Origin of the sequence: Pedobacter frigidisoli (assembly GCF_032678525.1) — a bacterium.
Taxonomy (GTDB): Bacteria; Bacteroidota; Bacteroidia; order Sphingobacteriales; family Sphingobacteriaceae; genus Pedobacter; species Pedobacter frigidisoli_A.
In genome coordinates, this window is sequence record NZ_JAVTSE010000002.1 from 461,370 (window position 1) to 922,742 (window position 461,373).

The 461,373-nt window shown below is 39.8% G+C and carries 410 protein-coding genes, 1 tRNA gene and 1 riboswitch (2 of these 412 running past the window's edge); of the genes, 213 read left to right on the forward strand and 198 right to left on the reverse strand.

Annotation, left to right across the window (positions count from 1 at the left end; translation table 11 throughout):
• On the forward strand, positions 1-254 hold the end of the coding sequence (locus R2Q80_RS06980) for a S9 family peptidase (RefSeq protein ID WP_316798908.1). The gene continues 1,873 nt to the left of window position 1, outside the view; only the last 254 of its 2,127 coding nucleotides appear in the window; its start codon lies beyond the left edge, outside the window; the stop codon is at positions 252-254.
• Positions 255-358: 104 nt separating this feature from the next.
• Positions 359-1,030 (forward strand): NAD-dependent epimerase/dehydratase family protein, encoded by a 672-nt coding sequence (locus R2Q80_RS06985; protein ID WP_316798909.1) that lies wholly within the window; start codon positions 359-361, stop codon positions 1,028-1,030.
• 52 nt (positions 1,031-1,082) lie between these two features.
• Here R2Q80_RS06985 and R2Q80_RS06990 read toward each other — a convergent pair whose 3' ends face one another.
• A complete protein-coding gene (locus R2Q80_RS06990) occupies positions 1,083-1,262 on the reverse strand; it encodes a hypothetical protein (protein ID WP_047799987.1) in 180 nt (59 codons plus the stop codon).
• An 83-nt stretch (positions 1,263-1,345) separates the two neighbouring features.
• Positions 1,346-2,272, reverse strand: coding sequence for an NAD(P)-dependent oxidoreductase (locus tag R2Q80_RS06995; RefSeq protein ID WP_316798910.1), 927 nt, complete (start codon positions 2,270-2,272; stop codon positions 1,346-1,348).
• A 258-nt stretch (positions 2,273-2,530) separates the two neighbouring features.
• Here R2Q80_RS06995 and R2Q80_RS07000 point away from each other — a divergent pair, with 258 nt between their 5' ends.
• The 3 genes from R2Q80_RS07000 to R2Q80_RS07010 are packed head-to-tail and all read left to right on the forward strand — an operon-like array spanning position 2,531 to position 6,417.
• Entirely contained in the window at positions 2,531-5,017 is a 2,487-nt protein-coding gene (locus tag R2Q80_RS07000) for a TonB-dependent receptor domain-containing protein (RefSeq protein WP_316798911.1), read from the forward strand.
• Positions 5,018-5,076: 59 nt separating this feature from the next.
• Entirely contained in the window at positions 5,077-5,631 is a 555-nt protein-coding gene (locus R2Q80_RS07005; protein WP_316798912.1) for an NUDIX hydrolase, read from the forward strand.
• Positions 5,632-5,679: 48 nt separating this feature from the next.
• Positions 5,680-6,417: a lysophospholipid acyltransferase family protein gene (locus R2Q80_RS07010; protein ID WP_316798913.1), complete on the forward strand. Its 738-nt coding sequence runs from the start codon at positions 5,680-5,682 to the stop codon at positions 6,415-6,417.
• Between the two features lie 35 nt (positions 6,418-6,452).
• On the opposite strand, the gene R2Q80_RS07015 is transcribed toward R2Q80_RS07010, so the two are convergent.
• Both R2Q80_RS07015 and R2Q80_RS07020 read right to left on the reverse strand, forming a co-directional pair.
• The gene (locus R2Q80_RS07015; protein WP_316798914.1) at positions 6,453-7,202 is read right to left on the reverse strand and encodes a LytTR family DNA-binding domain-containing protein; all 750 of its coding nucleotides are present in this window, start codon (positions 7,200-7,202) and stop codon (positions 6,453-6,455) included.
• A gap of 53 nt (positions 7,203-7,255) precedes the next feature.
• A complete protein-coding gene (locus R2Q80_RS07020; RefSeq protein ID WP_316798915.1) occupies positions 7,256-8,281 on the reverse strand; it encodes a sensor histidine kinase in 1,026 nt (341 codons plus the stop codon).
• Positions 8,282-8,516: 235 nt separating this feature from the next.
• On the opposite strand from R2Q80_RS07020, the gene R2Q80_RS07025 reads away from it, so the two are divergent.
• From R2Q80_RS07025 to R2Q80_RS07040, 4 genes are all read left to right on the forward strand, one after another.
• Complete coding sequence (locus R2Q80_RS07025; RefSeq protein ID WP_316798916.1) at positions 8,517-8,768, forward strand: hypothetical protein; 252 nt, start codon at positions 8,517-8,519, stop codon at positions 8,766-8,768.
• 6 nt (positions 8,769-8,774) lie between these two features.
• Positions 8,775-9,683 (forward strand): ABC transporter ATP-binding protein, encoded by a 909-nt coding sequence (locus tag R2Q80_RS07030; protein WP_316798917.1) that lies wholly within the window; start codon positions 8,775-8,777, stop codon positions 9,681-9,683.
• Between the two features lies 1 nt (position 9,684).
• Entirely contained in the window at positions 9,685-10,485 is an 801-nt protein-coding gene (locus tag R2Q80_RS07035) for an ABC transporter permease (RefSeq protein WP_316798918.1), read from the forward strand.
• A gap of 121 nt (positions 10,486-10,606) precedes the next feature.
• On the forward strand, positions 10,607-12,178 hold the full coding sequence (locus R2Q80_RS07040; RefSeq protein ID WP_316798919.1) for a M28 family metallopeptidase: 1,572 nt from the start codon (positions 10,607-10,609) through the stop codon (positions 12,176-12,178).
• 79 nt (positions 12,179-12,257) lie between these two features.
• On the opposite strand, the gene R2Q80_RS07045 is transcribed toward R2Q80_RS07040, so the two are convergent.
• Positions 12,258-12,491, reverse strand: a complete 234-nt coding sequence (locus tag R2Q80_RS07045) for a response regulator transcription factor (protein ID WP_316798920.1) — start codon at positions 12,489-12,491, stop codon at positions 12,258-12,260.
• Positions 12,492-12,767: 276 nt separating this feature from the next.
• Between R2Q80_RS07045 and R2Q80_RS07050 the strand changes: the two genes are divergently transcribed.
• The 8 genes from R2Q80_RS07050 (at position 12,768) to R2Q80_RS07085 (ending at position 18,888) form a co-directional block, all read left to right on the forward strand.
• Positions 12,768-13,145 carry a hypothetical protein gene (locus R2Q80_RS07050; RefSeq protein ID WP_316798921.1) on the forward strand — a complete coding sequence of 126 codons (378 nt, stop codon included), beginning with the start codon at positions 12,768-12,770 and terminating at the stop codon, positions 13,143-13,145.
• Between the two features lie 5 nt (positions 13,146-13,150).
• A complete protein-coding gene (locus tag R2Q80_RS07055) occupies positions 13,151-13,801 on the forward strand; it encodes a hypothetical protein (protein WP_316798922.1) in 651 nt (216 codons plus the stop codon).
• Between the two features lie 104 nt (positions 13,802-13,905).
• Positions 13,906-14,553, forward strand: coding sequence for a sensor histidine kinase (locus tag R2Q80_RS07060; protein WP_316798923.1), 648 nt, complete (start codon positions 13,906-13,908; stop codon positions 14,551-14,553).
• Positions 14,554-14,557: 4 nt separating this feature from the next.
• Complete coding sequence (locus R2Q80_RS07065; RefSeq protein WP_316798924.1) at positions 14,558-15,193, forward strand: response regulator transcription factor; 636 nt, start codon at positions 14,558-14,560, stop codon at positions 15,191-15,193.
• 198 nt (positions 15,194-15,391) lie between these two features.
• Positions 15,392-15,769, forward strand: a complete 378-nt coding sequence (locus R2Q80_RS07070) for a BlaI/MecI/CopY family transcriptional regulator (RefSeq protein WP_316798925.1) — start codon at positions 15,392-15,394, stop codon at positions 15,767-15,769.
• Positions 15,766-17,484 carry a TonB family protein gene (locus tag R2Q80_RS07075; RefSeq protein ID WP_316798926.1) on the forward strand — a complete coding sequence of 573 codons (1,719 nt, stop codon included), beginning with the start codon at positions 15,766-15,768 and terminating at the stop codon, positions 17,482-17,484. The genes R2Q80_RS07070 and R2Q80_RS07075 overlap by 4 nt, the downstream gene beginning before the upstream one ends.
• An 11-nt stretch (positions 17,485-17,495) precedes the next feature.
• On the forward strand, positions 17,496-18,143 hold the full coding sequence (locus R2Q80_RS07080) for a TonB-dependent receptor (protein WP_316798927.1): 648 nt from the start codon (positions 17,496-17,498) through the stop codon (positions 18,141-18,143).
• Between the two features lie 19 nt (positions 18,144-18,162).
• Entirely contained in the window at positions 18,163-18,888 is a 726-nt protein-coding gene (locus tag R2Q80_RS07085; RefSeq protein ID WP_316798928.1) for an energy transducer TonB, read from the forward strand.
• 472 nt (positions 18,889-19,360) lie between these two features.
• On the opposite strand, the gene R2Q80_RS07090 is transcribed toward R2Q80_RS07085, so the two are convergent.
• From R2Q80_RS07090 to R2Q80_RS07150, 13 genes are all read right to left on the reverse strand, one after another.
• A complete protein-coding gene (locus R2Q80_RS07090; protein WP_047799971.1) occupies positions 19,361-20,131 on the reverse strand; it encodes a succinate dehydrogenase/fumarate reductase iron-sulfur subunit in 771 nt (256 codons plus the stop codon).
• A gap of 85 nt (positions 20,132-20,216) precedes the next feature.
• Complete coding sequence (locus tag R2Q80_RS07095) at positions 20,217-22,196, reverse strand: fumarate reductase/succinate dehydrogenase flavoprotein subunit (protein WP_316798929.1); 1,980 nt, start codon at positions 22,194-22,196, stop codon at positions 20,217-20,219.
• 19 nt (positions 22,197-22,215) lie between these two features.
• The gene (locus tag R2Q80_RS07100; protein WP_316798930.1) at positions 22,216-22,896 is read right to left on the reverse strand and encodes a succinate dehydrogenase cytochrome b subunit; all 681 of its coding nucleotides are present in this window, start codon (positions 22,894-22,896) and stop codon (positions 22,216-22,218) included.
• Positions 22,897-23,181: 285 nt separating this feature from the next.
• On the reverse strand, positions 23,182-23,373 hold the full coding sequence (locus R2Q80_RS07105) for a cold-shock protein (RefSeq protein ID WP_047799968.1): 192 nt from the start codon (positions 23,371-23,373) through the stop codon (positions 23,182-23,184).
• Positions 23,374-23,473: 100 nt separating this feature from the next.
• Positions 23,474-24,097, reverse strand: a complete 624-nt coding sequence (locus R2Q80_RS07110; RefSeq protein ID WP_316798931.1) for a tetratricopeptide repeat protein — start codon at positions 24,095-24,097, stop codon at positions 23,474-23,476.
• The gene (locus tag R2Q80_RS07115; RefSeq protein ID WP_316798932.1) at positions 24,085-25,227 is read right to left on the reverse strand and encodes a hypothetical protein; all 1,143 of its coding nucleotides are present in this window, start codon (positions 25,225-25,227) and stop codon (positions 24,085-24,087) included. The genes R2Q80_RS07110 and R2Q80_RS07115 overlap by 13 nt, the downstream gene beginning before the upstream one ends.
• Complete coding sequence (locus R2Q80_RS07120; protein ID WP_316798933.1) at positions 25,212-27,359, reverse strand: urea transporter; 2,148 nt, start codon at positions 27,357-27,359, stop codon at positions 25,212-25,214. The genes R2Q80_RS07115 and R2Q80_RS07120 overlap by 16 nt, the downstream gene beginning before the upstream one ends.
• Positions 27,360-27,361: 2 nt before the next feature.
• Complete coding sequence (locus R2Q80_RS07125) at positions 27,362-28,705, reverse strand: hypothetical protein (protein WP_316798934.1); 1,344 nt, start codon at positions 28,703-28,705, stop codon at positions 27,362-27,364.
• 40 nt (positions 28,706-28,745) lie between these two features.
• Positions 28,746-29,810 (reverse strand): ATP-grasp domain-containing protein, encoded by a 1,065-nt coding sequence (locus R2Q80_RS07130; RefSeq protein ID WP_316798935.1) that lies wholly within the window; start codon positions 29,808-29,810, stop codon positions 28,746-28,748.
• 22 nt (positions 29,811-29,832) lie between these two features.
• On the reverse strand, positions 29,833-30,075 hold the full coding sequence (locus R2Q80_RS07135) for a PqqD family protein (RefSeq protein ID WP_316798936.1): 243 nt from the start codon (positions 30,073-30,075) through the stop codon (positions 29,833-29,835).
• Positions 30,072-30,773, reverse strand: coding sequence for a LytTR family DNA-binding domain-containing protein (locus tag R2Q80_RS07140; RefSeq protein WP_316798937.1), 702 nt, complete (start codon positions 30,771-30,773; stop codon positions 30,072-30,074). Before R2Q80_RS07140 ends, R2Q80_RS07135 begins: the two co-directional genes overlap by 4 nt.
• 14 nt (positions 30,774-30,787) lie before the next feature.
• Complete coding sequence (locus R2Q80_RS07145; RefSeq protein WP_316798938.1) at positions 30,788-31,975, reverse strand: sensor histidine kinase; 1,188 nt, start codon at positions 31,973-31,975, stop codon at positions 30,788-30,790.
• Positions 31,976-32,024: 49 nt separating this feature from the next.
• A complete protein-coding gene (locus R2Q80_RS07150; RefSeq protein WP_316798939.1) occupies positions 32,025-32,534 on the reverse strand; it encodes a hypothetical protein in 510 nt (169 codons plus the stop codon).
• 59 nt (positions 32,535-32,593) lie between these two features.
• Here R2Q80_RS07150 and R2Q80_RS07155 point away from each other — a divergent pair, with 59 nt between their 5' ends.
• Positions 32,594-32,785 (forward strand): hypothetical protein, encoded by a 192-nt coding sequence (locus R2Q80_RS07155; protein ID WP_316798940.1) that lies wholly within the window; start codon positions 32,594-32,596, stop codon positions 32,783-32,785.
• 80 nt (positions 32,786-32,865) lie between these two features.
• Here the strand turns inward: R2Q80_RS07155 and R2Q80_RS07160 are convergent, their stop codons facing one another.
• From R2Q80_RS07160 to R2Q80_RS07200, 9 genes are all read right to left on the reverse strand, one after another.
• Positions 32,866-34,542 carry a sodium/sugar symporter gene (locus tag R2Q80_RS07160; protein ID WP_316798941.1) on the reverse strand — a complete coding sequence of 559 codons (1,677 nt, stop codon included), beginning with the start codon at positions 34,540-34,542 and terminating at the stop codon, positions 32,866-32,868.
• Between the two features lie 229 nt (positions 34,543-34,771).
• Positions 34,772-37,090 (reverse strand): TonB-dependent receptor, encoded by a 2,319-nt coding sequence (locus R2Q80_RS07165; RefSeq protein ID WP_316798942.1) that lies wholly within the window; start codon positions 37,088-37,090, stop codon positions 34,772-34,774.
• A 203-nt stretch (positions 37,091-37,293) separates the two neighbouring features.
• The gene (locus R2Q80_RS07170) at positions 37,294-37,653 is read right to left on the reverse strand and encodes a hypothetical protein (RefSeq protein WP_316798943.1); all 360 of its coding nucleotides are present in this window, start codon (positions 37,651-37,653) and stop codon (positions 37,294-37,296) included.
• An 85-nt stretch (positions 37,654-37,738) separates the two neighbouring features.
• A complete protein-coding gene (locus R2Q80_RS07175) occupies positions 37,739-38,881 on the reverse strand; it encodes a M28 family metallopeptidase (RefSeq protein WP_316798944.1) in 1,143 nt (380 codons plus the stop codon).
• Between the two features lie 154 nt (positions 38,882-39,035).
• Positions 39,036-39,956: a DUF6607 family protein gene (locus tag R2Q80_RS07180; RefSeq protein ID WP_316798945.1), complete on the reverse strand. Its 921-nt coding sequence runs from the start codon at positions 39,954-39,956 to the stop codon at positions 39,036-39,038.
• Between the two features lie 32 nt (positions 39,957-39,988).
• Complete coding sequence (locus R2Q80_RS07185; protein ID WP_316798946.1) at positions 39,989-40,699, reverse strand: DUF4198 domain-containing protein; 711 nt, start codon at positions 40,697-40,699, stop codon at positions 39,989-39,991.
• Positions 40,700-40,768: 69 nt separating this feature from the next.
• Positions 40,769-43,183: a TonB-dependent receptor gene (locus R2Q80_RS07190; protein ID WP_316798947.1), complete on the reverse strand. Its 2,415-nt coding sequence runs from the start codon at positions 43,181-43,183 to the stop codon at positions 40,769-40,771.
• 42 nt (positions 43,184-43,225) lie between these two features.
• Positions 43,226-45,646 carry a TonB-dependent receptor gene (locus tag R2Q80_RS07195; protein WP_316798948.1) on the reverse strand — a complete coding sequence of 807 codons (2,421 nt, stop codon included), beginning with the start codon at positions 45,644-45,646 and terminating at the stop codon, positions 43,226-43,228.
• Positions 45,647-45,843: 197 nt separating this feature from the next.
• Positions 45,844-46,539, reverse strand: coding sequence for a DUF4397 domain-containing protein (locus R2Q80_RS07200; RefSeq protein ID WP_316798949.1), 696 nt, complete (start codon positions 46,537-46,539; stop codon positions 45,844-45,846).
• A gap of 588 nt (positions 46,540-47,127) precedes the next feature.
• Between R2Q80_RS07200 and R2Q80_RS07205 the strand changes: the two genes are divergently transcribed.
• The 12 genes from R2Q80_RS07205 to R2Q80_RS07260 all read left to right on the forward strand — a co-directional run bounded on the left by R2Q80_RS07205 (position 47,128) and on the right by R2Q80_RS07260 (position 60,276).
• On the forward strand, positions 47,128-47,829 hold the full coding sequence (locus R2Q80_RS07205) for an N-acetyltransferase (RefSeq protein WP_047799950.1): 702 nt from the start codon (positions 47,128-47,130) through the stop codon (positions 47,827-47,829).
• A 67-nt stretch (positions 47,830-47,896) separates the two neighbouring features.
• Positions 47,897-49,087 carry an argininosuccinate synthase gene (gene argG, locus R2Q80_RS07210; RefSeq protein ID WP_316798950.1) on the forward strand — a complete coding sequence of 397 codons (1,191 nt, stop codon included), beginning with the start codon at positions 47,897-47,899 and terminating at the stop codon, positions 49,085-49,087.
• 105 nt (positions 49,088-49,192) lie between these two features.
• A complete protein-coding gene (argC, locus tag R2Q80_RS07215) occupies positions 49,193-50,194 on the forward strand; it encodes an N-acetyl-gamma-glutamyl-phosphate reductase (RefSeq protein WP_316798951.1) in 1,002 nt (333 codons plus the stop codon).
• Between the two features lie 85 nt (positions 50,195-50,279).
• Complete coding sequence (locus R2Q80_RS07220) at positions 50,280-51,410, forward strand: aspartate aminotransferase family protein (RefSeq protein WP_316798952.1); 1,131 nt, start codon at positions 50,280-50,282, stop codon at positions 51,408-51,410.
• A gap of 168 nt (positions 51,411-51,578) precedes the next feature.
• Positions 51,579-52,550, forward strand: coding sequence for an acetylornithine carbamoyltransferase (locus tag R2Q80_RS07225; RefSeq protein WP_316798953.1), 972 nt, complete (start codon positions 51,579-51,581; stop codon positions 52,548-52,550).
• A gap of 9 nt (positions 52,551-52,559) precedes the next feature.
• Positions 52,560-53,348, forward strand: coding sequence for an acetylglutamate kinase (argB, locus tag R2Q80_RS07230; protein ID WP_316798954.1), 789 nt, complete (start codon positions 52,560-52,562; stop codon positions 53,346-53,348).
• A gap of 23 nt (positions 53,349-53,371) precedes the next feature.
• A complete protein-coding gene (gene proC, locus R2Q80_RS07235) occupies positions 53,372-54,181 on the forward strand; it encodes a pyrroline-5-carboxylate reductase (protein ID WP_316798955.1) in 810 nt (269 codons plus the stop codon).
• Positions 54,182-54,268: 87 nt separating this feature from the next.
• Positions 54,269-55,336, forward strand: a complete 1,068-nt coding sequence (locus R2Q80_RS07240) for a M20 family metallo-hydrolase (RefSeq protein WP_316798956.1) — start codon at positions 54,269-54,271, stop codon at positions 55,334-55,336.
• A 36-nt stretch (positions 55,337-55,372) separates the two neighbouring features.
• A complete protein-coding gene (argH, locus tag R2Q80_RS07245) occupies positions 55,373-56,704 on the forward strand; it encodes an argininosuccinate lyase (protein ID WP_316798957.1) in 1,332 nt (443 codons plus the stop codon).
• Between the two features lie 46 nt (positions 56,705-56,750).
• The gene (locus R2Q80_RS07250) at positions 56,751-58,004 is read left to right on the forward strand and encodes a pyridoxal phosphate-dependent aminotransferase (RefSeq protein WP_316798958.1); all 1,254 of its coding nucleotides are present in this window, start codon (positions 56,751-56,753) and stop codon (positions 58,002-58,004) included.
• 301 nt (positions 58,005-58,305) lie between these two features.
• Complete coding sequence (locus R2Q80_RS07255) at positions 58,306-59,310, forward strand: aldo/keto reductase (RefSeq protein WP_316798959.1); 1,005 nt, start codon at positions 58,306-58,308, stop codon at positions 59,308-59,310.
• A 69-nt stretch (positions 59,311-59,379) separates the two neighbouring features.
• Positions 59,380-60,276, forward strand: coding sequence for a helix-turn-helix transcriptional regulator (locus tag R2Q80_RS07260; protein WP_316799285.1), 897 nt, complete (start codon positions 59,380-59,382; stop codon positions 60,274-60,276).
• 8 nt (positions 60,277-60,284) lie between these two features.
• Here the strand turns inward: R2Q80_RS07260 and R2Q80_RS07265 are convergent, their stop codons facing one another.
• The 3 genes from R2Q80_RS07265 to R2Q80_RS07275 form a co-directional block, all read right to left on the reverse strand.
• On the reverse strand, positions 60,285-60,578 hold the full coding sequence (locus R2Q80_RS07265) for a hypothetical protein (protein ID WP_047800378.1): 294 nt from the start codon (positions 60,576-60,578) through the stop codon (positions 60,285-60,287).
• 86 nt (positions 60,579-60,664) lie between these two features.
• Positions 60,665-60,835, reverse strand: a complete 171-nt coding sequence (locus tag R2Q80_RS07270; protein ID WP_316798960.1) for a LytTR family DNA-binding domain-containing protein — start codon at positions 60,833-60,835, stop codon at positions 60,665-60,667.
• Positions 60,780-61,430 carry a hypothetical protein gene (locus R2Q80_RS07275; RefSeq protein WP_316798961.1) on the reverse strand — a complete coding sequence of 217 codons (651 nt, stop codon included), beginning with the start codon at positions 61,428-61,430 and terminating at the stop codon, positions 60,780-60,782. Before R2Q80_RS07275 ends, R2Q80_RS07270 begins: the two co-directional genes overlap by 56 nt.
• Before the next feature lie 613 nt (positions 61,431-62,043).
• Here R2Q80_RS07275 and fumC point away from each other — a divergent pair.
• The 7 genes from fumC to R2Q80_RS07310 all read left to right on the forward strand — a co-directional run bounded on the left by fumC (position 62,044) and on the right by R2Q80_RS07310 (position 67,250).
• Complete coding sequence (gene fumC / locus R2Q80_RS07280) at positions 62,044-63,441, forward strand: class II fumarate hydratase (protein ID WP_316798962.1); 1,398 nt, start codon at positions 62,044-62,046, stop codon at positions 63,439-63,441.
• Positions 63,442-63,698: 257 nt separating this feature from the next.
• A complete protein-coding gene (locus R2Q80_RS07285) occupies positions 63,699-63,938 on the forward strand; it encodes a hypothetical protein (RefSeq protein ID WP_316798963.1) in 240 nt (79 codons plus the stop codon).
• Positions 63,939-63,940: 2 nt separating this feature from the next.
• Complete coding sequence (locus tag R2Q80_RS07290; RefSeq protein WP_316798964.1) at positions 63,941-64,489, forward strand: fumarate hydratase; 549 nt, start codon at positions 63,941-63,943, stop codon at positions 64,487-64,489.
• 1 nt (position 64,490) lies between these two features.
• The gene (locus R2Q80_RS07295; protein ID WP_316798965.1) at positions 64,491-65,297 is read left to right on the forward strand and encodes a S1/P1 nuclease; all 807 of its coding nucleotides are present in this window, start codon (positions 64,491-64,493) and stop codon (positions 65,295-65,297) included.
• Positions 65,298-65,385: 88 nt separating this feature from the next.
• Positions 65,386-65,820: a low molecular weight protein-tyrosine-phosphatase gene (locus R2Q80_RS07300; RefSeq protein ID WP_316799286.1), complete on the forward strand. Its 435-nt coding sequence runs from the start codon at positions 65,386-65,388 to the stop codon at positions 65,818-65,820.
• Between the two features lie 32 nt (positions 65,821-65,852).
• A complete protein-coding gene (locus R2Q80_RS07305; protein ID WP_316798966.1) occupies positions 65,853-66,620 on the forward strand; it encodes a ThuA domain-containing protein in 768 nt (255 codons plus the stop codon).
• 174 nt (positions 66,621-66,794) lie between these two features.
• Entirely contained in the window at positions 66,795-67,250 is a 456-nt protein-coding gene (locus R2Q80_RS07310; RefSeq protein ID WP_316798967.1) for a PA2169 family four-helix-bundle protein, read from the forward strand.
• Positions 67,251-67,332: 82 nt separating this feature from the next.
• Here the strand turns inward: R2Q80_RS07310 and cphA are convergent, their stop codons facing one another.
• Complete coding sequence (gene cphA / locus R2Q80_RS07315) at positions 67,333-69,948, reverse strand: cyanophycin synthetase (protein ID WP_316798968.1); 2,616 nt, start codon at positions 69,946-69,948, stop codon at positions 67,333-67,335.
• A 288-nt stretch (positions 69,949-70,236) separates the two neighbouring features.
• Here cphA and R2Q80_RS07320 point away from each other — a divergent pair, with 288 nt between their 5' ends.
• From R2Q80_RS07320 to R2Q80_RS07335, 4 genes are all read left to right on the forward strand, one after another.
• Positions 70,237-71,112, forward strand: a complete 876-nt coding sequence (locus R2Q80_RS07320) for a cyanophycinase (protein ID WP_316798969.1) — start codon at positions 70,237-70,239, stop codon at positions 71,110-71,112.
• Between the two features lie 44 nt (positions 71,113-71,156).
• The gene (locus tag R2Q80_RS07325; protein ID WP_316798970.1) at positions 71,157-71,999 is read left to right on the forward strand and encodes an isoaspartyl peptidase/L-asparaginase; all 843 of its coding nucleotides are present in this window, start codon (positions 71,157-71,159) and stop codon (positions 71,997-71,999) included.
• Positions 72,000-72,028: 29 nt separating this feature from the next.
• Complete coding sequence (locus R2Q80_RS07330; RefSeq protein ID WP_316798971.1) at positions 72,029-72,715, forward strand: hypothetical protein; 687 nt, start codon at positions 72,029-72,031, stop codon at positions 72,713-72,715.
• 241 nt (positions 72,716-72,956) lie between these two features.
• A complete protein-coding gene (locus R2Q80_RS07335; protein ID WP_316798972.1) occupies positions 72,957-75,122 on the forward strand; it encodes a carboxy terminal-processing peptidase in 2,166 nt (721 codons plus the stop codon).
• Between the two features lie 68 nt (positions 75,123-75,190).
• Here R2Q80_RS07335 and R2Q80_RS07340 read toward each other — a convergent pair whose 3' ends face one another.
• The gene (locus tag R2Q80_RS07340; RefSeq protein ID WP_316798973.1) at positions 75,191-76,123 is read right to left on the reverse strand and encodes an SPFH domain-containing protein; all 933 of its coding nucleotides are present in this window, start codon (positions 76,121-76,123) and stop codon (positions 75,191-75,193) included.
• 113 nt (positions 76,124-76,236) lie between these two features.
• Between R2Q80_RS07340 and R2Q80_RS07345 the strand changes: the two genes are divergently transcribed.
• On the forward strand, positions 76,237-76,422 hold the full coding sequence (locus R2Q80_RS07345) for a hypothetical protein (protein ID WP_316798974.1): 186 nt from the start codon (positions 76,237-76,239) through the stop codon (positions 76,420-76,422).
• Positions 76,423-76,429: 7 nt separating this feature from the next.
• Here the strand turns inward: R2Q80_RS07345 and R2Q80_RS07350 are convergent, their stop codons facing one another.
• From R2Q80_RS07350 to R2Q80_RS07360, 3 genes are all read right to left on the reverse strand, one after another.
• Positions 76,430-76,615, reverse strand: a complete 186-nt coding sequence (locus tag R2Q80_RS07350; RefSeq protein ID WP_316798975.1) for a hypothetical protein — start codon at positions 76,613-76,615, stop codon at positions 76,430-76,432.
• Positions 76,616-76,659: 44 nt separating this feature from the next.
• Positions 76,660-77,757, reverse strand: coding sequence for a CapA family protein (locus R2Q80_RS07355; RefSeq protein WP_316798976.1), 1,098 nt, complete (start codon positions 77,755-77,757; stop codon positions 76,660-76,662).
• Positions 77,758-77,866: 109 nt separating this feature from the next.
• The gene (locus R2Q80_RS07360; protein ID WP_316798977.1) at positions 77,867-78,424 is read right to left on the reverse strand and encodes a C40 family peptidase; all 558 of its coding nucleotides are present in this window, start codon (positions 78,422-78,424) and stop codon (positions 77,867-77,869) included.
• A gap of 577 nt (positions 78,425-79,001) precedes the next feature.
• Between R2Q80_RS07360 and pdhA the strand changes: the two genes are divergently transcribed.
• The 6 genes from pdhA (at position 79,002) to R2Q80_RS07390 (ending at position 84,875) form a co-directional block, all read left to right on the forward strand.
• Positions 79,002-79,997: a pyruvate dehydrogenase (acetyl-transferring) E1 component subunit alpha gene (gene pdhA, locus R2Q80_RS07365; RefSeq protein WP_047800375.1), complete on the forward strand. Its 996-nt coding sequence runs from the start codon at positions 79,002-79,004 to the stop codon at positions 79,995-79,997.
• Between the two features lie 30 nt (positions 79,998-80,027).
• The gene (locus tag R2Q80_RS07370; RefSeq protein ID WP_316798978.1) at positions 80,028-81,689 is read left to right on the forward strand and encodes a 2-oxo acid dehydrogenase subunit E2; all 1,662 of its coding nucleotides are present in this window, start codon (positions 80,028-80,030) and stop codon (positions 81,687-81,689) included.
• Positions 81,690-81,893: 204 nt separating this feature from the next.
• Positions 81,894-82,445 (forward strand): cupin domain-containing protein, encoded by a 552-nt coding sequence (locus R2Q80_RS07375; protein WP_316798979.1) that lies wholly within the window; start codon positions 81,894-81,896, stop codon positions 82,443-82,445.
• Between the two features lie 67 nt (positions 82,446-82,512).
• Complete coding sequence (locus R2Q80_RS07380) at positions 82,513-83,745, forward strand: serine hydrolase domain-containing protein (RefSeq protein ID WP_316798980.1); 1,233 nt, start codon at positions 82,513-82,515, stop codon at positions 83,743-83,745.
• 88 nt (positions 83,746-83,833) lie between these two features.
• Positions 83,834-84,139, forward strand: a complete 306-nt coding sequence (locus R2Q80_RS07385) for a YbaB/EbfC family nucleoid-associated protein (RefSeq protein ID WP_047799916.1) — start codon at positions 83,834-83,836, stop codon at positions 84,137-84,139.
• 58 nt (positions 84,140-84,197) lie between these two features.
• Entirely contained in the window at positions 84,198-84,875 is a 678-nt protein-coding gene (locus tag R2Q80_RS07390) for a metal-dependent hydrolase (protein ID WP_316798981.1), read from the forward strand.
• A 57-nt stretch (positions 84,876-84,932) separates the two neighbouring features.
• Here the strand turns inward: R2Q80_RS07390 and R2Q80_RS07395 are convergent, their stop codons facing one another.
• Both R2Q80_RS07395 and polA read right to left on the reverse strand, forming a co-directional pair.
• Positions 84,933-85,274, reverse strand: a complete 342-nt coding sequence (locus tag R2Q80_RS07395) for a hypothetical protein (RefSeq protein WP_316798982.1) — start codon at positions 85,272-85,274, stop codon at positions 84,933-84,935.
• 99 nt (positions 85,275-85,373) lie between these two features.
• Complete coding sequence (gene polA, locus R2Q80_RS07400) at positions 85,374-88,181, reverse strand: DNA polymerase I (protein WP_316798983.1); 2,808 nt, start codon at positions 88,179-88,181, stop codon at positions 85,374-85,376.
• A 142-nt stretch (positions 88,182-88,323) separates the two neighbouring features.
• On the opposite strand from polA, the gene R2Q80_RS07405 reads away from it, so the two are divergent.
• Positions 88,324-88,998, forward strand: a complete 675-nt coding sequence (locus R2Q80_RS07405) for a hypothetical protein (protein WP_316798984.1) — start codon at positions 88,324-88,326, stop codon at positions 88,996-88,998.
• Here R2Q80_RS07405 and R2Q80_RS07410 read toward each other — a convergent pair.
• From R2Q80_RS07410 to trmB, 4 genes are read right to left on the reverse strand one after another with little or no spacing between them, the layout of a single operon-like run.
• A complete protein-coding gene (locus R2Q80_RS07410) occupies positions 88,995-89,558 on the reverse strand; it encodes a DNA-3-methyladenine glycosylase I (RefSeq protein ID WP_316798985.1) in 564 nt (187 codons plus the stop codon). The genes R2Q80_RS07405 and R2Q80_RS07410 overlap by 4 nt on opposite strands.
• Positions 89,551-89,892 (reverse strand): carboxymuconolactone decarboxylase family protein, encoded by a 342-nt coding sequence (locus tag R2Q80_RS07415; RefSeq protein ID WP_316798986.1) that lies wholly within the window; start codon positions 89,890-89,892, stop codon positions 89,551-89,553. Before R2Q80_RS07415 ends, R2Q80_RS07410 begins: the two co-directional genes overlap by 8 nt.
• 43 nt (positions 89,893-89,935) lie before the next feature.
• The gene (locus R2Q80_RS07420) at positions 89,936-90,274 is read right to left on the reverse strand and encodes an MGMT family protein (RefSeq protein WP_316798987.1); all 339 of its coding nucleotides are present in this window, start codon (positions 90,272-90,274) and stop codon (positions 89,936-89,938) included.
• On the reverse strand, positions 90,274-90,924 hold the full coding sequence (trmB, locus tag R2Q80_RS07425) for a tRNA (guanosine(46)-N7)-methyltransferase TrmB (protein WP_316798988.1): 651 nt from the start codon (positions 90,922-90,924) through the stop codon (positions 90,274-90,276). Before trmB ends, R2Q80_RS07420 begins: the two co-directional genes overlap by 1 nt.
• Before the next feature lie 163 nt (positions 90,925-91,087).
• On the opposite strand from trmB, the gene R2Q80_RS07430 reads away from it, so the two are divergent.
• Complete coding sequence (locus R2Q80_RS07430; protein ID WP_316799287.1) at positions 91,088-92,020, forward strand: hydrogen peroxide-inducible genes activator; 933 nt, start codon at positions 91,088-91,090, stop codon at positions 92,018-92,020.
• A 2-nt stretch (positions 92,021-92,022) separates the two neighbouring features.
• Here R2Q80_RS07430 and R2Q80_RS07435 read toward each other — a convergent pair whose 3' ends face one another.
• From R2Q80_RS07435 to R2Q80_RS07450, 4 genes are all read right to left on the reverse strand, one after another.
• Positions 92,023-92,481, reverse strand: coding sequence for a hypothetical protein (locus tag R2Q80_RS07435; protein ID WP_316798989.1), 459 nt, complete (start codon positions 92,479-92,481; stop codon positions 92,023-92,025).
• 94 nt (positions 92,482-92,575) lie between these two features.
• Entirely contained in the window at positions 92,576-93,184 is a 609-nt protein-coding gene (locus R2Q80_RS07440; protein ID WP_316798990.1) for a superoxide dismutase, read from the reverse strand.
• A 127-nt stretch (positions 93,185-93,311) separates the two neighbouring features.
• Positions 93,312-93,779: a nucleoside deaminase gene (locus R2Q80_RS07445; protein WP_316798991.1), complete on the reverse strand. Its 468-nt coding sequence runs from the start codon at positions 93,777-93,779 to the stop codon at positions 93,312-93,314.
• 64 nt (positions 93,780-93,843) lie between these two features.
• Positions 93,844-94,179, reverse strand: a complete 336-nt coding sequence (locus tag R2Q80_RS07450) for a tRNA-binding protein (RefSeq protein ID WP_316798992.1) — start codon at positions 94,177-94,179, stop codon at positions 93,844-93,846.
• Between the two features lie 128 nt (positions 94,180-94,307).
• On the opposite strand from R2Q80_RS07450, the gene R2Q80_RS07455 reads away from it, so the two are divergent.
• Both R2Q80_RS07455 and xylA read left to right on the forward strand, forming a co-directional pair.
• A complete protein-coding gene (locus R2Q80_RS07455; RefSeq protein ID WP_316798993.1) occupies positions 94,308-95,789 on the forward strand; it encodes a xylulokinase in 1,482 nt (493 codons plus the stop codon).
• Between the two features lie 16 nt (positions 95,790-95,805).
• Positions 95,806-97,137, forward strand: a complete 1,332-nt coding sequence (gene xylA / locus R2Q80_RS07460; protein ID WP_316798994.1) for a xylose isomerase — start codon at positions 95,806-95,808, stop codon at positions 97,135-97,137.
• A gap of 96 nt (positions 97,138-97,233) precedes the next feature.
• On the opposite strand, the gene R2Q80_RS07465 is transcribed toward xylA, so the two are convergent.
• Positions 97,234-98,298 carry an NADH:flavin oxidoreductase/NADH oxidase gene (locus R2Q80_RS07465; RefSeq protein WP_316798995.1) on the reverse strand — a complete coding sequence of 355 codons (1,065 nt, stop codon included), beginning with the start codon at positions 98,296-98,298 and terminating at the stop codon, positions 97,234-97,236.
• A gap of 322 nt (positions 98,299-98,620) precedes the next feature.
• Here R2Q80_RS07465 and R2Q80_RS07470 point away from each other — a divergent pair, with 322 nt between their 5' ends.
• Positions 98,621-99,352 (forward strand): class I SAM-dependent methyltransferase, encoded by a 732-nt coding sequence (locus tag R2Q80_RS07470; RefSeq protein WP_316798996.1) that lies wholly within the window; start codon positions 98,621-98,623, stop codon positions 99,350-99,352.
• A 27-nt stretch (positions 99,353-99,379) separates the two neighbouring features.
• On the opposite strand, the gene hisS is transcribed toward R2Q80_RS07470, so the two are convergent.
• The 3 genes from hisS to R2Q80_RS07485 all read right to left on the reverse strand — a co-directional run bounded on the left by hisS (position 99,380) and on the right by R2Q80_RS07485 (position 104,247).
• A complete protein-coding gene (gene hisS, locus R2Q80_RS07475; protein WP_316798997.1) occupies positions 99,380-100,771 on the reverse strand; it encodes a histidine--tRNA ligase in 1,392 nt (463 codons plus the stop codon).
• A gap of 101 nt (positions 100,772-100,872) precedes the next feature.
• Entirely contained in the window at positions 100,873-102,456 is a 1,584-nt protein-coding gene (locus R2Q80_RS07480; RefSeq protein ID WP_316798998.1) for a peptide chain release factor 3, read from the reverse strand.
• 183 nt (positions 102,457-102,639) lie between these two features.
• Positions 102,640-104,247: a S41 family peptidase gene (locus tag R2Q80_RS07485; protein WP_316798999.1), complete on the reverse strand. Its 1,608-nt coding sequence runs from the start codon at positions 104,245-104,247 to the stop codon at positions 102,640-102,642.
• Between the two features lie 190 nt (positions 104,248-104,437).
• Between R2Q80_RS07485 and murQ the strand changes: the two genes are divergently transcribed.
• The 7 genes from murQ to R2Q80_RS07520 all read left to right on the forward strand — a co-directional run bounded on the left by murQ (position 104,438) and on the right by R2Q80_RS07520 (position 112,570).
• Complete coding sequence (gene murQ / locus R2Q80_RS07490) at positions 104,438-105,244, forward strand: N-acetylmuramic acid 6-phosphate etherase (protein WP_316799000.1); 807 nt, start codon at positions 104,438-104,440, stop codon at positions 105,242-105,244.
• A gap of 84 nt (positions 105,245-105,328) precedes the next feature.
• Positions 105,329-105,895 carry a hypothetical protein gene (locus R2Q80_RS07495; RefSeq protein WP_316799001.1) on the forward strand — a complete coding sequence of 189 codons (567 nt, stop codon included), beginning with the start codon at positions 105,329-105,331 and terminating at the stop codon, positions 105,893-105,895.
• Between the two features lie 39 nt (positions 105,896-105,934).
• Positions 105,935-106,678, forward strand: coding sequence for a Bax inhibitor-1 family protein (locus R2Q80_RS07500; RefSeq protein WP_047799889.1), 744 nt, complete (start codon positions 105,935-105,937; stop codon positions 106,676-106,678).
• 115 nt (positions 106,679-106,793) lie between these two features.
• Positions 106,794-106,898: riboswitch (SAM riboswitch) on the forward strand.
• Positions 106,899-107,061: 163 nt separating this feature from the next.
• A complete protein-coding gene (gene metH, locus R2Q80_RS07505) occupies positions 107,062-110,721 on the forward strand; it encodes a methionine synthase (RefSeq protein ID WP_316799002.1) in 3,660 nt (1,219 codons plus the stop codon).
• Between the two features lie 33 nt (positions 110,722-110,754).
• Positions 110,755-111,708, forward strand: a complete 954-nt coding sequence (gene metF, locus R2Q80_RS07510; protein WP_047799887.1) for a methylenetetrahydrofolate reductase [NAD(P)H] — start codon at positions 110,755-110,757, stop codon at positions 111,706-111,708.
• 64 nt (positions 111,709-111,772) lie between these two features.
• Positions 111,773-112,075 (forward strand): hypothetical protein, encoded by a 303-nt coding sequence (locus tag R2Q80_RS07515; RefSeq protein WP_316799003.1) that lies wholly within the window; start codon positions 111,773-111,775, stop codon positions 112,073-112,075.
• 75 nt (positions 112,076-112,150) lie between these two features.
• Entirely contained in the window at positions 112,151-112,570 is a 420-nt protein-coding gene (locus tag R2Q80_RS07520; protein WP_316799004.1) for a tail fiber domain-containing protein, read from the forward strand.
• 64 nt (positions 112,571-112,634) lie between these two features.
• On the opposite strand, the gene R2Q80_RS07525 is transcribed toward R2Q80_RS07520, so the two are convergent.
• From R2Q80_RS07525 to R2Q80_RS07580, 12 genes are all read right to left on the reverse strand, one after another.
• Entirely contained in the window at positions 112,635-113,771 is a 1,137-nt protein-coding gene (locus R2Q80_RS07525; protein ID WP_316799005.1) for a cytochrome-c peroxidase, read from the reverse strand.
• 1 nt (position 113,772) lies between these two features.
• Positions 113,773-114,384: a hypothetical protein gene (locus tag R2Q80_RS07530; RefSeq protein ID WP_316799006.1), complete on the reverse strand. Its 612-nt coding sequence runs from the start codon at positions 114,382-114,384 to the stop codon at positions 113,773-113,775.
• Between the two features lie 17 nt (positions 114,385-114,401).
• Positions 114,402-115,838, reverse strand: a complete 1,437-nt coding sequence (locus R2Q80_RS07535; protein WP_316799007.1) for a RagB/SusD family nutrient uptake outer membrane protein — start codon at positions 115,836-115,838, stop codon at positions 114,402-114,404.
• A gap of 10 nt (positions 115,839-115,848) precedes the next feature.
• Complete coding sequence (locus R2Q80_RS07540; protein ID WP_316799008.1) at positions 115,849-119,127, reverse strand: SusC/RagA family TonB-linked outer membrane protein; 3,279 nt, start codon at positions 119,125-119,127, stop codon at positions 115,849-115,851.
• 1 nt (position 119,128) lies between these two features.
• Entirely contained in the window at positions 119,129-119,785 is a 657-nt protein-coding gene (locus R2Q80_RS07545; protein WP_316799009.1) for a FecR family protein, read from the reverse strand.
• A gap of 81 nt (positions 119,786-119,866) precedes the next feature.
• Entirely contained in the window at positions 119,867-120,142 is a 276-nt protein-coding gene (locus R2Q80_RS07550; RefSeq protein ID WP_316799010.1) for a hypothetical protein, read from the reverse strand.
• 200 nt (positions 120,143-120,342) lie between these two features.
• The gene (locus tag R2Q80_RS07555) at positions 120,343-120,885 is read right to left on the reverse strand and encodes an RNA polymerase sigma factor (RefSeq protein WP_316799011.1); all 543 of its coding nucleotides are present in this window, start codon (positions 120,883-120,885) and stop codon (positions 120,343-120,345) included.
• Between the two features lie 145 nt (positions 120,886-121,030).
• Complete coding sequence (gene thrC, locus R2Q80_RS07560; RefSeq protein WP_316799012.1) at positions 121,031-122,341, reverse strand: threonine synthase; 1,311 nt, start codon at positions 122,339-122,341, stop codon at positions 121,031-121,033.
• A gap of 15 nt (positions 122,342-122,356) precedes the next feature.
• Positions 122,357-123,289, reverse strand: coding sequence for a homoserine kinase (locus R2Q80_RS07565; RefSeq protein WP_047799878.1), 933 nt, complete (start codon positions 123,287-123,289; stop codon positions 122,357-122,359).
• Between the two features lie 84 nt (positions 123,290-123,373).
• On the reverse strand, positions 123,374-125,824 hold the full coding sequence (gene thrA / locus R2Q80_RS07570) for a bifunctional aspartate kinase/homoserine dehydrogenase I (protein WP_316799013.1): 2,451 nt from the start codon (positions 125,822-125,824) through the stop codon (positions 123,374-123,376).
• A 389-nt stretch (positions 125,825-126,213) separates the two neighbouring features.
• Positions 126,214-126,456 (reverse strand): DUF6364 family protein, encoded by a 243-nt coding sequence (locus R2Q80_RS07575; protein ID WP_316799014.1) that lies wholly within the window; start codon positions 126,454-126,456, stop codon positions 126,214-126,216.
• Between the two features lie 68 nt (positions 126,457-126,524).
• Positions 126,525-127,307: a hypothetical protein gene (locus R2Q80_RS07580; RefSeq protein ID WP_316799015.1), complete on the reverse strand. Its 783-nt coding sequence runs from the start codon at positions 127,305-127,307 to the stop codon at positions 126,525-126,527.
• Positions 127,308-127,432: 125 nt separating this feature from the next.
• Here R2Q80_RS07580 and R2Q80_RS07585 point away from each other — a divergent pair, with 125 nt between their 5' ends.
• Together R2Q80_RS07585 and R2Q80_RS07590 are read left to right on the forward strand one after the other, a co-directional pair.
• Entirely contained in the window at positions 127,433-128,695 is a 1,263-nt protein-coding gene (locus R2Q80_RS07585) for an ATP-binding protein (RefSeq protein WP_316799016.1), read from the forward strand.
• Positions 128,696-128,753: 58 nt separating this feature from the next.
• Positions 128,754-129,077 (forward strand): MazG-like protein, encoded by a 324-nt coding sequence (locus tag R2Q80_RS07590; RefSeq protein ID WP_316799017.1) that lies wholly within the window; start codon positions 128,754-128,756, stop codon positions 129,075-129,077.
• Between the two features lie 13 nt (positions 129,078-129,090).
• Here R2Q80_RS07590 and R2Q80_RS07595 read toward each other — a convergent pair whose 3' ends face one another.
• Positions 129,091-130,113: a hypothetical protein gene (locus R2Q80_RS07595; protein WP_316799018.1), complete on the reverse strand. Its 1,023-nt coding sequence runs from the start codon at positions 130,111-130,113 to the stop codon at positions 129,091-129,093.
• A 387-nt stretch (positions 130,114-130,500) separates the two neighbouring features.
• Here R2Q80_RS07595 and R2Q80_RS07600 point away from each other — a divergent pair, with 387 nt between their 5' ends.
• The 8 genes from R2Q80_RS07600 (at position 130,501) to R2Q80_RS07635 (ending at position 137,933) form a co-directional block, all read left to right on the forward strand.
• On the forward strand, positions 130,501-130,701 hold the full coding sequence (locus R2Q80_RS07600; RefSeq protein ID WP_316799019.1) for a hypothetical protein: 201 nt from the start codon (positions 130,501-130,503) through the stop codon (positions 130,699-130,701).
• Positions 130,702-130,782: 81 nt separating this feature from the next.
• Complete coding sequence (locus R2Q80_RS07605; protein WP_316799020.1) at positions 130,783-132,429, forward strand: ATP-binding protein; 1,647 nt, start codon at positions 130,783-130,785, stop codon at positions 132,427-132,429.
• A 9-nt stretch (positions 132,430-132,438) separates the two neighbouring features.
• Complete coding sequence (locus R2Q80_RS07610) at positions 132,439-133,110, forward strand: response regulator (RefSeq protein ID WP_316799021.1); 672 nt, start codon at positions 132,439-132,441, stop codon at positions 133,108-133,110.
• Positions 133,111-133,207: 97 nt separating this feature from the next.
• A complete protein-coding gene (locus tag R2Q80_RS07615) occupies positions 133,208-134,272 on the forward strand; it encodes a type I restriction endonuclease (RefSeq protein WP_316799022.1) in 1,065 nt (354 codons plus the stop codon).
• Between the two features lie 113 nt (positions 134,273-134,385).
• Positions 134,386-136,281 carry a phospholipase D-like domain-containing protein gene (locus R2Q80_RS07620; protein ID WP_316799023.1) on the forward strand — a complete coding sequence of 632 codons (1,896 nt, stop codon included), beginning with the start codon at positions 134,386-134,388 and terminating at the stop codon, positions 136,279-136,281.
• Between the two features lies 1 nt (position 136,282).
• Complete coding sequence (locus R2Q80_RS07625) at positions 136,283-137,170, forward strand: hypothetical protein (protein WP_316799024.1); 888 nt, start codon at positions 136,283-136,285, stop codon at positions 137,168-137,170.
• 29 nt (positions 137,171-137,199) lie between these two features.
• Positions 137,200-137,409: a hypothetical protein gene (locus R2Q80_RS07630; protein ID WP_047799866.1), complete on the forward strand. Its 210-nt coding sequence runs from the start codon at positions 137,200-137,202 to the stop codon at positions 137,407-137,409.
• Positions 137,397-137,933, forward strand: a complete 537-nt coding sequence (locus R2Q80_RS07635) for a thermonuclease family protein (RefSeq protein WP_316799025.1) — start codon at positions 137,397-137,399, stop codon at positions 137,931-137,933. The genes R2Q80_RS07630 and R2Q80_RS07635 overlap by 13 nt, the downstream gene beginning before the upstream one ends.
• Before the next feature lie 50 nt (positions 137,934-137,983).
• Here R2Q80_RS07635 and R2Q80_RS07640 read toward each other — a convergent pair whose 3' ends face one another.
• Genes R2Q80_RS07640 through R2Q80_RS07650 form a run of 3 tightly spaced genes read right to left on the reverse strand, consistent with a single transcriptional unit; the run spans position 137,984 to position 140,261 of the window.
• Positions 137,984-138,910 (reverse strand): hypothetical protein, encoded by a 927-nt coding sequence (locus R2Q80_RS07640; RefSeq protein ID WP_316799026.1) that lies wholly within the window; start codon positions 138,908-138,910, stop codon positions 137,984-137,986.
• 15 nt (positions 138,911-138,925) lie between these two features.
• Positions 138,926-139,708: a HEAT repeat domain-containing protein gene (locus R2Q80_RS07645; RefSeq protein WP_316799027.1), complete on the reverse strand. Its 783-nt coding sequence runs from the start codon at positions 139,706-139,708 to the stop codon at positions 138,926-138,928.
• Entirely contained in the window at positions 139,701-140,261 is a 561-nt protein-coding gene (locus R2Q80_RS07650; RefSeq protein ID WP_316799028.1) for an RNA polymerase sigma factor, read from the reverse strand. Before R2Q80_RS07650 ends, R2Q80_RS07645 begins: the two co-directional genes overlap by 8 nt.
• A 443-nt stretch (positions 140,262-140,704) precedes the next feature.
• Here R2Q80_RS07650 and R2Q80_RS07655 point away from each other — a divergent pair, with 443 nt between their 5' ends.
• Complete coding sequence (locus R2Q80_RS07655; RefSeq protein ID WP_316799029.1) at positions 140,705-141,286, forward strand: GIN domain-containing protein; 582 nt, start codon at positions 140,705-140,707, stop codon at positions 141,284-141,286.
• A gap of 72 nt (positions 141,287-141,358) precedes the next feature.
• On the opposite strand, the gene R2Q80_RS07660 is transcribed toward R2Q80_RS07655, so the two are convergent.
• The gene (locus R2Q80_RS07660; RefSeq protein WP_316799030.1) at positions 141,359-144,805 is read right to left on the reverse strand and encodes a gliding motility-associated C-terminal domain-containing protein; all 3,447 of its coding nucleotides are present in this window, start codon (positions 144,803-144,805) and stop codon (positions 141,359-141,361) included.
• A 137-nt stretch (positions 144,806-144,942) separates the two neighbouring features.
• On the reverse strand, positions 144,943-145,545 hold the full coding sequence (locus R2Q80_RS07665) for an FMN-dependent NADH-azoreductase (RefSeq protein ID WP_316799031.1): 603 nt from the start codon (positions 145,543-145,545) through the stop codon (positions 144,943-144,945).
• Positions 145,546-145,655: 110 nt separating this feature from the next.
• Between R2Q80_RS07665 and R2Q80_RS07670 the strand changes: the two genes are divergently transcribed.
• Positions 145,656-146,048 carry a helix-turn-helix domain-containing protein gene (locus R2Q80_RS07670; protein ID WP_316799032.1) on the forward strand — a complete coding sequence of 131 codons (393 nt, stop codon included), beginning with the start codon at positions 145,656-145,658 and terminating at the stop codon, positions 146,046-146,048.
• 66 nt (positions 146,049-146,114) lie between these two features.
• Positions 146,115-147,023 (forward strand): hypothetical protein, encoded by a 909-nt coding sequence (locus R2Q80_RS07675; RefSeq protein ID WP_316799033.1) that lies wholly within the window; start codon positions 146,115-146,117, stop codon positions 147,021-147,023.
• A 307-nt stretch (positions 147,024-147,330) separates the two neighbouring features.
• On the opposite strand, the gene R2Q80_RS07680 is transcribed toward R2Q80_RS07675, so the two are convergent.
• A complete protein-coding gene (locus R2Q80_RS07680) occupies positions 147,331-149,562 on the reverse strand; it encodes a S41 family peptidase (RefSeq protein ID WP_316799034.1) in 2,232 nt (743 codons plus the stop codon).
• Between the two features lie 208 nt (positions 149,563-149,770).
• On the opposite strand from R2Q80_RS07680, the gene R2Q80_RS07685 reads away from it, so the two are divergent.
• From R2Q80_RS07685 to R2Q80_RS07695, 3 genes are read left to right on the forward strand one after another with little or no spacing between them, the layout of a single operon-like run.
• Positions 149,771-150,433, forward strand: a complete 663-nt coding sequence (locus tag R2Q80_RS07685; RefSeq protein WP_047799851.1) for a hypothetical protein — start codon at positions 149,771-149,773, stop codon at positions 150,431-150,433.
• 4 nt (positions 150,434-150,437) lie between these two features.
• Positions 150,438-151,385 (forward strand): hypothetical protein, encoded by a 948-nt coding sequence (locus R2Q80_RS07690; protein ID WP_316799035.1) that lies wholly within the window; start codon positions 150,438-150,440, stop codon positions 151,383-151,385.
• 21 nt (positions 151,386-151,406) lie between these two features.
• The gene (locus tag R2Q80_RS07695; RefSeq protein ID WP_316799036.1) at positions 151,407-152,339 is read left to right on the forward strand and encodes a hypothetical protein; all 933 of its coding nucleotides are present in this window, start codon (positions 151,407-151,409) and stop codon (positions 152,337-152,339) included.
• Between the two features lie 148 nt (positions 152,340-152,487).
• On the opposite strand, the gene R2Q80_RS07700 is transcribed toward R2Q80_RS07695, so the two are convergent.
• Entirely contained in the window at positions 152,488-152,829 is a 342-nt protein-coding gene (locus tag R2Q80_RS07700; RefSeq protein ID WP_316799037.1) for an EthD domain-containing protein, read from the reverse strand.
• A gap of 100 nt (positions 152,830-152,929) precedes the next feature.
• On the opposite strand from R2Q80_RS07700, the gene R2Q80_RS07705 reads away from it, so the two are divergent.
• Positions 152,930-153,283, forward strand: coding sequence for a helix-turn-helix domain-containing protein (locus tag R2Q80_RS07705; protein ID WP_316799038.1), 354 nt, complete (start codon positions 152,930-152,932; stop codon positions 153,281-153,283).
• A gap of 1,095 nt (positions 153,284-154,378) precedes the next feature.
• Here R2Q80_RS07705 and R2Q80_RS07710 read toward each other — a convergent pair.
• From R2Q80_RS07710 to R2Q80_RS07725, 4 genes are all read right to left on the reverse strand, one after another.
• Complete coding sequence (locus tag R2Q80_RS07710; protein ID WP_316799039.1) at positions 154,379-155,113, reverse strand: LytTR family DNA-binding domain-containing protein; 735 nt, start codon at positions 155,111-155,113, stop codon at positions 154,379-154,381.
• A gap of 12 nt (positions 155,114-155,125) precedes the next feature.
• On the reverse strand, positions 155,126-155,956 hold the full coding sequence (locus R2Q80_RS07715) for a sensor histidine kinase (protein WP_316799040.1): 831 nt from the start codon (positions 155,954-155,956) through the stop codon (positions 155,126-155,128).
• A gap of 214 nt (positions 155,957-156,170) precedes the next feature.
• Positions 156,171-157,607, reverse strand: a complete 1,437-nt coding sequence (locus tag R2Q80_RS07720) for a S41 family peptidase (RefSeq protein ID WP_316799041.1) — start codon at positions 157,605-157,607, stop codon at positions 156,171-156,173.
• A gap of 47 nt (positions 157,608-157,654) precedes the next feature.
• Positions 157,655-157,840 carry a hypothetical protein gene (locus R2Q80_RS07725; protein WP_047799841.1) on the reverse strand — a complete coding sequence of 62 codons (186 nt, stop codon included), beginning with the start codon at positions 157,838-157,840 and terminating at the stop codon, positions 157,655-157,657.
• Between the two features lie 684 nt (positions 157,841-158,524).
• Between R2Q80_RS07725 and R2Q80_RS07730 the strand changes: the two genes are divergently transcribed.
• Genes R2Q80_RS07730 through R2Q80_RS07750 form a run of 5 tightly spaced genes read left to right on the forward strand, consistent with a single transcriptional unit; the run spans position 158,525 to position 165,380 of the window.
• Positions 158,525-158,767 (forward strand): hypothetical protein, encoded by a 243-nt coding sequence (locus tag R2Q80_RS07730; protein WP_047799840.1) that lies wholly within the window; start codon positions 158,525-158,527, stop codon positions 158,765-158,767.
• Between the two features lie 50 nt (positions 158,768-158,817).
• The gene (locus R2Q80_RS07735; RefSeq protein WP_316799042.1) at positions 158,818-160,221 is read left to right on the forward strand and encodes a TlpA disulfide reductase family protein; all 1,404 of its coding nucleotides are present in this window, start codon (positions 158,818-158,820) and stop codon (positions 160,219-160,221) included.
• A gap of 50 nt (positions 160,222-160,271) precedes the next feature.
• Positions 160,272-162,452 carry a peptidase domain-containing ABC transporter gene (locus R2Q80_RS07740; RefSeq protein WP_316799043.1) on the forward strand — a complete coding sequence of 727 codons (2,181 nt, stop codon included), beginning with the start codon at positions 160,272-160,274 and terminating at the stop codon, positions 162,450-162,452.
• An 8-nt stretch (positions 162,453-162,460) separates the two neighbouring features.
• Entirely contained in the window at positions 162,461-163,744 is a 1,284-nt protein-coding gene (locus tag R2Q80_RS07745; RefSeq protein WP_316799044.1) for an HlyD family secretion protein, read from the forward strand.
• Between the two features lie 34 nt (positions 163,745-163,778).
• On the forward strand, positions 163,779-165,380 hold the full coding sequence (locus R2Q80_RS07750; protein ID WP_316799045.1) for a cysteine peptidase family C39 domain-containing protein: 1,602 nt from the start codon (positions 163,779-163,781) through the stop codon (positions 165,378-165,380).
• 76 nt (positions 165,381-165,456) lie between these two features.
• On the opposite strand, the gene R2Q80_RS07755 is transcribed toward R2Q80_RS07750, so the two are convergent.
• A complete protein-coding gene (locus tag R2Q80_RS07755; protein WP_316799046.1) occupies positions 165,457-167,895 on the reverse strand; it encodes a UvrD-helicase domain-containing protein in 2,439 nt (812 codons plus the stop codon).
• Positions 167,896-168,143: 248 nt separating this feature from the next.
• Between R2Q80_RS07755 and R2Q80_RS07760 the strand changes: the two genes are divergently transcribed.
• The 4 genes from R2Q80_RS07760 to R2Q80_RS07775 all read left to right on the forward strand — a co-directional run bounded on the left by R2Q80_RS07760 (position 168,144) and on the right by R2Q80_RS07775 (position 171,995).
• Positions 168,144-168,488 (forward strand): hypothetical protein, encoded by a 345-nt coding sequence (locus tag R2Q80_RS07760; protein ID WP_316799047.1) that lies wholly within the window; start codon positions 168,144-168,146, stop codon positions 168,486-168,488.
• Between the two features lie 1,050 nt (positions 168,489-169,538).
• Positions 169,539-170,765, forward strand: coding sequence for a hypothetical protein (locus R2Q80_RS07765; RefSeq protein WP_316799048.1), 1,227 nt, complete (start codon positions 169,539-169,541; stop codon positions 170,763-170,765).
• A 179-nt stretch (positions 170,766-170,944) separates the two neighbouring features.
• Positions 170,945-171,559: a hypothetical protein gene (locus R2Q80_RS07770; protein WP_316799049.1), complete on the forward strand. Its 615-nt coding sequence runs from the start codon at positions 170,945-170,947 to the stop codon at positions 171,557-171,559.
• Positions 171,560-171,563: 4 nt separating this feature from the next.
• Positions 171,564-171,995, forward strand: a complete 432-nt coding sequence (locus R2Q80_RS07775; protein ID WP_316799050.1) for a hypothetical protein — start codon at positions 171,564-171,566, stop codon at positions 171,993-171,995.
• A 414-nt stretch (positions 171,996-172,409) separates the two neighbouring features.
• Here R2Q80_RS07775 and R2Q80_RS07780 read toward each other — a convergent pair whose 3' ends face one another.
• Positions 172,410-172,805 carry a DNA-directed RNA polymerase subunit alpha C-terminal domain-containing protein gene (locus tag R2Q80_RS07780; protein ID WP_316799051.1) on the reverse strand — a complete coding sequence of 132 codons (396 nt, stop codon included), beginning with the start codon at positions 172,803-172,805 and terminating at the stop codon, positions 172,410-172,412.
• A gap of 225 nt (positions 172,806-173,030) precedes the next feature.
• A complete protein-coding gene (locus R2Q80_RS07785) occupies positions 173,031-174,089 on the reverse strand; it encodes an HNH endonuclease domain-containing protein (protein WP_316799052.1) in 1,059 nt (352 codons plus the stop codon).
• Positions 174,090-174,198: 109 nt separating this feature from the next.
• Between R2Q80_RS07785 and R2Q80_RS07790 the strand changes: the two genes are divergently transcribed.
• On the forward strand, positions 174,199-174,393 hold the full coding sequence (locus R2Q80_RS07790; protein ID WP_316799053.1) for a hypothetical protein: 195 nt from the start codon (positions 174,199-174,201) through the stop codon (positions 174,391-174,393).
• A gap of 21 nt (positions 174,394-174,414) precedes the next feature.
• Positions 174,415-174,840 (forward strand): 8-oxo-dGTP diphosphatase MutT, encoded by a 426-nt coding sequence (mutT, locus tag R2Q80_RS07795; RefSeq protein ID WP_316799054.1) that lies wholly within the window; start codon positions 174,415-174,417, stop codon positions 174,838-174,840.
• Between the two features lie 37 nt (positions 174,841-174,877).
• Here the strand turns inward: mutT and R2Q80_RS07800 are convergent, their stop codons facing one another.
• The 3 genes from R2Q80_RS07800 to R2Q80_RS07810 form a co-directional block, all read right to left on the reverse strand.
• Positions 174,878-175,906: an MrcB family domain-containing protein gene (locus R2Q80_RS07800; RefSeq protein ID WP_316799055.1), complete on the reverse strand. Its 1,029-nt coding sequence runs from the start codon at positions 175,904-175,906 to the stop codon at positions 174,878-174,880.
• 98 nt (positions 175,907-176,004) lie between these two features.
• The gene (locus R2Q80_RS07805; RefSeq protein WP_316799056.1) at positions 176,005-176,805 is read right to left on the reverse strand and encodes a hypothetical protein; all 801 of its coding nucleotides are present in this window, start codon (positions 176,803-176,805) and stop codon (positions 176,005-176,007) included.
• 94 nt (positions 176,806-176,899) lie between these two features.
• A complete protein-coding gene (locus R2Q80_RS07810) occupies positions 176,900-177,181 on the reverse strand; it encodes a DUF3892 domain-containing protein (protein ID WP_316799057.1) in 282 nt (93 codons plus the stop codon).
• Positions 177,182-177,393: 212 nt separating this feature from the next.
• Here R2Q80_RS07810 and R2Q80_RS07815 point away from each other — a divergent pair, with 212 nt between their 5' ends.
• On the forward strand, positions 177,394-178,371 hold the full coding sequence (locus R2Q80_RS07815; protein ID WP_316799058.1) for a hypothetical protein: 978 nt from the start codon (positions 177,394-177,396) through the stop codon (positions 178,369-178,371).
• Positions 178,372-178,437: 66 nt separating this feature from the next.
• Here the strand turns inward: R2Q80_RS07815 and R2Q80_RS07820 are convergent, their stop codons facing one another.
• From R2Q80_RS07820 to R2Q80_RS07840, 5 genes are all read right to left on the reverse strand, one after another.
• Positions 178,438-180,600: an HNH endonuclease gene (locus R2Q80_RS07820; RefSeq protein WP_316799059.1), complete on the reverse strand. Its 2,163-nt coding sequence runs from the start codon at positions 180,598-180,600 to the stop codon at positions 178,438-178,440.
• Positions 180,601-180,703: 103 nt separating this feature from the next.
• Entirely contained in the window at positions 180,704-182,662 is a 1,959-nt protein-coding gene (locus R2Q80_RS07825) for a tetratricopeptide repeat protein (protein WP_316799060.1), read from the reverse strand.
• A gap of 313 nt (positions 182,663-182,975) precedes the next feature.
• Positions 182,976-184,682 carry an AIPR family protein gene (locus tag R2Q80_RS07830; protein WP_316799061.1) on the reverse strand — a complete coding sequence of 569 codons (1,707 nt, stop codon included), beginning with the start codon at positions 184,680-184,682 and terminating at the stop codon, positions 182,976-182,978.
• A 561-nt stretch (positions 184,683-185,243) separates the two neighbouring features.
• Positions 185,244-185,501 carry a hypothetical protein gene (locus R2Q80_RS07835; protein ID WP_316799062.1) on the reverse strand — a complete coding sequence of 86 codons (258 nt, stop codon included), beginning with the start codon at positions 185,499-185,501 and terminating at the stop codon, positions 185,244-185,246.
• A 791-nt stretch (positions 185,502-186,292) separates the two neighbouring features.
• The gene (locus R2Q80_RS07840) at positions 186,293-186,592 is read right to left on the reverse strand and encodes an XRE family transcriptional regulator (RefSeq protein ID WP_316799063.1); all 300 of its coding nucleotides are present in this window, start codon (positions 186,590-186,592) and stop codon (positions 186,293-186,295) included.
• A gap of 1,151 nt (positions 186,593-187,743) precedes the next feature.
• Here R2Q80_RS07840 and R2Q80_RS07845 point away from each other — a divergent pair.
• From R2Q80_RS07845 to R2Q80_RS07855, 3 genes are read left to right on the forward strand one after another with little or no spacing between them, the layout of a single operon-like run.
• The gene (locus R2Q80_RS07845; protein WP_316799064.1) at positions 187,744-190,776 is read left to right on the forward strand and encodes a SusC/RagA family TonB-linked outer membrane protein; all 3,033 of its coding nucleotides are present in this window, start codon (positions 187,744-187,746) and stop codon (positions 190,774-190,776) included.
• Positions 190,777-190,778: 2 nt separating this feature from the next.
• Positions 190,779-192,146: a RagB/SusD family nutrient uptake outer membrane protein gene (locus tag R2Q80_RS07850; RefSeq protein ID WP_316799065.1), complete on the forward strand. Its 1,368-nt coding sequence runs from the start codon at positions 190,779-190,781 to the stop codon at positions 192,144-192,146.
• An 8-nt stretch (positions 192,147-192,154) separates the two neighbouring features.
• Positions 192,155-192,724: a TlpA disulfide reductase family protein gene (locus R2Q80_RS07855; protein ID WP_316799066.1), complete on the forward strand. Its 570-nt coding sequence runs from the start codon at positions 192,155-192,157 to the stop codon at positions 192,722-192,724.
• 42 nt (positions 192,725-192,766) lie between these two features.
• Here the strand turns inward: R2Q80_RS07855 and R2Q80_RS07860 are convergent, their stop codons facing one another.
• Together R2Q80_RS07860 and R2Q80_RS07865 are read right to left on the reverse strand one after the other, a co-directional pair.
• Positions 192,767-193,102 carry a hypothetical protein gene (locus R2Q80_RS07860; protein WP_316799067.1) on the reverse strand — a complete coding sequence of 112 codons (336 nt, stop codon included), beginning with the start codon at positions 193,100-193,102 and terminating at the stop codon, positions 192,767-192,769.
• A 118-nt stretch (positions 193,103-193,220) separates the two neighbouring features.
• Entirely contained in the window at positions 193,221-193,625 is a 405-nt protein-coding gene (locus R2Q80_RS07865) for a MauE/DoxX family redox-associated membrane protein (RefSeq protein ID WP_316799068.1), read from the reverse strand.
• Between the two features lie 1,000 nt (positions 193,626-194,625).
• Between R2Q80_RS07865 and R2Q80_RS07870 the strand changes: the two genes are divergently transcribed.
• The 9 genes from R2Q80_RS07870 (at position 194,626) to R2Q80_RS07910 (ending at position 201,489) form a co-directional block, all read left to right on the forward strand.
• On the forward strand, positions 194,626-195,270 hold the full coding sequence (locus tag R2Q80_RS07870; protein ID WP_316799069.1) for a DUF6266 family protein: 645 nt from the start codon (positions 194,626-194,628) through the stop codon (positions 195,268-195,270).
• 64 nt (positions 195,271-195,334) lie between these two features.
• A complete protein-coding gene (locus R2Q80_RS07875; protein WP_316799070.1) occupies positions 195,335-195,973 on the forward strand; it encodes a DUF6266 family protein in 639 nt (212 codons plus the stop codon).
• A 52-nt stretch (positions 195,974-196,025) separates the two neighbouring features.
• Entirely contained in the window at positions 196,026-196,397 is a 372-nt protein-coding gene (locus R2Q80_RS07880) for a hypothetical protein (RefSeq protein ID WP_316799071.1), read from the forward strand.
• Positions 196,398-196,426: 29 nt separating this feature from the next.
• On the forward strand, positions 196,427-196,876 hold the full coding sequence (locus R2Q80_RS07885) for a peptidoglycan-binding protein (RefSeq protein ID WP_316799072.1): 450 nt from the start codon (positions 196,427-196,429) through the stop codon (positions 196,874-196,876).
• Positions 196,873-197,364 carry a hypothetical protein gene (locus R2Q80_RS07890; RefSeq protein ID WP_316799073.1) on the forward strand — a complete coding sequence of 164 codons (492 nt, stop codon included), beginning with the start codon at positions 196,873-196,875 and terminating at the stop codon, positions 197,362-197,364. Before R2Q80_RS07885 ends, R2Q80_RS07890 begins: the two co-directional genes overlap by 4 nt.
• Positions 197,365-197,738: 374 nt before the next feature.
• Complete coding sequence (locus R2Q80_RS07895; protein ID WP_316799074.1) at positions 197,739-199,316, forward strand: cysteine peptidase family C39 domain-containing protein; 1,578 nt, start codon at positions 197,739-197,741, stop codon at positions 199,314-199,316.
• Positions 199,317-199,458: 142 nt separating this feature from the next.
• Positions 199,459-199,650 (forward strand): hypothetical protein, encoded by a 192-nt coding sequence (locus R2Q80_RS07900; protein ID WP_316799075.1) that lies wholly within the window; start codon positions 199,459-199,461, stop codon positions 199,648-199,650.
• A 323-nt stretch (positions 199,651-199,973) separates the two neighbouring features.
• Positions 199,974-201,254: a thioredoxin family protein gene (locus tag R2Q80_RS07905; RefSeq protein WP_316799076.1), complete on the forward strand. Its 1,281-nt coding sequence runs from the start codon at positions 199,974-199,976 to the stop codon at positions 201,252-201,254.
• Positions 201,255-201,282: 28 nt separating this feature from the next.
• Complete coding sequence (locus R2Q80_RS07910) at positions 201,283-201,489, forward strand: hypothetical protein (protein WP_316799077.1); 207 nt, start codon at positions 201,283-201,285, stop codon at positions 201,487-201,489.
• An 816-nt stretch (positions 201,490-202,305) separates the two neighbouring features.
• Here R2Q80_RS07910 and R2Q80_RS07915 read toward each other — a convergent pair.
• The 8 genes from R2Q80_RS07915 to R2Q80_RS07950 form a co-directional block, all read right to left on the reverse strand.
• Positions 202,306-203,067 (reverse strand): hypothetical protein, encoded by a 762-nt coding sequence (locus R2Q80_RS07915; protein ID WP_316799078.1) that lies wholly within the window; start codon positions 203,065-203,067, stop codon positions 202,306-202,308.
• A gap of 13 nt (positions 203,068-203,080) precedes the next feature.
• Positions 203,081-203,470, reverse strand: coding sequence for a hypothetical protein (locus R2Q80_RS07920; protein WP_316799079.1), 390 nt, complete (start codon positions 203,468-203,470; stop codon positions 203,081-203,083).
• 351 nt (positions 203,471-203,821) lie between these two features.
• Complete coding sequence (locus R2Q80_RS07925) at positions 203,822-204,217, reverse strand: hypothetical protein (RefSeq protein WP_316799080.1); 396 nt, start codon at positions 204,215-204,217, stop codon at positions 203,822-203,824.
• A 15-nt stretch (positions 204,218-204,232) separates the two neighbouring features.
• On the reverse strand, positions 204,233-204,982 hold the full coding sequence (locus R2Q80_RS07930; RefSeq protein ID WP_316799081.1) for a class I SAM-dependent methyltransferase: 750 nt from the start codon (positions 204,980-204,982) through the stop codon (positions 204,233-204,235).
• On the reverse strand, positions 204,973-205,707 hold the full coding sequence (locus tag R2Q80_RS07935) for a DUF2071 domain-containing protein (RefSeq protein ID WP_316799082.1): 735 nt from the start codon (positions 205,705-205,707) through the stop codon (positions 204,973-204,975). The genes R2Q80_RS07930 and R2Q80_RS07935 overlap by 10 nt, the downstream gene beginning before the upstream one ends.
• Positions 205,691-206,092: a DoxX-like family protein gene (locus R2Q80_RS07940; protein WP_047799784.1), complete on the reverse strand. Its 402-nt coding sequence runs from the start codon at positions 206,090-206,092 to the stop codon at positions 205,691-205,693. The genes R2Q80_RS07935 and R2Q80_RS07940 overlap by 17 nt, the downstream gene beginning before the upstream one ends.
• A 200-nt stretch (positions 206,093-206,292) precedes the next feature.
• Entirely contained in the window at positions 206,293-207,075 is a 783-nt protein-coding gene (locus R2Q80_RS07945) for an SDR family oxidoreductase (protein ID WP_316799083.1), read from the reverse strand.
• A 101-nt stretch (positions 207,076-207,176) separates the two neighbouring features.
• Complete coding sequence (locus tag R2Q80_RS07950) at positions 207,177-207,755, reverse strand: TetR/AcrR family transcriptional regulator (protein WP_316799084.1); 579 nt, start codon at positions 207,753-207,755, stop codon at positions 207,177-207,179.
• A gap of 621 nt (positions 207,756-208,376) precedes the next feature.
• On the opposite strand from R2Q80_RS07950, the gene R2Q80_RS07955 reads away from it, so the two are divergent.
• A complete protein-coding gene (locus R2Q80_RS07955) occupies positions 208,377-208,715 on the forward strand; it encodes a hypothetical protein (RefSeq protein ID WP_316799085.1) in 339 nt (112 codons plus the stop codon).
• 351 nt (positions 208,716-209,066) lie between these two features.
• Entirely contained in the window at positions 209,067-209,660 is a 594-nt protein-coding gene (locus tag R2Q80_RS07960) for a hypothetical protein (protein ID WP_316799086.1), read from the forward strand.
• Positions 209,661-209,718: 58 nt separating this feature from the next.
• On the opposite strand, the gene R2Q80_RS07965 is transcribed toward R2Q80_RS07960, so the two are convergent.
• A tRNA-Arg gene (locus R2Q80_RS07965) sits at positions 209,719-209,790 on the reverse strand.
• 80 nt (positions 209,791-209,870) lie between these two features.
• Entirely contained in the window at positions 209,871-211,979 is a 2,109-nt protein-coding gene (gene metG, locus R2Q80_RS07970; protein ID WP_316799087.1) for a methionine--tRNA ligase, read from the reverse strand.
• A 40-nt stretch (positions 211,980-212,019) separates the two neighbouring features.
• On the opposite strand from metG, the gene R2Q80_RS07975 reads away from it, so the two are divergent.
• Both R2Q80_RS07975 and R2Q80_RS07980 read left to right on the forward strand, forming a co-directional pair.
• Positions 212,020-212,919: an LD-carboxypeptidase gene (locus R2Q80_RS07975; RefSeq protein WP_316799088.1), complete on the forward strand. Its 900-nt coding sequence runs from the start codon at positions 212,020-212,022 to the stop codon at positions 212,917-212,919.
• A 1-nt stretch (position 212,920) separates the two neighbouring features.
• On the forward strand, positions 212,921-213,328 hold the full coding sequence (locus R2Q80_RS07980; protein WP_316799089.1) for a DoxX family protein: 408 nt from the start codon (positions 212,921-212,923) through the stop codon (positions 213,326-213,328).
• A gap of 57 nt (positions 213,329-213,385) precedes the next feature.
• Here R2Q80_RS07980 and R2Q80_RS07985 read toward each other — a convergent pair whose 3' ends face one another.
• From R2Q80_RS07985 to R2Q80_RS08020, 8 genes are all read right to left on the reverse strand, one after another.
• On the reverse strand, positions 213,386-214,849 hold the full coding sequence (locus R2Q80_RS07985) for a RagB/SusD family nutrient uptake outer membrane protein (protein WP_047799771.1): 1,464 nt from the start codon (positions 214,847-214,849) through the stop codon (positions 213,386-213,388).
• Positions 214,850-214,867: 18 nt separating this feature from the next.
• Entirely contained in the window at positions 214,868-218,050 is a 3,183-nt protein-coding gene (locus R2Q80_RS07990) for a SusC/RagA family TonB-linked outer membrane protein (RefSeq protein WP_316799090.1), read from the reverse strand.
• Positions 218,051-218,475: 425 nt separating this feature from the next.
• Entirely contained in the window at positions 218,476-219,960 is a 1,485-nt protein-coding gene (locus tag R2Q80_RS07995; protein ID WP_316799091.1) for a RagB/SusD family nutrient uptake outer membrane protein, read from the reverse strand.
• A gap of 27 nt (positions 219,961-219,987) precedes the next feature.
• The gene (locus R2Q80_RS08000; RefSeq protein ID WP_316799092.1) at positions 219,988-222,966 is read right to left on the reverse strand and encodes a SusC/RagA family TonB-linked outer membrane protein; all 2,979 of its coding nucleotides are present in this window, start codon (positions 222,964-222,966) and stop codon (positions 219,988-219,990) included.
• Between the two features lie 457 nt (positions 222,967-223,423).
• Entirely contained in the window at positions 223,424-224,089 is a 666-nt protein-coding gene (locus tag R2Q80_RS08005) for a hypothetical protein (RefSeq protein WP_316799093.1), read from the reverse strand.
• Positions 224,090-224,149: 60 nt separating this feature from the next.
• A complete protein-coding gene (locus tag R2Q80_RS08010; protein ID WP_316799094.1) occupies positions 224,150-225,145 on the reverse strand; it encodes a DUF1735 domain-containing protein in 996 nt (331 codons plus the stop codon).
• 35 nt (positions 225,146-225,180) lie between these two features.
• Entirely contained in the window at positions 225,181-226,620 is a 1,440-nt protein-coding gene (locus R2Q80_RS08015; protein ID WP_316799095.1) for a SusD/RagB family nutrient-binding outer membrane lipoprotein, read from the reverse strand.
• Positions 226,621-226,649: 29 nt separating this feature from the next.
• On the reverse strand, positions 226,650-229,901 hold the full coding sequence (locus R2Q80_RS08020) for a SusC/RagA family TonB-linked outer membrane protein (RefSeq protein ID WP_316799096.1): 3,252 nt from the start codon (positions 229,899-229,901) through the stop codon (positions 226,650-226,652).
• A 448-nt stretch (positions 229,902-230,349) separates the two neighbouring features.
• Here R2Q80_RS08020 and R2Q80_RS08025 point away from each other — a divergent pair, with 448 nt between their 5' ends.
• On the forward strand, positions 230,350-231,048 hold the full coding sequence (locus R2Q80_RS08025; RefSeq protein WP_316799097.1) for a hypothetical protein: 699 nt from the start codon (positions 230,350-230,352) through the stop codon (positions 231,046-231,048).
• Between the two features lie 74 nt (positions 231,049-231,122).
• On the opposite strand, the gene R2Q80_RS08030 is transcribed toward R2Q80_RS08025, so the two are convergent.
• The 4 genes from R2Q80_RS08030 to R2Q80_RS08045 all read right to left on the reverse strand — a co-directional run bounded on the left by R2Q80_RS08030 (position 231,123) and on the right by R2Q80_RS08045 (position 239,485).
• Positions 231,123-231,992, reverse strand: coding sequence for a BT_3987 domain-containing protein (locus tag R2Q80_RS08030; protein WP_316799098.1), 870 nt, complete (start codon positions 231,990-231,992; stop codon positions 231,123-231,125).
• A 15-nt stretch (positions 231,993-232,007) separates the two neighbouring features.
• Positions 232,008-233,525 carry a SusD/RagB family nutrient-binding outer membrane lipoprotein gene (locus R2Q80_RS08035; RefSeq protein WP_316799099.1) on the reverse strand — a complete coding sequence of 506 codons (1,518 nt, stop codon included), beginning with the start codon at positions 233,523-233,525 and terminating at the stop codon, positions 232,008-232,010.
• Positions 233,526-233,548: 23 nt separating this feature from the next.
• Entirely contained in the window at positions 233,549-236,695 is a 3,147-nt protein-coding gene (locus R2Q80_RS08040; RefSeq protein WP_316799100.1) for a SusC/RagA family TonB-linked outer membrane protein, read from the reverse strand.
• 294 nt (positions 236,696-236,989) lie between these two features.
• Positions 236,990-239,485 carry a M14 family metallopeptidase gene (locus tag R2Q80_RS08045; RefSeq protein WP_316799101.1) on the reverse strand — a complete coding sequence of 832 codons (2,496 nt, stop codon included), beginning with the start codon at positions 239,483-239,485 and terminating at the stop codon, positions 236,990-236,992.
• An 87-nt stretch (positions 239,486-239,572) separates the two neighbouring features.
• Between R2Q80_RS08045 and R2Q80_RS08050 the strand changes: the two genes are divergently transcribed.
• Positions 239,573-240,874, forward strand: coding sequence for a UDP-N-acetylmuramoyl-tripeptide--D-alanyl-D-alanine ligase (locus tag R2Q80_RS08050; protein ID WP_316799102.1), 1,302 nt, complete (start codon positions 239,573-239,575; stop codon positions 240,872-240,874).
• 34 nt (positions 240,875-240,908) lie between these two features.
• Here the strand turns inward: R2Q80_RS08050 and R2Q80_RS08055 are convergent, their stop codons facing one another.
• From R2Q80_RS08055 to R2Q80_RS08065, 3 genes are read right to left on the reverse strand one after another with little or no spacing between them, the layout of a single operon-like run.
• Entirely contained in the window at positions 240,909-241,400 is a 492-nt protein-coding gene (locus tag R2Q80_RS08055; RefSeq protein ID WP_316799103.1) for a gliding motility lipoprotein GldH, read from the reverse strand.
• Entirely contained in the window at positions 241,369-242,922 is a 1,554-nt protein-coding gene (ricT, locus tag R2Q80_RS08060; RefSeq protein WP_316799104.1) for a regulatory iron-sulfur-containing complex subunit RicT, read from the reverse strand. The genes R2Q80_RS08055 and ricT overlap by 32 nt, the downstream gene beginning before the upstream one ends.
• Before the next feature lie 2 nt (positions 242,923-242,924).
• Positions 242,925-244,073 (reverse strand): hypothetical protein, encoded by a 1,149-nt coding sequence (locus R2Q80_RS08065; RefSeq protein WP_316799105.1) that lies wholly within the window; start codon positions 244,071-244,073, stop codon positions 242,925-242,927.
• 376 nt (positions 244,074-244,449) lie between these two features.
• Here R2Q80_RS08065 and ruvX point away from each other — a divergent pair, with 376 nt between their 5' ends.
• From ruvX to R2Q80_RS08100, 7 genes are all read left to right on the forward strand, one after another.
• Positions 244,450-244,866: a Holliday junction resolvase RuvX gene (gene ruvX, locus R2Q80_RS08070; protein WP_047799753.1), complete on the forward strand. Its 417-nt coding sequence runs from the start codon at positions 244,450-244,452 to the stop codon at positions 244,864-244,866.
• An 8-nt stretch (positions 244,867-244,874) separates the two neighbouring features.
• On the forward strand, positions 244,875-245,510 hold the full coding sequence (locus R2Q80_RS08075) for an O-methyltransferase (protein WP_316799106.1): 636 nt from the start codon (positions 244,875-244,877) through the stop codon (positions 245,508-245,510).
• Between the two features lie 50 nt (positions 245,511-245,560).
• Positions 245,561-246,232 (forward strand): glucosaminidase domain-containing protein, encoded by a 672-nt coding sequence (locus R2Q80_RS08080; protein ID WP_316799107.1) that lies wholly within the window; start codon positions 245,561-245,563, stop codon positions 246,230-246,232.
• Positions 246,233-246,279: 47 nt separating this feature from the next.
• On the forward strand, positions 246,280-247,125 hold the full coding sequence (locus tag R2Q80_RS08085; protein ID WP_316799108.1) for a glucosaminidase domain-containing protein: 846 nt from the start codon (positions 246,280-246,282) through the stop codon (positions 247,123-247,125).
• Positions 247,126-247,218: 93 nt separating this feature from the next.
• Positions 247,219-247,926, forward strand: coding sequence for a hypothetical protein (locus R2Q80_RS08090; RefSeq protein ID WP_316799109.1), 708 nt, complete (start codon positions 247,219-247,221; stop codon positions 247,924-247,926).
• Positions 247,926-248,249, forward strand: coding sequence for a hypothetical protein (locus R2Q80_RS08095; protein WP_316799110.1), 324 nt, complete (start codon positions 247,926-247,928; stop codon positions 248,247-248,249). Before R2Q80_RS08090 ends, R2Q80_RS08095 begins: the two co-directional genes overlap by 1 nt.
• Positions 248,250-248,339: 90 nt before the next feature.
• Positions 248,340-249,344 (forward strand): DUF3078 domain-containing protein, encoded by a 1,005-nt coding sequence (locus R2Q80_RS08100; RefSeq protein WP_316799111.1) that lies wholly within the window; start codon positions 248,340-248,342, stop codon positions 249,342-249,344.
• A 2-nt stretch (positions 249,345-249,346) separates the two neighbouring features.
• On the opposite strand, the gene R2Q80_RS08105 is transcribed toward R2Q80_RS08100, so the two are convergent.
• Positions 249,347-251,770, reverse strand: coding sequence for a DUF5916 domain-containing protein (locus R2Q80_RS08105; protein WP_316799112.1), 2,424 nt, complete (start codon positions 251,768-251,770; stop codon positions 249,347-249,349).
• A 186-nt stretch (positions 251,771-251,956) separates the two neighbouring features.
• Between R2Q80_RS08105 and ffh the strand changes: the two genes are divergently transcribed.
• The 3 genes from ffh (at position 251,957) to R2Q80_RS08120 (ending at position 255,698) form a co-directional block, all read left to right on the forward strand.
• Positions 251,957-253,297 carry a signal recognition particle protein gene (gene ffh, locus R2Q80_RS08110; RefSeq protein ID WP_316799113.1) on the forward strand — a complete coding sequence of 447 codons (1,341 nt, stop codon included), beginning with the start codon at positions 251,957-251,959 and terminating at the stop codon, positions 253,295-253,297.
• A gap of 212 nt (positions 253,298-253,509) precedes the next feature.
• Positions 253,510-255,048 (forward strand): YifB family Mg chelatase-like AAA ATPase, encoded by a 1,539-nt coding sequence (locus tag R2Q80_RS08115; RefSeq protein WP_316799114.1) that lies wholly within the window; start codon positions 253,510-253,512, stop codon positions 255,046-255,048.
• Between the two features lie 275 nt (positions 255,049-255,323).
• Positions 255,324-255,698 (forward strand): hypothetical protein, encoded by a 375-nt coding sequence (locus R2Q80_RS08120; protein WP_316799115.1) that lies wholly within the window; start codon positions 255,324-255,326, stop codon positions 255,696-255,698.
• 61 nt (positions 255,699-255,759) lie between these two features.
• On the opposite strand, the gene R2Q80_RS08125 is transcribed toward R2Q80_RS08120, so the two are convergent.
• Entirely contained in the window at positions 255,760-256,008 is a 249-nt protein-coding gene (locus tag R2Q80_RS08125) for a hypothetical protein (protein WP_316799116.1), read from the reverse strand.
• A 187-nt stretch (positions 256,009-256,195) separates the two neighbouring features.
• Here R2Q80_RS08125 and R2Q80_RS08130 point away from each other — a divergent pair, with 187 nt between their 5' ends.
• Positions 256,196-257,578 carry an MBL fold metallo-hydrolase gene (locus tag R2Q80_RS08130; RefSeq protein ID WP_316799117.1) on the forward strand — a complete coding sequence of 461 codons (1,383 nt, stop codon included), beginning with the start codon at positions 256,196-256,198 and terminating at the stop codon, positions 257,576-257,578.
• A gap of 35 nt (positions 257,579-257,613) precedes the next feature.
• Here the strand turns inward: R2Q80_RS08130 and R2Q80_RS08135 are convergent, their stop codons facing one another.
• Positions 257,614-258,861: a glutamate-5-semialdehyde dehydrogenase gene (locus R2Q80_RS08135; RefSeq protein ID WP_316799118.1), complete on the reverse strand. Its 1,248-nt coding sequence runs from the start codon at positions 258,859-258,861 to the stop codon at positions 257,614-257,616.
• Between the two features lie 88 nt (positions 258,862-258,949).
• A complete protein-coding gene (gene proB / locus R2Q80_RS08140) occupies positions 258,950-260,029 on the reverse strand; it encodes a glutamate 5-kinase (protein ID WP_316799119.1) in 1,080 nt (359 codons plus the stop codon).
• A 263-nt stretch (positions 260,030-260,292) separates the two neighbouring features.
• Here proB and R2Q80_RS08145 point away from each other — a divergent pair, with 263 nt between their 5' ends.
• Together R2Q80_RS08145 and R2Q80_RS08150 are read left to right on the forward strand one after the other, a co-directional pair.
• Positions 260,293-262,446, forward strand: coding sequence for a S9 family peptidase (locus tag R2Q80_RS08145; protein WP_316799120.1), 2,154 nt, complete (start codon positions 260,293-260,295; stop codon positions 262,444-262,446).
• 88 nt (positions 262,447-262,534) lie between these two features.
• Positions 262,535-262,987, forward strand: coding sequence for a hypothetical protein (locus tag R2Q80_RS08150; protein WP_316799121.1), 453 nt, complete (start codon positions 262,535-262,537; stop codon positions 262,985-262,987).
• A gap of 1 nt (position 262,988) precedes the next feature.
• Here R2Q80_RS08150 and R2Q80_RS08155 read toward each other — a convergent pair whose 3' ends face one another.
• A complete protein-coding gene (locus R2Q80_RS08155; protein WP_316799122.1) occupies positions 262,989-263,264 on the reverse strand; it encodes a hypothetical protein in 276 nt (91 codons plus the stop codon).
• 58 nt (positions 263,265-263,322) lie between these two features.
• On the opposite strand from R2Q80_RS08155, the gene R2Q80_RS08160 reads away from it, so the two are divergent.
• Positions 263,323-264,555, forward strand: coding sequence for a pitrilysin family protein (locus tag R2Q80_RS08160; protein WP_316799123.1), 1,233 nt, complete (start codon positions 263,323-263,325; stop codon positions 264,553-264,555).
• Positions 264,556-264,703: 148 nt separating this feature from the next.
• Positions 264,704-265,264, forward strand: a complete 561-nt coding sequence (def, locus tag R2Q80_RS08165; RefSeq protein ID WP_316799124.1) for a peptide deformylase — start codon at positions 264,704-264,706, stop codon at positions 265,262-265,264.
• A gap of 118 nt (positions 265,265-265,382) precedes the next feature.
• On the opposite strand, the gene R2Q80_RS08170 is transcribed toward def, so the two are convergent.
• Genes R2Q80_RS08170 through R2Q80_RS08180 form a run of 3 tightly spaced genes read right to left on the reverse strand, consistent with a single transcriptional unit; the run spans position 265,383 to position 267,435 of the window.
• On the reverse strand, positions 265,383-266,024 hold the full coding sequence (locus R2Q80_RS08170) for a hypothetical protein (RefSeq protein ID WP_316799125.1): 642 nt from the start codon (positions 266,022-266,024) through the stop codon (positions 265,383-265,385).
• A 52-nt stretch (positions 266,025-266,076) separates the two neighbouring features.
• Positions 266,077-266,322, reverse strand: coding sequence for a NifU family protein (locus R2Q80_RS08175; RefSeq protein WP_025141622.1), 246 nt, complete (start codon positions 266,320-266,322; stop codon positions 266,077-266,079).
• A gap of 36 nt (positions 266,323-266,358) precedes the next feature.
• Complete coding sequence (locus R2Q80_RS08180) at positions 266,359-267,435, reverse strand: Mrp/NBP35 family ATP-binding protein (RefSeq protein WP_316799126.1); 1,077 nt, start codon at positions 267,433-267,435, stop codon at positions 266,359-266,361.
• 131 nt (positions 267,436-267,566) lie between these two features.
• On the opposite strand from R2Q80_RS08180, the gene R2Q80_RS08185 reads away from it, so the two are divergent.
• The 3 genes from R2Q80_RS08185 to R2Q80_RS08195 are packed head-to-tail and all read left to right on the forward strand — an operon-like array spanning position 267,567 to position 271,024.
• Positions 267,567-269,714, forward strand: coding sequence for a biosynthetic peptidoglycan transglycosylase (locus R2Q80_RS08185; RefSeq protein WP_316799127.1), 2,148 nt, complete (start codon positions 267,567-267,569; stop codon positions 269,712-269,714).
• 53 nt (positions 269,715-269,767) lie between these two features.
• Positions 269,768-270,310 (forward strand): hypoxanthine phosphoribosyltransferase, encoded by a 543-nt coding sequence (gene hpt / locus R2Q80_RS08190; protein WP_316799128.1) that lies wholly within the window; start codon positions 269,768-269,770, stop codon positions 270,308-270,310.
• A gap of 57 nt (positions 270,311-270,367) precedes the next feature.
• Entirely contained in the window at positions 270,368-271,024 is a 657-nt protein-coding gene (locus R2Q80_RS08195) for a phosphatidylserine decarboxylase family protein (protein ID WP_316799129.1), read from the forward strand.
• A gap of 80 nt (positions 271,025-271,104) precedes the next feature.
• Here R2Q80_RS08195 and R2Q80_RS08200 read toward each other — a convergent pair whose 3' ends face one another.
• From R2Q80_RS08200 to R2Q80_RS08220, 5 genes are all read right to left on the reverse strand, one after another.
• On the reverse strand, positions 271,105-272,043 hold the full coding sequence (locus R2Q80_RS08200; protein ID WP_316799130.1) for a mechanosensitive ion channel family protein: 939 nt from the start codon (positions 272,041-272,043) through the stop codon (positions 271,105-271,107).
• A gap of 305 nt (positions 272,044-272,348) precedes the next feature.
• Positions 272,349-272,696 (reverse strand): 50S ribosomal protein L19, encoded by a 348-nt coding sequence (rplS, locus tag R2Q80_RS08205; RefSeq protein ID WP_410478730.1) that lies wholly within the window; start codon positions 272,694-272,696, stop codon positions 272,349-272,351.
• 184 nt (positions 272,697-272,880) lie between these two features.
• On the reverse strand, positions 272,881-273,555 hold the full coding sequence (gene trmD / locus R2Q80_RS08210) for a tRNA (guanosine(37)-N1)-methyltransferase TrmD (protein ID WP_316799131.1): 675 nt from the start codon (positions 273,553-273,555) through the stop codon (positions 272,881-272,883).
• Between the two features lie 129 nt (positions 273,556-273,684).
• Positions 273,685-274,212, reverse strand: coding sequence for a ribosome maturation factor RimM (rimM, locus tag R2Q80_RS08215; protein WP_316799132.1), 528 nt, complete (start codon positions 274,210-274,212; stop codon positions 273,685-273,687).
• 151 nt (positions 274,213-274,363) lie between these two features.
• Positions 274,364-274,915 (reverse strand): 30S ribosomal protein S16, encoded by a 552-nt coding sequence (locus tag R2Q80_RS08220; RefSeq protein WP_316799133.1) that lies wholly within the window; start codon positions 274,913-274,915, stop codon positions 274,364-274,366.
• Between the two features lie 309 nt (positions 274,916-275,224).
• On the opposite strand from R2Q80_RS08220, the gene R2Q80_RS08225 reads away from it, so the two are divergent.
• Positions 275,225-275,551, forward strand: a complete 327-nt coding sequence (locus tag R2Q80_RS08225; RefSeq protein WP_047799724.1) for a heavy metal-binding domain-containing protein — start codon at positions 275,225-275,227, stop codon at positions 275,549-275,551.
• A gap of 35 nt (positions 275,552-275,586) precedes the next feature.
• Here the strand turns inward: R2Q80_RS08225 and pfkA are convergent, their stop codons facing one another.
• The 4 genes from pfkA to R2Q80_RS08245 all read right to left on the reverse strand — a co-directional run bounded on the left by pfkA (position 275,587) and on the right by R2Q80_RS08245 (position 279,632).
• On the reverse strand, positions 275,587-276,570 hold the full coding sequence (gene pfkA / locus R2Q80_RS08230; RefSeq protein ID WP_316799134.1) for a 6-phosphofructokinase: 984 nt from the start codon (positions 276,568-276,570) through the stop codon (positions 275,587-275,589).
• 4 nt (positions 276,571-276,574) lie between these two features.
• Complete coding sequence (locus tag R2Q80_RS08235) at positions 276,575-278,218, reverse strand: protein-disulfide reductase DsbD family protein (RefSeq protein WP_316799135.1); 1,644 nt, start codon at positions 278,216-278,218, stop codon at positions 276,575-276,577.
• A 180-nt stretch (positions 278,219-278,398) separates the two neighbouring features.
• Entirely contained in the window at positions 278,399-278,848 is a 450-nt protein-coding gene (locus tag R2Q80_RS08240) for a protein-disulfide reductase DsbD domain-containing protein (RefSeq protein WP_316799136.1), read from the reverse strand.
• A gap of 7 nt (positions 278,849-278,855) precedes the next feature.
• On the reverse strand, positions 278,856-279,632 hold the full coding sequence (locus R2Q80_RS08245; protein ID WP_316799137.1) for a biotin--[acetyl-CoA-carboxylase] ligase: 777 nt from the start codon (positions 279,630-279,632) through the stop codon (positions 278,856-278,858).
• Positions 279,633-279,675: 43 nt separating this feature from the next.
• On the opposite strand from R2Q80_RS08245, the gene rsfS reads away from it, so the two are divergent.
• The 4 genes from rsfS (at position 279,676) to R2Q80_RS08265 (ending at position 283,984) form a co-directional block, all read left to right on the forward strand.
• Positions 279,676-280,050: a ribosome silencing factor gene (gene rsfS, locus R2Q80_RS08250; RefSeq protein WP_316799138.1), complete on the forward strand. Its 375-nt coding sequence runs from the start codon at positions 279,676-279,678 to the stop codon at positions 280,048-280,050.
• A gap of 29 nt (positions 280,051-280,079) precedes the next feature.
• Entirely contained in the window at positions 280,080-282,101 is a 2,022-nt protein-coding gene (gene ftsH / locus R2Q80_RS08255) for an ATP-dependent zinc metalloprotease FtsH (RefSeq protein WP_316799139.1), read from the forward strand.
• A 65-nt stretch (positions 282,102-282,166) separates the two neighbouring features.
• Positions 282,167-282,811, forward strand: coding sequence for a lactate utilization protein C (locus tag R2Q80_RS08260; protein WP_316799140.1), 645 nt, complete (start codon positions 282,167-282,169; stop codon positions 282,809-282,811).
• A gap of 93 nt (positions 282,812-282,904) precedes the next feature.
• On the forward strand, positions 282,905-283,984 hold the full coding sequence (locus tag R2Q80_RS08265) for a ketoacyl-ACP synthase III (protein ID WP_316799141.1): 1,080 nt from the start codon (positions 282,905-282,907) through the stop codon (positions 283,982-283,984).
• Here R2Q80_RS08265 and R2Q80_RS08270 read toward each other — a convergent pair.
• The 5 genes from R2Q80_RS08270 to R2Q80_RS08290 form a co-directional block, all read right to left on the reverse strand.
• The gene (locus R2Q80_RS08270; protein WP_316799142.1) at positions 283,981-285,465 is read right to left on the reverse strand and encodes a tetratricopeptide repeat protein; all 1,485 of its coding nucleotides are present in this window, start codon (positions 285,463-285,465) and stop codon (positions 283,981-283,983) included. The genes R2Q80_RS08265 and R2Q80_RS08270 overlap by 4 nt on opposite strands.
• Positions 285,466-285,619: 154 nt before the next feature.
• On the reverse strand, positions 285,620-286,363 hold the full coding sequence (locus tag R2Q80_RS08275) for a zinc ribbon domain-containing protein (protein ID WP_316799143.1): 744 nt from the start codon (positions 286,361-286,363) through the stop codon (positions 285,620-285,622).
• The gene (locus R2Q80_RS08280; protein WP_316799144.1) at positions 286,363-287,460 is read right to left on the reverse strand and encodes a Nif3-like dinuclear metal center hexameric protein; all 1,098 of its coding nucleotides are present in this window, start codon (positions 287,458-287,460) and stop codon (positions 286,363-286,365) included. The genes R2Q80_RS08275 and R2Q80_RS08280 overlap by 1 nt, the downstream gene beginning before the upstream one ends.
• A 118-nt stretch (positions 287,461-287,578) precedes the next feature.
• Entirely contained in the window at positions 287,579-287,950 is a 372-nt protein-coding gene (locus tag R2Q80_RS08285) for a TM2 domain-containing protein (protein ID WP_047799712.1), read from the reverse strand.
• Between the two features lie 4 nt (positions 287,951-287,954).
• Positions 287,955-288,257: a DUF2752 domain-containing protein gene (locus tag R2Q80_RS08290; RefSeq protein ID WP_316799145.1), complete on the reverse strand. Its 303-nt coding sequence runs from the start codon at positions 288,255-288,257 to the stop codon at positions 287,955-287,957.
• Between the two features lie 182 nt (positions 288,258-288,439).
• Between R2Q80_RS08290 and mfd the strand changes: the two genes are divergently transcribed.
• Complete coding sequence (gene mfd, locus R2Q80_RS08295; protein WP_316799146.1) at positions 288,440-291,778, forward strand: transcription-repair coupling factor; 3,339 nt, start codon at positions 288,440-288,442, stop codon at positions 291,776-291,778.
• A gap of 93 nt (positions 291,779-291,871) precedes the next feature.
• Positions 291,872-292,084 carry a DUF3820 family protein gene (locus tag R2Q80_RS08300; RefSeq protein ID WP_316799147.1) on the forward strand — a complete coding sequence of 71 codons (213 nt, stop codon included), beginning with the start codon at positions 291,872-291,874 and terminating at the stop codon, positions 292,082-292,084.
• On the opposite strand, the gene apaG is transcribed toward R2Q80_RS08300, so the two are convergent.
• Both apaG and dusB read right to left on the reverse strand, forming a co-directional pair.
• Positions 292,081-292,467 carry a Co2+/Mg2+ efflux protein ApaG gene (gene apaG, locus R2Q80_RS08305; RefSeq protein WP_316799148.1) on the reverse strand — a complete coding sequence of 129 codons (387 nt, stop codon included), beginning with the start codon at positions 292,465-292,467 and terminating at the stop codon, positions 292,081-292,083. The two genes, R2Q80_RS08300 and apaG, sit on opposite strands and share 4 nt — an antisense overlap.
• A 35-nt stretch (positions 292,468-292,502) precedes the next feature.
• Positions 292,503-293,510 (reverse strand): tRNA dihydrouridine synthase DusB, encoded by a 1,008-nt coding sequence (gene dusB, locus R2Q80_RS08310; protein WP_316799149.1) that lies wholly within the window; start codon positions 293,508-293,510, stop codon positions 292,503-292,505.
• A 44-nt stretch (positions 293,511-293,554) separates the two neighbouring features.
• Here dusB and R2Q80_RS08315 point away from each other — a divergent pair, with 44 nt between their 5' ends.
• From R2Q80_RS08315 to R2Q80_RS08340, 6 genes are all read left to right on the forward strand, one after another.
• Entirely contained in the window at positions 293,555-294,481 is a 927-nt protein-coding gene (locus tag R2Q80_RS08315; RefSeq protein WP_316799150.1) for a CPBP family intramembrane glutamic endopeptidase, read from the forward strand.
• Positions 294,462-294,668: a putative signal transducing protein gene (locus R2Q80_RS08320; protein WP_047799706.1), complete on the forward strand. Its 207-nt coding sequence runs from the start codon at positions 294,462-294,464 to the stop codon at positions 294,666-294,668. The genes R2Q80_RS08315 and R2Q80_RS08320 overlap by 20 nt, the downstream gene beginning before the upstream one ends.
• Positions 294,669-294,710: 42 nt before the next feature.
• On the forward strand, positions 294,711-295,520 hold the full coding sequence (locus tag R2Q80_RS08325) for a phosphatidate cytidylyltransferase (protein WP_316799151.1): 810 nt from the start codon (positions 294,711-294,713) through the stop codon (positions 295,518-295,520).
• A gap of 81 nt (positions 295,521-295,601) precedes the next feature.
• A complete protein-coding gene (locus tag R2Q80_RS08330) occupies positions 295,602-297,203 on the forward strand; it encodes a family 43 glycosylhydrolase (protein ID WP_316799152.1) in 1,602 nt (533 codons plus the stop codon).
• Between the two features lie 149 nt (positions 297,204-297,352).
• Positions 297,353-300,049, forward strand: coding sequence for a M14 family metallopeptidase (locus R2Q80_RS08335; RefSeq protein WP_316799153.1), 2,697 nt, complete (start codon positions 297,353-297,355; stop codon positions 300,047-300,049).
• A 56-nt stretch (positions 300,050-300,105) separates the two neighbouring features.
• Positions 300,106-300,822: a DsbA family oxidoreductase gene (locus R2Q80_RS08340; RefSeq protein WP_316799154.1), complete on the forward strand. Its 717-nt coding sequence runs from the start codon at positions 300,106-300,108 to the stop codon at positions 300,820-300,822.
• A gap of 71 nt (positions 300,823-300,893) precedes the next feature.
• Here R2Q80_RS08340 and R2Q80_RS08345 read toward each other — a convergent pair whose 3' ends face one another.
• Together R2Q80_RS08345 and purU are read right to left on the reverse strand one after the other, a co-directional pair.
• Complete coding sequence (locus R2Q80_RS08345) at positions 300,894-301,589, reverse strand: zinc metallopeptidase (RefSeq protein WP_316799155.1); 696 nt, start codon at positions 301,587-301,589, stop codon at positions 300,894-300,896.
• Positions 301,590-302,122: 533 nt separating this feature from the next.
• Positions 302,123-302,962 carry a formyltetrahydrofolate deformylase gene (purU, locus tag R2Q80_RS08350; protein ID WP_316799156.1) on the reverse strand — a complete coding sequence of 280 codons (840 nt, stop codon included), beginning with the start codon at positions 302,960-302,962 and terminating at the stop codon, positions 302,123-302,125.
• Positions 302,963-303,122: 160 nt separating this feature from the next.
• Between purU and rmuC the strand changes: the two genes are divergently transcribed.
• On the forward strand, positions 303,123-304,496 hold the full coding sequence (gene rmuC, locus R2Q80_RS08355) for a DNA recombination protein RmuC (protein ID WP_316799157.1): 1,374 nt from the start codon (positions 303,123-303,125) through the stop codon (positions 304,494-304,496).
• A gap of 245 nt (positions 304,497-304,741) precedes the next feature.
• Here rmuC and thiL read toward each other — a convergent pair whose 3' ends face one another.
• The 3 genes from thiL to nadA form a co-directional block, all read right to left on the reverse strand.
• Positions 304,742-305,782, reverse strand: coding sequence for a thiamine-phosphate kinase (gene thiL / locus R2Q80_RS08360; RefSeq protein WP_316799158.1), 1,041 nt, complete (start codon positions 305,780-305,782; stop codon positions 304,742-304,744).
• Positions 305,783-305,818: 36 nt separating this feature from the next.
• Complete coding sequence (locus R2Q80_RS08365) at positions 305,819-307,045, reverse strand: dicarboxylate/amino acid:cation symporter (protein ID WP_316799159.1); 1,227 nt, start codon at positions 307,043-307,045, stop codon at positions 305,819-305,821.
• Between the two features lie 66 nt (positions 307,046-307,111).
• On the reverse strand, positions 307,112-308,110 hold the full coding sequence (gene nadA, locus R2Q80_RS08370) for a quinolinate synthase NadA (RefSeq protein WP_316799160.1): 999 nt from the start codon (positions 308,108-308,110) through the stop codon (positions 307,112-307,114).
• Between the two features lie 450 nt (positions 308,111-308,560).
• Between nadA and nadB the strand changes: the two genes are divergently transcribed.
• Both nadB and R2Q80_RS08380 read left to right on the forward strand, forming a co-directional pair.
• The gene (nadB, locus tag R2Q80_RS08375) at positions 308,561-310,147 is read left to right on the forward strand and encodes an L-aspartate oxidase (RefSeq protein ID WP_316799161.1); all 1,587 of its coding nucleotides are present in this window, start codon (positions 308,561-308,563) and stop codon (positions 310,145-310,147) included.
• A 58-nt stretch (positions 310,148-310,205) separates the two neighbouring features.
• Entirely contained in the window at positions 310,206-310,721 is a 516-nt protein-coding gene (locus R2Q80_RS08380; protein WP_316799162.1) for a gamma carbonic anhydrase family protein, read from the forward strand.
• A gap of 3 nt (positions 310,722-310,724) precedes the next feature.
• On the opposite strand, the gene R2Q80_RS08385 is transcribed toward R2Q80_RS08380, so the two are convergent.
• From R2Q80_RS08385 to R2Q80_RS08405, 5 genes are all read right to left on the reverse strand, one after another.
• Positions 310,725-312,455: an Ig-like domain-containing protein gene (locus R2Q80_RS08385; RefSeq protein ID WP_316799163.1), complete on the reverse strand. Its 1,731-nt coding sequence runs from the start codon at positions 312,453-312,455 to the stop codon at positions 310,725-310,727.
• A 121-nt stretch (positions 312,456-312,576) separates the two neighbouring features.
• On the reverse strand, positions 312,577-314,439 hold the full coding sequence (gene mnmG, locus R2Q80_RS08390) for a tRNA uridine-5-carboxymethylaminomethyl(34) synthesis enzyme MnmG (RefSeq protein ID WP_316799164.1): 1,863 nt from the start codon (positions 314,437-314,439) through the stop codon (positions 312,577-312,579).
• 128 nt (positions 314,440-314,567) lie between these two features.
• Positions 314,568-316,430 carry an ABC-F family ATP-binding cassette domain-containing protein gene (locus R2Q80_RS08395; RefSeq protein WP_316799165.1) on the reverse strand — a complete coding sequence of 621 codons (1,863 nt, stop codon included), beginning with the start codon at positions 316,428-316,430 and terminating at the stop codon, positions 314,568-314,570.
• A 576-nt stretch (positions 316,431-317,006) separates the two neighbouring features.
• Positions 317,007-317,432 (reverse strand): rRNA maturation RNase YbeY, encoded by a 426-nt coding sequence (gene ybeY, locus R2Q80_RS08400; RefSeq protein WP_316799166.1) that lies wholly within the window; start codon positions 317,430-317,432, stop codon positions 317,007-317,009.
• 487 nt (positions 317,433-317,919) lie between these two features.
• Entirely contained in the window at positions 317,920-321,237 is a 3,318-nt protein-coding gene (locus R2Q80_RS08405; protein ID WP_316799167.1) for a DUF4175 family protein, read from the reverse strand.
• Positions 321,238-321,428: 191 nt separating this feature from the next.
• Between R2Q80_RS08405 and R2Q80_RS08410 the strand changes: the two genes are divergently transcribed.
• Entirely contained in the window at positions 321,429-322,223 is a 795-nt protein-coding gene (locus R2Q80_RS08410; protein WP_316799168.1) for a glycerophosphodiester phosphodiesterase, read from the forward strand.
• A gap of 125 nt (positions 322,224-322,348) precedes the next feature.
• The gene (locus tag R2Q80_RS08415; protein ID WP_316799169.1) at positions 322,349-324,721 is read left to right on the forward strand and encodes a phosphocholine-specific phospholipase C; all 2,373 of its coding nucleotides are present in this window, start codon (positions 322,349-322,351) and stop codon (positions 324,719-324,721) included.
• A gap of 62 nt (positions 324,722-324,783) precedes the next feature.
• On the opposite strand, the gene R2Q80_RS08420 is transcribed toward R2Q80_RS08415, so the two are convergent.
• Complete coding sequence (locus R2Q80_RS08420; protein WP_316799170.1) at positions 324,784-325,353, reverse strand: DUF2911 domain-containing protein; 570 nt, start codon at positions 325,351-325,353, stop codon at positions 324,784-324,786.
• Positions 325,354-325,418: 65 nt separating this feature from the next.
• On the reverse strand, positions 325,419-325,604 hold the full coding sequence (locus tag R2Q80_RS08425; protein ID WP_047799688.1) for a hypothetical protein: 186 nt from the start codon (positions 325,602-325,604) through the stop codon (positions 325,419-325,421).
• Between the two features lie 175 nt (positions 325,605-325,779).
• Here R2Q80_RS08425 and R2Q80_RS08430 point away from each other — a divergent pair, with 175 nt between their 5' ends.
• The 5 genes from R2Q80_RS08430 (at position 325,780) to R2Q80_RS08450 (ending at position 333,213) form a co-directional block, all read left to right on the forward strand.
• Positions 325,780-326,406 (forward strand): TetR/AcrR family transcriptional regulator, encoded by a 627-nt coding sequence (locus tag R2Q80_RS08430; protein WP_316799171.1) that lies wholly within the window; start codon positions 325,780-325,782, stop codon positions 326,404-326,406.
• Positions 326,403-327,722, forward strand: coding sequence for a TolC family protein (locus R2Q80_RS08435; protein WP_316799172.1), 1,320 nt, complete (start codon positions 326,403-326,405; stop codon positions 327,720-327,722). Before R2Q80_RS08430 ends, R2Q80_RS08435 begins: the two co-directional genes overlap by 4 nt.
• An 8-nt stretch (positions 327,723-327,730) precedes the next feature.
• Complete coding sequence (locus R2Q80_RS08440) at positions 327,731-328,810, forward strand: HlyD family secretion protein (protein WP_316799173.1); 1,080 nt, start codon at positions 327,731-327,733, stop codon at positions 328,808-328,810.
• 8 nt (positions 328,811-328,818) lie between these two features.
• Positions 328,819-330,366, forward strand: a complete 1,548-nt coding sequence (locus R2Q80_RS08445) for a DHA2 family efflux MFS transporter permease subunit (RefSeq protein WP_316799174.1) — start codon at positions 328,819-328,821, stop codon at positions 330,364-330,366.
• A gap of 261 nt (positions 330,367-330,627) precedes the next feature.
• Entirely contained in the window at positions 330,628-333,213 is a 2,586-nt protein-coding gene (locus R2Q80_RS08450; RefSeq protein WP_316799175.1) for a phosphoenolpyruvate carboxylase, read from the forward strand.
• Positions 333,214-333,286: 73 nt separating this feature from the next.
• On the opposite strand, the gene R2Q80_RS08455 is transcribed toward R2Q80_RS08450, so the two are convergent.
• From R2Q80_RS08455 to R2Q80_RS08465, 3 genes are read right to left on the reverse strand one after another with little or no spacing between them, the layout of a single operon-like run.
• Entirely contained in the window at positions 333,287-333,535 is a 249-nt protein-coding gene (locus R2Q80_RS08455; protein WP_010599336.1) for a DUF6952 family protein, read from the reverse strand.
• On the reverse strand, positions 333,535-333,843 hold the full coding sequence (locus R2Q80_RS08460; protein ID WP_047799682.1) for a thioredoxin family protein: 309 nt from the start codon (positions 333,841-333,843) through the stop codon (positions 333,535-333,537). The genes R2Q80_RS08455 and R2Q80_RS08460 overlap by 1 nt, the downstream gene beginning before the upstream one ends.
• 14 nt (positions 333,844-333,857) lie before the next feature.
• Positions 333,858-334,490, reverse strand: coding sequence for a peroxiredoxin (locus R2Q80_RS08465; protein ID WP_316799176.1), 633 nt, complete (start codon positions 334,488-334,490; stop codon positions 333,858-333,860).
• A gap of 269 nt (positions 334,491-334,759) precedes the next feature.
• On the opposite strand from R2Q80_RS08465, the gene efp (R2Q80_RS08470) reads away from it, so the two are divergent.
• From efp (R2Q80_RS08470) to R2Q80_RS08485, 4 genes are all read left to right on the forward strand, one after another.
• Positions 334,760-335,320 (forward strand): elongation factor P, encoded by a 561-nt coding sequence (efp, locus tag R2Q80_RS08470; RefSeq protein ID WP_047799680.1) that lies wholly within the window; start codon positions 334,760-334,762, stop codon positions 335,318-335,320.
• A gap of 101 nt (positions 335,321-335,421) precedes the next feature.
• A complete protein-coding gene (gene efp / locus R2Q80_RS08475) occupies positions 335,422-335,982 on the forward strand; it encodes an elongation factor P (protein WP_047799679.1) in 561 nt (186 codons plus the stop codon).
• A 98-nt stretch (positions 335,983-336,080) separates the two neighbouring features.
• Entirely contained in the window at positions 336,081-336,641 is a 561-nt protein-coding gene (locus R2Q80_RS08480; RefSeq protein ID WP_316799177.1) for a 5-formyltetrahydrofolate cyclo-ligase, read from the forward strand.
• 5 nt (positions 336,642-336,646) lie between these two features.
• Positions 336,647-336,805 carry a hypothetical protein gene (locus tag R2Q80_RS08485; RefSeq protein ID WP_316799178.1) on the forward strand — a complete coding sequence of 53 codons (159 nt, stop codon included), beginning with the start codon at positions 336,647-336,649 and terminating at the stop codon, positions 336,803-336,805.
• Here the strand turns inward: R2Q80_RS08485 and R2Q80_RS08490 are convergent.
• Positions 336,802-337,569 (reverse strand): exodeoxyribonuclease III, encoded by a 768-nt coding sequence (locus R2Q80_RS08490; protein ID WP_316799179.1) that lies wholly within the window; start codon positions 337,567-337,569, stop codon positions 336,802-336,804. The two genes, R2Q80_RS08485 and R2Q80_RS08490, sit on opposite strands and share 4 nt — an antisense overlap.
• A 60-nt stretch (positions 337,570-337,629) precedes the next feature.
• Positions 337,630-338,334, reverse strand: a complete 705-nt coding sequence (locus R2Q80_RS08495) for a peptidylprolyl isomerase (RefSeq protein ID WP_316799180.1) — start codon at positions 338,332-338,334, stop codon at positions 337,630-337,632.
• A gap of 94 nt (positions 338,335-338,428) precedes the next feature.
• Here R2Q80_RS08495 and R2Q80_RS08500 point away from each other — a divergent pair, with 94 nt between their 5' ends.
• The 7 genes from R2Q80_RS08500 (at position 338,429) to R2Q80_RS08530 (ending at position 343,096) form a co-directional block, all read left to right on the forward strand.
• Positions 338,429-338,827, forward strand: a complete 399-nt coding sequence (locus R2Q80_RS08500) for an HYC_CC_PP family protein (protein WP_316799181.1) — start codon at positions 338,429-338,431, stop codon at positions 338,825-338,827.
• 76 nt (positions 338,828-338,903) lie between these two features.
• Positions 338,904-339,440, forward strand: coding sequence for a heavy-metal-associated domain-containing protein (locus tag R2Q80_RS08505; protein WP_316799182.1), 537 nt, complete (start codon positions 338,904-338,906; stop codon positions 339,438-339,440).
• Positions 339,441-339,443: 3 nt separating this feature from the next.
• Complete coding sequence (locus tag R2Q80_RS08510) at positions 339,444-340,256, forward strand: hypothetical protein (protein WP_316799183.1); 813 nt, start codon at positions 339,444-339,446, stop codon at positions 340,254-340,256.
• 8 nt (positions 340,257-340,264) lie between these two features.
• A complete protein-coding gene (locus R2Q80_RS08515) occupies positions 340,265-340,768 on the forward strand; it encodes a DUF3347 domain-containing protein (protein WP_316799184.1) in 504 nt (167 codons plus the stop codon).
• Positions 340,768-341,322: a helix-turn-helix domain-containing protein gene (locus R2Q80_RS08520; protein WP_316799185.1), complete on the forward strand. Its 555-nt coding sequence runs from the start codon at positions 340,768-340,770 to the stop codon at positions 341,320-341,322. The genes R2Q80_RS08515 and R2Q80_RS08520 overlap by 1 nt, the downstream gene beginning before the upstream one ends.
• 102 nt (positions 341,323-341,424) lie before the next feature.
• The gene (ygiD, locus tag R2Q80_RS08525) at positions 341,425-342,249 is read left to right on the forward strand and encodes a 4,5-DOPA dioxygenase extradiol (RefSeq protein WP_316799186.1); all 825 of its coding nucleotides are present in this window, start codon (positions 341,425-341,427) and stop codon (positions 342,247-342,249) included.
• Between the two features lie 124 nt (positions 342,250-342,373).
• Positions 342,374-343,096: a heavy-metal-associated domain-containing protein gene (locus R2Q80_RS08530; protein ID WP_316799187.1), complete on the forward strand. Its 723-nt coding sequence runs from the start codon at positions 342,374-342,376 to the stop codon at positions 343,094-343,096.
• 42 nt (positions 343,097-343,138) lie between these two features.
• Here the strand turns inward: R2Q80_RS08530 and R2Q80_RS08535 are convergent, their stop codons facing one another.
• On the reverse strand, positions 343,139-343,663 hold the full coding sequence (locus R2Q80_RS08535) for a YfiT family bacillithiol transferase (protein ID WP_316799188.1): 525 nt from the start codon (positions 343,661-343,663) through the stop codon (positions 343,139-343,141).
• A gap of 135 nt (positions 343,664-343,798) precedes the next feature.
• Here R2Q80_RS08535 and R2Q80_RS08540 point away from each other — a divergent pair, with 135 nt between their 5' ends.
• Together R2Q80_RS08540 and R2Q80_RS08545 are read left to right on the forward strand one after the other, a co-directional pair.
• On the forward strand, positions 343,799-344,986 hold the full coding sequence (locus R2Q80_RS08540) for a hypothetical protein (protein ID WP_316799189.1): 1,188 nt from the start codon (positions 343,799-343,801) through the stop codon (positions 344,984-344,986).
• A gap of 79 nt (positions 344,987-345,065) precedes the next feature.
• Positions 345,066-347,447: a prolyl oligopeptidase family serine peptidase gene (locus R2Q80_RS08545; protein ID WP_316799190.1), complete on the forward strand. Its 2,382-nt coding sequence runs from the start codon at positions 345,066-345,068 to the stop codon at positions 347,445-347,447.
• A gap of 349 nt (positions 347,448-347,796) precedes the next feature.
• Here R2Q80_RS08545 and R2Q80_RS08550 read toward each other — a convergent pair whose 3' ends face one another.
• The 5 genes from R2Q80_RS08550 to R2Q80_RS08570 form a co-directional block, all read right to left on the reverse strand.
• Positions 347,797-348,411: an ABC transporter ATP-binding protein gene (locus R2Q80_RS08550; protein ID WP_316799191.1), complete on the reverse strand. Its 615-nt coding sequence runs from the start codon at positions 348,409-348,411 to the stop codon at positions 347,797-347,799.
• Positions 348,412-348,431: 20 nt separating this feature from the next.
• A complete protein-coding gene (gene lpxA / locus R2Q80_RS08555; RefSeq protein WP_010599175.1) occupies positions 348,432-349,217 on the reverse strand; it encodes an acyl-ACP--UDP-N-acetylglucosamine O-acyltransferase in 786 nt (261 codons plus the stop codon).
• A complete protein-coding gene (locus R2Q80_RS08560) occupies positions 349,217-350,629 on the reverse strand; it encodes a bifunctional UDP-3-O-[3-hydroxymyristoyl] N-acetylglucosamine deacetylase/3-hydroxyacyl-ACP dehydratase (RefSeq protein ID WP_047799665.1) in 1,413 nt (470 codons plus the stop codon). Before R2Q80_RS08560 ends, lpxA begins: the two co-directional genes overlap by 1 nt.
• The gene (gene lpxD / locus R2Q80_RS08565) at positions 350,619-351,695 is read right to left on the reverse strand and encodes a UDP-3-O-(3-hydroxymyristoyl)glucosamine N-acyltransferase (protein ID WP_316799192.1); all 1,077 of its coding nucleotides are present in this window, start codon (positions 351,693-351,695) and stop codon (positions 350,619-350,621) included. Before lpxD ends, R2Q80_RS08560 begins: the two co-directional genes overlap by 11 nt.
• A gap of 122 nt (positions 351,696-351,817) precedes the next feature.
• On the reverse strand, positions 351,818-353,041 hold the full coding sequence (locus R2Q80_RS08570) for an HD domain-containing protein (RefSeq protein ID WP_316799193.1): 1,224 nt from the start codon (positions 353,039-353,041) through the stop codon (positions 351,818-351,820).
• A gap of 109 nt (positions 353,042-353,150) precedes the next feature.
• On the opposite strand from R2Q80_RS08570, the gene R2Q80_RS08575 reads away from it, so the two are divergent.
• The 4 genes from R2Q80_RS08575 (at position 353,151) to R2Q80_RS08590 (ending at position 357,273) form a co-directional block, all read left to right on the forward strand.
• Entirely contained in the window at positions 353,151-354,704 is a 1,554-nt protein-coding gene (locus R2Q80_RS08575; RefSeq protein ID WP_316799194.1) for a PglZ domain-containing protein, read from the forward strand.
• Positions 354,705-354,789: 85 nt separating this feature from the next.
• Positions 354,790-355,212, forward strand: a complete 423-nt coding sequence (gene tsaE / locus R2Q80_RS08580) for a tRNA (adenosine(37)-N6)-threonylcarbamoyltransferase complex ATPase subunit type 1 TsaE (protein ID WP_316799195.1) — start codon at positions 354,790-354,792, stop codon at positions 355,210-355,212.
• A gap of 65 nt (positions 355,213-355,277) precedes the next feature.
• Complete coding sequence (locus R2Q80_RS08585; RefSeq protein ID WP_316799196.1) at positions 355,278-356,504, forward strand: alanine dehydrogenase; 1,227 nt, start codon at positions 355,278-355,280, stop codon at positions 356,502-356,504.
• Positions 356,505-356,595: 91 nt separating this feature from the next.
• Positions 356,596-357,273, forward strand: a complete 678-nt coding sequence (locus tag R2Q80_RS08590; protein ID WP_316799197.1) for a M15 family metallopeptidase — start codon at positions 356,596-356,598, stop codon at positions 357,271-357,273.
• A 12-nt stretch (positions 357,274-357,285) separates the two neighbouring features.
• On the opposite strand, the gene R2Q80_RS08595 is transcribed toward R2Q80_RS08590, so the two are convergent.
• Together R2Q80_RS08595 and R2Q80_RS08600 are read right to left on the reverse strand one after the other, a co-directional pair.
• Positions 357,286-358,347 carry an aminotransferase class I/II-fold pyridoxal phosphate-dependent enzyme gene (locus tag R2Q80_RS08595; protein ID WP_316799198.1) on the reverse strand — a complete coding sequence of 354 codons (1,062 nt, stop codon included), beginning with the start codon at positions 358,345-358,347 and terminating at the stop codon, positions 357,286-357,288.
• 15 nt (positions 358,348-358,362) lie between these two features.
• Positions 358,363-359,691 carry a D-alanyl-D-alanine carboxypeptidase gene (locus tag R2Q80_RS08600; RefSeq protein ID WP_316799199.1) on the reverse strand — a complete coding sequence of 443 codons (1,329 nt, stop codon included), beginning with the start codon at positions 359,689-359,691 and terminating at the stop codon, positions 358,363-358,365.
• A 184-nt stretch (positions 359,692-359,875) separates the two neighbouring features.
• Between R2Q80_RS08600 and R2Q80_RS08605 the strand changes: the two genes are divergently transcribed.
• The 5 genes from R2Q80_RS08605 to R2Q80_RS08625 all read left to right on the forward strand — a co-directional run bounded on the left by R2Q80_RS08605 (position 359,876) and on the right by R2Q80_RS08625 (position 365,910).
• On the forward strand, positions 359,876-360,991 hold the full coding sequence (locus R2Q80_RS08605) for an aspartyl protease family protein (protein ID WP_316799200.1): 1,116 nt from the start codon (positions 359,876-359,878) through the stop codon (positions 360,989-360,991).
• Positions 360,992-361,082: 91 nt separating this feature from the next.
• Positions 361,083-363,596: a zinc-dependent metalloprotease gene (locus R2Q80_RS08610; RefSeq protein ID WP_316799201.1), complete on the forward strand. Its 2,514-nt coding sequence runs from the start codon at positions 361,083-361,085 to the stop codon at positions 363,594-363,596.
• A gap of 171 nt (positions 363,597-363,767) precedes the next feature.
• Positions 363,768-364,634 (forward strand): phosphodiester glycosidase family protein, encoded by an 867-nt coding sequence (locus R2Q80_RS08615; RefSeq protein WP_316799202.1) that lies wholly within the window; start codon positions 363,768-363,770, stop codon positions 364,632-364,634.
• Between the two features lie 54 nt (positions 364,635-364,688).
• Positions 364,689-365,615, forward strand: coding sequence for a hypothetical protein (locus R2Q80_RS08620; RefSeq protein ID WP_316799203.1), 927 nt, complete (start codon positions 364,689-364,691; stop codon positions 365,613-365,615).
• A 103-nt stretch (positions 365,616-365,718) separates the two neighbouring features.
• Positions 365,719-365,910 (forward strand): cold-shock protein, encoded by a 192-nt coding sequence (locus tag R2Q80_RS08625; protein ID WP_010599196.1) that lies wholly within the window; start codon positions 365,719-365,721, stop codon positions 365,908-365,910.
• A gap of 84 nt (positions 365,911-365,994) precedes the next feature.
• Here R2Q80_RS08625 and R2Q80_RS08630 read toward each other — a convergent pair whose 3' ends face one another.
• Positions 365,995-366,471, reverse strand: coding sequence for a hypothetical protein (locus tag R2Q80_RS08630; protein WP_316799204.1), 477 nt, complete (start codon positions 366,469-366,471; stop codon positions 365,995-365,997).
• Positions 366,468-367,046, reverse strand: coding sequence for an RNA polymerase sigma factor (locus R2Q80_RS08635; protein ID WP_316799205.1), 579 nt, complete (start codon positions 367,044-367,046; stop codon positions 366,468-366,470). The genes R2Q80_RS08630 and R2Q80_RS08635 overlap by 4 nt, the downstream gene beginning before the upstream one ends.
• A 169-nt stretch (positions 367,047-367,215) precedes the next feature.
• On the opposite strand from R2Q80_RS08635, the gene R2Q80_RS08640 reads away from it, so the two are divergent.
• On the forward strand, positions 367,216-367,590 hold the full coding sequence (locus tag R2Q80_RS08640; RefSeq protein ID WP_316799206.1) for a DUF6249 domain-containing protein: 375 nt from the start codon (positions 367,216-367,218) through the stop codon (positions 367,588-367,590).
• A gap of 53 nt (positions 367,591-367,643) precedes the next feature.
• Here the strand turns inward: R2Q80_RS08640 and R2Q80_RS08645 are convergent, their stop codons facing one another.
• Genes R2Q80_RS08645 through R2Q80_RS08655 form a run of 3 tightly spaced genes read right to left on the reverse strand, consistent with a single transcriptional unit; the run spans position 367,644 to position 369,753 of the window.
• Positions 367,644-368,045, reverse strand: a complete 402-nt coding sequence (locus tag R2Q80_RS08645) for a hotdog fold thioesterase (protein ID WP_316799289.1) — start codon at positions 368,043-368,045, stop codon at positions 367,644-367,646.
• A 54-nt stretch (positions 368,046-368,099) separates the two neighbouring features.
• Positions 368,100-368,564 (reverse strand): DinB family protein, encoded by a 465-nt coding sequence (locus R2Q80_RS08650; protein WP_316799207.1) that lies wholly within the window; start codon positions 368,562-368,564, stop codon positions 368,100-368,102.
• Positions 368,545-369,753 carry a HAMP domain-containing sensor histidine kinase gene (locus tag R2Q80_RS08655; RefSeq protein ID WP_316799208.1) on the reverse strand — a complete coding sequence of 403 codons (1,209 nt, stop codon included), beginning with the start codon at positions 369,751-369,753 and terminating at the stop codon, positions 368,545-368,547. The genes R2Q80_RS08650 and R2Q80_RS08655 overlap by 20 nt, the downstream gene beginning before the upstream one ends.
• 224 nt (positions 369,754-369,977) lie before the next feature.
• Between R2Q80_RS08655 and gltX the strand changes: the two genes are divergently transcribed.
• From gltX to R2Q80_RS08695, 8 genes are all read left to right on the forward strand, one after another.
• On the forward strand, positions 369,978-371,486 hold the full coding sequence (gltX, locus tag R2Q80_RS08660) for a glutamate--tRNA ligase (RefSeq protein WP_316799209.1): 1,509 nt from the start codon (positions 369,978-369,980) through the stop codon (positions 371,484-371,486).
• Positions 371,487-371,829: 343 nt separating this feature from the next.
• A complete protein-coding gene (locus R2Q80_RS08665; protein WP_316799210.1) occupies positions 371,830-372,672 on the forward strand; it encodes a neutral zinc metallopeptidase in 843 nt (280 codons plus the stop codon).
• Positions 372,673-372,775: 103 nt separating this feature from the next.
• Complete coding sequence (locus R2Q80_RS08670) at positions 372,776-373,909, forward strand: hybrid sensor histidine kinase/response regulator (RefSeq protein ID WP_316799211.1); 1,134 nt, start codon at positions 372,776-372,778, stop codon at positions 373,907-373,909.
• Positions 373,910-373,926: 17 nt separating this feature from the next.
• Entirely contained in the window at positions 373,927-377,514 is a 3,588-nt protein-coding gene (locus R2Q80_RS08675) for a response regulator (RefSeq protein ID WP_316799212.1), read from the forward strand.
• Between the two features lie 17 nt (positions 377,515-377,531).
• Entirely contained in the window at positions 377,532-377,903 is a 372-nt protein-coding gene (locus R2Q80_RS08680) for a response regulator (RefSeq protein WP_316799213.1), read from the forward strand.
• Positions 377,904-378,722 carry a protein-glutamate O-methyltransferase CheR gene (locus tag R2Q80_RS08685; protein WP_316799214.1) on the forward strand — a complete coding sequence of 273 codons (819 nt, stop codon included), beginning with the start codon at positions 377,904-377,906 and terminating at the stop codon, positions 378,720-378,722.
• Positions 378,707-379,291 carry a chemotaxis protein CheB gene (locus R2Q80_RS08690; RefSeq protein WP_316799215.1) on the forward strand — a complete coding sequence of 195 codons (585 nt, stop codon included), beginning with the start codon at positions 378,707-378,709 and terminating at the stop codon, positions 379,289-379,291. Before R2Q80_RS08685 ends, R2Q80_RS08690 begins: the two co-directional genes overlap by 16 nt.
• A gap of 20 nt (positions 379,292-379,311) precedes the next feature.
• Positions 379,312-379,674 carry a response regulator gene (locus tag R2Q80_RS08695; protein ID WP_047799641.1) on the forward strand — a complete coding sequence of 121 codons (363 nt, stop codon included), beginning with the start codon at positions 379,312-379,314 and terminating at the stop codon, positions 379,672-379,674.
• Positions 379,675-379,697: 23 nt separating this feature from the next.
• Here the strand turns inward: R2Q80_RS08695 and R2Q80_RS08700 are convergent, their stop codons facing one another.
• The 4 genes from R2Q80_RS08700 to R2Q80_RS08715 form a co-directional block, all read right to left on the reverse strand.
• Positions 379,698-380,654, reverse strand: coding sequence for a DUF3137 domain-containing protein (locus R2Q80_RS08700; RefSeq protein WP_316799216.1), 957 nt, complete (start codon positions 380,652-380,654; stop codon positions 379,698-379,700).
• Positions 380,654-381,211, reverse strand: coding sequence for a LemA family protein (locus tag R2Q80_RS08705; RefSeq protein ID WP_316799217.1), 558 nt, complete (start codon positions 381,209-381,211; stop codon positions 380,654-380,656). Before R2Q80_RS08705 ends, R2Q80_RS08700 begins: the two co-directional genes overlap by 1 nt.
• A 61-nt stretch (positions 381,212-381,272) precedes the next feature.
• Complete coding sequence (locus R2Q80_RS08710) at positions 381,273-383,081, reverse strand: hypothetical protein (RefSeq protein WP_316799218.1); 1,809 nt, start codon at positions 383,079-383,081, stop codon at positions 381,273-381,275.
• Positions 383,082-383,134: 53 nt separating this feature from the next.
• Complete coding sequence (locus tag R2Q80_RS08715; protein ID WP_316799219.1) at positions 383,135-384,937, reverse strand: hypothetical protein; 1,803 nt, start codon at positions 384,935-384,937, stop codon at positions 383,135-383,137.
• Between the two features lie 205 nt (positions 384,938-385,142).
• On the opposite strand from R2Q80_RS08715, the gene miaB reads away from it, so the two are divergent.
• The 12 genes from miaB (at position 385,143) to R2Q80_RS08775 (ending at position 402,895) form a co-directional block, all read left to right on the forward strand.
• On the forward strand, positions 385,143-386,567 hold the full coding sequence (gene miaB, locus R2Q80_RS08720; protein WP_316799220.1) for a tRNA (N6-isopentenyl adenosine(37)-C2)-methylthiotransferase MiaB: 1,425 nt from the start codon (positions 385,143-385,145) through the stop codon (positions 386,565-386,567).
• Positions 386,568-386,639: 72 nt separating this feature from the next.
• Complete coding sequence (locus tag R2Q80_RS08725) at positions 386,640-387,887, forward strand: sigma 54-interacting transcriptional regulator (RefSeq protein ID WP_316799221.1); 1,248 nt, start codon at positions 386,640-386,642, stop codon at positions 387,885-387,887.
• Between the two features lie 74 nt (positions 387,888-387,961).
• Entirely contained in the window at positions 387,962-388,459 is a 498-nt protein-coding gene (locus R2Q80_RS08730) for an LptE family protein (protein ID WP_316799222.1), read from the forward strand.
• Between the two features lie 67 nt (positions 388,460-388,526).
• A complete protein-coding gene (locus R2Q80_RS08735) occupies positions 388,527-389,429 on the forward strand; it encodes a hypothetical protein (protein ID WP_316799223.1) in 903 nt (300 codons plus the stop codon).
• A 17-nt stretch (positions 389,430-389,446) separates the two neighbouring features.
• Positions 389,447-389,809 (forward strand): preprotein translocase subunit SecG, encoded by a 363-nt coding sequence (gene secG, locus R2Q80_RS08740; RefSeq protein ID WP_316799224.1) that lies wholly within the window; start codon positions 389,447-389,449, stop codon positions 389,807-389,809.
• A 245-nt stretch (positions 389,810-390,054) separates the two neighbouring features.
• Positions 390,055-390,345 carry a co-chaperone GroES gene (groES, locus tag R2Q80_RS08745; RefSeq protein ID WP_029281770.1) on the forward strand — a complete coding sequence of 97 codons (291 nt, stop codon included), beginning with the start codon at positions 390,055-390,057 and terminating at the stop codon, positions 390,343-390,345.
• 152 nt (positions 390,346-390,497) lie between these two features.
• Positions 390,498-392,135, forward strand: a complete 1,638-nt coding sequence (gene groL, locus R2Q80_RS08750) for a chaperonin GroEL (protein WP_316799225.1) — start codon at positions 390,498-390,500, stop codon at positions 392,133-392,135.
• Positions 392,136-392,443: 308 nt separating this feature from the next.
• Positions 392,444-398,392: a PKD domain-containing protein gene (locus R2Q80_RS08755; protein ID WP_316799226.1), complete on the forward strand. Its 5,949-nt coding sequence runs from the start codon at positions 392,444-392,446 to the stop codon at positions 398,390-398,392.
• 2 nt (positions 398,393-398,394) lie between these two features.
• Positions 398,395-399,411 (forward strand): PorP/SprF family type IX secretion system membrane protein, encoded by a 1,017-nt coding sequence (locus R2Q80_RS08760; RefSeq protein WP_316799227.1) that lies wholly within the window; start codon positions 398,395-398,397, stop codon positions 399,409-399,411.
• Between the two features lie 24 nt (positions 399,412-399,435).
• Positions 399,436-400,095: an MgtC/SapB family protein gene (locus R2Q80_RS08765; RefSeq protein WP_316799228.1), complete on the forward strand. Its 660-nt coding sequence runs from the start codon at positions 399,436-399,438 to the stop codon at positions 400,093-400,095.
• 74 nt (positions 400,096-400,169) lie between these two features.
• Complete coding sequence (locus tag R2Q80_RS08770; protein WP_316799229.1) at positions 400,170-401,597, forward strand: L-serine ammonia-lyase; 1,428 nt, start codon at positions 400,170-400,172, stop codon at positions 401,595-401,597.
• Positions 401,598-401,701: 104 nt separating this feature from the next.
• The gene (locus R2Q80_RS08775) at positions 401,702-402,895 is read left to right on the forward strand and encodes an aminopeptidase C (protein WP_316799230.1); all 1,194 of its coding nucleotides are present in this window, start codon (positions 401,702-401,704) and stop codon (positions 402,893-402,895) included.
• A 137-nt stretch (positions 402,896-403,032) separates the two neighbouring features.
• Here R2Q80_RS08775 and R2Q80_RS08780 read toward each other — a convergent pair whose 3' ends face one another.
• From R2Q80_RS08780 to R2Q80_RS08825, 10 genes are all read right to left on the reverse strand, one after another.
• The gene (locus tag R2Q80_RS08780; RefSeq protein WP_316799231.1) at positions 403,033-404,265 is read right to left on the reverse strand and encodes a DEAD/DEAH box helicase; all 1,233 of its coding nucleotides are present in this window, start codon (positions 404,263-404,265) and stop codon (positions 403,033-403,035) included.
• A gap of 191 nt (positions 404,266-404,456) precedes the next feature.
• Complete coding sequence (locus R2Q80_RS08785; RefSeq protein WP_316799232.1) at positions 404,457-404,906, reverse strand: Hsp20/alpha crystallin family protein; 450 nt, start codon at positions 404,904-404,906, stop codon at positions 404,457-404,459.
• A gap of 50 nt (positions 404,907-404,956) precedes the next feature.
• Entirely contained in the window at positions 404,957-405,337 is a 381-nt protein-coding gene (locus tag R2Q80_RS08790) for a hypothetical protein (RefSeq protein ID WP_316799233.1), read from the reverse strand.
• Between the two features lie 3 nt (positions 405,338-405,340).
• On the reverse strand, positions 405,341-405,574 hold the full coding sequence (locus R2Q80_RS08795; RefSeq protein ID WP_316799234.1) for a hypothetical protein: 234 nt from the start codon (positions 405,572-405,574) through the stop codon (positions 405,341-405,343).
• A 1-nt stretch (position 405,575) separates the two neighbouring features.
• On the reverse strand, positions 405,576-405,848 hold the full coding sequence (locus R2Q80_RS08800; RefSeq protein ID WP_316799235.1) for a hypothetical protein: 273 nt from the start codon (positions 405,846-405,848) through the stop codon (positions 405,576-405,578).
• A gap of 150 nt (positions 405,849-405,998) precedes the next feature.
• Entirely contained in the window at positions 405,999-406,343 is a 345-nt protein-coding gene (locus tag R2Q80_RS08805; protein WP_316799236.1) for an HMG-box domain-containing protein, read from the reverse strand.
• Between the two features lie 11 nt (positions 406,344-406,354).
• Positions 406,355-406,906 carry an RNA polymerase sigma factor gene (locus tag R2Q80_RS08810; RefSeq protein WP_316799237.1) on the reverse strand — a complete coding sequence of 184 codons (552 nt, stop codon included), beginning with the start codon at positions 406,904-406,906 and terminating at the stop codon, positions 406,355-406,357.
• Positions 406,907-407,004: 98 nt separating this feature from the next.
• Entirely contained in the window at positions 407,005-407,931 is a 927-nt protein-coding gene (locus R2Q80_RS08815) for a hypothetical protein (protein ID WP_316799238.1), read from the reverse strand.
• 21 nt (positions 407,932-407,952) lie between these two features.
• Positions 407,953-408,708 (reverse strand): DUF4197 domain-containing protein, encoded by a 756-nt coding sequence (locus tag R2Q80_RS08820; RefSeq protein ID WP_316799239.1) that lies wholly within the window; start codon positions 408,706-408,708, stop codon positions 407,953-407,955.
• Positions 408,695-410,605: a vWA domain-containing protein gene (locus R2Q80_RS08825; protein ID WP_316799240.1), complete on the reverse strand. Its 1,911-nt coding sequence runs from the start codon at positions 410,603-410,605 to the stop codon at positions 408,695-408,697. The genes R2Q80_RS08820 and R2Q80_RS08825 overlap by 14 nt, the downstream gene beginning before the upstream one ends.
• A 103-nt stretch (positions 410,606-410,708) precedes the next feature.
• On the opposite strand from R2Q80_RS08825, the gene R2Q80_RS08830 reads away from it, so the two are divergent.
• Complete coding sequence (locus tag R2Q80_RS08830; RefSeq protein ID WP_316799241.1) at positions 410,709-411,287, forward strand: sigma-70 family RNA polymerase sigma factor; 579 nt, start codon at positions 410,709-410,711, stop codon at positions 411,285-411,287.
• The gene (locus tag R2Q80_RS08835) at positions 411,280-412,560 is read left to right on the forward strand and encodes an energy transducer TonB (protein WP_316799242.1); all 1,281 of its coding nucleotides are present in this window, start codon (positions 411,280-411,282) and stop codon (positions 412,558-412,560) included. Before R2Q80_RS08830 ends, R2Q80_RS08835 begins: the two co-directional genes overlap by 8 nt.
• An 81-nt stretch (positions 412,561-412,641) precedes the next feature.
• On the opposite strand, the gene R2Q80_RS08840 is transcribed toward R2Q80_RS08835, so the two are convergent.
• The 10 genes from R2Q80_RS08840 to R2Q80_RS08885 form a co-directional block, all read right to left on the reverse strand.
• A complete protein-coding gene (locus R2Q80_RS08840; protein WP_316799243.1) occupies positions 412,642-413,652 on the reverse strand; it encodes an inorganic phosphate transporter in 1,011 nt (336 codons plus the stop codon).
• Positions 413,653-413,664: 12 nt separating this feature from the next.
• Positions 413,665-414,306, reverse strand: a complete 642-nt coding sequence (locus R2Q80_RS08845) for a DUF47 domain-containing protein (RefSeq protein WP_316799244.1) — start codon at positions 414,304-414,306, stop codon at positions 413,665-413,667.
• A 220-nt stretch (positions 414,307-414,526) separates the two neighbouring features.
• Positions 414,527-415,552, reverse strand: a complete 1,026-nt coding sequence (locus R2Q80_RS08850) for a sensor histidine kinase (protein WP_316799245.1) — start codon at positions 415,550-415,552, stop codon at positions 414,527-414,529.
• Between the two features lie 33 nt (positions 415,553-415,585).
• Positions 415,586-416,350, reverse strand: a complete 765-nt coding sequence (locus R2Q80_RS08855) for a TIGR03915 family putative DNA repair protein (protein WP_316799246.1) — start codon at positions 416,348-416,350, stop codon at positions 415,586-415,588.
• A 46-nt stretch (positions 416,351-416,396) separates the two neighbouring features.
• Complete coding sequence (locus R2Q80_RS08860; RefSeq protein WP_316799247.1) at positions 416,397-417,656, reverse strand: putative DNA modification/repair radical SAM protein; 1,260 nt, start codon at positions 417,654-417,656, stop codon at positions 416,397-416,399.
• A 90-nt stretch (positions 417,657-417,746) separates the two neighbouring features.
• Entirely contained in the window at positions 417,747-418,274 is a 528-nt protein-coding gene (locus tag R2Q80_RS08865) for a hypothetical protein (RefSeq protein WP_316799248.1), read from the reverse strand.
• Between the two features lie 81 nt (positions 418,275-418,355).
• A complete protein-coding gene (locus R2Q80_RS08870; protein WP_316799249.1) occupies positions 418,356-419,000 on the reverse strand; it encodes an HD domain-containing protein in 645 nt (214 codons plus the stop codon).
• 76 nt (positions 419,001-419,076) lie between these two features.
• A complete protein-coding gene (locus R2Q80_RS08875; protein WP_316799250.1) occupies positions 419,077-419,358 on the reverse strand; it encodes a helix-turn-helix transcriptional regulator in 282 nt (93 codons plus the stop codon).
• Positions 419,359-419,674: 316 nt separating this feature from the next.
• Entirely contained in the window at positions 419,675-420,169 is a 495-nt protein-coding gene (locus R2Q80_RS08880; RefSeq protein WP_316799251.1) for a hypothetical protein, read from the reverse strand.
• 65 nt (positions 420,170-420,234) lie between these two features.
• The gene (locus R2Q80_RS08885) at positions 420,235-421,413 is read right to left on the reverse strand and encodes a class I SAM-dependent RNA methyltransferase (protein WP_316799290.1); all 1,179 of its coding nucleotides are present in this window, start codon (positions 421,411-421,413) and stop codon (positions 420,235-420,237) included.
• A 70-nt stretch (positions 421,414-421,483) separates the two neighbouring features.
• On the opposite strand from R2Q80_RS08885, the gene R2Q80_RS08890 reads away from it, so the two are divergent.
• From R2Q80_RS08890 to R2Q80_RS08900, 3 genes are all read left to right on the forward strand, one after another.
• The gene (locus tag R2Q80_RS08890) at positions 421,484-421,849 is read left to right on the forward strand and encodes a DUF3127 domain-containing protein (protein WP_316799252.1); all 366 of its coding nucleotides are present in this window, start codon (positions 421,484-421,486) and stop codon (positions 421,847-421,849) included.
• 442 nt (positions 421,850-422,291) lie between these two features.
• Positions 422,292-424,118 (forward strand): HAMP domain-containing sensor histidine kinase, encoded by a 1,827-nt coding sequence (locus tag R2Q80_RS08895; RefSeq protein WP_316799253.1) that lies wholly within the window; start codon positions 422,292-422,294, stop codon positions 424,116-424,118.
• A 171-nt stretch (positions 424,119-424,289) separates the two neighbouring features.
• The gene (locus R2Q80_RS08900) at positions 424,290-424,985 is read left to right on the forward strand and encodes a response regulator transcription factor (RefSeq protein ID WP_316799254.1); all 696 of its coding nucleotides are present in this window, start codon (positions 424,290-424,292) and stop codon (positions 424,983-424,985) included.
• A 47-nt stretch (positions 424,986-425,032) separates the two neighbouring features.
• Here the strand turns inward: R2Q80_RS08900 and R2Q80_RS08905 are convergent, their stop codons facing one another.
• Together R2Q80_RS08905 and mqnB are read right to left on the reverse strand one after the other, a co-directional pair.
• Positions 425,033-425,884, reverse strand: a complete 852-nt coding sequence (locus R2Q80_RS08905; RefSeq protein ID WP_316799255.1) for a 1,4-dihydroxy-6-naphthoate synthase — start codon at positions 425,882-425,884, stop codon at positions 425,033-425,035.
• A 40-nt stretch (positions 425,885-425,924) separates the two neighbouring features.
• Positions 425,925-426,548: a futalosine hydrolase gene (gene mqnB / locus R2Q80_RS08910; RefSeq protein ID WP_316799256.1), complete on the reverse strand. Its 624-nt coding sequence runs from the start codon at positions 426,546-426,548 to the stop codon at positions 425,925-425,927.
• 86 nt (positions 426,549-426,634) lie between these two features.
• Between mqnB and R2Q80_RS08915 the strand changes: the two genes are divergently transcribed.
• From R2Q80_RS08915 to R2Q80_RS08930, 4 genes are all read left to right on the forward strand, one after another.
• Positions 426,635-427,045: a 6-pyruvoyl trahydropterin synthase family protein gene (locus tag R2Q80_RS08915; protein WP_316799257.1), complete on the forward strand. Its 411-nt coding sequence runs from the start codon at positions 426,635-426,637 to the stop codon at positions 427,043-427,045.
• 12 nt (positions 427,046-427,057) lie between these two features.
• Positions 427,058-427,693 (forward strand): GTP cyclohydrolase I FolE, encoded by a 636-nt coding sequence (gene folE / locus R2Q80_RS08920; RefSeq protein ID WP_047799603.1) that lies wholly within the window; start codon positions 427,058-427,060, stop codon positions 427,691-427,693.
• Between the two features lie 85 nt (positions 427,694-427,778).
• Positions 427,779-428,660, forward strand: coding sequence for an ACP S-malonyltransferase (gene fabD, locus R2Q80_RS08925; RefSeq protein ID WP_316799258.1), 882 nt, complete (start codon positions 427,779-427,781; stop codon positions 428,658-428,660).
• Between the two features lie 90 nt (positions 428,661-428,750).
• Positions 428,751-432,482: a HAMP domain-containing sensor histidine kinase gene (locus tag R2Q80_RS08930; protein WP_316799259.1), complete on the forward strand. Its 3,732-nt coding sequence runs from the start codon at positions 428,751-428,753 to the stop codon at positions 432,480-432,482.
• Between the two features lie 13 nt (positions 432,483-432,495).
• Here R2Q80_RS08930 and R2Q80_RS08935 read toward each other — a convergent pair whose 3' ends face one another.
• Positions 432,496-433,398, reverse strand: coding sequence for a hypothetical protein (locus R2Q80_RS08935; RefSeq protein ID WP_316799260.1), 903 nt, complete (start codon positions 433,396-433,398; stop codon positions 432,496-432,498).
• Between the two features lie 203 nt (positions 433,399-433,601).
• Between R2Q80_RS08935 and R2Q80_RS08940 the strand changes: the two genes are divergently transcribed.
• Both R2Q80_RS08940 and R2Q80_RS08945 read left to right on the forward strand, forming a co-directional pair.
• Positions 433,602-435,143: a glycoside hydrolase family 10 protein gene (locus R2Q80_RS08940; RefSeq protein WP_316799261.1), complete on the forward strand. Its 1,542-nt coding sequence runs from the start codon at positions 433,602-433,604 to the stop codon at positions 435,141-435,143.
• Positions 435,144-435,209: 66 nt separating this feature from the next.
• Positions 435,210-436,370 carry a DUF5009 domain-containing protein gene (locus R2Q80_RS08945; protein WP_316799262.1) on the forward strand — a complete coding sequence of 387 codons (1,161 nt, stop codon included), beginning with the start codon at positions 435,210-435,212 and terminating at the stop codon, positions 436,368-436,370.
• Between the two features lie 63 nt (positions 436,371-436,433).
• On the opposite strand, the gene nagB is transcribed toward R2Q80_RS08945, so the two are convergent.
• Positions 436,434-438,359 carry a glucosamine-6-phosphate deaminase gene (gene nagB, locus R2Q80_RS08950; protein WP_316799263.1) on the reverse strand — a complete coding sequence of 642 codons (1,926 nt, stop codon included), beginning with the start codon at positions 438,357-438,359 and terminating at the stop codon, positions 436,434-436,436.
• A 149-nt stretch (positions 438,360-438,508) separates the two neighbouring features.
• Here nagB and R2Q80_RS08955 point away from each other — a divergent pair, with 149 nt between their 5' ends.
• The 3 genes from R2Q80_RS08955 to R2Q80_RS08965 all read left to right on the forward strand — a co-directional run bounded on the left by R2Q80_RS08955 (position 438,509) and on the right by R2Q80_RS08965 (position 444,247).
• On the forward strand, positions 438,509-439,705 hold the full coding sequence (locus R2Q80_RS08955) for an anhydro-N-acetylmuramic acid kinase (protein WP_316799264.1): 1,197 nt from the start codon (positions 438,509-438,511) through the stop codon (positions 439,703-439,705).
• A gap of 108 nt (positions 439,706-439,813) precedes the next feature.
• Entirely contained in the window at positions 439,814-442,933 is a 3,120-nt protein-coding gene (locus R2Q80_RS08960) for a SusC/RagA family TonB-linked outer membrane protein (protein WP_316799265.1), read from the forward strand.
• 15 nt (positions 442,934-442,948) lie between these two features.
• Complete coding sequence (locus R2Q80_RS08965) at positions 442,949-444,247, forward strand: RagB/SusD family nutrient uptake outer membrane protein (protein ID WP_316799266.1); 1,299 nt, start codon at positions 442,949-442,951, stop codon at positions 444,245-444,247.
• A gap of 42 nt (positions 444,248-444,289) precedes the next feature.
• Here R2Q80_RS08965 and R2Q80_RS08970 read toward each other — a convergent pair whose 3' ends face one another.
• On the reverse strand, positions 444,290-445,036 hold the full coding sequence (locus tag R2Q80_RS08970; protein ID WP_316799267.1) for a DeoR/GlpR family DNA-binding transcription regulator: 747 nt from the start codon (positions 445,034-445,036) through the stop codon (positions 444,290-444,292).
• A 239-nt stretch (positions 445,037-445,275) separates the two neighbouring features.
• Between R2Q80_RS08970 and R2Q80_RS08975 the strand changes: the two genes are divergently transcribed.
• From R2Q80_RS08975 to R2Q80_RS08990, 4 genes are all read left to right on the forward strand, one after another.
• Positions 445,276-448,359 carry a SusC/RagA family TonB-linked outer membrane protein gene (locus tag R2Q80_RS08975; protein WP_316799268.1) on the forward strand — a complete coding sequence of 1,028 codons (3,084 nt, stop codon included), beginning with the start codon at positions 445,276-445,278 and terminating at the stop codon, positions 448,357-448,359.
• A gap of 11 nt (positions 448,360-448,370) precedes the next feature.
• Positions 448,371-449,921, forward strand: a complete 1,551-nt coding sequence (locus R2Q80_RS08980) for a SusD/RagB family nutrient-binding outer membrane lipoprotein (protein WP_316799269.1) — start codon at positions 448,371-448,373, stop codon at positions 449,919-449,921.
• A gap of 17 nt (positions 449,922-449,938) precedes the next feature.
• A complete protein-coding gene (locus tag R2Q80_RS08985; protein WP_316799270.1) occupies positions 449,939-450,742 on the forward strand; it encodes a DUF4397 domain-containing protein in 804 nt (267 codons plus the stop codon).
• Positions 450,743-450,812: 70 nt separating this feature from the next.
• The gene (locus R2Q80_RS08990; RefSeq protein ID WP_316799271.1) at positions 450,813-453,437 is read left to right on the forward strand and encodes a gliding motility-associated C-terminal domain-containing protein; all 2,625 of its coding nucleotides are present in this window, start codon (positions 450,813-450,815) and stop codon (positions 453,435-453,437) included.
• Between the two features lie 37 nt (positions 453,438-453,474).
• Here R2Q80_RS08990 and R2Q80_RS08995 read toward each other — a convergent pair whose 3' ends face one another.
• Positions 453,475-454,077: a porin family protein gene (locus tag R2Q80_RS08995; protein ID WP_316799272.1), complete on the reverse strand. Its 603-nt coding sequence runs from the start codon at positions 454,075-454,077 to the stop codon at positions 453,475-453,477.
• A 171-nt stretch (positions 454,078-454,248) separates the two neighbouring features.
• On the opposite strand from R2Q80_RS08995, the gene R2Q80_RS09000 reads away from it, so the two are divergent.
• The 3 genes from R2Q80_RS09000 to R2Q80_RS09010 all read left to right on the forward strand — a co-directional run bounded on the left by R2Q80_RS09000 (position 454,249) and on the right by R2Q80_RS09010 (position 457,660).
• Positions 454,249-454,464 carry a hypothetical protein gene (locus R2Q80_RS09000; RefSeq protein WP_047799590.1) on the forward strand — a complete coding sequence of 72 codons (216 nt, stop codon included), beginning with the start codon at positions 454,249-454,251 and terminating at the stop codon, positions 454,462-454,464.
• A gap of 161 nt (positions 454,465-454,625) precedes the next feature.
• Positions 454,626-456,317, forward strand: coding sequence for a S41 family peptidase (locus R2Q80_RS09005; protein ID WP_410478731.1), 1,692 nt, complete (start codon positions 454,626-454,628; stop codon positions 456,315-456,317).
• A 14-nt stretch (positions 456,318-456,331) separates the two neighbouring features.
• Positions 456,332-457,660 (forward strand): alpha-L-fucosidase, encoded by a 1,329-nt coding sequence (locus tag R2Q80_RS09010; RefSeq protein ID WP_316799274.1) that lies wholly within the window; start codon positions 456,332-456,334, stop codon positions 457,658-457,660.
• A 73-nt stretch (positions 457,661-457,733) separates the two neighbouring features.
• Here the strand turns inward: R2Q80_RS09010 and R2Q80_RS09015 are convergent, their stop codons facing one another.
• The gene (locus R2Q80_RS09015; protein ID WP_316799275.1) at positions 457,734-457,892 is read right to left on the reverse strand and encodes a hypothetical protein; all 159 of its coding nucleotides are present in this window, start codon (positions 457,890-457,892) and stop codon (positions 457,734-457,736) included.
• Here R2Q80_RS09015 and R2Q80_RS09020 point away from each other — a divergent pair.
• Entirely contained in the window at positions 457,891-460,497 is a 2,607-nt protein-coding gene (locus tag R2Q80_RS09020; protein ID WP_316799276.1) for a glycoside hydrolase family 2 protein, read from the forward strand. The two genes, R2Q80_RS09015 and R2Q80_RS09020, sit on opposite strands and share 2 nt — an antisense overlap.
• A 65-nt stretch (positions 460,498-460,562) precedes the next feature.
• Here R2Q80_RS09020 and R2Q80_RS09025 read toward each other — a convergent pair whose 3' ends face one another.
• Both R2Q80_RS09025 and R2Q80_RS09030 read right to left on the reverse strand, forming a co-directional pair.
• The gene (locus R2Q80_RS09025; RefSeq protein WP_047799587.1) at positions 460,563-460,889 is read right to left on the reverse strand and encodes a 2Fe-2S iron-sulfur cluster-binding protein; all 327 of its coding nucleotides are present in this window, start codon (positions 460,887-460,889) and stop codon (positions 460,563-460,565) included.
• 113 nt (positions 460,890-461,002) lie between these two features.
• Positions 461,003-461,373, reverse strand: the end of a protein-coding gene (locus tag R2Q80_RS09030; protein WP_316799277.1) for an NAD(P)/FAD-dependent oxidoreductase. 640 nt of this gene lie beyond the right edge of the window; the window shows 371 of its 1,011 coding nt (coding positions 641-1,011); the start codon falls outside the window, past its right edge; its stop codon occupies positions 461,003-461,005.

The window sequence follows — 461,373 nt, forward strand, 5'->3', positions numbered from 1 at the left end:
CGAAGAATTTGAAAGGCAAATTGATGCTGGTGCATGGTTTGATGGACGACAATGTTCCTCCATATAATACGCTATTGGTAGTTGAAGCCCTCGAAAAAGCAAATAAATCTTTTGACCTGGTTATTTTCCCCAACAGTGCACACGGCTATGGCAGCTATTCTCCATATATGATGCGCAGAAGGTGGGATTATTTTGTGCAGCATTTGCTGGGTGCCGAACCACCAAAGGATTATCAGATGAAAGGCTCAAGATAAGTTTGAAGGATAGCTCGAAAGGCTATCCTTTTTTTTTGCATCGTCTATGTTAGTGAGATTGAAACAAAGCTTAACTTTAAGAGTTAATGTTTAAAACTTATTTCATGGGAAAAACAAGAAAGCCGAATCACGTCATCATCACCGGAACTACAGGAATGGTTGGAGAAGGGGTTTTAATCGAGTGCCTGAAAAGTTCTGAGGTAGATTCAATACTGGTAATTAACCGCAAACCCTGCGGTTACGCAGATCCTAAACTTAAAGAAATTATACATACTGATTTCTTCGACTTTTCATCTATTGAAAGCCAGCTAAGCGGTTACAATGCATGCTTTTTTTGCCTAGGAATTACCTCTGTAGGTGCTGCTGACGATGTTTATTATAAAATGACTTATACACTTACCTTACATGTTGCAGAAACATTGAGCAGGTTAAATCCGGATATGACGTTCTGTTATGTTTCGGGAAGCGGCACTAATGCAAATGGCCGCTTAAACTGGCAGAAAGTAAAAGGGAAAACTGAAAATGATTTAATGAAGCTTCCTTTTGAGCAAGTATTTAATTTCAGGCCCGGTTTTATTAAACCCATTAAGGAGCAGAAGTATGCGCACAAATTTTATAAATATATTAACTGGATGTTTCCAATTGGCAGGGCAATTTCGGCAAACGGATTTTGTACGATGCAGGAACTGGGCAACGCCATGATCAATGTGTTAAGCCATAACAACGAAAGAAAAGTTGTTGAAGGTAAGGAGATTATACAATTGGCAGGAGAGTAGAAAAAAAAGAGGTAAGATGGACGGTTTTAAATCATCCATCCTACATCATCTATTACTTTTTGTTATCGTATTTACGTTGGTTGTCTTTATTCGAAGTCTGATCTGACCGCTGACCGCCGCCGTTGGTTATCCCTTGAACTTTTTTATCAACCTTAACATCGTGATTGGCTCTGTCTGCAATTGAACTTCCCTGAACCGTAGGGTTGTTTTTTGGTGTGCTTACGTTTTTCATAACATGATCGTTTTAAGTTTTCAATAACGAGCGCTATTATATTAACCAATCTGTTTAAGATAAGTTTGAATTATTTCTGTAAGCTAGAAATTCAGACCACTTAACTTTTCAGCCAATACTTCAGAAATTTTACGGTAAGAATCAAAGGTCCACCCTCCCACATGTGGCGTTAAAATGACTTTCTCATTCTTTTTTAACTCATCATACCAGTCAGCTTCCTGCAGTGCAGGAAATTTCTCAGTTTGTAAAACATCCAAACCTGCACCTAAAATTTTACCAGAGGCCAAAGCACCGAGTACCGCCGTTGTGTTCACAATTTCTCCTCGTGCAGTGTTGATAAAGAAAATTGGCTTTTTAAAGTGGAAGAAGTATTCCTCATCTACCATTTGCCTGGTTTCAGTAGTCAAAGGAATATGCAAACTGAGCACGTCGCAATGTTTTACAATTTCCTCCATACTCACCTCGCGCGCAAAGGCATCAGAAAAGCCTGTTTTATATTTATCGTAAGCCATCACGTCGACTTCAAAGCCGGCAAGTTTTTTGGCGAAACTCTGTCCCATGAAGCCATAGCCAATAATACCAACCTTTTTTCCCTTCAGCTCATATCCACGGTTTCCCTCGCGATCCCATATTCCATTTCGAATTTCCATATCCGCCTTGCGGAAGTTATTCATCAGTGATAGAAGTAAGCCTGTTGCATGCTCTCCAACCGCATCACAATTACCTTCAGGTGCATTAATGAGTTCAATATTTCTTTCGAAAGCAATCTGATCGTCAATATTATCCAGTCCTGCTCCGGCACGGGCAACAAATTTAAGCTGCGTAGCAGCAGCAAAAACTTCTGCATCGATTCTGAACTTTGTTCTTACAGCAATGCCTGTATAATCTTTTATTTTAGCTAAGGTTTGCTGACGGGTAATCTGAGGTTCATCATCAACATGGTATCCCATAGCAATAGCCTGTTCCTTAAAATAAGGATGTAAGTCATCAACAATTAATATTTTTTTCATGCTAAAGCAAAAGTAACATTATAGCTGTTTTTAAACTCTTTAATGCTAAAAATGTTTTTTTGCTGATATTAATCCGTTGACCTGGAATGGTGCCTAAATAAACATGACAAGGGATTTTCAAATATGAAAACCTTGTTTAAACTCACGAAAATATTACCATAAAATAGCTGTAATAAAATAGTTACGGGCATTTATTTAAACTAACTCTCCGTTACTTTGTCTCCCTTTATAACAAAACACACACATATATTTTATTTAATGAGACTTTTACAATCGCGTACGATACCCTTTATTCTTCTTTTTATAAGTTTATCGCTAAGTCTTTTCGCCCAAAATGGTGGGAAAGCAAAAATTACCGGCGTATTAAAAGACGCCAAAACACAAGAAACTATTCCATTTGCCACAGCAGTTTTAATCAATAAGTCTACAGGTAAAAATGCCAAAGTTTCACAAACAGATGTAAACGGAGCATTTACCATGGCCGATCTGCCTGCCGGTACATTTACCTTCAAAATTAGTTACGTAGGTTACCAAACCATGGTTAGGGATAACGTAAATATTACGGCATCAACGGGTACATTAAATTTTGGCGACATTAAGATGAACTCGGCAAAGGGCAATATCCTGAGTGAAGTTACCGTAACCGGCCAAAAGTCGGGTATGCAAATGGGAATTGATAAAAAAATCTTTTCTGTAGATCAGAGTGTAATCAGCGAAGGTGGATCGGCGGGGGATCTACTTCAGAACGTTCCTTCAGTTTCAACTGATATGGACGGTAATGTGAGTTTACGTGGTTCTACAGGTGTGAAAGTATTAATAGATGGAAAACCTTCTTTAATTGCCGGCGGAAACGTTGCGCAAATCCTGCAGTCAATCCCGGCAAGCTCAATCGAAAGCGTAGAGGTAATCACCAATCCATCGGCAAAATATGATGCAGAAGGACAATCGGGTATCATTAATATCGTTCTGAAAAAGAATACTAAGCTGGGTCTTAACGGTTCAGTTGCATTAACGGCTGGTAACCGTGATAACTATAACGCCAATACCAACCTAAGCTTCCAGAACAGCAAAATCAATTTGTATGGAAACTATGGTTACCGTTATGGAAACCGCGTAGGTGGTGGATATCAGGATATTTTTTATAAAAGTGATAGTCTTCCTGCAAAATATTTATATCAAAATACAGTTTCCAATTCCCTGGACAAAGGACATAATGCCAAAGCTGGTATTGACTACTACCTGGCGCCAAAGAGTGTATTAAGTTTTTCCGGTGGTTTTAATTCAAGAGAAAATGAAAGAAATGATCAGCTTGACATCAGACAACTAGGTAAAACAAGGGCACCTGTTGAATTAAGTAACCGCAAAAATACTACGGAAGGGTATGGTAGTAGTTACGACCTGAATCTGGATTATGTGCAAAAGTTCAGCAAGCCAAAAGAGGAACTAACTTTTAATTTTGGCTATTCGCACGGGACAAATAACAGCGATCAGTTCTATAGCACCACCACGACAAATCGGAATGGTGTAGAAATGAATGAAAATTTATCCCTGCAACGGGTGTATAATACGGGCGATAATACCAACTATAACATTCAAACAGATTATAGTCTGCCAGTGGGTAAGGCCGGAAAAGTCGAGGCAGGATATAGAAGTCAGATTCGTTTGGGTAACAACAACCAATTCGCAGATGCACTCTTAACCAATACTGGTGTGGTAGTAAGAAATAATTCCCTGATCAATGATTTTGACAGTAAAGATCAGGTGCATGCCCTTTATTTGAACTACCAGAATCAGATTAAAGATTTTGGTTATCAATTGGGATTACGTGCTGAAGATGCAAGGCTGGATACCCACCTGGAAGGTTACACCAATAACGTGTTAACAGGAAGTGATGGAAATATCCATTACAAAAGACTTTATCCCAGCGTATTCTTAACCCAAAAGTTAAAGGGTGATAATCAGCTGCAATTGAGCTATACACGACGCGTTAACCGTCCGCGTCCATGGGATACAAATCCATTTCTGGATGTTTCTGAACCCTATAACTACCGGGGAGGTAATCCGAACTTATTACCTGAGGACGTGCACTCTTTTGAGTTAGGCTATAGCAAGTACTGGAAGAAAGTAACGCTGACTTCAAGTTTATACTATCGCCGGACTAACGATGTGATCCAAAGGGTAAGAACTACAGCGATTAGTGGAATCACTACTTCGACTCCCCAAAACTTATCAAACCAGATTAATTCAGGTTTGGAGTTAATTGGGCGTTTCGATCTGATTAAGGCTTTGAACTTTACGACTAACGTAAACCTTTATCAGGCTAAATTTGCAGGAGACAGCAGATTTAACATTGCTTCAAGTAGTGGATTCAGCTGGAACGCAAACTTAACCGGTAATCTGACAGTGGTTAAAAATGTTTCATTACAGGTAAGAGGTGACTACCGTGCGCCTGAAGTGATGGCACAAGGAAAACGTAATGCGATGTATGGGATAGATGGTGGAGCCAAATACGACTTCCCGAATAAAAAAGCTTCCCTAAGTTTCAATGTGAGAGACGTATTCAATACCCGCAGGTGGAGTATGACAACTGAAGACAATTTTACCATTGTTGATTTCCAACGCCAGATGCAGGGAACAATGGGTAGTCTGACGTTCTCTTATCGCTTCGGAAAGACAACCTTTACCGCTGCCAAAAAGAAAAAAGACGATCAGCAGGACAACAGGCCTGATGAAGGTTCATTCTAATTAAAATTAAAGGCGTTTAAAATGTTTTAAACGCCTTTTTCAATTCACTACCTTGCAGCATGGAAGATAGTAACCCCTGGAAAACTTTAGCAAGTGAAGTTAAATATGATAACAACTGGATTCGGCTAACGGAACACCAGGTACTCAACCCTTCGGGTGGAAAAGGAATCTATGGCGAGGTACATTTTAAAAATCTTGCGATAGGGATACTGCCTTTGGACGAGAATTATAATACCTGGCTGGTTGGCCAATACCGTTACCCTTTAAAAGCTTACAGTTGGGAGATCCCTGAAGGAGGAGGGCCGTTTCATGAGGAGCCAATGGAAAGTGCAAAACGCGAGCTTCTCGAAGAAACAGGGATAAGTGCCGAAAACTGGAGAGAGATTCAGCGCATGCATTTATCCAATTCGGTAAGTGATGAGTTGTCCATCATCTACGTGGCTACCGGCCTAACCCAGGGAATCGCCATGCCCGAGGAAACTGAACAGCTAACCATAAAAAAGATTAGTTTTAACGAGGCTTATCAAATGGTACTGAGCGGGCAGATTACCGATTCTATGAGTGTTGCTGCGATTCTAAAAGCTAAAATCATGATTTTAAATGGAGAGATATGATATTGGCAAAAAAGAATAGTTGCTATCTTTGCGGTTAAGTTAATTTTTATGAGCAAATTTTTTGGCTATATTCTAAGCCCCATATTCTATTTTTTCTTCGGATTAAGCTTATGTATCTTTCATCCCATTCAATGGATTTGCCATAAGGCTTTCGGTTACAAAGCTCATAAAGTATCGGTAGATCTCCTGAATTTTTGCCTCACCTATTGTCAGTTTTTTCTTTTTAACTCCATTAGCTTTAAAAACAAATATGATCTCCCTACCAACAGGCCGATCATCTTCGCCGCAAACCACCAGAGTATGTACGATATCCCGTCGTTAATATGGTTTCTGAGAAAGCACAGTGCTAAGTTCATCTCAAAGATAGAACTGGCTAAAGGGATTCCTTCAATTTCGATTAACCTGCGTTTAGGTGGAGGCGCTAATATTGACAGAAAAGACAATAAACAGGCTATTTCTGAAATAATAAAACTCGGCCGCAGAATGAAAGAAAATAACTGGAGTACAGTTATTTTTCCTGAAGGTACGAGAGCAAAAGACGGACAGGTAAAAACATTTCAGTTTGGGGGCATAGCAACCATATTAAAGGTTGTTCCAAACGCATTGGTAGTGCCCATCGCCATTGAAAATTCATGGAAGATTGTGAGATTCGGAATGTTTCCGCTTACTACCGGCAATGCCTTAAAATGGACCGTTCTACAGCCCATTGAGCCTGAAGGTAAAACGGCTAATGAGATTACCCTCGAGGTTGAATCAGAAATCAGAAAGGTTTTGGGCCAAGTATAATATTGATCTTACTCACCCAGGTCTTAGTCCCAAATCTAGATATTTTTATTACCAATCACTTTAAAAAATTCATCGCGGTAGGTATCGCCAACCGGGATGATTTTATCGCAAATGGTAATGCGGCTACGTTCAATACTTTCTATTTTATCTACAGCTACAATATAAGATTTGTGCACCCGGATAAACTGACTGCTGGGCAGGGCCTCCTCCATTTTCTTCATACTCTGAAGGGTAATTACCCGTTCTTCTTTGGTAAAAATAGAAATGTAATCTTTCAACCCTTCTATATACAGAATATCATGTAGGTAGATTTTTTGAATTTTGTGCTCCGTTTTAACGAAAATATAATCCTGAACTGGATTGGGTGAACCCGAGAAAGGAGCTGGCGTTACAATTGGCTGCGCTACGCTTGCGGGAGTATCGGCAGGTTTAGCCTGTTTATGTACTTTTTCTACAGCCTTGTAAAACCGGTCGAAAGCGATGGGTTTTAATAAATAATCGGACACATTAAGATCGTAACTTTCCAATGCGTATTGCGGGTAGGCTGTTGTTAAAATGTAGTGTGTTTTATTTCCGGCAATTTTAAGAAACTGAATACCCGTCAGCTCCGGCATTTGAATATCCAGAAAAACCAGGTCAATCCCACCTGCCTGAACAATCTGAAGCGCTTCAATGGGGTTCTCACATCTTTTTACTAAAGTAAGGAAGGGTACTTTTGATATATAGTCTTCCAGGATGTCGAGCGCTAAAGGCTCATCGTCAACAACAATACAGTTTAGGTTCATTTTAGGTTAATTGTTAATATCGGTTGTTTTTAACGCTGTAAATATCTGCAGCATTAAATGTCAATCATGAGTTCACAGGTATAATGAGTAGCCGAATTTACAACATTTAATTTATATCTGTCGGGATAAATCAGCTGTAATCTGCGTTCAACGTTTGTTAAGCCAACACCACCTTGTGCATCCTTGTTCTGCTGGTTCTTTTTATTGATGACACTGAAATGCAAAATCTTTTGGTTGGCAATGATATTGATCTTCACCGGGTTTTCAGGATCCGTTACCACCCCATGTTTAAAAGCATTTTCTACAAATGAAATGAGCATCAGGGGAACAATCTTCTGATCATCTATCTCTCCGTTAAGCGTAAGCTCAATAAATGCTCCATCTTTAAACCGGATTTTTTGAAGTTCAATATAGTTGGTTAGATAATCTACTTCTTTACTCAGTGATACGGTAGGCGTATTGCTCTCATAAATCATGTAACGCATAATCTCAGAAAGTTTCATGATCGCATCAGCTGTTTTATCCGATTTTTGATAGGCCAACGAATAAATGTTATTCAGCGAATTGAACAAAAAATGTGGGTTAAGCTGTGATTTTAGAAACTGCAGCTCCATTTCGCGGCGTTCACTTTCGAGGTTGCGTTGAATACGTTCGCGGGAGAACCAATCGACAGTGAACTTGATAATACAACTGCTGACCATAAAAAATCCAGCCAAAAATGCTTTCCCAAAGAAATACTGATTCACTGTATAGGCAACTTTTTCATCCCTAATGATCATCATATCTTTCGGATTCAGGACAGCGATTACAGTTTTAAGAAACGCAACAATTATGATAGCAAAGAAAAATGCAACAAGATACAACCAATACTTTTTCCTTTTCTTGATCAGTAGTGGTATAAGAAAAATGTAGTTAATATAAAAAATAGAAACATTTAGAATTCCGAAAAGGCCAAATGAAATCAACTCTCTTTTAAGGGTAATTTCAGAACCAGTGGTAAGGACAATTGTAATAGCAGCTGCGACTACAACACTCCAAAAAATACTATGTAAAATTAATGCTCCTTTTTCTTCTTTCATTTTAATATTCAACTTCAGCTTATCGCTTCCTTGCCTCCAAAGTAAATAAACTTTCCCTTTTTAAAAGCAAACAATCTACCAACGGGCATTTTTTTTCTACCAACCGTCCAAATGGCAAATTTTATCGACCAACGCCAAAAAAGCCTGTTGATCTAGAATCTTGAACACTTGGTATAATACATTTTAGCAGGTAGTTTTCATTCTGTTCCTTTGAATCATCAAAACGATAACAACCATGAAAACAGCGACAGTAAACCATACCTTAAGTACAGTGATGATTGCTGAAGATCGTTTAACCGCCTCAACAATAGAAAAAAAGATTATGAAAAAGTTAGCCAACACATCGCCATTTTTACTTTTATTAGTTCCAGTATTTATGATGATTATATTAACGCTTACTGTTAATACGAATCAAAATGATGAAATAGTAGTTAAGCCAGCTAAAACTTCTACAGCAATCGTAAAACAAGCCACTGCTCTTTTTTAATAAGCAATGGGTAATTACGCGATCGAAACTGTTGGCTTGAATTTCAACTTTGGTAACCAAACCATTGTTAAAGACTTGTCGCTACAAGTGCCAAAAGGAAGTATTTATGGCTTCCTCGGACCAAATGGTGCTGGTAAAACCACAACTATAAAACTCTTATTAAACCTGCTTCGGTCGCCAGCCGATCAGGTTTTTATTTTTGGAAAAGAAATTAACCACAACCGCATTGCCTGCTTAAAAAAGATGGGCGCGCTTGTAGAGCAGCCAGCAATTTACGCACACTTAACGGGCAAGGAAAATCTGATCAACCGATGTATGCTATTAGGCATTCCCAAAGTGAAGGCGAATGAAATGCTTGAGTTGGTAGGGCTAACGGAAGCAGCCAATAAAAAATCAGGAAAGTATTCCCTGGGAATGAAACAACGCCTGGGCATTGCACTTGCCCTGGTATCGGATCCGGAATTATTGCTTCTGGATGAACCTACGAACGGACTTGATCCCAATGGTATCATTGAAATCAGGAACCTGATGATTGAACTCTCTACCAGACACCATAAAACAATACTCGTCTCCAGCCACTTGCTAGCTGAAATTGAACGCACGGCAACACACGTTGGAATCATAAATAAAGGCCAGCTATTGTTTCAGGGTACAATCAGCGAACTACATTTATTAAGCAAACCATTACTTGAAATAGAAATTGATCAGGTGGAGAAAGCCAGAACATTCTTAATTAAGGCAGGTTTTAAGATTGTTGGCAACACCGATAAAATGATCACTTTACCATTTATCTCATCGAATCAAAGTGGTGAAATCAATACCTTATTGATTGAAAACGGATTCACGGTAAGTAGCCTTTATCAGCAACGCAAAGACCTTGAAAACCTCTTTCTGGATATTACTCAACAAAACTAAGATGCGCTCATTATTCATATCACTGCTATCGGAATTTTATAAATCGAAAAAAACATTAGCCTTCTGGGCTGCCATTCTGTTACCGGTCATTGTTTGCGGACTGATTTCTTTCGGCTTTTATTCAGGAGCTGAAAAAGTTTTGGCTCAACACTACCCTCCCTTACTGCTATGGCTTCGGTATATTGGTGCTGCACTGGGTGTAATGGGGGTATTAATTTTGCCATTCTACGTGATCTTTATGGCTTTTTCAGTCAATAACATCGAGCATAAAAATGATACCTGGAAAACACTTTTCGCACAGCCGTTAAATAAGTTTTCAATCTACACCGCTAAATATCTGTATGGCGTAATACTGATATTCATTTGCCTGCTGCTATTTGGGGGACTAACTTTAGCGTTTGGACATCTACTGCAGGTATTTGTACCAAAATATAGCTTCAACCAATATGATCCATCGCTGCTCTTATCGAAATTCTACTTTAAATTATTCTTGTCGTCACTGGGCATTCTATCCATTCAGTTCGTCCTGAGTTTAATTTGGGGCGATTTCCTGAAACCAATGGGTATAGGCTTCATTGGTACCATCATGGGCATCATCACCGGAAACGTAGGCTGGAAATATGCTTACTTAATCCCCTACAGCCATCCCTCATTGGTACTGAACAGCAGCACGGCAGCCAAAAAACTTTCAAACCCTGCCGACTTCGAAATCTTTACACAAGAAATCTACACCAGTTTAGTTTACGCAGTGGTATTATTCGTGCTCGGATACTTTATCGTAACCAGAAAAAGCGTTAAATAGCCTCATCAATTCATCTCTTACAGAAAAAACAGCCGGAAATTTGTAAAAATATCATGGTAAATCATGTAACGCCTGGTTTAACCGTATTTTAGAGTAATCAAACAACCAACAATTCTAGAATATGATTAAAAAATTTATAATGCCGGCACTGGCCATGAGCCTTTGTCTCTCTGCTTTTGCACAAGATGTTCCAGACGCAGCAATAGTAAAGAAAATACGGACTACGGGGTTAGAAAATTCAAAAGTGATGGATATTGCTTTTAATTTAACCGATGTTGCTGGGCCGCGTTTATCTAATTCACCGGGACTAAAACGGGCACAGGACTGGGCTGTAAAACAATTAACTGACTGGGGGCTGAAAAATGCTCATTTAGAAAGCTGGGGAACCTTTGGAAAAGGATGGCAGGTTGATAAGTATTATGCTGCTACAACAGCTCCGTTTTACCACCCGATTATTGCTTCGCCTAAAGCATGGACACCAGGCACCAACGGCCCGATTAAATCTGAGGTGGTACTAATCAAGGCAGATAGTGTTGCTGACCTGGCAAAATATAAAGGAAAGTTAGCGGGAAAAATTGTGATGATGGATCAGGGTGCGGCCTTGCCAAGCGGGGTTAAAGCCGATTTTTCACGTTATGCTGATTCTACATTAGCACAGATGGCAGCCGCAAAGCCGGCGGCCGCAGGCGCAGGCAGGCAACGGCCAGCAGGAGGACCAATGGCCGACCGGATGGCACAAATGATGAAAATGAGAGAAGTAAGGGCAGCCATGAGTGCCATGTTATTAGAAGAAAAAGTAGCCCTGATCCTTACCTATGCCAGAGGTGGACAGGGAACGTTTTTTACCAGTAACGGTGCTTCTTATGCTTTAGATGCTAAACCGGTTTCACCGGAACTTGAAGTAGCTGCTGAAGATTTCCTGCACATTTTACGTTTGTTACGCGCAGGTAAACCGGTAGAGCTGGAAGCAGAAATTAAAACATCGTTTTATGATCAGGATCCGAAGGGCTACAATGTAATTGCAGAAATCCCGGGAACAGATAAAAAGCTTAAGGACGAAGTGGTTATGATTGGTGCACATTTTGATTCGTGGCATGCAGCTACTGGTGCTACCGATAATGCGGCAGGTTCGGCCGTGATGATGGAAGCGATGAGAATTTTAAAAGCGATTGATTTTAAACCGAAACGTACAATCCGGATTGCATTGTGGAGCTCAGAAGAGCAGGGCTTGTATGGATCAAGAGGTTATGTCAACACCCATTTTGGTGATCCAAAAACAATGGAACTTAAGCCAGAGCAAAAAAAGATATCCGCTTATTATAACCTGGATAATGGAACTGGAAAAATACGGGGAATATATTTACAAGGCAATGCGGAAGCCGGGCCCATCTTTCAAAGCTGGTTGAGCCCTTTTAACGATCTTGGTGCAGGAACAGTTACCGTGAACAATACAGGTGGTACAGATCATCAGGCATTTGATGCAGTAGGTATTCCAGGATTCCAGTTCATTCAGGATCCGGCAGATTACAACACGCGTACCCATCATAGCAATATGGATACCTACGATAGATTGGTTGAAGATGACTTGAAACAATCGGCCACTATCATTGCCTCATTTGTTTATAACACCGCTCAGCGTGAGGCACAGATTCCGAGAAAGGAATTACCTGTCCCGCAACCAGCGAGGCCATAATACACAGAAGCCTGCTTTTTGATGAATCAAAAGCAGGCTTCATGATTTGAGAGGCTTTGCGTTAATGTGTGTATTTTTATCAGAAAGAGAGAATTCGCTCTTTAAAAGCCCATACGATAAGCTGATAAGAGTTTTTTAAATCAAGCTTTCTAACCATATTTCTTCTGTGGGTGTTCACCGTATGTTCACTGATGTATAACATTTCACCAATTTCTTTACTGTTGTAACCCATAGACAGCAGATGTACTATTTCAACTTCTCTCTCGCTAATGTTACTGTGGTTCTCCCTGAGCAGAATACTATTAATCATCATTTGGTTGTTTGAGACAGGCAACTTTTTATTTCAGCAGAAATTGCGTTTATTCCGGCATTGATGGATATCCACTAATAGGGAGATAGACTTGATTTCTGATCAGGAACAGTTGTTAGCCGTAATTGATATACCAAAATTAAGTATTGCCATTTTACATTGTCAGGCAGAAAGCACCCTTTGTACAAGGGTATTTTTACGGTATTACAATTTCCTAAAAATACTTGCTTAAGCATTTTAAATTATCGATTTTTAACCCAAACAAACTATCCCAATTTTATGAATGAGGAAAAAACGCTCACAAATGTACCTGCAGACATTGCAAAAGAAATGGTAGCCGCATACACTGAAGAAGCAGCAGGTTTAGCCAGCTACACTAAAGCAGTATGGTTCCCTGCCGACCAGATCCTTAGGATTGCCAAAAGCATTGAAAATGGAAAACATGATGGTCTCCGTATTTATTTCGGACAGTATACCGCCAATTCTTTAGATGGGGTTCCTAAAGAATATCTGGGAAGAAATACCGTTTTGTTAGTGCCGACGCTTTCTGGTATTACCGGTGGCTACGGAGATGAAGAAGAACATCAGGATGACCTCGGAGATATTGAAAACAAGGGAGAGTCATGTCCTCCAGTTTGCGAAGGAACTAATTTATAGTAAATATGTTCGGTCTGAGGGTTACTACTTTCTTAGAGTTATTGTGCTTTTTGACTGCTTTGGCAACCGTTAGGACAGATAAAAAACCGCTCTGGAGAGTTTCATTAACTTATATGTTTCTGGTATGCCTCACCGAGTTGGTTGTAGCGCGCTGGGCCGCAAAAACATTTCACAACAATCTCTTCGTCTATAATATTTATACCCTGTTTGAGGGTGCGCTGATCAGTGCAGGCATATATCATTGTTTGAAAGTATATACCAATCCAAAGAAAATAATCATCATTGGATTGGTTATATTTTATTCGCTCTGGATAGTCTTTTTCCTCATGCATGGCATTATGACCTACAATTCATGGGCAGGCGGGGTATTATCTGCTTTAATTATGCTTTATTGCTGTTATTATTATTATTTCGTACTGACAGATAACGCGATTATGGACATCAATACAAACCCGGAGTTTTGGTGGGTTACTGGTGTACTGTTTTTTTACTTTGGCACAACTACCGCTAATTTATTCCATGAGCTTTTTACATCTATCATGGTTAAAGGAAATTCCCTGAGAAACTGGATTTTCACTGTTCTTAATATTATATTTTACAGCATTTTAGCTTATTCATTTATATGCAGGAGCAAACAACGCAAATTACAATCCTAGTCGTCATATCTTCTTTAATCTTCTTACTAATGCCTTTAATTTTGGTATTTTATGTCAAAATTAGCATTAAGTACCGAAAAAATCACGCGCTGGAGAAAACGGCTATGAAGCAGAATTTTGATTCAGAAATTCTTCAAACCCGTATTGAGGTACAGGATCAAACCATGCAAAGCATTGCCACAGAATTACATGATAACGTAGGCCAATTATTAAGTTTAACCACTTTGACACTTAATTCTGTTGATCTCTCCAATTTGGAAAAGGCGAAAAAAAAAATCGAAAATTCATTGGGTTTCGTGAACAACTCCATTAAAGAATTACGCGAACTTGCTAAATTGCTTCATGGCGAGCAAATTGTTGCCAACGGTATAGGTCATGCCATTGAGCAGGAAATCAACTGGCTGAGTAAATCCGGTGTCTATGAACTAAAGGTAAATAATCAGCTTCTCGGCTATTCCGGAACTTCACCTGATAAAGACCTGATTATTTTGCGTCTACTCCAGGAAGTGATCAATAACATTATTAAACATGCTCAGGCCACGGTCATCGATATTGAAAGCTACTTTAAAGATGGTATTTTGTTTTTAAACGTTAAAGAAAACGGAATAGGTTTCGAGGTAGAGAATGATAATAAGTCGGGAATGGGACTTAATTCTATTTATAAAAGAATTGAGATGATTAATGGTCAATTAAATTTAACTTCGTCTCCCAACCAAGGCACATCCATTTTGATCGAAATCCCTTATCCATAGTTTTATGCAGTCCACTATCTCTATCGCCATTGTTGATGACCATACGCTTTTCCGTTCAGGATTAGCCAATTTACTGGAAGAATTTGATGAAATTGACATCAGGTTTCAGGCAGTCAATGGCGTAGATTTACAAAAGAAGATCGTAAATCAGCCAGATATTGATATTGTTCTAATGGACATTAACATGCCGGTGATGGATGGTTATGCGGCAACAAAATGGGTGAAGACAAATTATCCTAAAGTCCACGTGCTGGCTTTAAGTATGCTTGAAGAAGAAAAAGCCATCATCGCAATGCTTAAAGCAGGAGCAGGAGGCTACATGCTTAAAGAATCTACGCCCTTGGAATTATTAAATGCCATTAAAGTTGTAGTAGAAAAAGGTTTCTTTGTAAATGAGGTGGTTTCTGGCAGATTACTGGTCGCGCTAAAGGAAGTAGACAAGACCACTTTTACAGCCAGAGAGCTTACTTTTTTGCAGCACTGCAGTACAGAGCTTACCTATAAGGAAATTGCAGATTTAATGAACGTAAGTCCCAGAACGGTCGACAACTATCGGGAATCATTATTTGCAAAATTAAATATCAAATCCCGTACCGGGCTGGTGGTGTATGGAATTAAGCACCAGATCATTTCCATTTAGCGTAAAATCTTATTCTTCACTTTCGCAATCCCGGGACATTTTTTAATCTTACACCTTACTGTACACGTATTTTTAAGCTAAAGGTTGTCATACAGCATCTTTACAACAAAAAAATGTTAAAACATTTGTTTAACTAAATAATTAGTTTTAATTTTAGTTAAGCAATATTTATTGCCCTATCCTTATTACAGAATTATTATGGAAATTAAAGATTTAACCAAGGCAGAAGAGCAGATTATGCAAGTGCTTTGGCAATTAGAAAAAGCGTTTGTTAAAGAAGTTATAGACGAACTTCCTTTACCAAAGCCGGCTTACAATACGGTGTCGACAATCATCAGGATACTGGAAACAAAAGGCTTCATTGGTCACGAGGCATTTGGAAAAGCGCATCAGTATCATCCGCTAATCAGTAAAGAGGAGTATAAACGACATGCAACAGAAAAACTCTTAGGAAACTATTTCGAGAATTCTGTAGAGAGTATGTTTTCATTCTTTGTTAAAGAAGAAAAGTTGGATTTAGGTGATGTAGATGAGATTTTAAAAATGATTAATAAAATTAAAAACAGTCCAAAATGAGTTTTGCCCACTACCTACTGCAAGTAAACTTATATCTAATTGTTTTTTACGGCTTTTATAAGTTGTTACTGGATCGTGAAACCTATTTTACGCTAAACCGCTTTTTTCTGGTTGGCGCAGGCATCTTGTCAATCTGTATTCCGTTTATTCGTTTAGAATGGCTTACAGAACAAAAAGCTGCACAACAGGTATACACTTCGGTAAACTGGCAAGCCGTACTTCAGCAAGCCACTATAATAAGCGACAACAATACCGGCTTAAACTGGGGAAATGTTTTCGTTTATTTATACTGTGCGGGTATTGTGTTTTTCTTATGTAGGTTAGTGTTTAATCTGGTTCTGGTAAAAAAATCTATCCGGACTGCCAAAACAGGGTCGGCTTTTTCTTTTTTAACAAGGAAGGTGGTAGATGTAAACCTGCCCCAAAAAAATGTAATCGATATTCATGAAGAAGCCCATGTAAAACAACTGCACACCTTGGATATCCTCTTCTTTGAAATCCTCGGTGTGATTACCTGGCTGAACCCAATTATTTATCTTTATAAGAAATCGATTAAAAATATACATGAATTTCTAGCAGATGAATTGGCAGCTGATTATCAGGGCGACAAAGCAGCCTATGCTATGCTGATTTTGAGCCAGTCTTTCGGCATTTCACCCAACGCACTAACAAATGGCTTCTTTAATAAATCATTGATCAAGAAACGCATATTTATGCTTCAGAAAGAAAGGTCAAAAAAAATAGCCGTTATCAAATACGGTATTTCAATACCACTCTTTGCAATCCTGATTGTTTTCTCATCGGCCACTGTAAGGAAAAACGAGGAACTAATCTTATTTACCGATCAGATTCCTATGGACAAACCAATCGAACTTGTTCAGGAAATCGTGTCACAACCGGCAAAGGAAGTAAGCCAGCAGGCATCTGAAGCACTTAAAATTAAAGGTAACAGAAATACCCTGGCGGAAAAGGCAACAATGTCGAAAACCTCCGAAGTTTTAACTTCAACCGATATCAATACAAATGACGTCAGTCCGGTAATAAAAGGAGAAGCTGTTAATGAAACGGATAAAAAAATCTACGACTTTGTATCTATTACCAAGCAGCCGGAATATCCCGGAGGAATTAGGAAATTTTATGAATACCTGAGCAAAACAATCCGTTATCCTGAACTGGCACAGGAAAAAAATGTACAGGGGAAAGTGTTTCTTTCATTTATTGTCGAAAAAGATGGTTCCATCAGTGATGTGATGGTTACCCGTGGCCTGGGGAGTGGTTTAGACGAGGAAGCGGTAAGGGTATTAAACGAGTCCCCTCGTTGGAATCCTGGAGTAAAAGATGGCATGGTGGTAAGGGTAAAGTATAACATTAACGTGAACTTCACCTTAACGGATAGTGAAACTCCAAAGGCTCCGGTAAAAGAAGGGAAAAATTTAACTTTAAAAAGCGGAAAGGATTTTCCGGGAATCATTGTAGTTGATGGTGTGAAACTTCAGGACAATTCAACATTATCCGGTATCAACCCAAATAATGTCGAATCTGTATCGGTACTTAAAGATCAGAGTGCAATAAACCTCTATGGCCTGAAGGCAAAAGCAGGTGCAATTATCATCACAACTAAATCAACCACTAATAACCTATTCAGAAAACCTGATACGCAAGAGCTCACCATCGACAAGCCATCAACCATACTAAATATTCAGAGAAAGTTTTAAAAACTGACAACATGAAAAAGATCATCACCCTTAGTTTAATGCTTGGAACTGTCCTATATGGCTTTGCACAGAAAGCGGACAGCACCACAAATACAACAATTAGATTGCGCGGCACCGCAGCAGGCATAGAACCACAGCCGCTGATTGTAATCGATGGAAATAAGCAATATTTCCGCGGAACGGGATCGCTTTCGGAAATCGACCCAAATGCGATTGAATCCATCAACATATTAAAAGACAGCACAGCATTAATGAAATATGGCAGTGAGGGATTTGGTGGCGTTATTGAAGTCAAAACAAAGGGGACATATATTATCCCAAAAGGCAAAGGAAACCTTAAGCCCGACTCCAGCTTAATGTTAAACGGGAAAGTAAGCGGATTCTTTATTAAGCCAAATGGAAGTGCTAACAGAAGTACCCCCTTGAACGTTGATGCGGCTGCCAAAAGGTTTCTTCTTCTTAAGGATAACGATAAAAAGGCACAGCCACTTTATGTTGTCGACGGAAGAGAGGTTTCGGGCATTGAAAAACTAGACCAGAACACTATTGAATCTGTAACCGTGATTAAAGATGCAAATACAGCAAAGCAGTATTCCGGAAACACTAAAAACGGCGTTGTAATTATTACCACGAAAAAAAACGCCACGAAACAAAAGTAATAAACAATTTAATTTTTAAATGATGAGAAAGCTAATGATTTTAGCCCTAACGGGCCTCGCTATGCAATTAAATTCCGTCAGGGCACAAGACAAACCTGTTGACTTCACTTCAGTAGAAAAGATCCCGGAGTATCCCGGGGGGATCGCAAAATTTTACGACTATTTAGGTAAAGAAATCAGGTATCCGGAGGCGGCACAAAAAAGCAAAACACAAGGGAAGGTTTTTGTATCGTTTATTGTCGAGAAAAACGGCGCGTTAAACGATGTTATAGTGACCAGAAGCCTGAGCAAGGAAACAGATGCGGAGGCCATCAGGGTAATCCGTAAATCACCAAACTGGAACCCGGGTTTAATTAAAGGTAAACCGGTAAGGGTAAAATACAACATCAATGTGAATTTCAATCTGAATGACAATGGTCAGCAGAAAAAAGCGCTGAACAGCTCTCCTGATAAACCAACCGAATTTCCAGGCGGACCAGAGAAGTTGTATTCATACCTGGCTAAAAATATCAAATACCCTGCTATCGCAGTTAAAAATAAAATGCAGGGAAAAGTGTTTGTAGCCTTTTCCGTAGAGAAAGACGGTACCATAACCAATGCAAAAGTTACCAGGGGCATCACTAAAGAACTGGACGCAGAGGCGCTGAGGGTGATTAAGAAATCTCCAAGATGGAATCCTGCTATACAGAATGGAAAAGTAGTGAAAGTGCAATACACGCTTCCGATCAATTTCACTTTGAGTTAGATATTTTAACTAAACCATACGCTCGTTATCTCAACTGCTGTTCATGCAAATCAGGATCAGTTGTCGGGACTTATATTAGTCGTGAAGCCAGGATTCGCGAACAGCATCAAGCACAAAACCCCAGCAAAAATTGCCGGGGTTTTATGCTTTATCTCCTGTCTCGGAAGACTAAAAATATAAATTTTTTAACGTATATACAAATGTTACGAAATAAAATTTCAATAACTGAAATTTTATAATATGCTAACATAAGAAAATTATGGGTTTCGCAAACTTTTATTTTGGCACCTGCACTTATAAAATCTTTCGCCTGGAAATAATAAATGTTTCGAATCTTTTCAATTGCAGGAATATTACAGGAACGATCTTTAAACAACAACGTTAACGAAGTTTAAAAACACCGGCATAAAAAGACCCCAAACAAAGTTTGAGGCCTAAGAATTCCGGTTTCCCGGAATGCACAGTATGTCTTTTAAACCGTCTCTTCAGAGATGAATTTAGCGGTAGCAAAATCGCGGTTCATACGGGCAATGTTTTCAAGTGAAATGCCTTTCGGACATTCTGCTTCACAAGCACCTGTATTTGTACAGTTACCAAATCCTTCAGCATCCATTTGTGCAACCATACTTTGTACACGGCGGTAACGCTCTGGCTGGCCCTGAGGCAATAATGCCAGCTGGGAAATTTTTGCAGATACAAATAACATTGCCGAGGCATTTTTACAGGTAGCCACACAAGCACCACAACCAATACACGCGGCAGCTTCAAAAGCAGCATCAGCCTGCATTTTAGGGATGGGCAGGTTATTCGCGTCCTGGGCATTACCAGTGTTTACCGAAATAAAACCACCAGCAGAAATTACCCTATCGAAAGCAGAACGGTCTACGGTTAAATCTTTAACTACCGGAAATGCAGCTGCTCTCCATGGTTCCACAACGATGGTATCACCATCTTTGAATGAACGCATGTGTAACTGGCAGGTAGTAACCAGATCTTTAGGGCCATGCGGACGGCCGTTGATGAACATGGAGCACATCCCGCAGATTCCTTCACGGCAATCGTGATCAAATACTACCGGTTCTTCGCCTGTATTGATTAATTGTTCGTTTAACACATCGAACATTTCCAAGAAAGACATATCAGGTGAAATACCAGATAATTTATAATCAACCAAAGCACCTTTGGTATTGTTATTTTTTTGACGCCATACTTTCAGCGTTAAGTTCATATTTCCTGTACTCATGATATTGAGATTTAAGTATCAAGTATTCAGTGTCAGGTGTCAAGTTTGGATTTAGACCTTAATACCTGATCCTGTTAACTTGCTACTATTTATAACTTCTTTGTGCTACTTTAATATTTTCAAACTTCAACTCTTCTTTATGAAGATCGAAGTTTACCCCTTCCTTGAATTCCCATGCTGCAACGTATGCATAGTTCTCGTCATCACGTAAAGCCTCACCTTCTTCTGTCTGGTATTCTTCACGGAAGTGTCCGCCACAACTTTCGTTACGGTTTAATGCATCAATACACATCAATTCGCCAAGCTCAATAAAGTCGGCCACGCGGCCTGCTTTTTCAAGCTCTGTATTCAATTCATTTGCTACTCCTGGAACACGAACGTTACTCCAGAATTCAGCACGTAGCGCCCTGATTTCTTCGATTGCTTCTTTTAAGCCTTGTTCATTACGAGCCATACCGCATTTCTCCCACATAATGTGACCTAAACGTTTATGAAAATGATCTACAGACTTCGTTCCTTTAATATTGATTAGCGTATTTAAAATACCTACAGCTCTTTCTTCAGCTTCAACGAATGCAGGGTGATCTGTTGAAATTGCCTTTACAGAAATTTCTTTCGATAAATATGATCCGATAGTATAAGGCAATACGAAATAACCATCAGCCAGGCCTTGCATTAAAGCAGATGCACCTAAGCGGTTAGCACCATGATCAGAGAAGTTAGCCTCACCTGTGCAGTATAAACCAGGTACCGAAGTCATTAAGTTATAATCTACCCAAAGCCCACCCATCGTATAGTGCACCGCAGGATAAATACGCATTGGTGTTTCATAAGGATCCTCTCCTGTAATTTGCGCATACATGTCGAAAAGGTTACCATATTTTTCCTTGATAACAGCAGTACCTAAACGCATGCAGGTTTCTTTATCAGGATTATGATTACCCGCCTTAGAAGCTTCGATACGGCCATAACGCTCCGTATTAGCTTTGAAATCCAGGTAAACCGCTAGTTTAGAAGCACCTACACCATAACCAGCATCGCAACGCTCTTTAGCAGCACGCGAAGCCACATCACGGGGAACAAGGTTACCAAAAGCAGGGTAGCGGCGTTCCAGATAATAATCCCTTTCATCTTCAGGTATCTCCGAAGCCTTACGGTTATCATCTTTCTTCTTAGGAACCCAGATCCTTCCATCGTTACGTAACGACTCAGACATCAGCGTTAATTTCGACTGATGATCACCAGATACCGGGATACAGGTCGGGTGAATTTGAGTGTAGCAAGGGTTTGCAAAATAAGCACCTTGTTTATGTGCTTTCCATGCAGCCGTAACATTACTGCCCATTGCATTGGTAGAAAGATAGAATACGTTTCCGTAACCACCTGTTCCTAAAACTACAGCATGCCCGAAATGGCGCTCAATTTCACCGGTAATTAAGTTACGGGCAATGATACCACGCGCTTTTCCATCGATTTTAACAACTTCAAGCATTTCGTGGCGGGTATACATTTCTACTTTACCCATACCAATCTGGCGCTCTAATGCCGAGTACGCACCTAATAGCAACTGCTGACCAGTTTGGCCCGCAGCATAAAACGTACGTTGAACCTGAGTACCACCAAAAGAACGGTTATCTAATAAGCCACCATATTCGCGTGCTAAAGGCACACCCTGAGCCACACACTGGTCGATAATGTTAGCACTTACTTCTGCAAGGCGGTGCACATTGGCCTCCCGGGCACGGTAATCGCCCCCTTTTATCGTATCGTAGAAAAGACGGTAAACACTGTCACCATCATTCTGATAGTTTTTTGCTGCGTTGATCCCGCCCTGAGCTGCAATCGAGTGCGCCCGGCGCGGAGAATCCTGAAAACAGAAACACTTTACTTTGTAACCCATTTCGGCCAAAGTTGCAGCTGCCGAAGCGCCTGCTAAACCCGAACCTACAATAATAACCTCAATAGTTCTCTTGTTCGATGGATTAACCAAAGGCACAGAAGACTTATATTTAGTCCATTTGCTTGTTAACTCGCCTTCTGGAATATTTGAATTAATATCTGACATATCTCTTTTGTGCTAAAACTTAATCAATTAAATGGGTGTAAACTGCGATTGGCATTAAAGCGAAAACGATCGAAATGATAATCGCATACCAAACACCAACACTCTTGATAATTCCATTGTATTTCGAGTGATTCCATCCCATGGTTTGAAATGCAGATGCAAAACCATGAAGTAAATGGTAACACAACGAAATCATTAACAATACGTAAGCAGCAACCCTAACAGGATCCTGAAATTTCTCTCTCATTACTGCATAAAGGTCTTCGTGACCGTTGGCATCAACCGTTGGGATTCCTGTAAAACGGGATACTACCCAGAAATCTTTCAGGTGGATAACCAGGAAAATTAATAATAATGTACCTAGCAAGCCCATTGAACGGCTATACCATTTACTATTGGCATTTCCATTATTCACAGCATATCTTTCTGGTCTGGCTTTTCTGTTTTGAATAGTTAACCTCAATGCCTGAAAAATGTGGACCAACAAGCCAACAAACAAAATATACTCACCAGCTCTGATAATCCAGTTGGTCGCCATAAAGTGGGCACCAATGTTGAATTTAAGACCATTATCGTCAAGAAATATTAACGAATTGATACCAGCGTGTACAATTAAAAAAAGTATCAGGAACAAACCTGTAATACCCATAATGAATTTCTTTCCTATTGATGAAGAAAGTGCATTTCCGAAACCACTCATTTGATTAGGATTTATATCTAAATTTCTTGCAAAAGTATTTAATTATGCAATGAATTTATAAACGATTATGACAAAACAACGATAAAACATTTATTTAGAAACATTCTAAAGCTTAAGTGAAAGAATTTGAAAGATTTCGACAGGCTGTAACCGTTATAAGGAGGTTCTCAGCGGGATAGAGATGGTGAATAGAGAACCCCGGAGATCGGCAAGAGGTAAGAAACTGGCAAAAAAAAAGTCCTGATTTGCATCAGGACTTTTAACGATTTATGTGACCGAGTTTTCTTAAGCTACTTTTACATTTACCGCGTTTAGGCCTTTTCTACCTTCTTCTACTTCGTAGTTTACGGTATCATTCTCACGAATGTTATCGATTAGACCTGAAACATGAACAAAAATTTCGGCATCACCATTTGATGGTACGATAAATCCAAAACCTTTAGTTTCATTAAAAAATTTTACTGTTCCTTGTTGCATTATATTGTATTTTAATTTGTACCAAAGGTATGGTTAAATACTCATAATCAATTTTTTATTTTCAAAAATCCACTAAAAAGCAGAGAATAAGCCTCCAGGCTTATTTGGCGGCCCTATTTAGTCCATCCGTACTGGACGAATCGCCCGGTTTAATCAATAAAGCACGCTCAAAACAACCCTTTGCTTCTGCTTTTCTTCCTGAAAATAACAGCGCCCAGCCTAACATATGATTTCCATCGTAATCAAAAGGATAGGCACCAACCACTTTGGCGAAATATTTTGCTGCTGAAGAATATTGCTTTCTGTTATAGATAATCACACCAAGCCAGTAATTTGCCTGGGTATTCTGGGGATCTGTTTTTAGAATACTATTGTATTGCTCTACCACCTTTTCCCAATTACTTAATAACGAAAGTGGTTTGATCAAACCAAACCTGGCTTCAATAGAGTTTGGACGGATATTTACCGCCCGGGTATAATAGTTTTGGGAAGCAGTATAATTTTTAGCCAGATAATACAGCCAGCCTATCCTTAAATTGGTTTCATAATTTCCTTCGGCGTAAAAAGGCATCACATCACTAATGGCTTCTGCATAGTTTTTCTTGCTCTCTTCATTGTAACTACTCTGGAAAGCCCTTTGCATATTCACATTGCCCTGGGCATGTATCTCAAAAAAAGATAGGCCAAGAACAGCAAATAATGTAAATCGTGTTAAAAATTCCATGTAATGCCTGCGTTTATGGAGTGTTGTAAGTAACCAAATCTAAAAATATTATCTGATTTACGTTCAAATGTATAATTCAAACCCAATAGAACGTGTTGTTTTAACATAAAATAACAATTCGCCCCCGCCTTGAATTTAGTTTTATCAAAACCGTTGTAAATATACAGCGCATCAGCCTCTGCATAGTTATATTGATTGCCTAAAGTCACCATGGCCTCAAACCATAAATTCCTGACTGGCTTTATTCCAAAAGTCTGTTGAAAAACCGGGTTAATGTCATTTAAAACATCAACCATAGAAATTCTGCTGATGTTATAAAAATTTAAATTACCGTTAAGGTATCTGGTAAATTTCAAATCGTATTGCCTTGTTTTTTCGTCTCCTATCTGTGATAATATGAAATTAGCCTGTAAATCACTCCCGCTATCAGCATATCGAATTCCGATTAAACCGGCATGGTTCTGGTAAACCAGTTGTCTTAAATTAGAGCGCATGTAATGATAGGCGCCTATAAGGTTAATTTTCCTGAAAGGGGTGTAAGTGAGTTTAGTATAATACCCGGGTTGTTCTATGTTATCGTTAAATACAGGCTGGTTGAAGTAAGTGAACGAGGTAGAAAGATCCAGTTTGTATCCTAATCTCATATCAAAAAACGTTCTGGAGAAGAAAGAGTTTCCACGTTCATAAATATTGGTAAACTTTACTCCGCCTTCAGTACCGGCTGATAGTACCTTAAAGGGTTTTACAGCAGTCCCCTCAATAACATTTGTATCTAAAAGGGAAACCAGGTAGGCAGCGTCCGTTCGCCGGTTTAAATAAACATTGCTTAAATACGAATAGTATAATGCAGTCTGATTTCTTTCGTCATCAAACAAAACCTTATCATAATGCTTTAAGGCATCACTGTAATCTTGCCTCACAAATGAGGCATAGCCCAGTCTTAACCGCAACAAAGGAAAGTCTTCACCATTATTTAACGATTCCGTTCCAAACGCGAGAAGCCTTTGCCACTCCCCGGCTTTAAACAAACTAAAGGAAATGCTATCTGCCTTTTGATAGCTGTTTTGTGCCTGAGTGGTGGTTACCAACAAAAACAATAGCAGCATCAATAATTTTAATCTCGGTGCCATGTTACTTTTAACAGTTTGCCTTTTTGTTGTATGTTAAGTTGCGTGATGCCTTCAGATGTTATTTTGATGTTCGCTTGCATCAAGCTCCGGCGATGATTAAAAACCTGAGCGCATGCATCGACAGAAATATCAATTCCATCTCCATGATGTATGATAAAATTGCTATAGATGTTTTTAGTAAAAATGTAGAAGGGTGCAAGTAAATCCTGAAGCCACTGTGCAGGGTTAAACTGGCCAGTGTGCATTGCATAGGTGTCTTTGACGGCATGCGCGGAATAACTTACCCTGTAAGCTGTTTGATAAAAGCGATACAAAACGGAGCTTCTTGATCCATAAAATCTGCTGAAATAAAATACATACTCGTTACTCACAAAGTAAGCTATCGCAGCAGTTTCGTGGCAGAAAAAATAGGTATAGTTATAGTCATCAGTAAATACTTCCCAGGTTTCTTTTTGTCCGCCGTCAGTTGAAATATTGACAACATAACCAGGTTGAAAGTGGAATGCATTTTTAAGGTAAGGATTGATTTCCGGTGACTTTACCACCTCATCTTCTAATGGTATATCAAAGGATTTTAAAACATCGCTTTTTTCATTTACATAACTCACAAATGGATAAGCAATGGTTTTTGACCCAATAAATGGTGTAGCCTGAACCTGAAAATGCAGGTGCGGCTCTGGCGATCTTCCTGAATTTCCGCATAGTGCAATAATCTCCCCATGCTTTACATAATCGCCGGCTTTAACTTTTGCAGAATTCTTTTTTAAATGTGAAACTTTTGTATATAAGTGATCGCTGTGTTTAATCACGATTGTATTACCCCAATTCTGAGAAAGATTGATCTGCCCGATAGCGTTATCCTCAATGTGATTAATTACCTCCTGAATAACACCATCGGCACTAGCCAGAACAGGCTTGTTATAGCAATAATAATCTTCGGGTGTTGTTCCTGGCTGTGCATAGGTTTTTTGATCAAAATCAGTTAATACGAAATCTAACGCCTCATTCCATTCTCCCTTATGGGTAATCGTTCCATTGTAAGCTTGAGAAACTGTCCATGAGCCCATAAATGGGAGCCTTAATGCCAGATAGCTCAACTCTTTGAATCTCTTTCTACCGTTCACAAACTGGTATAAATTCGTTTCAGGAGAATAATTTTGAATTGCGGTGAGCTGTAATTTACCAGGCTGTTTTCTGAGAAGGAAAAAATGAAGCATACCCAGTGTAGCTAAACAGAATGGCATCGAAAATACGGGAAGATTATAAAGACCCAATATTCTGGAAATCCCATTCAACATTAAAAATATAAAAGGAATGGTTGCTATCGCCCATAAATAGGAACGCCAGGAAGGGATGAAAAAAAAACCACCTATTGCACAACTTACCATCATAAAATTAGCGCCAAGATGATAATTACTGATTCCTTCGGGATAGGTACCTGTAAGATGATTCACTACACAAGCCACAACGAAACCAATAACCAGCAAGCTAAAACCGATACGTGAGTGGATAAAAAAGCCAATGCTGATCAGTATACCGGCAAGAATGCTGTTTTGAAATAAAAGCGCACTCACAGAGCGGAAAAATAAATCTACATAGGCTGGCATATGCAGGCGGTCAAAGAAATTGCATATTCTGGTAAAATGCGAAGGCACCGAGGTTGTCAGCTCGAAAACTAGCGAACTGCTTTTCTGAATCAGCCCCATGCCTGTGTAGCCATTCGCCGCAATCAGTACGATCCAGAAACTGATAACAAAGGGGATGGAAAGTGTTGGCAAAGCATATTTGCCTAGCCATGCTGTAAGATTTACGCTCAACACCACACATAATAAACATGCAGCAGATAACCAAAGCCAGAAGGTGTAATTGTAATTATAGAAAGTGCCAAATCCAATCCCCAATAAAAGCGAGTTGAAGCTATACAATCCTGACTTGATCTCTTCTTTATTAAAACCCAGACCACTCACCAGCGCCAGCGAAACAATTAAAGCAATCAGACCAGAAATCCCCGCATTCGGGTCAAACATCGAAACGACAAACAATAACGCTCCAAGGATTTTGTTTTGTGAGAAAAACAAAATCGCATAGCTGTTCAAAGCCGCTTGAAGATAATATTGCAGTTTTCTTTTCAATTCTACTTTAAATAATCAGGTAATTGTTCCATCATTTCCAGATATTCAAGCGTTTCCTGCTTTCTGATTAAATGGCTTTGCCCATGCTGATCAATTAATACTACCGCCGGCCGCATATTAATAAACTGCATCCATTGTGTCATATTATACGCACCCACTTTATGTACAATTACATGATCACCTGTTTCTAATAGCGGAAGGTTTACACTCTCACGAATCACATCAATGTTCATACACAATGGCCCGAACAACACGGTTTCTTCCGTATACTGGCCGGCCTCCTGTGCAACTGTAATCTTATGATTGTACCAGTTTGATGTAAATAGCACATTCAGGCCAAAATCCATAATAGTTGCCCTACGGCCATCGCCCAGGCGCTTATTGGCAATTACACTCCCTATTAAGTAGCCGGCATCATCAATCAGTGCCCGCCCGCTTTCCAGAATGAGCATAGGAAGATCATCAGAAGAGAAACCGGATTCCAGAATAGTGGTGGTAATGGCTTCGGCAAACTCCTCCATGCTGGGAACAGTATCTACACCCGGCAAGTAAGCCCCCTTTAGTGTATTGGTAGAGGGGAAGCCACCGCCCAGATCTAAATACTGAATGGGGTTGTGATGTTCATTTTTACAGCGCAGAGCTAAATCGCATAGTTTTTTTGCTGCAACAGCATAGGCTGAAGTCGACAACATAAAAGTGCCGATGTGGCAGTGTAAACCAATCAGGTCTAACTTTTGTGCCGCCATAATTTTTGATATAGCAGTCCATGCCTGTCCGTTTTCATAATTAAATCCGAATCTATCCCATGCCGGATAAATACCTGTGTCAAAATTAACCCTTATGGCCACCTTCGCCTTTTTGTTGGTTTCTTCACTTATACTAATGAGCTGGTACAGTTCATCAAAATGATCGATGTGGATGAGCGAGTGTTGCTCAATCGCCAGAATTAAATCTGCTTCTTTTTTATCTGGACCGTTAAAAACAATATGGTTACCTGATACTCCGTTATTTAATGCCTTGCGGTATTCAAATCCGGAAACCACTTCAGCCCAACTTCCTTCCTGATGAAAAATCTTACATACTGCATTCAGATAGTTGGTTTTATAACTCCAGGCAAACTGAACTTTTGGATAGCGGGTTTTAAAAGAACGAACTGCAGATTGATAGTTTCTCCTGATCTGCTTTTCGGATAACACGAACACAGGAGATCCATAATCAGCAACCAGGCTTTTTATAGTAACACCATCGATCTCTTTAACAGGGTCCAGATCAGTTCTGCCCCCAAACTTGTTCATTAGTCCGGAGTTCATCTTTCTGATGGTTGGTCGTTCGTATTTTTGTTTCATTTATTTAATATCAATTAGCATAGGTCACCAAAGAATGTCTCTAAAGCTCTCCAAACGCCGATAGTTTTTGAAAATCCTCTACATCAACAATATTATCCATAGCATAGCGTACAAACATCTTACCCGTTTGATAACTCTTAAATTCTTCAACAGCCCTTCCAAGAGCCAGCTCAACCAAAGCCTTCGGTTGATTCTGACCTGCGGCGGCAGTTAAATATATCCATGCCGGAAAACGCGGGTTGACCTCTATGATATAAAAACTATCGCCATCCATAATCACCTCAAGCTCAAAACCGCCCTTCCAGTGGGTAGCCTTGGCAAAGTTCCGGGCTAAGTCTAATAGCTTATCGTTTTCAATGGTTATTCCAGCCCAGGCTTTTCCATTTTCCGTGATGTATAATTTGCGCATTGGAATTACGCTTAAGGTATTTCCTTTTCCATCTCCTAATGCTGCAATATTTATTTCTGTACCTTTTATAAATTTCTGTACAATTACCGGTAAGCCCCATTTGGCGTGTAGCTTGTGGAAAGCTTTATGCGCATCCGATAAATTCTGAACGGTATATGCTTCATAAAACTTACCCTTAATCATAAGCGGATATCCAAAACGATCTCCAAGATCATGAATTTCAGCTTCACTAAAAATCGCTTCATCTGCAGGAACATCAAATTGATGGGCATCTCCGAAGGCTTTTAAACACACTTTATCCCTTTGAGCCAACTGTTTATGGGAGGGCAGAAAGGTATGAATTCCCTGCTTAAGCAAATCCTGCTCAAGCTTAATAAAATTGTATAATTCGGCATCGAAGTTTGGAATCAGCACATCGATCTGCTCTGCCTCCTGTATTTGCTTTATACGTGCGCTCAGCGCTTCAATTCCTGCAGTTGGATAAGGAATCCGATACGTCTTGTGCACCATCTCTTTCAGATAAACCGCAGGCTCAAGGGTTTCGTATGCCAGGCCAATAATCCGCAGGTTGTCTCCGAAACCATCTCTCAATGCCCTGATTACTGCCAAACCCGGACCCGGATTGTCATTGGCATTTAAACCGGTAACAGCAACTGTTAAGGTTCTGGTTTGAGGCGTATGTAGAGAAACGTTCATGGTTAGCGGAATTGACAATTTCCTACAAATCTAACAAATTCGCCTCTTTCAGCTGAAGCATATAATCATCCCAGTCCCGATCCAGCTGGTAGCCTTCTACTTCGTATTGATCTAAAATTTTCCGTTTAATTCCCTGCTCATCTTCACCTGTTTTCATTAATGTTAAAATCTCCGCAGCAATTGGATTACTGATAAATGAATCGCCGGTTGCCGGATTAAATATAAATCCGTTTTCACTTGTTGCAATGTTTGCCTTTAACTTCATATCCCTTTCTGCTGATTAATAAAACCGCTATAGGCATCGCCAATAGGCAATTCGGCATTGCTTAGATTGACCTTTCTGTTGTGGATAGACTTAATTTTAGCCAACGCAACAATAAAACTCCGGTGAACACGGGCGAAACTATCTTCCGGTAATTTCTCCAGGATCTTCTTCATCGTCATCAGCGTTAAAACGGGCTTATCATTACCACTCTGGTAAATTTTCAGATAGTCACCCATACTTTCAATATATTCGATATCACGCAACACAATCTTAATCATCTTATATTCTGAGTAAACATAAATACTTTCATCACTTACGCTTTCCTGTGTGGCGCTCTTGTAATTATAAAAATCAACTGCCTTCTCTACCGCAGCGGTAAATCTCGAAAAATCAATTGGCTTTAAAAGATAATCTATGGCCTGCAATTCATAACTTTCAAAAGCATAATTACGATAGGCTGTGGTGAAAATAATCATTGGACTGTTAACGAGGCTGCGCACCAGCTCAACGCCGGTGATATCAGGCATGTTTACATCAACAAAAAGCAAATCTACGGGGTTCTGCTTCAGGTACTCCGCGCCCGACAAAGCATCTTCAAAAACCTGCACCAACTGTAAGCCCGGAAACCTGGCCACGTAGGTTTTTATCAGTTCCAACGCCAAAGGTTCATCATCAATAGCTACACATCTTAAGGCCATAAATTATTCTTTGATTAGCAATTTACACAAAGGTTAACCGAAAACATTTCGTTACCATTATTAATATTTAATTTAAAGCGTTCCGGATACAAATGTTCCAGCCTTTTGCGGGTGTTTGCAATTCCAATACCGGTACGCTCCAGGTTAAATTTGTGGTTGTATATTTTATTTTCGCAGGTAAAATCTATTTTATTTGCCTCAATACTTAAGTTGATATTAATGACCGTTCTCTCCTTTTTAGTAACGCCGTATTTAAATGCATTTTCAATAAAGGTCATAAAAATCAGAGGCGCAATTCGTTTACCTTCCGGATTCCCCTGAACATTAAAGTTGATCTGCGCATCGGCCCCCAGTCGTAGCTGCTGTAATTCAATATAATCCCGTACGCAATCAATTTCATCCTTCATATTCACAAAATCCTGTGTTACATCGTCAGTAACATAGCGCATAATATTAGAAAGCTTCATAATGCTTTCAGAAGTATGTTGACTGTTAATGACCGACTGTGTATAGATATTGTTGAGCGTATTAAATAAAAAATGAGGGTTAATCTGCGCCTTTAAAAAAGAAAGTTCGGCAGTGGCTTTTTCGGCCTCCGCTTTCACCACTTTTGATTCTGCATTTTGCCAGCGTTGTACAGTACTTGTGGCAATACTCAAGCCCATAATCATCATAAATATAAACAGACTGATCACATCTATATTTTCTGACTGATGAAGATCCAGAATACCACCAGGTCTTCTGAGGTTGGGGTCTTGCATCCGTAAATCTTCATTTGGAAGAGGCCCGAACGGCAGACCAACATCAGGACCAACATCAGGGGCTTTATCTGGCTGTAATGACTGATTTAGCCCTTTGGGCTGGGCATCCTGAAGTGCGCCCAAAGCAGTCATTACACTTTTATTATGTCCCAGGAGATTATCGTACGGCTGTGAATAGTAAACGAAACTAAATAAACCCAGTACTATGGCACTATAAAGTACATATCGCTTTCTGAACATTAAACGCGGTACCAAAAGCAAAGCGTTGACGTAAAACATCAGCATGTAAGTTAAGCAGAACAGCCAGTAATAAGGTGAAGCTAAAAGCAAAAGGCTGCTTTGCCCTGATTGCTCATTATTAATAAACAGGAGCGGAAAAGTTAAGAACAAAAGCCAACCTGCCACATGAATGATAAAAGTTGGTGTTTTAAAGCGCTGCATGTTTGCAAATTAATAATAAATACTTCGTATAGGGAGAAGAAAATCTGTTTTAACTATACACCAGTTCCTGATTTTTCTCGTAATTAATAACAATATCATCGGTCATCCTCACCATAAATGTTTTGTTAAACTTACCTTTCTCATCATAGCTTAAGATCAGTAGATCACCTACGATCTCATGCAGAACAAGTTTCGGACTGGTATAATTAATAGATATAACATGTGCCGCCTTGTTCAACAAATCAGACGAACAAATCCGAAGATCGGCCAGGTCAAATAAAATGCAATGTCCATCCACATCACTCAAAACCGGGATTTTGTTTTCCAGCGATACAATGGTATTCATTACTGCGTAATGAAGTTTCTGATGTAATGCACTTGCTTTCCCGTTTGCCTCGCACATTTGAGTGAAAGTATGAAAAGTTTGATTTAAACTATAGGGCTTAGACTTTTTCTGAAATTCTTTGTAGGTATCGTGAAAAATCCTCCGCTCAAATTCTGTTCTGCACATGAAATTAAAATACTGTTTCGCACTAAGGTTGATGTAAGCTAAACCCATAATATTCGGTTTTAATTGCTGGTTCAAATATGATGTATTAATAATTTTAATTTAATGATGTGTCGGTAAACACTGATTTTCAATCGGTAAATGCAAACCTAAAACCCAATTATGAAAAACGAATGAATATTGGTTTGAGTACATCAAATGATCAGGCACTGCCGAGTATTAAATGTCCTTTTACCCTATACGGTAGAAACAGTGTGAATGTTACAGGAAGAGCAATTAATCCATTGTTTGAAGTATATTGACATGCATCCAGTGCAATACTTATACAAAAAAAGGCGCTCAATGCTAAATTGAACGCCTTTTTTTTATCCTTTAATGCTGACTACCAATAAACGCTATAAAGTGCAACAAGTAATCCCACAATAATCAGAGTACCTACCGCAAAACCGGTTGTGGTTTTAAACATCTTCGCATCAATCTCAAGTCCTTTTGGATTATCTCCTTTTCTGTTTTCAAGGAAGCTGATCACCACCATCCCCAGTATACAGAATACAAACACAATACCCATCCGGTCGAGGAAAGGAATTTCATATAAACCTGAGGCGGCCTTTACAGAGAAGCCCACTCCAGAAAGGAAAGATAAATCCGTATAACCTGGCAATACTTTTAGGAAAATAGACATCAGGAAACCACCGATGGTGGCAAACAGTGCTGCATTCGAAGTGGTTCTTTTCCAGAAAAAACCTAAAATAAACATGGCAAAAATACCTGGAGAAACAAAACCGGTATATTCCTGAATGTACTGAAAACCACCTTTTTTGTCTATTCCCAAATGCGGGGCAATAATTACCCCTAATATCATCGCCACAACAATAGCAATCTTTCCGGTAGCAACCAGGTTCTTTTCTGATGCATCTGGTTTCAGTACTTTTTTATAGATATCCAGAGTAAAAATAGTAGCAATACTATTGGCTTTTCCAGCTAATGAGGCGACTACTGCAGCAGTCAGGGCTGCGAATGATAAGCCTTTTAATCCCGCAGGCAATAGGTTCAGCAATACCGGGTATGCCCGATCAGGATTTACCGAACCATCCTGAAGCATTTCAGCCTGAAAAGCACCATCTTTATACAGTACATAAGCCGCAATACCTGGTAATACCACAATAATAGGCATTAATAACTTCAAAAAGGCAGCGAAGAGAAGACCTCCACGAGCTGTTTTTAAGTCTGCACCCAGTGCCCTTTGAGTGATGTATTGGTTACAACCCCAGTAATTTAGATTCACAATCCACATACCGCCAATTAATACGCTTAAACCAGGTAAGTCGATATAATTCTCATTATCCGGCTTAAAAATCATATGGAAATGTTCTGAAGCCTTACTGGTCATTAAACTATAACCTTCAAATATACCTGTAGTGCCATAGTGAGAGGAAACGAGGTTCAGGGCCAGATAAGTTGTGGCCAAGCCCCCTAAAATTAAAAAGAAAACCTGAATAACATCGGTATAACCAATTACCTTCATTCCGCCCAGCGTGATGATGATGGCAAAAGCGGCAATGGCATACATACATAAATCAAGGCTGAAACCAGAAATACTGCTCACTGCCAAAGCCCCTAAATAGAGGATAGAAGTTAAGTTTACCACAACATATAATAGCAACCAGAAAACAGCCATAATCATAGCTACGGTACCATTATATCGCTGGTGCAGAAACTGCGGCATGGTTGCGATCTTATTCTTCAGGTAAACCGGTATAAAGAAAATGGCAACAATAACGAGTGTTAGTCCACCCATCCATTCGTATGTTGCAATGGCCAATCCCATTTTAAAACCAGATCCGCTCATCCCAATGAATTGCTCTGCTGAGATGTTAGATGCGATTAACGATGCGCCGATTGCCCACCAGGTGAGTGAACCTTCAGCCAGAAAATAGTCTTTTGAACCTGTTGAAGTGGATTTTTTCTTGTTGTAGATGTACAAGCCGTAAGCAGCTACAATAACGAAGTATACTGCGAATACAATGTAATCCTTCGTGTCCAGTAAATTTTGTTTCATTAAAATTTTGTGTTATTTGGTTTAGAAACCTAAATGTAGTAAAATCATAAAAGATTCTTCACATTTTTTTAAATTAAAAAGTGTTAAATTGACGTTTATTATTTTCAGGGCACTAATCAATTGGAAATTAAACCATTTGAATCAGGAATTCAGCCTGAAAAAAAATCTTCAGAAATAAAAAAACCTGATGCTGGCATGGCATCAGGTTCTGTATTTAATGTACTTTGTATTATTTTGCGATTTTAAACGGGATATACAAACCGAAGGTAATATTTCTACCCGTATTGTATACACCGAGGCTTGGGTCTTCAGAGCTGAAACGACCGGGTTTATAACGGCTCAATGCATCATAATATTTCTGATCTAACAGATTATTAGCCGCTACAGAAAGTTTTATTGGTTGCTTCCCTAAATTAAATGTAGCGCCGATACCTGCATTCAACAGCGTATAGCCACTCGTTGGTGTTTCGAAAACTTCGTCCACCCGGGCTTGTTTGAATGCCGAATTGATCCCCACAAAAACATAGGTATCATTTGTTCCTTTCAACTTTGGCTCAAAACGTAGTTCATTTCGCATTGTACCGGCAGGAATAAAAGCCAAAGGCTTGTTTAAACTGGTATTTTCTGCATGTACATAACCAAATGTATTTTCGAAATGGATAAACGGAACAGGATGTATGGTCAAAGTTGCTTCTGCGCCATAAAGATTTGCATTCACTTGTCCGTAGCGATAAACCGGATATTCATCACCTTCTGCCATAATGGTTTCGCCGTTATTTGAGGCATAAATAAAATTGTGAACATAGTTATTGTAGATGCTGGCACTTGCGCTCACAATTTTCCCTTCATATTCCAAAGCTGCATCAACCTGGTAACTGCGCTCAGGGTTCAAGCCAGAGTTTCCGATTTCATAACGGTAAGTACCTTCGTGCACGCCATTCGAGGCTAATTCTGCCGGATTTGGAGCACGGAATGCCGAACCCGCATTCGCTTTAAAATTCCATTCTTCATTAAACTGATGGGTAAATCCCAGGGCACCGCTTACATTCGAGAACTTATTCTGGAATGCTGCAAACTGCTGCTCCCCATCAACAAAAAGTTCCTTTCCATTGTTTTTCCGGTAATCATAGCGGGCGCCAATACTAAAAGTGTTATTTTCCCAGTTTTTCTTTGCAAAAGCAAAAACTCCTATCCCGTATGTTGTATAATCCGGAATCAAAAATTCATCATCAGCCTTGTTCTCACTGCGGCCCGCATCGGCACTTAAGCCAAAAACTGGCTGCCATCCATCTGTTTCGTGAATATAGTATTTCAAATCACCGGTATAGGTTTTAAGATCAAAAAATAACGACGGACTAGGGCCATCCTCAAGCTCGCGGCGCTGATTCTGCTGGTATCCAAAGTCTGCTTTTAAATTCCCATTACCTAAAATAAAATTGTTGTTTAACGCAATTTTAAAATGTCGGATATCCTGACGGGGGTAATCCAGATCACGGCTTTTGTAATCAGATGTCATAAAAGCTTCGCCATCTTCTTTAACGAAATTACCGTTAGCATCTAATGATGGATCGTAAAAACCGATATTATTACGGAAACTAGAAACATTTAAATGGGTATATCCCCAGCTTTTATTTAATCCTACCATACCACTTAAGTCCGTTTCATTAAAACCTGAGTTTGGAAAGTAACCAGCAGGGGTTTTGAAAGAATACGCATTTTTATACGTGCCACGTGCTCTCCATACAAAACCATTCTGATTACCTGTTAACATTAATGAATTTGCTGTAAGTCCATTATTGGTCGAATAATTGGAAATAAACTCACCTTTTACCTGTCCTTCAGGAGCGGCGCTTGGCTCTAAAATGTTAATTACACCACCAAGTGCATCCGAACCATACATTAATGAAGCAGCTCCACGCAAAACCTCAATCCGGTCTGATTTAAACTGGTCAATTTCGATACCGTGCTCATCACCCCACTGTTGTCCCTGTTGTTTAATCCCATCATCTAAAGTCACAATACGGTTGTAGCCTAAACCCCTGATTACAGGTTTAGATATAGAGGGGCCGGTGGTAATCTGTGAAACACCGGGAATCTTCGTCAGGGCATCTATTAAATTGGTAGACGGTGCCAGCAAAGCATCTTTTCCTAAAACAGCAGATGAAGCACTGTTACGTTTACTGGTGCTGCTGATCAAACTACCGGTGATGACAATTTCTTTGGTTTCTATTGCTGTTGGCTGAAGTGAAAATTCCAACCCTGCAGCATTGGCAAAGTTCACGATTTGCGTAGCCGTTTTATAACCTACATAATGTACCTCTACCAAATAACTTCCTTTAGAAGGGAGGTTGTTCAAAGTAAATTCCCCATCGTTATTGGTTACAGCGGTAACTTTTAAATCAGGAATGAAAATGGTTGCTCCAGGTAATGTTTGTTTGCTACTTGCATCAACAACTTTCCCTTTAATGTCTTTTAGCACAGCTGCAAAAGCTGTACTGCTAAATAATATATAGATAATTACAAAGCCGATAAGCTGTAATTTTTTCATAATGTGTGGTAAATTAAAATTCAAGAAGAAACGGAAACAGAAGATTTTTCAAATCTGACCATTAGTTCTTACTAAATAAATATTTGGATAATAAGGCTGAAAAAGTGACATCAAAGAATTAACTCATGTTACATTTCATGCCATACATACAGGACCGAAATGGTATCAGAAAATTTTCGACACGCTACAACCTTTAAAATTGCTTAAGAGGTTAAGCCATATGGGGGACCGCGTAAGCAGGTTCGTAAAAGCTGGGTGTAGGTGCTTTTTAAAACAATTTCTTTTTTGCTTAAAACTTTTGCCGAAAGAAAAACGCGATAAATGTGATGCGTTTGGATATAGTTTTTTTCAAAACTGGCATTACAGATTAAACAGGTATCGCCGTGTGCCTGAACGTGGCTGATATGTTTGCAGTTTTTTTCTATCGAAACAACAGGAAGAGTATCATGATGATGTAATACGCTCCAGGGCGTTAAGGCAATAGCAAAAACAATCAGCATAAATGCCGATAGATATTTCCCGATGTTTTGCCTGTGCTGTTTCAAGACACCAAAAATAGTCATTCCAAACCAAATATACACTCAGGAAAAGTAACATTGCTTTGATAGTATACTGATGGCTGATCAGCTCCAGGCATTAAACTTATACCTAATTATGCATAATCCGCTGATTGAAGTCAATGATGAGCTTAAAAAGATCATGGTATTCAGTTAACGGCAAGCCCTCCGCCTTATCAAATACATCGTGATAAGCTGGCGGTCCACCTTGGGTATAGATAAAAAATGCCGGAACACCTTTCTCGGTAAAAAAATAGTGATCGCTGTTTGCAGCCTTGCCGCGCTTATTGATTTTTGAAATGAGCTTATAATCCTCGTTCACTGCGTTTAAGATGGAAAAGGCTTTGGGATAAACAGTCGCATTAACCACAGTCATACCTGCCTCTCCCGTACCTACTAAATCCAGATTAAGCAGAAATTTTATTCTTGCCAGCGGAAAAAGAGGATTTTCCACATAGTACCTTGACCCCAATAAACCCGCCTCTTCGGCGGCAAAGCAAATAAAAGCAATAGAATAAGCCTGTGGGTGACTGGCATAATATCTGGCCAAACTTAATAAAGTTGCCACTCCCGCAGCATTGTCGTTCGCTCCGGGGAAATAAGTTTCGCTGCCCATCCCCCCCAGGTGGTCGTAATGAGCGGTTATCACCAGAACTGAATCCGGAAATTTCGTACCCTTTACCAAACCACAAATATTCGATGCCTTGAAATTATCGATAAGGTGGTTCTCAATATCTAAGTTAATCTGCTTTGGAACTTCGTTAAATCTATTCCTGTCTATTTGAATCTCCGTAAAACCGCCAGTCTCACTGGCTACAGACCAGGTTAGTTTGTTTTTCAATATTACCCTGATGTTGGGTTGACCAGCAAATCTTACGCTATCCAGCTGATCAAGATTGGCTTTTGCCCGGATGCCCTGGCTCTCATTGCTCACAATAAAGTCCCTGCCTGGCTTAAGCTTTTTGCCATTTACCGATACCTGCATTTTTCCAGGGAATGTATTCACCGCAAAAGCAAAGTCCTGCTGGTAATTTAGCGAAAGTGGAAGCAGTCCTATTGCTTTATATTCATCCGATAAAAAATCGGCTGCCTTTTTCATTCCATCTTTAGTATAACCCCGGCCCCAGAAATAGGGAGAGGTTAAATGGTTAACCGTTTTGCGTACATAAACTGAATCCTGGGCTGAGCAAATGTTAACAGCCAGACACAGCAAATAAAAAATACTTCTTCTCATTCCAGTCGCGATAAATTTAAAGATATGATTTATCGCCTAATGAACCATTATCCAATGAAAAACAGTTACACGGAAAACACTTTTCCTAACCTGTTTGACGGCTAAAAAAAAAGGCCGGCTAAAATAGCCGACCATTTGCTTAAATATTACGATCTTATTTTGCCAGATAAGGCAGTAAAGCCGCTTTGATTTTTTCCTTGTTCTGATTTGCTGACCATTTTTCTTTGATGGATTCATCACCCAGGGTAAACAAGGTTTCATAAAGCAATTTTCCATTGGCTTTGGTTTGCACCTTGAAATCGCTTCGGGTAGACTTTGCTAAGTCAGCCCAGACTTCGCGAACATCAGCCCAATAAGTTTTCTGGCTATCCCACCATTTCCGGGCATAGTCAAATTTCTTAGGGTCGATCTTAGTAAACTCTTCATATCCTTTTTCAACAGCCAGTACCTGATCGCCTTTCGCCGTACGTAAGACTTTCTTATTGTCCTGTTCAAACATCCATCCCTCTTTGGTAATGCTAATCCTACTGCCGCGGTTCAAAACATTATAGTCGTTACGGGTAGTCGATTCCCTCCTTGGCAGTGGAGAATCCGTTTCACTTTCCCAGGCATCATGTCCTCCAACATGGCTCCATGTGCCATATCCCTGGTACCGTGGACTATCATCTACCTGATAAACCTTCTGTGTCCATTTCCCTTTAACATCTGCAGGGGTCAGTGCAATTTTCTTCCAGGCATTATCCTGCGTGTAAAGCATAATCTCCGGATCTTCATAAGTCCAGTCCTGGCGCCAATGTTTAATCACCGTCGAATCATTTATAGCCAGCATGTGCTGAATAACGATTCTTTTCGGCTCATCTACAATAATTTCAGCCCATTCATTACCATGGCTTTTGTATGGTTTACTGAACTGATAAACGGGGTTTGGTGAAGTAACTTCAGCATAATTGAAATTTACTTTGTAAAATCCGGCAAGCGACCTGATGGCTTGTCTGTCTTGCTCCAGCTTGTCTTGTGCCTGTGCACCTGCCACAACCGAAATGGCAAGTATCAATACTAATTTTAAAACTCTCATTTTATAGTTTAGTTATTTTTAGGGTATGCAATTTAATTAACCTGCGTGGTGTAAGTCACTAAATGCCAAACTTTTTCATAGTCTTTACCATTTAATTTGCCAGGAGTTTTATCCTCTATAAAAACTTCAAAAAAGTAGTTTCCTCTAGTCTCTGGTTTAAAAACAAATTTCCCATCCGCATCTGTTTCTGCAGGTTGTGCCTTTTTTGCAGTATCCACAATTGTTAATTTCTGTTTAGCTAATGGTGCTTTGTTAAACACTACCTGACTTACAACTGCTTCCCCTGCTTTAGCAAACGGCTTCTCAGGTCTTATCGTTAAAGCGGCATCAGCAGGGAAGGTGGTATTTACTTTTCCACCGCCTACTGCAACATCAGCAAAAGCATAGTATTCAATTTTTGCTTTTTCAAAAACGGAAGCCACTTCATGTACAATCGACAATTTATAGGTTCCATTTTGATCAGGAGTAAAACTTGCTTTAAAAAACAATACGTCAGGAGCAGCAGTTAAAACTTTTGTTGTTCCGTTTGGAGCAGTAACTATTAATTTAAATTCTTTGAGGTTACTGAACCATTTCTTTGCTGAATCTGGTTCGTTCTGCTCATATTCTCCAAAGAAGATTTTTACTTCCTGCGCCTGACCTTTTTTTCCTGTAGTTGAAGTTTCAATCCACAATGCGTGAGAGAACACATTTGAAATGCCAAATGCAACAAACAATAAAACTAATGCGATTTTTGTTTTCATAATTTTTCGGGTTAATTGTAAAAGCCTGTACCGGATGATCTGACGCAACCGATACAGGTATGTTGTTTTTTAGAATTTGTAAGCAATGCTCACACGGTAATTGCGTGGTGCTTCTGCCTGCCATGAATATACTCCAAGATCGTAGGTTGGCGCATTAAAATAACCGGTGTAATAGGCACCACTATACAGGTATTTATCCAGCACGTTGAATACGTTCGCCGTGATTTTAATCTTTTTAGTACCCCAGAATACACCACCATCGACTTTGAAATAATTTGGAAGGTTTTCATTTGTATTTGTTCCGCTAAAAGTTTGGGTAGCGCGTCCGGCCAGATAAGTGAACCCTCCTGAAATTCCGGCTCCTTTAAGCGCACCATTTTGAATAGCATAAGTAAGCCACGCATTACTGGTATGTTTTGCAAATCCAGGCACTACCTGTCCAACGAAAATTGAAGTTACACCCGGAGCCACCGCTGTTACTTTACCATCTGTGTAGGCGTAGTTCGCAATTAGGTTCAAGCCTTTAGCCAGTTCTCCTCTTAAATCAAACTCAACACCTTGTGCTCTTTTCTCTCCGATAACAATGCTATAAGTTTCTCCTGCCTTATTAGATGGATCAGAAGTTAGCTCGTTTTGCTTCATGATTCTATAAACCGATAGGGTAGTATTCCAACGGCCATCAAACCAGTCCTTTTTAATACCGATTTCCTTGTTGTTTCCGGTGATTGGTTTTGGATTGCTACCATCACGCATCAAACCAGACTGAGGTGTGAATGCCTCATCGTAAACAGCATAAACCGATGTACTTCTATCAACGGATACACTTAAGCCAACGCGAGGGGTAAAGTGTTTGGCTTTATCCGGAGCATTTCCCCAGGCCGACTGACTCACATATGTATAACGGCCTGCTAATGTTAAACGAACTACGTTGTTGAAAAAGCCCAGTTCATCCTGTGCATAAGCACTTAGGTATTTCTGATCCATCAAACCACCCGCAGTAGCAGCCCTTTGCTCCAAAGAAGTGGTGCGATCAAATTGCGGATAGCCATTTGAAGGAAAACCGTAGTTTGGATTATTCACATTAAACGGTGAAGAGGCCAGATCCAGGTCGTGCGACTGTCCCCAATCTGCAAAATAATTTTTCTTACCTCCGTCAAATCCGGCCAGAATCCGGTGAATAATACCCCCTGTTTTTGCTGTTCCGTTAACAAATAACTGAGCAAGTTTCATGGCACTTTTTGCGTCCCAGATAGCAATATTGCGGATAATGGTTCCGTCCGTATTTACCGCTGATGGCCACGAGCTTGATCCAACCTGCATATATTTATAATATGCAGCCTGGGCGGTTAATTTCCAGTCCTGACCAAGTTGTTGTGTTAAGTTTAAAGTTAAACTGTTATCATTGATCCTTGTTGGGGCAGCGCCGGGCTGCGTCAGGATGAAATCCTGTGGCTTGGTTGCATAGCCATCTGTACTGAAAATATAATAAGAGCCTACTTCAGTCATTTTCGCATTCTGCAAAACATACTCAGCTGTTAATTTAGTACCTGGCGTGATCTGATAGCTTAATACCGGAGCAAAGCTGTAACGATCGTTTTGTTCGAACTGTCGGAATGAGCCTTTATTTTGCGCCGCTGCATTTAAACGGAACAAAAACTTTCCATCAGCAGTAAGCTTATGATCGAAATCAATAGCCGTACGGAACAGGTCATAACTGCCTGCCGTAAACGAAACCTCACCCTGATTCAGGCCGGTAGGTTTCTTTGTAACCACATTGTACATACCGCTCGGATCACCGTTACCCAACATAAAACCGGCAGGTCCTTTTACAAACTCAACATGGTCAACAAAACTCATATCTTCGGTTAACGGACCCCAGTAGGATGAAACCACATTAAAGCCATTACGCATAGCCTGAATCTGGGATCCCCTCATCTGGATGTTGGTATACAAATCACCCCAGTGTTCTAAACGTACCGCACCACTGACATTTCTAATCAACCCATCGCTCATGCTAATGATCTGCTGGTCTTTCAAGGTCTGATTGCTCACAATCTGGATATTTTGCGGAGCCTCCAACAAAGGCTCATTTAAGCGCAATGTTGCTGAAGGTAAACTCACCTTATATTTTTCATTTATTCCTGCTACAGTTACTTCTTCCAAAGCCTGATCAGTTTCTGATAAAGTAAAGTTGACAACTTTAGTCTCACCGCCTGTAACTGTAACAGCCTGTGCCGATGGCTTGATGCCTACCGCTGAAGCAACAATAGTATATTCGCCAGCTTTAACCCTGTGAATGATATAGTTACCAGACTCATCTGACGTAGTTCCCTGACCCTTGCCTTTTAAGCCGATAGTGATAAAAGATGCAGGATTTCCATTTGCAGTAGTTACTTTTCCTTTGATAGTTGCATTCTGTGCAAATGCAATCAGATTGATCAGCAGCATCGCTGCTGTTAGTGTAAATAGTTTTAATTTGCTCATTTTATATTGATTCGAAAAAGGGGGTATCAACCCCCTTAATAATTAAAATTTATAACTGATGTTAGCCGTAAAGTTTCTTGGAAGTTGAGCTTCAACTGTGGTCCATCCTTTATAATATCTTATGTCTCCAATGTTGTTAACTTTAGCACCAATCCGGTAACGTTTTTGGTCATAAAATACAGATGCATCATAAATCGTATAAGCTGGAAGAGTAAATGCTCCTGTTGTTGTGGTATTGGTAATGATATTATTACCACTGTAATTGACACCTGCACCTGCCCCTAAGCCGGCAAATTTTCCATTGCTTATCGTATAACTCAACCAGGCATTAAAGCTGTCTTCAGGGCCAGATCCCACCGGGCGTAAACCTTCAACCGTTAATGCGGACTTAGTCATTTTGCTATTGTTGTGGCTATAGCCTGTTGTTAAATTCAACCCGGCGATAGGACTTGCACTTAAGCTAATATCAACCCCACGGCTGACCTGAGTTCCATCCTGTACCGTAATATTGTACGTAGTACCATCACGAACAATCGATTCACTTCTGGTAGTATTATTAACTTTGATATCATAGTAGCTTGCGGTAAAGCTTAACTTATTATTGAATAAATCTGCTTTAACACCTCCTTCTATTTGATTCGCTTGCTGAGGTTTAAAAACACCTGAGATATCAGCTAAAGGTTGTGTTACAGTTCCAACATTTCTAAAGCCATTCATGTAATTACCGAAAACAGATAATTTATCTTTGACAATCCCGTAAACCAAACCAAATTTAGGTGAAACAGCAGTTTGCAAATAATTTCCTGTAACAAGGCCATTCAATTGATTATAGGTCCCCTTGTTGTCAAAACGATCAACACGTACGCTCAGCATTGCCGACAAGGCATCAGTTATATTAATTACATCAGATGCATAAGCACTGTAAACTTTACTTCGAGAATCATTTTTGGTAGGCGCATTAGCTGCAGTTAACGGAGGAAGAACAAATGTGCCAATCCTGGAATTCACAGCATCCTTCGAGATTACAGGAGCCATCCCTGCTGTACTAAATTGATCAAACAGAATATATGGCGTATTACTGTTATTAGTGTATTGGTTTAGATAGTCCAAACCAACTATCATTCGGTTTCTGATAGACCCGATTTTAAAATCGCCTATAAAATTTTGTTGAACGTCTGCTGATGTACTTACTGAATTTAAGTTCGCCACATATCTCGAAAGCACATTATCGTTTGCACCCAAAAACATCACATATTGATAATACCCCTCAGACTTACGATTGCTTTGCGAAAAATTCGTTTGCGAAGTCCACTCGTCAGATATCTGATATGTCAATTGCCCGTGAACATTTGAGGTAGGTGTTTTAACCGCCAAATCATTACTGGTATAAGATTTACCCCAGTCAATATTCAATTCAGTGGGCGTACGTGCAATCAGTTGTCTTGATCTGTTTAAGAAAATCATCGTTGGGTTAGTACCCTCGTACGAATAAAATTCGGCCCCTATGTTCAACTTTAACCTGTCGTTGATTCTGTATTCTAAAGCCGGAGCCAGAAATGTGGATTTACTAAACCCGGCATCCTGCCAGCTATTTTGTTTGGTGTTGGCAACGTTTAACCTGAATGACAAATCTTTGGCTAATGGACCGTAGATATCTCCTGTAAGTCTGCTTAATCCAAAACTACCAGTGTTATAAGTAACGTTACCACCTAATGTGTCGATTGGTTTTTTTGTAACAATGTTAATCAGACCGCCAAAATTGGTTAACGCACCGCCAAACAAAGTTCCCGACGGACCTTTAATTACTTCAATTGTCTCAATATTTGCGGGATCAAGATCACCATTTGTCAAACCGGCCACGCCATCAACAAGAGCTACCTGCGTTGAAAAACCGCGCAAAGTATAATACGCAGCACCATCACCAGCACGACCGGTTGATGTCCAGAGTTTATCTAAACCTGCAACATAAGTTAACGCGCTGCTAAAGTTTGTTACCATTTGATCGGCCATCAATTCCTTTGAAACCGTATTATAAACCTGAGGATTTTCTAAATTTTTTAGGGGCAGCTTAGCAACATAAGGACTTGCCTTTGTGCCGAATTTATTTGCTTTAGATGTAATGATGTTAACTTCTTTTAGCTGACTTGAGTTCTCAGCCAAAGAAAAATTAACTGTTATTGTTTCGCCCGCACTAACCGTCACATTTTTTTCATCAGACTTAAGGCCTACCGCAGAAACTTTAACAGTATAAGTTCCTGGTTTTACACGGGTAATCAGGAAGTTTCCGTTTTCATCTGAAGTATTACCAATCCCTTTACCTTTCAATCCTACTGATATAAAAGGAGCGGGCGCACCGTCTGATGTGGTTACTTTTCCTTTGATTGTTGCCAGTTGCTGGGCAAAGGAAGTAAAAGCGATAAGGGAGAGTAAGAACGTTAAACTGAAGAGTTTGGTTTTAAGCATTTTAAATTTATTTGGATTTATTCTAAACAGCCGCAAAATAACGTCAGAATTTTATATAATCCAAATAATTTGTAATAATTCTAAATAAGAAAAGTGTTAAAACAATAAATAATATGTTTTAACACTTTCTGAGAAATTTAATCCTGACATAAGAGTCATAAATCAAATAAAATACCGGTCTAATGGTGATTTGAAATTTACTTAAGCAATATCGCCTGAATGTTTAGCGATCTTTCTGTATCGTTTGCAGGGGTAACTAAACCTCCACAGATCACATCGTAATGATAACCAGCAGTAAAAGTAATGCTGGCTGAAGTAGCTTTAATTGTCCCGGTAGAAGTTTCCTTTGCATTCAGGGTATAGCTTCCACCATCAATGGCCATAAAGCCAGTGGCAGACTTGTAGGTTTTATTGGTAAACCAGGAGGTGGTAGTACTGGCTTTCGCTAAATCCAAAGCCGGAGCGTCAGGAGATAAGTTAATGAAACGTACATAGGCTTTGTCTGCAGATGGAACGGACAAATCGTCTCCGGTGGTAAAAGTATCCAAAGCCCCAGCCTTGTTCACCAGGTAATACGAATTATAAGTGGAAGGATTTAGAGCCAAAGACTTTGTTAACAAACTAACCGCCGAGCTTGCTGAAGTAAATTTAACACTGTAAGTAGCTGCACTGTAAGATGCGTAAGATGTACTGCCAATATATGGTAAAGCAGCTGAATTTATTTTAGAATCATTAACGTATACGTTATAGGTAGGCGACGATGGTGAAGCATTTACTACTCGTAAGTACGCAATGGTAGTGTCGGTTTCTTCTTTCTTGCAGGCACCCATAAGCGCAAATAAACAAATACCAAATGTGAAGATACTTAAATTTTTCAGCGTAGAATTTTTCATGTTTTTTATTTTATTGTTAGGCTAATGTTCATCTGCAGCGCTCCTGCAAGGTAAATTTATACAGGCTACAAATATTGCTTTTAAAGCGTATTGAATTTGTTAAATGTTGTTAAAGTAATGTTAAAATTTATCAAACTCCCAACGGCAAAGTTAATACTTTTTGTTCCGCATGAAAATGTGTTGATTTACGGGAACTATAATAAATGACACAGTGACACAAACAGGCGGTGTTCAGAGGCATTTCCGCGTCAGACTAGTTTAATAAATTGTAATCAAAACATAAAAAAATCAGTTTATTATTGCGTAACTCAATTATTATTTAAACCTTTGCACCTCAATAGAGTTAAAGCCGTTATAATGCGCAGGAAATGATTAAACAACTTTTACATAAACTTTCTACTTTCACAGCGCAACTGGCGTTTGGGAAGAGCTTGTTTATTAATCCTTTCATGCCTGTATTTAATTACCCCACAAGCCGGCAAAATTTTACTCCACGTATTTAGTACCCTATACTAAACGTTACGAGGAATTGATCCTCTCTAAAAACCCAATTAACAAGAATACTTTTATTTTTTCGTTAGAAAATTAATGGATATTAACGAATTTATTGTACAGGTCGCACTTCCTGAACATCGTGTATTTGCAGAAGAAATCGTAACCGAGATGGCCGAGTCTGCAAAAGCACGCGGCACCGGCATTGCCAAGCGTTCACCAGACTATGTTGCCAATAAAATGATTGAAGGAAAAGCGGTTATCGCTTTCCACAAGGACGGCACATGGGCAGGCTTCTGCTATATCGAAACCTGGAGTCACGGACAGTTTGTTGCCAACTCAGGTTTGATCGTTTCCCCAAAATTCAGAAAAGCAGGTTTGGCGCATGCCATCAAGGAAAAAGTTTTCGAACTTTCCAGGGCATTATACCCTAAAGCCAAAATATTTGGTTTAACCACCGGCCTTGCCGTGATGAAAATCAACTCTGATCTGGGTTACGAACCAGTTACCTATTCCGAGCTTACCCAGGATGAGGAATTCTGGAAAGGTTGCCAAAGCTGCGTAAATTTCGAGATTCTGAAAATGAAGGAACGTAAAAACTGTATGTGCACTGCCATGCTTTACGATCCGGCTACACAGAAGCACGATGCAGCCAAGCGCTTTGCCGAAGAATTACAAAAGAAACCCAAATTATACGAGCGTTTTATGCGCATAAAGCAACGTTTAGTTGTTAAACCTAAGCCAAAATCAGGCTTAAAAGTATTGATGTTTTTATTTACCCTGTTATTTAATAAATAATGAATTGCCTGTGGATCAATTAAAAACAAAAAGTCCACAAGTCAATTAGAAATATAATTATACCCATATGAACAAAGTAGTTTTAGCTTTTAGCGGAGGTTTAGATACCTCGTTTTGTTGCATTTACCTCGCTCAGGACCGTGGTCTTGAAGTTCATTCAGTAATTGTAAATACTGGTGGTTTTTCTGATGAGGAATTACAGGAAATCGAAAAAAGAGCTTACGCTTTAGGCGTAAAATCTCATGCTGTTGTAGATGAAACTGAAAGTTATTATGACGAATGCATTAAATACCTGATTTACGGAAATGTATTGAAAAACGCTACTTATCCGCTTTCTGTAAGTGCAGAACGTGTTAGCCAGGCAACCGCTATCGCCAACTACGTTAAAAAAATTGGTGCTGATTATGTGGCGCATGGTAGTACTGGTGCCGGCAATGATCAGGTACGTTTTGATATGATCTTTAACATTTTGATTCCGGAAGTGGAGATCATTACGCCAATCAGAGATTTAAAATTATCCCGCGAAGCGGAAATAGAATATTTGGCCGAACATGGTGTTGAATACAGTGCTGCAAAAGCAACGTACTCTATCAACAAAGGCTTATGGGGAACTTCAGTTGGGGGTAAAGAAACGTTAACATCTAACGAAACCCTTCCTGAAAGCGCATGGCCTACTCAGGTTACCGAAACGGAATCCCGTAAATTGGAATTAACTTTCGAAAAAGGTGAATTGGTTGCCATTGATGGTGAAACTTTGGAACCGGTTAGGGCCATTCAAAAACTACAGGCTATTGCTCAGCCATTTGGTATCGGTCGCGATATACATGTTGGTGACACCATTATTGGTATCAAAGGCCGTGTAGGCTTCGAAGCTGCAGGTCCAATTATCATCATTAAAGCGCACCACACTTTAGAAAAACATACATTAACAAAATGGCAGTTAAGCTGGAAAGAACAATTATCTTCTTTCTACGGCAATTGGCTGCACGAAGGTCAGTTTCACGATCCGATTATGCGGAATATTGAAGCTTTCCTTACCGACACTCAAAAAGTGGTAAGCGGTAAAGTATTTGTTGAACTATTGCCTTACCGCTTTCAGATTATCGGAATCGAATCAAACCACGACTTGATGAGCAACAAATTCGGCAGCTACGGCGAAATGAACAATGCCTGGAGTGGTGAAGATGTAAAGGGTTTCTCTAAAATCTTCGGTAACCAGGTAATGATATGGCATAAAGTTAACGGCGAAGAAGCCTAGAGCTGAAAGACTAAATAGGTTGAAGGCGGAAGGATGAAGGTCTCAAATCTAACTTGATACCTGATACTCACTACCTGATACTAAACTCCTATCCATCTACAGAAAATGACAGGACAGATTGTGAATAATAAAATTAAAGCAGGAATAATCGGAGGCGCAGGCTATACAGGCGGCGAAATGCTCCGCATTCTGATCAACCATCCAAATGTTGAAATTGCTTTCGTAAATAGTACCAGTAATGCAGGGAATTTAATTTCTGATGTGCATACTGATTTAATTGGTGATACAGATCTGAAATTTGTAAGCGATATTCCTCAGGATATCGATGTACTTTTCCTTTGTGTTGGCCATGGCGATGCAAAGAAATTCTTAGCGGCTAATCCAATCAATGATAACATTAAAATCATCGACTTATCTCAGGATTTCAGATTAAATGCCAACGCAGAATTTGGCAATCGCGAATTCGTGTATGGTTTACCTGAGTTAAACCGTGATCAGATAAAACCGGCTAACAATATCGCTAACCCAGGCTGTTTTGCAACCTGTATTCAGCTAGGTTTATTGCCTTTAGCATCAAAAGGTTTAATCAAAAGCGAAGTTCACATTAATGCAACTACCGGTTCAACCGGTGCCGGACAAAGCTTAGCAGCAACTTCTCACTTTAGCTGGAGAAACAATAACCTTTCGATTTACAAAGCTTTTGAGCACCAACATCTAAATGAAATTGGTGAGAGTTTATTACAATTGCAGCCATCACTTTCAGAAACTTTGAGTTTCATCCCGCAGCGCGGAGCATTTACCAGAGGTATTTTAGCTGCGATGTATCTGGAGAGTGATTTAACGCTGGACGAAGCGCAAACCATTTATGAAGAATATTACAGTGCTCATCCTTTCACACACGTGAGCCGGAAAAACATCGATTTAAAGCAGGTTGTGAATACCAACAAATCCTTGGTTCACATTGAAAAACATGGCGGTAAGCTGTTTATTATCAGCATTATCGACAACCTGTTAAAAGGTGCAAGCGGACAAGCAGTTCAGAACATGAACTTAATGTTTGGCTTGGAAGAGACAGCAGGCCTGCGTCTAAAGGCCGCGAATTTTTAATAACCCTTTCATGCTGAGGAGCGGATCAGCGGCGCAACCAGTGAACCAAACACCTCGTTCCTCAGTATGATAAAACCCTCAAAAAATGAACTTATTCGACGTTTATCCCCTTAACGATATAGAAATTACAAAAGCATCGGGCAGCAACGTCTGGGATGCTAACGAGCAAAAATATTTAGACCTGTATGGCGGCCATGCCGTTATTTCAATCGGCCACACCAATCCACATTACGTTACCCGCTTAACCGACCAGTTAAATAAAGTTGGGTTTTATTCTAACTCAGTTAAAATTCCATTACAAACTCAACTGGCGGAGAAGCTAGGTGAGGTTTCAGGGAAAAAGGATTATCAGTTATTTTTGGTAAACTCCGGGGCAGAAGCCAATGAAAATGCTTTAAAACTTGCCTCTTTTTATAACGGCAGAAAAAAGGTAATTGCTTTCAGCGGTGCCTTTCACGGTCGTACCTCTTTAGCCGTTGCGGTAACTGATAATCCTAAAATTGTAGCGCCTGTTAACCAGACTGAAAATGTAATCTTCCTTCCATTTAATAATGAAGTGGCTTTGGAAGAAACCTTCCGTGCACAAGGCAATGAAATTTCGGCTGTAATTATCGAAGGTATTCAGGGTGTTGGAGGAATTAAAGAAGCCTCAAAAAGCTTCCTGCAAAAAATCCGTTCCCTATGCGATGAATATAATTCAGTTTATATTGCCGATTCAGTGCAATGTGGTTATGGCAGAACGGGCTTGTTTTACTCGCACGACTATTCGGGTGTTGAGGCAGATGTTTATACCATGGCCAAAGGAATGGGCAACGGATTTCCGATTGCGGGGATTTCAATTGCTCCTAAATTTAAACCATGGCATGGCGAATTGGGTACTACTTTTGGTGGTAACCACCTGGCTTGCGCGGCAGCTTTAGCCGTTTTAGAAGTGATCGAAAAAGAAAACTTAATGAAAAATGCAGAAGAGACCGGAAATTACCTGATCACCGAATTGAAGAAATTCGAACAGGTAAAAGAAGTTCGCGGACGCGGATTAATGATCGGTATTGAATTACCTGAAGAACTGGCACACGTGAAAAAAGAGCTGTTGTTTAAGCATTTCATTTTTACAGGCGAGGCAAAACCAAATGTAATCCGTTTACTGCCAGCCTTGAACTTAACTAAAGCACATGCTGATGAATTCCTGGCAGCATTTGGGAAGCTGGTGAAATAGGCTGAGGGCGGGAAGGCTGAAGGCCAAAAGCCTGGAGGCAAAGCCAAAGGTTATCATTAAAATATTAATTAAGCGGTAACAATCGCATTTTATAAATTTTGAGTGCTCTAAGGTGAGACGGTGGCAAGCCTTCAACCTTTCAGCCCTCAACCTTTAACCTCAAAAAGAATGAAGTTATTCACTTCCGTACACGATGTTCCGAGCATCAAACAATTTGTAAAGGATGCCCTTGACTTAAAGGCAAATCCTTATGCACATCAAAGTTTAGGTAAAAACAAAACCTTAGGCTTGGTTTTCATGAATCCAAGTTTACGTACCCGTTTAAGCACGCAAAAGGCCGCCTTAAATTTAGGAATGAACGTAATGGTGATGAACCTTGATAAAGAGGGCTGGGCATTGGAAACGCAGGATGGTGTAGTCATGAATGGCTCTACAGTAGAGCACATCCGTGAAGCAGCAGCAGTTATGGGCCAGTATTGTGATATTTTAGGCCTTCGCTCATTCCCGAAACTGACCAATCGGGAAGAGGATTACAGCGAAGACTTTTTTAATAAGTTCGTAAAATACTGTGCAGTTCCGGTAGTGAGCTTAGAGAGCGCAACCCGCCACCCCTTACAAAGCTTTGCTGATATTATCACCATTCACGAAACCTGGACTAAACAACCCGACGGGCGCAAACCAAAGGTAGTTTTGGCATGGGCACCCCATGTAAAAGCTTTACCACAGGCCGTTCCCAATTCATTCGCAGAATGGATGTGTAAGGCACAGGAAGAGGGAATGATCGATTTTACCATCGCGCAACCTGAAGGTTATGAACTGGCTGAAGAATTTACGCCTGGGGCAAATATTCAGTATAATATAGAAGAAGCATTGGCAGGTGCCGATTACGTGTATGTTAAAAACTGGAGCAGTTATAAAGAATACGGAAAAGTTTTAACTTATCCTGATGGATGGATGATGAACAATGAAAAGCTGAAATTCACCAACGACGCCAAAGTAATGCACTGTCTTCCTGTACGCCGAGATTTAGAGCTGTCTTCTGAAATTTTAGATGGACCAAACTCGTTAGTGATTCATGAGGCAGGGAATAGACTTTGGGCTGCCCAGGCAGTAATCAAAGCGATGTTGGAGGAAATATAAACGATAAGAATGAACCAACTCACCATCATAAAAATCGGCGGAAACGTCATCGATAACTCCGAAAACCTGCATCAGTTTTTGCTGGATTTCACTGCTTTGCCGGGCGACAAAATCCTCGTACATGGAGGCGGAAAAATCGCTACCGAATTAGGACAAAGTTTGGGCATCGAAGCCAAAATGGTCGAAGGCCGCCGCATTACCGACATTGAGACTTTACGTATCGTAACCATGGTTTATGCCGGCCTGATTAACAAAAATATTGTGGCACAGTTACAAGCCAAAGGCAGCAATGCTATAGGCTTAACCGGCGCAGATGGGAATGTCATCAAAGCCAAAAAACGCCCCGTTAAAGACATTGACTATGGATATGTTGGAGATTTAGATGAACAATCAGTTGCTACATCTACTTTAGATAGCTTGCTTAAAGCGGGATTGGTTCCTGTTTTATGTGCCATTACACACGACGGCGAAACACAGCTGCTTAATACCAATGCCGACACGATCGCCTCTTCAGTAGCCGTAGCCATGTCGGATTTATACGAGACGCGCCTGGTTTATTGCTTCGAAAAAAAGGGGGTACTAAAAGATGTTAACGACGATGCCTCAGTGGTTAGAGAAATTAAAGCAAATGAATTCGAAGGACTCAAAGCGGATGGAACGGTACAGGGTGGGATGATTCCTAAGTTACATAACGCTTTCCAAGCCATAAAAAAGGGGGTATCAGCAGTTTACATTGGCAAAGCAGATGAGTTAGCCGAACTTGCTGAAGGAGTATTCGGAACGAAGATGTTGAAATAGAAAGAAATAACACGCAGATACAGATGAAAAAAATAGCCATAATAGGTAGCGGAAATATCGGTTTATCCTTAGCCAAAGGCCTGATAAAGGCTGATTTTGCAAAGGCTGGAGACATTGTACTTACCCGAAGAAACACCGATCACCTCAAATCCTTTGCGGAGGCCGGATATGTAGTAACCAACAACAACAAACAAGCGGTTACCAGTGCAGATGTGATTATACTTGCCGTTTTACCACAACAGTTAAATACGGTTTTAGATGAAATTAATGATTCTGTAGATCCCGCTAAACATCTGGTTATTTCTGTAATCTCTGGGGTAAGTTGCGCAGCAGTACGCGAAAAACTAGGCGATAACGTGGAAGTGATCCGGGTAATGCCAAATACAGCAATCGCTATCGGGCAATCGATGACCTGCATGGCCAGCGATAATGCCTCGGCTGAAAACATCGCCGATGTAACCAGGATGTTTGAAACTGTTGGTTCTGTGGTTAAAATAAATGAAGATCTTATGACTTCAGCGACGGCACTGTGTGCATGCGGCATTGCATTCTTTTTAAGGGCCATCAGAGCAGCATCGCAGGGTGGTGTTGAAATTGGGTTCCATGCAGATGAGGCGCTCAAAATGGCGGTTCAAACAGCAAAAGGAGCGGCCGATTTACTTTTATTACACGGCACGCACCCTGAATCAGAAATAGATAAAGTAACTTCGCCGAAAGGTTGTACCATTGCAGGCTTAAACGAAATGGAACACAACGGCTTTAGCTCATCGTTAATAAAAGGCATTAAATTATCGGCTTTAAAAGCTGGGAATTTATACACCAAAGAGAGCTAAAAGCAGAAGGCTAAGGCTTAAAGCAAATATAACAGTGGCAAGTTTGAGATGATCTGTCTTAATACTTGATACCAACTACTCAATACTATGTTGTTAGAAAATATAAAAAAAGAAAGCCTGGATTTGTTGCGGCAGTTAATCCGCATCCAGTCTTTTAGTAAGGAAGAAGATAGAACAGCGTACCTGATTGCACAGTTTCTTGAAGAGCGGGGAATTAAAACTCAACGTAAAATGAACAATGTTTGGGCTTACAATAAGCACTTTGATGCCAGTAAACCTACAGTTTTATTAAACTCACACCACGATACCGTTAAACCAAATTCCGGCTATACCCGCGATCCATATGATGCGGCAATTGAAGGTGATAAGTTATTCGGATTGGGCAGTAATGATGCAGGAGGCTGTCTGGTTTCCTTAATTGGTACATTTTTGTACTATTACGAACAAGAAAATTTAAAATACAACATCTGTCTGGCTGCCACTGCTGAAGAAGAAATCTCAGGGAACAATGGTTTAGAACTGGTACTGCCAGATTTGGGAGCGCTCGAATTCGGAATTGTAGGTGAGCCAACAGAAATGAATCTGGCAATTGCTGAACGCGGCTTGCTGGTTTTAGATTGTGTGTCTCATGGAAAAGCGGGTCACGCAGCAAGGGAAGAAGGTGAAAATGCAATTTATAAGGCCCTCAAAGACATTGAGTGGTTCAGAAACTACAATTTCCCAAAAGTATCAGAGGTTTTCGGGCCTCTTAAAATGACCGTAACCATCATTAATGCAGGCTCTCAGCATAATGTGGTTCCTGCAAACTGTACTTTCACCGTGGATGTACGCGTTACGGATGCTTATACAAACGAAGAGGTTCTGGAAATCATCCGTGCAAACGTAGATTGCGATGTTACCCCACGCTCCATTCGCCTGAAACCTTCTTCTATTGATAAAAACCACCCTGTGGTACAAGCGGGTGTGGCATTAGGCAAAACAACCTACGGATCGCCTACCACATCAGATCAGGCTTTACTCGATATTCCCTCTGTAAAATGTGGTCCCGGCTTTTCAGGCCGTTCACACATGGCAGATGAGTTTTTATATGTCAGGGAAGTAGCTGAAGGAGTTGAGGGATACGTAAACATGCTTAAACCAGTGATACAAGGTTAAATACAGAAGATTAAGGCCTTAAATTAAAAATCAAAAATGAAAATCTGGCAAAAAAATATTGATGTAAACAAGTTCGTGGAAAGCTTTACCGTTGGGAAGGATCGTGAACTGGATTTACAAATGGCAAAATTTGATGTTCTGGGATCGCTGGCGCATACACAAATGTTAGAAACAATCAATTTACTCACCGCCGATGAATTAAAAACGGTTCAACAGGAGCTCAAGAATATTTATGCAGAAATTGAGGCCGGGAACTTTACCATTGAAGATACTGTTGAAGATGTGCATTCGCAGGTAGAATGGCTGCTTACACAACGCGTTGGTGAGGCCGGTAAAAAGATTCATAGCGGCCGCTCCCGTAACGACCAGGTGCTCGTTGATTTAAAGCTATTTTTCCGTGCATGCATTGAGGACATCGTTAACCAGACATCTACTTTATTTAATCTCCTGATCGAACTAAGCAATTCACACAAAGATAAACTGATGCCAGGTTATACGCATTTACAAATTGCTATGCCTTCCTCTTTTGGTTTATGGTTTGGCGCATATGCAGAAAGCCTGGCCGATGATCTTGAACTCATGCTCGCGGCATGGAAAATCACCAATAAAAACCCGCTGGGTTCCGCAGCCGGTTACGGTTCATCTTTCCCTTTAAACCGAACCTTAACCACTCAGCTATTGGGTTTCGAAAGCTTAAACTATAACGTGGTTTATGCACAGATGGGTCGTGGAAAAACAGAAAGAATATTAGCACAGGCTATGAGTGCAGTTGCAGCAACCCTGGCAAAAATGGCGATGGATGTTTGTCTGTTCATTAATCAGAATTTCGGTTTTATCAGCTTCCCAGCAGAATTAACCACAGGTTCGAGCATCATGCCACATAAAAAAAACCCCGATGTTTTTGAATTAATCCGCTCACGTTGCAATAAAATCCAGGCCCTGCCAAATGAAATTGCCATGATGATTACCAACCTTCCATCAGGTTATCACCGCGATTTGCAATTGTTGAAAGAAAATCTCTTTCCAGCCGTTACCTCATTAAATGAGTGCCTGGAAATTGCAACCTTTATGTTTCAGAATATTACCATTAAAGATGATATCCTGAAGGACAAAAAATACGATTACCTGTTTAGCGTAGAGGTGGTAAATGATCTGGCGTTACAAGGCATTCCATTTAGAGAGGCCTATAAAATTGTAGGCGAACAGATAGAAAGTGGTACTTTTGCACCATCGAGCCAAATACACCATACACATGAAGGAAGCATTGGTAACCTTTGCAACGAACAGATTTCTGCAGGAATGAAAGAAGTACTCTCTCAGTTTGGTTTCGAAAAAGTGAATAAAGCAATAGAAGATTTAATACGTTAGGTCGTCATTGCGAGGTACGACGTGTCTAACAACAAACATAAATAATATGAAAGTTTCAGTATTGGCCAGTTCCTTAATTGGCTCGGAAATAATAAAAATCGGAAACGAAGTTAATGAGATGAAACGTAAAGGCGCGTCAATCGCTAACTTAACTATTGGAGATTTTGACGCAAACATCTATCCCATTCCAACAGAACTAAAAGCTGGAATTGTAGATGCATATAACGCCAATCAAACCAACTATCCACCTGCCGACGGTGTTTTAACATTAAGAGAAACGGTTTCTGAATTATTAAGTGATAGATTTGGTCTGGAATATAACACCAACAGTATTTTAATTTCCGGCGGTTCCCGTCCTTTAATTTACGCTACCTACTTAGCATTAATTGATCCCGGAGATACGGTAGTTTTCCCTGCGCCATCGTGGAACAACAACCACTATTGCCACCTCACCTCTGCAAAAGCAATTGCTGTTGAAACCGATGCTGCGCATCACTTCATGCCAACTGCAACGCAGTTAAAGCCTCATCTGAAAGGTGCAACATTATTGGCTTTATGTTCACCGTTAAATCCAACAGGAACCATGTTCGATGCGGATTCTTTAGCAGAGATTTGTGATGTTGTTTTAGAGGAAAATGCCTCACGCGGAGCAGACGAAAAACCACTATATTTAATGTACGATCAGATTTACTCGCTTTTAACCTTTGGAAAAGCGCATGTAAATCCTGTTTCATTACGCCCGGCGATGCGTGATTTTACCGTTTTTGTAGATGGTAGTTCGAAATGTTTAGCCGCTACTGGTGTACGTGTAGGATGGGGTTTTGGTCCTGAAGATATCATCAACAGAATGAAAGCCTTAGTTGGACACATGGGCGCTTGGGCACCAAAAGCCGAGCAGGTGGCTATGTCTAATTATTTTAATGATAAAACACAGGTTGATACTTTCTTAACCAGCTTTAAAGCGCAGATTCAGGCTAGCTTAAATGCACTATACAATGGCTTCAATGAATTAAAAAATGAAGGCTTCCATGTGGAGGCTGTTGAACCGATGGGTGCAATTTACCTGACCATTAAAATAGATTACATTGGAAAAACAACAGAAGATGGTCAACTATTAAAAGATAGTGCTGATGTCAATTTCTATTTAATTAAGGAAGCAGGTGCAGCCCTGGTGCCATTCTCAGCTTTCGGAAACGAAGATAGCATGCCATGGTTTCGCGCGTCGGTAGGTGCCTGCACTTTACAGGATATTAAAGACATGCTTCCCAGGATTAAAATTGCACTTAGCAAGTTAAAATAGCAAAAACAAATAAAATCTTGCTGCCGTTGAAAACACACCCGTTTACAATGGCGCTAATAATGAAACCCTAATTTCACATCCATGTTGCTGTGTAACAACATCAACTCAGAAGCATCCCGCCCGAAAGGAAAGGATGCTTTGTTTTTTCATCGGTTTATGTCGTTACGTTAATGTTATTGAAGCCATCCCGTAAAACAGGACTGCAATCGCTTTACCTTGTTTTGCAAACAACATTCGGGGATTTGCATACAATTGCCGCATCCATGATAACGAATTTTGTAGGCGAAGAAAACACTACATCATGGAAATTAAAAAAATCAAATTAGGAAGCAATGGGTTGGAAGTAGCTCAGATCGGCTTAGGCTGCATGGGGATGACCGGATTTCAGGAAGGACACATTTATGGCCCTGCCGATGAGCAGGAAGCCATTGCGACTATTCACAGGTCACTCGAACTCGGTGGAAACTTCCTGGATACAGCCGACCTGTACGGCCCTTTCAAAAATGAGCAGCTGATAGCAAAAGCAATTGCCGGAAACCGGAACCAATATACCATAGCCAGTAAATTTGGTTGGGAAATAGATGATCAGAACCAGGTAACATGGGCAATAAACGGGAAAAAGGAATATGTAAAAAAATCAGTTGAGCGTTCGCTGAAAAATTTAAATACCGACTACATAGACCTGTACTACATGCACAGATTGGATAAAAGTACACCCATTGAAGAAACGGTTGGCACCATGAGTGACTTAGTTAAAGAAGGAAAGATCGGTTATATCGGTTTATCAGAAGTTTCATCTGACACAGTAAAAAGGGCACATGCCATACATCCGGTTACCGCTGTTCAAAGTGAATACTCACTTTTCGAACGAACAGTTGAAGCTCGCGGCGTTCTGCAAACCCTAACTGAGCTGGGAATTGGCTTTGTAGCTTACTCCCCACTGGGAAGGGGCTTCTTAACGGGACAGATCCGAAGCATTGATGATCTGCCTGAGAATGATTTCCGCAGAGCAATCCCACGGTTCCAGGAAGCACATTTTTACAAAAACATAGAACTGGTAAAAGCTATTGAAACGCTTGCTGCTACTAAGGATGTGACACCATCTCAGCTTGCCCTGGCATGGATTATCAATAAAGGTATCCTGCCTATTCCTGGCACAAAAAGGCGAAAATATGTGGAGCAAAACCTGGCTGCTGCCAATATAACTTTAAGTGAAACAGAAATAAATAGTCTCGAAAGCATTATCCCGTTGGGAACCGATACAGGGCTACCTTACGATGAGTTCAGTATGGGACTAATCGATTAAACCACTTTCCATCTGCAGATAATTGTTTGCAGATGGAATACTTCTTTCAGAATGATTAAATTAGCACATATGAATGCCATTGAATCGATTTCACAGTTCCACAGGTTATTATCATTACCCGAACCCTTACATCCTTTGGTGAGCGTGATCAACCTTGATCAATGTACATTTCTGGAAGATGAAATCTGGGAAGGCTTTGTTAACCATTTTTACTGCGTGGCATTGAAAAGAGAGGCAACAGGAAAAATCAGGTACGGGCAGCAGCATTATGATTACGATAAGGGTGTGCTGAGTTTTACGGCACCAAATCAGGTTCAGCAGCTGGATTTACGCAATACCGAATGCGGATCGGGTTATTTATTGATTTTCCATCCCGACTTTTTGCTTAAACATCCGCTGGCGGCCAATATTGGAAGCTATGGCTTTTTTTCGTATGCGGTGAATGAAGCCTTGCACCTTTCAGATGATGAAGAGCATAATCTCATTGCCATTCTGGATAAAATAAACGTTGAATGTGGACATATCGACAGGCATACACAGGAAATCATCCTCTCGCAAATTGAGCTCCTGCTAAATTACTCCAGGCGCTATTACGAAAGGCAGTTCATCACAAGAAAAAACAATAATCACCATTTGTTAATTAGATTTGAACAAATTATGGAGGCTTATTTTTCTGAGCAGACTACCGCAGCAAACGGGCTGTTGACGGTCAATTATGTGGCCGGACAGATGAACCTTACACCAAATTACCTGAGCGACTTGTTAAGGATACATACGGGCCAAAATACACAACAGCATATCCATATAAGAGTAATAGAGAAAGCTAAAGAACAGCTTTCTACCACCAATCTTTCTGTCAGTGAAATTGCCTACAAACTCGGTTTCGAACACGCTCAGTCTTTCAGTACCTTATTCAAAAAGAAAACCAATATGTCGCCGTTGGAATTCAGGCAAACCTTTAACTAAGAGGCGTATCAGATTTCCTTTTTCAAGGCATTGATGGTTTCCATCACGTATTTGATTACCGGATCGTTGAGATCGGGGTTCCGGAGCCGATCTCTAAGCTTGTCGTTCCAATCTACCAATGCATCTTCGGGGGTATCGCCCGAACCGCAAATCCCATTTTGCAAATCAGGACCTAAGACGGCATAATAACTTGCGCCATTTTTAAAGAGCAATGGCCTGAATTCATTTACATACTGCGGCAAACGAAACCGGCTAAACTCGAAGCTGATCTCCTGATCAGGGCGAACACTCATCTGTTCCATAATCATCATTTTGATGAATATACAGCAAACATTAAAACTTGTTTTTCAGATAAGATTAAGTTATTATTAAATCTACATCCGACACGTTATCCGGCCAATACAGCTTTAATTATTTCCCTGTTGGGTTTGGAAACAGGGATTTTCTCTCCGCTGTTCATCAGCAGTACCCCGCCATCTTCTTTTAGCCAGCTTTTTACAAATTTAGGGTTCACTAAGTGGCTTTGATGTGTACGTAAAAAGCCCTGTGGTTTCAGCATATCTGAATATTCTTTTAATGGCTTTGAGATCAGGATCTTTTCCCCGTCCTTTTCTCGAAGTGTAAACAGATGTAAACAATATCTGAGCACCTTTTACAGGTTTGTTATAAATAATGCTATAGCTTACCTTGCTTTTTTGTGGTAACTTATACATTCTTACCTCCAATTTTGTGTTGACGATATTGTAATTCCCCAAGTCCATGGTCAAATAACCTGGAAAATCGCTCGCACTATTCCACGTAAATTTTACCTTATCAGGAATCAATTGATCTTTCAAAAGCACTGTATCATTTTGTATTATTGAGTACCTGTAGAGTTGAATACTATCTTTGTGGATTCTTGTCTCAAGCTCAATCCTCTTTGCCCCCGTTAACAGCGATAGGTTTCCAAACGGAGCGTTATCTAAATTTAAATAGGGAACGACCTTTTTCGTGCCACCATCAACAAGCATAAATACATTGCAATTGGACCATCTCGATAGCAGTGAATAATGCATTGGGTTTCCATATTCGTCAACAAGGTACTTGTTTTTATTCTGTGCACTCAAAATCTGCGTAGTCACCAACAATAAATACAGTAACATTATTTTTTTCATGATGTTATTTTTTTCATAAAGCTGCACTTAATCGCTCAACTTGAAAACCCCAAAATAGTAAATGAAACTTTTAAAACAGTTTTTGATCACTTTGAGGCAGAATTTAGTTTTTATGAAATGCTTTCTTGCCCGAATCCATGACCTGGATAGTCGATTATACCCCGCTCATTTACGCAGGAAAGAGCAATAGGCAAAGCAATTTTTCTTGTCTTATTCAAGTATAAAACATAGTAAACAAATAGCAGTAACATAACTTCTTACTGTAAACTTATTCCAGTATACGACATCACCAATCGGCGCGCACCAGCCACTTTAGTTGACAGGGGATTAATAGTGGCTTAACAGGGGGTTGATAGGGGGTTAGTAGGGGCAAATCCCTGTTAACGTCCTGTCGATCCCCTGTAGATTCCCTGTAAGCACCCCGTGAACAAAGGCTCAACCAGGTATGGATGTTGGCTGCCGCTCACTCTAAAAAGGGTTGGTTTCATGTGCAATCTGTTAATTGGAAAAGGAGAAAAACTTCCGACAAAAAGAGCCCGGGGAAATAACGAATATAATACCTTGCTTTATAGGCAAAAAACTTAAATTTGCGACAATACAAATCAAAATTATCATGAGTTTCAGAATAGAACACGATACTATGGGCGAGGTTCAGGTGCCTGCCGACAAATACTGGGGTGCACAAACCGAACGCTCACGCAACAACTTCAAAATCGGCCCTGAAGGTTCCATGCCTAAGGAAATTATCCATGCTTTTGGTTATTTGAAAAAAGCCGCCGCTTTGGCAAACACTGAACTTGGCGTGCTTTCTGCCGAAAAAGCAGAATTAATTGCTAAAGCTTGTGATGAAATCATTGCAGGAGATTTAGATGATCAGTTTCCTCTGGTAATCTGGCAAACCGGTTCAGGTACACAAAGTAACATGAACGGAAATGAAGTAATTGCCAATCGTGCTCATGTGATTAACGGAGGGGCGCTGGCTGATGATAAGAAAGTGCTTCACCCAAATGACGATGTAAACAAATCACAGTCATCAAACGATACTTACCCTACTGCAATGCACATTGCAGCGTATAAACTTACCGTTGAAAATACCATTCCGGGACTGGAGCAATTGCGTAATGCACTCGCTAAAAAAGTAGAGGAGTTCTCAGGAATTACCAAAACCGGCCGTACCCACTTTATGGATGCTACCCCCCTAACATTAGGTCAGGAGTTTTCAGGTTATGTACAGCAAATCGACAACAGCATCAGAGCAATTAAAAATGCATTGGTAATGGTTGCCGAATTAGCATTAGGTGGTACTGCTGTAGGTACAGGCTTAAACACGCCAAAAGGTTACGACGTATTGGTAGCTAAAAAAATAGCAGAATTAACCGGCCTTCCGTTTGTAACTGCTCCGAATAAATTTGAAGCTTTAGCCGCTCACGATGCCATGGTAGAACTCTCCGGCGCGTTAAAACGCACGGCAGTTGCCTTGATGAAAGTGGCCAATGATGTTAGGATGTTGAGTTCTGGTCCCCGTTGTGGAATTGGGGAGATTGTAATCCCTGATAACGAGCCGGGATCATCAATTATGCCTGGTAAAGTTAATCCAACACAACCAGAAGCATTAACCATGGTTTGCGCACAGGTGATCGGTAATGATGTAGCCGTTTCGGTTGGTGGAATGTCAGGTCACTTCGAATTGAATGTTTTCAAACCTTTAATCGCAGCGAATGTTTTACAATCGGCTCGTTTACTTGGAGACGCCTGTGTTTCTTTCACTGTGAAATGTGCAGAAGGAATTACAGCTAACTTACCAGAGATAGAAAAGCACTTACAAAACTCTCTAATGTTGGTAACTGCTCTAAACCCTCATGTGGGTTATGAAAATGCGGCAAAAATTGCTAAGAAAGCACATAAAGAAAATAAAACATTAAAGGCTGCAGCTGTAGAATTGGGTTTACTAACCAGTGAACAATTCGATGAGTGGGTACGTCCGGAAGATATGGTTGGAAGCCTGAAATAAGCTTTATACAAAGTTGCTAACCCCTGCCTCATCAGGCAAGTGTTAGCAACCTTTATCAAATGAGCTACCTGGATTGTAACACGCGAAATTCGCCATTGAAATAGCTGTTAGCCAACATGGTTTAAATTTGTTAAATAAATATAGGAGATTCACTTATGACAGTATTGTATAGCCTTGTTTCACTTTTATCACCGTTGATTATTTTCATCGCTTGCTGTTATTATATTTCCAAACAAGTAAAAATTGATTCTATTCTAATGTTGATTGGTTCAGGTATTTCAATTTTGATCAGCGTTTTTTATACGGTACTAATGCCTTACCTGATGCAATCACGTAATCTTTCGATGACCGAAACGAGCAGCTATTACAGCATCGCAGGGATCATTGGATTTTTCGGTGGAATCTCTTTTTCAGCTGGCCTTTTGATACTCATTTACAATACCGTAAATAGCTTAACAAACTTCCCTGATTCATTCCCACCGAACGAGTTTAAATAAATATGTCTTCAATTATTAAGTTTGCCAACTTGAAAGCGTTCAATGCAGGTTTCCGGTTGAAGCATTTATTACTCCTGCTTTTGACAACCTCTGTTTTACAGTTTGCCTGTTCCTCCCGTCCAAACATTCAGGGCAAAGGAGAGGAATTTATGCAGGGCATCTGGAACGAAGATTCGGTTGCATTTAGCAATAAGTTAAGTAACTACACCCAGCATCACTTCAGGATCACCTGCGATTCAGTTTACATCGACTTTGTAACCCACAGCAAAACCAATTTTTACGAAGACTCCTGTTACAACCATGGCATCTGGAAAGAATATGCCAAAGGGGTATATGCCGTTCGGGGCGATACCCTATTTGTTGGCGCCACCTTCACCAATGCAAACTATAAGCAAAAGATTTCAGGGTGCTACAGAATCGGGCGATATGAAAAGAATTTCCTGATCAGAAAAAAATCAGCAGATACCCTGGTACTACAAAGCCTGAGCGACCAGAGAGAAATTAAATTATCCTTAAAGGAAAAAGTTACCTGTGTACAAAAAGAATTATAATATGATATTCAAATCAATCAAAAAGAGACTTATTACCGTAGCTACCGCTGGCTTGATAGCCTACCTTCCTCTGCAAGCCAACGCATGGGGTATGATTGGCCACCGCGTAGTCGGAGAAATTGCCGATAGTTACCTGACCGCTAAAGCCCGGAAAGCAGTACAGGCAATTCTGGGATCAGAAAGTATTGCAATGTCGGCTAACTGGGGCGATTTTATCAAGTCAGACTCAACCTACAACTATCTTTACAACTGGCATTTTGTCAATCTTCCAGGCGGACTGGACAAGCAAGGTGTATATAATATTCTGGAGACTGAAAAAGCCCCCAACCTATACAATAAAATCGTTGAGCTAACAGCTGTCCTAAAAAAACCAGGAAGCACAGCGAGCGAAAAACAACTTGCATTACGTATGCTAATTCACATGGCTGGCGATTTGTGTCAGCCCATGCACGTTGCACATAAAGAAGATTTGGGAGGGAACAGGGTTTCAGTACTTTGGTTCAACGAAAAATCCAACCTACACCGGGTATGGGATGAACAGTTGATCGAGTATCAGCAACTAAGCTACACCGAATACACTAAAGCAATCAATCATCCATCAGCTGTTCAACTATACAACTGGAGAAACACAAGCTTAAAAGATTGCATTTACGAGTCTTATCAGGTTTGTTCAAAAATATATGATTATACCAAACCAGATGCTAAGCTAAGCTATCGCTACAATTTCGACTGGGTTGGTACCCTTAATGAACAGTTGTTAAAAGGGGGAGTGCGCCTTGCGCAAATGCTGAACACCATTTACAAATAAGCTTTAAGCCCCTGTTGCTCATCAGCTAATAAACTAAACAGGCTAATCATTTTAATTGTATTTAAGGACTAATAATAAAGATCAGATTTTGAAAATTTTAATGGTTTGCCTGGGTAACATTTGTCGCTCACCACTGGCAGAAGGTATCATGCGACATTTATCGGCTACACAAAACCTGGACTGGGAAATCGCTTCTGCAGGAACAGGAAACTGGCATATTGGTCAAGCCCCGGATCACAGGAGTGTGAAAGCAGCAAAATCCTTTGGATATGATATCAGCACACAACGCGCGCAGCAATTCAACCATTCCATGTTTGCCAGGTATGACCTGATTCTGGTAATGGACAGGAATAACCTGAAAGATGTTCAAAATCTTGCTCAGAATGAAGAAGAGCGCAACAAGGTAAAACTGTTTCTCGACAATGACGAAGTAACCGATCCATACTGGGATGATGCATTATTTAATCCGGTATGCCTGCAGGTTGAAGAGAGATGTAAAGAAATTATCAAACAACTTTCTTAAATTTATCTTTTAAATTATCAAACTAACCAATTATGAAAAACGCAGTTTCTATATGCCTGCTGGTTTGCAGTATCATTCTGTTTCAAAGCTTCATTAACAGTAAAAAAACAGCAAGAATTTTAGTGTTCTCCAAAACCAAGGGATACAGACACAACTCCATAGAGACAGGGAAGCTGGCAATTCAAAAACTGGGTTTAAGCAATAACTTTGTGGCAGATACCACTGAAAATGCTGATGCCTTTACAGAAGAAAATTTAAAGAAATACGCTGCTGTTGTTTTCCTCAGCACCACAGGGGATGTACTGAATGACAAGCAACAGATTGCTTTTGAACGTTATATACAAGCTGGAGGCGGGTACGTTGGTATCCATGCCGCAACAGATACCGAGTACGACTGGCCATGGTACGGCAAACTTGCGGGCGCCTATTTCATTAGTCACCCGGTTGTACAGGAAGCCAGATTCATTGTGAAAGATCACAACCATCCGTCAACAAAATTCATCACCGACTCTGTGTGGATGCATAAAGATGAGTTATACAATTTCAAAAATATCAACCCCGATATCAAAGTACTCATAAATATTGACGAAAGTTCATATACCGGAGGAAAGAACGGACCGAACCATCCATTTAGCTGGTACCACGACTTTGACGGTGGAAGGGCATTCTATACATCCATGGGGCATACTAAAGAAACCTGGACTGAAGATAAATTCTTAAAACACCTTTCAGGCGGGATTGCATATGCCATTGGCAATCAGAAAAAGTTAAACTACAGCAAGGTATCGTCAAATTATTAAATGCGGATTTCTGGTCTGAACAATAAGTAAAAACCTGCGATTGAAACTTGACAGAAAGATATTGATGCTTTCTTTAGTTTGCATGCAACACCACCTGGGCATAGATTCGTTTTTACAAAAATGACAAACCTTTTGTGTCTGATCATGTTGAACCTATACATCAAATCTATAAACATGAAAACTACAACAGTAACATCAGAAATCTTAAATGATCTTGTTCAAATCAATAACGACCGTATTGCAGGTTATGAAAAAGCACGTAAAGAACTAACAGATGCCGACGCTGATTTGAAATCGTTATTCCTAAATATGATTGAAGAGAGTCAGAAATATAAAATGGCCCTTGCAACGGAGATTGCCGCTTCAGGTGAAGATATCGAAACGGGAACAACCACTTCAGGAAAAATTTACAGAGGATGGATGGACGTTAAAGCTTTGTTCACAGGCCACGATCGCCAAACTGTATTAAATAACTGTGAGTTTGGAGAAGACGCTGCTCAAAATGCTTATAAGTCAGCTTTAGAAGAAGAAGAACTTCCTGCAAACATCAGGGCGTTGATTTCTGATCAGAAAGCTTCATTAAGAACTTCTCATGATGAGATTAAAAGATTACGTGATTCACAGGCATAAGCAATAGCCTTAAAATCCCCCATTAAAAAAGCCGCCTGTTTACAGATGATGATCTGCAAACAGGCGGCTTTATAGTTGGTGCTTATGCTTCCAGCTCTTTATCTAAATGCTCGGTCACCCGTTGAATAGTATTGTCGATTGTATTGCTTAAAATAGTAAGATACGAACCTTTCTTAGCATGACTGATCGCATCTTGCAGACACTCCGTACTTCTGTTATTGATAATGATCTCCTTATTAGGATCTACCTCTTTAATCCCCTTCACCAGAAGCTCAACCAATTCCTGCTGCTCTCTGCCACGCAAATATTTTTCCTGACAGATATAGATTTTATCAAACATCTGGGCTGCAATCCGGGCAGTTTCCACAATGTCCTCATCCCTCCTGTCGCCTGTCCCAGAGATAATACCCACATGCTCAGTGGCCTCAACACTTTGCAGGAAAGCTTTTACGCCGTTAAAGCCATCAGGATTATGTGCAAAATCTACCAGAACTTTGAAATCTTTGAATCTGAATACATTCATCCGTCCAGGGGTATGTGCTGCAGATGGAATAAAGGTTTCCAGTGCCAAACGGATGTCTTCAGGTTTGTATCCCCATAAATAAGCCGATAAAGTTGCGGCCAGTACATTCTGGATCATGAAGTTTACCGCACCACCGAAGGTTAAAGGAATGTGTGTAGCCTTATCTACACGAAGCTTCCAGTCGCCGGTTTTAATGGTAATATACCCGTTTTCATAAATGGCAGCAATTCCACCTTTTTTGCAATGGTCTTTTATTACCGGATTGTTTTCATCCATACTGAAATAAGCCACATTACAGCGTGCATCTCTGGCAATCTTCACACAGTAGCCATTATCAGCATTTAATACTGCCCAGCCCTTCCGGCGAACGGCGCCAATTACCACCGCTTTAACCCGGGTTAAATCATCAAGATTGTGAATATCAGCTATCCCCAGGTGGTCTTCCTGAATATTAGTCACTACACCGATGTCACAGGCATTAAATCCCAACCCAGCCCTTAAAATGCCTCCACGGGCAGTTTCCAGAACGGCAAATTCCACTGTAGGATCTTTCAATATAAATTCAGCACTTACCGGTCCGGTGGTATCACCCTTCATCAACATGGTGTTATGTACATAAACACCGTCGCTGGTAGTATAACCAACACGTTTTCCATTGCTCCGGATAATGTGCGCAATTAAACGTGTAGTAGTGGTTTTTCCATTGGTACCGGTTACCGCAATGATTGGAATCTGTGACAATTTTCCTTGCGGATATAGCATATCAATTACCGATGCAGCTACGTTGCGCGGCAAACCTTCACTCGGTGCAAGGTGCATTCTAAATCCCGGGGCCGCATTCACTTCTAACACCACACCGCCATTTTCAGTTAAAGGTTGCGTTAAATTCTGCGCCATGATATCGATACCACAAATATCCAGACCAATTACTCTGGAAATACGCTCACATATAAATATGTTTTGTGGGTGAACAATATCCGTCACATCGATTGATGAACCTCCGGTACTTAAATTAGCCGTCGATTTTAAATACACAATTTCACCCTTCTCCGGAATGGTTTCTAAGGTATACTCCTTTTTAGCCAGCAAATCTAACGTATCGCGGTCTACACTGATTTCTGTCAGCACATTTTCGTGTCCGTAACCCCGGCGTGGATCCTCATTTTCTTTATCGATAAGTTCCTGAATGGTATGAATACCATTTCCTCTTACATGGGCCGGATCGCGCTGCGCTGCGGCAACAACTTTATGATCGATTACCAGTACGCGGAAGTCGAACCCGGTAATAAACTTTTCAATAATTACCCTACGTGAGTAGGTTTTGGCATATTCAAAGGCAGCTACAGCTGCTTCCATTGTTTTTACGTTAATAGTAGCCCCTTTTCCGTGATTTCCATCCAAAGGTTTAAATACGAGTGGGAAGCCAACTTTTTTCACCGAAGCTTCCAGCTCATCAGGGTTGGAAATGGTAACACCGGAAGCTACCGGAATGGCGGCTTCAGTTAAGAGGCGTTTGGTTTCTTCTTTATTACTGGCAATGTCAACCGCAATACTGCTGGTTTTTTCAGTCATGGTGGCCCGGAAACGCACCTGGTTTTTGCCGTAGCCCAATTGAACTAACGAACTCTTGTTTAACCTGATCCATGGAATGCTTCTGCTTACGGCTTCTTCCACTATAGAACCTGTACTCGGCCCCAATGCTTCAAGAAGACGAATTTCTTTCATTCTATGGATATCGTGTTCCAAATCGTATTCTCTGTTATCAATGAGTGCTTCAGCGATGCGAACTGCAGCTTCGGCAGAGTAGACCCCTACTTTTTCTTCCAGGTAGCTGAAAACCACGTTATAAATGCCTTCAGTTTTAGTTTGGCGTGTACGGCCGAAACCTGTATCCATCCCCGCAAGCGTCTGGATTTCCAGCGCAATGTGTTCGATCACATGGCCCATCCATGTTCCCTCTTTCACACGGGTGAAGAACCCACCTTCAACACCTTTTGAACAGCGGTGGGTAAACATACTGGGTAATAGTTTTTCTATTCTTTCACTAAATCCGTCGATGGTATTGGTTGGCCTCTGCTCCATATCCTCCAGATCCAGTCGCATTTGGATAAGCTTTTTCCTGCTAATTGACCAGATATTTGGCCCTCTTAATACTTGTATGTTTAATATCTTCATGTAATGTTTTGTTCGTTTTCTAAATGCAGTTTAGGATGGCCTTTTTAATCAATTTGATGGATAATATTAATGACTGTAAATTATACATTTATTTTGAAAATAGACGCCCAAATAGCTAAATCAAAAATCTGGCTTATTTGTTTTGTTTTCAGCATCATTCAAGTGAATTTAAAGGGCAAAAAATTTCAACTTTTGTTAATAAAGAGAATATTATTGACAAAAAAAGTCGTGTTTTTTATCTTAAGCTGATATATTTGGGTTTTTCGATATACTTATAATACACAAAGAATGGTTCCGAAAGGTAAACTCATTATTATTGGTGGGGCAATCAACACAGGAAGCTTTGCAGAAACGCAGTTCGGCTTACCTGACAATATGAATTTTTTTGAGCGTGGAATTTTAAAACGAATTACTACAGAATCCGTACGCGACACAGAATCCCGGTTTGAGATCATTACCACGGCCTCTCTAATGCCTGAAAAGGTTGGTGAAGAATACATTAAAGCATATGCTCAACTTGATGTGCATAACCTCGGCGTATTAAATATTACCAACCGCGAAGAAGCAAACGCCGAAGAAAACTATGAGCGGATAAAGGCTGCAGAAGTCATTATTTTCACAGGAGGCGATCAGTTGCGTTTGTCGTCTATTTTTGGCGGAACCAAAATACACCAGCTCTTATTAGAAAAATACAGAAACGAGCCTGTGGTAATTGCCGGTACATCTGCCGGAGCCGCTGCAAGTTCTAAAAACATGATCTATCAGGGCAGCAGTAAAGATGCCCTTTTGAAAGGCGAGGTTAAAATTACCGGTGGACTTGGCTTTATTGATGATGTAATTGTGGATACGCATTTTGTTCAACGGGGAAGAATAGGCCGTTTACTGTATGCAGCCGCCAGCAACCCAGGTATTTTAGGCATTGGATTAGGAGAAGATACCGGTTTGTTCATTTCAGAGGGTCATACCATGGAAGCCATTGGCTCCGGAATGGTAATATTGGTCGACGGAAGACACATGGCCGATACCAACTTGACCGATGTGGAAATGGGGCAACCCGTATCCATCAAAAATATGGTTGTACATGTCATGTGCGATGGAGATGTTTATGATTTAACAGACCACAGTCTGGTGATCCATCACCCTAAGGTTGCTCCAATAGCATAAATCTTTAACCCGATACTTAATACCCGACACCCGATACCAATAAAATGAAACTCATTATACACGGAGGCTTCTTCAGTGAGTCGTCCACCAATCAGGAGACCAAAAAAGCCAAACAGGATGCGCTTTCGGATATTGTTAGCCTTGGGCATGAATACCTTAAAACACATACCGCTTTAGAAACCGTGGTGTATACTGTTGCATTATTGGAAGATAATGAGCTTTTCAATGCCGGTATAGGTTCACAAATTCAAAGCGATGGAAAGGTTCGGCTGAGCGCGGCACTGATGGACGGTAAAACGGAAAAATTCAGCGGCGTAATTAATGTAGAAGATATTAAAAACCCGATAGCGGTTGCAAAAGAGTTACTCCCTTACGACGACCGCGTTTTGAGTGGCGAGGGGGCCCAGCACTTTGCCAGGGAGAATGGCTTCGGCTATTTTAACCCGGTTACGCCTCAGCGGCAGTCTGAATATGAGGCGAAACTGAATCAGCAAAACAACAAAGGCACCGTAGGTTGTGTAGCACTTGATGCAGAAGGGAATCTGGCTGCTGCCACCTCTACCGGAGGTAAAGGATTCGAAATACCATGCAGGGTGAGCGACTCGGCAACGGTGGCTGGAAACTTTGCCAATCAACATGCAGGCATTTCATGCACGGGTGTTGGAGAAGATATTGTAAGCGGGGCATTGGCGGCCAAAATTGTAACCCGCGTAACCGATGGCTTTTCTTTGAAGGATGCCGCAGATAAAACCTTTACCGAACTGGCTGTACTGGATGGCTTTGCCGGGATCATTGGCATTTCTGCTGCAGGTGAAATCTACCATTGCGATTCCCACCCTTACATGGTGTGGGCATCTTTTGATGTTAATTTACAGGTATTTAGCTGAAGTTTCAATTAAAGTATTATTTTTGTTGCATGACCAAAATTGTATTGGCTTTTATTAGCCTTTTTGCCTCATTACAACTTTACGCTCAAAACATCGAAAAATCCGATTATCAGGAACCAAACGGTGGAACAGCCATCAATATTGCCGTCTCTAAATTTGACCTCGAAGATGGAAATACCTTCTTTGAAGAGGCTGAAGATTCAGAACGTAAAGGTGACTACAATGAAGCACTAACACTTTTTGGTAAAGCTGCATTTGAATACAATGCCATAAAAAACTTCAGCAAGTATGGTCAGGCCATTTTAAAAATGAGCAACATGCACTACCAGCTTGGCCGCTTTGGTGATGCCGAACAGATTTTACTGAATGTTGCCTTGAAGAATTACTCCAAAATGGGCAGCAAGCCCGGTTTGATGAACTCCTATAATCTGCTGGGACGTGTTTATCTCGCTAATAACAAGTACACCCAATCCATGTGGTTTTACACGCAGCAAGGTATTTTGGCCAAACAATTGAAAAGCGACAATGCCTATATTGAATCCGTTCTGGGTATCGTTCAGGTAAAAATCAAGAAAAGGGATTTTACGCTGGCACTTCGTGATTTAAAATCTGCAGAGTGGCTGGCTACTGCGATCAAAAGCAATCAGTACAAAAGTCAGATCCGGGATGCCCGGGAACTCATTGCGGCTAAAACAAGCACCAAAGCAAAAAGCTAAACTGTTAAATCAACAATCAATTGTAATATTCTGTAATCGACTAGGTAAGCCTGGCGGATGATAAAACAATTTTAAATCTGTCACGTTAGCTCTAGAGATTGTTAAATAAAAAGCTTTTAGCTAGATTTGAGAAAGTTTTAACAAGAGACGGTAATAATGCTGTCTCTTTTTTGTTTTTTCGATAAAATGGTATCATATTGGCTATATAGAATTGAAAATGGATTTTAAATCATTTAAAGAGATGTTAAAGAGAGTATTTTTTGTAATTTTTACGGCTGCTGTTCTCGCTTGTCACGCGGCACCTAAAACTCAGCCTATGGTTGAGGGAGTTACCAACGTTAAACCTGATGAGCAACAACAACTGGTAATTAAGGAAGTTGTTAATCTGATTGAAAGCTACAATTACAAAAAAATTCAGATCAATGATTCCATTTCTTCACTGATCCTGGACAAATACATCAAAGCACTGGATCAAGGTAAAAATTACTTTATTGCTTCGGATATCAAAGATTTCGAAAAATATAGATACACGCTTGATGACGACTTTAAAAACGGAGATTTAAGCGGTCCATTTTATATATACAACGTTTATGCAAAGCGCTTAAACGAATATTTTAATTACTCTTTAGCACAAATTAAAACCAAATTCAACTTCAACGAAAACGACACCTTCGTTTACGACAGAGAGAAAATGCCATGGGCTGCATCTACCACTGCTTTGAACGACAACTGGAAAAAGCGCGTAAAATATGAACTGGTAAACTTGAATCTGGCTGGTACCGCAGAGGCTAAGAATGTAGAAACGCTGACCAAACGTTATCAGAATTTACAGTCACAAACATCTAAAACCAATAATCAGGATGTTTTCCAGATTCTGATGGATGCCTTTACCGAATCAGTAGATCCACACACGAACTATTTTGTTCCATCAAGAGCAACGGAGTTCAACGAGGAAATGTCGCGTTCATTTGAAGGCATCGGTGCACGTTTACAACTGGAAAATGAAGTGGTAAAAATTGCTGAAATTATTCCGGGAGGTCCTGCATTTAAGGGCAAACAACTGAGTGCCGGCGACAGAATTATTGCTGTTGCACAAGGTGATGGAGATTTCGTTGATATCGTTGGCTGGAGACTAGATGCCACTGTATCTAAAATCAAAGGGCCTAAGGGCACTAAAGTACGACTGAAGGTAATTCCTGTTGGAAAAGAAATGTCTTCTAAGCCAGTGATTATAGAGATGCTTAGAGAGAAAGTAATTCTGGAAGATCAGTCTGCGAAGAAAAAAGTAAAAACCGTTAACTCCAACGGAAAAGAATATAAAATTGGAATCATTTCCCTTCCCGCTTTTTACGCAGATTTCAAAGCTGCAAATGCCGGTGATAAAAATTATAAAAGCACCACCCGTGATGTGAGAAAGTTAATCGACTCGCTAAAAAACATCGATAAAGTGAATGCAATTGTAATGGACTTACGTGGCAACGGTGGAGGATCTCTGGTTGAAGCGATATCATTAACCGGTTTGTTCATTGATAAAGGCCCGGTGGTACAGGTGAAAGATTTACGCGGTAAGATTGAGGTAGATGAAGATGAGAACACAGGCGTAGCATGGGATGGCCCGTTTGGGGTGATGGTTGATCGTTTAAGTGCTTCTGCTTCAGAAATTTTTGCAGGTGCTATTCAGGATTACGGACGCGGCATTATCATGGGCAGTCAAACCTATGGTAAAGGTACAGTTCAATCATCTATCGACTTAAACAAGCTGGTTAATCCTAATATGTTGCAAAAAATTGCTTCGATCATCTCAAGAGATAAAACGGTAGGCACATCACCTAGTTCAACAACAACTGCTGATATTAACCTGGGACAGATCAACTTAACAATGGCTAAGTTTTATCGCGTAGCTGGCAGCAGTACACAACATAAAGGTGTAATCCCTGATGTTACATTCCCTTCAGTTTATCCAATGGATAAAATAGGTGAAGATACTGAACCATCTGCTTTGCCATGGGATGTAATCCCAAGCTCAAATTTTAAAGCTGTAGCAAACTTAACAGCTGTTAAGGCAGGTTTAATTAAAAACAGCGAGCAACGTATTGCAGGTTCATTGGATTTTAAATACCTGAAACAGGATATTGCTGACCTTAAAAAACGTGATTCGGAAATTTCAGTTCCGCTAAATGAGCTTAAACTAAAAGCAGAACGCGATGCTCAGGAAGCCAAATCTTTAGCCAGACAGAATGAATTGAGAGCACTAAGAGGTCTTCCGGCAATCAAAAAAGGGGAGAAGGTTACTAAACAGGATTCATTTGATTTCATTGAAGACGAATCGTTAAAAGTAATGGGCGACTTTATGCAACAGTCTGGTAATTATGTAATGAACCTCGGGAATACTACGCAGCAGTTCTAAGCGTAATGATTGAGATACAAAAAAGGCCTGTGAGACTTCTCACAGGCCTTTTTTATTTTGAATTAATTTTAAGCTTTCTTTGCATTATTCTGGCTTTGTTGCATGGCCATCATTTCCTTCATGGTTTTATTCATGCCTTCAGTACTCCCGTCTAAGAAAATCACATTTCCTTCGCTATACTCTCCAAATTGTTTGATGGCTTCTGTCCACATGGTAAAAAGGATTACCGATGTATCCAGATTGGCCTGCTGCATTTCATGAGCAGCATTAGTCATACCCTTTGCAACTTCTTCCCTGAATAAGGCAATACCCTGTCCGCGTAACTGAGCAGCCTCACGTTCTGCGGTCGCCGCAATTTTAATGGCATTTCCATCCGCTTCTGCACCTTTGGTTTTAGTAATCAATAAAGCCTGTCCCTCGTTTTCAGCTGCAGCTTTTAAATTATTTGAGGCCACAACCCGGCTCATGGAACGCATAATCTCTTCATCAAAAGTAATGTCGTTTAGTTGAAGATCTTGCAGGTGATAACCCCATCCGTCTAAAACCTGATCGATTTGTTCTTTTACATGGAGTACAATTTCATTCCTTTGCGCCAAAACATTTGCCTGCTTCTGCGTGGCTACGTAAGCACGAATGGAACCTTCTATAGTCCGGATCAATGCCTGCATTAAATTGCTTGCATCCACAAATTTGAAAGCCACATTTTTAATGGTCTCTTCATCCTGATTGATTACAGAATAAAGTAACATGGCTTTAAAATATACGTTGGCCTGGTCTTGAGTAACGGCCTGAAAGGATAGCTCCACAGATCTGTTCTGAATCGAAATCCGCGAATAAATCTGTTCAATTAAAGGTACTTTAAAATTCAATCCCGGCCTCAGCAGGCGCTGGTATTTTCCAAAAACCGTTACAACAGCGATTGTGCCTTGTTTAACGGTAACGAAAGAACTTAAGAGGATGAGAATTCCGATTACGACGAGAATGTAAATTGTGTATTGCATAATTAGATTTTTTTATGAAGTTATAAAAAATAAATACAAAGGTTTATGCATTAAATGTTCAGGTCAAAACAAAAGGAAATATTTTTTGTCTATATGATACTAAAATTTAAATCATGAACGTAAAAAGAACATTTGGTACTGTACTGACGATATTGGGAATAATCGGTTTAATTTATGCGGGTTATGGTTTCGTAAATCACAGCCAGAATACCAGAGGTCTCATGGTATATGGTATCATTGGCTTAATATTTTTCGTATCCGGAATAGGATTGGTAAAGAATACAAAAGACGAAGTATAATTTCCCGTTACTTTTGCTTTGCTTTCAGTTTAATGATTTGATATTGACTGAAAGCAACCAGACAACCGGCAAGTATGATAATGCCTGCCGATAAAAAATTTTTTGGATTCTGATTAATATAGTAAGCAGCAGCCAGCACCAGTATCGCTGCTGCAATGGCAATAATATAATGAATAATCAGTCCTTTTTTCATACAACAAAGATTCTGAATTAAATTGATAATGATGTAAAAGGAAACTAATCTTTTACAGTAATACGGTTGTTCTCGAACTGGAGTTGATGTCCGATGAAGTCAGCATTTGTTAATTCTATAATTCTTTTGAAAGCCCTCTCATTTCCATCAATGGTTAAACGGTTAATTTTGTCCTGTTGTACGGAAATCACATCAGCATACAGAAAATTTCCCTGAGCGTTGATTTTTAGCTGAAGCAGGGGTGCAATACCATTATTTCCTTTTAAGCTAAACATGCCATAGGTGCAGAAATTTCCGAGACTGTAAGCAATGAATTTTTTCTTATATACTTCAACCGCTCTGCTTACATGAGGACCGTGACCAAGCACCACGTCAGCTCCGGCATCAATCACAGCATGGGCAAAAGCATAAACATTACCCCTGTTTTCTTTATAGAAAATCTCATTCTTTCTGGGCACATGTTCAAACCGGGCACCTTCTCCGCCACCATGGAAAGAAACAATTACAATATCAGCCTGCTGCTTTAACCGGGCCACCAGTTCCTTAGCTTCGGTGATTTTATTGATCGACACTGTATTTTCATTGGGCGCAAAGGCACAAAAAGCATATTTAACGCTATCTTTCTCGAAAATCTCGAACGGCTTGTTTACCTGCCCGGCATAATGAATTTCAAGAGAATCTAATAGGCGGGCCGTATTTTTTCTTCCCCTGGCATCAAAGTCACCAACATGATTGTTCGCAATACTCAAGACATTAAAACCTGCTTTCTTATAAATTTCGGCATAGCGGTCGGGCATCCGGAAAGCATAGCAACTGTTAGGATTAACACCGTTACATTTGGTAGAATTTCCTGAATTTAAAAAGCAACCTTCCAGATTCCCGAAAACAATATCGCCCATCAGTAAGCTATCAACCGCCTCAAAACTATTAATGCCGTCATCGGGTGGCAGGTTGGTTTTTGATGGAAAAGCAGATCCAAGCATGATATCTCCAACTGCAGTAATGGAAATGGTATCCTTTATTTTTCCGGGGAGGGTATCCTGTGGGACAGCCGGAACGACAACCTGGGCGCTATTATTTGTGCAGCTTAATAGGACAAGAATGGTAAATATGGATAAAATCAGGTTACCGGAGAACTTCATGAATGGAATTTAAATGATATAAAAAATCCTCCGGAATTGCTTCGGGAGGATTATATATTTTAATAACGATGTAATTGGCTATTTGTGAACACCAAAACCGCTACGTAATTTATTCTACTGTAAACTCTTTCTTAAATGATTCCAGTACCCTGCCGCCTTTATAAAAATACCGGCTGTAGTATGGCTCATTTAAATTACTGATGACCACACCGCGAGAGCTGGAAGCATGTGCAAATCTGTTATCACCTAAATAAATACCGACATGAGAAATGCTTCTGCTTTTAATCTTGAAGAAAACTAAGTCACCTTCTTTTAGATCTTCTTTTGATAAAGGGTCAACCATGCTAAAAATATCGCGTGAGTTCCTTCTGATGGTTGTGTTGAAAACTTTATCGTAGATTGCTTTAGTGAAAGCGGAGCAATCTATTCCTTTTTTGCTCGATCCGCCATAACTGTATGGAGTTCCGATCCACTCATAAATAAACTTGTATAGCTTTAAATTCGATGTTGCGTCAACTGCAACGCCCATAACCTGCGAAAAATACTGAGAGGCTAAATTGTCGGGATCGTTTAATTCTTTACCAGATTCTTTTGTTTTTGTTTGCGCAAATGCGGCTGAGAACGTGCAGATAGCGATTAGGGATGAAAACAAAAATTTTTTAATCATGTTATACAGTTATGTTTGGGTATTCACTTACACAGTAACGTAAACCACATGGGCTTATTGTTGGTTGCCAAAAATATCAATTATACAAATGTTATCCAAATGTTAAATGTTAAAAAGTAAAAGTTATTAACATCTCCACCTTTTCAGCTGGTTAGGAAACGCGTATCTGGCCCATATATTGTCTTCAAAATAAAAAATCGAAAATTTTAACTGCGGCTGCTACAATAGTAATAAACCATCGTGCTCATTCATTTATTTTTTCAAAAAATTTGTAACAAAGGCCGCTATTTTGCCTCATTCACGGTAGAAGAATTTTGTAATTGGGAGAAATTAATAAATTAGGGTCAAAGACAATTTTGCAAAATTTAATTTCCCTTTGTATTCAATACATAATGCGATAAACCGGAAAGTTGAAAATCTTTAGAATGCCTTGTTTTCATAAAACAGATATGCTTGTAAGACTTTGATTGTAAAACAACTGTTAATTCTAAGTTCCATAACGATTTTACACTGCAAAGTGCCAAAAATTACAATAAAAAAATTAGATTTGCTGTCGCAAAAAAACAAATACCCTAAAATGAGTGCAGTAGAAATAAATAAAGATACTTGGTTAAAGTGGTTCGAATCGATGTTACTAATGCGTAAATTCGAAGAGAAAACAGGCCAGTTATACGGACAACAAAAAATTCGTGGCTTTTGTCACCTATACATTGGACAAGAAGCTGTAGTTGCAGGTGCAATATCTGCAATGCAAAAAGGTGATTCGATGATTACCACTTACCGTGATCACGCTCATGCTTTAGCTTTAGGCGTAAGTGCTGACAGCATCATGGCAGAAATGTATGGTAAAGCTACAGGTTGCTCAAAAGGTAAAGGTGGTTCAATGCACATGTTTAGCAAAGAACATAATTTTTATGGTGGCCACGCTATCGTTGGAGGTCAGATTCCACTAGGTGCTGGTGTTGCTTTTGCAGAAAAATACAAAGGAACTGATAATGTTAACATTTGTTATATGGGCGATGGCGCCGTACGCCAGGGTGCATTAAACGAAACTTTTAACATGGCTATGCTTTGGAAGTTACCGGTAATTTTTGTTTGCGAAAACAATGGTTACGCTATGGGTACCTCAGTACAACGTACTACCAACATGACCGATATTTATAAAATTGGTTTAGGTTTTGATATGCCATGCGCTCCGGTTGATGGTATGGATCCTGTTGCTGTACACAATGCAATGGATGAAGCCATTCAACGCGCACGTAAAGGTGAAGGACCTACTTTCTTAGAAATGAGAACTTACCGTTACCGTGGTCATTCAATGTCTGATCCGGCGAAATACCGTACCAAGGAAGAGTTAGAAGATTACAAAGCAAAAGATCCTGTTGAACACGCGAGAGAAACCATCTTAAAAGAGAAATATGCTGATGAGGCATGGATCGAAGAAGTGGAAACAAAAGTTAAAGCGATTGTAGATCAGGCTGTAAAATTTGCAGAAGAGTCTCCTTGGCCAGATGCATCTGAGTTATACAAAGATGTATACATGACTGAGAACTACCCTTACGTAATGGACTAATATTAACAAGATTTCAATTAATTAGATATAATGGCTGATGTAATTAAAATGCCCAAAATGAGCGACACCATGACCGAAGGGGTTTTGGCGAAGTGGCATAAAAAAGTAGGCGATAAAGTGAAAAGCGGTGATGTTTTGGCAGAAGTAGAAACTGACAAGGCAACAATGGATATGGAATCTTATTGGGATGGTACACTTTTATACGTAGGCGTAGAAGAAGGTCAGGCTGTTCCTGTTGATGCCATCATGGCCGTTATAGGTAAAGAAGGCGAAGACTATAAAGCAGCGTTAGAGGCTGAACAAGGTGGTGAGGCTCCAAAAGCCGAAAGCAATGAGGCTCCTAAAGCTGAAGATAAAAAAGAAGAAGCTGCTCCTGCTCAAGGCGGTGGTTTAAGTGAAGAAGAATTAGCAGCAAAAGGCGTAACGGTTATCCGCATGCCTTTGTTAAGTGATACCATGACTGAAGGCGTTATTGCTGAATGGCATAAAAAAGTTGGTGATAAAGTTAAAGATGATGACGTTTTAGCTGATGTAGAAACCGATAAGGCTACTATGGAAGTAATGGGTTATGCAACTGGTACTTTATTACACATCGGTGTAGAAAAAGGCCAGGCGGCTAAAGTAAACGGAATTATCGCTATTGTTGGTCCGGAAGGAACTGACGTAAGCGGAATTTTAGCAGGTGGGTCTGCTCCGGCTGCAAAAGCTGAAAGCAAAGAAGAAGCACCGAAAGAAGAAAAACAAGCTACAACTGCTGATTCTACTTCAGCTCCTGTTGCAGAAAGTTCTTCCGATAGCCGTGTAAAAGCATCGCCTTTGGCTAAGAAAATTGCTAAAGATAAAGGAATCGATTTAGCACAGGTTGCTGGTAGTGCAGAAGGTGGACGTATCATTAAAAAAGATATTGAAAACTTCAAAGCCACTGCTGCTCCGGCAAAATCAGAATCAGCTCCATCATCGGCTCCGGCTGCAGAAAAAGCTGCACCTGTTATTCCTACATTCGTAGGAGAAGTGAAATATACTGAAGCACCGGTTTCGCAAATGCGTAAAGTAATTGCAAAACGCTTAGCTGAAAGTTTGTTTACTGCCCCACATTTCTACTTAACTGTAAGTATTGATATGGATAATGCAATGGCTGCCCGTACGGCGATCAATGCAGTTGCTCCGGTAAAAGTTTCTTTCAACGATATCGTAATTAAAGCAGTTGCTGTTGCCTTGAAAAAACACCCGGCAGTTAATTCATCATGGGGTGGTGACAAAATCCGTTTCAATGAGCATACTAACATTGGTGTAGCTATGGCTGTTGAAGATGGTTTATTGGTGCCTGTAGTTCGTTTTGCTGATGGTAAATCATTATCGCACATCTCTGCTGAGGTAAAAGATTTTGGCGGAAAAGCAAAAGCTAAAAAACTACAACCTGCAGATTGGGAAGGAAGTACTTTCACAGTTTCTAACCTGGGTATGTTTGGTATCGATGAGTTTACTTCAATCATCAACTCTCCTGATGGCGCAATCCTTTCAGTTGGAGCGATCCAGGCAGTTCCTGTTGTTAAAAATGGTGCTGTAGTTCCAGGTAACGTAATGAAATTGACTTTAGGTTGTGATCACCGTGTGGTAGATGGAGCAACCGGAGCACAGTTCTTACAAACATTAAAAGGTTTATTAGAAGAGCCAATCAGATTACTCGCGTAAGCAGTTAACGATTATTTCAGCCCCCCGGCTGATTAACATATCAAGCCATTCCTTTTTCAGGAATGGCTTTTTTGTTTTAAGGGCTATGGAACTAAAATGTCCCGCAGATTAAGATCATGCAAGGCACATTGATCTAACGAAGCCTTCGAAATAAATCTTAAACCCTTTCTCCATTACTTTGTTACTTAATGAAATACCCTCGTCATGGATAAAGAAAAATTAGTACAGGAAGCCTATCTGGTAGCACATAAAATAGAAGAAAACGGTAATTTCCCCAATAACCCAAACCTTCCTCTAATGATTTATAAAGGTGCCTTTCTCATTCACCCTGATGAAACGGAAGAGGTTATTAAAAAGGTTTTTGCACAAAATGGCTATACAAATGCCTGGGTTGATGGTATTTTCGATTATCAGCATTATCACAGCAACACACATGAAGTGATGGGCGTATTCTGTGGCAAAGCAGATGTTCAGTTTGGAGGTGACCATGGCGTTTGCATTGAGCTGGATAAAGGCGATGTAGTGGTGATACCTGCAGGCGTAGCTCACATGAAATTAAAATCAAGCGAAGACTTCACTGTAGTAGGCGCATATCCCAACGGAGCAGATTACAATATTAAATATGGCAGGGCAGAAGAGCGCCCGGAGGCCGATGAGGAGATTGCAAAAGTTAAAAGCCCTGATAATGACCCGGTTTACGGCATGAAGGGTCATCTATTCGAATGCTGGTATAATCAAAACTGCGCAAATGTTTAAAACTCTTTCGTTTTAACGGTCTAAATTCTTTAATTTTCGGGTTTTAAATACACTATCCTTGATATAAATGAATTTTAGATACATATGTTCAGCATTAGCACTCTCCATAAGTTTAATCACTGCATGTAATAGTAAAAAATCTGAAGAGAAAAAAGCTGCCGATGCCAGAATACGCGTTAAAGAAGACGATAAAGCCGATAGCCTTCTAATCGCTTACAACCCTGCAAAAGGGGATAAATGGATTGGAGATTTTGTTGACAACCTTCATAGAAAATACGCTTTCAACGGGAATGTACTGGTTGCAAAGGATGGTAAAATATTGTATGAAAAAGCCGTTGGTTGGGCCGACTACCTGCATCGCGACAGCTTAAAAATTGATTCTGAATTTGAACTGGCTTCCATTACCAAAACCTTTACCGGAACAGCCATTATGCAGCTGGTTGAGGCAGGAAAACTTTCACTAAACGACAACGTTAAAAAATTCTTTCCAAACTTTCCTTACGATGGTATTACGGTGAAATTATTGCTTACCCACCGCAGTGGAATGATGAACTACGTTTATTTCATTGACGACATATGGCGCAAGGAGAAACGAAATATGAAAAAGGGTGTAACCAACCAGGAGGTCATGAATATCATTGCCGAGCGTAAGCCCAATCCGTATGTTAAACCCGACAACCGCTTCCACTACAACAATTCAAATTTCATGGTGTTGGGCGCGATTATAGAAAAGGTGACCGGTCAGCGTTACTCGCAGTACATGATGGAGCATATCTTCAAACCTGCAGGAATGAAGCATACACATGTTTATAGTACCACTGAATACGAAAAGATCCCGGTAGACGTGGTGGGACACGACCGCAACAGCTGGAGATACTCGGTAGCACAAAACTTTTTGGATGGCCCGGTTGGTGATAAAGGAATTTACAGCACCATACACGATCTGGTTTTGTATGATAAATATTTAAAAAACGGCCGGTTGCTTACAAAAAAAAGTAGTGACTCATCTTATGTGGGGCGAAATAAGCCTGTTAACGGTCACTTCAATTATGGCTATGGCTGGAGAATGTTCGACGGGGAGAAAATGGATAAGGTAGTTTATCATACCGGCTGGTGGCATGGATTCCGTCACATCTACGTACGTGATCTGAACAAGAACATTATCGTTATATTTCTGGGCAACCTCACCAATGGTAGTCTGATGCATTTAGATGATCTTTATAAGCACCTGGACATGCCCATCATCCGTAAGGGAGCTTACCATGGAAACGGCAGCCTACCGGGCAGCGATGAGGACTAGTGCTATCATCTTAACCTAAAGATGATATAAATTCATCTTTACAAAACACAATTTACCCTAATTTCGTTTGATATTAAAATAACAGATTATGTTTGATAAATTAATGGCGGCACAGCAAAAAGCCGAAGAGATTAAGAAACGCTTAGATACTGTATCCGTTTACGGAGAAGTAGAAAACGGAGCGATAAAAATTACCTCTACTGCAAATAAAACCATTACCGGTGTAACCATCAACGAGGAATTTCTAAAACAGGCAGATAAAGAAGAGCTTGAAGAACTGCTTCTAACTGCAATAAATAAAGCCTTAGCCAGTGCAGAACAGGTAAGTGCGACGGAAATGCAGGCATCAGCAAAAGATATGCTTGGTGGTTTAGGTGGAATGTTTGGTGGTTAAGACCAAACCATAAACTGAATGAATACATCATTATACCCCACACTTAAATCCAGATAGAATGAATTTCACCTATTACGGCCAGTCGTGCTTTTTAATCGAAGCAGAGGGCAAAAAATTCCTTTTCGATCCTTTTATTAAATCAAACCCCTTAGCCAAGGATATCGATTCTTCGAAAATCGAAGCCGACTATATCCTGGTGAGTCATGGGCATGGAGACCATGTTGCAGACTTAGTGGAGCTGGCAAAACAAACCAATGCTGAAGTAATTGCCATGGTTGAAGTTGCAAAATGGATTAGTGAGCAAGGCATTGAAAAAGTCACCGGACTTAACTTTGGCACGCAACAGTTTGGCTTTGGCAAACTACGTACCGTTTGGGCTGTACACAGCAGCTCAAATCCTGATGGCAGCTATGGTGGTAACCCGGCAGGATTCGTACTTACGCTGGAAGGTAAAACGATCTATTTTGCCGGCGATACTTCTTTAACAGTAGAGATGAAGTTATTGGCTGAATTGTACAACCTTGATTATGCCATTTTACCGATTGGTGGGCATTATACAATGGATGTGGACGATGCCATCATTGCAGCCAAATACGCCGAATGCGATCAGGTAATTGGCGTTCACTATAATACTTTCCCACCGATAACCATTGATACTGAAGAAGCAGTGGCTAAATTCAAAAGGGAAAATAAAACATTATTGCTTCCTGCAATTGGTGAAACCGTTACGCTATAAAACAAAAAAAGGGCCCCGACATGTAATGTGCGGGACCCTTCAATTATAAACCTAAACCTAGTTCTTTTTAGCAGCAGCTTTATTTGCTTTGTAACGCATATCGGCTGTACCGTCCTTTTTCGTAGGACCAGCAACTTTAGTTACTGCCTTTGCTTTATTTTCTTTAAAACGCATATCCGGCGTGCCATCAGCCTTTACTTTGGCAGCAGTAGTAGTCGTTTTGGTTTCCACTTTTTTCGCTTCTTGTTTCACACCTGCTTTAACCGGAGCAGTAGTGGTTTTTACTTCTTTTTTAGCAATAGTTTTAGCTTTTGCAGGTGCTGTTGTGGCAGGTGTTTGAGCAAATGCTGTACTCAAACCAAATGCTGCGATTGCGATTAAACTCAATAACTTTTTCATACTCGTTGTTTAATTTTTAACTCTTTAATTTGTTGATATAAAATTGATTAATCGGGATGAAGTTTTAATGAAGTTAGGTATTATTCGGGAAATAAAAAATCAGTGCGCCTCCAGCCAGTTCTCTCCCTCGCCAATTTCTACTACTATCGGAACGGTCAGTTTTATAGCATTGGCCATTTTATCCTGAATAATCGCTTTCATCATCTCTTTCTCTGATTTCACTACATCAAAAACCAACTCATCATGCACCTGCATGGTCATTTTCGATTGAAGCTTTTGCGCTTTCATTTCCCGATGGATATTGATCATCGCAATTTTGATCATGTCTGCGGCAGATCCTTGTATCGGTGCATTGATGGCATTTCGTTCAGCAAAGCCACGTACAGTCTGATTTGCCGAGTTGATATCTCTCAGATAACGCCTTCTACCCATAATCGTTTCTACAAAACCGTTTTCCCTGGCAAAGTTCATGGTATCACTCATGTATCGTTTTATTCCGGGGTATTGCGTAAAATACTGGTCAATGATTTCAGCAGCCTCTTTACGCGGAATGCCCAGATTTTGAGAAAGCCCGAATGCAGATTGCCCATAGATGATTCCAAAATTTACTGCTTTTGCATTTCTACGTTGCGTACTATCTACTTCTTCGATACTTACCCCATACACTTTAGCCGCAGTTGCTGTATGAATATCTATGCCTTTATTAAAAGCATCAAGCATATTCTCTTCTTTACTGATCTCCGCAATAATGCGCAGCTCGATCTGCGAGTAATCCGCCGATAACAAGATATGGTTGTCGTCGCGGGCAATGAATGCTTTCCGCACTTCTCTTCCGCGTTCGGTACGTATAGGAATATTCTGAAGGTTTGGATTGTTGGAGCTTAACCTGCCCGTAGCGGCTACGGCCTGATTATAAGATGTATGTACCCGTCCGGTTTTTTCATTGACCATTAAAGGCAAGGCATCAACATAAGTCGACTTTAATTTCTGCAGCTGGCGAAAATCCAGAATATCCTGAACAATATCACTTTTACTGGCCAGAGCGGTTAAAACATCTTCCCCTGTTTGGTATTGTCCGGTTTTGGTTTTCTTTGCTTTAGGATCTAACTGCAGGTGATCAAATAAAACCTCTCCAAGTTGTTTCGGGGAAGCCAGATTAAATTTAACCCCTGTTTTGTCGTAAACACTTTGCTCAGCTTTTCTTATTTCAATTTCAAGTTCGGCAGAGTAGGCTCTGAGTGTATCCATATCGATACGTACACCCTGCTTTTCAATATCTGCTAAAACATAAACTAAAGGATTCTCTATTTCCTCGGCTAGTTTAGCTGCATTTAATTCTTTTAATTTAGGTTCGAAAACATGGGCAAGTTGCAGGGTAACATCAGCATCTTCCGCAGCATAATCAACCACCTCTTCTACCGGAACATCCCGCATGGTGATTTGATTTTTCCCTTTAGCACCGATCAGTTTGGTGATGGAAATCGGAGAGTAACCCAGGTAATTTTCAGACAGCACATCCATTCCGTGCCGCGTATCCGGATCAATGAGGTAGTGTGCCAGCATTGTATCAAAAATCTTTCCTTTTACTTCGATGTCATACCACTTTAATACCAGGATATCATATTTGGTATTTTGGCCAATCTTTTCAATCTGTTCATTCTCCAGTATAACTTTGAATTCATCAACAACGGATTGAGCTTCCTTTCTATCTGATGAAACAGGAATATAATATCCCGTACCCGGTTTAACCGAAAAAGATAAGCCAACCAGTTCTGCTGTATTAGCATCTGTCCCCGTAGTTTCGGTGTCGAAAGAGATTCTAGGCGCTGCAAGCAACAGTTTTATTAATTCAGCACGCTTCTCTGCTGTATCTACCAGCTGATAGTCATGCGTTGTATTTTCGATCGTGTTCGCCGGAATTTTTTCAGCAGGTTCCTCTTCCAGTGTATTGGTATACTGAATGGTTTCTCCCGACTGATTTCCGAACAGGTCAGTTTGAGCTCCTTCCTGATATCTGGCTGTAGTAACTGAAAATTCATCTCCGAAAACACGGCGACCAAGCGTTCTGAATTCCAGTTCCGTGAAAAGCGGTTCTAATAAATCACGGCTAGGATCGCAGAGTTCCAGACTCGCCTCGTCCAGTTCAACCGGAACATCCAGTAGTATAGTGGCTAACTTTTTAGAGAGCAGGCCCTGCTCTGCGAAATTCTCCACGTTTTCACGTTGTTTTCCTTTTAGCTGATGGGAATTGTTAATAATTTCCTCCATCGAGCCATATTGTTTAATCAGAGCTTTAGCTGTTTTCTCGCCAATTCCAGGAATGCCAGGAATATTATCTACCGCATCACCCCATAAGCCCAGGATATCAATCACTTGCTGAACATTTTCAATTTCCCATTTCGCCAGCACTTCCTTAACCCCCAGAATTTCCATGTCATTACCCATACGGGCAGGCTTATAAATGAAAATATTTTCTGAAACCAGCTGTGCAAAATCTTTATCGGGCGTCATACAAAAAACCTGATAGCCTTTGGCTTCTGCTTTTTTCGCAAGCGTACCGATGATATCATCAGCTTCATAACCATCAGAAGTGATAACAGGAATATTGAATCCGGTAATTAACTTAATCACGTACGGCATCGCGGCCGCCAGATCTTCAGGCATAGCCTGTCGCTGTGCTTTGTAGGCTTCAAAGGTCGTGTGCCTTTCTGTGGGCGCTTCCGTATCGAACACTACTGCAATGTGTGTTGGCTTCTCTTTCTTTAACACATCTAACAAAGTATTGGTAAAGCCCATTACTGCTGACGTATTGATGCCCGTTGAGGTAAAGCGCGGATTTTTACTTAAAGCAAAATGCGCCCTGTACATTAGCGCCATCCCATCTAAAAGAAAGAGTTTTTTGTTCATGTTGTAAAAATAACCAATTTAGGCATACCGGTAAAATGCTTTATCCACAATTTCAGGTCCGCCATTAAATGTGATCTTCGGGGCTATAAAATGATAACATTTCAAAATTAGTTCCGTTATTTGTGAACAAGCCATACCATATATGAAATTTATACTTTCCGCTATTTTTATACTTACCGCTTTCATTAAGCTTTCTGCTCAGGATTTTGTTGTAAAAAACAATGATGAAGTCATCCGCGGAACAATAAAAGGTACCGATTATTACTCGGTGTACATTAGTGAAAACGATGAGAAGGATGTATTCTTACTGGCTAAGGATGTAAAGAATTTCTTCTGGAATGGGAATAGTTTCCTCAGCAAGGGTTTTGCAAATGGCAAAAATTTCGAGTACCGGTTTGTTAAGGTCATTGAAATGGGTAAAGTAAACCTTTACGCTTTTGGCGGAGGAATGCTGACACCACAAGTAAAACAAAAAAAGGTGAGATTTAGTCCATCAGTAGGTATCGGCACCGGGACAGGTGGATTTGGCGGTATGGGTATGGGCGGTGGAATCAGCATCGGCGGCGGAAGAAATTCTGCTCCTGAGCCCCCGGCAGGTGCTCCCGTTGTGCGATACTTTATCGAAAAACCAGGCACAGGCCCGCTACAGGAAGTACCGATGAAAGCCATTACCGACGAAGATAAAAAAGCTGGTGTAAAAGCTATTCTGATTCAGAAGCTGGGAGATAAACCGGCAGTAAAAGCCAATATAGAAAGCAGTACGGAATTCAACAGCAGGGATGTAATTAACCTGGTGAAAGCCTATAACAGCAACTAGGATCTGGCACAGCAGGTAAGAAGGTGATCATTGACCATTCCGGTGGCCTGCATAAAGGCATAGCAAATGGTGGTTCCGAAAAACTTAAAACCCCTTTTTTTCATGTCTTTACTGATTTGATCTGATATTTCAGTTCTTGCAGGTACATCACTCATCTGGTTAATTTGATGCAGAATGGGCTTTTTCTGAGGCATAAACCGCCAGAGATAGTTTGAAAAACTGCCGAATTCCTGTTGAATTGAAAGAAATAACCTGGCATTCGTAATGGCTCCGTTCACCTTTAAACGGTTACGGATAATACCATCGTCTTTCATTAAACGTTCAACATCCTGATCATCAAACACAGCAACTTTCTTTACGTCGAAACCGGCAAAAGCTTTGCGGTAATTTTCCCGCCTGCGTAAAATAGTAATCCAGCTTAAACCTGCCTGGGCTCCTTCCAGAATCAGGAACTCAAACAACGTTTTATCATCATATACCGCCTTTCCCCACTCTTCATCATGGTATTTAATGTACAGCGGATCTGAAGATGCCCATGAGCAGCGAATGATATTATCCATTCAACTCATCCCAATATTCCACTGCCCGTCTGTAATGCGGAATAACAATACTGCCACCAACCAGGTTAGCAATCATGAAAATTTCATTCATCTCATCGCTGTTTACACCGGCATCAAAACATTTTCCTAAATGGTACTTAATGCAATCATCACAGCGTAACACCATCGAAGCCACTAAACCCAGCATCTCTTTGGTCTTTACATCCAATGCACCGGCTGCATAGGAAGTGGTATCCAGCGCAAAGAAACGTTTAATGTTTGTATTGGCGGTCTCCATGATCCTATCGTTCATTTTCTCCCGATAGCCGTTAAATTCTTCTACTAATTTGCCCATGTAAATTTAATAATTGAGTAAGTGACTTATTGAATGCGTAATCTTAAAAATCCTGATCTATTTCGTAAAGCGGATCCCAGAAGACTTTTTTAAAGTTGACCACTTTATCATTCCTGACTTCAACGCCTTCCTTAAGCAACAGTTCTTCCATCGTATCAGGCGTTTCAAAATGAAACTTGCCCGTTAAAAGGCCGCTGCTGTTTACTACCCGGTGTGCCGGAACTTTAGGATGCGCTGTACCGGCGTAAGCCATGGCATGACCAACCATTCTGGATGACTTTGCTGCGCCTAAACTCTTAGCAATAGCTCCATAAGATGTTACCCGCCCGATTGGAATCAAACGTGCGATCTCATAAACCTGTTCGTAAAAGCTGGTATCCATTAATCAAATGAAAATTGAATGTAATTGATATTCTTATCGTGAAGCAAATATTTTTTCTCGTAATAAGTTTTTATAGAAAGTACATTATCCACCAGGTCAGACGTATATAAATGATCTGTATTTTTATGAATCTTTAAACCCAGTTCTGCTACCTTCTCGCAAGTGTATTGGTAAAGCTGATCGTTATCTGTTTTCAAATTTACACGTCCCCCTGTTTTCAGAATAGCTTTGTAACGGTTTAAGAATGCAGGAAAAGTAAGTCGTTTTTTCTCTCTGCTATCCTGTGGTTGCGGGTCAGGAAAGGTAATCCAGATCTCATCGATTTCGCCATCTTCAAAATAATCGAGCAGGTTCTCGATTTGTATTCTCAGGAAAGCAACATTATTGATGTGTTCTTCAATAGCAGTTTTTGCACCGCGCCATATCCGGTTTCCCTTGTAATCTATGCCGATAAAGTTCTTATCCGGAAACAAAGTTGCCAGATTAACCGAATACTCACCCTTACCACAGGCCAGCTCTAAAACGACAGGATTATTGTTTTTAAAGTGTTCTGCCGCCCATTTGCCTTTTAATGCCTTGCCTTGATCTAATTGATATACGTTTGCAAAAGTTTCTATTTCTGCAAAGCGCCTAAGTTTATCTTTACCCAAAAGTTTTTTCTTACAAATTTACAATTTAATACCTAATTGCAATTTCCTTTTTTTACACTGCCGGATAAACAGCAACAACCGGAAAGCACAACGAATCTGCTACCCGTCAAAAAACAGATCAATTAAATTTATATATTTGAGATATAAAATTGATTTTGACTATATGACACTTGTTCAGCTTGAATATATCGTTGCGGTAGATACTTACCGAAGTTTTGTAACAGCAGCAGAGAAATGCTTTGTAACTCAACCTACTTTGAGTATGCAGGTTCAGAAGCTTGAAGAATTACTGAGCGTTAAAATCTTCGACAGAAGCAAACAGCCCGTAAGTCCTACTGAAATAGGCTCCCAGGTGATTGCGCAGGCAAGGATAATCCTGCAGGAAAGCGGAAAGGTTAAAGAATTAATCAGCAGCCAGCAACAGGATGTTTTAGGGGAACTTAAAATTGGTGTGATACCCACTATTGCCCCTTATTTGCTGCCTGAAGTAATTTCGGCTATGCTCGAAAAATATCCGGATCTTAAGTTACTGATTTGGGAGTATACAACAGAAGATATCATTCATCACTTAAAAACGGGGGTGTTAGACTGTGGAATTCTGGCTACACCGCTAACTGATGCCAACATCATCGAAACACCAATGTATTATGAAACATTTGTCGGCTATATCAGTAAAAACAGTAAACTCTATAAAAAGAAAGCAGTAGACGCAGAAGACCTTAATGATGAAAATATATGGCTGTTGAACGAAGGCCATTGCATGCGCAACCAGGTGCTTAATATTTGCCGTTCTACCCGAAATAACCGATTACAGGGTTTGGAATATAATACAGGAAGTGTGGAAACACTGGTGAGAATGGTCGACCTGAATGGAGGGGCTACCCTTTTGCCGGAACTGGCCATCGCCGAACTTAATGTTAAACAGGCATCAAAAATCCGTCACTTTAAATCACCTGAGCCTGTACGCGAAATCAGCCTGGTAACGCATAAAAACTTCATTAAAAAGAGAATGCTTAATGCGCTTAAAGAGGAAATCCTGACCATCATTCCCAAAACGATGAAGCAAAAAAAGAAGAAAGACATCGTAGGGGTTTAACCCTACTGATTTTGCTTTTCGAGTGGAGGAGCAGAGAGCAATCCTTTGATATCGCTTTCTACCTCTTCTTCCTCGCCTTTTTTCTTTTTCTTTTTATTCTTGGCCGATTTTCCACTCAACCTTTCCTCAATGATCTTGTCGTACTCAGCAGTTTGTGTGCCCTTCAAAACCCCGCGGATGTTCTTTGAGGTCTCATTCTGCAGTTTATAAAATTTATCCACATCTTCTTCACGCGAAGTGCCAGCCTGCTGTCTTTTAATCATCTCAGCCTGTTCTTTGGCCTGCTCGTAGGTATAACGATAGATTACGCTTTTCTGGGTATCATTCAGCTTTAATCTTTTATCTAAATCCTCTACATTTTTTTTTGCAATTTCATCCGGAGTAGGCATTTTGTTTTGCTGTGCATTTGCAGCAACACCCAGTCCAACCATCATCAAGAATAAAAATATAACCCGCTTCATTTTTAATAGTTTAATTATGCGAAGTTAACTAATAATCCTAAAACAAGAAAGTCCCGATTTACACCGGGACTTTCTTATTATATTGGAATATCGCTTATAAAGCTTTTTTATAAAGTTCAGCAACAGCATCCCAGTTTACCACATTCCAGATCGCCGCTAAATAATCAGGGCGTTTATTCTGATATTTTAAGTAGTAAGCATGCTCCCAAACATCGATACCGAAAATCGGCGTACCTTTTACTTCAGCAACATCCATTAATGGATTGTCCTGGTTTGGAGTAGAAGAAACCTGAAGTTTTTTATCCGCACCAACTGATAACCATGCCCAGCCAGAACCGAAACGTGTAGCACCAGCTTCCTGTAATTTAGTTTTTAATTCTGCAAACGAACCGAAAGTTTCGTTGATTGCTTTTGCTAAATCGCCTGTTGGCTCACCGCCTTTGTTCGGACCTAAAATGTTCCAGAACAAAGAGTGGTTATAATGACCACCACCATTGTTTCTAACTGCAGCAGGATATTTAGAGATATTTTTTACGATTTCTTCGATGCTTAAACTAGCCTCAGGTTTACCTTCAACAGCCTTGTTTAAGTTGGTAACATAAGCCTGGTGATGTTTGTCATGGTGGATTTCCATGGTAGTTTTATCAATATGCGGTTCTAGTGCATCGGTTGCGTAATGTAACGCAGGTAATTCAAAAGCCATAGTTTTATGTTTTAATTTTTAAAATGTTTCCTGAGCAAATATAACATTCGTAGGTTAAGATTTGTTCATGTTATTATCATCAATTGGTTTTTTGCCTTGAAGGCATTGCAGAGTAACCAATAACAGGCTATCTCTTTTCAGCAAAGAAGTTTTTCATCATCTCTGCGCATTCAACAGCCAGCACACCACCCTTTAAAACTGTTTTCGGATGCAATAAACTCGCGCCCTTTGAAATGAAACCACGCTTTTCTTCTCTTGCTCCGTATACAATTCTGCTGATCTGTGTCCAGTAACTCGCCCCGGCACACATCACACAAGGCTCAACGGTAACGTATAAGGTGCAATCTTTTAAGTATTTCCCTCCTATCGTTTGTGCTGCAGATGTAAAAGCCTGCATTTCTGCATGTGCTGTAACATCATTTAACTTCTCTGTAAGATTAAAACCACGACCAATAATCCTGTTTTTACTCACCACAATTGCCCCAATCGGAATTTCATCTTCCGCCAAAGCCTTCCTGGCCTCTTCAATGGCTAGTTTCATATAGTGAATATCCTCTTCTTCAGGATCTGTATTTTCGAAATTGTAAAAACTCATGAAGCAAAGATGGTTAAACTTCTCAGCAATCAAAACAAGCGCAGCATGCAACAGCCACCTTAAACTAGATCAATCTGCTGCCATTGGGTACTTTACGCTCTACGGTCGTCAGCACAATATCTCCATTTTCATCGGCGAAACCCGTAACCAGAAACTCAGACATAAACTTACCAATCTGTTTTTTAGGAAAGTTAACCACACCTACAATCTGGCGTCCTTTGAGCTCATCAAGAGTATAATGTTTGGTAATTTGTGCACTGCTTGTCTTTACGCCCAATTCCCCAAAATCCACCTGAAGCTTGTAAGCCGGCCTCCTGGCTTCAGGAAATTCGAAAGCCCCGATAATCGTTCCAACCCTTAATTCCACTTTTTCAAAATCGCTCCAACTAATTTCGTCCATTCCTTTTAATTATTTTATTACGCTAAAACTATGAAAAACTATTAAGCCAATAAAATTATTTGCTATTCATCATTTATGCTTTACATTTATGCAACCATTTGCATAACCAGATATCACCCATTAGAAAAATGTTTTTATTAGGCATTGACATAGGCACATCCTCCATTAAAGTTTCAGTAGTTCGGACACTTGATCAAAAGTGTATAGCATCTGTTCAGTATCCCGATGAAGAAACAGGGATTAAATCTGTGAAAACCGGCTGGGCAGAACAGTCACCTTCAGACTGGTGGTTCCACACCCAACAGGCCATTGTACAACTTAACGCCACAAAAAAGTTCGATCCGAAAGCAATTGCTGCCATAGGGATTGCTTACCAGATGCATGGCCTCGTGGTAGTTGATAAAGATCAGAACGTACTTCGCGACAGCATTATATGGTGCGATAGCCGCGCTGTAGAAATAGGAGAAAATGCATTTGATGAAATCGGACATGAAAAGGCCCTGTCATCTTTGCTTAATTCTCCTGGAAACTTTACCGCTTCCAAGCTGGCCTGGGTAAAGCAAAACGAACCCGGTATTTATCAAAGCATTGATAAAATTATGTTACCCGGAGATTTCATCGCTATGAAATTAACAGGAGAAATTACAACCAGTATCTCTGCATTATCCGAAGGTATTTTCTGGGATTTCAAAAAAGAGGAAATATCAAAAGAGGTGATGCGGCATTACGGTTTTGCAGAACACCTCATCCCCCATGTTAATCCACTATTTTCAGCCCATGGCTACGTTCAGGAAGAAATAGCCGAAAAGCTGAGTTTAACACCAGGTATACCCGTTTCCTATAAATCGGGAGATCAACCCAACAACGCCTTATCATTAAATGTTTTAAAACCCGGAGAAGTCGCTGCAACCGCCGGTACATCAGGAGTTATTTACGGCGTAAGCGAAGGGCTGGCGTATGACAAGCAGTCGCGGGTAAATACTTTTGCACACGTAACCTATACCAATAAGCAGAAACATACCGGAATACTGCTTTGTATTAACGGTACCGGTAGTATGTATCGCTGGGCCAGAAATACCTTTGCACCAGATAAAAGCTATACCGAATTGAATGCACTGGCAGCAACCGCTAAAATAGGAAGCAAGGGACTAACGGTACTCCCTTTTGGAAATGGGGCAGAAAGAATGTTGAACAACAAGTATACCGGTGCACAAATCCTTGGAATCGATTTAAATCTGCATGGTCAGGCTGAAATATTCAGGGCAGTACAGGAGGGCATTGCTTTCTCATTTCGTTACGGTCTGGACATTATGCGTGAAAACGGCATGAAACCTCAGGTGATCCGTGCAGGGAAATCCAACTTATTTTTAAGCGACTTGTTTGTACAAACCTTTGTAGACGTGACCGGAATTCCAGTGGAGCTTTATGAAAACGACGGAAGCGTTGGCGCCGCTCTGGGTGCGGGAATCGGTGCTGGCATATTTAAAACGACTGAGGAAGCTTTCGTTAATCAGCAAATGATTAAATCAATCGCTCCGGAGAATACTGATGCCTACGAAGAAGTTTATCAGGCATGGAAAGTAATATTAGAAAAAGCATTAGCAAACTAGAACCACATAAAATCACATGACAAAAGTAATCACTGGCGAAAGAGAGTTTTTTAAAGGTATTGACCAAATAAAATATGAAGGCCTGGAAAGCGATAATCCACTTGCCTTCCGATGGTATGATGCCAACCGCATTGTTGCAGGAAAAACAATGAGCGAACACTTCAAGTTTGCCTGCGCCTACTGGCATTCTTTTAATGGAAATGGCGGCGACCCATTTGGGGGCGCAACACATGTATTTCCATGGGATGAAAAGAAAGATGTAATTGAGAGGGCTAAAGATAAAATGGATGCTGCTTTCGAGTTTATCACTAAAATGCAGTTGCCCTATTATTGTTTTCATGATGTGGATGTGGTAGACTATGGGAATAATGTTGCTGAAAATGAGCAGCGATTACAAAGCCTGGTAGAATATGCCAAACAAAAGCAGGCAGAAAGCGGTGTTAAATTGCTTTGGGGAACTGCAAATTTGTTCAGCCACAAACGCTACATGAACGGGGCGGCAACAAATCCCGACTTCCACGTACTTGCACATGGTGCAGCACAGGTGAAAGCGGCACTGGATGCCACGATAGCACTTGGCGGAGAGAACTATGTTTTCTGGGGTGGAAGAGAAGGCTACATGAGCCTGCTCAATACCAATATGAAGCGGGAGCAGGAACATTTGGCACAATTTCTACATACCGCTAAAGACTATGCTCGTAAACAGGGTTTTAAGGGAACATTTTTTATTGAACCTAAACCTTGCGAGCCATCTAAACATCAGTATGATTATGATGCTGCAACAGTTAAAGGCTTTTTACAGCAATACGATCTGCTGAACGACTTCAAACTCAACTTAGAAGTAAACCATGCTACACTGGCCGGCCATACCTTTCAGCATGAATTGCAGGTTGCTGTTGATAACGGTTTGTTAGGCTCAATCGATGCCAATCGCGGAGACTATCAGAATGGCTGGGATACAGATCAATTTCCAAACGACATCAATGAATTGACAGAGTCGATGCTAATCATTTTGGAAGGTGGCGGCTTACAAGGTGGCGGAGTAAACTTTGATGCTAAAATCCGCCGGAATTCAACTGATCCTGCAGATTTATTTTATGCTCATGTAGGTGGAATGGACATTTTTGCGCGGGCACTAATTACTGCAGATGCCATTCTGCAAAAGTCTGACTACAAAAAAACCCGGACTGAACGCTATGCGTCTTTTGATAGTGGTAAGGGAGCCGCTTTTGAACAAGGTCAGTTAACATTAGAAGATCTGCGCAACTATGCAGCCGAAAACGGTGAACCGGAAGTTCGAAGTGGTAAACAGGAATATCTGGAGAATCTGATCAACAGGTATATCTAGAATATGTTAATGGTTCATCTGATGGTGCTGACTCAGTAATCAGTGCCATCAGATGAACCATTTTTATTATAGTCCAACGTAAACTTTTTTGAAGGTTTATCTTTTCGCCCTTACATATTGATTTGGCCACTCCGTATCATCTCCCAATATTTGTGCGGCGTGGGTGGGGAAATAAGCATCACGTAGGGATTCCCGGGCAATAAATATCAAGTCGGCTTTATCCTGCTGTAAAATATCCTCAGCTTGCTGAGCTTCTACAATGATGCCGACAGCTCCGGTGTAAATACCAACCTCATTTCTGATTTTATCTGCAAATGGTACCTGATAGTTTGGCCCTGCCGGAATAAAGGCATCAGCAACATTGCCACCTGATGAGGTATCAATCAAATCAACCCCCTTATCTTTCAATACAGCGGCCAGTTGCAGGGAATCATTTTCATTCCAGCCATTCTCTGTCCAGTCTGTTGCAGAAATGCGCACAAACAGCGGCAAGTTCTCCGGCCAAACCGACTGAACAGCCTCTACCACGTCGATGACTAACCGGATGCGGTTTTCAAAACTACCTCCATAGATATCGGTCCGGGTGTTACTCAGCGGACTAAAAAATTCGTGTAATAAATAGCCGTGTGCGGCGTGAATCTCCACCACTTTGTAACCGGCATCTACAGCACGCTTTGCAGCCGCCCGAAATGCAAAAACCACATCCTGAATTTCAGAAATGCTCAATTCATGTGGCGGCTTCTGGCCGCTCTTAAAGGCAATAGGAGAAGGGCCGATGGTTTCCCAGCTGTTTTCGCCTTCTGTTAATTGTTCGCCACCATTCCACGGTAAATCGCAGCTTGCTTTTCTACCCGCATGTGCCAGCTGAATACCAGCAATTGCGCCGTTTTCATGAATAAATGAAACAATCTGTTTATACTTATCGACGTGTTCATCTTTCCAGATTCCTAAATCTGCATGGGTAATTCTGCCATTAGGCAACACGGCTGTCGCCTCCTGTATAATTAATGCAGCACCACCCACGGCACGGCTTCCCAGGTGTACAAGATGCCAGTCGTTTGCAAAGCCGTCAACAGCAGAATATTGACACATTGGTGAAATAACAATCCTGTTTTTCAAGGTTACATCCTTAATCTTAAAAGGAGAGAATAATTTTGACATATGATTTATTGTTTAATGATTTTACCTACCTCATAACTATTTAATGGCAGGTAGGAAAACTGTATTGATAAAACGCAATGTGAACTGGTTACAAACATACAATCCACTATCGAAGGAAGTTTCAATGCAACTAATATTAGACTTAGATTTTACAAAGGGCTTATAAAGGAGATGGTAACATTAAAGAAGCAAGGCATAACCTTGCGTAGTTAAATGGCGAAACAAAATTTCATGAATGAACGAAAACCAAACACAAGTTCCTTAATATTGTTTATAATCATGAAGATAATACAGCTATCCTTCACCTACATAAACATTAAACATGAAAGATAATTTTTCTACCCAGGCTGCAGAATATGCCATATACCGTCCAACCTATCCTCAGGAACTTTATGATTATCTCTATTCTTTGGTAAAGGGCAAAAGTGCCGCCTGGGATTGTGCAACAGGAAACGGCCAGGTAGCCAGAATTCTTGCTCAGGAGTTTGAGCACGTTTACGCAACAGATATCAGTGAAAAACAACTGAGCCAGGCATTGAAACTACCCAATATTACCTATCAGGTAGAGTCTTCCGATCAAACGCAGGTTCCGGATCAAAGTTTTAACCTCATCACAGTCGCGCAGGCGATACACTGGTTTAATTTTGATGCTTTTTATTCAGAGGTAAAACGCACACTGAAACCCGATGGTATATTGGCTGTAATTGGTTATGGACTGATGTTTATCGATCAAAAAGTTGATAAATCTGTTCATAAATTATATCAGGATATCCTTGGAAAATACTGGGATACAGAACGCCGCTACATCGAAGAAAATTACAAAACCATTCCCTTTCCTTTTGAAGAGGTTACCGCTCCGCATTTTCAAATCAAAACCTCCTGGACTTTCAATCAGCTGATCGGCTACCTGAACACCTGGTCTGCACTAAAGCACTATAAAAAGGCTAATGAACGGAATCCTTTGGAGTATATGTTTACAGAACTAAAAGAAGCATGGGGAAATGACGAAGTAAAAGATGTTCATTTCCCGATACTACTCAGAATTGGTAAATGAGGGGACACAATTTTCCCTAGCTCAAGCCTATTTCAGCAAATCCAGTATGGCTAAAACACTCATTTTGGTTTGCTCACCACTCTGCATGTTCTTAACGGTCAATTCACCGTTGGCCATTTCATCACCACCAATCAAAACCACAAAAGGAATATTTTTGGCATCCGCGTAAGCCATCTGTTTTTTTAACTTGGCCGATGATGGATACAACTCGGCTGCAATCCCTGCACTCCTCAACTGCTGCAAAATGGGTAAAGCGTACCTTTCTGCCTCATCATCAAAATTACTGATCAGCACCTTGGTACCAATCTCTGCAGAAGCAGGAAAAAGGTTCAGCTCTTCCAAAACATCGTAAATCCGGTCTGCGCCAAAAGAAACACCAACACCTGTCAAATCTTTCAGACCAAACATGCCAGTTAAGTCATCGTAGCGCCCGCCGCCGCCAATGCTACCCATGGCAACTTCGTTCGTTTTCACTTCAAAAATACAGCCGGTATAGTAATTCAAGCCCCTTGCCAGCGTAATATCCAGCTCCAGCTTAGCTGTTAACGGCAAACCATAGGCAATAAGACTATCCACATAGTCGAACACACTTTCAATTTCCCCGATACCTTTTAAGCCTGTTTCAGAGGCAGCTAGAACATCTTTTAAGCTTGCCAGCTTTTCTTCATTACTGCCTTCAAGTAAAATCACCGGACGAAGTTTTTCCAGATCATCTTCTGTAAATCCACGTTCCAATAGCTCTTTACTTACCCCATCCAACCCTATTTTATCAAGTTTATCAATGGCTACTGTCATGTCGATGATCAAATCAGGTTTGCCTATAATCTCTGCTATACCTGATAGAATTTTTCTATTATTAATTTTAATAGTGAAATCCCTTAGACCCAGTTTTGCCAATGCCTCATTGTAGATGAGTATAAATTCAGCTTCGTTCAATAAACTTTCCGAGCCTACAACATCCACATCGCATTGGTAAAACTCGCGGTATCTTCCCTTTTGCGGACGATCGGCTCTCCAAACCGGCTGAACCTGAAAACGTTTGAAAGGAAGGGTAATTTCACTCTGGTGCATTACAACGTAACGCGCAAAAGGAACGGTCAGGTCATAACGCAATGCTTTCTCCGATATGAACGGGATCAATTTATTGCTGTTATCCTCCTCCGAAAAGTCGAAGGCCTTCTTTTTAGGATCTTTCAGATACTCCCCGCTGTTCAGGATTTTGAAGATCAGTTTATCTCCTTCGTCACCATACTTACCTGTTAGGATCGAAAGATTTTCAAAGCTGGGCGTCTGAATTTCTGCATATCCATACTTCCTGAAAACCGTTTTAATGGTATCATAGATAAAATTGCGTTTTACCATTTCTACAGGAGTAAAATCGCGTGTACCTTTTGCTAATGAGGGCTTAATAACTGACATAGCCGCAAAAGTACGAAAATGTAAGGTTTATGAAGTAGTGCCCCTATACATTTTAATATATAAAAAAAGCCCCGCATTGCGGGGCTGATATAAATTGAAAACTAGCTCTTAAATTCGCTTGTCTTATGGAAATCGATATCCGGGTAATCCTGTTTGGTTAAATTAATCATGTATTCGCTATCTGCCAGATAAACCGGGTTATCTTCCTTATCAAAGCCGATATGTTGTTGCTTACGTTTAACAAACTCCTCAAGCTTTTTTCTGTCGCCGGAAGTTACCCAGCTCGAACGGGTATAGCTTAACGTACGGAAGCGACATTTTGCACCATATTCGTGTTCTAAACGGAAATTGATTACCTCAAACTGAAGCTCTCCAACTGCTCCGATCACTTTTCTGTTTCCCGGTTGCATCACAAATAATTGTGCAACACCTTCGTCGGTTAATTGTTCTATTCCTTTTTCCAGCTGCTTGGTACGCATCGGATCCATATTTTCCACTTCCTTAAAAATAGATGGTGAAAAACTTGGAATACCTTTGAACTGCAGTTTTTCACCCTCAGTTAAGGTATCACCGATTTTAAAGTTACCACTGTCATACAAACCAACCACATCTCCGGGCCAGGCTTCATCTACAATGCTCTTTTCATTTGCCATAAAGTCCATTGGGTTGGCAAACTTCAGTTTTTTATCTTGACGGGTATGGTAGTAAAATTTATTCCGCTCAAACTTCCCGGAACAAATCCTCAGGAAGGCAATTCTGTCACGGTGTTTGGGATCAAGATTCGCGTGAATTTTAAATACAAATCCACTAAAATTCTTTTCTTCAACTAACACATCACGCTCTTCGGCCTCACGGTGTCTCGGACTAGGAGCAATGTCGATGAAAGTATCCAACAGCTCTTTTATACCGAAGTTATTAATGGCACTTCCGAAAAATACTGGCGCCACCAATCCGTCAGTATATAAATCCTTATCAATTTCACCATATATGCCGTTAACCAATTCAACATCATCTTTAAGTGTACTGATTTCGCTGTCTTTTAAATAATTCAATAAAGAAGCATCGTTTAAATCACTTGCCGCAACAACCGAATCGGTAACTTTGGTTTTATCAGAATTAAACAGATTTAAGTGTTTGTTATAAATACTGTAAACGCCCTTAAATGTATGCCCCTGACCAATAGGCCACGAAAGCGGACATAAGCTAATGTTCAGCTTTTCCTCAATTTCGTCCAGTAAGTCGTAAGCTTCCTTACCCTCCCGGTCCATTTTATTGATAAAAATAATCACCGGGGTGTTACGCATGCGGCAAACAGACATGAGTTTCTCTGTCTGTTCCTCCACACCCTTAACACAATCCACTACCAGGATTACACTATCTACAGCCGACAAGGTCCTGTAGGTATCTTCAGCGAAATCCTTGTGACCTGGTGTATCCAGAATGTTAATACGTTTGCCATTATATTCAAAACCCATTACGGATGTTGCAACCGAGATACCACGCTGGCGCTCGATCTCCATAAAATCGGAAGTATTGCTTTGATTCGCTTTGTTACGTTTTACCGCTCCGGCCGTATTGATCGCTCCACCGAAAAGGAGAAACTTTTCAGTAAGCGTGGTTTTCCCGGCATCGGGGTGACTAATAATGGCAAAGGTTTTACGTTTTTCTATTTCTGGGTTAAGCATAAATTAAATTTTGGGGTAAGAAGGGGCGATGAAACCTGGTTAAAGGAACTTAACTGCAATAAGATTTGGATAATTTTGTTTCATCAGGCTGCAAAGATAAGAAAAACGATGAACAACAAGGACCACAGCTTTTTAAATCCTTTTAAGCTAGGGATAACCTGTCAGAGGTAAATTCTGAATAGCCTATTGCAAGTTGTTAAGCGCTTGCCTTACTGCACTGTCATTTAAATTTGCAGCTTTATAATAACCTACATCACCCAGGTAATAACGGCAAAGCAAGGCCTTCAGATCATTAAGGATAATGTTACGCGCACTATACAACTGATACCGGTCTATTGGCACGTTTTTGCGCTGAATAAAACCGATAAAATCTTTAAAATCATTATCATTAATCGTAAAGATATTAATGTTCTGCTCCACAAAACTGGCGCTGTACTTATTGGTTAGCACATTAAATACGTAATCTGAAAGGATTTTTTTACTCACCAGACTGGCATAAAACTTATTGTATCCTGTGGTATCAAGCTTAACAAAAACATCAGGCTGTATGCCGCCACTTATTTTAACTTTCCTGCTCTGTTGAACAGTTACACCTTCCGTCTTTTCAACCGAATCCTGAAAAGAAGTCCGGTCGCCGGTTAGTTCCCCATCCATCATGCGTTCATCCAGCTCATGCTTGTAAGCATCATAGCCCTTTTTATATGATTTCTGAATACTCTTTCCCGATGGGGTATAGTATCTCGCAATGGTTAAGTTTAATGCAGATCCATCACCGAAAGAAAATTGCTCCTGAACAAGCCCTTTTCCGAAAGACCGGCGTCCAACAATAATACCCCTTCCTAAATCCTGAATCGCTCCGGCAACAATTTCACTTGCCGAGGCCGTATTTTCATTAATCAGAATCGCAAGTTTTCCATTTTGAAAAGCACCATTACCGGTAGAGAAATAATCCGTACGCGGCTCATGCTTACCCTGGGTATAAACAATTAGCTTGTTTTCAGGCAAAAACTGATCTGCTAAGCCCGTTGCTGCAGAAAAGTATCCTCCTCCATTATCCCGTAAATCAAGGATAAGTTTTTTCATGCCCTTTGCTTTCAGGTTATTGGCTGCTGTAGAAAAATCACTATCGGTATTCGCCCCGAACTTACTGATGCGAACATAACCTGTTTCAGCATTGATCATATAAGCAGCATCAATACTGCTGATATTCACTTTACCCCTCGTAACCATTAACCGGCTGGGGGTTTGTGTACCATTATGAATTAAGGTTACCCCAACACCACTTCCGGCCCTGCCTCTAAAGCGCCCCGAAAGTTGTTCCTTTGGCAAATTCCTTCCGCTTACCACCGTAGTGTCGATGCTGAGAATTTTATCCCCCAGTTTAATACCCGCCTGAAAAGCAGGACCATCTTTAACTACACCTGTAACCATCATGGTATCATTAAGCATGTAATATTCTATGCCCACACCTTCGAAATTACCCTCCAGATTGTCGGTCATATCCTGGGCATCGGATGGAGGAAGATAGACGCTATGCGGATCTAACTGATGTAAAACACTATCGATTGGCAAATTTTGAAGAGAATCGGTGTTGATATCGTCAACATAATTTTTGTTGATGATGTGAAGAATTTCATCAAGCTTACCATCGGTATTGCTGGCCAGCTGCGGACTCCTTTTTACACCGAAACCCTGATCTTTAATGAATTTGATACCCAATACCATGCCCACTATTAAAATCACAGAATAGCTTAAGGCAATCAGTATATTCGTACGGGTATTCTTTTTCATCGGCGTTAATGCAAATTTATGAAAATTAGCGGCTTGATATATTTTTTAACTGCATTTTCCTAGCTTTTGTTTCCGATTTTTAACATAAAATAACTAATCCTGTTCTGCAGCAGATTTCTCAAACACACATTTTTGAATTTTTAAGTACACTTTTAGAAAGAATTTACCGAATTTTATCAAAATTAAATTTATGAACAGAGTTACCGAGCAGGAATCTAACTATAACCACATCGATGAAATGTCGGTTTTGGAAGTATTGCAGGGCATTAATAACGAAGACAAAACGGTTGCCTATGCTGTTGAAAAATCTTTGCCTCAAATAGAAAAGCTGACTACCGCTGTAGCCGAAAAAATGAAAAAAGGTGGGCGCCTCTTTTATATTGGGGCAGGAACAAGTGGTCGTTTAGGTGTTGTCGATGCTTCTGAATGTCCTCCAACCTACGGCGTTCCATTTGATTGGGTAGTTGGTATCATTGCAGGTGGTGATTCCGCGATCCGGAAAGCTGTGGAATTTGCTGAGGATGATGCTGAACAAGCCTGGAAAGATCTTCAGGAATTTGGCATTAATGATAAAGACTGTCTTGTAGGATTAGCTGCCTCAGGAACTACCCCATATGTAATCGGTGGTTTAAATACAGCCAGAAAGCATGGTGTGCTAACCGGTTGCATTGTATGCAATACCGGCGGACCAATTGCAGCAGAATCAGATTTCCCTGTGGAAGTGGTGGTTGGACCCGAATTTATTACCGGCTCAACAAGAATGAAATCAGGCACAGCACAAAAACTGGTTTTAAACATGCTGAGTACTACCGTTATGGTTCAACTGGGCCGTGTGGTTGGCAATAAAATGGTCGATATGCAGTTAACCAATCATAAACTGGTTGACCGCGGAACGCAAATGGTAGCTGATGAACTGAATATCGCTTACGAACAGGCGGCCGATCTTTTAAATAAATACGGTAGTGTTAGAAAAGCTGTGGAAGCCGGACAACTCTAGGAAATGACTGGAGAAAAGAATCATTGAATGAAAAGTTTAAATTGTTCACTCATTCGAAATTCAATCATTCAATAATTTTTACACATGCACGAAATAGAGCCTTATTACCAATGGAGAGATGATTATATCTCCGCCGAAGATGAACGTTCGCCTTTTTACAATACTGAATATTCTGAGTTTCATTTCGATAAACAGATTTATAACTTTCTGCTTCACCCGCAGTGGGACGAATTCGGGTCGAATACACTCTACATGAAAGTGCTGTATGCCGATTACGACAGGGCATACGCCATTATCGAATTTATTGGGGAATGGAACGATGCCATCAACAATGACATCATGCTTTTAAAGCGCGACATACTGGAACTGATGATGGATGAGGGCATTAATAAATTCATCCTGATCGGTGAAAATGTGTTAAACTTCCATGCCTCAGACGACAGCTATTATGAAGAGTGGTTTCAGGAAGTGGAAGATGGCTGGATTGTTGGGATAAACTTCCAGGACCATGTCATTGCAGAGTTCCGGGACAATAGCATCGATTATTATATTAACTTTGGCGGAGCCTTGAATAATATGCCATGGCGAACGCTGAAACCGTTACAGTTCTTCAAAAAAGTTGAAGAAGTGCTGACAAAAAGATTAAACTAAAATATTAACTTTATACTGTTTAAATACACATAAAACAAAATGGAACAACAAAATTATCAATATCAGGACAACAGTGTTTTCGTTCAGGAAAAGTCTGTTTCAAAAAAATTCTTTGCAAATGTTTTCTTATGGATGTTTGTGGCGTTGGTTTTATCAACACTTTCCGCATTCTACATTTCAAATACGGAAAGCGCATTAAGATTACTGATTAACTTTGAAACCGGTCAGAGAACGGCTTTAGGCTTTGTAGCTATGTTTGCGCCTCTGGGTTTGGTTTTATTAATGGGAGCGGGCTTTAGCCGCCTATCTTATGGCGCTTTACTGGGTGTTTTCGCGTTGTTCTCAGTTTTGCTGGGTGTGAGCTTAAGCTTTATTCTATTGGTTTACACAGGCACATCTGTTATCTCATGCTTTGGAGCCGCTGCGGTAATTTTCGGTATTATGGCAGTATTGGGGTATACCACGGAGGTTGATTTAACTAAATTCGGTCCAATCCTGATGGTAGGTGTTGCAGGCTTGTTTATTGCCGGGATAGCTAATCTATTTATCAGAAGCGAACAGTTCAGTTTGATTATGGCATTTGTGGGTGTTGCAGTTTTCACTGCATTAACGGCATACGACGTTCAGAAAATCAAGCAGATCGGAATGGGCCTTGAACAAAGTGGTGAAGCAATCCCTTCTTCCGATACCAAGAAATTAGCCATAATGGCCGCATTAAACTTATACCTTGACTTTATTAACATCTTCCTGTTCTTATTAAGAATTTTCGGAAGCAGAAAATAAGCTCACCAACAAAACAATATTCTAAAGGCCGTGCAGATTTGCATGGCCTTTGTAATTTTATTTGGCTAGTATCCAATAAATTTTGGAAATGATGCCGCTTTGTTGCATTTTTGTACGCTTATTAAGAAAGACGGAGGGATTAGACCCTACGAAGTCTTAGCAACCTGTGTCCACACAAGGTGCTAAATTCTATCCCGGTGTAATCGGGGACAGATAAGTTTAGGAAGGACGATTCCCGCGCCAACTTTTTGAATAAGCATTTTGAATATCAGGTATAAAGTATCAAGACAGGTTTGCCTTATATTTTTTGCCTAATATCTGCAGTTAGGTCGTTGTCAGTAAGTCTTGATAACCAGATACTAGTTGCTTGCTACTATAAAACAATGAACATTAGAGAAGAATTAGAAAAGCGTATTCTGGTAATCGATGGGGCAATGGGCACCATGATTCAGCGCTATACATTAACAGAAGAGGATTTTAGGGGGGAACGGTTTCAAAATCATCCATGTGATGTAAAAGGCAATAACGACTTGCTTAACATTACCCGTCCGGATATTATTAAAGCAATACATCTTGAATACCTGAGTGCTGGTGCTGACATTATCGAAACCAACACATTCAGTACACAAAGAATTTCCATGGCCGATTACCAGATGGAAGACCTTTCATATGAACTGAGCTACGAAGGTGCCCGGATTGCTAAAGAGGCAACCAGTGAATTTATGGCCGCCAATCCCGACCGTAAGTGTTTCGTTGCCGGTGCAATCGGCCCAACCAACCGTACCCTGTCCATGTCGCCAAATGTAAACGACCCGGGTTACAGGGCCATTTATTTCGATGAACTCGAAGCAGCCTACTATGAGCAGGTTCGCGGACTGGTAGACGGAGGTTCTGACGTACTGTTAATCGAAACTATTTTCGATACTTTAAACGCAAAAGTGGCTATTGTTGCCATTAAAAAATACGAAGAAATCATCGGCCGGAAACTGGAAATTATGATTTCCGGAACCATCACCGATGCCTCAGGAAGAACTTTATCAGGTCAAACTGCCGAAGCATTTCTCAATTCAGTAATGCATGCAAAACCATTAAGCATTGGTTTTAACTGTGCGCTTGGCGCCAAAGAAATGCGGCCGCATATTGAAGAACTTGCAAATAAGGCAGGTTGCTATGTTTCCGCCTATCCTAATGCCGGTTTGCCAAACGAATTTGGGGCTTATGATGAGCAGCCACATGAAACAGCACACCTGGTAGACGATTTCATTACCTCCGGGTTTGTCAACATCGTAGGCGGTTGCTGTGGCACTACACCCGATCATATTGGCTGCATCGCTAAAAATGCACAAAAAGCACAACCCAGGAAACTTCCTGTGATTGAACCCGTGATGCGCCTCAGCGGTCTGGAGCCGGTTACCATCAAGCCAGACAGTATTTTTGTAAACGTTGGCGAGAGAACCAACATCACCGGATCACCAAAGTTTTCTAAACTCATTTTAGGCGGTGATTATGAAGCAGCCCTTGCTGTTGCCTTGCAACAGGTTGAAGGTGGCGCCCAGGTAATCGATGTCAACATGGATGAAGGAATGTTGGATTCAGAAGCGGCGATGACTAAGTTTCTGAACCTGATCGCCTCTGAACCTGATATCGCCAAACTGCCGATCATGGTCGATTCCTCCAAATGGACGGTAATCGAAAACGGGCTGAAATGTCTGCAGGGCAAAGGAATTGTAAACTCCATTTCATTAAAGGAAGGTGAAGAGAAATTTCGTGAAAGCGCGCAGAAAATCATGAAATACGGTGCTGCAGTAGTGGTCATGGCTTTTGATGAACAAGGTCAGGCCGACAACTACGAACGCAGAATAGAAATCTGCAAGCGCAGCTATGATATCCTGGTTAGCGAAATTGGCTTCCCGCCAGAAGACATCATTTTTGACCCGAATATCTTAACCGTCGCGACAGGTTTAGAAGAACATAACAACTATGCAGTTGACTTTATAAATGCCACCCGCTGGATTAAACAAAACCTGCCTCATGCCAAGGTAAGCGGTGGAGTTTCGAACATATCTTTCTCTTTCAGGGGAAACAATGTTGTCCGCGAAGCCATGCACTCCGCTTTCCTTTACCACGCCATTCAGGCCGGACTAGACATGGGAATTGTAAATGCAGGTATGCTTGAAGTTTATCAGGAAATCCCACCCGAACTATTGGAACGGGTAGAGGATGTACTACTTAACCGCAGAGACGATGCAACTGAACGTTTGGTAGAATATGCCGACACGGTTAAATCAAAAGGCAAAGAAATTGTAAAGGACGAAGAATGGAGAAAAGGGACCGTAGAAGAAAGGTTATCCCACTCACTGGTAAAAGGCCTCGTAGAATACCTCGATGATGACGTTGAAGAAGCCCGCCAGAAATATGCCCGCCCAATCCAGGTAATTGAAGGCCCGTTAATGGACGGGATGAATATTGTCGGAGATTTATTCGGTGCCGGAAAAATGTTCTTACCCCAGGTGGTGAAATCCGCAAGGGTAATGAAAAAAGCGGTAGCTTACCTTTTGCCTTTTATAGAGCAGGAAAAACTGGATAACCCAGATCAAAATCAAAGCTCTTCTGCCGGAAGGGTTTTAATGGCAACTGTAAAAGGCGACGTACACGACATTGGAAAAAACATTGTTGGGGTAGTATTGGCTTGTAATAACTTCGAAATTATAGATATGGGTGTAATGGTGCCCGCACAAGACATCATTAAAAAAGCAAAGGAAATCAATGCCGATATTATTGGCTTGAGTGGTTTAATTACTCCTTCACTGGATGAAATGGTTCACTTTGCCAAAGAAATGGAGCGGGAAGGTTTTACCATTCCGTTAATTCTCGGAGGCGCTACCACATCACGTATTCATGCCGCCGTTAAAGTAGCACCAAACTATTCAGGACCTGCTATACACGTGCTGGATGCATCCAGAAGTGTAACGGTATGCAGTACTCTGATGAATCCGGATACAAAAGCCGAATACGTAGCCGGAATCAAAGCTGAATATGAAAAAGCCCGCGAAGCACATTTAAATAAACGCTCGGATAAACGCTTCAAAACCATAGCCGAAGCGCGTGAGAACAAGTTCAAAATTAACTTTGAACAGCAATTACCGGTTCCTGAATTCACTGGAACCAAGGTCTTCGACGATTATCCTTTGGAAGAACTCGTTCCTTACATTGACTGGACACCATTTTTCCACACCTGGGAACTTCGTGGCAGCTACCCGAAAATTTTCGATGATAAAAACGTGGGAGATGAGGCCAAAAAGCTTTTTGATGATGCACAAACTTTACTTAAACGTATCCTCGATGAAAAATTGCTTACCGCAAAAGGTGTAATCGGCTTCTGGCCGGCAAACAGCGTTGGGGATGACATTGAATTAAAAACCGGAAGTCTGGAAACTACCATTCACACCCTTCGTCAGCAGGCAGAGAAAGTAGATGGACAGCCTTATTATGCACTCTCTGATTTTATCGCACCAAAAGAAAGCGGAATTCAGGATTACTTTGGCGGCTTTGCAGTCACCGCCGGCATCGGCATTGATGCGCTGGTAGAAGAATTTGAAGCTAACCACGACGATTATAACAGCATCATGGCCAAAGCCCTTGCCGATCGTTTAGCAGAGGCTTTTGCCGAAAGAATGCACGAGCGGGTGCGTAAAGAATACTGGGGATATGCGAAGGATGAACACCTGAGTAACCAGGAACTGATTAAGGAAGAATACGCAGGTATCCGTCCGGCTCCAGGTTATCCGGCCTGCCCGGAACATACCGAAAAAGGAACCTTGTTTACCTTGCTGGATGCGGAGAAAGAAATCGGATTACACTTGACCGAAAGTTATGCCATGTACCCCACCGCAGCAGTCAGTGGTTTCTATTTTGCCCATCCCGAATCCAGGTACTTCGGTTTAGGCAAAATAACCAAAGATCAGATTGAAGATTATGCTACCCGTAAAGAAATGTCGGTAGAAGAAGTAGAGCGGTGGCTAAGTCCGAACCTAGCATATTAATAAACGAACCAAACTAAAAGCCCCTTTTGGGTTATGAAAATAATAGACCACATTAAAAACGCAAACGGTAAAACGTTATTCTCCTTTGAACTCTTGCCACCGATAAAAGGTCAAAGCATCCAATGGATATACGATGCAATTGACCCATTATTGGAGTTCAATCCTCCATTCATAGATGTTACCTCCCTTCGGGAAGATTATATTTATAAAGAGCAGGAAAACGGTTTATTACAAAAGGTTTCCTACCGTAAACGTCCGGGAACAATTGCCATCTGTGCTGCAATCATCCACAAATATAAAATAGATGCCGTTCCACATTTAATTTGCGGAGGCTTTACCAAAGAGGAAACGGAAAATGCCTTAATCGATTTACAGTTTCTGGGTATCGATAATGTTTTGGCATTACGTGGTGATGCGCGTTCTGCAGACAGCTCATTTATTCCCACAAAAGGTGGTCACTGCTATGCCACAGATCTTATTGAGCACATTAAGAATCACAATGAAGGAAAATTCTTACACGAGGATATTGAAACTTTCAAAAGTGATTTCTGCATCGGAGTAGCCGGATACCCGGAAAAACATTTTGAAGCCCCAAATCTAAACACCGATTTCAAATACCTCAAGAAAAAAGTAGACATGGGTGCTGAATTCATCGTAACCCAAATGTTTTTCGATAATCAGAAGTATTTTGACTTCGTAAAAAAATGTCGGGAAAACGATATCAACGTGCCTATTATCCCTGGATTAAAGCCCATAAGCACTTTAACACAATTGAATGTGTTACCAAAAATTTTCCATATCGATTTGCCTGAGGAGCTTACCGATGCCTTATCTCATGCTAAAAACAATGCTGAGGCAAAAGAAATTGGTACTGCAGCAATGATTAAGCAATGTAAAGAGCTGATGGACTTTGGGGTTCCGGTACTGCATTTTTATACGATGGGGAAACCTGAACAGACCAAACAAATCGCAAGGGCCATATTTTAAGCTTTTCTTAAAACATCTATAAATCCTTATCTGTTTTTAATCTGTACAACTTATATTTGTAGGAATGAGATGGATTTGTTTCAAATATTTAGTCATCATGTGCATTGCATTAACCTTGTTTCTAAAGGTGTGCAATGTAATGAGCTATTTGAAACTGACTAATCCCACTGTAGAGCTTGCTTCAATGAATGAAGATTCTACCGAAAAGGAAGAGAAGAAAATCGAACCGGAATATTTTACCGATCAATTCTTTCTGTTAAGCTTAGCTGAGCATTATCCATCCATTCAACAAAAAATAATCATCCCTGATCATTTTTTTCAACTGGCTTATTTTCCTGAGGTACTCACTCCTCCGCCGGCCATTTAAAATTTATTACCCATCCCTTTTGCCCCTGCATCACATGCGGGCACGTATTTTACTATAAAATTTAACACTAATTATATGAAACGAGCAATTTCATTTTCTTTCGCTGCATTTTTAGCGGCTGTATCTTTTCAGGTCAAAGGCCAGGAAATAGCACAAACCAATGTTCAACCAATTAACAATGCTTTAGCAATGGTTACCAAACTCGAACCTGTTAGCTTTAATTATGATAAAACCTGGGTTGAAAAGCTGAAACTGCCTTCAACCTCTCAATATGGTTTTGTGGGTGCCGATGCCAAAACAGCTGTACCATCTGTAATTGCAGTGGAAGCTAAGCAATATCCTGCGGGTAAAAATGCTTTCAATGCGGCAACCCTTACCAAAGTTGATTATGAGCGCCTTCTTCCATTACTGGTGGCCAGCATCAAAGAACAACAGGCACAGATTGAGGAGTTGAAACGCGAATTGAGTTCATTAAAATCTCAAAACGCTAAATAAAATCAGCTCAATTTATCCGATGAACACCAGTGTAGTACTGGTATTCATCGGATTATAGCAATACCTAGTCAGGAAGAACGGGAGGATTAATTTTGTTCACCTGAGTACTAACCGACTTCAAAAATGCTTCCAGCTGTTGTTGTTCCGGTTGCGTTAAATTTAGCTTTCTTAATATTGCCGACTTTGGCGTTCTCAGCGAATCCGGAATCTTCGACTGCAATGCCTTTTGTAAGGCAACAGGATTGCCCAGATTATAAAATTCGATCACATCTCTTAAGGAAGGAAAGTTTCCGTGATGCATCCACGGACCGGTAATGTTTGTTTCTCTTAAAGAAGGTGTTCTGAATGCGCCCACATCTTTAAGGTTTTTGGTCACATTATATTTTCCCAAGTCTTCAAACTTCGACCCCAGTAGAGTCTGGCCGTCATTGTGGAATTTATTATCGCTAAACAAGGGCGTATTATGGCAGTTGATACACCGCGCCTTCGTACGGAACAAGTGCAAACCCCTAACTTCATCATCCTTTAACGCGGCTTTATTGCCACGTACAAAGGCATCGAACCTGCTGTTCGTACTTACAATACCCCTTTCGAAGGTGGCAATCGCCTGCTGAATCTTTTCCAGGGTAATCTCATTTGAACCAAAAGCCTTATTAAAAAAATTCTTATATCCTTTTATTGCCTTTATGTTTTTAACCATGATGGTCAAATCGGTATTCATTTCCACATGATCCTTCACCGGGAAGCCAGACTGGTGTTCCAGGCTTGTTGCTCGGCCATCCCAGAAAAGCTCATTGTAAAAGGCGGTGTTCAAAATGGTCATCGCATTCCGCTTACCGTTCTGGCGGTCGTGCCCGTAGGCTACCCTTTTGCCATCCCCCCAGCCCAGTTCCGGATCGTGACAGGAAGCACAGGCAATTTGTTTAGATACCGACATACGCGGATCGAAAAATAACAGCTTTCCTAATTTTTCCTTCTCTGCGGAATAAGGATTGGATGCGGGATAAACCGGGCGCCCCAGATAGCCAATATCTCTGAATCCTGCTTTCGCTTCCTCATCCAGATCGGGTTTAGGCCAATGCGATTGATCACCGCTGTACAGCTCGCGTAGCTGCGCAATACTAAACTCCTCATCCTGCAAGAAAGCTGTAGTGCTTACGAAAAGAGTAACTATTACAGCAATAAATAAAAGTCGTTTCATTCTAAAGTGATAAGGCTGTAGGGCTCAACTTATACTGAAAGGTCCTGGTCGTTCCCCCGATAGCTGTTTCATTAAAAGTAATAGTCAAATCCATTACCTTGGTGTTCTCATCATAGGTTCCACTACCGCTCATGCCAATTTTAAAAGTTGTAGCATCAGATTTGGTCAAGATAACATCCTGGGTTTTTACTTTTACGATACCCGTTTTGGCACCCGCATAGTCCGGGAAGAATTGCAAAACCTGATCGACATTAATTTTAACAGTTTTGATATTTGTTGTTCCTGTATATGCACTGTATAGCCGAACCATATCGAACATGGCCGTTCCACTATCTGATACACCAGCATTTGTGAAGCCTAGGAAACTCGGATCTGACACTGAGACTGTGGAAAAATGACTCGCAATTCTTGAACCCCATGTATTTGTTGTAGGTTCTAAACGATAAACGAACATCTGGTAAAATGCTGTTGATTGGTGGAACACGGCTATTGTTGAAGAGTTAGCCGTTGCCACAGGTTGATCAGGATATAAATCTAACTTATCAGCTGGCTGGTCTTTTTTACAGCCTGTGAAAATAACCAGTACCAAAAGAAGTGAATATAGTGTTTTCATATGTTGTTTCATTAAAATTAATAACCCGGATTCTGAACCATATTAATGTTAGCATTTACTGTAGTAGCTGGCAAAGGCATAATCAGTTTGGGGTCGTTTGTTGGCAAATTCTTTATTGTTGCAGCTACATCCACACGCAATACATCTTTTTTCTTACGCAACAAATCAAATAACAAATTACCTTCAAAAGCCAGTTCTTTTCTTCTCTCCAATAAAATGGCATCAATCAAGTCTGCCTTTACTGCTAAGTTCAGGGTCGATGCATTCGCATCACCACGTTTGCGGATAACGTTTAAATCTGCATTGGCCTGAGTAAAGTCAGGTGTCGTTTTTTCTGCTGCCGCTTCTGCACGGATTAAATACAATTCCGATAAGCGGAGAATTTTGATCGGTGTTTGAGAGGTGCCGCCAAGTGCGTATTTTTTTGTAAAGGAATAGTTTACAGCACTAATGGCAACGGTATTAAACATGGATGCAGGACGACGAACGTCAGTAGCCGAATATAAGCTCATAAGATCGGTGGTGGCAGCAAACATTCTATATGAGGATGCATTGGTAGAATCGAAATAGCCTCCAAGTCCTGTTCCGCTGAAAGTAGATTCTATTGCCAGCTCGAAAATAGATTCGACAGATGGAATTCTGCCAGTCCAGCTTGCAACATAATTTGCATTACTGAGTAATGAGTATGCGCCATTTTTGATGATCTCGTCACTTAAGGCGTATGCCTTATCCCAATCGTTTTGGTTAAGATATACTTTCGCAAGAAGTGCTTTAGCAGACAGCTTGGTAAAATAATTTTGTTTATATCCAGCACTTAATACACCAGTATTGTCATCGCCCAATACAGCGATAGCTTCGTTAAGATCTTTAACAATGGCTTGATAGGTTTCTGCAACTGTTGATCTTTTTGGAGCCGGATCTGAGAAAAGCTGTGGCTGTGTTAAAACAACTATTCCAAGATGCGAGCCCGTTGTTGTATAATTAAATGGCCTTGCAAAAATCCGAACCAAATCGAAATGTATAAGCGCTCTGATACATTTTGCTTCAGCAACAATTTTGTTTTTATCCGCTTCAGCGCCATTTGCTAAAGGTGTATATTTAATAATATTATTTGCATTATTCAGTTCACTATACATCATCGTATAGCTAGTATTCATCGTTGATTCTATCGAATTTTGGTTCACATTGTAAACGTCTTCCAGACGCAGATTTGCGGTTTTACTAAATTTGATATTGCCCGCTAAGATATCCGGATAAACCATCATATTCTTCTGATAATGACTATCGTCAAGTAATGCTTTATACGAACCCGCAAGAACTGTTTTTGCACCCGCAACGTCTTTGAAAATATCTTCTAAAGATAATTTATCAGTAGGTTCTTTATCCAGTAGTTTTTCACAAGAGGACAAACTGATAATAATAAGACCAAGTATGATTATAGAATATTTTTTCATGTTTATTTTTTTAGAGTCCCACTTTTATTCCAGCAGTTAGTGCAGAGGTTTCAGGATAAGTAAATCTTTTTTCAGCTACCCCGTTTCTTCCCTTTATTCCCGAATCTTTATACCAATAAAAAAGGTTAGTAGCATTAGCAAATACGGAAGCACTATTGAGATGAAGCTTACGGGCGATACGGTTAGGAATTTGGTATCCTGCTGAGATGTTTGAAAGTTTTATATAGCTTATATCTATCAGGTATCGCGATGAGTTTGGCACTATTGATCTAACGATTAATAATTTCGGTATATCCGTAATATCTCCGGCCTTCTGCCACCTGTCTACCAAATTTACACTTTGGTTTCTGCTTTGTAAATTTCTTCCGTCGCCTTCATCAATATAATTCACTAGTTTGCTGGCACCGTAGCTATATAAAATATTAAAAGAGAAGGTAAAGTTTTTTAAACGGAAGCTATTTACCATGCCACCCTGAAAGCTAGGTAGTCTATTAGCCAATACGCTAGTTGAAGTTATTGGCAATGCATTAATCTCGCTGGCTGTTTTTATTTGCCCATTGGCATCATAAAAACGTTCTGTTCCTGTTTGAGGATCTACTCCTGCCCATTGGTAACCATAAATTGCGTTTGCGCTATTTCCCACTCTTAATGCAGCAGCATCTGCAGCTGTAGAATAAAGTGCAGAGTAGCCATTATTAAATGACAAGATGGTGTTTTTAACCGTTCCCAGGTTAAAAGCCAAATTCCAGTTAAGATTTTTAGTTTCAATGATTTCGCTATTTACAGAGAGTTCAAATCCTGAATTCCTCATTTTACCTGTATTTGCAGAAATTGTAGAATAACCCGTTTCCAGCGGAACATTAACAGATGAAATTAGATCTATAATTGTATTGTTGAAATACTCTGCGGTTAGCCGAACTTTTTTAAATAAGGTAAAGTCTAAACCAAAATTCAATTTGTGATTCTTCTCCCAGCCCAAATCTGGATTCGGGGCAGAGGATGACTCTGGATATGAAGCAACGTTACCATTATATAAATCGCCGGAACTAGTACCAAAACTATATAAACCTCTGGCAGAATAGTTTCCTATTCGTGAGTTGCCCGTTGAACCATATGTAGCCCGCAATTTCAAAGACGAAAGAACTCTATTACCTTTTAAAAAATCTTCATTACTGATTAACCAGGCTAGACCTGCCGAACCATTGAATGCAATTTGTTTATCGCCACCGAATATGGACGATTTATCTAAACGCCCGTTGAAATTTGCAAAATATTTTTTATCAAAGTCGTACCCTAGCTGCGAATAGTATGAAATAGTTGCCGAAGAAGAAGTAGATGAAGCAGAGGTTTGTAAAGATGCGGCACCAAGAGTTCTCAGCCGATCGAATGTAAATCCGGTTCCAGCGCCCCTTAACAAATCAGTATCCTTATTCTCAACCTGCGACCCTATCAAAAAATTTACGGTGTGTTTTTTATAGGTCTTATCGTAGCCCGCCTGAAGGAATCCTATGTATCCAAGATAGTTACGATCATAGATTTCAAGCCTTCCATTGACATTCCTCCCCGTTGCGTTATTTGCTGAAAAATATTGCGTTTGTTTATTCTGATAATTATCAGCGCCAAAAGTTCCCGATATCGAAATTTCTTTTGTGATCTGATAGCTCGCATTTGCACTCACCTGTAGTTGTATCCCCTGGTTTCGGTTTTCATTCTGTTCTAAAATTGCCAAGGGATTTGGAACACCCTGTATATCCTGATATGTTCCATTTTCAGCATAAGGAGAAATGTTTGGCACAAGTGTTACTCCACCATAATTTGATAAATTGCTGCTCTTGGTAAATGTGGGATTTAAATTAAAGCCCAGCTTTAACCTGTCTTGCTGGTGATCTACTCGTAAACGCGCATAAATTTTTTGTAAATCGTTGCCAATGGAAGTCGCTTCTTGTTTGCGGTAACCGCTAGAAAACCTAAATGATGTTTTGTTAGCCCCGCCTGAAATATCAAGCCCTGCATTCTGATAAACGGCATCTCTCTGAGTCAATTCAAACCAATCTGTGTTAATTGTTTTGCTTCCTGCTAATTGAGAAGCCTGGGTAGCTGATGTTCCGGCATTCATATAAGCTTCTCGTAGCAGGCTGTAGTATTGAGAGCCACTTAACCATTTATATTCATTAATGAACGAAGAGATTCCTGTATCATAACTAAAGTTAGCAGTCGTTTTTCCTATTGTTCCTCTTTTTGTTGTTATAATGATTACCCCATTAGCCGCATTAGCCCCGTATAAGGCAGAAGCCGTGGCATCTTTCAAAATGGATATCGTATTAATATCATCAGGATTGATATTCGACAAGGGATTCAGGTAACTTTCGTTGTTAAAAACCGTTCCTTCATTGCCTTTTTGTTGTTCGTAGGCAGGAATTCCGTCAATTACATATAGCGGCTGACTTGAAGTTGTTCTTGATGACCCTATTGTTGGCAATGATCCTATTCCTCTTATGTTAATCCTGACAGGTGTATTCAATTCAGTTGTTGTTTCCACCTGTACACCAGCAGCCAGCCCTTCAAGCATCTTGTCGAAGCTTTCGATAGGCCTATCGGTTTGTAGCCGCTCTGCCGTGATCTGTTCAATGCTCCCCACCACATCCTCACGTCTTTTATCTTTGGTGTACGATCCTGTTACCACCACTTCATCCATTCCCAGGGCATCATCCTCCAACTTTACATGAAAGTAATTTTCGTTACCCACTTTAATTTCCTGGGTTTTCATACCAACGAAATTGAAAGTAAGGATCAGGTTATCAATACTGTTTCCGCTTAGCTTATATACAAATTTACCATTGGCATCAGTTACTGCACCTTGTCTGGTCCCTTTAATAAACACATTAACTCCAGGCATTGGTCCCCCGGTCTTTGCATCAGTAACCAGGCCGCTTATCGATCTGTTCTGCACGGGAATAGCATTCGGGCCCTTTCTTATAGAAATATAGTTCCCATTGATATTAAAAGCCAAACCCAGTTGCCCGGCCAAACCATCAAGCGTTTGTTTCAAGGTTGTTTTTTGTTTAATGCTCACCGTTTGATTGATATTCACCTCGGTTTGATCATAGTTAAACTTGTAACCACTTTGTTTTTCGATGATTGTTAATACTTCGGCCAATGGCTTATTGACAACATTTATCGAAACAGCGGTTTTTTCAGGCGCTTTTACCTGGGCATCACTGGTAATGGAAAATGTGAGAGAGAAGAGCAATAATAGTCTGAATAAATAACGGGAGTAAGTTTTCTTCATTTTATCGGGTTAATATGATGGTGTTCTGGGTTTGTTTGAATTTCAAATGTTTAGAAAAGCATATGCTTTTGATCACGGTGATGTAGTCGGCCTTATCAAACTGAGCGGAAAAACTCCATCTGGTATTTTTGGTATGGTCAACTAGCTGAATGCCATAAACATTATAAAACCGGGCAGCAATTTCTTCGAATCCTGCTTCTTTGAAAATTAGCAATCCTGATTTCCATCCTGTAATGGCTGCTATATCAAAACTGCTTTTAACCAGATGTCTGGAAGTACCATTAAACGTGGCCATTTCCGAAGGCTTAAGCAGGAGTTTCTCTTTCCCTCTGTTAGCCTCTGCCATTACCTTTCCTTCAACCAATGCAATCACAGTATTTTTACCTGCCGGATAAGCTGAAATATTGAATTTGGTACCCAAAACAGTTGTCCTCGTGCCTTTGGCATTCACTGAAAAGGGTCGTGCCTGATCTTTAGTCACCTCAAAGAATGCTTCCCCTTCAAGCATCACTTCACGTTTCTTTGCAGCAAAAGATTTGGGGTATTTTAGCGAACTATTTGCATTCAATGTAATCGTTGTCCCATCGCTTAAGCTAAATTGAGTGATCTTGCCAAAACCATTGTGATAAGTAACATAACTTAAAGGTTTTTCTGCCATGTTAAACCTAACGAAGAAAAAACCCACGATTAAAAGTACGGCAAGGGAGCCAACTGAGGTCATCACCCGGGTATTCAACAACTAAGGTTTATCCGGTGCGTAAGGCGTTGTATTGGCGGCATCAGCTTGCAGAAAATCATCGAACTTAGCAAAAGCCATCTGCAAATTTTCATCCTCCAACCGGAGGTACAATGTGGCTAGAATTTGTTCCGCATTATACACCTCATCCATTTTTTCAGGATGTAGGCTAATCCAGCTCTCCCAGAATGCTACCGCAGCAGCATCTGTTTTCAGGTAATAAGCATTAAAAGATTCATCTGCTGCAAAATCTTCAGCATGAAACAAAGTGTAATCCACGGCAAAAAGTAAAAAGGTAAAAGATGTTTTGTTCGGTTTAAGCTATAGAGTAAGCAACCTCCTGTTTTTACCAGATTTTTTTTACTTTTTTTATTAATGTTTAAATCCTGAAGTATTATCGGATGTCTTAGGTGGGTAATCAAGTGCGCAACTTGTAAAGAAACTAGCGTGTTCTTAAGTGTCTTAGGTGGTAAAAATTATTAGTGCTTCTGCAGTAGCTTTTCTCTTAGCGTACAAATGGCCGCATAAACATGGTTGTACACCGTACGCGATTTAAGCTCAAGTTGCCTCGCAATGGCATCATACTCCATCCCGTCGAAAAACTTCAACCTTACAATTTCCCTTTGTGTGGGCGTTAAAGCATCTATTGCATGCGATATTTTGTCCTTCCGTTCAGCTATAATCTGCGATTCGATGAGCAATTGTTCGTAAGAATGTTCATTAATGGTGAGGAGTAAAGGAATATCTTCTATGCTGCTGAATTTCTTTGACTTGTTCGACTCCCTGATCAGGTTATTGCGAAGACTCGTCTTTAAGTAGCTTTCTACAAATTCAACTTGGCCAAGTGTATCCCTTTTTAACCAGATACCGGCGAAAAGCTCATGAAGCGTATCCTGGACAACCTGTCTATCGGGCAAAATTCTAAATCCATAAGCATACAAATCCTGATAACAATCCTGATATAGCATTCGCATTGCACCTGAATCTCCTCCACGAATTTTGTCCCAAAGCCCAGCTTTCATTTCCGCAAAGATAAGAGATTATTTGCTTATTTAGAACTTTTCTTAATTAGGCTTTTAGTATTTATAAAACAGCGACTTACATCGATGTGAAATGGAGATTTGGGCAGCTGAATTCCAAATCTCCAGTATGAGTTAAGCGATCTGTTTACGCGTTAGCGAGCAAATAAGCTTTGAAACCTTCAAAATCAACGCCTAGCTGATCAGCTTGTTTTGGTTTTCCAACCAAAGCAGTCACCTGTTCCGGAATTTCAATTTTAATGGCAATATCTTTAGGAAAAATATCCGGGAATTTACAAGCGTGGGCGGTAGATAAAAATACAGCGGCGCTGCTATCTTCAGGATTTTGTTTTCTGAATTGCTCAATGGCCAGATAGGCAATGGCAGTATGCGGACAGGCAACATAATCAAACTTTGCATCAATTTCCTTGATCCCTGCCAGCGTCTCCTCATCCGTGAAACGATATGAAGTAACCACTTCTTTCAATAAGTCGATTTCACCTTTAAATAAATCCATGATCCGAACCCAGTTGCTTGGCGCACCAACATCCATTGCGTTGGAGTAAGTTTGCGTAGAAGGCCTGGTTTCGTAAACGCCTGTTTCCAAAAATCTCGGAACGGTATCATTTACATTGGTCGCTGCGATAAATTGCTTCACCGGTAAGCCTAATTTATAGGCCAGCAATCCCGCGCCAATATTTCCGAAATTTCCGCTCGGTACCGAGAAAATCACCTCTTCCAGGCCTTGCCTTTTTAACTGGGCATAGGTATTGAAATAATAAAATGTTTGCGGAATTAAGCGGGAAATATTAATCGAGTTGGCAGATGTCAGTCGGAAGCTTGCATTGAGTTCAGCATCGGCAAAAGCCTGTTTTACCAAAGCCTGGCAATCGTCAAAAGTGCCTTTAATTTCAATGGCCCTGATGTTTTGTCCATTTGTAGTTAACTGCAATTCCTGTATCGGACTCACCTTTCCTTCCGGATAAAGAATAGTTACACGGGTATTCGGTACGCCTAAAAAGCCTAGTGCTACTGCACCACCCGTATCTCCTGATGTGGCAACCAATACATCCAGCAACTGTTCGCCGTCCCTTAAAAAATAAGCCATCACACGGCTCATAAAACGGGCTCCAAAATCCTTGAACGCCAACGATGGGCCATGGAAAAGTTCCAGCACAAAAGTTTTATCCGCCAGCTTTACTGCGGGCGCTTCAAAATTGATGGCATCTTCGATTAATGCTTTCAGGTCTGCTGCCGGAATTTCATCTTTTAAAAGGGCCGAAGCTACCTTATTGGCAATTTCAGGCAGCGAGTATTTATCAATATTTTCGATAAAGTCCGGATCGAGCTGCGGAATCTCCACAGGCATGTACAGGCCTTTATCCTGTGGCATACTATTAAAAACGGCTTCTTTAAAAGAAACACGTAAATCTTTATTATTGGTTGAATATAGTTTCATGGTTGGAGGGTTGTTTTACAGCACTCTCGGTCCTTCGGCATTAACCGAAGAAACATATGCTTTGCTGTTAATATTGATTTTATGTAAGTGCTGTTGCTGTGCTTTGGTTATTTTCTTTGCGGTTTCTTCATCTTTTGTCAAGGCAAAAACTGATGGACCCGAGCCTGAAATTCCAAAACCAATGGCACCGTTTTCCATGGCAATCGCTCTCATCTCCTCAAAACCCGGAATCAGGATGGAACGGGTAGGTTCTACCAGAACATCCTTCATACTGCGCCCGATTAAATCAAAATCATTCATAAACAAGCCGCTAACTAAACCTGCTACATTTCCCCACTGCGTCACCGCATCTTTCAAAAACACCTTACTGCGTATCATCTGGCGGGCATCTTTTGTGGGTACATCCACCTCCGGATAAACAATTGCGGCATACATTCCTGCGGGCGTTGGCAAGGAGATTACATCCAGTGGTTCATAACTTCTTACCAAAACAAAGCCCCCTAAAATGGCCGGGGCTACATTATCGGCATGGCCATAACCACAAGCCAGTTCTTCACCTTTCATGGCAAAGGGAACCAGTTCTTTTGCGGTTAATAAATCACCCATTAATTTGTTAATGGCAAATAAACCTGCCACCGTACTGGCCGAGCTCGAACCCAATCCACTGCCAATAGGCATCTTTTTATGCAATTCAATTTCCACGCCCACATCTAAGCGGTTTACATGTTGCAGGTAATGCTGAACACTGGCGCTCACTGTATTTTTAGCCGCATCCAAAGGTAAACGACCATCGTCTCCGGTGATACGCTTTATAACCACTCCGGGCGTATCGGTCAAACGCATTTCTACTTCATCACCAGGCTCATTCACTGCGAATCCGAGAACATCGAAACCACATACTACATTGGCAACCGTGGCCGGAGCGAAAACTTTTATACTATCTTTCATTTTTGATTATCAGTTAGCGGTATCAGTATTGAATATCAATCCATGGATGGATACCGCTATTTTATCATTAGTCTCTTATTGATCTTAGCTTAAAGAACCCACGTTTATAATATCTGCAAAAACACCGGCCGCGGTAACCTCTGCACCTGCGCCAGGCCCTTTCACCACCAATGGACGTGATTTATACCTGTCGGTAGTAAAGGAAATGATGTTATCACTTCCCGAAAGCATGTAAAACGGGTGACTGTCATCTACCATTTGGAGGCTGATTTCCACATCACCATCTTCCAGTTTTCCGATGTAGCGCAATACCTTTCCTTCGCTCGCCGCACGATTTTTTAAATCCTCAAAATAGGCAGCATTGTTTTTTAGTTCTCCATAAAAGTCATCCACCGTTGAAGCATTCAAACAAGCTTCAGGTAAAATATTATCAATCTTAACATTTTCAGCCTCTAACGGATAGCCGGCATCCCGCGCAAGAATCAACATTTTACGCATAAAGTCTTTTCCATTTAAATCATCACGGGGGTCTGGCTCAGTATAACCTAAATCCTGTGCTTCTTTCACCGTTTCATAAAAACCAGCTTCACCTTTAAAATTGTTGAAGATATAAGAGATGGTTCCTGAAAGAATGGCTTCGATGCGGGCAACTTTATCCCCACTCATCATCAGTTCCTTTAACGTACGGATAATTGGCAAGCCAGCCCCAACATTGGTTTCATAGTAAAAATCAACCCCAAACTTACGGGCTGTATCTTTAAACGATTTGTATTGTGCGTAGTCGGCTGAATTACCTTTTTTGTTGCAGGTTACTACCGAAATACTACTTTCAAAAATGCCCTGATAAAATTCAATTGGTGCTTCTGCAGCTGTGTTATCTACAAAAACACAGTTTGGCAGGTTTAATGCTTTCATGCGCGCTACGAAGCCAGCCAGATCAGCCTGCTCACCATTCGCATTTAATTCATCTTCCCAGCCTTCAAGCGATAAACCATCTGTATTGAAAATCATTTTACGGGTATTGCTGATGCCGGCAACTTTAACCTGCAAATCATTATTCTCAGCCAGAAAAGGCATTTGTTCTTTCAGCTGATTAAATAAAGTCTTTCCGATATTCCCCGTCCCCAGGCAAAAGATATTCAGCGTACGTTTTAAATCTGTAAAGAATGCGTCGTGCACGGCGTTTACTGCTTTCGATAAATCAGAAGCGCTGATAATCACTGAGATATTATACTCCGAAGATCCTTGTGCAATTGCCCGTACATTGATACCATTCCTGCCCAAAGCGTTAAATAATCTTCCGCTCATCCCCGGTGTACGTTTCATATTCTCACCAACAATAGCCAGCACCGCAAGATTATTTTCTACCTCAGGCAAAGCCAGCTTATTGGCATCAAGCTCCAGTTCAAATTCCTTTTTGATTAAACTGATGGCTTGTCCTGCATCTGTAGGCTTCACCGCAAAAGTGATGCTATGTTCAGATGATGACTGTGTAATCAACACCACATTGATCTGCTCACGCGAAAGAAGCGAAAACAAACGGCCGCTGAAACCAGCCTTACCTACCATTCCGCTTCCGGTTAAATTGATGATACTGATGTGGTCGATGGAAGAGATCCCTTTAATGGGTAAGCTTGATGTTTTAACATCGCTTTTGATATAGGTTCCTGTAAAATCAGGCTCGAAAGTATTCTTGATTACAATTGGAATTTTCTTCATGAAAGCGGGGATCATGGTAGGCGGATAAATCACCTTTGCACCAAAATAACTCAACTCCATGGCCTCAGTATAACTCAGTTCCGGTAAAGAGAACGCTTTTTTCACTATCCGTGGATCCGCAGTCATCATCCCGTTTACATCTGTCCAGATTTGAATTTCTTCGGCGTTCAAGGCTGCACCCCACACCGCAGCAGTGTAATCAGATCCTCCACGACCTAATGTGGTTACCCTTCCGGCCGAATTACTGGCGATAAAACCCGTTACAAAAAGCACTTTAGTACTGTTCGCCTGATAGAAATCATTAATCAACATTTCAGTTAGTTCGGTATCTACCTTTGCCTGTCCGAAATTACTATCCGTTTTAATCAGCTCTGAACCGTTTACATAAAGCGCTTCTGCAAATTGCTGAGAGGCAATATGGGCAATCATGAATGATGAACAACGTTCGCCATAGCTCAATATCTGATCCTTGGTTTGCAGACTTAGTTCACGCAGATTGGTTACCGCCTGCAATAGGTCCTCCAGCTCATTAAAGAAAATTTTAAGCCGGGTAAACACCGGGTTTTGCGCTGCCGCCGGTAGAAGAGCGCGAATAACCGCAAAGTGCTTCGCCTCAATTTCTTTTAAAGATGCGTCGTAATCTTCTCCACGCTCAGCCTTTTCGGCCATATCCGTCAGCAAATTGGTTACGCCACTCATTGCCGATAATACAACTACCGGACTGCTTTGTAATTTTTCCTGGGCTACTATGCTCAGTAGCGTTTTAATGTTCTCGGCCGAACCTACGGATGTGCCGCCGAATTTGAGTACTTTCATTGTTTTTGGTTTTAATGAAGCTTACACTTTTGCTTGTTAATTAATTTGGTTCTGTGCAGTTTCTATGGTTTTTGGTAAAAAAAAAAGCGCCCCGAATTCTATCGGGGCGCTTTCTGTGTTTTTATGTTAATTCAATTTACAACAAATTAGCCCCGCTGGTTTATACCGGTGGTAATAATAATCGTTGTAATAATTGAAGTGTTAAAAGTCATTGCTCTTCGTGTATTTTATACACCGTAAAGTAGCAGATTATTTTTCTTAATTGCAAACAATTTTAAAAATTATTTGAAAATTTTTTAATAAAACGTTTAATTGGATGTAATAGCAGCATTTTTTATACTCAAAACTAAAACAGGCAAGGGTATCGCCATCAGATGTTGATAAAAAGCTTAGTCGCCATATTTTTGAGTCATATCTTCGAAATATTGTTTTTTAAAATCTATCGCGTTACCGGTTTCAGGAACCTTTAAATTGTCAATATAGTCAACCAAAGATTGCCCATCAGCTGTCTTTGAGATATTTAAAAGATAATTTTCAACCAATTCAGAAACACTACTTCCAGCTTCTGAAGCGTATTTCTTCGCTTTAGTTAAAATATCCTGTTCAATTGTCAAATTAACCCTTGCTTCCATAACGATCTAATATACGTATATGTTTACATCGTACGTATTACTTCTAAATAATGTAGCAAAACAAATCATCAATCACTCCCACATCCGCTGCAACCATCACTGCTGCAGCCAGAATGTCCGTGATCTCTACCACCATGATCATGATGCCCGTGATGGCCATGATGTCCATCATCGTCACTAGAACAGGCAGATGAACAATCTCCATCACCACTGTTGGTTTTTTTATCAAGGTTTCTGTAAACTAGAAAAACAATTACCCCAAAAATGACCAGAAAGATGAAGGGCATATACGCAGCCTGATCTGTTGCCTGTACAAGTAACCATACTGCAGGAATGAGACTTGCAAATACTATCGCCTTCGCATTCCAGACTAATTTAGGGAAAACCCAATAATCGTTACGGTTAACACGCTCAAACTTCCTGATGGCAAACCTCTTTTCCTGTGCAGGCCATATATCAGCAGGTGCATCCACACCGAAATTTAATGCATAAATGCTAAGCGTACCAGTATAAAAATCATTGAATTTTTCTTTTTCATTAGCACCGCCTTTGGTAGGATGATGGTGTATTTCTTTTTTCAGTGTGTGCCGACAAAGGTTTACCCAGTACGATTTTGTATAGGTTAAATGCAAGTGCCAGGCCTGATCCACCTCGTCAGATGGCGTAACTCCATTTGGAGAGATACAACACATGAAGATGAACTTCTTATATTCCTCAATAACCCGCCGCGCATACTGAGCCGTCCAGCCATTTTCTCTGGCCAGCCGCTGTTCAAACCTAAATTCAGTATGTGGTTCATCTATTTCGAAAGCTTTTATCTTATCCCAAAGCAATTGATGTTCTTGTTTCATTTGAGCGTATTTATTGTTCTAAAATATGGATTTTACATTTACCAACTTCAGCAATGTCAATATTTCCTCATCAACGCTTTCCCATACTAACTATTTTAGTATTTTTGTTTCCATTCAATATCCCTATGGAAAATAAAGTCAGCATCAACAACAACAGCGTAGAGTTTTCGGGCATAACCAGAGAATATACCGAAGCCATTGCCGAATTAATCTGGAATGGCTTTGATGCTGGGGCCAGTAAAATCGACATTGTTTTCGACACCAACGAAATCGACTTCATCCCCTCCATCGAAATTATTGATAATGGCAGTGGAATTAACCTCCATTCCCTTCAACAAACATTTGGCTCTTTCCTCGATTCGCTGAAACGCGGTAAAGACCAGCGTTCTTCATATGTAAGAGGTAAAAAAGGAAAAGGCCGCTTTTCATTCATTGCTTTTGCCCAATCAGCCGTATGGAATACCACCTACATCGATGAAGAAACAGGAAATTATTATAACTACGATGTAAGCATCAATGCCTCCAATAAGGACTATTATTACGATGAAAACAGAACCATTGACGAGCTAAAGCAAACGGGAACCAGACTCAAGCTGATTAATTTATTTGGCGTTACCGCTTACTCATTTTCAAGCGAAGCGTTTATCAATTACCTCAAGCATGAATTTGGATGGTTTCTGCTGCTCAACAGTAAGCATCAGTATCAGCTATGCATCAATGGCACACCTATCCGCTACGAAGACAGCCTGGCCGACCATCAAATATTCCATCGGGAAATTGCAGATGCCTCCACATCCAGATTTAACTTCACCATTACCTTTGTACGCTGGAATGAAAAAATAGGGGATAAGTTTTACTACTATTTTCTCGACAACAGCAAGAAGGAAGTTTTCAAACAGCTCACTTCTTTTAACAACAATGCCATCAACTTCTACCATAGCGTTTATATCGAATCAGATTATTTCGACAATTTCAATTTCAGCGATACCGACGCATCAGAAAACTTATTCGGCTCTAACCCTCAAAGCCCGATCTTCAAACAATTGATCAAAGAGTTACAAAAAATTGTGGCATCAAAACAAAAAGAGTTTGTACGGGATGAGGCGGCAGTTGAGTTAATTAAAAGGCTTGAACTTACCAATAGCCTACCTGCATTCGGCTTAAGCCAGGAAGGAGAAGAGGGAAAACAACAGCTCCTAAATTTCGTAAAAGAATTGTATTGCATCCAGCCACGGATATTCAAAGGGCTCAATGAGGTACAGGAGAAAATGATATTGGCCCTGATCAGTCAGCAGCTCAATAATGAAGAAACGCTAATCTCCCTTGTCGAACAAATTATTCCACTGGCAGATGAAGAGCGGACACAGCTGAAAAGTCTTTTTAACTAATGCCTAAGCAGTAAATAATTAGCGGCTTAAATAACAGCTATACTAAACAAAAAATCAGATGAAAAATCTCGACCTCGAAACGATCAAAAAACGTACAGCAGCCATTCGTAAAAAATACCATCAACTGGAAAGGCAACACCATGGCAGCGAATGGACAATTGAAGAAGATGCACTGGCTTTTTTAACCGATGCAGGATTAGTAGGCAGATTAGTGATGTCGCAACAAGGTCGCTGGCCCCAGCCTGACACTGAAGAAGAATTGAAGCATAAATTAGGTGAATGCCTGTGGTGGCTTACAACACTCGCAGATCGTATGGGTATGGATATCAATGAATGTACCGAAACCTTCCTCAGTAAAACCGAAACACTAATGGGTGAATAGTAATAACATACTTTTAGCTCGTTACCCTCCTTTTAGAAAAAAGTAATATGAGAAGCCCACACAAAACGCCTATAGTGATATAATAGATCCATGTAAGGAGATCGATGATTAAGTTTTTTTCGGTTTCATACTTGGCAACCATATAAGCCGATAAAGGCAATAATCTTTTTGTCGTATCAACCGGATGGATACCGCTATCAGTGAAATATTCCGGTCTGCCATCTATTTTCCCCCACCACAATCTTCCGATATCACGTTTAGTTACTTTAGTAAAAAAAGGTAGCTTCTTCATAGATTTCATCCTATTCAGATCCAATGGAATAATGATACTGTTATCGGCAGTTTTATCACATGATATTGGTTCGTAGTCATAACCGGTCCAGTACATGCACTTCTCACTTGGCTTAGGTTCCCTTTTGACCAATACCTCTTGCTCCCAGATATAAAAACTAAGTTTTCCAATCGCTAGTAAAATGATAATGATCAAAATAAATATTAACCTGTAATCTGTTAAAGGAGTTACTGGATCATTTGAGGGTTTACCAGTTTTTTTTTCTCCATCATTTTCTTCCGTAGAATCCTCTGATTCTGCTTTTGTATCAACGGAGGTTGATTCTTCCTGTTTTTCTGCCGATTCCTCATTCAGATCTGGTATTACATCGACATCCTCTTTTTGATAAAAGCTTTTATAATAAGTTGTACTTGGCCTCGGTTGGAAATCAATAAGCCAAGCCAGCAATTCTGTGTTTTTCAAATCAGTATTGTCGGTTTTATTATTACCTACAATATGATTGTGAACGGCTTTGAAATCATCCGCTACTGACCTTTTCAGTAAAAGATGAAAGTTGGCGCCCATTTTATCTACATCAAAAAATTCAGCAAATATATCATCATCCTTTGGATGATACCTTTCATTAAAAACCTTTAAACACTCTTTCCTAAACTTTGCGCGAGTTGACAAATCGCTGTTAAGCTCTTTTGTCTCCTTCATTTTTTTATATGTAGCTAAAACCAGGGCTTGATACTCTTCGGTCATTTGAAAAAAAATTTAATAAAAATATCGTTTTGAGATCAATTTTTTTACGGAATCCCGGAATCCTTCAGGAATTACACAGGAATACACTTACAAAATCGGGAATTGTAGGAATTCCGCCTTCTTGGGCTATTTAAACCCTACATCTTTGTATCAGCAAACAGCGAAAGCGCCTTCTAATTAATCGCGCTTTATGAAAACATTGATTGCTAAAACGAGTGAAAATCGCGGTTGCCAATAACCGGTTTGGGAAGCAGTTAAAAAGCTCCCGCGATGGAAACTCACCACTTCCCAAAAATTTTCAGAAGGCCTTCTGAACTACATCGTAGCAAGCCCCGCGCATGGGTCGCGGGGACCTACACAGTAATTCAATTCTAAAATTTTTGAATCATGTTCATTCCTTTATTTATCGCAATTTTATTAGGACTCGTAAGTCCATCCAACACCAATTCAAATACTAACTGTAATTCTTCAACCACCGTTTCTGCAAGCAATGCTAGTGAGTCGGGTGATGAAGATCCTATCAATCCTGATACCCCTCCTGGGGATGATACTGGCGGACAAACTGGCCATACCCCTCCGAAGCCTTAAGTATTCAAAAAGCAGGGCAAAATTTGCCCTGCTTTTTTATATTTGTTTATCTAAATTTGTGAAATAGATAAACTCAATCCCTTGAAAAAATCTTTAATCGCTCTATGTTTAACTCTTGCTATCTCTTGTCAGAAAGAAAAGCTTTCCAATGAGCCAGAAAAAATTGACCCGCTCTACAACAAAGCCGCAAAGCTTTATCTGAATCAACCCGATAGTTCGTATTCTCTTTTTTCAAAAATTACCAGTACCTATAAAGACAGTACACTTATCGCAAAATCGTATTTTTATATGGCCATCATTCAATGCGATCAGGGAGATTATACTGGAGCTGAAGAAATGGCTGTAAATGCAATTCGTTACTCCAAACCTGGTAGCGATTATCTCTCAGGATTATACAATACCATAGCAATTGCCAAAGCCGGTTTAAATGATTTTAGGGGTGCAACAGCGTGGTATAGGAAAGCGATCAATCTATGCGTAGATACACCGAAATGTTTAATGCACAAAAATAATTTAGCCGTATCATTATCTGAACAAAAAAGATATCCCGAAGCGATAAGCATTTTAAAAAGCCTAGTAAATAACAGTTTAGTACAACAAGATCAGGAATTATTCTCTAAATGCCTCGACAATTATGCCTGGACAAAATGGCTCCAAAACCCTAAATACAATGCCGCTCCAGAATATTTACGTGCCATGCAAATCCGAAAAATAAATGACGACTTGTGGGGCCAAAATGCTAGTCTCGCCCACCTGTCTGATTATTTCCAGGAAAAAGATTCCTCCCTCGCACTGAAGTATGCTCAAGATATGCTCATCATTTCAAAAAAGATTAACAGCCCCGACGATCAACTTGAAGCATTGCAAAAACTAATCAACCTGGCACCCGCAACAGACTCAAAGCTTTACTTCAAAAATTATCAGCAGATCAATGACAGCTTAAAAACTGCGCGTAATGCAGCTAAAAATCAATTTGCACTTATACGTTTTGATGTTGAAAAACAAAAAGCTGATAATATGTTGCTGCAAAAGGAAAACTCGGCTAAAAATTACCAGCTATTGCAATTGGGCTTGGGAGCCATTGGATTAGGGATCTTCGGCATATTCTGGTACCGGAAACGTAAACAAACTTTGGCCTTCGAAGCAGATAAAACAATTCAGGAAAACCGCTTAAAAACTTCTAAAAAAGTGCACGATGTAGTAGCCAACGGACTGTACCGGGTAATGACAGAAATAGAAAATCAACCCGAAATAGATAAAGAAAGTATTTTGGATAAGATTGAAGATATGTATGAAAAGTCGCGGGATATTTCATACGATAAATCAGTGCTCACACCTCCTACAAATCTCTTCCATGAACAGATTGGCAAAATGCTTCAAACATTTAATTCATCATCTACCACAGTGATATTGCATGGCAATCATTCAGCCTTTTGGAAAGATATTCCTCTTGCAGCCAAACAAGAGCTGGAACCGGTTCTACAGGAACTAATGGTAAATATGAAGAAACATAGCAAAGCCAATATTGTGGAATTAACCTTTAGCAGAACAACAAATGAAGCAAAGATTAAATATCAGGATAACGGCATTGGCTTTCCTGATAAAGTGAATTTTAATAATGGCCTAACGAGTACGGGAACCCGTATTGAAAACATTTCGGGCAACATTACTTTTGAAAATGTAGATCACGCCGGATTAGAGATTCAAATTTCTTTTCCAATTCACTAATAAAGAACTATGTTACAAAAAGTATTAATCGCAGAAGATTATGAAAGTTCAAACATATCGGTACAAAAGGCATTAGAAGACCTGGGAATTTCACACGATATAAAAAATCAGGTTTATTATTGCGATGATGCTTTGGCACGTATAAAAAAGGCAATAAGCGAAGGTTATCCTTACGATTTGCTGATTACCGATTTGTCGTTCGATGACGATCATACCAAACAAATCATTACAACCGGAAATGCATTGATCAAAGCGGCAAAAGATGTTCAGCCAGATTTAAAAGTACTGGTCTTCTCCGTAGAAAATCGTCTTTCAGTTGCTCAACATCTGTTTAAAGAATATGATATCGATGCATATGTACCCAAAGGACGCAGAGACAGTCAGGATCTTAAATTAGCTATTGAAACCATTTCAAAGGGCGGCAGATATTTATCAGGAAACCTCAAAAAGGAAGAGAAAGCAGAAATTGATTATGACTTCAGCGTTGTCGAACTGGCAATCATTTCACAACTGGCGCAGGGTACCTCACAAAAAGACATTCCGCATTATCTGCAGGCAAATAGCATTACCCCATTCGGGTTAAGCAGCGTTGAAAAGAAACTAGGATCAATGAAGGCTATCTTTGGATTCACAAAAAATGAGCAGCTTATTGCTTACTGCAAAGACAAAAACATTATTTAGCAGATTTCCAGATATTTTTTTTTCGAGGCTTACGGTTTCCCGTAAAAACAGGTGAGTGGTTAGCGCTACATTTGATTAAATCAAAATCACCCTCACAATGGATCTCAAATTAAAGCTTGAGCAACTACACCAAAGAGTAGTTGGACTTAAAGATCAGATTAACACTGAAGAAGCGACCAAAAATGCATTTGTTATGCCCTTCATTCAAATCCTCGGTTATGATATCTTTAATCCGACAGAAGTAATCCCCGAGCACATCTGTGACATTGGTACCAAAAAGGGCGAAAAAGTAGATTATGTAATCCGCAAGAACAATGAGCCCATTCTGATTTTTGAGTGTAAGCACTGGAAAGAAAGTGCCGATGCCCATAACTCCCAACTCCACCGTTACTACCATGTTTCAAAGGCCAGGTTTGGCGTACTTACGAACGGTACCGTATATAACTTCTATGCCGACCTGGAGAAGCCTAACATCATGGATGAGAAGCCTTTTTTAACCATCGATATAGAAGATCTGAAAGATAACGCCATCAAGATTTTGGAGAGCTTCACTAAAAATGAATATAGCCTCGAAAACATACTAGATTCGGCCGAAGGATTAAAGTACATCAAAGCCATTAGGAAAGAGTTTGAGAAAGAAATAGAAAACCCCAGCGATGAACTGGTTAAACTACTGGTTAACCGTTTCTTCGACAAACCGCTTACCGCCAGCAGAATGACCACCTTTAAAGAATATGCCAAAAAGGCGCTAACACTTTCAATAAATGAATCCATTAGCGATCGTTTAAAGTCGGCCTTAAATATTAATGAAAAGGCTAAGCCAGAAAGTGATGGCAAAGCACAGCCAGTTACCGAAAGCAGCGATTCTAAAATTATCACGACCGACGAAGAGCTTGAGGCTTTCCAGATCGTTAAGGCCATACTGCGAGAAAAGATAGGTGCAGAACGGATTGCTCCCCGCGATACACAATCTTATTTCGGTATACTGCTAGATGATAACAATCGCAAACCTCTTTGTCGACTACACTTCAATACAGCAAACAAATATTTCGAAACCTTCGCCAATGGCAAAGATGCCGGCGAAAAGAAGCAATTGTACAGCCTCGACGAGATTTACAGTTTCCGAAATCAATTACATCAAACATTAGAAAATTACCAATAACGCTCCTCTCTTTAAAAAATGCAGGGATTGCCCTATTCTACAAATGGGACGTAAGTGGGCGATCCCGCATTTTTCGAAATTCATCCACAAACAATTCTGAAGAAAATAAATGAATGAATGATATTTTAACAAATGGCACAGAAATAAAACAAAGAATTATTTCTGAAATACGAAATTCCAGGCAGAGTATTTATCTAGCAATGGCCTGGTTCACAGACAGAGATATTGCCGGTGTTATTATTGAATCTAAAAACCGAGGCATTGCTGTCGACATAATTCTATCTTCAAACGCCCAAAATGAGACCGTTAAGGGAATGTTGAGGGAAGCCAATGTCAATCTTCATGCATTTGAAACTGGTGATGAAAGAGGAATGATGCATCACAAATTTTGTCTAATTGATAATAAGATTACCCTAAATGGCTCATACAATTATTCCTATAACGCAAGCAACAATAATGTAGAAAACATCCAAATTTCTGATGACCCCCATACATATCGACAATTTTTATCCGAGTTTGAGAGACTAAGATATAACATTGATCATCAGATAAACGTAAATGAAACAAATACTATGCAGCAAAATCTTTCCAAAGTTCCTACAAAAGAAATAGACATGGCCGATTCCTTTACAAAACAATTATCTGATCTTGTTTACGCTACGGCGAATATCAATACCGATGAGTATAAAAAACTGGGATACGAAAACTCAAAAGAAAGTTCAGGTAACATACATATTTTCAGTGCGAATTACGGAAATATTAAAGAACAAATTAGAATGTATGCAACCGATGTCAGCTTGAGTAGTAAAAAAAGCATCATGGTTGAAAACATCAATTCCGCCTACGAAAGCAAGAAGAAAGATATCGAAGCAGAAAGACAGCTTGATCTGCAAAGAATTAAGCTCAATGATGATTTAGAAAGGAAAATCCTAAATCAAAACATAACTACACTTAAACAGGATAAATCCATATTTGAAGCCGGAAATCAAGTGACAGCAGAAAAAGGCTTATTACAGATCAATAACGATATAGAAAAAAATAAACTTGAAAAAAGATCTCTAGAGTCATCTTTCGTTATCAAGAAATTTTGGACGATAGGAAACGTATTTGCAGTCTTGGGATTATTTATTTTTGCTTTTTACCTGTCAGTATTTTTTGCATCCGCAATTTTTAAAGTTTTTTTCGAATCGAATGAAATTCGAAAGTCTCTGGAAGCAGGGATCAACCCTGGTATACCTCAACTAATTGATGCCAATGCGATTGTCAAAATTTTTAGGCAACAAGGAATCTTATTTGGCATAATAGCAAGTTTATTCTTTGTAATACCCATACTGGTTTCAAATCTAAAATTAATTGGAAGCAAGAACAAAACAGTTAATACATTATGCTTTTGGCTCGGACTTGTGCTATTTGATGTCGTAGTTTCCACAATGGTTGCATTAAATACAGATGAAATTAAATCTTTACTTATTGGCCAGGGATCGCAAATGCAGGCTTGGGAAGTTATTAAACATGGTGAATTTTATATGATTTTCACCTTTGGTATGTTACCGCTATTTATAACTCATTTTATCATTGATTTTATTGTAAACGCTTATACCAAGTCAAGAAGAGAGCTTGTTGACTCTGATAAGCATAAAAGATTAGAATTATTAGAAAGAGATCATTTGGACTTAGCAATGGAGAAGGAAATATTGTCAATGAAACTGGCAGAAAATGAAAGTTTGATAAAACAAAAGTACGATGAACTACAGCGTCTTGACAGACAACTAACTTCTAATGAAATACTTGTTGAAAATAATAATATAGAGCTATTAAAAAACATTAAAATAATTTACGAAGATTTTATGGCGAAAATATCAACAGGTAAAGTCTTTACTGAAGAAATACTAAGTAGTGTAACTGCAGTTTATAAGTCTGGCTACATTGAATATTTGCCAGAGCTTTATGCAGAAAGAGAAGTCGCTAATAGAGTCAAAGATATAGAGCAAATTATAAAAACCTATTAGGATGAAACACCTTTTAAAATTGTTCGCGTTGATTGTAGTATTGCAATCATGTAATTCTTGTGAAGTAGAACCTGTAAAAAAAAGACTAACCTATCAAAACATTATTATACTATCAGATATGTCTGACAGAATTTCAAATAAAAATTTCTCCAATAAAGATTTTTTAGAAATTCAAAAATTATTGAAATACTTTGAAACTGAGTGTGTAAAGCCCGGTGAAAAAATCGGTGATAGGTCAAGCTTGTATTTTTCAACTTTTTCTGACAAAAGTAGTGTAAGCATTAATCTTGATGATCTAAAAACCCTGGGGGAAAAACAAAGTTTTATAAATTCAACTGGTAAGTATCAAAAATCCGGATTGAAACAAAAACTTATTGATTTTGAATTATCGGTAGCAAATAAATATGCGAATACCAAAGACCTTGGTTTGGATTTATTAAGTGTTTTGATTGAAAAAATTTCGAATGGTAATTTGATCAAAAAAGACAAGATCATAACTGACGGCATTGATTCTACCATTATACATTATGAGAATCATATCTATATATTCACAGATGGCTATCTAGAGTATAGTACCAAGACAAAAAATAGCCAATTCCGATTTGGACTACCGGAGATAAGAAAAGCAAGAATGAATTGTGTCGGTCGAAACTTAAACATCGAGCAAGTAATTGTAAATGATCCCAGCCTATCTTTAAGACCAGTAAAAAAGAATGAACATAAGCTGGTCGATTTACATGTCCTTGAAACACATGAAAGAGACTTTGATAAAGCAAAACATACTTATGAAAACCCAATTGGTTTACGAGATAATGAAATTCTTGAAGCCGTATGGAAGAAGTGGGCTGAAGAAAGTGAGTTTAAAAGCCTAGTTTGGAGCAAATACTAATCTAAATAATCCCTCTAAAATCACCCCCAATGAAAACCCTCTCCCTAATCATCCTTTTCTTTGCCACAATCGCTTGCAAAGAAACCCAAACCGTTTACCTTTGCGACAGCGAAGGCGGAAAAAAATACCACTACACCACGAGCTGTCGTGGTTTAAGCAACTGCCAGCATAAAATCATTAAAGTAACTTTAGAAAAAGCAAAGAGCCAGGGTAAAACCTTATGTGGATGGGAAAAATAGTTCTTTTGATTTTATTACTGTGGATCAAGCCATTAGCAAACCCGGCACTTCCCGATCTAAAAAACAAAACATTCAGTGCAAAAGTCATCCGGATATTGGATGGCGACACCATGGAAGTTTTATATCTGAATCAACCTGTTAAAATCCGTTTGGCAAATATCGACTGTCCTGAAAAGCGCGGTTCACAACCTTTCGGCAACAATGCCAAAATCGCCCTTTCTAACTTATGCTTCGGGCAGCAGGTAACCGTTTACGGAGAAAAATTCGATCGCTACAGAAGATTGATTGCTGTGGTGGCCAACCATAAAAAGCAGATTGTAAATCAGGAAATGATCAGACAAGGAATGGCATGGCACTTCAAAAAATATTCTACAGATCAACGTTACGCTCAACTGGAACTAACTGCCAGAAAACAACGGGCAGGCCTTTGGCATGATCAAAACCCAACGGCCCCATGGGAATGGAGGGCTGTAAAACACAAAAAGAGCAAACACCAGTTTCACACTGGCTTCACTCGATCCTGACTATTGTTAAAAAAAAAGCCCCGCATGTGCGGGGCTTTCAGTTGTTTGGTTTATTTCTCTCTTATATAAATACTATCATGGTTCGATTTCAAAATCAAAACCGTACCGCCCCCGTTAATCTTCCCCTTTATATTCTCCGATTCCTTGCGCATCGAAATGTTTATCGCACTCAGCACCCTGTTTCCGCCCTGGGTAGTTGTAAGTGTGCTGGTGCTGGCTTTTGCTCCGGTGCCCGAAACCAGTCCACTAAATAAAACACTTCCGTTGGTGGTGTATGCAACCCCTGTTGCAGGCTTATCGGTTTTTTCAACAGCTTCTTTTTCAATGGCAATATTCAGTCCTTCAGCGGCATAAATTTTACCGTAATTGGTACCTGCCTCTAAAGAAACTTTCGCCGTTTTAGGCAGTGCTACATCCACATGTCCATGTACAGAGACAATAGAAATAGGCCCCTTAATTTCACCAGCGAAAACCGCATCAACCGAACCATTCAAAGTTTTCACATTTACGGGCCCCGTATTATTTTCCAACTTCACCTCATTGAAATTAACAGAAACCTCAATTTCACTTTTCAGGTTTTTGAGTGTTAGGCTATCCTGATACATGGAGCTGTTATTTGTAAACACAACCTTTATATTTTGTGGTACCCTGATCTTGAAACGGCGGTCATCCGTTAAACTTACCGGGTTCACATTAATATCTTCGCCCTTAACCGTCACATCTAAACCCAATCCTGTATTGTCTTTAAAGCCTGAACTGTTAACAGCCTTCAGCCCCTTAGCCCTTTCATCAACCTGCTCCTTTTCCGAAGCGGGCGAGCTAAAAATAATCTCACCACCGTTATAGCCTTCTACCGTCGCACCACTTAAATTAAGATTAAGCTTTCCTGACGATTTAGCCAGTTTATATTCTTTCTGTGCAGAAACTGACAAGCCTAAAACCATCAGTGCTACCATCAATTGGAGTTGTTTTTTCATATCCTCTATTTTCTATTATTGCTTATTTTCTTTCATTAAAACCATGTAGGCCTCATCTTTTACCGCATCGAGCGTATTAGGGTCGTTCACCAGGGCATAAAGCCGGTCGTCAACCGTTGCATTGTTCATTGTTCCCAAAACCCTCACCAATTCAAGCTGCACCAGGGGGTCGTTCTGGCTGTTCAGCGATTTTATTAATAATGCTGAAACATGCGCGTCATTTTTATATTTACCCATCACATTCAGGGCCGCCAAACGAACGTTGCTATTTCCATCGCGTTCCAATGTTTTCGCTAACCGGTTGATCATATGTTCACTGATGTACCCGCTTTTATCAATTTCTAATATCAATGCTAAACGGTTACTGGCCGAGCTGCTGTCTGTCAGTTGATCAACTTTTTCAGCCATATATACGTGTTTGGAAACCTGCGCCACATTTACATTTTTGGAGGCTGTTATATTACCACTGCGGCCAGGCATAACTGCTGCAACATGCGCTTTAACCGGCTCCTTCAAATCAGAAACAACCTGCACAGGCTGTGTTTTTTTTGTCGTTGATGCCTGCGTATTCAAATGTTTCGTGGATGAAGTTCTGAAAATCAGAAAGCTCCCTGCCACAACTAACAATATAACTGCCGCAGCCAACCACTTGCCCATCTGTAAAAAGGCAGGTTTCGTTTTCTGTTGCACAGGCACCTCTTTTTGTTTCTTAAACAAATCCAGGTTAAACTGAGGGGCATCTAACTGATCAAATTCCTCCCGGTTCCGCTCTACAAAATCTTTTAATGGATCATTCATAATATGCCTTATCTTTTAATGCCAACAATATTCTCTTCTTTGCCCTGTGATATTGTGTTCTCACCGTTGCATGCGATAAACCCAGCACGCCTGCAATTTCCTCCTGACTCATCTTTTCAAAAAGGTATAAGTTCAGTATGGTTTTGTAGCCTGTTGCCAACGCATCAATACTTTTTTTCACATCCTCTACCTTACAATTAAAAAGCTCATCTTCCCCCATATCATAATCTTCCTCTGCCTGCGGGTCCATATCGCCCATATCGGCAAACTGGATTTTTCTCCTCCGCAGATGGGAGATGGCTTTATTAATTGCCATCCGCTTCACCCAGGCTTCAAAATTTAAAACCCCTTTCAACCGTTCCGGATCACTAAAGGCATTGAAAAACGTTTCCTGCAAAATATCTTCAGCCTCTGCCGTATGCACAATCAGACGACTGATCGAATTATAAATCCTGCGGGCATATTTTTGATACAGGCCTGTATAGCCTGCATCCTTTCCCTGCATGCACATGGAAATCAATTCCTGATCGGTGATATCGCGTGGTATCGGCAAAATTTGAGTCGTTAACAATCTGCTATCAATATGTTTCTATAGGGAAGTCGCAACCAGCTGATTAATGTTGCATGCTGATGTGAAATTAATAATAAAAAAAACGCAAAACACCATGGGCGTCTTATTATAGCTCAAATCGTAAGTCGCCAATAAGCTCCTTCCGTACTCCGTTTCGCCATTAAATATTGATTAACAATTTGTTAAGCCTTATTACAGGATTTTAAAAGTCTCCATTAGCATCCTGATCCCAAATTGGAAATAATCCTCGTTTAGTGCGTGTATCCCCACATTCTATAAGTTAACATTAGTATAGATAAAATGCCCGTTCGTCGAGAATCCTGGGCGGTAAGTATAAAGCAGGAAAATTGCGTGCAACGTTTTTCATGTAGCGGCGTCTCATGAGTATAAAAACAAAAAATTTAAACCCTTAAAATCTAAAGCATATGAAAACTTTCATCAACACCATCATCAGTTCAAGTTTAGCAATTGTATTAACTGCTACAACAGCATTCGCCGGCACTACTCCATCACCAATCCGAGGCGAAAACGCAAAATTCAATTCCATCTCTGTTCAGGGAAATGTAGAAGTTACCGTAAAACAAGGCAGCCGCAGTAGCATTGCTTACAGTGAAGACAATACCGGAAGTGTAAAAGTAACGGAGTGCGGCGGAAAACTATGTATCAGCACTAAAGGAAATGAGCAGGCAAAAGTTACCGTATATGTAAAAGACCTTTTCCGCATCCAGGCAGCCGATCACGCCATCGTTAAAACTGAAGGTAAAATCGAAACCAAATTTCTGCAGTTGTTCCTATCAGATTACGCACAAGCTACCATCAACTCTACTACCGACGGATTGTACACCGTATTAAAAGACCACGCTAACCTATCGTTGAGCGGCGCTACAAAAGATCATGCATTGGTAATGGGCCACACACCAAGTTTATCAATGAACCAGTTTGCAGCTTTAAAAACCAGCACCCAAAGCCTTGCCGAATACAGCGCTACCTATGCATTAAGTAAATAAAGTACACCTCTTATTGGACAGCGAAAAGCGATGGGCAGCAACTCATTGCTTTTTTTTGTTTATTAGCCCCACTTACCTCATCAAAGTCAAACTACCCGAAATGTTTTTGCAGTTTGCTGCAAGGTGAATGGTATAATAATACACTCCAACCGGTAGAATTTTGCCTTTGGTTTCTCCGTTAAACGGGCTTTTATAACCGGTACTGTTAAATACCACATTACCCAGGCGATTAAAAACCTTTATTACTGCCTGAGGATACTGTTCAATATTTTTGATTATCCAGGTATCATTCTCCCCATCGCCATTAGGGGTGAATGAGGAAGGGACATCAACCGGTTTTTCAGCAAACGTAACAGGCACAGCAGTACGTTTGCTTTCGCAGTTTCCGATCGCCAGGCTCACGAAATACGATTTTGATTTTACCATGTCCAGGGTAAATATTCCGGTGTTGTTCTCCATCAATGCCGGCCCGCCAGTGTCAAACTGGTAAAGTTTATAGTTTCCTGCAATAGGGTTCAACACTTTTATGGTTCCCTCCCCCTCGCCACACAACTTTACCTGTGCCAGCTCCGGTGCCGCAATTTCCTGGCCGATATTGTCGATAACAAATACATTTTCCACCACGTTACAGTTGCTATTGCTGTTGTCCATTACCCGTAGTTTGTATGATCCGTATGGCACATTTTCCAGCAGCGCTTGTCTGCTCACCACTTCTTCGTGGTCATTCAGCCACTCAAATTGATAAGGTGCCACCCCGCCATTAACAACAATGTCACTAACCGACCCGAGCCCCATACCACACTGGTCGGCCTGATTTTTTACCTGAGTTAAATCCATTCTGAGGGGTTCAATCCGCAAAACGGTATAGTCTTTATAATGTTGCTCACATTCTTTTTCATCTGTTAAAAACAAACTGTATACACCTTCCTTTAATCCCGTTACACTGTTCGTACTCCCAATGTTTGTGCCTGTTGCATCCGTCCAGCGCAGCTTTGTTGTGGGGTCGATACCCGAAGTTTGAACTGTAATTATCCCCGAATCTTCACCGCATGCGGCGTCAGTGATCTTATAACTCAATTCGGGAAAAACTTTTGCGCTTTGCCTGATGATGTTGTACTCCAGCGTGCGGTTACAATAAGTATTTGAAATGGTGAGTTTGTATTTTCCTGGCGGAAGGTTTTCAATATCTGGTTGGTTGCCAACAGTTGTTCCGGCATCATTTGTCCACCTGTAGCTTAAGGGCTCAGATGAGCTCACCTTCAGGTTTTTGATCCAGCCATCATTAACCGTACAACCCGCATTTTTCAGATTGTATGCTGAATCATCAACGGTTATGCCATTTTTCTCATCAATGGTGAAAAAATAAAAAAGCGATCCGCATGAGCCCTGATCTTTCACTTCTACTGTATATTTTCCTGCAGGTACACCACGTAAATCAGCTTCATTACCCATTATTTCCTGATTATTATTTCTCCACGTAAAAGATAGTACCCCTTTCCCGGTAGCTGCCAATCCGGTTACGCTCCCATTCTTCCGATCACAATCAGCATTTTCAGTCAGCACTTTTGCGATGTCTGCAACGGGAGCCCCCTCAGCAGGGATATTAAAAGGGCCAAACATTACCGTGCAATCGTAGGTGGTAACCACCTTCAGCCTGTAGTTTCCACCTTTAACATTTTGTAACGTAAGTGCAGTCCCTTTAACCTCACCGGCATCATTCAACCAATTAACTGATTTCGTTGTTGCGGTTTCAAGATTCGACAGATAGACGTTACTAATCCCGCCATTCTCCATGCTACAGGTGGCAGGCTGGATTTTCATCGCCGTGGTGTACAGCGCTGGCGTCACGTCTTTTAATTCCCATGTAGAGGTTTGCGTTTTACAGGCCGTACCCAGGTAGGCCGTAAACGAATAGGTTCCTGGCGCCAGGCCTTTCAAATCTGCATTGGTACCGATCAGTTTGTTTTCAGCGTTACGCCACTCTACCGCAGTAGCTCCCGTTACCACAATTCCGGTAATTGAACCATTTGCCTGGCCACAGGTAGGTTGTTTTACTGTATAGTTGCCCATCTGCAGGCTCATACCTAAAAACTCCGATGTACGGTTGTTCAATGTGGCAGAAGCGGTAAAGCCTATATCAGGTGTAATGGTCATTGTCCAGTTTCCCTGTGCATCAGCAAAAGTGCTTCCCTGGTATTTCTTGGCATCGCACTGGTAACATTCCCCATCCGAAAACACTTCAATCTCCGCATTTGGCGTAGCTGTTCCCGTTAGGGTACCGTTATTATACCCGTTAATTTTAATCACCGGTATTTCTACTTTCGATTTTTCTGATTTATAGGTGATGGGCATCGCAGAAATACAATAGATAGCATTGCGCTGTATCAATATGTCGCCGCAATTGGTGGCCCATATACCTGGCGTTCCCGACCCAAAGCTTACCCGGTTGGCCATCACATTTGCTTCACCAGGATTCTTGCCCCCAATAACGATGTTCGAACAATTCTCCAGGCCTATTGTACTGTAAACATAAGACTTACTGCCATCACTTTGTACGCCCATTCTGTTTCCCTGTATCTTTCCCGAATTATAAATGTTTTTAAAGTCGAAAGCGCCACTGCCAATAAAAGTATTGTTAATCAGTTCTACATTCTTCACGTCCTGAATAATGCCACGGTTGCTGATTCCGGAACTCAAGCCTTCCACGCCAAAACTATTATTTTTGATGATACATTTCTCACCTGTTGCTTCCACTGCTTGTGTATTAAGGTTAACCCCGGATACTACAACACCATAATAACGATAGCCCCAAAGGTTTCCTTCAGCCTTCGTGTCGCCCCCAATCATCACCTCATCACACAACCTGAAATCCAGTGTTCCGCCGAAGGCAGTGCCTACTACTGTTTTTTTATCTGCTGCAATTCCAAACCAGTTGGCCGAAACTTTAATTTTTTTGCATTTGAACAGGGTGATATCATAATCGCAGGCCAGGAAAATATTACCCTTCCCTGGTACGCCAAAAGTAAGGTCGGCACCCTGGTTGATGTAAATGGCACTGGCACCACGCCCTCCCGCAGCAAAATTTGAAAAACTTAATCCATAAATCTCGAGGTGGTTAATGCCCGCCCCCTTTAGTGCAGTCCGTTCCGTATAATCGGTATAAGGGATAGTGGTTTCGAGGGTGACTTTAGCATCCGAGAGGCCCAGCACAGCACCTGGTAAAGTGGTTCCATCGATCACAAGGTTAGAGGAAAGTATTAAAGGTGATTTCAAACTGATCAGCCTGGCAGTGGCTGTAAAATGAATATAGTCGGTTTCAGCAGTACCGTTTGCCGTAGCTTTTTCGAGCGCCTCACGTAAAGAACCTGGCCCCGAATCCAGTTGGCTGCTCACCGTAAATACCTCGGCATGGGCTATACCCAAGATTGACAAAAAGGATAAAAGAAGCAATAATCGATACATGGTGAGTGCGTAGTTTGGTAGGAGGCAAATGTAGAGAATTCCAACATCTTTTCTCATATGCATTGCTTAAGTAAACAGTTGCAATAGTGAGCTTTCCTGCGTAATGATTTCCACATTTGCCCTCATCCCATTTCAGCTATTTTGCAGATAGGTATTTATTTTCCTGCTGCGAAAATTCGCCTCTCGATCAGGCGCTAGTCTATCACAATACTTTCAATCCCCTTCGCCAGCGCGGTATCTTTCACTCCAGCAACCTTAACACCCTCGGCCCTGAAAACAGTTACATCTGTCATCCCCAAAAGTCCGAATACCGATTTCAGGTAAGGAGCTACAAAGTCAGCGCCTTTTGCAGGCCCATCAGCATACACTCCTCCCGACGACATCGCTACATACACCTTTTTATCTTTTACCAACCCAATCGGTCCGTTTTCCCCATAGCCAAAAGTAATCCCTGCACGAGTGATGTGATCAAGCCAGGCTTTCAAAGTAGATGGTACCGTTAAATTATAGAGTGGCGCACCAACCACCACAATATCGACAGCCAGCAACTGGGCAACGGCTTCATCCGAATAGCGTAAGAGTGCTCTCGATTCCTCCGTGTGTTTATCAGCAGGCGTAAACATCGATTGCAGTAAGGATGAATTTAAATGTGGAATGTTTACGTTGTTCAAATCCACTTCCTCAACCACACTGCCCGGATATTTATCTAAGATCTTTTTCAGGATTGCCCTGCTCAATTGTAGGCTATAAGACTGGTTTCCCTGTATACTGGAAATTAAATGAAGAATACGTTTCATAATTTTAATTGGATTTTTGTACCCGCAAAAGTAATTTACTCAACTATAAAAAGGTTAGTACTTACCTAAAGGAAAGCGCTTACATTCAGGTAAGTGCGTATCTTTGAAGAATGATTTCGACTGCAGAAAATATTCTTCCGGATAAAAATGAATGTTCCAATTCGCTCACGAATGTTATGGACGCCCTTTATGTATTAAATGGCAAATGGAAGCTTCCATTAATCTTAAGCCTGGTTCAATCTTCAAAAAGATTTAATGAGATCCAGCACGAATTACGAGGCATATCTCCAAAGGTGCTTGCAAACGAATTGAAAGATCTGGAGTTAAATGATTTCATCAGGAGACAAGTTTACCCTACCAGGCCGGTAAGCATTATTTACGAAGCAACCGAGTACAGTAAAACGCTAAAAGAGGTGATGCGGACGCTGAGTGAGTGGGGGTGGCAGCACCGGGAGAAAATAAAAGATAGTATGCGACAGGAAAAGGTGGAGGTTTTTGGTTGATTTCAAATCATCCCTGTATAACCCTATATTTGCCAGCGATAAAAACCAATAACAAACGCTCCGGTAATGAAACTTCTGCTTTCAAAATTAATTCTCCTCCTCCTGCCTGTAATCACTTTTGCGCAGGCCGATACCGCTAAAATTTCCATTTTCCCCCGTTGGCAAGTCAATGAAGTACATCATTGCAGCATTGCCTATCATACCACTGATGTAGAGGCGGGTGTAGCCAAAAAATATCTGAGCAATTTCAATGTTGCCATTACCGTTCTCGAAAAATATCCAACCGGCTACCTTCTTGATTGGCGGTTTACCGAAATCAATCTGGCCCCTGGAGAACCTGTATTCGAAAACTTGCTGACGGCTCCGCTTAAAGGACAGCCATTGCTGATCAGGGTGAATGAATTTGGCAGATTTATTGAAATTAAAAATTCAGCTGAAATCCGCGGAATAGCAGTTAAAAAGGCTGCAGAACTGGCAGAGAAAAGCCGAAGCTCCGAAACGAGAGCTGTTTTTCAACGGTTGAAGATCGGATTGGAAACCCCACTTGGTGTAGAAACCATCATTGCCAAACCAGTTAAATTTTTCCTCTTGATAAATGGATTTGATTACACACCTGGCAAAGTTGTTCAAAATGATATCAAAATGCCCAACCCAGTTAGTCCGGTGCTCATTGAAGCAGTAGAGAAGGTGTGGCTCTCCAGCGTTAAAGATTCCCTTTGCACAGTAGAAAGTACTAAAAAGGTCGACGGCAAAATATTAACCGCGATCATTCGCGATTTCCTCATCAAAAGTAACCCCGCTAAAGGCGAGGCCATTATGAAACAACTTGGAGGGAAGCAAATGGAATTCAGCGAATCCACTAAACACCTTTTTAATTTAAATAACGGAAGCCTCCTACAAGGCACTATAATCCGAACATCCAATCTGGGCATTAACAACCGGAAAATTGTCATGCAACTTAAGGTAACCGATTAATTCAATAATTGACAAACTAATTTAGCAATAACATTCGCGCTCCACGAAAATCCGCTTACTCGGTCTGCTCATTCAATAAATAAGGGAGTTGGAGTAAAAAAGGAATGTCATTTCAGGATTTTTTAAGGATATACTAAAGATTGCTTTCCCTGAGGTCTCGGGCTATGGCAAAAGGAGTTTGAGAATCGCTCTTGAATTTTACAATATTAAAAAGCTGCATTTGCTTGCGGTCAAAGCCTATCAGGCCTGGCTTAAAGTACCGAATAAAGCTGCGTTGATTGAGAAGGCATCTGCCGCATATTAAGTATTATTTCCCTTCAATGATATCAATCCCCTTTTCCAGCACTTCATCAATCCTGCTAGCAATTCCTTTAATAGAGGGTTCAATCCAATAATCAATTTTCACCCCCCGCTGTTGTGTATCTGTACCATCAGGATAGTAAACACCAATACCCGATATCCAGGTGGAGAAACCTCCGGGCAACATAATTTTAGAAATGTTGCCATCGGCACCGGCAGTTGTACTTCCAACTACCCTGGTACGGCTTGCGGTTTGGAACGCCATAGTTACAAACTCTGCATTACTTTGTGTGGTTTCGTTTACTAAAACCACCACCTTGCCTTTGTAATGTCCGGTTGCCGGCTTAGCACCGCCATAAGGAAGAGTAAAGGTAAACTGACCGGGTTGCTGCACTGAGCCCTCACTAAACCGAAAACGGGGCACCGAAGTATCCCGGATATAGGTACCAATGGTTGCAATCAGGTCATCAATGGGATACCCACGCATATCGATAATCATGCCCTTCGTATCAGAAAATAATTTCTTCATGCTATCCATATCTGTTTTGGTAAATTTATTCCCCTGTATGTATCCCACACCTGGTCTGATTAACCTAAAGGCTTTATCATCTGGTTTGGCATCAAATACAGAGTATTTAACAACCGAATTTTCAAGCCCCGTAACTGTCTTTCTCACTATTGCTCCATTCACCAAAATCCCCAGTACCATTTTCATCGTATCCGATCGCAAAAGATAAGTTGCAGGCATATCGCGCATGGTGGCGGCGAAGTTCGATGCCGGAATGTAAGGCGTATAGGCTTTAATCATATCCGGTACCGGTTTGCCGTTTATTTCTTCAATCACATCACCTACATTGATCTGTTTCTTTCGCTCTTCCTCTCCGCTCAAATATCCCGTTACCACCAGCTTGTTTTCCACGTACTTTGCCCTTACAGGAGCGCTGTATTTACCCAGGCTGTTTTGATATACAGCCGAACTCAGAAAACCATGTCCGTCTTTAATACTGCAAACCAGCCTGGCCAGTACATCGGCGTATTCGTTCTGGTTGGCCGCTTTTAAAATCTCGGGTATATAACGTTCCAGCACACTATCCCATACAACCGCAGTAAGTTTTCTGTTGGGCGAAAAATACTGTATCATAGCCCAATAACGGTATAGCGCCAGCAATCGGATCCCTGCATCAGGGTAGGCCTTCAGCGCATACAACTTTTCATTCTCAAATACCGGATTACCTACACCAGGCACCATACTGATATAATGACTTTGCTTTGTTCGCTGAGCAACAAAAATATTCGATAGTTGGTCGCGTAAAGTTTTACTCAGGCTATTGTCAGTTAATATGCCCGCATCATCAGGCAACAGGTGAACCCTGCTTTTTTTAACAGCCTTTGGCCGGGTTAATAATGATTGATCTGTTTTGCCCAAACTATCGATCCAGCGCAACATAAAATCCGAAAATGCTGCATCATCCGCTAAGCGCACAATTTGTGGCAAATGTTTAAAAAGTGCCGCATCCCAGTCGTACTGCCCACTTGTTACCGCCGGATGGTGATACTTTAAAAAAGACCAGATTTTGCCGGTAAGTGTTAAATATTTCAATACATGAGGGTTAACAATAATGGTATCCACCCGTGATGAATTTTCATAAAGTGTATCCGGAACGTTATCAGCGGCTATTGGCTGTACACTTTCAATCGGCTTTTCATCCAAATAAAGCTTTAGCTTATCAACCCATATTTTGCCCTTACCAAAAAGCATTGCCCCAAAGTTGATGCTCTTTGCATTCACCTGATCGTACGGTACCTGTATCAGGTATTCCTTCCAATCGTTGGTACCCTTTAAGCCCTGGCTTTCCATCATATCATAGGCCAGTTCTGTTGCTGTTCCATCCACCCTGATCCATAATCCTGCCCAGCCTTCAGTTACATTTTCTGTTTTAATACTGCCCACCAGCGAGAGTACTTTGCCATTAAAATTTTTCTTGCTGCTGAAAATAATCGCATTTCCCACTACAGGTCTGTTTGCCGCAGCAATCGAAACCGAGTATTTCCCATCAGCTTTAATTACACTGTCGAGTACTATATCATAGGTATTGCGCTTGCTGTAAGTCAGGTCCCATCCCTCTGGTATGCCAAGATGGTTGAGCGTTTCGAAACTTCCATTGATGTTGATCTGTGCAAATGAGTTATGGGCGATACATACTACCAGCCATACCAGGGCAGCGTTAATGATTTTCATAACAGCAAGTTAAGGTAATTTAAGGTGCTCCCCAATGCCAGGCCATCAGGTTTAACTTATTTTAACGCTTCTGAGCAGGTGAAATGTTTAATTGTCAATTGTGAACTGAAAACCGTTAACTGGCCATTTATCATTTCGAAGGTTCAGTAAATTACTAATCCGGTTTTAATAATTCTCGAAAAAATGTATTTTAGCGCACCAAACAAAAATGAAAAAGTCGCTCTTATTATTTTTCATGGCTTTGCTATGCACTGCCCTGAAAGCCCAGTATCCTTATTATGAGGATGACAGGCTGCGTATTGGTGTCCAGATTGGCGCCGACTACGACTCTCCGCTAGGAGAGCTAAAGTACATTTACAAACCAGCAATTTCCCCAAACATTAGTGTATTGCTATCTCAAAACGACAGGTTTTCGGCTAACATCACTGTCGGGCACCACGTTTATCAGCCACGTGCCGAAGCATTTTACTATCTGCTTGATGATGGAGAGAACTATGGCATTGACACGTTTACCCAGTATAAGGTAACTTCTATTTACCTGGGGTTTCTATACCATATTCGGTTTACAGATGTTATCAAAGGTCTTGCTGGTTTAAATTTCGGGATCTATAAAACCGATTACGAAACCACTTCTACCGACCCTTACCAATCGTCGTTTACCGGAATCGCTGATAGAAACGTATATATTGCCCCTAAGCTGGGTGTTTCTTTTGCAATTACAGAATCTATCGCCCTTAATGTATTGGCAAAATACAATCTTTATTCTCCTACCGGAAACAATGATAATTTCACTCCGGCAATATTTCACAAAGATTTAGGTAAAGTTTTTACCGCCTGGTCTGTAGGGACAGGAATATCTTATCAATTCTAAGCTCATGAAAAAGATACTTTTATTATCCATCTTTTTGGTTAGCCTGTTCTTTTCGTGCAAAAAAGCAGAAAATCCTTATGTCTCCAAAGAAGAGATCGACGCATTGATTAAGCTCAAAAATCCAGATGTAGAACATGTAGCGCTAATCTATAAAAACGATGTTTACTATCTCGAAAACATCACCAAACCCGGCAAACGCATCACCAATACACCGGGCGTTATCAAACGACTGATCAAAATGTCGCACGATCATAAAAAGTTCGCTTATCTGGAATATTACAGCAGCACCATTGTCATTACAGATATAAACGGCACGGTAACCAACCGGCTAAGCCAGTATAGCAATATCAAGTCGTTTGACTGGAGCGCCGACGATCAAACCCTCTACATCCTATCGGGTAATAAAATGGTATATTTTGGAACAGATATGAAACTGCCCGACTTTACCTACAATGGAATAATTGCAGGTTCTACACTCGAAGTGTTATCAGCCTCTGTCTCCATGAAAGGCGATCTGGCCTATGTAGTACACGGTTATCATTATTTATATGGCGACAAATACAAAATGATCATCAAACCAGCCGATAAAAGTGCAGATGTGGTATTTGAAGACAATTCCACTTATCCAACCATGCAATATGTCGCCTTCTCCAGCAACAATCAAGACCTTGTTCTCGGTTATATCTCCAACAGTACCAAACCCAACCACATCAACCAGGCTTACGTGTTTATCAACTTCAGGCGTGCCAGCGAGTACAGTTTTGGTAGCTATAACGGGATGGTCACCCCACTGTTTAATGAGAGCAAATCTTTTGCTGTAACCACCCGTACATCCGATAATCCATCAAGCACCAAGCCTGTAGCCATTGGCTTCAATAAACAAAAAGATCGGAATTTAACCGGCGAAATTTATACATCCGAAAATGATGCCGTTTACACCGACTGGAAATAGTTATTCTTAACATTATCAATCATGACAATCAAATTAAAACGCTTCGCTCTGCTGCTGCTCACGGTAGCTTCTTTCAGTGTTAATGCCCAGGTAAGCATCTTCGATGCGAAAAAGCTCAGCAAAATCAAAGAGGGTAAAACCTATATCATGGTGCAAAGCATCAAATTTCCTGGTGCCAGTCAATACCTGGAGCAAGCCCAAAAAAACTGGACACTCTCCAAAGGCATTGACTTCCTTTCGCCTGATCATCAGAGTACATTAAGCCCTAATGATAGCTTTCTGGCCCTTGAGGCGGTAACCATGAGATCGAACAACATAACCAACATTTACTATTCGCTATCCCTCTCCACCCTTAAAGAGAAATATTTTACCGGAAACCGCTTATTGAGAAAATCAGATCACGAGCCGGTAGCAGCGGTGGCATTGTCTCCCGATGAAAAAGCATTTGATGTAAAAAGCTTTTTTAAAAACAACGACTTCGATGGCGGTGGCTTACTTTATAACTGGAGCCCCGGTATGTTGCACAACTATCTCAGCCAGATTACTAATCTACTTTCGGCCGGCAAAAACGTAACTACACGTGATGATATTGCCAACAAAGCTCAACTCGCTAAACTAACAACGCAAAACCTGTATGTTCCGGATTTTAACCTGATCAGGTTTAGCCCCTTTGTTGGTAAACTGGAAAAAACTGCCGACGAGGAGCGCCTGTTCGACGACTATAAGTACCCCTATAAAGTCATCACCAAAGCAGAACTTGATAAGATGATTACCAGCTCAGATGAACCAGCTTACTATTTACTTTTCGTTAAAGATAGTTCGAGCAAAATTGTTTGTGTGGTAAATTCAAAAACAGGCGAAACCATCTATTCAACTTCAAAATCATTATCGTATAATCTTAAATCAGGAGATATTAAAGATCTTTCCAAGCAAATCGAAAAAAGTATGAGATAATGATGCGTCATCCGCATTAACAATCCGTCAAAGAACTACCATGTAAGTCATTATTTCTTACATGGTTTTTTTTATTCTAGCCTTACCGTTGTCCGCATCACCACTACCGTAAACACACAACAGTTCTATTATAAAGTTAATCTTGCTATTAACCCGCTTTTATAGTGTTTTCATTGGTTGCCATTGCAACATAATTTGAAGTATCAAAAAATGTAGGCTCATCCGGATGCACCTTTGTTAAATAGTTTTCTGAAGAGAAGAAGGTATTGAAATCCTCAAAGGAGTCAAATGAAATTTCCACTACAGCATCGTATAAAGGTTCAGGAAAACCTTCGGCAACCATTGGGTGGTTTACCACATACTTCCTCACATAAAGCTCGGTTTCGGGGATGGAACAGAATAAAGGCGCATGGTGATTTTTATGATAATCAACGAATTCCTCACGGCTCATGCCTGGCAGTTTGTGTACTAAAAATGTAAATTTGATCATTGTCTGTATATTAATTTCAACAAACCTACTTCCTTAGCAACCTTATATCAAGTACGCACAAATTTGTGCTTATTTGCTTTTACAATTGATTGACCAAACAATGTATCAAAAGAAAATCCCAATCAGAAAGGAGTGTGGCCTGCACATATTTAAGGAGCTTTTAAACGGGAAGTGGAAACTCATGCTGATCTACTATATCTCAGAGGATATTAAAAGGCCGGGAGCACTACAAAAGACCATCGCGGCCGACAGGAGAGTGATGACCAAACAACTAAATGAACTGGTGCTCCATGGCTTCGTAGAAAAGATTTCTTTCGATACCAAAATCCCTAAAGTCGAATATCGGTTAACGCCATTGGGGAACAGCCTGTTGCCACTAATTATTAGCATCGAGCAATGGGGCGAAAATAACAGAGCTGTTTTGGAGGGGGTTCTCAGGGACAAGCAACAATGAGCTTATAAGAAAATGGTAAGAGATCGCCTCGCTTCGAGGTTCTCGATTAGGATGTCTGGAAGGTGGCCATCTATTTCACTCAGCTTACTGTCATCGCTATATTTGTCTATGTAACAAATCCGTAAGCTGGAGTCCAAACAACTCTGCATTTTATGAATTGCATGAGCAACAAATTCCAATGAAAAATATTATCTACATCCTGGCAATCATGTCTCTCTGCCTAAGTTGCAGTGAAAAGAAACATGTCGAAAAACATGATTTAAACTCAGCACTTAAAAATCGAATTAAAATTCTTAGTAAGGATACATCCGTTGCACTTAATTTTTGCGAGTTAATTCCATTTGATTGGGACAACATATATATAGTGCCACCTTATGCTGAAATAAAACGATTCAAAAAAAGGAATGTTAAGTACTCAAATAACTTAGCATCCGAACTATCGAACTCTTCGCTGAATGAGCAAAACTGTATACTTGTTTTCGTAAAAAACAGAAGTATTTTAAGGTATAGCACAGTTTCCAGACAGATTTTGGATTTCGCCCATCTCGAAAGAAATGGACTTTGGACCGATTCAATCTCTAAAGTTGAAGTCTGCAAAAATCTGCAAACGAAAAAAGAGGGCAGTAGTTTAAAAGCTATATTGGATTAAGTGCTTAAAGTAAATTCATTATATGACTTAAAACACAAAGTTACTGATTGTATCATATTGCTAAAGCTATGGAGATTCTGGTTGTTACCATAGAGCCTTTCTGATCATGACAACGGTCGAAGCTAAATCCCCATCAGCTCTTCCATAAATTTACATTTGCTATTTGGATCATAAACAGGTAAGCCTGGTGGCGGCCACGCGTTAATGCTACATAAAAAAGTCGTCTTTCACCTGGTGTAAGTAAGGGAAGTTGGACACCATCACATCCTCCAGGCTCTTGCATACTGTTACGTTAAGTGAAATATTTCGGTAAGATTGTTCGTGCTTAAAATAATCGGCCTCCGTTTTAAAGTCGAACCGGTTTTGTGGTGGGTAGGCAAAAAAAGCGATAATATTGATGGAATGAGCGGTAACTTAACTATCGTAATGCCTGCTTGTTGAAAAGGCTAAGTACCAGGGTTGATCATTTGCTTTTTTAAAGTGTCTAAAAAATTCTTTTTATACGTTTCTCCAATCAATATTTCAGATGAGATATCTTTAAGTATTACCTGATTTCCGCTAATTGCGACAATTTTGTTCAAGGCAATTATGAATGACTTTTGAATGCGCATAAAATTTTTTTCGGGTAATTTTTCCTCGATGTCTTTCATCGTGGTAAGAGCCAGCGTTCTGATACCATTATGGTGAAAAGCAACATAATTCTTCATACCTTCTATGTAGTCAATATCTTTGACGTAAATTTTAACCATCTTACTTTTAGAAGCCGTTTTAACAATAAAGTAATCGGCATCCATTGATTCATTTTGTCCCTGTTGCGGCATAGGGTTTATTGTTTTCTGCACTTTAGTGATGGCCTGCAAAAAACGTGGAAAGGGAATAGGCTTAACCAGATAATCAATCACATCGAGGTCAAAGCCATTAGAAGCAAACTCACGGTAAGCTGTTGTGAGTATGAAATTATAGTTTTTGTGGCGAACTGTCTGGATAAATTCGAGGCCTGAGAGTGTGGGCATATGGATATCGAGAAATATCAAATCGATATGCTGCCCGCCTAGAAACGTAATGGCTTCCGTTGGTTTAGTGAAGCTGGCGATCAGGTTCAGTTGATCTACTGATTTAATATAGTGAGTTAATACTTCTATCGCATGGGCTTCATCGTCGACAATGATGCAGTTTATCATAATGTAGGTTTTTTAATTTTTGCCTGATATCAATATAGGATGCGTAAGTTCAACAGCATAATCGGTAGCAGTATCAGTAATCTCCAGGCTAAAATTCGTCCCATAATGGTGTGCAAGTCTGTTTCCAATGTTATTGATTCCAATTCCGCTTGATTGCTCCTTCGGACCTTTCTTTTTGATATTATAGGTTTTAAAGGTTATGCAATTTTGTTCTTTAACAACATCGAGCGTAATTCTGGCTGGATTAGCCGGATCAGTACAATCTCCATGTTTTAGCATGTTTTCCACGATAGTAATCAAAACCAGCGGAACAACGCGAACATTTGTAGTACTGCCCTTTACCTCGAGCAGGATTTGTAACTCATGATTAAACCGGAGTTGATTGATCTTAATTACGTTTCTGATGTGGTCCACCTCCTCTTCAATAAGTTCCGTTTGGCTTTCATGATCCTGTTTTAAGGAATAATGCATAATTTCACTCAAAGTCATAATACCGTTTGATAACTCTGATGATAGCGGGAGAGATTTGGCATAGAAAAAATTGAGGGTATTATTCAAAAAGTGCGGATTAATTTGTGCCCTGAGGAATGCGTATTGTGCCTGGTGCTTTTCCTCCACTATAATACGCAACTGCTTTTGGTATTTGATGTTTTCGCTGGCATAATGATATCCGAAAGCAAAAAAAGCATACTTGATGTATAGCCACAGCACAGGTACGGCAAACTTCCAGATGTGGAATTCTGGTGTGGCGCCACCATTGGCTTTGATCAGCGGCCTGACATGATAAGCAGTAACGTACCATATGAGGAATGAAATCAGGTATACCATAACGACCGCGCTCATCAGCGGGAATGTTTTTAATGGGTTAAGGTATCTGGAAAACACCAACAGGCACAGGTAAAAAGTACAGATATTCGGAAATTGTGTAAAAAAAAAGTCACCGATACTAAAGAAATACCCACCGGGGTTGCCCGCAAATTCAATCAGCGTGCTCACCAGCATGTATCCCAACCAGAAGAACAGGTGGTATAATATAATTTTCCGTTTTTGTTTCAATTTATCTTTCCTTATACGATTGAATAAATCCTACCCAATCCTTTATTTCCGAAGTTATTCGAACATCTGGTTGTATTCCGGTATTATCCAGCGGAAAATCGGGTAGTCTCGACGATTTGCACGCAGGATATCCCAGTGTGTATATATCGCAGGGTAGTTTTGTTTTCACCACTTCCAGATAATCAATTGCCCCTGAAGAACGTTCGCCAAATAGCTTTACCTTACTGCTTTGTTTAGCCTGGAGCATAAAAAGTTCTGCGGCACTGGCGGTATTCCTGTTTACTACTATCGATACCTCTTTGGGATAAGCCATTACTTCTTCGAGTTTGATTGTGTCAACAGGATACAAGGGATATAGCTGGTTAAGGTGTGCTTTTAAAACATTTAAATTCCTGACAAATCCTTTTTTAATGCTGTCGGGAATATTTGCAGGTATAGCACTATAATAGTCGCGTATATTTTCTTCAGTGGCCAATACACTTCCACCTTCAGTTAAAATGGGCCTGGTATAGAGGTATGGGATCAGTTTATCATACACCAGAACAGAACCACCATAATTATTCCGAATATCTATGATTAAATGCCGGTGGTTTTTAATTGCGTTTTTATGTTGTTTAAGAATGCTATCTACCGCTGCAACATTGGCCAATGTTGCATACGCTGGTAGCTGAAAAAGGCAAGTTTTATCGTCAAGTATTTTAAAAGATGGTTTTTCAGTAGATGTACCCGCTTGTTGCTTTCCTGACACACTAACCGGCGGACCGTTCTTAAACCATCTTGACAAAACTTTCCCATCTGTAAAAGTCAATGTATCAGCATTTTTATAAATGGAGAGAATGTTGTTCGAATGATCTATTGCCCTAAAATACTTCAGGCCATAAACATTACCTATTTTAGAAATACGCATTTTAACCTGCTGAGGCAACCATCTTTTTCCATCAGCCTTAATGATAAAGCCAATGAAATCGCCCCTGTCTTTTACAATACCAATCTGATAAGCCCCACTCTCATCCTTCCAAACACCTTCAACACTGTCTAAAACAGCCTTATTCCTGTCAAGATAGTCCTTAAAGGATAAGGCTGTCCAACTGGTTGTTTCCTCCCTGGCGTAGTAGTCTTTTATTTGCTCAACGCTGTAACCGCTATCATCATACGAAATGCTGATGTGCTTGTCATTAAAAAAAGATAACCATGTTTTTAAAATTGGCAAGCACTGATATGTGGGCACTTTGCCAGCTTCAGCGAGCAGGCTATCAGTTAAAAAATCGAATCTTTTTACCGTTTGAAGATTGACCTTATCACTGTAGCCCACATAATTCTTTTTAATTCTTGCCATTACAAACTCGAGGTTATCCTTACAGTTACAACTCTGTGCGTATGTTGAAGCAGTGGCAATGGTAAGTAGGATCAGGATTGAAAATGTAAGTGAAGCACGCATTGACAAGGAAGGTTAGTTTAATTGTAATGGTTTAAAACGTGAGGCATTTAAAGGCTGATGGTGCCCAACGTGGGTTTATCTTCAACGCATCCCGGAAGCGTAGATGGTGGAATGTCATCGCTGGTATTGCCTCCACCACCTTTAATCTTTTGCATTTCCTCTTTACTCAGATGAAAAGCAGGTTTTCTTTTAAAGATAAACATTGTTGTTTTTTTCAATTTCTTGTTCGTCATGTTTCCAAAGATTAAGTTAATCAATAGATAAAACTACCTCTTGAAAAGTATATGATCAAAAATAATACACCAAACCAGGTATTTCAAGGACAAAATACGTCTTTTTTGATACAAAAACCAGTTGGCATAAATACACCGCCTTTTCACGTTGACGAAAACCGACTTTTCTGAGCTTTTTGTCCGCTACAGGCGATTCTTATGGCACTTGGTATCGATAAAATCCATGTGTGTCCCAGGAAACTGGCATTTGGTGTAATAGGCATTATAGTGGCTTTGATTTAAACATTAAAAGCGGAAACTTCGTCATGCCGTAATAGCATATCAGCAGTATGAATATATTTAATTCACATCGCAAAAAAATGGAGGTTATTTTTGTCCCCTTACTTCTAACCCTGAGCAGTAAGGTAACATTTTCCCCTATTAAGTGCTGTTTAAATGACCATGCCCAATATAAAAATATTTTATTAACCATCTCAATCTTGTTTCTGGCGCTAGCATCGTACCTATCTATCTGGGGCGATGTTAGCCTGGATACAGAAGTATAAGAATTTTTGCAAAAAAGGAGAAGCATACGGTTGCAAACGGATCGCTTCCCGAAACGAATGACGGCGTTTACTGTCATCGCTTAAGTCAACCTTGCGTGAAAGGTTGACCAATATTACAATCACAACTTAAATTTTAAACATGAAAAAAGTAAATTTACTCAGCAAAGCTGAGATGAAAAATGTGATGGGTGGCTTAGCTGATACCTCAGACAGAGGTTGTATTGTTTATGAAATCAATGGAGACACCAGAACTATCGTAGCTTATGTAAACGAAGGTGGTAACGTAAACGCCGGCGATGTAGCTGCAAGTCACGCAAGTTACACAGGTAACAGAACAGGTTGGGATTGCCCTTCTGATGGGTGGCAACATGAATATGTATAGCAAATCACATGCATGGGAATGATTATTCCCATGCAAACTAATTTGAAAATATGAAGCTAAAGATCACCACACTACTATTTTTAGGGGCTGCTACCATCATACTGGTAAGCTACTTTATACCCGCACAAGCACGGGTTGCGGTAGGGGATATTAAAATCAGGGTTTTTCTGAAGCCGGCCGAAAAGTTTTCAATATTTTATGATGAAGATAAAACCATCGGATTCAGAAACCTGTCAAATCATGATACCATTCTGATTAAAACCATGGCCTCCAGCAAAGCTATTGAGTTTCGTTATGGACTCATTGACCACGGCGTGTTTTACCACCACAAGTTCTACCTTCATCCTGGTGATGAGCTTTCACTTCAGGTAAAAAATCAGTTTGATATTGAAGTTAAAGATGGAAACAGCTCCCGACTCTTTATCGATTCATGGTTCAACGAACAAGCTACAAAACTTCCGTCTTCTAAAGGAAAGGAGGCGCAATCGGCTTATTTCAATGCAATCAAATCAATATACCGCAAGCAGTTAAAACGTATTGACAGCCTTTCAGGTACCGGTTTTTTAAACCAGGCTACTGCCCATACCTGGAAGCTTGCCAAAACAACTGCCTATTATACCGCATTGCTCAAAGCCATTACACCACAAAACTTTCAAAATGTCCCTGCCGAAACAAAGCTAAAGGCACATCAAATCCTTAAAGAAATAAACACGCTCTCCCAAATCCAATCGCCAGATGTAGACGCATTGATATACTACATTACTTCTTATCACCTCACCAGAGATCAGCGGGATTTGAAAAATATTGATCAAAGGTTAAAATTTTTAATTAGTAATGAGCAGTTTTTTGGAGCCGAACGTGTCCTGTCTTCTGCTATTGCTTCCCTTAAACACTATTCGAGAAAATCCGATCCCGCTTACCAGGCCGCTTACAAACGTGCATCTGCCTATAATCAACTTAAAGGTAGCTCACATTCGGAAGTTCTCAACCATTTAAGTCAATATCAATTCCGGGCGTTAAATAGTGTACGGCTGATTGATCCTGTTCAGAAAACACAATCGCTTGAAAATGTCATTGATGAAAAAGATTCGCTGGTATTTATCGATATGTGGGCCAGCTGGTGCGTACCTTGCCGCAAACAAACGCCATTCCTCGAAGCCGTGAAAACAAGGCTCCGGGATAAACCCATTAAATTTATCAGCATCAGTATCGATGAGGAAAGCAAATCGGGTGAATGGATCGCGGCCTTAAAAGATGACAAACTGTATGGCGACTTATACCAATATCGTTTACTTGATAAACCGCACTCTCCACTGATGTCTTTTTTCGATATTCAGTCCATCCCGAGGTACCTGGTCATCAAAAGAAATGGAACAGTTTTAAATGATCATTTTGTTAGCCCTGATGATCCCGCTTTTGAAAAAAGATTACTCGAATTGCTAAAAAGCTGGTAGTTTCAAGCTTCAGTAAATCTAATTAACCGTTTATCACCTAACCCATCGCATTGAAAAAATTCACCTTTTATAAGCAGCCAGATCAAATGGATTGCGGGCCAAGCTGCCTGCGCATGATTGCAAAATATTATGGCAAAAGTTTTAGCCTGCAAAAACTCCGGGAAATTTCTGGCATCAACCGTGAGGGTGTTTCGCTGCTGGGCATCAGTGACGCGGCTGAAAAAATAGGTTTCCGAACTACAGCCCTCAAGCTTTACCTTAAGGAACTGAAAGATACGGAGCTTCCTATGATCCTCCATTGGAATCAGAATCATTTCGTTGTGCTGCATCGCGTAAAGGGCAATAACTATTATGTTGCCGACCCCGCCAAAGGTTTAATTGTTTACTCCGAAAATGAGTTTCGCAAATCCTGGCTCCCAAAACAAGGCCAGGGAGAGGGTATTGCGCTCGTGCTGTCGCCCAGTCCCAATTTTTTTGAGCAGGAGAGTGATCACCAACCTGCGTTGAGCTTTACCTATCTTCTCAGATATTTATATCAATATAAATCGCTGGTGATACAGCTTTTTGTTGGATTGGGGGTAGGAAGTTTGCTTCAGTTGATTCTTCCTTTCCTTACTCAATCTGTTGTCGATATCGGAATTAATACGCGAAATCTCAATTTCATTTATATCATTCTAATTGCCCAAACCATGCTATTTGTTGGGCGGATGAGTGTAGACTTTATCCGGTCATGGATTTTGCTCCACATCAGCACCAGGATTAATATTTCTATTCTCACCGATTTTTTGATCAAACTAATGAAACTGCCAATCAGTTTCTTCGACACTAAAATGACCGGCGATATTATGCAGCGCATGAATGATCAAAAACGCATCGAATCATTTTTAACAGGGCCTACGCTGAACGTAATTTTTTCCGTTTTTAACCTCATCATTTTCAGTTTCGTGCTGGCCTACTACAACCTCACCATCTTTATTATCTTTCTGGTAAGCACCATATTATACAGCTTCTGGGTAATGTTGTTCCTCAAACGGAGGCGCAATCTTGATTTCAAACGTTTTGATATATCCTCTAAAAACCAGAGTGCCATCGTGCAATTAATTACGGGCATGCAGGAAATTAAACTCAACAACTGTGAGCAGCAGAAGCGGTGGGAATGGGAGCGATTGCAGGCAGGCTTATTCAGGTTCAATATCAGCAGTTTACGCCTTGGCCAATACCAGCAGGCCGGTGCATTTTTTATCAATGAAGGTAAAAACATACTCATTACCTTTCTGGTTGCCAAATCAGTTATCGAAGGTGGATTAACATTGGGTGCCATGATGGCGGTACAATATATTATCGGGCAGCTTAACAGCCCTATAGAGCAAATGCTCGGATTTATCCAGCAGTTGCAGGATGCGAAAATTTCATTAGAACGGCTTGGTGAAATCAGAGAAATGGAAGATGAGGAACCTGCCGGAAAAACCCTGATCAAAGAACTTCCATCCGACCGGAGTTTAAGTTTACAAAATATTACCTTCACCTATCCCGGTGCGGGCAGCGAAGCGGTGCTCAGCAATGTCAATCTTCATATTCCCGCAGGTAAAACCACTGCTATCGTTGGGATGAGCGGCAGCGGTAAAACTACCATCCTAAAACTACTGCTCCGTTTTTACGAAGCGCAGCTAGGCGAAATCAAAGTAGGCCATACACCATTAAGTCAGGTAAGCTTCAGGCAGTGGCGAAGCCTTTGCGGGGTAGTGATGCAGGATGGTTTTATCTTTTCAGATACCATTGCACACAACATAGCCGTTGGCGATGAATACCCTGATCAGGCGAAACTAAAAAATGCTATAGAGGTAGCTAACATCACCGATTTTATTGAACGCCTTCCGCTCGGGCTCAATACCAAAATCGGTGCTGAGGGTAATGGCATCAGTCAGGGGCAAAAACAGCGTATCCTCATTGCCCGTGCCGTTTACAAAAACCCTGAATACATATTCTTTGACGAGGCCACAAATGCCCTCGATGCACATAATGAAAAGGTAATTATGGAAAATCTTGAACGCTTTCTGGTCGGCAAAACCGTTGTCGTAGTAGCCCACCGTTTAAGTACTGTAAAGCATGCCGATAACATTATTGTTTTGGAGAAAGGCAAAATTATTGAACAAGGTACCCATGCCGAGCTGGCGGGCGGGAAGGGTGTTTACTACCAATTGGTGAAGAATCAGCTCGAACTTGGAAACTAATTAAAGTTATGGAAGAGAAAGATTTTGAAGAAAACCTCCACAGCGAAGAAGTGCATGAAATTATCACCGCTGTACCCTCATGGATTTTAAAGTGGGGCATTACGTTGATCTTTGCCATATTAGCAGGCATTGTATTAATGGCTGCCTTTATCGATTACCCGGATGTGGTAATGGTGAATGTTAAGGTAAACTCATTGAATGCCCCAAAAGCTGTACTGGCCAGACAAAGCGGTAAGCTTGCAGCACTACTTGTTAAAGACGGCGATGAAGTACATGCTAATCAACCTTTAGGGTATTTCGAAAGTACCGCTATTCCAGCCCATGTATTGCAGTTAAGTAATAGCCTTAAATCATTACAAGCTAAGGTTAATCATGCTGAAGCACAACAGATGGTTGTACCTGAAGGACTAAACCTTGGGGAGTTACAAAGTAGTTACCAGAATTTTCACCAGCAATACCTGCAATATGTGGCTACATTAAAAAATGGTTATTATCTGCGGCGGATGGCATTTCTGGAAAAAGATCTTAACAGCATCAAAGCGCTGGGCAGCCAAATTGAAAAACAAAAGAAAATTCAGGAACTTGAATACGCCAATCAGGAAGCTGAGTATAAGGCTTACCAAAAACTTTATGGCAGCAAGGTGATATCAAGAAGCGAATTTCAACAACAGGAGAATAAATACCTGGTTTCGAAGTATCCCCTGCAACAGAGTGAAACGGCTATACTAAACAATATGAGCAGTTATAGCGCCAAAGAGAAAGAATTACTCGATTTAAAGCACACCATATACGAAGAACAGTCGAAATTTACCCAGGCCCTAAACCAATGTATCACTGAAATTGATAACTGGGTAATGCAACACCTGTTTATTGCCCCCGTGGCCGGGAAGGTTAGTTTTGCCGGCATTGTTCAACAAAATCAAAACCTGCAATCCGGGCAGGAGGTGTTTATTGTTAATCCAGGGAATACAGATTTCTTTGGTGAGGTACAAATTCCTCAATACAACATGGGCAAAATCCGGCGTGGCGCCACTACGTTGATTAAAATGCATAGTTATCCTTTTGAACAATACGGAATGATTGAGGGCAAGCTTAGCTATGTTTCGGATGTTGCTTACCGCGACAGCGTATTCATCGCGAAAGTGAGTTTCGACAGGTTTGAAAATAAAGATGTGTCTAGAAGAATTATTCTCAAAAATGGAATGCAGGGAAGTGCCGAAATTATTACTGAGGAAAGCTCCTTACTTCAGCGCTTTTTCAGAAATATTATTAAAATGATGAATAGCAGGTAAGTGTATTCGAGAAAAACTTTAAAAAAAACGCAATATGTTTCGCAAACCTTTAAGTAATTTAGAAAGTGTAGCTGTTGGACTAATAGAAAATCAAAGGTTTGGGATTACCCGGACTTCGGTTCGAACTTGTTTACAGGAACATCCTGAATACCCAAGCTTGCTATCAATAAGCGATTGTCTGGATGGTTGGAATGTTAGTAATACAGCCTATAATGTACCACACAGTGAATTTTCTTCCTATGCCACCGAGGTGCCTTTTATCGTGCACCTTCGCGAGGGAAATGGCAAGTTTCTTTTAATCGAAGAGATTAGGGATGAAAGCATTATCTATAGCAATCAACACTTGTCGAAAAAGGAAATGTCAAAACAAGAATTCCTGAATCGTTGGGGTGGAACAATTTTTCTTGTAGAAGAAAAAAATGAAAAAATAAGCGAGGATGGTTACAAAACCAAAAGACTCATTGAATTTGCACGCTCACTTTTGCTTCCTTTTATAGCCATCTCACTACTCATTTTATTTGGTTTGAAAGTCGCAGCCTCGAAATACACCATTGAACTGGCCCTAATTTTTTTCATCAAGACTTTAGGTTTATTAACATCCGTTGCCTTATTAATTCAGAAATTTAATTCAGATAGTCCCTTCATCAAACAGCTATGTAATATCAAAGGAAAAAATGGCTGTAACGAAATTTTAAAATCCAGCGCCGCTAATCTAACCAGCTGGCTAAGTTGGAGTGAGGTTGGTTTTTTTTATTTTCTAGGCTCAATAATATCACTTCTATCAGATGCCCGTTTCGTAAATGTATTTGCCTGGTTTAATGTTCTAGCTATACCTTACACTTTCTATTCAATAGGATATCAACTAAAAACAAAAACCTATTGTTTTTTATGTTGTACGGTCCAAATCTTGTTGTGGATGGAGTTCTTTGCCTTTCAATATTACGCTCGTGCATCCGGCCAATTGTTGCTCCAATCCTGGAACCTGTCTTTTTCATCAGTATTTGTTTTAGTAATCTCTCTCTTAGTTCCGATGATATCCTGGTGGATAATCAAACCTTTGATCCAGGCAAAAATTGATTTGACACCAATTAACCAAAAGCTCCGGAAATTCACTAATCATTCAGAGGTATTCAAAATGTTATTAACAAAAGAGCGGTTTTATGAAATATCACATGAACACATGCCAATTACCTTTGGTGATATAAATAGTGAAAATCATTTAGTTATTATCAGTAATCCCTATTGCCGTCCATGTGCCAAAATGCATGCTGAAGTAGTTGAATTGATAAAGACTTTTCCACATATCAAAATCAGCATACTATTTGCATTAAACGAGCGAAACAAAGACCAGGTAGAGATAGCATTATCACTACTTTCCTTATTTAGGACTTCACCGCCTGCAGACGCACTCATTGCGCTCGATGCCTGGTATCTCACAGGAAAAGATGACCCGGCTAATTGGAAGAACCGATTCCAGTCAACAATCAGCGAATTAGACCATCAAATTCTTAACGAACAGCAAAAATGGATTAGTAATTACAGTATTAAGTCGACACCAACATTGATTTTCAACCAATATCAACTTCCAGATTTATATGATTTAAAAACCTTGAAATCTGTGTTAAACTCGATATAATTTCCAGTTACAAACAAACATATTTTGTCCGCCCTTCAGTGGGTTCGGAACAGTAAGCTTATCGTTAACCTACCATTTAAGCTGCACCATTTCCCCCCTCACCAACACTATAAACCTCCATCAGCTCTTCCATAAACTTACTTTTGCTATTCGGATCATATAACATGTAAACCTGGTGGCGTGCACGGGTTAATGCAACATAAAACAGCCGCCTTTCCTCGGCATTTTCAAACGTTTCCCCTTCGTGCAGCAGGTTGCTCAAAATTGGGTCATCGGCCATTTCCGACGGAAAGCCGAAGACGCCCGAATTCAGGTCCAGCAGTACCGAAACGTCGCAGGTTAAACCCTTGCAGGCATGGGCCGTATAATAGCTAATCTTTAAGGCCGGGAAGCGCTTTTGCAGTTCGCGCAAATCAGACGGTGCATTATGGTGGTATCTGCCGATTAAAAATACTGTTGCCCTTTTATAATCCAGCGCGATTTTGCTCAGCACCCCACACAGAATATCGAATTTCTGCAACATGCGCTGTGCCCTGTTGCCAAAAAATTTATGGGGCACCAGTTTAAATGCCGGCAGTATAGCCTGATCGGGAGAGGTGAGTTGTTTCTTTAATTGTGCCGGATTACTTTGAATAAAGCCGCTGCTAACATCCAGAATCTGCCTGTTAAAACGGTAGGTCTGCAAAATACTGTTTACGGCAGTTACCCCAAAATGCTTCGAAAATTGCGTAATGATGCTAATGTCGCTACCGGTAAACCTGAAAACCGACTGCCAGTCATCCCCAACGGCATAAAGCTTCGCCTCCGGATTGGCCAACTTCAAAGCCTTCAGCAGGTCGTACCTACCCAGCGACATATCCTGAAACTCATCTACCAGAATATACTTGTGTTTTTTCTGGTATTCCCCTTTTGCAATGTGCGATGTAGCCCGGTTCACCATATCATTATAATCAATACCACCCGTTCGTGAAAGTTCAATCTGGTAGGCATCAAATAAAGGTTCAAAAACATCGAGAAAAACGTTGAAACGCTTATCGGCTGCTTTGTTCCTTAGCTGTTTAACCCCGGTGTTGTTCGATTTCATCAGGTTCAGGAAAGTATAAACCAGGCCCATAAAGTCCTCATAGTCGTCGAGGCTCTTCACCTTATCCAGTATTTCACCGGGAGGGCGCTTATTCAGTATCACCCCGTGGGCATTAAGCTGAATCCTGAGTGCCTTCAGCAGTGTCTGGTTTTTATTCTGGAAAGAATAGGTTTTAATCAGTTTGGTCTGATATTTTTCATGAATCGTGGCCTTCCATTGCATGCCGCTTTGGTATTGTTCCGTTGCCGACCGAAAGGGTGCTTTAAATTTAAAACGATCAGGAACATGGCCATTTTCATCAATACCATAATGTTCATAGTATATGCTATATTCAGGAAGATAAAAATCAGGTTGATAGTGCCCAAAGTCAGGATTGCGGTCTTCAGCTGCTAAAGGATACAAACACTCATACTCAAAAGTTACCTGGTGTAAGTAGAGGAAGTTGGCTACCATCACTTCCTCCAGGCTTTTGCATACTGTTCCGTTAAGCGAAACATTGCGGTAAGATTGTTCGTGCTTGAAATAATCGGCCTCCGTTTTAAAATCGAACCGGTTTTGAGGAGGGCGGGCAAAAAAAGCGATAAAGTTGATGGCTTTTTGCTGAAAGCTGCTATTAGTTAGAAAAAGCTGTTCAAAAGATTCCTGAAGAAATTTCCTCGCCTTTTTATCTATTCCATCAAAAGCAATTTTTGCAGGGTGAGGATTACAGTAACGCATCACCATGTTGCCAAAACTGTTAAAGGTTTTAAAAGTGATTAACCTGGCCAGGTCATCATCTTTAAGAAAGTTACAGGTCCGGTCGAACATCTCCTCTACGGCGGTATTGGTAAAGGAAATCACCAGCAGCTCTTCCGGCCTGGCCAGGTTCTTCTCCAGAATGTAAGCAACCTTAGCGCTTATGGTAGTGGTTTTCCCGGTACCGGCGCCAGCAATCACCAGGTTATTGTCTTCATCGCATATTACAGCTTTCATCTGCTCCTGTGAGAGCGGATACTTATCGAGCGCAGCAAAAAAGTCTTTAAACTCGGCCATTTCATGCTTCACAAAACGCGTATTGTAGTCTTTTCGTGTAGCTTCCAGGTTGTCATGACTGGAAATGAAATGAGCAATGGTAGCCACTTCAGCCTGATCCAGTCCACAAGTCCGATAGCTTCCTGGGATGGCACTCAATAATGCACCGTGCGAGGCCTGAAGCTTGCGGCAATCGCTGTTAGCAAAATACAACAGCATATTCTGTTTTTGTTTAATCTCATCTATAGCCTGCAGGATATCAGGAAGAAGTTCGCGGATGCCGGCTCTTTTTTCAAGTTCCTGCTGCCTCTGTTTTAGCCAGTAAAAAATTCCCAGCGTAACTATAAACAGCACAATCTGCAATCCCATAGGGAGATCACTAAGCTTATGCGGCCTGGCTGGTTTCTCTTTTTGAGGCATTAAATACTAGGGTGATTGATTCGCAAAGATAATGTTCCGGCAGGTAACATTGCGGAATTTGTGTGAGGACTTAGTTCAGTAAAGCGCGTATTGCTTCAATAAATCTAATAAAATACCAATATGATTCAGTAAAACAGATATAAAATCAATTAGCTATTGAGTAAAAGTGATTACGCGCAAGTATTACATGAAAATCTTGAATGAAACAAAAATATTTACTTCCTTCCAAAATCTAAATTTATGACCAAATGGGTTTACCAGCTTTAAGCTTAGAACCGGAAGCACGCTCATTGCTTGAAAACATTAAGCAAAAAGTTTCCATAGAAATTCAGAAAAGTAAAAAAATACCTGTCTCGGTATTGCTGTGGGGTCCCGCCCCTGACGATCCTTCAGAGATTGCCCAACTACGGGTTAAATTACGATCCGAGTTAACCGCTTGTGGCCATTTGGCCCAGTTCAGTGAGGAACTAATTGAAACTGGATCAGGCGTTAGCATAAAAACCCAACAACTCATACATGCACAACAATTCGATATGGTTGTTTCAATGCCATGTACTCCAGGATCCATCCGAATACTCACCTATTTCTTCTAAGCCCTTTTTAACGTCTTCATAAAAACTTTCCAAATCTTTTAAGTAATCCATTTTCTTATTTGATTAATCTGGATGAAAACCAATAGTTAAATGAGTACAACAATAATCGCTATACATCTTGGGATGATCAAAAAAACAATAGGGATGATTTGATATCCCGGAAAGGATTCGAACCTCCGGAACAGGTAAAATGAGATGTGATTACAACAATAGGATAGTCTAATTTAGGAAATCATTTTTAAAAATCAAAACTGATACAATTTATTTCACTTTTAGCCTATCTCACTTCCTGCATCATTTCAAACCCATTATTGCCCGATATAGTAATCAGTGGCTCAGTGGTCAATTTGAATTTAGCCTTTGTAAATATTGCTCTGATAAGCTCCAACAATAGAAATACTGATCCTTAAACATAAACCCTGATCAGCCGGACCCGGGCTTCTAACCATTTTCTAAATAATATACGTCATTGCATTACAACTTATATAGCCCCTATGGATTCGCGGCCAAAACAGGTATCTTGACCAGGTCTCTCAGTACCAAGGTCTATCTTTGCCCGTATTATCTAATAAGATTTCGTGAACTAAGATTAAATGCTTATTCTTACTCAACATTTATATTAATCTCTCAATTTATGAATACTCTTTTAAAAATAACTTTTGGTATTCACATGGTCTTTTCTACCATGTGCCTTTTTTCTTGCAAGAAAAATATTATTGCCCCCGAAATTGCAGATTTCATATAAAAAAAGAACACAGTAATTTCTAAAGCTATTTTTATTAATGACATTACGTATTCGGATTTTCTCAATAAAGTAAATCGAACAAAATATTGGTAGCAATATAACTTAATTACAGGAGATTGAAGGTTACACTTTTCTAGCCAAACTAAGCCGAAAACTGAATGGTACTGCATCAGCTTAGGTATTTGTTGGAACAGTTAACCATCGAAACAAGATATGTTGCTGTGATAATCCAAAAAACCATATATGAATATTAAACGGACGTAACTTTGCGAATTCCGTTCTGAATAGAAAATTAAAACGACCAAATGATACAAAAATTAATCTCTCAAAAAGTACGCATTGCAAACTTTATCATTATAATATTATTCTTAATACTTCAAAGCTGCCGAAAGGATCGTGTTTACAATGATCTAAATTTAGAAAATAACCAGTTGATAAAATATGAAATAATTGATAAGTGGATTAATGAAAATCCTGTAGCGAAACATATTCAATTAGATTGGAAAAAAGCAAAGCAAACTACCATTTTGGGCAAAAAGGTTGTATCAGTACCTGCTATGAAACTTTTAACAAATCATACTGGATCAATTAAACCTTTTTCTAACGATGATCAAGTAAAAATCAAATTTTATGCAGATCATCCAGCGAAGATGTATTTCGTACTAAGTCAAGATAATAATAAATTAAATTCTTTTTTGTTGGGTTTCGTGCCCCAAAGCTTTTCTAATAATTCAGTAGATCAAAAACAATTAACTGGTAAACTTATTGAGTATAATTTCATTGGCGATACCATTGCTGTTATAGAATATCAAAAAAGTAAACTAATTAATAAATATCTACTAAGACAAAGCCCTCCATCAAATTCCGAATATACTAATTATTTAAAATTAAATAAGCTAGAATCCTTAGGTGGGTTAAAAGATAAAGAGATTAGTAATATTTTCGGATGGTTAATAGATAAGATTGAGGCACTCGTTGGCTGGGTCGGAACAATGTTTAATGCATCTTACTGGGCGCCAAGTCATGTGATTGGAGGGGTAGATTATGGCCCAGGTTATCGTTTAACTTCAATTAATTGGAGCAATATTTTTTCATCTGATAATAGTCAAACTATCGATTATATTGATTCAAATCCGGGATACACAAGTTCAGGTGAGGCACTTTACGATCTATTTCTCGGATATTCAAATATGAGTCCTGAAACTTCTTACCCATTTGGCCCAGATGCCCTAATTCAAAATTTTGTAGCAGATTATGTGGTTGATAAATTTCAATTGGATTACAATGATAGGATCTTTTTGTATCAATACCCAACCATTGCTGAAAGTTTCAGGAAATATGGTGAATCTATTCCTGTCGGTCAGGAGGAAATAGAATTTATCCAGTGGTCACTGAAATATTTAGAATACTATCCTGATACATTTCAAAATTTTGAGGCGATATTTCTAGGTGACCCTAAAAGCTTAATTTTAGAAAATGCAAACAGTTTTGAAATACAGGGCAATAGTTTGGTGTCAGCTGTTATGACTTAAGTGGAATTAATGATGAATTTCAGGTTGCAGAATTTGATAATGTTATTAATAGCCTGCAAAACGATTTCAACGATGACAAGATTGAACTCTACCTTTTATTAGTCTATAGAAACAGTAAAATTCTAAATTCTTCGTCATACTCAATATCGAACAACCAAATTAAAGTTGGCGAATACTCATTGACACCACACTACAATTCACAAAATCAAATTGTTTTTTATAGTGCGTGGAGAAGTGCGAATATTGGAATTGAATATATTATCAAAGCTTCAGAATTAAATAAATTTAAAGAAAATTATTCCACTTTTAAAGCCGCAGCTAACTTGTTTTATTTAAATGGCAAACCTAATCGCAGCGAAATACAAATGGCTAATGGTGATTATTGGGAGGGACTTGTTGCATCTCACAAAGAGGCATTTACAAATCCTCTTTATTATCTATATCTTGCCCATGTTTTTACCGCAACAGCAACAAATCTGAAGTCAGTCCCTGTAGCGGAACGGGTTGAGATCAGAGTCTCTCCAGAGGTCGATGCTCTTAAATGGACTTCAACAACTATCAGAAACACGAATACGGTAAGTATTACTATCGAAAACAAAACCGTAGCCCAATACAAAGAATTAATTAGCCAAAAATATAGTTCTACCTGGCAAGATTTAGGCAATGGAAAAGCAAAACTTGAGGTTGGCCAAAATAGATACATTTACAATCCAGCAGCAGCTTCAACTGAAAAGCCATCAATATATTACTTCAGAAATGGAAAAGCTATAGGGAAATTTAGATTTAAAAATTAACAAGATGAATATTCAGCAACTTAATCACGAATTAAAACAAATGTTTGATGATCAAACAAACGGTGGCGATTTCGGTATAATAAAAATTAACTTCCCTCTGGATAGTAATCTCCTGACGATTTTTGTTAAACATTACAAACTTTCTGATGTCACCTTTAAGATCTCATTTAACGACTATCAGTCTTATATGTTGACAAAAGAAAATCTGCCTGATAAAACAAGAGAACAAGTCATATACGCACCTGCTACTCAAGCTATCTTTTTGAAAGAAATTGTTAAATCAGAGTATTTAAATTATTTAAACAACTGGACCGATCTTAAAATTTATTTTGATGATCGAAGTTTTGAGCAAATAAGGCAGTATTCAATAATTACGCAAAATCTTATTATTGATGTTGTCACAGATACTGAACCATCTATCGAAATTCTTTATTGATAAACGAGTTACATACCTAAAGACTTAAGACTTACCGCACACCAGTTTAGAAATTTTTGCTGATAAACTCCGTCCCATTATCTGTCGTAATACGTTCAGGCTTCCCTTGTCCTTGAAAATTCTTCCTAATAATGTGGTTAGCGTAGTTGTAGGAATACTGCGGGCAACTTCCACAGTAATGGCCTCTGGCCGCTCAAGATTACGGCAGATATCAGCTGCTGTCTACCTGCTTCATGTTCGTTGATTGCTGTTAATATCTAACCTTCACTGATTTTTGACTTTTTCATTTTACTATTTTAGAGTTACGAATTTCCTCTTCTAAGCAGTTCGATATTAGGAAGGTATATATTTAAACTTTCATTTTCGTCATCCATTCGTGCGGCTGCATTTGACATTAAACTCCTTCCATTTCTCCTACCTCTTGGGCATCAGCATTTCCCATGTTACATCGTATTGACGTATTACACCCTGGATTTCCATAAATGATTTATTCCCCAAATTTTGTATGCGTGCCACCTTATGTATACTGCGACGCAGCAAATCAGCCAACGTAATAATGTTGTCCCCTATTAATGCGTTTTTGGTTCGTGGAGATAATTCCATGTCTGCTATTTTGATTTTTAATGATTCGCTGATACGCAGATCCGCCATCTTTTCTATTAAAACAAAACATTGCTTTCTAACCAGTTTAACCCTGCGGTTCATTGAGTCCAGTTCATCCTCCTGGCTTTGGGGCGAATGCTCGCCAATTTCTTCTAAGCCCTTTTTAACTACTTGATAAAAATTTTCTAAATCTTCTAAGTAATCCATTTTCTTATTTGATTAATCTGGACGAAAACCAATAGTTACATCCGTACAACAATAACAGCTATACATCATAAGATGATAAAAAAACAATAGGGATGATTTGATATCCCGGAAGGGATTCGAACCTCCGGAATATGTAAAATGAGATGTGATTACAACAATAGGATATTCGAACTTAGGAAATCATTTTTAAAAATCAAAATTGATACAATTTATTTCACATTTAGCCTACCTTCCTTCCTGCATCATTTCAAACCCATTATTCCCCGCTATCGTAATTAGTGGCTCAATGGTCGATCTAAATTTAATCTTGTAATCATCCGGTAGCACCGTTAAGCTTTCCAGATCAGGAAAGATACTCAGGTAATCTTCCATTAAAGGCTCTTTAATGGCTTTATATTTTGTGATCTCGATTGCCTGTTTCTGCAAGTGGTAAAAACCATCAAAGTATTTGTCCAGGGGAGGGAGCCTATCCGATTTAGAACTGTTGAAAGAAGGACTGGCCGGAATCAAATTCCAGATCAAATCATGCGATACAAAAGCATAGGGAATAAAGTGTTCTACCGCAAAGTTACCTACGTGTAACTTACTATTGTTATAAATACAATCTACGCTACCAAGCTCGCCGATAATGGTATTCCAGAACTTACGTTGTTTAGCCAGGCCATTTCTTTTAGCTGGTTTTATCAGTTTGTTCGGAATATCAGGAACGTTAGGATTGTGTTTCTGTAAATACAAGCTCAAGTTCCAGTAGCAGAAACTTTTCAAAACACCCATGTTGTTTGTCAGGTAATCCACCCATATTGGGTTAATAGTTACATGCGTATCGTTTACCGCATATAGGCAATCATTTTCGAACCTGCCCGACGCCTCGTAAATATATTTCTGATTTTCGCCTCTGGCCGGACACCATGGACTCAAAAAACGGTGTGGCACCTGTTTATTGAAATGCCAAAGCAATCGTTGCGTTTGCGGATGATTACTTTCGTTTAAACGTTTCCTGATGCGGCTCCGGTCTTCGTCGATATTAATGCCTTCCAATAACCCAATTTCTTCCACCGCTTTATGCAACTGATCCTGCTTACCAAAACTAATTTTGAAATAGTTAATGGTGTACCAACTTGAAGCCACCATGCCTACAAATAAGCGATGCTTTGGGATGTGATATTCACCATCTGCCACCTCATCCAGTATAGATAGGAGCCAGTAAAATTTATAAGCCGCAGCAGTGCTGTTAAAACTGGCCGTTAACAGGTTTATCGGTAAGTGTTCGTGAAGAGGGATCATTCACCCGCAAGATAAACATAGGGAGGGGAAGAACAAATTTCTACATATTAATTAGGTGAAAAATGCTACTTTTATTCGAGCACAGATATCAGTACATTAATTTGATTTTATGGACCACAGAGCGGAAACGTTATTTGCCATCTACAAAAATGGCAATCACCTAGGTAACGAGCGCGCATACAACATCGAAGAGGCAATAAATAAATATCTAATCGCCGCTGGTTTCGAAACGCTCCTTAATGATGTGGAATTTAGAAATCAATACGCGGCCTTCACAGCTGTATTGAGTGAACACTACGTTTAAACTGCGCATCTACGATTACCAATGCCAAACGAAAACCAATCCTTAACAAACAAAAGTATCCAAGTTACCTGCGCCATCATCGAAGATAGCTCCGGAAATGTCCTCGTTACTCAAAGAAGCGCTGCGATGTCTTTACCACACAAATGGGAGTTCCCCGGCGGTAAAATTGAAACAGGTGAAACTGAGGAAGAATCTATTGTTAGAGAAATTGGGGAAGAATTAAACATTGAAATTAGCATTATCCGAAAATTAGAAAGCGTTACCCATGCCTATCCCAGCTTCACTATACAGTTAATCCCTTTTATTTGCGGCCTTAAAAATGGGGAAATAAACCTTACTGAACATCAAGCCTTCAATTGGCTAAATCCAAATGACTTATTATCATTGAATTTAGCTGATGCCGATATTCCGGTGGTTGAACAGTATTTGGTTACGCGAAGTGAATAGCTTCCATTGATGGAAAATAGGAAAGATTTTAATCTACCTAGCCTAAAAACTTAAATGCTGCTCTATGATAGGCTAAGTACTCCTGTTGTTTTTTATTAAAGCTGCCAACATTTGCCACCTTCAAATTCCAACTTTCAAATACTTCTTTAGCCTCGTCTTTAATAAGAACATTACCATCATTACTGAAACTGATAAACCCCTTATCAAAGAGCTTGTCAACATGCGGACTCAAAAGTAAGCCATTATTGCCATCTAGTTTCTCTTGATCATTTGATTTACACCAGGGTTTAATATGGCTAGCAATTAAAAATGTTAGTTCCGAAATGCCCGTTAACCTGCATTTTTTTTCAATGTTTACTACGCCTTTCCTAAAGTCTCCCTGGCCCAACCGAGCTTTAATTAACCTTTTTTTCTCGGTCTCTGTTCTATTGGAATTTCTTATTTTTTCTTCCTCCTGCTTTTCCCCTTCAGTTACGGAGGATACACTGTTACTTTCTACAAGTTTTGTATATATTGAAAGCATTGCTTTTAAATCGCTAATCATTTCCTCTTCAGTGGGTAAGGTAGCAAGCGTATAAAATTTAGAAATGATATTGCCGGCTTCATAATCACCCGGGAGTGAAGTTTTCGTTGAGCTCTTCTGTTTTAGATCAATCTCTTTTGGGGTAAATAGGGTGGAGGCATAATCTATTTGCGATCTAAATGCCTCCGCTCTGCTTTTCAAGACACTTCTATAGCCTTTCTTTTCCGTCTGGCTAACAGAAGTTACACCCTGGTTCAATGTTAGGTAAAAACCCGACATATCTTCTCTAAAGATATAGACTGGATAATAACCTTTTTGAGTAGTTGTTGTAACTAACACATCAAGAATAGCCACCCAGGGACAAGCTACCCAACGGCCGTTACCAGCTGATCCGCTAAATATATATTTTTCTGCTTCTGGTGTTACGAGTTCTATGGCTTGTGGAAAGGCTGACCGCAGAGTATTTGCAATAGGATGTTTAGTAAAATTTTCTTCAGACGCAGCATCATAGTTCTGAAGAACTTCAATAAAATAGGAACGCATAAAAATGGGGATGAGGGATGATTATAGGGTTTGGATTATTTATTCAAAATTGTTTAATTTAATGGGTTTAAAATTCAGATTCTATGTTACTGTTTTAGCTAATACTTTGCTAAATCCCACACTCCTTTAACTCGGTTCCAGTATATTTTATATCGGTCATCTGGTGAGATTTTATAATTTACATATTTATTTAAACCTGTTAATATTCTGAAGAAAGCTTCTGTTTGATCAAATGTTGGAGAAATTTTATAGCTATCTCTTAAAGTAACTGGTGCCCAATTCTTTCCATCTAAACTAAGCGAAAATTTAACTTCTCGACCAGTTTCATTGATAATGTTATACGTGTACTGATATGTGCTTTTCAAGGTCGTATCGACAACAGCAACTACTTCGAGCCTTACCTCTAAGCCTTGTGTTAGGTTGTTATTTCTAAATCCAAAATAAATCTTTCGCGAAAGACATTCATCAGTTGAGAAGCAGCTGCTGCTTCGCCCTAACAGACTTTTACAGGCGCTCCAATCCTTAGATTTGGCGTAGAAATTTTCTGCATCTACAACATTGTTAAAAATAAATGCATCCACGGCATAGTTGTCGTTATTTTTTACTGCCAAGTTGGCGAAAGAGGTAGTTAATGCTACAGTTGACCCACCCATTTCATTTAACAATTTCAACAGTGAGCTGTTTATACCCGCTGCGCCCTTTGGCTGTACCGAAATGCGGTATATATAACTTTTGGTTTTCTCGGGTAAAATTACCTCTGCCTTATTGTAGGCGTTACCATTTAGCGCATAAACGGAATTGATAATTAATGATTCATCTGTAACAGGCACTAGCTGCTGCGCATTTACAAGTACTGAAAAAGCTAAAAGAGATGATAAAAATAAAAGAAGTGTTTTCAATGAATAAGAGCGTAAATGATAAAGTTCAAGTTAAATATATTAAACTTTTTTGATACTAAGTTTTAAATACTCGCCATTAAAGGCGAGTATTTTTTTACGGACACTCAGGTAAGCTTAATAGATTATCTGGTGTATCATTATCTGCCTCAGTTTTTAAATACTTTCTACCAGACCGAGTAGCGACGATAACCTTTCTCACATGTCCATTTACATAGGTGTAAAATGCATATGTTCCGTTTTCAATACCTGTAATTCCGTCATTCAAGGTAAGTTTCCATCGCTGATTATTATGGATACCACCTACATGAGTAATACGTTCATACGCATTATAGCGATCATCCTTATTGATGCAAGAAATTTGAACACTAGTTGCCATAATTCAATATTATCATTCTTCGCATTGTACGAATCCACGGGATCTTAATCAATTAATTGGCAAAATATCTTCACCCCTTAATATTTACCGAATCCAAGGTAAAGAGCTAATTTTTTCCATGGTTACGGAAAACCGTAACGTTGGCTCCTATATCACATATAATTTTGATACAATTTTCAGATCCAGTGAATCATTAACTATCAAAATAAATCATGCCAACAATAAATAGCTTTATACGCTCTGCAAATGCTTCCTATAAACGGGCTGCTCGTGCTAATGCTCGCCAAGAAAGAGAACGAGCGAAACAGCATCAGCAATTATTAAAAGAACAGTTAAAGAGTGATAACATTAGTGCTGTAAAAACATATAATGAATATGTGAATATGTTGGTTTCCATACACAAAAGCTGTGCTCAGATAATCAATTGGAATAATCTATCATGCGAGCCTGAGCCTACAAAACCAAAAAAAACAAAAAAGTATGAGGAGTTAGCAGCTGTTACGCTTCATTTATATAAACCCTCTCTTTTAGATAAATTATTTGGTGCTGAAAGTAAAAAGAGAACCAAGCTTAAAAATGCCATTGAACATGCCATTCAAAAAGATCTGTCAATATTTAATAATGCAGTTAGTGAGTACAATAATGAATTTGCAGATTGGAAAATTGTTAAACAAATCGCATCTGGAGTGCTTGCTAAAGAAGTAACAGCATATAAAGATGCGATCGATTATTTTGCTCCATTTACAAATATCATTCAATTAGGTTCTCAAGTAAACTTCGTAATAAATCAACACGGTTTAACTATTAATCTATCAGTAAGCTCTAGTGAAATTGTTCCTGATTACGTGCTCGCAATAACAACAACAGGAAAGCTATCGAATAAAAAAATGACCAATTCAAAATTTAACGAGCTTTATCAAGATTATGTTTGTAGCGCAGCCATCAGGGCTGCCCGCGAGATATTTGCATTGCTACCTATTGAATGTGTTTATGTAAATACTATCTCTGACCTACTCGATTCATCCACAGGACGCATTAAGCCACAACCCATATTATCATGCAAGTTTATCCGCGATAACTTATCACGTCTTAATTTCGATCAAATTGATTGTTCTGATGCCATGCGAAATATTTTACATAATATGAAATTTTCTAAGAATACCGGGTTTGCCGTGATTGATGTATTATAAATTTACTTTGATAATAATTAAATCGCTTTTTTGCAAGAAAATGCATGTTATTGGATATCGAGTATACTAATCGAATTCCTGTAAGATAATTAATTCCCTACGACCATTTATGATAAATTCTATATGATAGTTATCTCTAAATAGATATTCCACTTCTCCATGATCAAATTCTTTATGATGATTGGGGCATAAAAGAATAATATTCTCAATTTGCTCCGTTCCTCCTTTATGTTTAGGAGTGATATGGGCTGCTTCTATATAAAAACCGCCAGTCTTCTTTAAGATTCTGTAGCCGCATATTTGGCATTTGAAATGTCGTAAAATTTTAATAAAGGCAATTGCAACCACTGATCTTTTATAAACCTTTTGATTAATCGTCACATGCTCATGTTCCAATTTGCGAAGTTTTTTTAACTCCAACGATAACTCTTCCTTTGTAAATTTTAAAATAGTTTTCTTCAATTCCTCTTCTAAAACTACATCGTTTTCTGATTGCCGTATAAATTTAAATTCTAAATTGGAGTCCTCCGGAACCTGATGATTTAACTTTTTAACAATAAGTCTATCTTGTAGATCTAAAATTATATACTTGTTAGCGATTTTTTTTTCGAGAAGAGCTTTTATCTGTACTTCTGAAAAACCGTCTTTGACAAATGATGCAACAACATCATTATAGTTCCATCCTGTGTAGCGGCTTAAAGCACGTTGAGTAAAGTAAGATCCTGGCACGCCAAGAATTTTGGGAGATGAATTACCATTTTTAGTTAACCAAAAAAAGTTGGCTTTACCACTAAATAAGTTGTGAGGCTCATTCCTCAGGCTAGTCATAATACTTTTTTCATTAGTGTCTGGTCTAAATTTCAGAACATACTCAGCAATAACAGATATGTGCTGAGGCTCATTGTTTTTTTCCAAAAATTCACTAACCATTTTTCGAATAGAGCCGCCTTTGATATTACTGTTACTGTTTTGCCAGGTCAATAGCCCATAACACGAAGTCCTATTGAAACTAATAAAGGTTTCCCGTTTATTAATAATTGATGATTGGAGAGAGTTTTCGGTGAAAGCAACATTAGGATATTTCTTTCTGACAAAACTTAGAATTTCATTAATATGATGCCCTTTTGATTTAGGTCCAAGATGAAGCAGAGCTTCATAGCCATATTCCCAAACATATTTTTCATCAGTTTTTTTTAAAACGATCTCATTTTCATTTGCGGAGGTGATATCAAGCTCATGTAACAATAAATATTTGCATACACCCACGATTCCTGAATCACTTTCTAAATGCAATTTGTTGTAAAAACCAAACATAAGATTACTCAACGATGTCAGCTCAGTACCTTTTCTATGAATTACATTTTTTTTATCGTAGGTTTCAGAAACAAAGTCTACGAAGCGAAAATCATCACCAACGTGTTTTTTGATCAAATAAGATTTGTTCCATTCCCCAGTTAATGCGCGATGTTCATCATACAATAAAGTATGCGTTTTACTCATCAAAGCAAAAATTTTATGTATGAAATGTAAAGTGTAATTTGTTAGATCATTGCTATTTACCTTTTTTAATTCTTCTGGACTTATTTCAAATATATTGCCTTTAATGTCGATATCATAAGGATTCCTATGAAAATCTAATTCTCTTACAAACGAAAAATCTTTGTCAAAGAATTTAATATGTCTATCTTTTAATTGCCTTGCTCTTTCATCAGTACGTTTTATTCTTACAGCCAACTCCTTTAAGTTGAGACGATGGGAGCCTTTTCGATAATCAAAGAAATGTGAGTGGTATTCTTCCTGGAAGCTCTTATCTGAAATGAACTTTAAGGAAACGAGTAACTCTATTATTTTGAAAATAGGAAAGTATTTGCCTTGATGCTCCTTCAGTGCCTCCTCTATTATATTATCTGCTGATGGAAAGAGGTATTTTAATAGGGTTAGATTATATAGAAAGTTAATGGATTCTGATCGAGAAGAATTGACTATCTGCTCAAACTCTTTAATTTTTTTTTCAAAATCGAGATATTCCTTTAAACCACTAACACCGATTGATGGTAATTTTATAAAATCAAAGTCCTCTTTATTTGTAATCAAGAGATAGACTGCGTAGTCAATTTCATCTCCCAAAAGCTTGGAAATACCTTTTTTTAACTTATTTGAGGCTTTCTTCAATAAATATTTGAAATAAAGATTAAGCAGATTAGCCTTTTCAGAATTTGTTTCAACCATTATAATAAATTATTTTCATATGCTAATTTCATTTTCGAGAAAACGACTTAGATTGTAATTTTTATGGTATCCTTATACCCGACTTTAATTTTTAATACATCATCTAATTAAATGGATGATCATTTATAAAACATTGTATATTCATTCCTAGAAGAGTGACGCGATCTTTGAAAAGGTCAAAATTTGATGTTTTAGGCCCCCAATACACGTTTTTTAAATACGATACGCTATCATTGTGAAATGATAGATAATTTACATACATACGGCTATTATCATCAGTCACGGTTATACGAGAATTATTGATTAGTGGCTCTACTTGAATTACCCTGCATTCTTGCTCCTCTTTAAAATCATAATGCTTGATTAGGTATCGTAGATGGATTAATAGTAACGGAATGATCTTAAAAATTTCATTTTTTTTATCAAAATCATTCTCTATTCTATCGTAAGCATTATGTATCTCGGAATTTAGCAAATCCAATGCTTCTTCAACCTTATGTTTTTGCTCATCAATAAATTGTAAGTACTTATTAGCTTTTTTATCCATATCTTTTTTATCAGCACTCAGATCTTCTCTATAGAAAGTACAAGCTTCTTTATGCCCTAAAGATATCACCCGCCTGGAAATAGGGTCTATATATACACAACGAAATAAAGGTTGCTTAGTTAAGGGTTTTAACCATTTGTTCGCACTTACTAAACCATGATTGATATTTGCATCTTCACCAAAATATTTAAACGATAAAATAAGACTTACACCAGAGCCTTCAATATTGTTATTTTTCCCATAAAGCCGAAATTGATTTAAACTGTCAGGGTTAAAAGTAAAACTTCCAACAAATGCCTGATAAATACTAGGGGGAAACGATCCTGTAAAACCTAAAAAATTCAAAAGCGGGTATCCTTCCTTAGGATCGTTTGCTGTAGTTACTGAATGTAATCTGAAGGATGAGTTTTTGAAAATTAAGGCATTCGCTGTATCTTGTGTAGTATAATGTGCAAAATGAAATTCTTCTTCCTCTGAAGCATTTAATAACGCAACAATTTCCAATGACATTCGGTAAATTGTTAAGTAATCTTCATTATCAACTTTGCAATTACGTGTAGTTTCTGCGTAAAAAATATCCATATTAATCATTCCGCGAATGATTTGATCTTTTTCATTTTTTAATAGAGCCGCTTCCATGGAGTTTAAAGCTATAATAATATCTATTGCAGATCGGTTTGCCCGTGACAGGAAGTAGCCTACATCGTTAAAATCTCCCCTAGATTTATCACCAGATTTTATGAGAGCAATTAATAGATCACCCTTATTCAACCAAAATTCTGGGATATCTGAATCTTTCGAGATTGCTAGTTCTATAAAATTCCACGCAGTAGTGAGGTCAGATTGATTTTGATATAAAACAGACAGGTTGTTATATGGGTAAGCATTAGAAGGGTCTAGTGTAATTGATCTATTTAGTGTGCTTATAGCCTTTTCAATGCGTTTATTTAGAAAATAAGCATATCCCAAATTATTATAATACATACTGGTATAACTATTGATTCCAATCAGAAATTCAAATGTTTTTATTGCTTCATTGTATTCCTTACTGTTTGTATACAACAACCCTTTTGTATTCAAGGCATTTTCACTTTTATCATTTATACTCAAAGCCTTACCTACGTAGAGAGCAGCTTTGTCATATTCTTCATTGCTATATAAATAATGTGCCATTTGAGAAAAACTAGTTTCAGTTCCCTCAAGTACTTCAGCTTTCTTAAAACAATTGTTAGCATCCTCAATTTCTTTTCTCAAAAGAAAATACGAACCGAGAGACGTCCAGCTTTCTGCGTTACAATCATCTATCTTTAAAGCAGCTTCAAAGTAAATCCTAGCCTGATCTTGTTTCTTGAGTTTGAATAAGCACCATGCCTTAGATCTTAAAGCACTTATGTTATTTGGGAAGTTTTCCAATACTTTATCAAAGCATTTAAGTGCTCCCTCAATTTCACCTAATTTAAATAGATTTTCACCATCTTGAATCAATTTGTTAGTGTCATTCAGTTTTTTAGCCATAATTTATAATAAGCAGAAGCCCGATTCATACATCATTATAGATCTTATTGTATAATGTTTTTCAAAAAAAATTGTGTTTTTCAGCAGCAAGCCCAGCTTACTTCATAAATGATATTTGAGACATATAAGGCAAAGAAGTAGCAAGATTTGCTTTGAAATTAAGAATCACATTGATAAGGCTTTATTTTTGCTGAGGTTTAGATAACTAGGTCGAAATACCTTCTACTCCGAAATGCTTTACCCACAAAGTAATATTTTTCTAAATTTCATTTACTACCAAAAACTCGAATTCTGTCAAGCGTAAACTTCATCTTTACTTTTTTATATGTTCAATTAGGTTCTTGGTTTTACCAACTAATTTAAGATCTTGCTTCTCCTCAATATCAAAATCCGCGTTATCAATTATATCAATACATTTTTTAAACAACTTCAAAGATTTTGTATCGTCTTTCAAAATTTCTATCAACTGATTACAATATCTATCCATTTTTCTGCTATTAAATGGTGGAAGGGGGTCAGTATTTCCGAGTATTCTGAAAAGCATAAGCAAATGAAACCTAACTTTTTTGTAATTTTTGTCTAAAAGATTTTTTCTAAAATGAGATTCGAGTTTGTAATAGGCTAGGCCACTAACGAAATAAGGAGAGTAAACATGGTCTTCCTTAAAAATTTGGGCCTTCTTTTCGTTTAACCTTCTAACTATTAAGCCAAAGAAACTGGTAACATTATGAGGCTCATCCAAAAACATAGCCGCAAATGATTTAATTTGAAGTGGGACTGTAATGATTTTAGCTTTTATAACTGAATTATCCGAATTATATTGCTTCGCTCGACGTTCATAATAAAGCCGCTCATCTCCAGTAAAAGAATTATAATATTGCTCAAGACTTCTTTGAAAAGCTGTTAAAGCCGCTAGCTGCTCTTTTTTAATGGGCGTTTGATTATTAGTTGCTAAGGTAATACGAGTCTTTACTTCATCGTCGGTTGTTGCAATCAATTTTATTGGAATATGCACCTTCCTTATATTCGGTCCCTTTTTATTATTATAAAGCACATTACTTGTCTGACACCCATTAACGATTTGATAATCATTAATGGTAAACTGATCTCCTGTAGGGGAAATTGAACTTGCAACAATTGTAACTCCATTATTTAAAACACTGAATATCTCAGAATCATCGTTATTTAAAGTATTAGCAATTCCACCATTTACATCATTATTCTCACCTTGAAAATCCCTAACATTATCTTCAAATACATTAAATAAATTACCTTCTTTATCAGACACAATTTTTTCGAACTCGTCAAATGATAGAAACCCTATATACGCCTGAGATATACCATTAATTTTTGGTAGTGTAATTCTATTCGTAAAAGTAATCGTAGTGCTTATTGATTCTTTAGTTTTACGATAGGCATTTGCAAGTTCACGAGCTCCAAATGGATGGAACTGTATATTATCAAATAAATTGGTTTGTTCTAAATTATTTACGCCACTATCTATAATTCCCTTAATATTTGAATCATCCGACCACTTACCCGTTGTTACGTAATAAAGTTTTAAATTAGGGTTTTCTTTTAGGTGAGGGGCTTTACTATATATAAAATTAGATATTTCAGCAAATTTTATAATATCGAAGTTCCGTACTAATTTAGGTTGTTGAGAAAAAAAATCTAAGACACCAAAAAGAAACGTGTTTATATCTGAACCATCAAACGATGCACTAGTTTTCGATTGAATAAAGATATAGTTAACCTCCAAAAAACTGTTTCTATCTAACAAATCTTGAACTTCTTCAATACTTTCTACAAGCTGACCATTGACGATAATTGCTATTCCATCAATGCCAGTATCATTTCCATCTCCAACTGTTAAAGTTTCAATCTCGAAAGTTTTATTGTACTCATTTGATATAATTGAATAATTTGATAATCTTTCAAAATCTTTTGACTCTCCCTCAGAAATTAATTCCTGATTAAGTATCAGCTCAGATATTAAACTTTCTGTAATTCTATCCATAGTATATTATTACGCTTATTTGTGATGTAGCTTAGGCATATTTCATTAAAAACCTATTATCTCCTCAAAGTTCTTATTCGAAATTCTAATCAGTAATAATAAGTTATAAATACTTTTTTACGGTTGAATAAATAGTAAGAAACATTTTGCCTCGTTAAAACGATAAGGAACGGGATCTAGTTTATTCTGGTTTTGAGAGCAATTTAATAGAAAATGATGGATACTGAAATACTTAATAATCAGTATTTATATTAACAGATCAATGCAAATAGTCATTTAAAGTCGAAATATTAAGTTTTTACCCCTCAACCTAACCTTTACATTTTATAAAGCAGGCGATAATATTTAAGACATCAAGAAATATACTAAGATACAATATTCAGAAAAATTTGTTTTATGAATAGCAAAGATTGCTTTCTTCATAGATTTACGTAAGGGGAGATGAGCTAGAATTGTATTTTTTTAACAGACGAAATTATTTCTACTCAAAAAAGGCGGAGTTGATTTAGAGCTATTAAACATCTTATCGTTTAAGCAAAGGCCAAGCCCTTGCTTAAACCTTTAATACAAAGTATCCCCGTAAAACACGATCCCGATATCACATTCGTCACGATGATACCATACTTCAGTCACTTTTTGAATTAAATAAAGTTTATTATTTTCTAATTCCGGGATAACTTCATCCTCCTCGAAAATATAGAAAAGGCTCCCAAGTCCCGGGATTAATTGTAATTCTGTCAGCCATTTGCTAGTTTGCTTAAGGCATACGTAATCGTCAATAATAAAGACAAATGCTTTAATAACTAATTTTTTTCTCATTGAAATAAATTGAAAGTGAAACTTAAACCGTGTCACGCCATCGGATGAGAACTACATAAGGATTTTGGTTAAACTAATAATTTATGTACTAAATATTACATGCTATTTGCTCATATTCCGAAATCTTAGTATTTTGTGTTATGAAAAAATTAAGCACATTTTTTTTTCATCCCTAATCGTTACTGTTACTTACGCCTAGAAACAAATCTCAATGACGATTGCTATAGAAATATAGGGCAGAGGGTCACTATTTGTGATTCCGTATATGATATTAAGTCGTTATTAGATATTGATTTTATCAATCTGGGAGGAAAATTTCCTAAGGAAAAACTTACAGTAGTAATATTTCGCAGAGGCAGTGGCTTTTTGGAAATCAATCCGCCAACTATTTTTTTGAAAAAAAGAGTTTGTGTTAAGGGCATAGTAACACTTTATAAAAATAATCCTCAGATCGTTATAAGGTCAATCAAGCAAATTCAAGTAAATTAGATTTTTTCTACAAGAGGAAGATCACCCTAGATCGGCAGGCGAATGTTGCCTGTCGATTTCTCCCGTTTCCTTTCAATAAGAAAATTTAGCAAGTCTAGTAATATTATAATGAGTCTATTTTTATTAACTTGTAATATTCAGGTTTTGGCCCTTTAGTTGCATTCTCATCATCTTTCTTCCTATTTTTATTACGGTGCCTTCAAAACTGGTAGCTAAACGTTTGTTAATTTCACTAATCGTATATGTTGTGCCAAATTTATTTGTGAAAGAAAAACAGGTCAAAAGCGCATGTTTTAATTGCGCTACATTTTTTCTCCTTTGTCTTCTTTTGGTATTGGTCGAATCTCAATGACCTTTTCATCAAACTGTTTACTTTCTTTACCATCTTTATTTAACTTCGGAATCTTTTCGTAGACAATCTCAATCAGATCGTGTTTTACACTTATGCCCTCAAAAATGTCTTTGATATCCTCAAGTTTTAAAGCGTCTTTAATTAACCATAGATGCCGGACGCTATATTTTTCTGGCTGACCAAGTGCTTCAACCTTGCCAACAAAACTTTTGCTGAGTTTCATATCAACACTTAAACTTCTTTGTGACATATTACGGTCTATACGGAGTTGTTTAACCCGAAGAATAACTAAATAATCGAGCTCAGAGATAGGTTCAGAAATATATTGCATAAAATATGCTCCGTCTATTTGGAGCGTTCGTTTTTTTCACTATATTTGTTATCAGATAATTATAGCGACAAATAGAAGCGCGATAAGTCTCGCTTTTTACGATGTCACTCATGAAACGAAACCGTCAAACTTCGCATGAGCCGATCGTGAGTTCGCTTTCTATTGGATATTTATATCTTTGATATATTATTCAATAGGGCGAATTTCATGTCAGTCTTTTGCGAGGCTCAAGCTTGCGCTTGAGTGGTCCTGACGGTACCAGTTTCAAAAGCATTGAAGTTCGCCCTATTGGTTTTCCACCAATCCGGTTCCCTTTCTGCTTAATGAGTACCCATCGTTTTTACATAACCAAATACACCATGTAATGAAAACGAAAAAATTACGCTTTTTTGAGCTGTTTTATTTCCCTTGAATGGAAGCATTTGATCATTCCCCTTATTTGTTTAAGAACTTTACCAGTTCCACATCCCGATGCTTGTTAGAAATTCCAGGTAGAAAAATTGCCCTAAATGAAGAAGGCATGAATGCGGAAACGCAAACAGCTGCCTGATTGAGGGGTTAATTTTCGAACTGGTACTAAGCCCCTATGTTGATTAGGCATAAGGTGCATTGCTAGGGTTGTGTCGTAACGCCAAGGTAAGCAACTTTTTACTAATTACCATAACGGTTTTCCGGAAATAGCCCGGAAAACCATGGCTTAGTAATATTTTTTTGATTTTGGTCAACAAAAGCAAGATATCGCAAGAGAGGGCGATGTATGATTCCTGAGCGGCCTGCTGCATCACGAGGAGCGCGTGGTGCCAGGGCAGCCAGGTTTTAAAGGTTCTTTTGTGGTGAACTAAAATTTATATGGTTCATTGAAAATAAACCAAACTAACTATATTATGAAACATCGTTCATTTTACCACTTCAACAGGCTTCACGCAATGAAACCGCGACAGCCAGAGTAATTGTAAATGACAGGCTGCACGACAAATAATGGTTCTTTAATTCTTGCAGCCTGCTTTTCAACCTGTTCCAGTTTATCCGGAACTCACGAAAATTCTCTAAACTTTTACACAAATACTAACATGCAAAAAAATATACTATTTGCTGTACTGGTATTGCTATGCCTAAACTTTTCGGTTAATGGACAGGCTATCATCAGTATTAAGGGGCGGGTAATGAATCACATCGGTAAGCCGCTGGCACGTGCCTCTATAAAAACAAAATCAGCTGCAGCAAGCAGCACCAATGATGCGGGTGAATTTAAAATGCAAGTAACGGAAAGCATAGGCACACTATCGATTAGTTACACAGGGTACAAAACAATTATAATCAATTACTCCGCCGCCAACCGAAACAATCTGGAAATTATATTGGACGAAGAAACAGGCAATCTTGATGAAGTGCAGGTGATGGGTTACGGCCAGACTACAAGGCGTTTAAATACAGGCAATATTACAACCATAAAGGCCGCAGATATTGAGCAGCAACCAGTAACCAATCCACTGGCAGCGTTACAGGGGCGCGTACCCGGCTTAACGATTACCCAAACGAGTGGTGTTGCCGGATCATCGTTTAAGGTTTTGATTCGCGGGCAATCGGCACTGGATCTCAGTAAGTCACAAAATGATCCCTTATTTATTATTGATGGTGTACCTTTTGAACAGGGCAATACAGCTATCTCCCGTTTAAATTCGGCTGCAATGAATAGTGCCGGCGAAGGAGGATTAAGTCCCTTGAATACCATCAACCCTCAGGACATTGAAAGTATTGATGTGTTGAAAGATGCCGATGCAACCGCCATCTATGGGAGCCGGGGTGCCAATGGCGTGATACTGATTACAACAAAAAAAGCGAAGTACGGCAAAACCAACTTTGCTGTTAATAGTTATACAGGTTTCAGCCGGGTTGGCAGAACAATGAATATGCTGAATACCAGCCAGTATGTTGCCATGCGAAAGGAGGCCTTTAAAAATGATGGCATTACGCCTACCGCAGCCAATGCCCCTGATATTATGCTTTGGGACACCACACGCTATACTGATTTCAGAAAGCTGCTGATTGGCAATACGGCACACGATGCCCAGATGCAACTTACGGTTACCGGAGGCAATGAGCAAACCAATTTCCGTTTGGGTGGAAATTACCACAGGCAAACCGCTGTGTTTAGTAAAGATTTTGCTGATCAGGTGGCTTCTGTAAGTTTAAACGTTAACCACCGCAGTAACAATAACCGTTTTGCAGTTCAGTTTAGTGCGCAATTTGCCAATGACGAAAACAGGCTGCCAGGTAAAGACTTTAGCAGGTATCTCAATCTGCCACCTAATTTGCGCTTATACGACGAAGCGAGAAACCTGAGTTGGGCAGACAGTGGAGTAGTGTATAACACCCTCGGAAATGGGGATATAGTCAACCCGTTAGCACTGCTCAACGAAACCTTCAATGGCAATAACAGCAACCTGACAGGCAACCTGATTCTGAACTATATAATAGTGGAAGGATTAACCTTAAAAACGAACTTGGGATACAATGCTTTTTTCACTAAAGGTTCGTCACTGAAACCATCAACATCCATCGATCCTTATTTGATCAGCGATTATGGTGTTAGGGCGTCATCCGGGTTTTCATCCTCACAGTTGCAAAACTGGATCATTGAACCTCAGGCCGATTATAAGGTTTCGGTCAAATGGGGGAAATTAAGCGCAATGATTGGTTTAACGTTACAGTCTAAAAGCAGTGAGTCAGATTATCAAACCGGCAACAATTACAGTTCAGATTTATTGTTGAACAGCATCGCAGCCGCAGGGACGATCACGGCATCAAATGATGAATCTCTGTATCGTTATAGTGCATTATTTGGCAGGGTAAACTACAATTACATGGACCGTTACATCCTCAACATTAGTGGAAGGAGGGATGGTTCCAGCCGTTTTGGACCCGATAAGCAAATGGCCAATTTTGGAGCAGTAGGTTTGGCCTGGCTTTTTAGCAATGAAGATTTAATCAGGAATAATTTACCCTTTTTAAGCTCGGGAAAGCTTAGGGCAAGTTATGGTGTTACCGGCAACGATCAGATTGGTGATTATAAATATTTAAACTTGTGGAGCAACACTACAAGTACTTATAACGGGCTGGCAGGGCTACGCCCCAATACACTTTTTAATCCAGACTATAATTGGGAGCGCATCCGCAAGGCTGAAATAGGATTAGAGCTTGGTTTTCTAAATGACCGCATTTTATTGACTGCTGCATATTACCGCAACCGTTGCAGCAACCAGCTGATCAATTATACTTTGCCCAGTCAAACAGGCTTTTTTCAGGTTGTAAAAAACTTTCCGGGTCTGGTACAAAACGCTGGTTTAGAGTTTACACTCACAACTGTAAATTTGCGTAGCAATAAGTTTAAATGGACTTCAGCTTTCAACATTTCAGGCAATAGAAATAAACTGATCGATTTCCCAAACCTCTCATCATCGAGTTACAGCGGGTCTTACATTGAAGGTAAATCCTTAGGTGTAATCAGGGCACTGAAATACCTTGGGGTAAACCCGCAAACCGGCTTGTATACCTTTGAAGATTTAAATGGGGATGGTAGCTTAACCTCAGCTGACTATCAGGTTTTTGGCGACAAAGACGCGAGATTTAGTGGTGGACTACAGAATAATGTAAGTATAGGCAATATCGAGTTTTCTTTCTTCTTTCAATTTACGAGGCAAACCGGCTTAAATTATGTGAATCAATTATCGACCTCAACACCGGGTAAAATGTATAACCAACCCGAACTGGTGTTGGAGCACTGGCAAAACCCCGGTGATGATAGCCCGGTGCAAAGGTTAACAACAGCCGCCAATAGTACAGCGGGGCTGCTTGGTTACCTCCGGCTATCTGATGGTCTGTATACAGATGCTTCTTTCATCAAGTTGCGTAACATTAACTGCTCATGGTCATTACCCCAACGCTGGCTAAAACATTCGCCCTTGCAAGCGTGCAGGGTGTATGCACAGGCACAAAATGTACTTACCATCACTGGTTACAAAGGAAGTGACCCTGAAACGCAAAACTTCTATGTATTGCCTCCACTCAAAACATTTGTATTTGGACTTCAACTAAACTTATAACCATGAAAAATAAATTTTTACTTGCCATCCTGATCATTACTTTCAGCTCCTGTAAAAAGTTTGTAGAAGTAGATGCACCGACCACTCAGGCTGAGCTTAGCCGGGTTTTCGAAAGCGATCAAACGGCTATTGCTGCTGCTACAGGTTTGTATGCACAAATGATTGCCTCAGGGCTAACTTTTGCAAATGGAGGAATGACCATTTATCCCGGCCTTTCGGCAGATGAATTAGTCAATACATTATCAAGCACGGGAACCGATGCCTATAAAAACAATCAGTTATTATCTGATGATGCGACTGTACTCAGCACCTTCTGGAGCAATCCTTATAAAAACATCTATCATGCAAACGCCGTCATTGAGGGCTTACAAAATTCAACAGCCATCAGCACTAAGCTGAGAGATCGGTTGCTGGCAGAAATGCTCTACATAAGGGCTTTACACTATTTGTACATGATTAATTTATTCGGGAGCGTGCCTTACATTACCAGTACCGATTATGACCTCAACAGCAATTTATCCCGTACTGAGGTCCCGACGATTTATCCCCAGTTAATTGCTGATTTATTACAGGCAAAATCTTATCTCAATAACAACACTACTGAAACTAACCGGGTAAATAAAGAAACGGTTACCGGACTTTTGGCACGGGTATATTTGTACAATGAAGATTGGCAGAATGCAATAACGCAAGCGACAGAAGTAATTGCTTCAGGGAAATACAGTCTTGAACCACTGGCAAACGTTTTTCTTGCTACATCAAAAGAGTCATTGCTGTCTCTGGCACGACCAACTGCAAATGTATCAGAAGCCACTACCTTAATTCCATCATCCACCACTGTACGGCCCACGTATGCTATTCATAGCAATTTGTTAGTAGCTTTTGAGAATGGAGATAATAGAAAAACCAGCTGGTTAAAAAGTAATACCGTAAGCAGTGTGGTTTATTACTATGCAAACAAATACAAGGTGAGAAGTAGTACTACCGTGACTGAAAATTACATTGTACAACGGTTAGCTGAACTGTACCTGATTCGTGCTGAAGCTAAAACACAACTGGGTGATTTATCGGGGGCTATTACCGATGTTGATGTCATCAGGCAAAGGGCAGGATTATCATTAATCAAAAATACTAATCCTAATATCAGCAAAGAAGCATTGCTTAACGCGATTATGAAAGAGCGGCAAATTGAACTGTTTTGCGAATGGGGTCACCGTTGGTTCGATTTGAAAAGAACACAAAAAGTGAATAATCTCTTTTCAATATTAAAAGCGGCGACCTGGAAACCTTATGCCGCACTTTACCCTATCCCACTTGCTGAAATCAAAAAAAATCCAAACCTCACACAAAACGAAGGTTACACTAATTAAATACAGATATGAAAAAGTACACTTATTTATTAATTCTTGTGATGAGCACCCTTCAGCTCATGGCCCAGCAGAACGATAAAGAATATCCTGAAGTAGGCAAACCAATGCCCGATTTTAAATTTACAAACGTAAAATATGCCGATCAAAAGACCTTAACCAAAGCAAGTTTTGCAGGGAAATGGTTTGTGCTAGATGGCTGGAACCGGCATTGTTCTATATGTTTACACAAAATGCCAATCCTCAATCAAATGAAAGCAGTCTTTAAAGACAGTGTAAGATTCTTATTAGTTGGATACAACGGCTCATTGTATTCGAAAGCAGGAGATGACAAAGCCATTCGGGAACTCTTTGAGATGAACCGCAAAGAACAGGATCTGACACTGGCCATAGCTTATGATTCAGTGATGTTTCACCGTTTTAATATTGGCGCCTGTCCCTTCATGATTATTGTTGATCCAAAAGGAATAGTGAGGGCAGTTACCACTGGGTTCACCTCGGCCGATTTGAAGAACCTAATGAACAATAAGCCTGTAGTATCAAGAAAAGCATATCGGAGGGATGAAATTAGAACAAAATGATATAAAAATCCCGCAGAAAAGAAACTTCTGCGGGATCGCAGGCTACTCATTAGGTTTCTGGATTTTTGGAGTAGTTAAATCGTCGTTTGGAAAAACGGTTAACGGACTCGCAAAACCCCTTAAACAGTCTAATTCATCGCCCTCGTCGCAGGGAGAAACTACATTTTCCTGTTCCGCATTGGCATATACTGTAGTGCCGCTTTTGATATAACCATTAGGATGGTTGGTCATATCATCGTACGATACGCGGTACCAGTAAAGTGCCGCTCTGTTGTGTTTGCTTTCAGCAGGTTTAAATGCCGAACCAGCAAACACTAGCGCCAAACCGAAAGCAGCAGCCAACAGGCCTTTGCTTAGGTTTTTGATTGTATTGATCATAATTAAGGATGCTTTATTGCAATTGAAAAAGCAAGCGAAAAAGTTTAGTTAAAAAATATAAAACTTCTTTCTGTAACTAGGGAAGCAAAACCTGGTTTCACCAACCAATGTATGTTATTTATTCTCCGCTAACCTCCTTTCTCCAAAGTGAAAAGCCCAGTAAACTAAAAATTAAAAAAATGAAATTGAAAATCAGGTGCTCAGTCCACCCCAACTGAGAAAGTATGCCACCGCACGAGCAAGGGGTATCCTTAAAAAAGCCGGCAAGCACTAAGGTGATGTAACTGCTGAAACCCACAAGCAAAACAGCAGATAGAAAAAACCCTACCTTGATCGTAGCAGGAACGATGAGTAAACCGGCGGCCATAAGTTCAATGATCGGCAATGCCCAGGTAAGCACTGGAACTAAGCCTTCGGGTAAATGCTGTAAGCTTAGCTGATGCTCAAAAGTATGAACAACCATGAGTTTACTGCCCGCAGCGTAAACCCATAGCACAATCAGCAATCCGCTTAGGATATTCATAATAACTTGATCCGGTTTAACTACATTTTTCATGGTTATATTAATTTTCCCTGAAATTGAAAAGCTTCATCCCTGTGGCGGAACCACTCCGCTGGCTGGATCATAACCGTATCGGTACAGATTCAGGTCATCAGGACTTAGGGTATCAATCTCTGGTACTAAGTTCGGTAGGAAACCGCCCCATGCTGTTGGTGAAAACCCATGAAAATCACTTGAAAATCACAATGATCTTACTGTGAAATAATGGTGTATACCGTATTAAGCTTTATCATTATAAAACCCGAGGAAATAAGTGTATTCAATGTCCACGAAGCTGGCCATATCCTTCTTTGACATATAGTTTAGGTTTTTGCCAAAGTGCTTTTTAAACTCTGCCACACGTCGTTTTGCGTCGTATTCATCATGTAGCAAATGCCTGAAAGCAATCGATTCATCATAACTTTAAACTCAAGGCGCGGTAATAGTACCGATTTTTCATCCTCATTTTAGTCGTTTTATCCTCTTCAGGAAAGAACATTTTCTAATCTTTTTTTCAATTTTTGTTCGGGAGCGCTGGCCGGGTTGTTCGGGAGTTGTTCGGGAAACCCTTTACCCGGCTTCGACCAGTGTTCGGGAAGGCTTCGGGAAATGCCCCGGAAAAGTGGCACACAACTTCGGGAAAAGTTCGGCACAAGTTCGCCCCGTGTTCAGGTGGCACCAAAAGCCACGCGCAAACCCGCCCGAACTTTTCCCCCGTTTGGTAACCAGTTGTCTGGGAATTGAGTGATCCCTTCCCCGATCAGGCGCACATTTTTCTCACCTCTCAAATCTCGTGTCTCACTTCTCTTGTATCAGGTCTAATCTCTAAAATCTCACCTCGCGATACCTAAATTCAGTCCAAAACGGGTCAAATCAGTCCAAATCGGGTCAAAATTTTAACAGCCTCATTTCCAAGCCTATGTTTGTTTCGTGCTAGATGTACCGGCCGGCCATTTAGCCATTTAACTTAAAAATTAAGATTATGGGAATTATCAGAAAAGGGGCCCTGGGCGGCTTCTCCGGCAAGGCCGGAAGTATCATCGGCAGTAGCTGGAATGATTTGGATTACATCAAAGGCTTGTACAAAAAGAGTACGAAACCGGCCACAGAAAAGCAGATAGAGCAACGATTGAAGTTTGCCCTTGTGGTTGCTTTTTTATCGCCGATAAAAGATGTACTGAACATGGGCTACAAAGGCCAAACCAACAACAAAGCAACAGGCTATAACATGGGGGTACAGTTTGCCCTGGCGAATGCCATTACTGGAACATCGCCGGATTTTGCGCTGGACCATAGTATTTTGCAGATTAGTAAAGGAACGCTGTTGAGACCAATTGGTGTATCGGTAACCTCTACAGCGGCAGCAACGCTTACCGTGAGCTGGAACCCGCAGCTGAATGAGCTTAATGGGTTTACCGACGACAGGATGGTGTTGCTGGTGTACAACATGGCACAGGATTATTTCTCCATCAAATCCGATTTCGCCCTGAGGGGAGACGGTACTGCAGACTATGTGTTGCCCGCCGACTTTTCAGGCCAGGATGTGGAGGTGTATATCTTTTACATCGATCGCGATAACATCCGCAGGTCGAAAAGCACCTATGCCGGGCCAATTGTAGTGGCCTAAGCTAAATTAACCGGTGGGGCTTGTTCAGAGCCCCACTTTTTTAGAAAACATAAAAGAAAATATTATGGCATTTATGGGAAGAGGTCCGCTCGACGGATTTAGCGGTAAGCTTGGTAAAGTAGTAGGCAGCAACCGCAATGGAAAATTTTATTTGAAATCATTACCGTGCAAAAGCAATAGGCCGCCATCACCAAAGCAGCTGGAACAGCGCGAACGCATGAAGTTAGCGGCTCAGTTTGTAGGCGCTTTAAAAGAGGTGATTATGGTGGGATACCAATATGTTAAACCTAATCATCATCCGGTAAATAAAGCAACGAGTTACCACAGCAAAGAGGCAATTGCAGGTACCTGGCCGGAATTGAGTATAGATTATGCGAAAGTAAAGCTGAGCCATGGATCCCTGAATCCACCATCAACATGCAAGGTAAAAGCTGCAGGTGCAGGTACTATATTTTTAAGCTGGCCGGTATTAACAAATGCCTTCCACTGCGATGATGATGAACTGCTTGTGGTGGTGCTGGGAGATACCATCGACTGGCCTTGCTGGAAGTTCGACGTAGCCAAACGGACAGATGGTAGTGGTATTTTCACTTTGGATGAAAGTTATGTAGGTAAAGCCGTGCATGTATATGCTGCATATGTTTCGGCCAATGGCAAAAAGGTATCAAACAGCTGGTACCTGGGCCAGCACGAAATCACTTAATTGCGGCTGCGCTTTCAAAATTCACTCATTCATTAATTCAATCATTAACATTATGAAAACACTCATCATGGATCCGTTACTACGGATCAATAAAGTACACTATTATTGGGTTACAGGCATACTGCTGCTGATTTTAGCTTATCAGTTGGCACCGCTCTTCGCTGGCTTTTTCAATACCACTACAGCGGTACTTGATGCAGCGGTATGGCAGCTGTTGTTGTTCAGCATTCTGACTTTTCTGGCATTGCTTACCATCAGCTGGTATTTGCTTTGCGCCGCCTGGAGCACGCTGGGTTTACCCAACATTCATTTTATGGTTTTACAGTTTAAAGATTTATCATCATGGAAGCAATTAAGTTTTTACTATGCCTGCTTTGCGTTACTGTTTTTTGGAGCAGTGGCCTGTGTGGCAGCGATTTTCTAAACACCGGGCGAAGCGCCGGATATTCATCCTTGAGCAAACGCGAAGCCATCCTCCAGGTGGCTGAAAGTCAGCTCGGCGCCCGTGAAGCCACAGGCAAAAACGATGGCGTAGCCGTAGAAAGCTACCTGCATTACACCGGCAATAACAACGGCGATCCCTGGTGCGCTTCATTTGTGAGCTGGGTATACGGAAAAGCCGGCTACGAAACACCGCGCACAGCCTGGAGCCCGGGCTTGTTTCCTGTGAGCAAACGTGTATCTGTGCCGCAGCCTGCTGATGTTTTTGGGATTTACTTTGCCAGCCTGAAACGCATTGCCCATTGTGGCATCGTAAAAACGCAGCGTGGCTCGTGGATCATTACCATTGAAGGCAACACCAACACGGCAGGTAGCCGCGAAGGCGATGGGGTATACACCAAATACCGCCACATCCGCACCATTAAATATTTTGCCGATTGGCTGAAGGGAGGCGGGTTATGAGAAAGTTAGTATTGCTCGGGCTGGCGCTATGCGCCGCCTGCAGCGTGCTGCGTAAGGAAACTTTAACTAACGCCAAAAGCAATCAGCTGAACTTAAAAAGCGAAGTAACCGCAGCACAGCAATGGACTATATTAAGTCAGGATAGTAGCACCTCGGAACTTCAATGGCGTATATGGCCGAAAGGAGTGGTAAAGTATTCTGCTGATAGCGGCTTTGTTGGGGAGGTGGCGATGATGGAATTGTGGAAGAAAGAGCAAAGGAATACCGAAACGCTTAATACCGGGTCAGCTAATACCAGCACAAAAGTTCAGGTTGAACAGCGTAACAATGAAAAAAATACAGCGAAGAACAGCAACAAGATAACGGTGCTGGCCTGGTGGTGGTGGGTGATTGTTGTGGTGGGTTTATTGATAGGTTGGTTTGGGATAAGGTGGTTGAGGTTGGTTTTAGTAGACCCACCATCGCATATTGATAAAAAATGCTCTTAAAATTATATACATAACGAATCGGAGGTTTAATCGTCCTCAATCTCCAAATTATGTTTGATTTTGTCAGCCAAAATGAACGATGTGTCCTGGAAAAAGGTGCTTTGGTGTAATTGTCGTATTAGGCACTTGGATAATAGATAAATTGTCAGAAAATTCGTAAAAATAAAAACCCTCTTGATTCTCCTAAATCGATTAGTTAGGAATTTGAATGAGGTAATATATTTAAGCATTTAGAAACGTTTTTGAATTGATCAGATTTAAATAATACGCTTAAAACGCTTAGTTAAACCCAATAAACGCAAATCATTGCGGAGTTTTCATCAAGTACTAAAAGGCTATATTTTACGAAACTATAGATATAAAATGATTAATGTATGAATTCCAGAAGTCCAAATCTAAATTCAGAGTATATATCTTTTGAACTTTTAAGAAGTTTAAAGGTGAAGTTCAATAAAGACACTGTTAGATCAATTTTAAAAGATCATCCCAACTATCCGAGTTTGTTATCTATCAGTGACTGTCTAAGACAGCTTAAAGTTAGTAATGAAGCCTATAGAATAGAAAAATCTGAATATGATTCCAGTGAACTGAATTTTCCATTCTTAGCCAGTATAAAAGATGTGGAAAAGAAGTTTGTTTTGGTTCAAAAAATCGAGAACGGTAAAGTTAATTACAAAGATGAATTTATCGGAAAAATCAGTGTTCCTGAAGAAGACTTTTTAAAAATTTGGGATGGCATAGCGCTACATGCAAAAAAAGACCTAAGCAGCGGGGAACAAAACTATATGGACAATAAACTGAAGTATATCCTCAATCAGCTTACTATACCATTGTTTTTTTTAATACTTGGTTGGATAATATTTGCGGGTTTTCAGGCAAAGACTATTTACTTATCATTTCCCAGTATGATTTTTATAAAGCTTATTGGTGTGATAACAACAATTATGCTGTTATCACAGAGTTATGGTATAGAAAACATTACAGTTCAAAACATCTGTAAAATGGGGAAAAGTGACTGCTCTAAATTACTGAGATCAGATGCAGCAAATGTTACTTCCTGGCTTAGTTGGAGCGAAATTGGTTTTTTTTATTTTGCAGGTACCTTGCTGGCCTTACTTTTGGAATACAATGCAGTGTATGTTCTTGTTTGGGTAAATCTATTTAGCTTGCCATATAGTATATATTCAATTGTATATCAGTATAAAAATAATAAGTGGTGTATTTTATGTTGTACAGTTCAACTTATTTTGTGGATTGAATTTATTTCTGCATTCACTTTGGGCCTGTTCTCAGCAACTACAATTATTGACTTCAGAATCCTTTTCAATATATTTTTATGCCTACTTATTCCTATTGTAATATGGGGTTTATTAAAGCCACTCCTGAAATATAAGGTTCAAGTTGGAGGATTAAAGTTTCAGTTGAATGGCTTTAAGTATAATGCCAATTTATTTACTCAGGCTCTTTACAATCAGCCAAGATATGCAGTACCAGATAATGTAAAGCCTATAATTTTTGGAAATGAGAATGGAGAAAATGTTATTACAATTGTAAGTGATCCTTTTTGTTCACCATGTCTTCAAACACATGGAATTGCGAAAACCTGGTCATCAGAAGACGAAAGTATTAAAATAAAGATGCTATTTCATGTTGCTGATGACCTGTCAGATCCCGGGGCTCAAGTAGCTAATCATATTCTTTCACTAAATGTAAGCACGGAAATGTTAGCCCAAAATGCCTTGGAAGATTGGTATTCTGGCCGTATAAAAACCTTCAAACTTTTAAAGGAACAATATCCTGCTGTTGCAACAGATGAAAGTTTATCCCTTGCAAAAATGCAAAGGGATTGGTGTAAGATGGCAGATATTACCTATACACCAACTGTTTTTATTAATGGATATAAAATCCCTATTCCTTATAAGATTGATGATTTAAAAAACTTGATGTTTTAGAAAAGCTAAAGAATATTCCGGAAAATTGGGCTTTTGGTTGCAAACAAACGTCCTAAAATGAATGGCGGCTTAACTGCCATCGCTTAAGTTGTTCTTGCGTGAAAGAATGATAAAACCTTTATTTACTTCAAAACTTAAAAAAATGAAAAAAGTTAATTTATTAAACAGAAATGAAATGAAAACAATTATGGGTGGCGTAGTTGAAAAGCCTAAAAGCTATAAATGTTGCCCGAACGGATATTCAACAGGTTCAGGAGGTAAAGAAATTGTATGCAGTGACTGCGTTACAGGCTCAAACCCTACTTGCTCTCAAGGTAGCCTGGTGGAATGCTAGAATAGATTACTGGTGGTTTCATAGACTGATTCCACCAGTATATAATTCAATGAAAGTCTTCCCAAAACTTCTTGTAAAATTTTATAAATTGCGGAAGCGTGCAGGGTATTTAATTATCTCTTGATTAATGTGACCGATTTCACTCGGAACAAAGATGGCGACAGGTGAGGTATGGACTGTTATAACTTATGGAGGCCTGGCCTATACTTCCTGGCTTGCTAACGTTTTCAAAAAAAATTACTGTAGTTTTTGAAAACGTAAAATAATGCATCTATGGTTTCAAAGTCATAGATATTTCTTAATTTATAAAATTAAATTGAAGCATGAAATATTCAATAATCACGATTCTATTTTTTTCCATCATAAATATTCACAACGTCGTTGCCCAAACCTCAGGAATTAATTTCGAAAAATTGCCAGGCTGGAAAGCTATTATAGAAAAATCAAAAAAAGAAAATAAAATAATTTTCCTTGACGCCTATACAACATGGTGTATCCCATGTAAGGAGATGGCCTTAAACGTTTTCACAAAACAAGAAGTTGGGGATTTTTTTAATAAGAATTTTATAAATCTTAAGGTACAATTCGATAAGACAAAAAAAGATGATTCATATATTCAGGGATGGTATAATGATGTAGAATATTTAAGAAAATTATATAAAATCAATAGCTATCCAACTTATTTGTTTTTTAATACTAATGGAGAGATGGTCCATTCAATCTCAGCAAATTTTAATGCCAAGGAGTTCATCGCTAGTGCAGAACAAGCACTGAAGCCTGCAACACAATACTCAACTTTAAAGCATTTATTTGAAACAGGCCGTAGGGATACTACCTTTCTTCTGTCGCTAATTAGCTCAGCACAAATGAATAAAGATTATGAACAGGGGATGAACTATTCTAATCTTTATTTATCGAAACAAAAAAACCTGTTAACAACAAAAAATATTAAGCTCATTACCAGATCAACGACTAAAACAACTGATGTAGGTTATCCAATACTTATCAATAATAGCATTGCCGTTGACTCCGTAATGGGTGAGGGAACGGCAAAAGCTTTGATTAAGACTATTGTATTTGAAGAGGAAGTATTTCCACTGTTAAAGAAAAATGGTGTAAAGAAAATATTTGGAATTGGTTTCTATGAATATCAGGGGCAGAATAACAAAAATATAGATTGGGAAAGCATTGACGCCAATTTAAAAAGAAAATACCCGGAGTATGCCACAGAGATTTTAAATGAATCCAAAATAATGTACTATCAGTGGGAAAGAAATTGGAGGGGCTACACAGACGCAGTAAATGAGTACCTGAAAATAGCGGGAAAAGACCTTGAAGTAAGCAAACTTGATAGCTATGGAAGAACAATATTATTGTTTTGTGAGGAACCGTTGTACTTTCCAATAGCACTTGAGTGGTCTAGAAAAGTTCTTGATGCTGAAAGTTCTCCAAAACCCTGGTTTATAAATACCTATAGTAATCTTTTATTTAAGGTTGGTAATAAGGAAGAAGCAATAAAGAATATGGAGGAGGCTATAAAGTTGAGTGGGGGTTCAAACCCACAATATGAGAAAGAATTAGCAGCAATGAAGACCCCATTATAAACACTTAAAACCCAATTATTTAATCTAGATGAAAATTAAAACGCAAGAAATCAAACGTCTGACTAGGTCAGAAATGAAAAATGTTATGGGAGGCACTACTATTGATGCAGAGTGTCAAAGTCGTTGCTTTGATCAGAATATTCACAATCAATACAACCAAAATTGGACAGACCAAAATGGAAGTGTAATTGGTTATTGTACCCAAATATGTACAGTTGTGGAACAACCTTATTAACAAAACATAAATTGCTCGGAAAATCGAGCAGTTTATTTCAGCCCGCTGATATTTTTGGAGTTATTTTGCCAGCCTGAAACGGATGGCCACTGCGGTATTGTAAAAACGCAGCGTGGCTCGTAGATCATTACCATTGACGGCAACACCAATACGGCAGGCAGCCACGAAGGCGATGGAGTGTACAGCAAATACCGCCACATCCGCACCATTAAATATTTTGCCGATTGGCTGAAGGGAGGCGGGTTATGAGAAAGTTAGTATTGCTCGGGCTGGCGCTATGCGCCGCCTGCAGCATGCTACACACGGAAACTTCAACTAACACCAAAAGCAATCAGCTGAGCTTATAAAGCGAAGTAACCGCAGCACAGCAATGGACTATTTTGAGCCACGACAGCAGTACCTTAGAACTTCAATGGCGTATATGGCCAAAGGGGGTTATAAAGTATTCTGTTTATAGCGGCTGTGGGCGAAGTGGAGATCAGAGTTGTGGAAGAAGGAGAAAAGGAATACCGAAACGCTTAATACCGGGTCAGCTAATACCAGGACAAAAGTTCAGGTACAGCAGCGTAACAATGAAAAAGCTGTGGCGAAGAATTAGTAACAACATGACGGCGCTGGCCTGGTGGTGGTGGATGATTGTTGTGGTGGGTTTATTGATAGGGTGGTTTGGGATAAAGTGGTTGAGGCTTAAGCAACTAGTATAAAGTTTTAACCCTCTGATGGAAGAGTTCCCGGTGCAAAGAATTATGTTAAGGTAGAGAGAAACCCCTACCTTATTCAAAACTAGAGCAATGGTTCGTTTAAAACGGCATACCATCATTGAAGGTCGTAATGTTCCTCATTTCCTTTTATAAAACCATATTTGTGCAATTGCGCGTCGACCTCAATCTTTAAGTTTGAACCTTTAGGAGCATCGCCTGAGAGTATTAGTGCTATAGGTATTTCAGGACGATAGGAATGTTTTGGATTGGTCTTTTCCTCTATTAGTATCTGGTCTAATATTCCAGCAGCATTGCCAGTAATCTTCCATTCCCCATCAACCTTTCTTCTCATTACCTCCCCGCAATAAGCTGAGATGCACACTGCATATTTTTCTTCGAAATCTCCGGCATCATAGATTTTCAGTGTTTTCTTAATTGCCTTATCCAAATAAGTTAAACTAAGTATTGAATAATCCAGAACATCAGATTCTAGTGCAAATTCGTTCGCAAGGATTTTATCACTTTCTCCGATCATTACTTTAAAATGCTCAATTGTCACCTGTATTAACCCAGGAAAAGATGCGTTAGGAGATATAATCTGTTTATTTGCTCGCTTTATTCTATCTTCGAGTTTTTTATTAAATTCTACGTACTCAGAATATTCTTCATAAAGTGTAGCATTTTTCCGTTCGAAAGTATCTCTAATTAAGAGCCCGTTATTATCGAAAAGGTAATAGTCGGACCAACCTTCCATATCTTTAGGTCTCAAATCATTTCGTAATATGGCCCTGCCCATAAGTATCCATTCATCGATCTGTTTGGATTTAACCTGTTTTGTTTTTGGTTTCTTCATAATCTCGTTATTGGATTTCTTCATAGTCTGAGGTGTTTTAATCAATAAGATGAATTGGTGTGGATTCTTTAATGAAAAAAACACCATCGAATAATTTCGGTAATATCCCCTTTGCGTAAACATTTTTTCCTCTAAAGGAATTGATAATATACCCACCATTTGAATTATAGGTGAGGTTTTTGCGAGTCAATAAAATTTTAAATGGATCTGACTCTTTTAAATTTTTAAAGTCCAGAAAATAAAATTTCCTTCCAGGTTGATTCAACAGGCTCTCCGCACTTCCTTTTAAAGATTTTATTTGAAATCTGTTAAACTCCACTTTTCTGAGGGTTTGGTTATACTGAGTAGATAGGTATTCACCTTCAAAAACCAATATCCCTAGAGATATCAATAAAAGGAAGAGAAAAACGGGTTTGGTAATATTCATTTAGATAAAAGCGCTTTGACGTTAATTTAAGTGCCTCTCCACTTTCTGCAGGGAAACAAATGAAATCAAGGTACAAAAGAAAACGGGAATCATCACTATGGACAATTCCCGTTCATCTAAATTAACGCTCTCGATATATAATACGCCGGAAAACAGGCTTTATTGTGTTGCGTTGAAATTATTTTATTAATAAATGATGTTCGTGATTATGAAATAGCAATAAGTAAATGTTTTCATTAATAAACTGTTTTTTAATCTCAATCTCGTTTTTTTTTTTGGTAGTCAATGAGATCTCATAATAATTTGTTCCTTTCAGACCATTCCAGGTAGTTTTCCATCGCAAAAAATTCGTTAATAAAAATACCCAAAAAAGAAGATTGCTGTAAAATACCCCCATAATGTCGTAAACAATACATGGACACCCGTTTCAAACCGCTTTCCTTTCCACAACACTGCCGAGTATCCAAAAAACTGCACCAGCAACCTGAGGAACCAGAATATCCCCAGCCCCAGGCAGATGTGCTTTCCTAATGGTGTATGAAGCAGGTCATTAGCCGAGAACAGACACAACAAGCCCATCAGAAAAACAATGAAGGCAATGAAAAAGGTATGCACATAAATCATTTCCCGGTTAATAACACTTAAACCCGCTAACTCTTGCGACCAGTTGAAATAACGTGGAAAGATGACGTGAATAAGGGCAAGCAGAACGAGCAGAATGCCAATAATGGTAAGGTGGATTTCCATAGGGTAGAATGGCGGTTACGGCGTTACAGTGAAAACAGACATAAATGGCGTGAACTTGGTTTCATCGATTTTGCTGAAGCCTGCCTGCGTAAAAGCTTTTCGCCAGGTAGGGGCAGAGAAGAAATGGGTAAAGCCGATGGTAAAAGCAAGGAAGTTCGGAAGATCGCGCAGATGCTCAACCATGATTACCTTGCCGCCGGGCTTGCAAATTCGTCTGCACTCTTTTAAAAAGACAACCTTCTCTTCGTTACTTCGGATTTCATGGGCAGCAGATAACAGGAAAACCAGGTCTGCCGACTGATCGGATACCGGAATATTACCCGATTCGATAACCTGGGTATCAGGGTAAGTTAAACTCACCTTACGTGCCCTCACAATAGCGGTTTCGGTATGTTGCGATGCATTGTAAAAATCGAAAACCCTGATTTTAGCATCCGGAAAATGATCTTCAAGAATAAAACTGGTTTCATCGAAGCCGGCATTGATGTTTACAATATGGTTGGCCTTCGGGTTTAGTGCCAGTTTGTGCAACCAGTTAAAGGTATAGTATTCTGAAAAATCGTAAACATAGGCTGAAACAATGAGTGGCGCAAACAACCCATAGATAAAAGCTATAACTATGATCAACAGATATAGGTGGTTAATATGAAGCATTAAACCAGCTGTAATGATGCCGGCAAGGACCAGCAATCCGATCACATAAAAATGCCTGTTGAAACTTAAAATATTGAGTACACCCTGAAATGGTCGACGTTCTATTGCCATTTTTCGCGTTTTCCTTTCTTCCAATAATAGGGAATGTTTTCGATAATGAAGGCATTGGCCAGTACCGCACCCTGAAGTTTTAAACCATCGATGAAGCCGAAATGGTAATCATTTACGGTTACCGGCATGGGCACCCAGTTTTCGCGGACCCCTTCAATAATTAAAACTTCTTTGTTGCGCTCGTTGTAAGTGAAAGTGAATGGCAAGGGACCAGCAAAACGCCGGGCTTCTTTCCAGTCCGCAAAAGGTGAACCTTTAGGCAGTGTGGCATCATCAGATTTTGTTATCGTAACACTAAAGTCTGATCGCATGGAACTAATCGTGGAGCGGTCTCCCTCATGAACCTGGTGAATATCGGTAGTGGTGTAATTGTAGTGGGTAAACAGGTTGCCCATAAACTCCATCTTCTTTTTATCCGTTTCAGATTTAATGATATAGAGTCCGCGAAGGCGTTTGCCGGCAGCATTGGTGTAGCGTACAAAAACCCGGTAGCCGATTAAAAAGAAGTTATTGCCCATAAATTTGGGCATCCCTTTAGGCCTTAAAGCATTCGTTTGTACCATGGCTACTGCTACAAAAGCCCACTCATCCTGAAAAGTATCGAGCTCCAGACATTCTGGTATCATCTGTTCGAGCTGCTTTTTCGGAACAGCAAAAGTGAGCACAACGGAGCTTTTAAAGAAAGCTTCCACGGCGAAGGGGTGGTTTTTAAGTGCGGCTAACATTGGGATTGGCAGGCAATACCTGATGGAGTTTAAATTCGTTAATATAAATGGTGATGATGAGCAAAGCCGCAAAAATAGCGTTGTACCTGCCCCATAGTAACAGATGAGGCACTAAGATAAACTCCAGCGTATTCATAGTAGCAATAATAATGATCTGACTGATGGCATTTAGCTTGCTCCGATAGCGGCTGAGCACCCAGATGGCCATTAGCGTTTCGGCCAGGCCAATGATGATGGTAAACCAGCCTGAATATTGCTCTCCTAAAATAGCTGCAACAATTTGCTGGTGACGGGGAACCAGGTTTAATACCTTGCAATAAATCCCATTTACCAGCCAAACCGCTGCTATGCCGTAATTAAGAAGTTGATGAGGCGTTATTTTCATACCTAAACTTTGCCCCTAATATACTTTGTTTTAAACGGAAATGAGGAGACTCAGATTAATTTTCGTGCCTTCCGCTTTCCGCAGCAAAACAATCAAATCAGCATGCAAAAGAAAACGGGAATCATCACCATGGACAATTCCCGTTTACTACAAGGCACCATTCAAATCTGTGATGAACAGGTACGGTTACAACCGGAGATTTAAGAGACTACAGGTAAGCTACCTCCGTCAATAGCATAAATACTTCCAGTAAGATAAGCTGCTGACGGAGAAACAAGGAAATGTACCAGTGATGCAACTTCTTCAGGTTCTGCCATTCTTCCCATTGGTATACCACCTGTTTGTGCAAGTAATTGAACCAATGCGTCTTCTACCGGTATGCCCGAAGCTGTTGCATAGTCTTGAATAAATTTTTCCATTGGCGGAGTTTTGGTTGCACCTGGAGCCACCGTAACTACACGGATTCCCTGAGATGCTAACTCGCTGGCTAAAGCCTTACTGTAACTGTTAAGCGCTGCCTTTGAAACTGCATAGGCCATATTCAGGTTCCATAATGCCTGTTTTCCAGCAACTGAAGAAATGTGTACGATTACGCCGCTTTTCTTTTCGATCATAGCAGGTAAAAGTGCCCTATCGAGTCGGATTCCTGAAATAAGATTCAGTTGAAGCTCATTTTCCCAATGTTCATCGCTGAGGGTGCTGAAACCACCACCAGGTGTGGTCAGGCCACCAACATTGTTAATCAGAATATCAATACCGCCAAATTTTGTATTAATTTCTTCAGTGAGTTTTAACACCTGCTCGGGCTGGGTTAAATCGGCAGCGATAAAATGATGACCACCGTCATTTTCGGATGGATGGTTTCTGGCAGAAACGATTACTGTTGCACCCTGCGCCGCTAATTTATCTGCTATTGCTTTTCCGATTCCTTTAGTTCCACCTGTAACTAAAGCTGTTTTACCTAAAAGGTCTTTTGTTGTCATATGATTTAATTTATAATTCTGTATTGATTGTTTCAAAATGATCGCTGCGATTAGAAAGTGATTTTTATCTGAATCAATTGCTCCAGATTTGCTTAAAAAAATTACTTAGTGAGTTGTTTTACGAAATACGCGGCCATTTTCTTTATCTTCAAAGGGTTCTGGTGAAGCAAAAAAGATTCATGCCAACCCGTCCAGGTGCTGATAAAGTAATCTGCTAAAAGTTCCGGATCTTCTTCTTTAGAAATTTCCCCTGCTTCCATGGCCTTCGCGATATTGTTACGGATAAATTGATAGGCATAATCGCTATCTGCCTTCAGAATATCCTTGATTCTTTGATCATCAACTGCGGCCTCGAAAGCCGTTTTGATAGCCATACAACTATTCTCTCCGCTGATAATTACCGACACAGCATCGTCAATATATGTTTTTAGTGTGTTCAATGAAGAACCGCTATTCTTTTCCCGTGCCTGAAGATCCTTTTTTCTGATCTCGGTGTAATGATTAACGCACTTCACAAAAAGCTCTTGTTTATCTCCAAGGGTATTATATAAACTGCTGCTATTGATTTTCATTGCTTCGGTGAGGTCGCGAAGTGAGGTACCATGATAGCCCTTTTCCCAAAACACCTCCATAGCTTTTTGGATCGCTGCTGTTTCATCAAATTCTACGTTTCTCGCCATGATAATCTTTATACCCTGCAAACATATGACTAATCTGAAACACACGTTTCAGATTAGTGTCATAAATCAAAATTGTACCGGAACCCAGGCTGTAGTATTTCACCATTCAAAAGAAAACGGGAATCATCACTAAGGACAATTCCCGTCTATCTAAATTAACGCTCTCGATATATAATACGCCGGAACAAAAGCTTTATTGTGTGACCTCTGATTTTTTTGTTTTTTTTCTTTACCATCATTATTACTACCGGCTTCCTGTGTGCAGCATAGGCCGGGAGCTTAACGGGTAATTATGCCATTTCAACGAGGCATATTCCCCTTCTGCTGAATAGTGCTGAGCAAGTGTTTAAGTGTGCGCTAGATTTACATTAAGAAAATCAAAAACACTTAAATACATATCACATGGAAATTCAACAAACACCATAAAACGCATTATCACATTCAGCAGTTACCGCAATTATTAATGCACCTATTGAAAAAGTAAACATTACAGATTGGTTATTAAACCTTCCTGATGCAGAATATCAGCGCTGCTCTACCCAGCATATCGGGGCGGCCATTAGCAGTACTTATGACGGGCAGCCGGTTTCGTTAAATGTAGAAACCATTGGCGATGCCCTGATGGTGCAGCACTATGTGGCCGATGTGGCCCGTCCGGATTACTGCCGCATGCTCTCCATTTCAGATTCCATTACCAAAAGAGGCCGCACAAAGGTGCAGGTATTATGGGAACTTAAAGCCACAAAAATCGACGACAATACCACCCTGTATACCAACGAAATTCATGCTACAGCCACCCCTGAAATGTTGGAGTACATAAAAGCGAATGGATTAAACCTTAAGGATGCGGCAACAGCGCGCCAGGCCGCATCAGATGCACACAACCACGAGGAAACACCCAACTTCGCCAAAAGCATTGAGAACAAAGCGCTCACTGGAAAATACAATCAACCATTTTAAATGATTAGGCCGGGCAACCTCAAAAATAAATTATCATGGAAAAGCAGCAATTAAGGGTTTAGTGCGATAAACGACATCATGATTATCCAAACGAGGAAGGCCAGATATTGAAACAAGAAATTAAGCTGGCCTTAAATTACCCCACAATATGTAATACTTTTAATTCTCCCATTCATTGTACTTAGTAAAAATTATTCGATCCTGGGAATACTGATAAGCATATAAAATGTTTATCTTTCGTTTCATTATTAATTCTAAAGCACAAACACTCAAAATCACTAAAAAATGAAAGCAATTATTTTATTCGCACTAAGCTTCATCGCATTATCAGTAAGCGCTCAACCAACTAGCATGAGATTTGAATCCTCTGATGGCAGAGTCCTCGGAGCAAAAAAATACGATAAAGTTGAGGGAAGCCCCTATCTAATTGAAAACTGGAATAAGGGTTCGTTTAAAACAGCATCAGGTAAAAAGATGGAAAATGCTGATTTAAAATATGATATTGCTGAAGATTTGTTGGTATTTAAGGGTTCCGACAACGAACCAATGTTTTTGTCTGAACGGGTTTCATCATTTACCATAGAAACCCCTAATGGTCCACGTACTTTTGTGAATGGTTTTAAACCTGTAGATAAACTAAATGAAAAATCCTACCTGGAAGAAATTTCAGTTGGAAATATTTCGCTTTATAAAAGGTTTACGGTATCCATTATCGATAGTAAAGGCTATGGATCAAATGCTGTTAGCGCATTGTTTACTCAAAACAGCAATTATTATATTAAGCAGGGTGATGTTCTGACCAAGTTTACACCATCAAAAAAGAATCTCATTGCCTTGGTACCATCAAAAACGGATCAAATATCCGGATACTTAATAGCCGAGAAAACAGACTTCAAAAAAGATGCTGATTTGAAAAAGATATTTGACTTTGTCAATACGCTTTAAGAGATTGGAACAATGTTGAAGTAAAACAAGAGTGCATCGCTGCACTCTTGTTTTAAAGTAGCCCCGAGCAGAATCGAACTGCTATCTAAAGTTTAGGAAACTTCTATTCTATCCGTTGAACTACGGGGCCTGAAATAAGGGGAGCCTGAACTCCCCTTGAATGCGCAAATATATAAAATTATCTATTGTTTCAAACTAAATCTCGTCCTTCTACCTGATCACGCTACCTTCCGGAAGTTTATCAACCGGCGAAACGAAAGTCAGTTTACCTTCAGCATTCTCTGCCATTAAAATCATTCCCTGAGATACGATCCCTTTGATTTCACGTGGTGCCAGGTTCACGATAATGCTCACCTGCTTACCAATAATGTCTTCAGGCTTGTAATGTTCCGCGATTCCGGAAACAACCGTTCTTTCATCAATACCCGTATTCACCGTAAGCTTAAGCAACTTCTTGGTTTTTTCTACTTTCTCGGCAGCGATAATGGTAGCTACGCGGATATCCATCGCAGAGAAATCATCGAAGTTAATATTTTCTTTAGCAGGGGTAGCAGTTGCATTGTTCGCCGCATTACTGGCTTTACTTTGGTTGAGTTTCTCTATCTGGAAGTCGATTTCAGCATCTTCAATTTTCTCAAATAATAAGGTAGCTTCACCAATGTCGTGTCCGCGTTTTAACAAGCTGATAGAACCCGCATCATCCCAGTCGTGACCACCATTTTTCAGCATTTTCATTAACTTATCTGCAGTGAATGGCAGGAAGGGTTCAATCAAAATCTGAATGTTCGCGGCAATCTGTAGCGCAACGTGTAAGATGGTACGGACCCGGTCTTCATCGGTTTTGATCAGTTTCCAGGGCTCTGTTTCAGCCAGGTACTTGTTACCTAAACGGGCAACATTCATCACTTCCGAAAGCGCTTCTCTGAAACGGTATTGCTCTATAGAAGCCGATATTTTGGCAGGATAGCCTGCTAACTCATCAATTACAGCCTGATCTACAGGGGTAATTTCCATACAGGTAGGCACTGAGCCACCGAAGTACTTGAGGGTAAGCACCACCACGCGGTTTACAAAGTTTCCGAGTATAGCTACCAGCTCATTGTTATTTCGGGCCTGGAAATCTTTCCAGGTAAAATCATTGTCTTTGGTTTCAGGAGCCGTAGCCGTTAGCACATAACGCAAAACATCCTGTTTGCCCTCGAACTCACGGAGGTATTCATTTAACCAAACCGCCCAGTTCTTGGAAGTTGATATTTTCTGACCTTCAAGATTCAGGAACTCATTTGCCGGAACATTATCTGCCAGGGTATACTCACCATGTGCCATCAACATTGCCGGGAAAATGATACAGTGGAATACGATATTATCTTTACCGATAAAATGAACCAATTTGGTTTCGTCGCTTTTCCAGTATTCTTCCCAACCACATTTGTCAGAATCGAAATTGCTGATATAGTACTCCTCAGCCATCGGATTCCAAACATCAAGCTTGGCATAGTTACAAAGCTCTTTAGTAGCTGAAATGTAGCCAATAGGGGCATCAAACCAAACGTAAAGGACTTTTCCTTCCGCATCGCGAAGCGGAACACGTACGCCCCAGTCTAAATCTCTGGTCATGGCACGCGGCTGTAAACCCGCATTTAACCAGCTTTGACATTGGCCGTAAACATTCGGGCGCCACTCTTTATGGTTTTCGATGTAAGCTCTTAAACGCTCTTCATATCGGTCGAGCGGTAAAAACCAGTTTTTAGTCTCTTTTAGAATCGGCTGATCACCGGATAAAGTGGACTTAGGATTAATTAAGTCTGTTGCATTTAGGGTTGATCCGCAGTTTTCACACTGATCGCCATAGGCATTTTCATTTCCACATTTCGGACAAGTACCGGTGATATAACGATCGGCCAGGAATTGCTTCGCCGTAGGATCATAATATTGTTCAGTGATTTCTTCTGTGAATACGCCTTTATCGTAAAGTGTTTTGAAGAATTCTGCAGCAGTTTGATGGTGCGTTTGAGAAGAAGTACGGTGGTAGATATCGAATGAAACACCGAATTCCTTGAACGAATCACCAATGATTTTATGATATTTATCTACAACCTCCTGCGGCGTAATGCCTTCTCTTTTCGCTTTAAGCGTAATCGGCACCCCATTCTCGTCAGATCCACAGATGAACTTAACATCGCGTTTATTGGAGCGCAGGTAGCGGGCATAAATATCTGCAGGAATATACACTCCGGCAAGGTGACCAATATGTACAGGCCCATTGGTATAGGGAAGCGCTGCAGTAACGGTATATCTTTTTATTTTACTATTATCCAAAACAATTTTTATTATTTTGGCAAAGATAAGTGTTTTGAAGATGATAAAGCAGCCCCCGTATTTAAAAAAAGGAGATAAGATCGGCCTTGTTTGTCCGGCGAAGAAATTACCCAAATCCATTGATACCGCAATTGCAGTTTTAGAAAGCTGGGGACTGGAAGTGGTGATCGGAAAAAGCGTTTATGCCAGTCACCACCAGTTTGCCGGAACCGATCAATTGAGGACCCGCGACATTCAGCAGTTTCTTGACGATACCAGCATCAGGGCTATTATTTCCGGCCGAGGAGGCTATGGGAGTATCCGTATTATTGATGAGCTGGATTTTACGGTATTTAAACAACATCCAAAATGGTTTGTGGGTTTTAGTGACATCACCGTAATACTTTCGCACATCATTGCGCAAACACAAACACAGTGCCTGCATGCACAAATGCCTTATACCTTTGAGGAGTCGACCCCTTTGGCGATTGAATCTTTAAGGGCATCGCTGTTTGGCGAGCCGCAGGAATACAGCTACACCAGCACTTTCAAAAACAGGGCAGGAGTGGGTGAAGGTATTTTGCTTGGTGGTAATCTTACCCTTCTGGTTAACATGCAGGGTTCAGTTTCGGAAATGGATTTCGACAATAAAATTCTCTTTCTGGAGGATGTTGGGGAGCAGGAGTATGCCATAGACCGCATGATGCGCATGATGAAACGCGCAGGGAAACTCGCCAAATTAAACGGTTTGATTATCGGCGCTTTTAATGAGATAGCTGAAGAGAAAATATCTTTTGGCCAAACGGCTGAAGAGGTGATATGGGACGTGGTGAAAGAATACGCCTATCCGGTTTGCTTTAACTTCCCGACGGGGCATATAGAAAACAACCTGAGCATGGCACTGGGCGCTAACGTCGCTTTAACCGTGGAAACCAATAACGTTCACTTTAAATATTTATAACATGGCAATTCTGGATACTTTAGGAAAGTACCGCAACACCGGCTTATTACTACTCCGTTTAGGAATCGGAGTAATGTTCATCATCCATGGTTTCCCTAAACTGGCTGGCGGTCCTCATGGCTGGACGGGCTTGGGTGGAAGCATGAAAGTGGTGGGAATTAATTTTCTTCCTGTTTTCTGGGGCTTTATGGCCGCAGCGGCGGAAACCTTCGGAGGGTTTTTATTGATTGTGGGATTGTTTTTCCGCCCGGCCTGTATTTTACTGGTTTTCACGATGATTGTGGCAGCGCTGGTACATTTTGGAAAAGGAGATGGCTTGCAGGGTGCGAGCCATGCAATAGAATCGGGTATTTTGTTTCTGAGCTTGATTTTTATCGGGCCAGGGAAATATAGTGTGGATAAGAAGTAAGGCAATTTTGTCAGAATAAAAAAAAGGCGATTTGAAAGATTCAAATCGCCTTTTTTATTAATTATCTGTCATCAATTTATTGAGAGATAATTCATCTGATGAAATTGGCCAGATGTAACCACTTTCCGTTGGTCCTTTTGAAGGAGCGCTTCCTTTTGCCGGGATGGTTAATAATAATCTCGTTAAATCAGGTGCACGTAAGCCCTCACCTAAAAATTCGATTCTTCTTTCCAACAATAGTGCGTCGGTAAAGTCTGCTACGGATGTTGGTACAAGTGTAGTTGTTGCATCCGAACGCTGACGAACAGCATTGAGTAACAATAGTGCTTGCGGATCAATTGTATTGGTGCTACGAACCCTTGCTTCAGCTAAATTCAATAGGACTTCCGCCCATCTGATTACAGGAACATAATCTGTATAAGGACTTGCTGTGGTGTATTTGGCAACAAATTGCTTTGATGCCGATGAGGTGAAGATCAAAGCTCTTCTTTTATCAGCAGCTTTCCAGGCCGTATTTGCGATAATGCCCGTAGGATTTAATGAAAATTCGGTTGTTCCGGCTACCGATCCTGTCCAGTAAAAATAAGATGAAAGGGAATTCTGAGTACCAGGGTAATCAAGCGGACTCGCCGAAGAGGTCATTGGCAATGAGAATACAGATTCAGCAGTGGTATAAGGTGCTTTGAATACAGAGGCAATATCTGATACCAGATCATTAGCCACATTCACCTTTGCCTTAAATGGAGCAACAGCCGGTACCAGCTTATTTGCTTCAGTAATTACCTCTGCCCATTTACCCATTGTGAGATACACCCTGGTTTTTAATGCAATTGCAGTGTTTTTATGGGCTCTGGTAGTATTCAATAACGCTGTGGCATTGGTTGATGGCAGATTTGCTTCTGCGTAATTTAAATCAGAAAGAATCTGTGTATAAACCTGATCAACAGTACTTCGTGCCAGATCAGATGAACCCGGACCGGTAATTCCAGTTAACCGAAGTGGCAAACCTGGCTTACTTCCGTTTCCATCAGCATATGGCCTGGCAAAGAGCTGTAATAAACTGTAGTAAGATAAGGCTCTTATCAATCTGGCTTCGGCAGTATATTTTGCCCCGGTAGCTTCTCCTACAACAGAATTTCCTTTCGAGGTCATCCCGTCAATAAAAACATTACACCTGTTGATAGTAAGATAAGCCTGAGACCACAGTCCTTTAACTGAAGTTGCACTATTAGCCAGGTTCATGCTCCAAACATCTGAAGCAGTAACTAAATTCCCGGTTTCATTGATAAAGTCTTCACTTCTGATGCTTCCGTAAACCAAATAACGACCACCATAAAAAGCGCCATTCTTTAACGAGCCATATAATGAATTGGCCTGGCTCTCAATACGGAACTGCGTATCGAAAGCATTCTCTGCAGCTACAGATGTTTTAAGTGACGGATCGAGCAACTCTCTTTTGCAAGAGCTGGTAAACACGACTGCCGAACACAAAATAGCTATATATAAATTTCTTTTGTTCATGATTAATTCCTTTATATTTTAAAAGCCTAAACTAAGTCCCATAGTATATGTTCTGGCGTTTGGACCTGAGTTACGGTCTGAACCTTGTCCGGATGCGCTTGATCCATTGGATGACACTTCAGGATCCGGTCCGGGATATTTAGTGATAATGGCAAGGTTTTGTCCGGCTACGTAAACGCGTAAACGGTTTATTCCTGATTTACCGAATGCAGTTGAAGGAATGGTATAGCCTAAACTTAAATTTCTAAGCTTAACGAAATCTCCCTTGAAAACATTTATATCCAATGGAATGGTATTACCATATGAAACGTTATCTGTGTAGATGGCTCTTGGGAAATCGGTTACGTCACCTGGTTTTTGCCAACGGTTTAATACATCTACAGCATTGTTCCAGTATCTCTGATCGTGTAGACCAGCATTTGTTCCATAAGAAACCCAGAAACCTAACTGATAAGTTAGCATTACGTTTAAATCGAAGTCTTTATAACGGAAGGTATTATCAAAACCACCATAGAACTTAGGCGCAGTGTTGTGATACATCTCTGCATCAGCTCCTTGCGTTATTGGTGGTGCGGTTGCGCCATTATCTAAATAAGTCCACTGTGACGCACCTGTAGGTACAATATGCTGATAAGTTACAGCGCGGCCTGCTTTATTGATGAAGATTCTTCTACCAGTAGCCGGATCAACTCCGCCGGTACGCACAACATATAAGTAACCTACTGAGTAACCCGGGATACTGCGGTTAACATTTTCCCCTGTAGTGGTTGATCCTGTAGGCGTAACAATCTCCGTTAAACCTGGAGCCAGGGCTGTAACTTCATTTTTATTGTATGAAATATTGAAGTTACTATTCCATGAGAAATCATTCGATTTAAGTGGTGTTGCATTGACGTTAAACTCAAAACCTTTATTATACATCGAGCCAACGTTGGTAGCAACCGTAGAGGGAACACCTGTTGAAGGCGATTGCGAAACGTTCAGAATTAAACCGTCGATGTTGTTTTTGTAATAATCTATCTCAAATTCAATACGACCTTTTAGAATTCCGAAATTGATACCAATATCAGTTTTCTTACTGGTTTCCCAGGTAAGCTCTTTGTTGCCTGCTGCACTGTAGATTGACGAAGCTACACCACCATACAAGGCAGATCCATAAGTAGAAAAGGTGGCATAATCTCCAATTCCGGAAATATTACCTACTTTTCCATAGCTACCTTTCAATTTGAAACTGCTAAATACTTTGTCTAGACCAGCATCGCTCCAGAAATTTTCTTTCGTAATTTCCCATCCTGCTGAAGCTCCCCAAAAAGTTCCTTTTTTGATACCTAGAGCAGAATACTCGTCTTGTCTTAAATTACCACTTAAAAAGTATTTTCCGTTGTAGTTATAGTTCAAACGCCCGAAATACGACAACAGATAATTTTCACCGTAAGCGGCACCTGTTGAGTTATTTAATGTAAAGCCAGCCTGAACTACATCATAAGCAGGATCGGTTAAGCCCTGGCGATCGATCCCATAGCCTGTAACCGTATTGCGTTGTTGCTCTTGTCCGACTAACAGATTAAAGTTATGGTTGGAAACAGCATAATCTGCCTGTGCGGTATTGGTCCATGTCCAGTTTTTTCTTTTTCTGAAAGCACCGATGGCCTCACCGCTTACACCTTGTCCAGGACCGTGAACCGGGTTGTAAAAGATATCATTGTCGCTATTGATATAGTCAATACCATACATAGATTTCAGATTTAACCACTTAAATGGAGTTAACTGCAAATAGGCGTTCGACTGAAGATGGTCAAGCTCATTGTTCTCCCTGTTTAAAGATAGTACCTGAGCAAAGTTGTAAAATCCGACCTGATTACCGGTTACAATGTTGTTCATCGGACCGACAAAAGTTGCTCCTAAATTAAAGCTACCATCATTATTGTACGGTGAAACGTTTGGAGAATTGACCAGTGCTGTTCTGGCGATACCTGAAGTACCGTAAGCTTCGCCATTAAGCGAGCCTGAAGATATTGCAGCGAGGTTTTTTTCGTTTGAATAAGATAGTTTACCACCGATAGTAACGAATTTATTCAACTTGCTGTCGATATTAAATAATCCGTTTAATCGTTTGAAGTCGTTTTTCTGGTAGATACCTTGTTGATTGGTATAGCCAAAGCCCATGTAGTACTTGGTATTATCTGTACCGCCAGAAACATTTACATTGTGGTTTTGCGAAACACCTGTACGGTAAGCATAGTCGTACCAGCTGGTATTGATAGGTTGTCCGTCAGGACCATTGGTTAATGCAAATTTCTGTACCTGAGTAACACCATTCAATGTTACGTTCATACTGTTGGCACGAATGGCCACAGCGTTGGCAATAGCTTCATTTTTGTAATCGGTATACTGGAAAGCGTCAAGCAACTTTGGTAAACGGTAAGCCTCAGACCATCCAACATAAAAATCGTAATTTACTTTTGGAGCCCCTGTTTTACCTCGTTTAGTAGTAACAAACACTACTCCGTTTGCTGCACGGCTACCGTAAATGGCTGTTGAAGCGGCATCTTTAGCAATATCTATACTCTCGATATCATTTGGATTGATACTTGCAAGTGGATTGGCTGCAGAGGCTGTTAAACCTTGGTCACCTGTGGTCGCCACAATTCCATCGATAACAAATAACGGTTGAGAACTTAATGAGATGGAGTTCGTACCCCTGATCCTGAATACAGGTGGCGTGTTTAACACACCCGCAGGAACAGTAATTTGAACACCCGATGCCCTACCTGCTAAACCTGCCTCCAAACTTTGGATTGGCTTCTGGGCTATGGCGGCGCCGCTAACAGATGCGGTACTTCCAGTGGTTTCGCCTCTTTTTTGAGTACCGTATCCTACAACAACAACATCTGTTAATGTTTGCGAATCATTTTCTAACGATACGTTAAGTGTGTTTGAAGAGCCAATGGTTCGGGTAATGGTTGTAAACCCGATAGATGAAAATTCAAGTGATGTTACGCCGGCTGCAATCTTAACGGAGAATTTACCATCTGCGCCGGTTGTGGTTCCACCGGCTGCTCCTTTAGTTTTGACAGTTACACCAGGAAGTGGCATCCCATCTTCCTTCGCTGTAACAGTACCTGTGATTGTTCTTTGCTGAGCCATTGCAGTACCTGCGACAAACAGCAGCATGAACAAACTCTGTAAAAGTTTTTTCATAAAATTTAGTTTAGGTTAATTGATTATTTTCCTAATATAGAATTTAGGAACCTGTAATGCAAATATTACAAACAAATTTTATAATTTGAATTTTCACCTTTTACCCAAAAGCGATTAAACTAACATTAATAAATCCGCTAATTCAAAATATAAATTTTGACTTTTATCAAAATATTTAGAGAAAATAAGCATTTATTCTGGAGAAAAGCACATAAATACTAAAAATTCATGTCAGATATAATTGTTTATAGGTAATAAAAAATATCGACATAGATAAAAAAAAGCTAAATATCAGGAATGTTTGACAGCTGACTATAATAAATAAGTTGAATCACAACTACGCTTTTCACTTTATAGAATGCCTGGAAAGAAAAAAGCCGCATCCTCATTAATAGGATACGGCTTTATAATATACTAAAATTAAACTACCAACCTGGATTTTGAGTTAGATTAGGATTTAATAATAAATCATTTGTAGGCAAACCCCAGGTAAATTTAGGATCTGTAGCACTAATGGTTAAATTGATGAAACCGGTATTTGGATTTACAGCAGCCGGAACTTGAGCTGTACCTCTCGTGAAACCTAAGCCCCAACGCTTTAAATCAAATAAGTGCAAGCCTTCGAAGTTTAATTCACGTGTACGCTCAGCTCTAATCTGATCTAACAACGTTCCTCCTGTTAAACCACTCAAAGCGGTTAATCCTCTGGCTGTACGTAATGCGTTTAAATGAATAACTGCGTTACCAACATCACCGGCGTTCGCAGCAGCTTCTGCCGCAATTGCATAAATCTCACCAATACGGAAGATTTTGTTTGCATTCTGGTAATTGGTAATTGTACTGGTGAATAATGCTGGATTACCAGGATATTTATTAACCAGCCATACGTTATTATATCTTACACCTTGAATCAACAATGTTTTTTGTTCGAAGTATGTTGGTTTACGTAAGTCAGTAGCATCGTAGCTATCCACGACAGTTTGAGTCGGGATGAAATCCGGAACAAATGCTGTACCCGCACTGTTGAGACCTAAATAAATACTATTTGTATTTACTTGTTCAGCTAATGTAGCTGCGATACGGAAAATATCCTCCTGATAAGTATCATTAGTCCAATAACTTTTAATTGCTGCAGCAGTATTATATAATGGATAACGGCCGCTGGCAATTAATGTATTTGCTGCTGCGTATGCACCTGCCCAATCTTGCATATACAAACGTACACGAGCTTCAAATGCTAAAATTGCGTCTGGTGTAAAATATTTAGCACCCTTGTGATTAACACGTTTAGTATTAAGAGATTTTGCAACTGCAATATCAGCTAGAATTTGGTCGTACGTTGCTTTCAAAGTCGCTCTTCCAGGTTTTGCAGTTAAATCGAACTCCGTAAGCAATGGAATTCCCGCATCACTCGCTGCTGTAGCGGGGTTATAAGCTTTCGCATATCTTAATGCTAAGTTTTGCAAATAATAAGCACGAAGTAATCTGGCGTCAGCCTTAAATGTGTTTAAACTATCTGTTTCAGCGGCACTTGTTGGAGTAATTTGATCGTAGCCTTTTATCACAATGTTAACATTTGATAATCCATTGTAATAGCCTTGATAAACACCTGCTACATCATCGGCATTGAAAAACGTTCCCCAACGATGAGGTGCACCATTTCTGTTACCAAAATCTAATGATGCGTTTAATTGTTCGCCTTGCACTTCCTGAGGAATGTTGTAACTTCCATACACACGAGCCCTAAGCGCTGCGTATAAACCGTTATCCCAGTATTTTGCATCCTGAAGGGTTTTGAAACCTGTTTCAATGGCTACGGCATCATACGGTGTTAAATCTAATTTTTTACAAGAAGTAATCACCGTTAAAGCTAATATCGCCCCTACCAGCCCTAATATTATTTTTTTCATAACTTTATTTTTAAAGTAATTCAACTATTAAAATGTTAACTGCAGACCAAAACCAACTTGTTTTGTGTTAGGATTATTTCCTAAAGCTAAGTTACTATCAACTTCAGGATCTGGTCCTGTATATTTAGTAAATGTTAACAAGTTACGAGCTAAGAAGAACACTCTGGCTCCTTTAACTACCTTTGTTTTATTTAAAAGATTTTGTTTGAAATTGTATCCAACCTGCAAACTTTTTAACCTGATAAATGAAGCGTCTTCAATTAATCTTGAGTCAAATTGTGTAAATTGTTGGGTTAACGCAGGGAACCTGGCGTCCTGACCCGGTGTTGTCCAGTAATCTAAAACCCCTCTTGCCTGGTTGAAACCAGCAAAGGTTGTTGGGTTTTCAAAGAAATATCTATCGTTATTGATTAGATATTTTCCTTTTGAATAAGTAAAATCAACTGATGTATAGAAACCATCATAACCAGCGTTGAAACCGAATCCACCATTCAACCATGGGTAACGCTCAATACCTGTGTTTTGCGCCAATCCAGCAGCTGAAAATGAGTTTGTGATAGCAGCATTATCTGTTCTTGTATTGATAATTCCATCACCGCTGTTTGGTAAATACCATTGAGGCAAACCATTTGCTGAATTAACTCCTGCCCACATTGGATACGAGAATGATACTGGCTGTCCAATTGCCCAAAGTACTCCTGTATTTGGTAGAATATAATAGTTCTTTCCCTGGAATAGTTCGGTGATTTTGTTTCTGTTAAAGTTTGCGTTGAAATATGGTGTGATATAGGCACCCTTAAGCGCTTTCGGACTTAACACATCGAAATCTAAAGTCACATCTAAACCTTTATTCTGTAATGCACCAATATTGGTTCTAACTGTTGCATAACCAGTAGTAAATGGTTGCGGAACATTAATCAACTGATTGCTCGTTTCACGGAAATAATATTCAAGGTCTAATCTAATGCGATTCAAGAACGAAGATTTAACACCTACCGATGTTTTCCTTTGTCTTTCCCATCCTAATTCAGGATTACCCGAGGCAGCTGTAGCTAAACCGAAGTTACCATTGTAGTTACCGGAAGCACTTGCAGTAGCTAAACTTTCATAGTTACCAATAGCAGAGTTACCACTTGTACCTATACTGGCACGTAACACGAGGTCATCAAGCCAGCTAACTTCACTTAAGAATTTTTCTTGCTTAATTCTCCACATTGCACCAACCGCCCAGAATGTTGCATTTTGTTTGTTAGCACCAAATCGTGATGATTTATCCTCACGGACAGACCCATCCAAATAGTATCTGTTTTTGAAGTTATACTCAAGACGACCAAAAAGTGATTTATAGGCATATTCTGTCAAAGATGAACTTACCCCTCTATTGGTTGCAGTACCATTTTGTAGTAAGAACAAGTCATCAGTTGGTAGACCAACAGTACTACCGCTAAATTGATTGCGCGTTCCATCAACATATTCCTGTCCGGCAAGGGCCGTAAAATTATGTTGATCAAAACTAAATTTATACTCTAATGTATTTGTCCACGTTTTGGTAAGATTCCTGTCATAGGTTTCATTTAAAGTACCTGCCCCTAAACCGCCCACAAATGATGGAAGGCGTCCAAAAGTTTCTCTGTAGATATAACCGTCCATACCCGCCTGAGATTTAAATGTCAGGTTTTTGATTGGTTTGATTTCAATATAACCCGTTGGATTAAATTGGAGATTATTTCCATTATAAGGGTTGACATCTTGCAGGTATCTAGGGCTATAACGTCCTAAACCCGGAATCAAAACACCATAATACTCATTTCCATTTGCATCATATGGCGAAAACCATGGCTGAGCCAATAGTGATAATCCACCATTTACACTGTTTGAATTGTATTGGTTGGATTGTCTGTTATCTGTACCAGCAGATAAGTTGATACCAAACTGAATATAATCATTAATCTTGGTATTAATATTTGAACGGAAGGTAATACGATCGAATCCAGAACGGTACATAATACCTGTAGACTTGAAGTAACTACCTGAAACATAGTAAGAAGTCTTGCCAGCACCACCAGAAACGTTCAAATCTGCCTGATAAACTGGTGCATCTTTTTTATAATAATAATCGTACCAGTTGAAATCATTTGGATATTGAGCAAGCAATGCATCCGAAGCAGCCTGGGTTCTTAGCCCTTGTCTAACTTGTAATGCGCTTAGTTCAGCTGTGTTCAACGTATTCTTGTAGAAGTCATCGTTAGCATTATTTGTTACTGAATACTGACTTTGTACAGTAATTGTAGACGTGCCAATCTGTCCACGTTTTGTAGTGATATACAATACACCATTAGCCGCACGTGAACCATAAATTGAAGTAGCAGAAGCATCTTTCAATACCGAAACCGACTCAATATCGTTAGGATTTAAACTTACAATACTTCCTTCATTCACCTGAACACCATCTAATAAATAAAGTGGCGTATTACTTGCACCCAATGATCCAACACCATGTAATCTCAAAGATGACGAGGCAGATGGTTCGCCTGAAGAGGTAAACACCTGCAAACCGGCAACTTTACCTTGCATAGCATCAAAAGCATTTGCAACTGGTTTGTTTTCTACAGTTTTCGCATTTACTGTTGTTACTGATCCAACAATGGAAGAAACTCTTCTTCCTGATCCATAACCGCTAACAACAACTTCGTCCAAAATTCTTGAGTCATTTTCAAGACTTCCGTTTAACGTAGTTGCACTGGCAGCTAAAGTTCTGGTAATAGTTGTAAATCCGATAGAAGAGAATTCAATTTCTACACTACCGGTGTTAGAAATTCTAAGTGTGTACTTACCGTTTACATCACTTGTGGTACCTGCTGTACCGTTTTTGACTTTTACAGTTGCTCCTGGAATTGGTAGTCCATCATCTTTTCCTGTCACAATACCTGTAATCGTTCTGTTCTGAGCCAACGCAACTGAAGCGAAGATTAAGAACATGAACAAACTTAGTAGAAGTTTTTTCATGAAATTTAAGTTAGTGAATGATTTGTTTGTAATAATTAATCACTAAATATAGAACACAAAAAAGTTACATTAACAATTTTTAACAATTTCTGTTTTAAAGATTATTTTGAAATGACACTAAATATTTAGTTATTCGTTATTAGAATACTACATTAAAAACTGATTAGAAATTCTATGATTACTATCATAATGATATTTGAATAAGAGCAATTTTTTAAACCTGCTGATCATCAAGTTTTTCAGGATGTAAATGGTATTATATTTCAGATAACAAATAAGGCGGTCAAATCTTTGGTGTAAATACTATAGTCAAACAACCTTATAAGCATTTAACTGAATATGATGATTATACTTCAGAAATCGTAGAGAAAACCGACTGCTATTGTTGATAGATATCTGAAATGTAAATCTTTACAGTAACAAACTTTTGGTCGAATGATGAACATCCAATTTCACATCACAAAGTATCATAGTAAGTTAAGAGTTTGACAATTCCGTCGTCTGTTTTCACATCAAGCTTATTCTCTTTGATATATTTTGATAGCTGATCAGCTTTCCCAAGTAAAGAAATAATAGATTTTTCATTATTCTTTACCTTTACAGGCCTGTTATCTTCTTTAACAAGGTAAAAAAATGTCTCATCTGCAACCTTGTATTCTATACTCGCACTATTATACGATTTACTTTCAAGTACTATTTTGGAATCCTTTTTAAGATATTTAACTTTTCCATCGTAAATCACGTTATAAAAGGTTTTTTGTGTAAATCTGTCAACTGCAGAAAAACCATTTTTATAAATCTCACTAGACCCCAATATTTGAAACTCTTTAGGTGGATCTGTGAACGTATACTCGTTGCCGCCTTCCCCCTTAACAACCAAGATATCATCTAAAAGATCATATTTGATTGACTCTTTTTTGGGTTGCACACCTTCCCCAAATTTAACTGTAGCAATTTGCCATTCCGCATAAAGATAAGGTGATCCCAACAAGTCTGCTCGAGACTCTTTAACAGTAATAAGATTTTTATAAGTATTTACAGTTGTAATTTGGGCATTAAGTTTTTCCGTAAAAATAACAGAAGCAATTAAGGTAATCAGTAAATAATGATGTGACTTCTTCATAAAATAAATTTAAATAAAAAAGGGGACAGAATACTGTCCCCTTCAAAAAAATAGTTCGACCTATCTCTCTTCATAATAAGTCCACGTTTCATTATATTGTGTCCTGATATACGGAGCAGTAGTGACTGTGTTTGGTTGTAACATATAGTATTTAATGTTGATTAGCCCCGAAGAATATTTATTAATTCCACTAGGATCTAGTGCAGCGGCCCTGGTATTTGCAGGAGTTCCATAGTAATTCGTAACAGAGACAATTTTATCTGTTGCAGGATCGAATTCTACAATCAGTCCGAAAGTTCCAAAATAGCTTTTACCTGTACCGGTCCAAAAAGGAGTAGCAGGAATACCTGTATAAGATTCATCAATTACCACACATTTTGTAGCAGACAAGGTCTGTAATGCATAATATAGCTTCTCTCCACTACTGGTATAATGACTCCATGCAGCATTTGTAACATCAGTTAGGGTACCAGTAACGGCATAAATGCCATCATATTTATTCTTAATACTGATTAACACGAATCCTGAACCATGGCCTGAAGAAATTTGGTTACCTGCCGGATCTGATATTTTAACTGAGAATGCATACTTTTTTGCTAAATCGTATTTACTTCCATCTAGTAAAATATCAATCTCCTTTGCAAATTCACCTGCCGCAAAGGTAACCGTATATCCTGTTGCAGTTTTTGTAACACCAGGATCAGCAGCCAATGTATAGATGGATGCTGGAAGCGCTTCGTAATCAGATTGATTTTTTGTGTTGTAATCTGTTATTGCAGCGGCATCAGTTGTTAAAACTATAGTTTGGGGCTTACTTAATGCATCTGCGTTTGCAGCATCTCTTCTTACGCTGATCAAGTGTACCTTTTTAATATCAGTGAAAGGAGTGAAGTAAATATTTGTTGGATTATTTTCCAAAACCTTTACAAATGTGTTACCTGCCGTATTGGTTGCTTGCGGGTCATCACCTACATAATCATCTTTCCTGCAAGAGGAAAACACAATTGTTGTTAATACCATTCCTAAGGAAAAGTATTTTAAAAAACCTTTTTTCATAATTTTATTTGTTAAAATTAATTTCTCCTTAACTATTATAAATCCCACCAAACTTTAGCATCTTGGGTATTACCACCCGTCAATCTTGCTATAGCTGCATTTACACTCGCTAAATTAGTTGTCAATTCTGTCGAAGGATAAGTATATCTGCGAGGAATTTGCTTGGTTGAATTTGTTGCTGCAACAGCAGGTACCAGAGCGGGGAAGCCGGTTCTTCTGAAAACATTCCAAGACCTCAATCCATTCGGATAACTCGCAACATATTCCTGAATAGCAATGTTCCTCAGATTGCCCGTAGCACCAACCGCACCAATTGCAACATTGGCATTTGCCAGATAACTGGCAGACGGAGCGCCTACGCCCCATTGCTCATGAGACAATGTGATACCTGACAGATAAACCGTTGCCAACACTTCAGTTGTCCAACCCATATTAGCCGCCTCTGCGCGGGCCAATGCAACCTCGGCTGCAGATAAAATTACATATGGACTACTCTCTGTACGCAGATCACCTCTTAAAACACGTGCCCAGGTAGTATTTGCATCAGTGAATGCAGTTGCAGTAACTCTGGCTACACCATAAGGAACACCTAAACTAGAAGAAGAAGTGTTTCCAAGTACTTCAGAAGCCCCACCATAGGCACCTTGCCTGGCATCGTTTGCTAAAGTGTTAGTCATCAAATCAGTCAAAGTCTTACTTTCAGCCAAATCTTTACGGCCGTTGTATTCATTAAATAAAGGATTTTTAAAATTTACATTATAGATGATCTTGGCATTTTGAGCATTTGTTGAAATGTAGCCATTTCCATCTGCTAAAGCTGCCTTAAACTGTGTAGCAGAGTAATCTGTCGCTCCGGGATATCTTTTCGATAACTGTAAAGCCATTAACATTCTCAGTGAGTTAGCAAATCTTTTCCAGGAAGCGACATCGCCATTAAAAACGATGTCTCCAGAAATTGCCGAATTATCAAATGCCCCAACCGCAGATGTCAGTGCTGCAATCATGCCTTTGTAAACGGATTCCTGAGTATCGTAGGCAGGCGCATTGAATTCTATTCCCTTTAGTGCCTGGCTATATGGAATGTCGCCAAATTTATCTGTAATCGTCCAAAAAATATATTGTTGCACAATTTTCGATACCTGCTTCATATTATTGCTGCTTTCCAGAAGTTGAATATTCTGTAAATCATATAAAGCACCACTATAGTAGCCAGTAAATGTCCTGGCCGTATTTATGGTGTAAAGTGAAGCATCAGGATATTGGGTTTCAGCGAAATACTGACCATAAAAACCTGCGTTTGTATCATAAGCATAACTTGCTAAACCAACTAACGTATTTGTTAACAATGCTGAGGGATTAGCTTGAGTAGTACTATTAGGATCGACGTTTGTGGCGCCGAAATCTTCTAGTTTTTTGCATCCTGCAGATGTTATCAAGAACAGTCCGGTGAATGCATATATAAATATCTTTTTCATGTCTTTTCTTTAAAATTTAATTGCCACTATTAAAATCCTATTCTCAAATTAAATCCTAAACCGCGTGTTCCTGGCAACTGAGACGTTTCCCCACTTGTTGCTGAGATTTCAGATGGATCAAAATCCTTTGTCTTCGCATAAATGAGCACCGGATTTCTTGCTACAACGGCAAAAGTTGCATTTTGAACGAATTTAGCAATGCCTAATTTTTTTACAGGAATGCGGTAACCAATTGAAACCTCTCTTAACTTAATGAATGTGAGATCATAGATATAATCATCAAATGTTTTAGAGTTGTATAATCCCTGGAAATAATCCTGAGCTTCGAGATAGTACGTTTTTGGCTGACCCGAAGTGGCATCAACACCATCAACTCGTACACCGCCGCCATCAGCAACTTTATCACGAATCGGATTACCCTTATCATTCACACCAGCAGTACGGGCAGTTACTCCACTGTAAGATCCCCATTGATTAGATAATGAAACGAATTTACCACCAAACTGGTAATCAATATTTGCCGCTACATCAAACATGTTGAGAATAGTAAATGCATTCTGTAAACCTCCGGTATGTTTAGGTAATACGCTGCCAAAGTAAACGTTTGGATCGTTTACAAAATGACCATTTGCATCTAACAATGGAACTCCATCTGCATTGCGCTTTTTACCATTACCCCAGATTTGACCCCATTCATAACCTGCATCGTGAACCATGATAGGCATGGTAGATCCCCAAACACCTTCTACAGTTGCCCGGGTAACTCCATATTTTTCACTCACCTCAACAACCTTATTACTGATCAGATTTGCATAGGTGGCCGAGATATTCCAACTAAATTTCGGTGTATTTACAGGAATTGCTGTTAGTTGAAATTCTAGTCCGTGACTGGTGATTTTACCTACGTTTGTTAGTATTGAGCTAAAACCACTAGCTCCATTTACAGCTACAGACCGTGGATAGTTGGTTTCTGTTTTATCCCAATAGGTTGCTGATACACCCAATCTTCTGTTCAGGAATTTTAGATCTAAACCAATTTCTGAGCTTTTCGCAACCGCCCCTCTGATATCCGGATCAACCAGCGCGTCTGGCGTGCTTTGTAGTAGGTTTCCGTTAAACTTCAAAGAATTTACACCGTATGAAAATCCCGGATAACGGTAAGCACCAAATGAATCATTTGTTGTTCCCAATGCTTGAGGAATTTCTCCATACGAGCCTCTGATCTTGGCTTCAGATAACCATCTGAAACCTTCTTTAGGCAAAAGTTCAGAGAAAATAAATGAACCTCCAAATGCTTTCGACAATACACCACTATGATCAGATGGCAAAGTCGAAAACCAGTCATTCCTTATTGAGGCATCAATAAATGCAAATCTTTTGTATCCAAAAGTTGCGCGCGCAAGTAAAGCCCTGTATTTTTCAACCTGTCTGTAGTTACCAACACTCGGCGCATCCACAGAGTTACCAACAGTGAAAAGGTTAGGGATTGATAAACCATTTACAGTACCAGCGTTATTGTAATTAGATTCTCCTTTAAAAATATCTGTACCGGCAGTTACATCTACCGAAAAATCTTTAATCTGTTTCGTATAGTGACCTAACACCTCATAGTTTTCTCTGTTTGAGTATGTATTTGCACTATAGTAGGAAGCTTTAACACCAGTTTGATTGGCACTGGTTTCAAGTTCAGTTCTTGTCTTGTTCTCAGTGAAAGTTGTGTTTTGTTGTTTGCGATATGTTGCAGTGAAATTTAAATCATTATTAACTTTATAGATAAACGATACGTTTCCATAAAAACGATCTCTTTGATTTAACTGACTGGTTTGATCACCAAAAACATAAGGATTGTACCAATAATTTCCACCATAAAAGGCTTTAGGATTTGACGGATCATATGCGGTTGGATCAGAGTGATTCCAGCTGGCATAAACAGTTTCCCCAGGAAGCCCCTGAACAGTTAACCCTCTCAACTGCTTCATGATGTCCATATCTAAATCTCTGTGAAACCACTGAGAAAATGAACCAGTTGCCAAATTACTGTATGCATCGTCAATAGCTCCATTAAGAACGGTTTTCACATAGTTGATATTGGCCGAAACCGTAAAGTGCTTGTTTAAATCGTAAGACGAATTAAAATTGAAGGTATTTTTAATTAAACTTGTATTAGGAAGCAAACCCGTAGTATTTTGATTTCCATAAGTCATCTTGAGATTATATTTTTCGCCCGAACCACTATATGAGATGGAGTTGTTAAAGGTTACTCCAGTATTGTAGAAATTTTTAGCATTATCTGGATTTGGAGTCAAACTTGCTGTTTTGTAAGAATATTCAGTACCAGGATACCAGGCATACCACGGAATGTATTCCTGACCGACCATGCGTGGACCCCAACTCGAGTCATCACTGTAGTTTGGATAGTACTTACCATCTAGTGCTTTCCATGCAACAGGATCAGTTGACTTCCAGGTATATCTTGTCATGTCTGCAGTGTTACCTCCGGCGTAAGTATTTTGATAATTAGGGAGAATGTAAGCGTTCTCGAAAAGGGCGCCTAAATTTACAGTAATACCCGACCCCGTTGTCGACTTTCCTTTTTTGGTTGTGATCAAAATAGCACCGGCTGCTGCTTGTGATCCCAGGATCGCTGCTGCTGCTGGCCCTTGCAATACCTGAACGTTTTCAATGTCGTCAAGATTTACATCATCAGCATTAGGAAGAATAGTTCCATCAACGACATACAATGCACCGCTTCCCGTACCGAAACCACCTGCACCACGTAACCTTACTGCAGTATTTCTACCTAAAGCAGCAGCAGACTGACTTCTAACCTGAATACCTGCCACTTTACCCGCTAAGGCATTGTTTACATTTGTACCCCTTACAGTATTCAGTTTGTCACCAGAAATAGTTTGAGTGTTTGTTACCTGCGAGCGCTCCGATGATTTGATACCATAAGCACCAGCCACCACAACCTCGGTTAATTGGTTGGCATCCGTTTCTAGTTGGGCATTAATTGTACTTGATGCACCAACAACAACCTCTTTTACCTTAAAACCTACGTAGGAAAACACGAGGATTGAGCCGCTGCTAGCTCTTAAAGAAAATTTCCCGTCTGCCCCACTCATCGATCCGCCGGAGGCACCTTTGATTTTGACACTTACTCCAGGAATGGGAAGATTGTCTTCCTGAGAAGTAACTGTACCAGTAATTGTTCGATCTTGTGCATACGATGCCGTAGCCATACACAAGATTATGAACAAACTTTGTAGAAGTCTTTTCATAATTTAAAAATAGTTTAGTTAATAATTTAATGATGTCCTAAAAGTATGGCTACTAAAACATTTAACCAAATTATTTTAACAATTTTTAACTATTTAACATATTTTTTATCGAAAAAGAATAAAAAAACAACTAATCAAACAGTTATAGCAAAATATTTTGGTAATAATTGTTTTTTTTACCATCGATTATAAATAAAATACAAATTTGAAAACTATTAAACTAATTTTTAAGCTACAATTCAACACAAGACACCATATTTAGGAAATAATTAAGATTATGATGCCTACGGTTATTGTTTTATATACTGTTAATGATTGATCTATATAGATAATTTATTATCCTCATTTACTATTTCAGATATGGATCGAAGGAAATTTAAGTATAGACAGATGTCCTTACTTACATTAATAACTTGACGAAATCAATAAAGAATTACTATATTGAAGTATGAAAAACTCTACGAGAAAAATAATGTTAGCCGGAGCTATGCTACTTTTTGCGACAGGTGTTACTAATGCACAGGTTGGTGTCGAAGTTACTTTAGCTAACAACGATATAAACCTGGCAGGGAGATCATCAACAGGTAAGAAAAACCCGGATTTCCTTTATCAAATTTGGAATAGGGGGTCGGTAATGCTCGATAATGATTCAATATACAGGAATTTGGATCTTATATATGACATCGCGGCAAATCGAGTAGTCTTTAAGTCAGATAAGAATGTCCCACAAGCCTTTAAATTACAAGTAAAAGAGTTTTCGATATCAACTACGAACGACGAAAATGGAACTATAGAAACAAGGAAATTTAGAAGTGGTTTCCCTACCATCGACGGTTCATCCGCTGCTACTTTTTATGAAATTCTGTCTGAAGGTAAAGTAAGCCTATTGAAAAGAACGCAAATAAAAGAAGTGGAAGAAAGAGCAGCCGGTTCAATTTATGTCATTAAACAGAAACAACCATTTTATAGTTACTTTTTATTCGAAAACAATAAAATCATCGATTATAAAAAGGATAAAAAATCATTGTTCGAAGCGTTCGACCCATCCAAAAAGATATTGATAGAAAGCTATATTACTGACAACAAAATTAAACTTAAGGACGATAAGGACAATATGAAGCTTTTCGACTATTATAATTCGTTATAAAAAAACAAATACTCTGATACAAAAAAAAGGTGGTTCAAATGAACCACCTTTTTTACTGTAGATAACAAAGATAATTAATTCTTCTTAACCACTTCATTTATAATTCTTGGTGCTGCAACGTTATAGGCATAATTTAGCGTAAATGTCTTGGTTGTAGGATTATAAGAGTTGATGCCGGTAGCAAAAACATCCTGAGCTCCTGCAACAGCTGTTGGGTCAGGAAGAATCGTTACTGAATTATCTGCATTCACTCTTATATACATATAATAACTGCTAGTTCCCAAATCACCCAACTCTATCCTACTAGTAGTAGCGTTAACCGTAGTTAAAGACTTAGCCCTGTTAGTGATCGCTCTTGAAGAAGATGCTACAGGGTGTGTAAAGAACCCATTAGCGGTATAAGCACCTTCATAGGCGTTCTTCGCGGATATACGTGCAAGCGTGGTGTTGTTATTACCACTTACTACATATCCAGGCTTATCTACACTCACGATATTAAATGCAAGTGCATATGGATGCGCAGGATCTAAATCCTGTTGATTGAAAGATAGCTTTAGAAAACCGGATCTGGAACCTTTTGGAATAGTTACTTTCAATGCATTTGGTAAAGTATATTTTGCTGACGGAAAGCGAACCAGGCTTGCACCATTTGCAGTATTATAAGCCGAAATTTTCGCATCAGTCTGATCGATGCTTAAAGTGACTACAACATCTTCCTCTGCAGGTTCACTAGCTGCTAAATTAACCTCAACAAAATCAAGAACAGTAGTTTTGTTCTCGAGCAATAGGGAGAATGCCTTAGCTGTACTAGGCAACTGCGCCACCTTGTATGCATCTACATTGATCATGCCATATTTCTGATCACTTACAAGATCATCTTTTAAGCATGACGTTAGTCCCATGGTTAACAAACCAAGAGATAATATTATCGAATATTTTTTCATGTCTACCTGATTTAATTATTTATCCCAGAAAATCTTTGATGTTTGTGCGTTTATTGTTCCTTGGGCTGCAACATTCGCGCCATTGGTATTGTACTCTGATTGAGGATACAAAAGTCTTGAAGGAATAATATTGCTTCCGCGACTTGGAGACAGAGATAATGGAAGGTCTGTTGGAACTCCTAATCGTCTGTAATCAACATAGGCCTCGAAGTTATTGATTCCAATTAACGCAAGATATTTTTGCATATCAATTAACTTAATTTTCGCATCAGGAGTAGTGGCAGCTGCCCAGGTAACTATAGGGTTGGATGCCTGATCAAGATAAGCGGTAGCCGTTGCAGTAGCATTGGTCACACCTAACCAAGTAAATGATTCTTGAACAGCACTTCTATAAGCCGATTCAGCAGTACCTGAAATCCAACCTCTTTGAATTGCTTCAGCTTGTAAAAATAAACTTTCTACTGAGGTGAATAACCATTGATCTTGTGTAGCGCTTTTAGCTAAACCAGGACCAGCAACATCTGATGAATTAATCGCTTTCGGATCACTGTTTGGAATAGTTTCACCGTAATTGTAACCATAATAAGTATTGCCATTTAATGGTGTACCTGCTGGACTGAAAACATACTGATAACGGATATCATTATTATTTCTGAATTTACCTAAAATAAAATTGTTAGCACGGTTATAGTCATCAACTATAGCACCAAGTTCTGTTCTTTTGTAAGCAGCCCAAAATGGGTTTTGTTGGTTTGCAACAACTGCGTAACCTGGGTTCACACTTGCTGTTCCACCAGCTGTAATGTAGCCACTACCGTCCGCAGTAATTTTGGCAATTTCAGTTGCAACGGCACTTGCAGTCAAATATTCAGATTGGTGTATTAATAACTTTAACCTTTGGGAATTTACCAGTTTCCTCCATTTTGTTAAATCACCTTTAAACATAATGTCGGCTGTCTGCATTTCTGCTGTAACTGTTGCTCCTGCAAACTGCTTAGCCGCCTCGTCAAGCTTTAATAAAAGGTTAGCATAGATATCCTCACCTTTATCGTAAGCAGGAAGGATATTATTCTGAAAATCAAAAGCTTTAGAATATGGCACATTCCCAAACTGATCAACCAGATACATAAATCCTATAGCTTTCACAACCTTTGCAGCTCCGCTATAGAAAGGTTGCCCTGCTGCTGTGGCTTTTTTATCCATTAAGTCTGCATCAGCTAAAATATCGTACCAGCCAGTATTGGTGTTTGTCCATTGGGTTGAACCAAAAGTGGTTGTAATGGCATAGGATTCTTGCTCTGTACTTGGCCCATATGTGCCAGAACGCGCCCAATATCCCATCCATAATGCCGCATAGTTGTAGGATGTCGCCATTCGGGCAGCCGTACGCTGTAAAGTGGAAGGAAGTAAAAGCTGCGCTGTTATTGATCCTTCTGTTGGAGCATTGGGGTTATCGTTAATATCGAAGAAACTTTTTTTGCAACCTGTTGCTGTAACCAGTAACAAGGTAAATGCATATATAATCTTTTTCATGTTCTTATCTCTTTATTCCTCTATTAAAAAGTTATAGTGATGTTACCACCAAAAGTACGAGTAGGTGGATTGATACTTGAATCGCTGATACCATTACGGTTGCTTGTTGCGGTTCCCGATGTTCCAGTACCGAATGAAGTATTTGTATCAGTATAAGTAAAATCAGGGTCAGTGTAAATGTTCGTTTTAGGTAACCAGAGTGCTAAATTTCTTCCAGTCAATGCAACAGATAGTCCTCTGATTATTTTCTGACGTCCTAATATACTCACAGGAATATCATAACCAATTGATACTTCACGCAACCGCCATGATGCTGCGCTGGTTAGGAAGTTTGTACCTACAGTTCTGTAAACACCTGTATAAAAATTCTCTGCACTATTGATGGTAACATTGGTATTTGGTGAATAGCTTCCATCTGCATTTCTAATTGATGAGTTAGGGAACACAAAGGGCTGGCGGTTATTGCTTGCCGTCTCATACCCAACACCAGTCCAGGCCATTGCCTGGCCGATATCATGGTAGGCATAGTTACCTGTTTTATATTCGAATAATGCGGATACATTTAAGCCTTTCCAGCTAACTGATGGATTCAACCCCAGAATCCATTTAGGCATGGTTTGACCGTAGATTTTAGTATTTGGATCTTGTGTAGGTAAGCCAGTTGTTGCATTTACTACAACACGCCCGTCTGGATCTCTTACATAGTCAGTTGCCTTTATTACAAATGCTGGACTACCTTTAACAACATAGTTAGCGCCATTTGTATATCCACCAATTAGCACTTCATCTAACCCGGCATACACACTTTTAACAATATTCTCGTTATAAGTTGCATTTGCTCTAAAGTTAACTTTTACCTCTCCGAGATTTACTAAAGGTGTAAGTTTCAAATCCAATTCAACACCTTTGTTATCGAAAGAAGCGGCATTAACATATGCACTAGTATAGCTAGTCGCTGCAGATACATTGATCGGTGTAATCTGGTCCTTCATTTTCTGCAAGTAGTAGGTTGCTTCAATGTTAATCCTTCCATTTAAGAAACCTGCCTCAAACCCTGCCTCAAAACTATTAATAAACTCTGGTTTTAAATTAGCATCGTATGTTGTATTGTTGGCTGTATAACCTGGCAATGTGCCAAAGGGAAACCCTGTAGGCTGAGAGAATGTTGCAGCTAATAAGTAGGGAGCAATATCAGCATTACCTGTTTTATTCCATGCACTTCTTAATTTCAAATATGATAGTACCTTGTTGTTTTTTAAACCCTCAATAGCATCTGTCAGTACTACAGCACCACTAACTCCAGGATAGAAAAAGGAATTATTATTTAAACCTAAAACGGATGTTTCATCATTACGGCCAGTTACTTCGATATTAGCCCAACCTTTGTAATTCAAACCCACACTACCATAGATACCTAATAACCTAGATTTTTGGTATGGTGATGAGCCCGTAAGTTGTCCAACTCTATTAGATACATTAAATAGTTCTGGAACCACCAAACTTGATGCACCTATTCTGTTATCCCGAGCTTCATCCTGACGAAGATAGGTTCCTGCGATAGCACTTAGTTTAAAGTCACTACCAATTTGTTTGTTGACTGATGCAAATGCTTCAGATGACAGACGAGTATTTCTAAATGAACGCTCTTCAATTGCACCTGGTATCAATTTGAATGATCTAGCTAAGCCATAGGCATTAGGAATCTCACCTTTCGAACTTCTTCTCTCGTTGATAGTTTGTGAAGTAAGACCAGCACGATAAGTTAAATTCAACCAATCTGTTGCTTTAAAATTTAAGTCAACATTCGTTAACAAATCTTCTCTTTTCCCTTCCTTACGCCAGTTATCCAAAGCAAAATATGGATTCAATCCGTAATCTGTAAAATAATTATTGTAGGTTGCGTATGGATTGTTATTGAAGTCCTTGTAAGACGTTAAAGGCACATATGCAGGAGTATTGAAAATCAAGTTCATCAACCCGCCGTTTAAACCTACGTTGTTATTTGCATTGTAAGTTGACATCGCAGCATCATCAAATACATTGTAGTTTTGCTGACTATAATTTGAGTTAAAGGCAATTTTAAATTTACCGTATTCTTTAGCTACATTTAATCTAAGTCCGGTTCTTCTATTTTTGTCATCAGGAACAATACCCTTGATATTGGCGTCCTGAAAACTGATATAGAAATCTTTCGCAGCAAACGATACATCGTTTTGAAGAGTTACACCAGTATTAAAAAATTTCTCACGCTCTTTGGTAGGGCTATAAGTAGCGGTTTGAATGGTGCCATCTGGCAAGGTATGGCCTAGCTCAACGGTTGAACCATCAAAAGCAGGTCCCCACGACCAGTTCTCGTAAGGGATATATTCTCCACTTCCTCCTAAACCAAATTTTTCCTGAAACTTAGGAAAGAATGAGATTTCAGTAAACTGTGTCGAATTACTTAACGTAACAACAGGCTTGTCGTCTTTTGAACCTTTTTTAGTTGTCACCACAATTACACCGTTTCTTGCATCTGGGCCATAAAGCGCAGCACCTGATGAACCTTTTAATACGTTCACAGATTCGATGTCATTAGGATTAATTGATGATAAATAGTTGATGTCCGATTGAACACCATCTAATAACAACAACGGATTGTTGTTACCTGTTAATGACCGGATACCTCGAAGGTTGATTTTCACGTTCTCGAAAACGCCACTATTAGTTGAAGTGATGTTCATACCCGATACCTTACCTTGTAAACCATTTACTGCATTCACAGCTTTCGCTTGCGTGATTTCCTTACTTGTTACTGTGGTTGCAGCATACCCAAGATCCTTTTTCTGTCTTGTAATACCGAGCGCGGTCACAACCACTTCGCTCAGAACGTTAGAATCTGACACCAAGGTGGCATTTACTGCTGTAGCATTGCCAATAAGTTTGCTTTGAGTTCCGTACCCAATGTACGTAAATTCGAGTGTTGTTGATCCCGAAGGAACTTTAACGGAATACTTTCCGTTTGCATCTGTAACGGTACCAACTTGAGTACCCTTTACTCTTACACTTACGCCCGGAATTGGCAATTTGTCATCCGACGACGTAACTGTACCCGTGATTGTTCGATCTTGGGCCATTGCTGAAAGAGCAATGAACATCAATACGAACAAACTTTGTAGAAGTTTTTTCATAGTAGAAATAGGCTAGTTAATGATTATTAATACGTTAAAAGTATAGTTACTTCTACATACTGCCAAATTTTTTTTTAACGTTTTTTAACAAATCGCGCTGCAACTAAGTTCTTGGGTGTTTTGTTACAAATTAATTACATTAAAACGACGTTAAAGGTAGCGCTTAAAATGAAATAATCCTGACTGAATCACCAAAAAGTGACCAAGGCAAAACAAAAAATCCCCGACACATGTCAGGGATTAATTTAATATCGTTAATACTTATTTAGCAGAATAAATTTAAGTTACCCATGATCAATACCCACAAAAAACCACATTCCCAAACAACGTCTTTCCACCTTCCCAGAAATTCCTGAATAGCGGGTCATTCGCCAGATAGACTACCTGACCACGACCAAACTCCTGAACGCCGATTAACAGCCCGGTTTTAAGTGCCTCTCTAACCTTTTTACCAACAACACCAGCCATTAGGCTTTTTTCATTAAGCTGCCCCACATTCCAGCCTTCACTAAAAGGCTCATAAATTTTCCTGTCAGTTTTCAGCGTATAGTAAAATTTACCCAAACCATAAGAAAACGGATGTGTGGAATCCATACTTACCTTATATATAGCACCAGGTATAGCCAATTCATAATCATCGCGGTCTTTATCTTTAAACAGCAAGGTACTTGGAGAAGGCTTTTCATCCTTTTTAACTACAGGAACCTTCTTTTTAATGTCGAACCCTTTCTTATCCAGAACACTTTCAATAGCATCTTCCATTAAAACCAGTCTGCCGCCTTTATTTAACCAGGCAGTTAAACCATCCCCGATGAAAGCGTTATAACTGCCGTCCGGCAAGATCAGGGTATTCACCTTATTAATATCTAAAGTATTAATGTCTTTTGCGGTGATAATGCTTGGAGATAGATTTAAATCCTTTTCAAGGTAGTACCACACCTCACCGAAGGCCAGTGAAGAAGCTTCATTTCCGGAAACAATAGCAATTTTGGGTTGCTTTAGAATGGGATAAACGTTAGATCCAAAGTCTTTTCCCTTATCAACAAAACCACTGCTAATGGCCAATACAGGCTTGTCCAGCTTGTCCGCAACAGCCAATACCTTATTTCTGACATCCTTTACCAGCCTTTCATTCTCCACACGTAATACAATAAGTGTTCCGGCAGGGTAATCTTTTCCCGCAACCGTAAACGGCTGGTCGGCCTGGCGAACCCTTATGCTTTCACGCTGCAAAGCAATTAAAACCTGTGTATCTTCAGATGCCCCCCATGAAAATAACCAGGCCAAAGGCTTATCGACAGCAGTCGAAGCCGTTTTATTTTCCTCTGCAGCATTGAACTTACCCTTAAAGCTTTCTTTACTGGCATAAGCTTTTAAACCGTAAACGTATGGCAGTGCCCAGGCAGTAATATCATAGGTATTTGAATCAGTTACCAGGGTTTGAGGCTCTAACAATACATTGGCAAGTACAGCACGTGGCTGTTGTATATTCACAACGATATCATTACGTCCTACATTGAAGCTTTCCTCTTTCTGACTATCATAGTCATAAGCCTTGCCGGTTTTATCCCCTCCATAACTGAATTCAATTTTATTCTTAGTCAGCAATTCCGCTAATTTTTTCTGGCGCGAAAGATTCGTTGGCTTAATTATATAAGTTTTATAAATACCGGGAGATGTCGTTATGCCCTGCTGGAAATACTTTTTATACTCGCTCAAAAGTTTATCATGATTGGCAGAAGAAACCTCAACAGTTGACATGCCTGTAGTAAAGTGATGTGCAATGCGGTCTTTCAAAGTTAAAGTGTCACCATCTTTGGTAATCACGGCCAGTCCGGCCCTGATGCCTCCCTGTTCGTAAGTCATGCCAATGGCACCATTATATAATGGGTAGGTATCCCCATAAGAAGGATAAAGCAAATCGAAACGTTCTTTGGTAAAGTAACCCCAGCCTTCAGCATCGAAATACTTCGCATTGTTTTTACCCACTACCACCTGAAAGCTCCTTTGCCATGGCGTGATATCCTGATGAACAGGCTCAGCAGCAGGGGCAAAGTAGTAAGGTTCATTATAACTTTGCTCATGAAAATCCACATGTACCTGAGGCATCCACTGGTTATACAAAGCCAGTCGCTGCTGGCTCTCCACCTGCGTTTGCCAGGCCCAGTCACGGTTTAAATCAAAATAATAATGATTTGGTCTTCCTCCTGGCCAGGGCTCAATATGCTCCCGGGAAGAAGGATCCGGATTTGCAACCTTACCAACAACACTGTTAAAATAGTTCACATACCGGTCTCTGCCATCAGGATTTAAACAAGGGTCAATCACCACAACGGTATTTTTTAACCACTCTTTGGCCTGAGCATTTTTACCTGATGCAAGTGTATAGAGCATCTTCATCGATGTTTCTGTCGAGTTTGCTTCATTGCCATGAACATTATAGCTGAGCCATACGATAGCGGGCTGTTTAGCTAAATCCAGTGAATTGTTATTGCCAAGCGACAGCTGTATATTATTGGCTTTAATTTTTTCCAGATTGGATATGTTTTCTGCAGAAGAAACTACTGCAACCAGTAAAGGGCGACCCTCATTGGTTTTACCATATTCAATTAACCTGACGTTGTTTGAAGAAGCCAAAGCCGTTTGCCTGAAATAATCTGCCACCTTATAATGCGGTGTGAAATGTGAGCCTAACTCATAACCCAAAAATTCATCAGGCGACTTTACCTGAGATTTTGCACTGAAAATGGCAGCAATAAAATACAAGCTGAGCGTAAGGCTTTTCTTCATAAACGGGATAAATTTTAACTAATGTAGTAAATTTGTTTTTTGTTATTGCTAAAGCTTAATTTTACAGCATATTTTTTACGAATAAGCATGATCTCGACCGAAAACCTTTACAGCCACTACCTTAATCACCCTGTTATCTCTACTGACACCAGAAATATTGAAAATGGCAGTATCTTTTTTGCCCTTAAAGGCGATAACTTCAATGCAAATGAGTTTGCCGCACAAGCAATAGAAAAAGGTGCAGCTTTTGCTGTAGTAGATGAAGAAAAATATGCTGTAAACGACAAATGTTTGCTCGTCGAAGATGTATTGACCACTTTGCAGGATCTGGCCCGCTATCATAGGAAACAATTGAATATTCCTGTTGTAGGCCTTACCGGAAGCAATGGAAAAACAACAAGTAAAGAATTGATCAATGCTGTTTTATCTGAACGTTATAAAACATTCGCCACTTTCGGCAACCTGAACAATCACATCGGAGTGCCTTTGAGCATTCTTTCCATCACCAATGACGTGGAGGTGGCCGTAATTGAAATGGGAGCCAATCACCAAAAAGAAATAGAACTGTTATGCACCATCGCCCAACCTACTCATGGCATTATTACCAATGTTGGCATGGCACATCTGGATGGCTTTGGAGGTTTTGAAGGCGTAAAAAAAGGTAAAGCTGAGCTTTATAACTACCTGAAGGCGAACAATGGCTATACCTTTATTAACAGAGACAATGCATACCTGTTGGAGATGAGTTCGTCTGCCGGTCTGAATAAAATGATTTATTACGGCACAGAACTCGGGAACGCCATTAAAGGCACTTTAAAGAGCAGTGATCCATTTATTGAGGTGGAATGGACAAACCACGACACCAACTCAGAGGTAACTACTAACTTAACAGGCAGCTACAATTTTGAAAACATACTGGCCGCCATTTGCATCGGCGATTTCTTTGACATGACACCTGAAGAAATCAACAAAGGCCTTAGGGGATACCAGCCGAAAAACAACCGCTCACAGCTCACCAAAACCGAAAACAATACGGTAATATGCGATTTCTACAACGCCAATCCAAGCAGCATGTCTGCTGCCCTCAATAATATATCGGTGTTATCGGCAGATAAAAAAACTGCCGTGTTAGGTGATATGTTCGAACTGGGTCCGGAATCAGAAAAGCAGCACGAAATCATAGCCACGCAAGCCACGAAAAGCGGTTTGGATGAGATTGTATTAATTGGCAAATACTTTTTCGCATTTAAAGAAAAGCTTAATGCCACTTTCTTTGAAACACCAGCAGAGGCTGCCGCTTATTTACAGGAAAAACAGATTAAAAATAACCTGGTATTGCTTAAGGGATCCAGAGGAATGAAACTGGAAAGCCTGCTACAATACCTTTAAAAAGCTACACGCTTTTATTCTACCATCTGAAATACTATATACCCCCGTCAATCCTGATCCCTGCATCGCTCACTTCCAGCAGGGGATTGTCCCTCATGTTCTGTTCAATTTCGATGCTGAACTTTCCGGTATGTGGAAAATGATAATTCGTTAGTAACGGCAATGTGTAATTAAAAATATTACCCGACCCGCTGCCTAACCATTCACCATCGTTTTTGGCCAGCTTATACTGATAGCGCTTCGTCGATACCGATTTCCCATCTTTAAAGTGCACCAGAATGAAGATATTCGAGTATTTGTAATCTGCAGTATGCCGCAGCTTGAAATAAATATTATATGCCTTGGTATTATCTTTAATTTCAAAGGGCGTAGTAATGTGATTACGGTACGTCCACCTGCGGTCGGCAATTTCTAAATTACTATCAACAACGCCAGAGGTACACCCCGAAAAAAAGGTAATCACCAATAAAAGGCAACCCGAAAGGATTAGCCTTTTACGCTGTAGTAGGTTTATTATCTGAGCCATTATTGTTATTTCGGCGGTTGTTATTCTTCCTACGGTTATTTCTGTTCTTATTTTTACTTTGCTCAGGCTTAGCTCCTTCAGTCGCGGCTACGCCTTCGGCCTTAACCACTGGTTTTTGATTTTGCTGCTGAACAGGCTTCTGACTTTGCTGCTGAGCGGGTTTAGGTTGATTGCCTTGCGGTTTTGGACCCTGTACGTGTTGCGGTTTAGTCACCTGCTGCTGCGCTTTGTTGCCCCCGGCTTGCTGGTTCTTCTGACCGTTTTGCTGAGGCTTCTGGGCGTTCTGCTGCGACTTCTGACCAGCCTGTTGTCCCTGTGGCCTTTGATTCGGAGCCGCATTCCGATCAGCCGGCTTATCTCTTCTATTGTCGTTGCGGTTACGGTTTTTCTGGTTTCTGTTCTGGTTGTTTTTACCTCTCGAACGCTCATCCAAACGCGTTAAACTATCCTGGCCAACTACATTTTCGTAATCGAACGATTTCTCTACCACTACAGGAGCAGCAACCTGTACTGCTTCCTCTTTAAGATTGGGTGCTTTCTTACCGGCCTTGTTCAGCGCCATAATCTCTTTCACGCGCGCAGCTTTCACAGGAATCCAGTTTTCATCTCCCTGATAACTGAACCACATGATTTTTTTGAAAATATCAGTCTTCTGATGACGTGCATATCCGGCTTCGGTATCCAGATTTTCAATACGATCAGGAATATCCTTAAGTGCATCCAGATAGGTATCCAGTTCGTAATTCAAACAGCATTTCAACTTGCCACATTGTCCGGCAAGCTTCAGCGTATTTAAAGAAAGATTCTGATAACGCGCCGCAGCTGTAGAAACGGTTTTGAAGTTGGTTAACCAGGTAGAGCAGCATAATTCTCTGCCGCAAGACCCTATACCACCCAAACGGCCAGCCTCCTGGCGCATCCCAATCTGGCGCATTTCAATCCGGATACGGAAACTCTCCGCCATTTTTTTAATGAGTTCCCTGAAATCTACACGGCCATCGGCGGTATAAAAAAAGGTAGCTTTAGTCTTATCAGCCTGATAGTCAACATCACTGATTTTCATCGACAAACGTAAATCCAATGCCAGCTTACGGGCTTTATGCATGGTTTCCCATTCCATCCCCTTTGCGGCATTCCATTTCTCTACGTCGGCCTCTGTGGCTTTCCGGTATATTTTTTTCGTCACCTGATCTAAAGCAGTCTTCCGGCGTTTCATTTGTATACGAACCAGTTCGCCTGTAAGCGAAACATGTCCCACATCAAATCCACCAGTTGGCCCTTCAACAGCAACAAGCTCACCAATCTCAAGATAAATATTATCGCTGTTCAGGAAAAACTCTTTACGGGAGCCCTTAAACTTTATTTCTGTAACCTGAAAAGGTTTATAATTTGAAGGCATATCCAAATTGGATAACCAATCGTGAACTTCCATAGTCTGGCACCCACCGGTACCACATGAGCCATTACTTTTGCATCCATTAGGGGTGCAACCACCACCTGTTGAACAACTTCCACATCCCATATCTAATTGTATATATATTGAGTCCCCGCGGGGAGCGTTTTAAACTTTATAATTTTTACCAACTGTAAAGATACATCTAAAAACAGAATTTTAGGATTTGCATTTCTTTCAATGTGGTAATGTGCCTTTTCCAGCTCACCAATAATGGCTTCAGCCATTGGCAGGGTAAGTACATGTGTACTTAATTTTTTTGCTGTATCAAGGGTTAGGGGCGGCAATTTAACAAGCGCCTCTGCACCACTTAAAATCAAACAGCATTCGCGCAGGTAATTTACACCATATTTTAAAAAATTCTTTTGATTCTCACGGCCCCATTTCGCTGCCTCATCAGTAAAGTCCACCAAATCGGGCACTTTATTGCCGAAACCCATTCTTAACCATGAGGTAAATGTGCCCGAACTATCTGTCTGAACATCTGCAGCAAGCGATTTCGCTTCAATCAGATTGCCATCTGCCAGGAACGCATAGTCTATTGCCTGGTGTTCAGTTAAACCACTATGGTTACGCAAATAATCCGAAACTTCCTCTCCCGTGAGTTTCGGGATTTTCACGATCTGTGTCCGCGAAAGAATTGTGGTCAATATCTGATCCTGGTTTTGTGCAATCAGAATAAAAAGGGTATTGGCTGGTGGTTCTTCAATCAGTTTTAGCAAAGCATTACCCGATTTGTCCAGATATTCAGGCAGCCACATAATCAAAACCTTTGTCTCCGCCTCGAAGGCCTTGTAACTTAATTTTTTAATGATGTCATGGCATTCAGCAATCGGAATATTGGCCTGTTTATTTGCCGCATCAAGCTTCGAACGCCAGATATCCATGTCAAAATAGGTATCCTGCATCAGCATTGCCCTCCATTCTTCCAATACGTCTACAGCAGTTTTTGTACTGGCCGAAGCAAAGAAAGGATAGGAGAAATGCAAATCAGGATGAATAAGTCGCTCATACTTCCTGCAACTCGAACACTCGCCGCAACTATCACTAACACCCTTATCTAAACAGTTGATGTACTGAGCATAAGCAATAGCTAAAGGCACTGCACCTGAGCCAGCAGGCGACAAAAATAGCTGCGCATGGCTTACCCGGTTTTCCTTAACCGTTTGAACCAATTGTTGCTTAATCCTGTCTTGTCCTATGATCTGTTTAAACTGCATTTGGTGCAAAATAAGAAATAGATATGATATTCGATGCTTCAGCACGCCAAACTTGCCGTAGATGATAATAAAATTATCTGGCTAAGACACTTAAAATTCCCGGGTTTCAACTACCTTTCTGCCTGGTTTCCCTTAAGCCTGCGGATGGGCAGTGTGCCATCTAATCTGACTATAATCCTGCATAACTCCACCTTTTAGCGTAAAACCCCGGTCTCCATGCGGAGTAGGGGTGGAGTCAGATTTCACAAATCTCTATATCCTGCAGCATGGAACAGCCGCCAGTAAAAAACCCATTCCGTAAAAAACCTTACCTTTGGCGTTTAAAATTAAATCAGCTGTAGGTGCTCTACCCGCAATTAAAGCTTAAAAAATTAATATGGCCCGTATCCTCGCCTTCGATTATGGAACTAAACGCATCGGTATTGCCGTTACAGATCCCCTGCAAATTATTGCAACAGGCCTCGATACTGTACACCCGAAGGATGCAATTGACTATATCAAAAAATACCTGTCAACTGAAACCGTAGAGGCATTTGTACTGGGTGATCCGAAACAAATGGATGGATCAGATTCCGATTCGAAACAACATGTAAAGGGCTTCTCTACCTTACTCAAAAAAGCTTTTCCTGCAATGCCTCAGCATTGGGTAGACGAACGTTTCACCTCGAAAATGGCGCACCAGGCGATCATGCAAAGCGGATTAAAAAAGTCCGACAGACAGAATAAAGAGCGTGTTGATACCATCGCCGCTACGATCATTTTACAATATTTTATGGAAACCAACCGTTTATAACCGAATACATGAGCTTGATAAACGACGATTTACAACACCTCCTCACTCAATATTGCGAGCCTGAAGATGAATTACTTCAGCACATCGATCGCGAAACCAACCTTAAAGTTTTAATGCCCCGGATGATTTCCGGCCACTATCAGGGACGTGTGTTAAGCATGCTCAGTAAAATGATATCGCCAAAACGGATCTTAGAGATCGGCACTTTTACAGGCTATGCTACGCTATGTCTTGCAGAAGGTTTAACCAGCGATGGTATGCTCTATACACTTGATATAAATGTAGAACTGGAAGATATGGTTCGGGCCAGTTTTGCACAATCCCCGTATAACGATCAAATTAAATACATCCTGGGAAATGCCAGTGAAACGATAGGCCTGCTGAACGAGGTTTTTGATATAGTATTTATTGATGCCGATAAAAAAAATAACGGAACTTATTATGATATGATTTTCGACCGGGTACGTTCTGGTGGGATCATTATTGTGGATAACGTGTTATGGAGTGGAAAAGTACTGCAGGAGAAACAGGATAAAGACACCAGGAATATCACTAGCTTTAATGATAAAATAGCTGAAGATGACCGGGTTGAAAAACTTATACTCCCTGTTAGAGATGGGTTATTTGTGATCAGAAAGAAATAAAAATGATCGTCATTACGTGGAACGCGGTAATGATGTTAACAGTAATAAGAATGAAATATATAGTTACTTTTTGTCTTCTCCTTTTATCAGGAATTGTTGCGAAAGCCCAGACAACAGAGGATTACATCACGGAACATGTAGAATTTGCCCAAAACCTGATGCGCGACCATAAAATTCCGGCGAGTATCATTCTGGCCGTGGCTATCCATGAATCAGCAGCTGGAAACAGCAGGATTGCTCAATATCTTAATAACCATTTTGGCGTAAAAGGTCCTAACAATAACGCAGAAATTCATTCCTCGTACCGGGATTATGAAAGTGCAGATGAATCCTACAGCCATTTCGTAGAAATCATGGAAACACGCGAACCTTTCAACAACCTCTTCGCCAAATATGATCAGTACGATTATAAAGGCTGGGCAAGAGGAATCCAGCGCAGTGGTTATGCCCGAAGCCGGAGCTGGGCCAGCCAGGTAGTAGCCGTGGTTAAAAAATATGAGCTTTACCAATATGATGAACGCCCTGAAGGATATGTAGAGCCTGTATATGCCACATCAACCTATCACCGGAAAAGAAGAACCTCCGCCAGAGTTTACGCGGTAAAATCAGGAGATAACCTTAGCGTAATCGCAAAGAAAAAAGGAACAACTATAAAGGCACTCATGAAGAAAAATGGCATGAAAAGCAATAAGATTAAGCCTGGTCAAAAAATCAAATACTAATCCGCTACAACTAACCAATTACCAAAAATTTGCAATCCACCATACCCATGCGTTCATACCTTCAGTTATCTGTACTAGCCTTTGCTTTTTTATTTTTATGCTCATGTGGCGCTTCCCGGAAATACTCCAGCAACAACAAGCAAATTGAAAAAGCAGCAAATAAAGCCAATAACAACAGTTACAAAAGCTATAATACGCTAAGCTATATTGATGAGTTTAAAGCTGTAGCCATAGAAGAGATGAATGCCTATGGAATTCCTGCCAGCATCACCCTTGCGCAGGGCATCCTGGAATCGGGGAGTGGAAACAGCGATCTTGCCAAATATGCCAACAACCACTTCGGAATTAAATGTACTTCGGATTGGAAGGGCAAAAACTATTTCCGCGATGATGACCAGAAAAATGACTGCTTCAGAGTTTATAAAGATGCTCGGGAATCATTTAAAGACCACTCCGAATTTCTGAAACGTAAACGCTATAGCTTTCTTTTCCAGTTAGATAAAAACGATTATAAAAGCTGGGCGCAGGGATTAAAAACGGCGGGCTATGCAACAAACCCCAGATATCCGGATCTGCTCATCAATACGATCGAAAAATATCAGCTCTATCAATATGATCAGTCTGAAAGTGAAAAACAAAAAATTGCGCGTGAAGACCGGGTGTTTACTGAAATCAATCAGAACATTCCACAGGAAAAAAAGAAATTTACACCTGTTGATACCCCACCGGCAGGTGCAAAGCCAATTCTGGCCGACGGCACTTATACAGTTGTTAAAGGTGATACGCTTTACAACATTGCAAAGCGATTCAACCTCACCGTTGATGAACTTAAAATGTTAAACGAAATGACAGCCGACAGCATCAGACTCGGACAAATACTGAAGGTTAAATAATGTTAATGCTAAACATTGCACTACAGTTATTTGTAGTTTTGTAGACTAATGAGACTTTTTGCTTTATTTTTTTTCTGCTTTGGTTGCTCTGCAATGCTTTATGCACAAACTAAACCTGTGCAGGGAATTGTAATTGACAAGGAAACCAAACAACGCCTGGCAAAAGTTTACATCTATAATATCCGCACCGGTGACGGCCTTTACAATAACACCAAAGGTGAATTTAGTACTTACGCAATCCCTGGCGATACACTCGTGGCAGCGCTATCGGGCTATGGCGTTGATACCATCGTCTTTAAAGGTCAAACAGCAGCCTATTTTCAGTTGAAATCTTTAGGCATACGCCTGCGGGATGTGGTAATCAAGGAAAAAAGATTAAGTCCTCAGGAACTCTATGAAAAATCGAAACAGGAATACCGCTATCAGATATTAAAAGGAAGCAGTAAAGACCTGCTAAATCTGGGGAATGGCGGGGTAGGGCTGGGTATCGATGCCATTTACAATCTCCTCAGCAGGCAGGGAAGGAATGCCCGTCACCTCCAGAAAATACTGGAAAAAGACTATCGTGAAGACCTTATTGATTACCGTTTCAATGCCAACCTCGTTCAGCAGGTATTGGGAATAAAAGATTCAGAGCTAACTGATTTTATGCAGCAATATCGCCCTACTTATCAGTTTGTGCTCGATGCTGATGACTACGCTTTTAATATGTTTATCAGAAACGCATACAGAAGTTATCGCATCAACCCCAGGGCACTTCAACTGCCTCCGCTTCCTAAATTAACTATTGAGAAACTGTGATGGCCCCCATCATTATCGTAAAGAGATTACCCGCAGCAGGAATGGCAATTTTTCCGTTTATCCTGCTTAAATCTGAACGTTATAAAGCTGATATGCAAATAATCAACCATGAACGGATCCATTTAAGACAGCAGCTGGAATTGCTTATTTTACCGTTCTATTTGCTATACCTGATCAACTACTTGATCAATTTGCTTCGCTTTAAAAACCATGATGTAGCCTATAGGAACATCATTTTTGAGAAAGAAGCCTATCAAAACGATAGCAATTTAAACTATCTGAAAAAAGGAAACTGGTTCGGCTGGTTGAAGCTGAGTTTATAAATTCATTTAAAGCGAGTTACAATTGTCAGTACGACAATCATTTTGTTAAATGCTTTTTATCTCCCGAATTTTTCTTTTTCTTTGTAGGTAATGAAGACCTGTTTATCTACCGTATTCCTGATTCTAAGTTTTTGCTCAGCTCATTTGTTTGCACAGGAAGTTGATACCGTTCCCATCAATACCAAAGGAATGGAAATCAAGTTGAAACGTAGTCCTTTGCCCAGCAGACAGGGTCCGTTAAATTTTGAACCGGTAAATATTAAGCCTTTGGTGGTGAATGCGAAGGTTAACTATTGGAAAACAAAAACCAATATTGGCATCAACGTAAACCAGGCACAATTTAGCAATAACTGGAAAGGTGGTGGAACAAATTCGGTAGCAGTTGGCGGTCTTATTAATTACAAAGCCGAGTACAGCAAAGACAGTTACAGTTATGTGAGCGAGGTTATTTTGCAGTATGGAAAAATTAAAAACAAAGATCAGCTGCAAAAGAAAACCAACGACCGTATTTATTGGGATAATAAAGCATCTTTTCAGCTATCGAAAAGCTGGTTCTTTTTCGGATCGGTAACCTTTGAATCGCAGTTTGACAGTGGTTACAGATACTATAGAGATGGCAACGGGGATGAACAACAGGTATTAATCTCAAGATTTATGGCTCCAGGGTATTTAACCGAATCTGTCGGTTTTGAATACAAACCTGTAAAATATTTCTCTACCAGAATTGGTACAGGTACTGCCCGTCAAACTTTTGTTCTCGATACCGCAGTTTATGACAATAAAAATGAGGTTTATGCAGTTGAAAAAGGCAAAAACATCAAAAATGAGCTGGCTTTTCAGGTAGTTACGGCTTTTGATAAAGACATTTTCACCAACACCAATCTGAAAGCCAGGTACGCAATGTTTATTCCTTACAAAGATTTTCAGGCAAAAAAGATAGATCATAGGTTAGATATCGCACTAACAGCAAAAATCAATCGTTTCATGAACACCAGCTTAACAGGGGTAATGCTGTTTGATGATGATACCGGAACCAATAAAATTCAGGCGAGCCAGACACTTGCGCTGGGCTTTGCCTTTACCTTTCCGAGATAAGTTTAAATCTTCCTGTGTTTTTTCTTCAGATCCAAATAGTCTACATAGTATAAAACCTTCACCGATAAACTGTTGTTCTGCGGCGCCGATAGAATACCATCAAGATTTTTGTTGTAGCGCTGAGTATAATAGGTGTTGTAAGTTTCGGCAGCATCTTTATACGAAACCGATAATGTACTACCCGGGGCAAACTGCCAGGTGTAAATCAGATCGATATTGAAAACATTATAGTTCCGGTCGGTCCCGGTTAAGGCAGGCCCCTGATAGTCTGTCAGATTGCCATCTGGCTTAAGCGAAAAGAAATCTTTATTACGCCTGTCGCTCCAGTAATGCCTCAACACAACTGTAACCCCCATCAGATTGGTAAAAGTATACTTCGCATCAAATGAGTTCTCTACCGTCCGCCTGTCATACCGCGAAAAGATGGATTGACCTCCTTGCAGGGTTACCCAGTTTACATAGTTGAAATTCGGGTTATAATTGAGGTCTAATCCAAACGCCACTTCATCATTTAACCTAAAGTTCTGGAACAGATAAAAATTATACTCTTTTCCACCAAAAAGCTGTTGTTCAAAAAAGCGGATATTCCCTCCGAAATTATAGGCCTTAGCCCGGTTAGGGTTAATGTATAATGAAACACCATACCGCTCCGGAGCCTTATAAACCTGCCCGTTTCGCGACTCATAATAATCGTTGCCCTTGGCATCATAACTCAGGTCAACTTCTGCCGACCATAAATTTTTAAAGCGTACATACGAACCTCCGTTCATCCCGGCACTTTGATAATTGCCCGGAATAGCCCTTCTGGAGTAATTTAGATTTAGCCAGTTTTGCCATTCATTATACCACTTACTGGGCTTATACACACTGTAGCCCAAACCAATACGCTGATCAAGGAAGTTATTATTGGTAAAAAATCCCATATCCGATGGATCGAATTTATCGTCAGCATACACCTGATTATAGCTCCAGGTAAAATTACCGCTCTGCTTTCCAAACCTAAGGGTATAACTATATCCGGTACTGGTTTCAGCTCCCCTCAAATAGCTCATTTTACCATTGCCATTCACAAAGTACTTGTTCCCTTTATTATTTAAATTGAACAGTAACGCTGATACATTGGCATCATAAGCGCTCCCTTGCCTTAAAACATTCGTATTGATAAAGGTTGCAGAACTATTGTTTTTCAACGACTGATCAAACACCAGAATGTTATAGTTGGTAAGCGGCTGCGTCTCTACTTCCTTTAAATTTCCATGAGTATCTTCAACCTCTGTTTTCATGCTATTGGTAATGGCATTAAATATCCCTATGCCCAACCCTTTCGCAGTTCTACCTGAAATTTTGGTCGCGTTCAACACCTTAGCCTCCTTTTGGTCTTTAATTATCTTATCGCTTCCAGTCACTCCGGAATAGTCATAGTAAGATGGTATTGAACCGATACGCTTCGAATAAAATAAGTCTCCCTTATTAAAAAGTTCCGTTCCCTCGGTAAAGAACTGCCGGTTTTCGTTAAACTTGACCTCAAAAGGAGTAAGGTTCAGAATGCGGTTATCAGATTGGACCTGTCCGAAATCCGGCACCAGCGTCATATCGAGGGTGAAGCTGTTATTGATCCCGTATTTCACATCCATACCACCATTGAAGCGTGCAGTAGTATTTTTTACACCTGGTAAATTTGCCGGATAATGGTTTACGTATGCCGAAACATAGGGCGAAAAAGACAATCGAAGCGGTGGCTTAATATCTTGAATACCCATCCAGAGGCCCTCCTGATTGATAAAGCCATTCACGGTCGGGTTTACAAAGTTCCAGAATGTTTGTGTATTGCTACGCTGAATTCTCCTGCTGAAATTAAGCCCCCAGTTTTGAATATCCTTTGTCGAAAAGCGTAAAGCCGAATAGGGGATCTTCATTTCACAGCTCCAGCCCAGATCATCAATTTTAACCGCGCTTTCCCATACCGCATTCCAGTTTGGGTCCTCATCGCCCACCTGAGAATATTTGGCATCGAATTGAACACCTGCAGCCGTTACAAAAAACCCATTGCCATTCATTTTATCATAAAACGGATCTACAATAATCGAAATGAAATCGGCATTCCCAATATTGTCGCGAGATACAAGTTCATGGGATACACTGTCCCTGTCGTCATACATTCGGGCATATACATAAATGGCCACGTCATCGTAGATTACTTTTACTTCTGTTCGCCTTTCTTTTGTCTCCACGCGGCCCGGAACAGGCCTGATCTCAAAAAAATCTGTGGCAACTGGCACATTCTCCCAGCAGGCATCATCCAAAACACCATCAATTTTGGGTAATTGATTCGTTCTTATCGCTTGTAATTGCTTTTGCTTAGCCGGATCCTGTGCCGCACAGTAAGCAGAAATAAAAGTTAAAAATAGGAATGCCCAGCGTTTCATTTGGTTTAGTTAGTGACTATAAGACCACCATGATGTGTAAATGTTGCATGGAGCAAAAAATATATTGACACATGAGTTTAAGTTTTGACTTTGAGTTGCAAAGATTTACAACCAAAATTTGATACATTTGCCTTTTATTAAAAACAAGTAGCTTTTGCACGGCAGGGGCTTTTAGCTTATATAAAGATGTTTGATAATTTACAGGACAAGCTAGACAGAGCATTTAAAGTATTAAAAGGACAAGGCAGCATTACGGAAATCAACGTGGCAGAAACCATGAAGGAGATTCGTAAAGCGTTATTAGATGCCGACGTTAACTATAAAACAGCCAAAACATTTACGGATGAGGTGAGGCAAAAAGCATTAGGTCAAAACGTATTAACTTCGGTTTCACCAGGCCAGTTGCTAACCAAAATCATGAACGATGAGCTTGCAGCCCTGATGGGTGGCGAAGCAACAGAGCTGGATATCAAAGTAAACCCCACCATTATATTAATTGCAGGTTTAAATGGTGCAGGTAAAACTACATTTGCAGGTAAACTGGCCTTGTATTTAAAAGGTAAAGGCAAAAAACCTTTATTGGTTGCAGGTGATATGTACCGCCCGGCAGCGGTAGACCAGCTCGAGGTACTTGGAACTTCTGTAGGCGTATCGGTGTACGCAAACCGGGAATCAAATGATCCTGTTGGAATCGCCCTCGAAGGTATCGCCCACGGTAAGCAAAACGGAAACAACGTGATCATTATTGATACCGCTGGTCGTTTAGCTATCGATGAATCGTTAATGAATGAGATTTCAGAGGTTAAAGCGAAAACCCAACCACACGAGATCTTATTCGTAGTTGACTCGATGACTGGTCAGGATGCTGTGAATACAGCAAAAGTATTTAACGACCGCCTGGATTTTACCGGTGTTGTATTAACCAAGCTAGATGGTGATACACGTGGTGGTGCAGCTCTTTCGATTAAATCTGTTGTAAACAAACCAATTAAATTTATCGGTACAGGCGAGAAGATGGAAGCATTAGATGTTTTCTATCCGGATCGTATGGCATCCCGTATCCTCGGCATGGGTGATGTGGTTTCCCTGGTAGAGCGTGCACAAATGCAGTTCGATGAAAAGGAAGCAGCAGAACTACAGAAAAAAATCCGCAAAAATAAGTTCGATTTTAACGACTTCTACAACCAGATTCAACAAATCAAGAAAATGGGCAACATGAAAGATTTGATGGGCATGATTCCAGGAGTAGGCAAAATGATGAAAAATGTCGACATTCAGGATGATGCTTTTAAATCTATTGAAGCCATTATCAATTCAATGACGCCTTTTGAAAAAGAAAACCCGGATGCCATTCAGCAAAGCCGTAGATTGCGTATTGCAAAAGGTTCTGGTAGTAAAGTAGAAGAAGTAACTAAACTGATCAAACAGTTTGAAGATATGCGCAAAATGATGAAGCAGTTTTCAAATCCTGCCGCCGCCGCAGCAATGATGAAAGGAATGCCAAAAATGCCTTTTGGTAAAAGATAATACGGTCTCCTGAAACCCATTATAAAACATAATCCTGATCAGAAATGATTGGGATTTTTTTATGTGTTGATTTATCCGTCCAACTGCATTACTTTTTTAAGACTGGAGTATGATATCTTCCATTAATACACAACCACCTATTTGATTTTTTCTTATATTAGTGTCAACCATCCCCGAATAACATAACATCCTTTATTTTCTAAAGAAATAAAATGCTTGTAAAAACTTTCGGAAGTGCCGTATTTGGGGTTAACGCCTTAACCATTACCATTGAGGTAAGCATCAGTCCAGGCGCGAAATATTTTATGGTCGGATTGCCTGATATTGCGGTTAAAGAAAGTTTACGCCGCGTAGACAGTGCCATTCGCACTGCCGGCTTCCGTATGCCTCGTCAAAAGATCCTGGTGAATCTGGCCCCTGCCGACATTAAAAAAGAAGGTTCGGCTTACGACCTGCCTATCGCAATTGGAATACTTGCAGCCTCCGGGCAGATTCCCTCTGATGAGCTGGAAAACTTTTTTATTATGGGTGAACTTTCGCTCGATGGGAGCATTCAAGCCATAAAAGGCGCCTTGCCAATAGCTATTAAGGCCCGTGAGGATGGCTTTTCAGGCTTCGTTCTTCCCAGGCAGAATGTTCGCGAAGCAGCAATTGTTGATGGTTTAACCGCTTATGGGGTAGATACACTTAGTCAGGTAATTGCTCTTTTCAATAAAACAGAACTCTTAACGCCCGTTAAAATTGATACCCGAAAAGAGTTTGTTAAAAACATCGCCAACTATGATTATGATTTTGCAGATGTAAAGGGACAGGAAAACATTAAGCGGGCATTGGAAATTGCTGCTGCAGGAGGTCACAACGTGATTTTGATTGGTCCGCCCGGCGCAGGCAAAACCATGCTGGCTAAGCGTTTGCCAACAATACTACCGCCACTAAATCTGTCAGAAGCACTCGAAACCACCAAAATCCACTCTGTAGCTGGAAAATTATCGGCAGCAGATGCCCTGATGACCATTCGCCCCTTTCGCTCCCCTCATCATACCGTATCAGATGTTGCACTGGTAGGTGGCGGAGCAAACCCACAACCAGGAGAGATCTCTCTGGCACACAACGGTGTGTTATTTTTAGATGAATTGCCGGAATTTAAAAGAACCGTTTTAGAAGTAATGAGGCAACCATTGGAAGACAGAAAAATATCCATTTCAAGGGCACGTCTTGCAGTGGAATACCCTTCAAGCTTTATGTTGGTAGCCTCCATGAATCCATGCCCCTGCGGTTTTTATAACCACCCCGAAAAAGAATGTGTTTGCGCCCCGGGCGTCGTTCAGAAATATCTCAGCAAAATATCAGGTCCTTTATTAGATCGGATTGACCTCCACGTTGAAGTTACCCCCGTCGACTTTTCAGAGCTTTCCTCATCAGAAAATGCAGAGAAAAGCGAGATAATCAGAACACGGGTAATTAAGGCAAGAGAAAAGCAGGACTTTCGTTTTGCAGATCAGGCAGACTTGCACTACAACGCACAAATGACTGCTAAAATGGTACGGAAAGTATGTAATATCAGTGAGGCAGGAACAAAGTTATTAAAATCGGCAATGGAAAGACTCGGCTTATCTGCACGCGCTTACGACCGCATCCTCAAAGTAGCACGGACAATAGCCGACCTTGATAATAGCGAGGATGTAGAACTTGAGCACCTTGCAGAGGCCATCAATTACAGAAGTCTGGATAGGGATGGGTGGGCAGGTTAATCCCATGCTCTGTTTTAGTAAACACTCTTTGCTAATAAAGACACCAGAAAAAATACTGATCATGACTAGTTTCATTGTTGTCCTGATAAAATCCATAAGCAGGAAATCCCTGTCTATTAAGCACTTACTACCTTATGGTAAAATTTTAACTATTACCACCTGAAGAAGCTTCATTCATTTTTTACACCTTTTGGCATAGTCATTGTAAACAGCCTGTTACATTTAACTAACCGAAATTGTCTCTACCAGACAATTTCCAAATTGAAAAACAAAACATGAAAAAGACAATTCAAATTTTCAGCATGCTTTTAATTGCATTAACTGTAATGGTATCTTGTAAGAAAGATACAGATCCGGCAGACAAAGATTTTTTCGTTGGTACCTATAACGGAACCGTTTCTTACCGTAATGGTCAAACAACAATTAACAGCTCTGACGGAAAAGTAACGGTGAGCAAAGTGGGTGAAACCTACAACTTTTACTTCGGCAGTAATATCCCCGATATCACTGGCGTAAAATTCGAGAAAACGGGCGATAATTCATACGTTAGTGTTGGTACGGGATTAACAGGAATCACTATCGATGCGAGCTCACTTAAAATGCTTGTTGTTAAAGATGGTCAAACCTGGACAGCAAACTGTACAAGATAATATTTGACCATAAAGCAAAAAGTCCCGCATGTCGGGACTTTTTGCTTTATACAAAGGGGTACTACAAATCCTCCTCGTCTTCTTCTTCAGGCTCATAATGCGCAATTGCCTGTCCAATAGCATTCACTTCTTCATCCTCCTCAAATATGGGAAGTTCGGTTTTATAGTCCATTTTCAGCCATATTGATGAGGTATCTTTCATGATCTGAATATATTCTTTTCCATCTTTAAAGATGGTATAGGTATCATTGCCTTCAGGAAAAACCGAATAGCTTACCGGGCCTATTTCTATATCAAAGGGTTCTTGCATACAATATGTTTTTTAACAAAGATACTGCTTTTGATCAGTAAGCGTAATGACTATCTAAGTCCACATAAATGTTTTCAGGAAACAGAACTATTTAAACAATGCGATAACTAAAAAATTACTTGCTGTTATTTAAAATTCCAACCATTTGTATTACTTTACACCAAACAATTTACGGAAAGATTAGAAGATGAAGTTAACGTTTTGGGGCGCAGCACAACAAGTAACAGGAAGTATGCACTTGCTTGAAATTGGAAATTATAAAATACTGATAGATTGCGGCTTGGACTATGAAAAAGAAACCTATCAGGAAGAAAATCAACAATTCCCTTTCGACCCAACCGATATTAACCTCGTAATTTTAACTCATGCGCATATCGACCATTCCGGCAATTTACCTACACTTGTACGACTTGGTTTTGATGGTCAGATACTTTGTACCGCACCAACCGCAGAATTAAGCTCCATATTATTGTACGACTCCGTCGAACTGTTTTTAAGAAAGCAAAGCCGGAAACCACGCACCAAGCGAGGTAATTTTAGCGGACCAAAACCTTTATACCTGCACAAACATGTCATGGATACCATCGACCGGTTTGTAACCATTGCATTCAACAAACCCTTCAAAATTAATGGCGATATCAGCCTGACTTTTATTCCGGTAGGCCATTTGCTAGGTGCTGCCGCAGCCGTCTTGACCATAAACGATAACGGTGAAGAGAAAAAAATAGCCTTTTCAGGCGACATTGGCCGCGAGCACTATCCCGTTTTAGTGAAACCAGAACCTATTCCTCCGGTAGATTATTTTGTTTGTGAATCCACATACGGTGGCCGCTACCATAGCAAAGACCAAACGCTTGAAGAACGGCTAATAAAAGAAATCACCGAAGCCTGCATTAAAACTCCGGGACGGCTAATTATTCCCGCCTTTAGCATTGGCAGGACTCAGTCTCTGGTTTTTGCCCTGAATCAAATCTTCACTAAAAAATTGCTTCCCCCTGTTCAGATCTTCGTAGATAGTCCGATGGCTATCCAGGCAACTGAAGTTTATAGAAAACACCATAACCTGGTCAATCAGGAGGCAAAAGATTTCTATAAAACCATGGGTGATGAGTTTGAATTTGAACACCTGGCTTACGTTCAAACCATGAAAGAAAGTAAAGATGTTTCAAACTATTTTGATCCCTGTATTATCATTTCTTCTGCAGGAATGTTAGAAGGCGGAAGAATTCAGGATCACTTATATTACAACATTCAGAATTATTATTGTACCATTCTTTTCATCGGTTATTGTGCAAAAGGAACGCTTGGATACAAACTGCTAAGTGGTGCACCAATTGTAAGAATAAAAGATCGTGAAATGATGGTTTATGCAACCATACGCCAAACTGACTTATTAAGTGGCCATGGCGATCATGACGACTTAGTGAATACCATTAAACAAACCGGCAAGCCTAAAAAGGTTTTTCTGGTGCATGGTGAAGAAAAAAGCATGGAAAGTTTATCAATTGCCATACAAGAAGATGGTTTTAATGTCGAAATGCCCAAAAGAGGAGAAGTGTTTGAGATATAACCTTCTTCCTAAATTACCCTAAAGCATATACTTATTTACTTCCTCACTTGTCCGTCACCTCTGATTACCCATTTATAACTCGTTAATTCTTCAAGCCCCATTGGCCCACGGGCATGAAGTTTTTGAGTACTAATCCCTATTTCTGCACCTAAACCAAATTGTGCGCCATCAGTAAATCCTGTTGAGGCATTGGCATATACCGCAGCCGCATCAACATGGTTGAGAAACCTGGCAATATTCCCTGCATCTTCAGAAATGATGGCTTCACTGTGTTTTGAACTATACTCGGCAATATGGTTGAGTGCTCCCTCTAAATCATCAACCACTTTTACGGCCAGTTTCAAGGATAGAAATTCTGTACCGAAATGCTCAGGTGTAGCCTGATTCAGCAATTCAGAAGGGTACGAAGACGCTAATACTTCATAACTTTTTGCATCTGCATATATTTCCACATCTCCCGCGGCCAGCGGAGCTAAAAGTTCATTCAAATCAGCTAATCTATTCTGATTGATGAGAACACAATCCAATGAGTTGCACACACTAACTCTTCTTGTTTTTGCATTGAAAAGAATGTCTTTACCCTTTTGCAAATCACCGGATTCATCAAAATAAGTATGTACTATCCCAGCTCCGGTTTCAATAACCGGAATTTTACTATGCTCCCGGACATATGTAATGAGCGACTGGCTGCCTCTGGGAATCAATACATCCACAAAACCTCTTGCATTTAATAATGCTTCAGTGGCGGCTCTTTCAGCAGGAAGCAGCGTAAGTACATCAACACTGATCTCATACTTTGTCAAAACGCCATGGATGATATGTGCAATGGCTAGATTAGAGAATTCGGCATCGCTACCGCCCTTTAACACGGCAACATTCCCTGTTTTAAAGCAAAGTGAAAAAACATCAACCGTAACATTCGGGCGGGCTTCATATATTACACCAACCACGCCTAATGGCACCCGGACTTTCTGAATCTGGAGTTTATTCTCCAGTATCTTTTCCGAGAGAATTTCACCAAACGGACTGTTCAGGTTGATTACATTCTTCACATCCCCGGCAATATCTTTAATGCGTTGCTCAGTCAGTTTCAGTCTGTCGTATTTCGGATCGTTGGCATCCATTTTAGCCAAATCCTTTCCGTTCTCCTTAAGGATGTGTTCAGTATTTGAAATTAACGCATCTGCCACCGAGGATAACACCGTATTGATGAGTTCTTTATCAAGGCCAACCATTGTGCGTGTAGCTTTCTGTGCTTTTTCGAAGTATGTTATGTAGTCCATTTTTAATATAAAATAGCAGAATAAAGTAGAGAGTATCAATACAATTGCTCAAACAGTCCACTTTAACCTTTTTGTTTAGCCTTTCAGCTTATATCACCGAATAAAAATAATCATAGTGTACCAGCGCCTTTTGCTTTTTCTGCCCGATCCTTTCTTTAGCTTTATCCGATCCGTATTCAGCAATACCCAAACCAATCATCTGGTTATTCTCATCCACAATTTTAATGATATCACCCTTTAAAAAGTCGCTTTGTATGGCTATAATTCCAACAGGCAACAGGCTTGTAGCTTTGCCCGACGTTAATACCGTTTTAGCACCATCGTTCAATTTAACAACTCCTGTCGCCGATGTTTCTGAATGTGCAATCCATTTTTTCTTTCCTGATTTGGTTTTCTCCGGAATAAAGCGGGTGTGAACAATCGCATTATTTAGTAATGACGTAAGCACATGATCGGTTGTTCCGTTAGCAATGTGAACATTGATACCCAGTTTTGCAACCTTTTGCGCCATGGTAGTTTTCGTAATCATACCACCCCGGCCAAACTGCGATTTACCCGTCTGGATAAATGATGTTAAATTAGCCACTCCACCAGTCACTTCTTCAATAACACGGGAACCCTCAAGCTTTGGATCGCCATTGTAAATGCCATTTACGTTACTGAGAATGATAAGCGCATCGGCATTCAGCATGGAAGCAATCAACCCGGCAAGCTCATCATTATCTGTAAACATCAGTTCAGTAACCGAGACCACATCATTTTCGTTAACAACAGGGATAACTTCGTTCTGCAATAAGATCTGCATACAGTTTTTCATGTTCAGATAATGTGCCCGGTCACGAAAATCTTCTTTAGTAACCAAAACCTGTGCACATTTAATTTGATGAGGCTCGAAGAAATTTGAATAGGTGTTAATCAATTTTACCTGACCAATAGCTGCAAGCAATTGTCGCGTGGTAACAGCATCCTGTTTTTCAGAAACCTTGATCAAGCTCCTTCCTGCAGCTACTGCACCTGATGAAACTAATATAACTTCTATACCTTGTTTTTTAATCTCCGCCAGCTGATTAACTAAATGCTGAATCCGCGGTTCATCAGGTAAACCATTTGCTTGTGTAATTACATTTGATCCAACTTTAACAACTATCTTTTTGTACCCTAATTTCATTACTAATATTTGATGTGGCAATTTAGCATCTATTTTTTCAATTTGAATGAATATCAGAACGATGGTGAATTTTTATCAAAATGATAATATTCGTTTAGTGTAATAACTGATAATCTTTAAATCTGCGTAAATCAACTTGATCTGCGGGAGAAACAAATAATAAAAGGGAGTGGATAAACACCCATACAAGACCGAACCATCTCTTCCAAAATCAGAATCTCCGATAAAAAGTTTAAATTGCATAAAACCTGAACCAAACCATCATGATGAAACGTATCTTTCCCTCGCTGATTTTGCTTGGTGCAATAACAGCTTGCAATAATCCCACAAAACAAGAAATGAAATCAATAGCATGGCCGGAAGCCAAACCTCCAATAGCAGAAATTAAACCGCACAAACGAATAATCCATGGCGATACTGTAGTGGATAATTATTACTGGATGATTGACTATTTTAAAAAAGGACCAGATAGTACCAAAGTGGTCGATTACCTGAAAGCTGAAAACAAGTATCTGGATACCATGATGAAGGGAACCGAAAAATTTCAGGCAGATTTGTTCAATGAAATGAAGAACCGGATTAAGGAGAAAGACGAATCCGTGCCGGTTTTTAAAAACGGTTACTTCTATTATACCCGAACCGATGATGGCCAGCAGTACTATAAATATTGCAGAAAAAAAGGCAGTTTAAATGCTGCCGAAGAAATTCTGTTAGATGTAGATGATCTTGCAAAAGGTCACTCTTACTATAACGCTACGGGTTTTAGTATTAGTCCTGACAATAAACTGCTCGCTTTTGGCGTAGATAAAGTATCACGCAGGCAATATACTATACAGGTCAAAAATCTCGAAACGGGTGAAATATATAAAGATGCCATCACGAATACAGAAGGTGCTGTAGCATGGGCTAATGACAATAAAACACTATTTTATACCTCAAAAAACCCGGTTACTTTATTGAGCGAAAAAATAAAGAAACATGTTTTGGGAACCGATCCCGGAAAAGATGCGGTTGTATATGATGAAAAAGACAACACAAATTATATCGGCGTATCAAAATCGAAAAATGGAAAATACATATTCATTGGCTCTCAGGGAACGCTGACCACCGAGTACAGAATGCTTGATGCAGACCACCCAGAAGCTGCTTTTAAGGTTTTTTGTCCGAGATTCAAAGATGTATTGTACGATGTACTGCCTGTTGATGATAAGTTTTACATCATAACCAATTGGAACGCTAAAAATTTCCGTTTAATGGAATGTCCATTGGATAAAACAGAGAAGGAAAACTGGAAAGAAGTAATTCCCAACCGTAAAGATGTTTTACTGGAATACGGTGATGAATTTAAAGATCACCTGGTGCTTTCTGAACGGAAAAATGGTTTAACGGAATTACGTGTAATTAAAAAAGATGGGAGCGACTATTACATCAAATTCGATGAGCCTGTTTATGCTGCGGGAATTGGCGCTAACCCTGAATACACCGGAAAAACATTGCGGTACAACTATACTTCTTTAACTACTCCAAGCTCAGTGTATGACTACGATATGGAGAAGAAAGATCAGAAACTGATGAAACAGCAAGATGTTGTTGGAGGTTACAGCCCTAAAGATTATATCACCGAACGTGTTTTTGCAACGGCCAAAGACGGCACAAAAATTCCAATAGCCCTGGTATATAAAAAAGGTGTCGAAAAAAACGGAAATGCACCACTGCTGCTGTATGGTTATGGTTCTTATGGTGCAACAATGGATGCATCGTTCTCCTCACCACGCTTAAGTTTGCTCAATAGGGGATTTGTTTATGCAATTGCCAATATCCGCGGTGGCCAGGAAATGGGTCGCCAATGGTACGAAGATGGCAAGTTGATGAAAAAGAAAAACACTTTTACCGATTTCATCGCCGCAGGAGAATATCTGATTGACCAGAAATACACCTCAAAAGGACATTTATATGCACACGGCGGCAGTGCCGGAGGCTTGCTGATGGGGGCAGTTGTAAACCTCGCACATGATTTGTGGAACGGAGCCATCGCCGACGTACCTTTCGTAGATGTAGTAAATACCATGCTGGATGAAAGTATTCCGCTGACCACAAATGAATTTGATGAATGGGGAAATCCGAAGAAAAAGGATGCCTACAATTATATGAAAAGTTATTCACCTTATGAAAACGTGGAGAAAAAGGCTTATCCGAACCTACTCGTTACCACAGGCTTACACGATAGCCAGGTGCAATATTTTGAACCCGCAAAATGGGTGGCCAAACTCAGGGCGATGAAAACAGATAAAAACGTACTATTGCTTAAAACCAATATGGAATTTGGCCACGGCGGCGCATCAGGCCGTTTCGACTATTTGAAAGACGTTTCCCTGCGTTGGGCATTTTTATTTGCGCTTGAAGGAATTGATAAGTAACATTGTAGTATAAACGATTAAGAAATATAAGATCCATTGAAGCCAAGGTTCTTATATTTCTTAAATCAATTAATTGTTAATTAAACAAATGAACAACAAACTAAAACCGTTACAAACTATTCACCTCGCTTTATGCGGCGGCGTATTTCTTTTTGCATTGATTACCATTTTCCTTAACCGCGACATCATGTTTTTTGATGCCAACCCAGCACACTCGGCACCTTTTAACCCGATATTTCCAATTATGGGCTTAATGACTATCACAGCGAGTATTTATTTTTTCAGGAATGTAATTTCCAAGGTCGACAAAACTGCTTCAACCGAAAGCAAGATCGATCAATACCAAAGTGCCTTCATCATCGGCGCTGCTCTTTTAGAGGGCGGTGCGCTTTTCAATGTGGTTGGTTTCTACCTTACCCATAATGCTTTCTTTTTGATTTTTGCTTTTGCTAACTTTGTTTTCCTGGCATTACGCAGGCCAACAAAAGAGAAGCTGATCTCAGATTTAAACATTCCATACCCAGACTCGGAAATGTTATAGTTTAAATGGTTAAGGTATATGTCATGCTTCTGGTTGCCGTACAAATGGGGTTCAATATGGTCGGGTCGCTGAGAAAATCAATAGGGCTCCAGTTGTAAATCACGTTATTTTCATTTGTACTTGCCGCCAGCGTAATAGAATTAACCGCCACAAGGGTTTTATCAGGCCCTGCAAACATGGATTTATATTCCTGCTTAAATATCCTTAAAACTATGATTATTTCTTCCAGTTCAGCGATGAAAGCACTAAATGTGTCGATAAGCAATAAACTAGTCATTCAATAATTACATGAAAGAGAAAATCCACTGAAATATGTTCCTTATCTTTACCGGTCAATGGAATACAATGTTCATACCTTAGCTAATGGCATTCGTGTGCTACACGTACCTTCGGCTTCTACCATATCTCATGCTTGCATTATCGTGAATACCGGCTCCCGCGATGAACCCGAACAAAAAGCAGGTTTAGCCCATTTCATCGAACACTTAATTTTCAAACGCACCGAAAAACGCAGTACCAATCAAATCCTAAACCGACTGGAAAGTGTAGGGGCAGATTTGAATGCCTATACTACTAAGGAATATACCTGTGTTCATGCTTCCTTTTTAAATCCCTATCTTGATAGAACGCTGGATTTATTCAACGACATTATTTTTCATTCCACCTTTCCAGAAGAAGAAATGGATAAAGAAAAAGGCGTCATTCTTGATGAAATTGCATCTTATCTCGATCAGCCGGAAGAAGCCATCAATGATGATTTTGAAGACATGTTGTTTGCAGGTAATCCGCTGGGAAACAATATCCTGGGTACAACAGATAGCGTAAATAATTTTACAAGAGAAGATGTAATTAATTTCAGAAATGCAAATTACCGTACAAACGAAATTGTGGTAGCTGTTCTGGGAAACTACACCTTTAAAAATGTAGCAAATAAGGGAAATAAATATTTTTCTGAAGTGAAAGAAAACTCCCCTTCACTAAACAGAGTCAAACCAGTTATTTTAAAACCCCAAACCATTGAAATTAATAAACCTATAGCACAGTCGCATTGTATTTTAGGCATGCAAACCTTTTCTACTCATAGTGAGCAAAAGGCGGGATTAATGCTGCTTAACAACTATTTTGGAGGCAACGGGATGAGCTCAATCTTAAACCTGCAGATCAGGGAAAAATATGGTATAGCCTACACCATCGAATCAAACTTCTCTCCCCTAAGTGATACGGGCATTTTTTCCATTTACTTTGGAACTGATAAAGAAAAACACCAAAAAGCATTGTCATTAATTTTCAAAGAAATGAAAAAATTAAAAGATAATCCTCTGAATGATGTACAGCTACAAAAAGCTAAAAATAAATTTATAGGTCAGATTGCCCTGAGTGAAGAAAATAGGATCGGCCTTATTATATCGATGGCAAAAAACCTCATCGACCATGATCAAATTGATTCATTGGAACAGGTTTTTCAAAAAATTAATCAGGTTACTACAAGCGGAATTAATCAAATTGCAAATGAGGTTTTAGATGCAGCGCAATTGAATATTTTCACTTTCAGCCCGATACTGGAATAAATGCTTATTTTTGTGCCAATTTGTCTCTTGTAAGGCAACAACTCATATACGTTTTGTGGAACATCTCGAAAAACGATAAATCTTAACAGGCGTGGGGAAATAAAATAAATACCTTCAAACCTAAACGTTTGAAAAAAAATACTTTATAATGAAATTACCAATAGTAGCATATGGCGATCCTGTTTTGAAGAAAACAGGTGCTGATATTGATCAGGATTACCCTGATTTGAAACAACTTATTGCGAACATGTTCGACACCATGTATTATGCAAATGGCGTAGGACTGGCGGCTCCTCAGATCGGTTTACCCATCCGTTTGTTTATTGTAGATACTGGTGAAGATGAAGACGGAACACCCGGCTATAAAAAGGTTTTCATCAATGCCGAAATTTTGGAAGAAACCGGCGAGCCCTGGAACTTTAACGAGGGATGTTTAAGTATTCCTGACATAAGGGAAAACATTTCAAGAAAGCCCAACATCAAGATTAAATACCTTGATGAAAACTGGAACGAGCATATTGAAGATGTAGATGGATTACCAGCACGCGTAATTCAGCACGAATACGATCATATAGAAGGGAAGTTATTTACTGACAAAGTGAGTGTTTTGCGCAAAACTATGCTGAAAAGCAAACTTGATGCTATTGCAAAAGGAAATATCAAAACTGAATACAAGATGAGGTTTGTTAATAGAAGTAAAAAGAAATAGTCGTATTTTAAAAGCGGACTGAGGATGGGAAATGGTAAAACCGTTTCCCATTTTTTTATGTCCTGAGTTATTCTTTCAGGTGCAATAGATCACCTGTAATGGGGTTTAAGATTCCCGACTAATAATCTTCGCTACGTTTCTTGTCCCCGTCGAAGATTTGTTGCATTAACTTGCCCCAGGCAAAGGGATTGAGCAGAGGATTGGTCTGAACCATATTCTTGTTCACCATCCTGTCGAAATTATAACGATAATTCTGACTTGATATTTCCTGACCATCTCTCGGCAGCGTTTGAATTAGGCCATTGATAGAAGCTTTGGATAAGTTCTTTTTCGCGATGGCCATATCATCATCAGCCAGCTTCATTGTTAAAAACTCCCGCGTAAATTCTTCAGTGGTGGCCCAAGGGAAAACACGTACAGACGGTAAATCTACAACATTTGATTTTAACTTGACCATGATAGTATATTTACTATCTGGCGTGCTTTCGGGAATAATAGTAGAAAACTTCTTGTAACCTATGGCCGTAAAGAGAATGGTATCTCCGGGATTTACAATAAACGTAAAATAGCCTCTATAATCAGCACCTACCCGCTTACTGTTTGCTGAAAGGTTAGTAATAGTGACATAGGGAATAACATTTGTACTATCGATATCTGTAATTATACCCGAAAATTGGATAAGCTTGTCCTGCGTCCGCTTCTGCTGTGCAAAAGTAGATAAAGAAAACAATACGCAAATTAGGGCAACACAGAATCTCATGAAGGCAAAAGTAATTCTAATCGTAAAACTATCTTGTTAAATAGTGTTAAAGCTACTCTTGCTCTGCCATATTAACGGCAACTACCGAAGTAATCTGAGGTACCGCTTTCATAATCGCTTGCTCAATTCCTGATTTCATTGTCATGAAACTCATCGGACAAGAACCACAATTACCCAAAAGCTTTAGCTTTACCGTACCCTCAGATGTAATTTCTTCAACAGAAACATCACCTCCATCAGCCTTTAAATACGGCCTTATAGTTTCCAATGCCTGTTCTACTTGCTCTGTTAAATTCATTATCAGTTTTTTTAAGATTATAAAAATAGTAATTTTTTAGTAATTCACCAGCTGCGCATTATTGATCGATATCTGCTGTGCAACTTTACTGGCAATATTTCCGAATATTTCATCAAGCAAGGGATGCTGATCAAGCGCAACTGGCTTTCCGGCATCTCCGGCTTCAGCAATACTTTGTATGATTGGGATTTCACCTAAAAATGGAACATCAAATCTGTTGGCAAGTTCGGTCCCTCCACCTTTTCCAAAAATATAATACTTGTTCTCTGGCAGTTCTGCCGGAGTAAAATAAGACATGTTTTCTATCACGCCTAAAATAGGGATTTTAATTCCCGGCATTCTAAACATTGCCAGTCCTTTATGTGTATCCGCTAACGCAACCTGCTGAGGTGTTGTCACCACCACAGCCCCTGAAATTGGAAAACTTTGAGTAATGGTGATGTGTATATCGCCCGTACCAGGAGGAAGATCTACAATCAGGTAGTCCAGTTCACCCCAGTTGGTATCATTAAACAACTGTTTTACTGCATTTGAAGCCATAGGCCCCCTCCAGGGTACAGGCTGACCAGGATCAGCAAAAAACCCCAGTGAAAGTAATTTTATACCATATTTTTCAATCGGAATAATTTTAGTCTTCCCATCCGCCGTTTCAACCGCTCCTGGTTTTGCATCAACCAAATCAAACATTGTCGGCACAGAAGGGCCATAAATATCCGCATCAATCAAACCTACCTTTGCTCCATCCTTAGCTAGCGTTACCGCGAGATTGCTGGAAACAGTAGACTTACCAACACCACCTTTTCCAGATGAAACCAAAATAATGTTTTTGATGTTATCAAGTGATGATGAATTAACAGGCACTGTAACTCTGGATGTTACATTTATACTCACTTCTGCCGCTGCAGATACAAAATGTTTGATCGCATTAGTACAGGCATTTTTTAGCATATCCTTCATCGGACAAGCCGGGGTAGTGAGCTCTAAAGTAAATTTAATCTGGTTATCAGCTATGCTTAAATCCTTTATCATGTTCAGGGTAACAAGATCTTTTTTAAGATCCGGATCCTCCACATTTTTTAAAGCATCCAAAACTTGTTGCGGGGTTATCTGCATCGTATTAATTTAAATTCAAAATTAACAAAACATAGCCACAAATACTTTTATTTAGGCTTTTAAACTGTAATTTTAACACGAAATAAACATTTAATTGTTACGTTTAAGCAATTAACCATTTTAACGACTATATGCGAATACCAAAAATTAAGATCCCGGGAAAATATTTAAAAATAGGGGCATGGGGCCTGGGTGTTTTTTTGATCATTTCTATAGCTTTAGGTGCTGTAGCATATAGTAAACGGGAAGCGCTTTTAAAGAAAATGGTAGCGAAAGCTATAGCAAAAGCCGAGAAAGATTATGGTCTGGAAATAAAAATTGGTTCTGCCGGTTTTACCGGATTAAGTACAGTTAAAATGACCTCGGTTTCTATCGTCCCAAAGGATAGAGATACCCTTTCTCAAATCGGAGAACTAAGCGTCGGCGTGAAGCTCTTTCCTCTTATCTTTGGCAATGTTAAACTATCTGAGGTTCAACTGGCTAACGGATTTGTTAGCATCGTATTAAAAGACTCCACATCCAATATCGATTTTCTTAAGAGAAAGAAAAAAGACAGTACAGAGAATAAAGGCAAAGCCAACCTGCCTGAATTAGCCAATAACATCCTCAATCAGGTTTTGTATAAAATCCCGGATGACATGGATGTTAAGAATCTGGTATTTAAATTCAACGATCACGATACAGCTAAACTCAGCTTCGCCACCACAGCAACTATTGATGGAGGAGATCTAAAATCAACGATAAATGTAAATCAGGGGCAATCAACGTGGCATATTGACGGGCTGGTAAAACCAGGCAGAAAGCAGTTAAGCTTTACGGCCTATGCAGATGGTAAAAAGCTCGAATTACCCTACTTAAATAACAAACTCCATGGCAAATTAAGCTTTGACACCTTGCAAACTGAACTTAAAGATGCTGGCTATAGCGGCGAGGATTATAAAATATCGGGTTCATGGTCAGTAAAAAACATGCTCATCAACCAGGCCCGTATAGCAGGAAATGATATCATTGTACAGCGTGCAAGATTAGATGCAGACGTGCTGGTTGGGCCACATTATATCGCATTAGACAGCACTTCGACAGCCTACCTCCGAGATGCTAAAATACATCCTTTTATTAAATACACACTGGGTAAAAATAAAATATACGAGTTAAAACTGAGCGCCGAAGAACAGGAAGCTCAAGCTGTCCTTGACGCCTTTCCGCAGGGCTTGTTCGAGTCGCTTGATGGATTAAAAGTAGAAGGGAAAGTGAAATACAATCTCAATTTTTACCTCGATACTGCCATTCCCGACAGTGTTCGGTTTAGTTCTACGCTTACTCCATTAAATTTTAAAATCTTACAGTGGGGCAAGACCAATCTTCAAAAAATCAATAATCCATTCATTTATACCCCTTATGAATATGGAAAGCCAATGCGAGACATCACCATTGGACCATCAAATCCAAATTTCACACCTCTAAATGCTATTTCCAAAAACTTCATTAACGCTGTATTAACTGCTGAAGATCCGTCTTTTTACACACACAATGGTTTTGTCGAAGAATCGATCCGAAAATCAATTGCAGTGAATTTTAAAGAGAAGAAATTTAAGCGGGGAGGGAGCACAATCAGCATGCAGCTGGTTAAAAATGTTTACCTGAGCAGGCAGAAAACGCTGGCACGTAAAGCCGAAGAAATATTGATTGTATGGCTTATTGAACACAACCACCTGGTGAGCAAACAGCGTATGCTCGAAGTGTATTTCAATATCATGGAACTGGGAAAGAATATTTATGGAATAGGAGAAGCATCAAGATATTACTTTGGTAAGCAACCCGCAGATTTGACCATCGGTGACGGTCTATTTTTGGCCAGTATAGTTCCAAAACCAAAGGCATCAATGTATAAATTCATGGCCGACGGCAGTTTAAAACCTTATATGTTTAATTACTTCAGGTTTATGGGGAATATTATGGCCCGCCGTGGTTTGACCCCTGCTGATACTTCAGGATATGGCTTTTATAATGTAAGGTTACGAGAAGGCCTCCGCCAATATTTAGCCCCTGACACTGCAGCGGTTGATACCACAGACTTCGATACCGATGAGGAAGACGGAATGCCACCAGTAATTATGCAAGACAAAAACAAGAGTTTATTTGATCGGATTTTTGGGGGTGGATCCAAAAAAGATACCTCTACCACAAAATCTGCAGACACTACAAAATCAAAAAAACAACTTAGGCAGGAGCGACGCGAACAAAGAAGAAGAGAAAAAGAATTAGAAAATGGACAATAGGGCCAGATTGAGTATTCTCTCTGTCTATTAATTCTCAGTTTACAAACCACCATATGCACAAAATAAAAGTAGAAGATAAAGAGTTTGAGATTTTTCTTGAAAACGAAACACTAAATAAAAGAATACGCTTATTGGGCATTCAGATCAATGTAGACTACGAAGTCAAGTGCCCTTTATTTATTGGCGTGTTAAATGGTAGTTTTTTGTTTATGGCAGATTTGATAAAAGAGATTGATGTACCTTGCGAGGTGGCTTTCATGAAAGTAGCATCTTACGAGGGAACCAGCAGCACAGGGCATATAGAGGAGTTGATTGGTTTGCCGGAAAAACTTGAAGGGCGTGACATTATAATCGTAGAAGATATTGTTGATACAGGTTTAACGCTTACCCATATTTTAAAAACAATAAAAAAGAAGAAGCCTGCTTCACTAAAGGTTGCCTCGCTTTTATTAAAGCCCTCTGCATTAAAATACGAGATTGAGGAATTAGCGTATATTGGGTTTGAAATACCAAATGAATTTGTTGTTGGATATGGATTGGACTACAATGGGCTAGGTAGAAATCTAACTGACATATACAGGGCTACCACAGCATAACTTTACATTCTATTAATTATTTTTTTGCACCTTTGCGCAAAAATCATTTCAAATACAATGACTATACATAAAGAAGGCTACACAACCATTGCCATTACTATCTTACTCATTTTTGTAATCAATGCCGTTATTGACTACAAATATTATGACATTACGTGGCTACGTTGGTTTATCTATATTTTCTCCGCTGCGTTATTTATCATTGTGCTGCAATTCTTCCGGAATCCAAGCCGGACTTTTTCCGCAGGAGACCATCTCGTAATCTGCCCTGCAGACGGTAAAGTGGTCGTAATTGAAGAAACTGAAGAAGGAGAATATTTTAAAGACAAACGACTACAGGTTTCCATCTTTATGTCTCCGGTAAACGTTCACATTAACCGTAATCCTATCTCTGGTGTGGTTAAGTTTTTCAAATACCATCCAGGTAAGTATCTGGCAGCATGGAATCCTAAATCATCTACAGAAAACGAGCGGACTACAACAGTTGTAGAACATAAAAACGGCACTCCGGTACTCTTTCGTCAAATTGCAGGCGCATTAGCTCGCCGGATTGTGTGGTATGTAAAAGAAGGCGATCAGGTTAAACAAACTGAGCAGTTCGGGTTCATTAAATTTGGATCAAGAGTAGATGTTTTTCTTCCTGTAGGCACAAAGGTCAACGTAGAATTAAATCAGGTAGTTAAAGGTGGGATTACCACATTAGCCACACTATAATGCGTGGTTAAAATAAAACTATAATTCTAAAAGAGGGTCAATTAATATCAATTGACCCTCTTTTACTTTAACGTTCTTTGTCAGTCGGTTGCATCATCTCCAACCTCTTTTTCGTGATCACCGCCAAGTGGTCTGTCGCTTATCAATCTTTGTGTAGGATAAGCAAAATCTGATTTGTTTCTCATCACAATGTCCATAATCTCGAGATTAATTTCCTGCCTGATTTTAATGAATTCTGTATTATCCAGGATGGTGACGAAGTAGGAGATTTCAACATTGAGACCTGAATCACCAAAACTTTTGAAAGCAACACTCCCATCGGTAGTACCACTATGTGAACGGATATGAGTTTCAATATCTGAAACAATTTTCTTCACAGAATCTCCTGTTGTTTCATATGTCAACCCGATGGTAAATGCTACCTTTCTAAGGTTACGTAGAGACAGATTTTCCAATACCCCATCAATCATACCTCTGTTGGGAATGGTGGCCATTGTTTTTTCAGATGTACGGATCCTGGTACTTCTAAAACCAACTTTTTCAACCGTCCCTTCAACCCCATCTACCTTAACCAAGTCACCAACAACAAATGGTTTATCAAGAAAAATGGTAAATGATCCAATTAAATTTTCCAGGCTCTCTTTAGCTGCCAGGGCGATAGCAATACCTCCTATACCTAACCCTGTAATCAGCGTGAGTACATTTACTTCGAAAACGAAACCCAGCAATGTAAAGAATCCGATGAAAATGACAATCGTTTTAAACAACTCTTTAAGAAAAGGAACAAGCTGATCATCGGACTTATTATCAGTTAATGAGGCTTTGTATAATAGCACATGGCTAATAAAGTCGATTATTCTTAATATAATCCAGAAAATGGAGAGGATGATCATGAACAGGAATATCCTGTCAATACAATCTCCAATGCTTACAGGAATAGACTCTTTAACTTTTCCAACAAGCTTACTATAATGGAATACCGCAACCTCTAAGGGGTGTTTGAGCTGATTGATAGACAAATATAATGTTGAAAGCAATATAAAGGTCTCTATGGGCTTAATGAGCAGTGATACAAACGCATCATCATGAGACTGACTGGAAAAGCTCCTGAAGAGCTTAAATAATAGCTTACTTAAAAGTCTTGAGACAATACGCTTAAATAGTAGCCCTATAAAAAGAATGCCTCCAAACAGACAATAAGCCTTAATGCTGTTGCCCCAAAATATTTGATCAAAAAAAACAGAATCCAACATAAAAAATAAGGTGTAAACAAAAAAACCTCCACGAAATTAATCGTGAAGGCTATATCTTATAATAAAGAATATTATTTTCTTAAAGATTTGATACGAGCAGCTTTACCAGTTAAAGCACGTAGGTAGAATAATTTTGCTCTACGAACTTTACCATAACTATTCACTTCTACTTTCTCGATGTTTGGAGAACTAAAAGGGAAAATACGCTCAACACCAATACCATTGCTAATTTTACGCACAGTGAAAGTCTCGTTTGCACCAGCACTGTTACGTTGAATTACAACACCTTGGTAAATCTGAATACGCTCTTTATTACCTTCGCGAATTTTATAGTGTACGCTCACTGTATCGCCAGACTTGAACGCAGGAAAATCTTTTTTCGCGATGGCCTGCTCTTCAACAAATTTTACTAAATCCATGATTTTAAGCTATTAAATCGATATTTCAACCCGTGAAATTCGGATTGCAATATTAGGGATTTTTTTTTAATAAAAAAAACCTTTTTTATTTTTTCCACAATCTTTTAGAAATCCACATTTACAGAATGTAATCACTTATGTCTCAAAAGATCAGCAGAGGGACAAAAGCAACAAAAACTTCATTTTATTCCAACAGATCCGGGCGACGTTGTCTGGTACGCTCCAACGCCTGCTCATGCCTCCATTCGTTAACCTTTGCCTCATGCCCACTTAACAAAACATCTGGTACTTTGTGCCCCCTCCAGTCTGCCGGACGGGTATACACAGGTGCATCCAGCAGCTCTCCCTGAAAACTGTCAGAAAGGGCAGAAGTCTCATCGTTCAAAACTCCGGGAATAAGACGCACTACAGCGTCAACAACGATAGCCGCAGGCAATTCTCCGCCACTTAGCACATAGTCGCCAACCGAAATTTCACGCGTAACGAAAATATCGCGGATACGCTGGTCAATCCCTTTGTAATGGCCACAAAGAATAATGATATTCTTTTTAATGGATAATTCATTCGCTGTGGTTTGATTAAGTGTTACGCCATCAGGACTCATAAAAATGATCTCATCATATGCCCGCTCATCAAGCAATTTTTCTATACAGGCCGCGAATGGCTCTATGCTCATTACCATGCCGCTGCCACCGCCATATTGATAGTCATCAACACTCTTTTGTTTATTTGTTGCATAATCCCTAAGGTTATGCACTACAATTTCGGCTAAACCTTTTTTTTGAGCACGATGCAAAATAGAATGAGCAAAAGGACTTTCTAACAGAGCTGGAAGTACAGTAATAATATCAAAACGCATAGTACAAAGGTAACTCAACTTTATGTAATATTAAATAACTGGATAATTCAATGAGTATCTACTTTTGAAAAGTATAATCATCATCATATACCGCGATAGAATAATATTTGGCGCAACAAAAATGTCCCCCTACTGATCTAAATAAATATCCAGCAATCCCTCTGGCAAATCCAGCATCAGGATCTTTTCTTCATCATCAATTTCAACGATAAAGTCCTCATTTAAAGGAAAAAGGATTTCAGTCTCTTGATATAAAACAGTTGCAACAAATTGCTGTGGATATTCATTGACTTCTATAATCTCACCGAGCTCTCCAAGAACTTCATCGACGGCTTTAAAGCCTTTTAAATCAGTATAAAAAAACTCATCCTCATCCCGCTCCGGCATTTGGCTAAGCGGAAGATAAAGTTTTTTTTTAAGCAGGGATTGAGCTTTATCAATATGATCGAGATCGTCGAAGTTAAAATAACCAGTTTTATTGGCTTGTAGTTTAGCAGAAGCAACAAAATAGGGCACAAGCTTGCCGTTCATATCAGCAAAAACCACATCAAAGCTTAATTGCTCATAATCATCAAATTCGAAAAAAACCTGAACCTCACCCTTTAAACCCCGGGTTTTCGTTACGTAACCTATGTAAAATGCCTCTTCGTGTTTCATTATCTTAATTAATAATTATTGTTGTTGCGAAAAGAAATAACCAGAGATGAGTTGCCCCATAAAACAGTGGTATTTATCACTATGAATGGTTTTAAATAAAAATAGCGTTCCGATAATCGAAACGCTATTTTAATTTAAGAAAGAGGGAAAATTATTCTGCTCCTTCTGTAGTAGTTTCTGCCGCAGGAGCTTCTTCAGTTGCCTCAGCAGCTGGAGCTTCTTCTTCAACAACCTCTTCTGCAACTGGTGCATTTTTAGCTGCGATTGCTGCCGCTCTGTCTTCTTTTTTCTTAGCTTCCGCCGCTAATGCTGCTTTACGCGCATCTGCTTTCGAAGTAGCTAAACCTTCTGTTTTACCAGAGATTTTGTTTGCTTTAGAATCTAACCATGCAGTGAATTTCTCATCAGCCTGCTCTTGAGTTAAAGCACCTTTTTTAACTCCACCTTCTAAGTGTTTTTTATATAAAACACCTTTGTAAGATAGAATAGCACGAGCTGTATCAGTTGGTTGTGCACCACTGTTAACCCAGGCTAAAGTTTTTTCGAAGTTAATTTCGATAGTAGCAGGATTGGTATTTGGGTTATAAGAACCTAAACGCTCAATAAATTTACCATCACGTGGAGAGCGAGAATCTGCTACCACAACGTGGAAAAAAGGCTTTCCTTTTTTACCGAATCTTTGCAATCTGATTTTAGTTGCCATTTCTTATCGTATTTATGTATTCAACATAGTTCCCGGAGTTACATACTGCGGGGCTGCAAAGATAACTAAAATACTGTAAATTAAAAACATAGTTTAATTTCTTTATTTTCAGACCCTTTAAGCGAAATATTTGCAGATACATGTGGCAAAAACGGGCAAAACTAAGGTAAGGAACTAAGCCAGGCATCTGGTATTGAAATGTTGATTATAATACTGCTCCTTGTAGTGTTTCAAAAGTAAAATGGAAGTCCAATATTGGCAAGTGTAACAATTAAGGTTTAAAGGCTTCTAATTATAAAAACGAAAACTATGTTACTTACCACAACGCCTTCGGTTGAGGGCAAAAAAATTGTAAAATATGTCGGTTTGGTTACCGGAGAAACCATTATTGGTGCAAATATTTTTAAAGATTTATTCGCTGGTATAACGGATATTGTTGGTGGAAGGTCAAGTTCTTATGAACGCGTGTTAAGAGAAGGGAAGGACACTGCACTAAATGAAATGCAACAATATGCAGCGGCACTGGGTGCTAACGCAATCGTTGGTATAGACCTGGATTATGAAACGGTAGGTAGTGGAGGCAGCATGCTTATGGTAAGCGCCAATGGTACTGCCGTTATTCTGGAAGATCTATAAAAACAATCGGGCTCCAGATTGTGGAGCCCGATTGTTTAAAAAGAAAGGATATCGATCAGCTTCAACCATGTTGAGCTCACCTTTTCTGCATCAATATGTTTAATGGCATGATCAAACGGCGTAAACACGATTTCGCGATTCATTTGCCCAGCCATTACACGGCTTTCGCCATTGATTAATCCTTCAACCGCAGCAACCCCCAGCTGGCTCGCTAAAACCCGATCCATGCACGTAGGTTTGCCTCCACGCTGAATGTGTCCCAAAATCGAAACTTTAGTGTCGTAATGAGGATATTTTTCCTGTAAAATTTCTCCCACTTTAAATGCGCCACCAGTGTCGTCCCCTTCGGCAACGATAATAATTTTTGACGCTTTATCTTTACGGCTATGCTCCAATTTATGAAGAATATCATCCGCATTCATATTAGCTTCAGGAATCATTATTGCCTCTGCGCCAACTCCAATACCACTTCTCAACGCAATTAAACCCGAGTCACGGCCCATCACCTCAACGATAAAAAGCCTGTCGTGAGATTCTGCCGTGTCTCTGATGCGGTCAACAGCATCGATAACAGTGTTTAATGCAGAGTCATAACCAATCGTAAAGTCTGTTCCTGCCAAATCGTTATCGATAGTGCCAGGCAAACCAATGATCGGTAAATCGTGTTCCTTGGAAAAAACATTCGCCCCGGTAAATGTTCCATCTCCACCAATAACAACTAAAGCATCCACAGCCTGAGCTTTTAAATTCTGGTATGCCTGATTACGGCCTTCAATGGTTCTGAAAGCATCGCTTCGCGCAGTTTTGAGAATTGTTCCACCCCGCTGGATAATGTTGGCCACTGATTTACGGTCCATAGGAACAAAATCATTGTTAATCAAGCCCTCATATCCGCGAACAAATCCAACAACTTCAATATCGTAATAAATTGAAGCCCTTACTACAGCTCTGATTGCAGCGTTCATGCCTGGCGAATCGCCACCAGAGGTTAAAACACCTATTTTCTTAATTTTATTCATTTTACTATTTATTTGCAAATGCAGCAAGACCCTTATCAAGATATTGCAGATATGCATCTATATTAAATTCAACGCCTATTGGAGGAGAAACCAGTTCTTTTTCATCTGTGCCCAAAAGTACATAATACGGCTGCGAAATGGTGTTAAATCTTTCGGCTTGTAAATGCTTAAACTTTTTCCCCACAGTATTAACTCTTGTTTCCAGAACCTTTGAATCAAATTGTTCAGACTCTGGCAAGGCGGTTTTATCATCTGTGTACAAAGAGACAACGATATAGTCCTCTTTCAACTTTTTTAATACCCGGGGATCAGACCATACCCTCGCTTCCATTTCCCTGCAATTCACACAACCGTGACCAGTAAAATCCAAAAACAAGGGTTTTTTAACCTCTTTAGCATAGGCCAGCGCCTCTTCGTAATCGAAGAAGCCGTCTATCTGATGTGGAATATGTAAAAAATCAGCATACTTCCTTTTTGAGTGCGTTGCCGCATTGGGAGATACTGCCGAACCATTCTCTTGTCCTAATACAAAATCTTGGGTAGACATTGGTGGAACCAACGCACTTACTGCTTTTAATGGCGCCCCAAATAAACCCGGTATTAAATAAAATGCGAAAGTAAAGGCAATCCCCGCGATAAATAATCTGGCAGTCGACACGTATGGCAAATCGCTATCGTGCGAAAACTTAATCTTTCCAATAATGTAAAAACCAAGTATAAATGCAATTACGATCCAAATGGAAATAAATACCTCTCTGTCCAATATCCCCCAGTGATAAGCTAAATCCGCGGTTGATAAAAATTTAAGTGCCAGGGCAATTTCAATAAGGCCTAAAACCACTTTAACAGCATTCAGCCAACCACCTGACTTTGGCAACCCCGTAAGCCAGCTTGGAAATATGGCAAATACTACAAATATTAAAGCCAATGCAAGAGAGAAGCCAAACATTCCCATCACAGGAGCTAAGAAACCTCCGCTTTGTCCAACGGTAACAAGCAGTGTTCCGATCAGAGGCCCGGTACAGGAGAAGGAAACAACGGCAAGTGTCGCCGCCATAAAAAATATCCCAGTCAACCCCTTGGAATCAGACTTAGAGTCCATTTTATTTACAAAAGAACTTGGAAGGGTAATCTCAAATGCTCCCAAAAATGAAACACCGAAAATTAAAAGCACCAGGAAGATAAATACATTGAAGAAACCATCAGTAGCAAGCTCATTCAGTGCACTTGCACCAAAAATTACAGTGATTAAGAGCCCCAGTAGCACATATATTACAATAATAGAAACGCCATAAATAACAGCACCTTGTATACCCTTACCTTTGGTTTCGGCTCTTTTGGTAAAATAGCTTACAGTCAATGGCACCATAGGAAATATACATGGCAATAAAAAGGCAATTAAGCCAGCAATAAATCCGGCAGCAAAAACGGAAAATAAACTATCCCCACCTTTTTGTCCCGTAACAGCTTCCATTTTATCTGCCGAAGCAACGGAATCCTTTTTTATCGTGTCCTGAACAATGCCATTTGCTGCACTATCTGCCGCTGAGCCAACCTCCGTAAAAACGACATCATCAGGTACGCTGGCTGATGTGGTATCCTGCGCCTGAATGGCATAACTTTTAACAGCCGGTAATGCTAAGAACATTATGGCCGTTAATAACAATAATAAAACCTTTTTCATTTGTGTGTGTGTGTTGAAGGCGTGAAATTAAGAATAATTTTTAAAGGCTGGGACCGAGGGAGCTGTAAGGAAAAAGATTTTACTTTAAAAAGAAACAGTCCCGAGTTCTTCGGGACTGTATATAACTAATTTGTTATCAATTATTTATTTAACGGGAACACTGAATTCAACCTCTTCCGGTGGCAAACATTGCTTATCATTACAAACCATAAACTCAACTTTACCTTTAATAGTTGTTGCGCCTTTATTCAATTTTACTTTTTGTTGGAAAATTACCGATTTCTCAAAATAACTTACATTCATTTTAAAAGTACTCTCATATTTGGTTATCGCCTTTGGTTCAATAGTTTTGCCGATTAGTGAGAAATCTTTCGACGGAGCGAAAGTAAATGTTGTTTTAACAGGTCCGCCGTCTTTTACATTCTGAGAATAAATGTGCCATCTATCGTCAATTGTTGCCTTAATATACAAAACAGCTTCTGTACTGCTAATTTTTTTTGCAGAATACGCCCAGGTAACAGGTTTCTCAATTTGTGCGAAGGCACCAAACAGGGTAAATAATACCATTGAAACCACTAAAGTGATTTTTTTCATTGTGTGTTTATTTTGTGTGTGTAAATTCTAATTCTTTAAAGTTAAAAGATTTTAAAATGCCATCAACCTCTATCAAAAGCTGCCCGCGTTCTGCAACTCCTTTAATCGAGCCGCTAAAAAACTGCTCACCTTGCCTATATTCTGCAAGCTTATCGAAAAGATAAAGTTGCCGCATATATAAATCCATCAAAAATTCATACCTACCTGATTTCAAAATTAGGTAGTATTTTTCCATATAAACGAATAATTTATCCATAATATCCATTATTTCAACAGATCTATGTAAAATTTGAATTACTGAGGTAGCCTTGTGCCTGATACTGGCGGAAAATTCTTCTTGATTAATATTCAAACCTATGCCAATAACAGATGTCTTAATGGAAGATCCTGACAGTGTATTTTCTATTAAAATTCCGCCAATCTTTTTGTTTTGATGATAAATATCGTTGGGCCATTTAATACTGATTCCATCTGGAATAAAAACCATTAAAGCTTCGCTAACGGCCAAACTAACAGCAATGTTTAAATAAAACTGTCTGTGCAAAGGCAAAAAGAACGGACGAAAATAAACGCTTGTACTAATATTTTTACCTGGTTCCGTTTGCCAGACATTTTCAACCTGTCCTCTTCCGGCATACTGATTGTCTGCCATAATTACAGTACCTTCAGCTAATGGCTCGGAATTTGACGCCAAATCTTTTAAAAAGTTATTAGTAGAATCAATCTCTTTCAACTTGATTAAATTTTGACCTACAAATAGTGTTGAAAAAGTGTTATTTTGCAATGTTGAATTGATAGAGTTATAATTCCAAAATTAAAGTATTTTAATGGTAAAAAAGAAAATAGTAGCCCTTTCTACATACCTTTCAGAATTGGCCGTCCATGGCATTCAGGAAAAAAAGGGAGAAGATATCGTGCGGTTAGACCTAACTAATATTCACACATCAGTAGCAGATTATTTTATTATCGCGAGCGCTAACTCGGGAACACAAGTCAAAGCAATTGCCGATAGTGTTGAGAAAGAAATATATAAGGCCACTCAGAGCGACCCACGACACAAAGAGGGCCTTGAATCAGCCGACTGGATAATACTGGATTATTTCGATGTGGTTGTGCACATATTTAAGACAGAAAAACGCCACTTTTATGGCATAGAAGAACTTTGGGGAGATGCAGAAAGCACAAATTATCAAAGCGCATAACCAGTTGAACCACAATTTTGAAAAACAAAATGAACGAAAACCAAAATATTAACGACAATAAACAAGGAAAGAAGCTTCCAAATATCCCCAAAAAGCCTCAAAAGGGGTCTAAATTCAATATTTTCTGGATATATGCAGCAATAATTGTTGCAATTGTTGCAGCCCAATTCTTTTTCACAAGCGACAGTGGTAAGAAAGTAACTTACGAGGTATTTGAAAGTAAAATACTTATCCCGGGTGATGTGGATAAAATTGTTGCCTATCAAAGTGAGGATCTTGTTAGGGCAGAGGTGTACATCAATAAAGATAGCCTTGATAAAAAGCCCTTTTATAAATCGCTAAAGAGCGCTAGTTCGGTCAACTTCTCAAACACGCCGGTACCGACTGTTTATTTTGAAGTTGGCGGTAAATTTGCAGATCTAACCGCGAAACTAAAAGATTCGCAATCTAGTCTCCCTGCAGGTAGAAAGGCAATTTCTTACATTCCTGAAAACCGCAGCAGTCCGTTTGCCAGCTGGTTTTTAAGCATCATATTACCAGTACTTCTTTTAATCGGTTTCTGGATTTTCATGATGCGTAGAATGGGCGGCGGCGCCGGAGGCGGGGGCCAGATCTTCAGCATAGGCAAATCTAAAGCAACCTTATTTGACAAGGAGAGCCAGGTAAATATCACTTTCAATGATGTTGCAGGATTAGAAGAAGCTAAAACAGAGGTGATGGAGATCGTTGATTTCTTAAAAAACCCTAAAAAATATACAGATCTTGGAGGTAAAATTCCAAAAGGTGCACTTTTGGTTGGTTCTCCAGGTACAGGAAAAACATTATTAGCGAAAGCAGTTGCCGGAGAAGCGCAAGTTCCTTTCTTTTCTTTATCAGGCTCAGACTTTGTAGAAATGTTCGTTGGCGTGGGTGCATCTCGCGTGCGCGATTTGTTTAAGCAGGCTAAAGATAAATCCCCATGTATCATCTTTATTGATGAGATTGATGCCATTGGTCGTGCCCGTGGTAAAAACGGAGTAATGGGTGGAAACGACGAACGCGAAAACACCCTAAATCAACTTCTTGTAGAAATGGATGGTTTCGGAACCAATACACATGTCATTATCCTTGCAGCCACTAACCGTGCCGATGTTCTTGACAAAGCATTACTGAGGGCCGGACGTTTTGATAGACAAATTTATGTAGACCTGCCAGATGTTATCGAACGTAAGCAGATCTTTGAAGTGCACATCGGACCTTTAAAGAAATCTGAAGAACTGGATACAGAATTTCTGGCAAAACAAACTCCAGGATTTTCGGGTGCAGATATCGCGAATGTGTGTAATGAGGCAGCGTTAATAGCTGCCCGCAAAAATAAAACAGCTGTAGACAAACAAGATTTCCTTGATGCGGTAGACCGTATAGTTGGTGGATTAGAAAAGAAAAATAAAATTGTAACCCCGAGCGAAAAACGCGCGATAGCCATTCATGAAGCTGGACATGCTACGGTAAGCTGGTTACTGGAACATGCGGCACCTCTTGTTAAAGTGACCATCGTTCCCCGCGGACAAAGCCTGGGAGCTGCATGGTATCTTCCTGAAGAAAGATCAATTGTCCGTCCACACCAGATGCTGGATGAAATGTGCGCAACAATGGGAGGAAGAGCAGCGGAAAAAGTAATGTTTGATACCATTTCAACCGGAGCATTAAGCGATCTGGAGAAGGTAAACAAACAAGCCAGGGCAATGGTTACCATCTATGGCTTAAATGAGAAATTGGGAAATATTACATATTATGATTCTTCAGGTCAGAATGAATATAGTTTTTCAAAACCATACTCTGAAGAAACTGCATTAACCATTGATAAAGAAATCTCTATCTTAATTGAAGGTCAGTATCAAAGAGCAATCAATCTTCTTGAAGAAAACAAAGACAAACTGATACAGCTCGCTGATATTTTAATTGAAAAAGAGGTATTATTCAAAGATGATTTAGAGCAGATTTTTGGCAAGCGATTATTCGGAAGCGAAGAAAGCGGTAACACAGGACACATAAGTCCCGTAGAAGCATAAATAAATAGTTTCTATTAATTACATTTGCTACCCTGTTTTAATTATCAGGGTAGCTTTTTTTTATAATGAAAGATAACACGACAGCAAAGGAGCAGATCCTTAAAAAGATAAGAAAAGCACTTTTAGAAAAGCGTGAAAACCCTTATCCTAATTTAGAAGAAACCAAGCTCTATAAGAAAAATACAGATGAACTAGAGGTCTTGTTTGCTGAACAACTAACCGCGGTTTCAGGGAACTTTATCTTCTGCGAAGATGGTATCGATTTTTTTGAAAATATGCTGCAACTTGCCGACAAATTCAAATGGCGAAAAATCTACTGCTGGGAACCTGAACTGCAAGCCTTTTTAAGTAAATATGAATTTCCTTTTTACCAAACCGATAAAGATTTCGAACAGGCGGAAGTTGGTATAACCATGTGCGAAGCACTGGTAGCCCGAAATGGAAGCGTAATGGTATCCAATCAAAGTGCAGCAGGACGCAGGCTGAGCATTTTCCCTCATCATCATATTGTAATTGCTAAAACTAGTCAGTTAGTTTTAGACCTTAAAGATGCTTTTGCGCTATTAAGGAATAAATATGGAAACCAGATTCCTTCCATGATCAGCAACATTACTGGCCCTAGCAGAACAGCTGATATTGAAAAAACACTTGTTCTCGGAGCACACGGTCCAAAAGAACTTTTCGTATTTTTAATAGACGATTTTAACTAAACTAGAAATACTATTTTAGTTAAAAATTTCGTATTCTAAATTATTAACCATAGTTTTATACTACATACCGATTTAGTATGCGGTATTATAATTATGAGCAAAGCGATCAATACAGTAATTACCGGTACCGGAAGTTATATTCCTGAGAACATCATTTCTGGTAACGAATTCCTTAACTCCACGTTTTTCGAAAACGGAAATCGACTGGAGAAAGAAAATGCAGAGATTATTCATAAATTCTCTGAAATTACGGAAATTGTTGAGCGCCGGTATGCATGTCCCGGGCAATTAAGCAATCATATTGGTGCTAAAGCCGCTGAACAGGCAATTCAAAATGCTGGTATTGATAAAGAGTCTCTCGACTACATTATCTTCTGCCATAATTTTGGAGACATTCCTCTCAATAGTAACCGTACTGATGTTTTGCCGTCTTTGGCGGCAAAAGTAAAACAGCAGTTGGGTATTGTAAATCCGGATTGTGTAGCTTACGATATCATTTTTGGATGTCCGGGATGGGTTCAGGGATCTATACAAGCTGATTATTTTATCAAGAGTGGCGATGCCAAACGTGTGCTTGTAATTGGAGCCGAAACCCTTAGCCGTATCATTGACCCGCACGACAGAGATAGCATGATATTTTCTGATGGGGCAGGAGCAGTTATCTTTGAAGGCAAAGAAGAGGAGGAAGATAAGAAAGGGATCCTTGCCCACAAAACCGAAACACATGCGGTAAATTATGGTAATTTACTCACCATGGGGAAAGGCTCACACCCTGAAGAAACAAGCGGAAACTACTACCTGAAAATGAATGGCAGAAAACTTTATGAATTTGCTGTTGTACAGGTTCCTCAGGTGATAAAAAAGGCCATTGATAAAGCAGGGCTGGATGTTGAAGATGTAAATATCGTATTTGTTCATCAGGCAAATGGCAAAATGGATACTGCCATCATGAAACGCCTGTTTAAACTTTATGGAAAGGAGACGGTTCCTGAAAACCTCGTTCCGATGACGATCTCCTGGCTGGGAAACAGTTCGGTTGCAACCGTACCCACCCTCCTGGATTTGGTTCTGAAAGGACAGGTGCAGGGCTATAAAGTGAAAGAAGGAGATATCGCTGTATTTGCATCAGTTGGAGCAGGAATGCATATTAATGCATTTGTATATCGGTTTTAATTAATTCGCTTCAAACCGGCTTTTGCCTGGCTTTCAATACTGCTCTCATATTCGTGATTCCTCATCGATATTGCAAGGTTAAAGGCCTCCCTCGCCTTGGCAATATTATTTTTTTGCTCATAAACTTTTCCCATTTGCAAAGCTGCATTTGCAGCAAAATAATATTTTTGGTTTTTACCAAGGTTAATGGTATTCTGATAAGCTGCTAGTGCTTGCTCGTCTTTGCCCAGATCGTCATATATTCGACCAAGGCGATAATTAAATTCAATTTTATCACGCTCATTTGCAAAGTCAGCCGTCTTTTTATCATCAAGGATTTGCATTCCCTTTGCAAAATATCCACCATCAAAAAGAAGTCTTGCTTTCAATAAGTCTAGATTTGGAATTAATCCATTGGCGTCATTCTTTGCCTGCTTGTCTTTTTCCATATAACTATAGCCATTGTTTATTGCTTTAGCACAATAAGCACTGTAGCCACTCTTATCGCCTTTGAGTAACGAAATCCAGGCTAAATGAAGGTTTGCATCTTTGATGAAATTTACACCTTTATTTGATTGCAGAAATCGATTGAAACACGAGCTCGCATTGAGGTCCAGTTTATTTAATCTCGCAACCCCCTCCAGATATTCTAAATAAGGAAAAGATTGATAAAGACCTCCATCAGGTTTTTTCGACAAAATTGATATTGCCTCCTCACTATGTGAGTTTTTGATACAAACATAGCCCTGCAAATAACTCTTCAATAAACTTGTGTCAGCAATCCGCTCAGTATATTTCATGGTTTTAGAATAGGCTGATGAACTATGTGCAACATCGGTTAACACATATGCATAATAAAACACAACCTCTTCATAAAATGGCTCGTAAGTAGATTTGGGCAAATTATTTGCAAGTCGCTCAAACATATCTAACCCGGTTTGCAAATTACCTTTTATGCCGAAGGTTGAAAGCGCAGTCTTTAACGCTCCATCCGGGAGATTTCCAAGCACTGCATTGATCAATCCAAGCCCTTTATAATTAAGATGAAAATTAGGAAACTTCTTTGCATTTTCCACTAACAAGCCATTGGCTCGTTTCACCTCCATTGCTGCATTAAAATATTCACCAAACCGGCCTCGAATTAAAGCCCACTGAAGATTAATTTCTGCCTGTGCATACAAGTAGTAAGGCGATCCTTTATCATCCTCACTGATCTGATCTAGCCTTACCGATTTATTTCCTTTTAGTCTGTCAAAATCTGCCTTACTTTCCGATGTAAGGACAGTAAAATAATCAACATAATTTTCCAATAGCGGTATAATGGAATTATTTGGACGTTGTCTTTTTTCAGTTGAAATATAAGCCCGGGCATTTCCAAGCTTTAGCTCGAAAATGCTTTTATAGGCATTCAAACAGTTAGCATTAAAATCGAAATTGGCGAACAAAGACAGGGGAGAGGTAATGAGTAAAATCAGGACAAATAAACGTATGCATTTAGCCATTCGTAGAGGTTTCGGTTAAGCGCTGAATAAACAGCAGAAATTCACAATTTAACAAATATCTACATTTAACGCAGAAATCAAATTGTTGTTTTACCCATAAAAAAAGCGTCGGGAAAATAATCCCGACGCTTTTTCAATATGATTTGATAGTTTCTTATGCTTCAGCCACTTCATGGGTTAAAGCCTCATCAACTAAAATACGTCCACAGTGCTCGCACACAATGATTTTTTTACGCTGGCGGATATCTAGCTGGCGTTGTGGTGGAATCTGATTGAAACAACCCGAGCAAGAATCACGATCAATTGTTACTACCGCCAAACCATTAACCGCATTTTTACGGAGACGTTTGTACGCAACCAGTAAACGTTCTTCAATTTCAGGCTCTGCACTATCAGCCTTTTTCAACAAGTCCTGCTCTTCTTTTTCAGTTTCTGCAGTAATCACATCAAGCTCTGATTTTTTAATTTCAAGATCTTTCTTCCTACCCTCTAAATCAGCTAAAGCAGCGTCATAGATTTCAGTTTTAGAAGTGATTTCAAAACCATGTTCTTTAATTTTTTTCTCAGATACCTGGATATCTAATCCCTGAATCTCAATCTCTTTAGTTAAAGCATCGTATTCACGGTTATTTTTAACTTCTTTTAATTGCGTATCATATCTTTTAATTGCTGCCTGAGCATCCTTAATAGTATTTTTGCGGGTTACTATTGCGTCCTCGAGATCATCAAGCTCACCTTTGATTTTCGAAATCCTGGTCTCCAAACCTAAAACATCGTCCTCTAAGTCAGCCACTTCCATTGGCAGCTCGCCTCTTACCTGACGGATTTTATCAATTTTAGTATGAATATTTTGTAATTCGTATAAAGCCTTTAGCTTCTGTTCTACGGTTTGTTCCATTAAAACAAGTAATTTATGGGGTTTGTATTTTGCTCCGTTAAACGGATTGCAAAGTTAGTAAATTTTTTTTGAATAATTTCAAGCAATAAATCCGAGGTAAATTGTTCAGTTTCAAAGTGTCCGATGTCGGCGATAATGATTTTTTCTTCGGCATCGAAAAACTCGTGATATTTAAAATCAGCAGTTATAAACACATCTGCTCCTGCTGCGATAGCATCTTTTAATAGAAAACTTCCAGCTCCTCCGCAAACCGCAACTTTTTTAATTCTTTTACCAACCGGTGAGGTGTAACGAACCACTTTAGCCTGCATACTATCTTTAACCAGATGCAGGAAATCATAGGCATCCATATCATACTCAAGCCAGCCCACCATTCCCGATCCTACCAAATCGTGCTTATTCTCCAGCTTATAGATATCGTAGGCAACCTCCTCATAAGGGTGGTTCTCAAATAATGCAACTAAAATCTTCCGCTCAACCTGACTTGGAAAAACCACTTCTATTCTCACTTCCGGCTCTCTATGTCGAATGCCCTGTTCCCCAACAAACGGGTTTGATTGTTCGTTGCCTTTAAAAGTTCCAAAACCTTCTGCGTTAAAACTGCACTCACTGTAGTTCCCTATATTACCTGCTCCTGCATAAAACAAAGCCGATCGCAATTGTTCTGCCTGAGCGTTTGGACAATAGGTTACCATTTTTTTCAATAATCCCGCCTTCGGAGAAAGTACCTTGGTGCCCGTAAGCCCCAACCGCTCACAGATCCGTGCATTTACGCCAGTATGTATACTATCCAGATTGGTATGAATGGCATAAAGCGCAATATTATTCCTGATCGCCTTTAAAACTACCCGCTCAACATAATTTTTTCCGTTAAGCTTTTTTAGTCCTTTAAAAACGATGGGATGATGCGTAATAATCAAATTACAACCAGTCGAAATAGCCTCATCCACAATTGATTCTACACAGTCTAATGCAACCAAAGCTCCATGGACTTCCATATTAGGATCACCTACAATCAACCCCGAGTTGTCATAGTCTTCCTGATAATGAAGGGGAGCAATACTCTCCAGATAGTTGGTTATTTCAGCTAATTTCATTTGATAAAGATAAAAAAATTGATAAACAGAAAGTCCGTCCAGAAATAATTTCTGAACGGACTTTTGCAGTAAATTGAAATGACCTAAATCATCTTAACTGATGTATCAGATCATTTGCTTATTGAAATCCTCCACCCATTCTTACCATTTGTAAGCTTTCAAAAACAGCCTTTTGATTGTATTCAAAAGTTAGGCTTTTATGATTTATTACATCCACAATCGTTCCGATCATACATAAGCCTCCGGTAAAAAAGTATAATATACCCATTCCAATCTGCCCGATAACAAATCTGTGAATTCCGGCAAAACCTAAAAATCCGATTAATGATAACAAGAGGATTTCCGATGGTTGCTTTCTTCTACTCCCGTAAATCATCAGAAAGTTGCGCAATTGTTGTTCATTTAAACCTGTTGTGGCTTGTTGTAAGTATGCATATTCCTCAGGCGTTATTCCTGGTAACGACATTAAGGGCGATTGAAAGATATCCATGGTGCTATTTATTTAATGTTAAAGTTTGATGTGTTCTTCGTTGTGCTATTAAACTATAAATTCTGTAAATTATAATTGAAAGTGCCGGAAAGCCAAACCAATGTTCGGAAAAGCTTTCATTAAAACGGCCATGAAAAATATGACTTATTGACCTGCCCAATCCACATCCCGGACACCAGCCCTCGTAACCCAGGTTGGCAAGCGGGCAAAGTGTGAAGTGATGCTCATGGCCATTACTTGTAGCCAATAACACTAAAGCCATTACCCAGAACAACAGCTCCATTGGGAAGTATTTAATGTAATTCATCTTTTCAATTTATATCTTTTAGAAGGTTTCAACTTTGCTTTGTTACAGGAATATATGTTTATTCGACGAACTGTAAATATAATACGACGAATTCGGATTGGCAACCGAAGAATCAAAGTGCAAACTAAAAAACCTTTAATAAAATTGCGGGTTAATATTAAAGATAAGCTTATTTTTGTGCCTTGAACATTCGTGATTTATTAAACCGATACAAAAGCAACGATAGGGTAACACAGTTTACCAAAGCGTTGAATGCCTCTAAAAACCCGAAGATACAATTAAAGGGATTGGTCGGCTCTGCCGATGCAATTGTTGCCCTTTCCTCGTATTTTTTGCTCCATAAACCTATGTTGTTTGTACTTCCTGATCGGGAAGAGGCCGCATATTTTCAGTCAGATTTAGAAAGTGTTTTAGACAAGCAGGTACTTCTTTTTCCATCATCATATCGAAAGTCTTTTGATTTTACACAGGTTGATACAGCGAACGTTCTTGCACGTGCAGAAGTTTTAAATGAACTTAACCACGATTCTGAATATGGAAAAATCGTCGTTTCTTATCCCGAGGCCATTGCCGAAAAGGTTATCGACCGCTCAGCATTGGAAAAAAATACGTTAGAAATAAGTCTGGGCGCGAAATTAGGAATTGATTTTATAAATGAATTTTTAATCGACTACGATTTTGATAGAAGAGATTTCGTTTATGAGCCCGGACAATTTTCTATCCGCGGGGGTATTGTCGATATTTTTTCCTTCTCCTCCGATTTACCATACAGGATTGAGTTCTTCGGTGACGAAGTAGAAAGCATCCGTAGTTTCGAAATAGAGAGCCAGCTTTCTGTTGCCGATGTTAAATCACTAACTATTGTACCAAATGTTCAGGCTAAGTTTTTAACAGAAAGTAATATCAGTATCCTTGATTATATCGATCCGGATACTCAACTCTGGTTTAAAGACGTCGAATTCACTTTAGACATTGTTAAATCTGGATACAAAAAAGCTGTTGAGCTTTGGAAGGCCTTATCTGCAACAGATAAGAGTCAAAATCCAGACTGGATCGATCCAAAGTTTGCTTTCACTGATGAAAAGCTATTGGGCGATCATTTACATGACTTTCCCCTTGTAGAGTTTGGAAAACAGTTTTTCTATAAAACCGATGAGCGCTTCGAATTCGAAACAAAACCACAACCATCCTTTAATAAAGACTTTAACCTCCTTATTCATAACCTAAAAGAAAATGAGAAAGAGGGAATAGTTAATTTCATTTTTACCGACTCGCCAAAGCAGATTGAGCGCTTATATGCCATTCTGGAGGACATTGATAAAACGGCTAAGTTTACGCCGATTAATAGCATGCTTAGAGAGGGCTTTATCGATCCTCAAATTCAGACTGCATTTTACACCGATCACCAGATATTCGACCGATATTACAAATACAAGCTAAAGAAAGGTTATCAGAAAAGTCAGGCCATAACCCTGAAAGATCTTCGGGAGCTAAAATCGGGAGATTATGTTACACACATCGATCATGGGATAGGTAAATATGCAGGCCTGGAAAAGGTAGAAGTAAATGGAAAAACTCAGGAAATGATCCGGTTAATTTATGCAGATAATGATCTGTTGTATGTCAATATCAACTCATTGAACCGCATCGCAAAATATAGTGGAAAGGATAGCGGAGTACCTAAAATGAATAAACTAGGTACCGATGCCTGGGATAAATTAAAAAAAACAACAAAAAAAAAAGTTAAAGACATTGCCCGGGATCTGATAAAGCTATATGCATTACGCAAAACCCAGGCAGGTACAGCTTTTTCTCCCGATGGCTATTTACAAACAGAATTGGAAGCATCCTTTATTTATGAAGATACTCCAGATCAGTTAAAAGCCACGCAGGATGTTAAAAAGGATATGGAATCACCACATCCGATGGATCGTTTGGTTTGTGGTGATGTGGGATTTGGTAAAACTGAAATTGCAGTACGCGCAGCATTTAAAGCTGTAGCCGAAGGTAAACAGGCTGCAATTCTTGTTCCAACCACAATTCTTGCCTTACAACACTTTAAAACTTTCTCATCGCGCCTAAAAGATTTCCCCGTAACTGTTGATTATATCAATCGTTTTAAAACCAGTAAACAGATTAAAGATACCCTGGCTGAAGCCGCAGCTGGAAAAGTTGATGTTTTAATCGGAACTCACCGTTTGTTAAGCAAAGACGTGAAATTTAAAGATCTGGGTATCATGATTATCGACGAGGAGCAGAAGTTTGGTGTAACAGCTAAAGAGAAACTAAAAGCCTTGCGCGTAAATGTTGACACGTTAACTTTAACGGCCACACCCATACCGAGAACATTACACTTCTCTTTAATGGGCGCACGAGATTTATCTATCATCAGCACTCCACCGCCCAATCGTCAGCCAGTTAGTACCGAATTACACGTTTTTAATGACAAATTGATTCAGGAAGCCGTTCAGTTTGAACTGGATCGGGGAGGACAGGTTTTCTTCATCCACAATCGCGTAAACGACTTACCACAACTGGGCGGACTCATACAAAAACTGGTTCCCAAAGCCCGCATTGGTATTGCCCACGGGCAGTTGGATGGAGATGCACTTGAAGACGTAATGCTTGATTTCATTAATGGCGAAAAAGACGTGCTTGTAGCCACAACAATTATCGAGGCTGGTCTCGATATTCCCAATGCAAACACCATCATCATTAACCATGCACATATGTTTGGGTTAAGCGACCTACATCAGATGCGTGGACGGGTTGGCAGAAGTAACAAAAAGGCATTCTGTTATCTATTGTCACCCCCATTATCAACCTTAACTTCTGAGGCCCGAAAACGCCTGAGCGCAATCGAGGAATTTTCAGATTTAGGAAGTGGTTTTAATGTGGCAATGCGCGATCTTGATATCCGCGGAAGCGGTAACCTCCTCGGTGCTGAGCAAAGTGGGTTTATTGCCGAAATAGGCTTTGAAATGTACCATAAAATTTTAGATGAAGCCATTCAGGAACTAAAGGAAGCCGAATTTAAAGGCCTATTTGAAAATGAACCCACACGGCCATACGTAGGATTCACTCAGGTGGATACCGACCTGGAGCTGTATATTCCAGATGCCTACATCACCAATATCACTGAACGCTACAATCTGTATACAGAACTCTCAAAACTCGATAATGAAACAGATTTGGCAGTTTTTGAAAAGCATTTATCAGACCGGTTCGGACCGGTACCGCCACAAGTGAAAACCATGTTAAGCGTTGTTCGCTTACAGTGGTTGGGTAAAAAATTAGGTTTCGAGAAAATCAGCTTTAAGAAAAACAGTTTAAGGGGGTATTTTCTGAGCGATAAGCAATCCGCTTATTTTGATTCCAGTACATTTACGAAAATCCTTACCTTCGCACAGAATCACCCCCGAATGTGTAACCTGAAAGAAGTTAAAAACACCTTAAGAATAGCATTCGATAATATCAGTACTGTTGATGAAGCAATTGAAACTTTGAACCTTATTGATTAGCAGAAAAATTAACTATAAAAAATAGCGCCCCTTTCCCCAAAAAATCATGCTGAAGGGCCAATTTCAATCAAAAAATATTTAGATTAATTTCTGATGGACCCAACCTTATTAATAGATTTAGTGAAGATGCAGATGCCATATGGTAAATACAAAGGCTACCTAATCTGCAATATCCCTGAAAGCTATTTACTGTGGTATAAAGATAAAGGTTTTCCAAAAGGTAAGCTGGGAGAACTGATGGCAACTATGTTCGAAATCAAAGTTAATGGATTGGAATATCTGCTAACACCGCTTAAGGGCTACTAATTCAATCTATAGGGTGCAATAAGCTGAAAATCTGGTATATCAACATCAAACTCTGTTTCATCCATTAGCTGTTTCATTAGGTAAGTACCTTGCATACTGCCCATATCTGTCTTTAAATTGCATCCTGATACGTAGACATGAGTTTCTCCTGGCTCTATCACAGGTTGAACGCCAACTACGCCTTCGCCTTCAACTTCACGATGACTGCTGTTCGAATCAAAAATGAACCATTGTCTTCGCATCAACTGAACGGCAAAATCAGATAAATTAGATATTTCAACTCGATAAGCAAACATATAATGCTCATTCGCCGGATTAGAATATTCCGGCTGATAAATAGTTTCTACAGAAACCTTGACTCCATCTGTAATAGCTGTTACCATGATTGTGTACTAATGTAGTAAAAACTTTTCAAAAATCAAGCCATTACCGCTGTAGCATCATAACTGGCAAACTTTTCTGCCACTTCTTCTAATATGCTGTAAATATTATTCACATCAGGTTCGGCAACAAGTCGCATCCGGTAAGGCTTGAAGTCTGGCAAGCCTTTAAAATAATTGGCATAATGACGCCGCATTTCAAAAATCCCGGTTTTAGGGCCTTTCCATTCCAGCGATTTATCAAGATGGGTACGACAAACCTGAATCCGCTCTTCTATTGTTGGGCCGGCTAAACGCTTGCCCGTTTCAAAGAAGTGCTTTACCTCACGGAATATCCAGGGATAGCCGATAGCAGCTCTGCCTATCATAATGCCATCAATTTCATATTCCATACGCCAGTTTGCAGCCTTTTCAGGACTATCAATGTCGCCGTTTCCAAAAATTGGAATCTTAATTCGCGGGTTACGCTTAATTTCTTTTATTAATGTCCAATCAGCCTCTCCTTTATATAACTGCGCCCTGGTACGGCCATGTATAGTCAACGCCTGAATACCTACATCCTGAAGCCTTTCGGCAACCTCATACACGTTTTTGCTATCATCATCCCAACCTAATCGCGTTTTCACAGTAACTGGAAGGTGCGATGCTTTCACAACTGCTTCGGTCATCTTCACCATTTTATCTATATCACGAAGTAAACTCGATCCCGCGCCTTTACACACCACATTCTTAACCGGGCATCCATAGTTAATATCTACCAGGTCTGGTCCTGCTGCAGAAGCAATCTCAGATGCTTCACGCATATGCTCAATGTCGCCCCCAAAAATTTGAATGCCTATTGGCCGCTCATATTCAAATATGTCCAGTTTTTGTATACTCTTTGCCGCATCCCGGATCAATCCTTCCGATGAAATAAACTCTGTATACATCAAATCTGCGCCGTTTTGCTTACAAACATACCGGAAGGGTGGATCACTTACATCTTCCATTGGCGCAAGCAATAAAGGGAACTCGCCTAAATCTATATTTCCTATCTTTACAGACATTTATCTATCTTCAACTTTTTATAAAACATACAAAGGTACAAATAATGAATTTTGTAACACCTAATGATGAGGAAATCAATCCTTTCTTACAATTACTTTTACTTTTGGCTTACGCAGTTGCAGGTGCGGTAATCTTCAGCCTCATTGCCATATTAATTGTTTTGGTCATCTATGGAACCGGCTTCATCAGCAATCTCGACTTGCTCCTTTCGGGCGATCCAGGATATATCACTGGCTTTAAAATCATTCAGATTCTAAGCTCAATCGGAACATTTATTCTTCCACCAATAGCCCTTGCCTATACTGAACGTAAAAAACCAAATCATTTTTACAGTTTTGGCAAACCTCAACTGCTATTACTTACTATAGTAGTTTGTACCATGGTTGCGAGCATGCCTTTTATGGAATGGGTAGCTACGTCCAATCAAAAAATGATTTTACCAGAGTTTTTGAAGGGTGTAGAGAAATGGATGAGAGAAAAAGAAGACGCTGCGATGAAAGTAACCATCCAGCTCATTACCGTCAGGAGTAACCTGGATTTTGTGGTCAACCTCATCATGATTGCGGTTTTACCGGCGATAGGAGAAGAATTGATGTTTAGAGGAGGTATTCAAAGATCATTAAGTAAAGCTTTTAAAAGCCCACATGTTGCGATTTGGCTAACTGCAATTATCTTTAGTGCAATACATGTTCAATTTTACGGATTTGTTCCTCGAATGCTACTAGGAGCGGGTTTTGGCTACTTATATTATTTCAGTGGAAATCTCTGGTATGCTATTGTTGCGCACTTCTTAAACAATGCCTATGCCGTTTGTGCTGCATTTTATATGCAGAAACACAATATGCCGCTTGATAAAGCTGATGAACCTATAGGTTTTCCCTGGTATGGCTATTTAATTAGTGCGATAATAACCATAGCTTTGTTTAAATTTTTTAAAGACAGCGCAAAACGTGAGCGAAAATTGGATTAAAGTATATACCACAAGCAATGCATTCGCAGCTGAGGTATTAAAACAAGGATTAACCGAAGCCGGTATTCCTGCGGTGACCATAAATAAACAACTCTCTGCTTACAATATTGGTGAGATTAATGTTTTGGTAAATAAGGTCGATTTCGATAAAGCGATTGAGTACATTGTTCAAAACGAAATCGAATAATACCAAGCCATTCCACGTCACTTTTTCAAGATTATTCCCGTTATGAAAACAAGAGCTATAACCGCCTTTTTCTTCACCATTGTGATGCTGGCATCGATTTTTTTAGGTAGCTATACTTTTAGTATATTCTATCTTTTGTTAAGTATACTATCGCTGTTAGAATTTTACAAACTCATCAAAAATTCAGGGATACGCCCGCACCGGAACATCGGCCTAATCGCGGGTGCCCTTATTTTTTTCATGGCTGCCGGTTTGCATTATTTGCAATATGACGTAAAATATCTGCTTTTATGTATCCCGCTCATCTTTTCAGTATTTATCACTGAGCTTTATAAAAAGAACAAAATTCCCTTCGCCAATATCTCTTACACATTTGTTGGCTTTGTTTACGTTACCATCCCCTTCTGTTTTTTTCACGCTTTAGGCTTTCTAAAAAGCTGGAATGAATATAACTTTCATTATCCTTTGGCCTTCTTATTAATGTTATGGGCAAATGACACCGGCGCTTATCTGTTCGGGGTAAAATATGGTAAGCGAAAATTATTCGAACGACATTCGCCCAAAAAAAGTTGGGAAGGTTTTTTTGGAGGAATATTCGTTAGCGCATTGGTAGCAGTTGGCTTGTCTTTCTGGTTTACAGAAAGCCCTGCATGGGTTTGGTTAGGAATGGCCATTTTAATTTCAAACTTCGGAACCCTGGGAGATCTAGTTGAATCTATGCTGAAGCGCAGTTTAGATACTAAAGATAGCGGTGGCCTGCTTCCTGGTCATGGCGGACTACTAGATCGTTTTGACGGTCTGCTACTGGCCGCTCCCGTTGTATATGCCTATCTTTATCTGATTTTTTATTAAAATTCAGCACAGTACATAACAACTACATGCTGATAAATCTGCACATTTATTACTCGTTAACCACTTCTAACCGGGTAAGCAATGATTTTAAATTTTAAAATAAAAATAGTTGGTTTAACTATAGCCGTAGTCACTTTGCTGTCATCATCCCTGCGGGCACAATTTTTCAACATTAAAAATGACAACTTCTGGAATACCGCAGACCATCAGCCTATCTACAGCCAGGGTGGCGGGATCTTTAAATTTACCGACCCTGCCTCTAAAACAAAGAAATATTACTGGTACGGTGTTCACTATGCCGAGGCAGATTTGTACCGTTCAAACCCTGCCATAACCCAGCAGCAAGCCACCTTTCAATCGGTTAGCTGTTATTCTTCTACCGATCTGGTCAACTGGACACAGGAAAAAGACGTACTCACCAGCAAATACCTTAGTCAATACGGGGGCAAAACATGGGTGGGGAGGCTTGGGGTGGCATATCTCAAAAAGCTAAATCAGTATGCCATGTTTGTTCAATATGGAAAAAAGGTATTGGTTGCTGTTTCTGATTCGCCAACAGCAAATTTCACCTACCATCAGGAAATAGATATGACGCCTGTAATTGGAACATCGAATACAGGCGATCAAACAGTTTTCACAGACGAGGATACAGGAAAATCCTACCTCATTTATTCTTACGGACGGGGTAGAAATAAAATTTACGTTTCGGAAATAGGAATTAAAAACGGCAAAATATCCATTATCGATTGTACTGAAGTATTTAAGGGCGAAAGCAGAGAAGGTAACTGCATGTTTAAATACAAGGGGAAGTTTTACATGTGTGCCTCAAATATTTATGGGTGGGATTCATCTTATGCTTATTATCTGGTGGCAGATCATATACGTGGACCTTATAAACCCGTGAACAGTATGGAGGTTATGGAAGGGTGCGAAAAAGATTTCGCCCACATCACCCAAACAGGTTTCTTTGTTTTGGTCAAGGGATCTCAGCAGGAAACCATCATATATTGTGGCGACCGTTGGGCTGATTTTGCAGGCAATGGTTTGGGCTATAATCAATGGATGCCTTTGTCGTTTTCTGGAACCAAGCCGCATTTCAATTCACTAAGCTCATGGAACCTGAATGAAAAAACCGGCGAATGGAATATTGGTATAGACAATGACTATGTACTCAACGGAAGTTTTGAGGCAGACAGAAACCACATTCCAAGCCGTGTGAAGCCCGCTCAGGAGCAACTTACCGGTTGGGAAACTACTATTCTTTCAGGAAATAAAATCAGTACTGCCAACACTGAATCTCCAGTTTTAAACTACTTCAATTCTACAGCTGACCGTGAAAAGGCAACAGGTGAAAAAAGCCTGAATATTACCGATAGCATTAATTTTTCGAGGAAGATCAGCCAGAAAATCACATCAGACAATCTTAAATCTTTACCGAACGGAACATACCAGTTACAGCTCAAAGCAAAAGTGAGTGGCAGTTTTAACCAGCTCTATATGTTTGCTGAAGTTGATGGAAAAATATTTAAGCAGGAACTTTCAGACAGCCGTGGTGAGTGGAAAACTTTTAGGCTGCCAAATATTTCTATCGGGAACGGTAAACTCGAAATTGGCTTCTATGCCGATGGATTAGCCCTTGCCAGCTGCCTGATTGATGATGTACAACTAAAACAAGTGAAGTAGATGGTGATGATATGGTATTCTCTAGTTATCTCCAGATAAGGTATCGTATGCGAAAATGAAACCATTAATCTCCATGTAACAAATTTACGGCAAGCCATTTTTGGGTAACATTCTCTATATATTTGGTTTATCCAACCAACTTTTTCTTTATGATCAAAAAATACTGCAAAAATCTCTGCCTTGCTTTGTTATTGGCAGGTACCTGTAACGTCTATGCGCAACAAGTTCCATCCCCAAAGTCTCATTTCGGTTTTGATATTGGCGATAACTATCAACTTGCCAATTATACCCAAACCCAAGCCTATTTTAAAAAGCTTGCTGCATCATCCGATCGGGTAAAACTGGTTGATATCGGCAAAACCGAAGAGGGTAGAGCCCAATATATGCTTATAGTTTCTTCACCCGAAAACATAAAGAAACTAGATCGGTATAAAGAAATTTCGCAACAGCTTGCCCACGCAGAAATGACTGCAGAACAGGCAAAGGCATTAGCAGAGGAAGGTAAGGCAGTAGTTTGGATAGATGGCGGCTTACATGCGACTGAGGTAGTAGGTGCACATCAGCTGATCCAAACCGCTTATGAATTTGCTTCCAAAAGTGATCCCGAAACGTTAAAAATCCTCGATAACGTAATCATTCTCTTTACTCACGCGAATCCCGACGGGCAGGAATTGGTGAGCAACTGGTATATGAGAGAAAAAGATGAGAAGAAAAGAACAACCTCAGCTTTACCGGTACTATATGAAAAATATGCAGGGCATGATAACAACCGTGACTTTTTCATGCTCAACCTGAAAGAAACGCAGAACATAGGCAAACAGCTTTTTGTAGAATGGTTACCACAGATTATGTATAACCACCACCAGACTGGCCCTGCAGGCACTGTGGTTGCAGGGCCCCCATACCGCGACCCTTTTAACTATGTGTTTGATGCTACATTGTTAACCAGTTTAGATGCAGTTGGAGCAGCTATGCACAACCGCATGAATGTAGAAAACAAACCAGGTTATACCCAACGTGGCGGATCGGTATATTCTACCTGGTACAATGGTGGTTTGCGTACCACTACCTACTTCCACAATATGATCGGTTTGCTTACCGAAATTATCGGTAGCCCTACGCCTTCAGAAATTCCGCTTGTTCCATCACGGCTATTACCTAACGGCGATTCTCCGAATCCCATTACTCCCCGAAAGTGGTATTTTAAAAACTCTATCGACTACTCTGTTTCCTTAAACTATGCAGTACTGAACTATGCACAACGCTACCACGACGAGCTTTTGTTTAATATCTACCAGATGGGTAGAAACTCTATCGATAGAGGGAAAAAAGATAACTGGTCTTTCTCGCCTAAGAAAATAGAAGCCATTAACAATGCAGCTAAACAGGATAGAGGAGTAGCAATTCCAGGTGGAGATGCCGATTTCGGACCCAGAAGGCAAATCAGCATCAAGGCTTTTGATACCGTGATGAAAGCTCCCGAAAACAGAGATCCCCGCGGATACATTCTTTCTGCGGATCAGCCTGATTTCAATTCCGCAATTAAATTTTTAAATGCATTGATCAGAACAGGGATTGTAGTTCAGAAAGCTACCGCACCTTTTTCGGTTAATGGCAAAAACTACCCCACAGGAAGTTACATTGTTAAAACCGATCAGGCTTTCCGTCCTCATGTACTCGATATGTTTGAGCCGCAGGACCATCCCAACGATTTTAAGTATGAAGGCGGAGCTCCAATACCTCCTTACGATGCTGCCGGATGGACACTGGCTTATTTAATGGACGTAAAGTTCGACCGCATTCTCGATGATTTTTCAGGCCCTTTTGAGAGAAACCCTTACGGCAAACTTTTAAATCCCGAAAACAAATTAACTTCGGGGAGTACCTATGTATTAAGCGCTGCACAGAACGACTCGTATACAGCAGTTAACGACTTGCTTGAAAACAAGATAGAAGTTTACCGCTCTGCGGATAATGGCAATTTTTATGTTTCATCTGCGGGAAAATCAATTCTTGAAAAAGCAAATGTGAAATTGAAAACGGCAACAGCCCCTAAAAATAAAATAAAAATTTCGGCGGGTAGAATTGCCCTTTGGGATACCTACGGCGGATCAATGGCGTCGGGCTGGGTACGCTGGATGATGGAGCAATATCATTACAATGCCACGATTATTTATCCGCAGGATATTGATGCAGGAAACCTTAAATCCAAATTTGATGTGATTATCCTTGTGGGCGGAGCGGTACCTGCACTTCAGTCAACAGGGGGCTCAGGTCGTACCTTCGGACCTAAAGCGGAAGATATCCCTGCCGAATACAGAAACCGCTTGGGAAGGATTACCGCAGATAAATCTATTCCTCAGCTAAAGAAATTTTTAGAAGATGGAGGAAACATAGTAACCATAGGCAGCAGTACCAATCTGGCATATCATTTAAACCTTCCTGTGCGTAATGCTATGGTAGAGATAATAAAAGGTGAGGAGAAAAAATTACCATCCGAAAAATTCTATGTCCCGGGTAGCGTACTCAATGTTGAAGTGGATACCAAACTTCCTGCCGCATGGGGGATGGAGAAAGAAGCTGGTGTGTATTTTGACAACAGCCCGGTATTCAGGTTAACAGGCGATGCTATTGCTTCGGGCAAGGTCAAACCCCTGATGTGGTTTGGTTCAGCAACACCCTTAAGAAGCGGATGGGCATGGGGACAGGCTTACCTACAAGATGGCGTAACCGCATTTGAAGCCCGTGTAGGAAAAGGAAAGTTACTAGCCTTCGGACCCGAAATAGCTTTCAGGGCACAAACACACGGCACCTTTAAACTGATATTTAATCAGCTGTATAAATAAAACTCTTTTTATTTTATTTTTACCCTATAAATCTGTGTACAAACTACCTTTACCCTATGAAAGTAGAAATCTGGTCGGATATCATGTGTCCGTTTTGCTATATCGGAAAACGTCATTTTGAACAGGCGATTGAAAAACTGCCATTTAAAAATGAAATTGAGGTAAACTGGAAAAGTTATCAGCTTAATCCGGAATACCATAATACTAATAATGAAACTGTTTACGATTATCTGTCGAGAAGCAAAAGTATGCCAGTTGAGCAGGCTAAACAAATGACCAAGCAGGTTGTGGATATGGCTGCTAACGCCGGCTTAAAAATTGATTTCGACACCAACATCCCCGCAAATTCATTTAATGCACACCGCCTGATTCATTTAGCGGCTAAACATAATTTACAGGATGCTGCCGAAGAAAAGCTTTTCGAAGCCCATTTTGTACAAAGCAAAAATATTGCAGACGAAGCTGTACTGGTTGATATTGCAGTAGAAATGGGCTTAGATCGATCAGAAGCCATAGAGGTTTTAAAAAGTGATGAGTTCGCCGAAGCAGTTCGTTATGACATTTATGAAAGCCAGAATCTCGGTATCAGAGGTGTTCCTTATTTCGTTATGGATAGAAAATACGGTGTTTCGGGTGCTCAACCTGTGCAAGCCTTTACAGATGCGCTTACACAAAGCTTTAATGAATGGAAAGCTACACAGCCTAAAACAGAATTAATGTCCTTAAACAAGAGCAATGATGCCATTTGCGATGAAAATGGATGTGAGATATAGCGATCTTTAAAAAAACAAAAGCGGTCAGAAACTTCTGAACCGCTTTTTGCTTATCATAGATAGGTATATTTTTAATCTCTGCTTCTTCCAAAAAGCATCGACGCATAGTAAAGCAAATTGGCAAGTGCACCTACTGCCGCTACTACGTAAGTCATTGCAGCCCACCACAAGGCATCTTTTGCCTGTTTATTTTCCTCGGCAGTTTGCATTACACTATGGTTATTTTTTAGCCAAAGTAAGGCGCGGTTACTCGCATCAAACTCTACAGGTAAAGTAACAATACTAAAAATTGTCACCAGTGCCAATCCCAAAACACCAATTGCCAGTACAATAGGATTTCCGGTAAAACCAATTAACAATACCCCAATAAGCAGCACCCATTGCAGCAAATTCGATGAAATACTAACTACAGGTACCATAGTGCTTCTTAAATTTAGCCATGAATAGGACTTGGCATGCTGAACAGCATGCCCACATTCGTGAGCGGCTACTGCTGCTGCTGCAACACTTCTGCTGTAATAAACATCTGTGCTTAAATTTACAGTCTTATCTGATGGATTGTAATGATCGGTCAGTTGTCCTTCGGTACTCATCACTTTCACATCGTATATCCCATTATCGCGTAGCATCCTTTCTGCTACCTCCCTGCCCGATAAACCAGAGCTGATCTGCATCTCGGCATATTTAGAAAATTTGTTCCTGAATCGCCATTGCACAAACATGCTCAACAATAGTACGGGGACGATTAATATTAAATAAACTCCCATTTTCTGATGTATGTTTTTCAGATTCGGTTATATCAAAAAGCGTTCCCATATTATTTCACATCAATAAATTTGCATTCTTAAACAAGTCAAATCAACTGTCACACAGCGAAAAAGCGTTTTTTTTAGTTAAGATATGATCGTTGCCGGAAGTGAAATTGTTAGTCTAACTACCGCAATAAATCTGAAAGAAAAGTATCTTCTAGTAAAGATAGTTGCACGCTAACGACGATTTCTCCCCGCGAGCCCAATGCCAAAATACTGGATTCGCAGGTTTTGGAACTATTTCTGAACTCACTGAACAGGAAAATAAGCTGGTGCCGATGGGCTTTCCAAAATCACACAGAGCAAATGGAACACGCTGTTGAACTGCGCAAAAAATTTGGCAACTCAAGGATAGATTACGCAAACTTTGGAAGTCACGAAATTTTCGCGAAGATCGTGCAAAATTGACCACTTCCTGTGTAGATAAAATTGAACATTACAATTATCCCATCAGTCACACGATTGGCAAAAATGGTTTCAACGTGTAATTTCTATCTAAAAACAACCGTTTTATTCCCGCTCACAAAAACCCTGTCTTCAAAAACCAGTTCAAGCGCATCCAGCAAAACCTTCTTCTCTATTTCTTTTCCCGCACGTACCATTTCCTTCACTCCAAAATTATGGTCTACGTGCGTGGTATGTTGTGTAATAATCGGTCCCTCATCGAGGTTATTGGTTACAAAGTGTGCGGTAGCACCTATAATTTTAACACCACGTTCAAAAGCCTGGCGGTACGGATTTGCCCCTATAAAAGCAGGTAGAAACGAGTGGTGAATATTGATTATTTTACCTGCATAATCCTTTACAAAATCAGGCGATAGAATACGCATAAACTTGGCTAATACCACATAGTCAACTTCAAACTGATTGATAATCTGCTTAACTTCTGCTTCAAATGATGCTTTATCCTTTTCATTGTGATCCACATAAAAATAAGGGATTCCCAGCCTTTCGGCAAAGTCTCTTAAACCATCATAGTTGCCAACTACGCATTGCACATTTGCTCCAAGGGTTTTAAACTGGTTTCTGATCAGTATTTCAGCCAGACAATGATATTCTTTAGTTACCAAAACTGCAATTTGCTTTTGCTTATCTGTAACTAAGCTTACCGTTGCCTTGTCAGGTAGGTTCTTTAATAACTCTCCTTCCAGCAAATCCATCTCAGGTTGTGTTCCTGTGCAGGCAATCCTGGTAAAAAAAGCCCTGTTTTCCTCATCTACAAATTCACGCATGGCAATAATATTTAATTGATGAGCCGCTAAAATCCGCGTAATATTAGTTACCAAACCAACCTGGTCGGCACAGGAAATCAAAACTGTTAAGTAATTCATTTAAATGATTTTAAAACCAATGATAAAAAAATTAGCCTTAACATCCCAACAAATAAGCAAATGATAAAATAATCTGCCTATCTGTGGCAAATAAAAATTGCCACAAAACATTTTGCCAAAGCTATTTTTAATACCGACTTTTACTAAAAATTTTATCATTATGGAAATTTATGCCCTTGTTCTCCTCATTGTTATACTACTGGTTTTAGTACTTCTTTTTTTTAAAAAATCAAAAACGGAGATACCCTTAATATCCGTTGAAGATTTGGATAAACTTAAATCTGAAAACGGACTTTTAAAAATCAGTCTCGCTAAAACTGAAGAAAGGGTTTCCAACCTCACAGCCGAAAAAGATCACATCACCCTACTACTCAAAGAGGAACAACAGCGTTTAATTGAAGAATTACAGGCCGAACGCGATCGCCTTGCCGATGCAAATAGAGAACTTGAAAGCACCAGGTCATTTTACATGGCAGAGAAAGAAAAACTCGCAGAGCAAAAGTTAAGCTACGAACAGTCGCAGGCAAAACTGAACAAGGATTTTGAGCTGATTGCAAATAAAATTCTAGAAGAAAAATCGACAAAGTTTGTTGAGCAAAACAGAACCAACCTGGATATGATCTTAAATCCGCTAAAAGAAAACATTAAAGCCTTTGAAGATAAGGTAGAGAAAGTTTACAAAGCGGAATCAGACGAAAGAAATATTTTGAAAGGTGTGATTTCCGAACTTCAGATTCAGAGTAAGATGATTCAGGAAGATGCCAACAATTTAACAAAAGCATTAAAAGGCGATAGTAAAAAGCAGGGAAACTGGGGCGAGGTAATCTTGGAAAAGGTTTTGGAACGCTCGGGTTTGGTACGCGATCAGGAATACCGTATTCAGGCCTCCCATTTATCGGCCGAGGGTGGACGCTTCCAACCCGACGTGGTTATCGACCTGCCAGACGACAAACACCTGATAGTAGACGCTAAGGTGAGCTTGGTGGCTTATGAGCGCTCTGTATCGGCCGATACGGATGAAGAGCGTGAGGGCTACGTAAAGCAGCATTTGGCTTCAATAAAGAATCACATCCAGGAACTGTCCTCAAAAAATTATCAGGACCTGTACAAAATCAATTCCCCCGATTTTGTTTTATTGTTTGTGCCGATAGAATCCTCATTTAGCATTGCGGTACAAAAAGATGCAGAACTCTTTAATTTCGCATGGGATAGGCGGGTGGTAATTGTGAGTCCTTCTACCTTGTTGGCCACACTCCGCACCATAGCCAGCATGTGGAAACAGGAAAGGCAAAATAGAAATGTATTGGAAATTGCCAGACTTAGTGGAAGCATGTACGATAAGTTCGTAGGCTTTATCAACGATATGGAAAATATTGGTAAACACATTAAAAATGGTCATGATGCCTATGAAAAAGCGCTGAACAAGTTATCCGAAGGATCGGGCAATCTGGTAAACACATCCGAAAAAATAAAAAAACTTGGCGCAAAAACCACCAAACACATCGATACAAAATATCTGTCAGATGAGTTTTAGTTCTTTTAACCATTTGAAACTATGCAAAAGGTGGCGAAGCCACCCCGATTTTTTTTATCCAAAATGGCGCAAAAAATCAGGTAATATAGTAATTTTTATTTAAAGCCCCTAAACGCGATTTTTTTTACCAGAATAGCATCTCGATTTTACTGTAATACATTTTCAAATGAACATGCCCCTAAAACAAAAGCGCCTCAACGCTTTCTAAATAGAAAGGGTTGAGGCGCTTTACCTGATTCTGTTTTTTATTTATTAAAAGCGTTCCATCCCTGTGCTTTCAACTCATGTACATTGTTAGATTTTGATACCATTTTACATCCGGAGTTTTTATCTGTAATGTGACCGATTACCGTGATATCTACATCATGTTTTAACTTCTTGTAATCATCCTGGCTAATGGTAAACAGCAATTCATAATCTTCACCGCCGCTTAATGCACAAACTGTTGGGTCCAATCCAAGCTCACGCGCAGTTTCGTAAGTCATCGGATCCAATGGTATTTTCTCCTCATAAATGGTAACTCCCTTGTCCGACTGTTCTGCAATATGCAGTATTTCTGAGGCAAGACCATCCGAAACATCAATCATTGAAGTAGGTTTAATATCCATTTCCTCCAAAAGCGCAACAATATCCATCCTGGCCTCCGGCTTCAGCTGTCGCTCGATAATATAGTCTTTGCCTTCAAGGTCAGGTTGAATCTGCGGATTCTCCAGATAAATTAGTTTTTCTCTTTCCAGAATCTGGAGGCCAACATAAGCACCACCCAAATCTCCCGAAACGCAGAGCAGGTCATTTTCTTGTGCCCCATTTCTATAGGCAATTTTACCTTCATCTGCATAACCTATACTCGTCACGCTGATTACCAGCCCCTGTTTACTCGATGACGTATCTCCACCAATTAAATCAATATTATACTTATTGCAGGCCAGCTCAACACCCTTATAAATTTCTTCAACAGCCTCCAAAGGAAACTTGCTGGATAAACCTAGCGAAAAAGTAATCTGACTCGCCTTTCCGTTCATGGCATAAATATCACTCAAATTTACCTGTACGGCCTTATAACCAAGATGCATCAGCGGAACATAAGCCAAGTCAAAATGAATGCCTTCCAAAAGAAGGTCGGTAGACACAAGGGTTTTTTTTCCCTTACCATCCAGTACTGCAGCATCGTCGCCTATGCCTTTTACCGACTGTTCATTCTTAATCTTAAAATTGGTCGTCAGGTGTTTGATTAAACCAAACTCACCCAACTCATTGATATCTGTACGCTCTTTATTTTCAAACATATTCCTTTTCGGGGCACTTCCCCTTGATTTTTGTAATTAATTAAGTTCAGTTTCCATCCAGTTTTTACCCTCGGTAAACCTGGCAATCAACATCGCGGCAACATTATCACCTGTGGCATTGAGTAAAGTTGCCATCGGATCAACCAATGTACCGATAATCATGGCAGGCGGTAAAGCTTCGGGCGGCAATTGGTAAGCCGATATCATCAGCAACTCGCCGATATAGCCTCCGTTGGGTATTCCACCCTCTACAATACTTACCAAAACCGTTATCCCAAGGGCTAAAACAATAGTATCAACATGGGCTAAATCTTTTCCAAAAATAGCAAATACAACCGCTATTTTTACGATAGAGCTGATACTCGACCCATCTTTATGTAAGGTCGATCCCAGTGGGATGGTCACATTGGTAATATAAGCCGGAACACCCATTTTCAAAGTACCCTCCAGATTGGCAGGAATGGTGGCAATACTGCTACAGGTTCCGATAGAAGTTAAAGACGGTACTATATTATTTTTCCAGAATACTTTTATGGCTTTAAAACCGCCCGCAATAAATGCGTACAGCGTAAAAAATACAGTAAAATAAAAGGTGCCCACACCATAATACAGTCCCAATGCCTTTGCATAGGTACCAAAAAGTTGTGGTCCGAAAACACCTACCTGGTAGGCAAAGTAGGCGCCTAATCCAATTGGTCCCAATTTCATGATCAGGATAATCAGTTTTTTCATTACCTCATTTCCAGACACTAAAAAGTTCTTGAAACCATCGCCTTCCTTGCCCGAGTACAAAGTTGAAAAACCAACCAGCACAGAAAAAATAATCAGCGCCAGCATATTCTTTCTGCTCCCGATTTCGAAAAACTCACCAACCGTTAAAAACTGAGTCATTTGCTCACCAAAAGACTGTATTTTTTCGGGCTCAGCAGCAAGTTGGTTATTACCCAAAGCCTGGTGGATAGGGAAGAGCCGGGTTGCAACTAAAGTCAAAATTGCCGAAATCAAAATAGTCCCTAAAAAAACCAGTACCATAGTGGTCAGCAATTTTCCCAGCTTTTTGGTGCGGTCTATGTTGGCAATGGCCGATGAAACCGCAAAAAATACCAATGGAATTACTGCAGTAAACAACAGGTTCAAAAATATATCACCTAATGGTTTTATAGATTCTACGCGCTTTCCAAAAATTAAACCCACTACGCTTCCAACAGTAATTCCCGCCAAAAGCCATAATAAGCCCGAGTAATTTTTAAGAATGTTGTTCATTTTCTATCGGTTCTTTAGTTTCAAAGCCTACTAATTCCGTGTGATCCGTGCTTCCGTGGCAAATTGCTATAAGCCCAATTCAGCCGAAATATCCAGCATTCTTTGAATAGGTTTTCTTGCCTGCTCAATAATATGTTCAGGAACAGTAACTTCCGGGGTGCCGTTTTTAATGCATAAATATAACTTTTCCAGAGTATTTCTTTTCATATATGGGCAATCGTTACAGGCACAGCTGTTATTCGGCGGTGCCGGAATAAATGTTTTATCCGGGCAGGCCTTTTCCATCTGGTGTATAATTCCACTTTCGGTAGCTACGATGAATTCAGTTGCTGGATTTGAGATAGCATATTTCAACAATCCTGTTGTAGAGCCAATGTAATCGGCCATTTGAAGAATAGCCTCCTCACATTCAGGGTGCGCAATAAATTTAGCATTCGGATGACGTTCCTTTAAGCGGGTGATTTTTTCCTTCGAAAAAATTTCGTGAACCATGCAAGCTCCATTCCACAATACCAGATCTCTACCCGTTTTTTTTGCCACATAAGCGCCAAGATTCCGATCTGGCCCGAAAATTATTTTCTGATCTTTAGGCAAACTTTCTACAATCTGAACCGCATTTGTAGAAGTACATACAATATCGCTTAAAGCTTTCAGTTCGGCTGTACAGTTTACATAGGTGATCACCAGGTGATCGGGATATTTTTCCTTGAATTTTTTGAACAGGTGCGGAGGACAGCTGTCGGCCAGTGAACAGCCGGCCTTAACATCTGGCAGCAGCACCTTTTTGTTGGGCGATAAAATCTTTGCCGTTTCTGCCATGAAATGCACACCTGCAAACACAATTACTTCAGCATCCGTTTTAGCTGCTTCCTGAGATAAACCCAAACTGTCACCAATATAATCAGCAATATCCTGTATATCAGGTTCTTGATAGTAATGTGCTAATATAATGGCATTTTTTTCTTTCTTTAGTTTCTCAATTTCAGCAAACAGATCCAATGTTGGATCAATGTCTTCTTCTATAAAACCTTTTTTATTGATTTCTTCTAATACATCTATGTTCATTATCCGGCTTTCCTTTTTTGAATTTTTGACGAGGCTCAAAGATAAAGCTTTCCACGTCTCAATAATTAATAAGTATTTTATTTAAATAAATCTTTGTTTGTTTATTAGTGTGTTAGTATTGTTAAGAAGTTTCAAAAAAATATTCTTTCAATTAAGTTGTTAATGGTTTACTAACATTTCGATTACATTTTTCTAATATGATAGGATTGATTTTCAGCACTATCTATAAGTGACTCAAATTTTATCAATAAGGTAATGTTAATTGTTTATAAGTGTGTGAAAAGTTAATTACTTGTACAAAGTTGCTCAAAAATTGCTTAAAAGATTGTGGCAAATTGTCTTTTTACAGTAGCTTTAAACATTCAAATTTATTTGTTAGCATAATTTCTACATGATGCCAACAGTTGTTCTATATTTATCAACATCGTTGATAAAGTAAATGTTTTTTAAATGAGAAAAGTTGATTTTCTGGTAATTGGTTCAGGTATAGCAGGTTTGAGTTTTGCACTTAAAGCCGCAAAATATGGTAAGGTGTTAATTGTTACCAAGTCAAACGAAGATGAATCCAACACAAAATATGCCCAGGGCGGCGTTGCTGTTGTTGTTGATAAAGATGATTCTTTCGAAAAACATATACAGGATACCCTCATTGCCGGCGATGGATTATGCGACGAAAAAATTGTGGAAATCGTTGTAAAAGAGGGACCTCAGCGTATTCAGGAGATCATTGACTATGGTATTAACTTCGATAAAGACAACTCTGGATTTTATGATCTGGCCAAAGAAGGAGGTCACTCTGAACATCGTGTATTACATTATAAAGATATCACCGGATACGAGATTGAAAGGGTTTTACTAAAAGAGATTCACGAGAATTCCAACATAGAGATATTAACACATTACTTTGCACTGGAGTTAATTACACAGCATCACCTGGGTGAGTTTGTGGATAAACGTACCGAAGATATTAACTGTTATGGTATATATGCCTTTAACACAGAGCTTAACGATGTGGAAAAGATTGTGGCAAATGTGACTGTGATGGCTTCTGGTGGTGCAGGTCACGTGTATTCTGCTACCACAAACCCCATAATTGCAACAGGTGACGGAATGGCAATGGTATATCGTGCCAAAGGGAAAGTCAGGAATATGGAGTTTATTCAGTTTCATCCTACCGCTTTATATCATCCTGGTGAGTATCCTTCATTCTTAATATCGGAAGCTGTGAGAGGTTTCGGTGGTGTTTTAAGGCGTAAGAATGGCGAGGAGTTTATGCACGAATATGATGAACGTAAATCGCTTGCTCCACGTGATATCGTTGCCCGCGCTGTGGATAATGAAATGAAAAAGTCTGGCGATGATTTTGTGTACCTTGATATTACCATGCGGAATAAGGCTGATATATTAAAACATTTTCCAAACATCTATGCGAAGTGCCTTTCTATAGGTATTGATATGACCAAAGACTATATCCCGGTCACACCTGCGTCTCATTACATGTGCGGTGGAATCCTGGTTGATGAGTATGGCAGATCGTCAATTAAAAATCTTTATGCTTGTGGAGAATGTTCATCAACTGGTTTACATGGTGCTAACAGGCTGGCTTCAAATTCTTTACTGGAAGCTACAGTTTTTGCTCACCGTATTTATCAGGATGCTATTGAGAACTTTACGAATAATATAATACCAGATCATATTCCTGAATGGGATTCAAAAGGTGTAACACAAAGTAACGAAGATGTTTTGGTAACACATAATCTAAGGGAGCTGCAGAAAATAATGGGCGATTATGTAGGTATTGTTCGCTCTGATTTCAGATTGGAACGGGCACATAGGAGGTTGTTTCTAATTCATCAGGAAACGGAAGAATTTTACAAAAGGAATAAGGTATCTGTAAAACTGTGTGAGCTGAGGAATGTGATTCAAACAGCCTACCTGGTAATCAAATCCGCCATGCAACGCAAAGAGAGTAGGGGATTACATTATACCACGGATTATCCTAAACATGCAAATGAACTGATAGATACCGTTTTTTAATACTCAGTTTAATAATATGTCAATTTAAATAGTTTTTCAATTTAACCATTAAGCCACCATGCCATTAATCCTACCTGTAAAAGATAAATTTCCTACGTTTGGTTCAGATAATTTTATAGCAGAGAATGCAACAATTGTAGGCGATGTAGTGATAGGTGATAAGTGCTCGGTTTGGTTCAATGCGGTAATCAGGGGCGATGTAAATGCAATTACAATTGGCAATGAATCCAACATTCAGGATGGTGCAGTGATTCACGCAACTTATTTAAAAGCAAGCACTCATATTGGAAACCGTGTATCTGTAGGTCATAATGCAATTGTTCATGGTTGCAATGTTCACGATAATGTGCTCATTGGCATGGGTGCTATTGTAATGGATCATGCAGTCATAGAACAATACTGTATCATCGCTGCAGGGTCAGTAGTTTTAGAGAATACGGTTTGCGAAAGTGGGTATTTATATGCGGGTACACCCGCAAAAAAAATAAAGCCCCTTACTCAGGAGCAAAAGGCTTTATTAAATCAGTTGCCGGATAACTATGTAATGTATTCGGGCTGGTTTAAATCAGAATAAGCATCAGTTGTTTTTTAAACCCGCAGGTGGTTCACTTAAACCGTTATTTGGTTTGTTTTCTGGTTTTTTTTCAAAAATACTGGTTTCCTGTACTTCGGGTGGGGTTACTGGAATTAGCAGTTTTTCTTCTCTTTCCCAGTTAGCCCTTAATGACATTTCAGTATTGGAATACCATATTTTTTCTGGCTGTGTTCCATTCTTTATATTTCCTGTATCCCAGATGCCATTTTTATTATCGTCATAAACTACCCTGATAAAATATTTTCCTGCCGGATAATTCGCAAAATTGATGGTCATATTTTGCCTGATTGCGGTTGATTTAATAACATTCTTTTTTTCGTCAATAAATTGAACGATATAAGCTCTTGTAGTATCAGGAACCTCTACTTTTAGTCCCAGAGTCCCATAACTATCAGTGGTTTCTAAGGTAAATCGTTTACTTATTTCTTTATTTTTTGTATTGAATATTGCTGTAAATGCACCTGGAGCAAACTTTATATCGTATGTTTTTTTGTTTTTCCAGGGGTAGGTCAGATAGTATTTAAGAAAGTCTACGCTGTCTTTAACTAGTTTAAAATTATCTCTTTTAACTGAGTCTTCCAGAAGTATTATCTTTGATGGATCTGCGCCTGTGATCGGAAATGGAAATGATAAGGTGTACCGTTGGTAAGGATTTAATTTATTACCTGCAGTATTATCGTTTAAAGTTAAATCCCGTGTATAGGTATCCTTTTTTCCTCTGGTGATATTTACATTTTGTAATACTTTTCCCTGATCTTGTACTTCAATTCTTACTGAATCAAAACTCAAATCATTTAACCATACTTTAGCCGTATCGTTGGTTTTATTAAAGTGTACGTATTTCCCTGCATCTAGATTAGTGGGTGCTACCACATTCAATTTCGGACTTTTCAGTTCCTGGTTAAATGTCATCAGTATACTACCGTCGCTATTAAGTTTACGTTCGGTTATTCTGAAATCAGTTGCAAGCTCTTTAAAAGTTTTCAGATTCTGGTTTTCAAGGTTTTTATCTATCACAATTGGCTCCTTGATAAAGCCTATTTCATCACTGACTTGCTGATATATTTTATCGCCTCCACCGCTGTTTTCTTTTAAAGCATATAGCTTATAAGATCCTTTTCTAAGGTTATTGAGTTTATAGTTTCCGGCACTATCAGTTGTAGTGTATATTGATGGACGTTTCTTACCAAATATGCTGTCACGCTCAACGGGTATGATAAATACGGTAACGTCCTTTTCTGCTTCTGCGGTCAATGCACTAATTACTTTTCCAGATACCGAAAGTGAATCAATCTCTGGTCCTGTAGAGAAAACATAAGATAAGTTTTTAACCACATTGCCTTCATTAACATCGGCAATTGATTTTCCAAAATTTAAAGTATAGGTGGTGTTTTTTTCAAGTGAATCCTGAATAGTAATCTCCAGTCTTTTTTGCCGCTTCTTTAAAATTGGTGCAGTTTCCTGATCTGGAGAAATTGAAAATTCCTTATACTCATCTTTGATATTGAAATATTCGTCAAATTCGATTAGAATTTTTTTAGCTGTAAAATTTCTTGTCTGATTTTTGGGTGTCATACTTAAAATTTTTGGCGGCTTGGTATCTTTCGGTCCACCTTGCGGACTTTGGATACTGGCACATCCAAAAAACAGGAGTGATGCGGTAAGCACTGCAAAATTTTTAAGGTTATAATACTGACTTTTTAAATTTGACATGTTTTAATCGATCTAACAGATTTTCAATGTTTTTGGAGTAATAATATTAAAAAAAGTTTTTTATCGCTTATATCGCTTTATTTAAAGTTAATTTTTAATACATTAAGTAACTGGTTTTCAATTACTTAGTTATATATACCATTAAAACCGATATATCTGATGGTGAAACACCTGAAATTCTTGAAGCCTGACCAAGTGTACGAGGTTTGATCTTGAATAACTTCTCCCGTGCCTCTTTTGAAAGCGATACGATTTTATTATAGTCAAAATCAGGATTTATTTCCCTGTCTTCCATTTTTTGCATTTTGGCTACAATTTCATTTTCCTTTTCAAAATAGCTTTCGTATTTTATTTTGATTTCTGCCTGTTCAATGGTTTCTGTGTCGAGTGTTTTCGTAGCTTTGGATAATGGTTCGCTCACTTTAATCAGGTCGTTTAAACCCACATGTGGCCTTCCAACCAGACTGTGGATTTTAACGTTCTGGGCAAGTACGCTGGAACCAAGTTGCTCGAGCATCGGATTTGCATCGTTCATGTCAATACCCTGATTTCTGGTAAATTTAACCAATGCATCTGCATTGGCAATTTTTTTGTTAACCTTATCTAATCTCTCGTCCGATATTAATCCAAGTTCATGTCCGATAGGAGTAAGGCGTATATCTGCATTGTCTTGTCTTAATAAAAGTCGGTGCTCTGCCCTGGAGGTAAACATTCTATAAGGCTCTTCTGTTCCTTTTGTAACCAGATCATCAATCAATACACCGATATAACTTTCCGATCTTTTCATAATCAGTTCATGTTTATCGGTTATTTTTTGATGCGCATTTATACCAGCCATAAAGCCCTGGCAGGCCGCTTCTTCATAACCCGTTGTTCCATTGATCTGGCCGGCAAGAAAAAGATTGCTGATTAATTTCGTTTCCAATGTTAAAGACAGCTGGGTAGGAGGAAAGAAATCATATTCGATGGCATAGCCTGGTCTAAACATTTTTGCATTTTCGAAACCTGGGATTAACCGTAGGGCTTTGAATTGTATATCCTCGGGTAGGGAGGTGGAGAATCCATTTACATAGATTTCGCAGGTGTTCCATCCTTCGGGTTCAACAAAAATCTGATGTCTGTTTCTTTCTGCAAATCTATTGATCTTATCTTCGATGGAAGGACAATACCTGGGGCCGAGTCCTTTTATTCGACCTGTAAACATCGGTGATTTTTCAAATCCCTCTTTCAAAGTTTCATGTACTTCATCATTGGTATAAGTAATCCAGCAACACCTTTGATCTTTTGAAACTTCTGTATCGGTAAAAGAAAATTTACCAGGGTTTTCATCTCCCCACTGTTCTTCCATTTTAGTGTAATCCAAGCTTCTGCCATCAACGCGGGGAGGAGTTCCGGTTTTCATCCTTCCAGATTCCATACCTAACTCTACCAATTGTTCGGTGATTCCTGTGGATGCCCTTTCGGCTGTTCTTCCTCCACCGAATTTTTTCTCACCAATATGCATTACTCCGTTCAGAAACGTTCCGTTGGTTAATACTACCGCCGTACTTTCCACTTCAATTCCAAGGGATGTTTTAACACCGTAAACGGTATTATCCTTGACTAAAAGTCCTATTACATTGTCTTGCCAAATGTCTACGTTAGGTGTTCTTTCTAATGCTAATCTCCATTCTTCGGCAAAGCGCATTCTGTCTATCTGCGCCCGCGGACTCCACATGGCGGGTCCTTTAGATTTGTTTAGCATTCTAAACTGAATGGTCGATTTGTCAGATATTATTCCCGAATAGCCGCCCATGGCATCGACCTCGCGCACTATTTGTCCCTTAGCCACACCTCCCATTGCAGGGTTACAACTCATCTGGGCAATCACCCCCATATTCATTGTAATGAGTAAAACTGATGATCCAAGGTTGGCGGCAGCAGCAGCAGCTTCACAGCCTGCATGCCCGGCACCAACAACAATCAAATCGTATTTTGAAAACATTTTATTTTTATTTCTTAGATGTTCCACGTGGAACATGTTGTTTTTATTATTTACTTTAAGATATTTAAGAATGATTATCTTACTAATGTTCCACGTGAAACATAACGTGAAAACATCGTTAAGATTGTTTATTCAGAAAGTTCCAGCCAGCGCATAGTGTAATCATCAAGCTTGAATTTTAATTTTTCTATTTCGTCAGAAACCTCCTGAATTTTAATATAGTCAGTAGCATCAATTTTTAAGAGTGATTCATTTAATTTGGTAATGCTGTTTTCTGTATCAGATATTCCTTTTTCACATTCATCCAATTCTTTTTGCTCTTTAAAACTTAGCTTTTTTACAGCCTTGATAGGGGCCGATTCCACAACCGTGGGAGGAGCCTTTTTGGTATCGGTTTTTACTTTTGGTTGATCTAAGCTTAAACGGTACTCTGAATAATTACCGTTATATACTTTAACTACGCCTTCTCCCTCCATAATGAATAACTGCTCACTCATCTTATCTAGCAGATACCGATCGTGCGATACCAACATCAAAATGCCTGGGAAGTTTTCGAGGAACTCTTCCAGTACATTTAGGGTGTCAATATCCAGGTCGTTGGTAGGCTCATCCAGTATTAAAAAGTTTGGATTCTGCATCAGTACTTTCATGAGATTCAAACGCTTCTTCTCTCCACCACTTAATTTTTCTACCATGCCGTGTTGTTTCTTTGGCGGGAATAAAAAAAGTGTAAGTAGGGCAGAAGCAGTGATTACTGAGCCATCAGCCATTTTAATATATTCGGCGTCTGATTTAACAACATCGATAACACGTTCTTTCGGATCGAATGTTAACCCCCCTTGTTTGTAATATCCAAAAACCGTCGTTTCTCCGGTATCTACAGTTCCTGAGTCTGGGCTGAGGTTACTGGTGATTATATTTAACAGGGTAGATTTACCAGTACCATTTTTACCAGCTAATCCAATACGGTCACCTTTTTTAAAAGTATAGCTGAAATCGTTGATAATTTCACGACCATCGAATCCCTTTTTAATGTGATCCAATTCGATAATCTTGCCACCCTGACGTGACATTTTCATTTTCAGGGTAATGCTCCCTGTATCTGATTTTTTCTTGGTTTTTTCCTCCAGATCGTAAAAGGCATCAATCCTCGCTTGCGATTTCGTTGCTCTGGCCTGAGGCATTCTCCTCATCCATTCCAGTTCTTTCTTGAGTAACTTTTGATTTTTATGAAGGACCGTTGAATCTAATGCTTCCCTTTCAGCTTTTTTCTCAAGAAAATAAGCATAGTTTCCATTGTAGTTGAAGATCTTTCCGCCATCTAACTCAACAATGGTATTACATACATTATCTAAAAAATATCGGTCGTGGGTAACCAGTAGTATGGTTTTCTGACCAGTAGTCAGCAATTTTTCCAGCCATTCTATAGTATCAATATCAAGATGGTTGGTAGGTTCATCCAATACGAGGATTTCAGGATCTTCAATAAGTAGCTTGGCCAGAGCGAGCCTTTTTCGCTGGCCGCCGGAAAGTGTATCGATCTTTTGTTGAAGATGGGTAATGCCCATTCGGTTAAGGATAGTCTTAATCTCATGTTCATATTCCCAGGCATTATGTTCGCTTAATTCTTCATATAACCTATTGAGTGCTTTATCATCAGGATGCTCTTGCTCAACTAGTTCTTCATATTCTTTAATCAGCTGTTGCTGCTTGTTTTCCAATGAGAAAATAAAATCACTAATAGAATATCCTTCATTAAACTGGGGCTCCTGATCGAGAAATCCAATTTTAACAGATTTGTTTTTTACAATTTTTCCTTCAAGCGGAGGAAATCTTTCTGCCAGTAGTTTTAGGAGTGTGCTCTTTCCTGCACCATTAATTCCAACCAACGCAACGCGCTGCCCCGAATTGATTCCAAGAGTTAAGTTTTTAAATAGCCATTCATCATGATAACCATGACCCAGGCTTTCTGCCGCAATTAAAGTGCTCAATGTAATTTGTGTTTCAGATTTGCAAAGAAAAATTAGAGCAAAAGTACGGATAATATATTTGGAACTTAGTGATGTATAGATGTCGGACAACATATTTTACTCAGCAGTAATAATTGTCAGTAATACAAAATCCTGGCATGCTTAACAATTACTTACATTAAATTCTTTGTTTACTATATTGCTGGAAACGAAAACAGTGGCAGGAATCGCTCCGCCACTGCTTCTATCATTAACTAAAACTAAACTTTTATCTTGATGAACCGGGTATTCAAATATTCATACTGAGTTCTGTATCTCTTAAAGTATATATATAAGACTATCAAGTTCAATAAATGTTATAGTAGAGCAGCAGTTATTATACCACCAAAGGCTTAATATCGACGAACTGACATTGCTTTACTACGAACGCCAGTTATAAATGTGTTTATCGAAATTATCCACGGTTATTTCATACCAAAGTGATGATACTAAACTATGTTCAGCGCTACATGTGGCGATAACACGGAACCATGATCCAGATTATCCCGGAGCCATGTCCTGATGATGGAAGTATTAGGGATATTTTATTCTCAGTTTCTAAAGCTCACGCATTGCGAGATATTCATTTTCTTTATCAGTCATGAGTGTTTTCGCAATTTTGCCCTTGTCTTTATAACCAAGTAAGTGCAAGGTGCCATGTATAATAATTCGGCATACCTCATCAAAATCATTAGTTTTATAGATTTTAGCGTTTTCTTTCACACGCTCTATACTGATAAAGATGTCGCCAATGATTAGTTTTTCTACTTCTGAATTATCAAATGTGATAATATCAGTGTAGGTATCGTGGTTGAGGAACTGCTGGTTGATGCCAAGCAGGTATTCATCACTGCAGAATATGAAATTTAATTGTTCAAGATTGTAGCCTTCCTTTTCAATTGTACTTTTAATCCATTTCTTCAGTTTAAGCTTATTAGGAAGCTTGTAAGACACAGACTCGTTGAAAAATGAAATAGCAGGCATAGTAAGTTCTTTATGTGGCAAATTTAGAAAATATAAGTCAGCAATTGATTTGAAAACAATTTTTGGTCAACCATCATCTTTCATCAATGATGTCAAGAGCGTAATTACTGCATTTTTTGAATTACTTTCTAATGTTCTCCGTGTATTAACCGAGTTATAAACTTCTTTTTTATGAAAAAAATAAAAAAAATATTAGGTTACAATTAACAGGGGGTTGATAGGGGATTAACAGGAGATTGATAGGGGGTTAGTAGGGGCAAATCCCTGCTAACCCCCTTTAGATTCCCTCCCAAGCCCCTGTTGAAAAGCTGCCACGGATGGGCTGTCCTCTACAGTTAAAACGGACAGACAGCTGACCATTTCCACAGATGTTCATATGGATTTTTTTATTTCCCGCAGGTTCAGCCAAGTACGCAGACCTTTCGTTTTCCAGTATTATGGGAAATTAACTTTGTTAGATAGGTAATGGCTATTTTTTAACCGGTTTTTACCGGTTGATGTTTAGTGATTTGAGGTACTGAGAAACTTTGTTTTTATAATAATAATTCAATGTTGGTGGTACTTTCTGCAACATGTCATTACCGTTTTGTTGTTGTCTTTTGAAGTCATCAAGCATTTTCTGATAGGATGGAGGGAACTGCTGAGCTGCTTTACTTTCGCGTTTTGAGTCTTCCTCCTGGTCACGTTCAGCTTTTTCAGCTTCCAGTAGTTTGGTTAAAAGATCCTTTTGTCGGTTAAGCGTTTCCTGTTGCAGTCGTTTATTAACTAAGTCGCTTTCTGTTTGCTTCATTTCTTTTATGGCTTCGTTAAGATTGCCCATTTTGCCTGAACCGTCTTTGTTATCCTCTCTGTTTATCTTTTCAAGGGCCTGTCGAATCATTTGCTGTTGCTGTGCCATTTTACCAAATTCCTGGCTCATTTCTCCTTTTCCTACCGTTCCCTGGTTTCCACCTTGCTTCTGCATCTTTTCGCGTGCCTGTTGCATACCCTTGTTCAATTGCTCCTGCATTTGCGACAGCTGCTTCATTCCCTGTTTCTGCTTCTTTCCACTTCCGCTTTTACTGTTTTTCTTCATGTTTTGCAATTGGTTCAATGCTTCGCTTAACATTAAACTCAGGTTGTTAATCGAAGTCATGGTAAATTGCTGATAGCGGTTAGCTTCGGCTGTTTTACGATCACCTAAACTTTCCAGACTTTTATCGAGGTTGAAGTTAATTTTGTTCATTTCTTCATTAACTGTCGATTCTATCTGGGGAACGCGTTTGCTTAATGCATATAAACTATCAGCAATGGTTTTTAAATTTTCTTTTAAATTTCGCTGTTTCTGCACATTTGAAGTATATGCAGGGTCGGTGGCTGTCATCGTTTTTAGGTTCAGCATTACTTTTTCCTGCTCAAACGAAGTGTTCAACAGGTTTTCAAGCAATCTTCTCAGTTCTTTGGCATTCAGGTTATTTTCCATTTCTTCTCCCTGCTGCTGCATATCACTCATCTTCTTGGATAGTTTTTCCATTTGCTCACCAGCTTTCTGCTGTTTTTGGCTGGCGGATTTATGATCTTTCTTGTCCAGTGATCCCTTACTGTCCTGCTGTTCTTTCTGAATATCCTGAATATCCTTTTCGGGATTTTCAAAAGGATTGGGGCGTTCAAGCGCCTGGTTCTTCTCTTCCAACTTCTTTAAATCCTCTTTCAGGTCGTTCATTTCCCTGTTCAGTTCGTCCTGTTTCTTTTTTAGAGACTCATTATCCTGTTTTTTGTCGGTTGTTTGTTGCGCCAGATCTTTTTGTTCTTTGGCAAGGTCATTCAATCGGTTAATATCATTTTGCAGGTTTTGTTCAAAATCAAGTTGTTTATAAAGCTCAAGGATTCTATCCAGCTCATTTTTAAGCGTTTTATTATCCAGCTGCATTTTCGATAGTTCATTCTGAGTCTGATCTTTATTTTTTTCATTAATCAGATTTTGAAGTTTCTGTAGCAATTCTTTGGTTTTTTCATCCAGCACGTTGTCGAAAAGGTCTTTGATCTGTTTCTGCTTTTCTAAAAGTTCCTGCGTTTGTTGTTGATCTTCCTGATTCTGAATGTTTTTGTCGTTCTGCGCTTTAATTTCTTTCACAGCTTCATCCAGCTGCTTTTGTTTATCTAAAAGCGATTCTATCTGTTTTTTGTCCTCAAAGGAAATTTGTTTTTTATCTATCAGGCTTTCTGCTACTTTTTTACTTTCTTTCTCAATGGTATTTGCCAGCCGTATTGCAGATTGCATTTTCTGTTTCAAAGCCTGATTATCTGCATTGATCTGATCGTTGGTTTCCTTTTTAGTTGGCTGTTTAAAGGTTTTGATTTCAGATCTTGTAATTTTTGAACCATTTACGCCATCATTATCTGCTACTTCAAAATAGTATTCTATCTCCTGGCCAGGTTTAGCCATGATGCTTTTTAAATCCCAAAAATGAAAAAACAAATTTTCAGTGGCATTAGGCTTAATTGGAATATTTTGTGTAACCGTTTTAACAACTTTGTTGTGCTCTTTAACATTGTATTTAAAACTTAAACGGCTGAATCCATAATCGTCTGTTACCTGCCCGCTAAAATAAAGTGTTTTATTAGTTGTTGAGTCCGGTTTCTCCTCTACAATTATTGCGGGAGATTGATCTTTGATGATCGTAATCCGATGGGATAGTGAATCTCTGTTGGCTACATAACTATTTATGGGGGTAATACTATAATTACTGTTTTCCATTATCCTGGAAACAAAACCTGTTGCGTTCGAATGGAGGGGAAGATCAAACACCTTTCCATTCAATACAAACAAAATAGCGTCGCTCTTTTGTGTTTTAAAATGCCAGGTTACTTTTGTTCCTTCTGGTAGTAACATATCGCCAACATTAGCAATATCTTCAGTGTGTTTGCCCAGATAGGTTGGGTAAGATAGCGTTGCAGTTGTGCTTAGAAGTTCCGGACGTGGTTTAACAGTCACTGTAAAAAATGACGAACTGAAACCGCCACCTTTAAAAATCAGTTTTTTATCCTCCTGGATATTTTTTAAAGCGTAGTTAAACTTACTAATACCTTCTTTTTCAAGCTTGTAAGTGTTTTTTCCGTCTTCAACATAAATTTCTGCCGGAAAGTTATCACCATCAAGTTTTAAATTGATGATTAAATCATCCCCCTGAGTGGCAGTTAAGCTTTTGTTTAGTATAATAAATTCAAATGGTACCTTTGGACTGATATATTCATCGTATTTAAAAAAACTATTCGTTCCTTCTCGCAATATTGCCGGGGCAATTATTCCGGTTAGGAGGATAATTGAAACTGGGATTAAAAGATATTTTAAATATTTTCTATTATCGTTAATGCTTACGGCAGTGTAAAATGGAACAGGTTGCAGTTCCAGAATTTTCTGATCAATACTAGCTAAAATGAGCTGGCTTTGCTCAGGTTTGCTATCGGCAAGCCGCTGTAGCTGAAGGGTATTGAGTAATTTATCTTTAATATCCGAGAAATGATTACCAATAATGATTGATGCTTCATCAAAACTCAGGTGTTGGCCCAGCTTAAGCATTGATAAAGCCGGTTTAAGAATAAGAAAATAAATTAACGTTACGCCCAGAAACAGGTAAGCATAGAAAACAAAGGTTTTGGAAACAATTGAAGGGTGGAAGTAATAATTACTTAAAAAAATAACGATGTATACCGCCAACAAAATGGTTGATGTATAAATACTCCCCCTCAATATCTGGTTCAGATAGAATTTACGGATGAATTCATCTATTTTTTTTAGTAACTCATTGTAATTATTACTCACCATATCACCGTAAATGTAAAAATTGTTCGCCTCAATTAAAAGAGATCATTTTTAAGCGCTTTATATTTTTTCTTAAAATCGTTCGGGTCTGTCAAGTTATTCCTTTAATTTTAGTTAATACAAAGGTTACATGGATTTTAAACGAGTGTTATGATAAAGGCATACTTTTGATTTTTTTATAAATATCTAACACGATGAAACAAGCATTTATTTTTACCCTAATGGTATTCATTTTCACTACATCTTTTGCTCAGAAATTTAGCTGGAACAAAAATCAGGTTATTGCTCACCGGGGAGCATGGAAAAAAAACAATTTTCCGCAAAATTCTATTGCTTCGCTAAATGAAGCAGTAAGGCTGGGCTGTTACGGATCAGAGTTCGATGTTTGGATGACTGCAGATGGAATACTAGTTGTTAATCATGATCCTGAATTTCAGGGCTTAACGATTGAAAAAGTTAAATATGAGGAGTTGCTAACCAAAACGATGAGTAACGGAGAGAAAATACCAACGCTCGAAGCTTACCTGAAAGAAGGTAAGAAGCAACGGTCAACAAAGCTCATTCTGGAAATCAAGCCCTCGTTAATCAGTAAAGAACGTGGAATCGAAGTGACCAATAAATCGATTGAAATGGTTAAGAAAGTGGGGGTAATCGATTGGACAGAATACATTAGTTTTGATTACGACTATTGTAAAAGGGTTCTTGAGGTTCTTCCCAAAGCTAAAGTAGCTTATCTAAAGGGTGATATTTCTGCAGAGCAAATGAAAGCCGACCACCTAACAGGTGTCGACTACCATTATAGCATATATCAGAAAGATGGATGGATTGAAAACGCAAAAAAAATTGGCTTAACTGTTAATGCCTGGACGGTGAATACAGTTCCTGAAATCCAGTGGCTTTTAAAACAGCAGGTTGATTACATTACTACAAATGAACCTGAACTTACCTTTGAGGAAGTGAAGAAATTCTCTGAAAAAAAGGAAAATTAAGGTGTCCCGGTGAGTGATGGGGACATCATGTATTCCGGGTGTTATAACCGGTTATTTTCGAATTTTACATCAGATATATAGTACTTTTTGCTTCTTGAAAGTATTTAGGTAATAATACATTGTTTATGGACTCAAGAAGAGAATTTCTAAAAAAAGCAGCCTTATTTGCTGGTACAACCGGAATGGCCAATACCCTGCCTGGATCAATATTGAAGGCCATGAGCATTAATGCTGATCCTGGTACTACATTTTACGATGCTGAACACATTGTGTTTTTGATGCAGGAGAACCGCTCTTTTGACCATATGTTTGGAAAAATGAAAGGGGTGAGGGGGTTCAATGATCCACACCCGCATATTCAACCTGATGGTAACAAGGTATGGTTACAAAAAGATGGTCAGGGATATACTTATGCACCTTTTCATATTGATATTAATAAAACAAAAATTACCTGGCAGGGGGGATTGCCACATTCATGGAATGATCAGGTAGCGGCAAGAAATGGCGGTCGATACGATAAGTGGTTGCCCGTGAAAACCCCTATGACACTCGCCTATTATAACCGGAATGATATCCCATTCTATTACCAACTCGCCGATGCATTTACAGTTTGCGACCAACATTTTTGCTCTTCCTTAACTGGCACTACTCCCAATCGTTTGTTCTTTTTTACGGGAACAATCAGAGGGGAGAAAAGTGAAAATAAAGTTGCAGTAGTGAACAACGACCAGGCTGAATCACAAAATGATGTTTTTGTAGATTGGCCAACTTTCCAGGAGCTTCTGGAAGATAACGGAATTGACTGGCGAATTTACCAGAACGAATTGTGGACTTCAAGGCTTCCGGCGGGCGAGGTTGATGACTGGTTAGGTAATTATGGAGATAACCCTATAGAGTACATTAGCAGGCACAATGTGAAGCTTTCCGCTTACTTTAGGCAAAACGGCGATAAAACGGTCAAACCTGCATTGAGCGCAGCAGAGGTTCAGGCCAGATATGATAAACTTTCACAAAGGGAGAAAAATCTTATCGACAAAGCTTTTCAAACAAACATTAGCGAGAAGGATTACCTGGACTTAGCTCCCTTCTCCTTTAAAAATGATTTAGGTAAAACAGAGACAATAAATCTGCCAAAAGGAGACATTTTCCATCAGTTCAGGAAAGATGTTGATATGGGAAAACTACCTGCGGTTTCATGGCTGGTGGCACCACAAAAATTTTCCGACCATACCAGTTCCCCGCTTTATGGTACCTGGTATGTAAGTGAGGCATTAGATATCCTAACCAAAAATCCGGAGGTTTGGAAAAAGACCATTTTCATACTTACCTATGATGAAAACGATGGTTATTTCGACCATCATCCACCGTTCGTAGTACCCAATCCCGGTGATCCGGCAAGCGGAAAGGTATCTGATGGAATTAATTTTGCCACTGATTTTGAATTAAAGAAAGGCAGTCCGATTGGATTAGGTTACCGCGTACCCATGGTAATTGCTTCTCCGTGGAGTAAAGGGGGATTTGTCAATTCTCAGGTTTTTGACCATACTTCATCGTTGATGTTTATGGAAAAGTGGCTGAGTAAAAAATCAGCTAAAACCATTAAAAGTAATAACATAAGTGATTGGCGCCGTCATATTTGTGGTGATTTGACCTCTGCATTCAGGCCATATAATGGTGAAACAGTACCTTCTCCTGAATCATTAAAGCGGGAAAATGTTGTAACCAGTATTATAAATGCCAAAAATAAACCCGCTCAAACTGGTCCCGTAGCATTAAATAAAACTGAGGTGAACAAGGTTAACACGCTTGAATCATTTTCAAAACAGAACTCAGTTTATGCGCCAGTTCAGGAACAAGGTGTCAAACCAGCCTGTGCACTGCCATATCAGTTAGCTGTTGATGCCAGATTAGTTAACAGTCAACTTGAAATTACATTTAAGGCGCTTAAAACACCTTTTGGTAACGAGATTGAAACGGTGGGCGCCCCTTTTACCATGAATACAATTGCCAGTTTCAAGGGAGTTATCGGCAAAACTTGGGCTTATGCAGTTAAGGCAGGTGATACCATCACAGACAGGATCAGTATTGAAGATTTTGATGATCATGTTTACGATTTTAGAATCACAGGGCCTAATGGATTTTACAGGCACTTCATGGGGGATTCGAAAAACCCAGAAATAGAGATTAAAGCATCGCCGGAACAAAGTGGCCTTGTGAATAAGAAGAATACCGGAAATCTGATTTTTACCATTAAGAACGACAGTACATTGCCACTAACGCTTCAGATTATTGACAATAAATTTAAGGCAGCAAAACAGAATATCAGCTTGAAAGCTAAATCCGTTTCAACTGTACCCGTAAATTTATCCGGAAGTGCGCATTGGTATGATTTCAGCATCCTGCAAAGCGGCAATCCTGTCTTCAAACATCGTTACGCTGGAAAAGTCGAAACCGGAGCAATAACCACAACCGATCCTTTTATGGGAGATGTAGTGTAAATGTTTTAAATCAACAAAGGCTTCAGAATTTCTGAAGCCTTTGTTGATTTAATCGTATCCAACTAAAATATAATCGGTAACTCTATTTGTGTTTTATCCCATGCTGCTACCAGATTGGCACCTTTGTCACTATTTGTAAAGGTAATAGAAAAGTATTCGATAGGTTTTGGTAACGCTTTTACCGGGACATTAACACGAACAACATCTTTTCTGGAATCATAAGTAAATGCACCCCATTTGTCCGTTTGCAAATTCAAAATGATGGTCCAGCTATCTTTATCAGGAATAGCAAATAAACTATAGGTACCAGCCTTGATTCTCTTTCCTCCGATGTTTACCTTCCTGAAAAAACGCACCTCCGTGTTTTCATTCGCACCAAAGCGCCATACGCTTCCATATTGCTCCAAAACGCCGAAAATATCACGTCCCTTTTTCTGCGGGCGCGAGTAGATGACCTTGATGATCGGTTCAACCAAATCACTGGCTTTTGCCTTAGTTACATTTAAAGGAAAATATACAATATCTGCAGGACTTGAATCTGCAGCAGGAAATTTGATTTCCGTATTAGTTGCTACCTGAGCACTAACATTGAAAGATAAAAGAGCGAAAACAACAATGAAGATATTTCTCATTTGCTGCAAATTAATTAACAAGCTTTAAATAGGGATGTTCAATTGCCAGGGAGACAGCAGCAGAACTAGTATTTTCTGCCTTTTACTATAGCGTTTAAAAACAAGCCAGCTGAAAGTAAGCCAAATACGCCGCCCAATAAAGCGAAGATATAGTTTTGAGTAATGATTGCTCCGGTTAAAACTCCAAAGAATAAACCTAAAGCATAATATAACCAATTAAAATTATTGCTGCTGTTTTCTTGTACACTCATGTTTTTGTTATTTGGTGACAAAGTTAATATTTATTTTAGAAATGAAAGGCATGGCTCAAATTTTAAATACCAGTTCCAAAATTTGTGGTGATCAATTATCAGGATAATGTAAAAGATAGTGTGAAACATTTGGATATTAATCAATCGTTTGATTAATTTTGTGGCGTCAAAAAAAATGAAAACAGAAAAAACAGATAAAAAACAAGCTATTCTCGATGCTGCCGAGAAACTGTTTTGTGAAACAGGGTATGAAGGCACATCGACTCGCCAGATTGCAAAAGAATCTGGAGCAAATATGGCAATGATTAATTATTATTTCGGTTCAAAAGAAGGGGTATTCATTGAGATTATGAATAACCGAATTGCTGGCTTTTCTTCTCAGTTACGCATTATTAATGAAGATAAAATAACCTCGCTTGAAAAATTACACAAAGTGATTGAAGGTTATGCAAACCGGATTCTTGCAAATACGGCTTTTCATAAAATGATGCACAGGGAGTTGTCTTTAACCCAACGGCCTGAAATGTACGATAAAATAAAGGATGCCATGAGCCATAACATGCAGCTGATAGACCGGATTATTAATGAGGGAATGGAAAACGGAACTTTTAATCAGATCGATGGACGCATGATTATTGCAACTATAATGGGTACGCTCACCAATATTGTAATTTCACCGAACAAAGTGATGCCCTGCTCCAACTTCGATTTGAACGACCCAAAAGATAATAAAATGATCAAAGACAGGGCGATTGCCTATCTCAAAGACTTAACAACAGTTTATTTAACAACAAAAAAATGATACCCAAATCAATAAGATTAATGCTTGTGGCATCATTAGTACCTGCTGCTTTATTTGCACAAGGCATTAAGGAACTAAATATCAACCAGGCAATTGAACTTGGCATAGCCAATAGTAAGAATTTAAAACTATCGCAGAATAAAATAGACCAGGCAGTAGCGAAACTGGAAGTGGTAAAAGATAACGTACTCCCAACCGGTAATGCCAGCTTCATCTATAACCATGCCGAAATCCCAACCAACACTTTTAGTTTAGGTGAAGGGTCTAGTACAATTAATCTGCCTAAAAGAGCAGATGCTTTTGTAGGAACAGCCGCAATACAGGAACTGGTATATGGTGGCGGTAAGTTAAAATACGCTAAAGAGTCTACTAAGCTGTTGGCAGATGTTGCTCGCCTTGATGCCGACAAAAGCAAGGAAGAGATTACCTATGCTATAATTAGTACCTACTATTCATTGTATAAAGTTGAACAAAGCAAAAAAGTAATCGGTCAGAATTTAGAGTCGATAGCTGCTCAGATTAAACAGGCACAGCGCTTTTTCGAACAAGGTATTGTAACTAAAAACGATGTACTTAGGTTTCAACTGCAACAAGCCAATGTAACGCTAACACAGTTGGATATAGAAAGCAACCGTAAGGTAATTAATTATAATCTCGATATTTTATTGGGTTTACCGGACGATACTGAAGTTAAAATTGTTGACCCGGCAGCGGAATCAAAAGTAGCAGGTTCACTCAACGAATATATCAACATGGCCTTGGCTAATCGTCAGGAGCTAAAACAACTTGATGTACAAAATAAAGTAGCAGGGTTTAATGTGAAAAGCATAAAAGCAAACACCCTGCCTACAGTGGGTGTAGGAGCAAATCTTTATTACATTAACCCAAGTGGAAGTTTCGTTCCGCCAGTAAATCAATATTTGTTACCGGTAACCGTTGGTGCTACGGTTTCATGGAATTTTGCTACCCTGTGGACCAATAAGAATAAGGTAAGTGAGGCGAAGATCCAGCAAAGCGAAATTACATTGCAGAAAGATATTTTATCTGATCAGGTAAAAACAGATATCAATAAAAACTACCAGACCTATCAGGTGGCGGTAAACAAAATCCAGGTTTTAGAAACCTCAATTTCACAGGCTACAGAAAACGATAAATTATTAGCATCCAAATACAAAAATAACGTAGCCTCGGTTACCGATAGAATAGACGCGGAAACTTTATTATATCAGGCCAAAATCAATCTAGAAATAGCCAAAGCCGATGCCGGTTTAGCCTATTATACATTATTAAAATCAACAGGAAAAATAACGCAATAAATACAACAATGACAACTGAAAAGAAAAATAAAAGTAAGGTAGTACCCATCATTTTAGGTGTTTTACTAGTAATAGGTATCATTTTTGGTATCACCGAGTGGAGTTATTATAGCAAACACGTAGATACAGATGATGCACAGATTGATGGAGACATCAGCCCGGTAGTTGCGCGTGTTGGCGGTTATGTGAAAGACATCAACTTCGAAGAGAATACACATGTTACAGAAGGACAAGTGCTGGTTAAACTTGATGACAATGATTATAAAGTCAAATTAGAGCAGGCACAATCTGGTCAAAAAGGTGCAAGTGCAGGTGTTGGGGTTGCTGAATCTCAGATTGTTGCTACACAGGCAAATACCAGCACAGCTAAAGCAAACGTAGAATCAGCAAGAGCAAACGTTCAGGCAGCAGTTGTTAAATTGAATCTTGCGCAAAAAGATTTTAACCGTTATGAAAACCTGGTTAAGGATGGTTCTATTACACAACAGGCATTTGATCAGTCTAAAGCAAATAAAGAGGCAGCAGAAGCTGGAAAACAAGTTGCTCAGGCAGCTTATCAGGCAGCACAAGATCAATACACAGCAGCTGTAAAACAGGTGGGTACCACTCAGTCTCAGTTAGCGGTAAGCAGTAATGTGATCAGCCAGCGCCAGAGTGATATTGATTTCGCTAAACTCCAGTTGTCGTATACTGAGATTAAATCTCCTGCAACCGGACTGGTTTCTAAAAAGAATGTTCAAAAAGGACAATTGGTACAGGCTGGCCAGTCATTATTCTCAGTAGTTAATGATGGAAGTTTATACGTAACAGCAAACTTTAAAGAAACTCAGCTGGAGAAAATTAAAGAAGGATCTAAAGTTGAGATAGAAGTTGATGCTTATCCTGATGAAAAAGTGGAGGGTGAGGTTTATAACTTTTCACCAATCACTGGTGCCAAAGGATCTCTTTTGCCTCCTGATAATGCCACTGGTAACTTTGTGAAGGTTGTTCAACGTATCCCGGTTAAAATTAAAATTCATCCATCAAAAGAATTGTTAGCAAAATTACGTCCAGGAATGAGCGTTAAGGCTTCAGTTTCTACTAACTAAAAATCAAAATGGCCGAAGTAGGTTTAAAAAAGTGGATCATTACATTTACGGTAATCACGGCTTCTCTTCTGGAGCTGATTGATACAACGATCGTAAACGTAGCAATCCCTCAGATACAGGGAAACCTGGGTGCTACCCTCGAGGATATCGCCTGGTTATCCACTGGTTATGCCGTTGCGAATGTAATCATCCTGCCAATGTCAGGATGGTTAGGAAGTCGTTTCGGGCGTAAAAATTATTTCTTAGCCTCCATCATTGTTTTTACGCTGGTTTCCTTTCTATGTGGTAATGCAACTTCTTTGAGTGAACTGATCCTGTTTAGGATTTTGCAAGGGGTTGCAGGTGGAGGATTGATCTCAACAGCACAGGCAATTCTTATCGAAACCTGGCCACGTGAAGACGTAGGTATTGCTACGGCATTATTTGGACTTGGTGCCGTTGTTGGACCAACAGTTGGCCCTACTATCGGCGGTTATATTTTGGAAGTTGCGGACTGGCCCTGGATTTTCTATGTGAATATTCCCGTCGGAATACTCGCCGCCTACTGTACCTATACATTTATTCGGGAAACACCAAAAGATGGAAAAGGAAAGCCTGTAGATTGGTGGGGTATTGCCCTGCTGGCAATTGCAGTAGGTAGCTTGCAAACTGTGCTCGAAAAAGGAGAAAGCGAAGACTGGTTTTCCACACCATATATTACTGCATTGGCCGTAGTTTCTATATTCGGTTTATTACTTTTTATATGGAGAGAAACCGCAACAGAGTTTCCTATTGTAAACCTTCGGATCATGAAAAAGAGAAGCTTTTCAATCGGTATGTTTACTTCATTTATTCTGGGATTTGGACTATACGGATCTGTTTTCGTGTTCCCGGTATTTGCACAGAATCTTTTAGGCTTTACGCCACTGCAAACGGGTAAGCTTTTTATTGCTGGAGGTATCTGTACCATCGCCATGATGCCGTTCATCGGTATAATGCTTAAAAAGGGTGTTCCTGCACAATTTATGGCTACCGGAGGAATGTTTTTATTCTTCGTATTCTGCTGGATGCTGAGTAATTCGACACTGGCTTCCGGTACTGGCGACTTTTTCTGGCCATTAGTAATCAGAGGTTTTGGTATGGCACTATTATTTGTACCATTAACAACGTTGGCCATGCAGGATTTATCCGGACCAGAAATTGGTCAGGGATCTGGTTTAAATAACATGAGCAGGCAGTTAGGCGGTTCTTTCGGTATAGCAGCATTAACCACCCTGATTCATATTCGTTCAGGCTTCCATAGAAGTAGCTTGCTCACAAACATAAATGAATATAATCCAGCATTTGTTCAAAAATTAAATGTTTTAACAAGTAGTTTTATGGCCAAAGGCGCTTCATTTATTGATGCAAAATTAATGGCAATGAAAGCAATAGAAGGTTCGGTTATCAAACAAACCATGTTGCTCACCTATAGCGATGCCTACTGGGTGGCAGGGTTAATTATGTTGTTTTCAATTCCGTTATTATATCTTCAAAAATTTAAGAAGAATGCAAATATTGTCACTGATGCCCACTAATATTCGTAAAGAATAGGCATAAATAGTGATAAAAAACAAAACAGCCGGTGTATTTTATTACATCGGCTGTTTTAACCCAAAAAATTAACAATCAATGCAATGCCCTTAAACATTGCAAATGTTCTTAAGCGGCTACCAGGTAGCCAAATAAGATTCTAAAATTAAAATTTATTCTACAATTATCCAAATTGTAAGCCTTAGAATTTTAATACCTTAAGCATTTTTTGTAGTATTACCGTATACAAAACTATTGCTTACAACATGCCTAAACTCCGTTTGACCACACAGCGAGAATCTATTTTCAACAACGAGGTGATCTCGAAATTTGAACTTTTTAATAGTCTTTTTTTAACCCTCCCGTTTTATAAGATTAAGGATACCGGAACTTTACTCCCCCTATTTTTCAAAAGCTGTGAAGACGGTATTGCAAACGGACAGAAGCCTGCTCAGATTATAGAAGAGTTTTTCGCCAAGTTCACAAGTTACACGGAACGTAAGGATATTATCGATCTGCTTTTCCGATTCATTCAGTATATCGAACGTCAGGTAGTGCTTTTCGACGCGGTTGAAGATGCATCTTTTACTAAGCTCAACACCACAGATGAGCAAAGTACGCTGGCATTCATTCTGAAAAAAAATGCCGATAATAAGCCAATGTTGGCTAAAATTGAAAAGCTGATCGATGAACTATCACTTCGTTTGGTTTTAACCGCTCATCCTACACAGTTTTATCCTGGTAGCGTTTTGGCGATCATAACTGATCTAACTAAAGCAATTCGCGATAATGATATCACTTCAATGAATTCATTATTACAGCAACTTGGTAAAACGCCTTTTTTTAATAAGAAATCGCCAACCCCTGTTGATGAAGCACTTAACCTGGCCTGGTTTTTAGAAAATACCTTCTATTTCGCTGCGGCGAATATTCAGGAGGAAATTGACCAAAACCTTGACGAATATAACTTAGAAACAAAAAAAATACTTGAACTGGGCTTTTGGCCGGGTGGTGACAGAGATGGAAATCCAAACATTCATCCTGAAACAACACTTGAAGTTTCCAAGATGCTCCGCCAAATTCTTTTCCGTTGCTATTATCGCGATTTTAGGGTAATAAAGCGAAGAATAACCTTCAGAGGTGTTGAAGAAAATCTGGCTTACTTACACGATGTTTTGTATAAAAATGCTTTCGATCAAACTTGTGAATTAACCGATATATCTGAAGATCTCAGAGAGAATCTGAATAAAATCAAAGATACTTTACTTAATGAACATGATGGGCTGTTTGTTGATTTGGTGAATGATTTGATCCGCAAGATAGACCTCTATGGGAACTATTTTGCCTCTCTTGATATTCGTCAGGATAGCCGCGTGCTTAGAAACGTTCATGCCTATTGTCGTCAGAATAAACCCATTTCTTCTTTATACCCGGCTGACTATGACGAATTAGCAGAGGCAGAGAAACTAAAACTGATCTCATTTAAAGAAGCAACACCTGTTTATGCTACAGAAGGGGATGCACTGATTGAAGATACCTTACAAACCATAAAAGAAATTAAAGGAATACAAAAACGCAATGGTCAGAAAGCTTGCCACAGGTTTATTATCAGTAACTGCCAGCAGGCAAGTGATATCCTTCAGCTGATTGAGCTGTTCCTTTGGAACGGCTGGAGTAAAGATTCTCTGACAATCGATTTTGTGCCACTGTTTGAAACAGTAAACGATCTAAAAGGTGCTGCCGCAATTATGGAAACCCTTTATAGTAACCCCTTTTACAAAGCGCATTTGGCCACCCGGGGCAACAAGCAGGATATTATGCTGGGTTATTCGGATAGTACAAAGGATGGAGGTTACCTGATGGCCAACTGGTCCATTTTCAACGGTAAAACATCACTTTCTGAAGTAGCCAAAAAACACAACATTCAACTCGCATTCTTTGATGGCAGAGGAGGACCACCTTCACGCGGGGGCGGAAAAACACACCGTTTTTATGCCTCAATGGGTAAAGAAATTGCGAATAAAAATATTCAATTAACCGTTCAGGGACAAACCATTAGCTCTCAGTACGGGTCTGTAGAAAGTGCCGAATTTAACATTGAGCAGCTCATCAATGCTGGAATATCTTCCGGCCTTAAGGAAAAGCATAATGTACTTCTGGATCCTGAGAATAAGTCGCTGCTTGATGAAATGGCAGAAGACGGCTATAAGGCCTTTGTGGATTTGCGTGAGCACCCGTTATTCGTAAGTTATCTGGAAAAACTTTCGCCACTGAAATTACTCTCACAGGCTAATATAAGTAGCAGACCCGTAAAGAGGAATGGTGGCGGCGAACTCAAACTAGAGGACCTGAGAGCCATTAGTTTTGTCACAGCCTGGAGTATGCTAAAGCAAAATGTGCCGGGATTCTATGGAATGGGCACTGCGCTTAAAAACCAGGAGAACGCAGGTAACTGGGATAAGGTAGTAAAAGTATATGATGACTCAGATTACCTTAAAACCATCGTAGATAATTGTATGATGAGCATGAGTAAGTCAGACTTCGTAATTACGGCGCATTTGGCTAACGACAAAGAGTTTGGTGCTTTCTGGACTCAGTTACATAATGAATTCGAGTTAACGAAAGAGATGCTCTTAAAGTTATCAGGTCAGCCTGTATTAATGGCCAACTATCCTGTCGATAAAAAATCTATTGCCACACGCGAGAAAATTATTTTGCCATTAGTCCTGATCCAGCATTTTGCATTAGAGAAGTTGCAACACGATCACGATGATAAAGTTCAGCAGGCTTTAGAAAAACTAGCCGTTAGAACGGTATTCGGTATTGTGAATGCAGGCCGTAACCTGGCTTAAATATCAAAAATAAAGCCCTCTCAGACACATTCTGAGGGGGCTTTAATATTTCAATTAACCTGATTAAAGAGAATTATCTGTCAATCGAACCCATTACTTTCTGACCGAAGGCATTTAGCGCGTCTTTCTCAGCAGCGCCTTCACTCACCATTTGATGTACTTCAAGCGCGCCACAAATGTTGGTAATCATTTCGCCCGCAACATCAACCTCGTGCTCGCTCACGCCTCTAAACTCACAAAAGGCTTCTAAAACTTCTAAAGTGGTCTCCAGTTGTGCAGGAGTAGTATTCTGAAATAATTGTCTGATAACCGGAATCTTCATTACTTTATTTTATTAAATAATTCTACTAAACCTTCAGCCTTGTTGGTTTGCACCTGATCAACCAGATTTCCACCTTCAAATGCAGCAAAAGTCGGTAAATTATCAACGTTTGCGAATTTGCGTGAATTCGGAAGTTTCTCTGCATCAACGATTAGGAAAGCTACATCCTCATTTTCTGAAGCCAGTTTTTTAAACTTTGGTTTCATGATTCTGCAGTTACCACACCATGATGCAGCATACTGAACCATAACTTTCGAATGGTCGGCTAAATACTGTTGAAGATTATCTTCTGTTAATTCTAAAAACATAATGTTTTATTTAATTAGTTGGCAGCTAAATATTCTGCTACACCAGTTCTGTTTGCATTCATTGCTTCTTTGCCTTCTTCCCAGTTTGCAGGGCAAACTTCACCATGCTTCTGAACGTGAGCATAAGCATCAATTAAACGTAAATATTCTTTAACGTTTCTACCCAATGGCATATCGTTAACACTTTCGTGGAATACTTTACCTGTTTCATCGATTAAATAAGTGGCTCTGAAAGTTACGTTCGAGCCAGAGAAAGATTCGTTTCCCTCTTCGTCATAATTAACTTCCTGATCTAATATATCTAAAATACCAGAAAGCTGTCTGTGTGTATCAGCTAAGATAGGATAGGTTACGCCTTCAATACCACCATTATCCTTTGGTGTATTTAACCATGCAAAATGAACTTCATTTGTATCGCAGGAAGCACCAATTACAATGGTATTTCTTTGCTCAAACTCAGGCAAAGCAGCCTGGAAAGCGTGCAATTCTGTAGGACAAACGAAAGTAAAATCTTTTGGATACCAGAATAACAATACTTTTTTATTTTTGCTTACAGCTTCTTCAAATACATTGATTTTCAAGTCATCACCCATGTCTGACATTGCATCAATACTAACACTCGGGAATTTTTTACCTACTATTGCCATAATTTTTTGTCTTTAATTTTGTGCGACAAAGGTACGGTGAAATCACCAGTCAATCAAACGCAGATGACTAATAGTTAATTGTATTTATTGATATAGATATAGTTAAAAACTATAATTTTTGAAATAATTATCGTTGTCATAAATATTTAATTTTTCTTACGCCCTACTCAATCATGCTCACCAACTGATAAATAGGTTTTTGCTTTTTCAAATCAGAATTCATTTTTTAACTTTGATGTTTCGGAATTAACATAACATTTAATACTATAATGGCAAAAGCATCTGAAGTAAAAGGTGGAAACGTTCTTCGTTTTAACGGAGAGTTGGTAAGTGTTGAAGAGTATATTCACCGGACCCCTGGAAATTTAAGGGCGTTCTACCAAGCCCGCATGCGTAATGTGAAAACAGGGAAAATTGTAGAATATCGTTTTCGTACAGATGAAGAAGTAACGATTTGCAGGGTAGAAACCAACGATTATCAGTATTTGTACGAAGATGGTGATTATCTGGTGGTAATGGATAACAACACTTTCGAACAATACAATATTCCAAAATTACTCTTCGGAAGCTCAATTAAGTTTCTAAAAGAAGGAATGAATGTTACCATCGCTTTCGAAAGTGATGAACCAATCGTTGCCCAGTTACCCAACAGCGTTGAATTGGAAATCACTTATACAGAACCAGCTGTGAAAGGAGATACTTCCACCAGCGCACAAAAATATGCAACTGTTGAAACTGGAGCAGAAATCAGGGTTCCCTTATTTATTAATCAGGGCGACAAGGTTAAGGTTGATACCAAAACCGGTGATTATATGGAACGGGTAAAGTGACCTTAATCCCTTAGTCCTTACCGGCATAGGTTTTTGTTAAAATAATTTTACCTTTGCCGTCACAAAAAAAAGAAAACAAATCCAAATCAGGATCAAATAATATGGCTAAAGCATCAGAAATTAAAACAGGTAACATTCTTCGTGTAAATAACGAATTGGTTACTGTTGACGAATGGAATCACCGTACACCAGGTAAAGGCGGCGCTTTTTATACTGGTAAATTCCGAAATATTAAAACAGGTAGAATTGTTGAAGCACGTATGAATACCGACGAGGCTGTTGAAATCTGCCGTGTAGAAACCAACGACTATCAATACTTATATGAAGATGGAGACTATTTGGTTGTAATGGACAATAACTCTTACGAGCAATATAATGTCGAAAAATCTTTATTTGGTTCAGCAATTAAATTCTTAAAAGAAGGAATGAGTGTGATCGTTTCAATGGAGAGCGATGAGGCAATTATGGGTCAGTTACCAAACTTTGCTGAGTTCGAAATTACCTATTCTGAACCAGCGGTTAAAGGCGATACCTCTACAAATGCGCTAAAAGCAGCAACTCTTGAAAATGGTGTTGAAGTGAAAGTTCCGATGTTCGTGAATCAGGGTGATAAAATTAAAATTGATACCCGCACGGGAGAGTACGTTGAGCGCGTAAAATAGCACATAAAATGAACATCAAGCCCTGCATTGCGGGGCTTTTTGTTTTAAACGGGTTTTTAAAAATAGCGTACCAGCGCTTCATTTACTTAGTTGATACCATGTTAAAATCAGCAATCAGGAAACAGGCATTAAAAGAAAGATTGGCCGTTAGCGATAAAGAGTATGAATTACTAAGCAAAAGCTTGCTGGACCAGTTTACTGGTCTGGATTTTAGCGATATAAAAACACTCCACATATTTTTGCCTATTAGAGAGAAAAGAGAGCCGGATACATTTCTACTGATTAAATGGTTGACTGAAGTTCATCCAGAAATTAAAATTATTGTTCCAAAAGCAGATTTTGAAACCGCTTTAATGACTCACCATGAATATCTGGGAGCAGGTGATCTACAAAAAAGCCTTTATAGCATATTAGAGCCACAAAATGGTAAAGTACATAGTGGAGAAGTTGATCTGGTATTTGTTCCCTTACTGGCGTTTGACGAAAGAGGCTACAGGGTAGGCTATGGAAAAGGCTTTTACGACCGATTTTTAGAAAATACAAATGCTCGGAAAATAGGTTTATCTTTGTTGCCTGCAATTGAAAAAATTGATGATGTAAATGAATACGACATCCGTTTGGATTTTTGCATCACACCGACAGAAATTATTAAATTTTAGCAATCATGGCGAACGAAATCGTTATCAAAACAGAAAAACAATACGAAGACAATATGATTGCTCTGTTCGAATTGCAGGAAAAGGAAGAGCTAACACCGGCCGATTTAAAGCAAATTGAGTTGATGTTAAAGGCCGGTGAAAAATACGAGGCAGAAAACCTTTAATCCAGTTCCAGTAAAACCGGACAGTGATCTGAATGGATCGCATCAGGTAAAATCCTGACGTTTTTCAAGCGGCTTTCCATAGGTCGTGTGGCTAAATGATAGTCGATTCGCCAGCCCAGGTTCTTTCCTCTCGATCCGGCCCGGTAACTCCACCACGTATAATGATGAGGATCTTTGTTAAAATGACGAAAGGTGTCGATAAAACCATTGTCTAAAAACAGCTGCATCCATTCCCGCTCTTCAGGCAAAAAACCTGATGAATTGGCATTCGATTTAGGATTATGGATATCAATGGCAGTATGGCAGATATTATAGTCGCCACTCACAATGAGATTCGGGATTTCCTTGCGTAACTCACCTATATAGTTGTTGAAAAACCGCATAAAATCATATTTCTTTACCTGTCTTTCGTCACCACTTGAACCTGAAGGCATATATAAACTCATCAAAGAAAAATCGCCGAAATCGGCCCTTAAAATCCTTCCTTCTTTATCTATCCATTCTTCTCCACAACCATATTCTACATGAATAGGTTTGATTCTCGTAAGAATCGCCACGCCACTATATCCCTTTTTTTCAGCAGGAAACCAATAATGATGGTAACCTAGCTGCTCTATTAAAGCAATTATTTCAGGAATTTGCACAGGCAAGGCTTTCACCTCCTGCAAGCATACCATGTCTGCATCCGTGGCTTGTAACCATCCGAAAAAATTTTTTGTACTGGCTGCCCGAATGCCATTAACGTTGTATGAGATGATTTTCATGAGTTGCAAAAATACAATAAAACGAAGAAGACTTTAAAGCCTTTTGCATAACCATTTAGATTATAAGGAATCTGAAGTTACCGATTTTTCAAGTTTCCTGGCTTCCCGTTTCTTTAAAATGGTCACCTCCATTTTAACATCCTGTTTAGGCCTGTTATTTTTGTCGGTAGTCAGTACTGCAATTTTATCCACCATATCCAACCCTGAAATAATCTCGCCGAAAATAGTGTAGTTCCGGTCTAAATGGGGTGTACCACCAATGGTTTTATAAACAAGTCTTTGCCATTCGGGTATCTTAAACTTCAGACGCTTTTCCTCAACACTATTTAATTGTTCGTCATTAAAAACCTTTCCCTGCACCAGGTAAAACTGGCTTCCACTCGATGCTTTTGAAGGATTTACCATATCACCTTCTCTGGCGGCGGCAAGCACACCCTTTTTATGGAAGAGGCTGTCTCTGAATTCTGCAGGGATGGTATATTTAGGCCCCCCTTCGCCCAGCAAACTATCAGGTTTTGCATTTCTTGAATCAGGATCTCCGCCCTGGATCATAAAATCTTTAATCACCCGGTGAAATAAAGTACCGTTAAAATAACCATCTTTTGTCAGCTTTAAAAAGTTATCGCGGTGCAGAGGCGTTTCATTATACAGCTTGATAATACATTCACCAAATTCAGTTTTAATCCTGATATATTGATTTTTTGGCTTTACAGCAAATGCTGAAAGGGTGGCAAATAATCCAAGCAGCAGGAATAATTTCTTCATCTGGTATAGGTTTACGGCTAAATTACCTTAAAAAATGAAATTCAATAAATAAAAGCCAATGTTATTCGGTTTTTTTTGCTTTACCTTTGTATTGATGAAGTTAAAACAAAAAATAGCACTTTCTTTAGCCGTACTTTATACGGTAAGTGTTATGGGTTTTGCTTTAAGTTTGCATTTCTGTGGTGGTAAACTGGAAAACGTCAAACTATTCAGCGATGCTGTTTCCTGCAAATTCTGTAAAGATATTCCTGCTGAAAAGAAAGACGACGGTTGCTGTAAAAATACGCAGGTAACGGTAAAAGTAAAAGACAGCCACCAGGTTGAAGCTAAGATTGAAATGCCTAAGCTGTTTTCAATTCAGCTTTTTCTTCATCCGCAGGTGATCACTTTTAGTGATTTAAAATCAGGTTTCTTTAATAAAATAAGCAACAAAGCACCTCCGCTCAGGCTTGGTGTCGCACTGTACGTTTTCAATTGTATTTTCAGGAATTAGGATAATCAATAAACCTTAAATGGTGTATAACATCCCTTAGGAAAAGTTTATTTCTTAAATTCTAATTTCAAAAATCATGAAAACAATAAAATTATTCAGCATTATTATGCTTCTTTTTGCCGTAAACGTTTCGGCGCAACAAATTTCAACAGCCGATTTACAGGTTACCGGTTTAACTTGTTCCATGTGTTCAAATGCAACACAAAAATCTCTTGAAACACTCGGCTTCATCAATTCAGTAAAACCCGACTTAAACAAAAACATCTTTGTCCTGACCTTTAAAAAAGGTGCCGACATTAACCTTGATATGGTTCGTAAAAAAGTTCAGGATGCAGGTTTTTCAGTAGGAGGACTAACGGCTGAGTTTACTTTTAATCAGGTTAAAGTAGATGATAAAGGCCAGGCTATTGTTGACGGTAATGTGTATCGTTTTGTAAATGCTAAAAATAAAACGCTAAACGGAACAGTAAAGGCATCTGTAGTTGATAAAGATTTTATCTCAGGGTCTGCATTTAAAAAACAATCTGCAACCGTAAACTCTGATGCTTATTCAAGTGGTGTAGCTGTTGTTAATGGTAAGAAAACCCGTGTTTTTCACTTAGTTCTTTCTTAAAAAATGAAGAAATTACTATTTGCAGTACTGGTTTTGGCCGGTACAGTGTGTCATGTTGTAGCCCAGGAATTATATGTGTTTACAGAGCCGGCAAGCAATATGCCAACCAAATCCATTGGGGTTAGGCTAACCAACGAAGGTATGTTTAACAATCCTGATTTTGTAAGCAGAACAATCCCTGAAGTGATGTTTGGTTTCAATAAAAACCTCATGGCGCATGCACAGGCTTTTCTTTCAGATATGGATGAAAAATATCGCCTGGAAGGAGGAAGCTTATATGCCAAATATAGGTTTTTATCAATAGATGAAGCGCATAGTCATTTCAGGGCTTCAGCTTTTGGAAGGGTAAGTACAAGTAAGCGGCCAACCTACACGAGAGATATTAATCTCGAAGGAGATAACAGTGGTGCACAGGGAGGTTTGATTTTTACGCAATTGCTGCATAAACTGGCACTTTCTGCTACGCTTGGCTATGCTCATGCTTTCAAGGATAATGAAAGTCAGATTGCAGGAATGCCCCGGCCCAATAACATGTTATCCTACAGCCTGTCTTCAGGATATTTGCTTTTCCCCCTGGTGTACAAAAATTACAAGGAGCCGAATTTTAATATCTATTTTGAGATGCTGGGTAAGACCGATCCTTCCTCTGGCCAGTCATACCTGGATTTAGCTCCGGCACTTCAGCTGATTTTAAACAGCACAACAAGGATTGATCTTGGGTATCGTTTCCAGGCTACCGGAAATATGGTAAACAGATACACCAAAAATATGTACCTTTTAAGGGCAGAATTTAACTTTTTTAATGCTTTAAAATAATTTATAATATGAAAAAAATAATAGTAATGATAGCTGTGATTGCTATCTCAATGACTAAAACAACATTTGCACAAAGTAAAACTGATGCAGCTTTTAACCAACTGCTTGCGGCTTATTACGATGTAAAAAATGCACTGGCTGCCGACAAACAGGATGTAGCAAAAGAAAAAGCAAATGCACTTTCTGGCAAGGTTGATGCTATACAACATAAAGACCTTCCTGCTGCCCAACATACGTTATGGATGGAGCAATCAAAAATTATCAAGACAAAGGCGAGCGAATTGGCTGCCGGAAAGGATATCAAAGCACAGCGAAAATCTTTTGAACTACTTTCTTCGGCAATGATTAAAACCGTTAGAAACATCAAATTTAATAATGCTACGGTGTATGTTCAGCATTGCCCGATGGTAAAAGCCAGCTGGTTAAATGAGAAGGAAAACATTGAAAATCCATATTATGGAAGCATGATGTTTGATTGTGGTGATGTGGCAGAAACGATAAAATCAAAATAATGAAACTGCATATCAAAAACATGGTATGCAACCGCTGCAAAATGGTGGTCAAAGCCGAGCTTCAAAAACTCGGCTTTAACCCTGTTTCTGTTGATTTAGGTGAAGTTACGCTGCAAGAGAATATTTTATTAGCGGATAAACTGATCATCGGAAATCAGTTGAAAATATTTGGTTTTGAGCTGTTGGAAGATAAACGGGCGCAGATTTCGGAACAGATAAAAACTTCCGTTATCGATCTTGTGCATTACTCGAAAGAGCCCCTGAAAATCAATCTTTCGGCTTATCTGAGTAATCTGCTTAATCTGGAATACCCACAATTAAGTACTATCTTTTCAGAAGTCGAAAGTCAGACAATCGAAAAGTATTTCATCGCTCAAAAAATAGAGCGGGTTAAAGAAATGCTTACATACGGGGAACTCACTTTAAGTGAAATTGCCTTTGAACTCAATTATAGCAGTGTCGCCCATCTATCTTCGCAATTTAAAAAAGTTACCGGCTTAACCCCATCTGTCTATAAAAATTTAAATCACCGTAAACCCCTGGATGAAGTTTAACTTATCATGAGCTACAACCCGGCCGGAGAATCCGTTTTCTTATCATAAATCAAGACTTAACCTCATTTGGCAGTGTAATTTTGTGATTCAAACTTCTTGACCATGTCAGCATTATCACAGTTCAAAAACTTTACACAACGTCTGCCACAAACCGATTTAATGCCAGCCATTTTTATCGGTCATGGCTCCCCGATGAATGGTATTGAGAACAATGAGTTTAGCCAGAGTTGGGCGGATTTGGCGATGCACATTCCGGTTCCTAAAGCAGTTCTGGTTGTCTCAGCTCACTGGTATACACGCGGTACTTTTGTCACAGCAATGGATTTCCCCTCAACCATTCATGATTTTGGGGGCTTTCCGCAAGCACTCTTTGATGTGCAGTATCCTGCACCGGGAGATGCAAAACTCGCCGCTGAAATACCTGATCTCATGCACGTCGTCAATGTCGGGTTAGATCACGACTGGGGTCTGGATCATGGAACCTGGACTGTTGTAAGACATATGTATCCTGAAGCAAATATCCCGGTTCTCCAGTTAAGTATAGATTATACGAAAGCGCCGGAACAACACTACGAAATTGCAAAAGAAATTTATGCCCTTCGCAAAAAAGGTATTTTGGTTATTGGCAGCGGAAACATGGTGCACAACCTGCGCATGCTCAGCTGGGAAATGATCAATGGCGGAGGCTATGATTGGGCTAACGAAATGAATGGGAAATTTAAAAACCTGATCATGAACGGCGACCATAAGCCCTTAATTAATTATAGAAGTTTAGGTGCTGAAGCAATGCTTGCTGTTCCAACTCCGGAACATTATTTGCCCCTGATTTATACCTTAGGAATGAAAAATGAAAGGGAAGAAATTTCATTCTTCAATGATAAAGCGGTAGGCGGCTCGTTAACCATGACTTCGGTTTTGGTAGGATAGTGGCGTAATTTGCCCCCCTTATTAAATTCACTACGTTTTTCGCATACCTAAAATTATGTAATATTTTATGATTATTCTATAACGGTATTCGTGTGTTGAACAGGTATTTTTGTTTAAAATTTTTATGATGACACATACCTATCAACTTACAGGCATGACCTGCAGTGGTTGCGAAAATAAAGTTAAAAATAACTTACTCATCTTGCCCGATGTAACCTCTGTGGAGGTTTCCAAAGAAAATAATTCCGCTACCATTGGCATGGATAAGCACGTTGGTTTAGCGGCTTTGCAAAAAGCGCTTGGCGGAAATGACAGTAAATATCAGATTACTGAAACAGCTCATTACGAGGTACAGGATGAAACCAGATCGTGGGTACAAACCTACAAGCCAATTTTATTGATTTTTGGTTACGTAACGGCAATATCGTTAATGTTTGCGTGGCAAAACAACACCTTGAATGCCATGGTGTTTATGCGGGTATTTATGGCTGGCTTTTTCCTCGTATTCTCTTTTTTTAAAATGCTTAATCTAAAGGCGTTTGCCGAAAGTTATGCCATGTATGATATTGTGGCTAAAAAATTTAGCGCATGGGGTTATGTTTACGCATTCATTGAACTGGGTTTAGGCTTAGGTTTCGCATTTAACTTATCGCCGGTAATCTTAAACTGGGTAACATTGGTTGTAATGACTGTAAGTATTCTGGGCGTTTTGGAGAGCGTAATCAATAAAAAGAAAATTCAATGCGCCTGTTTAGGTGCAGTGTTTAATTTACCAATGAGTACGGTTACCATTGTAGAAGATGCAATAATGATAGCCATGAGTGCAGCCATGCTGATAGTGATGTAAATCAGGATATTATCATTACTAAATCTATTTCTGCTTCTGATATTAGTTGTTTATAGTAGTTGTAATATGTGCAAGATGATGTTTACCATGCCAGGCATACATTCCCAGCATATTTGCCAAAGTAAGTTCTTTACCCTGTGCCGGATGGATGTACCTTCTTTGATAATCTTCCAGCTTCAGTGTTTTTAGAAAAGTTACCCATCGCTGGTGTAAAGCACTTAATAAGGCAACAGACATTTCAATGTTACCGTTTTTTGCTTCGTCTGTTTCAGCCCAGCGCTCCTCATGGTAAGGTCTTATAACGGGTATATCTTCCGTTATGGCTTGCTTAAACCTGATATAGGCGTTCATATGGCTATCGGGAATATGGTGTATAACCTGTCTTAATGTCCAGCCCCCCGGGCGATAAGGCTGATCTAATTCCGCGTCACTTAAATTTTCAGTCGCTTCTTTGATTTCACCAGGTAAAGCTTCAATTTCCGAAATCCAGGTTTCTACCTGCTGCTGATCAAAAAGATCAGGCATTATAAACTGGCCGGTTGGGTATTTAAGTTGTTCTAAATCCATGTAAGCAATGTACTCATTTTATGAAAAAATAGTACTTAATGTATCATTGCAGCGGTTAATTTTAGTTAAAATGAATGTGTTTCATTAAAAATTCATGCATTTAAAGCATATTGCAGTTAATTTAAACTACGCTAAATGAAGATACTGTTTTTTGCTTTTGCATTCCTGCTTCCTTTACTCACTCGTGCGCAAACCATTAAAACAGATGTATTAATTTTAGGCAACGGAAATGCCGCCTTTGCTGCAGGTGTACAGGCATCTGAGTCGGGTGTAAATTCGATTGTTTTAACACAAAGCGATGGGTTTAAAATAGATGAATATAGAAAACTTACGCAAAGCGGGGTAACCAAAGCTTTTGATAAAAGAGCCAGAAAATCTTTAAAACTGGCAGATAGTATTCCGCTTCCCCTAATAACCAGTCAGATTTTCAACGCAGTGGTTAAAACTTGGTCGGATAGTTCTAAGCTTTTTGATGTGATTAATAATACTCCGGTAACTGAAATTGAGCGCTCAGGAAGCGGGTGGGAAGCAAAGATTAATAAAGACAGAAGCATTAAGGCAAAGGTTTTGATTATAACTGATCACCCTGAACAAATTTATGCTGCTTTGAAAGTACAAACTTTAAAGCCTGCACAAATAATAAAGGTTAATTATCAGGAAAATGCTTACCGGACTTCTATTGGTGCCATAAGCGGAAGTTTAAAATTTCTTTCACTTTATAATTTACTCATCCCAAATCAGGAAAATATTTTATACATCAATGCTGATGCTTTCGAAACAGGTCAGGCAGCTGGTGCAACAGCTGCTTATGCAGCTTTTTTTCAAACCAAAACAAGTTTATCAAACCTCAAACGAATACAAGGTGAATTATTAAGTTATAAACTATCTTTAATGCCTTTTGATGATGTTAAAACTGCTGATTCAAGCTGGCTGGCCATTCAGAAGGTCGGTGTTACAGGAATTTTGAAGGCAGAAACCAAAAATGAAAAGCTGTATTTTAATCCTGAAATAAAAGTTACTGATGAGGAAATTAAGCAGCCTATAAAAGATTACTACTATAAAGCACAGATTTGGTTCGATGATCACCAAAATGTTCCCATGAATCTGGAAAATACAATCTCTATGGTTTGCTATGTTGGTAATAAAGCGCCTGAGGCGACTAAATCAGAAATCGAAAGAAAATGGAGTAAAAACTACAGGTTCAATTCTAAATTCGATTTGAATAAGATACTAACACGCAGAGAGTTTTCGGTGATTATAAACGAGTATTTAAAACCATTTGATGTAGTTAATGTAGATAGAACAGGAAGGGTAATCAGATAACTAACTGCTTGTAACATTTCCATTTCCTTCATGATTTAGTTTCTGCATTGTCTAAATTGCATTATCCAAACCAATGTTCATGAAGAAATCTTTACTTTTCCTATTGCTCTGCACGGGCAGCTATACCTTTGCGCAGCAAATATCTCCGCTTACTGTCGAAAAAATCATGCGTGATCCAAAGTGGATGGGAAATTCGCCAACAAATTTCAGATGGACAGCGGATAGTAAAACTTTATACTTTAACTGGAATCCCGAAAATAAGGCCAAAGAAGAATTATATAAAATCTCTACAGTTTCGTCCAGTCCATTAAAGGCTGCCGAGAAGGAAGATGAGAAGCTTCTGAGCTTAAATTATGTTTATAACAAGGATAAATCACTCGGACTGGTTGAAAAAAGCGGAGACATCTACATCCGTGACATTAAAAGCAAAAAGGAGACAAGGTTGACCAATACTATGGAAAGAGAAAGTAGCCCTGCTTTCTTAACCAACGGAGATGTGATATATCAGCTTGGTGACAATCTTTTTCAATTGAGCCCGAAAACTGCTGAGACTAAACAGTTAACCAATTTTGTAAAAGGTAAAGCCCCCGGAAGGACCATTTCAAAACCAGCCACTGAACAGGATAACTGGCTAAAGGCGCAACAGACTGAATTGTTTGATATCATAAAAAAGAGGAATGCTGAAACACGTAGTGCAGGACGTGGCGGCAGGGGTCGTTTCGGAGCTCAGACTGCGGATTCAAAACCGCTTAAACCACTGTATACAGACGATAAGTTTTTAAATGGAATAGTAATCAGTCCTGATGGCCGGTTTATAACCTATAAACTTACAACTGCGGCTATCGGCAATCATAATACTATTGTACCAAATTATGTAACCGCTTCTGGTTACACAGAAGACATTGCGGGAAGGACAAAGGTTGGTGAGAATGAAAACCTTTCTCAGGGATTTATTTACGATACCGTAAAGGATTCTGTTTACAGCATTCAAACATCAACCATCACCGGAATAAAGGACATCCCGGAATTCTATAAAGATTATCCAAAGGAATTAGACAGTTTAAAAAAGAAGAATGCTGATAGACCCGTTAATTTTTTCGGTCCTTTATGGAATGAGAAAGGTACAACAGCTGTAGTAATTGCAACTTCTCTCGATAACAAAGACCGCTGGATTTTAAAGCTTGACGCTGCCACGGGTAAATTTAACCTCATCGACAGGCAGCATGATGAAGCTTGGATTGGTGGCCCCGGAATTAGTGGTTTTTACCAGGGAAGTACAGGCTGGATTGACAATAACCGCTTTTATTATCAAAGTGAGGCGTCCGGGTATTCGCATTTGTATGTCGCAGACGTAGCCAGCGGAGAGAAAAAGCAACTTACTTCAGGTAAATGGGAAGTTCAAACACTGGAGCTTTCCAAAGACAAAAACTATTTCTATTTCAAAGCCAATAAGGAACACCCCGGAATTATCAATTTCTTTAAGATTAGTGTAAATGGGGGTGAAATCATTCAACTCACTAGCATGAAGGGGTTGAGCGATATAACCCTTTCGCCTGATGAAAAATATATCGCCATCAGCTATTCGTATATGAACAAGCCCGGCGAACTTTATCTTCAGCCAAATAAGGCTGGCGCAAAGGCCCTTAAAATAACAACCTCCACATCTGCAGAATTTAATTCTTATCAATGGCGTGAGCCGGATCTGGTTTCCTTTAAAAACCGCTACGGGGCCGATGTTTATGCTAGGGTTTATAAATCTGCTCACCCCGCTGCCAGCCACCCTGCAGTGGTATTCGTACATGGAGCTGGCTACCTGCAGAATGTTCACTTCGGCTGGAGCACTTACTTCAGGGAATTTATGTTCAATAACCTGCTCGCAGATAATGGATACACGGTAATAGATATTGATTATACCGCCAGTTCTGGTTATGGAAGAGATCATCGAACCGGTATTTATCGTTTTATGGGCGGAAAGGATTTAACCGATCAGGTTGATGGGGTGAAGTTTCTGGTAGAGAAGTATAGTGTAAATCCTAAGCACGTGGGCTTATATGGAGGCTCGTACGGAGGTTTCATTACCTTAATGGCTATGTTTAACGAATCAGATGTTTTCGCCAGTGGAGCAGCCTTACGCTCGGTTACCGACTGGGCACACTACAATCATGGATATACATCTAATATTCTGAACGAGCCTTTCAACGACCCTATTGCCTATAAAAAAAGTTCACCCATATATTTTGCTGATAAATTAAAAGGCAATCTGCTCATGGCGCATGGAATGGTGGATGTTAATGTTCACTTTCAGGATATCGTTCGCCTCACGCAGCGCTTTATTGAACTTGGTAAAAATAATTGGGAGCTCGCAGTTTACCCGGTAGAGGATCATGGTTTTGTTGAGCCAGCCAGCTGGACTGATGAATATAAACGAATTTTTAATCTGTTTGAGAAAACACTGAAATAACAATGATCAACCCTGCTGATCACCATCAGCAGGGCTTCTGGAAATCCTGATGATAAAAAGTTAAGGGCAAAAGAAATGCCTTTGGGAACCACTCCAAAGGCATAATCAACCTAAACCTCAAACTAAACTATGAAAAAATCTTTTGCCTTTTACAGCTATATATTCAATTCCGCATAAACGGAAAATATTGTTGTTTCTAAACGATGAAATAATTAATATTTGTTTCTCGTTTTGGTGGTGCAAAGGTAAGAACAATTTATCAATTACAAAATATTTTTAATAAAATATTTTTATAATACAAATGAATGACAAATGTAAGTCTGTGTAGACATCATCAATCCGTAACAATTTACTTATAGTCAGCTATTTGTAGTTGCACATCACAGAAATCATACTCGAGAATTTGATTCGAACCGATAATAGTTAGCCTTTCTTTCGTAAATTTTTCCATGAGTTCACGATACCAGGTGATTCCCTGTACATCTAAATTGCTCGTCGGTTCATCCAGAAATAATATAGGAGAATCGGAGCAACAGGCTAAAGCAAGTTTGGTTCTCTGCTTCATTCCTGATGAGAAATATTTGATTTGTTTGTTCGCAGCCTTTTCCAGTCCTAAAATGGAAATAAGCGATTTTGAATCTACGCCATCCGCAAATGACTTGAATTTAAAGTGAAAGTCAATGATCTCCTTAAGTGTAAAGGTTTCGACGAGTTCAAGATATGGAGCTGCTAAACTGATGTATTGGTAGACCTCTTCCACAGGTAAATCTTTACCATTATAGAAGGATATATTTCCCTCTGAAGGGACTAAACTGCCTGTTAAAATACTTAATAAGGTCGATTTTCCTGAGCCATTAGGGCCCAAGATCGCATAGCTGATCCCCGAAGTAAACACTGTTGTTAAAGATCTGAAAATCCACTCTTTATTGAATCTGCGACCCACATTGTTCAAAGCTATTTCCATCCTTCGCGCAGCCGCTACAATTAACTACCCATTCCAAAACCTTTCATTACCCCTCTGTTTGAGTTCCGGATGAAATCAACAATCTCATCACGTATCTCAGTCGGTTTAAATTCCGCTTCTATCATATCCAATGCTTTGGTTACATTATTGTGCTTCACAAATAACACCCGGTAAATTTCCTGGATTTCATCAATTTGCTCGTTTGTAAAACCTCGCCTGCGCAAACCAACTGAGTTGATCCCTGCATATGAAAGGGGTTCACGGGCAGCCTTAACATACGGGGGGACATCTTTACGCACCAATGAACCACCAGTTACAAAAGCATATGAACCAACTTTTACAAACTGATGTATCGCAACCAAACCGGCAAGTACCACATTATTGCCAATGGTGATGTGCCCCGCAAGGGTAGTGCTGTTTGAAAATATACAGTTGTTACCAACTTCACAATCGTGCGCAATATGCGAATAAGCCTGAATCAGACAATTACTGCCTATAACCGTTTTCCACTTGTCTTTAGTTCCACGGTTAATGGTAACACACTCACGAATGGTCGTATTGTCGCCAATTTCTGCAGTAGTTACTTCGCCGGCAAATTTCAAATCCTGAGGTTCACCAGAGATCACAGCTCCGGGGAAAATACGGCAGTTTTTACCAATGCGTGCACCATCCATAATGGTAACATTTGAGCCAATCCAGGTACCTTCGCCAATTACAACGTCTTTATGTATCACTACAAAAGGTTCAATAACTACGTTTTCGGCTATTTTTGCCTGGGGATGTATATATGCTAATGGTTGTATCATTATTGGGCTGGTTCTGCTTGTTTAACTTTTGAAATTTGAGCCATCATTTCGGCTTCTACTACGATTTTTTCACCAACCATGCCCACGCCTTTCATTTGGGCAATACCCCTCCTGATCGGTTCAAGTAAGTCGCAACGGAAAACAATCGTGTCACCTGGTAACACCTGCGCCCGGAATCGCACATTATCTATTTTTAAGAAATAAGTAAGGTAATTTTCAGGATCCGGAACAGTGCATAAAACTAAAATCCCACCTACCTGAGCCATAGCCTCAATTTGAATTACTCCTGGGAAAACAGGTGCCCCAGGAAAATGCCCCTTGAAAAATTCCTCGTTCATGGTAACGTTTTTAACGCCCACAACATGGTTTTTTGATAATTCAAGGATCTTGTCAACAAATAGAAATGGCTGACGGTGAGGTAATATTTCCATGATCTTCACCACGTCGAAAAGTGGTTTGGCACTTGGATCGTAAACCTTCTGTATTTTTTTATTCTTCTCTTTTTTGATAGCAGCTTTTATTTTCTTAGCAAAGGCAACATTCGCTGCATGACCCGGACGGGCAGCCATAATGTGACCTTTCAGGTGCATACCAACCAGTGCCAGATCTCCAATCATATCCAGCAATTTATGTCTTGCAGGCTCATTCTGGTAACGCAGCTCCATATTGTTTAAAATTCCCTGAGGGGCAACGTCAATATCTGCACGGTTAAATAGTTTGGCCAAATGACTCAGTTCAGCCTTCGTTACCTCCTTATCAACAATAACAATGGCATTGTTTAAATCACCGCCTTTAATCAGGTTATGCTGTAATTGATACTCCAGTTCGTGTAGAAAGCAAAAAGTACGGCATGAAGCAATCTCTTTTTTAAACTCAGCAATGGTATTAATTCCCGCATGCTGACTCCCAAGTACAGGCGAGTTATAATCAATCATGCACGTAAAACGGTAGTCATCTAATGGCATCGCCACAATCTCTACCTTTCTGTCGGCCTCCGTATACGTAATGTTATGTGGGATAGTGAAGTATTCGCGATCCGCATTTTGTTCAATCGAACCAACTTCTTCCAGTAAATCAATAAACTGAATCGAACTGCCATCCATAATTGGCGTTTCAGGCCCGTCAAGTTTGATCAAAACATTGTCCAGATCCATACCAACTAACGAAGCCATCACATGCTCTACGGTACTTACACTTGCTCCATTCTGGGTAATGGTGGTCCCTCTTGAAGTATCAGTTACGTTATCTGCATCGGCATCGATGATCGGATGCCCATCTAAATCAACACGTTGAAATTTAAAACCATGGTTTTCTGGTGCAGGGCAAAAGGTAAGGGTAACATTAGCTCCGGTGTGTAAACCAACTCCAGAGGCTGATATTTCTTTTTTAATCGTTTTTTGTCTAACGTTCATTATGTAATGTGTTCTTTTCCAGTTCAGCAGTTAGCTTTTTCAGTTCTTCTTCGAGCGTATTTATTCTTTTCTCAATAGCAGGCAAATGCTTGAAAATAACCGATGCACGCATCCAGTTACGCAAAGGTTGGGCTGGACTACCATGCCATTGCTTATCTTCTTCAGTAATATTAAAATTTATGCCCGCCTGCGCACCAATCTGGGTTCCTTTAGCCAGCGTTAAGTGGCCTGCAATGCCTACCTGGCCTCCAACAACACTGTTCGGACCAATTTTAGTACTGCCCGATATGCCTGATTGCGCAGCAAGTACAGTGTTCTCACCAATCTCCACATTATGTGCAATCTGAATAAGATTATCGATTTTAGCCCCTTTTTTTACAATCGTAGAGCCCATTGTGGCCCTGTCAACTGTTGTGTTAGCCCCAATCTCAACATCGTCCTCTATAATAACATTGCCAATCTGAGGGATCTTATTGTATGTCCCGTCTTTCTGGGGTGCAAAGCCAAAACCATCACTTCCGATCACCGTATTCGAGTGTACAGTAACCCGGTTTCCAATGATTGAATTATGATATACCTTAACACCTGGAAAAAAGGTGCTGTTGTCCCCAACCTTCGAGTTTGCACCTACAAAGGTTTGTGCATTAAGCCGGCAGCCATCTCCAATAATTACACCCTCAGCTACATAGGCAAAAGCATCTATAAATACATTTTTGCCAATCTTGGCACTCGGATGAACAAAAGCAAGTTTATCTATACCTGATTGCGCTGCCTGTGCATTCATCGCCTCATTGTATTTATCAAGCAATATCGTAAAGGAACTGTAAGGATTGTCAACACGAATCAGCGTGCTGGTGTAAGATTGGGTAGGAGCAAAGTCTTTTGATACAATTACTACAGATGCCTCAGTAGAGTATAAAAAGTTCTCATACTTAGGATTGGAAAGGAAAGACAAAGAGCCTTCTTTTCCATCTTCTATTTTAGAAAGTTCGGTAACGGCGACTTCTGGGTTGCCATCAATGGAACCATCTAAAAACTCGCTTATCTGCTTTGCAGTAAATTGCATCGTACAAAGGTATATGTTAAATTGATATGAACAAAAAAACCTGCGAAGGTTAAGCCTTGTATATTTTACACAATAGTAAGACTTAAAACGGCAGCAAAAGTCAAATATTTTGTTAAAATTGTTTAAATCCCCCTCGGGTAGCACAGAATGTACTTCTCAACCGTTTTTTGAAGTGATTCCAGATTGGATAAGTCCGATGCCTTTGCAATATCAACAATGTCATTATTTTTCATTAAAATCTTAATGTTTCCTACGCCGGCATTATATGCCCTGTTTTGTATCGCATTGGTAAAAACGAAATAACGGGCTTCCTCGGCTTTAATTTCTAATATGTTAACAGCAGCATCCTTTAAGAAATCGACACGGTCTTGACTTGCCATTTCATTGCCCATTTCTACCTTATAAAGATTTCTCGAGGTAAGCATTTGGCAAAGGGTCGCAAGAATTTTGTCAGCATGATTCACCCATACCTTTACAGCAGCATAAATATCCTGATCATCAAGATTAGTAAAATGTTCCAGGTTTTGATGGTTTAAAAAGAAATTATCCTGGTTGATGTCGTTTTTTAAAAAATAGCTTAAAGATGGGGATGCAAATAAATCTGCTCCCAGCACCGTCAGTTCCTTCGCACGCTCCAATAACTTTACCAGGATCATTTCTCCCGAGATTACCGTTTTATGAAGATAAACCTGCCAGTACATCAAACGTCTGGCAATCAGAAATTTCTCAATCGAATAAATCCCTTTCTCATCGATTACTAAATTGTCATCGTAAACATTAAACATTTTGATGATGCGGTCAAAACTGATTACACCCTCACTAACCCCGGTAAAAAAGCTGTCCCGGTTCAAATAGTCCATCCGGTCCAGATCCAGCTGCCCAGATATCAACTGATGAAGGAATTTCTTCGGATAGGTACCGTTAAATACTTCGATAGCATGGGTTAACTTTCCATCAAAATGAGCATTCAGATCGTGCATTAGCTTCAATGAAATATCTTCGTGCCTGATTCCGGTAACCAGAGAATGTTCCAGCGCATGAGAAAAAGGACCGTGGCCAATATCGTGCAGTAAAATAGCCAGTGTGGCCGCCTCCTCTTCGCCATCTGTAATTTGATGTCCCTTGCTTCTCAGCACCTCAATCGCCAGGCTCATTAGGTGCATGGCTCCCAAAGCATGATGAAATCGGGTGTGCAAGGCTCCAGGATAAACCAGATGCGTCATTCCAAGCTGCTTAATGTAACGCAGACGCTGAAAGTACGGGTGCGAAATCACATCGTACACTAGTGCTGAGGGAATGTTAATGAAACCGTAAACCGGATCATTTATTATTTTCTTCTTATTCAATCGTTAAAAATAGTTAAATAGATAGATACGGTACAAAAATTGCTATTTTTATTGACAGTTTGATTTAACTACCCAAATTAAAAGGTAGTTCATACCTATTATAAAAAACATGCAAGAAACAAAGATATTGTGGGCCGATGACGAAATCGACTTACTTAAACCACATATATTATTATTGAATGACAAAGGTTACAATGTAACTACGTTCACAAATGGAAATGATGCCCTCGAAGCTTTTGGTAAAGCGCATTTCGATTTAGTTTTCCTCGATGAAAACATGCCGGGCATGAGTGGAATTGAAACCTTATCGGCAATTAAAAACCTCAATCCCGATGTTCCTGTTGTCCTCATCACCAAAAGTGAAGAAGAAAATTTAATGGAAGATGCTATTGGTAGTAAAATTGATGACTATCTCATCAAACCTGTTAATCCAAAACAGGTATTATTAACCATCAAAAAATTGATTGATAACAAACGCCTGGTAAGTGAAAAAACTTCTATGGCTTATCAGCAGGAATTTCGCCGACTGGGTATGACCCTTAGTGATCGCCTCAATTACGAGGAGTGGATCGACATGTACAAAAAAATCGTTTTCTGGGAACTGGAACTCGAAAAACTAGACGACTCTCAGATGCATGAAATTTTAACCATGCAAAAACAGGAGGCAAACACGCAGTTTTCCAAGTTTATAGAAGAGAATTACCTCGACTGGATTAAAAATAAAGACACCGCACCCTTACTTTCCAATGAACTGCTAAAGAAAAAAGCATTCCCGCATATTAACGATACTACTCCGGTATTTTTTATTCTGATCGATAACCTCCGGTATGATCAGTGGAAAATAATTAATCCGCTGATTTCTGAATATTTCAGAATTGAAGAGGAAGACATGTATACAAGTATTTTGCCTACGGCAACACAGTATGCCCGAAACTCAATCTTCTCTGGTCTGATGCCTTTGGATATGGAAAAACGCTTTCCTCAATTGTGGCAGAATGATGATGATGAAGGTGGCAAAAACATGCACGAAGAAGCTTTTCTGGCCGATAACATCAAACGCAGTTTAAGAAAAGACTGCAAGTTCAGTTACAATAAGATTTTAACTTTTGAACAAGGAAAGGAACTGGTTGAACAAACACATCAGCTGTTAAAAAATGATTTTAACGCCATCGTTTTCAATTTCGTCGACATGCTGAGCCATGCCCGTACAGATATGCAAATGATCCGCGAACTGGCAAATGATGATGCCGCTTACCGCTCCTTAACACTATCATGGTTTGAACATTCTCCGCTTTGGGATCTGCTAAAGAAAATTTCGCAGAAACAGGTTAAAGTAGTCATCACAACGGATCACGGAACCATAAGGGTTAAAAAAGCAGTAAAGGTGATTGGCGACCGCGCCACAAATACAAACCTGAGATATAAACAGGGTAGAAACCTTAATTTTAATGCGAAAGAAGTGTTTTTAATTAAAAACCCGCACGATGCATTATTGCCTAAAATAAACATCAGTAGCAGCTACATTTTTGCCAGGGAGGATAGTTACTTTGTATACCCAAATAATTATAATCAGTTTGTGAACTATTATAACGAAACTTTTCAGCACGGCGGAATTTCACTGGAAGAAATGATTATTCCCGTTGTAACCTATTCTCCGAGATAGTTACCGCTATTCATGAATAGCTAAGGCGAAAAATATGGCAAAAGCGATGCAATTATGTATTACTTTTGCCATTATTATTTTAACAATGGAAATAACTGTCAGTCTTTTGTCCGATCTGCCTCTTGTTGCCCGGCAGCTCGTTGCTTTCGCCGGTAACGAAAAAATTTTCATTTTCGAAGGCGATATGGGCGCCGGCAAAACCACTTTCATAAAGGAATTCTGTAGAATGCTGGGGGTACAGGATGTGGTATCAAGCCCTACATATTCTATTGTGAATGAGTATGTGGGTGAAAAAGGTTCGGTTTACCATTTCGATTTCTATAGAATAAAGCACATTCAGGAGGCTTTTGATTTGGGTTACGAAGAATACTTCTATGGCGATGGAATATGTTTAATTGAATGGCCGGAAAAAGTAGCTGAATTATTACCCGATCATTTCGTAAAAGTTAAAATCAACATTCTTGATGATAACAAAAGATTGTTCAACTTCTTAAGGCATAACATTTAATTCTCAATTAATTAACAGAATTTGCTTATCTTGAACAACCTAAAACTAACACATTTTTAAGCAGCATGGCTACAGGATTACGCGAAGGAATGGCTGATATTGCCCGTCAGGGCTTATTGCAAACACAGGAAGCAACACTCGAAACCAGAAACAGGAAAAACAATTTAAACATTGGAATACCCAAAGAAATTTCTTTCCAGGAGAACAGAATCGCTTTAACACCCCTCTCTGTAGCACTACTGGTTAACAATGGACACCATGTTCTGCTGGAAAGCGGTGCTGGTACGGCGGCAAATTTCTCTGATGCAGAGTATGCAGAACAGGGTGCAAAAATTACCTACGACAAAAAAGAAGTTTTTGAGTCAGATATTCTTGTGAAAATTGCTCCGCCAACATTGGATGAAATTGAAATGATGCATAAAGGGCAAACCCTCATTTCGTCGCTGCAAACCGGAACACTTAAACAGGAATACCTCAAATCATTAATGCACAAGAAAATCAATGCACTATGTTTCGAAAACCTGCGTGATGAAGGAAATGTGCTAAGTGTAGTCAGGGCGATGAGTGAAATTGTGGGCTCAACCTCAATTCTTATCGCAGCAGAATATCTGAGTAACGTGACAGGAGGTAAAGGCCTCATGCTCGGAGGCTTTACTGGTGTGCCACCAACTGAAATTGTGATTTTAGGCGCAGGAACTGTAGGGGAGTATGCAGCAAGGACGGCCCTGGCCCTCGGTGCTGAAGTAAAAGTTTTCGATAGTTCTATATACCGCTTACGCCGGTTACAGAATAATTTAGGTAGCCGCGTTTTCACCTCTGTAATGCAACCTATCGTGCTAAATAAAGCCATTGTAACTTGCGATGTTGTAATTGGAGCCATCAGGGCCAGTCATGGCAGAAGTCCTTGTGTAGTCATGGAAGAAACAGTTGCCAGAATGAAGCCACACTCCGTAGTCATCGACGTCAGCATCGACCAGGGAGGCTGTTTCGAAACTTCTGAAGTAACCAACCATACCAATCCTGTGTTCAGAAAATACGATGTCATTCACTATTGCGTGCCGAATATCGCTTCAAGGGTACCAAGAACAGCTTCTTACGCCTTAACCAACATCTTTGCACCCATCTTGTTAGATATTGGTGAATACGGTGGACTCGTCAATATGGTGTGGAATAATCCCGGAATAAGAGAAGCCTTATATATTTATCAGGGCAACTGTACCAATAAAGACCTGGCAGATATGTTTAACCTGCCATTCAAAAACTTAGAGTTACTGGTGTTTTCAAATCAGTAAGTCTCCTCATTGTGAGTGAAGGAGTATATAATTCAAACTGTATAAAAGTTCGCCGCTTTTCGCGCAACTAAGTATGTAAAGCTGCATAGTAATGAAAATCAGAACCTTTCTCTTCTTCCTGTCTTTGTATGTCTTTGCACTTGCCCAGACAAAACCAATACAAAAACCAGTTGTAATTAATTCTTATACCCAGTACCGGGCTTCTGTAAAAGCTAATCCGGATAATGAGTTAATAGAAATAAAAAAAGCCATTCCAGACGTCAGGCTGGATATTCGATACGCCACCAGAAACAATTTTATGAAACAGGTGATGTATAAGCAGGCAAGGGCTTTTGCAAGGAAACCAGTGGTTGAGGCACTGAAGAAAATCCAGAAAGAATTAAAACTAAAGGGTTTCGGACTGAAGATCTTCGATGGTTACCGGCCTTATGCCATAACTGTTGCCTTCTATCAAAAAGCAAGTGATAAGAATTTCGTTGCCAACCCGGCTAAAGGCTCGAAACACAACAGAGGATGTGCCGTAGATCTTACCATTGTAAACTTGAAAACAGGCAAAGATATCACCATGGCAACTCCCTATGATAGTTTTTTACCTGCCGCTGCGGCAAATTATGAGCCCGTAAGCAATGAGGTTAGAAAAAACCGGCAGTTTTTAATCAATGTGATGAAAAAACACAAAATGAATGTTTTGGAAAATGAGTGGTGGCATTATGATTACTCAGGCTGGCAGGGTTACCAGCTCATGGACATTCCTTTTGAAAAACTTTAAGCACTATACCAGTTAATATTTCCCGGCGATTGTAGATAATGCCCCCATTAATTGGTCGATATCATCAGTTGTATGCCAGCTGCTTAAAACAATCCGGTTTATAGATGGACTGTTATTGTATGGATAAGCAAAGGAAGAAATCAAAATCTTTTCTTCCATTAAATTCTTTCCAATAGCCTCAGAGTTTGCCAGAAACACAGGGAAGCCTTGTGCATGGTTCCAATCTTCCTTCATTTGCCGGCTTAGGTAGGAGATGTTCAATTGTAATTGCTCAAGGGCGCTATTATAGATATCCTGTGCATGAACAAATGCATACAAGCCCGCTGCGGCAGAAGGAGAAGCACCCGAAAAAACAGGGCTCGACTTCAACTGGCTGATTATCGATTTACTTCCTAAAATCACTCCGGCGTCAACGCCCAGTGCCTTTGCCATTGATGCTACCACCACAACCTCTGTATTTGGTCTTTTCGGAATTTGGCTAATTGCACCCAAACCATTGTTATTAACGCCTATTCCATGAGAATCATCAATAATCATAATCACTTTCTTCTTCACATCAATGAGCGATAGGAAATCAAAATTGAATATCTCGGGAAAAAGGTTATTCATAGAATTGCTGATCAAAACCCAGGTACTTTCCTCCGAATGGTTAATGAGTTCAACAGTTTCATTCTTCCAGTCTGCGAATGTTGTTCCACTAAATTCCGGTTCTGTATATAACCAGAGTGCAGGATGTGCTGCTGGCGAATACCTGACTTTTCCAAATGAGCTCAGCCCTTGTATAGCCAGCTGTGCAGCCAGATAACCGCTTGAAATGATTAACGCATCTTCGCTGCCAAACCTGTTGGCCGCAACTTGCTCCGCTTCATCGTAAATCCCCAGCTGGATATTGTTTGTTCGGCTGGTCCCGTTATTTAATCCATAACGTTTAACACCCTCAATGTACAATTCTATAAAATCCCCGTTGTTAGGCAAACCAAGATAGGCTGTGCCTCCAAAATATAAATAGGTTTTACCATCCAATTTAATCTGGTTTGAAAAAGGCTGATTAATAGAGGTAAAATCGTAACTCATTTACTTTGGGTTTTGCTAAAAATTGTCATGGATATAGGTCATGATCCGAACCATCTCAGCACGCACTTCCGATGTTGGCTTAACAAAATTATTATTCATAAATGAATAGATATAAGTTTTTCCCTTTTTAGTGAGCACATATCCGCTTTGATTGTGCACACCTCCCAGTGATCCTGTTTTTCCATATATAAAAGGCTTATCCGTTTTCGGATAGGCATTTTTTAAGGTGCCGCTCTTACCTCCGGCAGGCAGCATATCAAATAACTTTTCCTGGTTATTCACCAGATGATAGATAGAATCCAGTAAATAAACATTATCTCTTGGTGTAAACAGGTTTTGCCTCGACAAGCCAGAACCATCTGCCCACTTCACCGGATCAGGTAAAAATGACAAGTAAGTCTTATTGATGTGCGCTATAGCCTTGGTGGTACTCAGTGTGTCCCCGATTTGATTTGAACACACCAGAAGCAGGTGCTCCGCAATAAAATTGTCACTAGGTAGCATCATGTGTTTCAACACTGAATCCCTTTTTGCACCCGGCAATGTTTTTGCATAAGATGGAATTTTCATCTTAATAATACCCACAGGCTTATGCAAAGTATCTGAAAGTACTTCAACGGTAGTTTGTATACTGGTTTTATAAGGGTTTTGCTGATTGTAACCTGCCTTAATGTCAACATTAGGATACTTAAAATGATTAGTGAGAAAATCTCTGGTCACTTGAAAAACTCCGGTGGTTTTGCTGGAATCCACTTCGAAGCAGGGGGCAAAAACCTTTGGCTCAATATTCATTTTTTTAGCCGATAAGTAAGTGGACGTGACCATGTTGTCCATGATAGGCATTTCTGTAATCTCAGGCTGATAGTAATAATCGTAATCATCCCAGCTCCAGCCATCTCCAAAGAAAGTACCGGAATAACGACCCGGTGCAAAAAAAAGCTTTTTGTCTGATGCTTTTAAAAAATGATAAGCCGATTGGTCCTTAACCGCGAATTGTAAAAACGAAGGATCCCCCGTTCCCCAGAATATCAAGGAGTCATTCTTTTCGATATATTTTAGTGCAGGCATTTGCTCCGCAATCATTTTTAGGCTGGCAAAAAAAGTGTAAAGCTTCGTATTTGATGCAGGCGTAAAGTATTTATCAGCATCTTTTTGAAAGATCATTTTTCTGTTCTCCATGTTATATAAGGCAAAACCAACCTGATACTGCTTTATTACTGCTGAGTTTTTAAAAGCTTTGGATACCTTTCTGGATATAGTTTTGTCTGCCGAACAGCCCGCTAGGACTGATGTTAAAAAAATAGAGGAAATCAATAGGATACAGCAGCTTTTTAATCGGAACATGACATGCAATTAGTTGATAAGAATTAGCAACTAATTTATTAAATTTAATTCAATGTTAACCAGGTATAAGCCAGTTGTAATAATCTGTTTACGCGAAATCATATTTTGCTGTGGATTATTACTTTGTTTTATAGCCGTCAGATCACAGGAATTCTTATTCACCGGCAATCGCAATAAGCAATCTTTGGGGTTTAAAAATATTAAAAACCTGGTCATTATTCCGGTGATGATCAATGGTAAAGGACCCTTTGATTTCGTCCTGGACACAGGCGTTGGACCAATGATTATAACAGATCCTTCAGTGATCGACGCACTTGACTTCAGTTTACTCCGTAAGATAAACATATCAGGACTTGGAGTTGAGTCTGTCCAGGCATATGTCTCTCAAAACGTTACCGCTCAAATCGGTAGCGCAAAAATTGAAAATATCCCCACTGCAATTCTTAAAGAGGATTTGTTTAATCTATCGGGATATTTAGGAACAAAAATCTACGGCCTCATCGGGTATTATTTTTTCAATAGTTTTATGGTAGATATCCGATATAGCGCCAACAGAATAATCTTCTCTTCCAAACATGCAAAAATGCGGTACCGGGGCAGCAAAATTCCCATCGAGATAGACAAGCTTAAACCTTATGTATATGCACAGGTTGAACTCCCCGGCGGAGTTAAGGTTAAATCTAAATTTTTAATGGATACCGGTGCCAGTCATGCATTATCAATGGAAATGCTCAATGGAAAATCCTTTCCGTTACCCGAAAAAACAATATCTGCGAGCTTGGGAATGAGTTTAAGTGGGAAAATTAAAGGCCATCTGGGTAGAATAGCCAAAATTAACCTTGGCCATTTTTCATTTAAAAATGTACTATCCGGCTTTCCTGATTTTGAAACCATTTCCGGAAAAATTGATCTCAAATTTCGAAATGGAAATATTGGCGCTGAGATGCTGAAAAAGTTTGATATGCAGCTCAACTATCTTGAAGGGTTCATGTACCTCAAACCCAATCAGTATTACAGGCAACCCTTCGAGCACGATATGACAGGATTAACAGTTTATATTGATCAGGCGGGTTTTAAGAGGATTATCATTGCCGAAATAGACGAAAACTCGCCTGCGGAAAAAGCTGGTTTATGTCCGGATGGCGAAATTATTGGTGTCAATTTCAAACCAGTCGAATTCTACACACTCAACGATCTCTCTGAGCTTTTTAAATCAAAATCAGACCGAAGCATTGTATTTGAAATCGTTAGGGCAGATAAAGTCTTTTTTAAAATCGTAACCCTCGAAAAACGGATTTAGGGAGTAATTTTATAGTTACAACATCATTTAACCTGTAACAACCCCCTAACTTTAGCTTCTTATTACCAAGCAAACAAATTTTTAATTATTCATGAAGAGAAACTTTAAAGTACTTGCCTTGGCCGGTATTGTAGCACTTGGTGTTGCCGGATCAGATTCGGTATATGCTCAAAAAAAATCAAAAACATCTAAAGGAAATACCACTGCCACTCCAGCGGCTACAACAGCAGCGCCTAAAAAGGAGGGTATTAAGCCTTTTTCAGAAGTGGTAACCGCAAAAGCCCGAACAACAAACGGCCTTTTTAAAACGCATAAAGTTGACGATAAATGGTACTTCGAAATACCAGATTCAATGATTAACCGCGAAATGTTGGTAGTTACGCGCTTAGCCAAAGTACCGGCAAATGTTAAAGTGGGCAACCAGCAATATGGCGGTGAAGAAATTAATGAGCAGGTATGGAAATGGGAACGTAGAGGTAAACAGGTTTATATCCGTGTTCCAAGCTATTCAACAAAAGCTGATCCCAATAGCGATATGTACGAATCTGTTCAGAACTCCAACCTGGCTCAAATCCTGGCAAGCTTCGAAATTAAAGCCTATAATAAAGACACTACAGGTGTAGTAATTGATGTCACAGATTTTTACAATGGCGATGTAATGGCTATCGGGGCAACTGATCAGATTCGTAAAACCTATAAAGTAACCGCCTACGATCCGACACGGTCTTACATAGATACGGTAAAAACTTTCCCGATCAATCTCGAAGTTAAAACAGCTAAAACTTATCGTGCAGCAGAATCTCCAACCGATAACAGCAATGCTGCAATAACTTTTGAATTTAATACATCCATGTTGTTACTGCCAAAAACACCGGTAAAGGCAAGAATTATGGATAGTCGTGTCGGTTTCTTCGGCCAGTCACAAATTGACTACGGAACAAATGCTCAAAAAGCCGAAAGAACTGCTTACATACATAGATGGAATCTGGTGCCTAAAGATACCGCTGCATACAAACGGGGCGAATTGGTTGAACCCGTAAAACCAATCATCATTTATATAGATCCCGCAACACCAAAAAAATGGGTGCCATTCCTGATCCAGGGTATCAACGATTGGCAGGTTGCATTTGAAGCAGCCGGATTTAAAAATGCCATTATAGGAAAACAGGCTCCTACACCTCAGGAAGATCCTCAGTTTAGTGTAGAGGATTCCCGCTATTCGGTTGTACGCTACTTCGCATCAGACATCGCAAATGCCTATGGGCCTCACATTAGTGATCCACGTACAGGACAGATTTTAGAAACGCATATCGGTTGGTACCACAACGTAATGAACCTGCTTCGCAACTGGTACTTTGTACAAACGGCTGCAATCAACCCCGCCGTACGTAAAGCACAGTTTTCTGATGAGCAAATGGGTGAACTGATCCGCTTTGTATCCTCACACGAAATTGGCCATACACTGGGCTTGCCACATAACTTTGGCTCAAGCTATGCCTATCCCGTTGATTCTTTACGCTCAAAAGCTTTTACTGATAAACACGGAACTGCACCATCCATCATGGATTATGCGCGTTTCAATTATATCGCTCAGCCAGGTGATGGTGTAACCAAACTACATCCCCAAATCGGAGAATATGATAAATGGTCAATCAAATGGGGATACTCATGGATTCCGGGAGGTAAAACTGCAGAGCAGGAAAAAGACGTTCTCGATCAGTGGACACTTAAAAATGCCGGTAATCCACTTTATTTCTATGGACGCCAGGGAACAAGTCTTGACCCACGGTTACAAAGTGAAGACTTGGGTGATAATGCAATGAAAGCCAGTACATATGGTGTTGCTAACTTAAAACGCATTTTACCAAATGTAGAAAAATGGACCTACCAGAAAGGTAAAGACTATAGCGATTTAAAAGAAATCTATGGCGAGATCGTTGGTCAGTTCAACCGCTACATGGGGCACGTGGCAACCAATGTTGGTGGCTTGAGCGAGAATTTCAAAACTTATGAACAGTCAGGTCCGGTGTATGCTTACTTGCCAAAGGCCAAACAAAAAGAAGCCATAACGTTCTTTAATCAACAATTATTTACAACGCCTCTTTGGCTAATCAGCAATGAGCAGTTAAGTAAGTTCGATAATGGCGTGTTGCTAAACAGAATCAAAGCCGTTCAGGCAAATACCTTAAATAACTTACTATCTCCATCGCGCATTGCCCGCTTGTTAGATAATGAAGTGAAAAATGGTGCTGTGAAAGCCTATACATTACCGGAGTTATTTACTGACCTCAAATCATCAGTTTTTGCAGCTGGACGGGCAGATGCCTTCAAACGCAACCTGCAGCGCGCTTACGTAGACCGCTTATCAGACTTGATGACCAAAGAAAATGATCTTCCGGCAGGATTCCCTGTTGAATCTGCAGCAAGTTACGGGTTAACACCAATTAATGTTGGCCTATCTGATATTCGTCCACTGGTACGTGCAGAATTGAAAAGTCTTTTAGCAACAACCAAAGCAAGGTCTGCAGCCGGTGATACCATTACAAAAGCACATTACGACGATTTAAGTATCCGGATCAAAGATATTTTAGATCCAAAGAAATAAAACCAGGTGATAGGGTAATTCAGTCATTCCCTCATGCACTCACTCAATGATTAGAAGGGAGCAGTTATTCAGTTAACTGCTCCCTTTTTTTCTCAAATCCATAATGTATAATTTCTGAAAGGTTACACAGAGTTTTAATGTGTTTCTTAATTTTATCCAAAACAGGTAACCATGCTGAAAAAAATTCAACTTCTTATTTTGATATCCCTTTGTGGATTTAAGGCTTTTGCACAGCAATCAGACTCCATTATTGTAGCTAAAACGAAATGGCAGAAAACTAAAATTGCAAGGCAAATAGCTTTGTATCAGCACCATTTTCAACAGGGCAATCTGTTTGGAGCCAACCAGAACGTTTCTTTTTTAGAAGTCAAAAACACAGGAAAGAAGATCTTCTTTGCCCTTGCGGCCGAAGAAAAAGTGCTGGTCACCACCAGCAATTTCGGGAAACGCGATACGGCTTTAGCTGCTGTAAATGGTAATTTCTTTGATGTAAAAAATGGAGGTTCTGTAGATTTTGTAAAAGTAAACGGGAAGATCGTGAATATTAATCAGTTCGATAAAAACGGTGTTAGAGCCCGTCATCAGCAGGCAGCAGTAATTATTAAAAAAGGGAAAATAGAAATCGCCAAATGGGATGGTACTCCAGATTGGGAAAATAAGATAGTAGCTGCTGATGTTTTGTTAAACGGACCGCTACTAACTATTAATAACGAGGATCAAAGTCTTGATACAACCGCTTTTAATCGACTTCGGCATCCACGCACCTGTTTGGGAATAAAGCATAACGGCAAAATCATTTTGCTTACAGTAGATGGCCGTAATGATCTTTCTGCTGGAATGAGTCTGTTTGAACTGACCAGACTCATGCATTGGCTTGGCTGTGAAAGCGCCATTAATTTCGACGGCGGAGGTTCTACTACCCTTTGGGTGAATGGTTTTCCTGACAATGGGGTGGTGAATTATCCCACAGATAATAAAAAGTGGGACCATCAGGGCGAGCGCAAAGTGGCCAATGTTATTCTCATCAAGAAAAGGTAAAAAGAGATTCCAGGGATTCTGATGGTAATTTGATTATTTTAGCCAATATTTTCTATGATGCTTAAAAACATATTCTACCTGCTTTTTTTTGTACTGATCCTGGCGGCCTGCAATCGTGGATCCAAGACAAGCAACCCCTCCTTAAGAGATTTTACTTTCGAGCCTGTAAAAGGGATCAGGTATACAGAAGTTAAACGGAGGTTTAAAGATGGCTACTCCTTCAATAACCAGGGCTTTATGCAAAAGCCCTCATGGATCATTGAGGTTGTGGCAGAAGATACAATGTCGGCATGGAGCCCGCAAAAACACCGGATGCAAAATTTCTATCTGCAATATGATCATGGCAACGTCTACAATTTTGCCGCTGAGTTTTTTAAAGTAAAACACATCAGTAAAGACAGTTTGGTTTTTCAGCGTATTCAGGTTGATGGCAAGGTAATCGCGTCAGATGTCAGGTCTGATGTGAATATGACTTTTTATGCCAATGATTATATAAAGAAGTTAAATGCAAAAGCTGAAGAATTACAAAAACCCACGAAGTCAGATACGGCTTATATTGAGAGGCGCTGTGCCACGGTGAATAATAATAGTGACAGCGCCTTTGCTGCAACAGACCCTGTTCAGTTTATTTCGAAAAGTAAAATCGCTAAGGTTGAAAAAATTAGCACGGTCGACCGTGCTAACAATAGAACTGAAGCCTACGACTATATGTTTCCGCAATACATCATTCGGATAGATAGAGCATATAAGGATTTTGCCTATCAGGTAGCCGCAGTGGTCGATTTTCAGGGCGGAATTCATGTAAAAACAATTTACAATGTACTTCCCGAAAATGCGGAAGCCAAAAAGAAGGTAGCGCAGGGCATAGCTGATATCTATCTTAGAAATTTGTTTGATGTTGCTCCAGGCACAACTCTTGGAATCCCGCACAATAGCGAAATTACGCTGACGATAATCGGTAAGGCAATTAAAAGGCCTTAATAATCTGATGTTTACAAGATTTTAACGTTAAAATAATGTTAAAATTTATTTTGATTTTAAAAATTAAAACTTACCTTGCGTTCTTAATTTAATATTTAATACAATGCAAGAAGGCACAGTAAAATTCTTCAATGTAACTAAAGGTTTTGGCTTTATTATCCCTGCGAATGGCGATAGCGAAATTTTTGTTCATTCAACAGGTCTTATCGACGAAATCCGTGAAAACGACAAAGTTCAGTACGAAGTTGCTAACGGTAAAAAAGGCTTAAACGCCGTTAATGTGAAAGTAATTTAATTAACTATCATATTTGCAAATGAGGCTTCGAATCACATCGGGGCCTTTTTTTTGCCCCTTTTTAATCTCAGGCAATTTCCCCCTCTATTTCCCTGCCGGTTTACTTCTGAGCAAATGATCCAGAAATATTAATCCGATAACAATGTCCGAGAAAACGAAAACGTTAAAAGTGGTAGGCGTAAATATCTGTTTAACATTAAAGTTCAGATTAAAATTGAAATCCGGCATCCTCAAATCTGAATAATAAAGGATATAGGCAAACATAGACAAAAGGGGAAGTACAAGGATCGAACCTATACCATACACCAGTTTTTTATTAACCTTAGTAGTTAGAGCGACTGGCTGTGGTTCATGAGCAATGCTTTCCATAACATTCCTCGTGAAAGACAAAGAGGGTTCATCCTGAGATAAGGCGCTCAGCGTTAAATTTAAACTTAACAACTGCTCGTATTGCTCTTTTAACTCCGGGTTCGAATGAATCTGATTTTCTATAATGCTTGCCTGAGCCTCATCAAGGTTCCCGTCAATGTAATCCCAAAGCTGTTCTTCTGGTGTATTCATAATAACTCCTTTACTTCATCTTTTAACAAATATTGTAATTTATCTTTGAGTCGCTGGCGTGCCCGGTGTAATTTTACTTTAACCGTATTCGGCTCCATGTGTAAACTTACTCCAATCTCCTCCAAACTTTGCTCGCCCTGATAAAATAGGGTGATGATGGCAGCATCATCGGGTTGCAATTGTCCTATGGCTTGATTCAAAAACTTATGGCTATCCTGCCTTTCGTATTGATTTGCATGAAAAGCCGATATATGATTCTCAAGCTGGAAAGCTGTTTCTTCATCATTAATTGATGAAGTTGCTACCCGCTTTTTACGCAAAAAAGTCATTGCAGTAGTATAGGTAATAGTATAAAGCCAGGTACTGAATTTGGAAGATTGCTTAAATGTACCAAGCGCTTTGTAAGCCTTTACAAAGCAATCCTGAGCAATTTCTTCGGCATCTTCCCGGTTTTTACTAAACCTTAAAGCAAGCGTAAATACAAACCTTTGATGTCGCTTAACAAGCATGGCATATGAAGTAGAATCACCACTCAATACCTGCTGTATTATCGCTAAATCTGTAGTTTGCTCCATCTTCAGCTGTTAGACAACATCAATGATGATCAGGTTACAGTAAATGAAGATAATCATTACGCCATTGAAATTTTACTTTAAGTGTAACCTGATCAAAAAACGTGTCGTCATAATACACAGAACACGGTTCAGGTAAAAATTTAAATATTAACAATTAAAGATTATAGTTATGGAAGGTATATTAGTTCCAATTTCACTTTTCTTAGGCGCATTCGCGATGGTATTCGGAATTCGTTATCTATCAAATAAAGAAAAAATGGCCATGATTGAGCGTGGCATAGATCCGGGTATTCACAAAGCAACGCCGAAGCCCTTTGTCAGCTTGAAATTCGGTCTCTTACTCGTGGGCCTTGGCTTAGGCTTATTGGTAGCATTGTTTACCGTTAGGGGGATATACGGCAGCGATTTGACGCACCAGGAAGAATCACAGTCAGTAGCAATTTATTTCGGATGCCTGGGTGTTTTTGGAGGAATCGGTTTAATTGTATCCTATCTGATCGAGAAGAAATGGTTGGATAGCCAGTCAAATACCGCCAAAGTATAGATGTAATAAGCCGGGTTCTCAAAAATCCGGCTTATTACTCCTGCTGTACATCCCTATTGAGGTTTGTTTATAATGGCGACAGTTAACCGGCTGATGCAGCTCATTTTGCCCCGCTCATCATAAATTTTGATGTCCCAGATGTGCGTTTTTGCGCCCCGGTGTACAATCGTGCAAATGCCTTTTACAAAGCCACTCTTCACAGGCCTTAAATGATTGGCATTTACTTCCAGTCCAACGGCCACATGTTTTTCGGGATCGATACACATATAAGAACCAATACTACCCAGCGTTTCGGCCAATACCACTGAAGCTCCGCCATGCAAAATGCCGGCAGGTTGATGTGTACGCTCATCAACAGGCATAATACCTAAAATATAGTTGTCGCCGATTTCAGTAAACTGAATACCAAGCAGTCCGCCAATGTGGTTTTTTGGGCGGCTATTTAACTCTTCTATTGTGAAATCTTTAAATCACATCATAACGATCTTTTAAAACACCAACATGATGAATCACATGTCCGGCAGCGATGAATAAAATCGATTTGACATTAATTTCCCTTCCCGAAGCATCCCCTTTCTATTTAACTCATCATCGTTCAGCGAGCGGAACAAAAATAAGTTGGCCTTACGTAGGCTTGAGAATTCCTCAATCAAATCTTCCAGCTCACGCGTCGCAAACCGGGCATTTAAAACATAGGCGTCTTCATCAAAACCAGGCAAAGGCTGTGCTTCATTTCTTGCAAAGCAGGTAATCCGATAGGCAAAAACTCGCTCAGTATCAATAATATGACCAAGCATCTCCTTCAAAGTCCATTTTCCCTCCGCATAAGCATAGTCAGCTTTATCAGCATTCCGCTTGAATAATTCAGGAAGTGTTTCTGTTTGCTCAGTTAAAATTTCAAATATCTCTCGGTCAAATTTGCTGATGTAGGTTTCACCCCAGATCGGATATTCATTAGGCTGTGGTCGGTTCATATCTCAAACTGCTTTTTAAAATTATTCTGAATGTAGTACCCTTACCAAGCTCCGAGTCTTTTACAAAAATCTCTCCGCTGTGATAATTTTCAACTATACGCTTGGTAAGCGATAATCCCAGGCCCCAACCGCGTTTTCTTGTGGTATAGCCCGGTTGAAATACTGCGTCAAATTTCGATCTGGGAATTCCTTTTCCCGTGTCGGTAACATCAATAAAAACCTGCTCCTTTGCCAGGTTCTCAATGATATTAATAGAAATCGATCCCTCGTTTTCAATTGCATTTGCAGCATTTTTAAGTAGATTTTCAATAACCCAGTCGAAAAGTGGAATGTTGAGCATCGCACGTACCTGCTCATCGCCAGTAATAAAAAACTTAACCTTGTCCGAAGTCCTGACTTTAAAATATCTGATAAAATCACTGATCACAATATAAACGGTATGATCTTCCAGTATAGGTTTTGATCCGATTTTTGAAAAACGGTCGGTAATGATTTCCAGCCTTTTAATGTCGTTCTCCATTTCCGCAATCAAGGGATCATCTTCAGCATCAAACTTTGATTTCATGAGCTCTGTCCAGGCCATTAAAGATGATATCGGTGTGCCAAGCTGATGTGCTGTTTCTTTCGCCAACCCAACCCATACATGATCCTGCTCATCCCTTCTCGCAGAACTAAATGCCGCATAAGCCGTTAACAGGAATAAAAAGATCACAGCCATCTGAATATAGGGAAAATAACGCAGCTGCGTAAGTATGAATGAATCCTTGTAGTAAGCTTTGTACTTAGTACCCAGAATGTTCATTTCGAGTGGTTTATGTTGCGATTTCATAACCTTTAGCTGCCTCACGAAGTAAAGGCTGTCATAAGTTAATTTTGCATCGGCAGTAATATAGTTCGTCTTCGTTGTGTCAAGCCCGAAAAACGAAGTAATCACGCCAGTAGAATCCACCATAATGGCCGAAACCTTCGTATTCGCCCTTACCGTCTCCACAATCGAAGTAAAGTTATCATTGTCCATTAAAAACATGGAGCGCTCTTGTATCCTAACCCATAGCTGAAACTGAATGGCCTCCTCACGCTCCATCTTCTTTACAAATGAATCCGTATAAAATACTGAGGCAATGCCGATTAAGATGGCAAAAATGAGAAGGAAAAACTTCCAACGGCGTTTCTTTTGATATGGATTCATGCTTTGGGTAGCCAAATTACAATAACAAAACGAAAAAAACATAATTCCATTACCCTTTTTCAAAATGCCTGAAGCAAACTTTTTAATAACTTCCGGGCTTCATCACAGATGAAAAGGGTATAAAACAGATGAAAAACTTATCTTTGCCACGTCTTGCGTTTTGTGCAGGGCGTTGAGCGCTCAATACGCCAAACGTCAAACGCTTAGCGCGCAAACAACCAACTATGGATAAAAAAGTTAGAGTAAGATTTGCCCCAAGTCCAACAGGTGGGCTGCATTTAGGTGGCGTACGTACGGCATTATTTAATTACCTGTTTGCCAAAAAGAATAACGGAACATTCGTACTCCGGGTGGAAGATACCGATCAAACACGCTTTGTAGAAGGCGCTGAAGAATATATAGCAGCGTGCTTAAACTGGTGTGGAATTACACCCGATGAAAGTCCCGCCAACCCAGGTGCTTATGGCCCATATCGCCAGAGTGAACGCAAGCCGGGATATCGCAAATTTGCAGAGCAGCTTATCAATGATGGTTATGCTTATTATGCCTTCGATACCCCGGAAGAATTAGACGCAAAACGGAAAGAAGTTGCCAATTTTCAGTATGGGCAAACCACACGCATGCAAATGCGCAACTCGTTAACATTAACATTAAGCGAAGTGGAAGATTTGCTTGCAGCAAAAACACCTCATGTAATCCGAATAAAAGTTCCGGAAAATGAAATCGTTCATTTCAACGATGCCATCCGGGGTGATGTAAGTTTTGATACCTCTCTTGTGGATGATAAAGTGCTGTTAAAAGCCGATGGAATGCCAACTTATCACCTGGCAGTTGTGGTCGATGATAAAGCAATGGAAATCTCTCATGCCTTCCGTGGTGAAGAGTGGTTGCCTTCAGCGCCGGTTCATATTTTACTTTGGAAATATTTAGGATGGGAGGCTGATATGCCACAATGGGCACATTTACCCTTAATTTTAAAGCCCGACGGCCATGGAAAACTAAGCAAACGTGATGGTGATCGATTAGGATTTCCGGTTTATGCCATGAACTGGACAGATCCTAAAACAGGCGATGTAACAAAAGGCTTTAAAGAGTTAGGATTTATGCCGGAAGCTTTCGTGAATATGCTGGCATTATTAGGATGGAACGATGGAACCGACCAGGAGCTTTTCACTCTTAAAGAACTGGAAGAAAAATTCTCTGTAGATAGAATAAGTAAAGCGGGGGCAAAATTCGATTTTGAAAAAGCTAAATGGTATAATCACGAATGGATCAAATCACAAAGTGCAGAGAAAATTGCGCCACAAGTCGCTGTAGAGCTTAAAAATGCTGGCATAGAAGTCAGCAATCAGCCTTTGCTGCTTACAGTAATTGATATGATAAAAGACAGGTGTACTTTGTTACCTGATTTCGTTGCACAAAGCAGCTATTTTTTTGCTACCCCGTCAGTATACGATATCAATGCTGTTAAGCCGAAGTGGACGCCGGAAAAGGCTGATTTCTTTACCGCTTTTGCTGAACGTTTAACGCTTGCTGATGCGGCGAGTGAAGAAGCTGCATTCAAAGCCCTTGCAGAAGAAAAAGGCTTTAAACCGGGCGAATTGATGTTACCTTTCCGGATCATGTTGGTGGGTGGTAAATTCGGACCTGGAGTATTTGATATCGCCGTGTTACTGGGCATCGAAGAAACAAAAGATAGAATCACAAAAGCTTCGATAGCTTTCAGTGCATAAATAATATGATGTAGCGGGTAATACATATTTAGTATTGCCAGCTACACTTTCCCTTATTGTTCAACCGCATCAAATGCCCGTCTCCGGATAGCTTCCCTGTGGTCAGGAGCGCACAAGCTCCACATCAAGTCCGCAGTATTGATATGTTGGGCGCTCTGTCTAACCCCGTGTTGCAGATAAGCAAGCCCGAACAAACTACGTGTTGTACATGATTCGCAGGCGCCATTTTCTCCTCGCAATGGGCTGGGGCATTGAATCCAATGCAATATCCTAAAAATAATTTATACTTTAGCATAACAATTGTCCCTCAGTTACGGTTATTCATTAAACAAAAAAGAAAGCTATGCAATGGTTTGGTAAAGGAAGTAATAATGTAGAGGATGGAAGAGGTAGTGGTGGGGGAAAAACCGCCTTAGGTGGTGGTATTGGTATCGTAATTGTCGTACTAGGCTTAATTTTCGGTAAAGATTTAACAGGTGTAGTAAGTCAGCTTCCAACCGGAGCAGGTACTGAAGAGGTAAAAAAGGGTGTTCCAGCTGATGATCCTCAGGCAGTTTTTGTCTCTGGGGTTCTCGAATCTACAGAACTTGTGTGGACTAAAGAATTTGAAGCCATGGGCAAACAATATGAATATCCCAAATTGAGATTGTTCAGGGACGGCGAGCAGACAGCGTGTGGCTTTGCTCAATCTAATATCGGGCCTTTCTACTGCCCGGGTGATAGTAAAGTATACATTGATTTATCATTTTATGATGAACTTAAAGATCGCTTTGGAGCAGGTGGAGATTTTGCGCAGGCTTATGTGATTGCTCATGAAGTGGGACACCATGTACAAAACCTCCTGGGAATTTCAGAACAACTGGATCGCGCACGCGGAAAAGTCAGTGAAACAGAATATAATCGCTTATCAGTGAAACTCGAACTACAGGCCGACTTCTTCGCAGGGCTTTGGGCTCATAATGCACAGAATCTGAAGGATTTCAGACTGGAAGAAGGAGATATAGAAGAAGCTTTAACTGCAGCAAATGCTATTGGCGATGATAAGCTACAAAAGCAGGCAACCGGGAACGTGCAGCCCGATTCCTTTACTCACGGAACGTCTAAACAAAGGGTGTACTGGTTCAGGAAAGGCTTCGAAACAGGCGACTTCAAACAGGGAGATACATTCAACTCAAATGATTTGTAAAAAAAGTTAAAACTTTTTTCAGCATTCCTTGTTTGTTTACAGTTATGAGATATTTGTCTCTAAACCAAACATAAATATCTCAGCTCCTTATTTGTTTTAAAAGATGATTCTTATAGTTGATGACAGGCCTGAAAACCTGATCTCCTTACAAAAAGTATTACAAGCACATAACTTTGATGTCGACACGGCATCATCTGGAGAAGAGGCGCTAAAAAAGGTTCTTAAGAACAACTATGTGCTGATCATCCTTGATGTTCAAATGCCCGATATGGACGGATTCGAAGTAGCTGAAGCTATTTCCGGCTTTAGCAAGGCAAAAGATACCGCTATCATATTTCTTTCGGCCGTAAATACAGAACTCAAATTTATTACCAAAGGTTATCTCAGCGGCGGACTCGATTACATCACCAAACCGGTGGATATTAATGTTCTTCTGCTTAAAATCAAAACTTTCTATCGCATTTACGAGCAAAGTAGAAAGCTCAACGAAGTGCAGGAAAAGCTTCTCGAAGAAATTGAATTCAGAAAAGAAGCCGAACACAAAAAAGATGAATTCATCAGTATCGCCAGCCACGAACTGAAAACACCTTTAACCAGTGTTAAGGGGTATATCCAGCTCCTGCAGCGTAGTTTGGATAAGGATAACAAGGAGCTGGCCAGAAACCATTTGGATAAGGCAAGTATTCAGCTCGAAAAATTGAATGATCTCATTGTTGATTTGCTTGATATTTCTAAAATTGAGAGTGGCAAAATGAAATTCAATATGAGGCCTTTTTGCGCTGATCATATGGTGAATAACGCCATTGAAATGTTGCAGCAATCGAATCCCGATTTTATGATTACCAGGCTTGGACAAACCAGTGAGCTGATATTTGGTGACGAAATGAGGCTGGAACAAGTGGTGATCAACTTTATTACGAATGCCATAAAATATGCCCCGGGAACTAATCAGGTTAATGTAACCATCAATATTAAAGATGGTAAACTCTATCTCGCTGTGAAAGATTTCGGCATAGGTATCTCGAAGGAACAGCAACAAAAAATCTTCGATAAATTTTATCGTGTAGAGGATAGTAGCAACAGATTTAATGGTTTGGGTATCGGATTATACATCTGCTCAGAAATCATTAAAAGGCACAGCGGTACAATCGGTGTAAACAGCACCCCGGATGAGGGCTCGGAATTTTACTTCATTATTCCGATCACCGAAGAAGAAATCGTTAAAAATCAAGAATAATTACCTCAAATAGTATAATGAAAACAACGCTTAAAAATAATTTACGCTTAGGCCTCGGTTTATCGCTGATTATTCTTTTCATCAGCTCACTGGCTTCATACGTGAGCATCAGAAACCTGATCCAAAGTACCGAACTTGTAAAGCATAGCGATGAGGTAATCTTAAACAGTGAAAATATTATCTCTTACCTGAAGGACGCAGAAACAGGGCAAAGAGGATTCCTTTTAACCGGTAATAAGGTTTTTTTAGCTCCTTATTATGGCGCAAGTGATTCTGCTGCCGCTATCCTTAAGCGGGTGGAAACGGCAACGAAAGACAATGCTGTCCAGCAAAAAAATGTTGCGGCACTTAGATCTATTCTCTTCAAACGCATGGGCATCATCAGCTCAACTATTGAGATTAAATCGCTCGGCGGCGCAATTGATCCTACAGTACTTTTTCAGGGTAAGGTATATATGGATCAGGCACGTGCCGTTGTAAGCAAATTGGTTGCTGAAGAAAAAAGACTTTTAAATGTACGTACAGAGGAATTAAACAAGCTGAGCGCTTATACACCGATACTAATCCTGATTGCAGCTGTACTGGCAATACTCATTACCTTGTTTTTCTACAGGAAAGTCTCGGTAGATTTTGATGAAAGAGTAAAACTCCACCAGGAAATCGAAGATAAAAAATATGAGATGGAAAAACGGATTGTGGCAATTAAGGAAATTGCACATCAGATTTCCATTGGTAACTATGGTGTAACATTAGAGGGGCAGTCAAAAGACGATATTGGCGAGCTTTCAGGCTCATTGAATAGCATGTCAACATCCTTGAAAACATCTTTTGATACACTTGCTGATAATGAATGGTTGCAAACTGGTGTAGCAAACCTGAATGTTAAAATGGTAGGTGAAAAAGATGTATTTCATTTGGCCGAAGATATTCTCGAATTTTTAGCGGTCTATACCAAAAGCCAGATTGGAGCCATCTACCTCTTTAAAGACGATGGATATTTACACCTCAAAGCACAGTATGCCCTGCAGGGAAAAAATCTGTCAGAAACCATAGAACTTGGCCAGGGCTTAATCGGGCAGGCAGTTAAGTCGGGCAAACGTATCCTCATTGAAGATGTTCCGCAAAATGAATTAACCATTTCGCATGCTACAGGAAATATAAAACCTGCTCAATTAGTAGTATTGCCCATTATTCGCAATGAAATTTCAATTGGTGGTGTAGAATTGGGCACTATTGGCAACTATACTGATCTACAACTCCATTTCTTAAATCTCGTCCTCACAGATGTAGGTACAGCCTTACTGGGCGCACAAAACAGACAGAAGCTTCAACAGTTGCTTGAAGAAACCCAGGCTCAGTCTGAAGAACTGCAGGTTCAGCATAATGAGCTGGAAGGACTTAATGCGGAACTTGAGGCCCAGGCACAAAAGCTGCAGGCATCTGAGGAAGAGCTTAGGGTGCAACAGGAAGAGCTGTTGCAGAGTAACCAGGAACTTGAAGAACGCAGCAGTTTGCTCGAAGAAAAGAATGAATTAATCGAAGAACGCAATATTGAGATTCAGCAGAAAGCCGAAGCCCTTGAACTCAGTACGCGCTATAAGTCTGAATTTCTGGCTAATATGTCGCACGAATTGCGGACTCCGCTAAATTCAATTTTGTTATTGTCCAGATTAATGGCTGAGAACGAAGAAATGGACCGCGAGCACCAGGAGTACGCAGAGGTGATACAAAGCTCAGGACAGGGCTTGCTGAGTTTAATTGATGAAATACTGGATCTTTCTAAAATCGAGGCCGGCAAAATGGAACTCGATCGCGCAAATATCAAAGTTGATGATGTTATGCTCAATATGCGCTCGCTTTTTAATCCCCTGGCTAAAGAAAAGAATTTAAACTTTGTAGTTGATAAAGCTAACGATGTTCCCGAGTATTTCCATACCGATAAAATGCGTTTGGAACAGATTATTAAAAATCTGCTCTCCAATGCAATCAAGTTTACAACACAAGGTTCAGTCAAATTAAATATCACTAAATCCGAAAAACAACAAGCCTTGATTTTCAAGGTTACAGATACCGGTGTGGGTATTGCCCCGGAGAAACAGGGAATGGTATTTGAAGCTTTTCAGCAGGCGGATGGGTCAACAAGAAGAAAGTTTGGTGGTACCGGACTCGGATTGTCAATAAGCAGAGAACTGGCTAAACTGCTCGGAGGTTATATTGATCTGAAAAGTACAGAAGGTGAAGGAAGTATTTTTACCCTCACGCTTCCTATAGATAAAAATAAAGGCCTGGAAGGTGCCGTGGAGTTCATTGCTCAAAAGCCACTTCCGGTAGCAGAATCCACACCAAAGAAAATTGAACGCTTGACTGTCGCAAACATCCCTCAGGAAATTGAAGACGATAGAGAAAATATTCAGCCAGACGACAAGGTAATCTTAATTGTGGAAGATGATACGCCTTTCGCGAAAACCCTGCTCGATTTTACCCGAAAACGCGACTATAAAGGTTTGGTGGCAGTAAGAGGCGATGTGGGAATAGAAATGGCCAGAACTTATAAACCTTTAGCCATTCTACTCGACATTCAGCTGCCTGTTAAAGACGGATGGCAGGTAATGGAAGAACTGAAGGCAGATCCGGCAACCAGGCCAATTCCTGTCCATATCATGTCATCCTTACAGGTGAAGAAAGAAAGCTTGCTAAAAGGCGCCGTTGACTTCATAAACAAGCCATTTGCCTTCGAGCACATGCAGGAAATTTTCTCTAAATTGGAACATGCTTTAAGCCGGCATCCCAAAAAAGTGCTGATCGTTGAAGAAAATGAGCAGCATGCCAAGGCTTTAAGTTATTTCTTAAGCAACTTCAACATCCAGACGGAAATTGTAAGCCAGGTAAATGATGGCGTATCTGCATTGCACAAACCCGAAGTGAACTGTGTGATTCTGGATATGGGTATTCCCGACAAGCATGCATATGAAACACTCGAGGTTGTAAAGAAAACACCAGGTCTGGAAAACCTTCCAATTATCATATTCACAGGTAAAAACCTTTCAAAAGGTGAAGAAAACCGCATTAAACAGTATGCCGATTCAATTGTAGTAAAAACAGCCCACTCTTACCAGCGTATATTGGATGAAGCAGGCTTGTTCCTGCATCTGGTTGAAGAAAAAAGTAAGGAGAAAAACAAAGCGCCTAAACGATTCTCAGAATTGCAGGATGTTTTGAAAGGTAAAACCGTTTTGGTTGCTGATGATGATGTGCGGAACATCTTCTCTCTGACAAAAATTCTTGAACAGCATCAAATGAAAGTTCTACCCGCAACAGACGGCAAAGAAGCACTAAAAATGCTAAATGAAAACCCCGCCGTTGATGTGGTTTTAATGGATATGATGATGCCTGAGTTAGATGGTTATGAAACCACAACAGCAATCAGACAAGACTTGAAACATAAACATCTACCCATTCTTGCTGTAACGGCAAAAGCCATGATGGGAGATAGGGAAAAATGTATTGCTGCCGGTGCATCTGATTACATTAGTAAACCAGTAGATATGGATCAGCTGATTTCGCTTTTACGTGTCTGGCTTTACGAAAATCATCATACTTCTTAAACCATTTTATAATTAATATGCCTCAAAAAACAATTCTGATTATTGATGATGATAACCGAAACATTTTTGCCTTAAAAGCTGTTCTAAAAGCCAAAGGTTTCGATTGCCTTTCTGCAACAAGTGCCCGGGAAGGCTTTTTAATCCTACAGCAAAATGCAAATGTAGCGATCATTCTGATGGACATGATGATGCCTGATATGGATGGCTACCAGGCAATTGCTGCAATGAAAAAATCCCAGGAAATGCAGAATATACCCGTACTAGCCGTTACAGCACAGGCAATGGTCGGCGATAAAGAACGCTGCCTTAGTGCCGGAGCTTCGGGTTATGTTTCAAAACCGATAAATGTTGATGAGTTACTAGTGCAGATAGAAAAATTTACAAATTAGGTGATAAGTGATGTAATAGATAATGAGCAGATTGAATTATTGCTCAATGATGTTTTGGAAACTCACGGATACGATTTTCTGGAATACTCTCACGCATCTATAAAAAGGCGAATTACCCGTCTGTATGCACTCGACAATTTTGTGAGTTTTGCAGAATTTAGATATACCATTCGAAGCGATAAACAATATTTCAAACGGTTTTTAGAGGAAATCACCGTAAACGTTACCGAAATGTTTCGCGATCCTTCTTTCTACAAAGCCTTAAGAAATGATGTGCTTCCCGTATTAGGTACTTACCCTTTTATTAGGGTTTGGGTAGCTGGATGTTCAACAGGAGAGGAAGCGTATTCCCTGGCAATAGTGTTGAAAGAGCTGAATTTATTGGGTAAGTCTTTGATCTACGCAACCGACATCAACCCGTCGGTTTTAGAGAAAGCAAAAAAAGGGATGTTTTCCATGAACTACCTGAAACAGTATTCTGAAAACTATATTCAATCTGGAGGAATAAAAGATTTTTCATCTTACTATACCGCTAATTATTCACTGGCTAAATTTGATGAAAGCTTAAATAGTAAAATGATATTTTCTACGCATAACTTAGTTTCTGATCACTCATTCAACGAGTTCCAGCTTATCATGTGCAGAAATGTTTTGATCTACTTTGATAAAGACCTTCAACATAAGGTATTTAATCTGTTTGATAGCAGTATTGAAAAATTGGGCTACCTCGCACTAGGCAGTAAAGAAAGTCTGGAATTCTGGGCCAAATCAAAAGAATATAAAAGAGTAAAACTGGAGAAAATATGGCGCAAACTATAGGTTCTGCAAAGTGTGAGGCATTGATCATCGGCGGTTCAGCAGGAAGTCTGGATGTATTGCTCGAAATATTTCCCGATCTGAAGTCCGGTATCACTTTTCCCATCATTTTAGTGATTCACCGTAAAGCCAATAACGAGTCGCTTCTAAGTGATTTATTGAGAAACAGAACCAGTTTACCGGTATTCGAAGCCGAAGAAAAAGAAATACTGCAGCCCGGCCAGGTTTACCTGGCTCCTTCAGATTATCATTTGCTTATCGAGCAAAACAGAAGTGTATCCTTAGACTATTCAGAAAAGATCAACTATTCCCGTCCGGCTATCGATGTAACTTTCCAGTCTGCTGCAGATATATTTGGAGATAAGCTGGTTTGTATTTTACTCTCCGGATCGAATGCAGATGGGGTAGAGGGATTAAAAAGTGTAAACAATTTGGGCGGTACCGTGGTTATACAGAATCCTGATACCGCTATAATGCCATACATGCCGCAACAGGCTGCTTTAAATGTGAAGCCACATATTTTACTGCATAGTTTTGAGATGGCCGCATACATTAATAATTTAAATAATTAATTGCTATTCTGGAGGTTAAAATGAGTTTAAAAAAGGTTTTTGTGTTTGATGATAATCGTGATATTCTTGATTTGTGCACCTTCATACTGGAAGATGCCGGCTATGAGATTAAAACATCAGAAAGCGCTAATGAAATAGAAAAACAGGTTTCGGAATATATGCCCGACCTGATCTTTATGGACAACTGGCTGCCGGATTTAGGAGGAATACAAGCCACTAGAGCTTTAAAAAGCCATCCCGACCTGAAACATATTCCTGTAATCTATTTTTCAGCCAACAACGATATTTCAGCACTTGCCGACGAAGCTGGAGCAGATAGCTATTTATCCAAGCCATTTGATATCCTGGCACTTGAAGAAATCGTAAAAAAACACCTCAGTTAACGCCGGTTACTTTCCGGTATTGATCAGTTCTTTCCCCAGATGCGGGTATTCAAATCCAGCTCCTGTATAATGTCATACATAAACCTGATGGCATTGATATCATCGTTCAATGCTTCAGGGTTGAGTAGTGATTTAAAAATAGGTGCCTCGAAATAATTCCGGACAAGCGGAAATGCAATGTACATTCTGGATTGGATGAATGATACGCTAATATCATATTTGCTTTCATTATTTAAACTCAAGATGCGCTCCATCATTGATGGAGTCAGAATATACCGGGCTTCAACCTGATCGCTTCCATACGTCACAAAGGTTTTGCTGAAGTCTGGATTCTCTAATTGAATCACATCTTTATTTCCGAATGAATAGATGTTTTTGGAAAACCACGCACTCAATGCACTTCCAAAATCCTTTGGCTTAACAACAGTAATACCATTAAAATGCTTATTGAAGTCAGCAGCAAATAATATTCCTTTAAAGATATCATGCCACTCAGTACGGGTGCCGTTCTTCGTTTGGGTTACGGTCTTGTATTCGGCATGAACCTCGGCAAAGTAAAACCTGGTTTGTCCTGATGATCCGCTTACCAGGTCTTCTGTATGGTAACGGTCGGGCTCCGTATTAAACATTTGAGTATACATAAACTCCGATGGCTCAATCCCCAAATGTGGCTGAATTGTTAAACTATCATCTAAAAATTTAAGCGCAGCACCAATCACATCCTGCTTATAAGCATCTTTGTAAGTTTTTACATCATCACTGATCTGGTAGAGTAAAACCCCACCATATACCAGCGGTACTAAACCCGATATAATCGCCACAACAGGAAAGCCTAAGAAGAAGCCAATCCCTGCGAGGGCAATTCCAATCGCAATAAAAAGATAGCCTTTAGTTTGAGTTGACGCTATTTTTTTTCGCTCAACTTCCATTGTAGCCAGTACATTTTGTAGAGCTACATTTGTATTGATGCTGAATGACATTAGCTATTGAAGAGGTCCCTGGCACTAACGTTTTTACGTTCTTCAGCCGCAGTTTCCAATACCGCTACAGGCTGATAGTTGAGCATTCCGGCAAAAATACTTCCCGGAAACATCATGATGGAATTGTTGTATTCTGTTACCGTAGCATTGTAGGTTCTTCTCGCTGCAGCAATCTGCTCTTCACTTTCCGTCCAGGTGGTTTGCAGGTTGATAAAATTGGTGTTCGCTTTTAAGTCCGGGTAGTTCTCTACATTAACCATCAAACGGCCTACATTGCTGCTCAATTCGCCGTCTAGCTGTGCTTTTTCTGTATCACTGAGATTACCAGAGGTACCTTTAGCTCTAAGTTCAACAATCTTGCTTAAAGTACCCTGTTCATAACTAGTGTATTGTTTTACTACTTCAACAAGATTTGGAATCAGGTCAAAACGTTTCTTTAACATCACATCAATGGCAGAGAACGCATTTGTAACCTGGTTTTTCTTACCGATTAAGGAGTTGTAGAACGAAATTCCAATGATGAATAACAGGGCGAAGATAACGAGGGCAATAATCATAGTAGTTTTTTTAATTTAGATATTAAAGTTATCAAAAGGTTACAAAACTTAGTGTAGTTGCCTAACGCTGTTCTGTTTTTTTTCTGCGCTCAAGCCGTTTTAGTTTGCGGAGACGGTGGCCTTCCTGCATGGCTTTAAAATTGGCAATATGTTTTTTAATCTCATTCTGTTTCTCTTCCGTTATGCCCACACTATACTTTATCCCAACAAACAAGCTTCTCCAGATCATGTTAAAAAAAGAAGAGTAGGAAGGTCGTTCGTAATTCACATCAACAGTAACTAACTTTCCACTTGGACCTGGATTTTCTGTTTTTATAATCAGTGCATTAGCAAGAAAGGAAAGAAATCCACGAGTAATTAGATGGTCTTTAGTCGGATCATTTTTCATAAGCGCAACAGAAAGATCATAGTAGGAAAAAGCCACTTTACCTCTGGCACCTGCGTCATTTCCCTTGAAACTGAACTTCAGCTGGTCTACCGTTCCGCGGTTAATTCTCACCAGACCAAGCGGCTTGGTAATCTGGTTCAAAATTCGCGCGTTAAAGCCGTGTAGCACACCGCTGTAAAGAAAGGCCCCATCTTTCGCCTTCAGGTCGAATTTGAAATTTACATCGAGTTTCCCCTGACCAAAAAGGTAAGACCTGAGGCTTACATCCATAATGGGATTTATAGCTTTGATTTTATCCAGGTTAGTCGCATTTTTGATGATACCCGAGGTGTTCTCAAAAGCAATTCTTCCCTTTTGCTGACTTTCACTATTAAATACCCCATAATTAATATTGATATCTTTAAGCTGAATTTTCTGTACCAGAATAGGTACTTCCACCAACTGCAGCAGCTGATGTGGAAAACGACCAACCTTACTCACCTTCTTACCCTCGTGTTCGTCGGGAAGCTCATCATTACCGTTGAAAACCGACACATGCCCATGTGCAATAGCCATCTCCTTTGCCCATATTTCCTGCTTGCTGATGTACAATGGTAAATCAATCCCGTTTAACTGCAAATCATTCATCCGAATATCAAACCGTTCTTTGCCAGGATGTATTTTGCTGAACTGCATCTCATCATACAGTGGCTCCAATGCAAAACGATTCACCCTCAACTTTCCTGTAGTAGCCCTGAAATCAAGTTGATCCAGTTTAATGTTATACATCTTGTTGGGTGTCGTGTAAACATAGTTGTTAAGATTAACCACGATATCCTTTAATAGATAAAACCTGCTTTCATCATCAGCAGAAGTAGAGTCCACAAGAAGATCAGTGAGGGTAATATTTAAATCATCAATCAGAAATGGGCGGCTGTTAGTCTGATTCTTGTTGATGTACTTGAAACTGGCATCCCTGAACAGAATATTTTTGATTGAAAACTCTTTTAAGTTTTTTGATATGAAAGCATAAGGTGATTTAACCGGTCTTGGTGCACGCCCCTCATTGAAGGCGAATTGCTGATTCTGCATGGATACTTCCGGCTTGTCGAAAATAATCTCATCCAGCTGTAGCTTTTGCTCCTGATATAAAGTTAAAGGGTGGAAATGTTTCACCGAAAGCTTTTTCAATGAAACAGAATAAAGATTATTCGGAGCACGTTTTAATGCAATAAGCTGCTTAAAACGTACCGTATCAGGCCTGATGTTAACATTTTCCAGTGTGGCATTACCTGTCAGTATATTCGTCGACACACTGGAGAAACTAATGGTATACAGGCTGTCTGTAGATTTGTACAGCAGCGTTTTGATCCGGTCAGTAAGAATCGGGCGGGATTTGATATTTAAAAACCAGGCCAAACCAGAAAGCAAAATAAGTATGGCGAATAGTACGCCTGTAATCCACTTAAAAACTTGATAACGGTTGCGCTTGGTATCTGGCATTTAATAAACGGGGCGTGCTTGTTTTATCAGCAATATACATTTATAAAATGAATTTACTGACCCTCCAGCCTGTTCTTCTCTTTTTTTTCTTTCCGGGCCTCACGGCGGTCTTCACGCTTTTGTTGCCTTATTTTCTTCGCAATAACTTTCTGTTGCTTTACAGGGTTCTTCTCCGGAACAATACCAACACCTACAATATCTTTTATGCCCACAAATATCGTCTTCCACATCAGGTTGAAAAATGAGGCCGAGCTAATTCTGGTATTGGTCATTCTTGCCGACCGCGGCGCCTCACCTTTTTTAGGATTCTCATCTTTAACCAATATCGCATTAGCCAGCAGGGATAAAAATCCCTTCTCTTTAGTGCCCTTTCCATCAATGTTATCAGATAAAAGTTTAACCTTAAGGTTGCTGTAAAGCATATTCATCGATCCGGTAGCGGAGCGCAGATTTCCACTTGCTTTAAAATCGATATGCTGCACATAGCCGCTTTCAATTTCAACTAAACCAAGGTTCTTTGATAAAGAATTAAGTTGCCTGAAGTCGAATTTACCCAGACTACCGCTGTAATCAAAGCCACCGTTTTGATCGGTGAGGTTGAAATCGATCTTAACATTCAGCTTCCCACTTCCCATTAAAAGGGAATTAAAATTAGCTTTAGCATGGTTGTTTTTTGTCAGGCGTAAACTGTCGTTGGTTACATTCAGGATAGTTCCGGTTAATGATTTAAATTCTACAGATCCGGTTTTCTTACTTGCCGGGTTGTATTCCGAATATTTTAAATTGATTTGCTGCAGTTTTACCGTATCAATTATGGTCGGAATATTCAAACGTTTCAGCGCCATGTGTGGATAATTTCGACCTTTATCTAACCCCGGAGGAGGGGGCGACTCCCGGCTCATAAAAACCTCAACATTTGCCGGGCCAATTTTTACCGACCTGGCATGCAGGCTTTGGTCGGTGTTTAACCCGATAAAGTCCACACCAGTGAATTCGATCTTTTCAAATGATAGGTTATACCGGTCTTTTTGAATGTTATATTTCCGCGCAAATGCTAATTCCGGATAGAGTGGAGTGAGTTTAAAACCTTTAGCCGTGATTTTACCGGTAGCATATGACCCCGAAATAGTATCTGCTCTCATACTATACATCCGGTCTTTGGTTATCGATTTATAACCCGCCAATTTGAAAGCAATATCTTTGGTATAATAAAAGCGTGATGTATCCTGCCCTGAAATTGAATCCAGCAAAAAGTCATTAACGGTTATATCAAGGTGCTTAATCGTATTTTTCACTTTTTTACCGCCGGCCTTGTTCACATAATCAAAGTCCGCATCAACAATTTTGATACTGTGCACCCGGATTGATTTAAACGTCCTGGAAATCTGCTCATACAATGATTTTTCTACTTTGGCGGTATCAGCCTTTTTTGGGACCTTGCTGAAAATCATATTAATAGATGGTTTATCCAGCCTGATTTCATTTACATCAACACGTTTTTTGAAATATGCAGTCAAAATTCCCACGCGTGTAATCTGAAGTTTTTTTAACTCCAGTTCAAAGATGTGTGCAGGTGCCAAACTTAGCTTTTTCAAACTATCGTAAACCGAAGTGTCTGGCTTTAAAGTTACCTCACGCAGCGCCATACTTCCGGTAATAATATTAAGATTAATACTTTTAAAATCTATAGTATACAGATGATGGGAGCCGTTATAAACCCCCTCTTTAATTTTTTCCGTTAAAATAGGCTTCCATCGCGTACTGATAAACATTGCACCAAAAGCTCCGATTAATATCAATCCACCAACGATACACGCGATCCAGGTCCAGAGTTTATTTCTTTTTTGAGCAGTCATTTTATTGGCTTATTGATAGGTAACAGATAGAAGTGTGAAAGGTTTGTATCTTCATGCGCTATCTGTTAGGCCGTTGAGACATCAGCCTGATTCGATACAACCAATCCGAAAATAATTAGTTTGTAAACATTACAACTAAATATGTCAATTTGTCACTTTTAATTTTATTTATGTATTTTTGCAATCCTCCAAATGTTTTTAAATAATGATTGATTTACAAGTACAGGATAAGACGCACGATGAAGCAAGGCAAGGTGAAGCTTTAATTTTAGATACACCAATAAAAGCCGATGCCCGTAAATTATATATCGAGAGCTACGGTTGTGCAATGAATTTTGCAGATAGCGAGATTGTTGCCTCTATTCTTTCTGAAACTGGATTTGAAACTACAGGCGATTACCATCAGGCAGATGTGATATTTATTAATACTTGTTCCATTCGTGAAAATGCAGAAACAAGAGTTCGAAACCGCCTGTCGCAATTTGGTGCAGAAAAACGCCGTAATCCAAAATTAATTGTTGGAGTGCTGGGTTGCATGGCCGAGCGTTTGAAATCAAAGTTTTTAGAAGAAGAACGCCTGGTAGATGTGGTAGTTGGCCCGGATGCATACCGTGATTTGCCAAATTTAATTGAGCAGGTAGAAAGTGGACATAAAGCCGTAAACGTGTTGTTGTCCCGCGAGGAAACCTATGCAGACATTAGTCCTGTCCGCTTGAATAGTAATGGCATCACTGCTTTTATCTCCATCACACGTGGCTGCAATAATATGTGCTCTTTTTGTGTAGTGCCATTTACAAGAGGTCGCGAACGCAGCCGTGATGCACACTCAATTATTCAGGAGGCTAAAGCCTTATTCGATGCAGGCTACCGTGAAGTTACACTACTGGGGCAAAATGTAGATTCATATACATGGACTTCAGAAGACGGCACAGAATCAGTTAACTTTGCTCAGCTATTGGAGCAAACGGCTTTAGTTAGTGCTGAATTAAGGGTTCGTTTCTCAACCTCACATCCTAAGGATATTACCGATGAGGTTTTACGTACGATTGCGAAATACGATAATATCTGCAATTATATTCACCTTCCTGTCCAGTCGGGCAATACCCGTGTGCTGGAATTAATGAACAGAACTTACAGTCGCGAATGGTATATCAATCGCATTGATGCCATCAGGCAAATCATTCCGGGCTGCGCAATTTCAACAGATATCATCGCAGGCTTCTGTACTGAAACCGAAGAGGAACACCAGGAAACCTTAAGTATGATGGATTATGTGCAATACGATTTTGCCTATAACTTCACTTATTCTGAACGCCCAGGAACTTTAGCCGCGCGCAAACTGGAAGATGATATTCCTGAAGAGGTTAAAAAACGTCGCCTAGCCGAAATCCTAGCTAAACAGCAGGAGCACTCGTTAATGCGTTTGCAGGAATGGGTAGGCAAAACAGTGAGGGTTTTAATCGAAGGCACATCTAAAAAATCAGATAAAGACTATTGTGGAAGAGGGGATAGTGGTGCAATGGCCATTTTCCCGGCTATTGAGGGCGTAAAACCTGGCCAGTATGCCAATGTATATATTGAAAGATGTACATCTGCAACATTAATTGGAAAGATCGTGGGTAACGCTTAAAAAACAGGCCTGAAGCCATCTTTGAATGACGGCCGGTCTTAATACTTGATACCCAATAGAAGATACTAAAGAATGGATACACAAAATATTAAACAACGATTCGGTATTATTGGAAATTCTCCACTGCTAAATCGTGCCATAGATATTGCCAGTCAGGTTGCACCAACAGATATGTCGGTCCTGATCACAGGCGAAAGTGGTAGCGGTAAAGAGGTTTTCTCTCAGATCATCCATCAAATGAGCGCCCGCAAGCACGGAACTTTTATTGCTGTAAACTGTGGTGCAATTCCAGAGGGAACAATAGATTCAGAATTATTCGGACACGAAAAAGGTTCCTTTACAGGTGCCCATGAAGCGCGTAAAGGATATTTTGAAGTAGCCAATGGGGGTACTATTTTTCTGGATGAAGTAGCCGAGCTGCCATTAGGCACGCAGGCACGATTACTCCGGATTCTGGAAAGCGGAGAGTACCTCAGGGTAGGATCCTCTAAAGTGCAGAAAACAGATGTTCGAATTATCGCGGCGACTAACGTGGACGTATATAACCGCGTTAAAAATGGAAAGTTTCGTGAGGATTTATACTACCGTTTAAATACTGTTCCATTGCGAATTCCCGCGCTTCACGAGCGAAAAGAAGATATTTTCTTATTGTTCAGGAAGTTCGCAGCAGATTTTAGTGATAAATATCGTTCACCCGGCCTGCACCTTGAACCTGAAGCTGTTCAGATTTTGACCAATTATAGTTGGCCGGGAAATGTGCGTCAGTTGAAAAATATCGCTGAACAGATCTGTGTGCTTGAAAAAGACAGAAATGTGAACGGACAAGCAATATTAAACTATATTCCCAACGAAGCCGGTAGTAATTTGCCGATGGCTATTAACGCGCAGTCAAAAGAAGATTTTACGGAAAGAGACATTTTGTACAAGGTTCTTTTTGATATGAAAAAGGATATGGTAGAATTGAAAAAACTGGTGGCAGAAATCATCCAGCATGGTGGTAATACCGCAACAGTTCTGGCCGATAATCCACAATATATCAACCAGCTTTACCGCGATGTAGAACTGCCTGCAGGTCACGAGCATGCCTTTACCATTCAGCATCCGGCACCAAACAACAATATTAATAGCAATAATGGAAACCCTGAATATTTTGCACACGATGCAGAAGAGGTGGAGGAGTCTTTATCGCTGGTTGATAAGGAATCAGACCTGATCAAAAAAGCGCTTAAAAAACATAAAGGCAAGCGTAAGTTTGCCGCTCAGGAGCTAGGTATTTCAGAACGCACACTATACCGGAAAATTAAAGAATTGAATTTATAGCACTTTAGCTTTTAAAGGATAATTCCAGCTTAAAAATCACGTTCTATTCCACACATGTGTTAAGATATAAACAGATGAAAATCAGACTTATTGCTTTAATTGCCCTCCTGACCATCAGTTCGGCCTGTACTTATAAATTTAGTGGCGCGTCTACCGACGGTTTAAAATCCGTAAACGTTCGCGTGTTCGAAAATAATGCGCCGCTTGTTGTGCCAACATTGGCCAATGCACTTACCGAAGCTTTAAAAACAAGGATTCGTAATCAAACCCGTTTAAGCGTAAGTACAGGAGAAGCCGATGCTGTTTTTGAAGGCAGAATCACCGGTTACGACATTAAGCCGGTGGCATTACAGGGAACGTCCACACCTACAGCAGGAGCTAATAGATTAACAATTACGGTATCTGTTAAATACCGGAATAATGTGAAAGACCATGAAAAAGAAAGTTTTGAAGAAAGCTTTACCAAGTACCTGGATTATTCTCCTACCGCTGCTGCAATACCTGCAGCAATAGAAAATATCAACCGCCAGCTTACGGAGGATATCTTTAACAGGGCTTTTGCACAGTGGTAATCGAAGCCAGGTAAAACAAAATATTTTATACCGACTACAATTTTTAACTTAGCACCAAACTCAGATCATGGATACCAAAAAGCTACTTGCTGATTTAATTGCCGAACCTGGAAAGGTGAGGAAGTCGCATGTACCTTTTTTAAAAGAAATGGTTGCCGAACATCCTTATGCACAACCGCTACATTTATTGTTGGCAAGGGCAGAGGCTTCATATGTGCCAAGAGCAGCACTATACAGTCAGGGTAATGTGCTTTTCCATATCTTAAATATGGTTCCTCTTGATGAGGAATTGACCCCTGTCACTACCGAACTCGCCGACTTGCCAGCCGAGGAAGAGTTGTTCATAGAAAGTGTCGCTGCGATTGATTTCTTTGAATTCGAGAAGAAGATCGATACAGTAGCGGTAGAACAGGTTCCGAAAATTGAAACTGTAATCCCTGATGAACCAGATTTTAGCCGTGTTTCCAAATATGATGATGATGAGCTTCCATATACATTCTTGTGGTGGCTGGCTAAAACCCGTAAAGAGCACGAACAGGTTTTTCAGCCATATGCTCACCGAAAACCAGTTGAAGTTTCTAACAAACAGGATAAACCTGATGAAAAAGAATTTCAGCAACAATATGTTGAACATATCTTTCATATACAAACGCCATTTGAGGTAGCAGATCACCTCGCAGAGTACCCGGCAGAGATTAAGGATACCAAAGGAGCACAGATTATTGAAAAGTTCTTAAAAGAAGACCCTACAATTAAGCCGCCAAAGCCCGAGCAAATCGACAATGAGAATAAAGCCAAGAAAAGCGCTGAAGACCATTACGACCTTGTTTCAGAAACCCTGGCTAAGATTTATATCGAGCAAATGCTTTATCACAAGGCCATAGATACTTATAAAAAATTAAGTTTGAAATATCCAGAAAAAAGTGGTTACTTTGCCGACCTTATCCAATCTATAGAAAAGAAATTTTAAAAAAATATAATTTTACCATGGTAACCTTTTTAATCATTTTATTAATTATTGCATGTATAGCTCTAGGTTTGTTTGTATTAATACAAAACCCTAAAGGTGGTGGTTTGGCTACAGGCGGTGGCACAAGCAATATGTTTGGTGTACAACGTACCGGTGATGTTTTGGAAAAAGGCTCATGGATTTTGTTAGCTGCTATTGTGGTACTAACACTTGGAATAACTACGGTGTCAAAAACCGGTGGCAGTGCTGCTGCTGTAGGTAATTCAGCTATTCAGGAGCGTTTAGATAAAACACCTTCTCCCTCTCCACTAGGTGGCGGCTTAAATAGCACCAAACCTGCGGCTACAACTCCGGCATCAACAGATACGACGAAGAAATAATATAATAACAACAAGTATTTAAAAGCTTTCCTCAAAAGGGAAAGCTTTTTTTATGAAATCAGGAGTGGTTAAATTCACGGCTGATTCACTCTGCCAAGCTGACATCTAAATTTTGGTCTTATTCGCCATTTGTTTAGAAATTTGACAGTACTGGTGTAAATTTGTCCCCGAAATGCTATTGGCATAAAAAGTGTTAATTGATAGCTTAGTTAAAAACAAAATCAAAATAAAAAATAATAAAAGTTATGGCGTTAAACCTAAAACCAATTGCTGGCAGTTCGAATAGAGTAATTGTTGAACCAGCTGCCGCAGAAGAAAAAACTGCATCGGGTTTGTATATCCCTGATACTGCTAAAGAAAAACCATCAAAAGGAACTGTAGTTTCCGTTTCTGAAGAAGATGCTGATGGTAAAAAAGCAAGCGTAAAAGTGGGCGATGTTGTAATTTATGGTAAATACGGCGGTACCGAATTCCCTTACGAAGGCAAAGATTACTTAATTATGCGTGAAACTGATATCTACGCAGTAGTAGGGTAATAATGATTGAATGACTGAAGCCTCCATGAGTGAATTCAGCATTGATCAAGGAAATAATCAAAAATTATAGAAGGAGTGATTTTCGAATGATAGTTTCTTCCGAAACCCAATTCAGTCATTCTCTCAAACAATCAATCAAAATTTAAAAAGAAATGTCAAAACAAGTAAAATATAACGTAGAAGCACGCGACGCCCTGAAACGTGGTGTAGATATTCTTGCAAATGCGGTAAAAGTAACTCTAGGTCCAAAAGGACGTAACGTAATCATCGATAAAAAATTCGGTTCTCCTGCAATTACTAAAGATGGTGTAACTGTTGCAAAAGAAATCGAATTGAAAGATGCGGTTGAAAACATGGGTGCACAAATGGTTAAAGAAGTAGCATCTAAAACTGCCGATATTGCAGGTGATGGTACGACTACGGCAACTGTATTAGCTCAGGCAATTATTACAACAGGTATTAAAAACGTAGCTGCGGGTGCAAATCCGATGGATTTAAAACGTGGTATCGATAAAGCTGTTGCTGCAGTTGTTGCAAATTTAAAAGAGCAGTCGCAAACTGTTGGTGAAGACAATAACAAAATTAAGCAGGTAGCTTCAATTTCTGCAAACAACGATGAGGTAATCGGTGCTTTAATTGCTGAAGCAATGGGTAAAGTAGGTAAAGATGGTGTAATTACTGTTGAAGAAGCAAAAGGTACTGAAACTGAAGTTAAAACAGTAGAAGGTATGCAGTTCGACAGAGGTTATTTATCTCCTTACTTCGTAACTAATGCTGATAAAATGGAGGCTGAATTAGATAATCCTTACATTTTAATCTACGACAAAAAAATCAGCAACATGAAAGAATTGTTGCCTGTTTTAGAAAAAACAGTTCAAACTGGTAAACCATTAGTAATCATTTCTGAAGATTTGGATGGTGAGGCATTAGCTACATTAGTAGTTAATAAAATCCGTGGTTCACTGAAAGTTGTTGCTGTTAAGGCACCTGGTTTTGGCGATAGAAGAAAAGCTATGTTAGAAGACATCGCAATCTTAACCGGCGGTATTGTTGTATCTGAAGAAAGAGGTTACAAATTAGAAAATGCTGATTTAACTTATTTAGGTTCTGCTGAGAAAGTTGTAGTGGATAAAGACAATACAACTGTAATCAACGGTGCTGGTAATTCTGATGATATCAAATCTCGCGTTAGCCAGATCAAAGCACAAATCGAAACAACAACATCTGACTACGATAAAGAAAAATTACAGGAGCGTTTAGCGAAATTAGCTGGCGGTGTTGCGGTTCTTTACGTTGGTGCTGCTTCCGAAGTAGAGATGAAAGAGAAAAAAGACCGTGTTGATGATGCTTTACATGCAACCCGTGCGGCTGTAGAAGAAGGTATTGTTGCAGGTGGTGGTGTTGCTTTCATTCGTGCAGTTGCTTCTATCGCTGATTTAAAAGGTGTTAACGAAGATGAAAATACTGGTATCCAGATCATCCGTCGTGCTATTGAAGAACCTTTACGTCAGATTTGCGAAAATGCAGGTATTGAAGGTTCTATCGTGGTTCAGAAAGTTAAAGAAGGAACAGCTGACTATGGTTATAATGCACGTACTGGTGTTTATGAAAACTTAATCGGTGCAGGTGTTATCGATCCGACTAAAGTTTCCCGTGTAGCTCTAGAAAATGCAGCATCTATTGCTGCAATGTTATTAACAACAGAAGTTGTTTTAGCTGATGAGCCTGAAGAAGGTGGTTCTCCTGCTATGCCTCCAATGGGCGGCGGCGGTATGGGTGGAATGATGTAGTCATTAAATCCAGATACCACGAAATAATTTCGTGTAAAAATATACCCTCAAGGTTTACAACCCTTGGGGGTTTTTTTATGCTTAAATTGAACTCAATGGGCTTTTTTGATGCTTGTAAGCCGTTCATTTTGTTCGAGTTGATGTAAACTTTTGTTAGTGTAAAGGAAAAATTACGTTCTTTGTGCTCGAATAATTATTACATGCGTTGTATATGTCATACACATAAGTAAGTACTATAATTAAAGCTTGACCACAACAAAACATCGCTTTAAAAACGCAATAAAATCATTCCCTAGTGTTAGAGATTTATGAAGATTCGTTGTAAGAGGAATTGGCTTTTATTTGCCCTTTTTTTAGGGGCAGTTTTTTTCACATCTAAAACTTTTGCCCAGGTAACGATTGGTACCGTTGATGGTGGTCCGTATACTCCTGGTAGTACAATTGCTGTTCCATTCAATGTAGGTACAAACTGCATTAATCCAGGCAACCAGTTTCAGTTATACCTTTCCGATCAGAATGGAAGCTTCGCATCCGAAACTCTAATAGGAAGTTACAGTGGTTTTTATAGTACCTATGTTAATGGTATCATCCCCGCAGGTACAGTGCCTGGTACCGGCTATAAAGTAAGGGTCAAAACCACTAACCCCACATCTGTTAGTAATGGCTCTGCCGGTTTCGAAGTGAAGGCAGGTTCAGCTATTGAGGCCAAGGTCAGCTCCAATTATTTAAATTCAAATAATACAGAAACCTTTGGTACCTGTATCAGCAGGGACAATAATCAGTTTTTCCTCAGCAATGAATCTACTTCGAACAGTAATGTTACCGCAACCATAACTGACGAACTCAATGGAGGAAGTCCCACAAACATCAACTTTTCCACACCTATACAATCTTTTACAGCGCAGTACGCACATTATACCATTTTTGTGAAGGCCATAATGCCCAACGGAACGGTGGGTACCAAGGCTTACTTACTGGTCAACAATAAAATCGTTACCGCATTTGGAACTTCAGGTAATAATGTGGTTTGCTTGCCACTGGGAATGCTCACTTTCAATGTAGACATCTCTTCACCGGCAGGGATACAATACAATTTCCCCGGTGATAGTTATACCATTACCTGGGGTGACCAAACCACTTCTGTATATTCGCTATGTGAGATTAAAAAAAATGGTGGAACTGTAAGCCACTCTTACATCCGATCCTCTTGCGGAAGTGTTTCCACAACAAGTGCCGGTACAATTTATAATGCCTTTCCGGTTACCATCAACCTCTCGAATTCCTTTTGCGGAACTATCGGTACACCAATATCGTCTTCTGCCAAAGTCGTTGTAAAACCCATTAATGCTTTTACATTTAATTCGCCTGGTTGCACAAATGCCGATATAACTTTTGCCAATACATCGGTTTTAGGAGAGGACCCAAATACAAATACTCCGGAATGTAAACCCAATACGGTAACTTACAACTGGTTTGTTGATGGTGTAGCCGTAGCGGTGAATAAACCGCTGTCTTACAGTCTTGTTTATAAGTTTCCTACACATGGAAAGCATATCATCCGTCTGGAATCTACCAGCTCCGGGGCATGTCCGGCAGACCCTGTAGAAATGGAAATCTGTATTCAGGACCCGCCAAAACCTGCGTTTAGTTTGCCTTCAAATACCATATGTAGTAATTCTATCTTAAAAACAGCCGATCTATCCGTGCTGGATAACATTTGTGAAGCAGCTAATGTGTATACCTGGAATGTCTCGCCTGCCGTAACTTATGTGAATGGAACGAACGCCGCAAGTAAAGAACCGGAGTTTAGCTTTGCCAATGCCGGTGTTTATACCATCACGCTAAGCATTACCACGCCTTCCTGCGGTATAGTGACTACCGCACCTCAAACAGTAGTGGTAAATGCTTCGCCAGTTGCAACTTTATCTCCCGATTTTACGCTGTGTAACCTGGCTACATATGATTTTAACAACACCACAACCGGTCCAACTAAGACAACAATATCGGGTACTTCGCAAGACCAGGCCGATACGTATACCTGGACCGTAAGTGCAGCTGCGGGTGGAACCTTTAGTTTTACAGGCGGCACAACGGCAAACTCGAAATATCCCTCTATCAAATTTGACAATTACGATAGCTATACCGTAACTATCGTACACAAAAATAACTGCGGAACTGCTACAAGCACTCAGAAACTCACATTTACCACTGCTCCGGTAGTCAATGCAGGTTCTGATCAAAGTATATGTTTTAATGAAACCGCTTTTACACTAAATGCAAGTATTACAGGATCAGTTAATAGTCAAACCTGGATAGGCGGCGCAGGTACATTTTCGCCCAACCGCAATACACTAAACGCGGTCTACACGCCAACCGCTGCAGAGAAGGCAAGCGGGTTAGTAACCTTGCAGCTTCGGGCAACTACAGCACTTGGTGCCCCCTGCAATGAAATAAATGATGATGTGATTTTGAGGATAAAGGAAAACATCAGCCTGAATAGTGCGCCATCTAAGAATATTTGTACCGGCACAAACGTTTCGTACACCCCCTCGTCTGCCGTAGCAGGGGTTACCTATAACTGGACCGCCAACGGAACTTCTGCAGCTTCGGGCTACTCACCTTCGGGAAGCGGTGCGATTAATGATGTACTCACCAATTCAGATCCTGTAAACAATGCAACAGTAACCTACAGCATAGTGCCCGAAAAGGAGGGATGCCAGGGTACGCCCTTTACTTTCGTCGTTACAGTAAGCCCCAATCCGGTAATGACAGCCACTCCTGCGGCATTAACCATATGCGACAATACTTCTTCGGCAATTACTTTAGCATCGAATATCAGTGCAGTCAATTATAGCTACACCAGTACTGTTACAGGATTGATCACAGGAAACAGTCAGATGGCCAGTCTAGCATCCGTGAATACTGTAAATGATATTCTGCTTAACTCAAGTACAACAACCGGCACCGTTACGTATGTTTTTACTCCTTTTTCTTCTGCCGGATGTCCAGGAAACCCGGTTTCTGTAACCATAACCGTCCAGCCGCGTACAACATTACCTGCTGCCGGGCCGGATGAGTCAGTTTGCAATGCAAGCACATACACCTTAAAAGGCAATACGCCCATAGTTGGTTCGGGTAAGTGGTCAGTAGTATCTGCATCAAACACGGTGAATTTTGCCAATGATACCCAGCCCAACACTGTAGTATCAGGTTTGCAGCCCGGAAACAGCTATATTTTTAAATGGACTATTAGTGATGCATCCTGCGCTACAGCATCAGATGATGTGCAAATAACGGTAAACCCATTAAGTATAGGGGGGAGTACATCTGGTGATGCGACGGTTTGCTCGGGTAGCAATGGCGGAAGCATTACGCTCGCGGGACAGGTTGGAGATATTATCCGTTGGGAAAGGTCAATCGATAATGGACTTACCTGGTCAACGATTACTTCAACCGCAAATCCACTGATATATGCTGGTTTAACTGTGACCACTCAGTACCGGGCAATCGTTCAGAGTGGTGCATGTATCGAAGCCGCATCAACCGCAACAACAATAACCGTGAATCCAGGTACGGTAGTCTCCAATGCGGGTCCAAACCAATCCCTGTGTAGCGGCAATGGAATTACCTTGAATGGGAACAACCCGGCGCCAAATGCTGGTATATGGACCCTTACAACAGGACAAACTGGTGTTGTCATTACCGATCCAACCTTGTATAATACTACCGTAACAGGTTTAACGCCTGGTAGTACTTATACCTTCCGGTGGACTATTAATGGATTCGCCGGGTGTCCACCATCCTCATCTGAAATAACGATAACTTATTTTTCACCAGTTACCAATAATATTTCTGTTTCTTCTTCACCGGTTTGTGCAGGGCAAAGTGTAAGTATATTGGGCGACGTCCCCACTGGCGGGGCAGGCAGTTTTACTTACCAGTGGCAAAGTAGTGCTGATGGGAATACCTGGGTAAATATAACATCTGCCACTGGTAAAGACCTGACGATAGGTGCCTCCCTTTCTGCCTATTACAGGCGGCTTGTTAACAGTACCATTTGTACTTCAGTCAGCAACAGTGTACAGGTTAATGTACTTCCAACCTTAAGCAACAATACCATTAGCGCAGACCAGCAAATATGCCAGGGAAGTGCCGCAGCAGTATTGACAGGTTCTACGCCTTCAGGTGGTAATGGAACATATAACTATCAATGGCAGTCTAGCTTAGATGCGGTTTCCTGGAGTGATGTATTGGGCGCAACAACAATAAACTATACACCTCCCGTACCCATTTCCACAATCTATTACAGACGGAATGTTTCCAGTGGATCATGTTCCGGCACCACAAGCAACCAGGTAAAACTTACGGTGAATCCCCCTGCAAAGGCAGAAATAACCTATTTAACCGATAAAGCCTGTGCGCCCTTCCAACTTAGTACTAATAATGTCGCAGCAACCTTATATCCCGATCGTAATGCCACCTATACCTGGTATGCCGATAACGTACAGATTGGGGATCAGGCCCTATTTCCTGGCTACACGATAAATGATCCAAATAGAACTGTCGTAATCAAACTGGTTGTTACCAGTAGCCTCGGCTGTAGCACTGCTGAAACATCACATACCTTTTCTACCTACCAGGATGTGCTACCTTCTTTTACCCAGAGTGCTACACAAGGCTGCGGACCATTGAACATTACTTTTACCAATACCTCAACTTCTTCAACCGACGCAACCTTCGCCTGGAATTTCGGCAATGGTACTACCTCAACTGCTCCACAACCACCCGCAGTAACTTTTCAGCCCGATCCTACAGGTAAAGACATTACCTATACAGTAACACTAACCGCTACAACACCTTGCGGACCATCTACTTTCACTTCAACGGTGATGGTCAAAGCTAGTCCTGTTTCACGATTTTCTCCTGATAAAACTACAGGGTGTTCGGCTCTGCTCGTGAATTTTAGCAATACTGGTCCTGAAAGTACAGGCACAACCTATACCTATGATTTTGGAGATGGCACTAACCCCGAAACTTTTAACGACAGAAGAACAGTTTCGCATACCTTCCAAACACTTGTTGTAAAGGATTTTGTGGTGAGGATGACGGCGAAGAATGATTGTGGGGAACAAACCACAGCTAATACCATCAGGGTTTCTCCGAATAACATTGTGCCCGAACTGGTCGTAAATGGTAATGAGAAGATTGGTTGTGCGCCACATACCGTAAACTTTGTCAATAATACCAGCGGCGCCAGCAACTTTGTTTATACTTTCACCAATGAAGATACAGGTGAGGTGAATACAGCATTCTCAACCGCGGCTGGCGTGTATCCCTATACCTTTACTAAACCCGGAAGATACACGATCAGGCTGGATGCAGAAAACGATTGTTCCAAAAACACCACTACTGAGACGGTAACCGTCAGGGCACAACCAACTGCGAGCTTTTCTGCTGACAGAACCAGTGGCTGTACTAACTTGTTAGTCAAGTTTAAAAATACCAGTGTTGGAGCTGTCGGTTACCTGTGGGATTTCGGAGACGGTTCAACACCATCAACACAATTTGAACCCGAACACACTTATGCCGGAACGGGCGTAAACTATACGGTTAAGCTAACCACCACCAATACACTTGGCTGTACCAACACCACTACAATATACAATTTCATCAGCATTGTTTCTCCTCCCGTTGCTGCATTCACTGTTAGTCCCGGAAATGAGTTGTCTATTCCGAATTATACCTTCGGTTTTAAAGATGTTAGTATGAATGCTATTAGCTGGGAATGGACTTTTGGCGATGGCGCGTCTTCTACGCTCCAAAATCCAAATCACACTTATGCTGAAAATGGTACATATACCGTTACGCTGAAAACTTTAAACAACGAGGGTTGCTCATCAGCCACTACCCAATCGGTTAGGATTATAGGCGTTCCCGGAAATTTAAGTGTTCCGAATTCCTTTATGCCCGCAAGCGCTAAAAATGAAATCCGAACATTTAAAGCTAAGGGTAGGGGAATTGCATCATGGACAATGTCGGTATTTAATAAATGGGGTCAGCTATTATGGGAAACAACAAAGCTAGATGACGGAGCACCTTTGGAAGGTTGGGATGGCACTTACAATGGACAAGAGCAGCCGCAGGGTGTTTATTACTGGAAGATAGAAGTGAAGTTCATAAATGGGAGCGACTGGAAAGGGATGACACTCGATTCATCTCCGCCACGAAAAACAGGTGTAATATATTTAATCAGATGACGATGAGGAGGGTGAGATTACTTTTAGTGCTGATAGCAGTGCCACTAATTACCTTAGGGCAAGACCATATTTTTTCGCAGTTTTATAATGCGCCGATCTATTTAAACCCAGCATTAACTGGTCAGTTTGAAGGCGATATGCGATTCAATGCCTTATATCGAAACCAATGGAGCGGTTTAGCGAGCGACTATGCCTACATGAGTGCGTCGGGAGATTTGAATCTCCACAGCATTAACAGTGGAGTAGGGCTGATATTTAACCGGAGTAGCGAAGGAACAGCTTACCTCGTTAAAAATAATATTGCAGCCAGCTATTCTTACATTATAGATGGCGACGACTTCACCCTATCTTTTGGATTACAGGCGGGAATCACCAATCAGAAGCTGAATTGGGATAAACTGGTCTTTGGTGATCAGATTGACATCGGGTCAGGATATTTACCCGGCAGTATTTCCGGAGCAGAAAGGCCCAGTATCGATAGTCGTTTTTATTTAGATGCGAATGCAGGCACAAACCTGGTATTCGGGAAATTTATGATGGGACTGGCAGCGCACCATTTAAACCGACCTGATGAATCAATTTCTGGCTTTCAGGCAAAGCTCCCTGTTCGGATCTCTGGAAACCTAAGCTACAAGCTAACGCTTATACCCGATCAGTATGATCGTGATGGGAGTTACCTGATTCCATCTATCGTGGCTTATAAACAGCAAAATGTAAGCTCATATAGTGCCGGGTTGCAATATAAATATGCAAGCATTAATGCCGGAATCTGGTATAGAAATGATGGAAATGCAAATGGGAATGATGCCATAGTCTTTTCTGTAATCTTCGATATTTTCAATCGCAGAACCAATGGTGAAAAATTCAGGTTGGGCATTAGCCATGATGCCACCACATCCAAAATCAATTACAGTAATACTGGCGGAACCTCTGAAATCGGAGTAGGGTATGAAAAATATTATAAAAATAGTTCCAGCGGCGGTAGGGCAAACGGTTTAAGGTGTTATGATTTTTATTAATTTGCCATTCATTAAATAAGGGCAATGAACAATATTTTAGATAATAGCCATTTTATTACTCAAAGCGAAGTCAACAAATTTTTGCTGGCTACGCTTCTGTGTGGTATAATTGGCGCTGAAAGGGAATACAGAAGCAAATCTGCAGGTTTAAAAACCATGATGATGATTGGCTTAGGCGCAACATTATTTACAATCTTATCTATTAAAATAGGGCCTACAAGTCAGGATCGTATAGCTTCGAATATTGTCACAGGTATAGGCTTTTTGGGGGCAGGAGTAATATTTAAAGAAGAGAACAGAGTAAAGGGCCTAACAACAGCCTGTATTATCTGGATTGTAGCTGCAATAGGGATGGCTATCGGCTCTGGATATTACGAACAGGCAATAGGCGTCACCGGAGTTGTTCTTTTGGCTTTGATCATCTTTCCCTTTTTAGAGGAAATCGGCGACCGCCGCTTTACCAAACGTGTATATAGAATAGTTAAAAAACAGCATGCCCATGGCGATCTGGAAAGTTATGAGGATGTATTCAGAGAAAACAAACTTAAACCTAACCGGGGCAAGCATTCCCTGGTCAATAATGTCATTACAGGAAACTGGATTGCTACCGGAACCCCAAAAAACCATAAGAAGTTCGTAGAGCAAATGCTAAAGGACAATGATATTCTTGAATTTGATTTCTAAGAGGTTTCAGGTGCATAAAATATTGTTTATGATCTTGGAAAACAAATCATAGCTTTGCATAACTAACTAACTTCATGATTAAGGAACAAATCTCCGTTTTCGATATTTTTAAAATAGGCATTGGCCCGTCAAGTTCTCATACCCTGGGACCGTGGAGAGCTGCACAACAGTTCACGGATTCACTTACCAGTCAAGAATTAATAGATAGTGTTGAAACGATAAAAATATTGCTTTACGGTTCCCTGGCCAAAACGGGTAAAGGGCACGGGACGGATGTAGCTGTGCTGTTAGGTTTAACGGGTGCCGACCCGGTGACTTTTGATGTAGATGCGGTAACCCCGACTTTTCTTGCCATTCAAAACGACCAGAAACTCAATCTTGCAGGACACCGTGAGATCAATTTCGACTATAATCAGGACTTACTTTTTCTATTTGCAGAAAGTTTGCCTTTTCATCCTAACGCCGTTACGATACAGGCTTTTTTAAATACTGGGAAGGCTTTTTCAGAAACATATTACTCTATCGGAGGTGGCTTTGTAGTTAAAGAAGGTGAAGATAATAGCTTAAAGCCTCAGGTTGATTTACCTTTCCCGGTAGAAAAAGCAAAAGAGCTCCTGCACTGGTGTTTATCTACCGGCCTGAAGGTGAGTGAAATCGTGATGGAAAATGAACTGGCATGGAGAGCTGAATCAGTTACCAAAGCCGGTATTTTACAACATTTTGCTGTGATGCGCGACTGCATCTACAGAGGCTGCCATACCACCGGTTTCTTACCTGGAGGCCTGGATGTTGCCCGTAGGGCTTTTGCACTGAATAAGCGCCTGATCGGCAAAACGGAATACCATGATTACAATTCATGGATCGAGGCAATTAGAAAAGGTGGTAATGGATTCAACTATATTTTAGATTGGGTAAGCTGTTTTGCACTGGCCGTAAATGAAGAAAATGCTTCTTTTGGCCGTGTAGTTACTGCCCCTACAAATGGCGCTGCGGGAGTTATTCCGGCTGTTCTGCAATATTTCATTGCATTTTGTGACGGCTATTCTGAAGATAAAATTATACAATTCATTGCCTGTGCTTCCGAAATTGGTAGCATTTTCAAAAAGGGCGCTACCATATCAGCCGCAATGGGTGGTTGCCAGGCAGAGATAGGAGTTTCTTCTGCAATGGCGGCGGCAGCATTAACAGAATGTCTGGGCGGCTCTCAGCGGCAGGTACTAATGGCTGCAGAAATCGCCATGGAACATCACTTAGGTTTGACTTGCGACCCTATTGGGGGGCTTGTTCAGATTCCCTGCATCGAAAGAAATACAATGGGCGCCATTAAGGCCATTACAGCAAGCCAGCTGGCACTACAAAGCAACCCCGATAAAGCGAAAGTCAGCCTGGATGCTGTAGTGAATACCATGTGGGAAACGGCCCTGGATATGAATGCTAAATACAAGGAAACCTCTGATGGTGGTTTGGCAACCAACATACCGATAAGTTTGCCTGAATGCTAGTTGTTGCAGTACCATGACCTTTGTTATCGATTTATTACAAACTTTCTGAACTCAAATCAGCAACAACTTCTACATTCGCCGATTATAAAATTATTCAAAAAAAAATGATCAACTACACCAAACTAAGTGTGATTGGTTTGGCTCTATCGTTATCAACCATGGTAACTTATGGCCAAGACAATCTGGTTAATTCTTTAAAAAACAACCAAAGTGAAAACAGCAAAGAAGCTTTTAAATTTACTGACGTCATTAATTTAACCAGTACCCCTGTTCAAAATCAAGGTTCTTCAGGTACTTGCTGGAGTTACTCCACTAACTCATTCCTGGAATCAGAAATGATGAAGGCCGGAAAACAGCCGGTTCAGCTATCACAATTGTTCTCTGCCCGTAATGCGTATGTAGAGAAAGGAATCAATTATGTTCGCATGCATGGTGCAGTTTCATTAGGCGATGGCGGAGCATTACATGATGTAATTAACATGTACAGAAAATACGGCGCAGTCCCGCAAGAAGTTTATACAGGCCTGAATTATGGTACAAAAACCAACAAAACAGCTGAGCTGGGCGATATTGAAAAAGGTGTTTTAGAAGCCGTTGTTAAAAACTCTAATGGCGATCTTACACCAAACTGGTTAAAAGCCTATTCCGGAGTAATTGATGCCTACCTAGGTGCAGTACCGGAAAACTTTACTTACAATGGTAAGAAATATACCCCTAAAACTTTTGCGAAGGAAGTGGTGGGTGTCAATCCCGATAGCTATGTTGAGTTGTCTTCTTTCAATGATCACCCATTCTATAGCAAGTTCACGCTGCTGGTTCCAGACAACTGGTCTTTCGATCAGGTATATAACGTTAAGGTAAATGAGATTACAGACATTATTGATCATGCGTTGAAAAACGGATATACTGTTGCCTGGGCAACAGACGTAAGTGAAAAATCCTTCAGCTATAAAAACGGCGTCGCTTTCGTACCTCAAACACCGTTCAACGACATGACAGTTAAACAGAAAGCGGAAATGTTTAATGGCCCGCAACCTGAAATGGAAATTACACAGGAAAACCGTCAGGCTGCTTTTGATAACTATCAAACTACTGATGATCATGGTATGCACATTGTTGGACTTGCCAAAGATCAGAACGGTAAAGAATATTATATCGTTAAAAATTCTTGGGGGGTTACCAACGATTATAAAGGATATTTATACGTAACTAAAAATTATGTTAAATATAAAACCACTGCATTCTTATTGAACAAGGCTGGTATACCTTCCGCAATTGCTAAGAAATTAGGATTATAACACAAATGAACAAGTTCGTGAGCCACAGGTTTAGCCCGTGGCTTTCTTGTTCTGGCTCCGTAACACTGGATTGATATCGCCCCAGATTAGAGGCCTAACAAAAACGCCAATCAATTTTGATCGGCGTTTAAATACTTTTAGCTTGGATTACTTGGTTTGGCTTTCTTTTTAAACCACACCTTTTTCTTTCCGTTATTCTTTTGATGTTGCGGCCTTTTCTCTTCAACGTGGCTGATTTCCATTGTAGCAATATGATCCGGTAAAGGCATTCGTGGTACTTCTTTTTCAATCAGCTTCTCAATATTGTCGAACTTACGCTTATCACGGCCATTTACAAGCGTAATAGCCGTCCCTTTTGTCGCAGCTCTCGCTGTCCTGCCAATTCTATGTACATAATCTGCAGGGTCGCCGGGAACATCGTAATTGATAACCAGATCAACTCCCTCTACATCAATACCGCGGGAGAGCACATCGGTTCCAATGATGATCGGCAGCCTTTTGTTTTTAAAGGCCAGCAAAATATCCTCACGTTCTTTCTGTCCAAGGTCTGAATGAAAAGCTTCAGCTTTGATTGTTAGTCCTTTAAAAGTTTTGTAAAGTGCTTTAACCTTCTCTTTCGTAGAGGCAAAAATGATCGCACTTTTATATGTGCCGTCTTTAAAGATATCACTCAGTAAAGCTTGTTTTTGCTGGTCATGGATGTTATATGCCTGCTGATCAATTCCTTCAGCCGGTTTGGCAATTGAAATGGTAATTTGCTGCGGCTCATGTAAAATACTGCCTGCCATTTTTCTGATCTTCGGAGCCATAGTAGCCGAAAACAGCAACGTTTGTCTCTTCTTCGGCAAATAGCTAACAATACGCATAATATCATCATAAAACCCCATGTCCAGCATGCGGTCAGCTTCATCCAGAATCAAATGCTGCAGATGCTCCAGCTTCAAGGCTCCTGATGAAAGGTGTGCCATAAGACGCCCGGGCGTAGCAATAATGATATCAACACCTTCACGCATAGAACGTTTCTGCTGCTCGTAGGCTATACCGTCCCCACCACCATAAACCGCTAATGAGCTGATGTTGGTAAAGTACGCTAGGGCTTCAACCTGTAAGTCGATCTGCTGAGCCAGCTCTCTTGTAGGTGCCAGTATTAAGGTATTGTTATGTCGCTCGGCCGCACGGCTAATCTTATCCATTACAGGAAGAAGGTAGCTGGCCGTTTTTCCAGTTCCCGTCTGCGCACAAGCAATCAGGTCGTGGTTTTCTAAAATTACAGGAATAGCTTGTTCTTGTATAGGAGTAGCGCTTTTATACCCCATTGCCATAAGGCCTTCGTATAAGTCGGGGTTAAAATTAAAGTCGTTAAAATTCAAACTGTTATCTTTATCTATTTCAGCAAAAGTACCTTAAAATATGGCCAATAGCAAGCGCGATTTAAATATCAGTCTGTTAAAAGATCCTGAAAGGGAAGTTCTGGTAAAATCACTTCCCTTAATAGCCCTTTTAAAATGAAAAAGCCCCGATTGCTTACAATCAGGGCTGCTGAAATTATAATAGACGAAACTTAGTTTACTGCGATATCTTTCGCAGGAATGTTTGTTTCGGGGTTTTTTGGAAGGGTAATTTTTAAAATGCCATCTGTATAATCAGCAGCAATCGCGTCGGTAATAACTTTTCCATTTAAGGAAAAAGCCCGTTGGAAGCTTCCGTTGCTGTATTCTCTTCTGGTAAACTTTCCTATAGTTTCCTCAGTTTCTTTCGGCGAATAGGCAATGGTTAATACATCATCCTTTGTATTTACCTTTAAATATTCTTTAATCAATGCAGGTGCAAATAAATAGATGATGAAATTTTCGTTTGTTTCTTCAATATTTGCCGGTACACGTCTGAATCCTTCCCTGAAGAACCCTTCAAAGTTACGTGTGAATTTTTCCCCATGGTGGTGACCAAATTTCCCTCTTTGTCTCCAGCCACTGTGTATTTTGCCTGAATGGCATGTATGTTCGTTGTACATTTTTATTCTTTGTTATTGTAAAATTTAATTTATGGATTTACTCAATATGACTAATTAGAGTTGCTGTATTGCAATCTCGGAATTCCGAGTAACCTCGTGATGATGCTGGCATATGGATAATCAGGTGAAAATATGGCATAGTCAAATTTCAATCCTCTTATTTGTACGGCAATATCATCGATGAACTTCATCGGTTCCAAAAGCGCTGTAATCAATCCAGATGTAGGTTTTTCTTCAGCATTTTTGTTAAATGCGTCCAGCTCCTTGCTGTAAGGTTTAAATTCAGCTCCAATATCTTCAATAGGCCGTTTGAATTCATCCGAACTGAAAAAGGTCACCTGTTCTCCAAGATTAATCAATTCACTGGCTAAGTGGAGAATTGGATTTACATCATCCTGAGAAGGGCTGCTGAGTAGTAAAATCTGCGACATAATTTATCTTATTTTGATTGAACTAGCAACGCGCACCACATTGCTATCTGTTACTTTTCTTACATGATGGTTATGGACGTGATTCTGATAATGTTCATCCTTACAGTCATATTCGTGATAATGTCTGTTTTTAAAATCCAGTCTGTCGCGATAACCATACTGCATAGCCAGTACATTTAAGCTGTAAAATGTAGCTCCAGCCACAACTAATGCTAATATTATTCTGAAAGCTTTCATATTACTGGTAGTTTATGTTAATGTTTTGGATGTATCCGTTTTCGCTGATTACAGGCTTATACCATTGGTTATCTATTGGAACAACCGGAGCATATTGCGAGCTAAAGTTTTCATAGTGCTGTTCAAATCTGCGATGATTTCGTCCCCTGAAGAACATTTTAAATACAAACCCTATGATGATCAGGGCAAAAATAAATTTGAATATAAATGGTATAAAGAATGCAATTGCACCAAGTATAATTCCGAATCCTATTGATTTTAATATTTGTTTCATGTTGATATCCTGTTATTTAATAGGGTAGACGGAGGAACTGAATTTTTACTTTAAAAAAAGTAAAATGTTTTTACCTGCGTTACACATCTATAAGCAAGAGTTATTAGCTCCACGGCATAAAAAAGCCAGCTTAAAAGCTGGCCCGTATTATTATTTGTTGCGGTGTCCCCATCCGCCACCACATCTTCGTTTATATTCTTCTTTGAATTTAGCGCGTTCTTCCTCGTTCATGTTGTGCCATTTCGATCGCATGGCCATTGCACGCTGTTTGAAGCGGCTGTTATCTCCAACCTTTTTAAAGTTCCCAAACAGTAATCTGCAGAGTACCAACAGGCCTAGTGCCTGCCAAAAGTTCAACCTGCCCGCGTGTACTACTTCAGGTAATATGGCGTTCCAAAGAAACATAACGATGTAGCCCAGAGCTGCTGCAATTAATGCTACAACAGGTAAAAAGCAAATCACTTTTTGCACTTTACTAAACTTTCTGTTTATCATATCTTCCTAAATTAATAGTTTATAAATTCCTGATATAAATTTTGTAAACGACTACGCAAGTGCTTAACTGCATAGCCCTTTCTTGAAATTAATGTTTTAATATTTTCACCTGTTTCATCAGCGATCTCCTGAAATGTCCTGTCCTCCAGTTCATTTTGAACAAAAATATAGCGTTGGTTTTCAGGAAGTTCTTCCAGTGCGAGGAAAAGCTGGTCCCAGAATAATTTTTTTAAACTTTCTTCTTCTGGTGAGTAAGATTCGGCCAGTAAAATTTCCCTGAAGTTAATTTCACCATCCTCATCTTCATAGCTAAGATCTTCAATCAGAACATCTTTTTGTTTGCGATAGCGGTCAGTGATTTTGTTTCTGGCTACACGATACAGCCAGCCACCAATCTGTTCAATCGCACCAGCTTCAGGCTGGTTACTCAGTTGATACCAAACATCCTGTAAAATATCTTCCGCATCCTCATCTGTATTCACCCTTCCCCGGATGAAACTAAATAAGCGTTTACCATAACTGGCAACAGTGGAGATTATATTTTGGGATTCGTTTGTAGGCACTACATTCTGTTAGATACACCAGTAAACGGATGAAAGCCAATATTACTTTAAATTATTTACGATTTTTTTAATGGCCTTATTGGCAATGGTAGCTGAACTTACTTTAGGGCTGCTGTTGGATATGTCCCTTTGTCTACAAGCACCTTAATATTGCCTTTTAAGTCAGAAATATAGATTTTGGTGCTTTCAGAATGTTTTTTCGATCCACTGAAAAAGATACGGTCGTCACCGGTAACAAAAAGATCAGGGGCGTCGGTATTTTGCGGAGAGATTCTTCTTACCGCTTTGCTTTTAAGGTCAAGAATATAAATAGCGGCACCAGTTTTCTCCGATCCCGGCAGTATCTCATTATTGTCGGCGCTGAAAATGATATGTTCGCCCTCGCTGGAATAGAAGAAAAGATTCCCAGCCGCTACCGTAAGTTGTTTACCGATCAAGCCAGAAATCAACTGTTTGGATAATTCTTTTCCGGATACATCATAGCTATACAGATTAGTTAAATCTTGAGCGATTATTTCTTTATCGTTTTTCCAGGTCGCTCCAAAATATCCGGTTCTAGAGTGTTCATCCAGAATAATGTTATGCGTATTATCAATTCGTGTTGCTCCGATTTTCCATCCGTTTTTAGTCTGTATCTGGTAGGCAATGGTTTGCCCATCAGGCGACCACGAAGCCTGGTCAAACTGTTGGCTGTCTGCATGTAGTTGTTGCTGACTCTTGTTCTCCAGATCTGCAACCCAGATACTTTTATTACCTGCACTATCGGTAACGGTATAAGCCAGTTTATTTCCGTCAGGAGAAATGGCCGGATGAGTTGCGCCACCAAATGAAATCTGTTTCATGGTGTCAATGCTGGTGGCCACAATTTTGTTGCCATCCTGATAGGCTAGTGCAAAGTTCTTTCCGCTAAGAGAAACCGTATCCAGAACGGGCGTACTGTTTTCGTTACTTTTATTATTGCATGAACTAATACCAACTGCAAGTGAAATACTCAATGCTGAAACAATAAAGATGATTTTCTTCATGACAGGGCTCTTGTGAATAACCTATTTCTTTTTATCAGCGTAACCGAATACTTTTTGTAGGAGTGTTGAGCTTCGGGAACTCAAATTATCTCTTATTTTAAGTTCTTCTTTGGCTACTTCAATGAATAAGCCGTCAATTGCTTTCTGTGTTACGTAAGCCGTTAAATTCGTATTCACTGGTTTCACTAAGGGTATTTTATTATATTGAGTCGTGAGGTCGCTGTAATATTTTGTCGCATTTACTTTACTTAAACTGTTGGTTACAATCGGACTGAATTTTTGAGTCAGGTCTGCTGTAGTTACTCTTTTAAAATATTCAGTTGCCGCATCTTTGTTACCTAAAAGGATATTTGTAGCATCAGTCAAAGTCATCTGCTTGATTGCGGAAACAAAAATGGGTTTTGCTTCTTTAGCCGCATCTTCAGCAGCACGGTTCAAACTGGTAATTACATTATCACAAAGTGAATTAAACCCAATACTACGAAGGGTTTTTTCCACCTTCTGAGCTTCAGGAGGCATTAAGATTTTCACTGCAAGGTTCCCCAGAAAACCATCTTTTACTGATAAACGATCAGCACCTGCCGAAACGCCGATTTGCAAGGCTTCTTTAATTCCCTGTCCAATCTCTAATGTAGTGGGCGTGCCAGTTGCACTGCTGGTGGTGGTTTTTTCAGTTACTTTTTTAAAAATATCCCCTAATTTAATCTGGGCAGATACATTCAGGTTTGTAAATAATATTAATGCCAGGGATGCAGATAGAATATTAATTTTTTTCATTCATAGTGGGTTTATCTTTTACGCTCAGCAAATCTTTTGCCATTAGTTTGGCTGATTTTACCAAACTTAAAAATTCTGAACGGTAACCTTCTTTATCTTTTCCTTTTGCGTTTTCAGCTAAAGAAATTACCTGCTCAAAGTTAGCATTTTGTTTGAATGAAGAGTTCCTTAAAATCATCCCGAATTCTGCAACTGCAGCAGCAAATCTGAAGTTATCACTCCTCACATTAAAACCCATAGGATTATCACTTAAGCCTCGTGTGATTAATTTGCTTTTATTCCCTGTTGGTTCTTTATAGCGTAATTTGACCGTTAGCATTTCTCCTGAATTTTCAGCTCCTGAGTGAATGGTTTTTTGATATTTCAGATCATCAACAGCACCGGATAGTATATCCTTAACACCAACCGGAATAACCTCATAGAGTGCCGTAACCGTATGACCCGAACCAATTTCACCCGCATCTTTCTTATCATCGTTAAAATCTTCTTTATTCAATAAACGGTTTTCATATCCGATAAGGCGGTAGGATTGAACCTTCGAAGGATTAAATTCAATCTGCAGCTTAACGTCTTTAGCAACGGTAAACAAGGTTCCGCCAAACTCGTTAATCAATACCTTTCTGGCCTCGCTCAAATTATCGATATAAGCATAGTTACCGTTTCCTTTGTCAGCCATTATTTCCATTTTACTATCTTTGTAATTGCCCATCCCGTAACCAAGAACAGTTAAAAAGATACCACTTTCTCTTTTCTTTTCAATTAATGTTTGCATATCTGCATCGTTGCTGGCGCCTACGTTAAAGTCACCGTCTGTGGCCAGGATTACCCTGTTGTTTCCGTTTTTTACAAAGTTTTCTGCAGCTAATTTGTAGGCAAGTTCAATTCCTTGCCCTCCTGCAGTTGAACCACCGGCGCTTAATTTATCCAGGGCTTCCTTTATCTTAATTTTCTCATCGCCGCTTGTCGCTGGCAAAACCACTCCTGAGCTACCCGCATATACTACAATCGCTACCTTATCTTTTGCCCTGAGCTGATCGGTCAGCAATTTAAAGGAGGATACCAGCAGAGGTAATTTGTTTTGATCACTCATTGAGCCTGACACATCGATAAGGAAAACCAGATTCGAAGCAGGCAAATGTTCAGTTGGAATTACCTTCGCCTGCAAGGCAATCTGAACCAGCTTGTGTTCCGGGTTCCATGGCGCAGTACCCACCTCTGCAAGAATGTTAACCGGATCACCGTTTTTTGGTTGTTCATATTCGTAGTCAAAATAGTTCACCATTTCTTCTATCCTTACCGCGTCAGCAGGAGGGAGGCTTCCCCCATTTACATATCTTCTTAAATTGGTATAGGAGGCCGCATCTACATCAATAGAAAATGTAGAAAGCGGGTCGCTCTTGGCTTTATGAAATATGTTCTCATTAATCAATGAATAGCTTTCATTGCTCCCGATGATGTTCATTTTTTCCATCCTCATTTTGCTTACAGATATCCCTGCAGCCCTCCCTTCAAAAGTGGGACGCTGGTTGATAGAGGCAACTGAGGCAGTGAGCATAGACTTTTTCTGAATACCATACCCAACTACGACAATTTCATCAAGTGATTTTAAATCCGGTATCAGCGTAATCGAAATCTTGTTATTGCGCCCGATTTTGATATGCTGACTGACATAGCCTATGTAAGATACCCTTAACTCTGTGTCCTTATCTGACACTGCAATAGTAAACTCTCCCTTTGAATTTGTAGTAGTGACCCCTTTGCTGATGTTGGTTGCTATAGCGGCATTGGGCAGCCTGGTGCTCCCATCAGTAACGATTCCGGTAATTATTCTTTTCTTATCTGGAGAGAAGGCCGCCAGTAAAATCATTGCTATTAAACATAAAAGTAGCTTTTTCATAATCGGTTAGTTTTAAGGATGATGTAGCTACTCTTACTTTTCCATATCGATACTCGAAAATATTTTTTATACTTGAAGGATAATTAACATAGCTACCCAATTTTTGAAGTTTATAAAGAATACAGCTGGAAATAACCAGCAGGAAGATGCAGAACTTATTGCCGCCTATAAGAATACAGGCGATTTAAATGCATTAGGTACTCTTTATAATAAATATATGCACCTGGTTTTCGGGGTTTGTTTCAATTATTTTAAAGACGAGGAATTGAGCAAAGATGCTGTAATGCATATTTTCGAAGAACTGGTTACTAAGCTCAAGATCCACGAGGTCCAGAATTTTAAAAGCTGGCTTCATGTACTAACCAGGAACCATTGCTTAATGGCTTTAAGAAAATCTTCCAGACAGAATAACGTTTCTATAGACGATACTTTTGTGGAAAATACGGAGTTTGTGCATCTGGATATTGACAACACAAAAGAAACTCAGCTTACCATTATGGAAAAGTGCATGGAAACTTTGACCGATGAACAGCGAAAAAGTGTAGATTTATTTTATCTGCAGGAAAAGTGCTACAAAGAAGTAGCAGAAATTACCGGCTATGATATGCTCAAAGTAAAAAGCTATATCCAGAATGGTAAGCGGAATTTAAAGATTTGTATAGAGAAAAACAGTGGTGAATAACGATTGGTTAGATATTGATGTACTGGAAGATTACCTGAATGGTAAACTTGACGCCAGGGGCATGCACTTTGTTGAGCGCCAGGCCCTTGAAGATCCCTTTGTGGCTGAAGCGCTTGAAGGTTTACGCCAATCACCAAAACGTAAACAAAGCCTTTCTATTTTACAAAAACAGCTTCATGACAGGGTTTCTGAAAAGCCGGTCAAGCGTAAAATGTGGGGAATAACCACTCAGCGTTTGAGTATTGCAGCAACGGCAACTGTTGCTTTCATTTCGGTAAGTATTTTGTTTTTTATGCGGGAAACCAACAGGAAGAATGCAGAAATAGCGGCCAGGAAAGCTAATGGCGTAATCGTTAATCTGGATACTACAAATGCTGTTGTAGTAACTAAGCCAGATAAGCTTACCGGTAAAAATAATGCCCCCGAAACAGCGCTCATCAACAAAGCAATTACTGAAGCAAAAACCGGCTATCTGGCAAAAAACAAAAGGCAGATTAACAAAGCTTCGGAGGCCGCCATTGCTGCTCAGGAACCATTGAATGAAGAAAATTTAAACAAAGCTCAAAGTCGTTCTTTTAGCCCTAGAGCTGAACAAAATACTGCATTGAAAGAAGCCGATATGGCGCAGGTAACTGCTGCAGGGAATGCTCAGGTAATCTTTAGCGGTAATGTAGTCGACAAAGTTAATGGTAAGCCCATTCAAGGTGCTATTGTAAAATCATTAGGCGCAAAAGGCATCACCGCCACTGACTCAAAAGGTTTTTTCGCACTGCCTGTTGATAGTGCATCAAAAGATAAGGATTTACTGATCAGTGCAATAGGGTTCAAAGAAGTTCCGGTAGTAGGTGTTCAGGATCCCAATGCCATCAGAAATGCAATGAGTGGGGATAAATCGCTACAGGAAATTGCATTAATTACCGGATCTAATGGCCGGAAGAAGGAAGACATTAAAGCGCCAACAATCACCTTGCGGGCCGTACAAAATCTTGATAGGAAGTTGCTTGAGGAGATTACCAAACCAATTCCGGTATCAACAGTTAACTATCAGGATTATCTGGAGCATAATAACAAATTATATAATCCTAAAGGTCCTGAACAATATGTTATTTTGAGTTTTAAAGTGAACAAAAGTGGTCGTCCTTCAAATATCAGAGTGATTAAGTCTCTTGATAAAAAAGCTGATGCCGAGGCCCGCCGTTTGATTCAGGCGGGACCAGACTGGGTATTACCCAAAAAAGGAACCAATGAAGTAGAGTTAAGTATTAAATTCTAATCGATATCAATACAGCAGGATATAAACAAAAAAAGACCAAAGGTTCACTTTGGTCTTTTTTATTCGATATGTCTTTTGCTTTTATTTCACAAAATAGATAATTGCGTAGATTATTGCAGCTAATGTAGCTGAAACCGGAATGGTTAAAATCCACGCCCAGATCAGGTTGATGGTTACACCCCAGCGAACTGCAGAAACGCTTTTAACAACCCCCACCCCAACAATTGAACCGGTAATGGTGTGCGTAGTAGAAACCGGAATACCGAAGTGCTCGGTAATTCCTAATGTTACTGCACCGGCACCTTCTGCTGCAACACCTTCAAGTGCTGTAACTTTGGTGATTTTTGATCCCATTGTTTTTACAATTTTCCACCCACCACTCATGGTACCCAGCGAAATCGCAGAATAACAACAGATTGGAACCCATGCAGGCATCGCTTCGAAATTTGGAATTACCTTCGCAGCAATTAATGCCGTAGCAATAATACCCATAACTTTTTGTGCATCATTACCACCATGAAAGAAACTTAAGGCAGCAGAAGAAAGTAATTGCAACCGTTTGAACCACTTCTCAGCAGTTGCCGGTTTAGCGTAGCGGCAAATATTAATAATGATCAAGGTCAATATTACAGAGATTACCATACCAATAATTGGTGCTAACACAATGAATGATACAATTTTCACAACATATCCCATCTCAACAGCAGCAAGCGGACTTGCGCCTGTGAGTAAAGCATGTGTCATACCCGCACCAGCAAAACCTCCAATTAATGTGTGTGAAGAACTCGAAGGGATACCATACCACCAGGTTAATAAATTCCACATAATTGCAGCTAATAAACCGGCAAGGATTACCTCCAGGGTAATGTAGCTTTCAATCACCGTTTTCGCTACGGTATTGGCTACTTTATGATCAGTAAAATAAAAATAGGCTGCAAAATTAAATAACGCAGCCCATAAAACAGCCTGAAAAGGCGTAAGGACTTTTGTAGAAACAACCGTTGCAATCGAGTTAGCGGCATCATGAAAGCCGTTAATGTAATCGAAAGCTATTGCCAGAATTACAACAACAACCAGTAAGGTAGTTACCATGTTTGTTTTTTATTAAGCGTTTTTAACCAGGATAGTTTCTAGAACATTTGCTACATCTTCGCACTTGTCTGTTGCTTTTTCTATCGTTTGTAAAACCTCTTTTTGTTTAATTAATTCAATTGCATTGGTTTCGTATTCAAATAAGCGGGCAACAGCTAGTGTAAATACGTAATCGGCCTGATTTTCTCCACTGTTGATACGGATACATGCGTCAGCAATCACGCGGATATTTTTAAAGCTGCGAAGTTCTTTAATCGCTTTGTCAATATCGGTACACATTTCTACCAGCAGTTCAGCAATTTTAACAATCGGTTCACTAATGGTGCTCATATTATACATCTGCATGCGGTTTGCTGTTCCATAAATGTAATCCGCAACATCATCAACAGCAGTAGCTAAAGCGTGAATATCTTCCCTGTCAAAAGGAGTAATAAAGTTCCTGCTTAACTCAAGAAAAATAGAATGCGTAATGTCATCACCAACGTGTTCTAAGCGTTCAATTTCTTTGAAGATAGTTTTTCTGCTTTCTGCATCTGCAGTGCTAACCATTTCTAAAAGAGCGTCAGCAATTTTTAAAGCGTTGCTTCCGGCTTGCTCAAAAAGAGGGTGGAATTTTCTGTCTTGAGGGGTAAAGAACTTAAAAATATTATTCATGTTAATTTTTAATATGCTGCAAAGCTACAAGCTCAATGTTAAGTTAATGTTAATTTCATAATTATATTAACTGATTATAGTCAATAAACGCAATAATATGGTTGTTTTAGCTGTTTGATAATGAATGCATAAGGATAAGAAAGCAGTTTATACTTCTAATTGCTGCATTGACGAGCTGAAGTTGCTGAACCCTTATCAAGATGGCTGGACTGAGTATCGCCTATCCTCCTTTTTGCAATGTAAATGCGAAGGTTGTTCCGATTCCTGGTGTGCTTCGGACCGAAATGGTTTGTTGATGGGCTTCCAGAATGTGCTTTACAATGGCTAAACCTAAGCCCGTACCGCCAACCTCTCTTGCTCTGTGGCTGTCAATACGGTAGAAACGCTCAAATAATCGTAGTAAATGTTTTTCCTCAATACCAATACCATTATCGGTAACTTCTATTAAGAACTGATCGTGGAGCTCAAAGATTTTAATTGCGGTTTCGCCTTGCTCTATTCCGTATTTTATGCTGTTGACCATTAAATTAATTAATACCTGGCGGATTTTCTCCCGGTCGGCATTGACCATCGTAAGGGCAGTGTATTTGTCTTTAAAGAATAGCTTTATGTGTTTATCTTTTGCCCTATCTTCGAGATTTTCCATCACTTCCCTTGCCAACTGCACGAAGTCAAATTTTTGATAGTGTATAGGAGACTCACCCGTCTCGAGCTTCGAAATAGCATCCAGGTCATTAATCAGATAGCTTAACCGCTCCACATTATTTTCAGCCTTCTTCAGGAATTTTATAGCCATGTCAGGGTCGTCTTCAATGCAATCCTGTAGGGTTTCTATGTAGCCCTGTATCGCAAAAAGTGGCGTCTTAAATTCATGTGATACATTGGAGAGAAATTCGCGGCGAAACTGCTCCTGTTTTTTGAGCATATCTATTTCCTTTTTCTTTGCCCCGGCCCACTCTTTTACTTCCTGTTCAACATCGTTTATAGGATCAGAGCTTACATATTCCCCCAAAGCATCTTTCAAGTCTTTCCCCAGTTTCAGATTATGGATTAATTTATAAATTAGCTTAATTTTGGTATAAATGTACTTTTCAAGCAGATAGTAGAATACAAGAAAACTGCTCAGGAATGAGACGCCGAAAGAAATGGCAAGATAATACCAGCTATGCTGAAAGTAAAAATTCACCATGCCAATAGATAACGACACAGCAAGGGCAGTAAATAAAACCAGCACGCTCAATTTCATGGCGCAATTTAAGGGTTTTATGTTAATGCGAAGTTAACTCAGCTGCTTTTCGGTCAAATATTTCCAATACCTTTTAGGGACATGCCTGATATGGAGCTTGGTGTTTTTCCGGGCCACTATATTCGCACTTTTAAAGTAGTCTTTCCATAAAACTGAAAACAACTCTTCTTTTCCATCCATTAACACAGGGTCTGGGTTTTTGCTATTTATGCCCTGCGAGAAATCTATGGTTATTTCTTCAACCGTATCAAGGTTATAATGCAGGCCATATTTTCTTTTTAAATCATAAATGATCCATTGTTGATCGGCATAACGGTTTTTAAAATGATTGGAAATCAAGGGTAACACATTGAAATCAGGATCGATTCCTGTATAAAATATTCCGTCAGCAGTATGTTGAAAGCGGATAAAAGCTTCCATTCTATGTTTTTCCCGTTCCACACTTTTCGCGTATTTCGATAAGGCAATAACGTGGTCATTTCCATAGTTGTTTTCCGCCCCTGTTTCATTCCTGAAAATGTATATGGCAAACTGAAACAAATGCAGGTAGGCTTCCGGAATTTCAGATAAATAACTGCAATAAAATTTTCGAATCCATTCGCGCTTTAGTTTTTTTTGCAAACCCGTCCAAACCCGATCCGCTTTTTCTGCATCAGTAATTATAGTCAGGTGCGGTGAGAAAGCTTCAGGCTGAAAGATTTCTGCATTTTTTAAAGTAACCATTCCAGGCTTGCGCTCAAAATACTCAAAAACGGCTGTCAAAAGACCTGGAAAGCTGCCATCGAAGATATATGTCATACTGATTATCCGTAGCGGTTTTATTAAAATCAAAAACCAGTGTTATTTAAAATAGGATCAGTTGATTGCTGTCTGTTTTCAGGTATTTGCTTTGACTATCGGCTAAAATGAACGCTTTAATTTGTGTTCCCTGATAATCTTTTAATTGATAAGGGCTATCTGCGCAGGTAATGAAATGCTTTGCGCGATTGTAGGCTACACCAATTTTTTTTAACTGATCAATTCTGAGCTTTCCAAATTTACGCGCCTGAACAATTTTCTGTGCCGACATTACGCCGATTCCCGGGATGCGGAGGATCATTTTATAGTCAGCCTTATTAATATCCACAGGGAAATGTTGCATATTGCGGATGGCCCAGCTTAGTTTCGGGTCGATATCAACATCAAGATTAGGATTAGCATCATTTAAAATTTCCTGCACCTTGAATCCATAAAAACGCATTAACCAATCCGTTTGATATAATCTGTTTTCACGCAGTAAGGGAGGCTGGGTGCCTAAAACAGGCATTCTGCTATCATTGCTGATGGGAACGTATCCTGAATAATAAACCCGTTTCAAAGAGAAGTTTTTATAAAATGAATTGGCTGTATACATAATATCCTTATCGCTTTCAGGAGTTGCACCGATGACCATTTGCGTACTCTGTCCGGCAGGAACAAACTTTGGTACATGTTTAATCAGTTTCTTATCTGCTGCAAATTGTTTAATATTTTGCTGTACAAATGAGAGTGGTTTTATCACATCATTGTGGCTTTTCTCTGGAGCAAGAAGTTTTAACCCAGCTTCAGTAGGCATTTCAAGATTAATGCTCATTCGGTCAGCATACAACCCGGCTTCTTTAATCAGCTCGTCACTTGCTCCGGGAATTGTTTTTAAATGGATATATCCATTATAATTCTGTTCAAGGCGTAACTTCTTGCAAACCAGTAGCAGCCGTTCCATAGTGAAATCAGCATTTTTGAAAATCCCTGAGCTTAGAAACAGCCCTTCAATATAATTTCTTCGATAGAAATTCATGGTCAGCTCAACCACCTCATCAACCGAAAAAGCAGCCCGTTTAACATCATTACTTTTTCTTGATACGCAGAAAAGGCAGTCATAGATGCAGTGATTAGTTAGCAGTATTTTAAGCAATGAAACACAACGCCCATCCTCAGTGTAAGTATGGCAAATGCCGGAGGTATGGCCGTTGCCAAGGCCCTTACCTTCATTCTTGCGTGTGCTGCCGCTAGATGAACAAGAAACATCATATTTGGCAGCATCAGCAAGTATATTAAGTTTTTCACGGATTCGATCGAATTGCATAAGCTTTTGTTTACTAACAAAAATAGCTAAAAAACTAAATAAATTAGCCTTTATTGTCTTAAATGATATTCGATAGGGGAGTAACCGGCTTTACATTCCAAGCGAAAAACTGGGTTTTTCAGGTGGGCCGAAAGTCTCTTTTGTTATTTTGTGGTCCTGATAATATTGCAATGCTTTGAAAAACTGATGGGCTTCCGGGTCAGCATTTTTCAATGCTCCAAGATTAATTACAAAGTTCGGAGATTTAAATGCAATCTGATAAAAAAAACCTCCGTTATGGTTATCGAACATTTCGGTTATCCTGTCAACATTCTTCCAGCTTGAGAAGAAAAGAGATCTGCGGTATAAAAAAGCTGTTCTTTTAAGCTTGATTGTTATTCCGTGATCATCTAAAGAAACTTTCGCTGCAACAAAAATCTGTGTATCTTTTACCCATATCAGAAGTAAAAAAATTACGCTTACCAGTAGTACCGTAAGTCCTAAAATAAGAAGCTCAGAACTAGGTGTAGGTATGTTGAATAGAAAATAAAACATCAAAGAAATAAAAAACACCGGGATGCCTGCCATTGCCAGCAATAGCACGCTGTTTTTGTGGTATTTAACTTTATAAGAACTCATGAGCATAATTTTAAGTAAAACTATGCACAAAAAATATATTTAGAAATACTTACTAATGAGTATATTGAAAAGCGTGAGGAATTATCTTCCTTCCCATTCCGCGTAAAAATGATCCAGATAAGCCAGCATAAAATCGTGTCTTTTCTGCGCTAGTGCAGTGCCCGTAGCCGTATTCATCATATCTTTCAATAATAACAATTTCTCGTAAAAGTGGTTAATTGTGGGTGCAGTAGTATTTTTATAGCTTTCTTTTGAATGGTGTTGCTCAACGGATATTTCAGGATCATATAATACCCTGTTTTTGAAACCGCCATAGGTAAAGGCTCTTGCAATTCCGATTGCCCCAATTGCATCCAGTCGATCTGCATCTTGTACAATTTGCATCTCTTTCGATGAAAATCCGTTATGATCAAAGCTGTTTTTAAACGACATGTTTTGGATAATCAGCTTAACATGAGCTACAACTTCTTTAGCTACATTAATGGATGTCATGAATTCTTCTGCAACACGCGGGCCGAGTTCCTCATCCCCATTATTAAACTTAGGATCTGCAATATCATGTAACAAGGCAGCGAGGGCAACTACCAATTCATCCCCATCTTCCTGTTTATTGATATTTAATGCGGTTTTAAAAACCCGCTCAATGTGAAACCAATCATGACCCGCTTCAGCATTGGCTAATGTAAATTTTACAAACTCGACGGTTTTATTAAGGATAGGCTGCATAAATTTTAATTTGATCCAAAGGTATCGGAAATCTACACAGGGAGAAAGAAATGATTTCAACACTCAGTGATAAAAACTAGCCCGCAGAAAGGGCTCTGTTTTCATCGTCTGTAATGATCTTGATCAAGTCCTGGTGATTTAAGGTAAGTAAATATGCTACCTCAACTTCCAGTATTGAAGCAATCTGAAAAAGCCGATCAACAGTTAACTTACTATAGCCAAGTTCAATTTTGCTGTAAGCATTTTGTGAAATTTTTAATTTTGCAGCCAGATAGTCTTGAGTATAGTCTCTGTATTCTCTTATTTTTCTAATATTTCCAGCGACATTTTTTGTTTTTAAAGCCAGTACATCTTCCATAAAATAGGGATAATTTTAACGTTTAGATAATATACGCGTTTTTTTTACGGGCAGATTCCTGAAACGATAACTTTTAATACTGTAGGGAATAAATAATTGATGTAAACCTGATGGAATGCCGGATAAAAAACAACTGAAAAGTCTGTTTGAGGTCTTTTAATGTTTGTAAATCAATTGTTTACCAGAAGTATAGATGGGGTGATCAAGGTGGTATTCAGATTTGACTATAGTCAAGGTCTATCTTTCAAGCGATAACATAATATTAGCTAAGTAGAAGTTTTGGGTATCGTTTATATAGTATGTGATGTCTGGGAGTTTAATACAAGCCCCAGTCATCCTCAAACTCATCTTTTTCGAAACATTTTACCCATTCAATAAATAATAAGCGAAATTTATCAATTTCATCTAATACGATGTCTCTGTATTCTGGAGTACAGATCTCAAACATATCAGCTGCCCTTACCTGGGTTTCCAGTTCCTTGCAATTGGTACGAATGATGGATGCATTTTCCATTCGCAGGATGTACATGTTCGCACCCTCCGCCCCAATTATTTTTGGACAGAGCATCATGGCATTTTGCATAATCAGGCTTCCGGTCATGTCGGCCATTTCACCTTCAAGCGTTTCGCAAAACAAGGCTGCATACTTATACACAGCTCTTGCCTGGTTGTAAAGATTTTTTGCACGATTGGCTTTTAGCCTCACTTTTTCAGCGTCGAAGGGAGATAAATTTTCTACATCCTCATCGTCTCTGCCAAAGCGGTTAAAGTGTTCCCATTCGGGCATATGGTCCATGTCATCAAACTCCATATTCTTCAATTTTTAACGTCATGGGACGTAAGAGAGCGTAATATATTAATTTTCAGTTAAAAAGACTATGCATCAGTTTGTGGTGTACGGCGAGATCCATCATACAATTCATATTCCAGCATTCTGCAATCCAGCTTGCCATTGTAGAATTCTATCTTTCTCGAAGCCTTCAACCCGATTTTTTTAGCAAGATCAGGGTTTCCGGTGAAAATATAGCCCGAAAAACCTTTGCATTTCGTTTTCATGAAATCGCCAATGCGTTTATAGGTCAGTTCTAACTTACTATGCACACCTAAGCGTTCTCCATATTCAGGATTAAAAACGACAACACCTTTTCCATCTTCCGGTACCGGAGTAAGCTCAAAATCGCAAACCTCAAATGCGATCAAAGTATCTACTCCAGCAGTTTTGGCATTTTTGCGGGTCACCTCTACAGCATCTTCAGAAAGATCTGAAGCTACAATTTTAAGATCAACATTTTTAATTACCTGGTCTTTTAAAACCCTGCGCTCTGAAAAAAATGCCTGCTCGTCGTAACCTATAATATGCATAAAGCCATAATTCATCCTGTATAAGCCTGGTGCACGGTTGGTTGCAATCAGTGCTGCTTCAATAGCCAGTGTTCCTGATCCGCACATCGGATTGATGAATGCAGATTTCCGGTCCCAGTTCGTGGCGTAAATTACTCCTGATGCCAGTGCTTCAAGCATAGGTGCTTTTCCCGGAATTTTCCTGTAACCATGTTTTGCTAAAGTTTCACCCGATGAATCTATAAAAACTTCCGCTTCTGCATCTTTCCAATATAAATGAACAACCGCTTTATTGCCATCAGATCCGGAATTAGGGCGAATGCCTTTTTTTTCTTTCATTCTGTCGACAATTGCATCCTTAACTTTTAAATTGGCAAAAAGTGGTGTGGTGATGTTAGGGTTATCAACATTTGACGTAACAGAAAAGTAACCGGCAAAATCGATCAGTTCTTCCCATTCAATTGTTTTAATCTCCTCATATAAATCGTCTGGTGTTTTGGCTGTAAAACTTTTTATGGAGTATAAAATCTGACTGGCGCAGCGCAAGTTTAAATTGAGCTTGATACACTCTGTAAGGGTGATATTGAGCTCTACACCGGTGGCAAATGCTCTTTCTATGGTGTAGCCTAAAGCCGTAACTTCATTTTGTAAATAAGGCGAAAGACGTTTGTTGCAGGTGATAATTACCTTGCTTTTATTGTGGAAAACTTGCATCATAATATATGCGAAGTTATCAATAAAATTATTGAGATTTGATGTTTAGAGTACAATATTAGTATTAGTTATGGAAATTAAAGGAAAAGTACACGAAGTAGGTGCAACGCAGCAAGTGAGTGAAACGTTTAAAAAACGTGATTTAATAGTAGAATACGCAGAGAATCCAACATACCCAGAATATATCCGTTTTGAGGCTTTACAAGACAAAACTGCATTATTAGATACATTCAAAGCCGGCGATGAAGTGGAGGTTTTCTTTAACTTACGTGGCCGTCCGTGGACAGATAAAACGGGAAAAACATCATATTTTAACAGTTTGGTTATCTGGAGAATTAATGCAGTTGCTGCAGGTGCTCCAGCTTCAGCCCCAGCTTATGCCGCTCCGGTTGATGTAAGTAACACCACTGGCGAAGACGATGATTTGCCTTTCTAAATAAAGAATCTTTTTTAAGCAAACAATTTTGAACCATGCCGGGACTTTTGTCCCGGCATTTTTTTTTCTAATTATCTTGAATCATCTTTATTTAAGCTCTAACGGATCATCCTTGTTACTGGAAAGTGATTTATAATGATGAAGATATTGCACATTTATTTCAGTATATAAATACAGTACTTAGACACGGATTAATCACTTGTGATTGTCACGGCAGTGTCTCGGATCTGAACAGGATCCGAAGAGGATCTGTGGCGCAAGATATTTTTTCACATTCTTCCAGTTTCATTTGGCTCTGAAATGGTATAATTTCATGTCACAAATAATTGGCGTGTTCATGTTAAATTTTGTTAAAAACAAAAGGTTCAGTCTATTAATGGTTAAATTTGAAATTTACAACGTGGAAGTTTGCAGTTCAAGCATGAACCAGATATTTGGGTAAATGAAGAAAAGAGGTTTTTGGTTAATTACCGTTTTAATGACGGTAGCTTTGCTCGGGGTTTTCGTAATGCAATTGTATTACATTAGGGAATCGTATAAGCTAAAATCTCAGCTCTTTGATGAGCAAGTGAATCAAACACTCACTTCGGTAGCCAACAAAGTTCAGCGCAGAAACGTTGCTGATCATCTAACCAGGAAAGATGCCGAAAATAAGTTAAAGCAGTTGCAGGATTCCAGGCAGCGGGCACTTGATATTAAAGATTTAAGACAGCAATATATTCAGGGCGCAGAATTGCGGCAGGCTGAACGCGAGAATGAGATTGAAAATTATTTAAATCAGCAGGATAGTATCATTCGGGTGTCCTACCGCGCCCCCGACGTGATTTCCGAAAAAGAATATAGTTCATTAACTTCTAAAAACGGCGATAAACTCGATTTGCAAATGGATGCGATTGTGGACCTGAAGAGCCTGATTTTAAGAGGCTATAGTATGCGTACCAAGCCTTTTTCAGCACCCCCAAAAGCTTTCGAATTTAAGAGCATGCAAAGCCTGCCTGATACTTTACGCTATCTGGTTTTTGATCCGAGAGACGGGAGTCCTGGTTTTGCCAATGTGCCGAAAATACCCAATGATCTGGAGAAAAAGTTTAAGCGCGAGGATGATATTGCCAAAAAGCAGCTTGAAATCAAAATTGCAGCATTAGGGAAGGATACTTTTACCTATACACGTTTAAGTGTAGTGGAAGATGTATCGAAAGAGTTGCAGGAAACCAATATTCCCATTTACAAACGAATTAATTTCGATTCCCTTGGTAATTTGATAAAAGGCGAATTGCAGGCGCACAACATCAATCTGGAGCCATCTTACCGGGTTTCGCTGGCGAAGAAGGATTCTACCATATTCATGACTGCCTCTAACGTTAAAGGAGAGTTTTTGCCTGAAAACACCTATAAAATCCCGCTGTTTGGGAACGATATCTTTCGGGATCCGGGAATGCTTTTTGTAAGTTTCCCGGATAAAAATTCTGCGATAGTTTCTAATTTAAGTGCCACTTTGGCTTCCTCTGTAGGCTTGTTGCTTGTGCTAGTTTTTATATTTTCTTATACGCTATATGCCATTCTTAAGCAAAAGAAGATATCGGAGATGAAAACAGATTTCATTAACAACATGACACACGAGTTTAAAACTCCGGTGGCTACGATTATGATTGCCAGTGAAGCGCTTAAAGATCCGGAGGTTACCGAAGATAAAAACCGGCTGAAGCGTTTAGCTAGTATTATTTACGATGAGAATGTTCGCCTCGGAAGTCACATTGAGCGGGTTTTGAGCATTGCCCGTTTAGAAAAAGGGGAGCTAAAAATGGAGATTGAAGAGGTTGATATGAATGATCTCATTGTAATTGTGCTGGATAGCATGGGTTTACAGCTGGAAAAGAAAAATGCCATTATCAACATCAATACCGAGGCTCGAAATGCCACAGTGTTGGGTGATGAATTACATCTCTCAAATGTGATTTATAACCTGATTGATAATGCCAATAAATATAGTGTTGAAACGCCAGAAATTACCATTACCACACGAAATACTCAAAGTCGGCTGATTATAGAAATAGCAGATAAAGGTATCGGAATGACAAAGGACCAGACGAAAAGAATTTTTGATCAGTTCTATCGTGTTCCAACAGGTAACCTGCACGATGTGAAAGGTTTCGGTTTAGGACTAAACTATGTACAGGATATTATCAAGCAGAGTAACGGTACCATAAAAGTGAGTAGCGAAAAAGATAAAGGAACAACGTTCGAAATATCTTTACCTTTATCAAATTAACTAACTGTCGGTACAAAAGCTTGCTTTATCGATACATCAATATCATAGCAGTTTAATTTATCTAATATAGTGTCGAATTAATTTAATCACCATATTAATTAAACCGTTATGCACACTAATAATCAAACCTTCAGTGTAGGTAATGCTACATATGTGAATAAAATTAAGAAAATGAAGAAAATACTTTTGGTTGAGGACGATCCGAATTTAGGATTATTGCTACAGGATTACCTACAGTTAAAGGGCAGGTTTGAAGTTGTACTTTGTACTGATGGCGAGGACGGGTTAAGGGCCTTCAATAAGCAAAGTTTTGATCTTTGTATTCTTGACGTGATGATGCCTAAAAAAGACGGTTTCACGTTGGGTAAAGACATCAGAAAGGTAAACGCTCATGTTCCGATTATTTTTGCCACTGCTAAAACCATGCTGGAGGATAAATCTGCTGCTTACGATTTAGGTGGCGATGATTATATTACCAAGCCATTTCGGATTGAAGAGCTTCTGCTTCGCATTAACGCTATGTTTAAGCGTGTGGCTAGTAAAGGGGACCAGGGTGATGAGGCTGCTGAAACCCAATTTTCAATAGGGAAATATGTTTTCGATTATACTACCCAGATCATCAGCAGTGGTGATGAGCATCAAAAGCTATCGACTAAAGAAGCCGAACTTTTGCGTTTACTCTGCCTGAAGAAAAACACTGTCTTAACACGTGAAGAGGCCTTGTTAAGTATTTGGCACGACGATAATTATTTCAACGGGCGTAGTATGGATGTGTTTTTAAGTAAACTGCGTAAGTACCTGCGGGGCGATTCGAGTGTTGAAATTATCAACGTTCACGGTAAAGGTTATAAGTTATTGGTTAATTAAAATAATAGCTATATGCTTTATGGTAGAGGATTGGCAGGTCTCAGGGATTACCCAATGTATAAGTCGTGTTGAATTGCGGGGATCAGCTTTCTTTCCTGTGCCAGAGAGAACAGTGTATCAACAGCCTGCCGGCCCTGTTCGCCTAGATTGACACTATATTGGTTTACATACAGCTCGATGTGTTTATACATCACCGCTTCGTCCATCGCCTGTGCATGCTGGCGGATAAAATCTATTCCTGATTTAGGATTGGCAAAGGCAAACTCAACTGATTTTCTGATTAACCTGTTAACTTTTAATTGCACATCCCTGTCGAGTTTTCTATTGATTACAATGCCGCCCAGAGGAATTGCACATCCGGTTAGCTTTTCCCAATAATCGCCCAGATCCACGATTTTAGTCAAACCTTTATCCTGGTAAGTAAAACGGTTTTCGTGAATGATTAGTCCGAGATCAATCTGATCATTAAGCAAGGCTGATTCAATTTCAGAAAAAATCATTTCCTGTTTATTCTGAAGCTGAGGATAGGCAATCCCTAATAAGAAGTTGGCCGTTGTATATTTCCCGGGTATACCGATTCTGAGCTTTCTGCTATCTTTGTTAAGCGCTTCGGCCAGGCTTTCTGCTGTATACTTGTGACTAATCAAGAGCGGCCCCACGCCAAAGCCTAATGCACTACCTGCATCTAATAACGCGTATTGATTTGCCACATAGGCGAAAGCATGAAAACTAAGCTTGGTAATGTCGAGTTGCCCTACAAGCGCTTTTTGATTTAGTGTTTCCACGTCATCGTAAAAAACTTCAAACTCTAAACCTTCGGTATCAATCTTATGATGAATCAGCGCATCAAAAATAAAGGTGTCGTTAGGGCAGGGGGAAAAACCAAGTGTAAGCTTCATGTTTCAAATGTAGTTACTGCGAAAAATTAAAAAGTCATGCTCAGTTCATTTCTCCGATAAATGAAATGGCCCAATCGTTCAGGTTTTTAATCGCCAAACCGATCTTCCAGTTTTCTTTATTGCGGGGTTCTACATAATTGGAAACACTTCTAATCTGAATACAGTCTATATGCTGTTGTTTGCAAGCATATAGCACAGCTGCGCCTTCCATGCTTTCTGTTGTTGGACTGAACCTCTTAACCAGGCTTGCAATACTTTTTTCGCTCCCTGTCACACAGTTTACGGTAATACCTTTTGCTAAAGGCAGCCCCACTTTCTTATCCGTTTTTGACTTATAATGATTGTCGCCAAAGCCCAGGTCAGTGATGCTGAGAAATTCATTTCCGTTTTCTGCCCCCAGTTCGGCAAAAATATCCTCGGTAATGTTCAAAACAGTGCCCAATTCAATATTTCTATTGAAACAACCGGCTATACCAAAGTTTACCACCAGGTTGTATTTTGGACTGAGGTGCTGCCCAAGGGCAAAAGCAGTTGCTACCATACCTACGCCGGTAATGAGTACGTCGAAGCTTTTGCTCTCCACAAAGTCGCCTCCCGGCAAATTGAAATGCTGGTAAAAAAAAGCCAGTTCGGCTTTTGTGGCGGCTACAACTAAAGTTTTCATCAGGTAAATTTAGGAGATTGTTTTAATTAAATGGCTTTCTTTAGTGTTAATGCTTAATGAGTATATTTGCACTTTATTTGATAATAATGATTTATATAACGAGAAAAGCATCATTCAACGCCGCACATAAATTAGCCCGTACCGATTGGGACGATGATAAGAACAGTGAGGTTTATGGTAAATGCGCCAATCCAAACTGGCACGGACATAACTATTGGTTATACGTTACAGTAAAAGGCGAGGTAAACCCTGAAACGGGCTTCCTTGTAGATTTGAAATGGCTTAAGGATGTAATGAATACGTATGTTGTAGATAAAGTTGATCATAAAAACTTAAACCTTGATGTAGACTTCATGAAGGGGAAGCTGGCCTCTACAGAAAATCTGGCGATTGAGATCTGGAAACAGCTGCTAGGCCCGATTGCGGAAAGCGGCGCGATTTTACATTGCGTTAAAATCTACGAGACGGAAAATAATTATGTTGAATATTTCGGTTAATAACCCCAATTAATGAGCACTAAAGACGTATTAAAAGGCGAATCGAGAGATGGCTATGTAAAAATAGACCGCTATAATGAGGCAAAAATCGAAGCCGTTGCCACGCACTATAAAGATATCCTGGGTCAGCTGGGTGAAGACCCTGAACGTGAAGGTTTGATTAAAACACCTGAGCGTGTGGCCAAAGCGTTACAGTATCTTACCCATGGTTATGACTTAAAGCCTGATGAGATATTAAAGTCAGCGATGTTTGAAGAAGACTACAGCCAGATGGTTGTGGTAAAAGACATTGAAGTATATTCCATGTGTGAGCATCACATGTTGCCTTTTTTCGGTAAGGCCCATATTGCTTACATCCCGAACGGACATATTGTTGGGCTGAGCAAAATCCCACGTGTTGTTGATGCCTTTGCCCGTCGTTTGCAGGTGCAGGAGCGTTTAACCAATGAAATCAGAGATTGTATCCAGAATACTCTAAACCCGATGGGGGTAGCAGTGGTGATGGAGTGCCGTCACCTTTGTATGGCTATGCGCGGTGTGCAGAAACAAAACTCTGTTACTACCACATCTGCTTTTACCGGAACGTTTTTGAGTAACGATAAAACCAGGGCCGAGTTTTTAAGGTTAATTACAGCGAGTTTAGATTAACCTCCAACCCCTGAATGGGAGCGAGGTTTCAATCAATTATCATAAAATTTTAAAACATTAATTTCCCCTTTAGGGGATTAAGGGTATGAAAGCATATATTTTTCCTGGACAAGGAGCACAATTTGTTGGCATGGGTAAAGATCTTTACGAGAATCCCGAGGCTGCAGCATTATTCGAAAAAGCCAATGAAATTATCGGATTTCGTATCAGTGATATCATGTTTGGCGGAACTGATGAGGAACTGAAACAGACGAATGTAACCCAGCCGGCAATCTTTTTGCATTCGGTTATTCTTGCTAAGGTATTGGGTGAGGAATTTAAGCCAGATATGGTTGCAGGACATTCATTAGGAGAGTTCTCTGCATTAGTTTCTGCAAATGCACTTAGTTTTGAGGATGGATTGAAACTGGTTATTGCGCGGGCAAATGCCATGCAAAAAGCATGCGAAGCACAGCCTTCAACAATGGCTGCTATTTTAGGATTAGCTGACGATGTTGTAGAGAAAATCTGTTCGGAAATAAATGCTGTTGTTGTTCCAGCCAATTACAATTGCCCGGGGCAACTGGTTATTTCCGGTAGTATTGAAGGTATTGATCTGGCTTGTGCAAAGTTAACTGAGGCCGGTGCTAAAAGAGCATTGAAGTTAAATGTAGGTGGTGCATTTCACTCACCTTTAATGGAACCTGCCAAGGTAGAATTACAGGCAGCAATTGAGGCAACCCATATTTCTGCCCCGGTTTGCCCGGTTTATCAGAATGTTGATGCAAAGCCTTATACTGATCCATCAGAAATTAAAGCGAATCTGATCAAACAATTAACTGGCGCTGTACGTTGGACTCAAACTGTTGAGCATATGCTGGCAGATGGGGCAACTGATTTTGTTGAGGTTGGGCCTGGAAATGTATTGCAGGGATTGGTTAAAAAAGTGAGCCGTGAAGTACAAACAAGTAGTGCTAGTGTAGCTTAATTTAAAGCCTGTTAAAATATTTGCAACGCCATAAACTAAGCAGTTTATGGCGTTATTTTTTATCAATATTTAATATCTTTATCAAAATCGATGAAATTGAGCTTTGGTGTAAAAATTAGGTTTCTCCTGTTAGTTTTAGGCTGCTGTCTGATCGCAACTTCTATTTCATTAAGCAGGTTTACTACCAAAAACGAACTTCTCGACCGCGATGCCAGAGAGATACAGGAAAACCTGTTGACAAAGGAAAAAGCGGTACAGGATTTTCTGGCCGATAAGCAGCAGGTTGCGTTGGCCAGGCAGTTTCATCTTAAACCTGAACATGCCATCAGATTCATTACTACCTACCGTAAAATCAATGGTATTAATCTGCTCACCTATCAAAACAACCAGCTCAAATTCTGGAGTACCTATAAGGTTTCGGATATTGACCCTCTTGGAATTAAAGAGGGGATTTCAGTACTATATCTGTTAAACGGTTGGTATGAAGTGATTAAAAGTACCCAGGGGAACTTTACTTTCGTCTTCCTCATCTCCATTCAGTCGCAATATCAGTTTAAGGAAACGCAGTATTTCAGGAACGATCTCGATCCGCTGTTATCCAAATCCAGGCTGTTAACGATTGCTTCATTTACAGATAAAGATATTTATACCATTAAGAGCAGCGATGATAAATTTTTATTCGGGCTGAAGGTTAAGCCTGGTTACATCGACTCGTACTATTCTAATACGCAGCTATGGATGTTCATTGCAGGTATTGCCTGCATTTGTATGTTCTTTAATTCATTGTGCTCGTACATTGCCCGTAGGGGGCATATCGCCTGGGCAACGTTCCTTCTGCTATTTTTCTTCCTGGCTTTCAGGCTTTCCGATCTGTATTATGGCTGGTTCAACCACCGCTTTGCGCTTGACTTATTCGACCCGAAGATTTATGCAGATAGTTCCCTTATGCCATCCCTTGGCGATTTCCTTTTAAATGTTGTTGTTGCAACATGGCTATTGCTTTTTATGTTTAACCACAAAGCACAATATCAGTTTCCGGGATGGGTGAAAAAGAATAAGGTGGTAGGTTTATTTATTCAGGCATTACTGATGGTTTTCATCGGATGGATCGGGTGGCAAACTGATGATATTTTCTTTGGGCTCATCTATAACTCGAAGATTAACTTCGACATCATCAACATTTTGAAGCTTAGCGGCACAAGTTGGGTAGGGATTGTGATATTATGTCTGGCCTGGTTTCAGATTTATCTGATTACCATCATCTCTGCTACGGTGAGCATGCAGCTCAACATTACCAACAGAGACCGGCTCGTTATATTTTTGGCGGGCTTTATGGGTGTTTTTGTTTACAAACTTGTAGTAGATTTTAATGCCTTTTTTATTGTATTTGCCCTGGTGCTGTTCATTGTAGCCAGAGCGGTTTATGTTCAGGACAAGAACTTCTCAATCGGTTTATTTGCGATTGTATTCTTTTGTCTGGCTTTTAACACTTCCATCAAGTATACCAAGTATAAAGACATTAAAGAACGCAGCTTACGGGAGCCATTGGCTACCAGGGTGCAATCTTCTTATGACCCCAGTGCCATTGTAGCGCTTGGAATTCTGGGTGACGAGCTGGTTAATGATGGTTTTTTTACCAAGTATTTCAGCAACATCCAAACCACAAATCCTGCGGTATTGAAAAACCATATCAAAGATTATCTGGATGGTTATCTCACCCGTTACGATTATCAGATTTATCCCTATAACAGATCCGGCGTTGCCATTGCCAATCCGGATAGTCCGCCTATCGCCAAGTATAAAAATCTGGTTGAGGTGGGGTCAGTTAAAATCGAAGGGTCGAACTATTTTTATCAGGTTAACAATACTTTTGGTTATCAGGATTATTTTGGAATCATTTCTATTGTGGATAATGGAAGCCTTCTGGGGACACTGGTACTTGAGCTGCGATCCAAACCTTATAATTACAATAACAGGCTGCCAGACCTGCTGGGCGACCAGAAACAGGCCAGGGATCAGGAATTCAAGGGCTATTCTATTGCTTTATACAGCAATAATAAATTGCTTAATCAATCCGGCACCTACACCTATCCGTTAGATGGAAGTATATTTAAAGGGAAGATAGATGATTTTATAGTCACCAACGACCCTGATTTACGCTATAGCCATCTGATTTATAAGCCCAGCGCAAGTAAAATGATTGTGATCAGCAAAGAGAAGGTTGATTATGTGGAACGTCTGGCTGCCTTATCTTTCTTTTTCCTGGTGTTCATCATCTTTTCGCTGGTACTTTATGGTTTAATCTGGCTGATCAAAAGTCTGGATGACGATAAAGTGGGCTGGTTCAGTATCAACCGGTCGCTGATGATCAATGCAAATAAGATCCTGTATAAAACCAGAATCCAGGTTGTTATTGTACTTTCGGTGGTGGCTACCCTGGTTGTTGTGGGGTGGGTAACCTATTATTATATGGACAAGGAGTATCGTGGACAGCAGGATTTACTGATCAAAGATAAGATCAGAAAGGTTCAGCAGAACTTTGAAAAGCAGATATTCAACAATGGAACGATTGCCAACGACGAAAATGCTGTTGCTGAATTTAACAACTTTGCTGATATCAATAATGCAGACCTGAATTTATATGATGTTGATGGAAATTTATTGATGACTACCTATCCGAAACTGTATAATTATAAAGTGATTGGTAGAAAAATGGGGCCTTTGGCTTATGCTTATCTTCATAGTTTAAACCGGTCGGAATACATCAATTCTGAAGAAAAGATCGGAACGCTTACTTATGCTGCAGCCTATGCGCCGGTTAGAAACTCACAGAATAAAACAGTAGCCTATATAGGGCTTCCGAACTATTCAAACGAGGAAGAGTATTCTGATAAAATTGCTTTATTCGTGAGCAATCTGATTAATATTTATGCTTTGGTATTTGTTGCTATTGGTGTGCTGGCTGTATTTCTGGCTAACCAGATTACGAGTCCTCTGACTTTCATACAGGAGAGCATCAGCAAAACCAAGATCGGGCAAAGGAGTGAGCCGATAGTTTGGCGGCGCCATGATGAAATAGGTTCGCTGATTAAAGAGTACAACAGTATGATTGCAGCACTGGAAGAGAGTGCTTTAAAGCTTGCGCGTTCTGAACGCGAGAGTGCATGGCGGGAAATGGCTAAACAAGTTGCCCACGAGATCAAAAACCCGCTTACTCCGCTGAAACTCGGGGTGCAGTTACTGGATAAATCATGGAGGGAGAAGGATCCGAATTTTGAGCTGAAATTTAATAAGTTTAGTAAGTCTTTTATTGAGCAGATTGACAGCCTTTCAAAAATTGCTTCGGAATTCTCAAACTTTGCAAAAATGCCTGATATGAATCTGGAGAAACTGGATATTCTTCCTGTTATAGAACAGGCCAGGGAGGTATACAAAAATACTGAAAACGTGGAGATTAATGTGTTTAACAAAACGGACCATGATATCAGGTTACTGGCCGATCATGATCAGCTGCTTCGCACGTTCAATAACTTATTTAAGAATGCCATTGAGGCTATGGATAGCCATACCCACTGCATCATCAATGTGAGTTTATACAATGATGATTTGAGGGCTTACATTGAAATTAAAGATAATGGTCAGGGAATTCCTGAGCTGCTGCAGGATAAAATTTTCGTACCTAATTTTACTACAAAAACTTCCGGTACCGGTTTGGGGCTGGCTTTTGTAAAGCAAGCCATAGAAAATGCCGGAGGAACAATCAGATTTACTTCGGGCAGTGGAACAGGAACAACTTTTTATCTGAGCTTAAAGCTGGCTTAGCCGCAAGTTTGATTTATTTCAGCTCGATCTGGGCTTTGCCCATGGTGTTTCCGTCTGCGTAAAGGATAACGGTGTAGATGCCTTTTATAAAGGCTTTAGGATTTGCCCAATCAATTACATAAGTGCTGTCGTCGTTATTGTAATCGATGTAGATGGAGTGGCTGAACTGCATTTCCTGGCCATCGGCTTCGAAACGATTGCTTTCGTCGGCAAGGAGATTTCCAGCCGGATCAAATACCCTGAGGTAAATATTGTGGTGGCCTTTCTCGGCAACCTGGTTAGGTACCACATTAAAGCGTACACTGAGCTTTTCTGCTGTTGAAGATTTTGTAACTTCTACTTTCTTGCCGCTGGATTTAGTTCTGAAGGCAACAATATCGGCCGACTGAAGTTTAAGTGCTGCGGCTTTCTTTACCTTAGCATTCAGGTTTGCGTTTTCACTCTCGAGGCTGGAAGCTTTGTTGCTTATATTTCTCAGCGTATTCTCGAGGCTATCTTTACTATTCTTTAAAAAGATATTGTCTTTTTGCAGTTGTATAATCTGGTCGTTATAGTTTTTTACAAAGGTTTTCAATTCATTGATTTGTGAATTGGCTTTATCAAGTTCTCCCTGAGTTATCTGGTTCTTTTCCAGCGATTGTTTTAATTCTTCAATTTTTTCCCGGGCAAGCTTTTGTTCTTCCACAAGTTTTTCGTTCAGATCAAGGTTGAGGGCATTTACCTTATCCAGTTCCACTTCAATTTTTTCTACCTCTAAACGCAGCTTATCTTTTTCAGTGCTCACCGTCACAAATTTTTCGCTCTGCTGTCGATCCTTAAAGAAAAGGTAGGCATTTACACCGACTAGTGCAGCGATAACGATGACCAGGAAGTAAATTTTGTTTCTATCGCCCTTATTAATCTTTTGTGGTTCCATTTTTTAATAATGCTGTATCTTCTTAAATTAATATACTTTTGTTGTTCCATAGGTAAATGGGGTACACAATTAAATTAGCGGGCGCAAATTATAATTTTTAAAAAAGATTATAAGACTTTTTAAAAAAAATCGTTTAATGCTAATGTTGATTTGTATTAAAATAACAGAATCACACACCCTGAACAGAAAACAATACAGAGATAATGTTTAAAAACTTACTATACGCACTTTTAACTTTAACAGTAATACCGAATATATTAAATGCACAACCATTATCAAAAATTGCACCAAAAAGAGAATTCAGGGGCGTTTGGGTGGCTACTGTGACTAATATTGATTGGCCTTCACGCCCTGGGTTAACGGTAGATCAGCAGAAACAGGAGCTTATCGGCATCCTTGAAAGGCATAAAAGTCAGGGCATGAATGCTATTATTTTGCAGGTACGGCCCGCCGGTGACGCCTTCTATTCCAAATCACGTGAGCCCTGGAGCCAGTGGCTGATGGGAAAACAGGGACTTGCGCCAGCACCTGGATATGATCCTTTGGCCTTTGCGATTAAAGAAGCCCATTTCCGGGGAATGGAGCTGCATGCCTGGTTCAATCCTTATCGGGCGAGCATGAGTAGCAGCACCGTTTTCAGTGAAGATCATGCATTTCGTAAGCATCCGGACTGGTTTTTTACTTATGGTGGCAAAAAGCAGTTTGATCCGGGGATTCCGGATGTAAGGGAATATATTGTTCAGGTTATTTTAGATGTAGTGAAAGGTTATGATGTTGATGGAATCCATTTCGACGATTATTTTTATCCGTATAAAATTGAAGGACAAACGATCAATGACAGCGCAACGTTTAGTAAATTCCCTAATAATTTTTCGGATATACGAGACTGGCGAAGAAACAATGTAGATATGCTGATTAAGCAGCTGGATGACAGTATTCATCATTATAAAAAATGGGTAAAGTTTGGTGTGAGTCCGTTTGGTATCTGGAGAAATAAGAATGAGGATCCGGAAGGTTCAGCAACCAGTGGTTTGTCGAATTATGCAGAGTTATTTGCGGATAGCAGGAAGTGGGTTAGAGAAGGCTGGGTAGACTATATCAATCCGCAGATCTACTTTACCTTTACCAGGCGAGTGGCTCCATTCGGAACCCTGGTAGACTGGTGGAGTAATAACAGCTATGGCCGGCATGTGTATATCGGGCAGGGTGCTTACCTTGTCAACTCCAAGGCTGAAATGGCATGGAGAAACCTTTCAGAGTTGCCGAGGCAAATTCGTTACATCAGAGATAATAGCCGGATACAGGGTAGTGTTTACTTCAGTTCTAAATCATTAAGTACCGTGGGTAGAGCAGTAGGTGATTCCCTGAAAAACGATTTTTATAAATACCAGGCACTGCCTCCGCAAATGCCATGGCTGGATGAGGTTCCTCCTAATGAGCCTCAGGCGCTAACAGCCGATGCGCTGAAGGATGGGGTGCATTTAAAATGGCAGAATCCACTGAAAGCAAAGGACGGAGAAACGGCCTCCGGGTATGTGATTTACCGGTTTGATGAAGGGGAGAAGATTTCCGTGTTTGATCCTAAAAACATTGTTAAAATCAGCTTTGAGGATTACCCGACATTTATTGATACGAGTGTTGAAGCAGGAAAGCGCTATAGTTACCTGGTTACGGCTTTAGATCGTCTGAAGAATGAAAGTGAACCAAGCGGGCCTGTAGGGGTTGAGGTGCCATTGGCAAAATAATGTCGTGATGATAGTTTGAATTGGCGATCAAAAGCTCTAAATTAGTTCGATTAACCCAACCAGACTATGACCGAACCCAAACAACGCCTGCTGTCGCTTGATTTTTTCAGGGGCTTAACTGTTGCTGCAATGATTCTGGTGAACAATCCTGGAAGCTGGGGGCACATTTACGCGCCATTGGAGCATGCAGAATGGAATGGCTGCACACCTACTGATTTAATTTTTCCGTTTTTTCTCTGGATAGTGGGGGTATCCATAGCATTCGCGATGGGGAGTAGTAAAACAGATGCAGCAAATCATGGTAAAGTGATACTGAAAGCGGTGAAAAGGGGAATTACGCTCTATCTATTGGGATTTTTTCTCGCGATATTCGGCAAGCTGATGGCTGTGATTCTGGATGGCAAGAGCTTGCTGGAAGCTTTCCAAACCGTTCGTTTGTTAGGCGTACTCCAGCGCATCGGGATAGTTTTTATCATCAGCAGCATCCTCTTTTTAAAATGTTCCACTAAAACGATATTTAGGATATTCATTGCGATTCTGGGCATTTACTGGGCGCTTATGACTTTTGTTCCCGTTCCCGGGGTAGGTTATCCGAATCTGGAGAAAGAAACCAATCTCGCTGCCTGGATTGACAGGGGAATCCTAACTGAAGCACATACCTGGGCATCATCTAAAACCTGGGATCCGGAGGGCATTTTAACTACTTTACCTGCGGTTGGGACTTGCTTGTTCGGAATTCTGGTGGGTGTTTGGATGCGGCGAAAAGATATCGACCATCCTACCAAGGTAGCCTGGTTGTTTACTGCTGGTATTGCCTCGGCTGTGCTGGGTTTATTATGGGATCTCCAGTTTCCCATTAATAAGGCATTGTGGACCAGCTCGTATGTGTTATATGCGGGTGGCTTAGCGGCTATGGGTTTGGCACTATGTTACTGGTTAATTGATGTTCAGGGTTATAAGCGTATGACCACACCATTCGTGGTGTATGGCGTAAATGCCATTACCGTATTTTTTCTGGCAGGACTGATGCCAAGATTACTGAACTTTATCAAGCTCAGCAACGCAGACGGATCGAAAACACCCTTGCTGGAGAAATTTTATAGCAGCTGTTTTACACCGTTCTTTTCTCCAATAAATGCTTCTTTGGTGTGGGCAATTTCTTACGTACTGGGGTTTTATGTGCTGCTATACTTTATGTATAAGCGAAACATCATTATTAAAGTTTAAAGAAACCAAAGGGGAAACTTCCGAAATCTGGCGGCGCCCGACTTCGGAAGTGTGAAAGTTAAGTTAGTCCTGGAATTTCCATCTTACGAAGGCTTCCATGGCCTCGTACTCTGCCAGGCCCAGGTCATCATAGGCTTTTGCCGTTTCGCGGTTTCTGTCTTCTGCACGTTGCCAGAACTCCCTTGCATCATCACCTGGAAAAACAGCCCTGTCTTTCTGACTCTGGTGTTTAAATATTGCATATTTTTTTCGTTCCAGCTCTTTCGGGGAAATCGGAACTGCCATTTCAATTTCGTGGGTTTCAAACTCGTGCCATGCACCACGATACATCCATAGCCAGCAATCTTTTGCCCATTCTTCGGTTTTACGCAGGCGGGTAAGGGCTGCCAGGATGATGTTGAAACATACAATATGTGTACCGTGGGGATCTTCGAAATCACCTGCGGCATAAACCTGCTGGGGCTTTACTTTTTGAAGCAGCTCAATGGTCAGTTCGATATCCGCATCTGTAACGGGATTTTTCTGGCTTTTTCCGCTTTCATAAAAAGGAAGTGCCTGAAAATGGATATGATCGTCTTCCAGGCCGCAATACCGGGCTCCGGCGATGGCTTCACCTTTCCTGATCAGGCCTTTTACCGTTTGAATTTCCGGAGTATCAATCTGATTTGGTTTCTTTTGTTCGATGAAGGTCCTCATTTTTTGATAGAGTTCCTTCAGGTGTGCATTTTCGATGCCCATTTTTTCTGTAAAATCGACATTGAATTCTACAAAACGAAGCGCATCATCATCCCAAACAGCCGTATTACCTGACGTCTGGTAGGCCACATGCACATCATGTTTCTGATCCACCAGCCGGATGAAGGTACCACCCATTGAGATGACATCATCATCAGGGTGGGGGGAGAAGATAATGACCCTTTTTTTCGCTGGTTCAGCTCTTTCCGGGCGCTGGGAATCATCAGCATTTGGCTTTCCTCCCGGCCATCCGGTAATGGTATGTTGTAATTTATTGAAAATATGAATGTTGATGTTATAAACCGGCCCTTTTTCGGTAGCCAGCTGTGCCATTCCATTGTTATTATAGTCGTCTTCAGTTAATTTTAAGATTGGCTTTTTAAGTGTATTCGCCAGCCAGATCACCGCTTTTCTGATGAGTTCGTCTGTCCAGATGCAGTCTTTAACCAACCAGGGGGTATCGAAGCGTGTAAGTTCTGAAGCTGCGGGGCTATCGAGGATGAATTCGACATTTTGAGAAAGCTGGAGGTAAGTGGCAGGAACTTCGCCTGAGATTTCACCTTCGACTGCCTTTTTAATAATTGAGGCCTTTTTGCGGTTCCAGGCCATCAGGATAATTTCGCGGGCTTTGAAGATAGTTCCGATGCCCATTGTGATGGCTTTGGTAGGTACGAAGCTCTTTCCGCCAAAGTCACGGGCTGCATCTCGTCTGGTCAGATCGTCGAGTGTTACCAGGCGGGTACCTGAATTAGGAGCTGAACCGGGTTCATTAAACCCAATGTGGCCTGTACGTCCGATACCCAGGATCTGAATATCAAGACCGCCCAGTTCGCCAATTTTTTTCTCATAATCGAGGCAAAAAGCAGCGATATCTTCCAAAGGCAGGGTGCCATCCGGAATGTGAACATTGTTTTTGTCGATATCAATGTGATCGAAAAGATTTTCGTTCATGAAGGTAACGTAACTCTGTGCGGCGTTAGGCTGCATCGGATAATACTCGTCGAGATTGAAAGTAATTACGTTTTTGAAACTTAGCCCCTCCTCCTTGTGCAGTCTTACCAACTCGGCATACACTGCTATCGGGGTTACACCTGTTGCTAAGCCCAGTACTGCAGGTGCGTTGTTTGCTTGTTTTGACTTAATGAGATTGGCAATGCGATGTGCCACATTAACAGAAGCAATTTTTGGATTATCGAACACGGTTACGGGAAGCTTCTCGAAGCGTGTCTCCTCCAGTAGATTTAATCTAGCCATTTTTTATGGTTTTTAATGTACGGAGCAGTAAATATATATAGTTATGATCAATATATAATGATGGTTATTTACTTTTATTGTAAGTATTTTTACAAATCTAATGCCCGTTACTAAAACAAACGTTTGATCATCTTTTAAAATAATTTGCCATGAATAACCAGATTGAAAAGTTATATCTGAAAGCCTTAAAAGAGGAGCGTTTAATCATTGGATTAATGAGTGGAACCTCTATGGATGGCTTAGATATTGCTTTGTGTAAGGTGAAGGGGAGTGGTGGGAATACGGAGATAGTGGTGCTGGAATTTAAAACAGGCTCCTACACAAATGATTTTAGAGATAAATTAAAGTCCATTTTTTCGAAAAGGGATGCCGATCTGGAACTCGTGTGTTTAATGAATGAGCATATAGCAGATGTACATGCCAGGCTCATCAATGAAGCTCTTGCTGAATGGGACATAGATCCTGTTGATGTGGATATCATTGCCAGTCATGGACAAACTATTTTCCATGCACCAAAGAGTCTGCATGGTAAGTCTGACTATCCCAATGGAACACTTCAGATTGGCGATGGGGATCACATTGCAGTGAAAACAGGAATTATAACATTATCTGATTTCAGACAAAAACATTTGGCTGCAGGAGGGGAAGGCGCGCCATTAGCTGTTTATGGAGACTATCTGGTTTTTTCGAAAAAGGGAGAAAACCGGGTCATGCTTAATATAGGGGGAATTGCGAACTTCACTTATCTGCCATCGGATTTAAATGCCAGTGATATATTTTCTACTGATGTGGGGCCAGGAAATACGATGATGGATCAATATATGCAGCAGCAATATGGCAAGTTCTATGATGAGGGTGCAGCAGTTGCCTTGGCCGGGAAGTGCAATGATCACCTTTTAACAGCACTACTATCCAATGAGTTTTTTGATTTGACTTTTCCCAAAACCACTGGTCCAGAGTTGTTTAATTTGCATTATCTTGCCCAGGCCCAAAAAGTATCTTCAACTGAAGAAATTGCTGATCAGGATGTTATGGCAACACTTTGTCATTTTTCGGCTCAGGCTATAGCAGGTGCCATTCAAAAATGTTTCGGCAATGATTTATCGGTGCAGATTTATATGAGTGGTGGTGGAATGCACAATCGCCTATTGGTAAAACTGCTAAAGGACAAACTACCTTTCGCCGCTTTTTATACCACGCAAGACCTCAATATTAATCCAGATGCGAAAGAGGCCGTTTTATTTGCGGTATTAGCTAATGAAAGTCTATGTGGTACCCCTATCAACTTCGGGAATAGGCAGGGGGTTCCATCAGTTTGCATGGGCAAAATCAGTTTTCCGGAATAGGGGATAGGTGATATAGTATTTCTGATCATTTAAATGATGATGGATTTTCGTTTGCCGGGTATTTTGTTAAATTTGTTTAAGACTAATCTCAAAACTAAATCCTGATTTATGGAAAAATATTACCTTACCTGGTTGTCAAAGTGGTATGCTATTTTGATGATCCCGTTTCTGGTGCTTTGTAGTGCAGAAATGGCCCATTCCCAAAGTAAACGGTACGCTATAACCGGTAAGGTTACAGATGGTACCGGTAATGAGCCGATCCCGGGTGTTGTGGTTAAGATTTTAAATACAAATCTGGCAACCAGTACCAACCCAAACGGGAGTTATTCATTTGCTGTTGATTTATCGCCAGGCAGTTATCAGGTTCAGTTTTCTTTTGTAGGTTATAAAAGTTTGAGCAAAACACTGAGTTTAGGTAGTACGGATGCTGTGCAGCTAAATGCAACCCTCATTACTGATGCGGTAGGCCTTGATGAGGTAATTGTAACCGGAACTTCGGCAGGAACAACAAGAAAGGAACTGGGTAGTTATGTGAGTACCGTTAAGGGAGATGATCTGAACAAGGCACCAAGTGGCAATGTACTTTCATCGCTGCAGGGTAAAACAGCAGGGGCGCAAATCAGTCAGAATTCAGGCGATCCTGCAGGCGGGATGTCGGTAAGGCTGAGGGGAATAAGCTCGGTAAATTCATCTTCAGAACCACTTTATATCATCGATGGTGTTATTGTAAATAACTCGACTACCCGGGTAACCAATACTTCGTCTAACTATGATGGAGGGAATTTTGTTGGCAGTATTGGCCAGAACAGGATGGTAGATATAAACCCCGCGGATATTGACCGGATTGAGGTTTTAAACGGAGCTGCCGCTGCGGCCATTTATGGTTCGAGGGCAAACTCAGGTGTGATTCAGATTTTTACCAAACGAGGCTTAAGCGGCAAGGCCCAGGTGAGTTTTAATACAAGCTTAACAATAAGTGAGCTGAGAAAACAAATTGAAGTCAACCAGGCACCCATTAAGTTTGGCGGATCGGTAAACTCGCAAACACAGGATATTCTAACCCCTACACTGACCAATACCACACCTGTTACCCGGTATAACTATCAGGATTATATCTTTCAAACCGGATATGGTACCGATAACACAGTCTCTGTAAGTGGTGGATCAGATAATACCAAATTCTATACTTCTGCAAGTTATTTTACCAATCAGGGGATTATTAAGAATACAGATTTTAGCCGTTACAATCTTCGCGCTAACCTCGATCAAAAAATTACAGACTGGGCATCATTTAGTGCCGGTTTGAATTACATCAGGAGTGCGGCTAATGAGAAGCCCGATGGAAACTCCTTCTTCTCACCCATGAACTCGGTAACCATTATCGGTAACTTTCATGATTTGTTTGCCAGAGATGCAAACGGTAACTTACTGGCTATAGGAGAACGCGGAAGGGTAAATCCGGTGTCGGTAATAGAGGATATTAAACAACGTCAGGAAACCAACAGGGTAATTGCCAGTGCAAACCTTAAACTGTATCCTGTAAAAAACCTCACTTTAAACTTCGTGCTTGGGGTAGATAATTCGGGCGCAAACGGAACAACCTATATTCCTCCTTTTGCTTATAATGTTAACCCCGATTTTTATGGAGGCGGAGCCACTTTAGATGGAACATTGAACGGATATGCCAGTGCCGCTTCAAATAATGCATTTCAGTTCAACAATGAGATCAATGCGAATTATCAGGCCAAAATTTCTGACCTTATTTCTTCTACAACACAGCTGGGTTACTCTTTTCAGTACGAACAGACACGTTATCAGCTTGTAAATGGCAGAGGTTTAGCTCCGTTAATCGAAACTGTAAATGCCGCAGCCACGCAGCTACCGAGTGTCGACGGAAGAACCCAGCTATCGGTTTCGGGCGGATATTTACAGCAAACCTTCAAATACAAAGATCATTTGTTTTTAACCGGTGCAGTTCGTGTGGATCAAAGTACCGTATTCGGGGCAAGTAACAGAACCCAGACTTATTTTAAGGGTAATGGTAGTTACGTATTGTCCTCAACAGATTACTGGAAGAATCTTGGAGTTTCATCCTGGTGGGATACTTTTAAAATCAGGGCTGCTTATGGCGAATCCGGAAATTTAACCGGAATTGGTGCATACGACAGGATCAATGCCTATTCTACCCAGTCATTTCTGGGCAGGGCATCTTTGTTCTCCAGTGCAACACTGGCTAATGAAAATGTTAAGCCAGAGCGTCAGCGGGAACTCGAACTGGGTACTGATTTATCATTCTTTAAAAACAGGCTGGGTTTTCAGTTCAACTGGTATAATAAAAAAGTTAGCGATTTGTTAATTGCCAGCGTTACGGCCCCTTCAACCGGTTTTTCGAGTTTTCTGGATAACATCGGAGCCTTGCGTAATAAGGGAATAGAACTGGTAGTTTCGGGCACACCTCTAAAGGCGAAAGATTTTAGCTGGAACAGCTCTCTTGTGTTCAACAGAAACAGAAATAAAGCCTTAAATGTTGGAGGACTAAGGTTGTTTAGTACTAATCCCGGTGCGCCGGTTGCCATTATTGATGGTGAGGCGATTGGTGTATTTTACGGAACTTTCTTTGCCCGAAATCCCGACGGCAGCCTGCTGACAAATGCTGCAGGAATACCTCAGTTAGAAAAGGGAACGCAAACCTCAGCCACCACTTACACACCGCTCAGGGATGCAAATGGTTTACCTACAGGAACCACCTTAAGAAAGGTGCTGGGTGATCCAAATCCGGATTATACCGCTTCTTTTGTTAATGATTTTACCTACAAAAAATTTAATCTTCACATACAGCTTGATGCTGTTCAGGGAGGTGATGTATGGAATGCAGACTGGAGAACACGCCAGGGGGTTGGCAATGGCAAAGTAGCAGAGATGGAAGATTTAGGGCAACTGCCACGCGGATATGTGGCCGGTGTATATGCTACTGAAGAGTGGAGAATTGACGATGGATCTTTTGTTAAGCTAAGAGAAGTTTCTTTAAGTTACAATATCGGCAAAGTGAAATATTTCCGTGATTTAACGGTAACACTCAGCGGCAGAAATCTTATATCCTGGGATAATTACAAAGGATATGATCCTGAGCTTAACTCGGGAGGCCAGTCAACCATTTTAAGAAACATTGATTTTGGTTCGGTTCCTATCCCCCGCACTTTCAGTTTAGGTTTACAGGTTAAATTTTAATCGCTCAGGGAAATTATGAAAAATTTGAAAAGTATTACATCGATATATTTAGGTGCCGCAATTTTAGGTGCCGTTTTCTTTTCGTCTTGTACAAAAGAATATCAGGATCCGTCACGTGCTAAAACAGACGTGGCCCTTAATTCCCAGCAGGGATTAACAGCAGTAGCAATAGGCTTGCAGCGGGTATATACATTGAGCAGAACCGGAGTGATGTTCAATGCCGTGGCGTCTAATGGCTTTGTAACCAACGAGCTCCAATTGCTGAATGCCGGTAATATCCCCGAACTACAGTTAAGTACCGGCGGAAGTTCGGTAGATGGTACCAATACCATTCTGTATAATATGTGGACCAGCGCAAATAAAATTGTTTACGATGCCGACCTTGTGATTACCAATGCGAACAATTTACCTGATAAAGGATATGCAGCAGGATTAATTGCCTATGCCAGTATTTTCAAGGCGCTGGCTATAGGAAGCATGTCGCAATACTGGGAGAATATCCCTAACGGAACAGGCGCCAATGTTACCTATATTACAAGGGCTGCAGGTTTTACAAAAGCAATTTCAGTTTTAGATAATGCCCTTACGGTGACAACAGCAAATCCGGTATCGGCAGCATTTTCGGCAAATGTACCAACAGACGTAAACATCATAAATACCATTCATGCACTTAAGGCGAGGTATGCTTTGTTTTCAGGTAATTACGCACTTGCTTTAAGTGAGGCTAATGCTGTTGATCTTACAAAATCATCATTCTTCAAATTTGATGCAACTTCTCCAAATATCTTGTTCACCATCATTTCATCAAATAATGTATTTCAACCCACAAATACTAATTTGGGCTTAACAGGAACGTATGTGCCGGATGCTGCGGATAAAAGAATTGCATTTTATACCACCACTGCCGGAACGCCTGCAACGATAAGAATGGCTGGTTTTGCTACAGCTACATCCAGTCCTTTCCCAATTTATTTGCCAGGAGAAATTACGCTGATCAAAGCCGAATCTTATGCACGCCAGAGTACACCTGATCTGACCAATAGTTTAGCTGAACTAAATAAAGTAGTAACTAAAACAACCGATTTGTTTGGTGTGGCGGCAGCCCTTCCTGCCTTAACAGGCCCTTTTACGCAACAGCAGTTGTTAAGTCTGATTTATAAGCACCGCTGCATTGAGCTATATGCTTCAGGATTGAAGCTGGAAGATATGAGGAGATTTGCATTGCCACTTACTGACCGGAAAAGGAATTTCTTCCCTTATCCTTTTCAGGAAAGGGATAATAATAAAAACACTCCTGCAGACCCAGCATTTTAAATAAAAACAGCTTCCTGCATCTTATATGCAGGAAGCTGTTAATTATAGTATTTCAGCACGCTTTTGCCTGTACCCCTCCAGCAGCCCGTGGCCCTTTTCAAGCTCCGTTACCAGATAGCTGATACTTTCGATGGGGCATACTTTTAGTCTGAGCGTAATGTCCAGTTTCTCTGAAATGCACAGTACCGCTGTTTTCTTTGAACAGGCAATCATGGCTTTTTTCAACTGGTTAATCTCCCAGTCGGTATCGGTTAATCCTTCTTCGTGATGTATGGCACTTGTTCCCATTAAACATAAATCAGCTTTGATTTCTGCAAGCTGACTGATTACGTGTCCGCCATAGGTAATCTGAGAGTTTTTAGAGAAGAGGCCGCCAATTAGTATCACTTCTACGTTATTGTATTTTGCCAGTTCTACAGCTACCAGGGGGCTGATGGTAAAAAAAGTTGCCGCTATATTTTGAGGGAGCTGCTTCACAAACTCAATTATTGTCGTGCCGCCACCGATAAGCACAACCATTCCATCTTTAATTAAAGAAATTGCTTTTTTGGCAATGATAATCTTACTGTCTCTGGCGTAAACAGTGCTGTCGTCAAAAGAGCTGTGGTATGACTTTGAAAGGGCTCCGCCGTGAACCTTGAACAGTAAGCCATCATCTACCAGCTCCTGCAGGTCTCTTCTGATGGTATCTTCAGAAACATTTAACAATTGTACCAGATCTGATGTGAGCACTCGGTTGTGCAGGTTAATCTGGCGCATAATAAAATCGTGGCGTTCTTTTTTTAACATAGTTTGATGAGCTTAGACGAATGTAAAAATTGTTTTCAAATATTTGCGTGTTTGTGCGTGTTTCTGCAATTTAATTTTGTTACGCCTTGTTAAATAGTTTGTTAAATTGTTTTTAATTCAAAAAACAATTATGATATTAGCTAAATGATAAGTAAAGTGCGTGATTATGCGTGTTTTATTAAAGGCAAACTACTAACAACAATCAACTAACTAATTCATTATCCTAAACTAGGAAGTTTATGAAAAAAAAACTACTACTAACTATTCTTGGTACGTTTTTGTTGCTGGCGCATGCTATTGCGCAACAAATTACGGTAACAGGTAAGGTCACATCCGCGGATGGGCCGATTCCCGGAGCATCCATTCGCGTGAAAGGCACAATGGTCGCTACACAAACAAATGCTGACGGAAATTTTTCTGTAAAGGCTATTAACACGGACATTCTGATTGTATCTTATATTGGATATCGGACTCAAGAAATATCAATAGGTAAACAAACATCAATAACCGTAAACATGATTACTGACGCGAGTAATCTGGAAGAGGTTGTGGTAACGGGCCAAGGGATATCCAGATCCAAAAAAGTTCTTGGATATGCAGCCCAGACTCTAAAGGGGACAGAAATTGCGGAAACGCAAAGAGATAACTTTCTTAATGCGTTGCAGGGGCGCGTTGCTGGTGCTATTATTACACCCACCACAGGTGCTCCTGGAGCGTCTTCTCAGATCATTATACGCGGGGGTGTTTCTTTAGATGGAGATAATCAACCCTTGTTTGTAGTTGACGGTCTGCCGATATCAAATAAAACATTTTCTGATTACAGCCTTGTTGGACAAGGAAATTTTAACAGAACAAATGATTACGGCAACAGGGGAATGGATATAAATCCAGAAGAGATTGAGTCGATAACAATTTTGAAAGGTCCCGAGGCTGCGGCACTATATGGTACAGAAGGTGCTTCAGGAGCGGTAGTAATCACCACCAAAAAAGCTAAGGCGGGAACGGCGCGGGCAAGTTATAGCAACAACTTCAGAGTTGAGAATGCCTACCGGTTTCCGGAAATCCAGACCGTATATGGTGGTGGTGCCGGGGGGATTTTTGATGAGGAGTTGAGAACGCGTACATATTTTGGGGCGAAGTATCCGGCAAACCTACCTATGTATAATAATGTTGAAAATTTTTATCAGACTGGTTTCACTCAAAAACACAATGCATCTGTGGAAGGAGGATCTGAAAAGCTCTCGGTGAGATCAAGCTTATCTTACACAGATCAATCTGGTTATCTTCCTAGTACAGGTTATAATAGTATTAACTTTAAATTGAGTGGTGTTTCGCGAATAAGCGATAAACTAAGTCTAAACGCGTCGATTAACATCATATCTTCCAAAACAGATAAGATTTATAAAGGGTCAGGTAGTGCGATGCTAAGTGCGCTTTCGTGGCCGATTGTTGATGATATGCGTAATTACATAGATCCGGCTACCGGGGGACGTAGAACTATTACCGGAAGTTTATCTGGAGAGTTGGATAATCCTTATTGGGCAATTAATAAGAACCCAAACTCGGATAAACTGAATCGTTCTATCACTAACATCGGATTGGATTATACGCCAACCAAGTGGTTTTCCGTTGTCGGTAGAGTAGGTGCTGATATGTTTACACAAACGGGTATGTCCGCCTATCATCCGCAATCTTATTCATCTAACGTTTCCGGAACTGTTTATTCCGGAGGTGGTATAAATACTTATAGCGATGTTAAGCGTCTTTTCAATGCCTCATTAGTAGGTACTTTTCGGAAGGATTTCGGTAAATTTAAACCTGTATTGCGTATCGGCGGTGACTTATTAGACGACGCAGATGAAACCAATGCACAATTCGGAACCAGATTTTACGAACAGGATTATTACAGCATTAATAACACCGACCCAACTACACAACGGGTTGCTTACAATAACATTATCAAAAGAAAAGTAGGGGGATTTGCACAAGCGGAATTAGGGTACGACGACGTATTATTCCTTACATTGACAGGAAGACAAGATTACTCCTCTACCTTACCGATTGCTAACTACAGCTTTTTTTATCCCGCGGCATCACTAAGTTTTGTGTTTTCAGATCTGAAAGCTGTAAAGGATTTAAAATGGTTATCATTCGGAAAGTTAAGGGCTTCCTATGGTCAATCTGGGAAGGATGCAAGAAATGCATATGTGACTTCTACCAAATTACTCGCACAGACCACAACCGGTGGTGGTTTCGCAACAGATGTTACTGCAGGTAATCCTAATTTGGTGGCAGAATTTACAACCTCAAAGGAAGCAGGTTTTGAACTGGGTTTCTTTAATAACAGGCTTTCATTTGATTTTTCAATTTATGAAAATGTTTCGGACAAGCAAATAACTGCTCCCCGTTTAAGTTATGCCACGGGTGCAATTTTAGGATATATTAACAGCGGAAAGATTAGGAACAGGGGATTTGAGCTTATGGTTAAGGGCACCCCAATCAAGCAAAAAGATTTCAGTTGGGATATATCAGCCAATATTTCAAGAAATCGTGGAAAATTAATCTCTTTACCTGCTGGTCAAGATGTCTTTTATTTATCTGATACCTGGCTAACTGATTATGCAAGAGCTCAGTATTCATTAGGATCGTCTCTGCTTTCTATCGCAGCAACAAACTATTTACGTAATAATGCTGGACAGGTTTTAATTAATCCTACGAGTGGAATGCCTATAAAGGATACGAATTATACTTTTGTTGGAGACAGAACTCCAGATTTTACAGCTGGTATAACAAACAGTTTCACCTATAAGAATTTCAACCTGTCATTCTTACTCGACGTTAAAGTTGGAGGAGATATTTACAATGCTACTGAAGAGTACCTTTACATTCGGGGATTGTCTAAATTAAGTTTAGATCGTGAAACTCCACGTATAATAGAGGGGGTTTTTAGAGACGGATTGGAAAATACTGCTAATCCAACAAAAAATAATATCGTAGTGATCCCTTATATCACAACTAGTTATTATTCAACATCATTTAATACCGCAGATTTTATTCAGAAAGATGTTAACTGGGTAAGACTAAAAGATATTACCCTTAGTTATAACTTGCCTAAAAGTTTATTCACAAATAACAAAGTTTTTAAAAGTGCAAGTGTATTCTTTACCGGAACAGACCTGTTGATGTTAACTAATTATAATGGTGTTGATCCGCAAACCAGTGGTTTGAGTGCGGCTGCTGGAGGATTGGGAGGTAATGGAATCGACTATGGATCTGCGGGGCAGCCAAGAGGTTATAATTTTGGTCTTAAAATTGGTTTTTAACAAGAAGTAAAATGAAAAAGGCATATTTATTAATTGCATGTTGTGCAATTATACTATCATCCGGTTGTAAGAAATATTTGGATATTAATACAGATCCTGCAACTCCTCAAGAAGCTGAAAGCAGAACATTGACACCTCCGTTATTTGCGCAGATGGAAAGGGGAACTCAGTTTGATTCCCGATATGTGGGACCGATTGTACAATACTTTGGCGGAAACGTAAATGTAGGTGAGACCCACGGGTACATTGCATCAAGTGATGCGGCGGGTGAAATCTGGCGTACCAACTATTATGGTTTAGGCGGTAATTTAAACCTTATCATTTCTAAATCCACTGATAAGCAAGAATGGAATTTTGTTGGATTGGCCCAGGCATTAAAAGCCTGGGGTTGGCAGATCACAACGGATTATCACGGAGAGATTATCCTCAAACAAGCATATGAACCTAATCGATATACTTTTGATTATGATTCCCAGGCGGATGTATATGCTGAAGTCGTAAGATTGGCAAATCTATCAATAGCTAATTTTTCCAGAACCGATGGCACCGGAACTGTAGCGAAGATGGCAACTTCCGATTTGGCTTACGCAGGGGACAATTCCAAATGGATCAAGTTTAATTATGGCCTTTTAGCGCGAAATGCAAATAATCTAATCAATAAAGCGAGCTATGACCCTGCAAAAGTTATTGAATATGCTGATAAGTCTCTAGCAGCTAATTCAGATAATTTCATTGTTCCCAATACCGGCTCTTCCGCTGCTAATGGTAACTTCTTTGGTCCACTACGAGCTAACCTGGCTTCGTATCGCCAAACGAGGATGATCGTTGGTTTGCTTGACGGTACGTACCTTGTTGGAATAAGCGGAACAGTAATTGATCCAAGGCGGAACAATATGATTTCACCGTCTCAAGATGGACTTTACAGAGGAACTAATCCAGGCTCGTCAGATCCAGGAACTGTGGCTCTTCGAAATCAAGTTCCAAATCCATGGGGAAGTTTGAATGGGGTCAATCCAGGGGCAACATTTGGTAAATATTTGTTCAAGGATAATGCTGGTTTTCCGATTATGACGGCGAGCGAAATTCAATTTATAAAAGCCGAAGCTGCTTTTAGAATGGGGAACTTGAGTTTGGCACATACTGCTTATCTTAATGGCATTTCTCTGAGCATAGATTTTGTAAGTGCACTAGGCACGGCAATTACTTCAGCAGAAAAAACAGCTTATCTTGGTAGTGCTGCAGTGAAACAGACTCCAGCTACATTAACTTTGAGGGATATCATGTTGCAGAAATATTTAGCGCTGTATGGTTATGGTTTCGTAGAAACGTGGTGCGACCTGAGGAAATATAACTACAATGAAGGAGACTCTAAGGGTAATAATCCTTACTTAAATACCTTCTTTTTCCCACCATTATTCTTTTCCGATAATGGAGGGAAACCAGCACAGCGATTCCGTCCAAGATATAACTCAGAGTATATCTGGAACGTAGAAGCATTGAAAAAAATTGGTGCTGATCAGTTAAATTATCATACCGTTAAAATGTGGTTCTCGCAGCCTTAAACTCCTAAATTCAAAAGATGAAAAAGATATTCTATCTAATCGCGGTTTGTGTATTGCTGCTTTCAGCATGTAAGAAACTTTCCCTTGTGGAGAATAGTAAATATGAAACTATTGCTCCAGGTGATCCAAAGTACTCCTACTTGAAGATTATCAACGTAACTCCTAGTAGTCCAACAATAAATTACTTTATTGACGGAATTAAATTTTCGGCTGGTTTGTCTAGTACTGGTACTGAAAATGCAGGCTATAATTATACCACAGCAACATCATTATTTCCCGATTTAGGTTATGCCACTACTACTCCAGGAGCCCATGTTTTAACCGGTAAAATTGTAGCTGCAGCAACAGCTGATGGTGGCTTAGAAGTTTTTAACACTCCTATTAATCCAGTTGCAGGAAAATATTATACCATATTTACCACCGGCCAATACTCTACCGCTACCAAGAAAATTCCCTCTTCACTAGTCATCGAGGATATCAAACCTGCTCTTGACACCTCAAAAATATTCGTTCGATTAATCAACGTTTTAAACGGTGCACCAAATCTTGATTTGGTTCGAGGTGATGTAGCCACAGGTCCAAAACTTATTTCAAATGTTTCTTATAATGCATCATCGAACTGGGCAGAGATCCCAACTCCTGGATCAGGAGTAGCTCCTGTAAATAAGTTTATTTTAGTTAATTCTGCAACAGGTGCGGCATTTACAACTTCAGCCTCACTTACATTTTCTAAAGGAAGGGCATATACAATTTATATAAAAGGAGTTTTAGGCAACGCAAATTTTATCCCTACTATTACAACTTATACCACGTTCTATTAAGTAGAGATTGTTACCATAAGCAAAGTCAGTGAACTGACTTTGCTTTCTTTTCTTTCGAGGGTCATAGGTAATGACAAAGACAATCTTGTTTTTTATTTGCATCCTAATTACGGGAAAGCTTAGTGCTGCTATTTTTACTGTTATCTCAAACAGCGATTCAGGGCCCGGTACGCTGCGTGAAGCGATTATCCTGGCGAATGCAAATGGAACTGTCACTACCGACTATATCTATTTTGATTTAAGTGGAAGTACATCATCAGATGTTACGGTATCATTAGCAAGTGAGCTTCCTCAGATAAGTTCTAATGTTGTTATAGATGCAACCTCACAGCCGGTTTCGGCACTCAATAATCCGAACATAAAAATTTCGTTAATCAGGATAGCAAAAGAGTATTTTAACGGACTCAAGCTGATAAATTCTAAAAACATTGAAATTTATGGGCTTAGTTTCAATAATTTCAAAGCCGATCCGCTGGGTTCCCTTGACGAAAAAAAAGCTGGTATTTTTATTTCAGGCTCTTCTGATATTATTATAGGGTCGCCCGGTAAACCTAATTGTTTTAATAATTGCTACGCCGGCATTTTAGCGCCCTATACTATCCCCCGTTCCGATATTGAGCAAATTAAAATATCATCAAATATTTTTGGTTTGAGCGAGGATGGCGTAGTTGATATGCCTAATGAAACTGGAATGGATTTAAGTTTTTTAAAAAATAGTGTAATAGGAGGCAATACGATTGCTGAGGGGAATTTAATAGCCTCAAATATTCGTAATGGGATCGCGATAGGAGGGGGTGATGGTCTTGTAACTATTTCTAATAACATTATAGGATTGGATAAGAACTTGACTTTAAAGGCCTCTGCCTCTGCGAATGGAATATACGTTAATGGGAACGGCTGTACGCCAGTTATCACTGAAAATATAATTGCCGGTCAGTTAAAGGGAATTTGGGTAGACTATGTAAACGGGGGATTTACCATCTCTCGAAACTGGATTGGAACAGGATTTAATGGTACGGAAAACTACGCTAATGGCACTGGTATTCATATTAATTTTTCCAGCACTAAAAGTATGATCGGAGGATCCTCCGATCAGGAAAAAAACTTCATTGCCTACAATAAGGTCGCGATTATAATAGAGAATTCATACCCTATATCCATTTTGAGGAACAGTATTTATTGTAATGAAGACGGGGCAATCACTTTTAGAAACCAAAAATCAGATCCTGCAAAAATCTCAGTAATTACAGCCAACGAGATAAGCGGAGTGTATAAACCCAGCGCATTGGTAGAGCTTTTTTATTTAGATGAATGTGCGGGTTGTCAGGGAAAAACATGGTTCGCTACCTTAAGCACCGATCATAGTGGAGCCTGGAAGTATGTAGGAACTATTGATAATAAGGTTACCAGCCTCGGAACAGATGAGAACGGGGCAACTTCGGATTTTTCGAAACCAGAAATTGATGTAACTAATGTACAAAAGAACAATGTGTTTTGTAGTGAGACGACAGGCAGTATTAGCGGATTAAATGTTTATAATGCCAGTGTTTTCAGGTGGTACAATAGTGCGGGCATTTTGGTTGGGCAAGGTAAAAGCCTTGAGTATGTTGGAGCTGGAACTTATTATCTCAAAGCGGGCCAATTTAGTGCATGTGATGTTCAATCTATACCTTTTACCATCAGTGTTAGCGCCAGCAGCATTGATGATTCTAAAAAAGTTATCAAAGATGCAAAATGCGGACAGTCAAATGGGAGCATAAGAAACATTGGCGTCGCCAATAATCTGCAGAAAACATGGTACACAAGTTCAGGTACAAAGGTTTCCATTGGAGATGACCTTTTGGATGTTTCTTCTGGAAGCTATTATTTCAAAGCAGGAACAGGTGCATGTGAGGTTACCTCTGATATTTATACAGTGGCAGATGAAAGCAGGAATTATTTAGTTTCTTCTTACGGGATTATAAAAGCAAGCTGCGGAAATAACAATGGAGGGATTCAGATCAAAACTTACCAGGCAGATGTTCCTCTATTTTTTACCTGGCTGAATGAAGACGGTAATGAAATCTCTAATCTCGAAAATCTCGGGAATGTCTCCCCAGGGATATATAGACTCATAGCATCAGATGGGGAGGGTTGTAGCAATGAGGCGGGACGTTTTATGGTAACTGAAGCAATACTTCCTGTAATTGATTTAACAAAAATGCAAACTTTTACCAGCTGTGATGGCAAAACTATAAGTGTTACAGGAATTCACATAGTGGGCAGTACACAACCTTTTCGTTATCAATGGGCAGATGGTAATGGTAATATTCTTGCCGAAGAACTAATGTTAAAACAAATCGTACCCGGGATTTATCGTTTGATGGTAACTGATACCTATGGGTGTGAAGTGAGAAGCGACCTGATAAACTTTAACAACCAGAAGAAAGAAGTACTCACAGTACCCAATTCATTTACGCCAAATGGAGACGGCTTCAATGATATCTGGCAAATCGAGGGCATTGAAAACTACCCTAATGCCGAATTTGTTATCTTAAACAGAACAGGCAACCAGTTGTTTTACTCAAAAGGTTACACAAAAGCATTTGATGGGACTTTTAAAGGAAAACCTCTTCCTGTTGGTGTTTATTATTACCTGATCGACCTGAAAAATGACTGTGGGAGGCTAAGTGGCAGTTTGACACTTATTAAATAAGAAAGGCAACCTCGAGGCTGCCTTTGTATGTCATCTTTTACAGGATCTTAAACCCTAAACTCAACTGAAACAAGTTCGGTTTCTGGCTATACTTTTCGCTTTTGCTAATATTAGATAAACCAGCTTCGTAACGTAAGTCAACAGAAATTGCACCTACATCCACACCGGCACCTGCCTGTAAGCCCAATGCCTGGTTTTTGTAGTTATCAAAATCTGTAGCCTGCTGATAGGCCGAGCTAAAGCTGGAATTTTCATCCAGTACAAATGAAATTACCGGGCCGGCCATCAAGCGGAAGTTTAAGTTTTTCGCTCCGAATTTAGTTCCCAGCAAAACCGGTACATCTAATGTGGTGAATTTAACCTTACCTTCTGCAGACACCTCGGTTCCGTTATTTGTAGTTACACTAACAAATTTATTTCCTTTGCTGCCGATATAGGCTTCGGGCTGTACATAAAAGCTGGAACCACCAATGCGTGCCCAGGCACCAATCTGGTAACCCAGTCTGTTTTCTTCGCTGGCAAAATCAGCATTTATTTTGGCCAGATTTACACCTGCTTTAACACCGAGGTTAAAGCTTTGTGCCTGAGCTGCTGCCCAACCTACCGTTAGGAAAACAACAGATAGAATAATCTTTTTCATAATTGATTTTTTGATTTAAAAGGCTTTAATATGTGATTAGATTTTATAACGGCGATTTAACACAATTATCGTGCAGAAACTTTTTCAACACATAGTTTATCCTGTGCTGAAATAAAAAGCGCAATCCCTAACAAATATTTTTTATTACTTTTGCATCAAATAAAAAGTGCTATGGCTAATTTTCAACTTACTTCAGAAACTGCATTTAAAGTAAAAACAAAGTTCTTACGTAAATACCGCGACCTTGCGAATGAGCCTTTGGATTTTACGCCGGGTAATGAAGATCAGTTGGTGACAGACTTGATGCGTTTGGTTAAACGCGACCGCACTTATATTGAATTTACCATTCAAAAGGCGTTGGCCGATACTAAGGGTAACAGATTGTAGTTACTTTCACTGCGGTAACTATTATGGGTAACGCTTAATTTACCCTCATTCCTATTTTACTGTTTTTAATCCTTTGGGGTTTTTGTACATTTACTTTGTTTATAACCGGGCAATCAAGGCTATGTGCTGTGCTTTTTTGTCGGATTTACAATCTACAAGGAATGAAAAAATTAAAATATGTTCTTTTGGCAGTTGCATTCAGCGGCGCTGTTTTATCTTATTCTTTTAAAGAAGATTTATTTCTGGTATCAAAAAACCTGGATATTTTTGCCTCCCTCTATAAAGAGATCAACATCAATTATGTTGATGATACCAGTGCGCCACAGCTGATGAAAACCGGTATTGATGCTATGCTGGATAGCCTTGATCCTTATACTGAGTATGTGCCTGAATCCGAAATAGAAGACTATAAGTTAAAGTATGTGAGTACGCAATATGGCGGGATTGGTGCCAGCACGGTATTTATCGACGGGAAATTGTTTGTAAACGACATCAGTGAGGGATACCCGGCAAACAAAGGTGATATTAAATCCGGCGATCAGGTGGTAAGCATCAATGGTATTGCGGTTAAGGGTAAAGAGCGTCAGGAAATCAGCCAGTTATTACGTGGGCCAAAGGGAACACCTGTTGATCTTGTTTTACTGCGCGATGGTAAGGAAATGAATAAAAAGCTAATCCGGGACGAAATTAAGCAGCCTAATGTTTCTTATTCGGGAATGGTTGGAGATGGAATAGGATATATTAAACTGGATAAGTTTCTGGAAAATTCCGGACAAGAGGTGAAGGATGCGCTGACAGCGATACAAAAGGAAAACCCTAAAGGCCTGGTGCTGGATTTAAGAAACAACGGTGGAGGCATTTTACAGGAAGCGGTTAAAATAGTTAACCTGTTTGTAGGGAAGGATCAACTAATTGTGACGCAAAAAGGTAAAAACGCAGAAAAAACAATTGCCTATAAAACCCTGTCTGCACCGATTGCGGCTGAGTTACCACTTATTGTCTTGGTAAACGGCAATTCGGCATCGGCATCGGAAATCGTAGCAGGATCGTTGCAGGACCTGGACCGTGGGATTATTGTTGGTCAGCGGAGTTATGGTAAAGGGCTGGTGCAGCAAACATTCAATCTGCCTTATAATAGTTTGGTAAAAGTAACTGTAGCAAAGTATTATACACCCTCGGGAAGATGTATACAAAAGCTGGATTATGCACATAAAGATGCTAATGGTGTGGCAGAACGCTTTGCCGATTCGGTGATGGTGATGTACAATACCAAATCAGGGCGTAATGTTTACAGTGGTAATGGTGTATATCCTGACCTGTTTGTGAATGCAGATAAGCTGAGTCCGATCACGATTGCGATGATTAACAAGAATCAGTTTTTCAATTATGCCAATCAATACCGGAAAGCTAACCAGAGTTTGCCATCAGCTAAGACATTCCAGCTTACTGATGCTGATTACAGCAGTTTCACCAGTGGATTGGCAGATAAAGACCTGAGCTACCAAAGCCGTACAGAAAGGTTGCTTGCCGAACTTCGTACAGAGGCGGAAAAGGAAAATAAATCGATAGAAGTAAAGAATGATCTGGATGATTTGAAAGCCAGGTTAACTTCAGCCAAAAAGACGGATCTGGCCACCCATAAATCGGAGATTAAACGTGTACTGGAAACGCAGATTGTGAGCCGCTACTTTTATGAAAAAGGCAGGATTGAGCAGAGTTTTCAGTACGACAAGGAACTCGCTGCGGCGAAAAACCTGTTCACCAATCAGCCACAGATGCTGGCGATTTTAAAAGGTGACGGAAATTATAAAGTGATTGGAAAGCCATCAAAGGCGACTGCTTCTATCAATTAAATTCACCAGGCCTTATGATGAAGAGATTTTCCATAGGTATATTTTTATTGTGCTGGTTTATACAGCTTCATGCTCAGGATTACAGTCCATCTGCTACCAACCTGAAACAAAGGCAATGGTTTAGTGACGCTCGCTTTGGTTTGTTTATTCACTGGGGCCCTTTCAGTATTCCTGGAAGTGGCGAATGGGTGATGAACGACCGGAAGCTTACTGTGGCGAATTACAGTAACCTTAAAGACTTTTTTAATCCGGTAGAATTTAATGCAGCCCAATGGGTAAGCCTAGCTAAAAATGCGGGCATGAAATATATTACACTCATCACGCGCCACCATGATGGTTTTAGCATGTGGGATACGAAATATTCGGATTTCAATATCATGAATACGCCGTACAAAAAGGACGTAGTGAAGATGATGGCAGATGAATGTCATAAGCAAGGGATTAAGCTTTACTTATATTACTCTTTGCTTGACTGGCGTCGGGAGGATTATCCACATGAAACCGGCCGTACGGGGCAATACTCTGCGAGAAAAGGGAAGGGAGATTATGCCAGTTATCTTCAGTTTATGAAAAACCAGTTAACGGAGTTACTGACCAACTATGGTGAGATTGGTGGAATCTGGTTTGACGGGCACTGGGATCAGACTGCGCCGGAAGGTTCATCAGACAGAACATCGAGGATTGACTGGAAGTATAATGAAATCTATGGTTTAATACATAAACTGCAACCGCAGTGTATGATCGGTAATAACCACCACCTTACTCCCTTCGCCGGTGAGGATTTTCAAATGTTTGAGCGTGATTTGCCCGGAGAGAATAAGTCAGGATTAAGTTTTCAGAAAGCATCAGCACAACTTCCCCTGGAAACCTGCGAAACGATATCTAATTCCTGGGGATACAATTTAAGTGATACAGGGTACAAATCGACTAAGGAGCTGGTGCACATGCTGGTAAAGGCTGCAAGCCTTGGATCTAATTTGTTGCTGAATATTGGTCCGATGCCGAACGGTAAAATTCAGCCCGAGTTTCAGCATAGACTGAATGAGGTTGGGGAATGGCTGAAGATCAATGGTGAAAGCATTTACGGTACCCGGGCAGGGTTTTTGAAACCGGAAAAAGGGTGGAGCATGACTCAGAAAGACAATAAGATATATCTGCATTTCCTGGATCCGGGGCTTTCATCCGTAAGTTTTGCGCCTACAGGGTTCAAAAAAATCAAAAAAGCTTATCGCCTCTTGGGTGGGGAACCTGTGAAAGTCATTTTGAAGAATGGCAAATATCAAATTTTTAACGCAGACACCAAATCAGCAATCGATAATGTAGTGGTAATTGAAGTGATTTAAGTCGTTTTTTTGTTAAATCTATATTCTGAAGGGAAAATGATTCATTATTTCGCGGGAAAAATCATAAAACGTTTTACTTTAGTGATTTATTGGCGTCGGAAATGAGGTCAATGATTAATAGCATATACAGGTTGGTACAAATGGTAAACAATACCCCCGGATTGATTGCGTGCTGACGACCTGAACCATTTAACCGATGGGGAATTAGTAAACTAAACAAATCAATGAACATGAGAAAAATTTTATTGCTGGGGTTAATCTGCTTTAGTCTGGTAGCTGGGGCGCAACAACGTTATGAACTTAATAAAGACTGGTTTTGCAGTAATATTAAGGAGGTGAAGGTAACTGGTATGGAGCTTTCGAACGTTGCTTACCCCTTATCGAACTGGCTTCCGGCTACCGTTCCGGGAACAGTGTTGACTACATTACTTAATAATCAAAAAGTCCCGGATCCGTTTTACGGGATGAATAACCTAAAAATCCCTGACGTTTATCATACCGGAAACGACTATTATACTTACTGGTTTGTAAAGGATTTCAACGAAAAGGCCACTGGAAATGAACAGGTATACCTGGAGTTTCGTGGAATAAATTATAAGGCCGAATTCTACCTGAACGGCAAAAAAGTGAACCCGCAGACGCATGTGGGCATGCACATCAGGGCAAAGTATAACATTACCAGGCTTTTAAGTGCAACAGGTAAAAACCGCCTGGCAGTTATTGTTTATCCGCCTGATTTTCCAGGTGACCCGAACGGCGGGCAAGGTGGCGACGGTACCATTGCTAAAAATCTAACTACACAATATACGGCAGGATGGGATTGGATTCAGCCTATCCGCGATCGGAATACCGGTATATGGGATAAAGTGACCATCGAAAAAACCAGGGGGATTAATATCCAGAATCCACATGTGGTGACGCTTGTTCCCGGAAAACGCTTGCCAGATGCGCAACAAAAGCCTGCTGTTATCAAAGTTTCGGTAGAAGTTGAAAACCCAACAGGGAAACCGGTTTCCGGTATTTTACAATATCAGATTGCCGGTAAAACGGTGAGCAAAACCATTTCTGTTGCGGCAAACAAGAATACTGAGGTTGCCTTTGCAGATCTGGCTTTAGAAAATCCGAAGTTATGGTGGCCAAGTGGTTATGGTAAGCAGGATCTGTATCCGATGAATATTAAGTTTATCAGTGCAGAACAAGTTTTGGACCAGGAAAATCTGAATGTAGGCATCAGACAGATTGACAATATCTGGAATGAGCATACCCAAAGTATGGGTACTTATGTGAATGGGCAGAAGATTTTTATTAAAGGTGGTAACTGGATTATTTCGGATGCGATGCTGCGGTTTACTGATGCGCGTTATGATGCTGAAATCAGGTATCATAAGGATATGAATCTGAACCTGATCAGAATCTGGGGGGGGGCTATTCTGGAGCGACCAGAGTTTTATAATGCCTGTGATAAATATGGGTTATTGGTTTTTCAGGATTTTTGGTTTAGCGGCGACTGTAATGGCCGCTGGGTAGATCCGATGAAAAAAGAGGATCAGTGGACCAGGCGGAATTATCCTGATAACCACCCATTGGTATTAACGGCGATAGAAGATCAGGTGAAAATGGTTAGAAATCATGCTTCTCTTGCCTTTTGGTGCGGTGGTAATGAGATTACCCCACCTGACGATATTTTAAATCCGATAAAGAACGACATTTTACCACGACTTGATGGTACGCGCAAATTTTTTGACTTTTCAAACAGCGATGAAATGTCGTTTAATGCCCTGGGTGGGAATGGTGATGGTCCATACGGTATACAGGATCCGAAACATTTCTGGTCGGTTAAAACATTTCCATATAATTCAGAGGTTGGTTCTGTAGGCGTTGGTGATTACGAATCGCTTGAACGTTTTATGCCTAAGGAAAACATGGTTGCGCCACAATTTGGAAGTAAACTGGATTCGGTATGGGACTACCATAAATATATTGGTTATGATCAGTATATCAATCCTTATGGCAAAGCAAAAGACGCAAAGGATTTTGCAATGAAAGCTCAGTTGGTTAATTACGATCAGTACCGTGCGCTTATGGAAGGTTTTTCAAATAAGATGTGGGATTGGTATACTGGTTCTATTATCTGGAAAACACAAAATCCGTGGACCGCATTACGTGGGCAGATGTACGATTATTACCTGGACCCAAATGCCTGTTTGTATGGTTTACGTAAAGGCAGTGAGCCATTGCATATTATGATGAACCCGCTAGACAGCATGGTAACTGTGGTGAATAACGGACTAACCGACCTGACTAACCTGATGGTTCAGGCAAAGGTTTATGATATGGACGGTAAAGATTATTTTTACTCTCAGGCATTTAATTCAATTGGCCCCTCTTCCGTACGCAGGTATTTTCCATTAACTGACTTTCTGAAAAAGCTTGATAAAAAAGAAGGTGTTTTTGTTTCATTGAAACTTTTAAATATTAAGCAGCAGGTTATTAGTGATAATATTTACTGGCTGGCAGGTAAGGACGGGGAGTATTCGGGCTTGAAAAATATTAAGCGAGCGCCATTAAAGGTTACTACTGCCAAGCTGAAAAGTAATCAGGTTAGTGTAACGCTGAATAACCCATCAGGTAACCCCGTTGCCTTTTTCAATCGTGTTGCTTTGATTGACAGCGGAACAGGCAAACGGATATTGCCGGCTTTTTATGATGATAATTACGTGAGCGTTCTCCCTGGGGAAAGCAAAACGATTACCATCGAATATCCTTCCGGTGGCAGTAACTTATCAATCGAATATTACGGCTGGAATGTTGAGCGACAAAAAATAGCCATTCAATAGCTGAAGGCACAAAAAAGGCGATACTGTTTGCAGTATCGCCTTTTTCATTTATCATATTTTTCTGGTTAGCTTACTCCGTGTAATTTCACTTTCAAGCCATCCATATTGTTATTTAACTGCAACTGGCAAGCTAAACGTGAATTTGGCAACAGGTCTGGTAAAGTATCGAGCATGGCGTATTCGTCATCCGTCATTTCGTTTAATTTTTCCTCACCTTCCAAAACATCTACACAACAGGTTGCACATAAAGCCATTCCGCCACAAGTGGCTAAGATATCGTATTCTGATGCCTTTAAAAATTCCATCAGACTTAAGCCCATATCCGTTGGTGCTTCGTGTTCTGTAACTGAGCCATCCGGCTCCTGCATGTATATTGTAATGTTGTTCTCCATTTTGCTCGCTTATAGGCGCAAAAATAACTAAAACTGCGAAGCATTCATGAATACAGCTGAAAAAAATAACAGATTCATAATAGTTTTTTATTAAAACAATATTAGCGCAAAGCCTAAAATTCTGAAACTCCGTTTACAGTTGTATATTTCATGGTATACTTAACACCGGGATTCATATAGGAATAAGCACTGTGACTCATTAACGCTGCTTCGTGGAAACCGCAAAGAATCAATTTCAACTTATTTGTATAGGTGTTAATATCGCCAATGGCATAAATTCCCGGGATGTTGGTAGAATAATCATCTACATTAACCTCGATTGCACTTTTACTGATGTTTAGATTCCAGTCTTCAATCGGGCCTAATTTTGGACTTAAACCAAACAATGGAATTAAGTGATCAGCATCTACAACCGTTTTCTCCATGGTACGGTTCTGCACAATTTCCACTTTTTCAAGTTTATCAGTTCCGTGTACAGCCTGTA

Excerpts from the sequence above, each read along its gene's own strand:
- R2Q80_RS06985 (WP_316798909.1), top strand. The coding sequence starts at position 359 with ATGGGAAAAACAAGAAAGCCGAATCACGTCATCATCACCGGAACTACA.
- R2Q80_RS06990 (WP_047799987.1), bottom strand. The coding sequence starts at position 1,262 with ATGAAAAACGTAAGCACACCAAAAAACAACCCTACGGTTCAGGGAAGT.
- R2Q80_RS06995 (WP_316798910.1), bottom strand. The coding sequence starts at position 2,272 with ATGAAAAAAATATTAATTGTTGATGACTTACATCCTTATTTTAAGGAA.
- R2Q80_RS07000 (WP_316798911.1), top strand. The coding sequence starts at position 2,531 with ATGAGACTTTTACAATCGCGTACGATACCCTTTATTCTTCTTTTTATA.
- R2Q80_RS07005 (WP_316798912.1), top strand. The coding sequence starts at position 5,077 with ATGGAAGATAGTAACCCCTGGAAAACTTTAGCAAGTGAAGTTAAATAT.
- R2Q80_RS07010 (WP_316798913.1), top strand. The coding sequence starts at position 5,680 with ATGAGCAAATTTTTTGGCTATATTCTAAGCCCCATATTCTATTTTTTC.
- R2Q80_RS07015 (WP_316798914.1), bottom strand. The coding sequence starts at position 7,202 with ATGAACCTAAACTGTATTGTTGTTGACGATGAGCCTTTAGCGCTCGAC.
- R2Q80_RS07020 (WP_316798915.1), bottom strand. The coding sequence starts at position 8,281 with ATGAAAGAAGAAAAAGGAGCATTAATTTTACATAGTATTTTTTGGAGT.
- R2Q80_RS07025 (WP_316798916.1), top strand. The coding sequence starts at position 8,517 with ATGAAAACAGCGACAGTAAACCATACCTTAAGTACAGTGATGATTGCT.
- R2Q80_RS07030 (WP_316798917.1), top strand. The coding sequence starts at position 8,775 with ATGGGTAATTACGCGATCGAAACTGTTGGCTTGAATTTCAACTTTGGT.
- R2Q80_RS07035 (WP_316798918.1), top strand. The coding sequence starts at position 9,685 with ATGCGCTCATTATTCATATCACTGCTATCGGAATTTTATAAATCGAAA.
- R2Q80_RS07040 (WP_316798919.1), top strand. The coding sequence starts at position 10,607 with ATGATTAAAAAATTTATAATGCCGGCACTGGCCATGAGCCTTTGTCTC.
- R2Q80_RS07045 (WP_316798920.1), bottom strand. The coding sequence starts at position 12,491 with ATGATGATTAATAGTATTCTGCTCAGGGAGAACCACAGTAACATTAGC.
- R2Q80_RS07050 (WP_316798921.1), top strand. The coding sequence starts at position 12,768 with ATGAATGAGGAAAAAACGCTCACAAATGTACCTGCAGACATTGCAAAA.
- R2Q80_RS07055 (WP_316798922.1), top strand. The coding sequence starts at position 13,151 with ATGTTCGGTCTGAGGGTTACTACTTTCTTAGAGTTATTGTGCTTTTTG.
- R2Q80_RS07060 (WP_316798923.1), top strand. The coding sequence starts at position 13,906 with ATGAAGCAGAATTTTGATTCAGAAATTCTTCAAACCCGTATTGAGGTA.
- R2Q80_RS07065 (WP_316798924.1), top strand. The coding sequence starts at position 14,558 with ATGCAGTCCACTATCTCTATCGCCATTGTTGATGACCATACGCTTTTC.
- R2Q80_RS07070 (WP_316798925.1), top strand. The coding sequence starts at position 15,392 with ATGGAAATTAAAGATTTAACCAAGGCAGAAGAGCAGATTATGCAAGTG.
- R2Q80_RS07075 (WP_316798926.1), top strand. The coding sequence starts at position 15,766 with ATGAGTTTTGCCCACTACCTACTGCAAGTAAACTTATATCTAATTGTT.
- R2Q80_RS07080 (WP_316798927.1), top strand. The coding sequence starts at position 17,496 with ATGAAAAAGATCATCACCCTTAGTTTAATGCTTGGAACTGTCCTATAT.
- R2Q80_RS07085 (WP_316798928.1), top strand. The coding sequence starts at position 18,163 with ATGATGAGAAAGCTAATGATTTTAGCCCTAACGGGCCTCGCTATGCAA.
- R2Q80_RS07090 (WP_047799971.1), bottom strand. The coding sequence starts at position 20,131 with ATGAGTACAGGAAATATGAACTTAACGCTGAAAGTATGGCGTCAAAAA.
- R2Q80_RS07095 (WP_316798929.1), bottom strand. The coding sequence starts at position 22,196 with ATGTCAGATATTAATTCAAATATTCCAGAAGGCGAGTTAACAAGCAAA.
- R2Q80_RS07100 (WP_316798930.1), bottom strand. The coding sequence starts at position 22,896 with ATGAGTGGTTTCGGAAATGCACTTTCTTCATCAATAGGAAAGAAATTC.
- R2Q80_RS07105 (WP_047799968.1), bottom strand. The coding sequence starts at position 23,373 with ATGCAACAAGGAACAGTAAAATTTTTTAATGAAACTAAAGGTTTTGGA.
- R2Q80_RS07110 (WP_316798931.1), bottom strand. The coding sequence starts at position 24,097 with ATGGAATTTTTAACACGATTTACATTATTTGCTGTTCTTGGCCTATCT.
- R2Q80_RS07115 (WP_316798932.1), bottom strand. The coding sequence starts at position 25,227 with ATGGCACCGAGATTAAAATTATTGATGCTGCTATTGTTTTTGTTGGTA.
- R2Q80_RS07125 (WP_316798934.1), bottom strand. The coding sequence starts at position 28,705 with ATGAAACAAAAATACGAACGACCAACCATCAGAAAGATGAACTCCGGA.
- R2Q80_RS07130 (WP_316798935.1), bottom strand. The coding sequence starts at position 29,810 with ATGAACGTTTCTCTACATACGCCTCAAACCAGAACCTTAACAGTTGCT.
- R2Q80_RS07135 (WP_316798936.1), bottom strand. The coding sequence starts at position 30,075 with ATGAAGTTAAAGGCAAACATTGCAACAAGTGAAAACGGATTTATATTT.
- R2Q80_RS07140 (WP_316798937.1), bottom strand. The coding sequence starts at position 30,773 with ATGGCCTTAAGATGTGTAGCTATTGATGATGAACCTTTGGCGTTGGAA.
- R2Q80_RS07145 (WP_316798938.1), bottom strand. The coding sequence starts at position 31,975 with ATGCAGCGCTTTAAAACACCAACTTTTATCATTCATGTGGCAGGTTGG.
- R2Q80_RS07150 (WP_316798939.1), bottom strand. The coding sequence starts at position 32,534 with ATGGGTTTAGCTTACATCAACCTTAGTGCGAAACAGTATTTTAATTTC.
- R2Q80_RS07160 (WP_316798941.1), bottom strand. The coding sequence starts at position 34,542 with ATGAAACAAAATTTACTGGACACGAAGGATTACATTGTATTCGCAGTA.
- R2Q80_RS07165 (WP_316798942.1), bottom strand. The coding sequence starts at position 37,090 with ATGAAAAAATTACAGCTTATCGGCTTTGTAATTATCTATATATTATTT.
- R2Q80_RS07170 (WP_316798943.1), bottom strand. The coding sequence starts at position 37,653 with ATGACTATTTTTGGTGTCTTGAAACAGCACAGGCAAAACATCGGGAAA.
- R2Q80_RS07175 (WP_316798944.1), bottom strand. The coding sequence starts at position 38,881 with ATGAGAAGAAGTATTTTTTATTTGCTGTGTCTGGCTGTTAACATTTGC.
- R2Q80_RS07180 (WP_316798945.1), bottom strand. The coding sequence starts at position 39,956 with ATGAGAGTTTTAAAATTAGTATTGATACTTGCCATTTCGGTTGTGGCA.
- R2Q80_RS07185 (WP_316798946.1), bottom strand. The coding sequence starts at position 40,699 with ATGAAAACAAAAATCGCATTAGTTTTATTGTTTGTTGCATTTGGCATT.
- R2Q80_RS07190 (WP_316798947.1), bottom strand. The coding sequence starts at position 43,183 with ATGAGCAAATTAAAACTATTTACACTAACAGCAGCGATGCTGCTGATC.
- R2Q80_RS07195 (WP_316798948.1), bottom strand. The coding sequence starts at position 45,646 with ATGCTTAAAACCAAACTCTTCAGTTTAACGTTCTTACTCTCCCTTATC.
- R2Q80_RS07200 (WP_316798949.1), bottom strand. The coding sequence starts at position 46,539 with ATGAAAAATTCTACGCTGAAAAATTTAAGTATCTTCACATTTGGTATT.
- R2Q80_RS07205 (WP_047799950.1), top strand. The coding sequence starts at position 47,128 with ATGGATATTAACGAATTTATTGTACAGGTCGCACTTCCTGAACATCGT.
- argG (WP_316798950.1), top strand. The coding sequence starts at position 47,897 with ATGAACAAAGTAGTTTTAGCTTTTAGCGGAGGTTTAGATACCTCGTTT.
- argC (WP_316798951.1), top strand. The coding sequence starts at position 49,193 with ATGACAGGACAGATTGTGAATAATAAAATTAAAGCAGGAATAATCGGA.
- R2Q80_RS07220 (WP_316798952.1), top strand. The coding sequence starts at position 50,280 with ATGAACTTATTCGACGTTTATCCCCTTAACGATATAGAAATTACAAAA.
- R2Q80_RS07225 (WP_316798953.1), top strand. The coding sequence starts at position 51,579 with ATGAAGTTATTCACTTCCGTACACGATGTTCCGAGCATCAAACAATTT.
- argB (WP_316798954.1), top strand. The coding sequence starts at position 52,560 with ATGAACCAACTCACCATCATAAAAATCGGCGGAAACGTCATCGATAAC.
- proC (WP_316798955.1), top strand. The coding sequence starts at position 53,372 with ATGAAAAAAATAGCCATAATAGGTAGCGGAAATATCGGTTTATCCTTA.
- R2Q80_RS07240 (WP_316798956.1), top strand. The coding sequence starts at position 54,269 with ATGTTGTTAGAAAATATAAAAAAAGAAAGCCTGGATTTGTTGCGGCAG.
- argH (WP_316798957.1), top strand. The coding sequence starts at position 55,373 with ATGAAAATCTGGCAAAAAAATATTGATGTAAACAAGTTCGTGGAAAGC.
- R2Q80_RS07250 (WP_316798958.1), top strand. The coding sequence starts at position 56,751 with ATGAAAGTTTCAGTATTGGCCAGTTCCTTAATTGGCTCGGAAATAATA.
- R2Q80_RS07255 (WP_316798959.1), top strand. The coding sequence starts at position 58,306 with ATGGAAATTAAAAAAATCAAATTAGGAAGCAATGGGTTGGAAGTAGCT.
- R2Q80_RS07260 (WP_316799285.1), top strand. The coding sequence starts at position 59,380 with ATGAATGCCATTGAATCGATTTCACAGTTCCACAGGTTATTATCATTA.
- R2Q80_RS07265 (WP_047800378.1), bottom strand. The coding sequence starts at position 60,578 with ATGGAACAGATGAGTGTTCGCCCTGATCAGGAGATCAGCTTCGAGTTT.
- R2Q80_RS07270 (WP_316798960.1), bottom strand. The coding sequence starts at position 60,835 with ATGCTGAAACCACAGGGCTTTTTACGTACACATCAAAGCCACTTAGTG.
- R2Q80_RS07275 (WP_316798961.1), bottom strand. The coding sequence starts at position 61,430 with ATGAAAAAAATAATGTTACTGTATTTATTGTTGGTGACTACGCAGATT.
- fumC (WP_316798962.1), top strand. The coding sequence starts at position 62,044 with ATGAGTTTCAGAATAGAACACGATACTATGGGCGAGGTTCAGGTGCCT.
- R2Q80_RS07285 (WP_316798963.1), top strand. The coding sequence starts at position 63,699 with ATGTTGATTGGTTCAGGTATTTCAATTTTGATCAGCGTTTTTTATACG.
- R2Q80_RS07290 (WP_316798964.1), top strand. The coding sequence starts at position 63,941 with ATGTCTTCAATTATTAAGTTTGCCAACTTGAAAGCGTTCAATGCAGGT.
- R2Q80_RS07295 (WP_316798965.1), top strand. The coding sequence starts at position 64,491 with ATGATATTCAAATCAATCAAAAAGAGACTTATTACCGTAGCTACCGCT.
- R2Q80_RS07305 (WP_316798966.1), top strand. The coding sequence starts at position 65,853 with ATGAAAAACGCAGTTTCTATATGCCTGCTGGTTTGCAGTATCATTCTG.
- R2Q80_RS07310 (WP_316798967.1), top strand. The coding sequence starts at position 66,795 with ATGAAAACTACAACAGTAACATCAGAAATCTTAAATGATCTTGTTCAA.
- cphA (WP_316798968.1), bottom strand. The coding sequence starts at position 69,948 with ATGAAGATATTAAACATACAAGTATTAAGAGGGCCAAATATCTGGTCA.
- R2Q80_RS07320 (WP_316798969.1), top strand. The coding sequence starts at position 70,237 with ATGGTTCCGAAAGGTAAACTCATTATTATTGGTGGGGCAATCAACACA.
- R2Q80_RS07325 (WP_316798970.1), top strand. The coding sequence starts at position 71,157 with ATGAAACTCATTATACACGGAGGCTTCTTCAGTGAGTCGTCCACCAAT.
- R2Q80_RS07330 (WP_316798971.1), top strand. The coding sequence starts at position 72,029 with ATGACCAAAATTGTATTGGCTTTTATTAGCCTTTTTGCCTCATTACAA.
- R2Q80_RS07335 (WP_316798972.1), top strand. The coding sequence starts at position 72,957 with ATGTTAAAGAGAGTATTTTTTGTAATTTTTACGGCTGCTGTTCTCGCT.
- R2Q80_RS07340 (WP_316798973.1), bottom strand. The coding sequence starts at position 76,123 with ATGCAATACACAATTTACATTCTCGTCGTAATCGGAATTCTCATCCTC.
- R2Q80_RS07345 (WP_316798974.1), top strand. The coding sequence starts at position 76,237 with ATGAACGTAAAAAGAACATTTGGTACTGTACTGACGATATTGGGAATA.
- R2Q80_RS07350 (WP_316798975.1), bottom strand. The coding sequence starts at position 76,615 with ATGAAAAAAGGACTGATTATTCATTATATTATTGCCATTGCAGCAGCG.
- R2Q80_RS07355 (WP_316798976.1), bottom strand. The coding sequence starts at position 77,757 with ATGAAGTTCTCCGGTAACCTGATTTTATCCATATTTACCATTCTTGTC.
- R2Q80_RS07360 (WP_316798977.1), bottom strand. The coding sequence starts at position 78,424 with ATGATTAAAAAATTTTTGTTTTCATCCCTAATCGCTATCTGCACGTTC.
- pdhA (WP_047800375.1), top strand. The coding sequence starts at position 79,002 with ATGAGTGCAGTAGAAATAAATAAAGATACTTGGTTAAAGTGGTTCGAA.
- R2Q80_RS07370 (WP_316798978.1), top strand. The coding sequence starts at position 80,028 with ATGGCTGATGTAATTAAAATGCCCAAAATGAGCGACACCATGACCGAA.
- R2Q80_RS07375 (WP_316798979.1), top strand. The coding sequence starts at position 81,894 with ATGGATAAAGAAAAATTAGTACAGGAAGCCTATCTGGTAGCACATAAA.
- R2Q80_RS07380 (WP_316798980.1), top strand. The coding sequence starts at position 82,513 with ATGAATTTTAGATACATATGTTCAGCATTAGCACTCTCCATAAGTTTA.
- R2Q80_RS07385 (WP_047799916.1), top strand. The coding sequence starts at position 83,834 with ATGTTTGATAAATTAATGGCGGCACAGCAAAAAGCCGAAGAGATTAAG.
- R2Q80_RS07390 (WP_316798981.1), top strand. The coding sequence starts at position 84,198 with ATGAATTTCACCTATTACGGCCAGTCGTGCTTTTTAATCGAAGCAGAG.
- R2Q80_RS07395 (WP_316798982.1), bottom strand. The coding sequence starts at position 85,274 with ATGAAAAAGTTATTGAGTTTAATCGCAATCGCAGCATTTGGTTTGAGT.
- polA (WP_316798983.1), bottom strand. The coding sequence starts at position 88,181 with ATGAACAAAAAACTCTTTCTTTTAGATGGGATGGCGCTAATGTACAGG.
- R2Q80_RS07405 (WP_316798984.1), top strand. The coding sequence starts at position 88,324 with ATGAAATTTATACTTTCCGCTATTTTTATACTTACCGCTTTCATTAAG.
- R2Q80_RS07410 (WP_316798985.1), bottom strand. The coding sequence starts at position 89,558 with ATGGATAATATCATTCGCTGCTCATGGGCATCTTCAGATCCGCTGTAC.
- R2Q80_RS07415 (WP_316798986.1), bottom strand. The coding sequence starts at position 89,892 with ATGGGCAAATTAGTAGAAGAATTTAACGGCTATCGGGAGAAAATGAAC.
- R2Q80_RS07420 (WP_316798987.1), bottom strand. The coding sequence starts at position 90,274 with ATGGATACCAGCTTTTACGAACAGGTTTATGAGATCGCACGTTTGATT.
- R2Q80_RS07430 (WP_316799287.1), top strand. The coding sequence starts at position 91,088 with ATGACACTTGTTCAGCTTGAATATATCGTTGCGGTAGATACTTACCGA.
- R2Q80_RS07435 (WP_316798989.1), bottom strand. The coding sequence starts at position 92,481 with ATGAAGCGGGTTATATTTTTATTCTTGATGATGGTTGGACTGGGTGTT.
- R2Q80_RS07440 (WP_316798990.1), bottom strand. The coding sequence starts at position 93,184 with ATGGCTTTTGAATTACCTGCGTTACATTACGCAACCGATGCACTAGAA.
- R2Q80_RS07445 (WP_316798991.1), bottom strand. The coding sequence starts at position 93,779 with ATGAGTTTTTACAATTTCGAAAATACAGATCCTGAAGAAGAGGATATT.
- R2Q80_RS07450 (WP_316798992.1), bottom strand. The coding sequence starts at position 94,179 with ATGGACGAAATTAGTTGGAGCGATTTTGAAAAAGTGGAATTAAGGGTT.
- R2Q80_RS07455 (WP_316798993.1), top strand. The coding sequence starts at position 94,308 with ATGTTTTTATTAGGCATTGACATAGGCACATCCTCCATTAAAGTTTCA.
- xylA (WP_316798994.1), top strand. The coding sequence starts at position 95,806 with ATGACAAAAGTAATCACTGGCGAAAGAGAGTTTTTTAAAGGTATTGAC.
- R2Q80_RS07465 (WP_316798995.1), bottom strand. The coding sequence starts at position 98,298 with ATGTCAAAATTATTCTCTCCTTTTAAGATTAAGGATGTAACCTTGAAA.
- R2Q80_RS07470 (WP_316798996.1), top strand. The coding sequence starts at position 98,621 with ATGAAAGATAATTTTTCTACCCAGGCTGCAGAATATGCCATATACCGT.
- hisS (WP_316798997.1), bottom strand. The coding sequence starts at position 100,771 with ATGTCAGTTATTAAGCCCTCATTAGCAAAAGGTACACGCGATTTTACT.
- R2Q80_RS07480 (WP_316798998.1), bottom strand. The coding sequence starts at position 102,456 with ATGCTTAACCCAGAAATAGAAAAACGTAAAACCTTTGCCATTATTAGT.
- R2Q80_RS07485 (WP_316798999.1), bottom strand. The coding sequence starts at position 104,247 with ATGAAAAAGAATACCCGTACGAATATACTGATTGCCTTAAGCTATTCT.
- murQ (WP_316799000.1), top strand. The coding sequence starts at position 104,438 with ATGAACAGAGTTACCGAGCAGGAATCTAACTATAACCACATCGATGAA.
- R2Q80_RS07495 (WP_316799001.1), top strand. The coding sequence starts at position 105,329 with ATGCACGAAATAGAGCCTTATTACCAATGGAGAGATGATTATATCTCC.
- R2Q80_RS07500 (WP_047799889.1), top strand. The coding sequence starts at position 105,935 with ATGGAACAACAAAATTATCAATATCAGGACAACAGTGTTTTCGTTCAG.
- metH (WP_316799002.1), top strand. The coding sequence starts at position 107,062 with ATGAACATTAGAGAAGAATTAGAAAAGCGTATTCTGGTAATCGATGGG.
- metF (WP_047799887.1), top strand. The coding sequence starts at position 110,755 with ATGAAAATAATAGACCACATTAAAAACGCAAACGGTAAAACGTTATTC.
- R2Q80_RS07515 (WP_316799003.1), top strand. The coding sequence starts at position 111,773 with ATGAGATGGATTTGTTTCAAATATTTAGTCATCATGTGCATTGCATTA.
- R2Q80_RS07520 (WP_316799004.1), top strand. The coding sequence starts at position 112,151 with ATGAAACGAGCAATTTCATTTTCTTTCGCTGCATTTTTAGCGGCTGTA.
- R2Q80_RS07525 (WP_316799005.1), bottom strand. The coding sequence starts at position 113,771 with ATGAAACGACTTTTATTTATTGCTGTAATAGTTACTCTTTTCGTAAGC.
- R2Q80_RS07530 (WP_316799006.1), bottom strand. The coding sequence starts at position 114,384 with ATGAAAACACTATATTCACTTCTTTTGGTACTGGTTATTTTCACAGGC.
- R2Q80_RS07535 (WP_316799007.1), bottom strand. The coding sequence starts at position 115,838 with ATGAAAAAATATTCTATAATCATACTTGGTCTTATTATTATCAGTTTG.
- R2Q80_RS07540 (WP_316799008.1), bottom strand. The coding sequence starts at position 119,127 with ATGAAGAAAACTTACTCCCGTTATTTATTCAGACTATTATTGCTCTTC.
- R2Q80_RS07545 (WP_316799009.1), bottom strand. The coding sequence starts at position 119,785 with ATGGCAGAAAAACCTTTAAGTTATGTTACTTATCACAATGGTTTTGGC.
- R2Q80_RS07555 (WP_316799011.1), bottom strand. The coding sequence starts at position 120,885 with ATGAAAGCTGGGCTTTGGGACAAAATTCGTGGAGGAGATTCAGGTGCA.
- thrC (WP_316799012.1), bottom strand. The coding sequence starts at position 122,341 with ATGAAACTATATTCAACCAATAATAAAGATTTACGTGTTTCTTTTAAA.
- R2Q80_RS07565 (WP_047799878.1), bottom strand. The coding sequence starts at position 123,289 with ATGAAAGATAGTATAAAAGTTTTCGCTCCGGCCACGGTTGCCAATGTA.
- thrA (WP_316799013.1), bottom strand. The coding sequence starts at position 125,824 with ATGAAAGTACTCAAATTCGGCGGCACATCCGTAGGTTCGGCCGAGAAC.
- R2Q80_RS07575 (WP_316799014.1), bottom strand. The coding sequence starts at position 126,456 with ATGGAAGCAAGGGTTAATTTGACAATTGAACAGGATATTTTAACTAAA.
- R2Q80_RS07580 (WP_316799015.1), bottom strand. The coding sequence starts at position 127,307 with ATGAAACAAGAACATCAATTGCTTTGGGATAAGATAAAAGCTTTCGAA.
- R2Q80_RS07585 (WP_316799016.1), top strand. The coding sequence starts at position 127,433 with ATGGAAAATAAAGTCAGCATCAACAACAACAGCGTAGAGTTTTCGGGC.
- R2Q80_RS07590 (WP_316799017.1), top strand. The coding sequence starts at position 128,754 with ATGAAAAATCTCGACCTCGAAACGATCAAAAAACGTACAGCAGCCATT.
- R2Q80_RS07595 (WP_316799018.1), bottom strand. The coding sequence starts at position 130,113 with ATGACCGAAGAGTATCAAGCCCTGGTTTTAGCTACATATAAAAAAATG.
- R2Q80_RS07600 (WP_316799019.1), top strand. The coding sequence starts at position 130,501 with ATGTTCATTCCTTTATTTATCGCAATTTTATTAGGACTCGTAAGTCCA.
- R2Q80_RS07610 (WP_316799021.1), top strand. The coding sequence starts at position 132,439 with ATGTTACAAAAAGTATTAATCGCAGAAGATTATGAAAGTTCAAACATA.
- R2Q80_RS07615 (WP_316799022.1), top strand. The coding sequence starts at position 133,208 with ATGGATCTCAAATTAAAGCTTGAGCAACTACACCAAAGAGTAGTTGGA.
- R2Q80_RS07620 (WP_316799023.1), top strand. The coding sequence starts at position 134,386 with ATGAATGATATTTTAACAAATGGCACAGAAATAAAACAAAGAATTATT.
- R2Q80_RS07625 (WP_316799024.1), top strand. The coding sequence starts at position 136,283 with ATGAAACACCTTTTAAAATTGTTCGCGTTGATTGTAGTATTGCAATCA.
- R2Q80_RS07630 (WP_047799866.1), top strand. The coding sequence starts at position 137,200 with ATGAAAACCCTCTCCCTAATCATCCTTTTCTTTGCCACAATCGCTTGC.
- R2Q80_RS07635 (WP_316799025.1), top strand. The coding sequence starts at position 137,397 with ATGGGAAAAATAGTTCTTTTGATTTTATTACTGTGGATCAAGCCATTA.
- R2Q80_RS07640 (WP_316799026.1), bottom strand. The coding sequence starts at position 138,910 with ATGAAAAAACAACTCCAATTGATGGTAGCACTGATGGTTTTAGGCTTG.
- R2Q80_RS07645 (WP_316799027.1), bottom strand. The coding sequence starts at position 139,708 with ATGAATGATCCATTAAAAGATTTTGTAGAGCGGAACCGGGAGGAATTT.
- R2Q80_RS07655 (WP_316799029.1), top strand. The coding sequence starts at position 140,705 with ATGAAAACTTTCATCAACACCATCATCAGTTCAAGTTTAGCAATTGTA.
- R2Q80_RS07660 (WP_316799030.1), bottom strand. The coding sequence starts at position 144,805 with ATGAGAAAAGATGTTGGAATTCTCTACATTTGCCTCCTACCAAACTAC.
- R2Q80_RS07665 (WP_316799031.1), bottom strand. The coding sequence starts at position 145,545 with ATGAAACGTATTCTTCATTTAATTTCCAGTATACAGGGAAACCAGTCT.
- R2Q80_RS07670 (WP_316799032.1), top strand. The coding sequence starts at position 145,656 with ATGATTTCGACTGCAGAAAATATTCTTCCGGATAAAAATGAATGTTCC.
- R2Q80_RS07675 (WP_316799033.1), top strand. The coding sequence starts at position 146,115 with ATGAAACTTCTGCTTTCAAAATTAATTCTCCTCCTCCTGCCTGTAATC.
- R2Q80_RS07680 (WP_316799034.1), bottom strand. The coding sequence starts at position 149,562 with ATGAAAATCATTAACGCTGCCCTGGTATGGCTGGTAGTATGTATCGCC.
- R2Q80_RS07685 (WP_047799851.1), top strand. The coding sequence starts at position 149,771 with ATGAAAAAGTCGCTCTTATTATTTTTCATGGCTTTGCTATGCACTGCC.
- R2Q80_RS07690 (WP_316799035.1), top strand. The coding sequence starts at position 150,438 with ATGAAAAAGATACTTTTATTATCCATCTTTTTGGTTAGCCTGTTCTTT.
- R2Q80_RS07695 (WP_316799036.1), top strand. The coding sequence starts at position 151,407 with ATGACAATCAAATTAAAACGCTTCGCTCTGCTGCTGCTCACGGTAGCT.
- R2Q80_RS07700 (WP_316799037.1), bottom strand. The coding sequence starts at position 152,829 with ATGATCAAATTTACATTTTTAGTACACAAACTGCCAGGCATGAGCCGT.
- R2Q80_RS07705 (WP_316799038.1), top strand. The coding sequence starts at position 152,930 with ATGTATCAAAAGAAAATCCCAATCAGAAAGGAGTGTGGCCTGCACATA.
- R2Q80_RS07710 (WP_316799039.1), bottom strand. The coding sequence starts at position 155,113 with ATGATAAACTGCATCATTGTCGACGATGAAGCCCATGCGATAGAAGTA.
- R2Q80_RS07715 (WP_316799040.1), bottom strand. The coding sequence starts at position 155,956 with ATGAGCGCGGTCGTTATGGTATACCTGATTTCATTCCTCATATGGTAC.
- R2Q80_RS07720 (WP_316799041.1), bottom strand. The coding sequence starts at position 157,607 with ATGCGTGCTTCACTTACATTTTCAATCCTGATCCTACTTACCATTGCC.
- R2Q80_RS07725 (WP_047799841.1), bottom strand. The coding sequence starts at position 157,840 with ATGACGAACAAGAAATTGAAAAAAACAACAATGTTTATCTTTAAAAGA.
- R2Q80_RS07730 (WP_047799840.1), top strand. The coding sequence starts at position 158,525 with ATGAAAAAAGTAAATTTACTCAGCAAAGCTGAGATGAAAAATGTGATG.
- R2Q80_RS07735 (WP_316799042.1), top strand. The coding sequence starts at position 158,818 with ATGAAGCTAAAGATCACCACACTACTATTTTTAGGGGCTGCTACCATC.
- R2Q80_RS07745 (WP_316799044.1), top strand. The coding sequence starts at position 162,461 with ATGGAAGAGAAAGATTTTGAAGAAAACCTCCACAGCGAAGAAGTGCAT.
- R2Q80_RS07750 (WP_316799045.1), top strand. The coding sequence starts at position 163,779 with ATGTTTCGCAAACCTTTAAGTAATTTAGAAAGTGTAGCTGTTGGACTA.
- R2Q80_RS07755 (WP_316799046.1), bottom strand. The coding sequence starts at position 167,895 with ATGCCTCAAAAAGAGAAACCAGCCAGGCCGCATAAGCTTAGTGATCTC.
- R2Q80_RS07760 (WP_316799047.1), top strand. The coding sequence starts at position 168,144 with ATGGGTTTACCAGCTTTAAGCTTAGAACCGGAAGCACGCTCATTGCTT.
- R2Q80_RS07765 (WP_316799048.1), top strand. The coding sequence starts at position 169,539 with ATGATACAAAAATTAATCTCTCAAAAAGTACGCATTGCAAACTTTATC.
- R2Q80_RS07775 (WP_316799050.1), top strand. The coding sequence starts at position 171,564 with ATGAATATTCAGCAACTTAATCACGAATTAAAACAAATGTTTGATGAT.
- R2Q80_RS07780 (WP_316799051.1), bottom strand. The coding sequence starts at position 172,805 with ATGGATTACTTAGAAGATTTAGAAAATTTTTATCAAGTAGTTAAAAAG.
- R2Q80_RS07785 (WP_316799052.1), bottom strand. The coding sequence starts at position 174,089 with ATGATCCCTCTTCACGAACACTTACCGATAAACCTGTTAACGGCCAGT.
- R2Q80_RS07790 (WP_316799053.1), top strand. The coding sequence starts at position 174,199 with ATGGACCACAGAGCGGAAACGTTATTTGCCATCTACAAAAATGGCAAT.
- mutT (WP_316799054.1), top strand. The coding sequence starts at position 174,415 with ATGCCAAACGAAAACCAATCCTTAACAAACAAAAGTATCCAAGTTACC.
- R2Q80_RS07800 (WP_316799055.1), bottom strand. The coding sequence starts at position 175,906 with ATGCGTTCCTATTTTATTGAAGTTCTTCAGAACTATGATGCTGCGTCT.
- R2Q80_RS07810 (WP_316799057.1), bottom strand. The coding sequence starts at position 177,181 with ATGGCAACTAGTGTTCAAATTTCTTGCATCAATAAGGATGATCGCTAT.
- R2Q80_RS07815 (WP_316799058.1), top strand. The coding sequence starts at position 177,394 with ATGCCAACAATAAATAGCTTTATACGCTCTGCAAATGCTTCCTATAAA.
- R2Q80_RS07820 (WP_316799059.1), bottom strand. The coding sequence starts at position 180,600 with ATGGTTGAAACAAATTCTGAAAAGGCTAATCTGCTTAATCTTTATTTC.
- R2Q80_RS07825 (WP_316799060.1), bottom strand. The coding sequence starts at position 182,662 with ATGGCTAAAAAACTGAATGACACTAACAAATTGATTCAAGATGGTGAA.
- R2Q80_RS07830 (WP_316799061.1), bottom strand. The coding sequence starts at position 184,682 with ATGGATAGAATTACAGAAAGTTTAATATCTGAGCTGATACTTAATCAG.
- R2Q80_RS07835 (WP_316799062.1), bottom strand. The coding sequence starts at position 185,501 with ATGAGAAAAAAATTAGTTATTAAAGCATTTGTCTTTATTATTGACGAT.
- R2Q80_RS07840 (WP_316799063.1), bottom strand. The coding sequence starts at position 186,592 with ATGTCACAAAGAAGTTTAAGTGTTGATATGAAACTCAGCAAAAGTTTT.
- R2Q80_RS07845 (WP_316799064.1), top strand. The coding sequence starts at position 187,744 with ATGCAAAAAAATATACTATTTGCTGTACTGGTATTGCTATGCCTAAAC.
- R2Q80_RS07850 (WP_316799065.1), top strand. The coding sequence starts at position 190,779 with ATGAAAAATAAATTTTTACTTGCCATCCTGATCATTACTTTCAGCTCC.
- R2Q80_RS07855 (WP_316799066.1), top strand. The coding sequence starts at position 192,155 with ATGAAAAAGTACACTTATTTATTAATTCTTGTGATGAGCACCCTTCAG.
- R2Q80_RS07860 (WP_316799067.1), bottom strand. The coding sequence starts at position 193,102 with ATGATCAATACAATCAAAAACCTAAGCAAAGGCCTGTTGGCTGCTGCT.
- R2Q80_RS07865 (WP_316799068.1), bottom strand. The coding sequence starts at position 193,625 with ATGAATATCCTAAGCGGATTGCTGATTGTGCTATGGGTTTACGCTGCG.
- R2Q80_RS07870 (WP_316799069.1), top strand. The coding sequence starts at position 194,626 with ATGGGAATTATCAGAAAAGGGGCCCTGGGCGGCTTCTCCGGCAAGGCC.
- R2Q80_RS07875 (WP_316799070.1), top strand. The coding sequence starts at position 195,335 with ATGGCATTTATGGGAAGAGGTCCGCTCGACGGATTTAGCGGTAAGCTT.
- R2Q80_RS07880 (WP_316799071.1), top strand. The coding sequence starts at position 196,026 with ATGAAAACACTCATCATGGATCCGTTACTACGGATCAATAAAGTACAC.
- R2Q80_RS07890 (WP_316799073.1), top strand. The coding sequence starts at position 196,873 with ATGAGAAAGTTAGTATTGCTCGGGCTGGCGCTATGCGCCGCCTGCAGC.
- R2Q80_RS07895 (WP_316799074.1), top strand. The coding sequence starts at position 197,739 with ATGAATTCCAGAAGTCCAAATCTAAATTCAGAGTATATATCTTTTGAA.
- R2Q80_RS07900 (WP_316799075.1), top strand. The coding sequence starts at position 199,459 with ATGAAAAAAGTTAATTTATTAAACAGAAATGAAATGAAAACAATTATG.
- R2Q80_RS07905 (WP_316799076.1), top strand. The coding sequence starts at position 199,974 with ATGAAATATTCAATAATCACGATTCTATTTTTTTCCATCATAAATATT.
- R2Q80_RS07910 (WP_316799077.1), top strand. The coding sequence starts at position 201,283 with ATGAAAATTAAAACGCAAGAAATCAAACGTCTGACTAGGTCAGAAATG.
- R2Q80_RS07915 (WP_316799078.1), bottom strand. The coding sequence starts at position 203,067 with ATGAAGAAATCCAATAACGAGATTATGAAGAAACCAAAAACAAAACAG.
- R2Q80_RS07920 (WP_316799079.1), bottom strand. The coding sequence starts at position 203,470 with ATGAATATTACCAAACCCGTTTTTCTCTTCCTTTTATTGATATCTCTA.
- R2Q80_RS07925 (WP_316799080.1), bottom strand. The coding sequence starts at position 204,217 with ATGGAAATCCACCTTACCATTATTGGCATTCTGCTCGTTCTGCTTGCC.
- R2Q80_RS07930 (WP_316799081.1), bottom strand. The coding sequence starts at position 204,982 with ATGGCAATAGAACGTCGACCATTTCAGGGTGTACTCAATATTTTAAGT.
- R2Q80_RS07935 (WP_316799082.1), bottom strand. The coding sequence starts at position 205,707 with ATGTTAGCCGCACTTAAAAACCACCCCTTCGCCGTGGAAGCTTTCTTT.
- R2Q80_RS07940 (WP_047799784.1), bottom strand. The coding sequence starts at position 206,092 with ATGAAAATAACGCCTCATCAACTTCTTAATTACGGCATAGCAGCGGTT.
- R2Q80_RS07945 (WP_316799083.1), bottom strand. The coding sequence starts at position 207,075 with ATGACAACAAAAGACCTTTTAGGTAAAACAGCTTTAGTTACAGGTGGA.
- R2Q80_RS07950 (WP_316799084.1), bottom strand. The coding sequence starts at position 207,755 with ATGGCGAGAAACGTAGAATTTGATGAAACAGCAGCGATCCAAAAAGCT.
- R2Q80_RS07955 (WP_316799085.1), top strand. The coding sequence starts at position 208,377 with ATGGTGCAGCACTATGTGGCCGATGTGGCCCGTCCGGATTACTGCCGC.
- R2Q80_RS07960 (WP_316799086.1), top strand. The coding sequence starts at position 209,067 with ATGAGATTTGAATCCTCTGATGGCAGAGTCCTCGGAGCAAAAAAATAC.
- R2Q80_RS07975 (WP_316799088.1), top strand. The coding sequence starts at position 212,020 with ATGATAAAGCAGCCCCCGTATTTAAAAAAAGGAGATAAGATCGGCCTT.
- R2Q80_RS07980 (WP_316799089.1), top strand. The coding sequence starts at position 212,921 with ATGGCAATTCTGGATACTTTAGGAAAGTACCGCAACACCGGCTTATTA.
- R2Q80_RS07985 (WP_047799771.1), bottom strand. The coding sequence starts at position 214,849 with ATGAACAAAAGAAATTTATATATAGCTATTTTGTGTTCGGCAGTCGTG.
- R2Q80_RS07990 (WP_316799090.1), bottom strand. The coding sequence starts at position 218,050 with ATGAAAAAACTTTTACAGAGTTTGTTCATGCTGCTGTTTGTCGCAGGT.
- R2Q80_RS07995 (WP_316799091.1), bottom strand. The coding sequence starts at position 219,960 with ATGAAAAAAATAATATTAGGGCTGGTAGGGGCGATATTAGCTTTAACG.
- R2Q80_RS08000 (WP_316799092.1), bottom strand. The coding sequence starts at position 222,966 with ATGAAAAAACTTCTACTAAGTTTGTTCATGTTCTTAATCTTCGCTTCA.
- R2Q80_RS08005 (WP_316799093.1), bottom strand. The coding sequence starts at position 224,089 with ATGAAGAAGTCACATCATTATTTACTGATTACCTTAATTGCTTCTGTT.
- R2Q80_RS08010 (WP_316799094.1), bottom strand. The coding sequence starts at position 225,145 with ATGAAAAAAGGTTTTTTAAAATACTTTTCCTTAGGAATGGTATTAACA.
- R2Q80_RS08015 (WP_316799095.1), bottom strand. The coding sequence starts at position 226,620 with ATGAAAAAGATATTTATATATGCATTCACCGGACTGTTCTTGATAACA.
- R2Q80_RS08020 (WP_316799096.1), bottom strand. The coding sequence starts at position 229,901 with ATGAAAAGACTTCTACAAAGTTTGTTCATAATCTTGTGTATGGCTACG.
- R2Q80_RS08025 (WP_316799097.1), top strand. The coding sequence starts at position 230,350 with ATGAAAAACTCTACGAGAAAAATAATGTTAGCCGGAGCTATGCTACTT.
- R2Q80_RS08030 (WP_316799098.1), bottom strand. The coding sequence starts at position 231,992 with ATGAAAAAATATTCGATAATATTATCTCTTGGTTTGTTAACCATGGGA.
- R2Q80_RS08035 (WP_316799099.1), bottom strand. The coding sequence starts at position 233,525 with ATGAAAAAGATTATATATGCATTTACCTTGTTACTGGTTACAGCAACA.
- R2Q80_RS08040 (WP_316799100.1), bottom strand. The coding sequence starts at position 236,695 with ATGAAAAAACTTCTACAAAGTTTGTTCGTATTGATGTTCATTGCTCTT.
- R2Q80_RS08045 (WP_316799101.1), bottom strand. The coding sequence starts at position 239,485 with ATGAAGAAAAGCCTTACGCTCAGCTTGTATTTTATTGCTGCCATTTTC.
- R2Q80_RS08050 (WP_316799102.1), top strand. The coding sequence starts at position 239,573 with ATGATCTCGACCGAAAACCTTTACAGCCACTACCTTAATCACCCTGTT.
- R2Q80_RS08055 (WP_316799103.1), bottom strand. The coding sequence starts at position 241,400 with ATGGCTCAGATAATAAACCTACTACAGCGTAAAAGGCTAATCCTTTCG.
- ricT (WP_316799104.1), bottom strand. The coding sequence starts at position 242,922 with ATGGGATGTGGAAGTTGTTCAACAGGTGGTGGTTGCACCCCTAATGGA.
- R2Q80_RS08065 (WP_316799105.1), bottom strand. The coding sequence starts at position 244,073 with ATGCAGTTTAAACAGATCATAGGACAAGACAGGATTAAGCAACAATTG.
- ruvX (WP_047799753.1), top strand. The coding sequence starts at position 244,450 with ATGGCCCGTATCCTCGCCTTCGATTATGGAACTAAACGCATCGGTATT.
- R2Q80_RS08075 (WP_316799106.1), top strand. The coding sequence starts at position 244,875 with ATGAGCTTGATAAACGACGATTTACAACACCTCCTCACTCAATATTGC.
- R2Q80_RS08080 (WP_316799107.1), top strand. The coding sequence starts at position 245,561 with ATGAAATATATAGTTACTTTTTGTCTTCTCCTTTTATCAGGAATTGTT.
- R2Q80_RS08085 (WP_316799108.1), top strand. The coding sequence starts at position 246,280 with ATGCGTTCATACCTTCAGTTATCTGTACTAGCCTTTGCTTTTTTATTT.
- R2Q80_RS08090 (WP_316799109.1), top strand. The coding sequence starts at position 247,219 with ATGCTTTATGCACAAACTAAACCTGTGCAGGGAATTGTAATTGACAAG.
- R2Q80_RS08095 (WP_316799110.1), top strand. The coding sequence starts at position 247,926 with ATGGCCCCCATCATTATCGTAAAGAGATTACCCGCAGCAGGAATGGCA.
- R2Q80_RS08100 (WP_316799111.1), top strand. The coding sequence starts at position 248,340 with ATGAAGACCTGTTTATCTACCGTATTCCTGATTCTAAGTTTTTGCTCA.
- R2Q80_RS08105 (WP_316799112.1), bottom strand. The coding sequence starts at position 251,770 with ATGAAACGCTGGGCATTCCTATTTTTAACTTTTATTTCTGCTTACTGT.
- ffh (WP_316799113.1), top strand. The coding sequence starts at position 251,957 with ATGTTTGATAATTTACAGGACAAGCTAGACAGAGCATTTAAAGTATTA.
- R2Q80_RS08115 (WP_316799114.1), top strand. The coding sequence starts at position 253,510 with ATGCTTGTAAAAACTTTCGGAAGTGCCGTATTTGGGGTTAACGCCTTA.
- R2Q80_RS08120 (WP_316799115.1), top strand. The coding sequence starts at position 255,324 with ATGAAAAAGACAATTCAAATTTTCAGCATGCTTTTAATTGCATTAACT.
- R2Q80_RS08125 (WP_316799116.1), bottom strand. The coding sequence starts at position 256,008 with ATGCAAGAACCCTTTGATATAGAAATAGGCCCGGTAAGCTATTCGGTT.
- R2Q80_RS08130 (WP_316799117.1), top strand. The coding sequence starts at position 256,196 with ATGAAGTTAACGTTTTGGGGCGCAGCACAACAAGTAACAGGAAGTATG.
- R2Q80_RS08135 (WP_316799118.1), bottom strand. The coding sequence starts at position 258,861 with ATGGACTACATAACATACTTCGAAAAAGCACAGAAAGCTACACGCACA.
- proB (WP_316799119.1), bottom strand. The coding sequence starts at position 260,029 with ATGAAATTAGGGTACAAAAAGATAGTTGTTAAAGTTGGATCAAATGTA.
- R2Q80_RS08145 (WP_316799120.1), top strand. The coding sequence starts at position 260,293 with ATGATGAAACGTATCTTTCCCTCGCTGATTTTGCTTGGTGCAATAACA.
- R2Q80_RS08150 (WP_316799121.1), top strand. The coding sequence starts at position 262,535 with ATGAACAACAAACTAAAACCGTTACAAACTATTCACCTCGCTTTATGC.
- R2Q80_RS08155 (WP_316799122.1), bottom strand. The coding sequence starts at position 263,264 with ATGACTAGTTTATTGCTTATCGACACATTTAGTGCTTTCATCGCTGAA.
- R2Q80_RS08160 (WP_316799123.1), top strand. The coding sequence starts at position 263,323 with ATGGAATACAATGTTCATACCTTAGCTAATGGCATTCGTGTGCTACAC.
- def (WP_316799124.1), top strand. The coding sequence starts at position 264,704 with ATGAAATTACCAATAGTAGCATATGGCGATCCTGTTTTGAAGAAAACA.
- R2Q80_RS08170 (WP_316799125.1), bottom strand. The coding sequence starts at position 266,024 with ATGAGATTCTGTGTTGCCCTAATTTGCGTATTGTTTTCTTTATCTACT.
- R2Q80_RS08175 (WP_025141622.1), bottom strand. The coding sequence starts at position 266,322 with ATGAATTTAACAGAGCAAGTAGAACAGGCATTGGAAACTATAAGGCCG.
- R2Q80_RS08180 (WP_316799126.1), bottom strand. The coding sequence starts at position 267,435 with ATGCAGATAACCCCGCAACAAGTTTTGGATGCTTTAAAAAATGTGGAG.
- R2Q80_RS08185 (WP_316799127.1), top strand. The coding sequence starts at position 267,567 with ATGCGAATACCAAAAATTAAGATCCCGGGAAAATATTTAAAAATAGGG.
- hpt (WP_316799128.1), top strand. The coding sequence starts at position 269,768 with ATGCACAAAATAAAAGTAGAAGATAAAGAGTTTGAGATTTTTCTTGAA.
- R2Q80_RS08195 (WP_316799129.1), top strand. The coding sequence starts at position 270,368 with ATGACTATACATAAAGAAGGCTACACAACCATTGCCATTACTATCTTA.
- rplS (WP_410478730.1), bottom strand. The coding sequence starts at position 272,696 with ATGGATTTAGTAAAATTTGTTGAAGAGCAGGCCATCGCGAAAAAAGAT.
- trmD (WP_316799131.1), bottom strand. The coding sequence starts at position 273,555 with ATGCGTTTTGATATTATTACTGTACTTCCAGCTCTGTTAGAAAGTCCT.
- rimM (WP_316799132.1), bottom strand. The coding sequence starts at position 274,212 with ATGAAACACGAAGAGGCATTTTACATAGGTTACGTAACGAAAACCCGG.
- R2Q80_RS08220 (WP_316799133.1), bottom strand. The coding sequence starts at position 274,915 with ATGGCAACTAAAATCAGATTGCAAAGATTCGGTAAAAAAGGAAAGCCT.
- R2Q80_RS08225 (WP_047799724.1), top strand. The coding sequence starts at position 275,225 with ATGTTACTTACCACAACGCCTTCGGTTGAGGGCAAAAAAATTGTAAAA.
- pfkA (WP_316799134.1), bottom strand. The coding sequence starts at position 276,570 with ATGAATAAAATTAAGAAAATAGGTGTTTTAACCTCTGGTGGCGATTCG.
- R2Q80_RS08235 (WP_316799135.1), bottom strand. The coding sequence starts at position 278,218 with ATGTTCTTAGCATTACCGGCTGTTAAAAGTTATGCCATTCAGGCGCAG.
- R2Q80_RS08240 (WP_316799136.1), bottom strand. The coding sequence starts at position 278,848 with ATGAAAAAAATCACTTTAGTGGTTTCAATGGTATTATTTACCCTGTTT.
- rsfS (WP_316799138.1), top strand. The coding sequence starts at position 279,676 with ATGGTAAAAAAGAAAATAGTAGCCCTTTCTACATACCTTTCAGAATTG.
- ftsH (WP_316799139.1), top strand. The coding sequence starts at position 280,080 with ATGAACGAAAACCAAAATATTAACGACAATAAACAAGGAAAGAAGCTT.
- R2Q80_RS08260 (WP_316799140.1), top strand. The coding sequence starts at position 282,167 with ATGAAAGATAACACGACAGCAAAGGAGCAGATCCTTAAAAAGATAAGA.
- R2Q80_RS08265 (WP_316799141.1), top strand. The coding sequence starts at position 282,905 with ATGAGCAAAGCGATCAATACAGTAATTACCGGTACCGGAAGTTATATT.
- R2Q80_RS08270 (WP_316799142.1), bottom strand. The coding sequence starts at position 285,465 with ATGGCTAAATGCATACGTTTATTTGTCCTGATTTTACTCATTACCTCT.
- R2Q80_RS08275 (WP_316799143.1), bottom strand. The coding sequence starts at position 286,363 with ATGGAACAAACCGTAGAACAGAAGCTAAAGGCTTTATACGAATTACAA.
- R2Q80_RS08280 (WP_316799144.1), bottom strand. The coding sequence starts at position 287,460 with ATGAAATTAGCTGAAATAACCAACTATCTGGAGAGTATTGCTCCCCTT.
- R2Q80_RS08285 (WP_047799712.1), bottom strand. The coding sequence starts at position 287,950 with ATGGATATCTTTCAATCGCCCTTAATGTCGTTACCAGGAATAACGCCT.
- R2Q80_RS08290 (WP_316799145.1), bottom strand. The coding sequence starts at position 288,257 with ATGAATTACATTAAATACTTCCCAATGGAGCTGTTGTTCTGGGTAATG.
- R2Q80_RS08300 (WP_316799147.1), top strand. The coding sequence starts at position 291,872 with ATGGACCCAACCTTATTAATAGATTTAGTGAAGATGCAGATGCCATAT.
- apaG (WP_316799148.1), bottom strand. The coding sequence starts at position 292,467 with ATGGTAACAGCTATTACAGATGGAGTCAAGGTTTCTGTAGAAACTATT.
- dusB (WP_316799149.1), bottom strand. The coding sequence starts at position 293,510 with ATGTCTGTAAAGATAGGAAATATAGATTTAGGCGAGTTCCCTTTATTG.
- R2Q80_RS08315 (WP_316799150.1), top strand. The coding sequence starts at position 293,555 with ATGAATTTTGTAACACCTAATGATGAGGAAATCAATCCTTTCTTACAA.
- R2Q80_RS08325 (WP_316799151.1), top strand. The coding sequence starts at position 294,711 with ATGAAAACAAGAGCTATAACCGCCTTTTTCTTCACCATTGTGATGCTG.
- R2Q80_RS08330 (WP_316799152.1), top strand. The coding sequence starts at position 295,602 with ATGATTTTAAATTTTAAAATAAAAATAGTTGGTTTAACTATAGCCGTA.
- R2Q80_RS08335 (WP_316799153.1), top strand. The coding sequence starts at position 297,353 with ATGATCAAAAAATACTGCAAAAATCTCTGCCTTGCTTTGTTATTGGCA.
- R2Q80_RS08340 (WP_316799154.1), top strand. The coding sequence starts at position 300,106 with ATGAAAGTAGAAATCTGGTCGGATATCATGTGTCCGTTTTGCTATATC.
- R2Q80_RS08345 (WP_316799155.1), bottom strand. The coding sequence starts at position 301,589 with ATGGGAGTTTATTTAATATTAATCGTCCCCGTACTATTGTTGAGCATG.
- purU (WP_316799156.1), bottom strand. The coding sequence starts at position 302,962 with ATGAATTACTTAACAGTTTTGATTTCCTGTGCCGACCAGGTTGGTTTG.
- rmuC (WP_316799157.1), top strand. The coding sequence starts at position 303,123 with ATGGAAATTTATGCCCTTGTTCTCCTCATTGTTATACTACTGGTTTTA.
- thiL (WP_316799158.1), bottom strand. The coding sequence starts at position 305,782 with ATGTTTGAAAATAAAGAGCGTACAGATATCAATGAGTTGGGTGAGTTT.
- R2Q80_RS08365 (WP_316799159.1), bottom strand. The coding sequence starts at position 307,045 with ATGAACAACATTCTTAAAAATTACTCGGGCTTATTATGGCTTTTGGCG.
- nadA (WP_316799160.1), bottom strand. The coding sequence starts at position 308,110 with ATGAACATAGATGTATTAGAAGAAATCAATAAAAAAGGTTTTATAGAA.
- nadB (WP_316799161.1), top strand. The coding sequence starts at position 308,561 with ATGAGAAAAGTTGATTTTCTGGTAATTGGTTCAGGTATAGCAGGTTTG.
- R2Q80_RS08380 (WP_316799162.1), top strand. The coding sequence starts at position 310,206 with ATGCCATTAATCCTACCTGTAAAAGATAAATTTCCTACGTTTGGTTCA.
- R2Q80_RS08385 (WP_316799163.1), bottom strand. The coding sequence starts at position 312,455 with ATGTCAAATTTAAAAAGTCAGTATTATAACCTTAAAAATTTTGCAGTG.
- mnmG (WP_316799164.1), bottom strand. The coding sequence starts at position 314,439 with ATGTTTTCAAAATACGATTTGATTGTTGTTGGTGCCGGGCATGCAGGC.
- ybeY (WP_316799166.1), bottom strand. The coding sequence starts at position 317,432 with ATGCCTGCTATTTCATTTTTCAACGAGTCTGTGTCTTACAAGCTTCCT.
- R2Q80_RS08405 (WP_316799167.1), bottom strand. The coding sequence starts at position 321,237 with ATGGTGAGTAATAATTACAATGAGTTACTAAAAAAAATAGATGAATTC.
- R2Q80_RS08410 (WP_316799168.1), top strand. The coding sequence starts at position 321,429 with ATGAAACAAGCATTTATTTTTACCCTAATGGTATTCATTTTCACTACA.
- R2Q80_RS08415 (WP_316799169.1), top strand. The coding sequence starts at position 322,349 with ATGGACTCAAGAAGAGAATTTCTAAAAAAAGCAGCCTTATTTGCTGGT.
- R2Q80_RS08420 (WP_316799170.1), bottom strand. The coding sequence starts at position 325,353 with ATGAGAAATATCTTCATTGTTGTTTTCGCTCTTTTATCTTTCAATGTT.
- R2Q80_RS08425 (WP_047799688.1), bottom strand. The coding sequence starts at position 325,604 with ATGAGTGTACAAGAAAACAGCAGCAATAATTTTAATTGGTTATATTAT.
- R2Q80_RS08430 (WP_316799171.1), top strand. The coding sequence starts at position 325,780 with ATGAAAACAGAAAAAACAGATAAAAAACAAGCTATTCTCGATGCTGCC.
- R2Q80_RS08435 (WP_316799172.1), top strand. The coding sequence starts at position 326,403 with ATGATACCCAAATCAATAAGATTAATGCTTGTGGCATCATTAGTACCT.
- R2Q80_RS08440 (WP_316799173.1), top strand. The coding sequence starts at position 327,731 with ATGACAACTGAAAAGAAAAATAAAAGTAAGGTAGTACCCATCATTTTA.
- R2Q80_RS08445 (WP_316799174.1), top strand. The coding sequence starts at position 328,819 with ATGGCCGAAGTAGGTTTAAAAAAGTGGATCATTACATTTACGGTAATC.
- R2Q80_RS08450 (WP_316799175.1), top strand. The coding sequence starts at position 330,628 with ATGCCTAAACTCCGTTTGACCACACAGCGAGAATCTATTTTCAACAAC.
- R2Q80_RS08455 (WP_010599336.1), bottom strand. The coding sequence starts at position 333,535 with ATGAAGATTCCGGTTATCAGACAATTATTTCAGAATACTACTCCTGCA.
- R2Q80_RS08460 (WP_047799682.1), bottom strand. The coding sequence starts at position 333,843 with ATGTTTTTAGAATTAACAGAAGATAATCTTCAACAGTATTTAGCCGAC.
- R2Q80_RS08465 (WP_316799176.1), bottom strand. The coding sequence starts at position 334,490 with ATGGCAATAGTAGGTAAAAAATTCCCGAGTGTTAGTATTGATGCAATG.
- efp (WP_047799680.1), top strand. The coding sequence starts at position 334,760 with ATGGCAAAAGCATCTGAAGTAAAAGGTGGAAACGTTCTTCGTTTTAAC.
- efp (WP_047799679.1), top strand. The coding sequence starts at position 335,422 with ATGGCTAAAGCATCAGAAATTAAAACAGGTAACATTCTTCGTGTAAAT.
- R2Q80_RS08480 (WP_316799177.1), top strand. The coding sequence starts at position 336,081 with ATGTTAAAATCAGCAATCAGGAAACAGGCATTAAAAGAAAGATTGGCC.
- R2Q80_RS08485 (WP_316799178.1), top strand. The coding sequence starts at position 336,647 with ATGGCGAACGAAATCGTTATCAAAACAGAAAAACAATACGAAGACAAT.
- R2Q80_RS08490 (WP_316799179.1), bottom strand. The coding sequence starts at position 337,569 with ATGAAAATCATCTCATACAACGTTAATGGCATTCGGGCAGCCAGTACA.
- R2Q80_RS08495 (WP_316799180.1), bottom strand. The coding sequence starts at position 338,334 with ATGAAGAAATTATTCCTGCTGCTTGGATTATTTGCCACCCTTTCAGCA.
- R2Q80_RS08500 (WP_316799181.1), top strand. The coding sequence starts at position 338,429 with ATGAAGTTAAAACAAAAAATAGCACTTTCTTTAGCCGTACTTTATACG.
- R2Q80_RS08505 (WP_316799182.1), top strand. The coding sequence starts at position 338,904 with ATGAAAACAATAAAATTATTCAGCATTATTATGCTTCTTTTTGCCGTA.
- R2Q80_RS08510 (WP_316799183.1), top strand. The coding sequence starts at position 339,444 with ATGAAGAAATTACTATTTGCAGTACTGGTTTTGGCCGGTACAGTGTGT.
- R2Q80_RS08515 (WP_316799184.1), top strand. The coding sequence starts at position 340,265 with ATGAAAAAAATAATAGTAATGATAGCTGTGATTGCTATCTCAATGACT.
- R2Q80_RS08520 (WP_316799185.1), top strand. The coding sequence starts at position 340,768 with ATGAAACTGCATATCAAAAACATGGTATGCAACCGCTGCAAAATGGTG.
- ygiD (WP_316799186.1), top strand. The coding sequence starts at position 341,425 with ATGTCAGCATTATCACAGTTCAAAAACTTTACACAACGTCTGCCACAA.
- R2Q80_RS08530 (WP_316799187.1), top strand. The coding sequence starts at position 342,374 with ATGATGACACATACCTATCAACTTACAGGCATGACCTGCAGTGGTTGC.
- R2Q80_RS08535 (WP_316799188.1), bottom strand. The coding sequence starts at position 343,663 with ATGGATTTAGAACAACTTAAATACCCAACCGGCCAGTTTATAATGCCT.
- R2Q80_RS08540 (WP_316799189.1), top strand. The coding sequence starts at position 343,799 with ATGAAGATACTGTTTTTTGCTTTTGCATTCCTGCTTCCTTTACTCACT.
- R2Q80_RS08545 (WP_316799190.1), top strand. The coding sequence starts at position 345,066 with ATGAAGAAATCTTTACTTTTCCTATTGCTCTGCACGGGCAGCTATACC.
- R2Q80_RS08550 (WP_316799191.1), bottom strand. The coding sequence starts at position 348,411 with ATGGAAATAGCTTTGAACAATGTGGGTCGCAGATTCAATAAAGAGTGG.
- lpxA (WP_010599175.1), bottom strand. The coding sequence starts at position 349,217 with ATGATACAACCATTAGCATATATACATCCCCAGGCAAAAATAGCCGAA.
- R2Q80_RS08560 (WP_047799665.1), bottom strand. The coding sequence starts at position 350,629 with ATGAACGTTAGACAAAAAACGATTAAAAAAGAAATATCAGCCTCTGGA.
- lpxD (WP_316799192.1), bottom strand. The coding sequence starts at position 351,695 with ATGCAATTTACTGCAAAGCAGATAAGCGAGTTTTTAGATGGTTCCATT.
- R2Q80_RS08575 (WP_316799194.1), top strand. The coding sequence starts at position 353,151 with ATGCAAGAAACAAAGATATTGTGGGCCGATGACGAAATCGACTTACTT.
- tsaE (WP_316799195.1), top strand. The coding sequence starts at position 354,790 with ATGGAAATAACTGTCAGTCTTTTGTCCGATCTGCCTCTTGTTGCCCGG.
- R2Q80_RS08585 (WP_316799196.1), top strand. The coding sequence starts at position 355,278 with ATGGCTACAGGATTACGCGAAGGAATGGCTGATATTGCCCGTCAGGGC.
- R2Q80_RS08590 (WP_316799197.1), top strand. The coding sequence starts at position 356,596 with ATGAAAATCAGAACCTTTCTCTTCTTCCTGTCTTTGTATGTCTTTGCA.
- R2Q80_RS08595 (WP_316799198.1), bottom strand. The coding sequence starts at position 358,347 with ATGAGTTACGATTTTACCTCTATTAATCAGCCTTTTTCAAACCAGATT.
- R2Q80_RS08600 (WP_316799199.1), bottom strand. The coding sequence starts at position 359,691 with ATGTTCCGATTAAAAAGCTGCTGTATCCTATTGATTTCCTCTATTTTT.
- R2Q80_RS08610 (WP_316799201.1), top strand. The coding sequence starts at position 361,083 with ATGAAGAGAAACTTTAAAGTACTTGCCTTGGCCGGTATTGTAGCACTT.
- R2Q80_RS08615 (WP_316799202.1), top strand. The coding sequence starts at position 363,768 with ATGCTGAAAAAAATTCAACTTCTTATTTTGATATCCCTTTGTGGATTT.
- R2Q80_RS08620 (WP_316799203.1), top strand. The coding sequence starts at position 364,689 with ATGATGCTTAAAAACATATTCTACCTGCTTTTTTTTGTACTGATCCTG.
- R2Q80_RS08625 (WP_010599196.1), top strand. The coding sequence starts at position 365,719 with ATGCAAGAAGGCACAGTAAAATTCTTCAATGTAACTAAAGGTTTTGGC.
- R2Q80_RS08630 (WP_316799204.1), bottom strand. The coding sequence starts at position 366,471 with ATGAATACACCAGAAGAACAGCTTTGGGATTACATTGACGGGAACCTT.
- R2Q80_RS08635 (WP_316799205.1), bottom strand. The coding sequence starts at position 367,046 with ATGGAGCAAACTACAGATTTAGCGATAATACAGCAGGTATTGAGTGGT.
- R2Q80_RS08640 (WP_316799206.1), top strand. The coding sequence starts at position 367,216 with ATGGAAGGTATATTAGTTCCAATTTCACTTTTCTTAGGCGCATTCGCG.
- R2Q80_RS08650 (WP_316799207.1), bottom strand. The coding sequence starts at position 368,564 with ATGAACCGACCACAGCCTAATGAATATCCGATCTGGGGTGAAACCTAC.
- R2Q80_RS08655 (WP_316799208.1), bottom strand. The coding sequence starts at position 369,753 with ATGAATCCATATCAAAAGAAACGCCGTTGGAAGTTTTTCCTTCTCATT.
- gltX (WP_316799209.1), top strand. The coding sequence starts at position 369,978 with ATGGATAAAAAAGTTAGAGTAAGATTTGCCCCAAGTCCAACAGGTGGG.
- R2Q80_RS08665 (WP_316799210.1), top strand. The coding sequence starts at position 371,830 with ATGCAATGGTTTGGTAAAGGAAGTAATAATGTAGAGGATGGAAGAGGT.
- R2Q80_RS08670 (WP_316799211.1), top strand. The coding sequence starts at position 372,776 with ATGATTCTTATAGTTGATGACAGGCCTGAAAACCTGATCTCCTTACAA.
- R2Q80_RS08675 (WP_316799212.1), top strand. The coding sequence starts at position 373,927 with ATGAAAACAACGCTTAAAAATAATTTACGCTTAGGCCTCGGTTTATCG.
- R2Q80_RS08680 (WP_316799213.1), top strand. The coding sequence starts at position 377,532 with ATGCCTCAAAAAACAATTCTGATTATTGATGATGATAACCGAAACATT.
- R2Q80_RS08690 (WP_316799215.1), top strand. The coding sequence starts at position 378,707 with ATGGCGCAAACTATAGGTTCTGCAAAGTGTGAGGCATTGATCATCGGC.
- R2Q80_RS08695 (WP_047799641.1), top strand. The coding sequence starts at position 379,312 with ATGAGTTTAAAAAAGGTTTTTGTGTTTGATGATAATCGTGATATTCTT.
- R2Q80_RS08700 (WP_316799216.1), bottom strand. The coding sequence starts at position 380,654 with ATGTCATTCAGCATCAATACAAATGTAGCTCTACAAAATGTACTGGCT.
- R2Q80_RS08705 (WP_316799217.1), bottom strand. The coding sequence starts at position 381,211 with ATGATTATTGCCCTCGTTATCTTCGCCCTGTTATTCATCATTGGAATT.
- R2Q80_RS08710 (WP_316799218.1), bottom strand. The coding sequence starts at position 383,081 with ATGCCAGATACCAAGCGCAACCGTTATCAAGTTTTTAAGTGGATTACA.
- R2Q80_RS08715 (WP_316799219.1), bottom strand. The coding sequence starts at position 384,937 with ATGACTGCTCAAAAAAGAAATAAACTCTGGACCTGGATCGCGTGTATC.
- miaB (WP_316799220.1), top strand. The coding sequence starts at position 385,143 with ATGATTGATTTACAAGTACAGGATAAGACGCACGATGAAGCAAGGCAA.
- R2Q80_RS08725 (WP_316799221.1), top strand. The coding sequence starts at position 386,640 with ATGGATACACAAAATATTAAACAACGATTCGGTATTATTGGAAATTCT.
- R2Q80_RS08730 (WP_316799222.1), top strand. The coding sequence starts at position 387,962 with ATGAAAATCAGACTTATTGCTTTAATTGCCCTCCTGACCATCAGTTCG.
- R2Q80_RS08735 (WP_316799223.1), top strand. The coding sequence starts at position 388,527 with ATGGATACCAAAAAGCTACTTGCTGATTTAATTGCCGAACCTGGAAAG.
- secG (WP_316799224.1), top strand. The coding sequence starts at position 389,447 with ATGGTAACCTTTTTAATCATTTTATTAATTATTGCATGTATAGCTCTA.
- groES (WP_029281770.1), top strand. The coding sequence starts at position 390,055 with ATGGCGTTAAACCTAAAACCAATTGCTGGCAGTTCGAATAGAGTAATT.
- groL (WP_316799225.1), top strand. The coding sequence starts at position 390,498 with ATGTCAAAACAAGTAAAATATAACGTAGAAGCACGCGACGCCCTGAAA.
- R2Q80_RS08755 (WP_316799226.1), top strand. The coding sequence starts at position 392,444 with ATGAAGATTCGTTGTAAGAGGAATTGGCTTTTATTTGCCCTTTTTTTA.
- R2Q80_RS08760 (WP_316799227.1), top strand. The coding sequence starts at position 398,395 with ATGAGGAGGGTGAGATTACTTTTAGTGCTGATAGCAGTGCCACTAATT.
- R2Q80_RS08765 (WP_316799228.1), top strand. The coding sequence starts at position 399,436 with ATGAACAATATTTTAGATAATAGCCATTTTATTACTCAAAGCGAAGTC.
- R2Q80_RS08770 (WP_316799229.1), top strand. The coding sequence starts at position 400,170 with ATGATTAAGGAACAAATCTCCGTTTTCGATATTTTTAAAATAGGCATT.
- R2Q80_RS08775 (WP_316799230.1), top strand. The coding sequence starts at position 401,702 with ATGATCAACTACACCAAACTAAGTGTGATTGGTTTGGCTCTATCGTTA.
- R2Q80_RS08785 (WP_316799232.1), bottom strand. The coding sequence starts at position 404,906 with ATGTACAACGAACATACATGCCATTCAGGCAAAATACACAGTGGCTGG.
- R2Q80_RS08790 (WP_316799233.1), bottom strand. The coding sequence starts at position 405,337 with ATGTCGCAGATTTTACTACTCAGCAGCCCTTCTCAGGATGATGTAAAT.
- R2Q80_RS08795 (WP_316799234.1), bottom strand. The coding sequence starts at position 405,574 with ATGAAAGCTTTCAGAATAATATTAGCATTAGTTGTGGCTGGAGCTACA.
- R2Q80_RS08800 (WP_316799235.1), bottom strand. The coding sequence starts at position 405,848 with ATGAAACAAATATTAAAATCAATAGGATTCGGAATTATACTTGGTGCA.
- R2Q80_RS08805 (WP_316799236.1), bottom strand. The coding sequence starts at position 406,343 with ATGATAAACAGAAAGTTTAGTAAAGTGCAAAAAGTGATTTGCTTTTTA.
- R2Q80_RS08815 (WP_316799238.1), bottom strand. The coding sequence starts at position 407,931 with ATGAAGAAAATCATCTTTATTGTTTCAGCATTGAGTATTTCACTTGCA.
- R2Q80_RS08820 (WP_316799239.1), bottom strand. The coding sequence starts at position 408,708 with ATGAAAAAAATTAATATTCTATCTGCATCCCTGGCATTAATATTATTT.
- R2Q80_RS08825 (WP_316799240.1), bottom strand. The coding sequence starts at position 410,605 with ATGAAAAAGCTACTTTTATGTTTAATAGCAATGATTTTACTGGCGGCC.
- R2Q80_RS08840 (WP_316799243.1), bottom strand. The coding sequence starts at position 413,652 with ATGGTAACTACCTTACTGGTTGTTGTTGTAATTCTGGCAATAGCTTTC.
- R2Q80_RS08845 (WP_316799244.1), bottom strand. The coding sequence starts at position 414,306 with ATGAATAATATTTTTAAGTTCTTTACCCCTCAAGACAGAAAATTCCAC.
- R2Q80_RS08850 (WP_316799245.1), bottom strand. The coding sequence starts at position 415,552 with ATGAAATTGAGCGTGCTGGTTTTATTTACTGCCCTTGCTGTGTCGTTA.
- R2Q80_RS08855 (WP_316799246.1), bottom strand. The coding sequence starts at position 416,350 with ATGACATATATCTTCGATGGCAGCTTTCCAGGTCTTTTGACAGCCGTT.
- R2Q80_RS08860 (WP_316799247.1), bottom strand. The coding sequence starts at position 417,656 with ATGCAATTCGATCGAATCCGTGAAAAACTTAATATACTTGCTGATGCT.
- R2Q80_RS08865 (WP_316799248.1), bottom strand. The coding sequence starts at position 418,274 with ATGAGTTCTTATAAAGTTAAATACCACAAAAACAGCGTGCTATTGCTG.
- R2Q80_RS08870 (WP_316799249.1), bottom strand. The coding sequence starts at position 419,000 with ATGCAGCCTATCCTTAATAAAACCGTCGAGTTTGTAAAATTTACATTA.
- R2Q80_RS08875 (WP_316799250.1), bottom strand. The coding sequence starts at position 419,358 with ATGGAAGATGTACTGGCTTTAAAAACAAAAAATGTCGCTGGAAATATT.
- R2Q80_RS08880 (WP_316799251.1), bottom strand. The coding sequence starts at position 420,169 with ATGGAGTTTGATGACATGGACCATATGCCCGAATGGGAACACTTTAAC.
- R2Q80_RS08885 (WP_316799290.1), bottom strand. The coding sequence starts at position 421,413 with ATGCAAGTTTTCCACAATAAAAGCAAGGTAATTATCACCTGCAACAAA.
- R2Q80_RS08890 (WP_316799252.1), top strand. The coding sequence starts at position 421,484 with ATGGAAATTAAAGGAAAAGTACACGAAGTAGGTGCAACGCAGCAAGTG.
- R2Q80_RS08895 (WP_316799253.1), top strand. The coding sequence starts at position 422,292 with ATGAAGAAAAGAGGTTTTTGGTTAATTACCGTTTTAATGACGGTAGCT.
- R2Q80_RS08900 (WP_316799254.1), top strand. The coding sequence starts at position 424,290 with ATGAAGAAAATACTTTTGGTTGAGGACGATCCGAATTTAGGATTATTG.
- R2Q80_RS08905 (WP_316799255.1), bottom strand. The coding sequence starts at position 425,884 with ATGAAGCTTACACTTGGTTTTTCCCCCTGCCCTAACGACACCTTTATT.
- mqnB (WP_316799256.1), bottom strand. The coding sequence starts at position 426,548 with ATGAAAACTTTAGTTGTAGCCGCCACAAAAGCCGAACTGGCTTTTTTT.
- R2Q80_RS08915 (WP_316799257.1), top strand. The coding sequence starts at position 426,635 with ATGATTTATATAACGAGAAAAGCATCATTCAACGCCGCACATAAATTA.
- folE (WP_047799603.1), top strand. The coding sequence starts at position 427,058 with ATGAGCACTAAAGACGTATTAAAAGGCGAATCGAGAGATGGCTATGTA.
- fabD (WP_316799258.1), top strand. The coding sequence starts at position 427,779 with ATGAAAGCATATATTTTTCCTGGACAAGGAGCACAATTTGTTGGCATG.
- R2Q80_RS08930 (WP_316799259.1), top strand. The coding sequence starts at position 428,751 with ATGAAATTGAGCTTTGGTGTAAAAATTAGGTTTCTCCTGTTAGTTTTA.
- R2Q80_RS08935 (WP_316799260.1), bottom strand. The coding sequence starts at position 433,398 with ATGGAACCACAAAAGATTAATAAGGGCGATAGAAACAAAATTTACTTC.
- R2Q80_RS08940 (WP_316799261.1), top strand. The coding sequence starts at position 433,602 with ATGTTTAAAAACTTACTATACGCACTTTTAACTTTAACAGTAATACCG.
- R2Q80_RS08945 (WP_316799262.1), top strand. The coding sequence starts at position 435,210 with ATGACCGAACCCAAACAACGCCTGCTGTCGCTTGATTTTTTCAGGGGC.
- nagB (WP_316799263.1), bottom strand. The coding sequence starts at position 438,359 with ATGGCTAGATTAAATCTACTGGAGGAGACACGCTTCGAGAAGCTTCCC.
- R2Q80_RS08955 (WP_316799264.1), top strand. The coding sequence starts at position 438,509 with ATGAATAACCAGATTGAAAAGTTATATCTGAAAGCCTTAAAAGAGGAG.
- R2Q80_RS08960 (WP_316799265.1), top strand. The coding sequence starts at position 439,814 with ATGGAAAAATATTACCTTACCTGGTTGTCAAAGTGGTATGCTATTTTG.
- R2Q80_RS08965 (WP_316799266.1), top strand. The coding sequence starts at position 442,949 with ATGAAAAATTTGAAAAGTATTACATCGATATATTTAGGTGCCGCAATT.
- R2Q80_RS08970 (WP_316799267.1), bottom strand. The coding sequence starts at position 445,036 with ATGTTAAAAAAAGAACGCCACGATTTTATTATGCGCCAGATTAACCTG.
- R2Q80_RS08975 (WP_316799268.1), top strand. The coding sequence starts at position 445,276 with ATGAAAAAAAAACTACTACTAACTATTCTTGGTACGTTTTTGTTGCTG.
- R2Q80_RS08980 (WP_316799269.1), top strand. The coding sequence starts at position 448,371 with ATGAAAAAGGCATATTTATTAATTGCATGTTGTGCAATTATACTATCA.
- R2Q80_RS08985 (WP_316799270.1), top strand. The coding sequence starts at position 449,939 with ATGAAAAAGATATTCTATCTAATCGCGGTTTGTGTATTGCTGCTTTCA.
- R2Q80_RS08990 (WP_316799271.1), top strand. The coding sequence starts at position 450,813 with ATGACAAAGACAATCTTGTTTTTTATTTGCATCCTAATTACGGGAAAG.
- R2Q80_RS08995 (WP_316799272.1), bottom strand. The coding sequence starts at position 454,077 with ATGAAAAAGATTATTCTATCTGTTGTTTTCCTAACGGTAGGTTGGGCA.
- R2Q80_RS09000 (WP_047799590.1), top strand. The coding sequence starts at position 454,249 with ATGGCTAATTTTCAACTTACTTCAGAAACTGCATTTAAAGTAAAAACA.
- R2Q80_RS09005 (WP_410478731.1), top strand. The coding sequence starts at position 454,626 with ATGAAAAAATTAAAATATGTTCTTTTGGCAGTTGCATTCAGCGGCGCT.
- R2Q80_RS09010 (WP_316799274.1), top strand. The coding sequence starts at position 456,332 with ATGATGAAGAGATTTTCCATAGGTATATTTTTATTGTGCTGGTTTATA.
- R2Q80_RS09020 (WP_316799276.1), top strand. The coding sequence starts at position 457,891 with ATGAGAAAAATTTTATTGCTGGGGTTAATCTGCTTTAGTCTGGTAGCT.
- R2Q80_RS09015 (WP_316799275.1), bottom strand. The coding sequence starts at position 457,892 with ATGTTCATTGATTTGTTTAGTTTACTAATTCCCCATCGGTTAAATGGT.
- R2Q80_RS09025 (WP_047799587.1), bottom strand. The coding sequence starts at position 460,889 with ATGGAGAACAACATTACAATATACATGCAGGAGCCGGATGGCTCAGTT.